A 451,922-nucleotide genomic window follows, 5' to 3' on the forward strand; every position below is an offset into this window, starting at 1 on the left:
CGAGTCGCCAGATGCGACCGAGCTCGCCACGCGCCGCGTACACCGGCGGACCGAGCGCCTCGCCGAGCCCGTAACGCGCGGTGACCATGGCCGCGACCTCGGTGGACACCACGTCGATCATTGTCCTTGACGCGACCGGGGAAGGCGATCAATATCCACTCGTTTGCTGTCCACTCTGGAAGGCCCTGCCATGTCCGCTCCCCCTCGCGCCGACGGCGCCCAGCCCACCGGATCGCTTGCCGCCGGCCGGCTCGGCGTACCCGCGGTGCTCTTCTTCGTGATGTCAGCGGCGACCCCGCTGACCGTGGTCGCCGGCGTGGTGACCACCGGCTTCGCCACGACCGGCCTGACCGGCATCCCGGTCGCGTTCGTGGTCATCGGACTCGTGCTGGCGGTGTTCTCGGTCGGCTACGTCGCGATGGCGCGGAACCTGGCCAACGCGGGAGCCTTCTACACGTTCGTGGCCCGCGGCGTCGGCCGCCCGGCCGGCATCGGTGCCTCGTGGGTGGCCCTGGTCGCCTACAACGCGCTCCAGGTCGGCCTCTATGGCGCGATCGGAGCGGCGGCGGGCCCGCTGCTCAACGAGTGGTTCGGCTTCAACCGCGAGTGGTGGGTCATCGCGCTGGTCTGCTGGGCGGTCGTCGCCGTGCTCGGTGTGCTGCGCATCGACGTCAACGGCATCGTGCTCGCCGTGCTGCTGTGCGCCGAGGTGCTGATCATCCTGGTGTACTCCTTCGCCGACTTGGGCAGCCCCGCGGGTGGTGCGATCAGCACCGCGACTCTCGACCCGAGCAACCTGTTCGGCGACGGTGTCGGCGCGATCCTGGTGCTGGCGCTGCTCGGCTTCGTCGGGTTCGAGGCCTCGGTGGTGTTCTCCGAGGAGGCCAAGGACCCCAAGCGGACGGTACGCACGGCCACGTACATCGCGGTCGGCGCCACCGCGGTGCTCTACACGTTCGCGTCGTGGGCAATGACCGTCGCGACCGGCCCGGACACCATTGTCGAGCGCTCGCAGCAGGAAAGCGTCGGCCTCATCTTCGGCCTGGCCGGTGCCAACCTCGGCGACACCTGGGTGACCATCGGCGAGGTGCTGTTCGCCACCTCGGTCGCCGCCGCGATGATCTCCTTCCACAACATGATCGCGCGCTACATGTTCGCCCTCGGCCGTGAGCGGGTGCTGCCGGCCGCGCTCGGCCGGACCAGCGCGTCCACCCATGCGCCGCGCAACGCGTCGCTCGTGCAGTCGGTGATCGGCCTGGTCGTCATCATCGTGTACGCGATCGGCGGCTGGGAGCCGACCGTGCACCTGTTCTTCTGGGCCGGCACCTCCGGCGGCCTGGGCGTGCTGTTCCTGATCACCCTGACCTCCCTTGCGGTCCTGCTGTTCTTCCGCCGCGACGCGCACGGCGAGTCGACGTGGTCGCGCCTGATCGCGCCGAGCGTCGCACTGGTGGCCCTGGCCGTCGTGGTGGTGCTCGCGGTCGCCAACTTCGACGCGCTGCTCGGCGTCGCACCGGACAGCGCCCTGGCCTGGGCCATCCCGGCGGCGTTCGTGGTGATCGGCCTGGCCGGCGCCGTCTACGGGATGTGGCTGAAGACCAGCCAGCCCGACGTGTACGCCGCGATCGGCTCCGGAGGCGCCAAGCCACCGGCGGCCGCCGAGCCGGCCACTGTGGACGCTGAACCCGCACCGGCCGAGGTGCCGGCGGGCGAGGCGAAGGGCGACTGACCGGCGCCGCACACCGACCCGAAGGAAGGGCCCCTTTGTCGGGGCCCTTCCTTCGGTGGCTTCGCAACTCAGCGGCGACCTTGTGATACTCAGTTGAGTTGACTATTCTACTGCAATGACTATGCGCGAACAGAGCTACTTTGCGCTCGCTGCGCTGATCGACGGGCCACTCCACGGCTACGCGATCATCAAACGTGCCGAGGAGTTGTCGGGCGGACGGATCCGCATGGCCGCCGGCACCCTCTACGCGGCCCTCGATCGACTGACCGCCGAGCAGCTCCTGCGGGTCGTCGAGGAGAAAGTGGTCAACGGTCGGGCTCGGCGGTACTACGACCTCACCGACGAGGGCGTGGCGGCGCTGCGCGCGGAAGCCGATCGGATGCTCCAGGCGGCGCGTGTGGTGACCGAGCGGCGTGCCCCGCGGGTGCGGGCGGTGAAGCCGGCATGACCCGGGAAGAGGCACTCGAGGCCCGGTATCGGCAACTGCTGTGGGCGTATCCGAAGCGATACCGCCGTGAACGCGGCGCGGAGATAGTCGGCACGCTGATGGAAGCCGCCCACGCCAACCAGCAACGGCCGACGGCGCGAGAAGTGACAACCCTGGCCGTACGTGGACTACAGACCCGCGCCGGCACGCACGGCGCACCGTCAGCGGACCGGGGCCTGCGCGGAGCGCTGCGACTCGCCGTGCTCCTCCTGCTGGCCTATGCGACGGCCGGCCCCCTGGTCGACAGCGGCCATATCATCCCTCGCATCATCGCCGACCGAGCTGTGCTCTATCCCGTTGAGCTCGTCCAGCCACTGGTTACCGTGGTCGTTGCCTGCGCTGTGGTGGCGGTCGCCGCCGGACGATATGTGTGGGGTCTACTGGCAACCCTCAGCGCACTCGCCTTCACCCTGGCCGTGCTGCAGCTCGCCCTCAGCTACGACACCGTCACCCACGACGTGATCTTCCCGCCGTTCGAACTGACCCGGGATATGGCGGCTGAGGAGCCGGCGACCTGGTTGCTGGCGTTCGCCGCGCTGCTGATCCTGCCATTGATCCGCCGACCGGTTCGGCACACCAGGCGCCCGGCGCTCTGGCTGCTCGGCGTACCCGTCTGCGCGGTCCTGTTGCCGACCCATTGGAACGTCACGGGCGAACTGCAACCGGGCACCATGCTGGCCGTCATCGCCGGCTTCCTGATGTGGGTGGCTGTCGACGCCCGCGCAACGGTAGCCGCCGGCCTGCTGCTCATCCCGCTGATCCTGCTCGCACTGTCACTCAACGGCTTGGATCAGGCCACCTGGCTCTGGACACTGCTGATCGGAACCGGCACCCTCGTCACCACAGGCGCGGTCGGCCTGCACCGCCAAGCCCAGCTATAGGTGTACGCCGCGATCGGCTCGGGAGGCACCAAGCCGGCGTTCGCCGAACCGGCCACCGTGGATCCGGAGCCGACGGCGGAGGACGACTGACGGTCGTGCGCCGGCGAGGGTGGCGCCACCCTCGCCGGCATGTCGTGCATGGCGCTGCTGGCGTGGGTTTACGTCCCGCCGACGACCACTACGGCGCCGGTTGCCGCCTCGATGCGATGAATGGGTTCGACATCGACGAACTCGTACCTGTCGCTGCAGCTGACGGTGCCGACGGCAACCATGTCGTTCGTCGCCGCCGTGCCGGTGTTCCAGCGGGTGACCGGCCCACCCGAGTCGCCGCCCACCACGGAGCCGTCGTTCGTGTTGCCGGTTCTGGTGTCCAACTCGATCACGCGCGACCCATAGCCCGCACAGCCTGCGATGTTGGTGTTAATCACGCGTCCGTATACGAGGCCGCCGTTCGAGCCGGACACGTAGACGGCCGACCCGATGGCGGGCCAGCCGGTGTTCTTTCCTGAGACTGGATTCAGCGTCGTCGCGTCGCGCTCACCGAACCAGGAGTTGCGGCTGAAGCCGGCGCCGTTCTGGCCGGCCAGCATCGACACGTCGGTGCCTAGTGTCTGGTAGTTGGAACTGACTCGGAAGTTCCAGCCGTTGTTCCAGAACTGGGTCCCGTTGGTGCCGCAGTGCCCTGCGGTGGTCATCCAGTTGCTGTTGGTCCCGCCGCGGGTCATCCGAAAACCGGCCGTGCAGAACGCGTCGATAAGCCGAGGGGCATGGTTCGCGGCGGTGACGTTGTAGTCGAACAGCGCCGTTCCACCGGGATAGGGACTGCTCGCGACCCGACGGCTCGCGGGGATCTTCCCGGCCTTGGAGATGGCCACCCGCGGGGTCAGGCCGGTGGACTTGACCGCTGCGGCGATGAGCGCGTCGGCGTCGCCGGAGGCGTTGATGACGATCTGCGCCGCCAGTCGGTCCAGGGAAACGCCGTGCACGCTGGCCGCACTGGCACCGGCCCAGCTCCGGCTCTCCTGCAACGCCTTGGTCGCCGCCTCCAGCCGACGCATCGACACAGTGGTCGCCTCGAACCTCACCGGAACCTCGCCCGCGAGGCGGGACCGCAGGCTCACCGCGGAGCGCAACCGTCCACCTTCGACGTTCGTGACCTGACGAACGACAAGCTCGCCGGTGGCCTCGTCGAAGTAGGTGCCACCCGCACCCCCGGGATGAGCGGCGGCGAGCGCTTCCAACCTGTGGAACTGGCTGTTCATCGCCTCCACGTCGACCGATGCGGCGAAGCCGACGGACGAGATCTCGTTGAGTCCGCCGATCGCGCGCTCTTTCGCGTAGGCGGACGAGGTTGCGATCAGGGTCATCGCGAGGACGCAGCTCGTGATCACCATGGGTCTGCGCACGAAACCTCCTGGTACTTGGCGAACGGGATTCGATGATCTTACGTGCGTCGAATCGACAGGAGCCTGTCCCGTTTTCACGCCTCGGAGATGGGTCAGCGAACTTAGTGGTACGGGTCAGTTGCCCGCGGCCACGGCCTGCGCGGCCAGGTCGGTCACGTCGACGACCTTCGCGCCCTTCGGCGGCGCGAACGCCGCCGCGTCGACCTTGTCCGAATAGGAGACCAACTCGATGCTCGTCTTCTCTCCGCTGTGTGTCTCACCGCTGAACGAGGACAGCAGGCCGGTTTCGGTCACACACACGGAGAACGACTTCATGTCGCCAGGTTGGGCACCGGCCTGCGGGTCCTCGATGCCGTCGACGTCCGCGCAGAGCGAGTCCTGACCGGCGATCTCGCGGTCGCTGGTGCTGACGTCGGTGCCGGGCACGATCGCGGCGGCCGCGACGAGGCCGAGCGCGAGCTCCGGGGTCAGGAAGCCGGCACCGCCGACGGCCGCGACGAGATTGGCGTCGGCGGCTCCGGCCACGGCCGCGGTGTTCGGCGCCTTCTGGCATTCGCGCTTGTCACACATGATCATCGCTTTGGGGGTGGAGATCAGCCGGCTGTCCCCACTCAGGACGGCTGAGTTCGGGGGCTGCTGCACGAACGTGACGGTCGCGTCGTCGGTCTTGTACTTGGCGGTGTAGGTCAGTTCGGCCGACTTGCCGAGCCGGTCCGAGAACTCGCCGAGGGTCTTGGCGGTGTCGACGGCGTTCTGCACGAGACCGCAGCCGAGGGTGAGGCCACCGAGCACGACGGCGGCGACGACGGTGGCGACACGAACGGTGTTGCGGTGGTGGTTCGTCATGCCAACGAGAGTGGGGCGGGCGCGGCCCGAACGCCCGTGCGGCAGGCGACCGCGGCACGAAGCTGGTAGAAGTCGGGCCGTGAGAATTCGGGCTGCGCGGGTAGATGCCGGGCATGGATCTCTCCTACCTGCGGCCGATCTACGCGCAACCCGGACCCTGGGCGTCGGTCTATCTCGATGCCTCGCGCAGCGACGCGAACGGCGAGCACGAGGTGGCGCTGCGCTGGCAAGCGCTGGCGGACCGGCTGGCGGCGCAGGGTGCCGACCAGCCGACGATCGACGTCATCGGTGACACGCTGACCAACTACCCCACCCAGCAGGGCCGGTACGGGCTGGCGGCGTTCGCCCGGGCCGGCCGGGTCGCGCTGGTCGAGCCGATGAACGCGCCGCCGGCGGTCGAGGAGGCCACGTACGCGGAGCTTCCGCACGCGATGCCCCTGGTCGCCTTCCGCGGGGAGGACATCCCGTATGTCCGGGTCGTCGCCGACCGGGCCGGCGCCGACCTGGAGGGCATGGCCGTGGCCACCACGCCGCGGCTGCGCGAGGTCGACCGCGAGGTGCGCGGCCGCGAGCAGTACCCGCTGCACAAGGCGCACTCCGGCGGCGAGTCCCGGGAAGGCGACCGTTTCACCGTCGACGAGATCTGGAAGCGCAACGCCGGTGACGTGGCCGCCGCGACGGCCGAGTTGGCCGAGGCGGTCGGTGCCGAGGTGGTGGTGGTCGGCGGCGACGTGCGTACCGTGCCGATGTTCGTGGCGAAGTTGCCCAAGCGCTGGCAGGAGCGCGTGGTGCGCACCGATGCCGGGTCACGGGCAGCGGGCGCCGACGAGGAGGCCCTGGACGACGTGACCATCCAGGCGATCGCCGACGTGGCCGACCGGCACACCCAGGACGCGATCGACCGCTTCGGCACCCAGGACGGCGAGCACGTGGCCGCGAGCGGGCTGCCCGACGTGGTGTCCGCGCTCCAGCGCCGGCAGGTCGAGACCGTGCTGCTGGTCAACGACATGTCCTCGACCGACACGCTGTTCATCGGGCTCGACGACCCGTCGCTGATCGCGATGGAGGCGGACACCTTGCGGGCCGTGGGCGTCGAGGACCCGCTGCGGGTCCGCGCGGACCAGGCACTGCTGCGGGCGATCACGGGTACGGACGCCGCATTGGTGCTGGTCGGGCCCGATGAGGTGCCGTTGGAGCACGGCATCGGGGCGGTCATGCGCTGGGCCGACCGCCCGTAACTGTTATTTACCCGACTTAGTCCGTTTTCTGCCAACCTCGCGGGGTTTTGCGGCCGTTGCTGGGGGTAGGCGGCCTGTTGCGAGAAGTAACTACGCGCACCTGGAGGAACAATGTCCTACCCACGCAGAGCACGGCCGGACGACCCGGTTCGTGACGGGGTCACGGACCGCAACGGCACCTCCGACAACGGCATGTCGGGTAACGGAATGGCCGGTAGCAACGGGACGACCGGCAGCAACGGCATGTCCGGCCGGCATGCCGCAGAGCCGATGGCGACCCAGGGCGGCCAGGGCGGCCAGGCCCGAATGGAGTCCGGCGCCGGGGCCTATGACGACGGCGGCTCGACCCCACGCATGGCCGACAGCGGCTACGCTGCCGCACCCGCGGCGGCGAACGCCCCGGGCATGTCCGACCGCGTCCAGGGGACAGCGATCTCGGCGCCGAACGCGCTGCTCCTGATCGCCGGTGTCTGGCTGATCATCTCGCGCTTCGTCTTCGACTTCCCGCTGGCCGGCTCGACCGCGGGCGGGGTGCTCAACGGCGTCGTCATCGGCATCGCGGTGGCGGTCATGGCGCTGGTGCGGATGTCCGCGTACCGCTCGAACCCGCTGATCAACGTGGTCACGGTGGTGGCCGGCGCCTGGATGATGGCGTCGCCGTGGGCCTTCGGGTACCCGCACTTCGGCAGCGGCGGCCGGCCCGGCTGGAGCGACATCATCGTCGGTGGCGCGATCATCCTCTTCGGCCTGCTGGGCGCGAGCGGCCAGCTCATGCGCCAGCGGACCACGCGTAAGCGGATGAGCATGCTGCACCGCGGCGGAGGCCGACTGGCAACCCGCTGAACCGAAAGGAAAGGGACCCCTGTTAACGCTCAGCGCGTTAACCAGGGTCCCTTCCTTCGCGGTCAGTGCACCCGCAACCGCCCGATCGGGACGGCACCGGCGGCGAGCCAGCGTTCGACACTGCGGGCGTACGCCCGAACCAGCACCGCCTCGGTCCGGTGGGTGGCGATCAGCGCCGCCGCCTCGTCCGCGTCGTGCCCGCGCAGCCGCAACACCGCGTAGGTCAGCAGGATCGAACGCCGGCGCCCCTGGTGACAGTGGATGAGGACCCGGGCCTCGGGCTCGTCGGCAAGGACCAGGGACACGTACTGCGCCGCCGCCGACCATAGTCGCGGGTGCTGCGGCTGGCCGAAGTCCCACATCGGCGCGTGCACGACCCGGGTCGGCCCGAACAACGCGCGCTCGGCGGCCAGGTCCTGCGAGAGCCAGGTCTGCGTGGTCGACCGGCAGTTGATCACGTGGGTGATGCCTTCTTCGCGCAGCAGTGGCAGGGTCGCGCCGGTGGGCACGCTGCCGACGGCGATGCGTTCGTCACCGATCCAGCTCAGCCAGGAGTTGCGCTTGCTCGGCCCGTAGAACCGGGTGCTGTGCCGGTGGAACCAGCGGCGCCACTTGTCCATGATGGACGGCTCAGGGAAGTCCCCCATGCCCCAATGGTGGCAGGTCCCCGCACGCCACGCGGAGGTTCGCGCCCGGATGTCCGGGTCGTCAGCGGTGCAGCTCCACTCGCCACCGGAAGATCGGGGCGTCGGGCTCGCGGAGCTCTTCCACGCGGTCGACGGTCAGCCCGTCGACGGCGAACGCGTCGATCTCGTCGCGGGTCAATGGCCAGGGCGGGCCGCCGAAATCGGTCTGCGGGTCACGGCCCGCCGCGATCACCAGCAGCGTGCCGCCGGGAGCAACCAAAGGGCCGACCTGGGCGATCGCCGCCCGCCGGGGCGGTTCGGGCAACGCCTGCACGGTCATGCTCTCCACGACCAGGTCGAACGCACCGCGCCACTCCCCCGGCGGGTCGAACAGGTCTGCCACGACGTACCGCACGGATGAGTCAGGGTGCCGCTGCTTCGCGGAGGCGATCGCCGTGGCGGAGATGTCGAACGCGACCACGTCGAAGCCCAGCCCGGCGACGAACTCGGCGTCGCGGCCCAGCCCGGCCCCGACGACCAGGGCCCGCCGCCCGTCACCGACCACCGCGGACCGGGCTGCCCACTCGGCGAGCAGGCTGTGCGGCGTCGCCCGGTCCCACGGCACGGCGACCGCACCGTCGGCCGCCGCCGCGTACAGCCGCTCGAACCAGCCCGTCGGGTCGCCCTCCGCGATCGCTTCGCTGGCCAACTCGCGGGCGTAGGCGTCCGGGTCCATGCTGATCAGCCTACGGCGACCCGGTAGCGGGCCTCCATGACCTCGATCCGCCCGGCCTGGTCGGCGGTGAGCGTGTCGCAGACCCAGTTCCAGTGCAGCGCCACCCGGTCGCCCGCCGCCAGCCCGGACAGCAGCGACCACCCGTCGACCGACCACCTCACCGACTCGCGTCGCAGCGAGCCCGGCACCAGCCCACCACCGGGCGACACCGTCAGCGGCCGGGACTCCACCGTCGCCGTCTCCCCCGTCACCGCGGTCACCACACCCGTGCGGATCCGGCACTGGTCGAGCACCGAGAGCGCCTGCGGGTGGCCGGTCCGGGCCAACAGCTCCGACCACGGGTAGACCTCGAACACTTGGAACGTGTGGTGCGGCAGGGCTCGGTCGGCCGCGGAGCGCCAGCTTCCGCCGGACTGGCCGGCGAACCGCGTCGTCAGGAACGACACCAGCGCGGCGGACGAGACGCCGGCCAGCAGGTCGCCGCCGACCCAGTACGCCTCCACCACCCGTTCGTCGAGCGGGTCCGCGATGCCGGCCGAGGACGCGAGGAACTCCAGATAGGACCACGCACCCTCGAACCGCCTGGCCCGCCGCGCGATGTCCGCCGTGGCGTCGCCGCGCAGCATCGCCTCCGCGCCCGCCGGGCCGCAGTAGCCCAGCGCGTTCGGCGGGTACGCGTACCGCGCGAACATCAACGCGCCCTCGGCCGACACCTCAGCAGATCCGTGGAAGCTGCTCGCCGATCGGCAGGCTGATCACCCGGGTGCCGCCGAGCGCGGTGCGGGCGACCACCATCCCGGGGTGGTCCGCCACGCACGTGCCGATCACCCGCGCGCCGGCGCCGAGCGGGTGCGCCCGCATCGTGGCCAGCACCTCGTCGGCGGCGCCCGGTGCCACGATCGCGATGAGGTTGCCCTCGTTGGCGACCTGGAGCGGGTCGAGCCCGAGCAGGCTGCACGCGTCCCGCACGGCGGCCGGCACCGGCAGGTCCCGCTCGGCGAGCGAGACACCGACCCCGGACGCCCGCGCGATCTCGTTGAGCGACGCGGCCACCCCACCCCGCGTGGGATCACGCAGCACCCGCACGTCACCGCCGCTGCCCAGCATCGCGGCGACCAGCCCGGCCAGCGGCGCGGTGTCGCTGAGCACCGAGGTGCCGAACGACAGGCCGTCCCGGCAGCTCATGACCGCGATGCCGTGTACGCCGATGTCGCCGCTGACCAGCACGACGTCGCCCGGGCGGGCGCGGCGCGGGCCGATCTCGACGCCGGGCGCGACGAGCCCGATGCCCGCGGTGGTGACGAACACGCCGTCGCCGCTGGCACTGTCGACCACCTTGGTGTCGCCGGTGACCAGACGCACCCCGGCGGCCGCGGCGGCCAGGCCCATCGCCTGCGCGATCCGGCCCACCACGGCGAGGTCGGTGCCCTCCTGAAGGATGAACGCCGTCGACAGATACAGCGGCGTCGCACCCGACATGGCCAGGTCGTTGACGGTGCCGTTGACGGCCAGGTCACCGATCGAGCCACCGGGGAAGAACATCGGCTTGACCACGTACGAGTCGGTGGAGAACGCGAGCCGTGCCCCGCCCGCGGTGACCACGGCCGAGTCGCCCAGATCGTCGGGTGAGGCACCGAACGCCGGCAGGAAAAGCTGCTCGACGAGCTCGGCCGACATCGCGCCGCCGCCGCCGTGCCCCATCACCACGGCCGGTGTGTCCCGCAACGGCACCGGGCACGACCAGGCGGCGAAGTCCACAGTGGTCACAGGCTCACCAGCTCGAGCCGTCGGTAGGCGTAATAGGCGGCGCAGGCGCCCTCGGACGACACCATGGTCGCGCCGAGCGGGTTACGTGGCGTGCACTCCTTGCCGAACACCGCGCACTCGTGCGGCTTGATGTGCCCTTGGAGCACCTCGCCGGCCCGGCACAGCGGCGACTCGTCGGTGTGGATCTCACCGACCGCGAACCGCTCCTCAGCGTCGAACTCCCGGTAGCGCTCCGACAGCCGCCACCCGCTGCCCGGGATCATCCCGATCCCGCGCCAGGTGCGGTCGGCGACCTCGAAGACGTCCTCCAGCATGGCGCGGGCCGGCAGGTTTCCAGCAGGCGGCACCGCTCGCGGGTACGCGTTCCCGACCTCGGCCCGCCCCGCCTCCAGCAGCACGACAGTCTGCCGGATGCCCTCCAGGATGTCCAGCGGCTCGAAGCCGGTCACCACGATCGGCACCCCGTACTTCGCCGCCAACGCCGGATACTGGTCGGTGCCCATCACGCTGCACACGTGGCCGGCGGCCAGGAACGCCTGCACGCGGCAGGACGGTGACTCCATGATGGCCGCGATCGCCGGTGGCACCAGCACGTGCGAGACCAGCAGCGAGAAGTTGCGGATGCCGAGCCGCCGAGCCTGGTGCACGGTCATCGCGTTGGCCGGCGCGGTGGTCTCGAAGCCGATCCCGAAGAACACCACCTCGCGGTCCGGGTGCGACTTGGCGATCTCCAGCGCGTCCAGCGGCGAGTAGACCACCCGTACGTCCGCGCCCTGGCTCTTGACGGTGAACAGGTCCCGCCCACTGCCCGGGACCCGCAGCATGTCGCCGAACGAGCAGAAGATGACCCCGGGCCGCGAGGCGATGGCCAGCGCCCGGTCGATCATCTCCAATGGCGTCACGCAGACCGGGCAGCCCGGACCGTGGATGAGCTCGATGCCGTCGGGCAGGAGCTGGTCGATGCCGTGGCGGATGATCGAATGGGTCTGCCCGCCGCAGACCTCCATCATCGCCCAGGGCCGCGTGGTGACGGCGTGGATCTGGTCGAGCAGCCGGCGCGCGAGCACCGGGTCGCTGAACTCGTCGAGATACTTCATTTGGCCCCGAACTCCTCCTCGAGAATGCCCAGCTGTTCGAAGTTGGCAAGGGTTTGCAAAGCCGATTCCTCGTCGAGCCGCTGGATCGCGAACCCGACGTGCACGACGACGTACTCGCCGACGGTCGCGTCGGGGACGTACTGCAGGCAGACGTCCTTGCGCACACCGCCGAAGTCGACGTCGGCCATCAACGTCCCGTCCCGTTCGGCGATGCTCATGACCTGTCCGGGTACTGCCAGGCACACGGTGGTGGTTCCCCCTCTACGATGCGGCGGAGATCAACAACTGTCCGAGCGCGATGCCGCCGTCGTTGGGCGGCAGCAGACGCGGGCGCAGCACGGTGAAGCCCCGGTCGGCGAGCTGCCGTTCGGCCGCGTCGAGCAGGACAGCGTTCTGAAAGACCCCACCACCCAGCGCAACGGTTTTCAGGCCAGTGCGGTCGCGGGCACGGTCGGCGAGGTCGGCGATGAGCGCGGCGACGGTGGCGTGGAAGACCGCCGCGATCTCCGCGGCCGGCACGCCCGCACGCAGATCGGCCACGACCGCCCGGACCAGCTCCGCAGGATCGGCCACCAACGGACCACCATCGACGATCATCATCGGATACGCACGCCGGGGCGAACGGTCGCGGGCAAGGCCCTCCAGCGCGATGGCGGCCTCGGCCTCGTAGTCGACGACATGCTTCGCGCCGACCAGGGAGGCCACCGCGTCGAACAGGCGGCCCATGCTGGAGGTCGGCACGCTGCCGAAGGCGGTGTCGAGCTGGTGCGCCAGCACGTCCCGCTCAGCCTGCGGGCACGCCGCCACCGCCGGGATGTCGTCGGCCCACTCGATGCCGGCGTTGCGCAGGTGCGCCAGCGCCATCCGGTACGGCCGCAGCACACTCGCGTCGCCGCCGGCCAACGGCACGTAGCCGAGGTGAGCGAACCGCTCGGCTGCCTTGTAGTCGCAGAGCAGCACCTCGCCGCCCCAGACCGCGCCGTCGGCGCCGTAGCCGGTGCCGTCGAACGCGATCCCGATGACCTGCTCGCCCGCGCCGACGCCGTGCTCACCCATCACCGAGGCGATGTGCGCGTGGTGGTGCTGCGCGCGGTGCACCGGCCGCCCGTCGGCGTGGTCGAGCGCCCAGCGGGTGCTCCGGTAGCCGGGGTGGGCATCGGCGACCAGCCGCTCCGGGCGCACACCGGTCAAATCCTGGAGCTGGCCCGCGACCGCGGTGAGGGCGTCGACGGTGCGCAGGTCGTCCATGTCGCCGACGTGTGGGCTGAGCCAGGCGTAGCGGCCCTCGGCCACCGCGCACGTGTTCTTCAGGTCCCCGCCCGCGGCCAGCGTCGGCGGCACCTCGACCGGGAGCGCGACCGGCAGCGGGGCATAACCCCGCGAGCGGCGGACCGGCAGGGCCGCGCCGCCGACGGTGCGGGTGACCGAGTCGTCGCACGGCACGTGGATCGGCCGGTCGTGGCGCAGCCAGGCGTCCGCGATGCCGGACAGCCGCTCCAGCGCGTCCGCGTCGTCGGTGGCGATCGGCTCGCCGGACACGTTGCCGGAGGTGAGCACCAGCGCGTCGCTGATCGGCGGGTCGCCGTCGAGGCCGAACAGCAGCTCGTGCAGCGGCGTGTAGGGCAGCATGACGCCGAGGTCCGGGTTGCCGGGCGCGACCCCGTCGGCCAGCGGCTCGCGTTTGGGTGCCAGCACGATCGGCCGTTGCGGACCGGCGAGCAGCCGCTCCTCGTCGTCGGTCAGCACCGCGATCCGGCGGGCGGTGGCCAGGTCGGCGACCATCACCGCGAACGGCTTGCCACCCCGGCGCTTGCGGCGGCGCAGCTCGGCGACCGCGCGCTCGTCACGCGCGTCGCACGCCAGGTGGTAGCCGCCGAGCCCTTTGACCGCGACGATGCGGCCCTGCGCCAGCAGTTCCCGGGCGGTGCGCAGCGCGGTCTCGCCGTGCACCGGCGGCCAGCTATGCCGTCCGGGGCCACCGGTGACCAGCTCCAGGCGTGGGCCGCAGTCGGGGCAGGCGATCGGCTGGGCGTGGAAGCGGCGGTCGGTCGGGTCCTCGTACTCGCCGCGGCAGGCGTCACACATGGGGAAGCCGGCCATCGTGGTGGTGTCCCGGTCGTACGGCAGCGCGGTGATGATGGTCAGCCGCGGGCCGCAGTTGACGCAGGTGATGAACGGGTGCCGGTGGCGGCGGTCGGCGGGATCGCGCAGCTCGGCGCGGCAGTCTTCACAGGTGGCGACGTCGGGCGAGGCCAGGGTGCGGGAACGGCCGGTCGGCCCGGAGTCCTCGATGGTGAAGCTCGTGCCGCCTTCGAGGTCCATCGTGGACTCTTTGACGTCCTCCACCACGGCCAGCGGTGGCGGGTCCGTGCGCAGCAGCCGGCCGAACGTGTCAAGGGCGTCCGGCAGCCCTTCGACCTCGACGGTGACGCCGGTCGCGGTGTTGGTCACCCGGCCGCTGAGTGCGAGGGCGGTCGCGGTCGCGTAGACGAACGGGCGGAAGCCGACGCCCTGCACGACGCCGGTCACCTCGTAGCGGCGGCGGGACCGCTGGTCGGCCGCGCGTCCCCGACCGATCAGCTCCAGCCCGTCCAGGGCGGTGCGCGCCTTGTCGCGGTCGATGAGCTCCACCGCGAAACCCATGTGGATGAGCACCCAGGCGCCCGGTTCCGGCGGCTCGTCGAGCATGCCGACGTTCACCCGGCGGGCGGCGCCTTCGACGTCGACGAGGGCGAGTTGTCCCTCGTACCCGGGAACGAGTTCGACGACCTGTCCCGGGATGCCCAGGCACATGTCAGGTCCCTTCGGTGGTGAGCTTGCCGAGCAGGACGTCGACCGCGGCGGCCGCTTCCGGGACCGCCGCGGCGACGGCGGGGCTGAGTCCGATGGTTTCCTCGAGGCCGGCCGGCCGGCAGCCGACCACGTAGGTGGGCGGCAGGGTGCCACCCAGGCGACGCACGGTGGCCAGCACCGTCGCGGGGTCCATCGCATGGGCGTCGACGCTGGTCGTGCCCTTCAGGTCGCTCGTTCCGACTTCCAGCACCGTGACCGTGCCGGGCTCGTCGTCGCCAGGCAGCGCGTCGATCAGGATTAGGGCCGCGACGCTGCCCAAACTGAACGAACGCTCGTTTTTGGATGCGTTGGGCGAGTCGTAGGCCTCGCCGCCCAAACTGAACGAACGCTCGTTTTCGGACGCATTGAGCAAGTCGTAGGCCAGGTGCAGGCCGCGGATGCCGTAGTCGACGACGCGCACCCGGTCGGGCAGGTCACCCCGCCGGACCAGGTGCTGGGCGACGGCCGGCCCGAAGCCGTCGTCGCCCAGGAAGACGTTGCCGATGCCGGCGACCAGGACCGAGCTCACATCGAGCGGATCTTCAGGTAGCGGCGGATGTCGGGGATCGACCGGACGGTCATCACCAGCGCCACCAGTGCGAGGCCGGCCCCGAGCCCCGCGGTCATCATGCCGAGTCTTCTCATGACCGGCTCTCCTCTCTCTCGTTCGGGATTCCGTCGCCGGCCAGCGGTTCGAGCTCGTCCGGCGCGAAGTAGAAGTAGCGGCCGTACCAGTCGTGCAGGTCGGCCGCGGGGTCGTCGACGAGGACCAGCGCGACGTGCACCCCACCATCCACGTCGGACAGCACGGCGATGACGCGGGCCACCTGGTCGGCGAAGAACAGGTCCTGTGCGTCGGCGCGGCGGCTGGGGTGCACCCGGACCAGGCTGCCCTTGCCGACCGGCACGCCGTTGATGACGACCACGTCGGTGTCCGGCGAGACGGCGGCGTCGGCGGCCGGGTCCCACCACGGCGCGCCGGCGGTGTCGAACGACGGGGGTTCGACGTTGCGCAGGTCGGCCAGGGGGTCGCGCAGGATCCCGTGCAGCGCCTGGAGCTCCTCCGGGGTCAGCCCGTCGCAGCGGTCGATGATGGCGGCGACCTGCGGGTCGGTGGCCCGCGCCTCGGCCTTCTCCGCCTCGGTCATCGTCATGATCCGCAGCACCAGGATCTCGTCGATCTCGGTCGCGTCGAACAGCGCGCCGGGGCTCTGCTCGGCCACCTCGGGGTGGTCGTAGAGGATGATCGGCGAGCCGAGCACCAGGTCGGTCGCGCCGGGCGGGCCGGCCAGCACGGGCCAGCAGCGGTGCTGGACGCAGTGCGCGGCGGCGGCCGCGGCGTCGTCGGGCGGGTCGATCACCGAGACGAACCCGGCGCCGGCCGCCCGCAGCACCAGGTGCGCGCCGAGCAGCGAGACGCGCGTCGCGTCGTCCTTCGTGGACAGCGGTCCGTCGTACGCGTTCTCCACCGCGACCGTCAGCCGGGTGTGCGCACCGTCGCGCTCGGCGGCGAGCCGCAGGTGGGCGCGGACCGGCCAGCGCCGCCGGACGACCTGCCCGACCTCGACGCCGGAACCGTCTTGCACCGGCTCGACGTCCTCGCCGCCGGGGAAGTCGATCAGCAGCTCGCTGTCGGGTCCGACCGGCTGCCCGGTGAACACTGTCTCGCGCTCGACCGCCTCGTCCCAGGAGAGCACCGTTCGCTCGCCGACGTCGAGCGACTCGACGTCGGTGAGCCGGCCGTCGGCGTCCCGCCGCCGCACCTGCCGCGCCTGGAGCTGAAGGAACCGCACGTGGATGTCCAGGTTGGAGTCGGCGCTGTCGAGCAGGCACTGGACAGCCATACCGGACTCCTCGCCCAGCCCGCGCTCGGCCGCCCCGGGCGGCCCGAGCACGCCGAACTGCCACCGGGTGCGGTTCTTCTGCGCACTGGCCCGGTAGGGATAGAGCAGGTAGCCCTCGTACAGCACGGCGTCGGCGACCGCCCGGACGCTTTCCAGGCTCACGCGACCACCTCTGCGGGCAACATCGACCGGATCGTCTCTTCCCAACTGATGTGCCCGCGCTGGGCGCGCACGGTGGCCAGGGCGTCGAGCACCTCGCGGTCCAGCCGGATCCAACCGGTGCCGGGGAAGTACTGCTCGATGAGCTGGCGCCAGACCTCGACCGGCAGGTCGTACGACGCGGACCGATCCCAGGGCACGGGTTCGACCGAGAAGCCGGTGGCGCCCGGCACGAACACGGTGCCGGAGAACAGGAAGGTCAGCGGCACCGTGCCGGCCCGCAGCGCGTGCAGGTAGCTGGTGCCGACCACGTCCAGGTCGTACGTGCAGGGCAGGGCGACGTCGACCTCGGTGCCGCCGGCGAAGCCGGGCACGGTGGTGTCGCAGCGCAGCCACGGGAACGAGCGCACGGTGTCGGCCCAGCGTTCCCGGCCACCGAACAGCCCGCGCAGCGCCTCGCCCTCTGCGCCGTCGTAGGCGCGGCGCCCCGGGTCGACCCGCACCTGGCAGCGCAGCGTCATCGCGTGCACCCGGCGGCCCGCGTCGTCGTCGATCCGCAGCTTGGCCGTGAGCTGCGGGGTCAGTGCGTGGGGTTCGGCGACGATGTCGCGGACGGCGAACGTCAGGGTCATCCGTCGACGCTCCGCTCGTCGACCGTGGCGAAGAACTCGGCGATCGCGGCCCGCGCCTCGGAGCCGCCGTCGAACCCGCGCCAGCCTTGCCGCAGCGTGCCGACGAGCTCGTAGCAGACGTCGATGGGCACCAGGTGGCACGAGCCTTCGTGCGCGGCGCCGGGCGCGGCCCGGCGGACCAGCAGCGCCTCGACGTCGGGCCGCAGTGTCGCGAGCTCCGGGTGGGCGGCGAGCACCCCGTCCCAGGCTTGCAGGGGTAGCTCCGACTCGGTGGCGCCGGCCGGGCTCGGGTAGAAGGCGACCAGGCGCTCCTGCACCGAGTTCTGGAACAGGAACGCCAGCCCGACCGGGATGTCCAGCGCGTCGAACGCCGGGCCGTCGGCTGACACGGCCGGGAAACGCAGGTAGCGGTCCGGCACCGCGCGGTAACGCTGGTCGGCGTCGCCGGTGAACAGCAGGTAGCAGGGCCGGCAGGCGCACATCAGCGCGCGCCCCTCCACGTGCACGACGTGCCCGTGCACGTCCGCCACCGGCTGCGCGCAGAGGTCGCAGTGCTCACCCGGAACCCGCGGCGCGGGCCGGTCCCGGCTGATCCGGCGCAGCGCGCCCAGTGCCGGGCTCACGGCGCCTCCGCGGGTGCCGGCCCGACCCGGCTGAACAGCGAGCCGACCGGGATGATCGTGCCGGCGGACCGGTCCGGCTCGACCACCTCGATGGTCACCACCTCGGGTGCGGCGTCGGCGATGGCCGACTCGACCGCGGCCTTCAGCGGCGCGGAGGAGCAACCGCTGGCGGTGAGCCGGACGCGGGCGATCCCCTCGGCCGTGATGTCGATCAGCGCGGCCTCGCCGGCCGGCGCGACCGCTTCGAGAGCCTTCGCCACGCGGGTCGAGGCGCTCTCCGGGTGCAGGTTGTGCACGAGCAGCAGGCTGGCGACGAGTTCGTCGGCGGCGAGCGCGTCGAGCACGTCGTCGGACAGCGCGCCGCGTTCGTGCAGCAGTTCCAACAGCCGCTCCAGGCCCGCGCCGTACAGGTCGACGACGAGGCGGACCAGTTCCTCGGCCCGCTGCCGGGCCACCGCACCGCCGGCCGCGCTCGCCGTGATCAGTGCCTCGATGCGGTCTCCGGCCCCACGCCAGTCGGTGGCGGCCACCTGTTCCACAGTGGTCACTCGGCGCCGGCCGACTGTGTGGGCGAGTGCAGCATTTCCAGCTTCTTGCCGTTGCCGAGGTACATGTGCACGCCGCAGGGAAGGCAGGGGTCGAAGCTGCGGACCGTACGCATGATGTCGATGCCCTTGAAGTGCTCCCGGTCGTTCTCCTCGAAGATCGGCTGACCCTGCACCGCGTCCTCGTACGGGCCGGGAGTGCCGAAGCTGTCGCGCGGGCTCGCGTTCCACGGGGTCGGCGGGTACGGGTGGTAGTTGGCGATCTTCCCGTCCCGGATCACCATGTGGTGGGACAGGACGCCGCGCACCGCCTCGGTGAACCCGGCGCCGACACCGTCCTTGGGCACGTCGAACTTCTCCCAGGTCTTGGTGCGCCCGGCGCGGATCTCGACCAGCGCCTGCTCGGCGAAGTGCAGCGCGCAGGCCGCCGCGTACGCCTGGAAGTAGGTGCGGGCCCGGTTGCGCTCCAGCGTGTTGCTCCACTGGGGAATGCGCCACTCCAGCTCGACCGGGCCCTTGAGGGCGGTCTTCGGGAGGTTGATCTTCACGCTGCGGCCGGTCGACTGCACGTAGCCGATGTCGACCAGGCCCGCCAGCGCGGTCGACCACAGCCGGGCCAGGGGACCGCCGCCGGTGTCCAGAGCGAGGTAGTCCTTGCCGTCGAACCAGCGCGGCGACATCACCCAGCTGTAGTTGTTGTCCAGGTCGCGCTTCTGCGGCTGCGGGTTGGTGTGCTGGTTCCAGGGATGGCGCCGGTCGACCGGGTTGCCGAGGGGGTCCTCGGTCACGAACATCTCCTGGCCTTCCCAGTCCTGGTAGTAGGACGAGCCGAGCAGGATGCGGATGCCGAGGTTGATCCGGACCAGGTCCGTGGTGACGAGCTTGCCGTCGACGACGACGCCCGGGGTCACGTACATCTTGCGACCCCAGTCCGTCATGTCCTTGTACTCGAAGTTGCAGTGCTCGGGGTCCTGGAACGAGCCCCAGCAGCCGAGCAGGATCCGCCGGTTGCCGACCATCTCGTAGCCGGGCAGCGCCTGGTAGAAGAAGTCGAAGAGGTCGTCGTGCATCGGCACGACCTTCTTCATGAACTCCACGTAGCGCATCAGCCGGCTCAGGTAGTCGGTCATGAGCTGGATGGTCGCGACCGTGCCGACGCCGCCCGGGTAGAGCGTCGAGGGGTGCACGTGGCGCCCCTCCATCAGGCAGAACATCTCGCGGGTCATCCGGCTGACCTGCAGCGCCTCGCGGTAGTGCTCACCGGTGAACGGGTTGAGCGCCCGCATGATGTCGCCGATGGTGCGGTAGCCGTGCGCGCCGGCGCCGGGCGCCTCGGTGCGGTTGGCCATCTCCAGCACGCCGGGGTTGGTCTCGGCGACCATCTTCTCGCAGTAGTCGACCCCGACCAGGTTCTCCTGGAAGATGTTGTGGTCGAACATGTACTCGGCCGCCTCGCCGAGGTTGACGATCCACTCGGCGATCGCCGGGGGCTTCACCCCGTACGCCATGTTCTGCGCGTAGCAGGAGCAGGTCGCGTGGTTGTCGCCGCAGATGCCGCAGATCCGGCTGGTGATGAAGTGGGCGTCCCGCGGGTCCTTGCCCTTCATGAAGATCGAGTACCCGCGGAAGATCGAGCTGGTGCTGTGGCACTCGGCGACGACCCGCTGGTTGAAGTCGATCTTCGTGTAGATGCCCAGGCTCCCGACGATGCGGGTGATCGGGTCCCACGCCATGTCCACCAGGGACTCGGTGCCCGTCCCCTGGGCGCGCTGCGGTTGCGTGACCGTCATCGTGTTCTCGGCCTCTCTCTGTTACCAGGTGCGCTTCGCGCCGGTGGTCAGTTCGCGGCCGCGCTTGCGCCACTTGGGCTCGCGGTCGAGCGTGTGGGTCGTGATGCCGCGCAGGCGGCGCATCGTGTTGCCGTAGGCCGCGATCGTGGTCGAGGACAGCTTCGCGCCGGGCGGCTCGTCCATGAACGGCATGAACTTGTCGGGGAAGCCGGGCATCGTGCAGCCGATGCAGATGCCGCCGACGTTGGGGCAGCCGCCGATGCCGTTCATCCAGCCGCGCTTGGGCACGTTGCACTTGACCGCGGGACCCCAGCAGCCGAGCTTGACGATGCACTTCGGCGAGCCGTACTCCGTGGCGAAGTCGGCCTGCTCGTAGTAGCCGGCGCGGTCACAGCCCTCGTGCACGGTCTGGCCGAACAGCCAGGTCGGCCGCAGGGCGTCGTCCAGCGGGATCATCGGCGCCTGGCCGGTGGCCATATAGAGCAGATAGACCAGCGTCTCCGACATGTTGTCAGGCTGGATCGGGCAGCCGGGCACGTTGACGATCGGGATGCCGGCCTTGGACTTCCACTCCCAGCCGAGGTAGTCGGCCACGCCCATCGCGCCGGTCGGGTTGCCGGCCATCGCGTGGATGCCGCCGTACGTCGCGCAGGTGCCGGTCGCCACGATCGCGGTGGCCTTGGGCGCCAGCCGGTCCAGCCAGCCGCTCATCGTGATGGGCTGGTCGGTCGCGGGGTTGTTGCCGAACCCGGTCCAGTAGCCCTCGCTGTGCAGCTCCTCGTTGGCGATCGAGCCCTCGACCACGAGTACGAACGGGTCGAGCTCGCCGCGGTCGGCCTTGAAGAACCACTCCAGGAAGTCGTCCTGCCCGCCGTTGGGACCGCACTCGAAGTCGATCAGTGGCCAGTGGACAGCCACCTTGGGCAGACCGGGCAGCGCCCCGAGCGCGATCTCCTCGATGCTCGGCTGGGTCGCGGCGGTCAGCGACACGGAGTCGCCGTCGCAGCTCAGCCCCGCGTTGATCCAGAGAACGTGGATGAGCGTGTCCTCGGCCTTGATGGCTTCCGCTGTCGGCATGGTGTCCGCCTTCCCCTGAGCGCGTCCGGCGTCGCTGAACGTACGTAGCTCGGTGCTCAGAGTAATATCCGACCTACTCGGCAAGTGGGCGCAACGCAGACAAATCTCCGCCGGAGGGACCAAGGTGCACGAGCTGTCGATCACCCAGAGCGTCGTGGACGAGGTCCGCGCCCGCGCCGGAGAACGACGGGTGCACGCGATCCGGCTGCGGGTCGGCGCGCTGACGGCCGTCGTACCCGACGCGATGCACTTCTGCTTCGACCTGGTCAGCGCCGGCACCGTCGTCGAGGGCGCCCGCCTCGACATCGACCTGGTGCCCGGCCGCGCGGCGTGTCGTGCCTGCGGCGTGTCGTTCGACCTGCCCGACCCCGTGTTGCTGTGCGCGTGCGGCAGCGCCGACGTCTCGGTGCTCGCCGGCCGCGAGTTGAAGATCGTCTCGATGGAGGTGGGTTGACCGGTGTGTGGCACCTGCGGTTGCGCCGATTCTCAGTCACACTCGCATGAGCATGTCTCGCTGGAACAGAACGTCCTGGCGAAGAACGACGCCATCGCCCGCGACAACCGCGCCTGGCTACGCAAGCGCGACGCGATCGCGCTCAACCTGATGAGCTCCCCCGGCTCGGGCAAGACCACGCTGCTGGAGCGGACGCTGACGACGCTGGCCCGCGTGCGGCCGGCCGCGGTCATCGAGGGCGACCAGGCCACCTCGCTGGACGCCGAACGGCTGCGCCGCACCGGCGCGCCGGCGGTTCAGGTCAACACGGGAGCCGGCTGCCACCTCGACGCGGCCCTGGTGCGCTCGGCACTGTCCAGGCTGGACCCGCCCAACGGCGCGGTGGTGTTCGTGGAGAACGTCGGCAACCTGGTCTGCCCGGCCATGTTCGACCTCGGCGAGCAGCGCAAGGTGGTGGTCATCTCGGTGACCGAGGGCACGGACAAGCCACTGAAGTACCCGTACATGTTCGCGGCCGCCGACCTGGTGGTGATCAACAAGATCGACCTGCTGCCGTACGTCGACTTCGACGTCGAGCTGTGCGCCAAGAACGCCCGCTCGGTCAACCCGGACCTGGTGCTGCTGACCCTCTCGGCCACGACGGGCGAAGGCCTGCCGGCCTGGTACGACTGGATCGCGGCGCAGTAAGCGTCAGCGGCTCGGGGGCATGGGGGACCATGACCCGGTGACGACGTTCGATGAGGCCGTGCGGCTCGTCCGCGCCGGGTCGGTGACCGCCGACTCGGCCGCCGACGGGCTGCTCGCGCGGATGAACGATCGAGAACTGTGCTGGTTGCTCGACGGCGACCTGCCCGTCCGGGCCGCGGTCCGCCTGCCGGCCCGGATCAAGGCCGGCCCGGTCACCGCCGGCGCGGTCCCCCGGCTGGGGATCCCCGGCATCCGGTTCAGCGACGGCCCGCGCGGGGTCGTGATGGGGCGGTCGACCGCGTTCCCCGTCACCATGGCCCGGGCCGCCACCTGGGACCCTGCTCTGGAGGAGCGGGTCGGGCTGGCGATGGGGCTGGAGGCGCGGGCCCGGGGCGCCAACTACTCGGGGGCCGTCTGCGTCAACCTGCTGCGACATCCGGCGTGGGGCCGGGCGCAGGAGTGCTACGGCGAGGACCCGGTGCTGACCGGGCGGATGGGCGCCGGGCTGACCCGCGGGCTGCGCCGCAACGTGATGGCATGCGTGAAGCACTTCGCGCTCAACTCGATGGAGAACGCGCGGTTCACGGTCGACGTGGAGGTCGACGAGCACGCGCTGCACGAGGTCTACCTGCCGCACTTCAAGGCCGTCGTCGACGCCGGCGCCGAGTCGGTGATGAGCGCGTACAACTCGGTCAACGGCGCGTTCGCCGACCAGAACGCGGTGCTGCTCACCGACATCCTGCGCGGCGAGTGGGGGTTCACCGGCTTCGTCACCAGCGACTGGGTGTGGGGCACGCACGACGCGGTCGACAGCCTGACGGCCGGCCTCGACATCGAGATGCCGCTGCGCATGCACCGGGCCCGCTCGCTGCGCATAGGCAGCGTGCCACGGTCGGTGGTGGTGCGGTCGGCACACCGGATCCTGCGCACGACCCTGCTGCATTACGCCGGGCGTACGGTCGACGAGCCTTCACCTGATGTGGTCGCCTCGCCGGCGCACCGTTCACTGGCGCACGAGGTCGCCGTGCGGGGCGCCGTGCTGCTGCGGAACGCACCCGTGTCCGGCGCTGCCGTGCTGCCGCTGCCGTCCTCGTCGCGGGTGGCCGTGGTGGGCCGGCTCGCTGCCGCGCCGAACCTCGGTGACCGCGGCTCCTCGATGGTCGACCCGCCGTCGACGTCGTCACCGCTGTCCGGGCTGCGCACGGTGTTCCCGGACGCGTCCTATGTGGATGGCCTCGACCTGGCCGCCGCGGCGCGGGCCGCCGGGGCCGCCGACGTCGCCGTGGTCGTCGTCGGGATGGGTCCCACGGACGAGGGCGAGCGGATCACCAACGACGACCCGGCGAGCCTGGCGTTCCTCGGCTTCCCGTTCACCCTGCGGCCGGTGCAGCGGCTGGCCTCCTGGCTGGCCCGGCGGGTCACCCGGTTCGGGCCGGGCGGCGACCGTACCCGGCTGACCCTGCACCCGCACGACGAAGGGCTGATCGCCGCGGTGACGGACGCCAACCCACGGACCGTGGTGGTGGTGATCGGCGGCAGCGCGATCATCATGGAGGCCTGGCGGTCGCGGGTGGCCGCGATCCTGCTGGCCTGGTACCCGGGCATGGAGGGCGGCCGGGCCATCGCCGACATCCTCACCGGGGCGGCCGAGCCCGGCGGACGGTTGCCGGTGGCCATCCCCCGCGACGCGGCGCACCTGCCGTTCTTCGACGCGTCGGCCCGCCGCATCCGGTACGACGCCTGGTGGGGTCAGCGCAAGCTCGATCGCGACGGGCACCGCGCCGCGTACCCCTTCGGTTTCGGTCTGGGCTACAGCACTTTCACGATGACGTTGGTCGGCGGCCGCCGGGTGCGGGTCACCAACACCGGCGACCGGGCCGGTTCGACGGTCGCGCAGGTCTACGCGTTCGACGCGGACGCGGACCGGCCGGTGCCCGTGCTGGTCGGCTTCGCGCGGGTCGCCCTGGACGCGGGTGCTACTGCCGAGGTGGACGTGGACCTCGACCTGACCCCGACCCGGCAGCGCGACCCGGCGACCCGCACGTGGTCGCAGCGCCCGGGCCGGTGGCAGGTCGTCGCCGCCGCACACCATCCGGACGTCCTGGACGGCGCCCTGGACCTGGTCAGTCCCACCAGTTGAAGAGCAGCTCGCCGAGCGTGGCCGGCTGCCAGAACGCGATCTGGTCGCGCTCACCGCGATCAAGTGTGGACAGATCCAGCCGGTTCACCCGTGTGCCGAGGGTCTTGCGATCCAGCAGCCGCCACGGAGCTGACAGGTGCAATGCGCCCGCCAGTCTCGGTTCGGACCGGAAGGTGAGCGAGCCATCCGGTGGTTGCACCAGCGCCAGCCACGGCAGCAGCTCGTGACAGACCACACCGACGCGGTCATCGCCGGTCCGGACCATCAGCAGGTGGAAATTCGGCGTGACGCCCGCGGCCTCGAACCCCTCGACTTTGCCACCGACCTCGAGCACCGCCGCATGAACCACCGTGCGGAAGGCCAGCACATCGGTGGACTTCGGCGAGCCCGCAGCCGCGTCCCAGAAGCCGGTCGCACCTCGCGGAAGCGAGATCACCAGCTCCAGCGCCCCAACCGGAACGGGTAACGAACGATGACCGAACCCGCGGCGCTGCTGCCACTGATCACCAGGTGCGGCGCCGTCCCACCCGGCTCAGGAAACGACGGAACCCGGCAGAACGCCGTGCCGGCGGTGGTGGTGAGCCGGTCGAGGTCGGCGGTCGCGCCCGGCGGCAGCACGATGACCGTGTTGCCGGCCTGGGTCGCCAGCTCGATCTCGACGACCCGCTGGCTGAGCACGGCGTGCCGGAAGTCGAGCTTGACCATGCCCGCCTTACTCCGCACCACCAACTTGCGCGGCACGGCCCAGCGCCCACCCCGCCGGATCTGCCCGGCATGGCTGCGCAACTCGACGACGATCTCGGTGCCCGTGACGGCCGGGACGGCCCCGCCCGGCAGGTCGGCGACGAACGGCTCGACCTCACCGTAGGTGCGCGCCTTCAACACCCCGTCGACCCGCTCCTCAAACTCGGCCATCGTCAACCGGCCCTCGGACACCGCCGTGTTGAGCCGCGCGACCACGCCTTCCCGGTCGGCGTCCGACATCCGGATGTCGCGCTGCTCGGCACTCACCTGGATGACTTTACGGCGCCGAAGCCACGCCGAACAGCGGTCGCGGGCCGCTCCAGCAGGCGAACGGACGTCGATCTGTCGCCTTTCGGTGGCCGCGAGCCTCGATCGTGGCACGTACGCTGTCGACTGCGGGCTCGGGACGGAGGGCCGATGTCGAGTTCGGGTTGGCGTGCCGCGGCGGCCGGGGTCTCGGTCGCTCTCGGAGCCGGCGTGGGCGTGGTGACCAACGTCGTCACCGAGAGCTGGGACGTTGGGCTCCTGGTCGGCCTGATCGCACTCGTGGTCGCCGCCGTCGTCCTCCAGGTGCTGGTGTCGTTGCTCGCCGACCGGGAAGGCGGGCCGGCCGGCGGCACCATCCAGCTACGGGCGGCCGCGAAGGGGCAATCGAAGATCATGCAGGCCGGACGCGACATCGTCGTCCCGCCCGGCCACACCCGCCCCGATGTGGCCGATGACCAGCGTTGAGGTCGGGGAGAGCGGCACCACACGGGAGCTCAAGGCGGTCGCCCGCGGATCAGGAACGATCCTGCAAGCGGGCCGCGACGTCATCACGGGCACCGTCTTCAACGGCGGCTTCGCGCGGCTGCGGGACGTGTGGCTCGACCCGGCGCCCGTGTTCGACGAGGTCCAACTCGACCGCTTCGCCGGCCGGGAATGGTTGATCTCCAAAGTAGACGAGTTCGTCGAACGGCACGACCACGGCTTCGTCGTCATCCAAGGGCCGGCCGGCGTCGGCAAGACCGCGGTCGCCGCGTGGCTCGCCGCACGGCGCGGATGGCCCTGCCACTTCACCCGCCGCGCCAAGGGCCGGTCGGCGGCGACCGCCCTGCGCAACCTGTCCGCGCAGATCATCGCCGCGTACGAGTTGTCCGAGCAGTTCGCCCCCGGCGGCGGCCTGCCCGACACCTCGGCCGAGCCGGGCTGGTTCGAGCAGGTCCTCCGGGCCGGCGGGGAGCGGGCGGCCATGGCCGGACAGCGCCTCGTGATCGTCGTCGACGGGCTGGACGAGGCCGAGACGTTCGAGGGCGACCTCCCGTTGGGTCTGCCCGCCCGCCTCCCCCGCAACGTGGTCGTCGTGGCCACCTGCCGCACCGGCAGCGCCCTGCCCGGCCTGCGGCTGCCGTGGCAGGTCACCACCATCAAGCTCGCCGACCGGCGCAACCTCGAAGACATGCGGCGCTTTCTGGACCAGTCGGTGCGCACCGATACACAGATCGCGGACCGGCTGGCGGCGGCCGGCCTCGACCCGGAGGTGTTCATCGCCCGCCTCCTGGAGCGCTGCGGCGGGGTGTGGGTCTATCTGCGGTACGTCCTCGACGAGGTCCGCTTCGGACTGCGCTCCCCCGACGACCTGGCGGCCCTGCCCGCCGACCTGTCCGGCTACTACTCGCAGGCGCTGTTCCCCGCGGGCGCCGAGGACTCGGTCCGGTCGCGGGTCCTGGCCACCCTGGCCGCGGTCGCCGAGCCCCTCCCCGCACCACTGCTGGCCGACCTCTGCCGGCTCGGCGACGCCGCCGATGTCGAGACGCTGTGCGAAGGGCCGTTCCGGCCGTTCCTCACGGTCGCGAACGACGCCTCAGGCGACGCCCGCTACGGGATCTACCACCTGAGCCTGCGGGACTACCTGCACGGGGCCGCGACCGGGCCGATGCTGGCCGCCGACCGGCACCGCAGCGACCGGCTCGGCCGCGCGACTGCCGCCGCCCACGGCGACATCGCCGACGTCTACCTCACGCTGTTCGGCGGACTGGCCGACGGTCTGCCGCTGCTCGCCGCCAACCTGGACCTGATCGACGTCCACGGTGGATACGCCCGGCGCAACCTCGCCTTCCATCTCGAGCGGGCCGGCCGCGAAGCCGACCTGCACCGGTTGCTGGCCGTCGAGACCGGGGCGGGCGGCTCCTGTCTCTGGTACGTGGCCCTCGACCACGTGAACGCGAACGCCGACTTCGGCACCGACCTCGGCCGGGCTCGGGCGCTCGTCGGCCAGCGGGTCGACGCGGACCTGCGAGCGGGGCGGCCGTCGCCGCTGGCCGGGCTCGACCTGCGCTACGCGATCATCGCGGCGGCGACGTACTCGTTGACAGTCGCCATCCCGTTCGGGCTGGTCGCCGCGCTGGTCCGGCACAGCCTGTGGACCCCCGACCGGGCGCTCGCCGAAACGGCCCGCCTGCGGCGGTCCCGCAATCGTGTCTACCAGGCAACGCTGCTGCTGCCCGTGCTGACCGGGGAGCCGCGGGCCAAGGCGGTCGCGCTCGCGCTGGCATCCGCGCGATCCGACGAGTACGCGGCCGATCGCGCCCAGTCGCTCACCGAGCTCCTCGAGAGCCTCGACGATCTCGAAGACCGAGAGGCGCTCGTCACGGAGGCGATGGACACCGCGACCTCACTCGACCCGAGCATGCGGGCAGGAGCCATCGTCCGGCTGGCGCCGATGCTGTCGGCCGCGCGCCTGCGGGCCGCTGTCCAGATCGCCCTCGCGCTCGACGATCCTCGTGATCGACACTGGTTGTTGACCACGCTGGCCGCGCACGTCCCCGAGGACGAGCTGCCCCACCTCGTAAAGGCCGTCGATGGCATCCCGGAGGATTCTCTCAAGACAGAGTTGATCGAGGCGGTCGCCGAGCGGTCAGTGCCCGCCACGTTGCCGGACCTGCTCGGCGCCGCTCGCGCCATCTCGACCAGCGACGATCGCGGAATGGCGTTGCTGAGCATCGCCGCGGGGCTGGGTGCCGACGTCCGGGACGAGTCGCTGGCAGACGTTCGGGCAACGGTCGACCCGATCCACCGCAGCGCGGCTCTCGCGGTGTCCGCCAGCTCGCCCCAGCACGCCGACGTGCGAGCCGACCTGGTGCGCGAGGCGGCCGCGACCGCGCTCAGCTGCGAGTCCGAGGTGGACGCGCTGGGCTCGCTCGTCAACGTCATCCGCCTGGCCAGGGGGTCGAACGCCGAGGACATGCTGACGGACTGTCTGGAACGTCTGGCGACATCGGAGGTGAAGGCCGAGTTCGTCAGCATGCTGACGACCGTCGACAATCCACCGGTCGAGGCGCTCCTCGGGCTCGTCGACCGGATCGTCGACGAGCGCCGCCGGGCAGACGCGTTGTCGGCGCTCGGGTCGGTCGCGACGGGCGCGCCCGCCAAGACCATCGTGGAACTGGCCGCCAGGCTGCCCGACGCGATGCGACGCGCCGAGGTGCTGGCGGAGCTTGCCGCCCAGGCCGATGCGGAGCTCGCCGAGTTGCTGCTCGCTGAGGCCTCCCGGCTGCCGGACGCGTACCTGCGGGGACACGTGGTCCACAACCTGGCCGACCGGCTGAGTGCGGCACAGGCCGGTGTCGCGCTGTCGATGGTCCAGTCCATCACCGACGAACGTGGCCTGGCTCAGTTCCTGGCCGCCGCGGCACGCACGGCGACGGCGGAGACCCGCGAGGCCTTGTTGGCGGAAGCGATCGCGGAGGCCGACCGGATCACGTTCCACCAGAACCGCGCCATGGCGTTGGTGGACATCCTGGAGGCCGGCGGCCCACCGGCTCCCGCCGCCCTCGTCGACGACCTGTTCGAGCTGACCTCGCGGTTCCTCCCGGACACGCTGAACACGTTGTGCCTCGAGCGCACCCGGCCCTGGCTCACCACGGAGCAGTGGTCGACCGCTTTCGACGTGGCCCGCACCGCCGCACAGAGACCAGGCCACTCACCCGACCAGGCGGCCTGGGCGTTGTACCACCTGGCCGCGCTCTGCCCGCCGACGCACGCTCCCGAGTTGCTGCGTGAGGCCGCCGCCAGGGCCCGTGACATGCGGTCAGGTACGTACCAGTCCCTGTTCCTCATGTTGATCGCGGCGCGGCTGCCCGACGAAGAAGGCCGGCCGCTCCTTCGTGAGGCCATGGACACCGTCGCCCGGGCCGGCGACGGCGCACCCCCACTGGAACGGTTCGCGTCCCTGCTGGTCCGGGCCGTTCCGGAGACGATCTTCGTCAGATGCCTGGCCGCCGGCCACACGCTCCTGCGTCCCGATGCCGACCCTGCTCTGTTGGGGCAGCTTCTGCATCTCCTGCCGGCCTCGGTGGCGCAACTGGGCGTCGACGCCCTGGCGGGCGTCGCGACGCCGGGCGAGCGCGGCCTGATCTTCGCGAACTCAGCCCTTCTCCTGCGTGAGCCCGCACGCGAAGCCGCCATCAGGCACACCCTGGCCGATCCCGGCTTCTCGCAGGGACGGTGGCAACTGGTCAGCCGGGCACAGGAGCGTGCGGCGGGACACCTCGACGCGTACGCGTTCACTGTGCTCCGGCGCTGCCTCGACGACGTAGACCTCGACGACTGCCTTTTCATCCTGTCGGGAGCGACGGACCTGGTCCGCGCCTGCGGAGGCGACGCTGCGATCAGCCAGTGCGTCGAAGCCGCCCGCACCGTGCGCCAATGGTGGCCCCGCCTGACGGACCCGCCCCGCCAGCAGTAGACCGGCTGTCCGACGCCACCGCCGGCCGCGACCAACGGTACGGACGATGCGTCACGCCGCGCGCGGTACCAACAATGGACGGATGCTTCCGGTCACGCCGCAGGACAGTGTCCACCGGTTCGCCCGCTCGCTCGAAGTGCCGCAACGGTTGACGCAGCTCCATCCACGCACACCCGGCAACGCCGGCAACTTCAACGCGTTGCCGCCGGCCGTGGTGCTCGGCGTCATCTCGGCCTTCGAGGGATTTGTCGAGGACTTCCTCGCCACCGCCCTGCATCTGCGCGGCTACGGACTGGGCCAGATCGCCAAACGGGTGTCGACGAGCAACCCGACCGTGGCGGACTTCCAACGCAAATGCTCTGCCGAGTTTCCGACCGTCCCGCCACGGATCGCCGACGCCCCGCCGGTGCGGGTATGGAACATCCCCACCGTCAGCGGGCGACCGGCCACCGAGACCATCGACTGGGACGAGATGGTGCGACGGGCCGACGGGTGGATGCAGGTGCGGCACTGCCTGACCCACGGTCTGGTCTCGGGCTGGCGCAGCGAGGTCTGGCCGGGGCCACTGCGCGGCGCCACCTCGGCGAGCAGCGTGCTGCGCGCCCGGCCGGGCGGCCGACACGCGATCGGCCTGATCGGCGCCATCTCCTGTGCCCGGATCCACCTGCACGGCGCGCGGGTGATCGCCGACGCCGTCGCGGCAGAACTGGGCGCTCTCCTGGACTGGACCGCACTGCCGGACTTCCCGCTGCTGCGCGCCGCCGGTGGCAGCGCCGATCGCTGACTACGCGCGCGGATCGTTTCGCGCGGCGACCAACGCGAGCTCCCGCTCCACGTCCGGCGCGGGCTCCGGCTCGGGCCGGCGGCGGAAGGTCCACCAGCGATAGAGCACGTAGTTGAAGACCAGGTTGGTGCCGCCGGCGATGATCCGGGCCGGGACCAGCCCGATCCCGAGCGCGCCGAGCACGGTCACGCCGGCCACCGTGAGCACGTAGTCGCCGAGCACCTGCGGCGCGAACCGGGCCAACTGCCCGCGCACCCCGTCGCCGGAGGCGTGGAAGGCGAAGGTGCGGTTGAGGGCGAAGTTCAGCGCGTAGGTGGCCCAGAACGCGATGCTCACCGTCGCCGCGGGCGGCAGTGGCGTGACCGCGTCGAGCACGGCCAGCAACGTCAGATCGAAGGCGAAACCGACGCCGGCGAGGCCGAGAAAACGGATGACGGAATGGCGGTACGCGAGCCGCAAGATCCGCGAAGCCCGACTCACGCCGCACACCCTAGCCCCGAAACCTGAACAGCCCGGTCCGGGGTCACGGTCCGAGCCCAACGCCGATCTCAGCGGGGTGGGGCCGTCACCGGGATCAGCCGGGCGGCCAGGCGCGGATCATTGCCGTAGCATTCGTCGCCGGCGATCCGTCGATCGATGCGGCAGCCCGCGCTTGAACTTCGATGGTCAGACAAGGACGGCTCGGTGAGTGACACTCCGGATCTCGGTCCCGCGCCGCAACGAGTTGCGGTGCACGCGGAACAGGTGCGTCGGCTTGTCGCCGAGCAGTTTCCCGAGTGGGCCGACCTCCCGGTTGAGCCGGTAGCCAACGGCGGCTGGGACAACTGGACCTTTCACCTCGGCTCCGCATTGCTGGTACGGCTGCCCAGCGCTGCCGAGTACGCCTTGGCCGTCGAGAAGGAACATCGGTGGCTCCCGACGCTCGCCGCTCGGCTGCCGTTGCCCATCCCCACCCCACTGGCCAAAGGCAAGCCCGGCGCGGGCTATCCCCATCCGTGGTCGATCTATCGGTGGCTCGACGGCGAACGTGCGAACGTGGACCGCGTCGCCGACCCGGTGCGATTCGCGCTCGACCTGGCAGAGTTCCTGGCGGCCCTGCAGAGCGTCGACGCCGCTGACGGTCCGCAGCCGGGGATCCACAACTGGTTCCGAGGCGGCACCCTGCGCACCTACGGCGGGAAAGTCGACCGTGCGCTCGCGGGGTTGGACGGCCAGGTGGACTCCGAGCTGGCGCGGGAGATCTGGGCGAGCGCACTCGACGCCCGCTGGGACGGTGTGGACCGCTGGTTCCACGGTGACGTCGCCGAGGGAAACCTGCTGCTCGATGACGGGCGGTTGGCGGCCGTCATCGACTTCGGGACCTGCGGCGTCGGCGACCCGGCCTGCGATCTGGCGATCGCCTGGACCTTGCTGACCACCGACGGCCGACGGGCCTTCCGCAAGCGGCTCTCGGTGGACGACGCGACGTGGGCACGCGGGCGCGGCTGGGCCCTCTGGAAGACGCTCTCTACCTACTCCTACAGCTTCCAGGATCCCGAGGACGCGGAGGACTTCGCGAGCGCGCGGCGAATTCTCGGCGAGATCTTCACTGAGTACACGGCCAGCGTCGCCACTAGGCGCTGACCGTAACTGGATCTCCGTTCACGGTTCGAGACGCAGCGCCGCGGGGACCTCGTGCGCGACGGCCACGCTGGACACCGTTGCCCGGCCGATGTGGTTGTCCGGGATCAGGAACGAGTCCGCGATCGGTGCGAGCACGCCGATCTGGTGCCGCACGTGCCGCGGGTCCGGTCGAGTGGGAGGCTCGATTTCGCAGACAAGATCGAAGGGCATACTCGGCAGCGACGGTCAGCGGCGCGGGTCGACGTGGATCTTCGGCGCTGCGCCCCAGGCCGGCGGGCGGCCTCCGGCGAGCACGTCGGCCGCCTCGGCCAGTCCGACCGTCGCCGCGACCAGCGGGCGGGGGTCGACGGTGCCGGTCGCGTACAGCTCGATCGTCCCCGACAGACCCCCGGACGCGCTGAGTACGCCGACAGCCGTCACGTCCTTCAGGACAAGATCACGGGAGTCGACCAGCGACGGCGCCTCCGCCAGCCCGATGTAGACGACCCGGCCCCCCGGCTCGACCCGGCGCACCGCGAAGCCCGGCAGATCGGCCGCGTTCGTCGCGTCGACCACCGCGTCGAAGGCCAGGTCGTCCGGCAGATCGGTGAGACGCCAGGTGTGCGCGAAGCCGAGCCCCCGCGCGAACGCCAGCGAAGGCTCGTCGCGCCCGAGCAGGTGCACCTCCGCACCCCTGGCGGCGGCGATCTGGGCGGCGAGCAGGCCGATCGTCCCCGGCCCGAGGACCAGCAGCCGGCTGGTCGGGGTCAGGGCCGCGGCCTCGACCACCCGCAGCGCGTTGCCGCCCGGCTCGACCAGGGCGCCGAGCGTGGCGTCGACCGAGTCCGGCAGCGGGTGCAGCGCACGGACCGGGACCGGTAGCTGCTCGGCGAGCGCGCCCGGCCAACCGCCCCGGATGCCGATCTCGAAGCGGTCCGCGCACAGGTGCTGGCGGCCGCTCAGGCACCGCAGGCAGTTGCCGCAACCCAGCATGGTGTCGCCGGTGACCCGGCGGCCGAGCCAGGCGTTGTCGACCTCGGCGCCGACCGCAGACACCACGCCGCACCACTCGTGACCGATTCTGATCGGGTACGCGGCGTCGCCGCTGTGCAGGTAGGCCATGTGGCCCGAGTAGAACTCGGCGTCGGTGCCGCACACGCCGGCCCGCTCCACATCGACGATGACCTCGCCGATCCGGGGCACCGGCGGGGCCACGTCCCGCACCTCCGCCCGGCCCGGCCCGACGACGACGAAAGCCCGCACCGCCACCCCCTGCCACCCGATCAGGCGAATCTTGATAATGGGCAGTATGCCTGCCCCTCTCCGCTCCGACGCGTGGTATGCCGGCCAGGACCGCAACTCCTACATCCACCGGGCCTGGATGCGCCGTGGCGCACCCGACTCGGCGTTCGAGGGTCGGCCCCAGATCGCCATCGCCAACACCGCCTCTGACCTCACGCCCTGCAACATGCACCTCACCGAGGTGGCCCGCAGCGTCGCCAACGGCATCTGGGAGGCGGGCGGCGTACCCCTGGAACTGCCCGTCGTCTCCCTCGGCGAGACGCAGGTCCGGCCGACCGCGATGCTCTGGCGCAACATGGCCGCGATGGCCATCGAGGAGATGATCCGGGCCAACCCGATCGACGGGGTCGTGCTGCTCGGCGGCTGCGACAAGACCATCCCCTCGCTGCTGATGGGCGCCGCCTCGGTCGATCTGCCGGCGCTGGTGGTCCCTGGCGGCCCGATGCTCACCGGCACGTTCCGCGGTGTGCCGCTCGGCTGCGGCACCGACGTCTGGCGGCTCTCCGAGGAGGTCCGCGCCGGCACGCTGTCCAACCGTGACTTCCAGGCGTCGCAGTCGGCGATGATCCGGAGCAAGGGCCACTGCAACACGATGGGTACGGCCTCGACGATGGGCCTGCTCGCCGAGGTGCTGGGCACGACGCTGCCCGGCACGGCCGGGCTGCCCGCCCCGGACAGCCGCCTTGCGGCCCAGGCCCACGAGTCGGGCCGGCTCGCGGTCGAGATGGTCCGCGAAGGCCGGCGACCGAGTCAGATCATCACGAAGGCAAGCTTCCACAACGCGATCGTGGCGCTGGGCGCGCTGGGCGGCTCGACCAACGCGGTCGTGCACCTGCTCGCGATCGCCGGGCGCCTCGGTGTGCCGCTGACCCTCGACGAGATCGACCGCGCCGGGCACGGCATCCCGCTGCTGGTCGACCTGCAACCGGCCGGGCGGCACCTGATGGAGGACTTCCACCGGGCCGGCGGGCTGACCGCCGTGCTACGGGAGATCTCCGACCTTCTCGATCTTGACGCGCTGACCGTCACCGGGCGTCCGCTCGGCGAGTACCTGTCGGACGCGACGATCCACGACACCGAGGTGATCAGGCCGCGCAGTGACCCGATGATGGCCGACGCCGGCATCGCCGTGCTCCGCGGCGACCTGGCACCGGACGGCGCGATCATCAAACCGGCGGCGGCGACGGCAGCCCTGTTGCAGCACCGCGGCCGGGCCGTGGTCTTCGACTCGGTCGAGGACCTGCACCACCGGATCGACGACCCGGCGCTCGACGTGGACGCCGACTCGGTGCTGGTGCTGCGCGGCTGCGGGCCGCGGGGCTACCCGGGCATGCCCGAGGTGGCCAACCTGCCGCTGCCGCGCAAGCTGCTGCAGCAGGGCGTCCGCGACATGGTGCGGGTCTGCGACGGGCGGATGAGCGGCACCGCGTACGGGACAGTCGTGCTCCACGTCGCCCCCGAGGGCGCGGCCGGCGGCCCGCTGGCGAAGGTGCGCGACGGCGACCCGATCGTGCTCGACGTCGAGGGGCGCCGGATCGACGTCGACGTGCCGGCCGCCGAGTTCGCGGCCCGCGAACCCGCGCCGGCGATGGTCGCCGCACTGGCCCGACCGACCCGGGGTTGGGAAAAGCTCTACGTCGATACGGTCCGCGGCGCGGAAACTGGCGCGGATTTGGACTTTCTCGTCGGGGGAAGTGGCGACCGTGTGGCCCGTGACTCGCATTGATGACACGCGGCTACTGGGCTGTCGCTTTGTGCACCACTTGCGACCAGATCTCCCTTGGGTATGCTCGTGCGCGGTTTGACGGAGGGAAACAACGAGAATGACCGCCGCGCGACGACGCTGGCTCGCAACTGTCCTGGCCCTGGTCGCCGCTGCCACGGTCGCCGTGCTGCCACCCGGTGCCGGTTACGCGGCGCCCAAACCGTCGCCGACGCCGGCCGCGCCTAGGGAGAAGGCCGTTCCGCTGCTCGGTGACGTGCTCGAGTCGACCGGCCGGCAGTACGCCAAGGCCAAGGCGGTCCTCGACAAGTCCCGGCAGCGCCAGCTCAAGCTCGGCCTGCAGCTCCAAGCCGCCGAGGCGAAGGTCAAGGACCTCCAGCCGCAGGTGAGCGAGTTCGCGACCGAGACGTACCGGACCGGCAGGCTCACCCCGATGGTCGCGATGCTCAATGCGTCGGACCAGGGCGGCTTCCTGGAGAAGGCCACGGTGCTGGAGCGGCTCAACCAGTACAACTCGAGCAAGCTGAACGAGCTCGTCACGGCCGAGGAGCAGGTCGCCGGGGCCAAGGCCGCGATCGACGCCGAGGTGGCCGCCCAGAAGGCCGCGGCGAATTCGATGGCCAAGCAGAAGGCCGCCGCCGAGCGCGAGCTCGACAAGGTCGGCGACCTGGCCGTCGGGGTGGGTCTGGACCCCACCAACGTGGTGGCGACCTCGCCCAAGGCCCGCCCGGCACCGCGCTCGGCCGACGGTGGCTGGCCGGACGAGTCCTGCAGCGTGCAGGACGACACCACCAGCGGCTGCGTCACGCCGCGCACGATGCACGCGTACAAAGAGGTGAAGCGCGCCGGGTTCAACCGGTTCGTCGGTTGCTTCCGGTCCGGTGGGCCCTTCGAGCATCCGAAGGGCCGCGCCTGCGACTGGTCGTTGCTCAAGAGCGGATTCGCGCGGGCCGCCAACAGCGACCAGGAGAGGTACGGGAACAACCTGGCGGCGTTCCTGATCAGAAACGCCGACGCGCTCGGGATCCTCTACGTGATCTGGTACAAACGCATCTGGTTCCCCGCTACCGGGTGGAAGTCCTACAGCGGTGAGAGCGACCATACGGACCACGTACACATGTCAATGCTTTGACGCTTTGAAATAGGGCTGAACGCCCGGGACAGCGCACGCCGCTGGCCCGGGCGTTCGTCATTTGGTCAGGCGTGCTCCGGCAGCCGCGCCTCCTCCTCCTTCGCCTGGTCCTGGCCCACCGGCGACAGGTGACGCAACGCCCGTAGGCAGAGCACTGCGGTGACGGCGATCGCGACGGCGCTGATCGCGGCCACCACGTGCAGGCCGTCGGTGAACGCCGCGCGGGCCTGGTCGAGCAGCGCCGGCGGGGTCGCGGCGAGCGAGTCGCCCGCCCCGGCCGGCGCGCCGTGTCGGTAGACCGCGGCGGCGACGCTGCCGAACACGGCGACCCCGAGCGCGAACCCGAACTCGTTGGCGGTCTGCGACAGGGACGCGGCCGAGCCGGCCCGCTCCGGTGGCACCGCGCCGACGACGATCCCGGTGCCGAGCGTGACCAGCGGCCCGGCGCCGACGTTGAACAGCGCCATCCCGGTGATCACCGTCGTCGCGTCCGAGGCGCTGGTCAGCAGCACGAGGCCGACGAACGAGACGGCCAGGCCACCGGCGATCAACGGGGCCGGCCTGATCCGTCTGGCTGCGAGCGGCGCGACCTGGGTGGCGAGCAGGCCGGCGGCTACCGCGGGCAGCAGTGCCAGCCCTGCCCGCAGTGGCTGGTAGCCGGCGACAAGCTGCAGGAACTGCGTGATCAGCACCATCACGGTGCCCGGCAGCATCGTGTTGACGAGCATCGCGCCGAGTGCGGTGCGGAACGTGCGTTCCCCGAACAGCCGCAGGTCGACCAGGGGGTCTGTCAGCGTCCGCTGGCGGCGCAGGAAGGCCGCCGCGAACAGCAGCCCGACGATCAACGCGGCCGCCGGGGTGGGCTGCACTCCGTGCCGGGCCAGCTCCTTGATGCCGTAGACGGCCGGGAGGATCGCGGCGAGCGAGAGCGCGACGCTGGCCAGGTCGAGCGGGGCCGGGTCGCGTCGCGGCCGGTCCTTGGGTAGCAGGATCGGGCCGAGGACGAGCAGCAGGAGCATCGCGGGCACGGCGATGAGGAAGACCGAGCCCCACCAGAAGTGCCCGAGCAGGATGCCGCCGACCACTGGGCCGATCGCGCTGCCGCCCATCAGCGACATCAGCCAGACCCCGATCGCGGTGGCGCGCTGCTTCGGGTCGCGGAACATGCCGGTGATCAGCGCGAGCGTGGTCGGGCCCATGGCCGCGCCGGCGACGCCGAGCAACGCCCGGGCCGCGATCAGCATGGCCGGGCTGTCCGCGTAGGCGGCCAGCACCGACGCGACGCCGAACACGGCCGCCCCGCCGAGCAGCAGCCTCCGGCGGCCGAGGCGGTCACCGAGCGCGCCCATCGTGATCAGGAAGCCGGACAGGAGGAACCCGTAGACGTCGATGATCCAGAGCTGGTCGGTGCTGCCCGCGCCGAGGTCACCGCTGAGCTGCGGCACGGCGAGCAGGAGCACGAACAGGTCGATCGAGACGAGGAGGGAAGGCAGGGCCAGCACCGCCAGCCCCACCCACTCCTTGCGCCCTGCCCGCGAGTCGTTCACATCCATGAGTACCTCTTCAGTCGTGATTGGTTCACGACCAGAGGTCGGAGTCGTCACCCGAGTTTCGACAGCCCTCCGAGATTCGCGGTCTAGGGTGACGGCACCCGAGCTTCGGAGGCACGATGACCAGCTACATCGGCGACGACGAGATGCGCGCCGGCATGACCACGACCAAGGCCTACACGGCGGTCATCCTGCACGCGGGGCCGAACTTCGGCACGCCCGAAGCGCAGCCGATCATCTGGGAGCACGGCCGCCGCAACTTCGGACTCCGCGCCGACGGCCTGCTGAGCATCGTCTGCCCCGTCCGCGACGACAGCGACGTGTGCGGCATCGGCATCTTCGACCTGGACCTCGACGCCACCGTCGCGGTGATGGCTGACGACCCGGGTGTCGCCGCCGGTATCTTCACCTTCACCGCCCACGCGGTGCGCAGCTTCCCCGGCGACCGACTGCCGTAAATCTATTCGCGGCCCGTGCCAGCCTTGAAGCGGGTCGTGCGGTGGGTGCCGTCGCAGAAGGGCTTGGTGGCGGACATCCCGCACCGGCACAGCGCGACCGTCGAACGCCCGGTCTCGATCGTCTCGCCGTCGACCGTGACCAGCTCGAAGTCACCGCGGACCAGTAAAGGCCCATCGGGGTACGGGGTCACGGTCGCGGCGGGCTCCTCGGCAGGTCGCATGTTGCCGAATTCCCCGCGTCGGCGCCCGGAAACCAGGTTTGATCTCCCGTCACCGGGGCACCCGGCGCCAGTGACCATAGTTTCTCCGCCGCGCCTCACGGGACCCACCCTGCCGCTGGCCCGTGGCCCGGTATCTGCGGCGCTGCGGGCGGCCCTGGCCGGCCCGCCGCGCGAACTGCCGCCCTGCACCTGGTCGGGGGCCGACCCGCTGCACGACGAGGATCTCCAGGTCACCCTCTACCTCTGCTACGAGCAACATTTCCAGGGGTTCGCGGGCGTCGACCCCGACTGGGAGTGGCACCCGGAGTTGCTGGCTCTGCGCGCGGCCGCCGAGCGGCCGTTCGTGGCGGCCCTGCACGACCTCGTCGGCGACCACGAGCCGCCCAACGACGTGCCCGCCGCTCTCATCGCTCTGGTGACCGACCCGGACGGGCCGTCACTGGCCGCGCACGTCCGCCAGCACGCGACCCTCGACCAGTTCCGCGAACTGCTCATCCACCGCTCCGTCTACCAACTCAAAGAAGCCGATCCGCACACCTTCGCGATCCCGCGCCTGCGCGGTGCGGCGAAGGCGGCGCTGGTCGAGATCCAGATCGACGAGTACGGCGGTGGCCGCCCGGAACGCATGCACGCAGAGCTGTTCCGGAACACCATGGACGGTTTCGACATCGACAGCGCTTACGGCGCCCACGTCGACCGCGTACCCGCGGTGACCCTCGCCGGCGTCAACCTGATGTCGCTGTTCGGCCTGCACCGGCGCTGGCGCGGCGCGTTGGTCGGCCAGTTGGCGGCGTTCGAGATGACCTCCTCGGAACCGAACCGGCACCTGGCGGCCGCGGCCCGCCGGCTGGGCGGCGACGACCAGGCCGCCCGGTTCTTCGACGAGCACGTGGAAGCCGACGCGGTGCACGAGCAGATCGCCGCCTACGACATGGCCGGGCGTTACGCCTCCGACACCGCGGACGGTGCCCGCGACGTGCTGTTCGGTGCGCGCTGCGGCCTGGCCGTCGGCGCACTCATGGCCGACCACCTGACGAGCTCCTGGACAGCGGGCCGCAGTTCGCTGCTGCCGGCCGCGCCTCGGTAACGGACAGCGCCCGCGACGTGCTGTTCGGCGCACGCTGCGGCCTCACGCGGTGGACGCCCTCATCGCCGTACACCTGACAAACTCCTGGACCGCTGGGCGCAGCTCGCTGCGACCCGCGTGATCAAGGACAGACCGCGGCCGGAGCAACGCCCAGTGCGTCCAGTGTGGACAGCAGCTCCGCGCGCGTGAGGTCGGCCCCGAAAATGTCGGACGAGCCCGGCTGCAACACGCGGCCCGCGCTCAGCGGGTGCAGCGGCACCGGGTCGAAGCCCATCGCGTCGACCAGGTCGCTCACCGCCGCCATGGCGGCGCCGTCGTCGCCGGCCACCGCCAACGCGTGGCGATCCGGGTCACCGGCCGGGCGGGTCCAGGCGTCGAGCTCGTGATAACCCATGTGGTTGAACGACTTCACCACGTCGACGCCGAGGATCTCGCGGACGATCTCGCTCGAGGACCGGGTGGCGCCCTCCCACGCGGACAGCACGCCGTCGACCGGGGGCCAGTAGTTCATCGCGTCGACCACGACGCGGCCGCGCAGAGCCGCCGCCGGGACCGTCCCCAGCCGGGCCAGCGGCACCGCCACGATCACGATGTCGGCCTGGGCGGCCGCGTCCGCGCTGGTCATCGGGACCGCGCCCGGGGCGAGGACGTCGACGATCAGGCCCAGCGCCGCCGGGTCGCCGGAGCCGGCGATCGCCGTCGGACGACCGGCCGCGACGCTCAGCCGGGCCAGGACGGTGCCGACCTTGCCGGCGCCGAGTACGGCTACGCGCGCGCTCATGCCGACTCCTTACGTACGACCGGCGCCACCTCGGTGGCGAACAGTTCCAAGCTCTTGTCGACCATGCCGGCAGGCATGCCACCGACGTCGAACTGGCCGACGTAGCGGCTGATGCCGAGCAGTTCCCGGTGATTCATGATCTTGTCGATGACCTCCTGCGGACTGCCGACCAGCAGGCCGGCGCGAATCCACTGGTCGTAGACCTCGCGTGGCATACCACCGGGGAACTGCGGAAGCTTGGCGAGGTATTCCGCGTAGTAAGGGTAGAACTCGTCACGCGCGCCCTGTGAGGTGCGGCCCACGTACATGTGTCCCCCGCTTGCCACCCGCAGGCCGGCCGGGTCGTGGCCCGCGGCGGCCGCCGCCCGGTGGTAGATCTGCACCAGCCCGCGGGCCGGCGCCGGGTCGGTGAAGATCGCCACGAACATCGGGGCGCCGAGGCGGCCGGCCCGCACCGCGGACTGCGGCGTGCCGCCGACACCGACCCAGACCGGCAGCGTGGGCTGCAACGCCCTCGGCGTGACCAGCGCGTCCTCCAGCGGCGCCCGGGTGCGGCCCCGCCAGGTGACCCGCTCCTCGCGGGCGAGCTCGAGCAGCAGCCGGAGCTTCTCGTCGAACAGGACCTCGTACTCCCGCAGGTCGTAACCGAACAAACCGAACGACTCGGTGAAAGCGCCGCGGCCGGCGACGATCTCCGCACGGCCGCCCGAGAGCTGGTCGAGGGTCGCGAACTGCTGGTAGACCCGCACCGGGTCAGCGGTGGAGAGCACGGTCACCGCGGTGCTGAGCCTGATCCGCTCGGTCACCGAGGAGATCGCGGCCAGCACGAGCTCAGGCGCGGAGAGCGTGAAGTCCGCGCGGTGGTGCTCGCCCAGGGCGATCACGTCCAGACCGGCCTCGTCGGCGTAGCGGGCCTGGGAGACCAGGTCCGCGAGCCGCTGCCGGGTGGAGACCGTCCCGCTGTCGCCGAACGAGTAGATGCCGAGTTCCATGATCCAAATCCCCATGTCGTACGCCGTGGAAGCGGAACTTCATCCTCCGCTTGCCGAGCCTAACGCGGGGCCGGGCTCGGTCATTCCCCGCGCAGCGCTGCCTCGATCTCGGCGATCACCTGCGCGGTGCTCTCGAACAACACGGCCCGCATCCCGTACGCGTTGGCCGCGGCGATGTTCGCTGGAAAGTCGTCGACGAACAGCAGCTCGGCCGGCTTGCCGCCCATCCGCTCGCAGGTCAGCTTCCACAGCTCCGGGTCAGGCTTTACCAGACCGACCTCGTGCGAATAAAGGCACACGTCAACGAGCTCGACGAGACCGTAGGCGGCCTGCTCCCGCTCGCTCGCCCCGACGAAGCTGTTGCTCAGGATCCCGGTGCGGACCCTCTGTCGCAGGGCGCGCGCGTACTCGATGAGCTCGGTGTTCGGGGTTCCGAGGTACTGCTGCCACATGTCGGCCATGGCCGCGTCGACCTGGTCGTGGGTGATGCCGAGCCGGTCCGCCATCGCGGCGTGCACCTCGGCCTCGGTCACGGTCCCGATCGCGCCGCCGTCCCACATGTCCTGCATCGCGGCGTCGATCGAGCCATCCGCCAGGCCGAGCTTCGGCTCCCACACCTTCTCGAAGTCCATCGGACCGCAAAACTCCAGCACACCACCGATATCGAAAACCACGGCTCGAATCGTCACGATCGACACGGTACGGACGCCGCCAACGCGGCTCCATACGTAATACGTACTACGAAGGGGTCAGCGGGGTCCGGACTTCAGCGCGAAGGATCGTCCGCACCGTTCATTCTGGACACCCATCCCCACGCCCAAGCCTCAAGTGCGGCCCAAGTTCGGCCAAAGAGTCAAGAGTGGTCAGCACATGCCCTTTCTCGTTTTCGATCCGGTGGCCGCCGTGCCGCAGAGGCACGATGCGGACTTCGCGACCGCCGATTCGCGCTATGTCCGCGCCCAGTCGCAAAACACCATGGCTCAGCATCGGAAAAAGCCGGCGCGCTCGCTCGTGTTCGTACACCGCATCCAGAAATGGCCGCTCGGCATCGTAGATGTCATCAGCCAGCAGCGACCGCCACTGCGCCTCGACGAGTTCCTCGTCGCCGACGATGTCGGCTAGCTCTTCGGCACTGACAAAATTGAACCTGGCGCTGACCTCCGACGCGCTGGCCCCCTGTAGCCAGGCGACGATGACGGCGACGACCGCTTCGATGTCCGGGGACGCACCGCTCGCCCAGACGATCGGGTAGTCCGAGCGGTGCATCTCCACATGGAAGAATCTGCGCTCCGAGCCGACGCTGACAAAGCAGCTTCCGCGAGGGCGGTCGATGCGCGCCGACCAGGGAGCGGATTGCGCTGCCAACTCTGGAAGAATCTGCGCTCCGTGGCCGGCTGCCACTTTCCGCAGTGCTTGCGAAAGCCCTCCAGCACGGACGACGTCGGGATAGAGCTGCTCAATCATCGAACGCCATCCCCTCAGCACCCGCAGCCGCGCACACCGGATGGCATGGTCCGTCCAGCGTGACCTGAGGCGGCCCAGACCACGGCCCGCGGATCATCGAGGTTACCTTCGTGCGGATCCAGGCCGCCTGACGAAGGTTTGGGATGATGCTGAAGCCGACCTCGGCTCCGATGTGCGATGCCGTTCGAAACGGCGAACGATCGGATCGACCACCCGGACGCGGATGGGTGCAACCGATCCACGGGGGACGGAGTTCTGAGGGGCATGCGGGTAGATCCCACCTTCGAGGCGTTCGTCGAGCGCGAGTCCACCGCGCTCCTGCGGATCGCCTATCTGCTCACCAACGATCGGGGGCACGCTGAAGATCTTCTTCAGGTCGCGTTGTTGCGGACCGCTCGACGGTGGACCACCGCGCAGGAGGCGCCTGAGGCCTATGTCCGGAAGATTCTGCTGAACCTGTCACGGGATCGGATCCGATGGCTCACGCGCCGCGTACGGGAGAGACCTCTGGCATTCGCCCAGCACTCCGTCGCCGCCGTCGCTTCGCACGACCACCAGGTCGCGGAACGGCGCCAGGTCCTCGAGGCGTTGGCGCGCCTGCCGGTCAAGCAGCGGCAGGTCGTTGTGTTGCGCTTCTTCGAGGACCGGAGCGTGGAACAGACGTCCGAGCTGCTGGACATGCCGCCGGGGACGGTCAAGTCCCACACCTCCCGGGCCCTGGCCCGGCTCCGCGAACTGCTGGCCGACAACGAGAACACCCACCTTGCGAGGGCACGCCATGACTGACGACGACCAGTTCGGCCAGCGACTGGGCACTCTGCTGCGCGAGGAGGTGTCCAACGTCCACGCCGCTCCTGACCTGACGCGCCGGCTGCGCGGCCGCGCCAAGCGGAAGCGGCTGTCGGTGGGAGCCGGCGCCGCTGTCCTGACCGCCATGGTCGCGGCAGTGGGCCTCCTGGTCCCCACGGGCCCTGACGGCCTACACACCAGACCCGGTCCGGATGTCGGCCCTGTCAGCACCCAGGCGCCTCGCACGCCCGCCCGGACCACGGACTACCTCCTGCTGACCCGCAACGAGATCGGTGCCGAGTGGACCGATGCCGCGACCGGCCGCACGCGCGAGGACATTTACGCGGACGACGGAAAGCGGCTGTCCTGGACCACTCTCACGACGACAGACACGGATGGCGGGCGGCGGTGGCTCGAGATCCAATGGCTGCTCCGCTGGTGGTCGCAGGGGCACACGACCGCGGCCGAACTGACGCAGCAGATACGCCCAGACCCCTTCGAGAACCTTCCCACCCCAGACCCCGAAAGCATCAGCAAGGCCCTCGCTGACGGGACCTTCGAGATCGTCGGCAACGAGACCCTCGACGGCCGGGACACGCTGCGGCTGCGCGTGGAGACAACCATCGAGATCGGCCGCGGCAAGAATGCCACCTCGTTCCCCAGGAAACTGGAGATCTGGGTCGACCCCGACAACTACCTCCCCTATCGCACCGTCATCACCACCACGCAACGGTGGGGCGCCAGCACGGTGTCCACCACGTACGCCTGGATGGAGCGCACCAAGGAGAACCTGATGGTGTTCGACGTGACCCCGCCCGCCGAGTTCGACGACCGCACCGGTTAGACGCCAACGGCGTTTCAGAACGTGATCGAGGTACGGGCGAGCACATAGGCGGGAAGCCCCGACGCGAACTCCTCTTCGTCGACGCTGCCCCAGAGGACAACGACGCCGTTGGCGGCGAACGCGCGTCCTGGACCGGCTTCGTCCCTGGCAAGGGCGGCTTCCGCGCCGTCCTTGCCGCCGATGGTGATCTGCCGTTCGGCGGATTTCTCGCCACCGAAACCTGACATCGCGGCCACGGTGGTCAACGCCTGCGCCGCGTCGCCGCTCTCATACGTGAAGACCCAGATGAAGCCGAGCACGCCGGCGGGCTTGGCATCGATCTCACAGCGCAGGGTCACCCCATCCTCGACCAACGCCCACTTGGCGAGGTCCTTCGGACTCCACTTCTCCGCCGTCGACAGCGTCGCCGGGATCCCGCACGCGGTCCCGGGCCCGATCTTTCCACCAGCAGCGGCGGGTACGGGGTCCGCGATCGCCCCGGGGGCCACCGTCGACCCCACCGACAACGGCTGGGTCAGCCCATCCCTGCGGCCAGCGGCCCGCCGCCGCTGACCGCACCGTCGGACGTTGGTTCTGGGTCGGAGCGGTGCACGTCGTGCACCAGGCAAAGGGCTCAGAACACGGCGATGGGGTTGACCGGGACACCGGTCAGGCCGTGGATGCGCGGCGGCGCGATCGTGAGCAGAAAGGTGTACCGCTCCAGCTCCGCACACAGGGCCGCCAGGTCATCGAGGTGGACCGCGTCTATCAGCGGCATCGCCATCCGGCCCAGGCCGACCGCGTGCAACGGCGAAGGGCCGTCCGAGCCCAGCGGCGGAAACGCGTCGCCCCGGTCGCCGGCGAAGACGGCGACACCACGGCGGTGCATCCAGCGCACCGCGTCGACGCTGATGCCCGGCGTCGGCGTGCCCGGCACCGGTGTGGCCGACCAGCCGAGTCGCACCACCAGCGCGTCCCCCGGACCCACCTCCACGCCCTGGCGCTTCTCGGCCTGGTCGAAGTCGTGGGAGCTCACCGCGTACGCGGGAGGGACCGGCCCTTCCACGGCGAGGTCGAGCAGAACACCGCGCGTCACGATCCCCGCGGCGAACGCCGCCGTCGACGCGTGCGTCACACCCTCGGCGGTCACGACCTCGGCCCGCGGCCGACCGGGATAGACCTCGCCGTCGTGCGACCAGTGCGCCAGCGCGTCGATGTGCGTCGAGCTCACGTGGTGGTTCGTGACGAGCATCAGATCGGCCGCCACCCCGACACCGGTGTACGACATCATGTGCTGGACAGCGGAGACGTCCACGGTCGTCGGCGCGAACGGACCGCTGATCATCGGGTTGGGCGTGATCGGCCGGGCCAGCGACGCCCACCGTCCGACCCGCACCTCTGCGGCGGCCTTCACGCGTACCTCGTCGGTGATGAGGTTGAGCGTCCCGAGCTCGTCGTCCGCCCCCCAGCGTCCCCAGTTGTCCGGCAGGTCAGCAACGGTCGCGTCGGTCATGTGGCCCGGCCCCTCTCGTCATGATTCGAATTCAGTCGTGCTCCTCGGTACAACGACGCGCAGCAGCAACGACAACGGCAGCTCACCACCGGCGGCCCTAGGCTCGTCATTGAAGGTTGTCAGCAGGTCGCGGTGCGGGTAGCGGCCCTCTGTTCGGGAGGTGGACGCGGGTGGAGTACACACGGCTGGGCCGCACGGGCTTGAAGGTGAGCCGGATCGCGCTGGGCTGCATGAGTTACGGCAACGCCGCGGCGGGCATGCACCAGTGGACCCTCGACGAAGACGCGGCCGCGCCGTTCTTCCGGCAGGCCGCCGAGCTCGGCGTCACGTTCTGGGACACCGCCAACGTCTACCAGGGCGGCACCTCTGAAGAGTTCGTCGGGCGCGCGATCAACCGGTTCGCCCGGCGCGACGACATCATCGTGGCCACCAAGGTCTCCGGGAAGATGCACGACGGCCCCGGCGGCAGTGGCCTGTCCCGCAAGGCCATCGTCGAACAGGCGGACGCGTCGCTGCGACGGCTCGGCACCGACTACATCGACGTGTACTACATCCACCGTTTCGACGACCAGACGCCGGTCGAGGAAACCATGGCCGCCCTCGACGACCTGGTCCGCGCCGGGAAGGTCCGCTACCTCGGAGCGTCCTCGATGTGGGCGTGGCAGTTCGCCAAGCTTCAGCACGCCGCGGCCCTGGGCGGCTGGACAAGGTTCTCGGCCATGCAGGACCAGTACAGCGTGCTCAAGCGCGAGGAAGAGCGCGACATGATCCCGATGTGTCTCGACCAGGGCGTCGGTCTGACCCCGTATTCGCCGCTGGCGAAGGGCCGCGCCGCTCGACCTTGGGGCGCGCAGACCACCCGGTCGTCGTCCGACGCCGTCGCCAAGGCCTTCGACCGCGACGGCGACAAGCCGGTCGTGGACGCCGTCCAGAAAGTCGCCGAAGCCCGCGGCGTACCCATGGCTCAGGTCGCGTTGGCCTGGGTCCTGTCCAAGCCGGTCGTCTCGTGTCCCATCGTGGGCGCCACCAAGGAGAACCACCTGCTGGACGCCGTCGCGGCGCTGGACCTGGAGCTCACGGACGGCGAGATCGCCGCGTTGGAGGAGGGCTACGGACCGCAGGACAACTACTGGTGGTGACGCTCGCCGGCCCCTCAGAACCAGCCCGACTCCCGTGTCGCGGCCCGGCGTTGGCGTGTCAGGGGTCGTGTCAGGTTCGTGGCGGGGGCATGGCAGCCCCGGTGCCGATAGTCGACGCATGAACAACAACATGCGGAACTTCGACACCCCCAACCCGATCACCGCCATCCTCGACATCCCCGCCGGACGCGTCCAACTCATCGCCACCGACCAGACCGACACCACCGTCCGGATCCAGCCCGCCAACGCCGCCAAGAACCGCGACGTCAAAGCAGCACAGCGGACCACCGTCGACTACCACGACGACGTCCTGCGGATCACCGACCCGACCTCGAAGAACAAGCTCGTCGGCTCCTCCGGATCCATCGACGTGACCATCGAACTGCCCGCCGGCTCCCGCGTCGACGCCAAAACCGCCTGCTGCGAAGTCCGCAGCATCGGCCGCCTCGGCGACGTCACCTTCGACGGCGCCTACCGCCAAATCAACATCGACGAAGCCGCCAGCCTGCACCTCACCGCCATCGACGGCGACGTCGAGATCGGCCGGCTCGGCGGCCCCGCGCAGATCAGCACCGCACGCGGCGACATCCGGATCACCGAGGCCGCCGCCGGCGCCGTCGTGCTCCGCACCCACTCCGGCGACATCTCGGTCACCGCCGCCACCGGCGTCTCCGCCACCCTGGACGCCGGCACCGGCTACGGCCGCATCGACAACGCCCTGCGCAACGACGGCGACGCGCGACTCGACATCCGCGCCACCACCTCCCACGGCCACATCACCGCCCGCAGCCTTTAGAAGATCCCTGCGAGTCGGCGGCACGCCCCCCGGCTGTGCGGTAGTCCCGCGTCCTTGAAGACGAGCGCGCAGTTCCCGCACAGCGCACCCACTCCGCCTGCGCTCCGTCGTCCTTTTCGGACCATTCAAGGACCAGCACCGCCAGTTCCTCCCGCCGGTCCGCCAGCGCCGGTATCCGTGCGAGCGCGACAAGGTTCTCCGCGCGGAACAACGCCCGGTCGGGCGGGGACGCCTCGAGGAGCGGAAGCACCACCGGGTACGCCTGTGCGACAGCATCGGCCAGGTCCGGCAGTATCTCGGCGACATAGCGGTTGTCGGCAAGGCCGGTCACGCTCATGGCCGCGTCGCCCAGAAACTCCAGAAGGCCTTCCACGCTGTCCGGGTGGGCTCGCCGATCGGCGAGCAGCGCGGTCACGGCCCGCACCGCCGGCGCGGTCGCCGTCTCCGGGAAGCCCTGGTGCAGCACCGCCATGTCCAGGTGATCCAGCGCGGCCTCGCGGGCCTCGGCGTCACCGGACTCCAGCGCGGCCAGGTGCCCAGGCGTGTCCGTCGCCCAGCCGTACGCGTGCGAAAGCCGATCCCAGTCCATGTCCCTCATGCTCCGCTCGCGGTGGCGCGCCAGTGTTTCTCGGTGAGACGGAGGATGTCGTTGCCGAGTTGTTCGAGGAACTGGCCCGCGGCGGCGAGCCGGGTTCCTACAGCGGTGTCGCTTCCGTAGACGTCGGCGCCGCGCAAGGCGGTGGTGGCGAGTCGCTGGTTGGCACGGACGCCTACCACCGCGGAGCGAAGGCCCGCGCTTTCGTCGAGGAAGTACCGGTGGCGCCGGCTCTGACCGTCGCGGTCGCGGCGGATCAGCCCGTGCTTGTGCAGCAGGCCGACCGCGTGCGAGATGGTCGCCGCGCTGACCCGCAGGTGCTGCGCCAGTTCGGCCGCGGTGCGGCTGGCGCTGTCGGAGGTGAACAGGCAGGCCATCACGCCGGCGGCGGTACGCGGCATGCCGGTCTCGACGAGGACCGCAGTGAGGTCAGCGATGTACGCGGCCGCCGCGTCGGGGTCCGCGCCGCTGTGCTCGCCGGCCCGCCGCACGGCTGCCGGTGGGCGGCGCCGGGCACGGTGGGTGGTGGCCAGGTGGGCCAGGTCCGAGCGGTAGCGGCCCGGCCCGCCGTTGCGGCCAACCTCGCGGCTCACCGTCGAAGTAGGACGGTCGAGCCTGCGCGCGATCGCGGCGTAGTCCAGGCCCTGCGCCAAGCCCATGGCGATCTGCCGTCGGTCGGCTTCGGTCAGCCTGCGTCCTGGCATCCGGCCGGCTCCCCCGCTGCTGTCGTCTCGAAGGCCAGTATGCGAGCCGGTCGTCGACCGTTGCAACGGAAGCGCATTAGCCGGCACTGTCATTGCAATCACCGATCACCGCAACGAGCAGCGAAGACAGCGCGAATCCAGCAACGGTCCCATTGACCGGTGTTTCGTGCCCGACCTAACGTTCGTGCCCGTCAGCGCGGCCACCCGGTGAGGAGCGATACATGCGTGCCAAGGGCATCACCTACGACACCGGGTTCGCGCCCGGTGGGCGGAGTTCACGGCCTGTCTTCGATGCCGACGCCGTACGACGGGAGCTTCGTGTCATCGCTGACGACCTGCACTGCGCTGCCGTGCGGATCACCGGCGGTGACCCCGAGCGGCTGACGGTCGCCGCCGAGCACGCCGTCGACGCCGGGCTGGAGGTCTGGTTCTCCCCGTTCCCCTGCGAACTGCCCGCAACGGACCTGCTGCCGTACTTCGCCGACTGCGCGGACCGCGCCCAGGAGGTGGGAGCCGACGTCTTCGTCGCCGGCTGCGAACTGAGCCTGTTCGCCGCCGGCTTTCTGCCCGGAGACGACAGCTTCGCCAGGATCACGGCCCTGACCGACGGCGCCCCCGAGGCACTGACCCGGCTCGCCGAGATGCCGGTCCAGTTGAACGCCGTGCTGGCCGACACCGCGGCGACGGTACGCGAACGGTTCCGCGGCAAGGTCACCTACGCCGCCGGAACCTGGGAACAGATCGATTGGGCGCCCTTCGACATCGCGAGCGTCGACGCGTACGGCGACGCCAGCGACGCGTTCCGCCAAGGAGTGCGGGAATACCAACGGCACGGCAAGCCGCTCGCGGCCACCGAGTTCGGCTGTTGCACCTACCGGGGCGCGGCCGAACGCGGCGGCATGGGCTGGGCCATCGTCGATCACGAAGCCGACCCACCCCGCCTCGACGGCGACTACACCCGCGACGAGGGCGAACAGGCCCGCTACCTACGCGAGATGATCACCCTCTTCGACGAAGAAGGCGTGGACACCGCCTTCTGGTTCACCTTCGCCAGCTACGGGTCTCCACACCACACCGACCCGCGCTTCGACCTCGACATGGCCTCGTACGGCGTATGCAAGCTCATGCCCGACGGCAGTCTCGCCCCCAAGCAGTCCTTCCACGCCATGGCGGAGGCATACCGATGAGGCGCCGTTGAGAATCCTCGGACGAGGCCCGTCTCAGACCGGTCGAACTTCTGCGAGCCGCTTGACCGCGTACTCGTCGTCCCAGCAGACAGCGGCCTCCCACGCGGCCGACGCCTGGGCGGCGACGTCGTACGCGCCGTCCTCGAGGCCGGAGGCGTTGTCGGGCAACACAAGGTCGAGGTCGGGGACGTCGACGTGCGACTCGTCCCAGTCGATCAGCCCGACCTGGTTCGCGGTCATCCGCACGTTGCCAAAGTTGTTGGGGTCGCCGTGGACGACGCAGGTCGGACGTCCGGCGAGCCGTGCCCACGCCGCCCGGCATCGCGCCACACCCTCGGCGGGCATCGCGCCGAGGTCGATCTTCGTCCCGGTCTCGGCGTGCAGGAGATCGGTCGACGACCGCCAATCCGGACGCTGCGGCCAGCCCCGCGTCAACCGGTGCAGCTCTCGGAGCGTGCCGGCCACCCGACGCCAGTCGGCCCGCGTCTCGGGCGGTCCACCCTCCAGGTAGGTCATCACCACCAGACCGTCGGCGAACAGCCGACCGTCCCGCGTCGGGATCGGCACCGGCACGGTCAGACCCGCACGGTCGAGGTATTGGAGGAGCTCCGTCTCCCACGCCAGATCAGCGTCGCTCCGGGCACCGAGACGACCGACCGCGAGGCGCCCGTCGACGCGCACGCTCCACACGTCGTTGGCCACTCCACCGGAGAGCCGTTCGACGCGAGCGGCGTCCTCACCCCACTGCCCGAGCGCCTCCCACCCCACTGGTCAAACCTTACCGTTCGCGCCGACGGACGGCCGACGGCGCCGAGGCACAGGGCCGCGGGACCCCCAGCGACGAGATCCGCGATGCCACTGGACGGGTGCCGAACCGCGCCCTCGCTCACCGTGATCGCCGACCAGGACGGCAACAAGGGAATCGTCTGTGTCGACGCGGCCGCTGCGAAGAAGGATTGACCTCGGGTCACGGGTCACATAAGCCCGCGGGGGTCGAATACCGTGACGGCATGGTTACCGAGTCGTCGTACACCATCGCGCCTCTGAGCCCCGAGACCTGGTCCGCCTTCGATGCGCTGGTGCTGCGCCACAACGGGATCTTCGGCGGCTGCTGGTGCATCTGGTTCCACCCTGACGGGCCCGAGCGTGGTCAGGGCGCGGAGGCCAACCGAGCGCTGAAGAAGTCCTATGTGGAGCAGGGCAAGGCGCACGCCGCTTTGGTGATGCACGGCGACGAGGCCATTGCGTGGGCCGAGTACGGCACCCCGGTCGAGTTGCCGACCCTCCACCACCGCAAGGAGTACGACGCCACCAAGACCGGGGATCCCGACTACCGGATCACCTGTGTCTTCGTCGACAAGCGCCACCGGCGACAGGGCGTGACGGAGCTGGCGATCACCGGCGCGCTCGACCTCATCGCGCAGGCCGGCGGCGGGCGGGTCGAGAGCTATCCCCACGACCTGACCAACCAGACCAAGAAGATGTCGTCGTCGTTCCTCTACAACGGCACCCGTCGACTGTACGAGCGGCTCGGCTTCACCTACGACCGGCCCAAAGGGCTGAAGAACTGCGTCATGGTGAAGACGGTCGGTCCCGCGATCACGCCCTGAGCGCATGCTTAGATTATGTTCCTCATGTAAGAGGTTGCGAGCCTCAGATGATCGTTGTAATCTAAGATCAATACGGATCTTGAGAACGCCGCCGTGGTCAATCCGGCGCGAGCACCGAGAACGGCGTTCCGCCACGCCACCTTCTCCGGGGGGAAGCTCATGACTTTTGTCAACATCGCGCTGGCTCGTGGGAAGTCCGACCAGTACCTGGCGGACGTCTCGCGGGCCGTGCACGATGCGCTGGTCGCCGAGCTGGACGTGCATCCCGATGACAACTTCCAGCTCATCCACCAGTACGGCCCCGGCGAGATGGTCTTCGATCGCAGCTTCCGTGGCGGGCCACGCTCCGACGACTGGATCGCGTTCACGATCACCGACAGCCGGGATCGGGACGAGCGGTCCAAGCGCAGGTTCTACAAGGCGCTGGTCCACCTGCTCGAAGAACGTCCAGGCATCCACCCGTCCGACGTGTACGTCATGATGACGGTCACACCGCCGGCGAACTTCTCCTTCGCCGGTGGCGTGATCGGCACCGACGTCGAGGCCGCCGAATCGCTCGACGCGGCCGCGGGCACGCGCGAGGCGTACAGCAAGGCTGAGATGACGTACGCCGTCACCCAGTTGTTCCAGAACGGCGACCGGGTCCCTGTCCTGCCGATGCTGAGTGACGACGTCGTGCTCACGCTGCCCGCCACACTCCCCTACGGCGGCCAGTTCACCGGCCGCGCGGCCTTCGACGGCTTCTTCGCGAAGAGCCCGGCCAGCAACCCCGTCTGGAGCTCGTTCGACATCGTCGTCGAGGACGTCATCGCCGCCGACGACCACCTCATCGCGCGGCTCACCAACACGGCCGTGCCCAAGGCGACCGGCAAAACGGTGACCTTCCAGAACCTCTGGCTGTTCCGCGTCGCGGGCGGCCGCATCGTCAGCGTCCAGCTCTACGCCGACACCGCGGTCACCACAAGCGGCCCAGCGAGCTGACCGGATCGAGTCAGCTCTCGCTGTATGCCGCCACGTGATCACCAAGCCAGAGCTCGCCGTCGCCGGGCCGCTGGAGACCCAGTGCGAACAGCGCCGCCGCGCGAGCCTGGACGGAGGGTCGCGCGACCGACTCGAAGAAGCCGTTGAGCGCGGCCACGAACTCGTCGTCCGACGGCAGGTCGACGCGGTTGACCAGGTTCTTCGTGCCGACGATCGCCTCCTTCTCGAAGCCGGCGATCCTGCGAGCGAACCGGTCGACAAAATCGTTCAACTCGGCGTCGGGTAGCGCGCGGTTGACATATCCGTACCGCTCGGCGAGGTCGCCCGGGAAGTCGTCGGCGCCGAGCAGGACCTCGAGTGCCCGGCCGCGACCCATCAGGCGGGGCAGCCAGGCTGTGGTGCCACCGCCGGGGACCGCGCCCAGCCCGACCTCGAACTGTCCGAGGACGGCTCGCTCGCGGCTGGCGAAGCGGATGTCGCAGGCCAGGATGAACTCGCTGCCAGCACCCCGGACGCGTCCACGAACGGAGGCGACGGTGACCACGGGCAGTCGGCTGATCCTGGTGAAGACGTCGGTGTACGGGTGCACACCGCGCCGCGTCGAGCTTTCGGTCGCCATGCCGGCGACGGTTGCCGGATCGGCGGCCAGGTCCCAGTGGGCGATGAAGTAGTCGGGGTTCGCGCTGTCGAACACGACGACCTTCACGTCGGGATCGGTCTCGAGGCGAGTGACGAGGGCATCGAGCTCGTAGATCGTCTCGGGATCCATCAGGTTGACCGGACCGTTGTCGAAGGTCGCGCGCCAGTAGGCGAGGCTGTGCTCGCGCACGTGAATCTGAGGCATGTGGATCTCCATATCTAACTTGGAAATCCCAAGCTAGCATGTGACTTGGAAATGCCAAGCGAGAGCTAGGATGGAACACATGAAGAAGGTGACTCTTGATGCGCAATACCCGGTTTGCTCCATCGAGCGAAGCCTGGAAGTACTCGGGGAGCGCTGGACCTTCCTCGTCCTTCGCGAAGCGCTGTCAGGGAGCACTCGATTCGGCGAGTTCACGGACGCGCTGGGGATCTCCACCGACCTGCTCAGTGATCGCCTGGCCACCCTGGTCAACGCGGGCATCATGAACAAGCGCCCGTACCAGCAGCCGGGCCAACGCGTGCGCTACGAGTACCACCTCACGCCCGCGGGCGAGGAGCTGCGGATCGTGCTCGGCGCACTGCAACAGTGGGGCGACCAGCACAGCGCGCCAGCCACTGGCCCCAGCGCGGAGCGCCGCAGCCGCCGCACCGGGGAGCAGCTCGACGTGGCGTTCGTCGACAAGGCCGGCAACGCGGTCGGCCTCGACGACGTGACGTTCGTCGCTACATAGTGGCCGTTCCGCCTTGGGCGAGGCGTGAGATGAAGTCCCATTCTTCGAGGCCGGCGAGACGCCCGGCGTACTCGGTCCGCAGCGCGTCGAGTCCGTTGACGCCGAACATCCGGCATCCTCAGGTCGGGCTGCTCGAGTTCGACTGCCAGTTCCTCGTCGACGAGGACCGCTCGCAGATCCTTGCCCTCTTCTCACCGCTGCCCGGCACTGCGACTGCCGAGCGGCTCACGCTGCTGGCCCTCGCCAACGACTCGTTCACCGTCCCGACCCGCTGAACGGACCAGCCAGGGCAACTTTCACCACAATGGACGGTGCGGCCATCACGGGCACGGCCGGAAACCCGGCCGTGCCCGTGTGCGCTCAACTGACCCGACGGTGGCGGGGGATGCCGCCCGCGGGGGTGTCGCGCAACAGCCAGACCGGGTTGGACAGCGCGACCGGCGTCGCCGAGCCGGCCGGGCGCACCTCGACCCGCACGAACGTCGGCGCACCCGTGTCGACCTTCAGGTCCACGTATCCCCGCTTGAACTCCGTGGCGGGGAGGTCCTGGAAGGTCGTTCCCGGCTCGGGAACGCCCGGTCCGGCCAGGTCGACGGTCCCCCGCACCACTCGCACGGTGCTGCCGGCGGGAAGCCTGTCGGCCAGGACGCGCACGTTGCGCGTCCGCGCCCGCGACACGGTGACCGACCCCATCGGGGCCTGGCCGTCGACGAGCAGGCCGAGCGTTCCGGTGAACACGGCGGGATTGCCGAAGAACACGTTGCCTGACGACAGCGACGGCAGAAGGTGGTCCAGCTCGCGGCTCTTCGAGTAGGCCCAGGTGACGAAGTTGGCCTGCTGACCGAACCAGTCCTGGCCCGAGTGGTCGTCGCTGACCCCGGTGCCGGTCAGGAAAAGCCCGTTGCGCGAGCAGACGTCCCAGACCTGCGCGTGGTGGTCAAGGTCGACGCCGCCGCGGCTGGGGTAGCCGACCTCAAGGATGTCCGCGCCCATCGCCTTGTCGGTCACGATCGACGCGGCGACCGAGGCCCGCATCGTGTCCTGCTGCGCGACCGGCAGCACGGCCGGGTTCGACGTGCCGAAGGGATGGTTGTACGAGGCCAGTCCGCCCGCCGCATGGATCATGTCGATGGCCGCGATCGCGGCGTCCGGGTTCGGGTCCGCCGTCGGCGTCGGCTGGGCGAACGTCGGCATGGTGATCCGTGGTCCGTACCAGTTGAAGTGGGTCGGCTTGAGCAGCGACACCTCCATGGCCTGGTGCTGCCGGACCGCCGGGAAGCGGTGGGCGTAGCCGCGCATCAGTTCGGCCTGCTTCTTCAGCACGGCGTTGGCGCTGCGCGGGGGCCGGGTGATCCGCAGCAGGTCGAACCAGCCCTCGGCGTTGCGCCCGCGGGTGCTGACCGCGCTGAGCGTCAGGTTGGACATCGCGGCGTCGGCCGCCTCGATGTCCGGCCAGAGCCGCGCCAGGTCCTCCTCGGGCCGCATCTCGACGGTGTTCCACCGACCCTGGTGGGCCGGGACGTGCACGGTCCCGGTGATGCCGTCGCGGGTGCGCGACCGGCTCCGCGTGCCGTCGATGATGTACGTGAGCGTGTACTGGCCGGCCGGACGGCCGTGGGTGGCGGGCCGCCAACTCGTCGTCACCGTCAGCGTCAGGTAGCTGTCCGGGGACACCACCGCGGGAAAGACGTCGACGGTGATCTTCTGGTCGTACACGGACCGCTGGTCCACGGTGTTGGCTGCCGAGCCCTTGACCCCGACCGACGCGGCGTCGCGACCCGAGGACAGCGCGGCGAGGTGCAGCGAGCCGGGCACGGCCTCGTCGCCGGGAGACGACATGGCGGGGTCCCAGGCCACCTGGGACGTGGCGAGCGTTCCGGCGGACTGCGTGGCCCAGGTCCACACCACCTTGTTCACGGTCTCGGTCGGGCCGGTCATATGGATCACATCGGGGTAGCCGTGCTCGGCCATCCGGAAGTCGTGCTCGGTCCAGAAGAGAACGTCGATGCCGGTCTTCGTGGCCTGGTCGAGATGCCCCTCCATGCTTCCTGGTCCCTCGCTCCAGGACGCGTGGATGTGCATCGCCATCGACACGGTGTCGGGGCGCTGTCCGTCGTGGTGTGCTTCCGCCGCGTGGGCGGCCGGCTGTGGGCCGAGGGCCAGCCGTCCCGCACTGAGCGCCGTGATCGCGGCCGCTGACTTCAGCACGCCGCGCCTTGACTGCTTCACGTGTTGTAGTCCAAATGCTCGAAATTTCGAGGTGGCACCTCCATGGCTAGACCTGGAACACCAATGGCAGACGGCCGGAACGTGGCAGGTTCGCGAACGTAACCGACCGTAGTGATGATCGACTCAGTAGACCGCGACCCAGCCTGCCATGCGCTCACCGAACATTGCGACAAATCTATGCAAAGGCAGCCGTGAGCCGTCAAACGCCGGCCAATCCGGCGCAACAGTCTCGAAGCTGGCTTCTCCCAAATCCAGCCCCGCCTGGTAAATCCGCCAGGCCGCAGGCCGGTCCGTCGCCGTCAATGGTCGGATCTGTGCCTCCATGACCACCGAGCGTATCCGGACAAAGGGTGTGACTGGTTGTCGCCGGCGAGTGACGATGCGCACCCTGACCCTTCGGTTGTCCCCGATGACGGGTAGCCGGTGGCAATCTTGAATGTGCGCCATGAACGGAGAGGGGGTCCGGATGGCCACGATGGGTTCCGTTACGCGGGTCGAGAGGCTTCCGCACGTAGACAACCTGCGCGCCGTGATGGTCGCGTGGATCATCGGTGGGCACGCGCTGCTGGGCTACTCGGCCATCGGGGGTTGGCCGTACGACGAAGTCCAGGAGACCACGTTCCATCCGAAATCCGAGCTCGCCATGGCCGTCGTCGTCGGACCGACGGGCCTTTTCGTGATCGGCACCTTCTTCTTCATCGCCGGCCTGTTCGCACCCGCGGCGATGGCCCGCAAAGGTCCCGGCAAGTTCGTCAGTGAGCGGCTGGTGCGCCTCGGCGTGCCCTTTCTGCTCTTCGCCCTGCTGGTCTGGCCCCTGTTCATGTGGTTCGCCTACCTCGCGGCCGGCTACCAGGTCTCGTTCTGGTGGGAGTTCACCCACCGGCACCCGTTCCTCGACTCCGGGCCGCTCTGGTTCGCCGAGATCCTGCTCTACGTCTCGCTCGCGTACGCCGCGCTGGTCTGGGCCAGGGACCGCGCCCGGGCCGACGGCCGCGCGGACGACTCCGACGAAGGCCCCACGACCCTCGGTGGCCGCCAGCTCGTGACGCTGGTCGCCATGGTCGCGCTCGCCTCGTTCCTGATCCGGCTCTGGTTCCCGGCGCAGAGCAAGCAGGTCCTCGACCTGCACGTCTGGCAGTGGCCGCAGTGTGTGGCCATGTTCGGCCTGGGCGTCGCGGCGGCCCGGTTCGGCTGGGCCAAGCGCGTCCCGGAACGACTACGGCGCGGCTGCGGCGTCGCGGTGATCATCACGGTGGTGGCCCTGCCGCTCTACGCGTGGACCGTCGGCATCAGCGACCTCGCCAACGACGCCGGCCCCTACCAGGGCGGCTGGCACTGGCAGGCGCTGCTGCTCGCGACCGTCGAGGCGGTCCTGGTCGTCGCTGGCTCGGTCTGGGTGCTCGGCCTGGCCCAGGACCGCCTGCAGGGCGTCACCCAACTCTGGCGCCGGTGCGCCCGAGGCTCGTTCGCCGCCTTCGTCCTCCAGGCACCGGTCCTGCTCACCCTGGCGATCATGCTGCGCCCGTTCGACCTGCCGGCCGAGGCAAAGGCGATCGCGGTCGCCGGCATCGGCATCCCGGTCTGCTTCTGGCTCGCCTGGAAACTGATCGAACGCACTCCCGTGGGCCGCTACCTCTGATGCCCGTCCCGATCGACAAGGTCGCGTGGATCCTGCTGGCCAACGGCACAATCCTCTGTTCGCGCAACCACGGTCGGGACCTGTTCTACCTGCCCGGCGGCCGACGGGAAGCGGGCGAGAGCGACCTGCGGACGCTGGTCCGGGAGGTCCGCGAGGAGCTCGGCGTCACCATCGTGGCCGGCACTCAGGCGCGGCTGGGCACCTTCGAGGCCGAGGCGCACGGGCAGGCGCCCGGCACTCAGGTCAGGATGACCTGCTACACCGCCGACCACCACGGCACGCCGCATCCCGACCACGAGATCGCCGAGATGGCCTGGCTCGGCTACGCCGACCGCGACCGGGTCTCGGCCGTCGACCGCCTCGTCTTCGACCACCTGCACGCGGCGGGTCGCCTGCCCTGACGAACCCTCACCCCGGGTCGGGAGTGCAGACCGTCAGGAACGACTTCTTGTTCTCGCGTCGCACGTCCGACGCGTCCATCCAGCCGCGCTCGCCGAACAGGTAGCTTCCGGACGGGTGCTCGGCGGACTCGCTCAGCACCCGGGGAACGTCGACTCTGGCGCCGAACGCCTTCGGGCCGTCGACGGCGAAGTTGAGGGAGTCCGCCTTGGTCCAGTCGTAGTCCGCCGGCAGCGGTTTCTGCACCTGGAGAGGTCCGTCGGACGATCCGCCGGGAGTGCTCAGCAGGTCCATGCGCTCGAGCTCGACTCCAGGCTTGGGCGCGGTCCACACCTGCTCCGTGCTCTGCTGGGTGCCGGAGTCGAAGATCAGCGTTAGGCGGATGACGCCGTCGCACGGGGTGCCCGTCCACAGTTTCAGGACGCCGTCGTCGACGCGGAACCCGGCCGCCACCGGCAACGACGGCGCGAACTGCGCCTTCGTGTCGCACGCCGCGGTCACCGTCGCCACGAGTAGCGCAGCGCAGGCGACGCGCAGCCATCTAGCGATATCCACCATCGGAAAGTCCCGCGTCTTCCTCGGTCTCGTTGCCGCCGGTGACCTGCTCCCACCCGTACGAGGCGAGGAAGCCCGTGTAGCCCTCGTGCGCCCATTGTTGGGAGTGGCGCTCCTCGTGGTGCAGCAGTCGGTCCATGTCGAGATCACCACGGTATGCGCCGCCGTCGCCTTCGTACCAGGCGTGCCCGGACGTCGCCACCTCGCGGAGCTGTTGCGCCGGGTCTTTCGGGCCGTCGATGTTCAGCATGAACGTGTCGCCCCACGTCGTTCCGCCACGCTGGCTGAACTGGTCCTGGATGAGGTTCCCGCCCAGGCCCATCATCATGCCGTTCGGGGTGGTCACCAACCGTCCACCGTTGTCGTGCACGAAACCCACGTCTTTGTCGTAGCTCCAGGAGTTCTCCTGTTGCCGGTCGGTGATGCGCCGCAGTTCCTCGGATCCGTACGGGGTCGGCGCGAAGTCGGTCGGGTCGCCTTCGGTGCCGTAGTCGGTGCCCGCGTTGAGGAGGTAGGTCATCCGCACCGCTTTGGCCGCGTCGTCCCCGCCGATGTCGGCCGGCATCAGGAAGTACGACTTGAAGATCCCGTCGCGGTCCTCGTCCTCGCGGATCTCTTCCATCCCGTCGAGGATCGTGAAGTCCTCCGGCGTGATGTGGTGTTCGGCGGCGATCTTCGTGATCGTGTCGATCGACACGCCCCGGCGCACGGCGTTCTCGAGCCACTGTCGGTAGTGGCCGGACGCGGGCGGGCCGGTCAGCAGCCCGGCGTCGCGCAGCGCCTGCTCCAGCTCGGACACCTGGGCGTCGAGCTCCCCGCCCTTGCGGGCGTCCGCCAGGGTGGTCGCCTCGTGGTCGCTGATCTTGCGGTCCTGCGCGAGTCGCATCACCGCGGCGAGTGCGGCGTCGATGGTGTTCGCCGTGGCGAGGATCGCCTTGGTCTCCTGCTCGAGCTGCCGCCTAATGGTGGCGCGGTGCCGCTGGGCCTCGGCGCGTTCTTCGGCCTCGATCCGCGACGTCGGCGGGGGTTCCGCCGGCGCGGTGTCCACGATCGCGCCGTCGGCACCGATGCGGAACTGGTAGCTGTCAGCAAGAGAGTCGTTGTTGGCGACCCGGCTCCGCAGGACGGTCACGTCGTCCGACGCGGTCTTCAGCGCTCGCTCGACGGCGGACAGCTCCGCGACCAGGATCTCGGCGTTGTTCCGCGTCACTCCCAGCGAGTTGCGGGCGCCCTCACCCGCGGCGCCGCGCCAATCGGGCAGTGTCCTGGCCTCGTCGAGCTCGTCCTGCAGCCCGACGAGTTTGTCCCGCCGGCCACGCAGCTCGGTGGCCGACTTGTCGAGCGCTCCAGCGTCCCACTTGCGGACGTCGTCGTAGCCGACAGTCATCCCCCGAAAGCCCTCTTCGCGACGTCCTCATTCTCGGCATAGGCGTTCGCGGACGACGCGACCGATGCGCTCCACTGGTCGATCTCGCCTGCCCAACCATCCGCGCGCTCATTGAACGTCGACGCCAGCGCGGGCGCTCTCGTTGCCGCGACGCCACCTGGCAACGCTGTCGCGATCGCATCCAGGCCGGTACCCGGGTCCACCGCCCTGGCCTGCTCCGCGGCGGATCCCGCCGCCTTGGCCGCATTCCTCAGCTGACCGATCTGAACCTCGAATCCGCTCACAGTCCGCGACCGCCTCCTTCTGCGTCGGTCATCATCCGGGACGGCACTAAAAGTTCGCAAGAGCGCGGCGTGAGGTGATGTCGAGCTTGCGGAAGATTTTGCGTAGGTGATAGTCCACTGTGCTCGGGCTGATGAACAGTTGTGCCGCCACCTCGCGGTTGGACGCGCCGTTCGAGACCCGGTGCGCGATGTCACGCTCCTGGCTGGTCAGGCAGCAGCTCTGTGCGAAGCGGTTGGTCGTGTCGTGGCAGGCCAGCGTGTGGCGCAGTTCACGCCGGGATGCGACGCCCAGCCTGCGGAACACTCCGCGCAGGTGGTGTTTGACGGTATGGGTGCTGATGACCAGGTGCGTCGCGACCTCGACGTTGGTGGAGCCGGCCGCCACGAGCAGGGCGATCTGCTCCTGTCGTGGGGTCAGCACCGCACGGGGAAGGGTTCGGGCAGGCTCTGCTGCGGCGCAGTGCATGGTGCTCCTCGGGCGAGGGTTCGGGGTCTCGACGACCATCCGATCGCGCCGCGGTGCACGACGAGTGCAGAGTGAGTGCTCGCCCTACGTGCCGCTCATCAGGCTCAGCCGGGCCCGGACATACGCCACCATGTCGCGGTATCCCTCGGCGTTCTCGATGCCGGAGACCTCGATGAGTTCGCGGAAGCCGTTGTCCGCGATCAGGCTCTCGAACCGCTGGCAGCCCCGTTCCGCGCGAACCTGGTCGCCCAGGTCGAATGCGGCCCGCGCGAGGATCGCCGCGATGGCACACCGGGGAGCGTTCGACTCAGAGACACCTTCCGTCAATCCCCACTCCGACACCTCCACCGCGCGTTCGAGGCGGCCGAGTTTCCAGGAGGACTCGGCGATGAGCTGCGCGTAGTAGATCTTCAGGTGATCGAGGTGCTTGGCCACTGCGATGGCCAGCCCTTCGTCCGCGACCCGGGTGCCGGCCTCGAACCGATCGGACCCCAGGCGCGCGCGCGTGAGTGTCAGCAGCGAAACGGCGATCAGCTCCGGGCGCCCCGTCTGCCGGGCAAGACCCACCGAGCGTTCGCCGTACGCGTTGGCGGCGTCGAGGTCGCCACGCGACAACGAGAGCACGGCGAGGTTTCGCAGGACGTCGGCCTGTCCGGCGAGCTCTCCGGCGCCTTCGAAGATGGCCAAGGCTCGACGTAGATATTCGTCGGCCTGTGGCAGCGGGGCGAAGACCTCACCGACGGTGCGCAGGAGCTCGGCCTCCATCAGCGGCTCGCCGAGCACGCCGACCAGGTCGAGGATCGCGAGTACGGTCTGCGTCCGGCCCGCGGGTATGGAGTTGCTGCCCGGTGCGGAGGCGGCGAGGACCATGGCCGCCGCGTCGCGCCGCAGGCCGTGTGCGAGGGCCAGATCGATCGTCGCCCACAGCGCCGTCCGTTCCCGCGCGTACCAGGCGGCAGCCTGTGGCACGCTGTCGAACGATTCAGGCGTCACCCCCGACGGCGGTGCGTCGACGGTGCCGACCGGCTGCCGGTGATGCCTCGCGTAGGCGGCGCGGGCAGAGTGCAGGTAATGCACGATGAGTCGCCGCTCACACTCCGGTCGTTCCTGAGCCTCGTCGAGAAGCTCACCCGCGTAGGCCCGCAACAGGTCGTGCAGCACGTACCGCCCGGGCTGCGACTCGTTGAGCAGATTCGCGGTCACCAGTTCTGTGAGTCGTTTGCGCGCCGGTAGGCGACCGACTCCAGCGACGCTGGCCGCCGACTCCAGCGAGATCGCTGGACCCGGATGGGCGGCGAGGGCACGAAACACCTGCGTCGTCGATGGATCGAGGGCACGGTACGACCACGAGAACACCGACCGGACATCGTCGGACGAGTCCACGCTGGACAAAGCGTCGAGTCTGGCGGACGGCGCAGAGACGTCGCTGACGACCGCGCTCAACGGCAGGGCCGGATTGAGGGCCACGCGGGCCGCGACGATCGCCAGGGCGAGCGGCAGCCCGGCACAGAGCGTGATGACCTTGTCCAACGCGTCCGGGTCCATGGCGGCGCGGCGGCTGCCGAGGCGATTGATCAGAAGCTGCCGGGACTCGGCCTCGGTCAGCCGATCGACGTGCAGGTACCGTGCGCCCTCCCGGGTGACCAGGCTCGTCATCCGGTTGCGGCTCGTCACGATGACCAGACAGCCCTGGGAGGCTGGCAGCAGCGGGCGGACCTGATCGGAGTCGCGCGCGTTGTCCAGGAGAATCAGGACGCGACGACCGGCGAGGCGACTGCGGTAACGGGCCGCCTGGGAGTCGACGTTCTCGTGCGGTGACGAGACCGCCGGCTCGCCCAGTGACGCGAGCAGGGTGGCGAGCGCGTCCTGCGACGACATGACGCGTCCGTCCGGATCCAGGCCTCGCAGGTTCAGGAACAGTTGGCCATCGGGGAACTTGTTGGCGATCTGGTGGGCCCAGTGCACGGCGAGGGCGGTCTTGCCGATGCCACCCATGCCGCCGAGCGCGGTGATCACGATGGTCGCATCGCTGAACGCGTCGGACAGTTGGTCGTCGAGCACGGCGACCACGTCGTTTCGTCGGACGAAGCCCGCGACCGGCGGTGGAAGCTGCGCGGGCCGGGGAGCGTCCGGTGGCCGCGGCTCGTCCTGCGGGGTCCAGCCGCTGGCGAGCAGTTCCCGATACGCCTCCCGCAGTTCCGGCCCGGGGTCCACCCCGAGTTCCTCGGCGAGACGTTGACGGGTCCGCTCGAAGACCCGCACCCCTTCCGCCCGGTGACCGGTGGCCACGTACGCGCGCATCAGGCACGCCTGTAGCGCCTCGTCCAGCGGCGCTGCGGCGGCGACGCTCAGCAGTGGGGTCAATACGGTGCCGGCCATGCCGTGGGCGATCGCGGCTTCGCTGGCCGCGAGCGCGACCGCGAGGCGCTCCCGTTCGACGGCGACGAACTCCGGCGAGCTCAACGCACTGCTCGGAAGGTCGGTGAACGCAGGGCTGCGACCAAGCTCCAGAGCGGTCAGGTACGCCCGTACGCCGGCCATGACGTCCCCGCCGGTGAGCGCCTCGCGGGCCCGCCGGACCAGCTCGCGATACATGGCCAGATCGGAGTCCTCGGTGGCGAGCGTCAGCCGGTAGCCCGTACCGGCCGGTAGGAGGTAGCGACCGGTTCCGCGGACGTCCAGGTCCGGTTCGAAGATCCGCCGGATGTGCCCGACGTGCCGATGGATCTGGTTGGCGGCGCTGGCCGGCGGTTGTTCGTCCCACAGGCCGTCGATGATGGTGTCGAGGCTGACCGCGTCGCCCCCGGCGGCGAGGAGCTTGGCCAGGATGATCCGCTGGCGAACCGGGCCGAGATCGACCACCGCGCCGTCCCGCCGGCAGCCAAGACCGCCGAAGACCTTGAACTCGCAGTGGGACCGCGGCTCCTCCGGAAGTCTGCGGTCGGGCCTTTTCACCATTGACATCCTAGTGACGGAACGTAAGCGGCTTCGCATTTCGGCACAGCCTGCGGCCTGCCCCGGGGTCCCCGCATCCCCCATTTCTCGTTGTCCGCCCGGTCGCCCGCCGACACTGTCGCGCGGCTAACACTGTCGCCCGGCTAACACGGGGACTACGTGACTCGGGTGATTCAGGGGACGAAGCCAAATCCGTACCTTCGGCGAGGTTCCAGAGGGGAACGCAAGCCCAAGGAGTGCGCATGCCTCATGTCACCGTTGGCTCAGAGGGAGCCAGCCCGATCGAGATCTACTACGAAGATCACGGCACCGGTACGCCGGTGGTACTCAGCCATGGCTACCCACTCAGCGGGCGAGCGTGGGAGAAGCAGGTCTCGGCACTGGTCGCGGCCGGCTATCGCGTCATCGCGTACGACCGGCGGGGTTGGGGCAATTCCAGCCAGCCCTCCAGCGGATACGACTACGACACGTTCGCCGGCGATCTGAACGTGCTGCTCACGAAGCTGGACGTACGCGACGCCATCCTCGTGGGTCACTCGATGGGAACCGGCGACGTTGCCCGGTACCTGGGTCGCTATGGCTCCGAGCGGGTCGCGAAGGCCGTGCTGATGTCGCCGATCCCGCCGTTCCTGCTGAAGACGGAGGACAACCCCGAAGGCGCACCGCAGTCGTTGTTCGACGAGTTCATCCAGGCCGCGAAGGCGGACCGGTACGTGTGGCTCAAGCAGTTCCTGGAGAACTTCTACAACTTCGACGTCTACGGCGGGTCGCTGGTCAGCGACGAGGCGTTCCGGGCGAGCTGGAACGTGGCCGTGGCCGGATCTCCCCTCGCCGCGGTGGCCTGCATCCCTACCTGGCTCACCGACTTCCGCCAGGACCTGTCCAAGATCGACGTGCCGGTACTCGTGATCCAGGGCGACCAGGACCGTGTCCTGCCCATCGGGGTGACCGGCCAGCGGCTGTCCGCCTTCATCGGGGACACGCGTCTGCTCGTCATCGAGGGCGGGCCGCACGCCATCGCCTGGACCCACACCGACCAGGTCAACGACGCCCTGCTCGACTTCTTTCAGGAGTGAAAGGAAACACCGTGAAATTGTTCTCCCGGCGTCGCCTCGTCTACCTAGGCGTGGCCATCGGCGCCCTCACCCTGGGCGGTGTCGGCATCGGCACCGCGCAGGCCTCGACGAGCCACTCCCAACCCGCATCGGCCAAACCGACCGTCGTGCTCGTGCACGGTGCCTGGGCGGACGGCTCCAGTTGGGACAAGGTGACGGCCAAGCTCCAGCACGACGGCTGCCGAGTGGTCGCGCCGCCGAACCCGCTGACGGGTGTGGACAAGGACGCCAAGGTTCTCCGCGCGTACCTGAGCACCATCACCGGACCGATCGTCCTCGTCGGGCACTCGTACGGCGGCATGGTCATCACGAACGCCGCTCTGGGCAACAAGCAGGTCAAGGCCCTGGTGTACGTCGACGCGTACATCCCGGACAAGGACGACACCGTGAAGTCGCTGACCGGGGCCGTGCCGGGCTCGGTCTTCGCGGCCGATCCGTCCACCCTCTTCGACTTCGTCGCGATCCCCGATGACGCGACCGCTGCCAACCTCTACGTGAAGCCTTCGGTCTTCGGCAAGGCGTTCGCCGACAAGGGCATCTCCGCCAAGGACGTGGCGGTGCTGATCGCACGGCAGCGCCCGCTGGCGTCGAACGCCCTGGACGAGGCGGCCGGCGAGCCGGCCTGGCGCACCATTCCCTCGTGGTCCGTGGTCGGCAAGCAGGACGCCATCATCCCCGCGGCAGAGCAGATCGCGATGTCCAAGCGGGCCAAGGCTCAGACCGTCGAGATCAACGCTCCTCACCTGTCCCTGGTCACCGACCCGGGCGCGGTCACCAAGCAGATCGAGGCGGCCGCCAAGGCGACCGACTGACGCTCCCACCCACCGGCCGTGGCATCGCTCACCGCGGTGCCACGGCCGGCCTGTCGGCCCTTTCGACCTTTCGCAAGGGGCATTGATGCCCCGCTTGGTGTCAGATGGCAAGCTCGTGTCCCGTGACCGATGATCTAGCGATGCACCACCCGCACGGCCTGCTCATGTCGATACGTCAGGCGCCGGCCTGGAAGGTCGACGGCCTCGTGGAGGCTCGCCCATGAGGGCGGTCATCGTCGCGGCCGCGGTCGCGTTCCTCATCTCCCTGTTCGGCACGCCGGTAGCGATTCGCGTCTTCACCGCGCTCAAGGCCGGCCAGCCGATCCGATCCATCGGGCTCGCCAGCAACCAGGGCAAGAAGGGCACCCCGACGATGGGCGGCGTCGCGTTCATCGTGGCGACCGTCTTCGCGTACGTCGCCGGGCACCTTGCCCTGACCACCCTGCCCGAACGGCAGATCGCGCAGGAGGGGCCGACCATGACGGCCCTGGTCCTGCTCGGGCTGTTCGTCTTCTGCGGCGTGGTCGGCTTCTTCGACGACTTCCTCAAGGTGCGCCGCCGCAACTCCGACGGGCTGTCAGCCAAGGGCAAGCTGCTCGGCCAGGCGCTCGTCGCCGGCGGATTCGGCATCGCCGCGCTGTACGTGGCGAGCTCCAACGGCCAGACCGTGGCCAGCGAGCACATCTCGCTCTTCCGCGACATCAGCTGGCTGGACGTCGGCAAGGTCGGCTCGGTGCTCGTGTTCGTCTTCGTGATCACGGCGATGTCGAACGGCGTGAACCTCACCGACGGCCTCGACGGCCTGGCCACGGGCGCGTCGACCCTGGTGCTCGGTGCGTACGCGGTGATCGGCTACTGGCAGTACCGGCACTGGTGCGCCGACGAGACGTACGCCCGCGTGAACGAGTACTGCTACCAGGTCCGGGATCCGCTGGAGATCTCCATGATCGCGGCGGCGGGGGCCGCGGCCTGCCTCGGTTTCCTGTGGTGGAACACGTCCCCGGCCCGGATCTTCATGGGTGACGTGGGCGCGCTAGGGCTCGGCGGCCTGATCGGCGGGCTCGCGGTGGCAACCCGCACCACGCTGCTCTCGATCATCATCGGCGGGCTCTTCGTCCTCATCACGACGACCTGGGTGATCCAGATCGTCTCGTTCCGTACCACCGGCAGACGCGTCTTTCGGATGGTGCCGTTGCACCACCATTTCGAGCTGGGCGGCTGGAGCGAGATCAACATCGTGATCCGCTTCTGGATCGTGGCCGGCGTCTGCGTGGCGATCGGCCTGGGCCTGTTCTACTCGGACTACTTGACGGTCGCTGGATAAGGCCGGGCGCTTCCACGCCTGGAGCCAGTTGACGCCCGCACGGTACGCATCGACGCGAACCACCACCAGCCTCCCGGAATGTGCGTTCAGTGACGGGTCGATCACTCGTTCACATATGTTGTGGTCGACACCAACCGATAGCAACCGCTACATAGGAGGCTTTCGTTGAATGGGACCCACTCGACGTTAGGGGTGCGCGGCGCCAGCCCGTGGTGGCGCCACCTGCTCCAAACGATCACCGTAGCGACAGTGGTAGCACTTTCCGTCACCTCCGCGGGCGCCGCCTCGGCCGCCAGCGACGGCCCCGGCCCCGGTCATCAGCCGAAGCCCAAGCCGACAATCGTGCTCGTGCACGGCGCCTGGGCCGACGGCTCCTCGTGGAACGGCGTCACCTCGCGGCTGCTCGATGCGGGCTACGACGTCCGCGTCCCCCCGAACCCGCTGCGCAGCGTGAAGACCGACTCGGAGACCATCGCCGACTTCCTGTCGACGATTCCAGGACCCATCATCCTGGCCGGACACTCGTACGGCGGAGCGGTCATCACCAACGCCGCCCTGGGCAACGACAACGTCAAGGCACTGGTGTTCGTCGACGCGTTCGCACCGGCGCAGGGCGAGACGGTCTTCCAGCTCTCCGGACCCGACTCCGCACTCTCCGGTGATCCCGCCGAGACCTTCGACGCCGTCCCGTACCCGAACTCGCCGCCCGGCGACGTCGACCTCTACCTCAAGAAGGACGTCTTCCTGGAGTCCTTCGCCAACCTCGTGCCGGCCCCGACGGCGAACATCCTCTACACCATCCAGCGTCCGTTCGCGGAAAGCGCCGGCGCGGAGGGCTCGGGCCCGCCCGCCTGGGAGGACATCCCGTCCTGGTGGGTACTCGGCACCCAGGACAAGGTCATCCCGCCGGCACAGCAGCGGATGATGGCCACCCGCGCCAACTCCAAGCTCACCGAGGTTCGCGCCGGCCACCTGTCCCTGGTCAGCCGCCCGGACGTCGTAGCCGACGTCATCCTCGACGCCGCACACTGCACCACCTGATCTCACCGCACTGATCGCTGACGCCGATCATGGGGTTGTCGCCGGTTCCACACGGCACAACCTCATGATCGGCGCAGTGTTTTGGGCAGCAGACGGACCACCAGGCGGCGACCGTACACGGAGGATTTCCGATCTTCGCACCTGTGGTCCGGGTGGGTGGCACGATCAAACGGGTGAGTGATGCCATCGACCTGGACCGGCACGTGTACGGCGATCCCGGCGCGGCGATCACCGTCATCGAGTACGGCGACTTCGAGTGCCCGTACTGCGGTGCCGCGTTTCCCGTGCTGCGCAAGCTGATCGACGGCTCCGACGGCCGGGTCCGCCTCGTCTTCCGGCACTTCCCCGTTTTCTCCAAGCACCCGTACGCGCTCACCGCGGCATTGGCCGCCGAGGCGTCCGGTGAGCACTTCTGGCCCATGCACGACCAGCTCTTCAAGCACCAGGCCCGACTGACCGATCCGGACCTGGCGGCGTACGCGGCCGAGGCGGGTGTGGACGACCCGGAGTCCGTGGTCGGCGAGGCGGCGCAGCGGTTCAGGCCGGCGATCGAGCGCGACTACGCGGCCGCGGTGTCCGACAGCGTGCGCGGCACACCCACCCTGTTCGTCGACGGCCGGCTCTACACCGGACGGGTGGAGCTCAGCGCGCTGCGGAGCACGCTCGGGCTCGGCCGGTAGGGACCGGGTGAGCACCGCTTCCCTGCCGCCCCGGCCGGGGCCGCGGAACCGGCTTTCGAGCGCGCTGCCCCTGGTGCCGCAACCGGTCACCCGGTTCCTCGTCACCGAGGCCGGCAGTGGCTTCCTGTTGCTCGCCGCCGCGATCGCCGCGCTGGTCTGGGCCAACGTGCCGGGCGGCTCGTACGAGTGGGTCTGGGAGACCACCGCCTCGATCCAGCTCGGCGACTACGGGATCACGTTGGACCTGCAGCACTGGATCAACGACGCGGCCATGGCGATCTTCTTCCTCACCGTCGGTCTGGAGATCAACCGCGAGGTCACCGTCGGCGAGCTGCGCCGCAGGCGGTACGTCATGGCGCCGATCTTCGGTGCCGCCGGCGGTGTCATCGTCCCGGCGCTGATCTTCTACGGGTTCAACGCGGGGACACCGGCCGAGCACGGCTGGGGCATCCCCATCTCCACCGACACCGCGTTCCTGCTCGGCATCCTGGCCCTGTTCGGACCGCGCTGTCCGGACCAGCTCCGGCTCTTCTTCCTGACCCTGGCGATCGTCGACGACATCGTGGCGATCCTGGTGCTGGCCATCTTCTACACGCCAGAGCTGTCGATGGTGCCGCTGATCGTGGCGATCGTGCTGACCGCCGTCCTGTTCGGCCTGCGCTGGGCGGGCGTCTGGCAGCTCCGGTGGTACGGGCTGGTCGGCATCGCCCTCTGGTTCGCGATCTACGAGTCCGGCCTGCACGGAACCCTGGCCGGCGTCATCCTCGGCCTGCTGGTCCCGGCCACGCCGACCGACCCGCGCCTGCTGGAGTTCCTGCGGTTCTACGGCCGCGGGCTGATCGAGCGGGCGGACGCGCAACGGGCCCGGCTCACGGTGCAGGCCGCGCGGGCCACCGTGCCCGCCAACGACCGGATGCAGGACGTGCTGCACCCCTTCAGCGCGTACGTCATCGTGCCGGTCTTCGCCCTGGCCAACGCCGGCGTCGTGCTCAACGCGGAGAGCCTGTCCCGGGCTGCCCGGTCGCCGGTGACGATCGGCATCCTGGTCGCGCTGGTGGTCGGCAAGACCGTCGGCATCTCGCTCGGCACGGCGATCGCGCTCTGGACGAAGCTCGGCGAGCTGCCCGGGAGGGTGCGCTACGGCCACCTGATCGGCGGTGCGGCCCTGGCCGGGATCGGCTTCACGATCAGCCTGTTCATCGCCGGCCTGGCGTACGACGACCCGGTGTTGAACGCCGACGCGAAGATCGGCGTGCTGGTCGGCTCGGTGCTCGCGGCCGTGATCGGCTCGCTGGCCCTGCGCTACCTGGGCGAGCGGTTGCCGCTGTGCATGGTGGAGGACGACGAGGCCGTGCCCGCCCTGCCCACCGGCCCGTGGACCGATCCCACGCGCCCGTAGTGCGATTGGAAGGGACCCTTGTTATGCGGAAAGCGATTGAAGGGGTCCCTTCCAATCGCCTCAGCCGAAGCGGCGCCAGACGCTGCGGCGGTTGCGGCCCGGTGCGGAGCGGTCCAGCCGGCGCAGCGTCGACGGTAGGTCGACCCGGCGGTCAGGGGTGACGTCGTGCAGGGTCAGCACCAGGCCCTGGACCGCCGGGTGGTTGCGCAGGTCGCGGCAGTTGACCTCGACCTGGATCCAGGAGCCGTCGGAGCGGCGCAGGGTCCACTCGGTGTTGACGCCGCTGCCGTCCAGGGCGGAGCGGGCCCGGTCGAGGGTGTTCTCCACCTGGCCGTGGTCGTCGCGGTGGACGATGTCGCGCCAGGTCGACAGGATCGGCACCGAGACCTTGAGCATGTCGGCCATGGACGGGCTGGCGTAGCGGATCCACTCGTCGGCGTCGAGCAGGATCACCACGTCGGCGGTGCGCTCGCTGACCGCGCTCAGGTAGGCGTCGCGCTCGCGCCGGCTGGTCTCCACCGTGTGGCCGACCCGGCGCAGTGCCAGCGCCGCCTGGCTGGCCAGCACCTCGAGGGTGTCCTGGAGGCCGGCGAGCACGGCGTGGTCGCCGGCGATCGCGACGGCGCTGATCGGCGAACGGTGCCGGCCGGGCTGCTCGGCGGCCAGCGAGGCGACCAGGGTGGCCGGCAGCCCGGCCAACGGGGCGCGCAGGTCGGGGTGCAGCAGCCGGGTGGCGCTCAGCCGGCTGCGCCGGCCGCCGGCCGTCGCGGGCGGCTGGTGGTCGAGCAGCACCAGCGGGCGCCAGGCCATCGCGTCGGCGGCCTCGACCCGGCCGAAGACCGGGCCGGCCGGGACGGGTGCCTTGCCGGTGGCCCTGGCCTGCCCGGCCGCCAGGCGCCGGTCGATCGCCGGTCGCAGGTCGGCGGTCTCCTCGCTCGCCTTGAGCCGGCGTGCCCGGCCGTCGGACCCGTTGACGGACGGCCAGGAGCTGGGTAGTCGCGGCGGACCCGCGGCCACACCGGACAGCGGCAGCGTCTCGCCGTCGTCCGCGTCGTCCGGCGCGACCGTGCTGACGAAGATGACCCGGTGCGGATGGCCCCGCGGCAGCAGCCGGTCGATGCCGGCGACCAGGGTCGCGGCCACCGCCTCGGCGTCGGAGGCGGCCACGAGCTCGCCGCAGGCGTGCCGGAGCAGCCGTTCCCGCTCGACCGCGCGGCGCTGGGCGGTCAGTGCGTCGTTGAGCCGGGTCGCCACCAGCACGGTCATCAGCGCCGAGCCGATCGCCACCACCGTGACCACGCCGACGTCGTCGCGGACGTCGCCGACCAGCAGCAGGCCCGGGCCGGTCAGCGCGATCAGCAGCACCGGCAGCACGCCCAGCCCGCGCCCGGAGTCGATCCGCGGCTCGACCGGCAGGGTCAGCCGCGCCATCGACGGCGGCAGCGCCGCGGCACCCCAGGCGGCGTAGCAGACCAGGTAGCCGAGCTCCCAGTAGCGGGCGCCGGGCACGCCGGCGCCCACCTCCGCCATCGCTTCGAGCGTGTCGGCGGCGAGCAGGCCGACCGCGCCGGTCGCGAGCAGCACGGCGGAGACGTTGCGGGCGCGGGTGGCCACGACCAGCGCGGCGGTGACCACGAGGACCACGATCGAGCCGAGCACGTGTGCGGCGGCCAGCGAGCGGTCGTAGACCGGCCAGGTCGACGCGCCGGAGAACGGGCTGGTGGTCACCGTCCAGCCGATCAGGCCGGCGGCGACCACCAGGGACAGCAGGTCGACCATGGTGGACCGGTCCCGCAGGGCGGCGCTCGTCCGGGTCAGGCCCAGCAGCGCGTACGCCAGCAGCGGGAACAGCGTCAGGTAACAGATCTCGGCGACCACCAGCCAGGCGCCGCCCTGGTCGGAGCCGTGGCTGCTGAGGTCGTAGGCGACGTCGCCGGCCCCGAGGGCGGCCACGGCGGCGGCGAGCAGGATCCACGGCGTGCGGCGGGCCGGCTGGTGTGCCCGGATGCCGAACAGGATGCCGGCGGCGGCGATGGCACCGGCGGTGCCCCACAGCACGCCCGCGATGCCGGGGAACACGATGATCCCGACGCCCAGCACGACCGTCACGGCAGCGGCGAGCGCCAGCGCTCGTCTCGCCATGGCGACTCCGATCCGGGGCGGCGTCGAGAGGGGGGACAACGTCGTGGTGGCACGGACACACCATCTTCACCTGTGTATGCGCTGTGCGGAAGGGGGCCAACTCCGGCGCTAGCCGACGCGTTTCACCGGTGGCAGGGCGTACGTACCCTGCAGGATCTCGGATCGTGGCTGGTAGAGGCGCATGATCGGCCGGAAGGCGCCGGGCGGGGCCGGCAACCAGTTGGCCGTATCGCCGTCCTCGGGAGCCGAACGACCCACCCGGAGAGTGAATGATCCGTCGGGTTCGCGGCGCAGTCCGGGGGTACGGTCACCGATCGAATAGCGGTCGAGCGGGTTCGGTGCCAGGTAGTAGTCCGGCATGTCGTACATGGTCAGTGACCAGAACGCGTCCACCGGCGGCGGCGCCGGGAAGTGGATCTCGTACGCGTGCGCACCGTTCAGCGGCGCGCCGTCGGCGTCGACGTAGACGGGCGCGTACACCGCCTCATAGCCGTGGTTGCCCCAGAGCCCGACCCGCGCCGCGACCGCCCGTGCCAGGTAGCCGCGCGTCCGGTCGGTCATCTTCCACTGTGGGGAATCCACGGTGCCGGGGCCGAGGAAGTCGACGTTGTAGTCGAACGCGTGCGGCGCGAGGTGCCAGCCGTTGACGGTGCGCGCCGTTCGGGACGCCTCCTCGATCCGCGTGCGGCCCTGCGCGGCGCCCTCGGTCAGGGCCTCGGCGAGGTCGGCGGGCGGGTCCGCGTACGGCGGGTCCCGGTCCAGCAGCCCGATCGGCCGGAACCGCTCCTGGTAGGCCCGGTCCGGCACGGCCGGCGGGAAGGCGGCGAGCCAGCACCGCAGGTGCTCGAAGAAGAGCAGGTCGGTGGGTACGCCGGTGGCGGCGACCGGGGGCAGCGGCGCCCGCTCCGAGGGGGTGAACGCGTTGAGCCGCAGGCCCTTCTGCAGGCGCTCCACGCGGGGCAGGTCGGCGGGTCCGGCGCAGGCCAGCCGCCCGATGATCGAGACCACCGTGGTCGAGGCCGGGATCAGGGTGGTGTCGTCGGGCACCTCGCCCGACCAGCCGCGCGGGGCGATCAGGAAGCTGGCGGCCTTCGTGCCGGACGCGCGCCGGCCCACGTACGCGATGTTGTTGGTCCAGGCGTCGACGACCTGGAGCACGTAGTAGGCGCCGTCGGTGTCGGGCACCGCCAGCCGCACCGGGCCGCCGCCGACGTCGACCTGGCCGATCGAGTAGACGGTGTCGTTGTTGACGCTGACGAAAGTGTCGTCCGGGCCGGCCAGCCGATGGGCGTGGCCGAAGGCGTTGAACCGCGTGGCCGGCACCGCGGCCAGCCCTTCGCGGGTGAACCGGCTGACCTCGGACAGGCTCGCGACCAGCGGGTACCCGTACACGTAGGCATCAGCGGCCAGCCCGGCACGGTCCATACCTGCGAGGCTAATGCCGGCCGAGACCTGGTTCATGCCGTTTAGGCGGCCTCCGACCGGTGCTGTGCGGTCACAGGGGCGCCGACCGTGGCGCGACGCTCGACCAGGCGCAGCCGGGGCGGGGCCGTGGCGGGTTCGGGGTCGAAGGACGCCGTCCAACGCCTGGTGCCGCGAGCGGGCGGCTCGCCAGGGTCCAGGGCCGGGCGGGACAGCGCCAGGGTGATCAACCAACCGGCGATCAGGAAGCCGTGGCTGGCCAGCCGGCCCGGCTCCACCCGGCCGGCGATGATGTCGTTGGCGGACAGCAGGGTGAGCACGCCGACGAACGCGGTCAGCGTGGGCAGCATCCCGGTCGGCCGGGTCCGGTGCAGGGCGACGAAGGCGAAACCGGCCCCGATGGCCAGGTTCCAGGCCGCCGACTCGTGCCAGAGGTGCCCGGAGCCGAGCGCCGCGTCGTGCGCGTGGTCGTCCCGGCCGAGACCGGCGACCTGGGCGGCGCCGAGCAGGAACTGGACAGCGCCGATCGCCGCGAGGCCGAGCCGCAGCCCGATCGCCAGCCGTGGCCGCCCGCGCTGGGGCTGGGACTGGGGATTGGGCTGGGGCTTTGGCTTGGACTTGGGCGCTGCGGACACCAGGTCGACCTCGATGGGCTTCGCCTGCGGCACGGGTGCCGTGCGGGCCAGGCGGGTCACCACGGCGGCGGCGTCGAGCCAGGCCGCGCAGTGCTTGCAGCCGGCCAGGTGCAGTTCGGTCAGCTCGCGCTCGCCCGGCGCGTCTTCGCCGTCGAGCCGTGCCGACAGCATTTCCCGGATCCGCTCACACTCCACAACTCCATAGTCGCGCGAAAGCCGCGTTCAGTTCCCACCAGATTTGCCTCTGACCGCGGGGTGACCGGGGTAAACCGGACAAGCTAGCCTTGCCGGCATGCGCCTACCCGGACCGCAGCGCAGCCCCCGCGCCGGCGAGCCCGCCACCGACCTCGACGAGGTCACCGGTTGGGCCCTGGCGGCGAAGGCCGGCGACCGCGCCGCGGCCCACGCCTTCGTCGAGGCGACCCAGCACCAGCTCCGGCGCTTCGTGGCGCACCTGGTCGGCCCGGGCGAGGCCGACGACCTGACCCAGGAGATCTACCTGCGGGCGATGCGAGCCCTGCCGGCGTTCGACGCCCGGTCCACGGCCCGCACGTGGCTGCTGGCGATCGCCCGGCGAGCCTGCGCGGACCACATCCGGTACGTCTCGCGCCGCCCCCGACTGGCCGCCCTCGACGACTGGCAGCCGGTCGCGGAGGCCGAGCTCGCGCGTGATCATGGTGGCGCGGGGTTCGAGGCGGGGTTCGCGCTGACCGACCTGATCGAAGCCCTCGACCCGGAGCGCCGCGAGGCGTTCGTCGCGACCCAGATCGCCGGCCTTAGCTATGCCGAGGCGGCCGAGGTGTGCGGCTGCCCGGTCGGCACGATCCGCTCCCGGGTGGCCCGGGCCCGCGCGGACCTGGTGGCCGCGATGGCCGACCGCGAAGGCCACCGCCTCCGCTCCACCTCTTGATCCAGTAGCGAGCAACGTACTGCGGTACGAGAAGCCGACGGCGCGCCGATGGCATGATCATGTGTGATCCGCGGTGATCATGGTCGGGCTGGTTGCGACATGATGGCCCCATGTCGGATGAGCTGAGGCTGTTCGCGGACTACTACCAGATCCACGTGTTCGACGAGGGATCCACATCCGACCTCGGAGAGGCCTGGACCGACGACACCGACATGCTCGCGGTGGCCGAGGACGCCGTCGCGGTCGGGACCGTTGTCAATGTGTGGGTGCGGGTCGCCGTAGAGGTGTTGGAGCGGTCTCCGGTGGACGACAGCGCCGACTTCGACGACGTTGCCGAGGCCAGCATCGAGGTGCGTTCCGGGCGCCTCATCGTGATGGGCTGCACAGACTACGAGCCCGAAGCGACCCGCTTCCCGGTGCCGCCGGGATGGCTGCGGGTCCGCGTGGCGAAGTCGAACCTGGAGGTCGCGCGGCGGCTCGACCTCGACTCCGACGATGACCCCGCCACCATGGAACGGCTGCGGATCCAGGTCTGGCCCATGGCGGCGGTGCCGGTCGTCGTGGTCAAGCGGTGGTCCCAGGCGGGCTAGAAGCCCTCGGGCAGGTGCGGGACGTAGTTCTCTTCCAGCAGCGCGAGCTCGTCGTCCGTCAGCTCGAGGTCCAGGGCGGCCACCGCGTCGGTCAGGTGGTGGTCCTTGGTGACGCCGACGATCGGGGCCGTGATCGCGTCCTTCGACAGGGCCCAGGCCAGCGCCACGGCCGCGCGGGTGGTGTCGCGTTTCGCGGCTACCGTGCCGACCGCCTCCACGATGGCGCGGTCCGAGTCCACCGACTGGCCGTACAGGGTCGAGCCGAAGCGGTCCGTGCGGCCGCGTTCGGTCGTCGCCGCCCACTCTCGGGTCAGCTTGCCCCGGGCCAGCGGGCTCCACGGGATCACGCCGACGCCGGAGTCGAGGCAGTACGGGAGCATCTCCCGCTCCTCCTCGCGCATCAGCAGGTTGTACTGGTTCTGCATGGACACGAAGCGGGTCCACCCGCCGAGGTCGGCGGCGTGCTGCATCGACGCGAACTGCCAGGTCCACATGGACGACGCGCCGAGGTAGCGGACCTTGCCCGCGCGGACCAGGTCGTGCAGCGCCTCCATCGTTTCCTCGACCGGGGTTTCCGGGTCGAAACGGTGGATCTGATAGAGGTCGATGTAGTCGGTGCGCAGGCGGCGCAGGCTGGCGTCGACCTGGGTCATGATGGCGCCCCGGGACAGGCCCGCGCCGTTCGGACCGGAAGCCATCCTGCCGTTCACCTTGGTCGCGATGACGACCTCGTCGCGGCGGGCGAGGTCGCCCAGCAACTCGCCGACGATCTCCTCGCTGGAGCCGTACGCGTACACGTTGGCCGTGTCGAAGGTGGTGATGCCGGCTTCGAGGGCCTGGCGGATCAGCGGCCGGGTCGCGTCGAGGCCGAGGCTCCACGAGTGGTGGCCGCGGTCGGGGTCGCCGAAGCCCATGCAGCCCAGCACGACCTTCGAGACGACGAGGCCGGACGAGCCCAGGCGGGTGTATTCCATGGCGACGCTCCGTTCACACCGAGGGGTTCGATGCGGAGGGTACGCGGCACAACGCGGAACGCCCGCGCGGCACTGAGGTCGCGCGGGCGTTCGTCACATGCTCAGTGAACCGGCACGTAGTCCGAGTCTGACTTGCCGGACTCATCAGCGGTCAGCGGCTGGCCGACCGTACGCCCGATGCCCTCGTAGACGTCGGGACGCGACGACTTGAGGATCAGGCCCCAGATGACGCCGATGAGAGCCGCGACGGCGATCAGGCCTGGCAGCAGGTAGCGCAGGTACGACGGGTTGGTCGGCGCGAGCAGGCTGTTGAAGTTGACCACGAGGGTCACCAGCAGCGCACCGAGCAGGATCGTCGCCGCGAGCGGAGCGACGGTGCCCTGCCAGAGCGACTCGTCGGCCCGGCGAACGCGGAAGTAGCCGACCACCGCGGCCGAGGTGGAGGCCATGAGCAGCACGACGCCGACCGCCGAGACGCCCGACAGCCAGGTGAACAGGTCGAGCAGCGGGTCCTTGCCGGCGGCGATGAAGCCGACCAGCACGACGATCGCGATGACGGTCTGGGTCAGCGAGCCGGCGATGGGAGCCATCGTGCGGCGGCTGGTGCGGCCGAGGAACTGCGGCAGCACGCGCTCACGGCCGAGCGCGAACAGGTAACGCGCCACTCCATTGTGGAACGAGAGCAGGGCGGCGAACACGCTGGTGAAGAACAGCACGACGGCGATGTCGGCGACCGTGTTGTTGGTGTGCTCGGCCAGCGTGCCGAACACGACACCCGGGCCGGCCTCGGTGGCGGCCTGCTGCACGTTGTCCGGGCCGACGGCCACGGTCATCGCCCACGCCGAGATGGCGTAGAAGATGCCCGTGAAGAGCACGGCGAGGAAGGTGGCCCGGGCGACCGTGTGGCGCGGGTCCTTGACCTCTTCGCTGTAGATGGCGCCGGACTCGAAGCCGGTGAACGCCGCGATGCCCAGTGCGAACACCGCGCCGACGCCGCCGGCGAACAGGTTGCCGAAGTCCCAGCCGGCCATCGAGACGCTGCCACCGGCCGGGTTGCCCAGGCCGACGATGTCGAACACCGCGGTGGCGATGATCTCGAGAACCAGCAGCACGGCGAGGACGCTCGCGTTGAGGTCGACGCGGAGCATGCCGAGGATGCCGATGAGGACCCAGGCCATCAGCGCCCAGACCCACCACTTCGCGGTGACGTCGAACTTGGTCGTCATGAAGTCGGCGAAGATGTAGCCGAACAGGCCGTACAGGCCGACCTGGATCGCGTTGTACGCGGTCAGCGCGACGAACGAGCCGCCGACGCCCGCGGGGCGGCCGATGCCCTGCGCGATGTAGGAGTAGAACGCACCGGCGTTGGCGACGTGGCGGCTCATCGCCGCGTAGCCCACGGCGAAGATGCCCAGGATCACGGCGAGCACCAGGAAGGACAGCGGCACGCCCTTGGAGCCGGTGACGGCGAACGTGGTCGTGACGCCGCCGCCGAGCACGGTCAGCGGCGCGGACGCCGCCACAACAAAGAAGAACAGGTGTACTACGCCAAGGCGTCGCCTGGCGAGAGTTCCTGCGAGCTGTTCGGACACGGAGGGGTTCCTCGATTCAGAGGGTCTTTGATCGGTTTCGCGACGCCCGATCGTACGACCACCCCGGTTTCCACTCAAGACTGTGGAGGGTGCTTATCGAAGGATCACAACAGTTGAATGCTGTTCAAGATCGGCGTACAGTTTGCCCCGCACAAAATCGGCGCCCCTTCCCGCTGCCGGTGATCCCATCGACTCTTCGACACACCGCCTGAGGTTATGAGCGATTTAGGGCTTGCCGACGAACTTTTCATGGTCGGACACAACGAATACACCGGCAAGACCGTCATCAACGACGAGATGTTGGATGCCGGCCTAGCCGGTGCCGCTCTCGCGGAATTGATCCTTCAGAGACGCGTGACCGTCGTCGCCGGCAAAGTGGCCGTCGACGACCCCCGCCCATGGGGAGACCCGGTCACCGATGTCGTGCTGCGCGAGATCCACAGCAGAGGGAGCGAGTTCGTTCCCCGCGCCTGGATCGAGCACCTGCGCGGCAACGTCGGTGAGGTGGTCGCACAGCGTGTCGTCGCCGCGGGGATGATCCGTCGCGACGAGCAGCGTTCTGGTTTGTCCAGAAAGCTTACTGTGCGTTACCCCGCGGTCAACGCACTGACGGCGACCCGTCCGCTCGTGCGACTCTCCTACTACCTACAGCGACCGGCCCAGATCGACGCGCAGACGGCCACGCTGGCCGCTCTGGTCAAGGCGACTGGCCTCGAACAACGCATCATGCTCGAGTGGACGCGGCAGGAGGTCACCGACGCCATCACGGCGATCGTGGTCCGGCTGCCCGCTCCGCTGCGTGACACCATCCAAGGGGTGGAAGGCGCGGTCGCCGCCATGGCGGTCATCACTAGGCGTTAAATTAAGAATTGTTTCGGGGGTATGTCCGCGCGGTGGACGTACCCCCGAAACGTTGTTAATGGCAGTGCTTAGCCGTGCTGGCGGGAACGTCCAGAGTGGGGTTCCGGTCAAAGAATCCGGCCGGTTTCAACGAGAATCCGCAGCGGTCGACCGGCATCACGGGCCAGTCCTCCACACGCGGGAAATGTGTGCTGCCAAATGTGTGCCAGACCACGATGTCCTCGCCGTCGATCGACTCGTCGTCGGCGACGAACTGTGGCAGGCCCGCACCACCGGGGTGCTGGTTGACGTGGTTGCCGGCCGGGTAGCGCTCGTCGGCGTCGTAACGGGTAACCCACAGGTGCTTGGTGGCGAACGTCGCGCGGCGGGCGATCGACGAGCTCTCGTCGGCCAGCAACGCCGGCTGGCCCTCCGGACGCAGCACGTACGAGACCGGCTGCCCGAGGCGGTTGGTCTTGTCCGGGTTGGAGATCCGCCACACGCGACCGACGCCGTTGTCGGCACTGCGCGCGCCCTGTGACTCGCTGGTCAGGCGGGTCGCGGTGCGGGTGAACGCGTTGCCGTAAGGATTCGCCTCACCGACCGGGACCCGCCGCACGTCGAGCTCGTCGACCGCGTTGCCGACGCCGTCGAGCATCATGTCCAGCCGCGCGCTGAACAGGTGCTGGTGGTACGGAGCGCCGAGGCCCGGTGCGATCTCGGTGGCGTACTCGGCACCCTCGGCGTACGACGAGGTGAACACCACGCCGGTCGCCTTGACCTCCATCTCGACGGTGCCGTCGAGGTAGAGGTACCAGAAGAAGCCGTAGTCGTAGTTGCCGACCGTGGCCCAGTAGGAGATGACCAGCCGGCGCTGGCGACGCGTCTCGGCCGCCTCGGTGAACAGGTCGGAGTGCTTCCACAGCACCCCGAAGTCCTCCTCGTGCAGGCAGATCGCGTTATTGATCTCACGTGGGTTGCCGTCGCCGTCGGCGAGGACCGCGTCGAAGTAATAGATCTCACCGAGACAGTCACAGCCGAGCACCAGCGAGTTGGCCTGCTGGCCGAGCAGGTACTCCCCCGCGTCGAAGTAGTTCTGCCAGAACCGCACCGGGCTCGGGTCCGCGTACGGGACCACCATCTCGGCGATCGAGGCGCGGTAGATCAGCGGGCGGTCCTGGATGGAGAGCTGGTGCAGCACCAGGCCCTCGCGCGGGTCGAAGCCGACCCGGAACCTCCAGCCCTCCCAGGTCACCTCGTCGCCGTCGACCTGGAAGCTGGCGCCGTCGGGCTGGGTGATCTCCAGCGCCTTGAGCGTCTCACGCGGCGGCCCGGTGAACGCGGGGTCGTCGTAGTTGCCCTCCTCCTGCGGGATCGGCAGCAGGGCGTGGTCGATGAGCTGGACGACCTTCTGCTCGATCAGGTCGACGTAGGCGACGACGCCGTCGATCGGGTGCGCCCAGCAGTGGTCCTCGGGCCGGTTGGCCACGAACGACAGCACGCGCAGCAGGCGGCGGCCGCTCTCGCCGTCGATGTCGAAGTCGCCGGCGGACAGCGGGCACGGGCGGACCAGGTCGAAGTCGGTGATGCCGCGGCGCTCGATCGCGGCACGCCAGGCGGCGTCGCCCTTGACGATCTCGTCGACCGAGATGAACTCGTCGAGCAGGATCGGTGGCTGGCCGTCGACGGCCGGGTCGAGGTCGACGACCTCGTCGACCTCGTCGCGGGTCACGGACACGACCGCCGACCGGACCGCCCCGGTGGCCACGTCGAGTAGCAGCGCGCGTACGCGCCGGTCGAGGGGATCGCCCGGGCGCCAGGCCAGGACCGCGCCCTTCGCCGGCTCCTCCAAAGCCAGGGTGGCGAACCGGGTGGTGGGGCTGAGCAGGTCGTTCTTCTGGAAGAGCGTGCGTGCGGCGTCGATCTCGGCGGCACTGAGCCGCTCTAGCGGATGACCGGCGGTCATCGGATCACCTCGTCGAAAGGGGGGTTACGACGATCGCCAAGCTAATCCGAGGATTGATTCACTGTCCACTGGTGATCGCGCGGGCCGGGCCGATCGGGAGCTCCCGTTGGCGCACGCCGGTCGCGTGCCAGACCGCGTTGGCGATCGCGGCGGGCACGCCCACGATGCCGATCTCGCCGAGCCCCTTGACCCCGGAGGGGTTGAGCTCGTCGTCGGGGTCGTCGACGAACGCGACGTCGAGCTCGCCCACGTCGGCGTTGGTCGCCACGTGGTAGTCGGCCAGGTTGTGGTTGACGAAGCCGCCGAACCGCGCGTCCATCATGGACTCCTCCAGCAGCGCGCAGGACAGTCCCATCGTCATGCCGCCGAGCAACTGGGATCGCGCGGTCAGCGGGTTGACCACCCGGCCGACCGCGTACACGCCGGTCAGCCGGGGCACCCGCACCTCGCCGGTGGACACGTCGACGGCGACCTCGGCGAAGTGCGCGCCGAACGCGTACCGGGACAGGTCGCGGCGGGCGCCGACGGCGTCGGTGGAGTCGAACGTGCTGGTCAAGCCCTCCGGTGGCAGCGGCTCGCCGGACGCGAGGCGGTGGGCCAGGTCGTGGCAGGCGGTGACCACCGGCCAGCCCCAGGACGCGGTGCCCATCGAGCCGCCGGCGCCGTGGGCCGGACCGAAGTCGCTGTCGCCGATCAGGACCCGGACGGTTGTGACCGGCACCTCGAGCGCGTCGGCGGCGAGCTGGGTCAGCGCGGTGCGGGCACCGGTGCCGAGGTCGGTCGCCGCCACCCGCACCACGTAGTCGCCGGACCGCAGCGCGGTGACGTGCGCCGTGGTCGGTGCCGTCCGGGCCGGATAGTGCGCGCCGGCCATGCCGGTCCCTCGCCACCACCGTCCGTCCCGGCGCCCGGCCGGCCGTGGGTCGCGGCCCGCCCAGCCGAACCGGCGTGCCCCTTCGCGGAGGCATTCGGCCAGCCGGCGGCTGCTGAACGGCAGCCCGGACGCCGGCTCGGCCTGGGTGTCGTTGCGCAGCCGCAGCTCGACCGGGTCGACTCCGCACGCCTCGGCCAGCTCGTCCATCGCGGACTCCAGCCCGAACGAGCCGGGTGCCTCGCCGGGTGCCCGCATCCAGCGCGGCGTGGGCACGTCCAGGGCGACGACCCGGTGGCTGGTACGCAGGTTGTCCGCGGCGTACATCGCCCGGGAGTAGATCGCCGTCTGTTCGGTGAACTCGACCAGCCGCGACGTCTGCGAGGCCGCTCGATGCTCCAGCGCGACCAGCCGGCCGTCCTCGTCCGCGCCGAGTCGCACCCGTTGCGCCGTCGGCGTGCGGTAGCCGGTCAACGGGTAGAGCTGCGGCCGGGTCAGGGTGACCCGGACCGGGCGGCCGACCAGGGTCGCCGCCATCACCGCGAGCGCGGCGTCCGGTCGTGCCGGAGCGCCCTTGTTGCCGAAGCCGCCACCGATGTGCTCGGAGACGACGCGCATCGTGCCGGGGGCGAGTCCGAACAACCGGGTCAGGCTCTGCGCCACCGTGTACGCGTACTGCGTGGACGTGTAGAGGGTGACCCGGTCGTCGGCCCAGACCGCGGTCGCCGAGTGTGGCTCCATCGCGTTGTTGTGCTGCGCCGGGGTGCGGTACTCCCGGTCGACCACGACGGCCGCGCCCGCGATCGCCGCGTCGACGTCGCCCTTGTCGGTCGTGGTCGCGTTGTTGGGGTTGACGTGGTCCGGTGTGTACAGGCCGGGATGGTCGGGGCGGAAATCCGCGTCGTGCGGCTCCGGGAGATAGTCGACCGCGGTGCGCTCCGCGGCCTCCCGTGCCCGCTCCGGTGTGTCGGCGATGACCAGCGCGACCGGGGCGCCGCGATGGGCCACCCGGTCGTTCTGGAACAGCGCGAGCGTGCCCTCACCGATGTCGGCCAGCCGCGGCGCGTTGTGCGGATGCAGCACGGCCAGCACGCCGGGCATGGCCAGCGTGGCCGCCACGTCGATGCCGATCACCCGGCCGCGCGGGATGGTGGCCGGCACCACCCAGCCGTAGACGAGGCCGGGCAGCGCGATGTCAGCGGCGTAGCGGGCCCGTCCGGTCACCTTGTCCAGACCCTCGACCCGGGTCAGCGGATGCCCGACCGACGGCGCGGCCTGCCAGGTGCGGGTCATCGGGCGAGCTCCGTGAGCACCGCGACGACGAGGTCACGGGTCAGCGGCACCTTGTACGCGTTGTCGCGCAGCGGCCGGGCGGCGTCGAGCTCAGCCACCGCGGCCGCCTCGAACGCCTCCGCCGTGGCCGGACCCCCGCGCAGTTCGCGCTCCGCGATCCGGGCTCGCCACGGGTGCGACGCGACCGCGCCGAGGGCGATCCGCACGTCACTGACCATGCCGTCCGCCACGACCAGCACCGCGGCCACGGCACCGATCGCGAACGCGTACGACGCCCGCTCCCGGACCTTGCGGTATCCGGTCCTGGTGCCGGCCGGCAGCGGCGGCAGCGAAACCCCGGTGAGCAGCGCGCCGTCCCGGACCGTCAGCTCGAGGTCGGGCCGGTCACCGACGGGCCGATAGAGGTCTTCGAGGGGTAGCTCGTGCGGCCCGGCCAGGTCCTGCACGCCGACCCGGGCGTCCAGCGCGGACAGGGCGACCGCGAGGTCCGACGGGTGGGTCGCGACACAGTGGTCGGACGCGCCGAGGATGGCCAGGTTGTGGTGTTCGCCCTCGATCGCGGGGCAGCCCGAGCCGGGCATCCGCTTGTTGCAGGGCATGGTCGGGTCGGTGAAGTAGCCGCAGCGGGTGCGCTGGACCAGGTTGCCGCCGGTGGTGGCCACGTTGCGGAGCTGGCCCGAGGCGCCGTTGAGCACCGCCTGGCTGAGCACGGGATAGCGCTCGCGGACCAGCGGGTGCGCGGCCAGGTCGCTGTTGCGCACCAGGGCGCCGATCCGCAGCCTGCCGCCGTCGTCGACGACCTCGTCCAGCGGGAGGCCGGTCACGTCGACCAGCAGCTCCGGGCGTTCGATGCCGAGCTTCATCAGGTCGACCAGGTTCGTGCCGCCGCCCAGGTAGCGGGCGCCCGGGTTGTCGGCGACCAGCGAGACCGCGGCGTCGACGTCGCGGGCTCGGGCGTAGGAGAACTCGCGCACGTCAGTCTCCCCCGGCGACCTCGCGGATGGCCGCGACGATGTTCGGGTACGCGGCGCAGCGGCAGAGGTTGCCCGACATCCGCTCGCGGATCTCGGCGTCGTCCAGGTGCACCGGGCCGGCCGTGACCGCGCTTGGCCAGCCCTCGGCGAGCTCGTCGAGCATGCCGATCGCCGAGCAGATCTGCCCCGGTGTGCAGTAGCCGCACTGGAACGCGTCGTGCGCGAGGAAGGCGGCCTGCATCGGGTGCGGCTCGTCGTCTTCGAGGCCCTCGACGGTGGTCACCTCGCGGCCGTCGACGGCGACCGCCAGCAGCAGGCAGGAGTTGGCGCGGCGGCCGTCGATCAGCACCGTGCAGGCGCCGCACTGGCCGTGGTCGCAACCCTTCTTGGTGCCCGTGTGGTCGAGCCGGTCCCGGAGGAGGTCGAGCAACGTGGTGCGGTTGTCGACCGTCAGCTCCTGAGGCGCCCCGTTGAGCATGAGGCGCACGGTGCTGGACAGCTCCGGACCAGTCATGGCATTTCTGACCATACCCGCCGCGCTGGCTGCGCGGCGGGCATCGGTGTCAGTGGCTCTGCTTGCTAGAAGCGCCTTCGGCGCAACACCCGATCAATGGCAGGAACCGGTGCCGCTGTCGCTGTACGTCTTGCCCGACTGCGGGACGAACTGCCAGTCGTACGAGTTGCTGTGCAGCGTGAACTTGAGGACGCCGAACGTGTCGCTGTTGCGGGCCTGGCTGTTGGGCTGGATCGTGCCGAAGCCGTAGTGGTCGGCGCCGCCCATACCGGCCACGAAGGACCGCAGGCCACGGGAGCTGTCGGCCCCGCCGCTGGGGTTCATCGGCGCGAACCGCTCGTACTGGTGGTTGTGGCCCCACACGACGACGTCGGCGTTGGCGTCGTAGAGCGCCTGGTAGAGCGGGCGGGTCGAGGTGGACGGCGCGTGGTTGGCACCCGAGGTGAACAGCGGGTGGTGCCAGTAGGCCAGCGTGCACGCCTGGGTGTTGGCCGCCAGGTCGTTCTTCAGCCAGGTGACCTGGGCCGAGCTCGCCGACATGCTGATGTTGGAGTTGAGCGAGACGATGTGCCAGTTGCCGACGTTGTACGAGTAGTAGCCCTGCCCAGACGGACCGGCCTGCGACCCGAAGTAGTTGTAGTAGCCGGTCGCGCCCGAGGTGTTGTAGTCGTGGTTGCCCGGCGCCGGCCGGGTCCGCGACTTGAAGGCGCCCCAGGTCGGCTGGTAGTAGCTGTTGAACTCGCCGGCCGTGCCGTTGGTGTAGACGTTGTCGCCGGTGGTGAACACCGTGCCGGAGATGCCGTTGACCAGCGCCGCGGTCGCGCTGTCGCCGGACCCGGAGGTGGCGATGTCGCCCGCGCCGACCAGCACCGGGTCGCCGCTGGGCGGCGGCGTGGTGGTCGTGCCGGTGGTCAGCACGAGCTGCGGGGCGTCGGCGCCGCTCTCCCGCGAGTCGTAGTAGGCGCCGTCGGTGTTGCTGGACGTCGCGCCGAAGCTGAACGTGCCGTTGCCCTTCACGACGCTGGTGACGTCGACCTCGTACCACCCGTTGGCGGTGACGCTGCCGATCGAGCCGACGGTCGCGCCGTCGATCGCGGGCTGGTTGTTCCAGGTCGTGCCGGTCTCCGACCAGGTGGTGTTGGACATGGCCCGGAACGAGCCGCCGTTGTCGCTGCCGTCGTTGCCGGAGATCGTCCGGAGGCGGAGCTTGGCGGAGCTGACCGTGCCGCTGACGCCGCTCACCGAGAAGCGCAGGAACATGCGGCGGACCGGGCTGTTGTCGACCGTGATCTGGGTCGACGTGCCGTAGTTGGTCGAGGCCGTGTCGGTCTGCACGTAGGTGTCGGCGGACGGCGAGAACGTCGTGGTCGCCGCCATCGCGGGACTGGTCGAGGTGAGTACGGCGGCGATGATGCCGCCGGCCAGGACGGTCGCCGTGGTGGCGCCGGCCAGGATACGGATGCGCATGGCTTGGAAATCTACGGAAGTGAATGAACGGCGTCCGGGCTAACGGATGAACGGAGGACGACCGATCTGTTCACCTGGCCGCGGTTGTCCCACTCCGACGCGGCATACAGGGTTTTCCACGTGTACCTGTCGACGATCACCCGGCCCCGCGCGGCCAAGGGGCGCGGCGTGGCGTTCGTCGGCGGCAACGTCCTGGCGCTCGGCACCGTCAGCCTGATAACCGACGTCTCGGCCGAGATGGTCACCGCCGTGCTGCCGCTGTACCTGGTGCTGGGACTGCACCTGAGCCCACTCGCGTACGGGGTCGTCGACGGCGTCTACACCGGAGCCACCGCGCTGCTGCGGATCGTCGGCGGCTACGTCGCCGACCGGGTCCGGGCCCGCAAGACCCTGGCCGGGTTCGGCTACGCACTGTCGGCGGTCGCCAAGCTCGGGCTGCTGGCCGCCGGGCGCTCGCTGACCGGGATCGGCTTCGTGGTCGCGGTCGACCGGATGGGCAAGGGCCTGCGCACCGCGCCCCGGGACGCGCTGATCACTATGTCGACGCCGCCTTCCGCGCTGGGTCGGGCGTTCGGGGTGCACCGCACGATGGACGCCGTCGGCGCGTTCCTCGGGCCGCTGGTCGCGCTGGCGGTGCTGGCCGGGTCCGGGCAGTCGTACGACGCGGTCTTCGTGACCAGCTTCCTCGTCGCGATCCTCGGCGTGGCGGTGCTCGTGCTCTTCGTGCGGGAGCGGGACCCGCTCGCGGCCTCCCCGCCGGCTTCCCCGACCCGGGTGCGGGACGCGGTGGCGTTGCTGCGCTCCGCGGACCTGCGCCGGCTGCTGCTGGCGGCCACCCTGCTCGGCGTCGCGACGATCGGCGACGGCTTCGTCTACCTGATGCTGCAACGGCGCACCGAGATCGGGCTGCTCTGGTTCCCGCTGCTCGCGGTCGGCACGAGCCTGGGCTACCTGCTGCTGGCCGCGCCGCTGGGGATGCTGGCCGACCGGATCGGGCGACGGCCGGTGCTGCTCGCCGGCTACGCCGCCCTGGCGGTCACCTACCTGCTGCTGGCCGCGCCGATCGGCGGCTGGGCGCTGCTGGTCGCGGCCCTCGCCGCCTACGGGCTGTACTACGCCGCGACCGACGGGGTGCTGATGGCGCTGGCCGGGCCGGTGTTGCCAGATGCCTTGCGGGCGACCGGGCTGGCACTGGTGCAGACCGGGCAGGCGCTGGCCTACCTGGTCTCGTCGGTGTTGTTCGGGCTCGCCTGGGCCGCCTGGGGTCCGACCGCCGCCGTCCTGATGGCGGCGCTGGTCGCGGTCGTCGCCGGCGGAGTCACCGCCGGCCTGCTCTTCCACAAGGGACGGTTGGCGTGAGTTTGAGCGTACGGACACGGCTGCTGGTGGTGCTCGGGGTCGCGCTGGCGCTGGCGGTGGTGGCGGTGTTCTACATCCGGGGCGCGGCGGCGCGCACCACCTCGGCCCCGCCTTCAGCATCGAAGCCGGTCACGCTCGACCCCGCTGCTGCTTTGTTGACGGTGACCGACCGGCACATCGCCATCGTGTCCACGATGGACCCCGGCGGCCCACGCACAGTCTCCTCGGTCGAATGCGTGCGGGCGTACGCGGCCGGCGGCACCGGTGTCTGCCTGCGACCGGCGACGCCGTGGACGTACAAGATGGTGGTCCTGGACCGGAATCTGGCACCGGTGCGCTCCGTCGACATCCCTGGGCTGCCCAACCGGGCCCGGGTCTCGGCGTCGGGCCGGATGATCGGCTGGACCACCTTCGTCGGCGGCGACTCCTACAACAGCGGCGGCTTCTCCACCCGCACCGGCATCCTCGACACCGCCCGCGGCACCCTGGTCCCGTCGCTGGAGGAGTTCACGGCGACGCGCTCCGGCAAGGAGGTGCGCGCCGCCGACCGCAACTTCTGGGGCGTGACATTCGCCGCGGACGACAACACCTTCTACGCGACGATGTCCTCGGGCGGGCACCGCTACCTGATGAAGGGCGACTTCGCCGCACGTACGCTGCGCGCCATAGCCGACAACGTCGAGTGCCCGTCGCTGTCCCCGGACGGCGGCCGGATCGCCTTCAAGCACGCGATCGACGGCGACCCGACGCGCGGTTGGCGGTTGTCCGTGCTCGACCTCGGCTCCCTCGCGGTCACCCCGTTGGCCGAGACCGCCAGCGTCGACGACCAGCCCGCGTGGCTCGACGGGTCGACGATCGGCTACACGGTCCGCCAGGGCGACGGCCGCCCCGACGTGTGGTCGGTGCCCGCCGACGGCTCCGGGACGCCGCGGCTGCTCGTGCCCGGCGCGGAGTCACCGGCCGCGCTGGGAGTAACGGCGGGCCCGAACGGGTAAAGCCCCTCGTCATGCGTCACGTCCTGCTCCGACTGCTGCTGCCACTGGTCGCCCTGTACGGGCTGATGATCGCGCTCGGCCTGTTCGTCACGAAGGTCGCGGACGGCTGGTGGCCGTTCACGGTCGAGGACCGGATCAACGAGTCGCTGGAAGCGGCCCGGTCCGGCTCGCTGACCGCCGCCTCCCTGGTGTTCAGCACCATCGCCGACACCTGGTCGGTCATCGCGGTGTGCGTGTTCGCGGTGGTGATCCTGCTGGTCACCCGCCGGCCGTGGCGCGAGCCGCTGTTCCTCGCCTGCGCCGTCGCCGCCCAGGCCGTCATCTTCCTGTGCACCACGCTGGCCATCGACCGGAACCGCCCGCAGGTCGAGCACATGGACGTCTCCCCGCCGACCTCGAGCTTCCCGTCCGGACACACGTCGGCGGCCGCCACCCTCTACTGCGGGCTGGCACTGCTGTTCGCGCTGCGCTCGACGAGCCGGCGGTGGGAGACGATCGTCTGGACCGTCTTCGTGCTGATCCCGCTCGGGGTGGCACTGACCCGGCTGTACCGCGGCATGCACCACCCGAGCGACGTCATCAGCTCGTTCGTCAACGCGGGCGCCTGCCTGACGATCATGTACTTCGGCATCCTGCGCTGGCGTGGCGCTCCCCCACCGCGCCCGGCCGAGGAACGCCCACCGGTGTCGCTGGCCCGCGGATAACGTCTTGGCGTTGGCGCCGGAACACGGTTCACTGGCGGGCGATGCCACCGCAGCTCTCCCCCGCCCGCGCCACGGCCACCCTGGTCGCCCTGTCCCTGGCCGCCTTCGCCTACGTCACCACCGAGCTCGCGCCGGTCGGCCTCCTGACGGTGATCGCGCCTGACCTGGACCGGTCCCGGTCCGAGATCGGGCTGCTGGTCACCGGCTACGCGGTCGTGGTGGTGCTGATGTCGCTGCCACTGACGCACCTGACCAAGCGGATCCCCCGGCGCCGACTGCTCGCCTTCACGTTCGTCGTCTTCGTCGTGGCGACCACGGCGGCCGCCCTCGCCACCGACTACTGGGTGCTGGCGGGCGCGCGGTTGGCCACGGCGGCCACGCAGGCGCTGTTCTGGTCGGTCGTCGGGCCCACGGTGACCGGCCTGTTCCCGCCCGGCGTACGCGGCCGGATCGTGTCGCGGTTCGCGATCGGCCCGTCGCTCGCCCCGGTGCTCGGCGTCCCGCTCGCCACCTGGGTCGGCCAGGAGGCCGGCTGGCGCACGGCGTTCGCGGTCCTCGCCGGGCTCGGCCTGCTCGCGGGCGCCGTGGTCACCGCCCTGCTCCCGTCGTTCCCGCCGGACGCCGGGGGCGCCGCCCGGGGCACCATGCCCGACGCACGCCGCTTCCGCACACTGCTGCTGCTCACGGCGCTCGGCATCACCGGCGCCTTCTGCGCGCAGACCTACATCACGCCGTTCCTGCTGGACGTGAGCGGCTTCCCCGAGTCGTCGCTGTCGTTGCTGCTCCTGGTCGGCGGCATCGCCGGCGTGTTCGGCACGATCGTCATCGGCCGGTTCATCGACAGCCGGCCGGTGGCCGCCGTGACGGTCCCGCTGGCGGTGGTCGGCGCCAGCCTGCTGCTGATGTACGCCTTCGGCACCGTACAGCCGGTGACGGTCGTGCTGTTCGCCCTGGCGGGTCTGGCGTTCAGCGCGTTCGCCGCGATGGTGCAGGGACGCACGCTCCAACTCGCGCCGGGCAACACCGACCTCGCCTCGGCCGCGTCGGGCTCGGCCTTCAACGTCGGCATCGCCGCAGGCTCCCTGCTCGGCGGCGTGCTGCTGCCCGCGTTCGGGCCGCGCCCGCTGACGCTGGTCGGCGGGCTGCTCGTATTGGCGGCCCTGGCCGTCGCACTGGTCGACGCCCGCCGCCACCGCGCCCCACACGAGGCGGCTCGGCCGGTGCCCGTCGCGGCGGGCTGACGGTCGCGGGAATCGTCACTCTTACGCGTGGCCAAAAACGAATAGCAGCGCTGGATCATTCACGTCCCCTAGCCGCCGGCCGCGGAACTCCGATATCTTGTGGTCGCCGGTTTCCCGGCCAAGCAGGTGCGATCTTTCGGTGCATATCTGGAGGACAGGTCATTGCCCGACGGAAAAGACGGGGGCAACGCACCAAAGTGGATCGCTGTCGATTTCGGCAGGCGGCAATTCCCGCTGCGGGTCGGTGAGGTGCTGACGGTCGGCCGCGCCCGATCATGCGATCTCCAACTGCCGGACGATGACCACCTTTCCCGCCGCGCGTGTTCGTTGCGCGTGCTCGACGACTGCGTGCTCATCCGGAACGACTCGACCCGCAAGCCCGTGGTCGTGCGCCCCCCGGCCGGCGAGGATCGCGTGGTGGAGCCCGGTGCGGCGACCACGTCGCTCCCGTTTCCCCGATTCGCGCTGGTGCTCACGGGACGCACCGGGACCGTCGTCACGGTGACCGTCGACGCCAGCCGCCTAGCACCGAATTCACCACCCGTCACCCCGCGACAAAGCTTGGATCGCGCGACAGCTCTCGAACCGATCGAGTTGAGCGCCGCGCAACGACGAATTCTCGTGGCATTGTGTGCTCCCGTTCTGACCGAGTCCGGGCCACGCGCCGTTCCTGCGACCTATGCGCAGGTCGGCGCGAAACTCGGTCTGCAACCGCAATATGTGCGCAACGTCGTCAAGACCCTTCGGGAAAAGCTGTGGGGTCATGGCGTGCACGGGCTGACTCCGGACGACAGCGACGCCGCGCACGACGATTTCCGCTGGACCCTCGTCCGCTGGGCCGTGCGCAGTGGCTGGGTGACCGCGGTGGACGTGGCGGGCGGCGATGACGCCACCTGACGAGCCGGCGACCCGCGGCGGCTACGTGCTGCCGCCTCCGGTCGCCGCCGGCGAGTTCGTCGGCCCGCCCGACGACCTCGACCGCTACGAGCTCATCGGGCCGGGCATCGCCGGCGGCGAAGGCGTCACCTGGCGGGCGCGCTACCACGGCCAGCTCAAGGAACCACTGCCGCTGGCGGTCAAGGCCCTGCGGCCGCCACCGGGCACCGGCGACGACTGGCCGACCGACGCCGACCGGGCCCGCTGGCAGGACCAGGCCGCCCTGTTGCGGCATCTGCATCTCGACCATGTGGTCCGGCTCTACGAGATCTTCTCCGGGCCGGCGCCACATCCGTCGGGCGCCGGCGACGATGCGACCGGACGGGCCGCGTACCTGGTCATGGAATGGGTCGACGGCCCGACGCTGCACGAGCTCTGCGCTGACCAGCCCGCCGCCGGCTCGACCATCGAGGAGCGCATGGCCTTCGTCGGCCAGGCCGCGACCGTGCTCCGCGAGCTCGCCTCCACCACCCGGGCGGCCGGCAACCCGAGCCTGCACCGCGACGTCAAGCCCGGCAACTGCATCATCAACGGCGAGCGCGGTCTGGTTCTCGTCGACGTGAGCACGCTGCGGCTCGTCGACGACAGCTTCGATCCTGTCGGGCTGCACACCCCCGCGTACACCGCACCGGAGGTGTTGGCAGCACCGCACCTGCCCCGCATGCCGGCCACCGACGTCTACTCGCTGGGCGCGCTGGCCTATTTCTGCGTGACCGGACAGGATCCGGCCCCGGGAGCGGCTGACCGAGGACGGCTCGAGGCCAGCCTCCGCGCCACCGGCGTGCGCGACGCGCAGGCGCTGACCCGGCACATCATGACCACCGTGGACCCAGACCCGGCGAGACGACCCGCCGATCTTGCCGAATGGCGGCGGGAGCTGCTGACCCTCGGCCGCCGGGTCAGACCACGGCGGCGGGGCCCGGTCTACCTGGCCGCGGCGGCGGCCGCGCTCACTGCCAGCATCACGGTGCTCAACTGGCCCACGCTCCCGCGCGGCGAACGCGCCGGCCCGACCCTGCCCACGCCCGCCGTGTCCACCGCGTCGGCGCTCGGCGCGATCGTCTCTCCGCGCGACGGGGCGAACGTCGAGCAGTGCGCACACCTGTCCGGCACGGCCACGCCGGAGCCCGGTATGACGCTAGTCCTCGCCATGCGGAACCTGTCCAACGGTGACCCGACCCGCTATGTCGAGACCGTCTACGACTGGGACGACCCGTCGAAGCTCGCGAACTGGCGGGGTGCGCAGTATTTCGGCCAGGCCAACGACACCGTGGGGCAAGACTACGAGGTGCAGCTCATCTCCGTCGCCGTCGACATGACCCGACGGTGGACCGAGTCAGACGACAACACCGGTGACGCGCTCGCGGCGTCCGGCACCGTGGTCGCTTCGGTCCGGCTGCACCGTGTCGCCGGCCTGGTCCCCGGCAACTGCGAAGGCTCCTGAACGCTCGCGACAGTGCGGGGCCGCACTGTCGTTGACCGGCCGATCAACGGTCCACTGCTCACGTGGCAAACCACCACCGAGCAGGACAGGAGCGGCCATGAACACTTCCTTCGCCCGATCACGAACCGCGGCCGCGGGCGCCGCACTCCTCACCATGGCGGCGCTCGTCGTCGGCGTGTCCGGCAGCCCGGCCGCCGCCGCGCCGAACGCGTGCAGCAACCCGGTGCTGGCGACGAACCTCAACGGCTGGGGCTCGTTGGACGGCAGCTGGGTCACCCGTGACCAGGTCGGCGACCTCGCCGGTGTGAGCTGGGCGTTCGACACAGGCGGGCGCGAGTTCTACATGCCGCAGGTCGGTGTCACCGCCGGCCAGACGTGGACGTTCAGTGCGCACGACCGCGTCGTGTTCGGCTCCGGCACCGCCCGGATCGTCGTCGAGTGGTACGGGTCCAACGGCCAGTACCTGAGCGAGAACCAGGGTCCGCTGGTCTCGCTGCCCGCCGCGAACCCGAACGGCGGCGACCCCTGGTATCCGGTGTCCGCGACGGCCACGGCGCCGGCCGGGGCCACCTCCGCACATGTGCTCCAGGTCGGCAACTTCGGGTCGGCCACCGGCATCAACTTCAAGGCCACCAAGTGCGACTACCAACTAGGTGCCGCGCCGCCGGCGCAGAGCACCTCCGCCGCCGTCCGCTACGGCTGGGGCACGCCGTTGGCCAGCCAGTCCGACGAGTACAACGGCACAGCGGTCGACCTCACCAAGTGGGGGCTGTTCGGCTCGTCTGAAGGACAACCCACCGGTTGCTCGGACGGCTATCAGAAGAACGGACAGCGGTGCACGTCGCAGACCACCCAGACGGGCGGCTACCTGTCCGTGACCGGCACCGCCGACGGCAAGACGGGCGGCCTTTACAGCCGCATGCGACCGTTCCGCTACGGCCGCATCGAGGTCCGCGAGCGCGCCGTGCCATTGGCCAACAACGGCGGTCGTGCCTACCACGCCGTGCCGCTGCTGTGGCCGCACGACGAAGCCAGGTGGCAGGACGCGGAGATCGACTTCGCCGAGCGCGACGTCGACTCGGCCACCGTCGAGCTGTTCGTGCACCACAACGGAACGCAGACCAGCCGGTCCCTGACCATCGACTCGAAGCAGTTCCACAACTACGCCATCGACTGGCAGCCCGGATCGGTCAAGTGGTACGTCGACGGCAACCAGGTCGGCACCACCGTCAACGCGTCGATCACCGAGTTCAGCAGCAGCAACGGCGGCGCGCAGCTCGACATGTTCCCGCCGACCGGAACCCTCATGCGACCGGCCCGCCAGGACGTCGACTGGATCCGCATGTACCCCAACCAGTACACCCAGTACCTCTCGTGAAGGGCGCCCTGATGACACACGAACGACCGCGGCGGCACCGGATCGCGCTGTTGACCGCGACCGCCCTCGTCGGCTCCGCCCTCGCCGTCGCCGGCAACGCCGGAACCGCGCTGGCGGCACCCAACACCTACCGCACCATCTCCGTCACGGCCGCCGGGAGCGGTTACGTGCTGACCAACACCATCGGCGGCACGTATGCCTTCGGGTCGGTCCGCTACCACGGCAACCCGGCGGGCTTCTCGGGCTCGATCGTCGGCGTCTCCACCACCGCGGACGGCAGTGGCTACGCCGCCATCTCCAGTGCCGGCCAGGTGTACGCGTACGGGTCGGTCCAGCACCGGGGCAACCCGACCGGCTTCTCCGGGTCCATCGCCGGGATCTCCACGACGGCCAACGGTTCGGGGTACGTCGCGGTGTCGACCACCGGGCAGGTGTACGCCTACGGATCGGTCCAGCATCGCGGCAACCCGACCGGCTTCTCCGGCTCGATCGTCGGCGTCTCCGCGACGGCCGACGGCAGCGGGTACGCGGCCATCTCCAACACCGGCCAGGTCTACGCCTACGGATCGGTCCAGCACCGCGGCAACCCGGTCGGGTTCTCGGGCTCCGTCGTCGGCATCTCGACGACCGCCGACGGGTCCGGCTACGCGGCGATCTCCAGCACCGGCCAGGTGTACGCGTACGGCTCGGTCACCTATCGCGGCAACCCGACGGGCTTCACGGGCGGGATCGCCGGCGTGTCCGTGACGGCGAACGGGGCCGGTTACGCCGCCGTCTCCGGGACCGGTCAGGTGTACGCCTACGGCACGGTGTCGTACTGGGGCAACGGCGACCCGGGAAGCACGTCGGTGTCCGGGATGCGGGCGACCGTTGTCGACAAGGCCCGCGCCGAGGCCGCCAACCCGGCACACAACCGCGAAATCGGCGGCACGGACTGCAACTTCTACAGCACCGCCCTCGGTGTGGGTCCGCGGTGCGCCAACGGGTGGATCGGGCAGGCCTGGTGCGCCGACTTCGCCAAATGGATCTGGGGCCAGTCCGGAGCCCGCACCAACGGGCTCGACGCCGGCGCGGTGTCGTTCAGCCGGTACAGCACCTGGCGCTCCGACACGAGTTTCCCGAACCTTGCCGGTGTCCAGCCGGGTGACGTCGTCGGCTGGCGATTCCACACCGGCGACTCTCGCAACGACCATGTCGGCGTCGTCGTCGCGGTGTCCGGCGACACGATCACCACCGTCGACGGCAACTTCAGCAACATGGTCAAGGCCAACACCTTCAATCGGACGCACGCCGAGATCTCCGGTTACGCCAGCCCGCTGACATAACCGCACCGAGACCACCTGCCCCGAGCCTCCGGATGGCTCGGGGCAGGTGCCGTGTCGGAGGCCGTCGCGGAGGTGATCGGAGGGCATGGCAGTCTGTGACGATGACTCGACGACCACTGCTGCTCGTTGACTCGGCGAGCCTCTACTTCCGGGCCTACTTCGGCATTCCGGAGTCGGCGGCCCAAGCCCCCGACGGCAGCCCGGTCAACGCGGTCCGTGGCTTTCTCGACATGGTCGCCCAGCTCATCCGCACCCGCCGGCCCGACCGGCTGATCTGCGCCCTCGACTACGACTGGCGTCCGGCGTGGCGGGTCGAGCTGATCCCGTCGTACAAGGCGCAGCGGTTGGCGCCCGGTGGTGGCCCGTCGACCGAGGTCGTGCCGGACAACCTCGAGGCCCAGGTGCCGCTGATCCTCGAGGTGCTGGCCGCGGTGGGCATCCCGGCGATCGGGGCCAAGGACTACGAGGCCGACGACGTGATCGGCACGCTGGCCACCACGCAGCCCGGCCCGGTCGAGGTGGCCTCCGGCGACCGCGACCTGTTCCAGCTCATCGATGACGCGAAGCCGGTCCGCCTGCTCTACTGCGGACGCGGCGTCGGCAAGCTCGAGGACTGTGACGACGCGGCGGTGCAGGCGAAGTACGGCGTCCCGGCGGCCGGCTACGCCGACTTCGCGGCCCTGCGCGGCGACCCGAGCGACGGCCTGCCCGGGGTGGCCGGCGTCGGCGACAAGACCGCGGCGCGCCTGATCGCCCGCTACGGCACCCTGGACGCGATGCTGGCGGCCCTGGACGACCCGAAGGCCGGCTTCGCCCCGGGCCTGCGCGCCAAGCTCGACGCGGCCCGCGACTACCTCGCGGTCGCCCCCACCGTGGTGAATGTCGCCCGCGACGTCCAACTCCCCGATGTGGACCCGGCACTACCGGCCGCGCCCGCGGACGGCGACGCCCTGCTCGCGCTGGCCGAGAAGTGGAACCTGGCCGGCCCGTGCCGCCGCCTGGTCGACGCGATCAGCCACGCGGGCTAGCGCGGTCCTCAGGCGTTGATGTAGGCCAGCACCCCTCGGTTGATCATGCCGATGGATTGGCGGGCGGTGGTGCGGACCTTGCTGGAGGCGCCACCCGCGTCGGCGATCTGGCCGAGCAGGTCCACCACCTGGCGGGCCCAGCGCACGAAGTCACCGGCGGGCATGTCGCCGTCGAGGTTGTGGCCGCTGGCCAGGACCTTGGCCAGGGCCTCCCCACGCGCCCAGCGGACGATCGGCCACACGAAGCCCAGGTCGGGTTCGCGGGTCCGGTCGACGCCGCGGGCCGCCTCGTCGGCTTCCAGCTCGGCCCAGATCTTCATGGTCTCGTCGATCGCGTCCGTGATCGGGCCGCGCGGCACCGACGCCCGCTCGTCGCTCTCGCGGCGCGCCTCGTAGAGCACCACCGAGACGGCGCCGGTGAGCTCCTCCGGGGTCAGGGCGTCCCAGACGCCCCGGCGCAGGCATTCGGCGACCAGCAGGTCGGCCTCGGACCAGATCCGGGCCAGCATGCGGCCGTTGTCGGTGACCTCGCCGTCGTCGGACAGGTAGCCGCGCGCCGTCAGCAGCGCGCACACCCGGTCGAAGATCCGGGCCAGCGAGCCGGTCCGGCTGGACACCCGCTTGCGCAGCTCGTCCGTGTCGAGCGACAGGCGGCGCCGGCGCTCGGCCCAGCGGGCGTGCTCCTCGCGGTCGGGGCAGGCGTGGCACGGGTGCTTGCGCAGCTTGTCGCGCAGGTCGACCAGGTGCGCGTCCTCGCCCGTGCCCCGGGCCCGGCGGCCACGGCGGCTGTGCCGGTCGATGCCGGTGCCGGCGACCTCGGCGGCCAGGTCGCGGCGGGCCGATGGGTTGCGGTGGTTGAAGTGCTTCGGCACCCGGATCCGGGCCAGCACCTCGGCGGGCGAGGTGAAGTCGGCCGAGGTGATCCGGCCGGCCCAGCGGTCCTGGGTCAGCACCAGCGGGCGGGGGTCACCGAAGCCGGCGGCGCCTGGGTCCAGGACCACCGCGAGGCCGGCGCGCCGGCCCGACGGCACCCGGATGACATCACCGATCCGCAGGCGCTCCAGCGACGACACCGCCTGGGCGCGGCGCTGGGTCTGGCCCTGCCGGGCCAGCGCGCGTTCCCGCTCGCCGATCTGCATCCGCAGGTCGAAGTACTCGTCGAAGTCGCCGTGGCTGCACTGGACTTCCTGCGTGTACTGCTCGATCGTCTCCTCGTTGCGCTGCACCTGCTTGGCCAGCCCGACCACCGACCGGTCGGCCTGGAACTGGGCGAACGAGGCCTCCAGCAGCGCCCTTGAACGGTCGGCACCGACGGTCCCGACCAGGTTCACGGCCATGTTGTACGAGGGCCGGAAGCTGGACCTCAGCGGGTACGTGCGCGTCGACGCGAGGCCGGCTACGTGCCGCGGGTCGACCTCGGGCGACCAGACGACGACCGCGTGGCCCTCGATGTCGATGCCGCGTCGACCGGCCCGGCCGGTGAGCTGCGTGTATTCGCCGGGCGTCAGGTCGACGTGCGCCTCGCCGTTGAACTTGACCAGCCGCTCGAGCACCACGCAGCGGGCCGGCATGTTGATGCCCAGTGCCAGCGTCTCGGTGGCGAACACGGCCTTGACCAGGCCGCGGACGAACAGCTCCTCGACGACCTCCTTGAACGCGGGCAGCATGCCGGCGTGGTGTGCGGCCAGGCCGCGCTCGAGGCCGTCGAGCCACTCCCAGTAGCCGAGCACCGACAGGTCCTCGCCGGGGATCGCGGTGATCCGCTCCTCGACGACCCGGCGGATCTCGGCCCGCTCGTCGGGTGTGGTCAGCCGCAGGCCGGCGGCCAGGCACTGCTGCACGGCCGCGTCACAGCCGGCGCGGCTGAAGATGAACAGGATCGCCGGCAGCAGGTTCTCGCGGTCGAGGCGCTCGACGATCTCGGCCCGCAGCGGGCCCTTCCAGCGCGGCCCACGGCCGCCCCGGCCGCCGCCGGCCCAGCCGTCACGGCCCATCTCCAGCCGGCGCAGCATCTCCCGCGAGTAGCGCAGCAACTCGGGGTGCACGTCGTGCTTGCGGGCCGCGGCGGCGTCGTGGAACAGGTCGAACATCCGGCGGCCGACGAGCATGTGCTGCCAGAGCGGCACCGGACGGTGCTCGCTGACCACCACGTCGGTGTGGCCGCGGACGGTCACCAGCCAGTCGGCGAACTCCTCGGCGTTGGAGACGGTGGCCGACAGTGAGACCAAGGTCACTGACGCCGGCAGGTGGATGATCACTTCTTCCCAGACCGCGCCGCGGAACCGGTCGGCCAGGTAGTGCACCTCGTCCATGACCACGTACGCGAGGCCCCTGAGCGCCGGTGAGCCGGCGTAGAGCATGTTGCGCAGCACCTCGGTGGTCATCACGACCACGGGTGCGTCGCCGTTGATCGCGTTGTCGCCGGTCAGCAGGCCGACGTTGGCGGCGCCGTGCCGCTCCACCAGGTCGTGGTACTTCTGGTTGGACAGGGCCTTGATCGGCGTGGTGTAGAAGCACTTCTTGGGCGGGGCGTCCGGTTCTCCCTCGGCCAGCGCCAGGTGCACGGCGAACTCGCCGACCACGGTCTTGCCGGCGCCGGTGGGCGCGCAGACCAGCACACCGCTGCCGCGCTCCAGCGCCTCGCACGCCTCGCGCTGGAAATCGTCGAGATCGAAACCGATCCCGAGGGCGAAGTCTTCCAGGGCCGGGAACGCGCTGGCCTTGGCGGCCCGGCGGCGCGCCGCGGCGTAGCGCTCGGCGGGGCTCGACATGTATCCAAGATTACGGCGTGCACGCCGCGCCGACGCGGTAGGCCGTGCGGGACCCGCCCGGTAGGTCCTGGGTAAGGTCCTCGGCGTGCCATTGCCAGACCGTGCGGAGCCGCCCAACCCACGTGTGCCGGACAGAGCGGACCAACTGTCCAGACGCCCCGTAGAGGCCGTGCTCTTCGACTTCCACGGCACCCTCGCCCAGGTGGAGGACCCGGTGGCCTGGGTGGTCGCCGCGGCAGTGGCCTGCGGTGCGCAGCTCGACCGGGGCCGCGCGACGGTGCTCGCCGACCGGCTGGTCACCGCCGGCCGGGCGGGCGGTCCGCTGCCGCACCGGGTGCCCGTGCACCTGGCCGAGGTGTGGGCGGACCGCGATCTGTACCCACACGCCCACCGGGCGGCGTACGTGGGCCTGGCCGCGACCGTGAACACCGACATCGAGGGGCTCGCCGACGCCCTCTACGAACGGCTGCTCGGCGCGCCGGGCTGGCTCCCGTACGCGGACACGGCCGAGTCGCTCAAGGCGCTGCGCGCCGCCGGTGTCCCGGTGGCCGTGGTCAGCAACGTCGGCTTCGACATCCGGCCACACTTCGAGCAGTGGGGCCTGGCCGAGCTCGTCGACGAGTTCGTCCTGTCCTACGAGGTCGGCCGGTGCAAGCCGGACCCGGCGATCTTCCTGCGGGCCTGCGGCGCACTGCGGGTCGACCCGGAGCGGGCGCTGATGGTCGGCGACACGCCGGCCGACGCGGGCGCGGTGCGCGCCGGGCTGACCGCCCTGCTGGTCCCGGCCGCCGACCCGGGCAAGGTCAACGGGCTCGGCGCGGCGGTGGCGCTCACCCGGCCGTGAGCACCCGCAGCGCACCGGGTACGCACTCGACCGTGACCGGCAGCGGTGCCACCCGCTCGCCGTCGGCGTAGCCGACGATGCCCTCGGCGGCGAGCTCGATGCGCGTCGCCCGGTAGGTGTCGACGGCCGGGTGCGTGACGTGCGTGCCCGCGTAGATCCGCGGCTTGACCCGGACCAGGGTCGTGCGGCTGATCGGCCGCACGACGGTCAGGTCGAGCACACCGTCGGCCGGGTCGGCGGCTGGGCTGATCCGCATGCCGCCGCCGTAACTGCCGGCGTTGGCCACCGCGACCAGCACCGCGTCGCGCTCCTGGACCTCGCCGTCCAGGACGATCCGGTAGTGGCGGGCGCGCAGCCGGGCGAGCTCGACCATGATCGCGAGGTCGTACCGGATCGGGCCGCGGGGCCAGCTCATCCGGTTGCCGCGCTCGTTGACGATCGCGTCGAAGCCGGCCGCGAGTACGCCGCCGAACCAGCGCGTGGTGCCGTCGCCGGCGGTGAGCCGGGCCAGGTCGAGGGTGGCGGTGCCGCCGGCCGGGATCGCGGCGGTCAGTGTCACGAGCGCCCGGTGCGGGTCGTCGGTGAAACCGGCGGCGACCGCGAAGTCGTTGCCGGTGCCGGCCGGGACGATGCCCAGCGGCACGCCGGTGCCGGCCAGGGCCTGCAGGGCGAGGTGGACGGTCCCGTCGCCGCCGACGGCGATCAGGGCGCCGGCACCGCCCGCGACGGCCGTGTGGCAGGCGGCGAGGGCTTCGCCGGGGCTGGTGGCCGCCAGCGGCTCAACGGCGTGTCCGGTGGCCCGCAGATGGGCCAGGACTGCCGGAAGCACGTCGCGGTGCCGGCCGCGCCCCGCTGCGGGGTTGGCCAGCACCGCGATAGGCCCGTCGATCTTCACGGCGGCACCCTATATCCGGGTGCCGCCGTCACGACAGAGGTCAGGTGATGTCGTCGTCGTAGCGCCGGTCGATCGGCTGGGGTGCCGACACCGGTGCGATCTGTTCGATCGGCGCGCCCGCCGCGACGGGCTCGCGTTCGTCTTCCAGTTGCGACATCTCGTCGTCGTCGACGTCCGCGTAGAGCTCGCGACCGCGGCCCCGGCGTTTGTCGTTGAGGAACGCGATGCCGACCGCGGCGAAGTAGAGCGCGCTCAGACAGGCGCCGAGCGCGGTCATGCCGAACGGGTCGGGCGTCGGCGTGACCACCGCCGAGAACAGGAAGAAGACGAAGACCGCGACCCGCCACCAACCGAGCAGCTTCTTCGCGCTCGCGAGGCCCACGAAGTTGAGCATCAGCACGATGAGTGGGAACTCGAACGCCACTCCGAAAATGAGCAGCATGTTGGTGACGAACGATATATATCGGGTGACTTCGAGTTGTTGTTGTGTGCCGGTGACGCCGGCTTCGAGCAGGAAGTGCAGGCCCTTCGAGACGACGAAGAAGGCCAGCACAGCGCCGGCGATGAACAGCGGCGCCGCCAGGGCGACGAAGAAGTAGGCGTACTTGCGCTCGTGGCGGTGCAGACCCGGTGCGATGAACGCCCAGAGCTGGTAGAGCCAGACCGGCGACGCGACGATCAGGCCGACCCAGAGGGCCAGCTTGAGCTTGAGCAGGAAGCCGTCGCCCGCGCCGAGTTGGAGGAACTCGACGTCGGCGCACGCCTTGCCGGGGAACTGCGCGCAGTAGGGCTGCTTGAGCAGGTCGAAGACGGGCTGCGCCAGGATGTAGCCGACGATGAAACCGCCGACCAGCGCCAGCGACGCCTTGAACAGCCGGTTGCGGAGCTCGCGGATGTGCTCGACGAGCGTCATCGAGCCGTCGGAGGCTCGCTGAAACTCGGTCGGCCCCTTACGGCGCAGGGAGATGGCGGCCATGACCGGACGACGTCCCGGTCGTCAGATCACGTCGCGGCTGCGCTGCACCGGGTCGACGACCGGCGGAGGCGTCTGCTGCACCGGCTGCTGCGGGAGCGGCTGGCGACCGGACTGCGCGTCGGCCTTCTCGGCGAGGTTGTCGTCCGTCTTGCCGTCGTCGACCAGACCCTTGGTCTCGGCCTTGATGATGCGCAGCGAACGGCCGAGCGAGCGTGCCGCGTCAGGAAGCCGCTTCGCGCCGAAGAGCAGAACCAGCAACACCACGAGTACGGCGATGTGCCACGGCTTGAGGGCGCCCATGGGAACTCCAAAGTCGATCAGATGTCGGACGGTCTGGTGCGTCGGGGTGGACGTGCCCATCCTACGGGTGACATCCGACGACGCCACCCGCTGGTGGACCTCAATAGCCGGTGAAGACTGGTGAAAGCCCGGCCCAAGATCGACAATTGGGGCGTCACGCCCGACCGCGACCGGCCTTGATGATCGCGATGCGTTCCTGTGCGGTCACCGCGCGTTCCTGAACGGCCTCGACCCGCTCCTGGAGGTCGGCGAGTTGCGTGCCGAGCTGTTCGGCCCGGGCCTGCCGGTCTTCGAGCCGGCGCAGCGCGCGGGCGAGCTCGGGCAGCCGGGCCAGCACGGGCCGGGCGGCCAGGGCCAGCAGGAGCAGGCCGAGCACCGCCGCGCCGATCACGATCCAGAGCACCACGGGCGACAGCTTAGAGCGTTTCGGTCACCGGTGCCGCGTAGGCGTCGAGTGCGGCCGTGGCCGCGTCGCGGACCCGCTCCACCAGTTCCGGCGGCGACACCGCGGTCGCGTCGGGACCGAGGCCGAGCACGAAGCGCTGTGCCCAGGCCAGGTCGGTGACCCGCAGCGTCACGATCCACTCGTCGGGCTCGCGCGGGTCGGGCCGGACGTCCTCGCACGGGTAGTACTCGGTGATCCACCGGCCGCCCCGGCCCACCCGCAGGGTGATCAGCGGCAGCTCGGCGCCCGGGTTGAACACGCCGTCACGCAGGTCGTGCAGCTCGGCGCTCGGCGGCGGGTTGGCCGGCTCGTCGAGCTCGGCGAGGGCGTCGATGCGGTCGGCCCGGAACAACCGGACCGCCTCGGCCCGGCGGCACCACGCCTCGACGTACGCCCGGCCCTCGACCATCAGCAGCCGGATCGGGTCGATCACCCGCTGCGTGGTCTGGTCGCGGGTCTGCGCGTAGTAGGTGATCCGCAGCGCCCGGCCGCGCTCGACCGCGCCGCGCAGGGTGGCCAGGCGGTCGTCGCTGCCCGGCATGCGGACCGCGACGGGCGCGCCGGCCAGGTCGCCGGCCGCGTGCTCGATCTTGGCCAGGGCCCGCTCGATCGCGTCGCGGTTGGCCATGCCCGGCGTCTCGGCCAGCATCCGCAGCGCCACCACCAGGGCCAGCGCCTCATCGGGGGTCAGCCGCAGCGGCCGGTCGATGCCGGCGTCGTAGGTGATGGTCACCCGGTCGCCGTCGAAGGCCATGTCGATCAGGTCGCCCGGGCCGTAGCCGGGCAGCCCGCAGACCCAGAGCAGCTCCAGGTCCTCGCGTAGCTGCCGCTCGGTCACGCCCAGGTCCCCGGCCGCCTGCGCGACCTCGATCCCCGGCCGGGCCAGCAGGTAGGGCACCAGGTTGAGGAGCCGCCCGAGCCGATCGGCGCTGGGCCGCACCGCGCCGGGCGTCATGCCAGCACCGGGCTCTCGTGGCGGGCAGCGGTCTCCTTGAGACGCTGGATCACCGCGTCGCGTACCTCCGGCGGCTCGACCACCCGCACGTCGGGCCCGTAGTTGACGAGCTGGGTGGCGATGAAGTCGACGTCGGCGTAGCGCAGCACGACCCGGTCGACCTCCGGACCCGGCACCGTCTCCTGCGCCCACCGCCGCAGTCCGGCGGCGCGGCCCTTGCGGACCAGGACCGTGGTGCGCCCGGTGCGCTCGATCGGCCCGCTGAACCGGGCGACGTAGCTGATCAGGTCCAGGTCGCGGGGCGGCTCGTAGGCGCCGGGACGGCCGGTGAGCCGGACCGCGCCGACCACCCGGGAGAGCCGGAAGCAGCGCGGCGCGGCGCGGTCGAGGTCGTGGCCCACCACGTACCACCGGCCCCGCCAGCACACCACGCCCCACGGCTGGAGCCGGCGGCTGGTCGGGCCGTCCTGCTCGGGCACCCGGTAGTCGAAGGCCACCGTGCGCCGGTCGCGGGCGGCCGCGGTCAACGGCGCGAACGTGGGGTCGACCCGGACGATCGGCTCGACGCCCAGGGTCGCCTGCGGGTCGACGTCGACACCGGCGGCACGCAGCTTGGCCAGGCCCGAGGACGCGGCGGCGGCCAGCCCGGCGTGCTGCCAGAGCCGCCCGGCGATGCCCACGGCGGCGGCCTCGTCGGGCGCGAGCGGGATGTCGGGCAGGGCGTAGTCGCGGCGCGCGATGCGGTAGCCGGGCTCGGTGTCGAAGACACTCGCGGAGCCGGTCTCCAGGGGAACGCCCAGCTCACGCAGCTCAGACTTGTCGCGTTCGAACTTGCGCTGGAACGCCTCGTGGTCCTTCGGGTCCTCCGGGTCGTGCTCGTAACCGGGAACGGTCGCGGCGATCTGCGCGGCGGTCAGGAACCGTCGCGTGGACAGAAGGCAGATCACCAGGTTGACCAGGCGCTCGGTGCGGGTCCGCGACACTCCCAAGACGCTAGCAGTGTTGGTACGCATGTGCGCACACCCTTGCGAGGCATAGCCTTGCCATCGTGACCTCGGAAGACCCTGACCGGCCATCTGACTTCGACGACGTGGATCTGGAGGGTGAGCCCGAGGTACGGCACGCCGCGATCCCCGACCAGGACGACGCGCCGTCCGAGTCCGTCCTGACCGTGATCATCGCGGGCCTGGTCAACCTGGCCATCGCCGTCGCGAAGTTCGTGGCCGGCCTGCTCACCGGGTCGGCCGCGCTGTTGTCCGAGGCCGCCCACTCGCTGGCCGACACCACGACCGAGGTGCTGCTGTACACCGCGCTGCGGCGCGGCGCGAAGGATCCCGACGACCGGCACCCCTTCGGCTACGGCAAGGAGAGCTACGTCTGGGCGTTCATCGCAGCGCTGTTCACTTTCGTGGCCGGCGCCGGATTCTCGATCTACCACGGGATCGAGACGATCCTGCACGGCGAGGAGGTCAGCGACTTCCTCGTCGGGTACATCGTGTTGGCCGTCTCGGCCATCCTGGAGGGCATCTCGTTCCTCCGGGCGCTGCGTCAGGTGCGCGGCGAGGCGACTCGCTGGCGCACCTCGCCCTTGCGGTTCCTGCGGTTGACCCCGGACACCGCGGTCAAGGCCGTCTTCCTGGAGGACAGCGCGGCACTGATCGGTCTCGCCCTGGCCGCGGCCGGCCTCGGCCTGACCGAGGCGACCGGCGACCCGGTCTGGGACGGCATCGCCTCGATCGGCATCGGCGTGCTGCTGCTGGTGGTCGCGTTCGTCCTGTCGCTGGCCAACATCTCGCTGCTGGTCGGCCAGTCGGTGCCGAGCCGGCTGCACCAGCGGCTGCGCGAGGAGCTCTCCGCCGTACCCACCGTCGACCGCGTCGACCAGCTCCTGACCATGCAGCTCGGCCCCGACGACGTGCTGGTCGCCGCCAAGGTCGACTTCGACGACACGGCCACCGGCGCCGAGATCGAGGCGGCGGCCGACGCGGCCGAGCGGCGCCTGATCAGCGTCTACCCGTCCGTTCGGTACGTCTTCCTCGACCCGACGCGCGGCCGCGCGAGACGCGACCAGCCGGACCGGTAACCTTTCCTGCCATGGTCAGGTGGCGCGCCGGGGTGGTCGCGGAAGTGCGGCGGCGCTGGCGCGGCGCCGTCGAGCTGTCGGTGACGGTCGACGGCGTGGCGACCCGCGCGCTGGCCTACCCCGAGCTCGTCGGCGAGCCGGAGCCCGGCGACCGCGTCCTGCTCAACGTCAACGCCCAGCTCATGGGGCTGGGCACCGGCGGCTACGCGCTGGTCGTGGCGCTCCCCGACCGGCTGCCGCCGGACCCGCCCGGCGCCGGCACCGACCGCGACAGCGGCCACGTGGTCAAGGCCCGCTACACGCCGCTGCAGGCGATCGTGCGGGGCGTCGAGGAGCCGTCGTCGCCGCACCACGCGGCGATCGCGGCCGCCGACACCCTCGCGGGCATGCCGGTGGTCACCGCCGACCTGCACTCGGCGCTGCCGGCCATCGTCGCCGGCATCCACGCCGACCGGCCCACGGCCCGGATCGCCTACGTGATGACCGACGGCGGCGCACTGCCGGCCTGGTTCTCCCGCACCCTCGACGGGCTCCGCGACCGGCTGGTCGGCACCGTCACCGTCGGGCAGGCGTTCGGCGGCGACCTGGAGGCGGTCACCACCCACAGCGGCCTGCTGGCCGCCCGCTACGCGCTCGGCGCGGACGTCGCGGTGGTGGCGCAGGGGCCGGGCAACCTCGGAGCGGGGCTGCCGTGGGCGTTCTCCGGTGTCGCGGTCGGCGAGGCGGTCAACGCGGCCGGCACGCTGGGCGGGCAGGCGGTCGGCGCGCTGCGGATCTCCGCCGCCGACGCCCGGGAACGACACCAGGGGATCTCGCACCACAGCTTGACCGCGTACGGGCGGGTCGCGCTCGTGCCGTGCGATTTGCCGTTGCCGGACGGTCTCGACGCACCGCTGGCCGCCCGGGTCGAGGCGCAGATCGCGGACCTGTCCGTGCGGCACCGGATCATCCGGGTGCCCAGCGACGGGCTGGACGCGGCGCTGCGGGCCTCACCCGTGCCGCTGTCGACCATGGGCCGCGGACTGGACGCCGACCACGGCTATTTCCTGACCGCGGCCGCCGCCGGCCGGCACGCCGCCGCGCTAGCTCTAGCCGGTCAAGCTCTAGCCGGTCAGGAAGATGAACAGGAGCCAGGCGGCCACCAGCGCGACCAGTAGCGCCGCCATGACCCAGGTCGGCACCTTGTAGTCGCCGCGCCGGTTGCGGTCGATCTCGTCGCGCACCTTCTGCTGACGCTTCTGCAACCAGCCCTGCCGGATCACTTCAGGCCGGGTCTCGGGCATGGACAGGCGAGGCGCGGTCTCGGGCTCGCGTGGCGCGGAGCCCTCGTCGCGGTGCATCGAAGCACTGTCGGGGAGCGTCATGGTGCCCCAGAGCGTACCCGGATGCGTCACATGCTCGCGATCAGCCGTTCCACCCGCTCGTCGTACGCGCGGAACGGGTCCTTGCACAGCACGGTGCGCTGAGCCTGGTCGTTGAGCTTGAGGTGCACCCAGTCGACGGTGAAGTCGCGCCGCTTCTCCTGGGCGTGCCGGATGAACTCGCCGCGCAGGCGGGCCCGGGTGGTCTGCGGCGGGGTCTCCTTGGCCTCGAAGATCTCCAGGTCGGTGGCGACCCGGTCGACCTGGCCGCGCTTCTCCATCAGCCCGTAGAGCCCGCGGCCGCGCCGCAGGTCGTGGTAGGCGAGGTCCATCTGGGCGATCCGGGGGTGGGACAGCGGCAGGTCGAACTTGTCCTGGTAGCGCTCGATCAGCCGGAGCTTGGTCACCCAGTCGATCTCGCGGGACACCGGCTCCAGGTTGTCGGTCTCGATCGCCCGCAGCACCCGGCCCCAGAGCTCGACGACCCGCTTGGCGGTCTGGTCGCCGCCCCGGCGCTCGACGAACTCGGTCGCCTTGGCCAGGTATTCCTGCTGGATCTCGAGGCCGCTGATCTCCTTGTTGTTGGCGAGGCGGACCTTGCGCCGGCCGGTCACGTCGTGCGAGACCTCGCGGATCGCCCGGATCGGGTTCTCCAGCGAGAGGTCGCGCATGACCACGCCGGCCTCGATCATCCGCAGCACGATGTCGGCGGTGCCGACCTTGAGCAGCGTGGTGACCTCGTTCATGTTGCTGTCGCCGACGATCACGTGGAGGCGGCGGTAGCGCTCGGCGTCGGCGTGCGGCTCGTCGCGGGTGTTGATGATCGGCCGGGACCGGGTGGTCGCCGAGGAGACGCCCTCCCAGATGTGCTCGGCACGCTGCGACAGGCAGTAGACGGCGCCGCGCGGGGTCTGGAGCACCTTGCCGGCGCCGCAGATGAGCTGCCGGGTGACCAGGAACGGGATCAGCACGTCGGCCAGGCGGCCGAACTCGCCGTGCCGGGAGACCAGGTAGTTCTCGTGGCAGCCGTACGAGTTGCCGGCCGAGTCGGTGTTGTTCTTGAACAGATAGATCTCGCCGGCGATGCCCTCGTCGTGCAGGCGCTTCTCGGCATCGACCAACAGGCCTTCGAGGATCCGCTCGCCGGCGCGGTCGTGCGCGACCAGGTCGGCGACGTTGTCGCACTCGGGGGTGGCGTATTCGGGGTGAGATCCGACGTCGAGGTAGAGGCGGGCGCCGTTGCGAAGGAAGACATTGCTTGACCGGCCCCAGGACACGACCCGCCGGAACAGGTAGCGGGCTACCTCGTCCGGCGACAGCCGACGCTGGCCGCGATAGGTGCAGGTGACGCCGTATTCCGTTTCGAGCCCGAAGATTCGCCGCTCCATAGCAAGACACTAGCCGGGAAAACCCGTCGGTGGTCAGTGCCGCGACGCGCCGTCATCGCTTCGATGGCGGAAAACATTCACGGGGTACGTTCGACGCCCGGTTCGTCTGGTTTAGCCAAGGCTCTGGACGTAGGCGCGGCATTCCTCGTAGTCGGGCAGGAGGCCCGCGGCCGTCGCCTCCTTGAGCGACGGGGCGGCCTCGTCTCGGGCCGACAGGATCGGCGCGTCGGTCGGCCACTCGATGCCGAGCTCCGGGTCCAGCGGGTGGATCGTGTGCTCCCCCGTCGGGTTGTAGCCGGTCGAGCAGAGATAGGCCAGCGTCGCGTCGTCGGTCAGGGCGCAGAAGCCGTGCCCGAGCCCCTCGGCGAGGTAGACCGCGCGCCGGTCGACATCGTCGAGCCGCACCGCCTCCCAGCGCCCGAAGGTCGGCGAGCCGACCCGGATGTCGGCGATCACGTCGACCACGGCGCCGCGTACGCAGGTGACCCACTTGGCCTGGCCCGGCGGGACGTCGGCGAAGTGGATGCCACGGACCACGCCCCGGGCCGACACGGACATGTTGGCCTGGGCCAGCGTGAACCGGTGGCCGGTCGCGGCCTCGAACGCCTCGGCCTTGAACCATTCCAGGAACAGCCCGCGCGGGTCGCCGTGCTGCTGCGGGGTCACCTCGAAGGCGCCCTCGATGCCCAGCTCACGGATCTTCATGCGACGGTCTCCTCCTTCTCGGCGAGCAGGCCCAGCAGGTACGTACCGTAGCCACTCTTGGTCAGCGGGCCGGCCAGGTCGCGCAGCGCGGCGTCGTCGATCAGCCCCGCGCGCCAGGCCACCTCCTCGACACAGCCGATCTTGAGGCCCTGCCGCTCCTCGATCACGCGTACGTACTCGGCGGCCTGCATCATCGAGCTGAACGTCCCGGTGTCCAGCCAGGCGGTGCCCCGGTCCAGGACGGTGACGGTCAGCTCGCCCCACTCCCGGTAGGCCTCGTTCACCGCGGTGATCTCGAGCTCGCCACGGTCGCTCGGCTTGAGCCCCTTGGCGATCTCCACGACGCGGTTGTCGTAGAAGTAGAGGCCGGGTACGGCGTACCGCGACTTCGGTTTGACCGGTTTCTCCTCGATCGAGAGCACCTTGCCGTCGGCGTCGAACTCGACCACGCCGTACTCCCGGGGGTTGGCCACCGGGTAGGCGAAGACCCGGCCACCGACCAGCGGACCGGCCTCGCCGAGCTGCCGGCCCAGGCCGACGCCGTGGAAGATGTTGTCGCCGAGGATCAGCGCGACCGAGTCGTCGCCGATGAACTCCTCGCCGAGCAGGAAGGCCTGCGCGATGCCCTCGGGCCGGGCCTGAGCCTGATATTCGATCTTGAGACCGAACTGGCTGCCGTCGCCGAGCAGGCCCCGGAACTGCGCCTGGTCGTCCGGCGTGGTGATGATCAGGATCTCGTCGATGCCCGCCATCACCAGCGTGGACAGCGGGTAATAGATCATCGGCTTGTCGAAGATCGGCATTAGCTGCTTCGAGACGGCCATCGTGATCGGCCACAGCCGCGATCCCGTGCCGCCCGCCAGAAGAATCCCTCGCACGGCGGCCACCCTACTGGGTGGGGTCCGGTCGCGTAGACTCCGGAACCCGTGAGGATCCTCGTGACCGGCGGAGCCGGGTTCATCGGTTCGGAGTACGTCCGCATGCTGCTGACCCCGGGCTCGGGGCCGGACCTGGCCCCCAGTGCGGTGACGGTGCTGGACAAGCTCACCTACTCGGGCAACCGGGCAAACCTGGCGCCCGTGGCCGGCGACCCCCGGCTGCGGTTCGTCGAAGGCGACATCTGCGACGCCGCCCTGGTCGACTCGGTGGTGCCCGACCACGACGTGATCGTGCATTTCGCGGCCGAGTCGCACGTGGACCGCTCCATCGACGGCGCCAGCGTGTTCGTGACGACCAACGTGCTCGGCACCCAGACGCTGCTCGACGCCGCCCTTCGGCACGGCACCGGGCGCTTCGTGCACGTCTCCACCGACGAGGTGTACGGGTCGATCTCCGAGGGCTCGTGGACCGAGGACTGGCCCCTCGCCCCCAACTCGCCTTATTCCGCGTCGAAGGCCGGCTCCGACCTGCTGGCGCTGGCCTACCACCGCACGCACGGGATGGACGTGGTGGTCACCCGCTGCTCCAACAACTACGGGCACTACCAGTTCCCGGAGAAGGTCATCCCGCTGTTCGTCACCAACCTGCTCGACGGCGGCACGGTGCCTCTCTACGGCGACGGCGGCAACATCCGCGACTGGCTGCACGTGCACGACCACTGCGTCGGCATCGCCCTCGTGCAGGACAAGGGCCGGGCCGGCGAGGTCTACCACATCGGCGGCGGCACCGAGCTCACCAACAAGGAGCTGACCGGGCGGCTGCTCGACGCGTGCGGCGCGTCGTGGGACCAGGTCGTGCCGGTGGCCGACCGCAAGGGCCACGACCGGCGCTACTCGCTGTCGATCGCCAAGATCCAGGACGAGCTCGGGTACGCGCCGAGCGTCGACATCGACCGCGGGCTCGCCGAGACCGTGGCCTGGTACAAGGAGAACCGCTCGTGGTGGGAGCCGTTGAAGGCGGCCTCCGCCCGATGACCAAGGTTCTGGTGACCGGCGCCGGCGGGATGCTGGGGTCGGATCTGGTCGCTGTGCTTTCAGTTGATCCGTCATTCACCGTGACGGCGGCGCGTCGGACGGATCTTGACCTGCTCTCCCCCGCCGACGTGCGGGCGGCCGTGCCCGGGCACGACGTGGTGATCAACGCGGCCGCCTGGACGAACGTCGACGGTGCCGAGACTTCCGAGGAAGCGGCGACGGCGCTGAACGGCGGCGCCGTCGCGTCGCTGGCCTCGGCCTGCGCCGCTTCCGGGGCGCGGCTGATCCACGTCTCGACCGACTACGTGCTGTCCGGGTCGGCGTCCTCGCCCTACCCGGAGTCGGCTCCGCCCGCCCCGATCAACGCCTACGGGCGCAGCAAGCTGGCCGGCGAGCAGGCGGTGCTGTCGCTGCTGCCCTCGTCGGGCTACGTGGTGCGCACGGCGTGGCTCTACGGACAGCACGGGCGCAACTTCGCGGCAACGATGCTGCGGCTCGCGGCCGCGCGCCCGACCGTGAACGTCGTGGCCGACCAGCACGGGCAACCGACGTGGTCGCTCGCGCTGGCCCGGCAACTGGTCGCGTTGGCCTCGGCGCCGTCCGCACCCGCCGGGATCTACCACGGCACGGCCGGCGGATCGACGACGTGGTACGGGTTCGCCCAAGCGGTGTTCTCGCTGAGTGGTCTGGACCCGGAGCGGGTGCGGCCCATCCCCAGCGCCGATTTTCCGTTGCCGGCGCCACGGCCCGCGTATAGCGTCCTCGGTCATGATCGATGGGCTTCGGCCGGGCTCGCGCCCATGGCGGACTGGCACACGTCACTCGCGGCAGCGGTGGCGGCCGGCGCGGTCCGCGCGGGCTGAGTCCTGGCTGGTGGTCCGTGCTAGCTGACTACTGGCCGCTGCTCGGCCTGCGGCTGCGGGTGGGTCCGGTCGAGCTGCGGCCACCGTCGGACGCGGACCTGTCGGCGCTGGCCGCCGTCGCGTTCGAGGGCATGCAGAAGCCGGGCACGCGTACGTTCCTGACGCCGTGGACGGACCTGCCACCGATGGACCGGGCGCGGCACGTGGTGCAGGGCGTCTGGTCGGGCCGGGGCGAGTGGACGCCGGAGGACTGGTCGCTGCACCTGGGCGTCTTCGTCGACGGCGTCGCGGTGGGCATGCAGGGCGTGCTGGGGTCGTCGTTCGGGCTGCTGCGCGAGGTCCGCACGTGGTCCTGGCTCGGCCTGCCGCACCAGGGCGCCGGGCTGGGCACCACGATGCGGCAGGCAGCGCTGCATCTCGCTTTCGCGGAGCTCGGGGCCGCCTGCGCGTCGACCGCGTCCTTTGTCGACAACCCGGCTCCGCTGCGGGTGTCGCGCAAGCTCGGCTACGAGGACGACGGGATCACCCGCGACCTGCTGCACGGCGAGGTGGTCGTGTCGCAACGGCTTCGGCTCTCACGGGAGCGGTGGGCGGCGCAACCCCGGCCGGACGTTGCGATCAGCGGCCTGTCGGCGGACTGCCTGGCCCTGTTCGGGGCCAACTGACTCAGAACACCAGCGGGGCGCGCTCCACCCGGCACGCCCGCGGCTCGAGCAGGCGGGCGGCCTCCCGCGCGTCCGCCTCGGTGACGAAGACGCCCACTGTGCGCCCGTCGTCGTCGACCAGCACGTACGCGGGATGCCACCGCTCCCGACGCCCGTCCCCGGCCAGGCCGCCGGTCACTGCTTCGACGACATCGGCCGGCGACGCACGGCCGAGCCCACCGTCCGCTCCGGCGATCGGCCGCGTCGGCCAACGCACGTCCATCTCGGAGACCGGGCTGAACAGGCTCGGCTGGAGGCGACCGAGCACGCCTTGGCGCCACCCGAAGGCCATGCACACGACGTAACCCTCGAACCCCTGACCGGCGAGAGTCAACAACCGCCGACCCGGCGCCTCCTCCTGTCTCGCGGCGACGCTGACCACCAGGCCGTCGAAATACGACCGCAGCCGGAGCTCCTCGACGGGCTTGAACAGGAGTTGCACCGTCGTACCGTCCTCCGCCGGAGCCGGCGACGACAGCAGGAGCTGGCCGTGCGAGATCGTGTAGGCCACCACGTGGAACGCGCGCTCGCTGCGGAACAGTTCCGCGCCGGGTGGGAAGTCATGGTCGTTGCACAGCCACCGGTCCGCGATCACCGCGTGAGCATCCGCCCGCCCATGCCAACGGTCAAGATCTGCGCCCGTCCTGCGCGGCGGCTACGGGTTTCCGGTCGTACCCATGGAACGGCGCCATGTCCCCCGCGTCCCACGCCTCGCGCAGACCCGGCGCGCTGAGGTCCCAGTCGGGGCGCACCTCGGCGGTCGCGGCGCGCAGGTCGCGCCAGAGCTCGTCGGTGGACGGGCGCCCCCAGAACCAGTAGCCGTTGTAGACGCTGTGCACGACCAGGCCCGGCTTGAGCACGAGGGTGTGCGGGATCATCGGATCGTTCTCGGGGTCGGTGTATTCCTTGATGTCGAGGTCCCGCTGAACCATCCGGTCCACATCGGACAAAAACGTCCACTGTGCGCCCACCGACAACCGAAACTCTTGAAGCGCGTGATGCCCATCGGTAGCGATGGTCACCATGCTCGTATAGGCGACGGCAACCTTCGACTGAAACGCGGCCAGGTCGAGATGCTGCTGGTGTTCCTTGGGGCAGTAGTGACCACGAGCCAACGTCAGGATCATCGGGTCATCACCCTGAAGCTCCCTGAGCGTCCGCACGGTGCCGGTGTGGTCAGGCAACGCGTAATCGGGAAACACGCCGCCAGCGGTGATGTCGCTGCGCATCTGGGTTGACCCCCCTTTTACGGATGGCGGTCCTTCCACCGTACGCAGCCGGGCCGAGGGAACGTTCGTGGTCGCTGACAGGCTCACCGCAGGCGGGGCTCTCACGCTTGATCGGGCCGCCGTCGAGGTTCTCCTGACCGTGCCGAGCTGACCGGGCTCACACCCTGTTGGGCGTCCTAGGACGATGTCGTCTCCTTGGATCTGCCTGCGGCGGGGTGAGAGTCCGGTTGAGGATCAGGGCTAACGGCCTGCGGGCCGGAAGCCCTGTCGAAGGAGTGCCGGATGCCGACGATCGAAGACCTGATGAAGGCGAACCTGCTGGAGGTCTTCAACGAACGCGACCGGGAACGGCGCCGGGCGGCCATCGGCCGGACGTACGTCGCGGACGTGCGATTCACCGACCCCGAGGAGACAGTCGTCGGCCACGACGCAGTGGACGCCAAGGCTGCGCGGCTACTCGACGACTCCCCCGAGTTCGCCTTCACCCCGGAGGGTTCGATCCACGTGGTCGACGACCTGGGGTACCTCGCGTGGAGCTTCGGCCCGCTCGGAAAACCACCAGTCGTGCGCGGTGTCGATATCGCCCTGGTCAGCAACGGCTTGATCACCCGCGTCTACACGCTGCTGCTGGCCGGCTGACCGCCCGAACCGCGGGGAACCTGGGCAGAAGCTCTGGGATTTGGATCTCCGAATCACCGGACGTGCCGCCGAGATCCCCGCTCTCAACTCTCACGGCCGGCCGGCCGCACGCCGCTTCCACCACGGACTACCCCGCCGCATGCCGCTTCGGCGCGTCCTGCTTCCACCACGGACCACCCCGCCCGCACGCCACCTCGGCGCGTCCTCGTCGCACGCCGCTTCCAAGCGCGGACCACCCCGCCGCACACCGGCTCTCGGCGCGAACCCAAGGGTGCGCTGCAACGCCGAATGTGCGACCGAGCGAACCGACTGGCCGCACACTTCCAAAGGCGTCCTAGGACGAAACCATCGGCTCCGCGAGCCACAGGCCGGCCTGAGGTGGCCACGCCTCGGCCCACGGCACGAAGAAACAAACGAGCCCCTTGACGCAGCCCTGGAGAGTCGCCAGGGCGCGCTGTTCGCTGAGCACGGTGTCCACGTCGCCCCGCCCGCGATCCCATCTGCGGGCGATGCAGAGGATGCGCCCACCCCGCCGAGCCACGAGTTCGTCCTAGCCCACGCGGGACCACCCACGGGCCGTCAGCCCGCCTCAACCCACCGCTGGACCGTCAGCGCGCCTCAACCCACCCCTTGGACCGTCAGCCCGCCTCAGCCCACGCGGGGACGCGCCCACCCACGAGCCGTCAGCTCAACCTCAGCCCACGCGGGACCACCCACGGGCCCTCAGCCCGCCTCAACCCACCGCTGGACCGTCAGCGCGCCTCAACCCACCCCTGGGACCGTCAGCCCGCCTCAGCCCACGCGGGGACGCGCCCACCCACGAGCCGTCAGCTCAACCTCAGCCCACGCGGGACGCGACCGCCCACGAACCGCCAGCCCCACCTCAGCCCACGCAGGACGCGCCCACCCACGAACCGCCAGCCCCACCTCAGCCCACGCGGGACGCGACCGCCCACGAACCGCCAGCCCCATCTCAGCCCATGCGGAATGCGACCGCCCGCAGACCGTCAGCCCGCCTGAGCCGCGCAGGATGCGCCCACCAACAAAGCCGTCAGCCCCGCCCCCCTTCGCAGGGGGCACGGGGCTGACAACAAAGACGGGGTGCGGGTGGATTACTCCAGGTCGGCGGAGCCGGCGGATGACGTGGGCTTGTCGGGGCCCGACGCCGGAGGCTTGGCGCCCTCCGCCCCTTCGGTGGCCTTGTCGTCGCCCTTGCCCGACTCCTTTGCCGGGGCTGCGCCGTTGCCGTTCAGGAGGTCCGTCAGGACCTTGCCCGTCAGGCGGCGGAAGGTGCGGCCTCGGCGGGCGCGGTCGAGGATGGCTACCTCGAGTTGGTTGGGGGCGATGGTGCGGGCGGCGCCGCCCTCGCCTCCGACGCTGCTCAGGGCCTTGAGCGCGAGTTTGACCGCGTCGGCCAGGGACATGTCGCTCTTGTGGGCGCCCTTGAGGACGGTGGCGATCGCTTCGGCTTGGCCGCCCATGGCCATGAAGCCCGGCTCGTCGTTGACCGAGCCGTCGTAGGCCAGGCGGTAGATCTGGTCTTCGGCCGGCGTCGGACCGACCTCGGCGACGCAGATCTCGACCTCGAACGGCTTCTGCTGGTCGCTGAATATCGCGCCCAGGGTCTGGGCGTAGGCGTTCGCCAGCGCCAGGCCTGTGACGTCTCGGCGGTCATAGGAAAGGCCGTTGAGGTCCGCCATGCGGACGCCCGCTCGGCGGAGGTTCTCGAACTCGTTGTAGCGGCCCACCGCGGCGAAGCCGATGCGGTCGTAGATCTCGCTGATCTTGTGCAGCGAGCTCGACAGGTTCTCGGCCACGAAGAGCACGCCGCCGGTGTAGGTCAGCGCCACCGCGCTGCGGCCGCGGGAGATGCCCTTGCGGGCCAGCTCCGAGCGGTCCCGCATGATCTGGTCGATGTTGGTGTAGAACTGCATCGCCACGGCGGCGCTCCTAGCGGTGGTCGAAGTCGGACAACGAAGCAACCAGCATGATCAGCCGCCCGGGTTCTCCATGCGGGCCGAGACCACGGCGTTGGCGATCGCCGCGGTCTCCTCGTCCGTCAACCGGTGGGTGCCCTCGGCCGTCGCGGTCATCACGACCGGGAAGATGCGGCGGGTCAGGTCAGGACCGCCGGTGGCGGTGTCGTCGTCGGCCGCGTCGTAGAGGGCCTCGACCGCGAGTCGGGCCGCCTCCGCGATCGGCTGGCCGGCGCGGAAGCGCTTCTTGAGGGCCGCGTTGGCGAAGATCGAGCCGGAGCCGATCGCGTCGTAGCCGCGCTCCTCGTAGGGGCCGCCGGTGACGTCGTAGCTGAAGATGCGGCCGGCGCGGGCCGGGTCGTTGGCCGACAGGTCGAAGCCGGCGAACAGCGGCACGACCGCGAGGCCCTGCATCGCGGCGCCCAGGTTGCCCCGGATCATCGCGGCGAGCCGGTTGGCCTTGCCGTCGAGCGAGAGCATCGCGCCCTCGATCTTCTCGTAGTGCTCGAGCTCCACCTGGAACAGCCGCATCAGCTCGATGCCGACGCCCGCGGTGCCGGCGATGCCGACCAGCGAGTATTCGTCGGCCGGGTGGACCTTCTCGATGTCGCGGCTGGCGATCATGTTGCCCATCGTGGCGCGGCGGTCGCCGGCCATCACGACGCCCTCGGCGGCGGTGATCGCCACGATCGTGGTCGCGTGCGGGGCGAGCGAGGCCGCGGAGCCCGGAGGAAGGGGCCGGCGGCCGGGCAGCAGCTCGGGCGCCGCCTGGCTCAGGAACTGCGTGAACGACGAGGTGCCGGCGTTGGTGAACACGTCGGGTAGGCGCCCGGAAGGATCGAATCCCGCTGCCACGTGGTCCCTTTCAGATGTAGGCGCCGCGATCGAGCGGCGCTGGAGCAGACTATCTTGGGCGCGACGCAGACGCGACGATGCGCGCCCACACGCCCCGGACCGCAATGGTTGCGGCGCCGCAGGATGAACCCGCCGCGCCGCACCAAACCGGACTAAAGCCTACTGGCCGCCCTTTTGGACGTACCCCCTCACGAACTCCTCCGCGTTCTCTTCGAGAACCGAGTCGATCTCGTCAAGTAGGTCGTCGACGTCTTCGGTGATCTCCTGTTGCCGTTCGGCCACCTCGGGGTTGGCCTCGGTGGTGACGTCCTCGATCTCCTCGTCGCGGCGGGCCTTGCCCGACTGCGACTGGCCGCCGCTGTCCCGAGTTGCCATGCGTGCCCTCCCTCAACAGGACTCAACTGTGCCCTGCGAAAAACCTACCTCGCCGGTACGACAATCTGGCCCGCCGCGCGCGATGTTTCGCGCACGGCGGACGGTTCAGGGACAATGCCAGATTCCGATGGCGTACGCACGGCGACGCGCCCAACCGCATAGATCACCCGCCGGTGATCGCCTCGAGCATGTCCTTGGCGCTCGGGCAGCGATCGAACAGGGCACCGACGTGCTTCTTCGTGCCACGCTCGGGCTCCATCATGGGCACCCGCACCAGCGACTCGCGCCCGACGTCGAAGATGACCGAGTCCCACGACGCGGCGACCACCTCGGACGGATACTGCGCGAGGCAACGACCCCGGAAGTACGCGCGGGTGTCCTCCGGCGGCTCCACCATGGCCGTACGCGTCTCCTCGTCGGTCAGCAGTGTCTGCATCGCGCCGCGGGCGACCAGCCGGTGGTAGAGGCCCTTCTCCGGGCGCACGTCGCTGTACTGAAGGTCGATCAACTGGAGCTTGGGAGAGGCCCACTGCAGGTTCTCGCGGTCGCGGTAGCCCTCCAGCAGACGCAGCTTGGCCACCCAGTCGAGCTCGTCCTGTGCGGACATCGGGTCGCGGCCGAGCTTGTCGAGGATGGCCTCCCAGCGCTCGAGCACCTGCACGGTGTCGATGTCGGCGTCGTTGCCGTAGCGGTCGTCCACGAACGCCTTGGCCCGCTCGTAGTAGGCCCACTGCAGGTCGAGCGCGGTCAGCCGGCGCCCGTCGCGCAGCCGCATGCGGTGCGTCAGCGTGGTGTCGTGGCTGACCGCCTTGAGCTCGGCCACCGGGTCCGCGATGCCGAGGTCGGGCGTGAGCACCTTCTCCTCGATCATCGTGAGCACCAGGGAAGTGGTGCCCACCTTGAGGAAGGTGGAGATCTCCGACAGGTTGGCATCACCGATGATGACGTGCAGGCGGCGGTATTTGTCGGCGTCGGAGTGCGGCTCGTCGCGGGTGTTGATGATCGGGCGCTTCAGCGTGGTCTCCAGCCCGACCTCGACCTCGAAGAAGTCGGCGCGCTGGGTGAGCTGGTAGCCCGGCTGTGACCCGTCCTGCCCGATGCCGACCCGGCCGGCGCCGGTGAACACCTGGCGGGTCACGAAGAACGGGGTCAGATAAGCGACGATGTCGGCGAAGGGGGTCTGGCGCCGCATCGAGTAGTTCTCGTGGGCGCCGTAGCTGGCACCCTTGTTGTCGGTGTTGTGCTTGTAGAGGTGGATCGGGTGGGTGCCCGGGATGGTGGCAGCCCGGCGGGACGCCTCGGCCATCACCCGCTCCCCCGCCTTGTCCCAACGGACCAGGTCCATCGGGTTGGTCACCTCGGGCGTCGAATATTCGGGGTGTGCGTGGTCGACGTACAACCTCGCGCCATTCGTCAGAATGACGTTGGCCAGCCCGAGATCCTCGTCGGCGAGCGCCTCAGCCGGGTCGTACGCGGCGCCGGAGTAGGTGAAGCCCCGCGCGTCCCGCAGCGGCGACTCCTCTTCGTAATCCCAGCGCGCCCGCCCGCCCCGAGTCAGCTCGGGTCGCGCCCCGTAGGCATTGACGACCTGCGAGGACGTCACCATCGGGTTGGCTCCGGCCTGGCCCGGCACCGAGATCCCGTATTCGACTTCGGTGCCCATGATTCGCCGTACCGTCACGTCGCCACCTCGTTCCGCTGCCCCATGACGTCAAAGCGTAGTCCGACCAGACCCCCGCCCGCCCCCGGGCCGCGTGCGAATCTCCGGCATCAGGGCGCGACAGCCGCCCCAAACGACCCTCAAACCCCTCTGGCGAGGGCCCTTCGGTGTACGTCACGAGCGGTAGAACCCCTCGTCGGCCTGCTCGATGTCCGCGGCCCGGCGGCAGCGGCAGCCGCACCGACTATCCCCACTGGTCGTAGAACCCCTCCGGTGCCTTCTTGACCTGGCCGGCCGGGGGCGGGTCGATCTCGACGGGCTCGCCGAGGTCGTCCGTCATGATCGTGGCGGTGGCCTGGCCTTCGGCGACCTCGAGCGTGTAGGTCAACTGCTTGAGCCGGCCGGCGTCGTCGAGCACCCCGCGGACCGGCACCGCGGCCGCGTTCCGGGCGGAGTCGCGTTCCCGTTCCGCGCCCGGCCGTCGAGCCGCCGACGCGTTCTTGGCGGCGAGCCGCAGGTCAGCGACGCCCTTGTACGGGCCGCCGAGCTCGTCGCCGCCGCGGGTCGCGGACACCAGGCCGTCGAGAAGTCCCGCGAAACGGCCGAGGTCCAGGCTCCGGAGGACCGGGTCAGACTGGTCGAGCCGGGACACGTCGACCAGGTACCAGGTGTCCGAGCCCAGCTTCTCCTGCATCCAGAGGTCGTCGCCGATCCGGACCGTCTCGCTCGACCTGCCGTTGTAGAACACGGTCGTCTTGAGCGCGTCACGGCGGTCGTCGACCCAACCCTGCACCTGAATCGGCCCGGTGGTGATGACCACCGAGAACGAGCCCGCGTCGAACAGCCTGTCGTACGACTCCTTGAACGCGTTCACCACCTCGTCGGAGGCGGACAGGCCCTCGGCCGCCGACGTGGGCCTGGACCGTGGGTCCCCCGGTGCGGAGGTCGAGGAGCAGCCGGCGACCAGCACCACGCCGCTCAGTGCGGTGGCGGCGATCCTGCGCGCGCTCACAGCGCCGCGTACTGCTCGGCGGTGGCCTCCTTGACCTGCTCCGGCTTCGGCCGGGCCACCGTGACGCCCGTGCCGTGGCCGCCCATCTGGATCAGGGTCCGGACCGGTCCCTGCGCGGTCGTGACCTGGTAGGCCAGGTGCAGCAGGCGGCCCTGCTCGTCGACGCCGAGCCGGAAGGGGACCGCCTTGGCGTTGCCGGCCTGCCGCAGCGTCGCCCGCATCGACGCGCGGGCCTTGGCCGGGGCGGCGGCGACCGCCTTGTGCAGGTCCGCCGTGCCCTCGTAGATGCGCTTGCCGGCCGTTTCCTCGACCTTGCGCGCCGCGACCACGCCGCCGAGGATGCCGGAGTGCTCGGCCAGGTCGAACGCGCCGCGCAGCGGGCTGCCGGCCCGCAGTTTGCCGATCTCGACCCGCACGAAGGTGTCGGCACCGGGCGTGTCGGCCTGTTTGATCAGGATCTCGTCGCCGAACTTGAGCATCTCGGCGTACTCGTCGGTCATCATGGTCAGCTTCGCGACGTCGGCCTCGACGTCGACGGTCATGTCGATCTTGGCGGCCTGACTTTCGCCGAGCGAGATCTGGACCGCCATGCTGAAGGTCTTCTCGACGAAGCCGCGCTCGAACGCCTCTTTCGTGACGGTCAGGTCGTCGCGCGTGTCGGGCGCGGCCGAGGTCGGCGCGGCGGGGGTGCTGGGCGACGCGGGGGTGCTGGGTGACGCGGGCGCGGCCGTCGGCGCGGGCGTCGCGGCGGTGTCGCCGCACGCGGACAGCAGCAGAGCTCCGATCAGGAGCGGAATGATCATGACCCGACGCATGCCGGCACAGTAGTGAGCCGGCGCCGCCACCGCTGCGCGGGGGGTAGGCCCACGCCGGAGGTCGCCACGGATGCGGAACGGGGCGGCGCCCGAAGGCGCCGCCCCGTTCCGTGCAGAGCGTCTTACAGGTACTGACCGGTGTTGCTGGCCGTCTCGATGGAGCGGCCGGCCTCGGTGCCCTTGCCGCCGGAGACGAGCGTGCGGATGTAGACGATCCGCTCGCCCTTCTTGCCGGAGATCCGGGCCCAGTCGTCGGGGTTGGTGGTGTTGGGCAGGTCCTCGTTCTCGCGGAACTCGTCGACGCAGGCGTCGAGCAGGTGCTGCAGGCGCATGCCCTTGCGGCCCGAGGCGAGGAACTCCTTGATCGCCATCTTCTTGCCCCGGTCGACGATGTTCTGGATCATCGCGCCCGAGTTGAAGTCCTTGAAGTAGAGGACCTCCTTGTCACCGTTGGCATAGGTGACCTCGAGGAACCTGTTCTCTTCGGACTCGGAGTACATCCGGAGCACGACCGCCTCGATCATCGCCTCGACCGTGGCCTGGGCGTCGCCGCCGTGCTCGGTCAGGTCGTCGCCGTGGAGCGGCAGGCCGGCCAGGATGTACTTGCTGAAGATGTCCTTCGCCGCCTCGGCGTCCGGACGCTCGATCTTGATCTTCACGTCGAGTCGGCCGGGTCGCAGGATGGCAGGGTCGATCATGTCTTCGCGGTTGGACGCGCCGATCACGATGACGTTCTCGAGCCCCTCCACGCCGTCGATCTCCGACAGCAGCTGCGGGACGATCGTGTTTTCCACGTCGGAGGAGACGCCGGAGCCGCGGGTGCGGAACACCGAGTCCATCTCGTCGAAGAACACGATCACCGGAGTGCCCTCGCCGGCCTTCTCACGGGCCCGCTGGAACACCAGTCGGATGTGCCGCTCGGTCTCGCCGACGTACTTGTTCAGCAGCTCCGGACCCTTGATGTTGAGGAAGTAGCTGGTGTGCTTCTCCTCGCCACGCCGCTCGGCGATCTTCTTCGCCAACGAGTTGGCGACCGCCTTGGCGATCAGGGTCTTGCCGCAACCGGGCGGTCCGTAGAGCAGGATGCCCTTCGGCGGTCGCAACTGGTGCTCGCGGAACAGGTCGGCGTGCAGGAACGGCAGCTCCACCGCGTCGCGGATCGCCTCGATCTGCGTGTGCAGGCCACCGATGTCCTCGTAGCCGACGTCGGGGACCTCCTCGAGGACGAGCTCCTCGACCTCGCTCTTCGGGATCCGCTCGTAGGCGTAGGACGAGCGGGGCTCGATCATGAGCGAGTCACCGGTGCGCAGCGGCGAACCGATCAGCGACTCGGCCAGATGGACGATGCGCTCCTCGTCAGCGTGGGAGATCACCAGAGCGCGGTCACCAGCACCGCCACTCGGGTTTTCGAGGATCTCCTTCAGCATCACGACCTCACCGACCCGCTCGTAGCCGAACGCGTCGACCACGTTGAGCGCGTCGTTGAGCAGGACCTCCTGGCCGCGCTTGAGCTCCTCGGTCTCGATCGAGGGCGACACGGCCACGCGCAGCTTGCGACCGCCGGTGAACACGTCCACCGTGCCGTCGTCGTGGCGAGTCAGGAAGACTCCATAACCGCTCGGCGGTTGCGCCAGGCGGTCGATCTCTTCCTTGAGTGTGACGATCTGGGCCCGAGCCTCTTTGAGGGTCGTGACGAGCCGCTCGTTGTTTTCGGACACTCGGGCCAGCTGCGCCTGCGTTGCCGCGAGCCGCTCCTCGAGCTGACGGACGTGTCGGGGGCTCTCTGTGAGCCTGCGCCGCACCAGAGCGAGTTCCTCTTGAAGGAACGCGACCTGGGTGGAGAGATCGTGGGTCTCCTTCTCCCACCGTGCGGCGCGCGCATCCGCGTCGTCGCTGCGTGCCACGTCCCACCTCCCCGGGGGGCTAAAAACGTTCTGTCATAACACTAACCGCTCCGACGACGATTTAGACCCAGGCAACACCCTCGTCACTGAGTCTTGATCTCGAAGACTTGGTGTTCGTCACTGCGGAGGAGCCCCAAAACCTTCGTCGGGTACGGTCGGAACGTACGAACGTAGCTCGCGGGAGGCCAAGTGACGACTCAGACCGAGACTGATCAGTTGCGTGTCTGGGTGGACCAGGATCTGTGCACGGGCGACGGGCTCTGTGTGCAGTACGCCCCTGACGTGTTCGAGTTCGACATCGACGGTCTGGCGTACGTCAAGGACGGCTCCGGGGAGCTTCAGGTGTCACCCGGTGTCCGGGTTGACGTGCCTGCCCACCTGCGGCTAGACGTGCTCGACTCGGCGAAGGACTGCCCCGGCGAGTGCATCCACGTCATGCGCGGCGACTCCGACGAGGAGATCGCCGGCCCGAACGCCCCGATCGAGTGATGGCGCCGCCGTCTCACAGAGTGGGACGGCCGACCAGCGAGGCGACCAGCCGGGCGAAATCCTCCAGGCGGGCGATCTGCCCCGCTCCCCCGTCGTCGAGCGTCTTGCCGAACCGCAGCGCGTCGTGTCGGGGCGCCTGGGCGCCCTCGTCGCCCGCTCCGGCCTCGTCCATCGAGCTGAGCAGCAGGTAGACGTCGATCGAGTCGGTGCGCGCCTGGCCGCTCGGCGACCGGGACAGCCGCCGCCGGCAGCCCACCTCGGTGACCGTCGAGAGCGGCACGACCCGCAGCGACGACGTCATGGAGCCGGCCGGGCCGTCGGTGGGCGGCACGTCCTCTCCGTGCCAGAGCACGAGGCGGCTGCCGTCGCAGACCACGACCTCCTGCCACACGCCGTTGACCTCGTTGACGAACCGCTCCAGCGTGAAGCACACGACCGTGGCGCCGTTGAGCACGCCGCCCAGGGCCTCCAGCGCGACGTCAGGGTCGCGCAGGTAGGCCCGGGCGGCGGAGTCCAGGTCGGGGTACGGGGACCAGTCCGGGAAGACGGCGGGCAGGTCGTTGCCGCCGCCGAACGAGGGCCGGCTCATCTAGGCTCGTCCTGCGGCGTGGCGTCGGCCGCGCCGTTGCCCAGCTGCTCCTCCGCTGCCCGGGACGCGGCCTTGCGTATCGCATAGGCCTCTGCGCCCTTGGAGGGTTTCCGCCGTCGCGGCGGGGCGATCACGCCCGGCGCGAGCTTGCGCGCCGACACCAGGAACGCCGTGTGCGCGATCATGCGGTGGTCGGGGCGCACGGCCAGGCCCTCGGCGTGCCAGTCCCGGACCAGCGACTCCCAGGCGCGCGGCTCGGTGAAGCCACCCTTCTCGCGCAGCGCCTCGACCAGGTCGGAGAGCTGCGTGGTGGTGGCGACGTAGCCGATGAACACGCCGCCCGGCACCAGCGCGCGGGAGATCAGGTCGACCGCGTCCCACGGCGCCAGCAGGTCGAGGATGATCCGGTCGAAGCCGGTGTCGGTGCAGCTCAGCACGTCGTCGTTGCGCAGGGTCCACGCCGGGTGCGGGCCGCCGAAGAAGGCCTCGACGTTCTTGCGGGCGATGGCGGCGAAGTCCTCGCGGAGCTCGTACGAGACGAGGTCACCGGACGGGCCGACCGCGCGCAGCAGCCAGCTCGCCAGGGCACCGGAGCCGGCACCGGCCTCCAGCACGCGGGCGCCGGGGAAGATGTCGCCCATCGTGATGATCTGGCCGGCGTCCTTCGGGTAGATCACCTGAGCGCCGCGGGGCATGGACAGCACGTAGTCGGACAAAAGCGGCCTAAGGGCCAGATAATCGGTGCCGCCGGCGGAGCGGACCACCGAGCCGTCGGGCAGGCCGATGATCGCGTCGTGGGCGAGCGCGCCGCGGTGCGTGTGGAACTCGCGGCCCGGCTCGAGCGTGACGGTGTGCATGCGACCCTTGGGGTCGGTGAGCTGGACCCGTTCGCCGACCCGGAACGGCCCCCGATTGCTCGGGGTGATGTCGGGTTCGGACTCTGTCGTGGTGGTCGGGTTCACGTCCTCGTCTTTCCGTTGGGCTCCAGCAGCTGCGCGAGGTCTGATAGGCGCAGCACACCGACCACATCTTCGCCCGAAGTGACCAGGTACTGCGAGCCCGGGTTCCGCTGAACCGTCGTGATCACCTGATCGCCGCTCATACCGACCGGGATCGTGGGCACGCCGTCGATGCCACGGGCCACGGTGTCGACACTCACCCAGGGTCGGCGCTCCAGGGGTACGGCCTCGACCGCGGCCTTCTCGACCAGCCCGACCAGGCGCCCCGAGGAGTCCGCCGTGGCCAGCACGTAGTCCTGGCTGCCGGCGGCGAGCGCCAGCCGCTGTGCCTCGGCCAGCGGCGTGCCGCTGCGCACCGTGAACACTGGCCGGGCCAGCCGGCGCAGGTCGATGAGCGGGAACCGCCGGCTGATCCGGGCGAACCGGATGCTCTGGCCGGCGCCCTGCCACAGGGTCAGCGCGATCAGCAGCATGAAGACCAGGCCGAACAGCGACAGGATGTCGAAGTACGCCAGCGCCGCGACGGTGATCGCCACCGCGACCGCGAGCCCGCGACCGACCCAGCCGGCCACCTCCGTGCCGATGTGGCGGTCCTTGGAGATCCACCAGACGACGGCGCGCAGGGCCCGGCCGCCGTCCAGCGGCAGGCCCGGCAGCACGTTGAAGATCGCCACCACGATGTTGCTGAACGCCACCTGGAAGCTGAGCTCGTTCCAGAGCGTGCCGTCGGGCAGCGCCAGGGTGATCCCCACCGCGCCGGCGCCGAGCACCAGGGAGACGGCCGGCCCGGCGAGCGAGACCAGCAGGTCGACCCGGGGGTTCGGCGCGTCGCGGTCCATCTCGGTGTAGCCGCCGAGCAGCTCCAGCGTGATCCCTTTCACTCCGATGCCGAAACGCCGAGCGGTGATCGCGTGGCCGAGCTCGTGGAGCAGGACGGAGAGCAGCAGGCAGACGACGAAGCCGAAGCCGACCAGGTAACCGGCAGGGACGCTCAGGTCGAGCTGCTGCCGGACGAAGTTGCCGTAGAGCAGCGTGATCAGCGCCGCGAGCAGGAGTACCGAAGGATTGAGGTAGAGCGGGACACCCCAGAGGCGCCCGACCACCATGCCGGGTCGCCGCTCGGGGCGATCATCACCGCTCGCGTTGTCTGCCATCGTATCGATGCTATCGACACGACCCGCCGGCGCGGATTCGTCGTACCCCTCGTTTAGCGTCTGAGGCATGACAACGCAGGCTGTGTCCATCGAACCGCACGACGAGGCGCCGGTTCATCCCACGCTGTCCCCGTCCCGTGCGGCCGACTTCAAGACCTGCCCGCTGCTCTACCGCTTCCGCACGATCGACCGCCTCCCCGAGACCCAGACCCCTGACCAGGCCCGCGGCACCCTGGTGCACGCGGTGCTGGAGAGGCTGTTCGACCTACCCGCCGCCGACCGCACCGCCGACGCGGCCGCCGACCTCGTGGCACCCCAGTGGTCCCGGATGGTCGAGGAGGCGCCCGACCTGGCCGGCCTGTTCGAGGACGGCCCCCCGGCGCTGGTGCCCGACGCCGCGGTCGACGTCGTCCGCCCGTGGACCACCGACGACTTCCTGGCGTCGGCCCGGGCGCTGCTGGCCGGCTACTTCACGGTGGAAGACCCGCGCCGGCTGGAGCCCGCCGAGCGCGAGACGCTGATCAGCGCCCTGGTCGACGACCAGCTACTGATCCGGGGCTACATCGACCGGCTCGACGTCTCCCCCGACGGCGACCTACGGGTCGTCGACTACAAGACCGGCGGCGCGCCCCGCGAGGCCTTCGAAGCCCGCGCGCTCTTCCAGCTCAAGTTCTACGCCCTGGTCCTATGGCGCACCCGCGGCGTCGTGCCGCGGGTGCTGCGCCTGCTCTACCTGAAAGACCAGGAGATCTGCGACTACTCACCGGACGCCGACGAGTTGGCCCGCTTCGAACGCACCCTGCTCGCGCTGTGGCAGGCCATCGAGCGGGCCAAGGCCGCCAAGGAGTTCCAACCGAAACCGAGCCGCCTGTGCGGCTGGTGCGCGCACCAGGCGCTGTGCCCGTCGTTCGGCGGCACGCCCCCGCCATACCCGGCACCCCGCCAGCGCGACGCCGTCGAGGTCGTGACCCCAGGAGCCGACGACTAGCCCCCCGGGGCGGGTCAGATGTCGAGGTCTTCGACGATCGGGTCGTCGTGGATGGTGTGTAGGGCTATCGCGTACAGCTCCGGGGGCAGCAGGGGTTCGAGCTCCTCCGGGGTGTCGACGACCGAGAACGTGGCCTGGGCGGGTGTTCGCATCCAGGCCTGGTCCGGCGACCAGTCACCGAGCCAGCCCCGCCAGCCGGTAGACCACTTCCTGGACCGTTCCGCGTTGGGGCCGACCGGGGTCTGTAGCTCCGACCGGTCGTGATGCACGGCGAACCGGCCCCGGCTGGTCCGGAACAGCGAGTACGTCTCGGAGCCCTGCTCGGTGGACGAGGTCCACTCGCCCAGGGCGGTGCCGAGGAAGCGTTTGATCCCCGCACGCCCGACGCCGACCTTGACGGTGATCTCCTCGAACCCGGACCGCTTCGCGTCCTCGACCTCGATGAGCCGGCGGAGCGCGGTGACGATCGTGGCCGACAGGGTGCCGCCGACGAGTTCCTGGGCGCGTCGCAGCAACGGCAGGTCGTCGTCGGCGACATAGATCGTCTTGTTGGGCACGAGATTCACCTTGACCTCTGGACAGCGGGGTGTCTATACGTATATTACTACGTACATGACAGAACGAAGCGTCGCGTCGCGGCCTCCCACGACGGTCGGCGACGTCGTCGCGGCGGTGGAGGTCGAAGATCTCGCCGTGTCGTACGGCGCGGTGAAGGCCCTCGACGGGTTGAGCCTCACCATCTCGCCCGGCACCGTGTTCGGGCTGCTCGGCCCTAACGGTGCGGGCAAGACGACGCTGGTGCGGGTGCTGTCGACACTGCTGCGCCCGGGCGGCGGGCACGCCCGCGTGCTGGGTCACGACGTCGTCCGTGAACCGCTGGCGGTGCGCTTGATGATCGGGCTGGCCGGGCAGTCCGCCGCGGTCGACGCGGAGCTGACCGGTCGGGAGAACCTGGAGATGGTCGGCCAGCTCTACCGGCTGCCGCGCGCGGAGGCGCGCCGCCGGGCGGCGGAAATCCTCGACCGGTTCGACCTGGCGGACGCCGCGAACCGGCGGGTCGGCACCTACTCCGGCGGTATGCGCCGGCGCCTCGACCTGGCGGCGAGCCTGACCGGGCGCCCGCCCGTGCTGCTGCTCGACGAGCCCACCACAGGCCTCGACCCGCGGTCGCGGCTGGAGCTGTGGGCGATCGTCGACGAGCTACGCGACGCCGGCACGACGGTGCTGCTGACCACGCAGTACCTGGACGAGGCCGACCGGCTGGCCCAGCGCATCGCGGTGATCGACGCCGGCAAGGTGATCGCCGAAGGAACCCCCGCCGAACTGAAGGCCGAGGCCGGCACCGACGTCCTCCGGATCCGCCTTGACGACGCCAGCGCCGTGGCCGCGGCCGAGCCGTTGCTCGCGGACCTCGCCGCGCCCGGCACCAGCGTCGACACCGCCGACGACGAGCTCACCCTGCGGGTGGTCCGACCGGACGCCTCGGCCGAGGCGGTGCGCCGCCTGGACGGCCACGGCCTGCACGTGTCGGTGATCCAGTTGACCCAGCCCAGCCTCGACGACGTGTTCCTGTCGTTGACGGGCCACACCGCCGCGACCGGCGAGGAGGAGACCGCATGACCGACACCACGGTGCGCCGCGTAGGACTCGTGGACCGCGGCGGGCGGCAGCGGCTGTCGCTCGCGGGAATCCTGCGGGACAGCCGGGTGATGGCGACACGGCAGCTACGCAAGACGCTGCGCCGACCCACGTACATCGTCTTCTCGTTCGTCCAGCCGGTCATCTTCGTCCTGCTGTTCCGCTACATCTTCGGCGGCGCGATCGACACCGGGTCGGTCTCCTACGTCAACTACCTGATGCCCGGGATCATCGTGCAGACCGCTGTGTTCGGCGCGATGGTCACCGGCATCGGGCTGACCGAGGACCTCTCGACGGGTGTCGTGGACCGGCTGCGGTCGCTGCCCATGGCCCGGTCCGCCGTCCTGTTCGGACGCACCGCCGCCGACGCCGTCACGAACGTGCTGACCCTGATCGTGATGACCGCCGTGGGCCTGCTGGTCGGGTTCCGCCCGTCGCAGCCGGCCTGGCGGCTCGCCGCGGCGTTCCTGCTCGTGATCGCCTTCTCGTACGTGTTCTCGTGGATCAGCGCCTGGGTCGGGCTGTCCGTCAAGAACCCGGAGACCGCCCAGTCCGCCGGCTTCATCTGGGTGTTCCCGCTGACCTTCGCGTCGTCGGCGTTCGTGCCGACGGAGTCGATGCCCGCGGCGGTCCGCGCCTTCTCCGAGGTCAATCCGGTGAGCCTGTGCGTCGACGCCGTGCGCTCCCTCACCATCGGTGGCCCGTCGGCGACCGCCCCGGCGCTGCAGACCCTGGCCTGGCTCGCCGGGCTCCTCGTCATCTTCGTGGCGCTCGCCGTCCGCGCCTTCCGCCGTGCCTGAGGACGAGCGTCCCGCCCGGGCGCTGAGCGCCGACGTGCTCTCGGCGCTGGACCAAGGGACGGAAGCGGTCCTGATCCCCTTCCTCAACGAACTGCTGGACGAGCTGCCGTGGTGGAACCCGGCCTGGCGCGTCACCCGCGTGGAGGCCGTCAAGCCAAGCGCCGCCAAGACCGTCGGTTCGGGCTTCGACGAGGTCACCGTGCTGGGGCAGGCCGGCGCGGATCCCCTGCCGTTCGTAGGACGGATCCGCCTCCAGGACGACCGGTTGGTCCGGTTCCAGGCCAAGATCGGTGACGTGGTCATCGGGCCGGGCACGACGCCCGCGGGAGAGCCCGAGCCGGATCCGTTCGCCGCGATCATCCGCATCCTGATGGACGTACGCGGGGTCTCGGACCAGGACCTGGCCCGGCAGTGCTACCTGTCCCGGGCGACGATCCGCACCCTGCGCGGCGGCTGGAGCCCGGATCCGGTCGTCGTCCGACGGATCGAAGAGGCCATGGACTTCGTTTTCGACGCCCGCTCCGACGCGAAATGAAAGTCGGGTAGCGTTATCGGTCCGAGACGAGAGGCGCTGCAACGGGGTCCGCCCCGCCACGCTCGTCCGGGAAACACCCAAGGTCGCCTCCGTTTATTCGGAGGTGGTCGGTATGGAAAGCACTGCGCAGCTACGACGTCTGCTGAGCGAGCGGGTCCTGGTGCTCGACGGTGCCTGGGGCACGATGATCCAGGCGGCCGAGCTGACACCCGAGGACTATCGGGTCGGCGGTGTGGTCTCCCCCGATCATGCGCAGGACGTCACCGGCGACCCGGATCTGCTCAACCTGACCCGGCCCGACCTGATCCTCGACATCCACCGGCAGTACCTGGCCGCCGGCGCGGACATCACCACGACCAACACGTTCACCGCGACCAGCATCGGCCAGGCCGACTACGGCCTGGAGTCGCTGGTTCGCGAGATGAACGTCCAGGGCGCCCGCCTGGCCCGCCAGGCGGCCGACGAAGCGGGCGGCCGGTTGGTGGCCGGTTCGGTCGGGCCGCTCAACGTCACCCTCTCGCTCTCGCCCAAGGTCGACGACCCGGCCTTCCGGGCGGTCACCTTCGACCAGGTGAAAGCGTCGTACGCGGAGCAGATCGCGGCACTGGCCGAGGGCGGCGTCGACCTGCTGCTGATCGAGACGATCTTCGACACGCTGAACGCGAAGGCGGCCCTGGCCGCGGCCCACGAGGTGGCCCCCGACCTGCCGCTCTGGATCTCGTTGTTCGTCGACATGTCGGGGCGCACCCTCTCCGGGCAGACCGTGGAGGCGTTCTGGCGGTCGATCGAGCAGGCCCGGCCGCTGGTCGTGGGCGCCAACTGCTCGCTCGGTGCGGCGGAGCTCCGGCCGCACGTGGCCGAGCTCGCTCGCATCGCCGACACCTTCGTCGCGACCCACCCCAACGCGGGTCTGCCCAACGCGTTCGGCGGCTACGACGAGGCCCCGGCGGAGACCGGCAAGCTGATCGGCGAGTTCGCCGGCGCCGGGCTGGTCAACATCGTGGGCGGCTGCTGCGGTACGACCCCCGCGCACATCGCCCGCATCGCGGCGGCGGTGCGCGACGCCCGGCCGCGCGACGTCGCCCCGCCGAAGGCCACCACCCGCTTCAGCGGCCTCGAGCCCTTCGCGATCGGCCCCGACACGGGCTTCGTGATGATCGGCGAGCGCACCAACGTCACCGGCTCGGCCCGGTTCCGCCGGCTGATCGAGGCCGACGACTACCAGGGCGCCGTCGCCGTGGCCCTCGACCAGGTGCGCGGCGGCGCCAACCTGCTCGACGTCAACATGGACGCCGACCTGCTCGACAGCGAGCAGGCGATGACCACCTTCCTCAACCTGATCGCGACCGAGCCCGAGGTCGCCCGCATCCCGGTGATGGTCGACAGCTCCAAGTGGACCGTGCTCGAGGCCGGCCTCAAGTGCGTGCAGGGCAAGGGCGTCGTCAACTCGATCAGCCTCAAGGAGGGCGAGGAGTCCTTCCTCGCGCAGGCCCGACGGATCCGCGGCTTCGGCGCCGGCGTGGTCGTGATGGCCTTCGACGAGCAGGGCCAGGCCGACACCCGCGACCGCAAGGTGTCGATCTGCGGCCGGGCGTACGACCTGCTGGTCGAGAAGGCCGGTTTCGCTCCCGAGGACATCATCTTCGACCCGAACGTGCTGGCCGTGGCGACGGGCATCGCCGAGCACAACGGGTACGCCAAGGCGTTCATCGAGGCACTCCCGCTGATCAAGGAGCGGTGCCCGGGCGCGCGTACCAGTGGCGGCATCTCGAATCTGTCGTTCTCGTTCCGCGGCAACGACGTGGTCCGCGAGGCGATGCACTCGGCGTTCCTCTTCTACGCGGTGCGGGCCGGGCTCGACATGGGCATCGTCAACGCCGGCCAGCTCGCGGTCTACCAGGACATCCCCGCCGACCTGCTGGAGCTCGTCGAGGACGTGCTGTTCGACCGGCGGCCGGACGCGACCGACCGCCTCGTCGAGTTCGCCGCCACCGTCAAGGGCGAGGGCACGCGGCGCACGGTCGACCTGTCGTGGCGCGAGGCGTCCGTCGAGGAGCGGCTCTCGCACGCGCTGGTGCACGGCATCGTCGACTTCATCGAGGACGACACCGAGGAGGCCCGGCAGCAGTTGCCCCGGCCGCTCGACGTCATCGAGGGCCCGCTGATGGACGGCATGAAGGTCGTCGGCGACCTGTTCGGCTCCGGCCGGATGTTCCTTCCCCAGGTGGTCAAGAGCGCCCGGGTCATGAAGCGCTCGGTGGCCTATCTCGAGCCCTACATGGAGAAGGAGAAGGAGCAGGCCCGGCTGGAGGGCCGCACCGAGGACGTCCGTGGCCAGGGCAAGGTCGTGCTGGCCACGGTCAAGGGCGACGTGCACGACATCGGCAAGAACATCGTCGGCGTGGTGCTGGGCTGCAACAACTACGAGGTGATCGACCTCGGCGTGATGGTGCCCGCCGCCAAGATCCTGGAGACCGCGATCGCCGAGCAGGCCGACGTCATCGGGCTGTCCGGCCTGATCACCCCGTCGCTCGACGAGATGGTCGCGGTAGGCGCCGAGATGCAGCGCCGCGGCTTCACGGTGCCGCTGCTGATCGGCGGGGCGACCACGTCCCGGCAGCACACGGCGGTGCGGATCGCCCCGGCCTACGAGGGCTCGACGGTGCACGTGCTCGACGCCTCCCGGGTCGTCGGCGTGGTGTCCGACCTGCTCGACGCCGACCGGGCCGTGAAGCTCGACGAGGCCAACCGGGTCGATCAGGAGCGGCTGCGCGAGCAGCACGCCAACCGGCACGCCCAGCCGATGCTCACCCTCGAAGCCGCGCGGGCCAACGGCGAGGCGGTCTCCTTCGACGCTCCGCCGGTGCCGGAGTTCACCGGGGTCCGCGAGGTGCGGCCCTCGATCGCCGAGCTGCGCGAGTTGGTCGACTGGCAGTTCCTGTTCCTGGCCTGGGAGCTGAAGGGCAAGTTCCCGGCCATCCTGGAGCAGCCGGTCGCCCGCGAGCTCTACGACGACGCCAACGCGCTGCTCGACACGATCATCGCGGACGGCTCGTTCGAGGCCCGCGGCCTGTACGGCTTCTGGGGCGCGCACAGCGAGGGCGACGACATCGTGCTCGAGGGCGGAGTGCGCTTCCCGATGCTGCGCCAGCAGACGAAGAAGCCGGCCGGGCGGGCCAACCGCTGCCTGGCCGACTACGTCGCGCCGAGCGGCGACCACCTGGGCGGCTTCGCGCTCGGCATCCACGGCGCCGGCGCGCTGGCCGCGCGCTACGAGGCCGAGCACGACGACTACAAGGCGATCATGGTGAAGGCGCTGGCCGACCGGCTGGCCGAGGCGTTCGCCGAGTACCTGCACCTGCGGGCCCGCCGCGACTGGTTCGAGCCGGACGCGTCGCCGGCGTTGGAGGACCTGCACGCGGAGCGGTTCCGCGGCATCCGGCCTGCCCTCGGCTACCCGGCCAGCCCTGACCACAGCGAGAAGAAGGACCTGTTCGAGCTGCTCGGCACCGACACGATCGGGGTGGGACTGACCGAGTCGTACGCGATGACCCCGGCCGCCGCGGTCAGCGGCCTGATCTTCCAGCACCCCGAGTCGCGCTATTTCACGGTCGGCCGCCTGGCCAAGGACCAGATCACCGACTACGCCGCCCGGCGCGGGATGACGGTGGAGGAGGTCGAACGCTGGCTGCGCCCCAACCTGGCCTACGACGCCTGAGCGGTGGCGTGGTCCGGTGCCGGGCGGATGAGCTCGAGCAGGTTGCCCTCCGGGTCCTTGACGTACGCGAAGCGCATGCCCGGTCGCGCCGCGGCAGCGGGCGCGGAGACCGCCCGCCCACCGGCACGCAGTAGGCGGTCATAGGCCGCGTCGAGGTCGTCGACGTAGACGGCCCAGTGGAAGTAGCCCTGCGTGGCGGCGCCGTCGAACGGGTCGGTGAACTCCTGCGGCTCCGATCCGCCGCGCTCGATCAGCTCGATCTTGAGCCCGTCCGCGGCGCGCAGGATGACCGAGCGGACCTGGGCCGCCGGCATGTCGACGGTCTCCTCGACCGCCGTGAGACCGAGGGCGTCAGCGTAGAAACGGCGCTGGGCGTCGAGATCGGCGACCGAGAGCCCGACGTGGTCGAAGACGAAGTTCGGCATGGTTCCTCCTAAGGTGGTTAAAGCCATTAACCAGGTTAGCGCCATTAACCATGAGCGGCTACCCTGATGCTCATGCCGACCTCCCGCCCCACCGGCCTGCACCACGGCGACCTGCGCAACGCCCTGCTCGGGGCCGCCCTCGAGCTGGTTGCCGAGCGCGGCGCCCAGGGCTTCACCCTGGCCGAAACCAGTCGCCGGGCCGGTGTCAGCGTCGCCGCGCCCTACAAGCACTTCGCCGACAAGGACGCGCTGCTGGCGGAGCTGGCCCGCACCGGGTACGAACGGCAGCACGACCTGTTCCAGGCCGCGATGTCCGCGGAGTCCGACCCGGCCGACCAGCTAGCCGCGTTCGCCGCCGCCTACGTCGCGTTCGCGGCCGAGAACAAGGCCCTCTTCGAGATCACCTTCGCCGCGGGACTCGAGAAACAGCGCTACCCGGCGCTGGCGGAGGCCGGTGACCGCGTCCTGCGCCTCCTGCGCGGCCCCGCGGCCCAGCTCACGCCTGAAATCGCCGCACAGGACGACCTCATCCACACCATCGGCGCCGCCGCCCACGGCTTCGCGGCGTTCCTCGCCGAGGGCATCTTCGGCGAACCTACTGCGGCCTTGGCGGCCACCCAACGCCGCGCCCGCGACGCGGCCCGGAAACTGGCCCTTGCGCACTAACTCTATCTAGGTAGATATTAGTGCGATGGTACGTGTACGACGTCCGTCGCCGCAGACCGTGGCCGTGCTCGCCGCCCTCGCCGAGGCCGGCGACGGCTGGAGCCACGGCTACGACCTGTGCCGTGCCCTCGGGCTCAAGGCCGGCACGGTCTACCCGATCCTCATCCGCCTGACCGAGCGCGGGCACGTCGAGACCTCGTGGGAGACCGACCCGCCGCGCGGGCGTCCGGCCCGGCACCTCTACCGGCTCAGCACCGCGGGCGCCGAGTTCGCCCGCGCCGTCTCCGCGCCCGCGCGGGCCAACGACGGCGCAACCGCACCCCGGCTCGCGCCCGGGACCATCTGAGACACCGTCCGGAGGCAGCCGATGCTCGCCGTGGTTCTCCTCGTGGTGCTGGGGTTGGCGCCACTGCTCGCGCTCGTGCTCCACCTGATCCGACTTCCACAGGCCGGAGCCGGCGCGCTCGGCGCCCGGGCCGCGCTGCGGTCCGGGACCGCGCAACCGGTCTGGCCGGGGCTGGTCGCGCTCGCCGTCGTCGCCGCGGCGCTCACCTTCGGCCTGGAACGCGGCTACCTCGCCGCCGTCCCCAACAGCTCGCGCTGGGGCTTCGACGTGGCGCTGCTGGCCTTCGTACTCGGCCCGGCCGCCGCGCTCGCCTGTGCCGGGCTCAGCGCCGCGGCCGCGGCCGCCGTGTCCCGGGCTCGCGGGTTCGGTGCCGGGACCGTCGCCGGGCTGCTGGCGCTCGTCACCATCGCCGCCGGCAGCGCGGCCGCCCACCTGCCCCTGTTGGCCAGCTACCGGGCCGACCCGAGCGGCTTTCCGGTCGTCCCGAACCTCGGCGCGGGCGACCTGCTGGCACCGTTCACCATCTTCCTGGCCGCGCTGATCTGGGCCGCCCCGTGGCCGGTCATCGGCGCTTCCCTCGGCGCCAACGCGGACGCCAGGCACCCGGTGCGCGACAGTTGGCAACTCCTGCTCGACCTGACCACCGCCGGCCTGCCCGAGAGCCGATCCGCCTGGGGTGCGGCGCTGCGCGCCGAGTTGGCGGTCATCGACCCGCCGAAGGAGCGGCGCGGTTTCGCCCTCGGCGGAGCGTGGGCCGCACTCCGATCGGGAGCGTCGCGTCGCGCCTGGCTGGGTGCCGCCGGCGTGCTGCTCGTCGTCGCGGCCGTGTCGTTGGCGGCCTCGCGCTGGTCACTCGCACACGGCCGGGGAGGCGTCCTCGTTTTCTGGACGACGGTCCCGAACGCCCTGCTGCTGGCCGTCGCGCTCGCCACGGCCTGGCGCACCCGCTCCTTCGGCACCGGCCTGCGCGCCGGCGCGCTGGCGGGCTTCGCTGCCCTCGTAGCGGTGCTCCTGGTCGGCATCCCCGAGGCGGTGGTCTGGGCGAACGAGCGGGCCGGCTACCTGACCACCGGCGACGCCGTGCCACCCGACTGGCAGTCGGCGGTCCGTGACCTACTTCGCCCGGAGTTCCTGGTCAGCATGCTTGTCGCCTGGACGGCGGCGGTCGCCAACGGTGCGGCGATCGGCGCGGCCCTAGGCCGCCTGCACCGCCGCCGCGTGGCCGCTTAGCCGAGCTTTCGTGCGACGTCGGCCGTCTGGGGGTGACCGACGCGGGCGAGCCGTTCGCGGGCGTACTCCCAGCACTCCCGGGCCGCGTCGGCATCGCCCAGGGCCCGGTGCACGTCGCCGAGGTGGTTGGCGTACTGAGCCTCGAGGACCGGGTCGCCGAGCTCGCGGGCCAGCGCCCGGCCGAGCTCGAACTGCTCGGCCGCCGCCGCGTGCGCGCCCAGCGCGAGCCGGGAGTGGCCGAGGCCCTGGCGGGTGATCGCCTCGTTGGCGCGGTCGCCGGCCGCCCGCTGCACGGCAATGGCCCGCTCGTAGAACGTCACAGCGGCGAGGTGGTCACCGAGCTGCGCGCGGTACCAACCGACCGCCATGGCCGCCCGGCCCTCCCAGCTCGGCTCGTTCAGGTCCGACCACAGCAGCAGCGACCGTTCGATGTGCTCCAGCGCCCGGCCCTGGTCGGCCTGGAGCCAGCACACGTACGACAGCACGAACTCGGTCTCCGCCTCACCCGCCCGGTCGCCGGCCGCGCGGCAGAGCTCCATCGACTCGCGCATGTGCCCGTACGCCTCGGCGAAGCGCTCCAGCCGCCCGGCGACCGCGCCGAGGAAGCGGTGGGCGTGCGCCGCTGCGGCCCGGTCGACCAGCGCGGTCGCGGCCCGCAGCGCCACGAACCAGGCGGCGCCCTCGTCGTCGAAGCGGCGCCGCTCGAAGAGGTACGTGTCCAGCGCCCAGCCGAGCTGCCACGCGTGCCGGTCGAGCCCGTCGTCGCGGGCCTGGCGCAGCGCCGACAGCAGCACCGACCGCTCCGCGTCGAGCCAGGCCAGTGCCTTCTCGTACGGGAGATCGCCGTTGCCCGCCGCGACCGGCAGCGGGATCGGTGCGCGGGACGGGTTCAACACGCGGTCGGCCTCGTGCGCGGTGCTCGTGTAGAAGTCGAGCAGCCGGGTCAGCGCGGCCCGCCGCTCCTTGGCATCGTCTCCCTCGCGGGCGAGCTCACCGGCGTGGTCCCGCAGCAGGTCGTGCATCAGGTAGCGGCCCGGCCGGTGCTCGACCAGCAGCCCGGCGTCGACCAGCTCGCCCAGGATCGCGCGGGCATCGTGCGTCCCGGCCAACGCGGCCACCGCGTCGACGGCGATGTCCGGGCCGGCGGTGAGGCCCAGCAGCCGGAACAGCCGGGCGGCGGCGGGACTGAGCCCCTGATACGACCACGCGAACACCGCCCGCAGCTCGGCGAACGCCCCCGAACCGGGCTGGCGCAACTCGGCGGCGGCGACGGCCAGCGGGAACCCCGTCTGCCGCACCCGCGCCGCCACCAACGCGAGCGCGAGCGGAAGCCGCCCGCACGCTTTCACCGCGTCGTCCACCGCGCTGGCCTCACGGTCACCCAGCCGCGCCCGCAGCAGCTCGGCGGCCTCCGCCTCGCCCGGCAGGTCGAGGGCGACCGGGGTCGCACCCGCCGCGGCGACGAGGGCGGTCAACGGATTGCGGCTGGTGACCAGCGTGCGTACGGCAGAACTGCCGGCCAGCAGCGGGCGCACCTGGTCGGCGTCGCGGGCGTTGTCGAGGACGACGAGCATCCGGCGACCGGTGGCGAGACTGCGGAACCGGGCGAAGCGCGCGTCACGATCGACCGGCACCTCGTGCGGTGGCACACCGAGCGCGTCGAGCAGACTCCGGACCGCGTCGGCCGGGTCGACCACGTCGCGGGCGTACCCCCGAAGGTCCACATAGAGCTGACCGTCCGGGAAGCTCGCGGCCTCGCGGTGAGCCCAGTGCACGGCGAGCGCGGTCTTGCCGACCCCGGGCGGCCCCGCCACGACGACGACCGGAGCGGTCGCGGCGTCAAGCTTGGCGAGCGCCGCTGTCCGGCCCGCGAACTCACCGGTCCTGGCGGGAAGCTGGTTCGGCCCGGCCGTGCGCGGTTCGGGCCGGTGCCGGAGTCCTTCGTGGACGCCGACAAGCACGTCGTGGCGCCGCCGCCAGTCGGCGAGCTCGGCGTCGGTGGCGCCACAGGCGAGCACGAGCGGGCGCACGAGCGCCCCGAAGTCGGGCGGACGCCGGATCTCTCCACCGAGGATCGCGTAGAGCTGTGCCCGGCTGATCCGCACCTCACGGGCGACGCTCGGCAGGTCGCGGCCCGATGCTTTCCACAGGCGCCGCAGGTCGGCACAGAACTCCCCCACCGGATCCACGCGCACCGATCCGTCCCCCACGCGGCACACCCTATCCGGTCCGGTGTTCCGCGCCGAGGCCGCGCGGGCCGTCAGTCGCGCAGCGCGGTCGCGACCGCCACGGCGAAGCCTTCGACGTTGTCGAGCATGATGTTGTGTCCACAGTCGGGAATGGCCGTCACCGCCACGCCGGCCGCCGCCAGCAGGTCGGCGTCGTAGCGCCGGCCGTCGGCCGCCGGGTGCAGGAACGTGAGCGGGATCGTCAGCTCGGCCAGCCGCTCCCGGGTCGTGGGCACCGTGCCGCGCAGGAGGTTGACGGCGGTGCGATAGAGCGCGGCCGGGCCGGCCTGGCGCATCGTGGCCGCCCATTCGGGTCCGACGAACTCCAGCGTCTCGGCCCAGCCGTGGTCGAGGAACTCCTCCTCGGTGCGGTAGACGCCGATGCCCGAGCTGCCCGGGCGCTTGACCGTCGGCAGGGGATGCACGGGGTCCAGCGGAGCATCGACGAGCACGAGGCGTCGGACGAGCCGGGGGTGGCGGGCGGCCAGGGTGATCGCCACCGTGCCGCCCGCGCTGTGCGCGACGACGTCGGCCGCACCGACCGCGGCCTGGTCCAGGGCGTGGGCCAGGACGTCCGCGTGCTGCTCCAAGGTGTACGTGGCATCCGCCGGCCGGTCGCTGATCCCGAAGCCCAGCATGTCGATCAGAAGTGAGCGGTGGCCGCTCAGGGCCGGGTGTGCGACGGCCTCGGCGTAGTACGGCGCCGAGCTCGCGCCGAGGCCGTGGAGGTAGACGCGGGTGGGTTCGGCGCCGGGGAGCTCCGCCCAGCGGAGGCGGGAACCGTCGGGAAGTACCGGAGCGCTGTGCATGATCGGAGCATACCTAGACTTCGAGGTATCTCGGCAAGGAGGTATGGTCCAGGTCATGCTGGACCTCGCGATCCTCGGGTTCCTCTACGACGAGCGGTTGCACGGCTACGACCTGCGCAAGCGCATCGCGGCCCTGACCGGGCACGTGCGCCCGATCGCCGACGGCACGCTCTACCCGCTGCTCAAGCGCATGGAGGCCGGCGGGCTGCTCACCCGCGAGCTCGAGCCCGGCCAGATCGCCGCGCCCCGACACATGCTGTCGTTGACCGCCGCGGGCCGCACCGCGCTGCTCGACCGGCTGCGCGACCCCGACGAGCTGTACATCACCGACGAGAACCGGTGGTTCGTCCTGCTCGCCTTCCTGCGGCACCTGGCCGACCCGCCCGCACAGGCCGCGGTGCTGCGGCGCCGGCTGCACTTCCTCACCCAGCCGGCCAGCTTCTTCTGGGACGGCGACCGGCCGTTGCGCGCGGCCGATTTCGACGACCACTTCCGGCAGGGCCTGTTCGCGATCGCCACCGCGACGACGCGTACCGAGCTGAAATGGCTCCGCGAGACGCTGGTGACTCTGTCAGGCGCCGGGACGGACCAGGCCTGACTCGTACGCGAGGACGACCGCCTGGACGCGGTCGCGGACGCCGAGCTTGGTCAGGACGTGGCCCACGTGGGTCTTGATCGTGGTCTCGCTGACCGTCAACTTGCGGGCGATCTCGGCGTTGGACAGTCCGCGGGCGACCTGGACCAGCACCTCGCGCTCCCGTTCGGTGAGCGTCGCCAGGGCCGGCGTGGTGGTCTCGTGCGGGTCGGGCAGGGCGGCGGCGAAGCGGTCCAGCAGGCGCTTGAGGATCCGGGGAGCGACGACCGCTTCGCCGGCGGCGACGGTGCGGATCGCGGTCACCAGGTCGTCGGCGGGGATGTCCTTGGCCAGGAAGCCGCTGGCGCCGGCGCGCAGCGCGCCCACCACGTACTCGTCCAGGTCGAAGGTGGTCAGCACCAGGACCCGGACCGGCAGCCGGGCCTCGACGATCGCGCGGGTGGCGGCCACGCCGTCCATCCTCGGCATCCGGACGTCCATCAGCACCACGTCGGGCAGCAGGCGGCGGGCCAGGCTGACCGCCTCGGCACCGTCGCCGGCCTCGCCGACCACGTCGAGGTCGGGTTGGGCGCCGAGGACCAGGCGGAACCCGGTGCGCAGCAGCGGCTGGTCGTCGGCGAGCAGCACCCGGACCGGCCGTGCGTCGTCAGCCACCCTTGCCCCCTTAAGCATTCACCCGTCATCTTCCCGTACCGCCGCTTCGTCCCGCTCCCCCGGCTCCACCCGAACGCGGCTGGGTGTTTACTCGGTAAATGTCCGCTTATCTCGGGTAGCTGAGGAAAGATCGGGAGACGTGACCACGACTGCCGTGACCGGACCGGCCGCGCGGGCCGTCCAGGTGTGGAAGGTGTACGGGGCCGGCGAGACCGAGGTCGTCGCGCTCCGCGACGTGAGTGTCGACCTGGAACGCGGGAAGTTCACCGCCATCATGGGTCCGTCCGGATCCGGCAAGTCGACGCTGATGCACTGCCTGGCCGGGCTCGACTCGGTGAGCCGGGGTGAGGTCTACGTCGGCGGCACCAAGGTGACCGGCCTGGGCGACGCGGGCCTGACCCGACTGCGGAGAGACAAGATCGGGTTCATCTTCCAGCAGTTCAACCTGCTGCCGACGCTGACGGCCGAGGAGAACATCCTGCTGCCCCTGTCGATCGCGGGGCGCAAGCCGGACCCGGAGTGGTACCGCACCGTGATCGACACCGTCCGCCTCGGCGACCGGCTCGGCCACCGCCCGTCGCAGCTCTCCGGCGGCCAGCAGCAGCGGGTCGCCTGCGCCCGGGCGCTGGTCGCCCGACCCGACGTCATCTTCGCCGACGAGCCGACCGGCAACCTCGACTCGCGCTCCGGCGCCGACGTCCTGGGCTTCCTGAGCGAGTCGGTACGCACGCACGGCCAGACCATCGTCATGGTCACCCACGATCCAGTCGCCGCGTCGTACGCCGACCGCGTCCTGTTCCTCGCCGACGGCGCCGTGGTCGCCGAGATCCTCGAACCCACCGCCGACGCGGTCCTCGACCGCATGCGCACGATCGACGAGGGACCGCGCGGCCCGGGACCGGCCGTCGGCCTTCCGCACGAGAGCCGGGGCACCACCGACCCGACCGGGCGTACGCCGCATCCTGGACCACCCCCGGTCGGTGGTGGCCCGGGTGGTCCGCCCCGGATGGAGGGCGGCACCGAGCCGGGCGGTGGCACCCGCGACCCGTCGGCGCGGGTTTCGGACCGGCCAGGGTCGGCGCAGGGCTTTCGGCTGTTCGCGGCGGACAACGGCCCGACCGCGACACTGACCTCCACGGCTCCGTCGACCCTGACCGCCGCTCCACAACCCACGGCGCCCACCCAGGCGACTCCGCCGACCGTCGGCCCCGTGCCGCAGGGTCCGCCCGCCGAGCCGGTCCCGCGAACCCGGCGTGACCCGGACGGGCCGACTACGCCCCGCCGGCGGCGCCCGGCCGAGTCCGAACAGGACCCGGCGGAGCGGCCGCGACGCGGCACCCGCGCCGTGGGCAGGGCAAAACCGGAACCGGGTAGCGCCGCGCCGGCACCCGGCACCGCGCCATCAGGCCCGAACGCGCGCCCTGCGGGCGCTCCAGAACCGAGTCGAACCCGTCCGACAGATGCGGCACCGCCGGGCCAGACGAGCGCCGAACCACCGGGCCAAGCGGGCCACGCACCACCCAGCCAGACGGGCCAGGCAACACCGGGCCAGACCGGCCAAGCACCGCCGGGCCAGACCGGCCAAGCAGCGCCAGGCCAGACCGACCAAGCAGCGCCGGGCCAGACCGGCCAGGCAGCGCCGCCCGGGCAGATCGCCCAGGTTGGGCAGGCGACGCCCGGCCAGGCGGTGCAGGGCACAACCGCACAAGCGTCCGTGGCCGGCGGGGACGCGGAGGCGGCGGGTGTGCGGGCCGGTATCGAGGTCGGCGAGCGGCGAACCACGACGCGCCGCAAGGCCGTGCAGCGGCCCGCCGCCACTCACCCGCCGAAGGGTCGGCCGACCAAAGGTCCCAGCCAGCCGGAGCAGAGCGCGGCGGAGACGACCGACGCGCCGCCCGAGCCAGGAAACGTCAAGCCGCGCAAGGCGGCCAAGCGGACCGCACCGCGCAAGACCAAACCCACGGCCGACGCCGGGGACGACACAGAGTCCATCGTGGACGAACACAGCTAGGGAGACGTGCGGGGCATGTTCCGGTCCATGTTGCGCGGGCTGCTCACGCACAAGTTGCGGCTCGCCCTGTCAGCGCTCGCTGTCATTCTCGGCACGATGTTCATGTCGGGCGCGTTCGTCGCCGGTGACACGTTCGCGCAAGGCTTCACCGCGCTCTTCTCCACCGTCAACCGCGACATCGACGTCGAGGTCACCGCCCAGGACACCACCCCCGGCGGCCAGAACGCGCAGCTCGGCACCCCGACCGCGCTGCTCGACCAGCAGGATGTCGACACCGTCCAGAAGGTCGACGGGGTGGCGAAGGTGACGCCCGGCGTCTACTCCGCGGGCGCCCGGCTGATCGGCACGGACGGCAAGGTGGTCGGTGGCAACGGGCCGCCGCAGCAGGGCATCGCCTGGCAGAACGATGACCCGCTGATCCAGCTCCGGCAGGGTCGCCCGCCGCAGGCCGCCAACGAGATCGCCATCAACCAGGGGCTGTCGACGGACAGCGGGTTCGGGCTCGGGCAAACCGCTGACGTGATCACGCTCGAGCCGCCGACGCCGTACACCATCGTCGGGATCTTCGGTTTTCCCGGCGACCGGCCCTCGCTGGCCGGCGAGACAACCGTCGCGTTCACGCTGCCGCAGGCACAGCGAGTGCTGCTCAACGCGCCCGGCAAGTTCACGAGCCTCGACGTCACCGCCGCCGCCGGGGTCAGCAACGACACGCTGCGGGACCGGATCGCGGCCGCGCTGCCCGACGACGTGGTGCGGACCGGGGCGCAGGTCGCGCAGGAGCAGCAGAGCGCGACGTCCAGCTTCGTCAACATCCTGAAGACCGGCCTCGTCGTGTTCGCGCTGATCGGCATGTTCACCGGCGCCTTCCTGATCTTCAACACGTTCTCGATGCTGGTGGCGCAGCGGACCCGGGAGCTGGCTCTCTACCGCTCCTTCGGCGCCAGCCGTGGCCAGGTCAACCGGTCGGTCCTGCTGGAGTCGGTGCTGCTCGGGCTGGCCGCCAGCATCGTCGGGCTGGGGTTGGGCATCCTGGTCGGCTACATCCTCAACAAGGCGCTCCAGTCGTTCATCGACGCGAGCCTGCCGGTCAGCGGCGTGGTCGTGCGGGCGTACGCCGTGCTCACGACCCTCGCCGTCGGCACCGCCTTCACGGTCGTGGCGGCGCTGATCCCGGCGCTGCGGGCCAGCCGGGTGCCGCCGATCGCCGCCATGCGCGACGCGGTCACCCCGGACAAGCCGCTCACCCGGCTCACCATCGCCGGTGCGGTGATCCTGGCCGGCGGCGGGCTGCTGCTCGGGCTCGGCGTCGCGCACGTCGGTGACCTGCCCACGTGGCTGACCCTCGGGATCGGCGCCGCGCTGTGCTTCCTCGGCGTCGCGCTGCTCGCGCCGATCATCAGCCGCCCACTGACCACCGCGGCCGGCAAGGCGTTCGCCTGGTCGGTGCCGGGGCGCCTGGGCGCGCGCAACACCGGCCGGAACCCGCGCCGGACCGCCGTCACCGCCGCCGCGTTGATGATCGGGGTGGCGCTGGCCACCGGCGCGGGAGTATTCGCGCAGTCCGCCAAGGCCGGCATCAGCAACGCGTTCGAGCGGGACGTCAACGCCCAGCTCGCCGTGACCACCAGCTTCAGCCAGGGGCCGGGCGCGAACGCCGGTTTCCCGCCCGAGCTCGAGCAGACGATGGCGGCGCTGCCGGGCGTGTCGGCGGCGGTCGCGCTGCGTACCGACACCGTGAACCTCAACGGCAGCGACCGGTTCGTGCTGGCCGGTGACGCGCAGGCCGCCTCGACGATCTTCAACCTGAAGCAGGTGGCCGGCAACGTCCGCGAGCTCAACCCCGGCGAGATGCTGGTCGACCAGGACACCGCGGACGCCCTGCACCTCGGCGTCGGCAACCAGGTGACCATGCGGACGGCCCGCGCCACGCCGGTCACCCTCGACGTGGTCGGCATTTTCAAGCCCAACCAGGCGATCTCCAGCTCGCTGATCAGCAGCGCCGACGCGGGCGGGTTCCGATCGCCGTTCGCGCAGCAGGGCTTCGTGCAGGTGGCGAACGACAGCCAGGTCCCCCAGGTGCGCGCGGAGCTCGATCGCCTGTTCGCCAACAACCCCGAGGTCACCGTCAACGACCAGTCGCAGCTCATCGACCAGGCCAACAACTTCGTCGACATCCTGCTCGGCATCGTCAACACGCTGCTGGCGCTCACGATCATCGTGGCGGTCCTCGGCGTGGTGAACACGCTGCTGCTGTCGGTCTTCGAGCGCACCCGGGAGCTTGGCCTGATCCGCGCCGTCGGAATGAGCCGCGCCCAGGTCGGCCGGATGATCACCGTCGAGTCGGTGCTGATCTCGGTCTTCGGCGCGCTGCTCGGCATCGTGATCGGGGTCGGCCTCGGCGTGGCGATCGTGGCCGCGCTCGGCGACGAGTTCCTGTCACTGACCGTGCCCTGGGGCTACCTGCTGATCACGCTGGCCCTCGCCATCGTCGCCGGAGCGATCGCGGCGGTCCTGCCCGCGATCCGCGCGGCACGGCTCAACGTCCTCCAGGCCATCGCGTACGAGTAAGGACTCGGGGACAAACCCTGAGGTGGGGTACGGGTTACCCGTATCAGAAAATCCGCAGGTCCTCCGTCGTGCGGCTGACGAAACCGGTTGACCCCGTCCCCCAGCATGGAAGCTGCCGGCCGGACCGTCCTGGTCCGGCCGGACCATGACCTGTTTACGAGGGGGAACCAGGTGACGGCCAGCGATCCGGTGGCGGCCCGTGCGGACGACGTGTGGAAGGTGTACGGCAGCGGCGAAGCGGAGGTGATCGCGCTGCGGGGGGTCAGCGTGACCTTCCAGCGGGGTGTCTTCACCGCGATCATGGGGCCGTCCGGCTCCGGCAAGTCGACGCTCATGCACTGCCTGGCCGGGCTCGACTCGGTGACGCGCGGTGAGGTGCACATCGGCGAGACGCGGGTCACGGGGCTCGGCGACGCCGGTCTGACCAAGCTGCGGCGCGACAAGGTCGGCTTCATCTTCCAGCAGTTCAACCTGCTGCCGACGTTGTCCGCCAAGGAGAACATCCTGCTCCCGCTGTCGATCGCGGGCCGCAAGCCGGACGACGCCTGGTTCGACACCGTGATCAAGACGGTGGCGCTCCAGGACCGGCTCGGCCACCGGCCGGCCCAGCTCTCCGGCGGCCAGCAGCAGCGGGTGGCGTGCGCGCGGGCGCTGGTCGCCCGTCCCGAGGTGATCTTCGCCGACGAGCCGACCGGCAACCTCGACTCCAAGTCCGGCGCCGACGTGCTGGGCTTCCTGCGGGACTCCGTGAAGACGTACGGGCAGACCATCGTCATGGTCACCCACGACCCGGTGGCCGCCTCGTACGCGGACCGGGTCATCTTCCTCGCCGACGGCGCCGTGGTCGACGAGCTGCACAGCCCGACTCCCGACATGGTGCTCGACCGCATGAAGAAGCTCGACGCGCCGGCCGAGGTGACGCGCTGATGTTGCGCGCCACCCTCAAGAGCCTGCTCGCCCGCAAGGTCCGCCTGGTCCTGTCGGGCCTGGCTGTCGTCCTGGGCGTCATGTTCGTCGCGGGCTCGTTCGTGCTCACCGACACGCTGTCCCGCTCCTTCGACTCGATCTTCTCGGACGTCTACTCGCAGACCGACGTGACCGTGGCCGGCAAGGCCAAGGTCGAGATCGACGAGCTGGACGGCGAGCCGGTGCCGTCCAACATCCCGCAGTCCGCGATCACCACGGTGTCCGCGCTGCCCGGCGTGGCGCAGGCGCGCGGCGTGATCGCCGCGGACGGCGCCACCATGATCGGCAGCAACGGCAAGGCCGTCGGGTCGTTCGGGCCGCCGCAGCTCGGCGAGAACTGGATGGGCGAGAACGAGCTCACCCAGCTCCGTGAGGGTCGCGGACCCACCGCCGACGACGAGATCGCGGTCAACGTCGGCCTCGCCACCGCCGGCAAGGTCAAGGTCGGCGACCAGGTCGGTGTGCTGACCCTCGACGCCAAGCAGCGGATGTTCACGATCGTGGGCACGTTCGGCTACAGCGGCGACCGCGACAGCCTCGGCGGCGTCAACGAGGTCGCGTTCACCGAACCCGTGGCACAGCGGCTGATGCTCGGCGAGCCGGGCGTGTTCAGCAGCATCGACGTGCGGGCCACCGACGGCACGAGCCCCGAGGCGCTCAAGCAGCAGGTGGCGTCGGCGCTCGGCGCCGACTACACGGTGCGCACGGGCACGGAAGCCGCGGCCGACGACGCGCAGGGCCTCAAGAGCGCCCTGGGCTTCTTCAACAACATCCTGCTCGGCTTCGCCGGTGTCGCGCTGTTCGTCGGCATCTTCCTGATCATCAACACCTTCTCGATCGTGGTGGCCCAGCGGACCAAGGAGCTGGCCCTGCTGCGGGCCATCGGCGCCGGCCGCCGGCAGGTGATCGGCTCGGTGCTGACCGAGGCCGTGATCGTCGGCACGATCGCCTCGGTGATCGGCCTCGGCGCCGGCATCGGCGTCGGCGCGCTGCTCGCGTTCCTCGCCAGCAAGTTCTCCGGCGGCCTGGCGCTGGCCGGGCTCGGCGTGCCCCCGATCGCGATCATCGCCTCCTTCGTGGTCGGCCTGGTCGTGACCGTCATCGCCGCGGTGATGCCGGCCCTGCGGGCCTCGCGGATCCCGCCGATCGCCGCCATGGCGGACGTGGCGACCCCGGACCGCCCGCTCACGAAGATCACCTGGATCGGCGGCGTGCTCACCGCGATCGCGCTGGCGCTGCTCGGTGTCGGCCTGTACGCGGACGGCGGCATCATGCTGGTCGCCGGCGGCGTGCTGCTCACCTTCATCGGCGTCGCCCTGCTGACCCCGGTGTTGAGCCGGCCGGTCGTCGGCCTGCTCGGTCGGATCTTCTCCTGGTCCGTGCCGGGCAAGCTGGGCCGGCTCAACTCCGGCCGCAACCCGCGCCGCACCGCGATCACCGCCGCCGCCCTGATGGTCGGCATCGCGCTGGTCACCGGCGTCGGCGTGATCGTCTCGTCGGCCAAGACCAGCATCGCCGGCGCGGTCGAGTCGGTCGACGCCCAACTCATCATCCAGGGCACCCAGACGGGCCCGCGCGCGCCGACCTTCGCTCCGGCGGTGGTCGACCAGGCCAAGGCCGTACCCGGCGTCCGTGACGTGGTGGGTGTGGCCAGCGACCTGGCCACGGTCGACGGCGAGCAGCAATTCGTCACCTCCGTGACCGACGCGGCGCCGATCCCCGGCATCTACGGCAGCACGGCGGTGGCCGGCTCGATCTCTTCCCAGGGCCCGGACCAGGTGATCGTCAACGCGGACGCGGCCAAGGAGCACAACTGGTCGGTCGGCTCGGTGCTGACCGTGCAGCTCACCCGGGGCGCCGAGCACCGCTACACGGTCAGCGGCATCGCGCCGACGGACAAGTCGATCGGCGAGATCATGCTGCCGGCGGCGGCGATGGCGGAGTTCACGCAGCCCGCGCTGTCGCTCGGCTTCGTCCGGCTCGACGAGGGCACGGCGGTCGCGTCGGTGCAGCCCAAGATCGAGGCGCTGGTCGCCGACAACCCGCTGGTCTCGGTGATCGACCAGGACACCTTCACCCAGCAGCAGAGCGGCATGCTCGACCAGGTGCTCGTCATGATCCAGATCCTGCTGGCCCTGGCGATCCTGATCGCGGTGCTGGGCATCATCAACACGCTCGCCCTGTCGGTGATGGAACGGACCCGCGAGCTGGGCCTGCTCCGCGCGATCGGGCTGGGCCGCGCGGCGACCATGCGGATGATCACGGTCGAGGCGGTGGTCATCTCGGTGTTCGGCGCGCTGCTGGGCGTCGTGGTCGGCACGGGCCTGGGCGCGGCGGTCGTCCGGGCGCTCCGCGACGAGGGCTTCACGGACCTGACGCTGCCGTGGTCGACGATCGTCCTCTACCTGGGCGTGGCGGCCCTGGTAGGCGTCGTGGCGGCGATCCTGCCATCGATCCGGGCGGCACGACTCAACGTGCTCGGCGCCATCGCGCACGAGTAGTCGGGGGACGCGGTGCCCGCCGCCGTCAGGCGGTGGGCACCTGCCGCGCTGGTGCCCGCCGCCGTCGGGCGGTGGGCACCTGCCGCGATCAGGGGGTGGGGACCGCGCGGTCGGCCAGGTCCGCGAGCAGCGGCAGGTCGACCGCGGTCAGGCTGTCCACGATGTGCAGGCCGCGGCGCGGGGCGACCGCCGCGTCGTGTGGAACGGCGATCACCGCCGCTCCCGCCGCGAGGGCGCTCGTGACGCCCACCGGAGAGTCTTCGATAGCGACGGATCGCTCGACCGGCACGCCGAGCAGGCGTGCGGCCATCAGGTACGGCTCGGGGTCCGGCTTGCCCACGCTCACCTCGTCGCCGCAGACCACGGCGTCGAACCAGTGCCCGCCGATCACCCCGAGCGCGATGTCGACGAGATGCCGGCCGGTGTTGGTCACCAGCGCGGTCGGTATCCCCGCGTCATGGACCGCGTCCAGCAGCTCGCGGGCGCCGGGCTGCCAGCGCAGCTCGGTCTGGTAGAGCTCGGCCATCCGGGTGATCAGCCACTCCGCGGAGGTCTCGGCATCGCGCCACGGCTGGGCGATGTCGTTGTGCAGGATCGCCATCGAGGTGGCCATGCTGCCGCCGACCATCGCGACCCGGGCCGCGTCGGAGAGCTCGCCGCCGTACGACCAGGCCAGTTCGCGGAGTCCGATGTCCCAGACCCGCTCGCTGTCCAGCAGCGTGCCGTCCATGTCGAACAGCACCGCCGCGGGCCGGTGCTCGCTCTCAACCAGATCCGTCATCAGGACGAGTATCGCCCGGATGTTTTCGCGCCCTGGCACCTACGCGCATCGCGGTGGCACGCATCACGCCGGGCCTTGTCCGGTTCGCCGACAATGGTGGCCGTGTGGCGGGTGTGCCCGTCGGGTAAACGCTTCGTACGAGACGAGAGGGGACGCCGTGATGACCAGACCCGTTCTGACGCGGGTGCTCGCCATGCTGGTCGTCGGCGCGGTCGCGGCCGCCTGCGGGTTCGGCACCGGAGGTGACCCGTCGGCCGACCCGCCTGCGGCGACCGGCAGCCCCGGCGAGGACGGCACGATGACCGCGGCGGAGTTCGAGAGCGACATCCAGGGCGCGGCCAGCTCCGCCGAGGGCTACTGGAAAGCGCGCTTCGAGGAGTCGGGCGAGCGGTTCCGCCCGGTCGACCAGATCGTCGCCTACACCCGCGACGGCGAGATCGACTGCGCCGGCGAGCCGATCCCCACCAAGAACGCGGTCTACTGCCCGGCCGGTGACTTCATCGCGTACGACGTGAACTTCGCCGTCGCCGCGTTCCAGCAGGTCGGCGACGCGTTCATCTACTACCTGCTCGGCCACGAGTACGCGCACGCGATCCAGGCCCGGCTGGGCATCGAGCACCGGCTGACCATCGACCACGAGCTGCAGGCCGACTGCATGGCCGGCGCGTACCTGGGTGACTCGGTCCGCGACAAGGACCTGACGATCGACAAGGGCGACCTCGACGAGTTCCAGAACGGCCTGCTCGCCGTCGGCGACGACCCGAGCGTGCCGTGGTTCGCACCGGGCGCGCACGGCACCGCCGAACAACGCACCGAGTCGTTCTTCCTGGGCTACGAGCGCTCACTGTCGGCCTGCGAGCTCCAGGGCTAGGGCGCGACCAGTTCGGCCTCGAAGCCGTCCTCGTCCTCGAGGTAGGCGGCGTAGGTGTCCGGGCCGCCGGCGTGCGGGTGACGGTCCGGGAACAGCAGTACCCAGCCGCGTTTCGGCGCCTCGTCGACCAGGGCGTCGACCTCCCCCGGGGAGGCGACGTGGAAGGCGAGATGGTTGAGGCCCGGCCGCAGCCTGTCGTGACCGCCGGCGGACATGGCCTTCGACTGCTCGACCACCACATAGGTGGCACCCAGCCGCCAGCTCCGGCCGGCGGGCCAGCTCTGGAACTCCGTGTAGCCGAGCGCGCCCAGCAGCCAGCCCCAGCTTGTGGTCGCCCGGCCCAGGTCGGGGACCCACAGCTCGACGTGGTGCAGCGTGCCCGTCGTCTGGTTCACACCCACATCATGCCGGCGGCGGGACCGGCGGGGTTGCGGGCGGGGTTGCCGACGGTGGCACGTGTACGGACGGGTCCGGGCAGATCACGTACGGGAGGGCGGCCGGGTATCCCGCGTACGGTCCGACGGGCAGTGGCTGCAACGCCGGTCGTGGCACGAACCAGCGGTAGGCCGGCGGCACCGCGAGGAGCACCACGACCGCGAGGACGAGGACCACCTCGACCACCGTGACCGCCGCCTGTCCGGCGAAGAACGCGTCCTCGGCGGGGGTCGTGTCGGAGTAGAGCGTGTCGTAGAACTTCGAGTCCTCCCAGAAGATGTCGTCCGGCGGGAAGCCGTCCTGCGGGATGTCCTCCGGCACGTACTCGGGCTCGTACGCCGGACCGCTCGCGATGAACAGCGGGATGATGGCGGCGCCGGCGACGAACGGCGAGGCGCACAGCAGGAGATGGGCACCTCCCGCGATGAAGACGAAGATCCGCCCCACGTTGCTACCCCGCAGGACCGGTATGGCCGTCGCGGCCAGCCACACCGCGACCACGAGAATGATCACCCCGGGTATGACCGTCGTGACCACGTTGCCGACCCGCTCCCCGTTGACCTCGTCGGGATCGGCGTCCGGCACCAGTTCGACGGCGCGGGAGATGAGCTCGTCGAAGTACACGGCGTGGCCCACGATCAGCCCGAGCAGCCCGAGCAGCATCAGCACGGCCGCGAGCTGGAGCCAGAACGCGATGGTCACCGTCACCGGACGCGGCGGGCGCGGCACGGGCGGATCGGCGGTGATCAAGGTCATGACACGGCAAGGTACGGACTCGCCAGTGGTGGCGACTCCCCCGTTTGGACAGTCGGCGTATCACCACGGGTGGCGGGCTCTCCGTTCCGGTGACAACCACCGAACCTCTGGAGGGATCGTGCTCGCCAAACTGTGCCGCGTGGCCGCCGCCGTCATCGTCGTCTCGGCCGCCGTCCTCGCCACCGCCACCGCACCCGCGTCGGCCGCGAACGGGCGTTCCCTGTTCGGCAACGGCCACAGCGACAAGTGCCTGGAGATGCCGTACTCGTGGACGCACGACTTCGCCCCGGCCGGCCAGTACACCTGCCATGGCCTGCCGAACCAGCAGTGGAACTACAGCACCAGCACGGGCCTGATCCAGAACCAGCTCAGCGGCAAATGCCTTGAGGTCATGTACTGGCGCGACTGGGACGGCGCGGCGGTGGGCCAGTTCACCTGCCACGGCGCCGCCAACCAGCAATGGAACATGAACCGCTCCAACGGCCTGATCCAGAACAGGTTCAGCGGCAAATGCCTCGAGGTGTACGGCTGGAGCACGGTCGACTTCGCCCCGGTCGTGCAGTGGACCTGCCACGGCGGCCGCAACCAGGTCTGGCTCTGGCGCTGAAGCCCCACGCGGAGGTCAGACGGCGGCCTCCGCCGCCTCCTGGAAGTCGACGATGGCGCCGCCATGGTCTCTCGCCCAGTTCGTCAGGACCTCGATGGGCTCGACGAGGGTCAGGCCCAGGTCGGTGAGGCGGTACTCGACCCGCCGTGGCGCTTCGGCGTGGCGTTCGACCAGGCCGTACTCCTGGAGCCGGCGCAGCGTCTGGGTGAGGACCTTGCGTGAGACGCCGCCGATGAGGTCGACGAGCTCACCGTGCCGCCGGGGCTGCTGGCTGAGACCGAAGAGCACGAGAACGGCCCATTTGTCGGAGATGATGTCGACCGCCAGGCGCGTGGGGCAGTCGGCGAGGAAGGCCGGTCCAGCCGTGTTCTGCATGAAAATCGAAGGTACCAGGAGGTAACCCAGGGCTTCGTAACGTCTTCCGCGAGCAACGCCCAGCACCAAACGCGGAGGAGTCACCATGCCACGAGTCGTCGTGTTCGACGAGTTCGGCGGGCCGGAGGTCATGCACGTCGTCGAGGAGCCGATGATCGAGCCCGCGCCCGGCGAGGTGCGCGTCAGGATCGAGGCATTCGCCGTCAACCCGCTCGATCAGTTGATGCGTTCCGGCGCCTCGCCGGCACCTGTCCCCCTGCCACACGCCCGCCTCGGCGTCGAAGGAACCGGCGTCGTCGACGCGTTGGGGTCCGCGGTCACCGGGCTGGAGATCGGCGATCCGGTCATCCTGACGGCCATACCGGACGCGAGCGTCAGGGGCAGCTATGCCGAATACACCACGGTCCCGGCGAGCCGGGTCGTCGCGCGGCCGGCCGGGCTCGGAGTTGTGGAAGCGGCGGCGGTCTGGGTCGCGTACTCCACCGCCTACGGCGCACTCGTCGAGAAGGCGGGGATGCGGCCCGGCGACCACGTCCTCATCACCGCGGCCTCCGGGGCCGTCGGCCGTGCGGCCATGCAGATCGCCAACCAGATCGGCGCGGAGCCCATCGCCGTCACCCGGCACACCGCGAAGAAGGACGACCTGCTCGCCGCCGGTGCCGCCGCGGTCATTGCCACTGACCAGGAGGACCTCGTCGAAGGTGTCCGCCGCCACACCGGCGGGGCCGGCGCCGACATCGTCCTCGACGTCGTCATGGGTCCGGGCCAACAGGATCTCCTGAAGGCAGCCCGCCCCGGCGGAACACTGGTCGCCGCGGGCTTCCTGGACCCTCGGCCCACACCCTTCCCGCGCCTACCGCTGACGATCTTCAGCTACCGCAGCTTCGAGCACACCCTCGACGCCGTCGCGGTGAAGCGCATGGCGGCCTTCCTGAACGCGGGTGTACGACTCGGCGCACTGCGGCCGGTCATCGACAAGGTGTTCGCCCTCGACGACGTGGTCGAGGCGCACCGCCACCTAGAGAAAGGCCTCCACGCAGGAAAGATCGTGGTAACCGCCTAAGCCTATCCAGGTGGGGTGACGGTCGAGATCGCGTGGATCAAGGCGAACTCGCCGCCGCCGCTGAGGCAGTCCGCGGCCACCTCGGGGGGGTCGAGGTCGGTCGTGTCGGGGTTCGCGTACCCGCCGCCGCCCGTCAGCCGGCTGCCGATCGCGATGGGGTCGCGGTCCGGCACGTCGACGCCGGCCACCGCCACGCCGTCCATCCACACTGTCGTGCCCGGCGGCCAGACGGCGACATTGCGACCGCCGCCGGCGGCGGCCTCGATCACGAAACAGTCCGCGTCGTCGAGGTAGCGGACGTACCCGTCGATCTGGGCGTCGTCAGATCGACCCTGGACGCCATGGACGAGCAAGGTGGGATCGCTTCGCACGGTCGATATCCCGTCGCCGGACCCGCAACCCACGCAGGCCACGGCGGCGAGCGCGACCAGTGGCAGCCCCCAGCGTCGCAACGGACACCCCCTTCATGGGAGACCAGTGTGACTGGCCGGCGGCGAGGTAGGTGACCCTGACCGCGTCGCGGGAGCCGGGCCGGTACGGTGCTCTGGTGTTGTCTGTCAAACCGTGGCATCTCGTCGTCTCCGCGATCTGTTGTCTCGGGGTGACCGGGATCGTGGCCGGGGTCGCCGCGTTCTTCCTGCGCCGCCGGTCCTGAGCGTCACCCGGCCGCCGCCAGGTAGAAGGCGCCCGTGGTCCCCGCCAGCGCGGTGGCGTCGTGGTAGCGGATCTCGTACGTGCGCTCCGCGAACCGCCATCCGTCGGGCGTACGCGCATAGCGGTCGTGATAGATCGCGTAGTTCACGTGTGACGTGCCGTCGCGGAAGCGGCCGAGCTCGTGCATGTGCGCCCGGCCCGTGGCGGTGTCTCCGTCCACGGACAGGGCGCCCGCGTGGGTGTGCTGCAGGAAGAACTCCCACATCCCCTGGAGCCGCTCGATGCCCGCGCGGAGGGCGTCCCGCCCGACCAGTTCGACGCCGGCGTCCGGGATCCGCATCACACCGTCCGATGTGAACAGTGAGGCGAAGCGGTCGTAGTCGCGCAGCAGTCCCGCGTCCGTGTACTCGGCCCGCAGCGCGTCGATCTCGACCCGGTCGGCGATAGCGTGGAAATCAGTCATACCCGTCCGACGAAGTGGGCCGGCCAGATGTGAGGCCTGACGTTTCGTGGCGCTGGATCGTCGGACCCGGAAAGGGAAGGGAGACCACGATGGCGGACCTCAGCGAGATCATGAGTGAGCGGCGGCAACTGATCAATGTCGCGTACCGGCTGCTGGGCTCCCTGGCCGACGCCGAGGACGCGGTGCAGGAGACCTATACCCGCTGGTACGCCCTGTCCCGCGCGCAACAGGAGGCCGTCGAGTCCCCTGGCGCCTGGCTGACCACGGTGGCCAGCCGGATCTGCCTCGACCAGCTCCGCTCGGCCCGGGTGCGGCGCGAGCGCTACGTCGGCGAGTGGCTCCCCGAACCGCTCCCCCAGGACGGGCGGGCGAACGCGAGCAGCGCCGACCCGGCCGATCGCATCACCCTCGACGAGTCGGTCAGCATGGCCTTCCTCGTCGTGCTCGACTCGATGACTCCGGCGGAACGGGTGGCGTTCGTGCTCCACGACGTCTTCCGCTATCCGTTCGGCGAGGTGGCGGAGATCGTCGGCCGTACCCCCGCCGCCTGCCGGCAGTTGGCCTCCTCTGCCCGCAAACGGGTCGCCGGGTCCCGGGCGGACGCCGCAACCCCGGACACCCGCCGCGCCGGTCTCGTCCGGGACTTCAAGCAGGCCTGGCAGGCGCAGGACATCGCGGCGCTCGTCGGCCTACTCGACCCCGACGCCACGGCGACCGGCGACGGGGGCGGGCTCGTCAACGCCTCGCCGCAGCCGATCGTCGGCGGCGAGGAGGTGGCGCGCTTCTTCGCCGGCCTGGGCGCCAGGGTGGCCGAGTTCACGCTGGTCGAGAGCCTGGTCAACGGCGAGCCCGGCCTGATGGCGATGCACGACGGCGTCACGGTGATGGTGATGGCGTTCGACGTCGCCGACGACCGGATCACGCGAGTCTGGGCGGTGCTGAACCCCGAGAAGCTGCGGCCGTGGACCGCGTGAGGGTGGACTCGGCGATCCGCAGGAAGTGGCGGGCGACCGGGCCCAGCGGGCGGCCGGCGACGGTCGCGATCACGATGCGGTAGCTCGGCGGCTGGTCGCTAATCTCGAGAAAGCGCAGGTCGTCGGTCTGATCGATGATCGAGCGGGGCATGAACGCGAGGCCGAGGCCGAGCCGGACCAGGTCGAGGATCGTCGCCAGGTCGTTCATCTGCACGGTGATCCGCCGGGTCAGGCCGGCCGCCACGTAGGCCCGGTCGACCGCGCTGCGGACACCCCAGCCAGGCGGGAACTCGACGAACGCCTCGTCGGCCAGGTCGGCGAGGTCGACCGAGCCCCGGTCCGCCAGCGGATGGTCGGCGGGGCAGGCCAGCACCACCTCGTCGGTGGCCAGTAGCTGCTGCTCGATGCCGGGCAGCGGGCCCTGGGTGAGCACGACGGCCAGGTCGAGTGCGCCGTCGCGGAGGCGGTCCAGGTGGTCGAGCGTCCCGCGGGGGCCGGGCGCGGTAAGCCAGATCTCCACGCCGGGCAACTCGGTGCGGAACGTGGCCAGCGCCTCGCGTACGCCACTCGGGGTCAGTCCGTAGAGAATCCCCAGCCGCAGCCGGCCGCGCAGGCCCTGGCCGACCTGGGTGACCGTCTCCCGTGCGGCCTCGACGGCGGACAGGATGCGCAGCGCCTCGGGCAGCAGGGCCCGGCCGGCCTCGGTGAGCTCGACGTGCTGGGTGGTGCGGTCCAGCAGGGTCGCGCCGAGGTCGCGCTCCAGCGCCCGGATCGCGGTCGAGACGCCGGACTGCGCGGTGTGCAGCCGCTCGGCCGCGCGGGTGAAGCTGCGCTCCTCGGCGACGGTGGTGAAGACCTCGAGCTTGCGGATGTCCACCCGACCATCATTCCAAGATCCGATAGAGATATCCAAACTTGATGTTGGTTCCTGATGGATCTTCTGGCCAGACTCGGTTCCATGCCCAGCACCACCCACCGTGCCGGCTTCGCACTGGTCGCGGGCGCCTACGCCGCGACCATGGCGGCCGGTTCCGTGCCGACCCCGCTCTACGTCCTCTACCAACGCCGGGACCATTTCGGTACCACCATGATCAGCGTTGTCTTCGCTGTGTACGTCATCGGCGTGGTCAGCGGCCTGCTCTTCGCGGGCGCCCACGCCGAGCGGCTGCGGCGGCGGACCCTGCTCGGCGCCGCGCTCGCCGTGCAGCTCGCCGCCTGCGCCGTCTTCCTGGCCGCACCGGACCTGCCGGGCATCCTGGCCGGCCGGGTGCTGTCCGGCCTGTCCGTCGGCCTGCTGTCCGGCCCCGCGACCGCCTTCCTGATCGAGCTTCGCCGCCGGGCCGCACCTGACGGTGACCAGCGGCACGCCGAGGTCGTCGCCACCGCGGCCAACCTCGGCGGCCTCGCGGTCGGCCCGCTGCTGTCCGGCGTACTCGCCGAATGGGCGCCGGCGCCGCTGCACCTGCCGTACGTGGCCATCGGTGTGGTGCTCGCCCTGGCCGCCGTGCTGCTGGCGGTGGTGCCCGAGACCACGTCGCCGCTTGGCAGGCCCGCTGCCCGCCCGTTGGCCGTGGCCCCGCACCGGCGCGAGCTGTTCCTGGCCTCCTGCCTCGGCGGGCTGGTCGCGTTCGCGATGTTCGGCCTGTTCGCCGCGCTCAGCCCGTCGTTCGTGGCCGGCACCCTCGGCCACCGCTCGCACGCCCTGGCCGGGCTGGTCGCCTTCGTCGGGCTCGGCGCCGCCGCCGTCGCGCAGATCGGTTTGCGCCGGCTTCCGCCCCGCCAGGCGATGACCACGGTCCTCGTGGGCATGCCGGTCGGCCTCGCCCTCGTCGTCGGCGGCGTGTGGGCGGGTTCGCTCGCCCTCTTCGTCATCGGCGGTGCGCTCACCGGTGCCGCCGCCGGGCTGCTCTTCCGGGCCTGCCTGACCACCGTGGTGCAGCTCAGCGCGCCCGAGCGCAGGGCCGGCACGCTCGCGACCCTGTTCGTCACCAGCTACGCCGGCCTGACCGTGCCGGTGATCGGGCTCGGCGTCGCGAGCCAGCTCACCGGCACGCGCGTCGCCATGGCCGGCTTCGCCATCATCGCCGTCGCCGCCCTGGTGGCGGTCGGCACCGTACGACTCCGCCCCGAACCTGCTCTGGAGCTGACATGACCACCACCATCATCCGCGACGCGCACGTCGTCACCATGGACGACGAGCTCGGCGACCAGCGCCACGCGGACATCCGCGTCGACGGCGGCGTCATCACCGCGATCGGCCCCGACCTGGAGGTCCCTCCGGGCGCGACCGTCATCGACGCCGCCGGCAAGGTGGCGCTGCCCGGCCTGGTCGACTCGCACCGCCACGTCTGGCAGGGCGCGATCGGCGGCGCGGGCGGGAAGGTCTCGCTCGGCGGCTACTTCGGCGTCGTCCTGGCCGGGCTGCTCGACAAGTACGAGCCCGCGGACGTCTACGCGGGCGTGCTGTGGGGAGCCCTGAAGGCACTGCACTCCGGCGTCACCACCGTCGCCGACTGGTCGCACATCGTCACGACGCCCGAGCACGCCGACGAGAACGTGCGCGCGCTGCGGGACTCGGGCATCCGCGCGGTGTTCCTCTATGGACCGCCGGTCGGCCAGGGCGTGATGCGGTGGTTCCACGAGAGCACCGAGCGACACCCCTCCGACGTACGCCGTCTGCGTGCTGAACTCTCTGACGATCTTGCGCGGGTCACCATGGGCCTGGCCCTGCGCGGCCCGGAGTTCGCCACCCCTGCGACCACCGAGTACGACTTCAATCTGGCCCGTGAGCTCGACGTGCCGATCAGCATCCACTCGGGCATCCCCGGGTACCTGCTCAAGTACCGGACCATCGACACGCTTTCCGAGTTGGGGCTGCTCGGCCCCGACGTGCACCACGCGCACGGCGCCCAGTTCAGCGACGAGGACCTGACCCGCATCGCGGCGACCGGCGGTGCGGTGACCCCGTGCCCGACGATCGACATGACGATGGCGATGGGTACGTTCCCGCTCGTCGGCCGCGCCCTCGAGCACGGCCTGGTCCCGTCGTTCGGCACCGACACCGTGGCCGGCTCGGGCGCGGACCTGTTCAGCGAGATGCGCCTCGCCCTGGCCGCGGAACGCGCCCGGGCCAACGCGGCCGCGCTGGCCCGCGACGAGCCCCCGGCCACCGTGGACCTCGACCAGCGCGACGTGCTCCGCTTCGCCACCGCCGGCGGTGCGGCCGCGTGGGGCATGCAGGACCGGATCGGCACGCTGCGGCCGGGCAAGCGCGCCGACATCATCCTGGTCGACGTGACCCAGCCGCATCTGGCGCCTCTGAACGACCCGGTGACGACGATCGTGCTCAACGCGGGCGCGTCCGATGTGGACACGGTGCTGGTCGACGGCGTCGTGGTCAAGCGGTCCGGTCGGCTGGTCGGTCCGCTTCTCGACCAGGCCCGGTCGCTGATCGAGGCGTCCCGGAGCCGGCTGTTCGCGCGGGCCGACCTCGCGGGCGTGCTCGGCCCGGACTGGGCAGCCTGAGGATCAGGCCGCCGCCTGCGCGACCAGGTCAGTAAAGAAGCGGACGCCACGCCGGATCCCCCGCCGGCGGGCGCCGCGGCCTGGTCGCGCGGGCGGTCCAAGCAGTTCGTTTCGCAGGTGAGTAGGCGCTCACCCTGGCCCTAGGATTCGGACCCATGGAGATGCGCCGGTCAGTGCGCGGGCTGCTGCTCCTCGCGGCAGCAGCGCTCGTGGTCGCGTTCGTAGCGATCGCCGGCTACCCGAGGCTGGTCAGCGCGGGCATCACCGGCGGCCTCACGTCGGCTGTGCGGGCGGTGGGCATCGCCGCCTTCGTGCTCGCCCCGATCCTGGCGGTCAGCGCACTGCTGCGCCAGCTTCTCTACCGTCCCTGACCGGCTGATCGCGTTGTGGGTGCCGGGCTGCGGGGCTCCTCACCGTGCGACTGGTCGGCCGGCGCGAGAGGGATCGCGGCAATACCGTTCCTCAGGCCATCGGCGAGCGGCACTACTGGGACGCGGTCGGCGGCCTGTGGCAGGCACTCGTCGCGACCACGTTCGACGAGTCCCTGCCCGTGGCGGCGGACGCGGGGCCGTTCGCCCCGCACAGCCTGCGGCGGGCGCTGCCGAGGTACTTCAGCGACCGGCGGGAGCTGATCGGGATCCTCCGGCGCGCGGTCGGCACGATGTTCGGCGGAGCGGCCGCCGACGCGGGGAAGCCGACCTGGTGCGAGAAGACACCGTTCAACCTGCTGTGCATGGACTTCCCTTGGGAGCTCGTCCCGGAGGCGACCATCGTCCACGTCAAACGTCACCCGGTCGCGGTGGTCGCCTCGCACGTCGAGCAGGCGTGGGCACCACCCACCGTGGACGGCGCGCTCGCCTGGCTCGAGCCGGTCTACGACCGCTGGCTCGCCTGGAAGGCCACGGCCGATTTGGGCAACAGGCGATACGTCGAGGTGAAGGCCGAGGATCTCGCAGCGGACTGGCCCGCGCAACGCCGCTTCTTGTTCGAGCAACTCGGAGTCGAGGACGTCGCGACCAGGTCGACGTTCGAGCCCCACAAGGTGCGAAACCGCGACGACCAGTTCGACCCGGCAACCCGCGAGCGTGTCGAACGCGCGCTCGGCGACGTCGTCCCGGCCATGGGGTACGCCTAGTCCTTGACGAGCTCGGCGGGCACGAACGAATACGGCGTGACGCCGTCGAGGTTCATCAGCTCCGCCAACCGCGGCGCCTTCAGCCCGACCTCGAGCCGGAACCGGAACGACGCGGGAATGTCGGCGAGCTCGACCTGCGCGAACGCGGCGGCCAGCTCGGCGTGATCGCGACAGCGCTCCCGCAGCCGGTCGCGCGTCTGCTCCGGCGTCTCGAACGTGACGGTGTCGACGCCCGGCAGGCCGCGAATGAACTGCTCGACCGCGGCACGCTCCCCCGGCGAGGCGCTCTCCTCCAGCGGCACGATGAAGCCCATCCACTCCTGCGCCGTCATGTCGCCGGCGCCCACGCTGAGCGACGTGTCCTGGACACCGTCGAACGTGCCGATCGCCAACTGCACCGCCTCCGCGTGCCACAGGTCCGTGACGGTGACCTGCAACGACGCCGGCAGGTCGCCAGGCCTGACATTTCTGGCCGCCTCGGGACGGTCGGACGAGTTGCGCTGGTAGGCCTCGTACGCCTGCTCCTTCGTGGTCAACACGATGTCCGTCACACCCGGCATCGTCCGGATGCGCTGCTCAACCCCGGCGTGCGACGTGGCGACCTCATCGTCGAGCACGACGAGGACGCGAGCCGGCAACGGCTGGGCATCGTCGCCGCAGGCCGACAGAACGGTCGCGAACAAGCAAAGACCGAGGAGGGTACGAAAGCCGCGGCGCATGGCTCAGGAGGATAACGAAGATGATCTTCTGCTACCGCCCCACAGCCCGCCGCAACTGCCACTGAACCGACCCCTGGCGGGTGGAAGGACCCCGAGGAGGATCTGCGGAATGGGCCGCATGGCCGACGGAACCCCGATCCCTGTGCGATGCGAGGGAACGGTGCTGTTGCATGAGGACGACACAGGCACGTGTGTCGAGCCGGATTGCCCCGGGCCGACGCAGCGCCACCGTGGTCTGATCGACGCCTGCCAAGCCGATGGCTGCGTTCGCTGTCCCTCAGGACCGACGTGGAGCTTTGGTGGCCGGCACAAAGCGACGCTAGGACTGGATCCCTGACCTGTGTTACGCGAACGCCCCCGCTCGACGTGACCGGTAGAAGTCGTTGGAGCGCGGCAGGGCGAGCAGGACCACGGCGGCCAGCAACGCGGGGGACGCCAGCAGCCCGGACACCGTCGCGACGGGCTCGACCCAGGCGGGCATCAGCTCGTCGGTGACCTCGGCGATGCGGTCCCAGTCGATGGTGGACGGTGTCTCGCTGCCGGAGGCCGGGAGTCGGGACAGCGCCAACCCGCACCCGGCCGGCACCAGCATGACTCCGCCGATGATCCAGGTGACGATCCGGGCCCATTGCCGGCCGGTGGGATTCAGCAGTGCCAGCACCAGGAGGGCGAGGGCGCCCAGCGCGGTGACCAAGCCGATGCCAAAGATGAACACCACGGTGAAGGCTGTGAACGAATCGGGCGGGGGCACCGCCTCGTGTGCCTGCAGGCGCACCAGCCGGGTCTGGACCGCCGCCACCGCCTGCGCGATCCAGGCCACGGCGCTGAGCCCCAGCAACACACTGGACACGACCACAACCCTGGGCGCCCGTGGTGGTGGAGGAAACTCTGCCGCGAAATCGTACTCCGGCGCGATCATGAAGAGGACTCTATTTTCGCGCCCGACACCCCGCGGCGGCAGGCTCCGGTAATTGCGCATTGAATAATGTTACGGCGAGGCGTAACCGCCCAAAGTGGACGGCTTGCCGTGTGACCTGCGGTTGGATACGGCATGCGCTAAAGGCTCGCCCGCAACCCATCGAGGACGACGCGACCGACCTGCCCGCTGATCCAAGAAGCGAGTCGGCTCAGCACGACATCACCGGCAACCGGGCGATATGCCCGCACGAGACGGAATTAGCTGTCAATAAACGCGTTGAGCGCGATGACGACGACCACCCAAACGACGTACGCGGCTACCCCCACGACGATCATGGCCAACGCCTTGAGCGCCGGGTGCAACGACCTGCGCGCCAACTTCAGGTTCAACCATGCGCCTGCGCCGCCAATGGCACCGCCGATCAGGCCACCGAGCGCGATGAGGACCAGCGGCAGCAGCGACAGGACAAGCTGCCACCAACTGAGCCCACGAAACGCAGCCCAGCGATCCCGCTTCTCAAGCGCGTTGTTGGACAGATTCGGTGAAACCATCGAGTCCCCTTGGCGGTGGTGTGGGTTTGTGATCTTGCCACACCACCGATGCCTAGGGTCTCGACCAGCCAGGCCTGTGCGAACCAACCCCAAACACAGCCTCACCAGCGGTTTTACCGCCTGCGCAGGCATACCGGTGCCTGCCACCGAACCGCCACCGACCCTTTGTCAACTCGCCTCGTGACCGGACGACCTGACCGTCTTGTACTGGTGGCGCTACCGTGACGCCGCCACCTGGCGTAGGCCGTAACCCGCTTCAGACGGCCCGCAACCGGTCAAGGGCCGATGTCCAGCCAGCTTCATACAGTTCGCGGGATACCTTGAACCACCTGGTATAGGTTTCATCCGGTTCCCCGTCGCCCTCCGCGACGAAGGTCTGGTCATCCATCTGCCAGACCAGAATGTTCCATCCCTGGTCCGTGTCGAAGTACGGGTTTTCGATCGTGCCGCATGGGATGTCCGCGAGGGTCCAGGCACGAATCTTGGTCACCGGTTCGCTCCACCAACCCCAATGGATTCGGGTAGCTGGCGACGAGACGACGTAGGCCAGGTTGAGTTGCTCTTCCCCGCGATCCTCGCCCCACACCGTAAGTTCGACCGTGAAATCGTGGGCCTCAGGAAAATCGTCAGAGCTGAACCAGGTCAGGCCCCTACGTCCGTTCGAGCCAGGTTCGAACGGGTGGAGATCTGAAGGTGGAGTTCACCCGCGTCGTGCCCGCCTCGGGGAACCTGGCCGTGTGCGGCCAACAGTTCTGGCTCGGCCCAGACCGAGCCGGCACCACCACCTCGTTCTGGGCCGACACCACCGTGGTCCACCTACTCACCAACGGTGCGCGACTCAAGACCGTTCCCTCCCGCCTCACCGTGGCGCACCTGCACCGCCTGCTCGACGAAGGCGCCCGTCCGGCCGGGCCGCCACCCATCCCGGTCGGCCGGCCGGGCGACCCGGTCGAGGTCGACCAGCTAGTCAACGGCATCGGCTTGGTCAGCCTTGCCTGTCGGCAACACCCCGTCGGCTACCACTTCGCCGGCCGACGCCTAACGATGCGCCTTGACCACAGCCTGCTCCAGCTCATCGACGACGGCGTCCTGTTGCGCAGCCTGCCCAACCCGCTGACCCCTGCCGAAGTGGCCCGCATCCGCGATGCCCGGCCCGCCGGACCGGCTCCCCAGCCCGCACCCGAACCGGTGCGGGTGGAACGGCGGGTCAGCAGCCGCGGCGCGATAGTCGTCGCCGGACAACGCATCCACGTCGGCATGGTCCATGCCGGCCGCACCGCCACCGTCGAAGCGGCCGACCGCACCTTCCGCGTCTACGAAGGCGACGAACGGCTCACCGAGATCGCCCGCACCACCACCACAGTCATCGCTCGATTTAAGGCCCGCAAGCCCGAACCGCCGCGCACGACTCGGAGCCAGCGTTAGCCGAATGGCAGACTCACGCCATGATCCGCTTCGGCATCCGGGACTACCAGCCGCACTGGCTCAACGGCCGCGACAACGTCATCGCCGCACATGGCCGACGCCTTGCCGGTTTGGCCGGTCGAACCCTCCAGCAGGTCTGGTTGGTATGGGACCTCGACGATGACGAGTGGTTCGCTGATGCGCCCGTCCTGTTCGACTTCGGCGAAGAACAGGTCGAGATCGATCATCAGAAGTTCGATGACCTCTCGATCACATGGAACACCGTCGACCCGGCGCGGCCGATCGAGGACTCCTACTTCCACCTCGCCTGGCGCGCCGAACCCCTGGCAGACCTCCAACACCTGCCCGGCCACAGCCTACGCAGCATCGAAATCCTCGAGTGGATCGGCGACGGCCAACGCGACATGGCCGAGGGCAGCCTCGCGATCGGCTTCGACTTCGCTCCGGCATGGGTAACAATCTTCAACGCCCTCGACGAGAACGGCCTTGAGTACGGTCCACCAGGCCCGCACTACAGGCGCCACCGCCTAACCCGCTGACCGAGAACGCCTCGACCGACCAGCCCCGTTCAACGCCTCCCAACGCGGCCACCTACCGGCTAACCTCAAGCCCGACTAATTGTCTAGCCGGACGTGTCACGCATCATCCGACCCTGATCTGTAACGGATCAACTGGAGCCCGACAAATGCGTCGTCCTCATGTCTGCTCGGCAGGCGTGCGCTTGAGCTGACGTGTGCGTGAACCGCATGCGGCGCCCGGCGGGCCGTCCCGAGTTCGTGGGAGCATCTGTGCGATGGAAGCACTCGAAGGGTCCATAGGTACCGTCACGTTGCGAATGTCCCAGGCCGAAGCCGTCGTGCTGCACGAGGCGATCGCCCGCGCTGAGTTCGCGAATGACCTCGGCGAGATTGAGCTCCAACCAGTCGAACAGAAGGTGTTCTCGGCCGTCCAGCAGACCCTCGCGCCACTAATCGCCGGTCTCGGAACCGATGGATACCAAGGCACCTTGGATCGTGCGTACACAGCGATTGACCCAAAGATGTAAGCCAGAAGTCCACTCGTACCGTCGAGCGAACGTGCCCGACGAGCCTGTCAACCGTCGCCGTTCAGCCGAAGCTGATCCGTCACGAGCTAATTGGAACCGGCAAGATTGCCAGAGGGCGAGCCTTCATCCCGCGATCAGCGTGACACCGTCATGGATTCTCACTGCTGCGTCGCGGACACGGCCTGACCTTGCCGCGAACCTGTCTCGATCCCGCTGCCTCGCAGGTCAGAGACCATGTCGCGGCTACTTCGCGTTGAAGTAGTTGGCTTCTGGGTGGTGGACGATGATGGCGTCCGTGGCCTGTTCCGGGACCAACTGGAACTCCTCCGACAGGTGCACGCCGATCCGGCCCGCGTCCAGCAGGTCCACGACCTTCGCGCGGTCTTCCAGGTCCGGGCACGCCGGGTAGCCGAAGGCGTAGCGGCAACCCCGGTACTCCGTGCGGAGCAGCCCGGCCAGCGACGGCGGGTCCGCCGCGGCCACCGTCTCCCCCGACGGCAGGACGAGTTCCGACCGGATCCGCTGGTGCCAGTACTCGGCCAGCGCCTCCGTCAACTGGACCGACAGGCCGTGCACTTCCAGATAGTCCCGGTACTCGTTGCGGGCGAACAGTTTCGCCGTGTACTCGCTGATGGGCTGGCCCACCGTGACCAACTGCAGGGCCAGGACGTCCGACGATGTGGACGAGAAGAAGTCGGCCAGGCACAGCCGCCGCTCCTGGCGTTGGCGTGGGAACGAGAAGCGGGTCAGCTCGGTCGACCCGTCGGCCGCGAGGACCATCAGGTCGTTGCCCGACGAGCGGGCCGGGAAGTAGCCGTAGACCACCGACGCCTCGAGGACCTGGTCGGCGGCGAGGCGGTCCAGCCAGTAGCGCAGCCGCGGGCGGCCCTCCGTCTCGACCAGCTCCTCGTAGGACGGGCCGCCACCCCGCGCGCCGCGCAGACCCCACTGGCCGAGGAACAGGGCGCGCTCGTCCAGCAGCGCCGCATACGACGCGAGCGGCACGCCCTTGATCACCCGCGTGCCGAGGAACGGCGCCGACGGAACCTCCACGGATGCGGCCACGTCCGAGCGCACCGAGTCGTCCTCCAGCGACGGCAGGTCGGAGGAGACCTGAGCACGCTGCCGTTCCCGCCGGGCCCGGCGGGCCGCCAGGGCCTCCTCACGTGCGGGGTCTACCACCGGAGCACCGCCGCGCCGCGCCGTCATCACGCGGTCCATCAAGGACAGTCCCTCGAAAGCGTCGCGGGCGTAATGGACCTCGCCGCCGGAATACAGCGAGCGCAAGTCGTCCTCCACATAGGACCGCGTCAACGCCGCGCCGCCCAACAGGACCGGCCACCGTCCGGCGACACCGCGGGAGAGCATCTCCTGGAGGTTCTCCTTCATCACCACCGTGCTCTTGACCAGCAGGCCCGACATGCCGATCGCGTCCGCGTCGTTCGACTCGGCCGCGTCCAGGATCGAGGCGATGGGTTGCTTGATGCCGATGTTGACGACCTCGTACCCGTTGTTTGACAGGATGATGTCGACCAGGTTCTTGCCGATGTCGTGCACGTCGCCCTTGACCGTGGCCAGCACGATGCGGCCCTTGCCCTGGTCGTCGTCGGACTTCTCGATGTGCGGCTCCAGGTGCGCCACCGCGGTCTTCATCACCTCGGCCGACTGGAGCACGAACGGCAACTGCATCTGCCCGGAGCCGAACAGCTCGCCGACGACCTTCATGCCGTCCAGCAGCGTGTCGTTGATGATCGCCAGGGCGGACCGCGACTCCAGCGCGGCGGTCAGGTCGTCCTCGAGCCCGACCCGCTCACCGTCGATGATCCGGCGCTTGAGCCGCTCGTCCAGCGGCAGGGAAGCGAGCTCCGCCGACCGCGACGCCCGCGCCGAGGCCACGTCGACGCCCTCGAACAGCGCGATGAACTCCTGCACCGGGTCATAGCCGGGCGCGCGACGGTCGTACACCAGATCAAGAGCGACCTTGCGCTGCTGTTCGGGAATGCGCGACATCGGCAGGATCTTGCTCGCGTGAACGATCGCGCTCGTCAGACCGGCGGATTCGCACTCGTGCAGGAACACCGAGTTGAGCACCTGCCGCGCGGCCGGGTTGAGGCCGAACGAGATGTTCGAGATGCCGAGCGTGAAATTCACTCCGGGGTACGACGAAGCGATGGACCGGATCGCCTCGATCGTCTCGATCCCGTCCCGCCGCGTCTCCTCCTGGCCCGTAGCGATCGGGAACGTCAGCGCGTCGATGAGGATGTCCGACCGCGACAGGCCCCACCGCCCGGTCAGGTCGTCGATCAGCCGCCGGGCGACCCGGACCTTCCACTCCGCGGTGCGCGCCTGCCCCTCCTCGTCGATCAGCAGTGCGACGACGGCGGCGCCGTGCTCCCGCACGATCGGCATCACCCGGGCGTACCGCGAGGTCGGTCCGTCGCCGTCCTCGAAGTTGACCGAGTTGACCACGCAACGCCCGCCGAGCATCTCCAGGCCGGCCTCCACCACGGCCGGCTCGGTCGAGTCGAGCATGATCGGCAGCGTCGACGCGGTCGCGAAGCGGCCGGCCAGCTCCTTCATGTCGACCGCGCCGTCCCGGCCGACGTAGTCCACGCACAGGTCGAGCAGGTGCGAGCCGTCGCGGGCCTGCGAGCGGGCGAGCTCCACGCAGGCCTGCCAGTCGCCGGCCAGCATCGCCTCGCGGAACGCCTTCGAGCCGTTGGCGTTGGTCCGCTCGCCGATCATGAGGACGCTGGCGTCCTGCGCGAACGGCACGTGGTGATAGATCGAGGACACCCCGGGCTCGACGTCCGCCTCCCGCCGTACCCGCGGCGTGTTCACGCCCAGTGCCTCGACGACCGCCGCGATATGGGCCGGCGTCGTGCCGCAGCACCCACCGACCAGCGCCGCCCCATAGGAGGACACGAAATCACCCAAGGCCGAGGCCAGCTCAGCGGGCGTCAGCGGGTAGTACGCGCCGTCCGAGGTCAGTTGCGGCAACCCCGCGTTCGGCATCACCGACAGGGGTACGCGCGCGTGCTGCGCCAGGTACCGCAGGTGTTCGGTCATCTCCGCCGGCCCGGTGGCGCAGTTGAGCCCGATCAGGTCGACACCGAGCGGCTCGATCGCGGTCAGCGCCGCCCCGATCTCGCTTCCGAGCAGCATCGTCCCGGTGGTCTCGACCGTCACATGGGCCACGATCGGCACCGAGCGTCCCGCCTCGCTCATCGCCCGGCGCGCGCCGTTGACCGCCGACTTGAGCTGGAGCAGGTCCTGGCAGGTCTCGATGATCAGCGCGTCCGAGCCACCGAGCAGCAGGCCAAGGGCGTTCTCCTGGTACGCGTCGCGCAAAGTCCGGTAGGCCGCGTGCCCCAGCGTCGGCAGCTTGGTGCCGGGACCCATGGAGCCGAGCACGAACCGGGGCCGGTCAGCGGTGGCGAACCGGTCGGCGGAGGCACGGGCGATCCGGGCGCCGGCCTCGGCCAGCTCACGGATCCGCGCCTCGATCCCGTACTCCCCCAGGTTGCCGAGGTTGGCCCCGAAGGTGTTGGTCTCCACGCAGTCGGCACCGGCGGTGAAATAGGCGTCGTGCACCCCGCCGACCACCTCGGGCCGGGTCACGTTGAGCACCTCGTTGCAGCCCTCGTGGCCCTCGAAGTCGTCGAGTGTCAGATCGGCCGCCTGGAGCATGGTGCCCATGGCGCCGTCGGCGATCAGTACCCGGCCGGCGAGCGCGTCAAGGAACGAGTTCGACACCCTCTCAGGCTAGTGCGTCCGTCCGTTTCGCGTAGGAAGCGATGATCCAAACCGGTACGCCGATGTGACCGGGGTCGCTCCCTGTCACCCACCGGCGCCGCGCCGCCGAGCCCTCGCCGGCGGGTGCACGTAGGCTGGCGAGGTGAACGTACGGACCAGCACAGCGACCGGGACGACACGGTGGACGGAGGGCATCGCGCTGACCGAGCCGTGGCGAGGGCACCATCAGCAGAGCCCGCCCGGGCAGGGCGGGTCGCCACGCAGTGGGGAGCCGTCATGACCGAGTTCGATGGCCTGCCGGAGTTGCGCTCCCCGGTCGCGATCGCGGCGTTCGAGGGATGGAACGACGCCGCCGACGCCTCGACGGCCGCGATCGAACACCTCGAGCAGGTGTGGGGCGCCCGCGAGGTGGCAGCGCTCGATCCCGAGGACTTCTACGACTTCCAGGTCAGCCGGCCGACCATCACCATGGCCGACGGCGAGACCCGGCGGATCGAGTGGCCGACCACCCGCTTCATGGTGGCCAGCCCCGAGGGCACCGAGCGCGACGTGGTGCTGATCCGCGGCATCGAGCCCAGCATGCGCTGGCGCACGTTCTGCGAGCAGGTCCTCGAGGTCTGCCACAGCCTGGAGATCAACCGGGTGGTGCTGCTCGGCGCCCTGCTCGCCGACGTCCCCTTCACCCGCCCGCTGCCGATCAGCGGCAGCGCCTCCGACAAGGACGCCGCGGACCGCTACCAGCTCACCCCGACGCGGTACGACGGCCCGACCGGCATCGTCGGCGTGCTGCACGACGCCTGCCAGAAGGCCGAGGTCGAGGCGCTGTCGTTCTGGGTGCACGTGCCGCACTACGCCAACAACCCGCCGTGCCCGAAGGCCACCCTCGCGCTGCTGCACCGGGTCGAAGAGGTACTCGACCTGCCGGTCCCCATGGCCGACCTGGCCGAGGAGTCGGCCGAGTGGGAGCAGCGCGTCAAGGCGGCCGCCGAGCAGGACGCGGAGCTCGGCGAGTACGTCCGTGAGCTGGAGGAACGCGCCGGCGACGCCGGCATCCAGTCGGTCAGCGGCGACGAGATCGCCCAGGAGTTCGAGAAGTACCTGCGCCGCCGCGGCGGTTCGGCCGGTCCCACCGCCGGCTCCTGGTAACGGCGTGTCGGGCGTGACCGCCCGCCGTGTCGCGGTGCATCCTAGGATCATCGCCCGGCGGGAGGTCGCGTCATGCAGAGCAACCCGGGTGCGGCCGAAGCGCCGCACCGCCAGATCGCCGAGCAGATCAAGGCTCAGATCCGCCGCGGTGACTGGGCGGCCGGCGAGCGCCTGCCCTCCATCCCGGCGCTGGCCGAGACGTTCGGCGTGGCCAAGCAGACCCTCCAGCGCAGCATCGACCAACTCCGGGTCGAGGGCGTGCTGATCACCAAACCCGGCTCGGGTACGTACGTCCGCGGCACCAAACGCCGCCTCAACCGGCTGTCCCGGGGCAGGTACGGCGGCCACCGCGGCTACCACGCGGACCTGGCGGCCCGGTATCGGCAGCATCTGACCGAGGTCGGCCGCGCACCGGCGCCACCGGAGGTAGCCGACGCGTTCGGCGTGCCGGACCACACTCCCCTGCTGGTCCGCCGGCACCTGGTGCGCACCGACGACGTACCCGTCGAGATCGGCGCGGCCTGGTTCCGGGTCGAGGACGCTTCCGGGACCAGCCTTGAACGCTTCGAGGGCTTCGGCCGGCCTCTCTATCAGGAGGCCGAGGAGGCGATCGGGCGCCGCTATGCGACCGCGTCCGACGTGATCACCGCCCGCCAGCCGGACCGCGACGAGGCGGAGATCCTCCAGATCCGCGGCGACACGCCTGTGCTGCACCTGCTGCACGTGGCCTACGACGACAAGCACCGGGCGATCGAGGTCAGCCAGGCGACCTGGCCGGGTCCGATGACCACGCTGACCGAGAATTACAAGATCCCGGGGCCGGCGGAGGAACTGCCCGACGACGAGCCGGGAATGGCGCTGGGCTGATGGTCGACGTGTTGGGAATCGACAATGTGCTGTTCTCCGTGGGAGACCTGGACGCCGCGGTCGCCTTCTACACCGGCACCCTGGGCCTCGACCTGGCCTTTCGGCTGGACGAGCCCGGCATGGCGCTGTTCCGCCTGGGCGCGGAGTCACCGGGTCTGCTCGTCCGCCGGGGTCCCGTCAACGGTGGGGGCGACGGAGCCCCGCGGCTGTGGCTCGAAGTCGCGGACGCCCGCGCGACCGCGACCGCTCTGGCCGCGGCCGGTGTGCCCGCGCTGGGCCAACCGTTCCCGGTCGCTACAGGGTGGACGGTCGAGGTCGCGGATCCCTGGGGAAACGTCCTCGGCTTCACCGACTACACGACCATGCCCGAGCGCGGCCGGGCTCACTTGTCGTAGTAGCCGCCGTCCATCCGGATGGTGGCGCCGGTGATGTAGTCGGCGATCGGGCTGGCGAGGTAGGCGACCAGGTCGGCATAGTCGCGGGGGTATCCGATGCGACCGGCGTCGGTGCCCGCGCGGTGCGGCAGGTTCGGTTCGACCTCTTCCCAGGTCTCGCCCCACCCGTTGGTGCGTGCGAGTTCCATCAGGTAGTCCCGTGTCGCCGGGACGAGAATGCCACCGGCCGCGATGGCGTTCGACGTCACGCCGGTGTGCTTGAGCTCTCGGGCCAGCGACCGGGTGAGGCTCAACCGTGCGGCGTTCGAGGCGGCGTAATGCGGCTGCATCGCCGACGGCATTTCGCCGGTCACGCTGCTGATCTGGATGACACGGCCCCAACCGTTGGCCCGCATGGCCGGAACAAGGTGTCTGATCAGGCGCACCGAGCCGAGCACGTTGAGGTTGTACATGTCGGCCCACGCGCCCGCTCCGGTGTCCGCCCATCGGGCGGCCGGCTCGTAGGCGCCGGCGTTGTTGACCAGGATGTCCACTTCCCCGGCCTGGTCGGCCACGGCAGCGGCCCCGGCGTCGGTCGTGAGGTCGCCGATGACGGCCACACCGCCGACCTTCGCCGCCGTCCGCGCCGTGCGTTCCTCGTCCCGGCCGTGGACCAGCACGGCAACTCCCTCGCCGGCCAGGACCGCGGCGATCTCCGCACCGAGGCCGCCACTGGCTCCCGTGACCAAAGCCCGTTTCTCCGCCAACCGCAGATCCATCTGTTCCTCCCAGGTCTCGCGGACAGCCTGGCTCGGAAATAATGGACCGTCGAGTCCAAGCCTCAGCGACGGGTGGGCCGGTAGACGAGTTCCTGGGTGTGCCCGTCCAACGTCCGGCTTTCGAGCAGCTCCAGGTCGAAGTCGCCCGCGCCCCCGAGGATCGGGCTGGTGCCGGTCCGCCCGGAGATGACGGGGAAGATCGTCACTTGGAGGCGGTCCACCAGGCCGGCCGCCATCAGGGCCCAGTTGAGCGACAGGCTGGCCTGCGATCGCACCGGCACGTCGTCAGTTCCCTTCGGGTTGGCTGCTGCCTCACATCCTCTCCACGAACGGCCGCCGAAGTATCCGACACCGAACGTCCGTCGATCGAGGGATTGCTTGTTCGGGGGATCGATGGGCGGCTGATCACGGTATGTCTCACGGTTGTCGGACCGTGGTATGTGTGGTCAATGGACAGTCCTGTTGATGCGACGAGCGTGCTGATCTCGTACGCCCATCAGGATTCTGATCACGAGGAACAGGTCCGCCGTTTGTGGACCTTGTTGCGTTCGTCGGGCATAGACGCACGCCTGGACCTGACTGCGGCGGTGGAGCGGCAGTTCTGGCCGCAGTGGATGTCGAAGCAGGTTCGTGAGGCCCAGTTCGTGCTGGTGGTGGCGTCGGCGGCCTACCGGGAGCGGGGCGAGGACCGCGGCGACAGGTCGACGGGCAAGGGAGTGCGTTGGGAGACGCTCCAACTGATGGAGCGCTGGTACTCGGATCTCGACGCCGGCTTGCGGGAGATCTTGCCGGTGGTGTTGCCGGGTGGCGATCGGTCAGGTTTACCGAGCTGGATTCTGCCCGACGGCGGGACGGTCTATTCGGTCGAGGAATTCACGCTCGCGGGCGCGGAGCCGTTGCTGCGGGTGTTGACCGGTCAGCCGCTGGAGGTGGAGCCGGCGTTGGGTTCGGTTCCGGTGCTGCCGACCCGGCCTCCCGCCGATATCGGACCCCCGGTGGCGGCGCGGGGGTTGCGTTCGGAGCTGGTGATCGACGCCCGGGTGGTCGAGGGGTCGTTGCTGTGCGAGGCATCGCTGGCCGGAGTGCCATTGGGCAGTCGTGAGGGGCCGGTGCCGGCGGAGCTGTCGCGGGTGTGGGAGTCGTTCAAGGCGGGTCCGTTGGTCGCCGCAGAGCGGCTGTCAGCCGCCGGACGCGCGCTGGCCGATGCGGTCTTCGACGAGGAGGGCCAGCGTCTGGTGGCCAGCCTCGTGACCGGCATGCGACCGCAGGACGCGGTGGAGGTGGTGTGGCGGGCCGACGGTGCCGCGTTGGCGTTGCCGGTGGAGGCGTTGCAGTTGACCTGCGCGGGCGGCGCGGACCTGGGGCCGCTGGTGCTGGTCGGCGGGGTCAGTGTCCGCCGGCAGGTGCGCGAGGCCGGACCGGGCCGAGAGGCCGCGGGGCTGCCAGGACCGTTGCGGGTGCTGGCGGCGGTGGCCGCACCGGAGGAGACGCGTACCCCCAACGCTCCGTTGGATGTCGAGGCGGAGATGCAGGCGTTGCTGGACTCGGTCGGCGATCTGGCAGCCGGCCACGGCGGGCAGGTCCGGATCCTGGAGGTCGCCTCGCTGACACAGATCAGGGCGGCGTTGCGCGAGGGTGCCTTCCACGTGCTGCACCTGTCGGCGCACGGTTCCTCGACGTCGGTGGAGCTCGAAGACGAGGACGGCGACCCGCAGCTGGTGGGCTCTCGGGATCTGATGACCGTCATCCGTGACGCGGGGGCTTCGGTGCCACTGATCGTGCTCTCGTCGTGCGCGGGTGCCGCTGGAGGTGGCGAGGCGATGGCGGCCGGGTTGGTCGCCGCCGGCGCCGACCGCGTGCTGGCGATGCAAACCTCCATCACCGACACGTACGCCACGGCGTTGCTGGCCGAGTTCTACCGGGAGCTGGTGACCGCGCCAGCCGATGGCCCCTTGCCCCGGGTCTCTGAGGCATTGGCCCGGGCCCGTCGGGCGCGAGAGCTCGCCCGGCGCACAGCCGACGAGCTGCCGCTGCCGGAGTACGCGGTGACGACGCTGCTGTGCGCCGGTGCGGACCCGCCGTTGATTGACGCAACGCGTGCACCGCGCCCGCTGCCCGACGTGGCGGTGCCGACCGGCACGTCGGTGCGGGACCTGGGGATGGGTCAGTTGATCGGCCGCCGCTCCCAGTTGCGGGCAGGGACGGCAGCGCTGCGCCGCACCGATCAGGCACGTGCGACACACGGGCTCATCAGCGGCGTGCAACTGGTCGGGGTAGGCGGCATCGGCAAGACCGCCCTGGCCGGCCGGCTGATGACGAGGGCCCGCGGCGACGGGATGCTGCCCGTTGTGCACGAAGGCCGGTGGAACCCGACAACGCTGTTCACCGCCCTGGCCCAGACCCTGGCGAAGACGGAGGGCAACGAGCAGGTCGCCGGGCTCCTGGCAGCAGCCGAGATGTCCGATGTGGTCAAGGTCCAAATGGTGGGCAAGCTACTGGAGTCAGCGCCGCTACTGCTGGTCTTCGACGACTTCGAGCAGAACCTGAGCCCGGGCGGCGCCTCGTTCCTCGACCCCGCCTTCGACGAGGTCTTCACCGGCTGGTGCGAAAAGGCCGACGTGGGGGCGGTCCTGGTGACCTGCCGCTATCCGCTGCCAGGCGATGACCGCTACCTCGCACCCGTCGCGGTCGGACCACTGTCCACCGCCGAGTTGCGGCGGCTCCTGCTGCGCCTGCCAGCGCTGCGGGGCCTCTCCGGTGAGGACCTCCGACTACTGAACCGCACGATCGGCGGCCACCCCCGCCTGATCGAATACGTCGACGCGTTACTCCGCGGCCGCCCCACCCGCTTCCGCGAGGTACAACGCAAACTACGCGACCTGGCCCAGCGCGAAGGCATCGACCTGCGCCGCCCACGCCCGATCAACACGGCGGTCAACGACGCGGTCATCCTCGGCGGCGCCGACATCCTCCTCGACGAGCTCCTCGATCTGCTGACCAACGACGAACGCGAGACCCTGGCGCAGTTGTCGGTCAGCCGTGCCGCGATGACCCTCGACGACCTCGCCTACGCAATGACCGACCCCAACCCGGACGGCACAGTCTCCATCCCGTCAGACGCTCAGCACCTATCCGCCGACGTCGAACGCCTGACCGACCTCACCCTCCTCGCGCCGGTTGACGGAATCCTGGTACACCCCTGGACAGCCGACCTGATCGAGCGCCGCGAAGACCCGTCCCGCGCCGACCGCCACGAGCGCGCCCTTCGGATGCGGTGGCGTCGGCTACAGAGCGGGCCCATCGACTACGACGACCTGGTCGACATCCCCCGTCACCTAGCCGCCACCGACAAGCACGTCCAGATCCCGGGTCTGGCCCGGCAGGTCGTCGCCGCCCTTCCCGGTGTGCTGGCGGCCGCCGCCTACCTCGCCGAAATCCGACCACTGATCCCGCGCGGTCACTTCGCCTGGGTGGGGATCGGCAAACTCGAGTACGAAGCTATCCGCGCTGTTGGGGACCTGACCAGCGCCCAGACCCTGTTGAACGACGTGTACGACAGCATCAGCGAACGCTTCGCCACGAACTCCGACGACGAGCAAACGGCCGCCGACATGTCCATGGTCCTGGTGGACCTCGGCGACCTCGCTGTCGCGACAGGAGATCTCCACACCGCCACCAGCCGATTCACCAGCGCTCTCGACCTCAACGCGAGGCAACCCGACGACACGCAAAACGCCGCCTGGTGGCACAACAGGCCCGCGCTTGTCCGGGAACGGCTCGGAGGCGTGGCGGTCGCGGCCGGGGACCTGACCGCTGCCCGCGAACACTTCCAGGCCAGCCTCGAGATCCGCCAGCGGTTAGCGGCCGCCGATCCCGGCAACACCGACTGGCAACGCGACCTTTCGATCAGCCGAGAGCGGCTCGGAGGGGTAGCGATCGCGGCCGGGGACCTGACCACCGCCCGCGAACACTGCCAGGCCAGCCTAGAGATCGCGCAGCGGCTGGCAGCCGCCGATCCCAGCAACGCCGGCTGCCAACGCGACCTTTCAATCAGCCGAAACAAGGTCGGGGACGTCGCGGTCGCGGCCGGGGACCTGACCACCGCCCGCGAACACTTCAAGGCCAGCCTCGAGATCCGCCAGCGGTTGGCGGCCGCCGATCCCGGCAATACCGGCTGGCAACGCGACCTATCGGTCAGCCGGGAGCGGCTCGGGACCGTGGCGGTCGCGGCCGGGGACCTGACCACCGCCCGCGAGCACTTCCAGGCCAGCTTGGAGATCGCGCAGCGCCTAGCGGCCGCCGATCCCGGTAACACTGAATGGCACCGTGACCTGTCGGTCAGCCTGAACAAGGTCGGGGATGTGGCGGTCGCCGCCGGAGATCTGAGCACAGCCCGCGAACACTTCCACGCCAGCCTGGAGATCGCGCAGCGCCTTGCGGCCGCCGATCCCGGCAACACCGATTGGCAACGCGACCTGTCGGTCAGCCTGAACAGGGTCGGGAACGTGGCGGTCGCCGCCGGAGATCCGAACACAGCCCGTGAGCACTTCCACGCCAGCCTGGAGATCGCGCAGCGCCTAGCGGCCGCCGATCCCGGCAACACCGACTGGCAACGCGACCTATCGGTCACCCGGGAGCGGCTCGGGACCGTAGCGGTCGCGGCCGGGGACCTGACCACCGCCCGCCAGCACTTCCAGGCCAGCTTGGGGATCGCGCAGCGGCTGTTGACCGCCGACCCCGGCAACGCCGAAAGACAACGGGACCTGTCGGTCAGCCTCAACAAGGTCGGCGACGTGGCGGCCGTCGCCGGAGATCCGAACGCAGCCCGCGAACACTTCCAGGCCAGCCTGGAGATCCGCCGACAGCTAGCGGCCACCGACCCCGGCAACACCCGCTGGCAACGCGATCTGTCGATCAATTGGGAGCGACTCGGCGATATGGCGGTCGCCGCCGGAGACCTGACCACAGCCCGCGAACACTTCCTGGCCAGCCTGGAGATCCGCCAACAGCTGGCTGCCGCCCATCCCGGCAACGCCGAATGGCAACGCGACCTGTCGATCAATTGGGAGCGACTCGGCGACGTGGCGGTCGCCGCCGGAGACCTGACCACAGCCCGCGAACACTTCCTGGCCAGCCTGGAGATCCGCCAACAGCTAGCGGCCGCCAGCCCCGGCAACGCCGAATGGCAACGCGACCTGTCGATCAATTGGGAACGGCTCGGCGATTTGGCGGTCGCCGCCCGGGACCTGACCACCGCCCGCGAACACTTCCAGGCGAGCCTAGAGATCTACCAGCGGCTATCGGCCGCCAACCCCGGCAACACCGAATGGCAACGCGACCTATCCGAAATCGCAGCGAAGCTGCATGACGCAAAGGCAGACGGCCCCGACCAACACTGAGAATCGCGGCACTGAACCGGTTTGCCCGCGCCGCGGTGAAAGCGCCGCCCGCCGTGGCCGGCGCTATCGCGCCTACAGCGTCCAGGGCGGTTGGATCCGGTTGCCGCCGGCGGTTGCCGTGCTGCCGGCGGCGCTGGTCACGATCGCGGTCAGGCCGGCGGTCGCGTCCGCGGTGACCTGGCGTTCGACGTCGGGTGCCACGACCAGGGTGTCCCCCGCGCCCACCCGGATGTCGGAGCCGCCCAGCCGGACCTCGGCTCCGCCGGACAGTACGGTCCAGATCTGCTCTGTGTCGATCGTGTGGACCGGGCCCGCGCTGCCCGCCGACATCTCGACCCGCCACAGCGGCTGGCTCGCGCCGCCCAGCGTGGGCGAGGCCAGGGTGGTCATCACTCCGGCGGGTGTCTCGAAGCGGCGGGTCTCGTCGTTCCTGATGACAGTCATGGGTTTGCCCTTCTAAGATGGTCAACGTGGTTGTCCAAAACGTAAACGTGGTTGTCTAACCGTGTCAAGCGACGGTTTTCTGCTCCCCCTGCGGCTCTTCGTCGGGTTCCGGCAGCTCATCGACGGCGTGCACGCCGAGCTCGCCCGCGAGGGCCATCCCGAGTTGCGGCCCCTGCACGGGTTCGTGTTCCAGGCCATCGGCCTCGACGGCACGACGGCGGTCGAGCTCGGACGAAGGCTCGGCGTATCCAAGCAGGCCGCGGGCAAGACCCTCGACGGCCTGGAACGCCTCGGCTACGTCGAGCGGACCACCGACCCGCAGGACGCCCGGCGCAAGCTGGTCAAACTCACCGACCGCGGCGTTCAGGTGCTGATCCGCTCGGCCCAGATCTTCGACGAGCTGCGCGCGGAGTGGGCGGCCCGGATCGGCCCCGACCGCCTGAGCGAACTGGAGCAGGACCTGGTCACCGTGACCGGCGCCGAAGCCTTCCGGCTCGACGTGCCCGGCTGGTTCGGGAGCTAGGCGTCGCGCTCCGGGTAGCCGATCGCGATCGCGGAGACGTCGTCCAGCGCCGTCTCGATCTCGGCCGGCAGGGTCATCTCCTCGACCTTCAACGCACCGAGGAGCTGGCCCACCGTGCGGGCGCCCAGCACCGGCGCGACCACGCCCGGGCGGTCGCGGACCCAGGCCAGTGCGACCTCCAGCGGCGAGACACCCAGGCCGCTCGCGGCCGTGGCCACCGCCTCGACGATCGAGGACGACCGCGAGTCAAGGTAAGACGAGACAAAAGGCCCGAAATGGGGCGAGGCCGCGCGGGAGTCGGCCGGGCGGCCGTGGCGATATTTGCCTGTCAGGACGCCTCGGCCCAGCGGCGACCAGGCCAGCACGCCCAGGCCCAACGACGCGCAAGCCGGCAGCACCTCGCGCTCGACACCGCGCTCCAGCAGCGAATATTCGACCTGCGTGGCGACGACCGGCGTCCGCCCCGGCAGCGCCTGTTGCCAGGCCGCGGCCCGCGCCGTCTGCCAGCCCGAGAAGTTGGAGACACCGACATAACGGACGCGGCCGCTCGTCACCGCGTAGTCCAACGCCGCCAGGGTCTCCTCGAGTGGCGTGGTCTCGTCGTAGCCGTGCACCTGCCACAGATCCACGTACTCGGTGCCGAGGCGGCGCAGCGAGGCGTCCAGCGAGCGCAACAGGTGCCCGCGCGAGCCGTCCCGCCGCCGGCCGCTGCCCGGGCGTAGGCCGGACTTGGTGGCGATCAGGAGGTCGTCGCGTGGGATCAGGGCGTCCAGCAGCGAGCCGATCACGGCTTCGGCCTCGCCGTCGCCGTACACGTCGGCGGTGTCGACGAGGTTGCCGCCCGCGTCGACGAAGCCCTTGAGCTGGGCCGCCGCGTCGTCGGTGTCGGTGTCGGCACCCCAGGTCATGGTGCCGAGCGCGAGCCGGGAGACCGCGAGCCCGCTACGGCCTAGCGGTCGCTCCTGCATGGGTGCACCTTATGCCGCGCGCGGCACGCCGGATAGCCGGCCGGTCGGTGCATCATGCACGTCAGGTCCGCCCCGCGTGTTGGGGATGGCCGTCGACAAACGCGACAGATTGATTTCGTACTCTGATCCCGCGTCGCCGGCCGGGCGGCATTGGGGAGGGGCACGGTGAAACTGGGACTCAACCTCGGCTACCAGACCGCGTGGAGCTCGCCGGCGACAGATCTGGTGATGGCTCAGGAGGCCGAACGCCTCGGCTACACGGTGGTCTGGGCGGCGGAGGCCTACGGCAGTGACTCGCCCTCGACGCTGGCCTGGCTGGCCGGGCAGACCTCGACCATCGACCTGGGCGCGGCCGTGATGCAGATCCCGGCCCGCACGCCGGCATCGACCGCGATGACCGCGACCACGATCGACAACCTCTCCGGCGGACGGTTCCGGCTCGGCCTGGGCGTCTCCGGCCCGCAGGTCTCCGAGGGCTGGCACGGCGTGCGCTTCGCCAAGCCCCTGGCCCGCACCCGGGAGTACGTCGACATCGTGAAGCTGGCGGTCGGCCGCAAGCCGGTCGAGTACGCCGGCGAGCACTACACGCTGCCGCTGCCCGACGGCCCCGGCAAGACCCTGCGGCTCGGCTTCCACCCGCCGCGCGACCACATCCCGATCTACCTGGCCGCCGTAGGCCCGAAGAACCTGGAGCTGGCCGGCGAGATCGCCGACGGCTGGCTCGCGGTCTTCTACTCCCCTGAGTTCGCGGCCGAGCAGCACGAGCAGTGGCACGCCGGTCGGGCCACGGCCGGGAAGACCGCCGAAGGCTTCGACGTGGTGCCTAGCGTGCCGGTCGTGGTGAGCGACGACGTCGCGTCGGCGGCCGAGCTGATCCGGTGGTACGCGGCGCTCTACGTCGGCGGGATGGGCAGCCGCAAGCAGAACTTCTACAACGACCTCGCGATCCGGATGGGCTACGCCGACGCGGCGAAGACGGTGCAGGACCTCTACCTCGACAAGCGCCAGCGGGACGCGGCCGCCGCCGTACCCCTGGAGTTCATCGACCGCACCTCGCTGCTCGGTCCCAAGGAACGGATCGCCGACCGGATGAAGGCGTACGCCGCGTCGGGCGTCACCACGCTGTCGGTGAGTCCGTTCGTGACCGACGCCGAGTCCGGTGTACAGACATTGCGTACGGTTGCCGAGGCGCTGGACATGGCGGGGGTTGGGGAATGACGTGGACCGAGGCGATCGTGCTCGGGATCGTGCAGGGACTCACGGAGTTCCTGCCGATCAGCTCGTCCGGGCACATGCGGATCACCTCGGCCATCTTCTTCGGGCAGGATGCCGGCGCCTCGTTCACCGCGGTCACGCAGCTCGGCACCGAGGCCGCGGTGCTGCTCTACTTCGCCAAGGACATCTGGCGAATAAGTAAGACCTGGGTGGTCGGCCTCTGGGACAAGTCGGCGCGCAAGGAGCACGACTACAAGATGGCGTGGTACGTCATCATCGGCTCCATCCCGATCGGCGTCATCGGCTTCGCGTTCAAGGACCAGATCCGCACCGCGGCCCGCAACCTGTGGCTGGTCTCGATCGTCCTGATCGTCTTCTCGTTCGTGCTGGCCTTCGCTGAATATTTCGGCCGCCAGGCGCGCACCCTCGAACGGTTCAAGATGCCGGACGCGGTCACCATGGGATTCGCCCAGGCCCTGGCGCTGATCCCCGGCGTCTCCCGCTCCGGCGGCACCGCCAGCGCCGGCCTGTTCCTCGGGCTGACCCGCGAGGCGGCGTTACGGTTCTCGTTCCTGTTGGCCATCCCGGCGGTGGTGATGTCGGGGGTGTTCAGCCTCCCGGACGTCTTCGACAAGAGCGGCGGCGGCCTGGTCCCGTCCGGCGCCCAGATGATCGTCGCCACGATCATCGCGTTCGGCCTCGGCTACGCCTCGATCGCGTGGCTGCTCAAGTACGTCTCGGCGCACACGTTCTACCCCTTCGTGCTCTACCGGGTCGCGGTCGGCGGCATCGTCCTCGCTCTGCTCATGAACGGCACGATCGCCGCCACGTAGGGTTGTGCGCGTGGCGACCCTCCTCCTTCTGCGGCACGGCCGCACGACGGCCAACGCGGACGGCGGCCTGGCCGGCCGGCAGCCGGTCGAGCTCGACGAGACCGGCCGGGCCCAGGCGGTCGCGGTGGGCGCGCGCCTGCGCGCGCTGCCGCTGGCCGAGGTGGTCAGCAGCCCGCTGATCCGCTGCCGGCAGACCCTGGAGCTGGCCGTGCCGGACTCCGCGCCGAGCGTGGAGGACGGGCTGATCGAGTGCGGCTACGGCGAGTGGGAGGGTCAGCCTCTCAAGAAGCTGGCCAAGGATCCGCTGTGGCCGGTCGTCCAGGTGCACCCGTCGGCGGCGGTGTTCCCCGGCGGTGAGGCGATGGCGGCGATGTCGGCCCGCGCGGTCGGCGCGGTCCGCCACTGGGACCGGTCGGTCACCGCGACCCACGGCGCGGACGCGCTCTGGCTGGCCTGCACGCACGGCGACATCATCAAGGCGATCGTGGCCGACGCGCTGGGGCTGCATCTCGACCAGTTCCAGCGGATCGTGGCCGACCCGGCGTCGGTCACCGTGATCCGTTACACACCCACCCGCCCGTTCCTGATGCGCCTCAACGACACCGGTGGCGACCTGGCCGGGCTGGTGCCGCCGAAACGCCGCCGGAGGCCCCGCAAAACGGCCGCGACCTCGTCGGACGCGGTCGTCGGCGGCGGTGCCGGCACGACCTGAAATTCGCTCTGGGCGAACGCCCCTGATCCGCTCCCCACATTCGAGGCAGTGCGCTACGCGTGCGTACGCGTGGGCGGATAGGGTCTTGTTATGACCCACCAGGTGCACGCGTTCGAGCCGCCGGAGCGGTTCGTGGCTGGAACCGTGGGGCCGCCCGGCGAGCGCAGCTTCTTCCTGCAGGCGCGCGGTGGCGGTCGCGTGGTCAGCGTCGCGCTGGAAAAGGTCCAGGTCTCGCTGCTGGCCGAGAAGCTCGAGGAGCTGCTGACCGAGGCGGCCCGCCGGTTCGGCGTCGACCTGGAGCTGCCGCCCGAGGAGCCCATCGTGGCCGCCTCCGACAACGAGCCGCTGGAGAGCCCCGTCGACGAGGAGTTCCGGGTCGGCACGCTGGGCCTGGCCTTCGACGTCGACACCGCGACCGTGGTGATCGAGGCGATCGCCGCCGGCGAGGGCGAGCTCGAGGCCGTCGACGAGACTGAGACCGAGGCCGAGACGGTCGAGGACGACGAAGACGAAGACGACGAGCCCGACGACGACCTCGACCGGCTCCGTGTCCGGTTGACGCCCCAGGCCACCCGCGAGTTCATCAGCCGCGCCAAGCGTGTCGTCGCCGCCGGCCGCCCGCCCTGCCCGCTCTGCGGCCAGCCGCTCGACCCCCGCGGACACCTCTGCCCGCGCCACAATGGCTATCACCGGTGACGGTGCCGCGCCGGTGCAATCTCCGTCCCGGCTGTCCGAGCACGACGCGCTGACTCTCCTGCGCTCGGGCGAGCTCGAGCTCGAGGGCCGGCTGGTCGACGCCTCCAACACGACGCTGCGGGCGTTCGTGTCGCTCGACGGGGTCACCGTGCGCTGCGTCTACAAGCCGATCAGCGGCGAGCGCCCGCTGTGGGACTTCCCCGACGGCACCCTGGCCGGCCGGGAGGTCAGCGCCTACCTGGTGTCCGCGGCCAGCGGCTGGGACCTGGTGCCGCCCACCCTGCTGCGCGAGGAGGGCCCGCTCGGGCCCGGCATGTGCCAACTCTGGATCGACGAGCCCGAGGCCGCCCAGCCGCTGGTCGGTTTCGTGCCGGCCAGCCAGCTACCGACCGGCTGGAAGCGGATCGCGTCGGCGCAGGACGAGGACGGAAACCCGTACTCGCTGGCGCACGCCGACGATCCCCGACTGGCCCGGCTGGCGGTCCTGGACATTGTGATCAACAATGCCGACCGCAAGGGCGGCCACGTGCTGATCGGCGCCGACGACCGGGTCTACGGCGTCGACCACGGCGTGACCTTCAACGTCGAGCCGAAGCTGCGCACGGTGCTCTGGGGCTGGACGGGCGGGGGGCTCCCCGACGACGCGGTCGACGTGCTGGGCCGGCTGACCGGCGACCTGCGCAACTCACTCGGTGGCGCGCTCCGCGAACACCTGACCGGCGCCGAGGTGGCCCGGGTCCGTGGCCGGGTGCGCCGACTGCTGGAGAGCGCGAGCTTCCCGGAGCCGGGCACCGACTGGCCGTCGGTGCCCTGGCCTCCGATGTAGTTCCTCAGATCGCCGTCTGCTCCAAAGTGATGCCCAGCAGGGCGTCCACTGTGTGTGCCATCAGCTTCGGCGCGTCCGGGTCGTCCCCGGCGCCCGCCAGGGTCGCGTCCGCCCAGGCGTCGACCAGGGCCAGCGCGCCGGGGGTGTCGAGGTCGTTGGCGACGCGGCTGCGTACCCCCGCCAGCAGGTCGGCGCCCGACGGGCCCGCGGTGGCCGACGCGGCCGAGCGCCAGCGGGCCAGCCGCTCCTGCGCGGTCTTGAGCAGGTCGTCGTTCCAGGTGCGGTCGCCGCGGTAGTGGTCGGCGATCAGCGCCAGCCGCAGCGCCATCGGGTCGACGTGGTCGGCCCGCAGGCGGGAGACGAAGACCAGGTTGCCCCGGGACTTCGACATCTTCTCGCCGTCGAGACCGATCATGCCCGCGTGTACGTAGTGCGACGCGAACGGCTGCTGCCCGGTGAGCTTCTCGGCGTGGGCCGCGGAGCACTCGTGGTGCGGGAAGAGCAGGTCGTTGCCGCCGCCCTGGACGTCGATCGTGTCGCCGAGCAGGCCGAGGGCGATGACCGCGCACTCGATGTGCCAGCCGGGGCGGCCGGGGCCGAGCTGGCCGCCGGGCCAGGCCGGCTCGCCGTCGCGGGCGCCGCGCCAGAGCAGCGGGTCGAGCGGGTCGCGCTTGCCCGGGCGCTCGGGGTCGCCACCGCGCTCGGCGGCCAGCACCAGCATCTCGGCGCGGCTGAGGTTGGACTCGTAGCCGAAGTTCGGCGTGGTGGAGATGTCGAAGTAGACGTCGCCGGTGCCGTCGTCGAGCACGTACGCGGCGCCGTCGGACAGGAGCTGGACGACGTTGTCGGCGATGGCCGGGATCGACTCGACGGCACCGACGTAGTGCGCCGGCGGGATCATCCGGAGGGCTTCCATGTCCTCGCGGAACAGCGCTGTCTCGCGCATGGCCAGCACGACCCAGTCCTCGCCGTCGCGCTCGGCCCGCTCGAGGAGCGGATCGTCGATGTCAGTCACGTTCTGGACGTATCGGACAGGGAAGCCGGCGTCGAGCCAGGCCCGCTGCACCAGGTCAAAGGTGATCATGGTGGCGGCGTGGCCGAGGTGGGTGGCGTCGTAGGGGGTGATCCCGCAGACGTACATCGTGGCCCCGGTCTCCCGGTCCGGGCTCGTCTGGTGTGCGCTCTGCAACGCCGAGTCGAACAACACGAGAGGCTGGCCGGTGCCCGGCAGCCGCGGCACATCGTGCCCGGTCCAAGACTGCATTCCGCCAGCCTAACCATCGGATCTAGGGTGATCGCGTCGGGCGGCTATCCAAGATCAGGTGGTGACAGCGTGACAGAGGTGGCGTTACGGCCGGTGTCGGCCGAGGATCTCGACGTGTTCTTCGCCCAGATGCGGGACCCGGAGTCGGTCCGGATGGCGGCGTTCACGCCCGAGGACCCCGACGACCGCGCCGCGTACGACGCCAAGATGGCCCGGATCCTAGGGCTGCCGACGGTGGTCATGCGGACGATCACCCGTGCCGGGGCCGTGGTGGGCAGCATCGCCAGCTTCGTCGAGGACGGCGAGACGGACGTGACCTACTGGATCGAGCGGGCGCTCTGGGGCCAGGGCATCGCCGGCCGGGCCCTCGCCGCTTTTCTCGACGAGTTCACCCACCGGCCCCTGTACGCCCGGGCCGCCAGCGACAATATCGGCTCATTGACCGTGCTGCGCCGGGCCGGATTCCAGGAGATCGGCACCGAGATCTCGTGGGCCAACGCCCGCCAGGCCGAGATCGAAGAGACGATCCTGCGCCTCGAGTGACGGGTGGTTCGGACCCCGAAACGGGCTGTTAGCTGGTTGGGGGAAGGGCTGGTGCGGGCCCACGGAGAGTGGGCAGGATAGGTGCCATGGACTACGAATACGCGCCCCTGCGGTTGCCACCGAATGTCGACCGGCCGACCGCAGAGGCGCAACTCGCGATCCAGGCGGAGTTCTCCGGCTGGGAACTGGCCCGGGTGCGCCTGTTCCGGGACGGCACGCGGCAGGTGATGCTGCGCCGCCGCCTGGTGAACACGACGCAGCCGGGCCTCAGCTACTAGCGGACCGGTCCGTCGGCCGTTCGCGGCCGGCGCCCAGGCGGGCTGGTGCCAAGACGCCCGGACGGCGCGGAGGCCGTCCGGCGATCCAGTTGTGCCAGGAAACCGCCGACCCCCGGCCCCAAGGTCGCGGGAGCGGGGGTCGGCGGCGTCAGGCGTCAGGCGGTGCGGGGGTTGTCGTCTTCCTCGTCCACCTCGTCCTCGTCCTCCTCCGGCAGCGCGCCGTCGAGGTCACCGGGCAGGAACGGGTGCTCGTCGAGGCGGCCGACCAGGCGGTCGGTGCCTGCGGGTGCGAACGGGCCGGCGCCGTCGTGCTCGTCGTAGCTCTCCAGCTCGAGGGCCGTGTTGACCTCACTGACCATCACGACCCCGTCGAGGGGCTCGAGCTCGGGCACGTCGAGCGCGCTCAGCGATCCGTCGCCCGCCTGGAGCAGCTCCAGCACCGCCTCGCCCACCGTCTCGACCGGGCCGCCGGCCTCGTCCGGGCCGGCCTCGGCGCGGGCCTCCTCGGCACGGCGGACCAGGGCCACCACGCTGGGCACGCGGTAGTCGCGGCGCTGCCGGACCGAGATGACGTGCGGGTGGGCGTCCTTGGCCTCGTCGCCCTCGATGGTCACGCCGCCGAGGGCGCCCTCGACCTCGTCGGGGTCGATGGACTCGACGTCCCACGGTGTGACCTCGCCGAACGCCTCCAGCAGCAGCTCGTCGTAGTGGTATGACGCGTTGTTGAGCGTCACGTAGGCCTGCCACACGTCGTCGTCGTCGACGCGGCCGTCAGCGGCCTTCACCGCGGCCAGGTGCGTGCGCGAGGCGGCGATGACCTCCTCCAGCGCGGCGTCGAGGGAAGCGTGGTCGTCGGTCATGGTGAAACCATCCTCGGAGAGAGTGAAGTGCCGTCAGCTGGTGCGGAGGAAACGGTCGAGCACGCGCGCGCCGAAGCGTAGGCCCTCGACCGGCACCCGCTCGTCGATGCCGTGGAAAAGGTTGGCGAAGTCGAGGTCCGGCGGGAGCCGCAGCGGCGCGAAGCCGAAGCACCGGATGCCCAGGCGCTGCCAGGCCTTGGCGTCGGTGCCGCCGGAGAGCATGTAGGGCACGGCCTTGGCGCCCGGGTCTTCGGCCAGCAGCGCGGCCGACATCGCCTCGACCAGCGGGCCGTCGAAGGTCGTCTCGACGGCCGGCTGCCGCTGGATGTGCGCGATGTCGATGTCGGGGCCGAGCAGGTCGCGGATCTCGGCGAGGAACGCCTCGGACTGGCCGGGGAGGGTGCGGCAGTCGAGCGTGGCGTGTGCCCGGCTCGGCACCACGTTTTCCTTGTAGCCCGCGTCGAGCCGGGTCGGGTTGGCCGTGTTGCGCACCGTGGCGCCGACGAAACCGGCGATCGGGCCGAGCTTCGAGATCGTCGCCTCGGGGTCGGCCGGGTCGAACTCGATGCCGAGCAGCTGGGAGATCTCGGCCAGGAACGTCGTGGCGGTGTCCGTGAGGATGGTCGGGAACCGATGGCGGCCGACCCGGGCGACCGCCTCGGCCAGCGCGGTGACCGCGTTGTCGTCGTGGATCATCGAGCCGTGACCGGGGCGGCCGTGCGCGGTCGCCCGCAGCCACTGGATGCCCTTCTCGGCGGTCTGCACGAGGTAGAGCCGCAGGTCCTCGGAGACCGTGAAGGAGAACCCGCCGACCTCGCCGATCGCCTCGGTGCAGCCCTCCAGCAGGTCGGCGTGGTTGTCGACCAGGAAGTGCGCGCCGTAGTCGCCGCCGGCCTCCTCGTCGGCGGTGAACGCGAGCACCAGGTCACGGGGCGGCCGGACGCCGGTGCGCTGCCAGTCGCGGATCACCGCGAGGACCATCGCGTCGAAGTCCTTCATGTCGACGGCGCCGCGGCCCCACAGGTAGCCGTCGCGGATCTCACCGCCGAACGGGTCGACGGACCACTCCTGCGGGTCGGCCGGCACGACGTCGAGGTGGCCGTGCACGAGCAGCGCGCCCCGGGACGGGTCGGTGCCGGGGATGCGGGCGATCAGGCTGGTCCGGCCGGGCGCGGACTCGCGTAGCTCGGCATCCACACCGACCTCGGCCAGCTTCTCCGCGACGTATTCGGCGGCCACCCGCTCCCCCGCCGAGGTGGCGTTGTCGCCGGTGTTGGTGGTGTCGATCCGGATCAGATCACGGCACAGGTCGACGACCTCGTCGGCGCTTCCGGGGGTGGGGCTGGTCATGCGCTCTTTCTTACCAGTCCGGCGGCCGGCGCGGCCGACCGGGCACGCGCGCCTGTGGATAACATCAGTCACTCTCGGCGCGGGCCGCGAACAGTGATCGTTCGGCCTCGTTGCGCGTCAGCGCCGCCGCCCGCGCGAACTCCGCCCGCGCCTCGTCGGCCCGGCCCAGGCGGGCCAGCAGGTCACCGCGGACGGCCGGTAGCTGTGGATAGTCGCGCAGCGACTTCTCGCCCGCCGCCGCGTCCACCAGGGCCAGGCCACGGGCGGGATCACCGGCCATCCCGTACGCGACCGCCTGGTTGACCCGCAGCACCGGCGACGGGCGCAGGTGGAACAGCACCTCGTAGAGGGCCGCGACGCGCTCCCAGCCGGTGTCCGCGTGGGAGCGGGCCCGGGCGTGGCAGGCGGCGATCTCCGCCTCGACCGTGTAGATCCCGCCACCCAGGTCGCCCGCAAGGGACAACGCGGCCAGCCCACGCCGGATCAGCAGCCGGTCCCACCGCCGGCGGTCCTGGTCCGGCAGCAGCACGGGCCGCCCGTCCGGGTCGACCCGGGCCGGCAGCCGGGACGCCTGGAGCTCCATCAGCGCGGTCAGCCCGTGCACCTCGGGCTCGCGCGGCAGCAGCCCCTGCAACAGCCGCCCGAGCCGCACCGCCTCGTCGGCGAGCTCCGGCCGGACCCAGACCGGGCCGCCCGTGGCCGCGTACCCCTCGTTGAAGATCAGGTAGACCGTGGCCAGCACCGACGCGAGCCTGGGCGCCAGCTCCGCGGCGGGCGGGAGGCCGAACTCCACCCCCGTGAGGGCCTTCTTGGCGCGGGTCAGGCGGGCCGCCATGGTCGGCTCTGGCACCAGGAACGCCCGGGCGATCTCCGCGGTGGTCAGCCCGCCCAGCAGGCGCAGTGTCAGACCCACCCGGGACTCGGCCGGCAGCGCGGGATGACAGACGGTGAAGATCAGGCGGAGCAGGTCGTCGCCGATCCGGCCCTCGTCGAGCACGGCCTCGTACCCACCGTCGTGGCTCTCGGAGACCCCACCGGCGACCAGCCGCAGCTTCGCCGCGTAGTTCTGCCGGCGGCGGATCTGGTCGATCGCCCGGTGCCGTGCGGTGGCGAGCAACCACGGACCTGGATCATCGGGTACGCCGTCGCGCGGCCACTGCTCCAGCGCGACCACCAGCGTGTCCTGGGCAAGCTCCTCGGCGAGCCCGATGTCGCCGGTCAGCCGGGCGAGCACCGCCACGATCCGGGCGGCCTCGATCCGCCACACCGCCTCGACCGTGCGGTGCACCAGAGCAGGATCGGCGGCTCCCATCGCCGCCGATCCTGCCACGGACCGCCTCAGGCCGGCGGTGCGAAGTCCTCGGGTCCCATCACCTTGAGCACCTGGGACTCACCCTCCCAGCCGGGCCACAGGTCGCGGTGGACGCGCATGAAGCGGGAGGTCCACTCGACGGCCTCGGCCTTGTCGCGCACGTCGTACACCGCGTAGCTGATCACTTCCTTGGCCTCGGCGAACGGCCCGTCGGTGACGGTGAGCTCGCCGCCGGCCACCCCGACCCGGGCGGCGAACGCGCTGGGCGAGAGGCCGGCCTGGTCGACCAGGGCGCCGGAGTTGGTGGCGTCCTCACCGAGCTTCATGATCGCCTCCATCAGCTCCGGCGGCGGCGGGGTGTGCGGACGGGTGGCGGTGAGCAGGGCGATATAACGCATGACAGGCCTCCTCAGGCAACGGCGGGTTCAGGCGACAACGGGTTTCAGGCGACAGAGCGGTAGAGACGGACGGAGACGGCGGTCAGCCACGCCGACACCAGCAGGACGCCGGCCGTGAACGTGACGATTCCCCAGGCGGCGCCCCCGCTCGCGTTCATGGCCAGGAAGCTCGCGACGAACAGCACCCCGACCGCCCGCGAGAGCAGCGGGAAACCGGACCGGCCGGCGAGCAGGAAGCAGGCGATGGCCAGGCCGACGAAGCCGACGCCGCCGGCCGCGAGGTGGACGAGGCCGTGCCAACTGATCGTGCCGCCCTCGGAGCCCGGCGGGAAGCCCTGGCCCGGGTCGGCACGGAACAGACCGGCCACGACCATCCCCACACCGTAGATACCCAGCGGGACGGCGCCACGACCGACGGCGCGCCGGACACCGACGGCCGCCGCGATGACCATGAGACCGGAAACGATCAGGTTCGTGGTCTGGATCCAACCCAGGTCGCCGTTCTGGAGCAGGCTCCACGCATGCCGGGTCGGTTCGAAACCCTCCCGGGTGTACGCCTGGGCGAGCGCGACGCCGACGTACAGCGGTCCGGCGATCACCCCGTACCCGAGCAGGCTCTTTGTCACCCGCTCCGCGAGTGCGGGCGTCGCGCAGGCGGTCGTGGTGGTCATGTCGATCTCCTTCGTGGGCCCGTTCGGGTCCCTTCACCCGTAGCTCGAACGGGCTTCGCCGGATTCGACACATGGACTGGTTTTTTCTGAAAGGAAACATCAAGGTCTTCCGATGAATCGCCCCGGAGTCCTACCGTCACGCTATGAACCTGGAGCTGCGGCATCTGAGGGTGGTCACCGCCATCGCGGAGACCGGCAGCGTGACCAAGGCCGCCTCCATGCTCGGACTCGCCCAGCCCGCGCTCACGGCCCAGCTCCAGCGGATCGAGCGGGCCCTCGGCGGCCCGTTGTTCGAACGCGACCGGCGCGGCGCCCGGCCGACCGCGCTCGGCGAGCTGGTGCTCGACCGCGCCCGGGTCCTGCTGCCGGCGATGAAGGGCCTCCAGGACGAGGCGGCGCGGCTGGCCGGCGGCGACGCGCTGAGCCGCTACCGGCTCGGCGGGGTCAACAGCCCGATCCTCGGGCGGCTGGTGCATCGCCTCACGGCCGACCAGCCCACCGCGCAGATCAGCACGCACGCGAGCTGGTCGGTCGACGAGCTGGCCCGGATGGTCCTGTCCGGACGGCTGGACTACTCGCTGTGCGGTGTCTGCGGCGACGCCGTGCCCAGCGCCGAGCTCGGCCTGGCCTGGTGGGTGGTGGCGGTCGACCCCGTCTGGCTGCTGCTGCCGGAGAGCCACGCGCTGGCCGGCCGCGCCGAGATCGACCTGGCCGACCTGAGCGAGGAGCGCTGGGTGGCGGCACCCGGCGACGGCTGCTTCGCCGACTGCTTCGCGGCCGCGTGCGCGCGGTCCGGCTTCACCCCGCGCAAGGTCTACGAGACCGACCTGAAGGGCAGCATCGACCTGGTCGAGGCCGGCGAGGCGATCGCGCTCTGCCAGGCCACGTTCCGACCTGTGCCCGGCCTGATCACGCGGCCGATCAAGGGTGCGCCGCTGCGCTGGCGGCTGCTGCTCGGCTGGCACGCCGACGCGCAGGCGGCCGGGTTCGCCGACCTGATGGTCAAGTACGCCGCGGGCGCGTACGCCGACATCATCGACCGCAACCCGGACTACACGGCGTGGCTGCGCCGGCATCCGGGCTTCGGCCCCCAGCCCAACACGGAGTTCGAGCCAGCGGTATGAGCCAGGTGGTATATACCACCATCGATGGTTCGCCGCTACGTTGACGGTGCTTTTCTTTCGCCCCCGAAGGAGTGCATCGTGAACAGATTCCTTGCCGGCCTGGCAGCGGCGACCCTGCTGCCCGCCGGCATCACCGTCGCTGTGGCCGCACCGGCCATGGCCGCACCAGCGCCGGCCCCCGCGCCCGCATCGGCTCCCGCTGAGGCTGCCTCGCCGGAGATGCTCGCCGCGATGCAGCGCGACCTCGGCCTGACCGCCGACCAGGCCAAGGTCCGGATCGCCAAGGACGACGCCGCCAGCCGCACCGAGCTACGCCTGCGCAAGAGCCTGGGCGGGGCGTTCGGCGGCGCGTACGTGACTCGTACCGGCACGTTCGTGGTCAACGTGACCTCCGCGGCGCGGGTCGCCGAGGTGACCGCGGCCGGCGCTACCGCCAAGGTGGTCAGTCGCAGCTCAGCCGCGCTGGATGCGGTCAAGGCCCGCCTCGACGCCGCAGCGGCTTCGGCGCCCGCGTCTCGCGTACCCGGCTGGTATGTCGATGTCACGACCAACCGCGTCGTCGTGCTCGCGAAGGGTGGCACCGCCGCGGCCGCGCGGTTCGTCGCGGCCAGCGGCGCGGACGCTGCCGCTGTGGCGGTGGTCGCTTCTCTCGAGACGCCCCGCCTGCTGTACGACGTACGCGGCGGCGACGCCTACTACATGGGCGGCGGACGCTGCTCGGTCGGCCTGTCCGTCAACGGCGGCTTCGTCACCGCCGGCCACTGCGGCACCCCGGGCACCTCGACGCAGGGCTTCAACCAGGTCGCCCAGGGCACGTTCCAGGGCTCCTCGTTCCCCGGCAACGACTACGCGTGGGTGTCGGTCAACAGCAACTGGACCCCGCAGCCGTGGGTCAACAACTACAGCGGCGGCAACGTGACCGTGGCGGGCTCCACCGAGGCGGCCGTCGGCGCGGCCATCTGCCGCTCCGGCTCCACCACCGGCTGGCACTGCGGCACGATCTCCGCGAAGAACCAGACCGTCAACTACTCGCAGGGCTCGGTCAGCGGCCTGACCAGGACCAACGTGTGTGCCGAGCCCGGCGACTCCGGCGGCGGCTGGATGAGCGGCCAGCAGGGCCAGGGCGTCACCTCCGGCGGCTCCGGCAACTGCTCCAGCGGCGGCACGACCTACTACCAGCCGGTCAACGAGATCCTCTCGGTGTACGGCCTGACGCTGCGCACCTCCGGGGGCGGCGGTGACCCGAACCCGCCGACCGGCTGCACCGGCTACGAGTTCACCGTGAGCGGCTCGCTGTCCTCCGGCGGCAGCGTCTACCAGCCGAACGGCAGCTACTACTACTCGTCGCTGTCCGGCACCCACCGCGCCTGCCTCGACGGCCCGACCGGCACCGACTACGACCTGTACCTCCAGAAGTACAGCGGCTCGACCTGGGTCACCGTGGCGCAGGGCATCACGGCGGCGGCCGACGAGACGGTGTCCTACAACGGGACCGCCGGCTACTACCGCTACCGGGTGCACGCGTACAGCGGCTCCGGCAGCTACTCGCTGGGCTACAGCAACCCGTAAATAACGCCGCGCGTTCCTGCCTCGCCCGCCGTGTTCAGCCCGGCGGGCGAGGTAGGTTGCGGTTCATGACCGACGATCGTGAGAACGCGCGCCGCGCCGCCGCCGCGCACACCGAGGCGTCCCGCGAGCTCGAGGCGTTCCTGCGCCGGGCGCCCGAGGTGCCGGACCCGGCCGACATCGCCGAGTTCACGATCCTGCTGGCCCGCGAGGAAGAGGTCCGCGCGGAGCGGCAGGACGCGCTGGTCGCGTTCGGCCTGAGCGCACCGAGCATCGACGAGCCCTAGTGGCGGTTGCCCTGGTGGTGGTCGACGTCGCCAACGTGATCGGCTCCCGGCCGGACGGGTGGTGGCGCGACCGGGCCGCTGCGGCCACGCGGCTGCGTGACGAGCTCGGGGCCTCGGTCGCCGCCGGCCATCCGATCGGCGACCTGTCTGCGGTCGAGCTGGTGCTGGTGGTCGAGGGCAAGGCCGGCGGGGTCGGGTCGGTGCCGGGCGTCGAGGTGATCTCCGCGCCGGGGTCGGGCGACGACGCCATAGTGGACGTGGTCCGCGCGCGTGGGCAGGACCGTCCTGTCGTGGTGGTCACCGCCGACCGCGAGCTGCGGGGACGGGTGGTCGCCCTGGGCGCCACCGCGCACGGTCCACGTTGGTTGCGCCGTTAAAGTGACCGGCCATGGGGATCGACGATCTTGTTCGGCTCGTCCCGCCGCCTTCCCGGCCGGTCCACGCTGACGGCGACTGGGCCGAGGTCGAGCGACTGCTGGGCGTCGCTGTGCCGGCCGACTACCGTGCGCTGGTCGCGGCCTACGGCGCGGGTCAGTTCGCCGACATCGGCCTGCTCACCCCGTTCACCGATGCGGGCACGCACGCCAACCTGGTGTGGCAGGCGGGCGATTTCCTCGGCAGGTTCGCGGACGCCCGTGACGAGTTCCCCGAGGATTTTCCCTATCCCCTGCACCCGGAGCCCGGCGGTCTGCTCCCGTGGGCCGGCACCGGCAACGGGGTCCAGCTCTGTTGGCTGACCGAGGGCGATCCGGACGCCTGGCCGGTCGTCGTGTTCGACTTCGCCCTGCGCTGCGACCGCTATGACCTCGGCGCCGTCGATCTGCTCCACGGTCACCTCAGCGGGCGCGCTCCGGTGCCCGGCCTCGGCACGGTTCACGCTGTCCCGAGGTTCGACGGTTCCCGCGACCGGGACCACGTATACGTGCGGTTGTCCGACGGGGACCGCCCGCACGAGGAGCGGCTGCGGATTCTCCGCGCGGCGCTGGCCCCGACGGCCGACCGTGGCGCTTTCGACGGCGGCCAGCAGCGGCAAGACCATTTCAAGGCCGTCGACCGCGACTGGTTGCTGACCTACGAGACGGCCTACGGCCACCAGATCCGGGTCGCGATCCCGCCGGAGGACGCACCCGAGGCCCGCACGGTGATCACCGTCGCCGCGGCCGAAATGGGTTGTGCGGTCCTGTCGACGACGACCCACCTCGGCGCGCCGACCTGGACGGACGCCTGACCTCACCTGCGGCCGAGGAAGATCGGGTTGGTGAGAGCGACCATGGTGTCCCCGCGCCGGACCTCCGCACGCACATAGCGGGAGGCGCGGGGTGTCGTCGTCCATGACACGACGCCGGTCGCGGGCACGGGGGTGACCAACCGCCGGCCCTGATCGGTGACGATCCGGACGACGCCGCCGGGCACGCCGCGCACGGTGAGCATGACCGTGATCGCCGTGTCCTCCGCGACGTCGAGCCGCTCACCAATGCCTGCGGAGCGCCCGTCAGCCGCACTGTCCGCGCTGTCCGCGCTGGCGAGACCGGCCGCGGTGGCGAGACCGGCCGCGCTCGCCGTGAAATCGAGGTCCACCGCGGCCGACTCCGCGATCCAGAGGTGGCCGGCGCGGACGCCGGCCACGATCGAATCCCGGTCGAGGCGGTCGGCGAGCACGACGTTCTGCGGCAGGCCGACGATCTGGTCCGTGCCGTGCACGTCGCTGTTGCCGACCGCGGGTAGCCAGCGCTCGCCGCTGACCAACTGGTTGTCCCAGTTGCCGAGCGTCGCCTCGTCGTCGGGGGTCCACGGCCCGTTCCACACCTCGATGGCGTCGAGGCCCTCGTACCCGAACTTCCAGCCGCAGCCCTTGCAGGAGGCCAGCGGGTGGTTGGCGACCGCCAGGGCGCCCACCTTGTGAGCGGCGTTCACAAAGGCGGAGACAGCGCCGTCGGTCGCACGGTAGCGCCAGTCGATCCACGTGCCCGCCGGCAGGCCGAGCACCGCGTAGTGGCCGTTGCGGGTCGTGACCTCCGTACCGTTGATGATCAGCAGGTCGGGTCCCGCGTAGGCGCCCCAGACGGCGTGCGCGCTGGGTGTGTTGTGCTCGGTCGAGACGATGTAGTCGAGCCCGGCGGCTCGCGCGTCGGCGGCCAGCTCGGCGGGCTCGCGCCGGCCGTCGGAGTGCACGGTGTGGAGGTGCATGTCGCCGCGGTACCACGCCCGGCCCCGGCCGGCGGCCTCGTGCGGCGCCGGGTTCGGCACGAAGGTCGGTCCGTCGGGGCCGCGCTCGAGCGTCACGGTGACTGTCCACGGCAGGCCGTCCGGGACGATGCCGTACGGACCGAGGAGGACGTGCCACCGTCCGGCGTGGACCGGTCCGGGCAAGTAGCCCGGTGTTGCGTCCGAAGCGCTGATGGTGAAGCCGTCCCGCGCGCCGCCCGACCAGCCGCGGAAACCGGCGTGCGCGTCGAACACGCCGAGGTCCAGCGCGTTGCCGTCGTGTCCGGGCGGCGGGGTCGGGCGGTCGTAGCGGTAGACGACGGTGATCCGGTTGACCCCGTCGGGGATCTCGACGGGCAGGTAGACCCAGTCCGGCGCGCCGTAGGGAATCGTGCCGGAGACGGTCCGCGTCACGTCGTCAGGCCCGAAACGCACCGGCTCCAGCTCCACGCGGGTCCCCCTCCGAGCGCCGGGCGGTCCCCGGCGGCCTACCCAAGATCACCCGGAGGTTGACAGTTTGTCAAGACAAAGCCGTCGGCGCCCGCCGTGTCACCGTCACCACGCACACAGCCGCCGCGACCAGCAGCACGACGGCGTTGACGATCAGCGCGGTGTGCAACGCGGAGACCATGCTTGCGCCACCGGCCATCCGACTGCTGAGGATGACGCCGAGTACGGCAGGGCCGAGCGCACCGCCGTACTGCCGGACCGCGGTGTTCGCGGCGGCGGCCATGCCGGCGAGGTGGTGCGGCACGGCGTGGATGGCGGCCACGGCGACAGCGCTGAGCATGAACGCGTCGGCGACGCCGAGGATCGCCAGGCGCCACGCGACGTCGACGAAAGAGGTGTTCGTGCCGAGCCCGGTCAGCAGGAGCATCGCGACGGCGCCCAGCCCGAGCCCGACCGCCAACAGGGTGATCGGCTGCCGGTGCGCCAGCAGGCGGCCGACGAACGGGTTCGCGACGGCGGTGACGCCGTTGACGAAGAGGAGCCGGACGCCGATCTCCAGCGGCGAGAGGTGCTGGCCGGCGCCGAAGAACAGGCTGAGCAGGAAGAGCCCGCCGACGATCGCGAACAGGGCGGCCAACGCGGAGAAGCTCGCGGCGCGGAATGCCGGCAACCGGAACAGCGACAGTTGCAGGATCGGCGAGGTCGACCGCGCCTCGACGCGCAGGAACACGGCCAGCGCGGCCACGCCGACGACCAGCCCCGCGATGGTGGTGGGTGCGCCCCAGCCTGCCTGGCCACCCTCGATCACGCCGAAGATGCTCGCCGCGATCGCGACGGTCGCGGTGATCTGGCCGGGCCAGTCGAGGCGGCGGCCCTGCGGGGACTTCGACTCGGGCAGGCGCAGCGCGGCGAGCAGGCCGGCCACCAGCGCCAGCGCGATGATCGGCACGAAGATCCAGCCCCATCCGGCGTACCGGAGGATGGTCCCTGAGATCAGCGGACCGGCCGCCAGGCCGAGGACGAGCCCGGTCGCCCACAGCGCGATGTACCGTGCCCTGGCCCGCAGGTCCGGGACCGCGTGGGCGATCAGGGCGAGCGTGGTCGGCAGCAGCAGCCCGGCGCCGGCACCGGTGACCGCCTGGCCGACCCACAGCAGGTGCAGGCCGCCGGCCACGGTCCCCGCCACCATGGCGATCGCGGCGCCGAGCACGGTGATCGCCATGCCGGTCAGGAACACCCGGCGGCGGCCGTGCAGGTCGCCGAACACTCCGGCGGACAGGATCGTCGCGGCCATCGGGATGATGTAGCTGTCGGTGACCCATTGCAGGTCAGCGGTCGAGCCACCGGTCGAGGTGCCGATGGTCGTCAGAGACACGCTGACCGCGGTGATCGGCACGTACGTCACGAAGACGCCGAGGACCGCGAGCGCGATGGTCAACCGGACGCCACGGTCACCGACCGTCCCGGGGAGCCTGGCCTGCACTGCTGTCGCCACCGCAAGATCCCTTCACCTTAACTATCTCAACGTGAAGATATCACCGGGCAAAGATTCTTAACGTTGATGTAACGTTGCTCTCATGGCCAGCACGCAGACCCCCCGAGACCGGGTGGACGGGTTGCTCGAGGTGATCGCCGAACGCGACCCCGAGCGCGACCTCAACGCCAAAGCGGTCACCTGGCGGCTTCGGCGGGCCAGTCACCGCATCGACACCGAGATCCGCCGGCAGTTGGCCGCCCAGGGCATGGAGCTGTGGGAGCTGGAGATCCTCTGCGCGCTCCGCAACGGCGGCGGCACTCTGACCATGGGCGCCCTGCTCGACGCCGCCCAGATCACCTCGGGCGCGATCACCAACCGGGTGGCCCGGCTCGAGCGCGACGGCTACGTCCGCCGGGAGATGGCCCCCGACGACCGCCGCCAGGTCCTCGTCACGATCACGCCGGCCGGGCTCGACCGCAACTGGCAGGTCATCGCCGCCAACAACGCGGCCGAGCAGGAGATCTTCGCGACCATCGACCCTGACCTCCAGCGGCGCCTGTCCGAAGACCTGCGCGCGGTGCTGCTCACCGTCGAAGGGCCCGCCCCGACCGCCTGACCGCTCAGCCGCTCACGTCGTCCGCGGGGACACGGTTGGTGCCCATCCACGCGGTGGCGAAGTCGACGAGGACAACCTGCGACATCAGCCGCGCCGTCGCGCCGCCCACCTGGGCGATCACGGCACCGCCGGTGGCTTCGAAATCGGCACCCACCCGGTCGAAGTCGCTCTCGTCCGTGACGACGTCGACCCACGTCGTCCATTCGCTCGTGCCGTCCGGCCGACGGACCGACGAACCTGTGGCCGCGCGCGGCGCCGACACCTGTCGCCATTCCGCGAGATGCAACGAGGTGTTGGAGCTGTGGTCACAGCCGAGCAACAGGACCTTGCCGCCGAGCCGGTAGACCGCGCCCAGCGGTGAGCTCTCGCCCAACCCGTCGTCCAGCCGGTGGCCCTTGACGATGTCAGTGGCGCTCCCGCCGAGAGCGGCGAACGAATATTGCGGATGTGTGCTGCGCAGGGCGCCGGGCCACGTGCGTACGGTCTCGGCGATCACACCCATCCACCGGCTCGGCGTACACAATGGATCGAAGCCGGGCGGTTGTTCCCGGATCACCGGCCACCACGCCTCGGGGACGGGCGGATGCTGCCACGACGCGGGGTCCGTATTCGCAGGTGTGTGAGTGGGCACCACCAGGGTGCCGCCGGAGCCGAGCACCTCGAGGAACGCCTGGACGACCGCCTGGGTGCCGCCGGCAACGAACCCGAGGCTCCGGTTCGACGAATGCAGCAGCAGGACGTCGCCCGAGGCGAGGCCGAGGTCGCGCAGGTCGGAAGCCAGCGACTGAACCGTGTGCGGCATGGGCTGGTCCATGCGGGGCAGCGTATGGGGACCTTGGGAGTCCCACCAACGATTTACTCGCGGCGAAAGACCACGACCAGGACGCGCAGGATCAGGACCATGCCGACGATCAGCAGGAAATAGCCGAGCACCGGGAACAGGTCCACGGCGCCGCTGATTCGGGGGCCGCCGCCCGTGCGTAGCAGCAGCACCGCGATGATGCCGGCCGCCGAGCCGATGACGGTCAGCAATACCCGGTGCAGCAGGTCGGTGACCAGCCGGCGGTCCTGTTCGTCGGCGAACAGGCGGACGTTGACCCGCAGCCGCCCGTGTTCGAGGGCGTCACCGAGTCGGTCGATCCGCCTCGGCAGCCGTCGCAGCACGGGCAGCAGCGCCGCGAGCTCGTCCTCCAACGAGGCGCGCAGCCGGTCCGGGCCGAGCGCCTCGGCGACCCGCCGGGTGCCGGCCGCGCGGGCGTGTGTGACCAGGTCGAACCCGGGCCGGACGAGGCCGAGAGTGCCCTCCAGGGTGGCGAACGCCCGGAACACGGCGGCGACGGCCGGTGGCACGCCCAGCCCGTACGCGGCGAAGGTCCGCAACAGCGCCGCCACGGCCGCCGCACCCGCGCTGCTGCCGGGTGCCGCGTACCGGACGATCAATGCGCCGATCGCCCTCTGAAGCTCGCGCTCGTCGACCTCCGCGGGCCGATCGACGACCTGCAACAGCGCGTCGCTGACCGCCACCGAGTCACGCCGGCCGAGCGCCGCGAGGAGTTGGCCGATCGCGTCCCGGGTCGCCGCGTCGAGGCGGCCCACGGAGCCGAGGTCGAGCAGGCCCAGGCGGCCGTCGCCGGTCACCAGGACGTTGCCGGGGTGCAGGTCGACGTGGAAGATGCCGTGCACGAGCACCTGGTCGAGCATCGTGTCGACCAGGCGGCCGCGATCTCGGCCCGCCGTTCCTCGCCGAACCCGTCGAGCAACGCCGCCGCCGTGCTCAACGACGTGCCGTCCAGCCGGCCCATCACCAGGACGCGCTCGGAGCTGAGGTCGGCGTGCGGCGTCGGCACGAGCACGCCCCGATCGGGCGAGTCGGCCAGGGCCGCCGCCATGGCCTGGAGGTTGTCGCGCTCGATGGTGAAGTCGAGCTCCTCGTGCAGCGCCGCCGCGAAGCCGGTCGCGAGCGCCCGCAGCCCCAGCGGGCGCCCCCACGAGGTCCGCTCCTCGAGCGTGCCGGCCAGCCGCAGCAGGATGTCGACGTCACGCTCGACGATGGCGGCGACGCCGGGCCGGCGCACCTTGACCACCACGTCGGTGCCGTCGGGCAGCCGCGCCGCGTGGACCTGTGCCACCGAGGCGGCGGCCAGCGGCTCGTGGTCGAAGGCGGCGAACACCTCGTCGACGGGGCGGCCGAAGTCGGCGGCCAGGACGGCGGCCACCTCCTCCCAGGCGACCGGGGCCGCCCGGTCCTGCAACGCGGTCAGCTCCTCGACGATCTCCGCCGGCAGCAGGTCGCGCCGGGTCGCCAGCACCTGACCGAGCTTGACGAAGGTGATGCCGCCCTCGTCGAGCGCGTCCCGCAACGAACGGCCGAGCCGGCGGCGGGCCGCGGCCGACGACGGGCCGGGAGCGGGACGTCCACGCAGGAACCGGCCGAGCCCGTGCCGCAACGCGATGCGCACGATGGTCCCGTACCGCCGGGTGCGTCCGATCCTCCGGCGGGTGCCGCGCCAGAGCTCCACCGGGCCTGGCATGGACCCCGTCGGCAGCAGCACCTCGAGGACGACCAGGGCGGCCATGGCGAGCAACGCCGAGACGACGACGGCCACGAAACCGAGGAGGGCGAGCTCGCCGGCGCCCAGGCTCTCGGGATCGGCCGGTGCGAGCGCCTGCAGGACGGGTGTGGCGACGAAGAGAGCGAGGAGGGCGGCCAGCAGGGTACGCACGGGTCCGACGCGGACACCGAGCAGCCGCCGGATGACCGCCGCGAACAGCAGCACGGACACGACCATTGTGGCCAGGAACGCCGGCACGGTGATCGCGGTCTCCACGACGACCGACGATATCCGGATGTCGCTCCCCCGGCTGCCCGCCAAACCTGCGGACGGCAGGCAGTCAGACGGGCCCCAGCACCTCGTCGATGGCCGCGAGCACCGCCGGGGCGACGTGGTCGCCGTAGCCGCAGGACGGACCGCGCAGATAGCGGAACTCGACCGGTGCCACGCTGGCCCGGTCTGCGACCCTAACCACGTCGAGCGCGAGGTAGTCGGTCCGCACCGGGCAGGACTTCCCGTCCGACGGCGCCGCGTTGATCGCCGCCCGGAAGCGTTGGCCGCCGGCCGTCGAGTGCTCGACGGTCCGCAGCGGAGACACCGGCTTGGCATAGCTGTAGCGGCAGAAGGTCACTGCGGCTGGTTCGAGCGGCATCGGTGGCGCCAGCGGCGGCGCCACCAGGAGATGTACGTCGTGAACAGCACCCGGCGGACGTACGCCTCCGGATGTCCACCGGCGACGATCCGCGGCCATCTGCCCCACACGGTGGCCAGCACCGTCTGGAGCAGATCCTCGGCCCGACCGGTGTCACCGGTGAGCAACCAGGCCGACCGCAGCAGCGCGTCCGACCTGGCGGCCACGAACTCGGTGAACCCGTCCGGTGGCGAACCCGACATCCCCGCACCTCTCACAACCGGCAGAACGCGGTCGGGGTGCCCGGATGTTAACGGGCGCGCCGAAAAGTGCGGTCCGAGCTCTCGCGGTGGCCGCGCCGAACATAGACCGACCGGCCATGGTGAATCGAGGACCTGGTCCGGCCGGTAGGACCGGTCCGTCCACTCGAAAGGGTCAGACGGACGGGGCGGAGGCTTGCGCGGACGCCCGATAATTGCCTTTATGGACATCGTCGTAGCCGCGTCGAAAGAGCTGGGTCTCACGGCCAGCGAGATCGCTGACCGATGGAACTCCGCCGAGGCGAACAGCCGCGTCGCAGTTGCCAGACCGCAGGAAAGCCGGCTCGAGCACTTTCCCGTCGGCGACTACATGGACTCCGTGCTGGTCGTCCTCGGCTCCGTGGCATTGGGAGTCGCCGGGAATGCCGTGTACGACTTGATCAAGCGAATCGTGACGCCGAAGGCGGCCGCGGAGCGGCTCCGTTACACCGAGGTCGTCAAGCCCGATGGCACCAGGATCGTCGAGATCACGATCGCCGACGTCGACTGACATGCTCCTTACGGTGGCCCACCTGGGCGGCGCCTCGGTCGTGATAGAGGCTGACCAGGTCACGACGCCGTTGGAGTTTCGTTCACCGCTGTCGTCTGCCGATCTCGATGCGATCCGTTGGCTGCTGGAGGACTGCCCGGACGCCCCTGTCGGGCCGCAACGGCGGCTCTACCACGACATGCGTGCGGCGACGGGCCGTATCGGCGAGGCGCTGTGGCGTGCGCTGACGCCGACCGATTCCGCCAAGGAGGCCCTGGAAGCGCTCACGAGCGCGGGCGGCATCGACGAAGTGCGGTTCGTCTCCGATGACCCGGAGTTCCTCGCGCTGCCGTGGGAGCTGCTGTCCCCACCCGACACGGACACAGTTCCGCTCCTCCAGACTCGACCGCTCACGCGGACGCTGAGCACCCGGAACCCGGTCGAAGCCTCGCGAGCGACGCGGACCGACGGGCCGCTGCGGATCCTGCTGGTCTCTCCTCGTCCGTACGGCGATCGCGACGTTCGAGCGCGCACGGTGCGCGGTCCCGTGCTGAAGGCGGTAGCGCAGTCAGGCGGGGCCGTGCGAGTGGACTTTCTGCGACCGGCGACCGCGACCCGGCTGGCCGAGGTGCTGGCGTCGCACGAGGCCTACGACATCGTTCACTTCGATGGCCACGGGTTCTCCGACGCGACCGCGGCGGGACCTTCATCCGGGGTCCTGTTCGAAAGGGAGGACGGCGGCCCCGACCCGGTGAGCGGAGCCGAGTTCGCGAAGATCTTCTCGGCGTCGCGGCCGACGCTCGTCGTGCTCAACGCCTGCCGGTCGGCCAGACTGCCCGGATCCGACGACGGCGTCGGTTCGGTGGCCACCGCCCTTCTTCGGCACGGGCTTCCCGCAGTGCTCGCGATGACGCACAACGTGTCGGCGGCCGTCGTCACCAGGTTCACCACGGACTTCTACGCGGCCCTGTCGGCAGGCGAGTCGTTGGCCGCCGCGACCGCCCTCGCACGCCAGGGGCTCGTCGCGCCGGCCGACGCGACATTCAGCCGGCCGTTCCAGGTCCTCCCCGTCCTCTACACGGCGACGGACCTCGAGCGGTCCCCGATGCGGTCGCATCCCCAGCCGACCGACCTGCCGGCAAACGGTCAGCCGGACGATCTCGATCTGTTGATGTACCGGGACGACGAACTGAACCGCCTCGAGCGCCTGCTGGGCGCGCCCGACCATCTGCCGGTCGTCGTCAGCGGTGTGATCGGCTCGGGCAAGTCCCGATTCCTGCGTACCTTCGCGAGATACGCCACCCTCACCGGAGCGTTCGACCACGTGGTCTTCCATCCCACGGGTGATGGGGAGAAGGACCCAACAGGCCGCGTTCTGCATGTCTGGGATGAGATCGAGGATCGGCGGCGATACGCGCCCGTCGAGTCCGCGGCGGCCCGACTGCCCAGCCACCATCGCATGATCATCGCGACCCGGTACGACCAGTTCGAGGGTCCACACCATCACCACGCTTTGGGCGACATCGGGACCGAGACGACGGGTCTACTGCTCGCCGACCACGTCATGCGCCACGAGACGCCGGTGTCATCGCCGACGATTCTCTGGTTGCCTCGCGCGTCCGGCTGGCACGCCGCCAGCCTGCGGGCCATACTGCGAGCCCTCGAAGGGGCTCCCGCCCTCGACGTGTGCTGGCAGATGGAGGTGGGTTTCTCCGACGGCGGCGACGACGACGCTCTGGTCCTGCCCGAGGTGCGCCGCTGCCTGGCTCGGTTGGCAGAGCCGGCGTTCGCCCTGGTCGGCTTGTTCGGCCATATGGTCGTGCCGCTGTTGCCCGCCCTCGTCACGGACCGCGGGGTCCCCCTCACCGACGACTGCCGTCGGGCGCTGGACCGCACCATCCCAGAGGAGGAGTGGTTGCGGATGTTCGTCTCGGCGGAACGGCTCGGGCTCGTCGAACCGGTGCTGCCCGGGCATCCACGGCTCGGATACACCGTACCGCCGGGCGTCTCGTATGCCCTCCGAGCCGAACTGCGGGGCTGATATGGGGAATCCACTCTCACCGAGCTTCGGTCGGCGGCGGCCACGGCGACGATCGGCCTGGTCAACAACCTGTTCCCGGCTTCGCCCGGCACGAGCGACTACGCCCGGCGCACGCAGCGGCAGCTCGCCGTCAACATGAACGAAAGCGCCATCTGGGCGGCGCTCCTCCATTCGCTGGATCGTCACGACTACGGCCAGGCGGCGCGCCTCGCGAGCGACTACGCGCGCGACCCGGAGGGATCGTTCGAGTGGAGCCGCACGACGTCGATGGTCGACCACCTCCGGGCATTGACATCGGCGACCTTCGGCGACGACACCGCATCACATGTCTTCCTCGACGTGACGCACGAGATCCTGAGCAGGGCCGCGATCGCCCGCGACGACTGGGCCGCCGCGCGCGGCCACCTCGAAACGCTGATGCGCGATCCGTCATCTTCACTGTTCGAGGAGAACCGGCGCTCACTGTTGCTCCGAGCCGCGGAGGTGATGGCGCACACGGACACGCCGGCGGAGTCCACCCGGCTACTGGCGCTCGCGGTCGACGATGCCCGGGCCGAGGGCACGACCGCGGCGCTGGCCGACTGCCGGTACACCTGGCAACAGATCGTCGACGCGCTCGGGATGGGCACGGCACAGGCGAGGCGGCTCGGTGAGACCGTCGGACTCTCCGGCGCGCCCGCGGATCACGGTCGGCGGACCTACGGAATGATGTCGATCCCTGAGCTGGTCGACGACGCGCGTGCCCTCGAGCTTTCGGGAAACGTCGCCGGGGCCATCAGCCTTCGGCGATACATCGGTGAGCGCGCACGCACGGCCGGCCAGTACGAGACCGCCCGGCAGTGGCTCTATTCCGCACTGGCCCTCGCGCGCGCCAACCCGGACGTGAACGACTTCGGGTTGACCTACCACGAGCTTTCGATGGTCGAGGAGCAAGCCGAGAGATTCGACGACGCGGCGCACTGGGCGGCATCCGCGCTCGAACAGGCCCGCGCCACCGGCTCACGCCGGGGAGAGGCCGACGCGCTCAACGAGCTCGGCATCATCGAATGTCGGCGGGGACGCCCGCAGGAGGCGAAGACCGCGTGGACGAACGCACTCAGCCACTACGAGGCGCTCGGGATGGCCGACTACGCCGACGAGACCAGCTTCATGTTGGCGCAGCTGGCAGTGAGCACAGGACAGGACGAGGAGGGGATGGAGACGGTGCGGCGCCTGGCCCGCCGATTCGAGGCGAGCGGCGCGATCGAGAGATCGGTTCAGGCCCATCTGTTCCTGGCGGCCAACAGCCCGGACGCGCAGGTCGTCGGGGAGATGCTCGAGCAGGCCCGTCGCCTCGTCCGTGAGCTGCCCCCGTCCCTCGCGAAGCCCCTCGCCGATGAAGTGGCGGATCTCGAGGCGGAGATCGCGAACCCTGAGCCGAGGACGGACAGCGACGAGGGTCCGGCCCGGCGAGACTGAGCCGCGAGGCCGGACCCGATCGGCTCAGCCGACGCGGTACGCGTACAGGTCGGTGTTCACCAGCGAGAAGCGCAGCTTGATCTGCTGGCCGGCCAGGGCCTGCAAGGACCGGCCGCCGGGGAAGCGGACCTGGGCGTCGTACTGGTCGCCCTTGACCGGCAGCGAGGTGTAGCCCGGAAGCAGATTGCCGGACGCGTGCAGCACCTCGACCGTCAGCGAGCCCTTGGCGTGCACGTCGGCGTTGACGTGCAGCGCCCTGCCGTCGGTCACCAAGGGCTTGGTCGTGAGCTGACCCGGGTCACCGAGGCCGGGCAGCGAGGCGTTCGTCATCGAGACGAAGCCGTCCCGGCGCCAGGTCGCCAGGCCCACTCCGCTCGTGTACGGGGTCGTCCCCGCCACCTGCCCGCCGTGGCCGGCGTTGAAGGCGCCGTAGTACATCGTGATCGTGCGGTCGTCGACCAGCACGTTCGACGCCGTGTAGAGGGCTCCGTCGTCCCACGCGCCGGGCTTGCCGGGCTGGATGACCGGGTCGCGGACCGGGCGGCTCCAGTCGACCAGGTCGCGTGACGCGGCGAGCTGCGGGAGCACCGGGCCGTCACCGGCCGACGACTGGCTGCCGTGCGTGAAGTTCGTGATGAGCAGGACCCAGGGGATGCCGATGTACGTGCCCTCGTACGGCAGCACCGGCATGCCGTAGATCTGGCCCTCCAGCCCGTTGATGGCCTGCGCCGCGCCGTCGTCCGCGTAGTCGCCGGCCACGCCCAGCACCGGCGTGCTCCACGTCAGGAAGTCCTTGCTGGTGGAGACGAACGCCGCGCGGTCGTACACACCCGGGGTGCGGGACGTGAACATCCGCTTCTTGACGGTGGCGATGTACTGCTGGCCCGCAGGATCCCAGGCCACATTGGACACATCACCGTCGAGCAGGACCGGCTTCGAAGCGGCCAACGTCCACGTATAGCCGTCCGGGGAGAAGTACGCGTAGTAGCCCAGCGTCTCGTTGACCACGCCGGTGTGGAACTGCATGAGCGCGTAGCGGCGGTCGGCCGGCGCGTCCGGGTTGTAGGCGACGGTGCCGCCGCCGGCGATGACCAGGTTGGTCCGCGACGCCGGGATGTCCTTGTAGCCGATCGTGCCGCGACCCAACGGCTTGGTCCACTTCACGCCGTCCCTGCTCTCGGCGTAGCAGAGGTAGTAGCCGGGTGCGACGTCGTTGTTGCAGTCGTACCACATGCGATAGACCTTGCCGACCTTGAAGACCGAGCCGTAGATGTACGTGCTCGTCTCCCACGGGTACGTCGGCCGGATGAGCGGTTCGGGACGGGTCTTCGCCGGGTGCACCACGCGCCCGACGTCCCGGCTCGACTCGATGCGGTAGTCGTCGAGGAACAGCTCCCGATCCGTGCCGAGGCGCGGGTCGTAGGCGGCCGGCGCCTGCGCGAGGCTGACCTGTTCCCAGTAGGACCAACCGGCCTCGCCGCCGGCGATCCGCACGGTCACCTGCGCGCTGCCGGCCGGCGCGGTGCCGGTGATCGTCACGGTCTGCCAGTCGGTGCTGAACGCCGTGTCCGCCGCGTTCGTGCCCAGGTCGGTGCGGTTGAAGTCGGTGAAGACCATGGAGAGCTGGGCGGGTGTGCCGCTGCGGCCCTTGACCCGGGCGGTCAGCGTGTACGCGGCACCGGGCGCGGCGACCATCCGGTCGCTGGTGACCGTGACCGGGTTGCCCGAGGTGACGTTGAGCTCCAGCGAGCCCGGACCCGCGGTGCGGTAGGCGGAGAGGTTGACGACGTTGGCGGCCGCCTCGGCGCCCTCGACACTCCATCCCGTCGGGTGGCCGACCCGGTCGCCGACGTCGAACCCGCCGTTGGCGACGAGGTTGGTGTCCTGTGGCACGCCGGTGTCCGCGGGCGGCTGCCCGCTGGCCGCCGTCGGCAGGAGCAGTGCTGCCACCGCCGTCAGACCGGCCAGAGTGCCCATGCGTCCGCGATCCATGCCAACCCCCAAGGTGATCGATGCGTGGAGGATGCCAGTCCATCTGGAACACCGTTCCATGTCAACGGTCGCATCGATTGACATGAAATGACGTTCCAGATAGCTTTCGGGCCGACCACCGACCCCCGTACCAGATGGGAGTGTTCTCGTGCGTCGTCTGCTCCGTGGCGTCTGCGCCACGCTGCTCGCCTCGACCGCGGCCCTCGCCGCCACCTCGACCGCCGCGACCGCGGCCCCACCAGAAACCGGAACACCGACCGACCCGGTCATCGTCGCACCGGCGGAGAGCGGCAAACGCGCGTTCTTCGGCGACATGGTCAAGCTCAAGGACGGCCGACTCCTGGTCGCGTACCGGGAATCGGTCGCGCACATCAACCAGGACGGCCGCATCATGGTCGTGCAGAGCCGCGACCAGGGCCACACCTGGAGCACGCCCCAGGTGGCGATCGACACGGCGATCGACGACCGCGACCCCAAGCTCGTGCAGCTACGCGACGGCACCGTGCTGATGAACTTCTTCCGCACGGACTGGACGGGCTACCCCGGCAAGCCGGTGACGCTGGTCGGCACGTTCGTCACGCGCTCGACCGACAAGGGCGCCACCTGGAGCACGCCGAACGAGGTCGGCACCGCCCTGGAGGGACCGTCCGATGTGGTCGTCGGTGCCTACTACGCCGGCCACGCCGCCACCCACGGGCCGATTCTCGAGCTGCGCAACGGCGACCTGCTGGTCCCGCTCTACGGCCGGCTGCCCGAGGGCGGCACCGGTCCGGCGACGGTGGTCCGCTCGACCGACGGCGGCCGCACCTGGCCGAGGGAGAACGAGTCGGTGATCGGCCGCTCCGCGACCTTCGACTTCCAGGAACCGAACCTCAGCCTGCTCAAGGACGGTTCGCTGCTCTCGATCATCCGCACGTCGATCAACATCGCGTACCTGTCCCGGTCGTACGACCAGGGCCACACCTGGACGACGCCGGTGTCGACGGAACTGCCCGCCTCGTCACACCACCAGTTGGTGCTGCGCGACGGCGACGTGCTGTTCACCTACGGAGACCTGTCCGGTACCTTCGGGCCGGGCCGCCCGACCGTGGGGCGCCTGCTGCGCCACCCGGAACGGAACATCGACGCCGACAAGGACATCCTCATCTACGACGCGGCCATCCACGGTCCGGCCACGGCGGACCAGGCCAACCCGTCCAGCGTCGAGCTGCGCCCCGGGCGTTTCTTCACCATCACCTCCGACCCGCACCTGGCCGCGATCGTCGGCGTCTACACCCAGCGCCGCGACTACCGCTGATCTCGGCGGTCAGCCGCCCGCCAACCGATGCCACCAACGGCGTCGTGCGGCGGGCGGCGCGACCGGCGCGGGACCACCGGCGGCGCCGAAGTAGTCGCCACCCTTGGACCGCGCGTTGTCGGTACCCCAACTCCGGTCGTGCGGCACTTTGACGAGGCGCGGAATGTGCTTACGGCAATGGATGTACGCCTCGTGGACGTCGACGAGCACCCATCGCTCCGGCCGCCGCCCGGGTGCCGGATCCACCGCCAGCCGGGGATGCTCCAGTCGCTCCACAATGGTCGCTCGACCGTTGACGTGCAGCCCGATCGAGTCCTGGAAGTCCACGAACAGCAGCCCCGCGTGCTGGTTCGTGGAGATGTTGCCGAGGCTGGCCATGACACCGTTGCCCCGATACTCCGGCCAGGCGACCTGACGCTCGTCGAGCACGGCAACGAAGCCCGGCGGCCCGGCGCGGAACGTCGCGTCACAGTTGCCGCCGTCGTCGGCGGTGCCGACGAACATCATCTCCTGGCGGTCGATGAACTCCCGCATCGTCTCGTTGAGGTGGTCGAGCATCTGCGTCTCGTAGAACCGCCGCGCCCGCTCCTCGGACCCGTAAACCGCCTGCAGGCCCCGCTCGCCGATCAACTCAAGGTTCGTCCCAAGATCCTGCACGCCGCCTCCCGCCACGTCACCGGCACGCTCTCTGACAGGGAGAGTCGCACCGACTCCGCCGCGTAGTCGCACAGACTGTGCGACCCTCACCCGTCCTCGACGAGATGCCGGGCGATGAACTCGCGCCAGCGGCTGACCGCGTCGGGCCTGGTCTCGCCGTGCGGGCCGGGATAGGCGACCAGTTCCTTGTCGGGCGAGGGCAGCAGGTCGAACAGGGCGAGCTGGCCCTCGCGGGGAAACAGCTCGTCGTGCCACTGGACGTGGAAGAGGACCGGTGCGGTGATCCGCGCGGCGTCGCGGGTCACCCGGGCAGGCGCCGACATCGCCGTCTGCTCGCGCAGACCGAACTTGCCGAGCACCGCGCACCGCAGCCGGTCCCCCAGCGCGGCCGCAGGCGATCAGGCCGAAGTGGATGACCCAGATGTTGCGGATCGGGTCGCGCAGGGGTCCCCAGAAGGCGACCGCGATGACCAGGTGGGCGAAGGCCAGCCAGTCCGTGCCGTACGCGATGAAGGGGTAACGGTCGTTGGTCTCCCGCAGGCCCTCGTGGACCCGGTCGACCCAGTGCACCACACCGTCCGGCGTCAGGGTGCTGGCCTCGCCGGACGTCTTCGCCGAACGCGCGTGGAACCTTCACGACTTACGCACGGACCGCGCGCAGCAGGAAGCCGGGCATGGTCAGGTCCTGGCCGTCGACTATCGCGGCCACCTCGATGTCCGCGACCCGCGTGTCGGTCCAGGTCGGCGCGGCGAAGCTCGCCCGCAGGAACTCCTCCGTCATGTTCCAGCCGTGGCCCGCCGCCGCGGACACTCCGAGCACGTGGACTGTCCCGCCCGGGGTGGTGAGGGTCGGCAGGAGCGTCAGGTAGGCGGCTGTCTGGGCCTCGTCCTCGCGGTGCAGGTTGTGCAGCAGGCCCGAGTCGAAGACCGCGTCGAACTCGGCGGCCGGTAGCTTCGTGGCGTCCCCGACCTCGAAGCGGACTGCCACCCCCGCGTCGGCCGCTTTGGCGCGGGCCAGATCGATCGCCACCGGTGAGATGTCGACCCCGGTCACCTCGTAGCCGCGGCGGGCCAGGGCGAGCGCGAGCTCCCCTGTGCCGCAGCCGAGGTCGAGGGCCTTCGGGCCGGTGACGCCGCGGTCGAGGACCGCCGCGAAGGCCGGCTGCGGGCCGCCGATCTCCCAGGGCGCCGCGCCGTGGCGGTAGATCTCGTCGTAGTTCATCGCGCGACCGATCGTACGCCGGAGAAATCCGTTCCTCCTGTTTGTCAACGAAGCTCTCGGCGTCGACGTCTGTTCAGCGTGACGTTCGAGGAGTACGTGCTCGCCCGGGGGCCTGCCCTCGTCCGCCTGGCCCGGCTGCTGGTCGACGACGACCATCGCGCCGATGATCTGGTGCAGGACGTGTTGGCCAAGGCCTATCAGCGGTGGGGCCGGATCGTGAGTGCCGACGATCCCGACCGGTACGTGCGCCGCATGCTCGTCAACGCCCGCAACTCCTGGTGGCGGCGGGCGGCTAGGCGGCACGAGGTGTCCGTGCCCGCCGTCCGGCCCGTGGCCGCGGCGGATCCCCCGCTCGACAGTGCCGACCGCGACGCCCTCTGGCAGTTGGTGGCAGCCCTGCCCGGGAGGCAGCGGGCGGCTCTGGTGCTGCGCTACTACGAGGATCTCGACGACACGGCGATCGCCGAGATCCTGGGCTGCTCCACCGTCACCGTCCGGACGCACGTGATGCGCGGCATCGCGGCACTGCGCGCGACCGTCGGCGACGCCGGCTTTCCCCACACCGTCCCCCTGAGGAGCAGGCCATGACCATCGAGGACCGACTCACGGGGGTGCTGCACGAGCGGGCCGACCGGCCGGTCGACGCGGACGCGCTGCTCGCCACCGTGCTTACCGAGGGTCGGGCGCGGCGGCGTCGGCGGCACGGTGTCTACGCGGTGGCGTGTGCCGGGCTGGCGGGTCTCATGGCCGCCTCGCTCGTCGCTGCCCTCGGTCCTGATCGCGGCCTCGCGCCGAGCAGCTGGGACACCATGCCCGTGTTGCCAGGCGTGGCCGGCGAGCCGGGTGCCGCGGACCGGCCCGACCTCGTCGGGACCGACCCGAACGTGCTGCGCTTCGCGGTGGTGTCGGCGCCGTGGCCGGCGCAGATGGTGGACTGGTCCGCTCGGGAAGGGGTGGAGGAGCTCAAGGTGGACATGACGGTCGGTGAGATTCTCGTCTCCGGCTCGGTGCAGGTGTGGCGCGGGACCGACCCCGTTGACAGCAACGACAATCCGGCGGTGTCCAACGAGACGTCGTCCGCGGTTGTCGACGGCCATCCGGCGGTGGTCGAGCGCGAGCCGCAACCTTGGGGATTGAACCAATGGCTCACCTGGCATCCGGAGGACGGTCTGACCGTCCGGGTAGGACTCCTGGCCAACGGGCTGACGACGATGCCGGGAAGTCCGTCGCCGGACCAGACGACGGGGTTCGGCGTGGCTGACGTGGTCGGCTTGGCTGAGCTGGTGGGGTTCGCGCACGCGGTGCGACTCGACCGGACGACGGCATGCTCGGCGCCGTTCCGCGTGACGTACGTGCCGGCGGACGGACGCCTGCTCAGTTGCTTCGGCAGGCTCTACATGACGGCCACCGGCGATACCCGCGACGGCGGCCTGCTGCTGGCCACGCGGGACCGGCTGGTCCAGGTCGGCTTCACCACGGCTCCGGTCGATTGGGTGTCGAGAGGGCCGGGGCCCGAAGCCGGACCGCCGTCGGGGTCCACCGCTCCCCCGCAGACACCCACGGTCCCCCCGGAGCCGCCGCTGCCGACCGGCGTCACAGCGACGGAGTCGACCGGAGGCATCATCGCGAACCTCTCCACCAAGCCGCGGACGGTGACCACCGGGCTGACCGCGTGGGCTTCCTACCAAGTCGACGGCGAGACGGAGGCGGCAGCGATCGTGAACGGCCTGGCTTCGGCCGGCGCCCCTGACGCCCCGACGACCTGGCCCCGCAACCCCCTCGGCTGACGGCATGGAACGGGTCGTCGTCATCGGCTGCGGCGGCAGTGGGAAGACCAGGCTCGCCCGTGAGCTGGCCCGGATCCTCGACGCCCCGCTGACACAGCTCGACGCGGTCTACTACGACGAGCGGTGGACGGCGGCCTCCCCGGACGACTTCGCGGCGCGGCAGCGGACCCTCGTTGCCGCGCCGCGGTGGGTCATCGAAGGGAACTACGCGGGCACGCTGCCGATCCGGCTGGCCGCCGCCGACACCGTCGTCTTCCTGGACCTACCCGCCGTCACCTGCCTGTGGGGCATCGCGCAGCGCCGCTGGCGCCGCGAAGCCGGCCGCGTCAACTGGGCGTTCATCCGCTACGTCGTGGGCTACCGGCGGCAGATGCGCCCACGGGTCCGAGAGCTGCTCGGCGCGCACGGAGGCCACGTCGACCTCATAACCCTGACCAGCCGCCGGCAGGCGAACCAGTTCATCGAGCGTTGGCCATCGGGCGTCCGGCCGCCGGTCGATTGACGGCAACCCTCCGAGCGAAGGCTCAGTGGTCCAACCTGGACCACCTGGAGGAACCGTTGTCCGAGTTCACCGTCAGCCGCCGGCAGGTGCTCGCCTCGGCGGTCGCCGCCGGAGCCGTTGTCGCAGCCGGGTCGCCGGCCGCCGCGCACGGCAACCACGAGACCGCCGACCCGTTCCCGCTGGGCATCGCCAGCGGCGACCCGACCGCGCACAGCGTGATCCTGTGGACCCGGCTCGCCCGCGACCTGTACGCGCCCGGCGGCCTGTCCCGGCGGACGGTCGAGGTGCGCTGGGAGGTCGCCACCGACGAGCGGTTCCGCCGCGTGGTCCGCCGCGGCACGACGCTGGCCCGCCCGGAACTGGCCCACTCGGTGCACGTCGACGCCGTCGGCCTCGAGCCGGGCCGCGAGTACTTCTACCGGTTCAAGGCGCTCGGCGAGCTGAGCCCGGTCGGCCGCACCCGCACGGCTCCGGCGCCGTGGGAGGACCCGCGCGCGCTGCGGTTCGCGATCGCCAACTGCCAGGACTTCCAGAACGGCTACTGGCCCGCGTACGACGCGCTGGCCGACGAGGACCTGGACCTGGTGGTGCACCTCGGCGACTACATCTACGAGTACGACCCGAGCAGCCGCTTCCCCGACCGCGAGCACGTCGCACCGGAGACGGCCGGCCTCGACCAGCTCCGCACGCTGAGCGACTACCGCAACCGGCACGCGCAGTACAAGACCGACCCGGCGCTGCGTTCCGCGCACGCGGCCTTCCCGTGGGTGGTCACCTGGGACGACCACGAGACGGAGAACAACTACGCGGATCTGGTCGACGAGCTCGACAGCGGCGCCGCGCACCAGACGAAGGCACAGTTCGCGAAGCAGCGGGCGGCCGCGTACCAGGCGTACTACGAGCACATGCCGATCCGCGCGAACCTGCGCCCGGGCAGCCCGGACCTGCGCATCTTCCGGCGGTTCGACTACGGCCGGCTGCTGCGGCTCAACGTGCTCGACACCCGGCAGTACCGCAGCGACCAGCCCGGCACCGGCGACTTCGGCGCCATCGAGGCCGGCACCGGCAACACCTCCGGCACGCTGACCGGGCACGACCAGGAGCGCTGGCTGACCAAGGGCCTGATCGGCTCGCCGGCCCGCTGGAACGTCGTCGCCCAGCAGGTGATGATGAGCCGCACCCTGCTGCCCAACCCGGCCCTGGTCCCGCCGACGATGGCCAACCTCGACCAGTGGGACGGGTACGCACCGCAGCGCGACCGCCTCCTCGGCGTGCTCGCCGACCGCCGGGTGAACAACCCGGTCGTCCTGGCCGGCGACATCCACTCGACCTGGTTCAGCGAGCTGCACCAGGACTTCGACCGCCTGGACGTCCCGCCGGTCGCCGTCGAGTTCGTCTCGACCTCGATCAGCTCCGACTTCCCGGCCGCCTTCGACGCCCCGGTCAAGGCGGTAAACCCGCTGCTCAACCCGCACGTGAAGTACTTCGACGGCCTCAAGCGCGGCTACCTGCGCTGCACGGTGGACCGCCACGGCTGGCGCACGGACGTCCGCACGGTCGACTCGATCGAGACCAGGCATTCCCCGGTACGTACGCAAGCGTCGTTCGCGGTCGCGGCCGGCACCTCCCGCATCGTGGCCGCCTGACCACCCGTAGGTGACGGCCGGGCCGGCTGGCCCGGCCGTCGTCCGCCCTAGCCTCGCCAGACGGCGGCGACCTCTTCGGCGATCCGCCGGCCCTGGGCCGTCGCGGCCTCGACCGCCGGTTCCCAGCGCGCCGCGTCGAGCACGTTGGGGCCGAGTGCCTCCAGCACCGCCTCGTCGGGGACGACCAGCGCGACCGCGGACCGCTGCCGCAGCGCGTCGAGCTCGGCACGCGGTGCTCCGCGGGGCCGGATGGGTGCCAGCGGCGCCAGCACGACGACCCGGGCGGCCTCGGCGGCCAGGTCGGCGTTCGTGCCCGAGCGAACCCCGCCGTCCATGTAGCGGACGCCGTCGATCGTCACCGTCGGGAACACGCACGGCACCGCGCAGCTCGCGGCCACCGCCAGCGGCAACGGGATCCCGTCGTCCGCGGACCAGGCGACCGGCACGCCCGTCTCGGCAGAGACTGCGGTGACCAGCAGGCGCCGGGCCGGCCAGTCCGCGAGTGGCAACCGGCGGCGCAACGACTCCACGTACGGTTCCTCCGCGCCGACGCGGGCCGCCAGCGCGAGCTCGCCTACCCGGGCCCGTACCTCGGCCGGGTCGCGGCTCTCGTCGCTGAGCAGCGAGAAGACCTCGGCACCGCGCGCCCAGTCCGGTCGGATCGGTGGGTCGTCGTCGGCCAGGCGGGCCTCGAGCTTCGCGCCGTCGACGGGGTCGATGCCGGACGCGACCAGGGCGCCGGTGACGGCACCGGCGGAGGTGCCGACGATCAGGTCGGCGTCGGTGAGGTCGACGCCGACCTCGCGCAGTCCGATGAGGAGCCCGAGCTGCCAGGCGATGCCGGTGATGCCACCGGCGCCGAGCACGAGAGCGGAGTCAGTCACGGCACCAATCCGTATCACGTCGTGGTTAACGGCGCTCCAGTTCGTCGAGGAGGTCCTGCAGGGCCCGGCAGGCGTCGGCGAAGCGGGCCCGGCCGATCACGTCGCCCCAGTGCTCCTCGATCTCGGCGACCCGGTCGCCCGCGTCGGACAGGGCGGCCCGCCCCCGCTCGGTCGGGACGATCAACTTGGCGCGGCCGTCCTGCGGGTCCGGCTGGCGTTCGAGGTAGCCCAGTTGTTGCAGGTCGTTCACCAGCTCCGAGGTGGCGGCCAGGCTGAGCTGCGCCCGACCCGCAAGGTCGGTGAGCCGGGCGCCGCCGTAGATGTTGCCGAAGATCTGCAGATGCGGCTCGCGCAGGTCGCCGTAGCCGGAGTCCGCGGCGGGTTCGAACATCTCGGCGCGGAACTGCCGCAGCAGCCGGACCAGGAGCTGCCCGATGGCGGCCCGGTCGGTGGGCAGGTCGCTTGACGTCGGCTTCACGGACGGATAATACTTCGGTTACCGAAGCTTCGGTAACCGAAACAAATGGAGGCGGCAGTGGCGACCGTGACGACCCGCGTGGGGCGGCTGCACGTCGAGGTCGAGGGATCCGGTCCCCCGGCGGTCCTCTGGCACAGCCTGTTCGTGGACTCGACGACCTGGGGCCGGCTGCGCCCCGCGCTCGCCAAGGCCCGGACCCTGGTCCTGATCGACGGCCCCGGACACGGCCGCAGCGGCGCGGCGCCCGGCCCGTTCACCCTGACGGACTGCGCTGACGCCGCCCGCGACATCCTCGGCGCGCTCGCCATCGGGGCGCCCGTCGACTGGCTCGGCAATGCCTGGGGCGGGCACGTCGGCGTGTTCTTCGCGTCGGCACACCCGGACCTCTGCGCGAGCCTGGTCACCGTCGCGTCGCCGATCCACGCGCTGTCGCCGGCCGACCGCCGATCGGTCCGCCTGCTGCACGGGCTGCACCGTCTGGCCGGCCCTCGCCCGGTCGCCGGGATACTCGCGGATGTCCTGCTGGGCAAGGGATTCCCGGACACCGAGGCCAGCTCTCTCGTGAGGGCGGCCTTCATCCGCGCGGACCGCCCCGGCATGCGGCAGGCCATCCGCTCGATCAGCCTCGACCGACCGGACGCCACGGACCGCCTCGCCGCCATCAAGGCGCCGACCCTCATGACCACCGGCGCCGACGATCCTATGTGTACACCCACGGACACGAAGGCCTGGGCGGCCCGGATACCTGACGGGCACGACGTCGTCCTCAAGGGCGCCGGCCACCTAGCCCCGCTCTTCGACCCGCACACCGCCGACGTCATCACCGACTTCTGGGCAAGCTAACCGGGTACGGCGATCGCCTCGCGCAGCAGGCGGCGGGCCAGGACCAGGCGGGACTCGTCGTCGTCGAGGCCGGGTAGGTCGCCCACCCGCGTCACCTCTCCGTCCAGGAAGGCTCGCAGGGCAGGCTGGCAGCCCAAGGGGAAGGTGACCACGCGGTCGGTCAGGCGCAGGCGGACCTTGTCCGTGCCGTCCGGCTCCAGGCGCCAGCGCAGGCCGGCCCGCGGGATCACACGGGAGTCCGCGGACAGGGAGGACAGAGCCGCCGCCTGGGCCAGCGGCCGCAGCGGGGCCGGGCGGGCGGACGGCCACGACCGGCGGCGCAGGCGCTCGGCTACCGCGGCCGGCGACGCCGTCTCCAGCCACGACCGCAGTGCCTCGACCGTCTCGGTCAGTTCCGGCTCGAGCTGGTCCTGGTCGCTGACATCGAGGGCGTACGGCAGCGTCGCGCGCAGGCGCGGGTCCTCGGCCGCCTCCGCCAGGAGTGCCTCGACCAGCGCGTACCGGGTCAGGGCCCGGATCCCGATGGTGATGTGCAGCGAGGAGTCGTCCTGGGCGGCCGCGCTGTGCAGCCAGCCGCGCGGCAGGTAGAGCGCGTCGCCCGGCGCGAGCACCACGTCCAGCGCCGGCTCGCCGGCCGCCGTCGCGGAGACCTCCTCGGCGCGGCCGCCCCACGCCTGACGTTCCAGCGGGTCGGGCAGGACGGGTGGGTGGACGCGCCATCGTTTGCGGCCGTCGACCTGGAGCACGAAGACGTCGTGGGTGTCGTAGTGGGTCGAGAAGCCCTGGTTGCCGGCCGGCGTCAGGTACGCGTTGATCTGCAGCGGCTGGCCGAGGGCCGAGCCGAGCTCGCCCGCGAAGGCGACCAGCGGCGGCCACGTGCGGTGGAGCCCCTGGAAGACCAGGGTCGCGCCGTCCGCGTACAAACCCATGATCTTCTCGTCGATGATCTGGTCGTCGATCTCGGCGCCCGCTCCCCCGCCGCCGGTGTAGCGGCCCGGCGGGACGAGGGCGCCGTCCTTGGCGACCCGCAGGAACGGGACCCGCAGGCCGCGCCGGCTGAGCAGTTCGTCGGCATCCGAGGGCGACAGCAGGTCGCGGAAGCCGTCCGCGCCGTCGAGCTCGTCGGCGCGGGACAGCAGCGGCGCACGCCCCCAGTACGCGCCCGCGAACTTGGCCGCGTCCACGCTGACGCAACGGGAGAGCGCCGGGCGGTGCGCACCGCCCGGCGCGGCCCCGTCAGCCGTGGTTTTCTCAGGCACCGCCGTCCGCACCGCCGTCGTGGCCCTGCGGGTTCGTGCCGCCGTCCGCCGGACCTTCGGCACTGCCGTCGGCGCCGCCGTCGTGACCTTGAGGATTGGTGCCGCCGTCGGCGACCCCTTCGGCGCTGCCGTCCGCACCTCCGTCGTGGCCGGACGGGTTCGTGCCGCCGTCCGCCGGGCCCTCCGCACTGCCGTCGGCGCCGCCGTCCTGTCGGCCGGGCATCGCCCCGCCGTCCGCCGGTCCTTCCGCGCTACCGGCTCCGGTCGTGGCCATGTCGTCGTCGTCGAGTGTCATCGAGTAGCCCCCTCGCGCTTGTGACGCCCCGGGTGAAGGGGCGTTCCATCCGCCCCTCTACCCGTCGAACGATCACCTGTAACCCCAGAATGACCTGTCCGGGTGGGCCTGCGGGCACGAATCCGGGGTAACCCAGGACCCGTGATCCTCGTCGGCACCTCCGGGTGGCAGTACCGGGACTGGCGCGGCCCCTTCTACCCCGAAAAGCTGCCGCAGCGGGCCTGGCTGGAGCACTACGCGGAGCGGTTCGCCACGGTGGAGATCAACAACGCCTTCTACCGGCTGCCGGAGCGGGACACCTTCGCGGCGTGGCGGGAGCGCACACCCGGCGACTTCTGCGTGGGGGTCAAGATGAGCCGCTACCTCACCCACATCAAGCGTCTCAAGGACCCCGCGGAGCCGGTGAAACGCTTCCTGGACCACGCGGACGGGCTCGGCGACCGGCTGGGGCCGGTCCTGGTCCAGCTTCCGCCCAACCTGAAGGTCGACGCGGGCGCCCTCGACGCCGTGCTGGCGCGCTTTCCGAGCGGGATCCGGGTCGCGGTCGAGCCCCGGCACGAGAGCTGGTGGGTCGACGAGGTCCGCGCGGTCCTGACCACCCATGCCGCCGCGCTGTCCTGGGCCGACCGGCTCGGCCGCCCGACGACACCGCTGTGGCGCACCACCGACTGGGGTTACCTGCGATTCCACGAAGGACGAGCCACACCGCGGCCACGGTACGGGCGCAGCGCGTTACGCACCTGGGCCGGCCGGCTGAAGGACGCCTTCGGTGCCGATGCCGACGCGTACGTCTACTTCAACAACGACCACGGCGGCGCCGCCGTGACCGACGCGGCGGCGTTCGCCCGGATCGCGGCGGCCGCGGGACTGACCCCCTCCCGGACGCCATGAGCCCGCGGGTCCTGGTCACCAACGACGACGGCATCGACGCCGTCGGCATCCGGGTGCTCGCGACCGCGCTGGCCGGTCAGGGCCTCGACACGGTGGTCGCCGCGCCGCGCGTCGACGCCAGCGGGGCGAGTGCGGCGCTCGCCGCCACCGAGGACGACGGGCGGGTGCTGTTCGAGCGGCACGATCTCGACGGCGTCCCGGCGTACGCGATCAGCGGCTCACCCGCCTACATCACGCTGCTCGGGCTCCACGGCGCCTTCGGCCCGCCGCCGGACCTGGTCGTGTCCGGCATCAACCGCGGTGCCAACGCCGGCCGCGCGGTGCTGCACTCGGGCACCGTCGGCGCGGCCCTGACGGCATCGGCCGGCGGCCGGCGGGCGATGGCGGTCTCGCTGGACATCCTCTCGGCGGCCGACGCGACCACCGCCAGCGGCGGCGCGGTCGCGACCCTGTCCGCCGCGCAGGAGGCGGCCCGCAACTGGGACAGCGCGGCCCGGGTCGCGGTCGGGCTCGTCGACGCGCTGCTCGCGGCGCCGGTCGCGGTGATGCTCAACGTCAACGTGCCGGACCTGCCCGCGGACCGGCTGCGCGGCGTGCGCCGGGCCACCCTGGCCGCGTTCGGCCAGGTGGTGATGACCGTGGTGGAGTCCGGCGAGGGCTACGTGCGCACCGCGCTGCGCCAATCCGACCAGGAGCTGACCGCCGGCACCGACCTCGCGGTGCTGGGCGACGGCTATGCGGCGGTGACCCCGTTGCGTGCCCTCGGCGAGGCCGGCGACGTCGACCTGCCCGGGCTGGCCGCTGGCTAGCCGCTGACCGCCGCCGTCTGAGCGTCCCACATCGCGATGACGACGCCGGCCACGAAGACCTGCGCCGGCGTCGGCATGCCCGGCAGGTCGAGCTCCACGTCACGCCGCCAGGCGCTCGTGCGCCGCGCGTAGCCCACCGCCTGCTCACCGACGTAGAGATCCTGCTGCTGGCTCCACATCGAGCGCCAGCGGAACTGGAAGGTCTGGCCGCCGTAGGTCACGGTCCACTTCTTGCGGCCGACCTTGTCGGCCATCGCGACCTCGGCACCGCTCTCGTCGACCATCGTGTGCCGGGTGCCCCAGGTGTTGGAGCGGATCTGGTATTCGTGACCGTCCAACGTGCACTGTCCACCCTGCTTCCAGAGCGAGGCGTGCCAGGTCGTCAGTGGTCGGCCGTCGAGCGCGAGCTCGTAGCTGTTGCGCCACTTGCTCGTGGGGCGGGCGGTCAGCATGGCCCCAGGTTATCCGCGCAACGCAACCGGCCGGCCGTCCCACCGCCACGAGTCGCGCAGGGGGTGGCCGGGCAGCGCGATCCGGCCGGTCGCCCACAGGAGCCGCTCCCACGGGTCCGGGTGCTCCGGCAGGTCGGGGAACAGCCGCTCGATGACCCGCTCGCACAGCTCGGCCGGCGGCTGCCAGGGCAGGCCCAGCGTGGTCGCCACGTCGTGGGCGTGCACGACGGTCTCCACGACACCCATCGCGGCGAAGCCCTCCGGGTCGCTGATGCCGTAGGTGTGGTGGGAGAGCCGGTCGGCGGGGGCACCGGCGACGACGCCGGCCAGCATCGCGCCGCATCCCTCCAGCACGCGCAGAAGGCCGAGGGTTCCGGCGGCGCGTTCGACGAAGATGGTGAGGGCGGGGCCGCCTTCACGCACGTAGCGCCAGCCGGCCGGGACGTGGGTGTCGGTCGGCGGGTCGGACGGACCGATCTGCATCGCGTACGCGAACAGGTCGTCCGCGGTGTGCTCGATGGTCTCCCAGCACGTCCAGGTGAGCGCTCCGGCCGGCACGTCCCAGGCGTCGTCGGGCACGTCGCGCAGCGTCGCTCGGAGCAGGGCCACGATGGTGGTCACGTCGGCAGGGGTAACCGTCACGGGCGGGACCCTAGCAAAGTCGTTACGTCAGAAGCGCGGCGATTATCACCAGGGCGGGCACGGCCGCGAGGGTGGACAGCACGATCGCGTCCCTGGCCAGGCCGGTGGCGCGGTCGTAGCGGGTGGCGTACACGAACAGGTTCTGCGCGCTGGGCAGGGCCGACAGGACGACGGCGGCGAGCAGCGCGTGGCCGTCGAGGTGGAAGAGGAAGTGACCGATCGCCCACGCGACGGTCGGCTGCACCACGACCTTGAGGGCGACCGCGAGATAGCGCTGGGGTGCGTCCGGACCGCCGGCGAACGGGCGGCTGCCGCGCAGCGCGAGCCCGAGGGCGATCAGGGCCAGCGGCACGGCGGCGCCACCGACCAGGTCGAACGGGCGCAGCACCTCGGGCGGCAGGTCCCAGCCCGCGGCGGCCACCACCAGACCGCAGAGGCAGGCGACGCTGATCGGGTTGCGCAGCGGGGCGGAGAGCAGCCGCAGCGGTGCCGGCCGGTGCCCGGCCGCGGTCACGTCGAGCACCGCCAGGCCCGTCGGGGTCGCGATCAGGAGCTGGAAGAGCAGCACGGGTACGACCAGGGAGGCGTCGCCGAGCACGTATGCCGCGATCGGCAGGCCGAGGTTGCCGGCGTTGACGTACGACGCACAGAGCGCACCGATGGTCACCTCGGCGGCCGGCCTTCTTGGCAGGGTGATCGCCACGTAGAGCGCCGCCGCCACCAACGTGCTGAGCACGAACACGGCCAGCGCTGGGCTGAACACCTTGTCGAGGCTGGAGGTCGCGAGGGTCGAGAAGAGCAGCGCGGGTGCGGCGAGGTAGAAGACCAGCCGGGCGAGCAGCGTGGTCGCCTCCGGGCCGAGGATGCCGACGCGCCCCGCCAGGTATCCGGCCAGGGTCACCAGCCAGATCCCGGCGAACCCGGTGAGCACGGCCCGCATGCCGGACATCCTGCCGGTGCCAGGGCATCATGGGCGGGTGCGTGTGCGGCCGATCACTCCGGAACTGTTCGTCGACGGTGTCGCATCACGGATCGTGGACACCTCCCCCGACGGCCGGGTCCGGGTCGCGCTCGACGGTCCGCCGCCGGCCGGTGTTGATCCGCTCTCGTCGGGTGGGCCTTTCGGTCCGGGGCCGCTGGCCGGGCCTGAGGCGTTGGCCTCGGCCCTGGTCGAGGAGCTGCGGCTGCGCGGGCGGCCGGCGCACGCCGTACCCGCGAACGGGTTCCTGCGGGCCGCGTCGTTGCGCTTCGAACAGGGCCGCACCAACCCGGACGCGTTCTACACCGACTGGCTCGACGAGCCTGGGCTGCGGCGCGAGGTGCTCGACCCGGCCGGGCCCGGCGGCACCGGGCGGATTTTGCCGTCGCTGTGGGACCCGAGGACGGACCGGGCGAGCCGGGCCGGGTACGCGCCGCTGGAGCCGACCGCCGCGGTGCTGGTCGCGGGCGGTTTCCTGCTCGGCGGCACGCTGGCCTTCGACCTGACCGTCCACCTGGTGGTATCGCCCGGCGCGCTCGCCAGGCGGACGCCGCCGGACTGGGCGTGGACGCTCCCGGCGTGGCGGCGGTACGCGGCGGAGGTCGATCCGGCAGGCTGGGCCGACGTGGTCGTGCGCGCCGACGATCCACTCCATCCGGCCCTGGTCGAACGCGAGTGAACACGAATGAAATGAATGATCGGTTTGACCGTAGGGCATGATGGGTACTCGCCCGCACCTGCACCTCCACCACCTGGAAGGGCGGCCGCCATGTTGATCGAGGACGCGACCCGAGCCGAGCAGATCCGGCTCACCTTGCAGGCCCGGGTCGACGAACTGACCGCCGAGTTCGAGGCCGAGCGCGAGCGGGGCCACCTGCTCCGTCTGGTCGAGGCGCACGACACCGCCGGCGACGACCAGGCCGACAGCGGCTCCAAGGCCGCCGAGCACGACACGTTCCGCTCGGTGCTGGGGGTCATCGACGACCGACGCACGCAGTACGAGCACGCGCTGGCCCGGCTCGCGGCCGGTGACTACGGAGCGTGCGAGGGCTGCGCCGCCCCGATCCCGCTCGAGCGCCTGGAAATCTTCCCGGCGGCGACGTCATGCGTGGCCTGCAAGCAGACGCGGGAGCGCCGGGCGGCCTAGGGTCGTTCGTGTGGGCGACATCAAGGTCGGCACGGCGTCGTGGACGGACAAGACGCTGCTGGAGTCCGGGTGGTATCCGCCGGACTCGGACACGCCTGAGAAGCGGCTGGGTTACTACGCCACCCGGTTTCCGCTGGTCGAGGTCGACGCGACCTACTACGCGCCGCCGGCCGAGCAGACCGCGGCGTTGTGGGCGGCGCGCACTCCTCCGGGTTTTACGTTCAATGTCAAGGCGTACAGCCTCCTGACCGGTCATCCGACTCGCGTCAGCTCGATCTTCAAGGACCTGCGCCCGGAGACCGACAAGACCAACGTCTACCCCAAGGACCTGCCACCACAGGCGTACGAGGAGATCTGGACCCGGTTCCTATCGGCGCTCGACCCGCTCGTGTCAGCGCGCAAACTGGGTGCGCTGCTGTTCCAGTTCCCGCCGTGGTTCGGCATCCGCCGGTCCAACAAGAACTTCCTCCTTGAGGTCCGGGACCGGGTCAAGCCCTTGCGGCCGGTCTTCGAGTTCCGCAACGCGTCGTGGTTCGAGGGCGACAACCGGGTGGAGACGCTGGAGTTCCTGCGCCAGCACCATTTGCCTTATGTCGCCGTCGACATGCCCCAGGGCCACCGCTCCTCGATCCCGCCGATCCTGGAGGCCACCGCGGAGCTGGCGGTGATGCGCTTCCACGGCCACAGTCTCAAGTGGACAAGCAAGAACATCTACGAGAAGTTCGGGTACGAGTATTCCGCGCGCGAACTGTCGCAATGGGCGCCGAAACTGCGCAGGTTGGCGTCCGACGCCGACGAGACCCACGTGCTGATGAACAACTGCTACAGCGACTACGCGCAGCGCAACGCCCAGGGCTTGGTGGATCTGTTGTCCTAGGCGGCCTCGTCGGCGATCAGGGTGATCGGGGCCTCGTCGGCCAGGCGGTAGCCGACTCCGTAGATGGTGCGGACCACCGGCGTGACGAGTTTGCCGCGCAACCGTCTGATGTGGACGTCGACCGTGCGGGGGCCGGCGATCGCGTACCCCCAGACGCTGCGCAGCAGGTGGTCGCGGGTGAACACCCGGCGCGGGTGGCGCGCGAGGAACAGCAGCAGGTCGAACTCGAGCCGGGTCAGGGGCACCTCGCGGCCAGCGCGGATCACCTGCCGGGCCGCGACGTCGATCCAGACCTCGTGTGCCGTGCGCTGGGTCGGGAACGCGACGAGGGACGTGTGGGCGACGGTCATGGTTCCTCCCTGGGGTGTGCGCCGACGAGCTGGGGTGTGGGCCGGACCGGTGCGCCCGGCTGGAGAACGGGCAGGCCGGCCGCGCGCCAGGCGACGAAGCCGCCGGCCAGGTCGGTCGCCCGGTGCAGGCCGAGGTCCTGCAAAGAGGCGGCGGCCAGCGAGGACGCGTAGCCCTGCTGACAGAACAGGATGTAGTGCGTGTCGTACGAGTCGGCGATCGGCAGCCGTGCGTCGCACCGTGGGTCGAGCCGCCACTCCAGCACGTTGCGGTCGATGATCAGGGCGCCCGGGATGGTGCCGGTCGCCTCGCGTTGCCCCACCGGGCGGGTGTCGACCAGCACGGCGCCGGCCCGGGCGGCCACGTGGGCGGGCTCCGGGTCGAGCCGGACCAAACGCTCCCGTGCCACTGTCAGAATCTCGTCGATCGAACGGCTCACCAGGCCACCCCCGCGCGCGCCACGTCGGCGACCGTGAGGACGCCGTCGGTCAGGTCATATCGGGTCATGCTACGCAATTCCGGCGCGTAGCAATGCACGCTGATCGCCGGGTCGGGTCCAAGGTTGCTGACACGGTGCACGTAGTGCGGGCCGAACCGACGGCCGGCACCGGGCACCAACGGCTTGGCGCGCAACGCGCCGCGGTGGACGGTCTCCTCGGTCAGGGTGCCGGAGACGACGGTGAAGCCGCCGCTGGCGCCGCCGTGGTCGTGCAGGTCGGTGTGCTGGCCGGGCAGCCAGGTGAGCAGCCAGACCTCGTGCTCGGGCGTGGCCGCGATCCGGTGGTACCACCGCTCGGTCGGGTCGAAGCGGGGAGCGACCGCCCAGGCGGCCGGGTCGCCGGCGTACCGCCGAGCGACGCTGAGCAGGTCAGAGGACAGGAACATGGTCGTAACGATAGCCCACTAATCCTACTGGGTTAGTAGGTTGTCCCGCGTGTTGGGACACCGGCTCAAGACCGGACGTACCGCCCCTTGCCGGGCACGCCACGGATCAGGCCGCGATCCTCCAGGGTCGTGGTGACGCGGTGGATCGTGGAGATGCTGACGCTGTAGTCGGCGGCCAGGCGCACGGTCGAGGGCAGCTTCTCGCCAGGCGCGAGCTCGCCGGCCTCGATTCGGCGGACGAGGTCGTCGAGGACGCGACGATATTCGGTGGTGGGTTCCACGATGGAGCTCGCTTTCCGGTTGGCCATCGCGAGTCCACCACATGAAGGGTTGGCATGTCATCTTGTTGGAACAAGTTGAGATTGGACGTTGACCAGATGGAACCAGTTGGAATAGGTTCATCGGTGGAACGCGGCGGTTCACTTCCGGGTTGGCGCCTTAGGTGACCGCCCGCGATCCACAGCGGACCGCCGGCTGGGCAGCGCGGCGCCCGCACCCTGCCGGCCGGCGACCCCCATCTCCGGCCGGCAGGTCCACGTCGGCACGGTCGTATCTCGCGGTTCGCGCTGCACTGGCAGGTCCACGTCGGCACGCGGTCGTAGCACGCGGTTCGCGCTGCACTGGCAGGTCTGCGGCGGGTCTCAGGGCGATGGGCGATCACCGCGGTCGGTGCCGCTGACGTGCGTGGCTTGTCGGCCGATCGGCCCGCTGCTCACACCGCCGCTGCGGGTAGGCGGTCGACGGCGCGGGAAATGGCCGCGTAGCCCGACTCGGTGAGCTTTTCCTGGCGGCGGAGATCTGTCAGCCGGGTGCGGAGCTCGTCGACCTTCCTGGTGGCGTCCGGGGCGTCGTGATCGAGGCGCCGGGCGATGTCGTCGACCCGTTTGTGCAGGTCCGCCGCTTCCTTGGCCTTGAGCTGGCCGGTTTCCATCTGGACGTCGATGGTCCGGCGCAGGTCGGCGATCGGATCCACCGGGACAGCAGGCGGGGACGTCCGTGTCGGCCGCGGCGTGGTGGGCGGCGGCGGGGTCGTCGGGGCGGTGGTCTTCGTCCGTGTCGGTCCCGCGGTGGTGGGCGACGGCGACGCGCTCGCGTGCGCGGGGCTCGGTGCTGACGCGGGTTCGGCCGATGCGGGTGGCGGCACGGCGACCGCGGCGGGGCGACCGTCGCGGGTGGCGGCGAGCAGCGACGCCAGAACGAGCGCCGCCACCGCGCCGGCGGTGGCGCCCGCGATGCCCCACACGCGCCGGCGCGGCCGGGGCGGGACGGCGGCGAGCGCCGGCGTCTCGGCGCGCGCACGGACAGGTGCGCGTCCGGTCAACCGCGCCGCGACGGCGCCGGCGTCGGTGGGTCGGTCGTTCGGCGACTTCGACAGCAGTTCGTCGACCAGCCGTGCGAGCAAAACCGGCACATCGGGCCGCGCTGTTCGCACGTCGGGCGGTGACTGGGTGACGTGTTGGTGTACGACGGACAGCGGCGTCACGCCGACGAACGGTGGCGCGCCCGTGAGCATGGCGTGGATGGTGCAGCCCAGTCCGTAGAGATCGGTTCGCGCGTCCACCGGATCCCCGTTGACCTGTTCCGGCGACATGTAGCTGGTGGAGCCCATCGCGATCGCTGTGCCGGTGAGCCGCGCCTGATCGGAGGCGTGCTGCAGATGGGCGATGCCGAAGTCGCAGATCTTGACCACGCCGTCCGTGGTCCGGATGAGGTTCGCCGGTTTGACGTCTCGGTGGACGACCCCAGCGGCGTGCGCGGCGGCCAGGCCGGCACAGGTCTGTGCCGCGACCGCCACCGTGTCGTCGACCGAGAGCCGCCCCTCGCCGATCATCGCGGCCAGGCTGCGGCCCTCCACGAGCTCCATGACCAGATAGGAGTCCCCGGAGTCGGTGCCGAAGTCGTAGATCGCCACGATGTTCGGGTGGTTGAGGCGGGCCACGGTGCGGGCCTCGCGGTCGAAGCGCTCGATCACCGTGGGGTCTGTCAACGCCGAGCCCGAGACCAGCTTGACGGCCACCGCCCGGTCGAGCCGCAGGTCGCGGCCTCGCCAGACGACTCCCATTCCGCCTCGGGCCAGCACCTCGTCGAGCTCGTACCGGTCGGCCAGTCGCCGTCCAGCCATCGACGTCCCTTCCGGGTCGAATAATTGCGGTCACGCAACCATAGGCCACCTGGGCCGACGGCGCTCGAGACGGCGCCAGCCCGCGGAAGACGCGCCAATCGCGGCCCGGGAAGGCCGCGAATTGACGTTCACCCGTGCGGATCGAGGACGTACTCGCGGGCCGCGGGCTCTCCCCCCAGCGACAAGAAAGATGGCAAGGGTCCCTTGTTATGCGAAAAGCGATAACAAGGGACCCTTGCTTATCTCTAGGCTCCGCCCTCGGTGAGGGTGACGGTCTTCGGCGTGAAGCCGGCGCCGTTGACGTCGACGCCCTGCGCCTTGAGGGTGTCCAGGGCCTTCTGGACGTAGTCGTTCGTGTAGGCCAGGCCTTCGGGCGCCTTGGTGAGCACCGTCTGGCCGTCGGCGTTCTTCGTGGTCATCGACAGGTCGACCGTGGCCTTCCAGGCCGCCTCGTCGATCATGCCGGCGCCGGCGGGTGCCGGCCAGACCAGCTTGTTGACCTCGTTGACCTGCCAGAGCTGGTGGCTGGCGCCGAGCTTCGAGCCGCGCTTGACGACCAGGTCGCGGCAGGCCTCGGGGTTGTCGCGGCAGTAGGCCCAGCCCTTGATGGACGCAGCCAGGAACTTCGTCGCGGTGTCCTGATAGGACGCGTCGGACTCGAGCTTCGACGTGTTTGCCCAGACCGCGTCCTGGAGCATCGCGGTGCCGACCGAGTTCCAGTCGAGCACGGTGAACGCCGACGGGTCGTAGAGCTTGCCTGTCGCCGGGTCCTTGGCCTCCAGGAGCTGGGCGTACTCGTTGTAGCTCATCGCCTGTGCCGCGTCGATGTCCTTGCGCAGCAGGCCCTGCATGTCGAACTGCTGCTGCACCAGGGTGACGTCCTTGCCGGGGTCGAGCCCGGCCTTGGTCATCGCCGCGAACAGCTCGAACTCGTTGCCGAAGCCCCAGTTGCCGACCTTCTTGCCCTTCAGGTCCGCCGGCGACTTGATGTTGGCCGAGGCGAACGAGACCTGGTACGTCCCCGAGCGCTGGAAGATCTGGCCGATGTTGGTGATCCCGGCGCCCTGCTCGCGCGAAGCCAGCGCCTTGGGCACCCACGCGATCGCGAAGTCGGCCTGACCCTGGGCCAGCACGGTCTGCGGCACGATGTCGACGCCGCCCTCGAGGATCTCGACGTCGAGGCCCTGCTCTTTGTAGAAACCCTGGTCGGCCGCGGCGATGTAGCCGGCGAACTGACCCTGCACGAACCACTGGAGTTGGAGCTTGACGCTCTTGGTGCCACCGCTGCCCGCCGAAGGGGCAGGCTCGTCGGCCGTGCCGCACGCGGTGAGCACCAGAGTGGACAGAGCAAGAATGGCAAGGGCGGTTCTCGTACGCTTCACAATGGTCCTCCGGTTGGTTCTCTAGACCCTCCGCCAAGGCATAACGAGCCGTTCCAGGAGAAGGGCCACCAGATAGAAGACGAGACCGAGCACGCACGCCCCGACCACGAAGGCCCAGGCACGGGGGTACGCGGTGTTGGCCGCCGCCGAGGTGATCCGGGAGCCCAGGCCGTTCTGCAGCCCGCCGAAGTACTCCGCGACCACCGCCGCGATCACCGCCAGGGAGGACGCCTGGCGCAGACCGGTGAAGACGAACGGCAGGGCGGCGGGGAGGCGGACCAGCCGGGTGACGGTCCAGCCGCTCGCGGCGTAGCTGGCCATCAGGTCCCGGTGGATCGGGTCCACCTCGCGCAGCCCGCGTAGCGCGTTGACGAACACGGGAAAGAACACCACTATCGCGACCACCAGGCGTCGGGGCACGCTGCTGGTCGAGTCGAACATGTTGTTGAGGATGGGTGCCAGGGCGATGATCGGCAGCGCGTTCAGCGCCGCCGCCACCGGGATGGATACCTCGCCGAGGAAGGCGAAGCGGGCCGCGACCATGGCCGCGAGCAGCCCGACGGCCGCGCCGGCGAGCAACCCGATCAGGGCGTTCTCGCCGCTGGCCAGGCCGGTGCGCCAGACCACCTCGCGGCTCAGCCAGAACTGCTCGCCGATCGCCGACGGCGCGGGCAGCACATAGGGCGCCACCCGGCCGACCTTGACCACCGTCTCCCACAGCAGCAGGCCGGCGACGCCGACCACCAGCGGCGGGAGGACAGCCAGCCAGGGGCCGCCGCGGCGCCGGCGGGTGACGACCGGTGCCGTGGGGTCGGCCGCGACCACCGGGTCGACGGCCGTGGTCATGACGTCGCGCCGGCGGGTACGGCCTCACCGCGCAGCGCGCGGCGGACCTTGGTGATGCCGGTGAAGAAGCCAGGCGACTGCCGGGTCGCCTCGGTGCGCGGGCCGAGGTCGATCGGGACGACCTCGGTGATCCGGCCGGGCCGGGCGGACATCACCACGACCCGGTCGGAGAGGTAGACGGCCTCGGGAATCGAGTGCGTGACGAAGATCGTGCTGGTGCCGGTGCTGGCGCAGATCCGCAGGAGCTCGTCCTGGAGGCGTTCGCGGGTCATCTCGTCCAGTGCGCCGAACGGCTCGTCCATCAAAAGAAGCGGCGGGTGTACGGCCAGCGCCCGGGCGATCGCGACCCGCTGCTGCATGCCACCGGATAGCTGGGCCGGGTAGTGCCCCGCGAAGTCACCCAGCCCGACCAGGTCGAGCATCTCGCGGGCCCGTTCGCGCCGCTCGCGTTTCGACGTGCCGCGCAGTTCCAGCGGCAGCTCGACGTTGCGCTGCACGGTCCGCCACTCGAACAGTCCGGCCTGCTGGAAGGCGATTCCGTATTCCTGGTCGGCGCGGGCGGTGGCGGCCGGCTTGCCAGCCACGGTGACCGTGCCGGTGGACGGCTGGGTCAGGTCGCCGACCAGCCGGAGCAGCGTGGACTTTCCGCAGCCCGACGGCCCGATCAGCGTGACGAACTCGCCGCGCTCGACCGTGAGGTCGACTGCGGTCAGCGCGGTGACCTCGTCGGCCCGGCCGGCGTTGAACACCTTGGACACACCTTCGAGCAGCACCGCAGTCATGCCCGCACCCTCCGCCGGCGGAGCAGGAACTCGCTGAACCCGATGAGCGCGGCGACCGCGAGCCCGAGGGCAGCGGCGCCGATCATCGCCGTGAAGACCTTGGCGGGATCCGTCGTGGCCTCCCGTGAGTATTCGATCACCAATCGACCGACACCACCACGGGTGCCCGTGGAAATCTCTCCGACGACGGCTCCGACGACCGCCGCGGCGGCGGCCAGCCGAAGGGCCGGGAAGAGGTACGGAGTCGAAGCCGGCAGGCGGAGCTTGACCAGCGTCTGCCACCAACCGGCGGCGTAGCTGCGCATCAACTCCTCGGCGATCGGCGCCGGCGACTGGAGACCCCGCAGCATGCCGACGGCGACCGGGAAGAACGCGAGGTACATCGCGATCACCGTGACGGACATCCAGGGCTGCCACGGGTACGCGCCGATCGAGAGCCGCCCGCCCCAGCCCGCGATGACCGGCGCGAGCGCGATCAGTGGCACGGTCTGCGACAGGATCACGTAGGGCAGCAGCCCGCGCTCGACGATCCGCAGCCGCTGCATGAGCACCGCGAGCAGCAGCCCGATCAGGCCGCCGGCGACGAACCCGAGGGCGACGCTGCGCAGGGTGAACAGGCACGCCTGGAGCACCACGAGCCAGATCGGGTCGCCGCCGGACAGCTCGGGGTCGCCGAACCGGGACAGGATCGTCCACACGTGCGGCATCGCGCCGTCGTCGGTGCGCGGCAGGATCCGCGTGCCGAACAGCATCGTGCCGTCGGGGTCCCCGACCGCCTTGTAACCCTCCCAGAGCAGCACACCCACCACCACGGCGCCGAGCGCGCCGAGGACGAGCCGCCCCCGGCGGTTCATCGGGATGCCAGGGCCGGGATGATCTTTTCGCCGTACGCGTGGAGGGTGTTTTCCTTGTCGTCGTGCTGCAGATAGAGCGCGAACTGGTCGACGCCCAGCTCACGCAACTGTTGCAGCTTCTCGAGGTGCGCCTCGACCGGACCGAGCAGGCAGAACCGATCGACGATCTCGTCGGGTACGAAGTCGGTGTGCGTGTTGCCGGCCCGCCCGTGCTCGGCGTAGTCGTACCCCTGCCGGTTTCGGATGTAGTCGGTCAGCGCCTGCGGCACCGCGCCGGACTCCCCGTAGCGGGTCACGATGTCGGCGACGTGGTTGCCCACCATGCCGCCGAACCAGCGGGTCTGGTCGCGCTGGTGCGCTAGGTCCTCGCCGACGTAGGCGGGCGCCGCGACGCAGAACGTGATCGACGCGGGGTCGCGACCGGCCTTCTCGGCCGCGGCCCGCACCGACTTGATCATCCACGCGGCGATATCCGGGTCGGCGAGCTGGAGGATGTAGCCGTCGCCGACCTCACCGGCCAGCGCCAGCGCCCGCGGGCCGTACGCCGCGATCCACATCTCCAACTCGCCGTCGCGTACCCACGGGAAGTGCACCGGTCGGCCCTTGTAGTCGGCCTCCCGCCCGTGCGCCAGCTCGCGGATCAGCGTGACGCACTCCCGGAGCTCGGCGATCGTCGTCGGCTTGTAGCCGAGCGTGCGCAACGCCGAGTCGCCGCGGCCGATGCCGCAGACCGTGCGGTTGCCGAACATCTCGTTGAGCGTGGCGAACAGCGATGCCGTCACCGTCCAGTCGCGGGTCCCCGGGTTGGTGACCATCGGGCCGACCTTCACCCGGGACGTCTGGGCGAGGATCTGGCTGTAGATGACGAACGGCTCTTCCCACAACAGGTGTGAGTCGAACGTCCACACGTGACTGAAGCCGAGTGTCTCCGCCTGCTTGGCGAGGCGGACGACCTCGCTGGCCGGTGGGTCGCACTGGAAGACGACACCGATGTCCATCCATTGCTCCTTATCTAGCGGACCTTCGGGAAGCCCAGGTCGACCTGGCTCGTGGCCGGGTCCGGCCAGCGTGAGGTGACCACCTTGGTGCGGGTGTAGAAGCGCAGGCCGTCCGGCCCGTACATGTGCACGTCGCCGAAGAGCGACGCCTTCCAGCCGCCGAAGCTGTAGTAGGCGACCGGCACCGGGATCGGCACGTTGACGCCGACCATGCCGCAGTCGACGTCGTACTGGAAGCGTCGGGCCGCCCCACCATCGCGGGTGAAGATGGCGGTGCCGTTGCCCCACGGGTTGTCGTTGACCAACTTGAGCGCATCGTCGTACGTCTCGACCCGGACGACCGAGAGCACGGGCCCGAAGATCTCGTCGGTGTAGTACGGCGATGTGGTGTCCACTTTGTCCACCAGTGAGGGCGCTAAGAAGAACCCGGGGCCGCCCGAAATATCCGCTTCGCGGCCGTCTACGACGATCTCGCCGCCGTCACAGTCCAGGTAGGAGCGCACCTTGTCGCGGTGCACGCCGCTGATCAGCGGGCCCATCTCGGCGTCGGGGTCGCTGGCCGCGCCCACCCGGATCTTGGCGATCCGCTGGGCGATCTCCTGGACCAGGGTGTCGCCGACGTTGCCGACCGCCACGACGACGGAGACGGCCATGCACCGCTCCCCCGCCGAGCCGAAACCGGCGGACACCGCCGCGTCGGCCGCGGCCGGCACGTCGGCGTCGGGCAGCACGATCATGTGGTTCTTGGCGCCGCCGAGCGCCTGGACGCGCTTGCCGTTGCGGGTGCCGGTCTCGTAGATCGACTGCGCGACCGGGGTCGAGCCGACGAAGCTGATCGCCTTGACGTCCGGGTCGGCGAGCAGCGCGTCGACCGCCGCCTTGTCGCCCTGGACGACGTTGAACACGCCGTCCGGCAGCCCGGCGCGGCGCAGCAGGTCGGCCAGCAGCAGCGAGACCGACGGGTCCTTCTCGCTCGGCTTGAGGATGAAGCCGTTGCCGGCCACCAGCGCGTTGCAGAACATCCACATCGGCACCATGGCCGGGAAGTTGAACGGCGTGATGCCGGCGACGACGCCGAGCGGCTGCTGGATCGAGTAGACGTCGACGCCGCCCGCGGCCTGCTCGCTGTAGCCGCCCTTGAGCAGGTGCGGTGCCCCGGCGGCGAACTCCGCGTTCTCCAGCCCGCGGGCCACCTCACCGGACGCGTCGGCGATGGTCTTGCCGTGCTCGGACGAGAGCAGCGAGGCGATCTCCTTGCGGTGCCCGTCGACCAGGTCGCGGAACCGGAACATCACCTCGGCGCGGCGGGACAGGCTGGCCGCCCGCCAGGCCGGCTGCACGGCCAGCGCGGTCTGCACCGCCGTGCGTACCTCCTGCGCGGTGGCGGCGACCACCTCGGCCTGGACCTCGCCCGTGGCCGGGTCGAAGACGGGCAGCCGGCGGTCGCCCGTGCCGGCCACCTCGCGGCCGCCGATCCAATGTGGAATCTCTCGCATCGCTTTCACCTTCACCGCAGGTAGGAGGACAGGCCGCGCTTGAGGTAGCGACCGCGGCCCTTGCGACCGTGGTAGCCACCGTCCCGGTCGACGAGCACCTCGCCACGGGAGATGACCGTGTCGACCTTGCCCGCGATGGTGAACCCCTCCCAGGCCGAGTAGTCCAGGTTCATGTGGTGGGTCGCGGCGCTGATCGTGGTGCGCCCGTTGGGGTCGTAGAGCACGATGTCGGCGTCGGAGCCCGGCGCGATCACGCCCTTGCGGGGGTAGAGCCCGAACATCCGGGCCGGCGTGGTCGCGATCGTCTCGACCCAGCGCTCGACGGACAGCTTGCCCTCGGCGACACCCTGGTAGACCAGGTCCACCCGGTGCTCGACCGTACCCATCCCGTTGGGGATCTTGGAAAAGTCACCGAGCCCGAGCTCCTTCTGGTCCTTCATGCAGAACGGGCAGTGGTCCGTCGACACGATGGCCAGGTCGTTGGTGCGCAGGCCACGCCAGAGGTCGTCGCGGTGCGGCTCCTCCTTGGAGCGCAGCGGCGGCGACGCGACCCACTTGGCACCCTCGAAACCGGGGGCGCCGAGCTGGTCCTCCAGCGTCAGATACAGGTATTGCGGGCAGGTCTCCGCGAACACGTTGCGACCGGCGTCGCGGGCCGCGGCCACCTCGGCGAGCGCCTCGCTGGCCGACAGGTGCACGAAGTAGAGCGGGGTGTCGCGGGCGACCTGGGCCAGCGCGATCGCGCGGTGGGTGGCCTCGCCCTCCAGGATCGAGGGGCGGGTCAGCCCGTGGAAGACCGGGTCGGTCTGGCCTTTCGCGAGCGCCTGGGCGACCAGCACGTCGATCGCGATGCCGTTCTCGGCGTGCATCATGATCGTGGCGCCGTTCTCCCGCGCGGTCTGCATCGCGCGCAGCACCTTGCCGTCGTCCGAGTAGAAGACGCCCGGGTACGCCATGAACAGCTTGAAGCTGGTCACGCCCTCGTCGGCGACGAGCTGGTCCATCGCCTTGAGCGCGTCGTCGTCGACCCCACCGATGATCATGTGGAAGCCGTAGTCGATGTGCGCGTTGCCGTCCGCCAGCGCGTGCCAGGCGGCCAGACCGTCCTGCACGACTTCACCGGTGCGCTGCACCGCGAAATCGATGATCGTGGTGGTGCCGCCGTACGCGGCAGCCTTCGTCCCGGTGTCGAAATCGTCGGAGGCGAAGGTGCCGCCGAACGGCAGCTTCATGTGCGTGTGCACGTCGATGCCGCCGGGGATGACCAGTTTGCCGGTCGCGTCGATGGTCGTCTCGGGCTGTCCGGACCAGGTGCCGGGCGCGAGGAGTGCGCTGATCGTCTCGCCGTCGACCAGCACGTCGGCGGCGAAGCGGCCGGTCGGGCCGACCACCTCGCCACCGGTGATCAGAAGGGTCATGTCGTGTCCTCGCGTCAGGGCTGGACGAGCCGGTCGTAGGCGTCGGGGCGGCGGTCGCGGTAGAACTGCCAGCGGTCGCGGACCTCTTCGAGCAGCGCCATGTCGAGGTCGCGGACGATCAGCTCGGGCTCGTTGGCGTCGCCGGTCTCACCGACGAACTTGCCTTCCGGGTCGACGAAGTACGAGGTGCCGTAGAAGTCGTTCTCGCCCAGCGGCTCGATGCCGGTGCGGTTGATCGCGCCGATGAAGTACTCGTTCGCGACCGCGCTCGCCGGCTGCTCCAGCTTCCACAGGTAGCTGGACAGGCCGCGGTGGGTGGCGCTCGGGTTGAAGACGATGCGCGCGCCGGCCAATCCCAGGGCCCGCCAGCCCTCGGGGAAGTGCCGGTCGTAGCAGATGTAGACGCCGATCCGGCCGACCGCCGTGTCGAACGTCGGGTAGCCGAGGTTGCCGGGCCGGAAGTAGAACTTCTCCCAGAAGCCCTTGACCTGCGGGATGTGCGTCTTGCGGTACTTGCCGAGATACGAGCCGTCGGCGTCGACCACGGCCGCCGTGTTGTAGAGGACGCCCGGCTGCTCCTGCTCGTACATCGGCAGGATCATGACCATGCCCAGCTCTTTCGCGAGAGCCTGGAAACGCTCGGTCGTCGGGCCCGGGATGCTCTCGGCGTACGAGTAGTACTGCTTGTCCTGCACTTGGCAGAAATAGGGGCCGTAGAACAGCTCCTGGAAGCAGATGACCTTGGCGCCCTGCGCGGCCGCTTGGCGGGCGTACTCCTCGTGAGCCTTGATCATCGACTCTTTGTCGCCGGTCCAGCTCGTCTGCACCAGCGCCGCGCGGATGTTCTCCGGCATCGGAACCTCCTTGTCCCCCGGCCAGCGTGAATCCGTTCAGCCTATGACCGAGGACGGTGTTCCGACAGACATCAGAGGCCGTGGCGTGTTTGGCGTCAGAGGCCCAGCGTGGCGGGGTCCGGGGTGATCGCCTTCCACCGTTCCCGGGGGTCGGCGACCAGTTTGCGGGTCTTCATATCGATCAGTCCGCCGAGCCCGTCGACCTCGGCGGCGAGGATGCCGTCGGTCTTGCGGATCTCCTGGTGCACGCCGAACGTGCGGCCGTCGCCCCACTGGAACTCGCAGCTGACGTCGACCTCGTCACCGGCACGCAGCTCGCGGCGGTAACGGATGGTGGTCTCCATGGCGACCGGGGCGACGCCGGAGCTCAGCAGCTTTTCCTGGGTCAGGCCGGCCGCTCTGAGGATCTCCCAGCGGGCGTGCTCGGCGTACTGGAGGTAGACCGCCTGGTTGAGGTGACCGAGGCTGTCGAGCTCGTAGCCGCGGACGGTGACCCTGACCTGGAACAATGTTGGCTAGTCCTTCCGTTCGCCGGGCATCCACACCGCGGCGTCGTGGGCGAAGACGATGGCGCGCGGGTCAAGTTCTACGAGCCTTTCGACCCATTTCGGGTACGGGATGTCGTGTCCGCTTTTAAGGGCCAGGGCGTCCCTGCCGTACGTGGTGGCGTCGTCGCGGGCCTGGCCGGCGAGCACCACGGTGCCGTCGGGGCGGCGAACGGCCACCGACTGGTGTCCGTCGGTGTGACCCGGAGTCGGGATGACCCAGACGCCCGGCCACAGCTCGGTCTCGCCGCTGACCTCGAGGTAGTGAGCGCCGGCGAAGTCGACGAGCTCCGGGAGCGTGTAGTCGGCGGTCTTGCGTGCCGTCGCCAGCTCCTTGTCCTGGACGACGATCGGGAGGCCGGTGAAGAGCGGGTTGCCGCCGCAGTGGTCGAAGTGCAGGTGGCAGTTGACCACCATCGTGACCTCGTCGGTCGTGACGCCGGCCTGTTCGAGAGCGGTGTGGAGTGTTCTTCGGGTGGGCCGGTAGTGCGCGTCCACGTCAGGATGGGAGCCCATGCCGGTGTCGAAGAGCAGCAGCCCTTCCGGGCGCCGGACGAGGTAGCCGAAGACCGGCTCGATCCTGGGGTGGGCGGCACCGGCCTCGTCCGCCGGGCGGACGAAGTAGCCGAGGTCGATCCGGCGGACATCTCCCACGTTCTTGATCCTTGCACGGTGAGCGTCGTCGCGGGTGTGTGAGGCTTGACCTCGTGACCATCGATGACACCCTTGCCGACTCGATGACTTCGGCGGCCACCGAGCTGATCTCACTGGTGGGTCCCCCGCTTCCCTTCCCGTTCGACGACGACGGGCGGCGCTGGATCGAGTACCGGCCGCACACCCGGCCCGGGGTGTCGCTGGCTTCTCTTGAGGTGCCCGCCCGAAAGGCCGCTTTTCGGCTGCTGGCGACGGGACTGAGCCCGCACGCGTACGCCCAGGCGTTGGCGATCGTGTCTCTGGAGGAGGTGTTGGACCGTTCGGAGGGGTACGTCCGGGGCCGACACCTGAACGACTACTGGGTGTCGATCTTCGGGACACCGGGCTCCGTCGACCCCTGGACCTGGCGGTTCGAGGGGCACCACCTGTCGGTGTCGATGACGGTCGCCGGGTCCGCGGTGTCGCCGGCGCCGGTGTTCTTCGGCGCCAACCCGGCCCGGGTGACCTACGGCGCGCACACGGTGTCGCGGCCACTGGCACCGGAGGAGGACGTCGCGTTCGCACTGCTCGCGGCGCTGTCGCCGACCGAGCGATCGCTGGCGGTGTTCGCCGACATGCCGCCTTTGGACATCGAGAGCGGCACCTCCGCTTCGGCGTCCCCGCTGTCCCCCTCGGGCGTCTCGGCGACCTCGCTGAACCCGGCGGCCGGTGCGCTGCTGGCCTCGCTGGTCGGCGTCTACCTGGACCGGTTGCCCTCGACGCTGGCGGACGACCTGAGCCCCTCGCTGGAGGAGCTCCGCTTCGCGTGGGCCGGTCCGGAGCGGCCCGGTTCGCCGCATTACTACCGGCTCCAGGCGGCGGACCTGTTGATCGAGTACGACAACACGGCCGGCGGCAACCACGCACACAGCGTGCTGCGCCGACCGGCGGCGGACTTCGGAGCGGACCTGTTGGCCGAGCACCGTCGGGCGTACCACTGAAGGATCCTGCCGATCAACGTGCGCAGCCGCGTTGATCGTGTGGAGATGCTGTAGCCCGATCGTGTAGTTATGACGCGGTGGCGCGGCATGAGCGGTTTCGTCCTGTTCAATGGTCGGATCCCGCTTGGAGCTGCCCATGTCACATCCCCAGGCCACCATGCCCGAATGGCAGATGACCCCCCGCGCCCGCAAGGCGTTCACCGTGCTGATCGCGAGCGCGGTGGTCGTGCTGCTGGCGGGTAGCGCGTGGATGACCTACGACTTCCAGTTCCGCCAGGACTCCGGCCTGCAAGCCTGCGGCTCGCTGGCCGGGCGCTCGTCGGTCGAGCTGGACGAGTCGGAGTACCGCACGTTGCACGGAATGTTCGCCCGATCAGCACGGCCGTCGCTGCGCGAGCACGGCGTACGGGCGATCGAGGCCGGCGTGGTCGCGGCCCAGGGACGGTCCCTGTTCGCGGTGCTGCATCCCTCGGACGAGGAGGCGGCGGCGTTGCGGTCGGCATGCGTGGCCGAGGGCGCGCTGGCTGACTAAGGTCTCATGGCGTGACCTCGCTGGTGTCTCACGCTGATCCGCTGCTCACCTTCTACGACGACGCCGCCGGATCGCACGTGGCGCTGTCCGCGACGTCGCTGGGCGAGTGGGCCGCACGCACGACGGCGTTGTTGACCTCGGGTTGCGGCCTCGGGCCAGGCAGCCGGGTAGCGGTCCTGCTGCCACCGCACTGGCAGACAGCGGCGGCGTTGCTGGGCGCGTGGTCGGCCGGGGTGGCGGTGTCGTACCGGCTGTCGGCCACCGCCGGGCTGCCGGCCTTCGACTCGGACGAGCCCGTCGACGCGGTGTTCGTGTCGCGGGGGCAGCTCGACGACTGGCTGGTCGACGTGCCGGCCGCGACACACCGGTTCCTGTTCGACCTGGGTGACGAGAAGCGCCCGGTAGCGATGCCGGAGGGCTACCGCGAGTTCCTGCCGGCGGTGGGCTCGCACGCCGCGGATCCGGACCCGTCGGTCTTCCTGCGCGCGACGGACCCGGCGACCGCCGATGGCACCACGTACGCGCAGTGGGGGTCGATCGCGCAGACGCTCGCGACGAGCTCCGGGTTGTCGCGGGGTGACCGCGTGCTGGTGGACGCCGCGGAACACGAGCATCCGTTGAAGTGGCTGTTGATGCCGCTGTCGGCCGGGGCGTCGGTGGTGCTGTGCGCGAACCTGGACCGGTCTCAGTTGGACACTCGGATCGCGAACGAGCGGGTCACCCGCGTCCTGTAGGGCTCGGTCAGGCCGGGTTGCGCCTCTCGGCGGCCAGGCCACTCAGACCTCCCAGGCCGAGTCGCATTTCGGCGGTCAGCTCGGGGTCGCTCGGCACGGACTGGGGTGAGCCCAGACCGGCGCGGTTGGCGGCGCGGTTCGTGGCGTACACGGTGCCGGATCCGACGGTGTCCGGTGTCGCGACCAGCCGACGTCCGCGCGGCACGCTGCGGTCCCCCGCCATCGTGCCGAACCGGCGCATCAGCCCGGCGCCGAGCCAGATCCCGAGGCCGCCCACCGCGAGCGCCAGCCCCTCCATGACCACCATCGGAACGCTGGCCAGCGGATGCCCGCTGCCGGCGCGCATCAGGCAGACAACCAGGAAGATGCCGGCCATCGCGGCGTTGACCGCGTTGAACGTGATCACGTCACGCCGAACCGGGCCGGCCGGCACGTCCCAGAGGTCGACCATCCCGGCGACCATCGTCAACGCGGTGGCGACCAGACCGGCGACAGCCGTCCAGTAGCCCACTTCGCCGACGATCGCCGGCGCGCCGACAAGGCGCCCGACGTCGAAGACGACGGCACACACGAACAAGCCAACCGGAAACGTCATCAGCACCGGCTGGATTGGATGGCCGGAGATCCGAAGGCGGGTATCCACGAGCTCCTCCACCCCTGATTGTCGAGGTCAGGGTGTCACGCAGCGATACCCGAAAGCCCCGGGCGAAAACCCACGTCGCCCGATTCACCCATTAGATACGGCTTAACCACTCTTGGCACCATCCGTTAGGGCTCGCCGGTTCAGCCGAGTCCCTCAGTGATTCGGCCAAATCCCGCGACCGTCCACTGCCGACACCCCGCACGGCGGCCGTCGCGGCGGGCACGGCGGCTGTCGCGGCCGGCACGGCGGCTGTCCCGACCGGCACCGTGGCTGTCCCGACCGGCACCGTGGCTGTCCCGACCGGCACCGTGGCTGTCCCGACCGGCACCGTGGCTGTCCCGACCGGCACCGTGGCTCTCGCGGCCGGCACGGTCGGCTGTTGCGGCCGGCAGGTGGCTGTTGCGGCCCGTAGTCGAGAGCTAGACGGCGCGGGCGCGGTCCTCGGCGGAGCGCACCAGCCGCCGGGCGACGTCCTCGACCGGAATCGAGAGCGCCGTCGACGCGCCACGCAGAACGTCGAGCGCCTCAGCGGGCGGGCAGCGACGCTGCATCATCACCACGCCGATGGCCTGGCCGATCACTTCGCCCGAGGCGAGGGTGCCGGCGAGGTCGCTGGGCACCGAGTCCCGCCGATCCCGCTCGCGCACCGCCGCGAGCAGCAGGCCGGCGTGCTCGGCGAGCAACATCGCGGTCAGTTGGGCGCCCTGGCCGAGCACGTCGGGCTGGCACGCGTACAGGCTGATCGACCCAAGCACCTGATCATCGACATCGACGGGCGCCGCGAGCACCGCGCACGCCCCATAGGTCACCGCCCGCGGCGTCCACTCGGGCCAGCGCGTCTCGGTGCTCAGGTCGTCGGCGAGCACGACCTCGCGCTGCCGGATCGCGCTCATCGCCGGCCCGTCCGCGGCGTACTGCAGCGAGTCCAACCGCCGCGCCCGCCGGTCCGAGGCAGCCACACTGGCCGGCTCCCCCGCGCGCAACAGCGTGACACTCGACCACGACACGCCGGGAAGGGCATGCCGACTGGTCTTGGCAAGGTGGTCCAGCGCCTCTTCAAGGTCATTGCTCGCCAACAGCCCGGCGGTCAGTTCCCGAAGGAGGGCCGCAGTCTCCACGGCCACCAGACTGATGGGATCCCCGTCCGAACCCGGACCCGCCATATCAGTTGTCCTCCCCCCGCACCGCGGACGCTAACGCCCCCTGTGCGACCGCGCGAACCCCAGTACCCAGGGTGCGCGCCTCCACGCCATCCTCCCCGGACCGAGATCGGCCCGGGCAGCTTCCGAGGCGAACTGCGTCCCGGATCCCGAACTCGACCGAGAACGCCTTTTGCACCTCAATGTCCAGATCACCGCGACGCCCTCCGGCCACGCCCAGATCGCCTCAGCCCGCGGGCATCCGGCGGCGCTGAACAGCGGAGAACTCAGGTCCAGGCCCGCCCTAGGTCCGGACGCTCGAGGCCCGCCCGAGGTCCGGACGCTCTCACGTCCTGGTCCGGGCGTGACGCGTCAGCCGGGCCCGGGGCGGCTGGCGCCCCGGGATGCCGGCTGTCGGCAGTGGGTCAGCCGTTGCCGCCCGAGCTGAGGCGGCGGCCGACGGCCGCGATGAGGCGGTCGAGCTCGGAGCCGAACGGGTTGTCGTGGACCAGGTAGGTCCAGGTCGCGCTCGGCCGCACCAGCGTCTTGTCGTCGGGCGCCCAGTCGGCGTCGAACTCGTTCTCGTCGAACGTCTCGACTGTGCGCTCCTCGATCGCCGGGACCAGCGCGTTGAATGCCGGCACCGCCGCGCGGTGGAACTCGTCGAGGGGGTCGAGGCGGCCGAGGGCACGTAGGTGGACGCCCTCGCGTACCTCGGACAGCTCCGCCAGATGCTCGGCCCACAACCGGTCGATGTGGTAGAGCGCGATCGAGCGCGCCACGCGCGGCAGCAGCTCCTCGTCGAGCTCGACCAGCTCCTCGGCCTTCTCGGGCTCGCGCTTCTTGAGCATCTCGGCGGCGACGTCGCTGGTCAGCACCCGCTCGCGGCGCTCGGACAGTGCCTTGCGCTGCTGCTCGATCACCACGCTGTAGCGCCAGGTGTTGCGGTGGATCTCGTGCTGCACACCCTCGGAGACCCGCTGGGCGTGCTCGACCGCGTAGTCGACCTGCTCGTCCGTCACGAGGCCCTCGAAGTTCATCTTCGGCGAGGCCGGGATCGAGTCGGGGGCGTTGCGCTGGATGAGGTCGTCTTCGAGGCTCACGAAGAACGTCGAGGCGCCCGGGTCGCCCTGCCGGCCGGCGCGGCCACGGAGCTGGTCGTCGACCCGCCGGCTGTGGTGCCGGCCGCCGCCGAGCACGTAGAGGCCGCCCAGCTCGGCGACCCGCTCGCTGTCGGCCTGGTCGCTGCCGCCCAGGCGGATGTCGACACCGCGGCCGGCCATCTGCGTCGACACGGTCACCGCGCCGAACTTGCCGGCCTCCGCGATGATCTCGGCTTCCTCGTCGTCGTTCTTGGCGTTGAGGACGTGACACGGGATGCCCGCCGCCTCGAGCGCCTTGGCCAGGCTCTCGGACTCCTTGACGTCGAGGGTGCCGACCAGGACCGGACGACCCTTCTCGTGGGCAAGGACGATCTCGGCGACCAGCGCGTCTTCCTTCTCCTGCCGGGTCGCGTAGATCCGGTCGGGGTCGTCGATCCGGACGCACGGCGTGTTGGGCGGGATCACCGCGACCTCGAGCTTGAAGTACTCCCGGAGCTGCTCGCCGACCAGCACAGCGGTCGCCGTCATGCCGCAGACCGTCGGGTAGAGCGCGATGTAGGCCTGGACTGTGACCGTGCCCAGCACCTCGCCCTCGGCGGTGGCGTCGAGACCCTCCTTGGCCTCGACCGCGGCCTGGAGGCCGTCGGGCCAGCGACGGCGCTGGGCGACCCGGCCGCGCATCTCGTCGACCAGCTCGACCGCGCCGTTGCGCACGATGTAGTCGACGTCGCGGTGCAGCAGCGCCTGCGCGTGCAGGGCGACGTTGACGGCGGAGAGCTGCTCGACGTGCTCGTCGTCGTAGAGGTCGATGCCGCCCAGCTTGCGCTCGACGACCGAGAGGCCGGTGCTGGTGAACGCCACGCTGCGGCCGTCGTCGGCGATCTCGTAGTGGCGCCCGGACCGTAGGCCCTTCACCACGCCGGCGGCGACGTGCACCGGGTCCTGCTCGCCCGCGACCGCGCCGGCGAGCACCATCGGCACCCGCGCCTCGTCGATCAGGATGGAGTCGGCCTCGTCGACGATCGCGGTGGCCAGCGTGCTCTGGACCCGGTCGTCGATGTCGATGACTAGCTGGTCGCGCAGGTAGTCGAAGCCCGCCTCGCTGACGGACGCGTAGATGACGTCGCAGGCATAGGCCGCCCGCCGCTCGTCGGGAGTCGACGACTCGGTCACCCAGCCGACGGAGAGGCCGAGGAGCTTGTAGATCGGCTCCATCCACTCCGCGTCGCGGCGTGCGAGGTAGTCGTTGACCGTCAGCACGTGGACCGGGCCGTTGTTGCTGCGCACATGCCCGTACGCCGCGATGGCCGCGGTCAAGGTCTTGCCCTCACCGGTGGCCATCTCGGCGACGCTGCCACCGAGCATCGCCAGCACGCCGAGCAGTTGGACGTCGTAGGGCCGCTCGCCAAGCGTGCGGCGCGCCGCCTCCCTGCCGAGCGCACAGATCTCGGCGACCTGGGACGCCTGCGCGGCCCGTTCGGTCAGTGCGGCGTCGTCGAGCTCCTTGAGCTCGTCTTCGAGCGCCTCGATCTCGGGCAGCACCTTCTGCAGCGGCGCCAGGTCGACCGTCGTGCCAGGGCGCTGGAGGAAACGCTGGGTCCTGTTCTTCAACCGCTGCATGACTCCCATGGACGGAAACGGTACCTGGAAGACGCCTTGAAGCGGAGCCCGGCACGAGCCTGTGGACAAGTGTTCGAAACTGCCTGTGGATAACCGACCTGATCTTGGTTCAGGCGCTGAGAATGACCTGCAGCTCCTGGCGTTTGCGGTCAGCGAGATCGACGAGCAACGAGGCCGCCGACTCGAAGGGCACGACGGCCGACACCAGGTGGGCACGGAGCAGCGCACCCCACGGAGAACGGAGCAGGTCGATGGTTTCACCGGAAAGGCGATCCCGGTCCCACAGGTGGGCGAGGCCGCGCGGCACCCGCCCGATCTGCGCACACCGCACAGCGAGGCCGTTGTGGTGAAACTCCTCGCCGAGCCGCACCGCGTCCGCGCCCGCCTGATAGAAGGCGAGGTCCACCACCGTGCCCTGCGGCCGCAGCAGGCGCAGGGCCAACTGCAACGCGAAGGCCTGCCCCCGGCACTGGAAGACGACGTCGGCCCCGCGGTCGCCGGCGGCGTGCCGCCACCGGGTCTTCAACACCACGGCGGGGTCCTCGTCACCGTCCGGATCGAGCACGTCGAAGCCCAGCGCGGCCGCGACGGCCCGGCGCTGCGGGGTCGGGTCGATCACCACCACCGAGGCCGCGCCATGGTGCCTGGCCAGGGCGGCGGTGAGCAGCGCGACCACGCCGGCGCCCACAACCGCGACCCGCCGGCCCCGCACGCCGTCCCCTAGGTCCCGCACGTCGCCGTTCGTGGCATCGGCCGCGGCGTGCAAGAGGCCGTTGGCGCAGATCGGCCCCATGTGCGCGGCATAGACGCCGAGCATCGGGTCCAGGTCGTCCGGCAGCGGGACGACCCGGTCCACGAGCGGATCGCCGAGGTACGCCGTCCGGTGGCCATAGGTCATCGCGACCAACTCGCCCTCGGCGACGGCCGGGGTGCGGCTGGCCACGACCCGGCCGACTTCCATATAACCCAGGCGCTCCACCGGGTACGGCGACGCCGAGGTGCCCGACCGGAAGAGCCCGAGTTCCGCGTCCCAGCTCGACCCGAGATAGGGGTTGGTGCCTTTGACATAGCTCAGCTCGGTGCCCGCCGAGACGCCGGTGAAGACGGTCTCGACCCGGAACGTCCCAGGCCGCACCGGTTCGGCCTCGACATCCCGGATGCCGACCTCGCCGGGAGCGGCGACCACCACCACCCGGTCACCCATCCGCCGGCCCACCTTCGGCCGGGACGGCTCGCGGGTCCCGCCCGTCGAGATCCGCCTGCCCGCTCCGTGGCGCCGGTATCGATGGAGCGGTCGGTGCGGCGGACTCGCCCGACCCGGGCGGGGCCGGCGCGGGCTGGGCCGGCGCGGGCTGGGCCGGCGCAGGCGAGGCCGGCGTGGGCTGCGTGGGCGAGGCCGGCGCGGGCCGGGCCAGCGTGGGCCGGTCCGGCGCGGGAGACGCGGACGGGTCGGTGAGCGTGACCACTTGGCCGGTGCGGGCCGACTCGGCGATCGCGCAGGTCACGCGGTGGGTTTCGAGTGCTTCGGCGTACGGGACGCGGATGTCGTTGCCGATGCCCCGGACCGCGTCGACGAAGGCGCGGTCGACCGCGACGCGTGCGGCGTCCGGATCGCCCGGGATGCGGCGTTCCTGGCCTGATCCGTCCCGCACGACGAGCTCGTCCTCACCGACGAAGAGCGCCAATCCCTCCGCGATGATCTCCAGGCCGGCCCGCTGTTTCCAGCCGAGTACGCAGGCCGAGCTCAACGTCCCGACCGCACCACCAGAGAAGATCAACGTCGCGGCGGTGGCCGCGTCGACGTCGGCGTCCGGCACCGGGGGTGGCGTGCCGGTGCCGGCGGCGTAGACCGCGGTCACCGGGCCGACCAGGGCCCGCGCCAGGTCGACGACGTGGGCCGCCTGCTCCACGACCGGTCCGCCGGACCGGTCGGACCGGATCCACCACGCGACAGGAGGCACTTTGTCCCACCACACGCCGTTCACCAGCCGCACGGGGTGGTCGGCCAGCAGGCGGGCGGCGGTGCGTACGACGTCCAGATATCGCCAGTGGTGACCGACCGCGGTGAGCGTTCCGCGCCGGGCGACCTCGGCGGCCAGCCGGGTCGGGACCGTCAGGTCCACGCCGATCGGCTTCTCGACGAACATGGCCGCGCCCGAGGCCAGCACGGCTTCTTCGGCATGGCCGTGCGCGAACGGGGGAACACACACGTAGACGGCGTCGGGTTCGAGCGAGAGGAGGGTCGCCACGTCCGGAAACGCGGGTGCCCCGTGTGTGGCGGCCAGCGCCTCGGCGGCGGCGGGCACCACGTCGGTGACTCCGATGATCTCCACGTCGGGGAAACCGGACAGCACGCGCGCATGCCGTTGGGCGACATTTCCGGCGCCGATCATCCCGACCCGGCACTTTTCGCTATACGCCATAAGCCGACCTTTCATGTCGAATGCCCGTGTCACACCAGTTACTTTTGCCACCGGCGTAACCGGATCAAACATCTGATATGTGCCGGACATCAGGAACCATCGACACTCGCCGCGTCATCAAACGTTCACACAGATGAGTGGGCAATGCGCAATTCGATGATCAGTATGTGTAAAAGCGGGCACGGTTTGTCTCGGGCAAAACGGGGAAATCGAACCGCCCCACGGCAGCGCCGTGGGGCACGGCCGAACTCAACGGCAGAGCGCAACTAATGGCTCGACGGATCGCGTCTGGGGGTGTGCCTATGTGGCACTCGCGAACAACCGTTTCACCAGTGGTCGAGGCCTGGTCGACCTATCGCACCGGCTCGGCGGGACAGTGGACGCCGCGTCAGCTAGTTGCCGCCAAACGGGGCACGACAGTCAGCGTGGTCATTCCCGCACGCAACGAGGAAGCGACCATCGGCGCGATCGTCGCCACCATCCGGCAGCAGCTCGTCGAACGGGTCCATCTGGTCGACGAGCTCATCGTGGTCGACTCACGGTCGTCCGACGCGACCGCCCGAGTGGCGGCCGCCGCCGGCGCCCACGTCGTCAGCCAGGACCAGATGACCCGGGGGCTACCCCGACTGGAGGGCAAGGGCGACGCGCTCTGGGCCGGCCTGGTGGCCGCCAGCGGCGACGTCGTGGCGTTCGTCGACGGCGACCTCGAAGACTTCGACGCCCGGTTCGTCACAGGGCTGGTCGGGCCGTTGCTAACGGACCCGAGCGTCGGCTACGTCAAGGGCTTCTACCACCGCGGCCTGCACCACTCGGCCGGCGTGGTCGAGGCCGACGGCGGGGGCCGGGTCACCGAGCTGACCGCACGTCCGCTGCTCAACCTTTTCTGGCCCGAGTTGTCGGGGTTCGTCCAGCCGCTCGCCGGCGAGTACGCCGGTCGCAGGACGCTCCTGGAGCAGCTTCCGTTCGTCTCCGGCTACGGGGTCGAGATCGCGATGCTGGTCGACCTGCTCGACCTGGTCGGCCTCGACGCACTCGCCCAGGTCGACCTCGGCGAGCGGCGGCACCGCCACCAGAGCACGGAGGCGCTCGGGCGGATGGCCGCGCAGATCATGCACACGGTCTGGGAGCGCCTCCAGCGCCAGGGTTGGGTCACCGCTGACACGCAACCCTCGACGCTGCTCACGCAGTTCCGCCGCGGCGGCACCGATGCGCTGCCGAACCTCGAGCGCGAGATCGTCGTCACCGACGTCTCCGTCAAGGAACGCCCGCCACTGCGCGAGATGCCCGACCTCGCCACCAGGCGACGGCGCAGTCGGGTGGCGGCATGACCGCTCGAATAGGTCGGCCAGCATGACCTTCACCGTGCTGGTCAACGCCGGGCCCTGGCTACCCGTCCCGCCAATGGGCTACGGCGGAATCGAGAACATCGTCGCGACGCTGGTGCCGGAGCTACGCCGGCTCGGTGTCACCGTGCTGCTCGCCTCGGTGGGCAGCAGCACCGAGCCGGTCGACGAGCTGCTCGCGCCGTACGCGGAGGGACAGTTCGGCTGGCTGCAGCGCCCGTTCAACCAGGCCAGCGGCGTGGCCACCGCGCACCAGGCGGCCGTGGTCCGCGCGGTGCGCCAGCGCGACGACATCGACCTGGTGCACGACCACGTCGAGGCGATCGGGCTCGCCATGCTGGCCGCGATGGAGCCGACCGCCACGCCGGTGCTGCACACGCTGCACTGGGATCTCGGCAAGCACCCCGAGCTCTACGGCGAGTTCGACGGCGGCGGCCGGGTCAGCGTCAACGGCGTCAGCGCCGCGCAGTTGAGGAGGGCACCGCGCGCACTTCGCGCGCACGCCATAGGCCACGTCCACCTGGCCACCCCCCTCGCTGTCGACGCCGAGCGACGACCCATCCCCGACCAGGCCGAGCACCTCGTGATGCTCGGCCGCATCACCCCCGGAAAGGGCCAGGACCTGGGTGTACGCATCGCCCACGAAGCCGGTTTCGACCTCGTGCTGGCGGGCCCGGTCGGCCCCTACAAGCAACCCGACGAGTTGGCCGCAGCCCTGCGCGACCCGACGGCCGCGGCCAACCCCGACGTCCGCTTCTGGCGCGAGAAGGTGGCCCCGCTGGTCGACGGCAGCCGCGTGCGCTGGGTCGGCACGCTGACCGGCGCGGCCCGCGACACGCTCGTCGCCGAGGCCCGCGCGATGCTGGCCCCGCTGCGCTGGGAGGAGCCCGGCGGCACCTTCGTCGTCGAGTCGTTGGCCCTCGGCACGCCGGTCGTCGGCACGGCACGCGGCTGCCTGCCCGAGCTCATCGAGCACGGCCGCACGGGCCTACTCACCAGGACCGAGGACGAGTTGGCCGACCTCGTGCTCGCCGCCGGCAAGCTCGACCCCGCCGAGTGCCGGCAGGAAGCCGCCCGCCGCTTCACGCCGGCCACCATGGCCGAGCGCTACATCGAGCTCTACGAGGAGGTGGCCGGCCGGGCGGTCGCGTAGTTATTCATTCACGGGCGATCATCAAAGCTGATCAATACACTGTGTGAACACGGCTTGACGCAAAGTGGTGATCAGCGATGAGCGACACGGTCTTCTACCACTCAGGACCTACTCTGACGGGCCGCGTCGTGCGGCTGATGCCCGGGTACGCGCGCGAGATGAAGGTCGGCCAGCCAGCGCTCGTCGTGGTCCTCACTGCCGCGACCGTGGGCCGGCTCATCGGCCGCGCGATTCTCTCCGCCCTCCAGGCCGGCACCCGCGGTGCCTCGCCGAGGCGCTGGAAAGAACTGCGCAAAGCGCCGGAGTTCCTGGTGACTCCGCTGCGCCTACGCGACGGCTCGGGCCGGCTGTGCGAAGTGGAGATCCACGGCCACCTGCCGCAGAGCGCGCTCGAACCCTCCGACCACATCCAGGTGACGGTCGCGCCCCAGAAGGACCGCACGATGCCCCCCAAGGCGGAGCGCATCGTCAACATCACGACGGGCCAGCTCCTGCGCCCCCGGGTGCCCACCCTGTGGTCCCACATCGGCCCGGCACTGATCCTCCAGGCCTTCCTCGGCCTGACCCTCGTGGGGATCGTCGCCGCCGGCTACACCGCCGCCCAGTAGCCAAGCGGCGGGCACAAACCGCAGCCGATGCGGGCTACTGGGACGGCCACTCGTGGACGGGCTCGTTGCTGTGCATCAGCGGCACGTAGCGTTTGACCACCTCGCGCAAGGCCTCCCGGCGGTCGAGGTTGCCCTCCACCTCCAGGTGGTGGAGCGTGTCGACCTGCCAGCTCGCCCCGTTGCGCCCCAGCAGGCAGCGTTGCTCGATGATGCCGAGCAGGCGGTCGCGTTCCGCCGGCTCTACGCCCCAACCGTCCAAGCCCTCCGACGCCAGCGGCAGCAGGCGGCGCAGCACCAGCTCGGTGACCGGCAGATAACCCAGGCCCGGCCAGAAGACCTGCGCCCCGATCCCGTTTCGCGCACAGTTGTGGAAGTTCTCCTCCGCCGCGCTGAACGACATCTGGGACCACAGCGGACGGTCCGACTCGGCCAGGGAGCGGACTACCCCGAAATAGAACGCCGCGTTCGCGATCGTGTCGATGACCGTCGGGCCAGCCGGCAGGACGCGGTTCTCGACCCGCAGGTGGGGGCGGTTGCGGACCACGTCGTAGATGGGCCGGTTCCAGCGGTAGATCGTGCCGTTGTGCAGCCGGAGCTCCGCCAGCGTGGGGGTGTCGCCGCCGGCCAGCGCCTCGGCGGGATCCTCGGCATCGCAGATCGGCAGCAGCGCCGGGAAATATCTGACGTTCTCCTCGAACAGGTCGAACACCGACGTGATCCAGCGCTCGCCGAACCAGACCCGCGGGCGTACACCCTGCGCCTTGATCTCTTCCGATCTGGTGTCCGTGGCCTGCTCGAACAGGGGGATCCGGGTCTCGCGCCACAGTTCCTTGCCGTAGAGGAACGGCGAGTTGGCGCCCAGCGCGACCTGCACGCCGGCGACGGTCTGCGCGGCGTTCCAGTACGAGGCGAACTGCGCCGGCGATACCTGCAGGTGGAACTGGGTCGACGTGCAGGCGGCCTCCGGCGCGACGGTGTCCGCGGTCGTGTTCAGGCGCTCCACACCGTCGATCCGGATCGTCAGGTCCTCACCGCGGGCGGCGAAGATCTGCTCGTTGATCAACGCGTAGCGCGGGTTGGCCGACAGCGACTCCACGGTGAGATGGCTCTGCCGCAGGGTGGGCAGGATCCCGATCATGACCATGTGGGCGCCCACCGCGCGGGCCTTGTCCTCGGCGGCGTTCAGGCTGGCCCGGATGTCGTTCTCGAACTCGGCCGAGCCGCGCGCACCGAGCCGCCGCGGCGACACGTTGATCTCCACGTTGAACTGGCCGAGCTCCGTCTGGAAGGCCGGGTCGGCGACGGCCGCGAGCACGTCGGCGTTGCGCATCGCCGGGTCGGAGGAGTCGTCGATCAGGTTGAGCTCGATCTCCATGCCGGTCAGCGGCCGTTCGAAGTCGAAGCGTGACTCGCGCAGCATCTCCGCGAACACGTCGAGACAGCGGCGCACCTTCTGCCGGTAACGTGCCCGGTCTTCGCGGGTGAACTCCCGTTGGTCGACCTCTTCGCCCATCAGTCACCGCCCCTTGGACTCGGATCCACCCGATGTACCCACAAAGCTCCCACGACACGCGGTCCGCCGGAAGGGTTACGGCGTGTTGTCTCTCAACTCCGCAACGACAACCCGCACAACCCACAACGACATCGGGTACGTACGGCCGCCGCCCGCGACCGCATCGCGATGTGACAGCGTGGACCGGGTGTCCCTGCTGCCCGCCCTGACCGGCACCTTCGGCGACGCGCCCGACGCGGTGCGCGTCGGCGACCACGCCACCGACTTCGCCGACCTGGCCGGCGCCGCCGGCGCGCTGTCCCGCCGCATCAAGGGCGCGAGATCCGCCGCCGTCGTCGCCACGTCCACCGTGGAAACCGTCGTGGCGGTCCTGGCCGGCCTGGCCGCGGGCGTACCCGTCGTCCCGATCCCACCCGACGCGGGCACCGGCGAGCGCGACCACATCCTCCGCGACTCCCAAGCAGACGTCCTGCTCAACGCCACCACAGGCCCGGAGGGCGTCGAAGCCGTCCCCACGCGGCCGAATGACCGTGCACCCTGGACGGAGCCGCCGAAGGGCGAGACCGCGCTGATCCTCTACACCAGCGGTACCACGGGAAAGCCGAAAGGCGTGCCGATCACCAGCGAGGCGATCGCCGCCTGCCTCGACGGCCTGGCCGCGGCCTGGGACTGGACGAGCGACGACCGGCTGGTCCACGCGCTGCCGCTCTACCACGTACACGGCCTGGTCCTCGGTGTCCTCGGCGCCCTGCGCACCGGCAGCCGGCTGCACCACACGGGCAAACCGCGCCCCGACCTGCTCGCCAATGCCAACGGCAGCCTCTACTTCGCCGTGCCCACCATCTGGCACCGGGTGGCCGCGGCACCGGCCGAGGCCCGCAAACTGAGCTCAGCCCGCCTGCTGGTCTCCGGCAGCGCCGCTCTGCCGGCCGGCGTGTTCACCGCTCTCAGGGAGCTGACGGGCCAGGCGCCGGTCGAGCGCTACGGCATGACCGAGACCCTGATCACCGTCGCCACGCGCGCGGACGGCAACCGCCAACCGGGCGCGGTCGGCGTCCCGATCAAGGGCGTCGAGACCCGGGTCGACGACACGGGCGCGCTGGAGGTACGCGGGAGCACGGTCTTCGCGGGCTACCTGGGCCGCCCGGACGCGACGGAGGCCGCGTTCACCGATGACGGCTGGTTCCGCACCGGCGACGTCGCCACCATCGACGCAGACGGCGTGCACCGGATCATCGGCCGGGCCTCGACCGATCTGATCAAGACCGGCGGCTACCGGGTCGGCGCGGGCGAGATCGAGGACGCCCTGCTCACCCACCCGGCCGTCCACGAGGCCGCGGTGGTCGGCCGCCCGGACGACGACCTGGGCCAGCGCATCGTCGCGTACGTGGTGGCCGACGCCGTTTCAGAAGAAACCCTGGTCGAGCACGTCGCGACCACCCTGTCCGCCCACAAGCGACCGCGCGAGGTCGTCTTCGTCGAGGAGCTGCCCCGCAACGCCCTCGGCAAGATCCAGAAGCACAAGCTGTAGTCACCCGGATCGGGGAGCGCCCCCGACCACCGCCAACGGACACAATGGTGCGTCCATCCCGTTGGAGGCCGATTTGCCCACCTTGACGCTGCTTCTCGCCGGCGGCGGCGCCGTGGTCATCTTCGGGTTCGTGGTCTGGGTCGCGCAGCAGTTCCTCGGCGGCGTGCTCACCTTCCTGGGCGAGTACTCGGCGCGCGCCGCCCTGACCGGCCAGCGGCGCGGGATCGGTCGCCGGGATCTCAAGCGGTACGCCCACGCCGTACTCGCCCGCGACACCCGCCAGCCGCTCGGCTTCCTGGCCAACGTCACCGTCGACCTCGACGCCGTCTACGTGCCGCTGCGCCGGTCCGGCTCGGACGGCGGCGACATCTACCACGAGATCCGGGAGGAGTTGCGCACCGTCGTGCTCGGTGGAGCCGGCGCCGGCAAGTCGATGCTGCTGCGGCACTCGCTCGTCCGCTGGGCAAGGGACCCCCGCGCGCATCGCCGGGTGCCGGTGCTCGTCGACCTGCACCTCTACAACGACGCCGACCGGACCCTGCACGGCCTGGTCGTGGACGCGTTCGCGCGGCGCGACGTCAAGGAGCGCCGGGCCCGCCGCTTCGTCGACGGCATGGTCGAGAACGGCCGCCTGAGCCTCTTCCTGGACGGTCTCGACGAGGTGGTCACCAGCCGTCGGGACGCGCTGGTCAACGAGATCATCGCGCTCGCCGAACGGCATCCCGGCTGTCAGGTCATCGTCACCTGCCGGGACGCGGTCTACGAGAACGCGCTCGCCAAGGCATTCGAGCACGTGGTCGAGGTCGCCGAGTTCGACGAGGCCAGCATCCGCCGGTTCCTGCGGCTGTGGTTCAGCCAGGGGCCGTCGCGTCCCGGCACGACGGCGGCGGACGGCGCCGTGCGCGCCCAGGTCGACCAGCTCATGGCTGACCTGCGGGCCAACCCGAGGATCCTGGCCCTGGCCCGGAACCCACTGATGCTCACGATGATCGCGACGCTGGAGGCGGACGACCCGGGCACCGGGCCCTCGATCAGCCGATCCCGCGCCGAGTTCTACTGGACGGTCGTCGACCACATGCTGCGCCGGGACAGCCAGGCCAACCGGCCCAGCGGCCTCACCCGCTACAAGCGACATCACAAGTGGCCCGCGCTGGCCGACATCGCGATGTTCGCCCAGGGCGCTCCGGCCGGCACGGTGGACCGGCGGGGCATCCCGGAGGAGGCGGCGCTGCGGGTAGTGGGCACGCTGCTGCGGCGGCAGGGACGGGATCCGCGGGAGCACAGCGAGCCGATGCTCGAGGAGATCGTCGTGCGGTCCGAGTTGCTCCGCCGGGTCAACGAGGACACGCTCATCTTCCCGCACCTGACGTTGCAGGAGTACCTGGCCGCCGAACGCCTGGGTGGTGACCCCGACCGGCTGCTGCGCCACTACCGCGCCAACCCGCACCGCTGGCGGGAGTCGGTCAAACTCTGGTGCGGGGCCGGGCGCGACTGCACGCGGGTCGTCAACGACCTGTTCGCCGGGGGCGACGACGACCGGTTGCTCGCGCTGGAGTGCCTGGCCGAGGCGCACGAGGTCGACGGCATCGTGGCCAATGCGATCATCGACCACTTCGTGAAGCTGCTCGGCTTCGGTGCGGCGGAGGAGCGCCGGATCGTCGCGGCGCTGGGCACCGTGGCGTCCGATCCCGGCCCGACCGGCAAGCGGACGCTCGACCTGGTGACCCGGCTCGCCACCGCGCAGCCAGGAGATGCCGGCCGGGCGGCGGCGTTGCACACGCTGGCCCGCACGTACCTGCCGAGTGCGCTGGCCACCCTGACCGCCATGCCCGACGACGACGCGGCCCGGGCGGCGCTGACCGAGATCGGCGAAGCCGCCATCCCCGCGCTGGAGGAACAGGCCCTGCGCGGCTCGCTGGCGGCGGTCGACGACCTCGCGACGATCGGCACGCCCTCGGCCGCGCAGGCGTTGGCCCGGCTCTGTTACGACGCGGAGCGGCCCGCCGTGGCCGCCGCGTTGCGGATCGCCGGTCTCATCCAGTCGCCCGACATCGAGGAACACCTCCAGCGGTCCGCGCCGCTCCCACCCGCCGGCGTGGCCGTTCTCGACTGGGTGTGGAGTCCGTTCAGCACCAGAGGCGACCGCCGCCTCGCGCCGCTGATGGGCCGGGTGGCGGCGCTGATCGACTCCACGTACGTCGGTCCGAGGCGGGACCGGGTCGTCGACGCCCGGCTGGCCCTGTCCGCGGTGGTCAGCGCCGCGGAGCGGATCTCGGCGAAGCCACCCGAGCAGGCGATCCACCGCCGCCTGGCCCTGACCAGCACGTGGATGGCGAACGAGCTGGGTGTGACCATCGCCCGGACGCCCGGGCTGGCCGACGTGGTCAGGGTGATGGAGCGCGCCGCGCGCGACCCTAGCGACGGTTACGAGTTGATCGAGGCCCGGCTCGCCCGCCAGCTCGACCTGACCGTCCGGGACTACCTCCTGATCGCGCAGCTCAGCCGGCCGTTGCGGGCTGCGGCGTTCGACGAGCTCGTCAACCACCACCGGGCGATCACCAGGGCGGCCTGGCGCCTGGCGACGACGGAGGGCCGCCCTCCGGTCAGGTTGCGCCAGTTCGCCAACGCGGTGACCGGCGTGGTGAGCACCGGACTGATGGTCGGGACGGTCCGCTCGGTGGCGATGTGCTTCGACCACTGGACCTGGGGTCCGGCGTGGCTCCTCGGCTGGCCGACGACCATCGCACTCTTCGCTGGCATGGCGGTGCTCATCATCGACGACCACCTCGTGCGATCCCGCCGGATCGGCGAGGCGCTGGCTATCGCGCTGGCGCTCCCGGCCGGCGCCGGTGTCGGCGTGCTGGCCCTCGCGACGTTCAGCGGGTGGATCGGCTGGTTCGCGACGGCCGTCCTGGCCGGACTGACCTGCATTGTCGCGCTGGTGCTCCAGATCCGGGTCGACCGGCGCGAACGCGAGCACGACAACCCGTTGCGCCGGCTACTCGCCCTCGACGGGCGGTACACCGCCCTGCGTACCTCCGTCATCGCCCGGCAGAACTGAACCGGCGACCAGCCGATAGCCCACGCCCTGCTCGGTCAGCAGGTGCGCCGGCCGCGCCGGCGACTCCTCCAGTTTGTGGCGAAGCTGCGTCATGTACTGGCGGAGGTAGTTGACCGAGCCCTCGTAGCCCTGCCCCCACACCTCCCGCAGCAGCTCCCGGTAGGAGACCAGGTGGCCCTCGTTGCGGACCAGGATCTCCAGCAGGTGCCACTCGGTCGGCGTCAACCGCACTGAGCCTCCCCGCACGGTACGGTCGGCGACGTCGACGACATGAGCACCGATCCGGACCCGCGACGCACCGGACGGCGGCAACCGGCGGCGGGTGACCGCGCGGATCCGGGCGAGCAGCTCCTCGACGTGGAACGGCTTGGTCAGGTAGTCGTCGGCACCCGTGTCGAGGGCGACCACCTTCTCCGCGTTCCCGGCTCGCCCGGTCAGCACGACCACCGGCACCGGGCTCCAGGCCCGCAGCCCGCGCAGCACCTCCAGGCCGTCCATGTCGGGCAGGCCGAGGTCGAGCACGACCAGGTCGGGCCGGACCCGCAGGGCGGCGCGCAGCGCACCGGCGCCGTCGGCGGCGGAGTCCACGGCGTACCCCCGGATCCGGAGGTTGACCTGGAGCGTCCGGACGATCTGCGGGTCGTCGTCGACCACGAGCACCCGCATCATCGCCGGTGTCGGCGCTCGCGCACGGCCCGCTCGACCGCCTCGCTGGCGGCGCCGTCGCCCGGGGAGATCGCGGCCGGCAGCGCCAGGACCATGGTCAGTCCGCCGCCCGGCGTGGTCTCCGGCACCAGCGTGCCGCCCATCGCCTCCGCGAGCCCGCGGGACAGCGCCAGGCCGAGACCCACGCCGTTGTGGTTGTCGCGGTCGCCCATCCGCTGGAACGGCACGAACACCTTGTCGCGGTCGGGCTCCGGGATGCCCGGGCCGTGGTCGACCACCAGCAGTTCGACGCGCGAGCCCTGGTAGCGGGCGGCGACCCGCGGCGGCCGGCCGGGCGGGCTGAACCGCAGGGCGTTTGCGATCAGGTTGACCAGGATCCGCTCCAGCAGGCCAGGGTCGGCGGCGACGGCCGGGAGGTCCGCGGTGAGCGAGGAGCGCACCGAACGACCCGGGGAGCCGAGCTCGTCCAGCGCCCGGGGCACCGCGTCCTCCAGGCCGATCTCCGCGAGCGTCACGCCAAGCGCGCCCGCCTGGAGCCGGCTCAGGTCGAGCAGGTTGTCGACCAGGCGGGCCAGGCGGTCGAGCGACTCGTCGGCGGTGGCCAGCAGGTCGTCGCGGTCGTCGTCGGAGAACGCCACCTCCTGGCCGCGCAGGCTGTCGACGGCGGCCTTGGCCGAGGCGAGCGGCGTACGCAGGTCGTGGCTGACCGCCGCGAGCAGAGCGGTGCGCATCCGGTCGGCCTCGGCCAGCGGGCGGGCCTGGGCCGCCTGGGCGGAGAGCCGCTCGTGCCGCAGCGCGACCGCGGCCTGGGCGGCGAACGCCTCGATCAGCCGGCGGTCGGCGGCCGCGACGGTGCGCCCGCGCAGCGCGAGCACGAGCCCGTCGTCGACCTCGACCTCGGTCTGCGCCTCCCCCGGCGCGCAGCACGGCGACCCGCCGACGCTGGCGGCGACCGACCACGACGACGGGTCGCGCTGGCGGTCCGGCCGGCCGACCGCCGACGGCCGGCGTTCGAGCAGGGTCACCGTCTCCAGGCCGAAGGTCTCCTGGAGCCGTTCCAGCAGCGCGGTCAGCGGGCGGGTGCCGCGCAGCACGCTGCCGGCGACGGTGGCCAGGGTCTGCGCCTCGGCACTGGCCTGTGCGGCGTCGCGGGTGCGCCGGGCGGCCACGTCGACGACCCAGGACACGGCCGCGGCGATCACCACGAACACCAGCAGAGCGAGGATGTTCTCGCGCTGGGCGATCGTCCACTCGCTGGTCGGCGGCGTGAAGAAGTAGTTGAGCAGCAGCGAGGCGGCGACGGCGGCGAGCAGGGCCGGCCAGATCCCGCCGACCAGCGCGACGCCGACGACGGCGGCCAGGAAGAGCAGCATCTCGCTGGGCAGCGACAGGTCCGGTCGCAACGGCAGGAGCAGGGCGGTGAGCGCGGGCAGCCCGAAAAGAACCAGCCCGAAGCCGGCGAGGCGGCGGCGCGTGGACAGCACCGGTGTCGGCACCCCCAGCCGGCCCCGGCCGACCTCCGAGTGCGGGACCAGGTGCACGTCGATCGTGTCCGAGCGGGCCGACGTGGTGACGCCGACACCGGCCGCGAACAACTGGGCGAGCCGGCCGCGGCGGCTGACGCCGAGTACGAGCTGGGTGGCGTTGACGCCGCGGGAGAACTCCAGCAGCGCCCGCGGGATGTCGCCGCCGACCACCTGGTGGAAGCTGCCGCCGAGGCTCTCCACCAGCAGCCGTTGCTTGGCCAGCAGCGCCGGGTCCGCGCCGGTGAGGCCGTCGGAGTTCGACACGTGCACCGCCATCAGGTCGGTGCCCTTGCTGCGGGCGGCGATCCGGGCCGCCCGGCGGATCAGCGTGTCGCCCTCGGGGCCGCCGGTGACCGCGACGACGACCCGTTCCCGGGTCTCCCACGTCTTGCCGATGCGGTTGTCCGCCCGGTAGCGCTCGAGCTGCTCGTCGACCTTGTCCGCGACCCAGAGCAGGGCCAGCTCGCGCAGCGCGGTCAGGTTGCCGACCCGGAAGTAGTTGCCCAGCGCGGCGTCGATCTTGTCGTGGCGGTAGATGTTGCCGTGCGCCATCCGTCGGCGCAGCGCCTCCGGTGTCATGTCGACCAGCTCGACCTGGTCGGCGCCGCGGACCACGCCGTCAGGCACCGTCTCCCGCTGCACGACGCCCGTGATCTGCTCGACCACGTCGTTGAGCGACTCCAGGTGCTGGATGTTCACTGTGGACAGCACGGTGATACCGGCGTCCAGCAGCTCCTGGATGTCCTGCCAACGCTTCTCGTTGCGCGAGCCGGGCACGTTGGTGTGCGCGAGCTCGTCGACCAGGGCCACCTCGGGCGCCCGGGCCAGCATCGCGTCGATGTCGAACTCCATGAAGGTGGTGCCGCGATACTCCACCGAGTGCCGCGGCACCACCTCGAGATCACCGACCATCCGACCGGTGTACGCCCGACCGTGCGTCTCCACGAGCCCGACCACGACGTCGGTGCCGCGCTCGATGCGGCGTTGCGCCTCTTCGAGCATGGCGACGGTCTTGCCCACGCCAGGGGCTGCCCCGAGATAGATCCGCAGTTCTCCGCGTGCCATTCGGACCTTCTTTCTAGAGCGAGCCGCCTCCGGCGTTAGGAAGGGTCCCTTGCGCTGCGGAATCCGCTAACAAGGGGCCCTTCCTAATCCCCCGTCAGCGAGCGGGAAGCTCGCGGTCCAGCGCCAGGTTGAGCTTCAGGACGTTGACACCGGGCTCGCCCATGAAGCCCAGCGACCGGCCGAGGGTGTTCTCGTCCACCAGCTTGCGGACGGCAGCCGGGTCCGCGCCACGCTCACGCGCGACCCGGTTGACCTGGAGCTGCGCGTACGCCGGGCTGATCTGCGGGTCGAGACCGGAGCCGCTCGCGCTCACCGCGTCCGCCGGCACCGGCGAGTCGGCCGGCGCGTCACCGCGGATCGCGGTCAGCACACCGCCCGAGTAGTCCTCGCCGGGCTTGCCGCACTCGACGGTGACGCCCTCGTAGCTGGCCAGGAACGGGGTGGCCGGGCAGTCCTGGTTGACGCTGACCGCCCGGGTCACCGCGCCGGTCAGGCCCTGCGCCCGGAACACCCGGAGCACGGCGCCGACACCGTCGGTGGTGCAGAACTGGCGGGCGCCGGAGACGCCCTCCCGCGCACCGATCTCGAGGCTGCGGGCGCAGACCTGGGTGAGCAGGCTCTGCGTACCCGCGTCGGGGTTGCCCTCGTCGTCGACCGCGCCCGGCACCGGCAGGACGTCCTCGATGCTCTCCGGGCCCAGGTTGGACGCGGCCGTCGAGGTCGGGTCGTAGCCGTCGCCGGCCGCGGACGGCCGCGACTGGAAGTAGGTCAGCACGGGCTTGCCGTCGGCGTCGGTGAACGACTGCCCGATCAACCCGCTGCCCACCTCCTTGCCGTCGGCGGTGGTGATGATCGAGCCGTTCGCCTTGTCGTGCAGGCCCGGGATCTGTGCGATCCCGAACATCACGAACGGGTAGGCGATGCCCAGGATCACGGTGAAGACCAGGACGGCGCGCAACGCCGCCAGGTGCTGTGAGATCCAGGAAGGTAGACGCATCAGAAGATCCCTTGGATGATCAGGTCGATGATCTTGATGCCGATGAACGGGACGATGATCCCGCCCAGGCCGTAGATCCAGAGGTTGCGGGTCAGGAGCTTGGAGGCGCTGCTCGGCCGATAGCGCACGCCGCGCAGGGCGAGCGGGATCAGCACGATGATGATCAGCGCGTTGAAGATGACCGCCGACAGGATCGCCGACTCCGGGCTGGACAGCCGCATGATGTTGAGCGCGTCCAGGCTCGGGTAGATGCCGGCGAACATGGCCGGGATGATCGCGAAGTACTTCGCGATGTCGTTGGCGATCGAGAACGTGGTCAGCGCACCCCGGGTGATCAGCAACTGCTTGCCGATCTCGACGATCTCGATGAGCTTCGTCGGGTCCGAGTCCAGGTCGACCATGTTGCCGGCCTCTTTCGCGGCCGACGTGCCGGTGTTCATCGCGACGCCGACGTCGGCCTGCGCGAGCGCGGGCGCGTCGTTGGTGCCGTCACCGGTCATGGCGACCAGCCGGCCACCCTCCTGCTCCTTCTTGATCAGGGCCATCTTGTCTTCGGGCTTGGCCTCGGCGAGGAAGTCGTCGACACCGGCCTCGTCCGCGATCGCCTTGGCGGTACGCGGGTTGTCGCCCGTGATCATGACGGTCCGGATGCCCATGCGGCGCATCTCGTCGAACCGCTCGCGCATGCCGGCCTTGACGACGTCCTTGAGGTGCACGACGCCCAGCGCCCGGGCCGGCTCGCCCTCGATGTGCTCGGCGACGACCAGCGGCGTGCCGCCGGAGCCGGCGATCGCGTCCACGGTGTCGCCGACCTGCTCGGTCGGGTGGCCGCCGTTCTCGCGTACCCACTTCATCACGGCCGAGGCCGCGCCCTTGCGGATCCGGCGGTCGGTCAGGTCCACACCGGACATTCGCGTCTCGGCGCTGAACGGCACGAACTGGGCGTTCGGCATCAGGCCTTCCTCGCGCGCCCGCAGGCCGTAGTCCTGCTTGGCCAGCACGACGATCGAGCGACCCTCGGGCGTCTCGTCGGCGAGGCTGGAGAGTTGCGCCGCGTCGGCCAGCGTCTCGGGCGTGACCCCCTCGACCGGCAGGAACTCCGACGCCTGCCGGTTGCCGAGCGTGATGGTGCCGGTCTTGTCGAGCAGCAGGGTGTTGACGTCGCCCGCGGCCTCGACCGCGCGGCCGGACATGGCCAGCACGTTGCGCTGGACGAGGCGGTCCATGCCGGCGATGCCGATCGCGGAGAGCAGCGCACCGATCGTGGTCGGGATCAGGCAGACCAGCAGCGAGACCAGCACGATGCCGGAGATGCCGTCCCCGTTGATCGCGGCGGTGTCCGGCGCCGCGCCCTGGAACGCCTTGGCGAAGATCGCCATCGGCTGGAGGGTGACCACCGAGAGCAGGAAGATGATCGTGAGCGCGGCCAGCAGGATGTTGAGCGCGATCTCGTTCGGGGTCTTCTGCCGGCTGGCGCCCTCGACCAGCGCGATCATGCGGTCGATGAAGCTCTCACCGGGCTTCTGCGTGATCTTGACGACGATCCGGTCGGACAGCACCTTCGTGCCACCGGTGACCGCGCTGCGGTCGCCGCCGGACTCCCGGATCACCGGGGCCGACTCGCCCGTGATCGCCGACTCGTCGACGCTGGCGATGCCCTCGACGACGTCACCGTCGCCGGGGATCACCTCGCCGGCCGCCACCACGACGATGTCGCCCAGGCGGAGGTCGGCGGCCGCGACGACCTCGTCGCGGTAGCGGCTCTGATCCTGACCGGGCGTCCACTCGGTTAGCCGGATGGCCATGGTGTCGCGCTTGGCCGCCCGCAGGCTCGCCGCCTGTGCCTTGCCGCGCCCTTCGGCGACGGCCTCGGCCAGGTTCGCCGACAGCACCGTGAGCCAGAGCCAGATCGTGATCAGCCAGGCGAACAGCGTCGGGTCGCCGATCGCGAGCACGGTCGTGAACACCGCGCCCACCTCGACGATGAACATCACCGGGTTGCGCCACAGGGTGCGTGGGTCGAGCTTGGCGAGCGCCGCGGGCAGCGACTTCCAGAGCTGTTTGGGGTCGAGCAGCCCGCCGCCGATCCGGCGCTGCGCGCCGGACGTTGTTGTCGCAGTCATCTCCATAGTCCTTTGTGGGCGGCTCAGAGGCCTTCGGCCAGCGGGCCGAGGGCGAGGGCGGGCAGGAAGGTCAGGGCCACCAGGACCACGGTGACGCCGACGAGCATCCCGACGAAGAGCGGCCGGTGGGTCGGCAACGTGCCCTTCGACTCGGGCACCGGTTGCTGTGCCGCCAGAGAGCCGGCCAGGCCGAGCACCATGATGATCGGCAGGAACCGGCCGAGCAGCATGGCGAAGCCGAGCGCGGTGTCCCACCACCCGGTGTTGACGGTGATGCCGGCGAACGCGGACCCGTTGTTGTTGGCCGCCGAGGTGAAGGCGTAGAGCACCTCGGAGAAGCCGTGCGGGCCGACGTTGAGCATCGTCGTGTGGTTCTTCGTCGCCATCGCCGCCGCGACACCTGTCAGCACCGTCGCGGGCGTGATCAGGAAGTAGATCGAGGCGAACTTGATCTCACGCGCGCCGATCTTCTTGCCGAGGTACTCCGGCGTGCGACCGACCATCAGACCCGCGACGAACACGGTGATCACGGCGAGCACGAGCATGCCGTAGAGACCCGCGCCGACACCGCCGGGCGCGACCTCACCGAGCATCATGTTGATCATCGGCATCATGCCGCCGAGCGAGGTGTACGAGTCGTGGAACGAGTTGACCGCACCTGTCGAGGTGAGCGTCGTGATCGCGCCGAAGCTGGCCGAGTCGGAGACGCCGAACCGGATCTCCTTGCCCTCCATGGCCGCACCGATCGCGTGCGGGACCGTGCCGTTGCCGGCGATCTCGAACACGTTGGTCAGGCCGATGCTGGCGATGGCCAGGATGCCCATCACCGCGAGGATCGCGTACCCCTGGCGGTTCTGGCCGACCATCCGCCCGAACACCCGGGGCATGCTGACCGGGATCAGCAGGATCAGGAACAGCTGGATCCAGTTGGTCCACGGCGTCGGGTTCTCGAAGGGGTGGGCGCTGTTGGCGTTCATGAAGCCGCCGCCGTTGGTGCCCAGCTCCTTGATGACCTCCTGGCTGGCCACCGGGCCGCCGGTGATGGTCTGCGTCCCCCCGGTCAGCGTGGTCACGTCGTGCCCGCCGGAGAAGTTCTGCACCACACCGCCGATGACCAGCGCGACGGTCGCGACGACCGCGACCGGCAGCATGATCCGCAGCGTGATCCGGGTCAGGTCGACCCAGAAGTTGCCGAGCGTGCCGCTCTTGCGGCGGGCGAACCCGCGCACCAGGGCCACCGCGACGGCCACGCCGACGCTGGCGGACACGAAGTTCTGCACCGCGAGGCCGGCCATCTGCGACAGGTGGGTCATGGTCGACTCACCCGAGTACGCCTGCCAGTTGGTGTTGGCGACGAACGACACCGCCGTGTTCCAGGCGACGTGGTCGGTCACACCCGGGAAGTTCGGGTTGGGCCAGAGCACGTGCTGGAGGCGCAGCAGGGCGTACAGGAAGAGCAGCGAGATGGCGGAGAAGGCGAGCAGACTGCCCGCGTACGCCTTCCAGCTCTGCTCGCCCTCGGGGTTGACCCGCAGGATCTTGTAGATGCCGCGCTCGGCGAGCGAATGCCGGGCACCGACGACGACCCGGTACATGTAGTCGCCGAAGTAGCGGTACGCGACCGCCAGAGCGGCGAGGAGCGAGACGATGAACAACACGCCCGCGACAGTCATGCTCATCAGAAACGCTCCGGGAACAGCAGTGCGGCGAGCAGGAAGACCGCCAGCGCGGCCGAGATGATCAGGCCGATGAGGTTGACGGCGCTCACAGCTTGGACACCCCCCGCACCACCAGGGCGAGGATGGCGAAGAACGCCACCGTCACGAGTACGAACAGCACGTCAGGCACGTGCACTACTCCTCTTCATCGAGTCCGGGGCAGCCTGGAGGTCGGACAGGTGCCGGAAGGATGAAATCGCCTCCGATTCCCCACGGGAACGGGTCCAGACGCGCTCCATACGCGGCCTGACGGTTTCTTGACGCCGTCGCTACGCGCGGGTGACCGGGACCACGGCGGTGGCGTGCCGCGGCTACCGTGACGACGTGATCGTGCGTACGCGATGGGTCGTCCCGCACCCGCCGGAGGCGTTGTGGCCGGCGCTGTGCGACTCACGCCTCGAGCTGCGGCCCGCGTGCCCCGTGTTCTACGTCGGCACGCCCCGGCCGACGCAGTGCCGGCTGCCCGACGGGCCGGGCGAGGTGGGCGCCGCCCGGCAGTGTGTCTCGGAGCAGGGCGAGGTGCGGCAGCGGATCACCGCGTGGGAGCCGCCGGCCCGGCTGGCGTTCCGGATGGAGTCGACGAACCTCGGGTTCCATCGGTTCGTCGACGAGCTAGGGGACGTGTTCGAGCTCGCACCGTCCGGCCAGGGCACCTCGGTCACCCGGACGACGACGGTGACCGTCCGCGGATTCGGCCGGCCCGCGCTGTATCCGGCCCTCTGGGTCGGGCTGAAGTCGGTGCACCGCTTCGTCTTCCGCAACTGGCAGAAGATGTCCCTGCCGTCAGGCCAGCGCGACGACGACCGCGGACTCGGCGGGTAGCTGGACTCCGTCGCGCATGACCGTGGCGCCTGACTCCGTGGCCAGTAGGACCGAGCGGATGAAGCCCGGCAGCGTGATGCGTTGCGGTTTGCCCGCCAGGTTCGCGGCAACCGCGACCCCGCCCCGGTGCATCACCAGCCACTGGTCTCCGTGGGTCACCTCGATCTTGTCCAGGCGGGGGTCGGAGAGGTCCGGTTGGGCTTTGCGCAGCGCGATCAGGCGCGTGTAGAAGGCCAGGATCTCCGCGTGCTCAGGCTTGTCGAGCTCCGCCCAGTCGAGCCGCGACCGCAGATAGGTGGCCGGGTCCTGGGGGTCCGGCACGTCGCCCTCGGGCCAGCCGTGTGCGCCGAACTCGCGGCGGCGGCCCGTCGCGACCGCGGCGGCCAGCTCTGGCTCCGGGTGGCTCGTGAAGAACTGCCACGGCGTGCTGGCGCCCCACTCCTCGCCCATGAAGAGCATGGGGGTGAAGGGCGCCGTGAAGAGCAGGACCGCTCCCACGCGGAGCAGGCCAGGCGACAACGACGCGGTCAGGCGGTCGCCCAGGGCACGGTTGCCGATCTGGTCGTGGTTCTGGAGGTACGCCACGAAGCGGTAACCGGGGACTCGAGTCCGGTCGACTGGGCGGCCGTGGACCCGCTGGCGGAACGACGACCAGGTGCCGGCGTGGAAGAAAGCACCGGTCAGGACATCAGCCAGGGTCTGCGGCGAGCCGAAGTCGGCGTAGTAGCCCTGCCGCTCCCCCGTCAGCAGGGTGTGCAGGGCGTGGTGCGCGTCGTCGTTCCACTGCCCGGTCAGGCCGTAGCCGCCACCCTCGCGCGGGGTGATCAGGCGCGGATCGTTGAGGTCCGACTCGGCGATCAGTGACAGCGGCCGGCCGACGTGGGCCGACAGCGCGTCGACCGCGACCGCGAGCTCTTCGAGGAGGTGCACGGCGCCGCGGTCGACCAGGGCGTGCACGGCGTCCAGGCGCAGCCCGTCGACGTGGTAGTCGCGGAGCCAGCCGACCACGCTGTCGACGATGTAGGACCTGACCTCGCCGGACAGCGGGCCGTCGAGGTTGACGGAAGAGCCCCAACTGGTGCCGGGGCCCTCGGACAGGTAGGGGCCGAACATCGGCGCGTAAGCCCCCGAAGGGCCGAAATGGTTGTAGACGACGTCGAGGACCACCCCCAGGCCGCGCTGGTGGCAGGCGTCGACGAAGCGCTTGAGACCGTCGGGGCCGCCGTAGGACTCGTGCGGCGCGAACCAGCAGACCCCGTCGTACCCCCAGTTGTGCTCGCCGTTGAACGCGTTGACCGGCAGCAGCTCGACCAGGTCGACGCCGAGGTCAACCAGGTGATCGAGCCGCGAGATGGCCGAGTCGAAGGTGCCCTCGGGCGTGAACGTGCCGATGTGCAGCTCGTAGAGCACGCTGCCGGGTAGCTGGCGACCCGTCCACCCGCCGTCAGACCACGAGAAGAGAGACTGGTCGTAGACCCGGCTCGGACCGTGCACCCCGGACGGCTGCCAGGACGACCGCGGGTCCGGCAGCGGCAGGTCCTCGTCGCCGAGCAGGAACGCGTAGTCGGTGCCGGGCGCGGCCGACGGCACGTCGAGCGTCCACCAGCCCGCCCGGGCGGAGTCATGGTCCATCGAGAGGTCCGAGCCCGACACGCGCAGGCGAACCCGCGACACGTCCGGAGCCCACACGGAGAACACAGTCACGGCGCCACCACGGGTTCGGCGGAGGTCAACAAGGCCACCGGATAGCGGTCGAGCAGGCTCGACACCGGGACCCGTCGCCCACTGTAGACCCGGCCGGTGAACGAATCCGTAAAACGCCGCGAAGACGCAGAGTCATCAGGAACGGAAGAATTGCCCGGAAGGGTCAGATACGTCTCTCCCCAGCCGCCCCGCAGCGACAGCCCGACCGGCAGTCGGGTGGCCACCGCCAGCGCGCCACCGCGGTCGAAGGCGACCACGTGGTCGGCCGCCGGGCCGAACGCCGGCACCTGCCGGTAGCCGGCGAACAGGTCCGGCCGGTCCCGGCGCAGCCGCAGCGTCCGGGACACCACGAGCAGCTTGGCGGCACCGGTCTCGTCGACCGGCGGCTCCCACCCGCCGTCGAGCCGGGCGAGCAGCGCGGCCCGGGCGGCGAAGTCCACCGGGCGCCGGTTGTCCGGGTCCACCAGCGAGTAGTCCCACAGCTCGGTGCCCTGGTAGACGTCCGGCAGCCCGGGCATGGCGAGCTGCACCAGCTTCTGGCCGAGCGAGTTGGACCATCCGGCCGGCGTGATCTCGGCCGCGAAGGTCGACACCGATGCGGTCAGCGCCGGGTCGTCGAAGATCTGGTCGACCACCGTGTGCAGGGCTTCCTCGAACGCCGACGACGGGGAGACCCAGGACGTGGACACCGACGCCTCCCGGGCGGCCTTCTCCACGTACGCGTGCAGCCGCTCCCTGGTCAACGGCCAGGCACCCACCACCGTCTGCCAGAGCAGGTGGGCGAAGGACGGGTCGGGCAGTGGGGCTGCCGCCGTCCAGGAGGCGAGCACCCGCGCCCACCGGTCCGGCACCTCGGCGAGCACGGCCAGCCGGGCGCGTACGTCCTCGGAGCGCTTGGTGTCGTGGGTCGACAGCGCGGTCATCCCCCGCGGCCAGTTGCGCTGGCGGCGCGCGGCGGCCGCGTGGAACTCGCCCACGCCGACCCCGAACCGCTCCGGCGCGCCACCGACCTCGTTGAGGGCGACGAACCGGGTCCACCGGTAGTACGCGGTGTCCTCGACCCCCTTGGCCATCACGGCGCCGGTGAGCTGGGAGAACCGCTGCCCCAGCTCGTCCGAGGGCTCCCGCAGCCGGGCGGTCAGCGCGTCCAGCGTCGGGATCAGGTCGGGGCGCCGCCGGCCGGCCTCCGAGCGGGCACGGGCGAGATGACGCAGACCATCCGCACCGTACGACCGGTAGACCGGGAAGTTGGCCGCCAGCTCCGCGAGCCCGGCCGCGGCGTCCGGCAGCCCCGGCGCGAGCGCGGCCAGCCGGTGCAGCTCAGTCGGGAACATCCGCTGGGCGGCCTCGAGCTTGCAGGCGTGGGTCAGCTCCGGCCAGGACACGGCCACCCCGGTCAGCGCGGCGTCGAGGGCGCTGAACGCCCGCTCCCCCGCCGGGTCGACGAAGACGCCGCCGGCCTCACGCAGCGCGTCGTACCCCGTGGTGCCGTCGACCGGCCAGGCGGGCAGGTCCTCGCCGTACTCCAGGATCTTCTCGATCACCAGCCACACGCCCGGGGCCGCGTCGCGCAGCCGCGCCAGGTAGCCGACCGGGTCGCGCAGCCCGTCGGGGTGGTCGACGCGGATCCCGTCGACGTCGCCGGCCGCGACCCAGCGCAGCACCTCGGCGTGCGTCGCGTCGAACACCGCCGGGTCCTCGACCCGCAGCCCGGCCAGGTCGCTGACCGCGAAGAACCGCCGGTAGTTGAGCTCGCCGTCGCCGCGCTTCCAACCGACCAGCTCGTAGTGCTGCCGGGCGTGCACCTCCCGCGGCGTGCCGGCGCCCGTGCCCGGCGCGATCGGATAGCGGTGCTCGTAGTAGCGCAGCTCTCCGTCCTCGACCCGCAGGACGTCGAGGTCGCCGTCGTGCCCCAGGACCGGCACCAGGATCCGGTCCCGGGACCAGTCGATGTCGAACCAGCCGGCGTACGCGGATGAACGCCCGTTGCGCAGCACGTCCCACCAGGCCGGGTTGGCCGAGGGGACGGCGATGCCGGCGTGGTTGGGCACGATGTCGACGACGAAGCCGAGCTTGGCGGCGCGCAGGGCGGTCACCAGTCGCTGGCGCCCGGCCTCGCCGCCGAGCTGCGGATTGGCCTCCCGGTGGTCGACCACGTCGTAGTTGTGCGCCGAGCCGGGTGCGGCGGTCAGCAGCGGGGCGCTGTAGAGATGGCTGGCGCCGACGTCGGACAGGTAGCCGGCGAGGGCGGCCGTGTCGTCGAAGGTGAAGTCGGGGCGGATCTGCACGCGGTAGGTACCGGTCGGCGTCGCCATCCCCGGGCCTCAGACCGCGCGGTCGAGCACGACTAGGGATCGGTCGGGTACCACGATCGACGCACCTGCCTCCACCACTTGCTGCCCCTCTCCGGGGTACTCGGCCGTGCTGATCACGGCCTCCCATTTCTGTCCGTACTCGTTGCCGGGCGCGGTGAACCGCAGGCCCGCGTCGTGCGCGTTGAAGCAGAGCAGGAACGAGTCGTCGAGGTGCCGCTGGCCGTACTGGCCGCGCTCGCGGATGCCCTCGCCGTTGACGAAGAGCATCACCGCCCGGCCGAAGTGGTTGTCCCAGTCCTCGCGGGTCATCTCCCGGCCCTCCGGGGTGAACCAGGCGAGGTCCGGCAGTGGCGCGCCGGCGCTGCGGGTCTGCACCGGCAGGCCGCTGAAGAACCGGCGCCGGCGGAACACCCGGTGCCGGGCCCGGAACGCGGTCAGCTTCTGGACGAACTCCAGCAGGTGCTCGTCGACGTGCTCCCAGTCGACCCAGCTCAGGTCGTTGTCCTGGCAGTACGCGTTGTTGTTGCCGCGCTGGGTGCGGCCGAGCTCGTCACCGTGGCCGATCATCGGCACGCCCTGCGAGAGCAGCAGCGTGGCGAGGAAGTTGCGGCGTTGCCGGGCGCGCAGGGCGAGCACGCCGGGGTCCTCGGTCGGGCCCTCCACACCACAGTTCCAGGACCGGTTGTGGCCCTCGCCGTCGCGGTTGTCCTCGCCGTTGGCCGCGTTGTGTTTGTCGTTGTAGGACACCAGGTCGTTGAGGGTGAACCCGTCGTGGCACGTGACGAAGTTGATGCTGTGGAACGGTCGACGGCCGTCGTCCTGGTAGAGGTCGGCCGAGCCGGAGATGCGGGACGCGAACTCGGCCAGCGTCGCCGGCTCGCCGCGCCAGAAGTCGCGTACCGTGTCGCGGTATTTGCCGTTCCACTCCGTCCACACCGGAGGGAAGTTGCCGACCTGGTAGCCGCCGGGCCCGATGTCCCACGGCTCGGCGATCAGCTTGACCTGGCTGACCACCGGGTCCTGCTGCACGACCTCGAAGAACGTGGAGAGCCGGTCGACCTCGTAGAACTCGCGGGCCAGGGTCGCGGCCAGGTCGAAGCGGAAGCCGTCGACGTGCATCTCCTCGACCCAGTAGCGGAGCGAGTCCATGATCAACTGAAGCGAGTGCGGGCTGCGCATGTTGAGGCTGTTGCCGGTGCCCGTGTAGTCGACGTAGTAGCGCCGGTCCTGTTCGGACAGCCGGTAGTAGCTGGGGTTGTCGATGCCCTTGAAACCCAGCGTCGGACCCAGGTGGTTGCCCTCGGCGGTGTGGTTGTAGACCACGTCGAGGATCACCTCGATGCCGGCCGCGTGCAGGGTCTTCACCATGCCGCGGAACTCCTGCACCTGCTGGCCGAGGCGGCCCATCGCCGAGTAGCCGTGATAGGGCGCGAAGAAGCCGATGGTGTTGTAGCCCCAGTAGTTGCGCATGCCCAGGTCGGCCAGCCGGTTGTCGTGCAGGAACTGGTGCACCGGCATGAGCTCGATCGCGGTCACGCCCATCTTCTTGAGATGGTCGACGATCGCCGGGTGGCCGATGCCGGCGTACGTGCCGCGCAGTTCCTCCGGGACGCCTGGATGCCGACGGGTCAGCCCCTTCACGTGCGCCTCGTAGATCACCGACTCGTGGTACGGAATCCGTGGCGACCGGTCGTTGCCCCAGTCGAAGTAGGGGTTGACCACGACGCCCTTCGGCACGAACGGCGCGGAGTCGGTGGTCGACATCCGGTTGGGGTCGTCGAAGTCGTAGTCGTAGACCGCCGGGTCCCAGCGGACGTCGTCGTCGATCGCCTTCGCGTACGGGTCGAGCAGCAGCTTGTTGGGGTTGCAGCGCAGGCCGGCGCCGGGATCGAAGCGACCGTGCACCCGGTAGCCGTAGCGCTGGCCGGGCTCCACACCGGGCAGGTAGGCGTGCCAGACGTAGGCGTCGACCTCCTGCATGGTGACCCGGCGCTCGTTGCCGAGCCCCCACTCGTCGAACAGGCACAGCTCGACACCTTCGGCGACCTCGGAGAAGATCGCGAAGTTCGTGCCGGTGCCGTCGTACGTGGCCCCGAGGGGATACCGCTGGCCAGGCCAGACCTGCATGTGACGCGTGCCTCCTGTGGTGTACGAGCGGCACCGGCCGGGTCACGGCCGGTGCCGCCTATTGCCCCACCGACGGTAGCGTCAATCCTGCGGCGCACCGTGACGACGTTCACGCGCTTTTTGCAGGATCTTGCCCGATTTTGCGGTTAGCGCTGCTCGATCCCCACGTACTCACGCTGCGCGGCACCGGTGTAGAGCTGGCGCGGGCGGCCGATCTTGGTGGCCGGGTCGGCGATCATCTCGCGCCACTGCGCGATCCACCCGGGCAGCCGGCCCAGGGCGAACAGCACGGTGAACATCTTCGTCGGGAAGCCCATCGCCTTGTAGATCAGGCCGGTGTAGAAGTCGACGTTCGGGTAGAGCTTGCGCGACACGAAGAAGTCGTCGGCGAGCGCGATCTCCTCGAGCTGCATGGCCAGGTCGAGCAGCGGGTCGGACTTGGACATGCGGGACAGCACGTCCTGGGCCGACTTCTTCACGATCGCCGCGCGCGGGTCGTAGTTCTTGTAGACCCGGTGACCGAAGCCCATCAGCTTCACGCCGGCCTCGCGGTTCTTGACCTTGTTGACGAACGACTTGACGTCGCCACCGTCGGCCTGGATCTGGTGGAGCATCTCCAGCACGGCCTGGTTGGCGCCACCGTGCAGCGGGCCCATCAGCGCGTTCACGCCGGCCGCGACCGAGACGAACATGTTGGCGTTGGCCGAGCCGACCAGCCGCACCGTCGAGGTCGAGCAGTTCTGCTCGTGGTCGGCGTGCAGGATGAACAGCATGTCGAGGGCCTTGGCCATCACCGGGTCGACCTCGTACTTGGTCGCCGGGACGCCGAAGGTCATCCGCAGGAAGTCCTCGACGTAGCCGAGGGAGTTGTCCGGGTAGAGCAGCGGCTGGCCGATCGACTTCTTGTACGCGTACGACGCGATGGTCGGCACCTTGGCCAGCATCCGGATGGTGCTGATCTCGACCTGGTCGCGGTCGAACGGGTCGAGGCTGTCCTGGTAGAAGGTCGACAGCGCGCTGACCGCGGACGACAGCACCGGCATCGGGTGCGCGTCACGCGGGAAGCCGTCGAAGAAGCCGCGGAAGTCCTCGTGCAGCAGGGTGTGCCGGCGGATCTTGTCGGTGAACTCGGCCAACTCGTCGGTGGTCGGCAGCTCGCCGTAGATCAGCAGGTAGGTGACCTCGAGGAAGGAGGAGTGCTCGGCAAGCTGCTCGATCGGGTATCCGCGGTAGCGGAGGATCCCCTCGTCGCCGTCGATGTACGTGATCTCAGACTGGGTCGCGGCGGTGTTGACGAAACCCGGGTCATAGGTGACGTATCCGGTCTCCTTCAGCAGCGCGCCGACGTCGAGGCCCGCGGGGCCCTCCACGGCCGGGCGTACCGCCATAGAAAGCTGTCCGGCCGGGTGGTCTAGCTTGACATCGGTCATCTGGTCCTCGCTTTTGACGGGTGGGGGGATGTCACGTCGTTGTTACGCCTCAGTACAACGGTAATCGTTCGACATGATCCGCCGGAATCGCGCCCTGGTCCCCAACGGCGAGGGATATGCCACACCCGAGGCCGTGGTCAGGCGATTGGCAGCCGGCGAAGCTCGTCGCCGGCGATCTCGTAGAGCTCCACCGTGTTGGCGCCGGGCCGGAAGAGCCCTTCGTCGGACACCAGCGCCGCGAACCGTCTGCCCTGCTTGTCGGCCCAGGTGGCCTTGGTGGTGACCCCGATCCGGCCGTTGACGGCGATCGCCAGCGGCGTGCCGTCACGGATCGTGGCCGGCAGGTGACCGTAGACGAGGGCGGGTAGCCGGCCGGTGTCGGGAGCGACGTCGGCGAACGCGGAGGCATTGTCGATTTTGACCCGCGGACCCGCTGTCCCGCTGACCCGGAGCGTGTCTATCTGCTTACCGATCAGGTCGGGGCGGATCGGCAGGGCCATGTGCGGGCCGGCCTGGCCGGTGATGATCCGCTGAAACGTCCCGGTATCGGGTATATTGACCGGTTTTCCGGGCAGGTCGCTGTAGACGTGGTCGTGCGACGTCCGCGGCGACGCCGAAGCCGGCCGGCCGTCGACCTCCCACGGCACCGCCACACCGGCGAGATCCGCGACCGTCGGCAGCAGGTCGACGTGCTGCCAGTTGCGGTCGTCGACGGCGCCGGCCTGCTGAGCCGGTGTCTTGACGAACAGGGGCACCCAGAGCACCTCCTCGGGCGAGGCCTTCACCGGGCCCATCCCCCGACCCTGGTGGTCCATGGTGAACGACACACCGTGGTCGGCGGTGACGACCAGCGCGGCCTTGTCCCACAGGCCGGTCTGCTTCATCCGGTCGATCATCTTGCCGACCAGCAGGTCGGTGTAGCCGACCTGGGCCAGGTGCCGGTCCCGGGCGGTCTCCACCCAGCCGGGCCCGTCCAGCGGGAAGTCCTCGGGCGCCTCGTAGCGGGTGCCGGACGGCAGGTAGTTCCACGGCGTGTGCGGCATGAGCAGGTGCAGGAAGTGCAGCTTGGGCCGCGGCGTGGGCACGAGCCCGTCGAGGAACGTGGTGAACCGGGACGGCTGGTTGTCGTCGAGGGTGTCCCAGCGGAACTTCGGGTCGTCGGGCGCCACACCGGAACGCGCCTCGGCCAGCGTGTTCTCCCGGTACGAGGCCTCGGGGTCGCGGGCCGGCTCGTCCCGGGGCGAGGCGATCTGCCGGAACAGGCCGACCACCTCGCGCAGCAGCGCCGGCAGGCCACCCTCCCGCTTGACCCCGTCGCCGCACTCGCTGGGTGGGCACAGCTCGGTGATGGTCTCCTGCACGTCGGTGTCGTACGTGCCGCCGAGCAGGGTGAACAGGTTGTCCGGGTAGGCCGCGTAGTGCGGCGCGACCGCCTTGGTCGGGTGGCGGCCGGTGAGCATCGCGGGCATCGCGTACGGGGTCCAGCCGCTGACGCCCGTCGCGTTGCGGTACCAGGTGCTCGCGTTGGCCAGCTCGGCGATGTGGGGGTACTTGTTCTGGTCGATTTTTCCGTTTTTGTCGAGCACCGAGACCAGCGGGAACTCGTCGAGCATCAGCATGACGACCGGAGGGTGGCTGGCCCTGGTCTGCGTGACGTCGGCGCGGGCCTTGAGCGCGGCCGAGGGCAGCACGACCGCCGAGGTCGGCGACGCGAACGCGAACAGGGCCACGAAGACCAGCGGGCCGAGCGCCGCGATCCGCATGAGCTGACCCGGGACCCGCCAGCGCCAATAGGCGTACGCGATGCCGGCGCCGACGGCGATCCCGATGACGGCCAACAGCCATCCCCGCATCGGGAGCAGTTGCTTGCCGAACTGGATCGCGATCGCGGAGACCAGCAGACCGACCGTCGTGGCGTGGGTGATCTTGCGGGTACGCGGGCCGACCAGTCTCGTGAGCGCGCCGACCAGCCAGAGCGCGAGGGGCGGCACCAGCGTGACGATGCCGACGAGCAGCAGGATCTTGCCCCGGCCGGCCCCGTAGAAGAGGAAGAAGTCGGGGCTCTGGCCGGTGACGTCGAGCAGCGGTTGGGTGATCGCCAGCCCGCACAGGGCCAGGATCTCCAGCAGCGGGGCTACTTCGCTCCTGGCCCAGTTCTTCGTGCGGGTGGCCCGGGTGGCCTGTTCAGTCACGACGGACGCCGGCGACGAGGGTGCGGGTGCCGCCGGGCAGGGTCTCCCGCTTCGCGATGTCGAAGCGCTCGCCGAGCAGTCGGACGAACGTCTCCACGTGGTAGTCGGGGAACAGGCCGTCCGGCTTGTTGGCCAGCAGCTTTCGCGCCATCGGGTCCTCGGCGTGCACGAACTCGACGACCACGGTGTGCCCCATGCCGGCCAACCAGTCGACGATCGCCGGCAGCGGCACGTTGCGGCCGATCGCCAGGTGGTGCACCAGTGCGAGGGCCAGCGTGACGTCGGCCTTGGCGGCCCGGTCGGCGAAACTCGCCCGCTCGTGGCTCGCCCAGCCGCCGCCGGGCGACGGGTCGGCGAGGTCCATCACGATCGGCAGGATCCGCTTCTCACCCTCGGCCCGGAGCTGCCGGTAAAGGGTGTCGACGACCGCGGGGTCGGCCTCGACGGCGACCACGTAGCCGGCCTTGGCGGCCGCCTGCCTCGAGAACACGCCGTCGTTGGCGCCGAGGTCGAGGACCAGGTCCGTCTTGTCGGCGGCTTCGAGGGCGCTGTCGACAAAGCGCTGCTTGGCTGCCCGGTCGTCCTCGGAGTAGCTGCAGGTCTCGCGGTAGTCGCCCCAGTGCGTCGCGGGCGGCGCCCAGTCGAGCTTGGCCACCAGCTTCGCCGTCGCCTTCGCTGCCGCGATGACGAGCTCGGTGTTGAAGCCGGCGTCGCGGAGCTGGTCGCGCACCGCGCCGGTGCTCCGGTCGGCGTTGCGGGACTGGATGCTGTCGTGCAGGTGGACGTGCTTGAGCACGCCGGCCGCGAGCCGCTTGGTGCCACCGAGCAACCGGCGCATCTGGGCGGGCTCGACGCCGTCGATCTGCGACCGGAGCAACGCCCGCGGGTCGAGGTCGAGGTGCGCCTGGAGCATCAGCGGGTAGAGCAGGGTCTGGCAGAACTGCCGGTAGCCGGCCCACGGCTCACCGGGCTTCGCGGGCTCGAAGGAGCCCACGTCGATGAACTCGGGCGCCGCACCCCGCCACTGCAGGTTGTACGCGGAGCCGTCCTTCATCGTGAAGCCGGCTGCGAGTGCTTGGCGCAGCAGGTCCAGGTGGAGCCGGGCGGCGTCCTGGCGCATCGTGTGCGACCACTCGTAGGGATAGGTCACGAACGGCAGCGGCTCGTGGCGCAGGGTGGTGCTCCACGTGCCGGGCTCGCCCGGAAGCTCCCGGTCGATCTCCTCGGTCGCGGTCACCGTGCGGTCAGCCTGGGTGCGGGCGAAGAACTCGCTGTCGCGCAGGGCCTTCCAGTCCTGGGCGGCCTGCGCCCCCAGCCCGCGCAGCACCTCGCCGTCGGCGTGGAAGACGCGGGTCTGAGGGTCGCGGAAAGAACCCGGCTCCGCCACGGGCCGGGTGTGTTCTGGTGTCACCGAGCGCTCAGTCCTTGTCGGCCGTCGCCGCCGCCGGGGTGGCTGTCTCCACCGGCGCAGCCGTTGTGCCGACCGTTGCCTCGGCCGGCGTCTTGCGGCGGAACATGCCGGTCACCCGCCGCCAGTACAGCTTCGCGGCCACCACCACACCGGCCGTGCCGGCAACCAGCGCCTGCACGATCAGGCTGCCGGATCCCGCGTCCAGATAGGCCAGATGCGACTCCATCCCGCCCTCTCCTCCCTCTTTCGCCACCCGCGCTCACGCGACCGCCCCCGCGGTCGGTGCAAGCAATCGGTGTTAACTGCCCCGTCCTCCCCGACACCGCGTCATCGCGCTGACACCACCCGTTTTCCACCCTGACGGTTGAATGTCATGTGCCGTGCCCCGACCCTACGCTTGAGATCCGATCCGCGCAGCGTCCGCAGCGTACCGTCTGACATGTTTTGTCCGACATGCACGGGTCCGATTCGTTCAAGACTTGAGCATCGCGGCCCGCCTACGGTGAGCCCATGACTGTTCGCATCGACCTGTTCGGGCTGGTCGTGGCCGATATGGCCCGATCGCTCGCGTTCTACCGCGCGCTGGGCCTGTCGATCCCGGCCGACGCCGACGACGCGCCGCACACCGAGGTCACCTTGCCCGGCGGGCTGCGGCTGGCCTTCGACACGGTGGAGACGATCCGCTCGTTCCATCCCGGGTGGGAAGCGCCCAGCGGCTCGGCCCGCATGGCGCTCGCCTTCGCGTGCGACACGCCGGCCGAGGTCGACGAGGTCTACGCACGGATGACCAAGGACGGGCACGCAGGCGAGCTCGAACCGTTCGACGCGTTCTGGGGCCAGCGGTACGCGACCCTGACCGACCCGGACGGCAACGCGGTCGACCTGTTCGCCGCCCTCAGCTGAGGAGCTCCTTGAGCGGGACGCCGGCCAGCGCGCGCACGTCGCGGGATAGGTGCGGCTGGTCGGCGTAGCCCGACTCGGCGGCCGCCCGCGCCGCCGGCACGCCTCTTCGCACGAGGACCAGCGCGCGGCGCATGCGCAGGATGCGGGCCAGCGTCTTCGGGCCGTAGCCGAACAGGTGGCGACTGGCGCGGTGCAGGTGGCGCTCGGTCAGCCCTAGGCTCGCCGCGGTGCGGGCCACCGACTGGCCCTCGCCCAGCGCGCGGGTGATCGCTTCCGCCCGCGGATCAGGGCCGCCGACCGTGGCCAGCCTGGCCTCGGCGACCCGGTCCAACAGGTCGCCGCCTCCGTGTTCGGCCATGTCTTCGGCCAGCCGCTGGACCGTCCCGGCCGGCCATAGGGCGTCGAGCGGGACGCGCTGGTCGGTCAGCTCCGCTGCCGGGACGCCGAACACCGCCGGGCCGGTGCCGGGCGGGAAGCGTAGGCCGACGACGCGGTCGCCGGCGGTCAGGTCGGCCAGGGCGGCGGTGGTGTCGGGGCCGGCGATCGTCAGGCCGGTGCGGCTGGACCAGATCAGGTCGGTGCAGCCGTCGGGCAGGATGCGGGCCTGCCTTGTCGTCGTGACCGCGCGCTGCCAGATGACCCCGCCGGTGCGGGGTGCGCGGGACTCGTGCGGGCTCATGGTCGAGAGCATGGCAGCGGGGTACGACAGTTAGTCGTCCCTCTCCCCGGCGCCATTGCCGGCTCCCAGCGCGATCCCGATCGCCAGCCCGACACCGACGCCAACGCCGATGCCGATCGCCATGTTGTCGAAGACGAACAGCCCGAACACGACCCCGATCGCCAGACCGAGCGCGATGCCCGATCCCATGGTTCGACTCCGGGTCATGACGGCTCCCTTCGATGCCTGTTTCCGCGCGTACCCGCTCGGTGTGTTCGGCAAACCGGACTTGTGGCGCTATCCGTCCGTTTTATCGGACTGGTCGAACAACGGCAGCCGTACGGTGAAGGCCGTGCGACCCGGCTCGCTCGCGACGGTGACCTCGCCGCGGTGCGCGCCGACGACGGCGGCCACGATCGCCAGGCCCAACCCGGTGCTGCCGGCGGCCCGCGAGCGCGACGAGTCACCGCGGGCGAACCGGTCGAAGATCTCGCCCTGGAGCTCGGCGGGAATGCCGGGGCCGTCGTCGGTGACGGTCAGCACCGCGGTGTCGTTCCTGGCTTCGAGCCCGGTGACCACCGTCGTGCCCGGCGGGGTGTGCGTCCGGGCGTTGGCGAGCAGGTTCGCCAGCACCTGGTGCAGCCGCGGGCCGTCGCCGGCCACCACGATCGCCTCGGTCGGCAGGTCGAGCCGCCAGTGGTGGCCGGGGCCGGCGACGTGCGCGTCACCGACGGCGTCGACCACCATCGCGGTCAGGTCGACGGCACCGTCGGCGAGCGGGCGGCCGGCGTCGAGCCGGGCCAGCAGGAGCAGGTCCTCGACCAGGGACGTCATCCGGGCGCTCTCCGACTCGACCCGGCGGATCGCGTGCGCCACGTCGGCCGGGACGGGACCCGGGTTGCGGCGGGTCAGCTCGGCGTAGCCGCGGATGGCGGCCAGCGGGGTACGCAGCTCGTGGCTGGCGTCGGCGACGAACTGGCGTACCCGCGTCTCGCTGGCCTGTCGCGCGGCGAGCGCGTCGCTGACGTGGGTGAGCAGCCTGTTGAGCGCGGCACCGACCCGGCCGACCTCGGTGGTCGGGTCGGTGTCCTCGGCGGGGACGCGCATCGGGAGGGCGACCTCGCCCTGGTGCAGGGGCAGGGCGGTGACCTCGGCGGCGGTGGCGGCGACCCGCTCCAGCGGGCGTAGCTCGCGGCGGACGATCAGGGCTCCGGCACCGCCGGCCAGCAGCAACGCGGCGAGTGCCAGCGCCGACTCGACGATCAGCAGGTCGCGGATCGTGTCGTTGGTCGGGTCCAGCGGAAGTCCGATCACGACGGTGTAGCCGTCGTCTATGCGGGCGGCCAGCCGGTACGAGCCGAGGGTGGCCAGGTCGCGCGTGTGTGCGGCGCCGTCGGCGGGGACGCTGGCCAGGGCGGCGTGGGCCGACGCGGCCACCTCGAGGATCTCGGTGCGGGAGTCCGGGTCGCGGTGGCCGGAGAGGGTCACGACTCCGTTGTGGACGAGGGCGGCGACGATGTCCGGGGGTTGGCCGTTGATGGCCGGGCCAACGTCTGTCCAGGCGTACGGGGGTGGCGGCGGAGGTGGGCCACCGCGCGGCGGCCGTGGTGGGCGGGGCCGCGGGGTTCCGCCGTTCTGGGCGCCGTTGTCGGGCTGGGTGCCGGTGCTGGGCTGGATGCCACTGCTGGGCTGGGTGCCGCTGCTGGGCTGGTCATCGCCTGGCTGGTCGTCGCCTGGCTGGTCGTCGTCGGGCGGCTCGAAGGGGCGTTCGCCGGCCGGTGGGAGGCCCGCACGCGCCTGGCTGGCGGTGAGCTGGCGGTCGACCTGGCCGACCAGCGACCGGTGCAGCGCGACCGTGGTGATCGCGCCGGTGGCGACGAGGACGATCGCGAGCAGCGCGACCACCGTCAGCAGCAGCCGCGCGCGCATGGTCCGCCGTCGCCTACGAGGCGCCGGAGGCGCTGGGGAGAGCGCCTCCGGCGGCTCAGTCGGCGGGCTTGAGGACATACCCCGCGCCGCGCAGCGTATGGATCATCGGTGCGTTCCCGGCGTCGATCTTCTTCCGGAGATAGGAGATGTAGAGCTCCACGACATTTGCCTGCCCGCCGAAGTCGTAGTTCCACACCCGGTCGAGGATCTGCGCCTTGCTGAGCACCCGCCGCGGGTTGCGCATCAGAAACCTGAGCAGCTCGAACTCCGTCGCGGTAAGTGCGATCAGGGTACCGGCTCGGCGTACCTCGTGCGAGTCCTCGTCAAGGGTGAGGTCACCGACCGTGAGCACGGCCTCCTCGCGGGCACTGACCCCGACGCCCGCGCGGCGCATCAATGCCCGCAGCCGCGCCACCACCTCTTCGAGGCTGAACGGCTTGGTCACGTAGTCGTCGCCACCGGCGGTCAGCCCCGCGACCCGGTCCTCGACGGCGTCGCGCGCGGTGAGGAACAGGACGGGCACGTTGGGCGCGCTCACCCGCAGCCGCCGCATGACCTCTAGCCCGTCGAAGTCCGGCAGCATCACGTCGAGCACGACCACGTCGGGTTCGAAGTGCCGGGCCTCCTGCACGGCGTCCGCACCGCTGCCGGCGGCACGCACCTCCCAGCCCTCGTACCGCAGGGCCAACTGGAGCAGGTCGGTCAGCGTCGGCTCGTCGTCGACGACCAGCACTCTGATCGGCGCGCCGTCCAGTCGCCGAAAATCCGCCAGTCGCCCATCGCCGATCGTGACCATGCCTCTCATCGTGGCGGCGCTCCCTGTGCGCCGTTTAGCCGTTTCCTGTGGGCCACCTGTGAGCCTGCTGTCCCGCTGCTGTCTCATGGCTGTCCTATGCGGACTGTTGCTCGGGCACGACCGCGGCGAACAGCGCGACGACCGGCTCCCGCAGGCCCGCGAAGTCTCCGCCGGGTTCGCCCGACGGGCCGACGACATCGAGCATGAGCTCGTTGATGCCGCCACACAGCGCGAGCGCCATCGGCGGACTGAGCGGGTTGATCCGCGGGTTGGTGACGCGGGCCCGCTCGACGACATCGACCAGGGTCTGCGCGAACTCACGCTGGATGCGCTGCCGCATCCGGTACGCACGGACGCCGGCGGCCTGCATCTCGACCACGACCGCCCGGTTGACCATCGCGTCGAGCGTGGCGAGGTAGGCGTCGGTCAGTGCGCGGATCTGGTCGGGCCAGGGCTGGTCCGGGTCGCCCGTCGCCCGGAGCACCGCCATGATCCGGGCGCAGGCGGCGCCGTACAGCGCCATCAGGCACTCTTCCTTGTCGGTGAAATGCTCGTAGAAGGTCCGTTTCGAGACGCGCGCGTTCGCCACGATGTCCGCGATCGTGGTGGCGGCGTAGCCTTTCTCGGCAACGGCGTTGGCGAGGGCGAGCTCCAGGCTCGCGCGGACGGCGGCCGCGGTACGCGGGGCGGTCATGGGTGTCGCCTCCGGATGGCTGCTTGTGGAGGTGAGCCGATCATGGCCAGCGACGCCACGCCGGCAGAACCCCGACACAGTCGGATCGCCGTCATCGGCGCGGGCTTCGGCGGCATCGCGGCGGGCCTGCGGCTGCGCCGGGCCGGGCACGAAGACTTCGTGATCTTCGACCGGGGTACGGACGTCGGCGGCACCTGGCGCGACAACACGTACCCCGGCTGCGCCTGCGACGTTCCGTCCCACATGTATTCATTGTCGTTCATGCCGAACCCGGGGTGGACCCGGAGCTTCTCGGGCCAGGCGGAGATCTGGGAGTACCTGCGGCGGTGTGCGCGGGACCTCCGCCCGCGGCTACGTCTGGGCCACGAGGTGCGCGGCGCCGTCTGGCAGGCGGGGCGGTGGCTGATCGAGACGTCCCGTGGCGCGTACACCGCCGATTTCCTGGTCGCCGCCAGTGGGCCGCTGTCCGCTCCGGTGGTTCCCGACCTGCCCGGCTTGAGCTCGTTCGCCGGCCCTGCTTTCCACTCCGCCCAGTGGGACCACGATCTCGACCTTCGCGGCCGGTCGGTGGCGGTGATCGGCACCGGGGCGTCGGCGGTGCAATTCGTACCCCGGATCGCGCCGACGGTCTCGAGCCTGAGCCTGTTCCAGCGCACGGCACCGTGGGTCGTGCCGCGCCGCGACCGTTCCTTCTCCGCGCGGGAGCTGCGCGCCTTCACCCAGGTCCCGGTGCTGCGACGGCTGGCCCGGGCCGGCGTCTACTGGGGGCGCGAGCTGGCCGCGCTGGGCTTCCTGCACCCGCCGATGATGCGCCTGGCCGAGCGGACGGCCCGCCGGCACCTGACGACGTCGATCGCGGACCCTGACCTGCGGCGGGCGCTGACCCCGGCGTACCGGATGGGCTGCAAACGCGTCCTGCTCTCAGACGACTTCTATCCGGCGCTGACCCGGCCGAACGTCGCGTTGGTGACGTCACCGATCGCCTCGGTCACGCCGACGGGCCTGGTCACCTCCGACGGTCGCGAGCACCGCGCCGACACGATCATCTTCGGCACCGGTTTCCAGGTGACCGATCCGCCGTTGGCGGCGGTCATCCGCGGCGCCGACGGGCGCACGCTGGCGGAGACCTGGGACGGCAGCATGCGGGCGTACCTGGGCTCGGGCGTCAGCGGCTTCCCGAATCTGTTCCTGTTGCTCGGCCCGAACACCGGGCTGGGGCACACCTCGGTGGTATTCATGATCGAATGCCAACTGGACCATCTGCTGCGCCTGCTGAGCCACATCGACGCGGCGGGCGGCGGCGCGTGGGAGCCGACACCGACGGCGCAGGCCGGCTATGTCGACTCGGTCGACCGCCGAATGGCCGGCACGGTGTGGCAATCGGGCGGCTGCCACAGCTGGTACCAGGACCGCAACGGCCGCGTCTCCGCCCTCTGGCCGGGGCACACCTGGTCGTACTGGCTGCGTACCCGCCGCTTCACCCCGGCCGCCTACCGCCGGTCGCCATCCCATGACCGCCCCACCCCAACGGAGGTGATCGCATGAAAGACACCGTCGTGTTCATCACGGGTGCCGCACGTGGGATCGGAGCGCACACCGCCCGGCTGGCTGTCGCCCGCGGTGCCCGCGTCGCCCTGGTCGGCCTGGAGCCCGACCGCCTGGCCGACCTGGCGACCTCGCTGGGCGACGCCGCCCGCTGGTTCGAGGCCGACGTGACCGACCAGGCCGCACTCGATGCCGCGGTGCGGGGCACCGTCGACGCGTTCGGCGGCATCGACACCGTCGTGGCGAACGCCGGCATCGCCAACCGCGGCACGATCGCGGTCGGCGACCTGGAGGCGTTGGTCCGCACCATCGAGGTGAACCTCGTCGGCACCGTCCGCACGGTCGGCGCCACGGTGGCGGCGGTGTCCGCCCGCCGCGGGTACTACCTCCTCGTCTCGTCAGCCGCTGCCTTCGCGGCACTGCCCGGCATGTCCGGCTACTGCGCGGCGAAGTCCGGCGTCGAACACTTCGGCAACGCCATCCGCCTGGAGCTCGCCCACCGCGGCGTGTCGGTGGGCACCGCGCACATGAGCTGGGTCGACACCGACATGGTCCGCGACGTCAAGGACGACCTGCCCACGTTCCGCGCCGCCCTGGAGCGCCTACCCGGCCCGTTCAGCCGCAGCGTGCCGGTGGAGCGTTGCGCCGCCGCGTTCGTGGACGCGGTGGCTCGCCGCCGGCGCCGCGTCTACGTTCCCCGTTCGGTCGCCCTGGCGTCGGCCTTCCGCTCGGTCGCCAACGGCGCCTTCGGGAGCTGGGTCAGCCGCCGCGCGGCGGCCACGTCCGTGCCCGAGCTCGAAGACCAACTGGCCGCCCTCGGCCGGGGCTACGGCCGCAATACCGCGCCCCAGTCCCGATGACCGGCCTGGTCCATGATCGACGCGGTGCGGGGCCGCCGCTGGTGCTCTTGCACGGCATCGGCCACCACTGGCGTGCCTGGGAGCCGGTGCTCGACCGGCTCGCCGAACACCACGACGTGATCGCGGTCGACCTGCCCGGCTTCGGCCACTCGCCGGCGCCCACGTCCGGGCCTGCCGGAATGCCCGCCCTCGTAGCCGCCCTGACCTCGTTCTTCACCTCCCTCGGTCTCGGCCCCTCCGCCTCTGGGTCCCTCGACGACCCGCGCCCGCACGTGGCCGGCAACAGCCTCGGCGGCGCGATCGCGTTGGAACTCGCCGCCGCCGGTCACGTCGCGTCGGCCACGGCCCTGTCACCCGCCGGCTTCGCCAGCACGGGCCAGCTCCGTTACGCGGTAGCGGTGCTCACCTCCCTCCGCCTGGTCTCCCGCCTCCCCACTCCACTCGTACGCACCGTGCTCCGCTCCCCCCGCCTACGCGCTGCCGCGTTCGGCATGTTGCTGTCCCGGCCTGGCCGGATCACCCTCGAACGCGCCATGGCCGACACCGCGGCACTGCGGGACGGCCCGGCCTTCCGGGCGGTAGCCCGTGCCAGCCGCGGCTACGCCTTCACCGGCCAACCGACCGTGCCCGTCACCGTCGCCTGGGGCACCCGGGACCTGATCCTGCGGCCCCGCCAGTCCGCCGTCGCCCGCCGCGGCCTGCCGCACGCCCGGCACGTCGACCTCGCGGGCTGCGGACACGTCCCGATGAGCGACGACCCGGACCTGGTGGCCGACCTGATCCTCACGACCACCGGCGCGAAGCCCTAAACGACGCCGCGTCACCCCGACTCGCCCGCGTCCCGCACACCACCCTCTTCCCCGTGCGCTGTGAAAAGGTGCCAGCGTGACAACTGCCCCACGCCGCACCTGGTACAGGCCCATGCGGTCCCGGTCCACGACCGAGGCCCACCGTGCGTCGACGCCGTTGGAGCTGTTCTTCGACCTGTGTTTCGTGGTGGCGGTAGCCCAGGCGGCCACGCTGCTCGAACACGACGTCGCCGAGCACCACTTCGGTCATGGCCTCCGCTCGTACGCCATGGTGTTCTTCGCCATCTGGTGGGCCTGGATGAACTTCACCTGGTTCTCGTCGGCCTACGACACCGACGACGACATCTACCGCCTCACCGTGCTGGTGGCGATCGTGGGTGCGCTGATCATCGCGGCCGGTGTGCCGCGCGCCTTCGAGAGCCAGGACTTCCTGGTCGTCACCGTCGGCTACTCGGTGATGCGGTTCGCCAACGTCGGTCAGTGGATCCGCGCCGCCGTCTCGGACCCGGCGCATCGCAAGGCGGCCATCCGCTACGCGGTCGGCACGGTCGTCGTGCAGATCGGTTGGTGGCTGCTCCTGCTCGCGAGCGGGGACGCCGCCTACTGGACCTTCCTCGGCCTGGTCATCGCCGAGCTGCTGATCCCGATGTGGGCCGAGCGGACAGGCATGACCCCCTGGCATCCGGGCCACATCGCCGAACGCTACGGCCTGTTCACCCTGATCGTGCTGGGCGAGTCGGTGCTGGCCGCGTCACTGGCGTTCGAGAACGGGCTCGGCAGCGGCGCCAACGCGGACCTGATCTGGCTCGCGGCGGCGGGCATCATCATCGTCTTCGCGATGTGGTGGATCTATTTCGACCGCGAGACGCGACCACAGCCCAAGTGGGCCTTCGTCTGGAGCTACGGCCATTACCTGATCTTCTCGTCAGCCGCCGCGGTCGGCGCCGGCGTCGTGGTGAACGTCGTACACCACTCTGGTGAGGCTCATATCTCCGACACCGCCGCGGGCTATGCGGTCGCGATCCCGGTCGCGATCTACGCGCTGTCCGTATGGGTTCTCCACTATGTCCCGCATGAGCGTGGCCTCCTTCTCCTGACGCCGCCGATCGGCGTCGTGCTGATCTTGATCGCACCGTTCGTGCCAGCCTCGATCCAGGTGATCGCGGGGCTGTTCGCGCTTCAGGTGGCGATAACGGTAGTCCTCACCCGCCGCGCGTCGGCGTTATCCACAAGCGAGAGTTATCCACAGGCCGACCCGCCCGCTTGACCGATCGATGGCATGCTTTTCGCCGTGGCAGACCCCAAGCGCACCGACGACCTTCGTGTGATGCCGTGGTGGTACGTGCTCATCGGCGTGCTGCTGGCCATCGCCCTGGGCTGGTTGGTTCTCGACTGGCTGCTGGGCGAGGCCGACCGGGCCACCGGCGTCGACACCCGCGCCACGCTCCGCGTCGACGCGATCCGCACCGGCCTGACCGTGGTGGCAGGCACGGGCGGCGGGTTGGCCCTGCTGCTGGCCGCGCGCCGACAGTGGTTGAGCGAGCGCGCCCAGCGCCATCAGGAGTTCGTCACGACCCGCGACCATTCACACCGCGAACGCATCCAGGCGCACACCGAGCAGGTCGCCACCACCACCCAGCAGCATCAGGAGGAGCAGACCCGCATCGCGGACTACGACGCGACCCAGCGTCGCGTGACCGACCTGTTCACCAAGGCCGTCGACCTGCTGGGCAGCGACAAGGCGGCGGTGCGGCTCGGTGGCCTCTACGCGCTGGAGCGGCTCGCCCAGGACAACGCGGGCCAGCGCCAAACCGTGGTCGCCGTGGTCTGCGCCTACCTACGCATGAGCGATGAGAACGAGGGCGATCCCGACGACGACGGCGCCACCACCACCCATGAGGACGAGGTACGCCGCAGCGCCCAGCGGCTGCTGACCCGCCACCTGCACGCGGATCTACCCGACAGCTACTGGCCTGAAGTCCGCCTCGACCTAGCCGGCACCCGCCTGGTCGACTTCGACGCGAGCGGCTGCACTCTCATCGACGCGGACTTCACCGGCGCCCGGCTCATCGGCACCACTCGCCTGACCGGCGTGCACGCCGAGGGCCGATTGACCCTGACCCGCGCCACTTTCGGCGTTGCTGCCTTCGACGGCCTCACCACGTCGGGCGAGTTCGTCGTGGACGACGCGGTCTTCGGCGGGGAGGCGACCTTCGACCGCGCCCAGTTCGGCGGAGAGGTCTCCGCCAGGCGTGCCCGCTTCGCCTCGGCGTCGTTCAGTGAGACCGTGTTCGACAAGACGGTCACCTTCGACCGCGCCACGTTCACCGATACGGCCTCGTTCCGCAACGCCACGTTCCATAGTGGATTCTCGATTGAGCGCGGGACCTTCGCCGCCTATGCCGGCTTCCGCGCCGCGACGTTCGAAGACATGGCGTTCTTCCGGTGGACCGCCTTCGAGGGCGACGCCTACTTCGAGAACGCCGTGTTCCACGGCGCGGTGAACCTCGGCCGGGCCGAGTTCCACACCCGCGCGAGCTTCGCCGGCGCGACGATGCGCCGCCGCCCCAACATCGACCACGTCAGAGCCGCCGCCAACCAAACCCACGTCTGGCCAGCCGGCACCACCGCGGAAAAGGAGGACGACGACTGGATCGTCCTCGTCGACGACCGCCCATAACCACGCCGACCACCCAGATCACCGCTGCGAATCACACAGCGGCAATCACGGCTCCCCGACGTGAGCTCGCGACCAGCGCCCGGTTACCGCTGGACCGCACGGGGTCCGCTGCCGGTTCCTTGAGCCGGGCACCGAGGTCGCGGGCCGCGCCGCCGAGAGTGTCCGCGACCGCCGGGGACAGCCCACGGGCAGGTCGGTGGCGGCCGCGACCCGGGCCACCACCGGTAACCGCGAACCGGCGCGGTTACCAGGGACCGCGCGGTCATCGCGAACGGGCGGTCATCGCGAACAGCGCGGTCATCGCGAACCGGCGCGGTAACCGCGGACCAGCGCGGTCATCGCGAACAGCGCGGTCATCGCGAACAGCGCGGTCATCGCGAACAGCGCGGTCATCGCGAACCGGCGCGGTAACCGCGAACCAGCCGGTTACCGCGGACCGCACGGTCATCGCGAACCGGCGCACGGTTCGCGTCAGTTGCGCAGGCGCGAGCGGGGACCGAAGCGTCGCACCAAAGCGAGGCCGCCCCCCACGAGCGAGGCCACGATCGCGAACGAGGCCAGCAGAGCCAGCGTGGTGCGGCCGCCCTCGGGTTGGTTCTGGTCATCGGCGGCCGGGAGTCCGACCACCAGCGAGGCGTCGCCGGCCAACCCGTCGTTGCACTCGGCGACCAGGTCGTAACGGCCTGGGGTGGCATTGGCCGGGACTAGGTAGGAGACGCGGAAAGCGCCCGGTCCGCCGGCGGGGTACGGGGCCAGCGGCAGCTCCGGCGGCCCGCCGAAAGGCACCACGTTGACGCTGGCCGAGGTCGCGCGGGCGCCGCACCACACGTCGATTACGGTCGTACGACCGGGCACCGCGTTGGGCGCGAAGACGGTCGCGTCCGCGGCCGCCGGCGCGGCACCGGCCAGCACGAACAACAGCGCCAGCGGCGTGCCGAGCAGGGCGCGCCGGCGGGACAGCGGACGTGCGCCGGTCGGCGGCCGCCCGGCCCTTCGCCGCACACGCAAGAGCCCCACGCCGCGCCAACCGCGCATCATCGCCATCAACCCCCGCCGGTCACCGGTAGCCACAGAACACCAGAACTTCGCGGCAAACTGCTGGTTTCCGGCATTAAGCCCTTGCGGGGACAAGACTCCACTTAAGATTGCCCACCGATCGGGCCACGCCCGATGCCCAGCAGGCCCAGCTTTCGGCGGGCAAGACCGCAGCGCAGACCCGGGCAAGACACCGCCAAATCTGCTTAACGGTCTCATCGTTCATTACGGGCAAAGACGCTCAGTCCCCAATCCGGTCTGCGAGTGAACGGCGAGCGGCAAACAGGCGACGACCATACGGCGGGCCGACCCCAAGCTCGTACCGACGGCGTCCGCTACTCCCCCATTCGGCCGAGGCGGCGGCTTCGGCCCCGATTGCGGGTGAACGCTTCCGAACTGCCCGGCTTGTCCGCGTGTGTATGTACTAAACGGACAAGACGGTATGGCACCTTGCCGGCCCGAGCCCTCCCACGGTCGTCCCGCCTGACTAGGTGCCGACCGCCGAACTGTGGCGCAGGCCACAAAAGTGCCTGGTCAAACTGGTGCGAGCCCCGTCTAACCTCTCCGGGTGCCACGCAAGGAAATCGGAAAACATCGACATGACGGAATACACCCGACTAGCCGTTCGGTTGAGGTCGCCCCAGGCGAACAGTCAACCGGGCGCCACAGACGAGAGGTCGAGTCGAATGAGCTGACCAAGCTGCGTAACAGGCTTCAACCCATATTCAAGACCCCCGCCGCACGCATCGGCCTGGTAGCCGGCCTTGCCTGCTGCCTCGGCCTCGCAGCCGCGGTCGAGACCCGCGACGCCAACCAGCCGGCCCGTGCCATCACCTCGGTGGCCGCGGCGGAGCAGGCGGCGGCGCAGGCGGCGGCGGAGCGCGACGTCACCGAGGCGCAGCAACGCGCGTCCCGGTCCAGCGTCCGCGAAGCCCTCACCCCCACTCAGTCCCCCAGCCCAACCCCCACGTCGACGGCCACCACCCCCGCGCGACCGGCCCCGACGAAGACGAACACCCCCACCCGTAAGCCAACCCCCCGCACGACCACGAAGGCGACCGCGACGAGGGCCGCCACGCCCAAGCCGAAGCCGACCGTTGTCGCGCCGGTGGCCGGCCTGACGCAGGCGCAGATGAACAACGCTGCGACGATCGTCAAGACCGGCGTCAGCATGGGCATCCCGCAACGGGGTCTGATCGTCGCGATCGCGACCTCGATGCAGGAAAGCCGGCTCCTCAACCTGGCCAACACCGGGCTGCCGGAGTCGCTGAACTTCCCGAACGAAGGCACTGGTTACGACCATGACTCGGTCGGGCTGTTCCAGCAGCGGACCAGCACCGGCTGGGGCACGGTCCAGGAGCTCATGACGCCGTCGATCTCGGCGTCGAAGTTCTTCGCCGCGCTTGAGCAGGTGTACGGATGGCAGAACATGTCCATCGCCGGTGCCGCCCAGGCGGTGCAGGTGTCCGCGTTCCCCGACGCGTACGCCCAGCACGAGGCCAACGCCACCGCGGTGGTGCAGGCGCTCAGCTGATTCAGCTACGGGCAGACGACCCGGGCGGCCTCAGGGCCGCCCGGGTCGTTTCGTCTCAACGGATGACGGCCGTCCGCTCGCCACGGAGCCGGGGCCACTTGCGCTTGCCCTTGCCGTCCTTGCCGTCGCCGTCCTTGCCGTCGCCGTCCTTGCCGTCACCGTCCGCGGCATCGCCGTCCGCGCTGTCGGACTTGTCCGCGCCATCCGAAGGCGCGTCGTCGACGGCATCAGATCCGTTCCCGGGTACGGCCGACCGCGGCGCCTTGGGCTCCCCCGGCGCGCTCGACCGAAGGCCACTCCCCGCCGCCCCCGCTTCCGCATCCGGAGCGCCGGACCGCAGCTTGGGCAGCGAGCCGCCACCACCCAACTCGGGCGCCGCACGCCGCAGGCCGTTGTCGCCGACATCAGCCTGTGCGGAGAGCCCCGACGGCCCTGGAGGGTCATCGTTCCTACCAGCGGCGCCGCCGCTTGTTGCGCTTCCCTGTCGGTTGCCGTCTCTTACCGGTTGCTCCGAAGCTCGTGGTGCGCTCGTATGGCCAGAGGGGCTGTTATCAGCGTTCTCCGCCGACTTCCCGGTGTCGGACCCACCGCCGGCCGGCTTGCCACTGGCGCCGCCGTTACCCGCGGCGCCCTGACCGCCACCCGCCGAGCCGCTCTGCCGCCCGCCGCTCTCGGACGGCCGTCCGCCACCACTGCGCGGAGGCCGACCGGCGCCGTTACGCCCGTCACCGTTGGCCGGGCGCCCCGAGGTTGCGGAGCGACCACCGCCGCTGCCCGCAGGCGCCCGACCCGTGCCGGCCCGACCAGTCCCAGCGGACCCGCCCTGCGTGGCCGTTGCGGCGCTGCCAGCCGAGGCACCTCCGGTGCTCCCACTATCGGCCGCCGGCGCGCTGCTCGCGCCAGCAGCACCGTTACCGGCCGCCGTGCTGCCGCCAGCGGCAGGCACCGACGCGCTGCCGCTCGAAGCGGGCTGGCCCACGTAGCCGTTCGACCCCGCCTGCCCGCTGGATGTCGCCGCGGCGGAGCCAGCCGCCGGCGCCTTCCCAGACGAGGGGCTGACGGCGGGGGCTGCGCCGTTCCCGTTCGAACCCGGCTGCCCTGCCGCGGCCGACCCGGCCGCCGGGGCCTTCCCCGAACCAGAGCTGACAGCAGGAGCAGAACCATTGCGGCTCGAGGCCGCCGGCCCACTCGCCGCCGCGCCAGCCGCTGCGGCCTTGCCCGAAGCGGGACTGACTGCGGGGACGGAACCATTGCCGTTCGAACCCACCGGCCCGCTCGCCGCGGACCCAGGCGCCGGTGTCTTGCCCGACGCAGGACTGACAGCGGGAGCGGACCCGTTGCCGGCCGAACCCGCCTGCCCGGCCGAAGCCGGCCCCGCCGAGCCAGCTGGCGGGGCCTTCGCCGCGCCGGAGCCGATGGGCGCGGTCCCGTTGGAACCCGCCTGCCCGGTCGATGCTGCCGGGGTCTTCGCCGCACCAGGGCTTGCCGGAGCATTCCCGTTTGAACCCGTCTGCCCGTTGGGGGCCGCGGAGCCGGAGGCCCGGGTCTTCCCTGCGCCAGGGCTGGCGGCAGGAGCAGACCCACTCACGCTTGAACCCGCCGGCCCGCTCGAAGCCGCCGCGGCCGAGCCGGCTGCGGGCGCCTTGGCCGAGCCGGAGCCAACGGGAGCCTTCGAGCCGGCCTGCCCGCTCGGGCCCGCCGGCGCCTTCGCAGGACCAGCGCCAGAGCCGGAGCCGGAGCCAACCGGAGCGTTCGAGCCGGCCTGCCCGCTCGGGCCCGCCGGCGCCTTCGCAGAGCCAGTGCCAGAGCCAGAGCCGGAGCCAGAGCCAGAGCCAACGGGAGCGTTCGAGCCGGCCTGCCCGCTCGGAGGCGCCGGTGGCTTCGCAGAGCCAGCGCCCGCGGGCGCGGTCCCGATTGGCGCTGCCGAGCCGGAAGCCGGGGCCTTCTCAGAGCCAGTGCTGACGGCAGGACGGGCTGCCCCATCTCGGCCGGCGGCCGCGCTACCAGGAACGCCGGCCCGGCCCGTCGCCTTCGGGGCGGCGGCAGGTTCGCTGGCTGCCGGCGGGGCGTCGGCGGCGCTCTTTGCTGCCGAGCGGTCCGACTTGGCGTTCTTGGTCGACGCGCCCTTGGCTCGGCCCTTGCCCAGGAGGCCGGTCTTGCCGAACAGGCCGCCCTTGCCTGGCTTCGAGGGCGGCTCTGCGGGGGCGGCGTCGATTACGGGGGCCATCTCGCCGTTGACCGGCGTCGGGGACGGACGCCCGGCAGGTGCAGCATCGTGGCGGGCCGCGGCCGAGTTGCCCTTGACCGCGGCCGGGCTGGAGTCATGAAGCCGGCCGCCGTCGTTGCGCTGCGGAACGGCCGCAGCCGTGGCACCGGCAGCAGCCTTCGCCACAGCGACCGACCCGGTTGCCCGGCCGCTTGCCGACTTCGCGCTCGCGGGGGCCGGACCCTGGCCGGCGGTCACGACGGAGGCGGGCGTGGCGGGCTCGAACGAGATCGTGGAGAGGACCGCGTCCGCGGAGTCCTCACGGCGGCGGCGGGCGGCCAGGGCCAGCTCGAAGTCGCGGCGGGCCTTGACGGCGTCGTTGTACGCCTCGGCGCGGATGCGCTGCGCGTCCTCCCGGGCCTTGGCCAGCACCTCGCGGGCCTCGGAGATGATCTCGGCGGCCTCTTCCTCGGCCAGGGCGACCATCTGCTGCACCCGGTGCGTGTTGCGGTAGACGGCGGGGCGCGCCCGCAGCATCTCGTGCAGGCGCTCGGCCTCGGCGCGGACCATCCCGAGCTCCACCCGCATGGTGGCGGCGCTCTCAGCCTGCGCGGTCGCGCTGGCGAGCTGCTCGCCCAGGTCCATGAGGCAACTTTCGACCTCGTCGCGGTCGTACCCGGATTCGACGATGGAGAAGTCCACCATTAGCTCGCCCCCAAGCAGCCAGTCGTTTCCCCTCCCGGCCATCCTCCCGAGGCATTACCTCGTTTCGGGGCGTTTTGCGGAATTAAATCCACATTGGCCCGTGCTCGGGCGTGTCATCCGCGACGTCAGGTGTCGTCGCTCAGGAGGGTGTCCAGACCACTGATCTTGAGTACCCGGGCGACGACGCCACGGGCTCCGGTGAGGCGCAGGGAGCCGCCGGCGGCGGAGCTCAGGTGGTGGCCGCGGATGAAGGCTGACATTCCGGTCGAGTCACAGAAGGTCACCTCGTGAAGATCGATGACGAGTCGGGTGAGCCCGTCGCCGATCACCTCGTCGATGCGTTCGCTGAGGTGCGGGGCTGTGCTCAGGTCGAGCTCCCCGGCCAGGCGCAACACCACCACATCCGGGCGGTCGACCCGGCTGACCGTCAATGTGACGGAGGCGTCCTCAATCATTGCCACCTAGCAAGGATATAGCCCATCCGAAGCCCTGGCGCCCCGGGTACGACCTCCGTTATCAGCAGGTTACGCGGTCGCCGTCCCCGCCGCACCGTCCGCCCGTACCGGTCACCGGTCTTGTCAATTCAGGACACGTCCCGTCCGCATTTCGGGTGGACCGATTGGCGCCGGGGTGTCGGTCGAAACCCACACCCCGGCGCCACCAGAACAGCTAGCGGCTGGACCGCGACGCACTCTTCCGGGCGGCCGACTTGCGGATCGGGCTGGTCGCCCGCGCCGTCGAGCTCGTCCGCCGAGCCGCACTCGTCGTCTTCCGCACCGCAGAGGTAGACCTACGCGCCGCCGAGGTGGACCTGCGCGCCGCCGATGTGGACTTGCGGCCCGTGGTCGACTTGCGCGCCGTGCTCGACTTGCGGGCGGCGCCGGCGCGGGCCGTGCTGGCCTTGCGCGCGGTGCCGGACCGGCGGGCCGGACCCGTGGATGCCTTGCGGGGCGCGGTCGACTTCCGGGCCGTCGTCGACTTGCGCGTGGCCGGTGCCTTGCGCGCCGTCGTCGACTTCCGCGCGGTCGTGGCCTTGCGGCCCGCCGTCGACGTACGCGCCGTCGTGGCCTTGCGACCAGTCGTCTTCCGCGCCGTCGTCGCCTTGGCCGCCGTCGACTTGCTCGGCGTCGCCGCCTTGCTCGCCGTGGTCGCCTTACGCGCGGTCGTGGACTTGCGGGCGGTCGTGGACTTGCGCGCCGTCGTGGACTTACGAGCCGTCGTCGACTTGCCCGCCGCAGCGGACTTGCTCGCCGCAGCGGACTTCCGGGCCGTCGTCGACTTACGAGCCGTCGTCGACTTGCTCGCCGCCGCGGACTTGCGCGCCGTCGAGGCCTTGGTGGCCTTGCGCGGCGTGGCCGACTTGGTCGCCTTGCGGGCACCGCTCGGGCCAGACGCGGCCTTGCGTGCCGTCGACGCCTTGCGCGTGCCACCGGCCGAGGTCGACTTGCCCGCGGCAGACGCCTTGCGCGTGCCACCGGCCGAAGCCGTCTTGCGGGCGGTCGACGCCGTCTTCCGGGCGCCACCGGCGCTGGTCACCGAGCGCCCGTCGCGGGCCTGCGGCGACGCGAGCACCGCGCCGATGATGCCGGCATTGTTGAGCAGCATCGCCGGTACGACCTCGGTCTCGATGTCGAGCCGGTCCAGGAAGCTGTCGGACTTGCGGCTCACCCCGCCACCGACGATGAACAGGTCGGGGCTGAGGAGCTGCTCGAGATGCTGGAGGTACTTGCGGACCCGCTTGGACCACGCACCCCAGCCGAGGTCCTCGTCCTGGCGCACCCGGGCCGCCGCGCGCTTCTCCGCGTCGACGCCGTGCATCTTGATGTGGCCGAACTCGGTGTTGGGCATGAGCATGCCGTCCATGAAGACGGCGCTGCCGATGCCGGTGCCGAAGGTCAGCATCACGACCTTGCCCTTGCGGCCCTTGCCCGCACCGAACTCCATCTCCGCCATGCCGGCGGCGTCGGCGTCGTTGATGAGCGCGACGGGGGCGTGCAGCTCCTGCGAGAAGAGCTTGGCCCCCTCGGTGTTCATCCACGACTTGTCGACGTTGGCCGCGGTGCGGACGACACCGTTCTGGATCACGCCTGGGAAAGTGATGCCGACGCGCTGTGGCCGGGTCTTGAAGTGGCGAACCACCTCGCCGACCGCCGCGACGACACTCTTCACGTTGGAAGGCTGCGGCGTATCCACCCGGAAGCGTTCACCGGTCAGCTCGCCACGCCTCATGTCGACCAGCGCGCCCTTGATGCCCGAGCCGCCGATGTCAATGCCGATAACCGCCATGAACTCACGTTACGTCCGAGGCGTTTGGCGCGCAGCGCAACGCGAAAAACCTTTAGGACAAAGGAGGCGGGGTCACCTTCGGCTTGTCTTCCACAGTGGATTTGGGCGTACGCCCGCCCGCGTAACGCTTCTCCCCGGCGTTGGCGTGTCGGCTGCCGACCCACACGGCCGCCGGCGGCTGCCCACCGACACTCTTCGGGGACCGCCCAGCCTCGTCATCCGGCTCCGCAGCACCCAAAGGACCGAGCGTGGGTACGACGTCGTGGTCGCCAGAGCGCGAGTCGTCCAGCACCTCGCCGACGATCTCGCCCGCGTCGGCGCCCGTGTCCGTGCCGCCCAATGCCGCAGCGGAGCGGGTCGACACCCCCGCCACCAGGCCACCCGCGAACGCACCGCAACCGGCCGCCATCGCTCCCCCGATCACCCCACCGTGCGAGTGGCAGCCGCCGGGCCTGGACGAGGTCTTGACCGGGTCAGGTCCCGCCGACCCGCCCGCCCGGGCAAAGGCGGTGGCCCCGCCCAACGCGTACCCGACATCGGACTGCCCGGCCGAGGCCGAGGCGACCGGAAGGGACGCGAAGTACGGACCCGGACCACCCACCGCGGGCGCACCCGGCAGCACGACCGGCGGCGACGCCGGCCCACCGAGCGAGGGCGGCTCGGCCGGCAGCGGCCGGCCCGCCGGCGACGGCTCCGCCACGACCCCGGCCGGCGGACCCACCGGCGAGGGTGCCGCGATCGGCATGGCGTACCCGGGCGCGGGTCCGGACGACGCGACCACCGGCCCGGGGTACACGCCCGGCCCGAGATCGTCGGCACCCGAGGGAACAGCCCCCGGCCCGGCGTCGAGCGAGGCGGCGCCGGCGAGCGCCGGAGAGCCGCCACCGGACCATGAGCGAGTCGGAGCAGGCCCGGTCGCCGCGCCGAGCCCGGCCGCCACACCGGCGGTCGCCGCGCTGCGCGCGGGCGAAGGCGACCAGCGCCCGGCCTCCTCGGACTCGGCCGTGGCGTCGTCGACCGCCGCCTCGGCGCGGACGGCGTCGCGAATGGCGAACTCCAGCGCCGCGAGCAGCAGCAGGTCGAGCACCAGGGCCGGGATGGCCGCGAACTGGTACGTGGCGAACTCGAACACCCGGGTCAGCAGCAGGTCGATCAGGACCGCGCGCTGCATCCACCGGAAACCGGTCACCCGTCGCCCCTGCCGCAGCCGCACCAGGCCGTACACCACGCAGGCAGCCGCGATGATCGAGCTGGCACCGCCGATCGCGGTCGGGACCGGGTCGTCGAACACGAGCACGGCGTTGGCGCCGGCCTCCCGCGCGAGGAACGTCGACAGGATCAGCAGCGCGATGGCGAGCGTCGACACGGCCTGGATCAGCAGCAGCACGATGGTCGTGATCATCGCGGGCCGGGTGCGCAACACCTTGGCGATCCGGGCGGCCACGCGCGACCCCGCCTGGCTCACGTCGTACCTCTCGTCACGCCCACGCGGGATCTGCTGCACCAGGGCGGCCGCGGCCGTGGCGCCCGGCAGGTCGCCGGCCGCGTTGATCCGGCGCAGCGCCATCTGCCGCGAGTGGTCGGTCATACCGTTGGTCACGCCGGCCGCCGCGGAGGTCAGCGCGGCCGCGTACAGCTCACGTGGGCTCAGCGGCCGCCGCCCGTGCACGGCGTGGATCGTCAGCACCAGCAACACGATCACCACGTACATGATCGCGATGCTCGGAGTGAAGAAGTAGTCGTTGTTGCTGGTCAGGAACTTGCCGACCTCGTCGATGAAGAGCCCGAAGCCGACGCCGGCAATGAAGGCGCCGACGGGTCTGATCACCCTCCCGTTGAACGACAGGAGCCCCATCACGCCGACCGCCAGCGCCAGGCCGCCCCAGAGGACGTGCGCGATGTGCAGGCCGTTGCCACCGAGTTGGGGATAGCCCGTGATGAACAGGGCGAGGCGAATGGACAGCACCGTCGCCACAGCGACGACGATGAACTCCATCAGCAAGGGCACGGCATTGGCGGCTCGTGGGAGCCCCCAGCGCACCAGGCGATCGCCCACACTTCTTCGTACCAAATGTGAATCTGAATTAACCGGAAACGGTCCAGATCGCCGCACCGATCAGATAGCCCAGGGCGTTCGTGGCCCAGTGCAGCCCGACGGGCGCGAGCAGGCTCCCGGAACGCCGGCGCAACTCCGCCAGCACGACCCCGGCGAGCGCGGTGGCGAGCACGGCCGACACCGTCACGGCGCCGGCGGCCGACCCGTACACCGAACCGACCATCTGGTTGTTTCTGCCGAGCCCCAGCGAGGGCAGCACGTGCCAGAGACCGAACAGAAGGGACGAAACCGCCGTCGCCCACATCGGTCCCCGCAGGCGCGCGACCAAACCCCAGACCACGCCGCGGAAGGCGACCTCCTCGAGCAGCACCGTGCCCACCGGCACGCTCACGAACGCGGCGAACAGCGCTCCACCGGGGCCGAGGCGGGTGCGCTGGTCGAGGAATGTCTCCCGCCCCGCCGGCAGGGCCAGCGCGACGAGGTAGGCGACCAGCACCAGCAGGGCAAGGACACCGGCCCAGCGCAGACCGCGCCGCCAGGTCGACCTTCCCAAACCAAGATCAAAAGCGGTCAGTCCGGCGGCCCGAGCCAGCCCGAGCAACACCAGGACTTCGACGACCGAGATCCACGGGTACGCCCAGCGGAGCGCGACGTTGTTGAGGTAGTTCGCGACGACCAGCACCGCGACCACCGCCACCAACAACCACCGAACCCGCACGCAGACCAGTGTCGGGGGGTTGGCACAGGTCGCGCGCGGGTTCGGCGTCCCAAGGGACGGGTACTAGCTACTTCCAGTCGTGGCCACCCGGGCCACCGCGGAAGCCATGCCCGCCGCCCCAGCCGGCAGCGCCGCCACCGGGGAACACGCCCTTCTCGGCGGCCGCGATGATCGCGTCGGCCTGAGCCTGGGTCAGCTTGCCGTCCTTGACCGCCTTCGCGAGCCTATCCTTCAGCTGGTCGGCGTGCTCCGACTTGGCGTCGGAGGCGAGGTCCTTCTGGACCTTGGTCAGGGCGTCCGACACCTTCTTCTGATCGATGCCGAGCTCCTTGGCCAGGGCCGCGGCCAGCTTCTCCTGCCGGTCCGCGCGTGCCTGCTTCGCCTTGTCCTGCCAGTCCTTGCTCGAGTCCTTGTGAGCCGGGGCCGACGAAGACGTAGACGGCGCCGGTGACGGGCTGTCATTGGCCGCCGCGAAGGCCGGGACGCTGATCCCGACCGCCAGCAGACCGGCAGCACCGGCACCGACCAGCGCGATCTTCTTCGGTCGTCGCATGAGTTTCTCTCCAAGCCGTTAGGGGACCTGGAGCACTCTGCGTCATCGCCCTGAGGAAAATATGAGGACCGCCTATGAACTTCCTGGCAAATCCGGACCAGCTACGTGCCGAACCAGCTACGTGCCGACCGTGATCTCGATCCGCCAGCGGTCGAGCGTGCCCGCGTCGTCCTGTGACGCATCGGTGACCCGGAGCAACCAAGGGCCCGCGACCGGCTGGCCGACCATCGGCGCCAGCGCCGACGGCGGCTCGCTGTCGAGCTCCAGGTGCAGGTTGCGCCCGGTGCGGATGCGGTCGTGCAGCACGGCCCGGCGACCGGTCGGCGAGAGCAGCACGATCCGCAGGTCGCCCGAGAACGGATGGGTGATGTCCGCCTCGAAGGTCATCGCGCGCACCGTGCCCGGCGAGTCGAAGGTGATCGTGTCGGCGACCCCGTTGGCATCGCCATCGGGGATGGACACCCTCGGCTCGGACTTGCCCACGACCGTGGAGCCGGAGTCACCGACCTCGCCGACCAGGAACGAGATCACCTCGCCGGGAGCGCTCACGTCCGAGATGGTCAGGCCCGACTCGCTTCCGTCCCAGCGCCGGGTCGCGGGCCGGGTGCCGTGCGAGACCGCGGTGCCCTCGACCCGGCCGAACAGGTCGCCGCCGTCACCCTGGTTGGCGTTGGCCTCCAGGTCGAGGTGGCCGTCGGCCTGGAGCACCGCGCACTGGTAGTGCTGTTCGCGGGTGCCCTGCTGGAACTCGTTGGAGCCCCGAATGTCGCAGTGGTAGACGGCCAGCCCGCTGGACGGCAGATGCTGGTCGAAGCCGGCGCGCGACCGGTTCTCCACCAGGAAGTACTCGTTGTCGAGGTCGGTCTTGTAGCGCAGCACGGTGTCGTAGTCACCCTGCTTGGCCTCGAACCGGCCGCCCGCGTTGAGGTCGACCTCGGTGCCCGTCCAGCCGACCAGGTGCCGCAGGTAGGAGCTGATCGGCGCCGGCGTCTTGCCCCGGTCGAGGTGGTTGCCGGCGCCCATCACGCAGTACATGCCGACGCCGGCGCTCTTGAAGTCGTCGCCCTCGCGCTCGGCGAGCCCGTAGTCGTAGAGGTCCGGGAAGCGACAGAGCATGTGCCCCGCCTCGTGGCAGAACGTGCCGATGCTCAGGTCCTCGGCCCGCCGCCCGGCGCTGGTGACGATGTAAAGCTCGGTGCGCACACCGTTGTATTCCTTGCGGTGCACGAAGTTGTGCGGCCACAGGTCGCCTTTGTATTCCGTCTGGCCCGCGTACATGATGCACAGCGAGTCGACGATGCCCTCGTCGCACGAGTCGAACCGGGACAGGTCGACCCCCGCGTCGACGGCGAGCTGGATCGCCTCCGGGACCAGCAGCCCCTCGGTGTTGGCGTAGGCGAGCCGGGGGCGGCTCATCCGGAACGGGCCGACGACCACGTTGCCGAAGTCGAGCCGGCCGGTCGACATGGTCTGGAAGTAGCCGCGCACCGAGCCCGCGTTGCCGCCGCCCGTGTAGCCGGACCCGTTGAGCAGGCCGTCGACCTCCGACGTGCCCACCGCGGCCGGGGTGTCCGGAAAGTCCACCAGAATGGTCAGACCGGTCACGGTGCCGGAACTGAGCCGCCGTCCGGGCAGCAACCCGCCGCTCGGGCCGAAGGTCAGGAACTTCTCCCGCCCGCCGGCCACCTCCCCCGGAGGCACCATGGCCTCGTGCCGAGCCTTTACCCGACCGTTACGAACGGCCGTCGCCTCGTGCAGGTGCCGCTGGACGCCGCTCGGTGGTGGTCCGGCGTCGACCCGCCGGCCGGTCGAGGCGAAGCTGCCCGCGTCGACGTCGGCGTAGCAGTAGGCGCCGGCCTGGTGGTCGTAGACGGCGGTGTAGCCCTCCGGGGTCTCGTACCGCGCGTACATCTCGTCACCCAGCACGACCAGCGCGACGTCGTCGCCCTCCCGCTGCTGGAACCGCAGGGTCTCACCGAAGATCGCACTCACCGGACACCGCCTTCGCCTGTGGACGGACCGACGCTAGTCGGGCGCGGACGTGACGGCAGTCACGGATCGGACATCGATCGTGACACCGCTCGGTCGGGCGACGCTGCCCGTTTGGACGGACCCCCGCGCCCCGCGTCCATCAGGCCCGGGCCGCTAAGGTTGCGCGGGGGGAGGGCACAGGCTTGCCCTAGCGGGGCGTAACACCTCGCAACACGGGGTACGGAGGCATGATGCTCAATCCCGGAGATGCGCTTGGCGGGCGCTACCGGCTGGACGAGCCCATCGCCAGTGGTGGCATGGGGGAGGTCTGGCGCGCCCGCGACGAGGTGCTCGGCCGCACCGTCGCAGTCAAGGTCCTGCACCCCCGTGCTGTCGGCGACCCCGGCTTCAGCGCCCGCTTCCGCGGCGAGGCGCGCACCATGGCCACCCTCCGGCACCCTGGCGTGGTCGACGTCTACGACTTCGGCGAGGACACCGACCCCGACGGCAAGACCGTCGTCTACCTGGTCATGGGCTTCGTCGACGGCGAGTCCCTCGCCCAGCGGATCAAGACGGCCGAGCGGCTCAGCCCCGCCGAGACGATGGCCATCGTGGCCCAGACCGCGCACGCCCTGCAGGCCGCGCACGACGCCGGTGTCGTCCACCGTGACGTCAAGCCCGGCAACCTGATCGTCCGCCCCGACGGCCAGGTCGTGCTGGTCGACTTCGGTGTCGCGCGCTCAGCCGAGGCCGCCGAGCTGACCGGGGTCAACGAGCTCGTCGGCACCGCGCTCTACATGGCGCCGGAGCAGGTCGCCAAGCGGGCGATCACCCCGGCCACCGACATCTACGCGCTCGGCGCGGTCGCGTACCACTGCCTGTCCGGGCACCCGCCGTTCATGGGCGACAACGCGCTGACCATCGCCCTGTCTCACCTCGACGAGGAACCGCCGCCGCTGCCGGAAGAGGTGCCGCAGGCGGTGCGCACGGTGATCGCGACCGCGATGGCCAAGGACCCCGAGGACCGGTTCAAGAACGCCGCGGCCATGGCGCAGATCGCCGAGGCCGCGATGGGGACGCGAGCCTCCGACACCGCGACCGCACTGACCCGCGCGGGCGCGACGGCGCTGCTGGCCGGCGGCCCGGCGACGACCCGCCCGAGGCCGGGGTACGCGCCCGGCGCGGCAGCGGTCGGCCGCGGGCCCGGCGACACGTTCGCCGGCAGCGACCCCCGGACGACCGGCAGCCGGACGGGCACCGCACCGGGCGGCTTCGCCGGCGCACCCGGCCCCGGCGGACCTCCGCGCAAGCGGCTCAGCGCGACCCAGCGGGCCAGCATCATCACGACGGCGCTGATCGGCGTGGCCGCAGTGGTCATGGCGGTCGCGCTGGCCAACTTGGGCGACAACAAGAAGGACGGCGGCACGGCGCCGACGCAGCCGGCCGAGGTGTCCGTCGAACCGAGCATCGTCGACCCGACGGTGACCAGCAAGCCCACCGGGGTCTCGCCGACGAAGCCGCGCAACACCAACTCACCGCGCAACAACAACCCGCCGGCGACCACCAAGCCGCCCGCGACGGCCACCGCGCCGCCGGACGACGAGCCGACCGAGGACCCGCCGACGTCGCAGCCGCCGGTGGACCCGCCGGACCCGACCGTCGACCCGACCGGCCCGGTCGGCGGCGGCGCCTGAGCAAGCCGCACACGGCATTCGCGATCTGCAAGTTGCGCCTGGTCAGGCACCCGATTGGGATCGTTTGATCGGCGTACGCGATGGGCCGAGCGGACGCGATCGGGCGCCGGAGTGGCACCGGTGCGGCGTCCTACTGTGACGGGGGTCACCAGGTGAATAACCTGGTGACCAATGGGAACCGAAAATGCTCAGGAGCCCGCGGTTGCCCGCGGGCTCCTTAATGGCCTTGTCCACTGCGGCACCTGTGGCGCCGACATGACCGCCGAGACGATCCGAGGTCTCCGGCGGTACATCTGCCGGTGCAGCCGGGCCGTGCCCGCCGACGAGCTCGACGTGCTGGTGCTGGGCCGGCTCTACGACCGGAGACGGTCGTCGGGCCGAGTCGACCCGGTGCGCCTGTGCGACGAGGCACACCTGGTCGACACCTATCTGCGCGGCGTCACGGTCGGCGCGGACTGGACGCGTCCGGCGATCCGCTGGGCCGAGCCGGTTACTACTTCGACGGCTGCGGAAGGTCGCAGTCGACCTTCGGGTTGACGCCGAAGTAGTTGAGCGGGCCGGCGATGATCGTCACGACCGTATTGCCGGCCTCGGCGCAGTTCGTGTCGTCGTTACTGAAGTAGCCGCGCTGTCCAGCCGCGATCGCGCCGACGATCAGCCAGATCACGACTATCAACCCACCGATTCCCGTGGTGCGCACAGTTCCTCCCAGGTCCACTGAACCCGCGAAGCGCGGGTGTGGCCTGATACCCGATCTGTGCCGTGCGGCAAACCCTAAAGAATCTCGTATGCGTCGATAGTTAAGAACTCCGGCATCGTGTCGCCGAGGGTGACCGCGGTGAACACGGCCCTGGTCTCGTCCGGGCGACCCTTGTGCCAGACGTCGTCGCCGACCTCGGCCCGGATCGTCGCCATCTCCTCGTCGAGGACCGCGGCGACCAGCTCCCGGGTGACCTGCCGGCCGTCGTCGAGGGTGACGCCGTGCCGGATCCACTGCCAGAGTTGGCTGCGGGCGATCTCGGCGGTGGCCGCGTCCTCCATCATGTTGTTGATGCCGGCCGCGCCGCGACCCGAGAGCCAGAACGAGATGTAGCGGAAGCCGACGCTGACGTCGTTGCGCAGCCCGGCCTCGGTGATCGCACCGGGCGTCGCGGCGGCGTCGAGCAGGTCGCCGGCCTTGGCGGTGACGTCGTCGCGCTGCCGGTCGATCTGGTTCGCGCGCTCCCCCAGCACGGCGTCGAACTCCGCGGTCGCGACCGGCACGAGGTCGGGGTGGGCGACCCACGTGCCGTCGAACCCGGCGCCGGCCTCGCGCCGCTTGTCGGCCCGGACCGCGTCGATCGCGCGCTCGTTGGCCGCCGCGTCGGTGCGCGACGGGATCAGCGCCGCCATGCCGCCCATCGCGAACGCGCCGCGCCGGTGGCAGGTGGCCACGAGCAGCTCCGTGTACGCGCGCATGAACGGCGCCGTCATCGTCACCGAGAGGCGGTCGGGCAGGACGAACGCCGGGTTGTCCCGATAGGACTTGATCATCGAGAAGATGTAGTCCCAGCGGCCCGCGTTGAGCCCGTACGAGTGGTCGCGCAGCTCGAAGAGGATCTCCTCCATCTGGAACGCGGCCGGCAGCGTCTCGATCAGCACCGTGGCGCGGAAAGTGCCGTGCGGCAGGCCCAGCGCCTCCTGGGTGAACACGAACACCTCGTTCCACAGCCGGGCCTCGAGGTGGTGCTCCATCTTGGGCAGGTAGAGGTAGGGCGCCTTGCCCCGGTCGAGCAGCGCCTGCGCGTTGTGGAAGGCGAAGAGCCCGAAGTCGACCAGCGAGCCGGACGCCGTCGTGCCGTCCGCACTCACCAGGTGCTTCTCCGGCAGGTGCCAGCCGCGGGGCCGGATCATCAAGGTCGCGGTCCGCTCGCGCAGTGCGTAGTGCCGGCCGTCGGACGATTCGTAGGTGATCGTGCCGCGGACCGCGTCGACCAGGTTGGCCTGCCCCTCGACCTGGTTGCTCCAGGTCGGGCTGTTGGCGTCCTCGAAGTCGGCCATGAAGCCCTTGGCGCCCGAGTTGAGCGCGTTGATCACCAGCTTGCGGTCGGTCGGCCCGGTGATCTCGACCCGGCGGTCGGCGTAGTCCGGCCGCGGCGGCACCACTCGCCAGTCGCCGCTGCGCACGTCGGCGGTCTCCGCCACGAAGTCGGCCGGCGCGGGCCGGGACCGCCGCGCCGCGACCAGCTCACGCCGGCGGGCGTCGAAGCGGTCGTGCAGCGCGCCGAGAAAGTCCAGCGCCTCGGCGGAGAGGATCTCGGCGCGGCCGCGCTCGCTCAGGTCGGGGTGGTCGACAGCGCGCAGCGTCATGGCGCGACTCCTCGGATGGAAGCGTCCAACAGGGTCATCGGATGGTAGATCGGAACGGCCCGGTCGCGCCCGAGATGGGCGGTGATCTGCAACGCACACCCGGGGTTGGCGGCCGCGATCGCGTCGGCGCCCGTGTCGGCCAGGTTGTCGGCCTTGCGCTTGCCGAGCTTCGCCGCCGCGTCCGGCTGGAGCAGGTTGTAGATGCCGGCCGAGCCGCAGCACAGCTCCCACTCCCGCGGTTCGACCAGGGTGATGCCGGGTATGCCGCGCAGCAGCGCCCGCGGCGGGATCCGCACACCCTGGGCGTGCGCGAGGTGGCAGGCGTCGTGGTACGCCAGCTTCAGGCTCACCGGGTGCCGGGTGGCCTGGGCCGGATAGGCGTCGAGCAGCTCGTGTACGTCGCGCACCTTGGCCGAGAACGCCTTCGCTCGATCGGCCCACGCCGGGTCGTCGGCGAGCAGGTGTCCGTAGTCCTTCATCGCCGAGCCGCAGCCGGCCACGTTGACGGCGATCGCGTCGAAGCCCTCGTAGGCGGCGATCGTCTGCCGGGCCAGCGCGAGCGACTCGGGTTCGAGGCCCGAGTGCAGTTGCAGCGCGCCGCAGCAGCGCGGCTTGCGGGGCGCGTGCACCTCCCAACCCTCGGCAGCCAGGACGCGCACGGTCGCGGCGTTCACGTCGCCGTACAGCACCCGCTGGATGCAGCCCTGCATGAACGCCACCCGACCGCGCTGCTCGACGCCCTGCGCCGCCGGGGTCACCATCGCGAGCCGCTGGGTCGCGGCCCGGACGGGCACCTTGGGTGCGAGGGACAGCAGCGCGCCGATCCTTGTACGCAGAGCGCGGTCGCCGAACATCCTCGCGAGCCCCAGCCGGCCCTGGGCGGCGATCGCCGGCACCATCGCGCGCAACCGGGCCGGGTGGGTGAACAGGGCGAAGATGGCGGCGCGGTGCAGGCGCTCGGAGCGCGACCGCAGCGGGCTGCGTTCGATCTGCGGACGTACCTGCTCGATCAGCCGGTCGTACTGGACACCCGACGGGCACGCGGTCACGCAGGCCATGCAGCCCAGGCAGCGGTCGAAATGCTCCACCATGGACGCTGACAACGGGTCCTCGTGGCCCACCCGCATCAGCAGGATCCGGCCGCGCGGCGAGTCCATCTCGTTCTCGAACACCACGTAGCTCGGGCAGGTCGGCAGACAGAAGCCACAGTGGACACAGTCCTTGATGAGCTCCGGGTCCGGCGGGCGTCGCTCGTCCCACGCGGTGTCGCTCATCAGATGCCTCCCACGTACGTGCCTGGCCGGAACGTTCCCGTCGGGTCGAAGCGGGCCTTCACCCGGCGCATCAGGGCCAGGGTGCCCGGGTCCGCCACCGGCCAGGGCGCGTCGACCAGGCGGGCGCCGTCGAGCACCGCGGTCTTCCGGGGCTCCAGGGCCTTTCGGGCCGCCTCGACCCGTTCCGCGAGATTGTCGCCGGGCGGGAAGGACAGCCAGGAGACGCCGAGAGCGGCCCGGGAGATCACGGTGGCGTCGCCGGCCGCGGCGATCACCGCCGATAGGTCCGTGGGCAGCGCGGACACCTTGACCACGGCTGCGCCGCGTTGGGCGGCGCGCTGGGCCGCCCAGATCGACTCGTCGTCGAGTACGACGTCGGTGTCCACGTCCTGGAGGAGCTTCGCCGCATGGCCGGCGCGTTCGGCCGCGGTGACCCCACCGAAGCGGACCAGCAGGCGGCCCGCGTCTTCGCGCCAGGAGACGTCGAGGGACATCGCCTCAAGCGGGTGGCGGGACATGGCCAACACCGCTCTGCTCAGCGCGGCGGGGTCTGCCGTGCTCGCGACCAGGGTGGCGGTGCCGGCGGGCAGCGGGTGCAGGCGGAGGGCGACCTGGGTGACGAGGCCGAGCGTGCCGTACGAGCCGGCGAACAGCTTGCCGAGGTCGTACCCGGCGACGTTCTTGATGACCGTGCCCCCGGAGCGGGCCACCGAGCCGTCGGAGAGCACCACGGTGATGCCGATGACCAGGTCGCGGACCCCGCCGTAGCGGTGGCGGGCCGGACCCGAGTCGGCGGTGGCGACCAGGCCGCCGACGGTGCCGCCCCGGTCGGGCGGGTCCAGCGCCAGCCACTGCCCCTCACGGGCGAGGTGTCGCTGCAGGTCGGCCAGCGGGACGCCGGCCTGGACGATCGCGGTGAAGTCGCCGGGATTGTGCGCGACGATCCGGTTCAACCCTCCGGTGTGGACGGTTACGGCTTTGTCGCTGTCCTTCCCGCCCCACTCGGCGCGACTACCGTTGCCGGACGGCCGTACCGTGGCGCCTTGGAGCTCTTTGAGTGCGGCCGCCGCTTCCTCATCGCTGCCTGGGCTGATCGTCGTCATCAGAACCGTTCCGCCAGGCCGGCCGCTTCCAGGGGGTGCTGCCGGTAGACCCCCGGCACCTCGCCGCAGAGTCGGGGTGTCGGCATCACCTTGCCGGGGTTGGCGCGGCCGTCGGGGTCGAAGGCGCAGCGCAGTCGCTGGAACGCGGCCAGGTCGTCCTCGGCGAACATCTTGGCCATGTGCTTGCGCTTGTCGACGCCGACGCCGTGCTCGCCGGTGATCGACCCGCCGGCCTCCAGACACACGTCGAGGATCCGGCCGGCCAGCTCCTCCGCCCGCGCGGCCTGCCCCTCGACGGCGGCGTCGAAGCAGACCAGCGGGTGCAGGTTGCCGTCGCCGGCGTGGAAGACGTTGGCCACGGTCAGCCCGTATTCGGCGGCCAGCTCGTCGATCCGGACCAGCACGTCGGGCAGGGTGGTGCGGGGCACGACGCCGTCCTGCACGAAGTAGTTGGGCGAGATCCGGCCCATCGCGGGGAACGCCGCCTTGCGGGTCTTCCAGAACAGCGCGCGTTCGGCCTCGTCGCGGCTGACCCGCACGTCGTCGGAGCCCTGGTCGGCGCAGATTCTGGTGACCTCCGTGAACTGCGCGTCGCACTCGGCCTCGGCGCCGTCGAGCTCGACCAGCAGCGCCGCGCCACGGCCGACCGGGTAGCCGGCGTGGGCCATCGCCTCGGTCGCCTTGATCGTGGTGGCGTCCATCATCTCGATCGCGCCGGGCACGATGCCGGCCTGGACGATCGCCGAGACCGCCTCCCCCGCCTGCCGGGTCGAGTCGAAGAACGCGACCAGGGTGCGGGTCGCCTCCGGCACCGGCACCACCCGCAGCCAGATCTTCGTGGCCACCCCGAGCGTGCCCTCGGAGCCGACGAACGCGCCGAGCAGGTCGTACCCGGGCGTGTCGAGCTCCTTGCCCCCGATGGTGACCAGCTCGCCGTCGGGCAGCACCACCTCGAGCCCGGTCACGTAGTTGGTGGTGAAGCCGTACTTGAAGCAGTGCGCGCCACCCGAGTTCTCCGCGACGTTGCCGCCGATCGTGCAGACGATCTGGCTGGACGGGTCGGGCGGGTAGAAGAAGTCCGGCGCGACGGCGGTGGAGACGGCCGCGTTGGTGACGCCCGGCTCGACGCAGACACGCCCGTTGTCGAGGTCGACCTCGAGGATGCGGGTGAGCCGGGACAGCACGATCAGCACGCCGTCCTTGACCGGCAGCGCACCACCGGAAAGGCCGGAGCCCGCGCCGCGGGCCACCCAGGGGACGTCGGCCTGCGCGCACGCGGCGACGCACTCGCGCACCTCGTCAGCGGTGCCGGGCAGCACCGCCAGGCGCGGGACCTGCTGATATTGCAGAAGTCCGTCGGACTCGTAGGTGCGCAGATCATGTTCGTCGAGCAGCAGCCAACGGTCGCCGACCACCCGGCGGAGCCGCTCGACCAGTTCACGCCCGTCCATCCCCTTGACCTTACGCCCGCACCGCGCTTGTTGCCTTGACCGCTTTCATACACGATTATGAATGTCTGCCCGGGGGCTCTTCCACGCGAGGAGGCGCCATGGACCAAGCGTTCGACGTCCGTCCCTCATCCGACGACGCCAGGCAGCTCGGCGTGAGCCGGCCGCCGCTGGCCGTCGCCGACCTGCCCGACCCCGAGGAGGTGTTCGGGGTCCGCAAGATCGGGCCCCGTGAGCTTTTCCAGTACGCGTTGGGCCCGAGTCTGATCGCGCTCGGCATCTCGATCGGCAGCGGCGAGTGGCTGCTCGGCCCGCAGGCGGTCGGCCAGTACGGCTTCGTCGGCGTCGGCTGGGTCATCCTGATCTCCGCCGTGCTGCAGACGTTCTACAACGTCGAGTGTTCGCGCTACGTGCTGGCGACCGGCGAGGCGCCGGTGGTCGGCTGGGGCCGGGTGCCGCCCGGTTTCAAGCTCTGGGTGCCGGTCTCGGTCTTCGTGGTGATCTTCGCGTTCATCGCGGGAGGCTGGGCGGCGGCAGCCGGTCAGGGCGTGTACGCGCTCGTGCACGGGACGATCCCGAAGGCCGGCGCCGAGGAACCGCGACTGTGGGCGATCGGCCTGCTGCTGCTGGTTTTCCTGATCACGGTGGCGGCCAAGCGGATCAGCCGCGCGCTGGAGCTGGCCAACTGGCTGATGGTCAGCGCGATCCTGCTAGGCCTGCTGCTGATCGACCTGTTCGTGGTGCCCTTCGATTTGTGGTGGGAGGGCATCCGCGGGTTCTTCACCCCGGCCGCCCCGCCGGCGGGCATCACCGCCACCCAACTCGGCGGCCTGGCCGGCTTCACCGCGCTGGCGTCGGGCCTCAACTGGTACGTGATGGGCCACTACCGCGACAAGGGCTACGGAATGGGTTTCCGCACGGGCTACATCTCGGGCCTGCGCGGCGACCGCAAGGAGCTGCTGGCCAGCGGCGTCACGTTCCCCGACGACGCGGCCAACACGGCCCGCTGGAAGCGCTGGTACCGCCTGCTGCTCACGGACATGTGGGGCATCTTCTTCATCGGCGCGATGCTCGGCATGCTGCTGCCGACGATCCTGATGGCACACGCCGTCGAGGTCTCCGGCCAACGCCCGACGGCCGCCTCAGTGCCAACCTTCGTAGCGACGGTGCTCGACGCCGAGTACGGCCGGTGGATGTTCTACCTCGCGCTGGTCCTGGGCGTACTCGTGCTGTTCAGCACCCAGCTCGGGATCTTCGAAGGAATGGTGCGGGTGGTCACGGACGCCGCGCACGCCACCAGCCCGCGGCTACGCCGCCTGCTGGAAGGTGATCCGCGCCGGTTCTACTACCCGTTCATGTTGCTGCTGCTGGTGGTGATCGGGGTGGTCCTGCATCTGGCGGTGCCGGTCAACCTGGTGCAGTGGTCAGCGAACATGTCGAACTTCGGCGCGCTGATCTATCCGTTCATGCTCATGTACCTCAACGCGCGCCTGCCGAAGGCGGCCCGGCCACGCCCGTGGCACTACGTGCTGCTGGGCATCAACGTCGTCTTCTTCGGCTTCTTCTTCGTCAACTTCATAGCCGACTTCTTCGGCGACCCCCTGGTCGTCTTCTGACCCGTCTCCACCCCCGGGAGAGGTCCGCCGGCCGCGTGCGGCCGGCGGACCTTCATCGTGGCTGGGTCGGGGTGGGGATCACGAGAAGAATGAAGCGGGTCGCGTCCGGGACGGTAACGGCGACCTCACGGCGGCCGGCTTCCACGGGAATATCGGCGAAGGCCTGAAATCTCGTCGTGCAGTCCGCCCAGAACCGTTTCCCGATGGCCACGGTGAAAGGCGAATCCGGCGCACACACGATGTAGGCGCGCACGCTGCGGGTCCCCGCATCGAGGCGCACGTCGTAGCGGGAAGGTCCCAACCCATCAACGTGCAGGATGGGTCCGATGGATTCCGCGACGAAGCGGTCATTCTTGCTGTCGGTGATCTCCGACAAGGGATCCACGAGAGCGCTGGAGTCGAGTCGCGTCGTTGAGGTGGCAGGGCTTGGCGCGGCGGTCGGAGAGGTCACCTGCGCGGTGCACCCGGCCGCGCCGGGCAGGAGGAGCGAGACGGCCAGCAACGCGGCAATGCCCTTGCCCGGGGGCTGCTGGCTCGTTGGACTCTCCTCGGCGCTGGACGATCGGCATCGGCTGTGCTGAGCGAGATCAACGTAGGAGCAAGACCGTCGATGATCAAGTCTTGACTTTCAGGCGCTCGAAGAACGGGCCGGGAGACCTTCACGGGCCGGCCACGGACCGGCGGTCGTCGGCGTCGCGGACCGTTGCGCCACGGCGGTCGAGCAGTTCCAGCAGGGGCACGGCTACCCGGCGCGTGGTGTCGAGCGCCTGGCGGGCGGCGCTGAGCGTGAACGGCTGCGGTATCCCACGCAGCACCTCGACCGCCCGATCCACGGACTCCGGTGGCAGGACGATCCCGTCGGCGATCTTCACCAGGGCGCCCGCACGGACGGCGGCGGCCAGTTCGCGCGGACCAAGGCCGAGCGCCCGCAGCCGGTCGGCATCCGGCGCGTGGAACGGCCTCTCGGCAAGGTCCGCGGCGAGCTGATCCAGTGCGCTCTGAATCGGCGCCGGAAGACCAGGGCCGCCGGGCCGGGCGATCCGACCGTCGCGCGTGGCCAACGGCGGCGCGACCAATGCCTCGACCAGTGCCCGGTCGGGCAGGGCGAGCGCCCGGCGCAGAGCTTCGACAGGCATACCGGGTTCGAGCGGATGCGCCGCCGCGTAGCGATCTACCGCCTCGACCAGACGCCCGCGGAGCCGTTCCCAGAGCACCGGATCGACGTGCCAGTCACCGGCAACCGGTCCCGCCAGCACGGTCGCCGACTCAGTACTTCGTTCGCCGACCCCCGGCGGCGTCGTCAAGTTCACGCCTGGTTGACCGGCCACCGGCGGCGTCGTCAAGTCGACGCCTGGTTGACCGGCCACCGGCGGGGTCGTCAAGTCGACGCCTGGTTGACCGGACCCCAGCGCGGACGTTGCGTCAGCGTGCTGTTCGCCGGCTCCTGACGCGGGCACAGGCTGATCGCCCACCACCCACACCCCCGGCACGGGTACGCCCAATGTGCGCAGTTCGGCGCCCGTCAGTAGGCCGCGTCGGCGGAGCTCGCCGGCCATGTCCGGGTGACCGTCCATGGTGGCCAGTTCAGCGCCTCGGGCCGCGGCCGCTCCCCTTCGACGCAGGGCCGGTGGCAGTGGGTCGAGCACCGTGACGCCCCCCGCGACGTGGTGCCGGCCCGGGTCGCGGAGCAGGGCGCGGTCGCCGATCCGCAGCGGCAGTGCGCGCCCCAGCCGCAGCCGCGCCGTGTCCTTGCCCAGTGGGCGGACCGTGGCGGCGACCGCCGCCGAACCGACGTGCAGCACCAGGGTGGCAGGTAGGTCGGGGACCGGGTCGCCCTGTACCCGCACGTCGACTAGGTCCGTAAGCCGGAACGCGCCAGGGGTGAGCAGCGCGTCGCCGCGGCCGACCGCGTCCTTGGGCACGTTGCGCAGGTTGACCGCTACCCGCGCCACTGCCGTCACGTGGTCGGCCGGGCGACCGAGCGAGTGCAATCCTTTGATCCGCACCGACCGCTCGCCGAGGGCGAGGGTGTCGCCGGCCCGCAGGGTGCCGGCGCCGAGCGTGCCCGTGACGACCGTGCCGCTGCCCTGGATAGTGAACGCGCGGTCGACCCAGAGCCGCACCGGCGCGTGCGGGTCGGTCGGTGGCAGCGCGGCTGCCAGGCGGTCGAGGGCTGCACGCAGGTCGTCGAGGCCGGCGCCGGTCGCTCCGCTGACCGCGACCGACTCCACCGCGCCCAGCGACGTCTTCGCGATCTCTTCGGCCGCCTGCCGGCGGGCCGGCTCGGGGTCGGCGAGGTCCGCCCGGGTCACCACGAGCAGGCCGTGGGTGACACCGAGCGCGTCGAGGGCGGCCAGGTGCTCCGCTGACTGCGGCATCCAGCCCTCGTCGGCGCCGACCACCAGCATCGCGGCCGGCACCGGGCCGACGCCGGCCAGCATGTTGGGTACGAACCGTTCGTGGCCCGGCACGTCGACGAACGCGAGCGTGGCGCCGGACGGCAGGTCGGTCCACGCGTACCCGAGGTCGATGGTCATCCCGCGCCGCCGCTCCTCGGCCCAGCGGTCGGGCTCCATCCCGGTGAGCGCGCGGACCAGCGTCGACTTGCCGTGGTCGACGTGACCCGCCGTGGCGACGACGTGCACTCCGCAACTCTGCCACCGTCGGGGCAGGATTGAGGCATGACTTACCGGCTGACCCAGTACGCGCACGGCGGTGGCTGTGCCTGCAAGATCCCGCCCGGCGAGCTGGAGACCGTGGTCGCCGGACTGGTCGGCGGCACTCCACCGGACGGACCAGGCGAGCTGATGGTCGGTCTGGACGACGGTGACGACGCCGCGGTGGTCCGGATCAACGGCGACACCGCCGTGGTCGCCACCGCCGACTTCTTCACGCCGGTGCTGGACGACGCCTATGACTTTGGCCGAGTGGCGGCGGCCAACGCACTATCCGATGTGTATGCGATGGGCGGCACCCCTCTCGTAGCCGTCAACCTGCTCGGCTGGCCCCGCGACGTGCTCCCGATGGAACTGGCCGCCCAGGTCCTGGCCGGCGGTCTCGACGTCGCGCGCGAGGCCGGCTGCCACGTGGCCGGCGGGCACAGCGTCGACGACCCGGAGCCGAAATATGGCATGGCGGTGACCGGCATCGCCGACCCGGCGAAGCTGCTGCGCAACGACCGCGGCGCGGCCGGCGTGCCGCTCACGCTGACCAAGCCCCTCGGCGTCGGCGTGCTCAACAGCCGGCACAAGCAGACCGGCGAGGTCTTCCCTGAGGCGGTCAAGGCGATGACCACCCTCAACCGCGACGCGTCGGCGGCGGCGTTGAAGGCCGGCGCGGTCTGCGCCACCGACGTGACCGGCTTCGGGCTGCTCGGCCACCTGCACAAGCTGGCCCGGGCCAGCCGCGTCACCGCCCGCCTCGACGCAGCCGCCGTGCCGTATCTCGCTGGCGCCCGCGACGCGCTGGCCGCGGGCTATGTCAGCGGCGGCACGAAGCGCAACCTCGACTGGGTCCGCCCACACCTCGACCCAGGGTCGATCTCGGAGGACGAGCTCCTCCTGCTCGCCGACGCCCAGACCTCGGGCGGCCTCCTGGTGGCCGGCGAAGTGCCGGGCTATCCCGTCGTCGGCGAGCTGATCATGGCCCGCCCCGACGGCGTGACGCTGGAGGTGCGCTAGCTCGCGGCGGACCAGGTTGACGCTCATGGTGATGAGTACCGACCGCGCGACCGAAGGTTCACCGAAGTTAGGAATCGACCGCCGCGGTACCGCTCTAGACGAACACCGGCCCCTCCGCGGGCGCCGGCGCATGGCGGGCCACCGAGCAGGGCGGCGGACCAGGGCGACGCCCACCGTGATGAGTACCGGCCAGACGGCCGGAGGTTCATCGGACCTAGAGATCGACTGCTGTGGTGTTGGCGCCGCTCAGGATGAACACCGGCACCTCGTCGGGTGCCGGTGAATAGCGGCCGCTGAGTAGGGCGGCGAAGGCGGTCGCGCCGCCCGGCTCGACCACCACGCGCAGCGTCTCCCACAGGGCCCGCTGCGCGGCGCGGATCTCGTCGTCCGAGACCAGCAGGACGTCGCGGACGCCGGCGGCGATCACCGGGTACGTGTTGACGCCGATCCGCAGCGGCGCCAGCGAGTCGATCGCCACGCTGCCCACCGGTGCGTCGACCGGCTCCCCCGCGTCCAGCGCGGCCCGCAGCGTCGGTGCGCCGGTCGGCTCGACTCCGAACACCGGGCCGGGGTGGCCGGCGACCAGGCCGGCGAGCAGCCCGCCACCGCCGACCGCGGCCAGCAGCGTGGTCGGACCGGGCACCTGGCGGGCGACCTCGACGGCGATCGTCCCGGTGCCGAGCATCGTCTCGATCTCGTCGAAGGCGTGCAGTCGCAGCGCGCCCGACGTGGCCCGGAAGCGCTCGCTCGCGGCCAGGGCGTCGTTGTAGCTGGCGCCCTCCACGACAAGCTCCGCTCCGTACCCCCGGATCCGTTCGATCTTGGCCGGTGAGGAGACCGTCGGGACGAAGACGTGTGCCGGGACACCGAGGGCGCGGGCCGCGTACGCCGCAGCAGCCCCATGGTTGCCGCCGGACGCGGCGACGACGCCGGCCGGGGGGACCGCGCGCAACAGCAGGTTGGCGAACGCGCCGCGGGCCTTGAAGGAACCCGAGTGCTGGAGGTACTCCAGCTTGAAGGCGAGCGGGCCGGGCGACAGGCCGAAGTCGGCCCGGTCGACGGTCAACACGGGGGTTTCCCGGACGTACGGACGGATCAGGTCGGCGACCCGCGCGATCTCCGCGCCGGTCACCAGCTCAAGGGCGGTGCTGGTCACCCGCCCGACCTTAGACCGGCAAGAGCCGGTCGCACAGATCAGGGTGGCGGGGTGCCGTCATGATCCACGAGCCAGGCCCTAGGTTGGGATGATGCAGCCGCCTGGTGCCGCGTACCTCCGACTGGCCTGCCTCTCGTATGCCGAGGACGACGACGAGGCGCCGCGACGGGCGGTGGCGGCCGCCCGGGTCCTGGCCGAGCATCCGGATCTGCCCCACACCGACCCGCACGTCGCGGCGGCCGCGTCCGATGTGGACTCCTTGCGGGCGTTGCTCGACGCCGAGCCGGCAGCGGCGAACCGGGCGGGCGGCCCGTACGACTGGCCGCCATTGCTCTATCTCTGCTTCGCCCGGCACGATCCCGCGCTCGACGAGGCCGCCGTGCTGGCCACGGCGCGGCTGTTGCTGTCCGCCGGCGCCGACCCGAACGCGCGCTTCCTCTGGCGCGGGCTGGACCCGCCGTTCACGGCGCTGACCGGTGCGTTCGGCGGCGGCGAGCGCGGCCAGCCACCCCACCCGCACGCGACGGCGTTGGCTCGCGTGCTGCTCGACGCCGGCGCCGACCCCGACGACGGGCAGGCGCTCTACAACCGGATGTTCACCGCCGACGACAGCCACCTGGAGCTGCTGTTCGCCTACGGCCTGGGTTCCCCGTCCCTGCTGCGCGACCAGCTCCACTGGGCGGTGACGCATGGCATGACCGCACGGGTACGGCTGCTCGCCGCACACCACGTCGACATCACCACGCCGTTCGAGGGCGGGCCGACCCCGGCCGTGCTGGCGCTCACGTCCGGCTACCCGGAGCTGGTCGCCGCGCTCGGGCTGCCGATGCCGGAGCTCGCGCCGGCGGACGCGTACGTGGCCGCGGCCCTGGCCGCCGACCGCGCGACCTGTGAGGCGGCCGACCCGGCGCTGGTGGCGGCGCTGCGCGAAGACCGGCCGGGCCTCGCGGTCTGGGCCGCCGGCCACGGCCGCCCCGGCGCGGTCGGCCTGCTGCTCGACGCCGGTTGGCCGGTCGACGCGCTGGGCCGCACCGACGTACCGCGCGAGGACCCGTGGCAGACGGCGCTGCACGCGGCCGCGGAGGCCAGTGACGTGGCGCTGGCCCGCGACCTACTGGCCCGCGGCGCCGACCAGACCGTGCGCGACGCCCGCTTCGGCGCGACACCGGGCGACTGGGCCCGCTTCTTCGGACACTCCGAGGTAGCCGCTCTCCTGACACCCACCGACCCGGACGGGTCTTGAAACAAATTCGGGCCTCATTTCACGCCCGCCTCGCCTGACCCGCACTCTCCGCCGAATCCAGGCGGGATTCGGCCCGATGCGTCGCCGCGCCGCACTGGCGAGGTCCGCCGGCCGTCGGTCTTCCGGCCTCGTACTACGCCAGGTCGTCAGCGAGGTGGCCATGACCGAAGCCCGGCTGGCCCGGCTCCGATCGCGGCCGATCCGGCCCGCCGCCGAGCTGCTCGGCCAGGTGCAAGGCGCCCAGCACCACAACGTTGCCGGCGTCCTCGGCCTGCCGCACGCCGCAAACCCGCCACAGTTGGGGCAGGGCAAACTCCTCCGCCGCCCGCAATGCCGCCGGCAGGTAGCCGGCGTAGTCGAGCGTGCCTCCGGCCAGCACGATCGCCTGCGGGTTCAGCAGGTTCACGACCGTAGCGATGGCCCGCCCGAATGCCTCGCCGGCGGCAGACACGGCGGCGCCGACCCGTGGATCGCCGACCCGCAATGCGGCGTGCACCTCGTCTGGCGTCAACCCGGTCGCGCCAAGGATCGCGGCACCGCCCGCGACCTCGTCAAGCCTCCGCACCCCTCCGCCCGGCGCCCGCCCCTCCCCCAGCCCAACCACCGGCACCGGGACAGGGACAGGGATGCTGCCGATCTCTCCCGCCCACCCGCTGACCCCATTCACCACACGGCCCTCCGCCATCCAGGCCATCCCGATCGCCGTGCCGGCGACCAGAACCGCGGCCGTGGCGTCGGCCGGCAGCGTGCGGCTGGTGTGCGCCAGCGCCGCGCGGATGTCGTTGACCAGGACCTGCGGCACCCCGAGCAGATCACCCGGCCGCCAACCACCCAGGCGCGGCAGCACGTCGGAGATCTCGACCCGCCCACGGTCGACGAGCCCGGGCACCGCGATGCCGAGCGCCCCGACCGGCCCGGGCAGCGAACCAGCGAACTCACGGATATGCGCTTCGATCTCCCGGGACGACGTGGAAGGCCCGGTCGGGACCCGAGACGACCGCACGAGCGAGCCACCTGGAAGCCCGGCGACCAGAAGCATCTTCGTGCCGCCGATGTCGACTCCTACGGTCGGCGCCGTCATGCCGAGCGGGCCCGGAGCACCTCGGGCTGATGGGCCGCGCTCCACGCGCAGATGGCGGCCAGCGGTTCCAGCAGGGTGCGGCCGAGCGGCGTGAGCGCGTACTCGACCCGCGGCGGATTCTCCCCGTACGCGGTGCGGGTCAACAGACCGTCGCGTTCCATCGCCCGCAGCGACTCGGTCAGCACCTTCGCGGTGATGCGCAGCGGCACGATCAGCTCTCCGAAGCGACGGGGACCGTCGCGCAGACACACGATGATCTTCATCGTCCACTTGTCACCGATGCGGATCAGCGGGCGGTCCGTGCCGCAGTCGCTGAAGAGGTCGGGGTCCAGGGTCACAGCAGCAACCGTAGCCAGTTTCGTTGCGGTAACCGGCACCTCGGGGGCTACCGTCCGCGCCATGTTGAGCATCATCGTCTTCGGTGCCGGTGGGCGGGCCGGGCGCCGGATCGTCGCCGAGTCCCTCGCCCGTGGCCACCGGGTCACCGCCGTCGTCCGTGAGCCCGCGCGCCATCCCGACCTCGAAGGGGCCGTCGCCGGCGACGTGACCGACGCCCGTCAGGTCGCCGTCCTGAGCGAGGGGCACGACGCCGCCGTGCACGCGGCCGCCCGGCTCGACGTGCCGGCCGCCGAGTTCTTCCCCGACGCGGCACGCGCGCTCACCGCCGGCCTGACCCAGGCCGGCGTGCCGCGCCTGGTGGCGATCGGCATCGGCACCACGCTGGAGGTCGCACCCGGGCAGGCGGTGCACGACGCGCCCGACTTCCCGGCCGAGTACCGCGCGTTCTCGCTGGGCCATGCCGCCCAGATCGACGTCCTGCGCGCGGCCGGCGAAGGCCTCGACTGGGTGCTGCTCGTGCCGCCGCCGACCCTGCTCGACGACGCGACGGACGGGACCGGCGCCTACCGGACGAACAGCGACAACCAGGTGCTGGCGACGGGCGACACCCTCTTCGCGTACGCCGATCTGGCCATCGCCGTGGTCGACGAGGTCGACCAGCCGAAGCATCACCGCGCGGCTATTGCCGTCGGTCCGGCGTAAACAAGATCAGGCGAAGCCGGCGAGCGTGAAGGCCCCGAGCCCGACCAGGGCCAGCGGCACGGCGGCACCCAGCACCAGCGCCCGCTGCCGGGTCGAGCGCAGGGCCACCAGGATGATCAGCAGCCCGAGGACGGCCCGGATCACAGCGAGCCACACCGGCTCGTCGCCGTAGTTCGGGTCGCCGATGCGCCCGGCCTGCAGCGCCGCCTCCGCGAACAGCACCGCGGCGGGCAGCGCGGCACCGACGGTCAGGCGCCAGCCCGAGGTGCGCGCCCAGACGCCGGCGATGCCGAAGACCACGCCCGCCAGGATGCCGAAGAACATCCACAGCAGCGACGACGGCGCCCACAGGACGGCCAGGGCGTCGTGCTGGATGAGCAGCGCGGCCAAGTAGTAGCTGGGCACCGCGACCACGAGGAGCACGGCCGCGGCCGCGGCGGCCCGGACCACGCCCGTCCGGACCCACCAGCCGAAGGCGAAGGCGGCCACCGCCCAGACCGCGCTCGAGTTGCCGAGGTCCGCGAACGGGGACGGGACGAACTTGATCCACACGAAGTCGAGGAAGCCCAGCGCGAACCCGCACACCACGGCGGCAGTGGTCAGCACGCGACGGTCAGCCAGCACGGCGGAGCCTCTCATTTGCCAAGATCCAAATCTTCCGCGGCCAACGCGGCCAGCACTTCCGAGCGATCAGTGCGCGGCTTCGGCGGCCGCGGCGGCTTCGGCGGCTTGGGCGGCCGGTTGCCGGCGGTGGCCACGAACGCGGCCAGGGCGGTGGTGATCGGCACCGCGGCGACCAGGCCGAGCGTGCCGACGACGCTGCGGACGATCTCCTGGGCGATGAACTCCGCGGTCAGCACCTCGCGGACGCCGGTCCCGCCGGCGATCACCAGGAGCAGGACCGGGAGCGAGGCACCCGCGTACGCCAGGACGATGGTGTTGACCGTCGATGCGATGTGCGCCCGGCCGACCCGGGTGCCACCCCGGTAGAGCTCGCGCCGGCTCAGCGACGGGTTCGCCCGGGCCAGCTCGCCGACGGTCGCCGCCTGGGTGACCGTGACGTCGTCGAGCACGCCGAGCGAGCCGATGATGATGCCGGCCAGCAGCAGGCCGTGCAGGTCCACGTCGCCGTGCAGCAGGGAAAGAGTGATCGCGTTCTCGTCGCCGTACCCGGTCAGGTGCGTGAACCCGATCGCCAGCGTGCCGACGCCGCCGGCGAGCACCAGGCTGGCCAGGGTGCCGAGGACCGCCACCGAGGTCTGGGCGGTGAGGCCGTGGGTCAGGTAGAGCACTACGAACATGATCAGGGCGGCGCCGGTGACCGCGACCAGCAACGGCGGGCCGCCGCCGAGGATGGCCGGGAGTACGAAGCCGAGCAGCACCGCGAAGCTGACCGCGAGGCCGGCCAGCGCGGCCAGGCCCCGCCAACGGCCGAACGCGATGATCGCCACGGCGAAGGCGACCACGAGCCAGAGCAGCGGCGAACCGCGCTGGTGGTCGGCGATCGTGTAGACGATGGCCGTGGGGTCCTCGGAGTCGGTCAGCGGGGTGACGATCACCGCGTCGCCGACGTCGACGCTGGGTGCGCCCGGGCCTGACGGCAGCTCCGTCTCCCGGGTCTGGCCATTGTCCGGGCCGGAGTCGAGGGTGACCGTGGCACTCCCGCAAGGACCGGGCTCCGCCTCGCCTGAAGGCGTCGCCGGACAGATCGAGATCACGATCGACGTGACGGTGGCGTGGAAGCGCGGCACCGGGTCGGCCTGGTCGGGCTTGGGCACGTCGCCCGGCCAGAGCAGCGCGGTGGCGATCCCGGTGGCCAGGAACGCGGGCACCAGGATGGCGGCGAGGATGATTCGCAGGCGGCGGGGCGCCCGCGGAGCGGGCTGGTGGTCGTGACCCATCGGGTCAGAGGCTACCCAGGCGTTCGCGCTGTGGGACGACGGTGTACTTCGGGTCCTCCGCCGACGCCTTGCCCGCCTCGAAGACGCCGAGGCGGGTGGCCAGCGAACCGGCGAGCAGCGCGCCACCGGCCAGCGCCGACACCGTGCGGCTCCGTGAGCCCAGCAGGGCCCCGACGGCGCCGGCGGCGGTCAGCACCCGGGCGGCGCGCAGCAGCTTGCCGGCCCGGCCCGTGCGGTAGGGCTCGCTGAGCAGGCCCATCCGGTGCTCGACGCCGTGGGTCGCGGCCAGCTCCAGGGCGGCACCGGCCACCGCGAGGGTCCGCGCCGGGCCGGCCTGCGCGGTCGGCGCGCCGATCAGGCCGGCGGCGCCGCCGCTGGCCAGGGCGCTGCCGGCGAAGACGAAGGGCAGCCGGGGGTACGCCGCGTGCCAGGCGGGCGTCGCGGTGTCGGAGATCAGCACCGCGGTGTACGTCGCCATGGCCGGCGCGAGGGCGGCGGCGGCGAGCCCGCCCGCCCGGCCGGCGGTCGGCAGCGCGCGGGCGGCCAACCCGAGTGCACCGCGGCGGGGCAGGTAGGGCGCGGCCTCGGCGACCGCTGCCAGGCCCGCAGCCGCGCTGAACCCGCTGAAGACCCAGGTGCCCATCGACATCGGCGAGGTCGGCTTGGCCACGCGGAGCATGTTGAGGAAGCGGCTCGGCCGGCCCAGGTCGACGACCAGGAAGTAGGTGCTGGCGACGATCGCGGCCAGGGCGGTGAGCCGGCCGGTGGTGCGCAGTGCGGGGCGCTTGGTCAGGTCGGCGCCGGCCGCGACCAGAGCGGAGCCGGCCGCGAGCCCGCCGGTGAAGAAGTAGGCGGCGATGTCGTGCGTCCAGACGGGGGCCTTCACCACCGGACGGCCGTAGTAGGAGCGGAACTCGGCCGGCGGCACCATGACCCGGTCGCCCTTGCCACCACCGCGCCGGCCGCCTTTTTGCGGGGCCTGGTCCGGCTTGGTCACGGTCGCCGCCCCAGGAACGCCACGGCCGCGGCGGCCACCATGCTCAACGCTGCCACGCCCGCATGCTTCCACATGCTCGGCAGGTCACGGGTGGTGACCACCGGATCCGGCGGCAGGCCGTACACCTCCGGCTCGTCGAGGAGCAGGAAGAACGCCCCGTCGCCACCGACGCCGTCGTCCGGGTCGTGGCCGTAGAGCCTCGCCTCGGTCACGCCGCGCTGGTGCAGCACCTCGACCCGCCCGGCGGCGCGCTCGCGGAGCTCGTCGAGCTCGCCATATTGAATGGACTGGGTCGGGCAGGCCTGCGCGCAGGCGGGGGTCATGCCCTCGCCGATCCGGTCGTAGCAGAGCGTGCACTTCCACGCCCGGCCGTCGTCCTCGCGCCGGTCGATCACGCCGTACGGGCAGGCCGGGATGCAGTAGCCGCAGCCGTTGCAGATGTCCTCCTGCACCACGACGGTGCCGAACTCCGTGCGGAACAGCGACCCGGTCGGGCAGACGTCGAGGCAGGCGGCGTGGGTGCAGTGCTTGCACACGTTCGACATCATCAGCCAGCGCAGGTCGCGGTCCTCCCGGCCGTTCGCGCCGGGCAGCGTCGAGGAGGGCATGCCGAGGAACTGGGTCGACACCGTCGACTCGGCCTCGCGCAGCACGTCCATGGCGGCCGGGCTCGGTGCGGCCTGTTCGATGAAGGCCACGTGCCGCCAGGTGTTGGCCGACAGCCCGCCGGTGTTGTCGTACGACATGCCGAGCAGGTTGAAGCCGTCGTCCGGGACCGCGTTCCACTCCTTGCAGGCCACCTCGCAGGCCTTGCAGCCGATGCAGACGCTGGTGTCGGTGAAGAAGCCCATCCGCGGGGGCGCGTCGGTGTAACCGGCGTCGGGCGCCGGGTCGATCGGACCGTACAAGCTGTTAGGTCCGGCCATCACTCTCTCCCGCTCCAGGTGTCTCCAACGGCGCGTAGTGCGTGGCGTCCAGCCTCGCACGCCGCAGGTAGTCGGCGACGTAGTCCAGCAGGGCCGGGCCGGTCGGGCGCCGGCCGGCCCGGATGTCGCACGTGCCGACCTTGCTCTCCTGGATGAGCACGTTGGGGTCGAGGGTGATGCCGAACAGGTCGTTGGCCGAGTCACCGGTGATCAGACCGGAACCGCCCCAGTGGTACGGCAGCCAGATCTGGTGGATGACCCGCCCGTCCAGGCGCAAGGGGCGCAGCCGGGCCGTGACCAGCACCCGCGCCTCGATGGCGGCCCGGCCGGTGATCACGTGCGCCCAGCCCATGTGCTCGAGCCCGCGCTCCTCGGCCAGCGCCGGCGAGACCTCGACGAACATGGCCGGCTGGAGCTCGGAGAGGTACGCCAACTGCCGGCTCATCCCGCCGGCGGTGTGGTGCTCGGTCAGGCGGCTGGTGGTGAAGACGTACGGGAAAACCTCGCTGTGCCGCTCCGGCGGGGCCGGGTTGAGCTGGTTGTCCGGCCGGTCGTACACCTTGCGGACGGGGTTGGCCTGCTGGCTGTAGAGCGGGTTGCGCAGCGGCGACTCGGCCGGCTCGTAATGGGTCGGCATGGGGCCGTCGATCAGGCCCGCCGGGGCGTACAGCCAGCCCTTCCCGTCACCTTGCATGATGAACGCGTCGTCGCCCGCCAACCCGTCGACACCGATGGTGCCCGGTGCCGGCCGGAAGCTCGGATCCTTCGTCTTCTCGAAGTCCGGCACGTCGTGGCCGGTCCACTCGCCCTTCTCCGGGTCCCACCAGACGTACGCCTTCTTCTCGCTCCACGGAACCCCCTGCGGGTCGGCGGACGCGCGGTTGTAGAGGATCCGCCGGTTGGCCGGCCAGACCCAGCCCCACTCGGGCGCCACCCAGCTCTGCTCCTGCCCGGGTTTGCGCCGGGCAGCCTGGTTGACGCCGTCGGCGAAGACTCCACTGTAGATCCAGCACCCACAGGCGGTGGAGCCGTCGGCCTGGAGCTGGGTGAAGCCGGAAAGCGGAGCGCCCGTGGCCACGTCGTACCCGTTGATCTCCTTGAGCACCGACTCGGCGTCCGGCTCGTTGTGCTGTCCGCTGGTCGGATAGCTCCAGGCGAGTCTCTTGACCGGCTCGTCACGCTCCAGTGTGGACGCCGCGAGGCGTTCCCGGACCAGGCGGCCGAGGTGGTAGAAGAACCACAGCTCCGAGCGGCAGTCCTGCGGCGGGTCCAGGGCCTTCTCCCGCCACTGCAGCATCCGCTGGGTCTGGGTGAACGTGCCCTCCTTCTCCACGTGCGACGCCGCCGGCAGGAAGAACACCTCGGTGCGGCAGTCCTCCGTGACGATCTCGCCGGTCTCGATCTCGGGCGAGTCCTTCCAGAACGTCGCGCTCTCGATCATGTAGAGGTCGCGGACCACCAGCCAGTCGAGGTTGGCCATGCCGAGGCGCTGCGCCCGGCCGTGGGCCGAGCCGACCGCCGGGTTCTGACCGAGCAGGAAGTAGCCCTTGATCTTCCCGTCGATCATGTTGAACACCTGCTGATACGTGCCGTGGTCGCCGGTCAGCCGGGGAAGCCAGCCGTACCCCCAGTCGTTCTCCTCGGTGGCGTGCTCGCCGAAGTACGCCTTGAGCAGGCTGACGGCGTAGCAGCGGGCGTACGCCCAGAAGCCCTTCTGGCCCAGGTGCCGGATCGCCTCGGCCCACATGTCGAAGGTCTCGTGCTGCTTGAAGTGCGGCATGGGCAGGTAGCCCGGAAGCAGGTTGAACAGCGTCGGGATGTCGGTCGAGCCCTGGATGCTGGCATGCCCGCGCAGCGCCATGATGCCGCCGCCGGGGCGACCCATGTTGCCCAGCAGCAACTGGATGATCGCGCCGGCCCGGATGTACTGGACGCCGACGGTGTGCTGGGTCCAACCCACCGAGTAGACCAGCGCGGTGGTGCGCTCGCGCCCCGAGTTGCGGGTCCACGCCTCACAGACCTTCTGGAACTGCTCCGGGGGTACGCCGCAGACGCGCTCGACCACCTCGGGGGTGTAGCGGGCGTAGTGCCGCTTGAGGACCTGGTAGACGCAGCGCGGGTCCTGGAGCGTCTCGTCGCGCTCGACGGAGCCGCTGACCGGAGGACCGTGGGCCTCGTGCTGGATACCGGCGCCGGTCTCACGATGCACGTGCGCGTCTTCGTGGGACTGGGCGAACTCCTCGTGGCCCTCGTACTGCCAGGTGACCGGGTCGTAGGTCCCGGTCTCCGGGTGGTAGCCGGAGAACAGCCCGCCGAGGTCCTCGGTGTCCTGGAACCCTTCGGTGACGAGCGTGGCCGCGTTGGTGTACGAGACCACGTACTCCCGGAAGTCGAGCTCGTTGGACAGGATGTAGTTGATCACCCCACCGAGGAACGCGATGTCGGACCCGACCCGCAGCGGCACGAACTCGTCGGCCACGGCGCTGGTCCGGGTGAACCGCGGGTCGACGTGGATCACCGTCGCACCGCGCTTCTTGGCCTCCATCACCCACTGGAACCCGACCGGATGTGCCTCGGCCATGTTGGAACCTTGGATGACGATGCAGTCGGCGTTAGCCAGGTCCTGCTGGAACCCGGTGGCCCCGCCACGGCCGAAGCTGGTCCCCAGACCGGGGACGGTGGAGGAGTGTCAAATACGGGCCTGGTTCTCGATCTGGATCGCGCCCATCGCGGTGAACAACTTCTTGATCAGGTAGTTCTCTTCGTTGTCCAGCGTGGCGCCACCCAGGCTCGAGATGCCCAGCGTGCGGTTGAGCGGACGCCCGTCGTCGTCCTTGTCCTCCCAGGTGTCGGCCCGCGCCTTGACCACCCGGTCGGCGATCATCTCCATCGCGGTGTCGAGGTCGAGCTCTTCCCAGTCTTTGCCGTAGGGACGGCGATAGAGCACCGTGCGCTGACGGCGGTCGCTGGTCACCAGGCTCTTGCTGGCCGAGCCCTTGGGACAGAGGCGACCGCGCGAGATGGGGCTGTCCGGGTCGCCCTCGATCTGGGTGACCTTGCCGTCCTTGACGAACACCCGCTGCCCACAACCGACGGCGCAGTAGGGACAGACGGACTTGGCGACCGAGTCAGCGGTCTTGGTGCGGGGTTCGAGGGCGTCGGTGCGCGCGGATCGGGCGGCCTGCCCGCGGCCAAGCGGATCAGTGCCGGTGAGCTGCCGGTAAACCGGCCACCCTTCGATCCACGTCCGGACCCCCACGCAACCACCCTAGATCAGCGCACCTGCCCGCGCACGCCGTCGCCCACCACTCACGTCCCTCCACGCCGCCCAGGCCCACCCGGAGCCGGCGCCCGCTCAGCGGGCGGCGGTGACGCGGTCGACCAGGGCGGCGATCAGGTCGCCGTACGGGTATGGCGCCAGGACGTCGGGGACTGTGAGGTCGTCGATCAGTAGGCCGGACATGGCCAGGTAGAGCAGGACGACCGTGGTTTCGTCGCCCGGTAGGTCGGCGTCCAGGTGGAATTTGATGCTCTCCCGCAGGTTCTGGCTGAAGACGTCGACCAGGACCGCGCGCAGTTCTGGGCGGCGCGTGGCTTCCAGGCGTAGTTCCAGCATCGCCAGGTAGGTCGAGCGGTCCCGGCGCAGCCGGTCCAGGAGTTGGTGCATCAACAGCGTGACCAACTCACGGGTACGAGGCGCGCGCATCGTTTCCGCGATCTCCGACTCGATCGGGGTCAGGCGCTCGCGGGTGCGTTGGGCTACCTGGGCGATCAGGTCGTCCCGGTTGGCGAAGTAGTTGGACGCCGTGCCGGTCGGGACTCCGGCCGCCGTGTCGACCGCGCGGAAGGTCAGGCCGCGGGAGCCGTCGCCGGCCAGGACCTCGATGGCGGCGTCGAGCAGGGCGGTGCGGCGGGCGGGGTTCTGGCGCATCGGGCTCCTTGTCGCGTTGACACCACTGCAAGTGTAGTACTACGTTCTAACCACTACATGAGGAGTGGTTAGAACTTGCGAAAGCTCACCTACTACGTCGCGGCCAGCATTGACGGGTTCATCGCCGACCCCGACGGGCGCTTCGACTTCTTTCCGATCGAGCCCGACGTGATGGCGTTGATGTACGCCGAACGGCCGGAGACCGTCCCGACCCCGTTCCGCTCCGCCGTCGGTCTCGCCGCCGACGAGCCGAACCGGAGCTACGACACGGTCCTGATGGGACGGCACAGCTACACGCCGGGCCTGGAAGCCGGCATGACAAGCCCTTACGACCACCTTCGCCAGTACGTCTTCTCGCGCACGCTGACCGCGAAAGACCCCGCGGTGGAGATCGTCTCCGGCGACGCGCTCGAAACCGTCAGAGCGCTGAAGGCAGAACCGGGCGGGCTCGGCGTCTGGCTCTGCGGCGGCGGGCAACTGGCCAGCCAGCTCCTGCCGGAGATCGACGAGCTGGTGATCAAGCAGTACCCGCTGGTGCTCGGCGCCGGCATTCCGCTGTTCGCCGATGCCGTCGCGCCGACGACGTTCGCGTTGGAGTCGGCGCGGCCGTTCGAGTCCGGCGCGGTCGTGCTCACGTACACCCGGGCTTTGTGACAGAACCAAGACATTTTCCGGACGAGACGCGGAACACGGCACGCCAGGATGGTCCGCGTGAACCTGGGACCGCCTACCCTCCGGCTGCTCGCGGCGGCCGCCGCGTCCGCCGTCGCGTTCGGCCTCACCTGGCTCGTGTTCGTGCGGAGCTCCACGGGGCAGTTGATCGACGGACGGCTGCTCCCCCGCTCGGAGCTGGGCGGCGGCTATGCCCAGGACACCGTCCTGTTGGGACCGGCCGCCCGCGTGCTCGGCCGGTTCGGCAACCCGCTGCTGATCGGTGCGCTGGTGCTCGGGATCGTGGTGCTGGCCCTGATGATCGGGCGGTTCCGGGCCGGTCTCGCGGGTGCGATCGTCGTGCTCGGCTCGGCGGGCGCCGCCGGGCTCGCCAAACAGTCGATCAGCCGGCCCGAGCTCGGCGTCATCGGCTCGTCGACGCACAACAGCTTCCCCAGCGGCCACGTCGCCATCGCCGCCGGACTGCTGCTGGGCTTCCTGCTGGTGGTCCCGGCGCGGCTGCGGTGGTGGGTGGCGGTGCCCGGCGCCACGGGGGTGTCGGTCATCGCCGCCGCCACGATGGTCGCGGGCTGGCATCGGTTCAGCGACGTGGCCGGCAGCCTGCTGCTGGTGGCCACGGTGTTCTTCGTGGTCGCGAGCGTGCTGGCCCGCTGGCCCGGCCGCCGCGGCGCCGAGGACCCGACCGACAACTGGTCCGGCTTCCTGTCGCTGGCCATCGGGCAGACGCTGCTGATGATGGCGCTGCTCGCGATCGCGCCCGACGCTGGCCTGCCGCTGCTCGCCGCGATCGCCACCGCCGGCGGCCTGACCATCCTGGTGGTCTGGGCCGCACTGCACCTGATCGGGCCGCCCGAACCCGAGCCGGACGACCGGCACGACCCCGCGGCGACGCCGATGGCGACCAGCAGAGCATGAACGAAGCCGCCCAGGGCGTACACCCTGGGCGGCTCCGGTTCGTGTTGGTTATGCGGCGGCGAGCAGCTCGCGCTCGTCGGCCGGGCGCAGGGCCAGGGCCAGCACGTCGCTGACGTCACCCAGCACGTGGATGGTCAGGGCGTCCCGCACCTCCTGCGGCAGGTCGTCCAGGTCCGGCTCGTTGCGGGCCGGGACGATCACCTCGGTCAGGCCCGCCCGGTGTGCCGCCAGCAGCTTCTGCTTGACGCCGCCGATCGGCAGGACCCGGCCGGAGAGGGTGACCTCGCCGGTCATCCCGAACTCCGGGCGGACCGGTCGGCCGGTCGCCAGGGACGCCAGGGCGGTGACCATCGTGATGCCCGCGGACGGACCGTCCTTCGGCACCGCACCGGCCGGCACGTGCAGGTGGATCCGCTTTGCGGCGAGCTCGTTGGGGTCGATGCCCAGCCGCTTGCCGTTGGACCGCAGGTAGCTCAGCGCGATGTGCGCCGACTCCTTCATGACGTCGCCGAGCTGGCCGGTCAGGGTCAGGCCGGGCTCGCCCTCCATCGAGGTCGCCTCGATGAACAGCACGTCACCACCCGCACCGGTGACCGCGAGGCCGGTTGCCACACCCGGGGTCGCCGTGCGCTCCGCCGACTCCGGCGTGAACCGGGGACGGCCGAGGTAACGGACCAGGTCGGTCTCGTCGACCCGAACCGGGGCCGACTCGGTCGCCAAGGCCACCGCGACCTTGCGGAGCACCTTGGCCAGCCCACGCTCGAGCTGCCGCACGCCCGCCTCGCGGGTGTACTCGCCGGCGATCTTCCGCAGCGCCTCGTCGTCGATGGACACCTCGTCGGAGGTCAGACCGGCCCGCTCGACCTGCCGCGGCCACAGGTGGTCACGGCCGATGGCGACCTTCTCCTCCTCGGTGTAGCCGTCCAGCGTGACGAGCTCCATCCGGTCCAGCAGCGGGCCAGGGATGTTCTCGACCACGTTGGCCGTCGCGAGGAACAGCACGTCCGAGAGGTCGAGGTCGACCTCCAGGTAGTGGTCGCGGAAGGTGTGGTTCTGCGCCGGGTCGAGCACCTCGAGCAGGGCCGCGGCCGGGTCGCCGGAGTAACCGACGGCCAGCTTGTCGACCTCGTCGAGCAGCACGACCGGGTTCATCGAACCGGCCTCCTTCAACGCCCGGACGATCCGGCCCGGAGCCGAGCCGACATAGGTACGCCGGTGGCCACGGATCTCGGCCTCGTCACGGATGCCGCCGAGGCTGACGCGGACGAACTTGCGCCCGAGGGCGTTCGCGACGGACTCGCCGAGGCTGGTCTTGCCGACGCCGGGAGGGCCACCGAGGGCCAGCACCGCGCCGGAGCCACGGCCACCGACGACCTGCAGGTTGCGCTCGGCACGCCGGTTGCGGACGGCCAGGTACTCCAGGATGCGGTCCTTCACGTCGGCCAGGCCGGCGTGGTCGGCGTCGAGCACCTCGCGCGCCGCCTTCAGGTCCGTGTTGTCGTCGGTCCGGGTCGACCAGGGCATTTCGAGTACGGTGTCGAGCCAGGTCCGGATCCAGCTCGTCTCGGGCGACTGGTCGCTCGCGCGCTCCAGCTTGCCGACCTCGCGCATGGCCGCCTCGCGAACCTTCTCGGGCAGCTCGGCGGACTCGACGCGCGACCGGTAGTCGGCCGAGCCGTCGGGCTCGTCCTCACCCAGCTCCTTGCGGATCGCGGCGAGCTGCTGGCGGAGCAGGAACTCGCGCTGCGACTTCTCCAGGCCCTCGCGGACGTCGTTGGCGATGCCCTCGTTGACCTCCTGCTCGGCGAGGTAGTCGCGCACCCAGCCGACGAGGAGCTCGAGCCGGGCGGTGACGTCCTCCGCACCCAGGAGCTCGACCTTCTGCTCCAGGGTGAGCCACGGCGCGTAGCCGGCGGAGTCGGCCAGCTCGGACAGATCGGTCATCCGCTCGACGGCGTCGATGACCTGCCAGGCGCCGCGCTGCTGGAGCACGGACTTGACCAGGGCCTTGTATTCAGTAGCCAGCTCACGGGCCTTGCCCGCGGGCGGCGTCTCGGTCAGTTCGGTGGCCTCGACCCACAGGGCGGCGCCGGGTCCGGACACGCCGGAACCGATCTTGACCCGGGCCTCGCCACGGATGACGGCGGCCGGCTCGCCACTGGGCAGGCGGCCCACCTTCTCGATCAGCGCCATGACGCCGACCGACCCGTACTCGCCGTCGACACGCGGCACGGCAAGCACGCGGTTGTCGCCAGCGGCGCGTGCGGCGTCGACGGCGGCCTGAGTGTTGTTATCGAGGGTGACCGGGATGGTCATGCCAGGCAGCAGCACGGCATCGGTCAACGGCAGGACGGGAAGAGTTGCCATGTCCGTACTCAAGTTACAAAGCGTCTACTCTGTTCCCCAGCCGCGTTGTGACCCAGGCCACACAGTGCGGGCCGAGTAATTCAGGGTGATTTACGCACCGGAATCCCATTCGACAGGCGGAAGCTCATGCCGCCGACCAACCTGACCAACGGTGCACGTCGACGGCCAGGACCGGGCCGCGTCGGGCGAACGCCGGGTAGCGCTCCCCCAGCAGGGTCGCCGCCCGGTCGGCCTCCGGGCCTGAGGTCAGGATGCGGGCCGTGCCGTCCGCGCGGGCCCACCACAGGCGCGACCAGTCGTCGTCGTAGAAGTCGACCAGCATGGACGCCTGCGGATTGGCCTCGACGTTGGCCAGGCGGCGCAGCGCCGGTGAGCGCTTGGGTTTCGCGTCGACCGCGCTGTAGACCGTGTCGCCCTCGAGTGCGAACGTGATCGGGACCAGGTGGGGCTGGCCGGTCCCGGAGACCGTGGCCAGGCGGGCGACCCGGGCCTCGGCGAACCGGGCCCGGGCGTCGTCGGGGGTCACTCGGGGTTGTACTCCGCGATCGCCGCCTCCCACTGGTCGAACGCCTTCTCGACGCGGGACCGCGGGCCGGAGGGGAACCAGCGCGCGACCCGGCGTACACCCGCGTCGCGAAGTTGCTCGAAGATCTTCGGGTCCGCGGGCACGCTCATCACCTGGACCTCGATCGGCCGTTCGGCGCGGGCGCGCAGCTCGGCGATCCGGTCGAGGATGCCGTCGTGGTAGTTGGGGAACCAGGCGTCGCCGAACGACAGCACGCGGTCCAGCACCGTCGGGCCGGTGCCGCCGACCAGGACCGGCGGGTGCGGGTTCTGTGCGGGCTTCGGCCACGACCAGATGCGCTCGAAGTTGACGTAGCGACCCGCGTAGCTGGCCTCGTCCTGCGTCCAGATCGCCTTCATCGCCTCGACCCGCTCCTTGAGCACGCGCATGCGTACCCGCGGATCCGTGCCGTGGTTGCTCATCTCCGTGCGGTTCCAACCCGCGCCGACGCCGAACTCGAGGCGGCCTCCGGAGAGGTGGTCGACGCTGGCGACCTCCTTCGCGGTGGTGATCGGGTCGCGCTCGATGACCAGGCAGATGCCGCTGGCCACGCGCAGCCGGGTGGTCGCCGCGGCGGCTGCGGTCAGGGAGACGAACAGGTCGTACGTCTTCCAGTACTTGTTGGGGAGGGGCTGGCCGGGAAAACGATCGGTCTCGGCGGCCGGGATGTGCGTGTGCTCGGCGAAATAGATCGCGTCCGCGCCGCGCTCCTCGGCCAGCCGGGCGACCTCGCCCGGCTTCATGCCGTCAAAGGTGGGGAAGTAACCGACTCCGAACTCCATGGGAATGGTCTACCACGTCCACATTGAAACTAAGTTTCACCATCGGGCTAAACATCGGCAACTATCGACATAGACAGGCTTCACGGTATAGCGTGCGCCTCACCTACCACCACCCGCGCTGACCGAAGGAGTGCCGTGACCGACTTCCCGCCCCGCCGGTTCCGCCGGCGCGTCGTGCTCGGCCTGCCGGCCCTGGCCGCCGCAGCCGTCACCGTCGCCGCCAACCCGGCCGTCGCCGCCGCCGCGCCGGCGGCCGCCAAGCCCGAGTGCGTCGCCGACCTGATCACCGCCGAACCCAGCCTGGCGCGGGGTGCCTGATGGCCAACGTTCCCTGGTTGCTCGACGTCCTGCGCGGCGCCGGCGTCACGTGTGTCACCGAAGGTGACTGGGTCAACCGCTACCGCCCCGGCTCGTTCGACCCGATCGGCGTGCTCTGGCACCACACCGCCGCCACGTCCAGCGCCAGCAACCCCCACCCGGCACTGAACGTCTGCATCAACGGGCGATCCGACCTGGCCGGCCCGCTCTGCCAGGCGCTGGTCGACTACAACGGCGTGTTCCACCTGATCTCCGCCGGCCGGTCGAACCACGCCGGAGCGAGCCGCGGCAGCGGCCCGATCCCCGCCGGCGACGGCAACACGCTCATGATCGGCTGGGAGATCGACTACAACGGGGTCAACCAGTCGATGACCTCGGCGCAGTACAACGCGTCGATCGCCGCGACGGCCGCCGTGCTGACGCGGCTCGGCCGGAACTCCACGTACGCCCGTGGCCACCGCGAGACCAGCACGAGCGGCAAGATCGACCCGTCGTTCATCGACCTCGACGTGATGCGCGCCGACGTGGCCGCGAAGATGAGTGGCGGCGGCGGGACCTGGTCCTCGATCGTCGACAACACCACGTCGGGCCGGTTCACCGCGAGCGCCAACTGGGGCACGTCCGCGTACTCCACACAGCGCTACGGCACCGACTACCGCTTCGCCGACCCCGTCGCCGCCAGCGACCCGGCCTGGTACAAGTTCGCCGTGCCGACGACGGCCGCCTACCGGGTCGACGTCTGGTACGCGGCGAACGCCGGCTACAACAGCGCGGCGCCCTACATCGTGGCGACCACGAGCGGAAACCAGACGGTCAACGTCGACCAGCGTACGGGCGGCGGCGCCTGGCGCTCGATCGGCACGTTCAACCTGCCCGCCGGCGACGCCAACCGGGTCGCGGTCAGCCGCTGGACCAACGGCACCGGCCTGGTGATCGCCGACGCAGTCAGGCTCACTCGCGTCTAGCTATATTGGGTCGATGGGCGACCGTATCGAGTCCCTCATCGAGGCGCAGATCCGTGCGGCCCGGGAGAACGGCGAGTTCGACGATCTCCCGGGCGCCGGCAAGCCGCTGCCCGGCCACACCGAGCCCTACGACGAGCAGTGGTGGCTCAAGGAGTTCCTGCGCCGCGAGGGCATCAGCGGCACGGCCATGCTGCCGCCGTCGATCCAGCTCGCGCGCCAGGTCGAGCGGCTGCCCGACGAGATCCGCGGGCTTCCTTCCGAGCAGCGGGTACGCGAGACGGTCGCCGAGCTCAACCGCGACATCCTCGACTACCAGGTCCGCCCGACGCCGCCGTTCGTGCCGGTCCGCCGGATCGACGTCGAGGCGATGGTGGCGCTGTGGCGAGAGGCGCTGGAGGCCCGGTTCGCCGCGGCCCGGCAAGAGCCCGCGCCGGAGCCGCGAGCCAAAGCCAAGCCCCGCCGCTGGCTCCGGAAGCGCTCAGAACCCCCACACGACGCGTAGCCATTCCTGGAACGGCGGGCTTGCCGGCGGCCAGGTGATCAACTGTGCCCACTGCAGGAGCGCCACCGTGCCCAGGAACACGCCCAGCCGGCGGCTCGGCGACCTCGGCACGGCGATCAGCGCGATCGTGGTCAGCAGCAGATAGTTCGTCACCGCCGAGTACGCCAGCCCGGCCAGCAGGGTCACGAACAACACCACGACCGGGGCGAGGTAGCCGGCCAGCGCGCGCGGGCGGCGTACCGCGTAGACGACCGCGACCGCCGCGTAGAGCGGCGTGTGCACGACCGCCACCACCGCCCCGCCCAGCGCGCCCAGCAGCCCGGCGGGGTCGAAGCCGATCCCGGCCTGGCCGGTGAGGCGCCAGTTGAGCAGCACCGCGCCGGCGAGCACGGCCAGCGGCGGGAACAGCAGCATGGCCCGGGTCGGGCCCGCGTCGATGTCGGGGCCGCGGCGGCCGGCGGCGACGAACGGGGCCACGGCGGCGAAGGCGAGCGCGTAGCCGGTCGCGGCCGGGTCGCACAGCGCCGCGCCCGCGAGCATCAGGCCGGCCCGCACCGCACCCTCGGGCTGGCCCGCGACCGCGAAGTGGAGAAAGCCCTCGACCGCCAGCGCCAGGAACGCGACCGTCAGGACGGCGATCGGATCGGCGGAGCCCGTGTACGCCAGCGCCGGCACCAGGACCAGCGGCACGCCGACCCGGACCGGGACCTGCCAGCGGACCAGCCGCTCCGCCAACGCGGCGAGCGCCGTCCCGGTGGCGGCCGCGGCGACCAACCCCACGCCGAGCGGGCCGAGCGTGGTGACCAGAGCCGACAACGGTCCGGCCGGCCGGGGCACGAAACCGCGCCCGGCCGCGTAGAGCGCGAGGCCCGCGAACGGCAGCGCGAGCAGCAGGCGCAGGAGAGCGCGGGTGACGGTGCCGGCCGGCCAGCGTTCCTCAGCCGGGCTCCACCGCTGCCACCGAGGTGTCGCCACTGTGGACGGTGCGATCGCCATGCCTGGCCTTCTCCCGGGTCAATGGCCGCCGCAGGGCCGCGGCGGAGTCGAGCAGCCAGCGCAGCGGGGCGCGCAGCGCGGGGGCTACGGCGCCGCCCCGGCGGAAGGCGTCCAGCAGGTCGGCGTGGACCAGCGCGGTGTTGCCGGCCAGCAGGCTGGCCATGGTGATGCCGACCGACCAGGCCGGGAACACCCGCTCGGCGGGCAGCACGAGTGCGGCGAGGAACAGGGCGTACAGGAGCGGGGTGAGCGGGAGGGCGATCGCGCGGGCGAGCGGCGCGGCCGGGTGGTCGGTGACCGTGGCGCCGACGCCGGCGAGGAACCCGGCGCTGGTCAGCAGGGCGAGCACGACGAGGGTCGGCACCGGCGCGAGCACAACGGCGCCCGCGAGCACCAGCAACGCGACGGCTCCGATGACCCACCCGAAGCGGAAGCGGGAGCGGGAGCCCATCGGCTGGGGATATGCCTGCCGAATCGCCTCCGCCAGGTCCACATCGCTGGTGACCGCCAGGCAGACCGGCGCGCCGACCGCCGCCTCGATCAGCGCGACCCGCTCGATCGTGGGCTCCGCCGCGACGGCGACCAGCACGTAGCCCTCGTCGTCCACGTGCAGCGGCAGCCAGGCGTCGCGGGCGAGCACGGCCGGGTCGTACCCCGCCTGCACCTCGGTGTCGATCCACTCGTTGGTGACGTCGACGTAGCCGCAGTTCCAGTCGGCCGCGAGCGTGCGGAAGTGGTCGCGGCGGCTCTCGGTCAACGCCATACCCCGATGCTGCTCCTATAAGGCTGGTTTGTCCGGTTACTGAGATCCGGCGTGTCTGGATGACCACGCCGGTTCCCTGCCATGCTTCCTATGTGGCCCGCTCGCCGGAATCTCCCATGCCGCGGCGCATGCTGGGCTGGCACGGTCCGGCGATCCGCCGCGCCGGCACGGTGATCGTCATCTGGGTGATCGTCGCCGCCGCGCTGGCCGCCAGCCCGATCGACTGGGAGCTTGCGGTGATCGCCGGCTATGACGCCGCATCGCTGAGCTTCCTGGTGTCGGTCTGGCCGATCTTCATGAGCGCCGACGGGTCCAAGACGGAGAAGCTGGCCGGCCGCGAGGACCAGACCCACGGCTCGGCGACCGCCCTGCTGGTCGCGGCGTGCCTGGTCAGCCTGCTCGGCGTCGGGTTCGCGCTGGGCGAGGCCGCCAACCAGCACGGCGCGTTCCGTGGGGTGCTGATCGGGATCGCCGTGCTCACGGTGGCCACCGCCTGGGTCACCATGAACACCGTCTACACGCTGCGGTACGCGAAACTCGACTACCAGAGCCACGGCAGCAGGATCGACTTCGGAGAACCGCTGTCGGAGCACAAGCCGAACTACCGCGACTTCGCGTACCTGGCGTTCACGATCGGCATGACCTTCCAGGTCTCCGACACGACCCTGCGCAGCTCCCCGATCCGCCGCACAGTCCTGGGCCACGCCCTGCTGTCGTACGTGTTCGGCGTGGCCATCGTCGCCGGCGCGATCAACCTGATCGCCGGCCTGGTCAACAACTAGCGAGCAACCGCTGAAGGTGTACGCCGTGGTCCGCGCCGAGGGCATGCGGCACACCGGTCCGGACGGCGCGGGCGAACTCGGCGCGCAGCACGGGCCAGCATTCGCCGTGGTCGACGGTGGCGAAGTCGATCTCCAGCGCGCCCGCGGGGCCGTAGACCTCGAGCCCGGCCCTTGAGGCGGACAGGCCGCCGACCGCGCCCGAGAGGGAAAGTTGGCTGATCGCGCCGTCGCGGTGGGTGCAGGTCAGTTCCAACCAACCGGTGGGCTCTCCGTGCCGGTCGATCGTCTCGATCGGGCCGAGTGCGGCCTCGACCAGGTCGAGCAGGTGCGGGCCGAGATCGTGCAGGGCGCCGTGCTCGAGTCGCCAGCCGGTGGCGAACGGACCGGCGAGGAACCCGCCGTGCAGATACCGGGCCCGGGCGCCGATCGCCGTGAAGTCGGCCGCGGCGGCGAGGAAAGCCCTGGTCGCCGGGTGATAGCGCTTCGTCAGGACAAGCTGGCTGACCACGCCGTTCTCGCGCGCGGCTTTGGCGACCCGTTCGGCGTCGGCGACGGTGAGCGCGACCGGCTTCTCCAGCAGCAGTGCCCGCCCGGCCTCGGCCGCCCGGACGGCGAGATCAGCCTGGACGTCCGGCGGCACCGCGAAGGCGACCGCCTCGCACCGGTCGAGCAGCGCGTCGAACGACGGCACGGCGGTGGTGCCCAGGCGCGCCGCCAACCTGTCCGCCGCGTCCGCGCGCCGCGCCCAGACCCCGACCAGCGTGGTCTCCGGCCCGGCGGCCAGGGTCGGTCCGTGCATGACCTCAGCCCAGTGACCGGCACCGACCAGCCCGACCCGCACCGGCTCTTCCACAGTCGACATTGAAGCCCCGGCACCGGAGCCGTGGCCTCACGCCACGCCGTGTGCTTTCAGGATCGGGTCGTCGCCGATCGGCAGCGTCGGTGTGCGGCCGGCGATCACGGCTTCGGCCATCCAGCAGTACCAGGCGGCCGTGGTGCGGTAGGGCCGGAACTGCTCGCCGAGCGGTTCCAGCTCCCGCTCGGTCGGGGTCGGGATGCCGTAGGCGACGCCGTAGCCACGCCGGATGCCGAGGTCGCCGACCGGCCAGACGTCCGGCCGGCGGAGCTGGAACATGATGAAGAGCTGCGACGACCACGGCCCGATGCCCTTGACCGTCGACAGCCGACGGATGATCTCGTCGTCGGGCAGGTGGCCGAGCCGCCGGTTGTCGAGCACGATGTCGCCGTCGCGGACCTTGGTGGCCAGGTCGCGCAGGGAGATCACCTTGCGGGCGGAGAACCCGACCTTGCGCAGCACCGCGTCCGAGAGCGGCAGCACCGAGTCCGGTGTGAGCTCGCCGTGCGCGGCGTCGATCAACCGCCCGAGGATCGCGACCGCGGCCGGCCGGGCGAGTTGCTGGAAGACGATCCCGCGTACCAGCGACTCGAAGTTGGTCTCCTTCCACAACGGAATCCGCGGCGCCGGCGCCCCTGCCACCAACCGCGCCATCACCGGATCCCGGGCGGCGAGCAGCTCGGCCGCCTGCCGGAAGGTGACCTTGCCAGTGCCCACGGTCCTACGATCCCAGCCGGGCGACTCCCCCGTCGCGAGATCGGACCAACGAGCCTGACCGTACGGGGGCAGCGTGCGCCGGCGCTCTTGCTCGACCATTGCCTCATGAACCCCCGCGACCTCGGCACCGCATCGCGGATGACCCCTCGCGAGCTCGTACACGGCGTCTCGGCGGAGGAAAGGCCGGTCAAAGGCTTCCTGTTGCGCTGCCTGGCCGCCGGCGGCGCGTTCGTGGTCATGGTGCTGGTCTTCTCCTGGCTCGACGCGTGGGCGCTGGCGGTGGCGATACCCGTCGGGGCGCTCGTCCTGTGGAGGTCCGACGGCATCCGCCTGTGCGACTTCGCGGACGAGCTCATGGCCAGCGCCCAGGTCGAGCTGTCGGCCAGCCCGGCCAAGGCCACCAGCGTGCTGGCCGAGACCGTACGGGCCTGGGACTGGGTCTGCCCCGGGTCGGACCACGCGAAGGAACAAGCGCCGGAGCCTTCGCTCACCTTCCGCAAGGTCCAGGCGGTCTGGCCCGACGTCGAAGCCGGGCGGCTGGAAGTGGCCTTCACCGACGGCACGTCCCGCTCCTTCGCGCCGGACGACGGGATGCGCAGGCTCGAACGACCGCCGCTGCCCGTCCGATCACCCGGCGAGGGCGACCGTGCTGTGGCCGGCCGGCTGGAGGCGCTGGTCGCACGGGTAGCGGCGGAGACATCGGTGCCGGAAGGCGAGTGCAGCGGAGATCCCGCCGCGTTGCGCGCGGCGATCGCCAACAACCTGCTCGAACGTCACCGCGCCGCCCTCGGCTGGCTGCGCGAGCTGCGCATCGCCTTCGTCCGGCTCGCTTCCGATCCGGCCATGATCCCCGAGCGTCGCCTGCGCGGCCGGCCGGCCGCGCACACCTGGCTCATGGCGGACCCGCGGCGCAACGTCGGGCGCGCGGTGACGAGTCGCCCGCCCTCGCAGGGCGTGCGCGTCAACAACACCTTCTACATCAACGGCAGCGACCTGCGCGGGTCGGCGTTCGGCGGACTGCACAACAGCGTCCCTGGCACCGATCCCCAGGAGGACCTCAAGGCGCTGCGCGCCGTCCTCGAGATCCTCGATCGCCTCCGACACGAGCTTCCGCAGGACCTGGCGACCGCCCAGCGGCTCGCCGCCGCCGAAGCTACGGTCCGGCACACCGTCGACACCGACGGGACGGTGGACGCACAGACGAAGAGCGCGCTCGGCGTGCTCCTGTCCGTGGCCGGGCAGTTGGTCATCGGTGCGGCCGGAAACGGCCTCTACGACTTCGTCAGCGCGTTGGCGTCGTGAGCACGACGTCGCGGGCCAGGGCGACCAGGTCGGCCACCGCGGGGTGGCTGGGTGGGGAGCGCCAGGCCAGGGAGACGGTGACGGACGGGGCATCGGCCAGGGGTACGTAGGCCACCGCCGGATGCGGATGCATGGCGGCCGTGGCCTCGGTGGTCACGCCGACCGCCCGCCCGGCGGCGATGGCGGCCAGCCAGTCGTCGGTGTTCGCGGTCTCGACCGTGGTGGCGGGAGTTCGCGACGGCGGCCACAGGTCGAGCGTGGTGGTGCCGCTGAGTGAGTTGACCGCGATGGGGTGGGCCGCGAGATCGGCAAGGGTGGCCACGGGTCGCCCGGCCAGGACGCTGTCGGCCGGCACCGCCGCCACGCGCGCCTCGCTCAGCAGGGCCTCGACGACGATGTCGGGCAGGTCGACCGGTGCGCGCAGGATCGCGACATCGACGCTGCCTCGGGCCAGGCCGCCGGTGCGCTCGTCGATGCGCAACAGCTCCAGCGGGGTCGCCGGGTGGTCCTGCTGCCAGCGGCGCAACAGCGTGGTCGTGTGTGCGCCCAGCGCCGACCAGGCGTGGCCGAGGCGCAGCGGCCAGGTGCCGGCCCGGGTGGGGTCGAGGACGTCGTCGACGGCGGCGACCGCTGCCGCGGCCCGGTCGCGGAAGGCCGTGCCCGCTGGCGTCAGGTGCAGGTGGTGCGTCGACCGGTCGACGAGCCGGTGGCCCAGATGGGTCTCGAGCTGGCGCAGCGTGCGGGACAGCGCGGGCTGCGTCAGGTGGAGCCGGACCGCGGCACCGGTGATGGTGCCTTCCTCGGCGATGGCGAGGAACGCCCGCAGGTGACGCACCTCGACGGTCATAACCGTGAAGCATAACCGCAGCCAAAGCGGCATTTCCGTCGCGGTCCGCAGGCTCCTAGCGTCGACTCGTGACACACATCAGGCGCCACCCGGGCGTCGGCCTCGTCCTGGGCGGGGCGTTGTCGGTCCAGTTCGGCAGCGCGGTCGCCGCGCTGCTGTTCCCGCGCGCCGGGGTGTCCGCGGTGGTCACGCTGCGGCTGGCGATCGCGGCGATCGTGTTGCTGGCGGTGTGCCGGCCACGGGTACGCGGCTACGCGCGCGCCGACTGGGCCCTGATCGCCGGGTTCGGCGTGGCCCTGGCCGGCATGAACACGCTCTTCTACCACGCGATCGACCGCATCCCGCTCGGCCTGGCGGTGACCCTGGAGGTGCTGGGCCCGCTGGCGCTGTCCGTGCTGACCGGCCGCCGGGCGGCGAACTGGCTATGGGCGGGTCTGGCGCTGGTCGGCGTCGCGCTGCTGGGGCGCACGGGCTTTGACCGACTCGACCCGGCCGGGATCGCCTTCGCCCTGGGCGCGGCGGCCATGTGGGCGGCGTACATCGTGCTCAGCGCCCGCGTCGGCAGCCGCTTCCCGAAACTCGACGGCCTGGCCCTCGCCATGACGGTCGCCGCCGCGTTGACCCTCCCCCTGGGCATCGGACCAGCACTGCTGCACCCGCCGGTCCTCGCGCTGGGCGCCGCCGTGGCGGTGCTCTCGTCACTGCTGCCGTACACCCTCGAGCTCACGGCCTTGCGCCGCATGCCGACGGCCACCTTCGCCGTGCTGATGAGCCTCGGCCCGGCCATCGCCACACTCGCCGGCTTCCTCGTCCTGAGCCAGCACCTCACCGTCACCGAGGGACTGGCCACCGTCCTGATCATCAGCGCCAGCATCGGCGCGGTCCGGAAGCCCGGCGAGCGCCCGGACACCCGGCCACCGGCCCGCCGCCCACATGTGAGGGCACGTACGCACATGCCAAGACATGTACGCGCCCGGGAACACACCGCCCCCGGCCGCTCACGGGCACGGCAGCCGATCGCCTAGTAGTCGACGATGTCTTTCGAATGCTGGTCCACCCGCGAGATCATGGCGCAATGTCCGAGAGTGCCGCGGAGTGGGCCGCCGCGCAGCTTGCCGCCGTCCGCGACGACCCGCGGCGGCGGATCGAGCTGCTCGCCCGGACCTACCTCGGCCCGTTCGGCCACGCGCCCAAGCACCTGCCGTTCCGGCGGGCGGCGCTGTCGTTCATGCGCTGGCAGGCCGGCCGCGGCGTGCTGAACCCCGGGACCGGCAGCCGCTGGTGGCGGTCCGTCAACGACCGGCTCATCCGGGACGGTTGCGAGGCGATGGCCCGGTCCGGCGGGCGAGCCGGGGCGATCTCCGACCCCACGGTCGACCAGTGGACGGCCTTCATCGACGAACCCACGGCCGGCAACTGGTACCGCGCCCACAACGCCAGCATCGTCGCCGGATACCTCGACAGCCGCCACCTCGCCGAGGCCGAACCCGCGCCGGAGCGCTTCTTCCTCAACGTCGTGCTGCTGCGGGTCCTCTACACGCACGCCCTGGTCTCCGCGCCGAAGCTCGCGCTCGGCCCGTTCGCCGTCCTCGGCAAGACGGTCGGCGATCCCCGACTCGGCGGCGCCGGCGTGTTCCTCTCACTGCGCCGCGTCCTGCCCGACCGCTACCCGGCGGACGACGAGCTCCAGTCCTATCTCGACCACGAGAACCGCCTCGGGCGGCTCCTCGACTACGGAGTGATCCAACCCAGACTCCAGCGGCTGTACGAGTGGTCCGCGCGCGAACTCGACCAACCGGGCCTGTGCGAGCTGGTGCGAGACGGCAACCCGACCTACGCCTGGTCGTACGACGACCGGCACGTCTGGGTCGCGCCGACTAACACGGTGCACCGCGTGCTGCGCCGCCTCACGCGCCCCGGGGACTGAGAGCCAGCGCGGACAGTTCCGCGTCGACCGCGCTCGGGGAGTAGATCTCGTCCAGCACCATGGCGTGCGCGCCCGTGACCGCCGACTGGGGGCCCAGCCGGCTGGTGGTGACCTCCAGGTGGCGGGTCGCGCGCGGGAGGGCGTAGCGGTAGAGCATCTCGCGTACGCCGGTCACGAAGTGGGTCTCGGCCAGGTCGCCGGCGATCACCAGGACGCCCGGGTTGACCAGGCAGACCACCGTGGCCAGGACCTCGCCGGCCAGGCGGCCCGCCTCGCGGGCCAGGTGCACCGCCTCGCCGTGGCCCTCCCGGATGCGCTCGACCAGCTCCGGGCCCGACTGGGTGGGCGTGCCACCGAGCGTCAGCCGTTGCGCCAGGGCCAGCCCGCTGGCGACGGCCGAGAGGCAGCCGTAGAGGCCGCACTCGCACCGGGCGTCAGGGAAGGACGCGAGACGGATGTGTCCGATGTCGCCGGCGCCGCCGTCGATGCCGCGGTACACCCGGCCGTCGATCACGATGCCGGCGCCGATGCCTGTCGCGACTTTGACCAGCAGCAACGCCGGGCAGTCCGGGTAGAACGCCACCTGCTCGCCGAGCGCCATCAGGTTGGCGTCGTTGTCGACGAAGACCGGGCAGCCCCAGGTGGCGCGGAGCCGGTCGGCGATCGGCACCCCGTCCCAGCCCGGCATGATCGGCGGCTCGGTGACCACGCCGGCGTCGTACTCGACCGGGCCTGGCACGCCGACGCCGATCCCCCGCACGCGTTCGCGCAACTCGCCCGCCCCGGCCAGCAGACGGGCGAAGGCCGCGTCGACCCAGTCGAGCACAAAAGAAGGGCCCTCGCCGATCTTGATGTGCTCGTGCTCTTCTCCGAGCAGGGTGCCGCCGACGTCGAGGACCGCCGCCCGGGCGTGGTTGGCGCCCAGGTCGGCGACCAGCACCACGCCGTGGCCGGTGTCGAACTCCAACAGCTCGGCGGGCCGGCCCCCGGTCGACTCCTCCACGCCGGAGCTGCGCAGGTAGCCGGCCGCCCGCAAGGCGTCGATCCGGGTGACCAGCGTCGACCGCGACAACCCCGTGTAGGACTGGAGCTCCGAGCGGGTCCGCGCCCGGCCGGTGCGGACCAGCGCGAGCAGGTGCCCGGCCGAGTTCTGGATGCCGGCCGCGCCGCCGCGGGCGACGGCCGGCGAGCCGGGTGGGCCGCCCTGGTGCGGCGGCCTATCCCTTGTCGGCACCGGCGGTCAGCCCCTCCGTCAGCAGCCGCTCCGTGGCGAAGAAGATGATCACGATGGGCAGGGTAAGCACCACCGACCCGGCCATCAAAACCGTCTTGCTCACTTCGATGCCTCCGGCGAGCTGGGCGAGGCCGAGGGAGACCGTCCAGTTTTGACGGTTCTCGACCAGGAACAGGAGGGCGAACAGGTACTCGTTCCATGCGATCATGAAGACGTAGAGTGCGTTCGCCATCACGGCCGGTGCCGCGAGCGGCAAGATTACCTTACGCAGGGTTTGTAACCGTGTGTAACCGTCGACGGCGGCGGCCTCTTCGAGGCTCTCCGGGATCGTGCTCAGGTAGTTGCGCAGCATGTAGATCGACACCGGGATCGTCTGCGCGATGTAGACGACGACCAGCCCGGCCAGCGAGCCCCGCAGGCCCAGCCGCGTGAACACGGTGAACAGCGGGATCGCCAGCAGGATCGCCGGGAACAGGTACACGGCCAGGAACAGGAAGTGCACCTGCCGGCGGCCGACGAACCGCAGACGGCTCACCGCGTACGAGCCGGGAATCGACACGAGCAGCGTCAGGATGGTCGCCGACGCGGCCACCAGGAACGTGTTGAGGATCAGCCGCACGAAGCCCTGGCCCCCGCTGTCGACGGAGCCGAGCACCTCGCGGTAGGTCGACACCGTCCACTCCGCCGGGCCGGCCCAGAGGCCCCCGGGGTTCTGGAGCACCGCCTCGATCGGCCGGATGGACAACAGCACCATGTAGTAGAACGGGAACAGCGTGACCACGATCAGCACCGCGATCACGACCCAGCGCAGCACGCCGAACAGGCGGGTCTCGAAGGTCGCCCGGTCCATCACGACTCATCCTCCCGGGGCGCGAAGAACTTGAGATAGACCACCAGCAGCACCACGAGTACGGCGGCGAGCACCAGGCCCTGTGCCGCGGCGGCACCGATGTCGAGCCGCGAGGTGAGGAAGTCGTAGACCCGGACGCTGGCCACCTGGGTGCCCGCACCACCGCCGGTGAGCAGCCAGACGTCGTCGAACTTGTTGAAGGTCATGATGAAGCGCAGCACCGACAGCAGGGCGATCACCGCACCTAGCTGCGGGAGCAGGATGTGCCGGAAGAGCTGGGTCGGCGCGGCCCCGTCGACCACGGCCGCCTCCTCGAGGTCCTTGGGGACCGCCTGGAGCCGGGCCAGGATGAACAGGAACGCGAACGGGAAGTAGCGCCAGGCCTCGAACGCGATCACCGTGATCAGCGCGAGCGGGATGTCGACGCCCCAGAGGCTGTATTCCCGCTGGCTGAGGAAGGCGATCGGCCGGTCCCAGCCGAGGAACCGCTGGCCCCAGTCGTTGGCGACGCCGAACTGCGGGCTGAGCATGATCTCCCAGACGAAGGTCACCGCGACCACCGGCGCCACGTACGGCAGCAGCACGCTGGCCCGCACCAGCGTGCGACCGGGGAACCGCTTGCGCAGGGCGAGCGCGGCGATGAGCCCGAACAGGATCGAGAACGCGGTGCCGCCGACCGTGTAGACCAGCGTGGTCCACAGCGAGCTCCAGAAGCCCGGCGAGGTGAACACGTACTCGAAGTTGCGCAGGGTGAAGTCGCCGAACAGGCCGGTGCGCCGGATGTTGATCAGCCGCAGCCGCTGGAACGCCAGCAGGATCGTCCACAGGATCGGCACGACGACCACGACCAGCACGACCACGAACGTCGGCGACAGGTACGCCAGGCCGGCGCGGTTCTCCCGCTGCCGCCGGGTGAGCTGCCGCGCCGGCCGGCGGCGCTCGGGCGCCGCCGGCCGGTCCTCGCGGGTCGCGACCATCAGTTCAGCGACTTCTGGATCGCCCGCACGTCCTCCGCGGCGCGTTTCGCCGCGCCGGCGGCATCGAGCTCACCACCGGCCAGGGCGTTGACCGCCTTGGGTACGGGCAGCTCGCCGAGCGTGGCGCCGAGCAGCGCGCCCTGCTTCTGCGGCAGTGCCCAGCGCTTGAAGGTGTCAGGGCTGGTACGCAGCGCCTCCAGCACGTCGGCCGGGTAGCTGTCGGAGAGCGGCTTGCGGGTGTCGACGCCGGCCGGCAGCGTGTTCCAGGCGGTCGCGAACTTCGCCGGGTCGGCCGAGTCGCCCTTGCGGACCGGGAACTTGCCCTCGGGCGCGATGCCGAGCCAGCCGGGGTAGCCCTCGTTCATCATGTACGCGACGAACTTGCGGGCCTGGTCGGTGCTCGGGCCGTCCTTGGTGATCGCCCAGCTCGTGATCTCGCCGAACTGCGCCGGCTGACCGTTCGGCCCGGCCACCGCGGTCACGATGCCGCTGTTCTTGGCCAGGTAGGCCGGGTCGGCCTTGCACTCGGGACAGGTCGGCAGGGCGTCGTTGCGGAGCCCGGCCATCTCGTCGAGCAGGAACGACGACCAGACCACCATCGCGGCCTTGCCGGCGAAGTACGTGGCCCGGGTGGTGTCGACGTCCTGCGCGCCGGGCACCGACCAGTTCTTGACCAGGTCCTCGTACAACTGGAACGTGGCCACGCACTGTGGCGTGTCGAGCGTGACGTTCTTGGCGTCGTCGACCAGCTCACAGCCGTTGCCGAGGGCGAAGTTCTCGAACGTCTGCTCGGTGAAGGCGTCGTTGGGGACGGTGGCCAGCGTGATGCCGGCGACCCCACCGGTGTTGAGCCGCTGCGCGGCGGCGCGGATCTTGTCGAAGGTGTCCGGCGGCTGGAGGCCCGCCTTGTCGAACAGGTCCTTGCGATAGAAGAGCAACTGGGCCCAGCCGTCACTGGGCACGGCGAGCTGGTTGCCGTCCTGCCCGGTGAGCTCCAGGGCGCGCGGCGAGAAGGTGCCGCGGCCGAGCTCGTCGACGACGGCCTTGGCGGCATCGGTGTCGAGCAGGTCGTTGGTCGCCATCTGGGACACCGCGGCCAGCGGCAGGGCGCCCACCACGTCCGGCATCTGGCCGGAGGCGGCCGCTGAGGTGATCAGGCTGGTGAACTGGTTCTCGTCGGTCGCCACGATCTTGACCTGGATGCCGGTCGCGGCGGTGAACTGATCGGCGATCTTCTGGGTGGCCTGGACCCGGTCGGTCTGGTTCTCCAGGCTCCACACGGTGATCGAGCCGCTGGCGTCGTCCTCGGGGTCGTCGCCTCCACAGGCACTCAGCGCGGTGGTCACCAGGGTCGCCGCGAGCACGGCGGTGAGCAGTCTTCTCGCGTTCACGCGGTTTGCTCCTTAGTCCGATTTATCGATCTCGCTCCTTTGTCCACGATCTACGGACGAATAACACCAAGGTCTTATACGTGAAGGCAAGACATATGTACGTAACGTTCGGTCTCTTCGTCGGGTAACGGACGATCTTGACCAGGTTGTCTCCGGTCCGCGCGTCCTTTGTCCACATTTGACACGAGAGGTCGCGACTCGGACTTATACTTGATTGCCAGACATAAGTGCGTAACATCTCGGCGGAACAACCCGTCGTTATGTCGCGCGCTTCTCTCTTCGAGCATGGGTGGAAGGCCGTCGTGCCGCAGATAGTGCAGTTCACCTCTCCCCGTCACGTGGAGGTCGTCGACCAGCCCCACGTGGAGCTGCGGCCGGGGCAGGTACGGGTCCGCACCAGCTACTCCGGGATCTCGGCAGGCACCGAGCTCACCGCGTACCGGGGCACGAACCCCTACCTCAACCGCGACTGGGACCCGGACCTGCGACTGTTCGTCGAGGGGTCGAGCGGGCTCAACTACCCGGTGGCGGGCCTCGGCTACTCCGAGGTCGGCGAGGTGGTCGAAGTGTTGGCGGACGAGCCGCAGGACGGCGACCCGATCCCCGGCCAGCAGGTCTGGGGCATCTGGGGGCACCGCGGCGAGGCCGTACTCCCGATCGAGAAGGTTCGCGGCTGCGTCGTGCCGCCCGGCCTGGACCCGGTCGCAGCCACTTTCGCGCGGGTCGGCGCGGTCGCGCTCAACGGCGTGCTGGCCGCCGACATCCACCTCTCCGAAGTGGTCGTGATCTTCGGCCAGGGCGTGCTCGGGCTGCTCGCCACCCGGCTGGCCCAACTCTCCGGCGCCACCGTGGTCGCGGTCGACACGCTGCCGGCCCGGCTGGAGAAGGCCAAGGAATACGGTGCGACGCACGTCGTCGACGCCGCCGCGACCGACGTGGGGATCGCCCTGCGCGGGCTGACCGACGGGCGCGGCGCCGACGTGGCGATCGAGATCAGCGGGCACTACCCGGCCCTGCACGACGCGATCCGCGCGGTCGCGGTCGACGGGCGGGTCGTGGCCTCCGGGTTCTACCAGGGCGACGGCGCCGGGCTGCGGCTCGGCGACGAGTTCCATCACAACCGGGTCCGGATCGTCTCCTCCCAGATCGGGGGCGTGCCGCCGGAGCTCGCCGGGCGCTGGAACCAGGCCCGCCTCAACCAGGCGTTCCTGAACCTCGCCCAGCAGGGCGCGGTCGACCCCGTCGGCCTCGTCACACACGTCATCGCGGTGGAAGAGGCGGCGGAGGCGTTCGCCATGCTCGACCACCGTCCGCAGGAAGCACTCCAGGTGGTGTTGAAGTTCTCATGATCAAGATCTCCTGCCAGGAGCAACTGCTCCCCGGCGAGAGCCTCCAGGCGAAGTGGGACTTCGCCGCCCGTGCCGGCTACGACGGGATCGAGCTGCGGGCCAAGGGCGACTTCGCGTTCCGCGACCGGCTGCCCGAGCTGCGCCAGGCCGCCCGCGACGGCGTGCCGATGCCCTCGGTCTGCGTCGACATGCTGCACTTCATCGGCGCGTTCGACGCCGACCTGCGCCGCGACGCCATCGCCCAGCTCCGCTCGCAGCTCTCCGTGCTCGCGGAGGTCGGTGGCACGGTGGCCTGCACGCCCGCCTCCTACGGGATGTTCTCCCGGCGGCTGCCCCCGTTCGAGCCGCCCCGCTCCCCCGAGGCCGACCGGGCGGTGCTGCTCGCGGCGCTCACCGAGCTCGGCGCGCACGCCGAGTCGGTCGGGGTGACGCTGGTGCTGGAGCCGCTCAACCGCTACGAGGACCACATGGTCAACCGCCTCGACGAGGCGGTCTCGCTGGTCGACGAGGTCGGTCTGCGCTCCGTGCGGGTGCTGGCCGACACGTACCACATGAACATCGAGGAGGACGAGCCCACCAGCGCGCTGGTCAAGGCCGCCGACCACCTCGCGCACGTCCAGGTCAGCGACTCCAACCGCTTTCAACCCGGCGCCGGGCACATCGACTGGGGTGCGCTGCTCGGCACGCTGGACGCGGTCGGCTACGAGGGGCATCTGGCCGTCGAGTGCCGGCTGCGCGGCGAGCCCGCGGCGGCGGTCGCGGCGATCCCGGGCTTCCTGCGGAGGTGGTCGTGACCCTCGCCCCCGCAATAGCCGCCCTAGCGCCGTCCGCGTCGCTCGACCGGGCGGCGCGGCGGGTGCTGGCGGCGAACTGGCGGCGCGGCGCGACCGTGCCCGCCGGCGGCCTCTACCCGCACCAGTGGAGCTGGGACTCCGCCTTCATCGCGCTCGGGCTGCGGCACTTCTCGCCGGTGCGGGCGCAGCGCGAGCTCGAGTCGTTGTTCGGCGCGCAGTGGGCCGACGGCCGCGTGCCACACATCGTCTTCGACCCGCTGGTGCCGGCCGACGCGTACTTCCCCGGTCCCGCGTTCTGGCGGTCCACCGACCGCTCCGGCACGCCCGGCGTGCCGACCTCCGGGATCGTGCAGCCGCCCGCGCACGCCCTGGCCACGTGGGAGACGTACCAGGCCGCACCGGCCGTGGCGCGTTCCCGCCGGTTCCTGGAGCGGCTCTACCCCCGGCTGGTCGCCTGGCACGACTGGCTGCTGACCGCGCGCGACCTGCGCGGGCGCGGCCTGATGTCGGTGGTGCACCCGTGGGAGTCCGGGATGGACAACAGCCCCGCCTGGGACCTCCCGCTCTCCCGGGTCGTGCCGCTGCCGCCGACCGAGCTGGCCAGGCGCGACCTCGCGCACGCCGCGGCCACCGAGCGGCCCACGGACGCCGATTACGGGCGCTACATCCGGCTGGCCCGCGACTACCGCGACTCGCGTTACGAGGCGACGCCCGGGTTCGCGGTCGAGGATCCGCTGTGCAACGGGCTGCTCGCCGCCGGCGAGTACGCGCTGGCCTCGATCGCCACCGAGATCGGGCAGGACCCGAACCGCCACCTGGTACGCGCCCAGCAGGTCACCGACGCCATGATGACCGAGCTGTGGGACGTGAGCGCCGGCACCTTCTTCGCGTACGACGTGCTCGGCGACGCGGTGCTGCGGTCGTACTCGATCTCGGGCCTGCTGCCCTTGATCGTGCCGGACCTGCCGGTGGCGACGGACCTGGTCAAGACCGCGCTCGGCGACCGCTTCCGGCTGGCCGACGCGTGCCCGCTGCCCAGCTACGACCTCACCGCCGAGGACCACGAGCCCGGCCGGTACTGGCGCGGCCCGGGATGGATCAACACGAGCTGGCTCTTCTGGCACGGCCTGCGCCTGCACGGTGAGACCGGCCTCGCCGACGACCTGCGCGACCGGTTGCTGGCCCGGGTGCGGGCGTGCGGCTTCCGCGAATACGTCGACCCGCTCACCGGCGCCGGCCACGGCACGGACGACTTCAGTTGGACTGCGGCACTGACCCTGGATCTGATCCGCACCGGCCCGCGCCGGTGACTCGTTGACTCCGATATGCGGACCCTGGTATCCGGCGTCACCTGCCTGTTGACGGACGCCGGCGGCAATGTCACCGACACCGGCGGCTTCTTCGTCGCGGACACCCGGCACCTGTCCCGTTGGGTGCTGACCGTGCACGGCCGAGCCCTGCGCTCCCTGGCCGAGTCGGCCGGCGAGGTGGTGCTGGCGCCGCCGACCGCACGCAACGAGAACCCGCCGTTCGTGCTGCGCCGGGTCCAGCGGCTCGGATCCGGCTCGCTGATCGAGGAGCTGACCCTGACCAGCTTCGTGGGGTCGCCGCAGACGGTACGCGTCGCGCTGTCCGCCGAGGCCGACTTCGCCGACCAGTTCGAGTTGCGCTCGTCGCGCCTGTTCGACAAGTCGGACGCGATCCGCGAGGTGTCGACGGACGAGGCATCGCTCTTGTTCGGGTACGCGCGGCGAGGCTTTCGCCGGCAGACTCGCGTCACCGCGTCACCGCCGGCCCGGCTCTCCGCCGACGGTGCCCAGTGGACGGTCACCGTGCCGGCCCACGGCACCGTGACCCTACGCGCGGCGGTGACCGCGGGCGACACCGTGCCCGTGCTGGCGCCCGAGCCGTTCGCCGCGACGGCGCCGGCGGACGACCTCGCCCGGTGCGTCGCACGCGGCCTGGCCGACCTGGACAGCCTGCGCGTGCCGGCCGCCGACCTGCCGCCGATCGCCGGCGTCGACCTGCCGGCCGGTGCCGTGGTGCCGGCCGCCGGCGCGCCCTGGTTCCTCACCCTGTTCGGCCGGGACAGCCTGCTGACCTCGCTGTTCGCCCTGCCGTACCGGCCTGAGCTGGCCGAGGGGACGCTGCGGCTGCTGGCGGCGACCCAGGGCCGGATGACCGACCCCGACCGGGTCGAGGAACCCGGCAAGATCCTGCACGAGCTGCGCCAGGGCGAGCTCGCCACGCTCGGCGAGGTCCCGTACGGCCGCTACTTCGGCACGGTAGACGCGACGCCGCTGTTCCTCGTGCTGCTCGCCGAGCACCACACGGTCACCGGCGACACGATCGTGGCCAAGGACCTGGAACCGGCCGCCCGGGCCGCGGTCGCGTGGATGCTCGACGACGGCGGCATCCAGGCCACCGGCTACCTGCGCTACCGGACCGACGGGCCGGGCCTGGTGCACCACTGCTGGAAGGACTCCGCCGACTCGATGGTCTTCGCCGACGGCAAGGTCGCGGCGGGGCCGATCGCGGTCAGCGAGGCACAGGGGTACGCGTACCGCGCGATGCGCGGCACCGCGGAGCTCGCCCGGACCGCTTGGGGCGACCCGACCTGGGCCGCGGAGCTCGACCGCCGCGCCGACCGCCTGCGGGCGATGTTCTCCGCCGACTTCCGGCTGCCGAACGCCTTCGTGGCGCTGGCCCTGGACGGCGCGGACCGGCAGGTCGACGCGCTGGCATCGAACGCCGGCCACGTGCTGTGGTCCGGCATCCTCGACGACTCCTGGGCCGACCTGGTCGCCCAGCGGCTCGCCGAGGAGGACTTCTTCTCGGGCTGGGGCATCCGCACGCTGGCCGAGGGCCAGCCGCCGTACCACCCGCTCTCGTACCACCGGGGCGGCGTCTGGCCGCACGACACCGCGCTCGCGGTCGCCGGGCTGGCCCGGGTCGGGCACACCGCCGCGGCCGCCCGGATCGCCCAGGGCCTGGTCGCGGCCGCCTCGTACGCGGGCGGGCGGCTGCCCGAGGTGCTGACCGGCCTGCCCCGGCGCGCCGGTCAGGCGCCGGTCCCGTACCCGCACTCCTGCTCACCGCAGGCCTGGGCCGCGGCGGCACCGCTGCTGTTGAAGACGGCGCTCAGCTAGCGACTCCGGCGGCCACCCAGATGGTCAGCACGGCCAGGAACTCGCCGCGCTCGCCGGCCGCGGCGAGCTCGGCGAACCAGGTGTCCCGCAGGTCGTCGGGGATCATGCCGGCCTCCGGCGGCACCGCCGGGTCGAACAGCGGCACCACCACGCCGGCCGAGACGGGATCCGGGAAGTAGCACGCCACCGGGGTGGCCGTCACGTCGCGCAGACCGGCCTGGACCAGTCGGCGGCGCAGGGTGCGGCCCATGTCGTCGTGGTGGTTCGGGTCGGCGCCGAGCAGGCGCTCGCGCAGGGACACGGTCAGGTCGTTCCGGATGCCGTCGACGGCCAGGGACTCCCAGTCGGTGTCGATCAGGCAGACCCGCCCGCCGGGCCGGGTGACCCGGGCCAGCTCGCGCACCGCGGCGTCCGGATCGACGACGTGCTGGAGCACGCGCTCGGAGCGGACGCCGTCGAAGGTGTCGGCCTGGAACTCGAGGTGGGTGATGTCGCCCTGGACGAACCGGATCGGCAGGTCCGGCGGCGTCAGGGCCCGTGCGCCCGCCAGAGTCCGGAGCGACGCGTCCATCGCCACGACCTCGCCGTCCCGGCCGACCGCGGCGGCCAGATCGCGGGCGACCTCCCCGGCGCCCGCGCCCGCGTCGAGCAACCGCTGGCCCGGTGCGGGACGCAGCGCCTCCCGCGCGACCGCGCGTACCCGCTGGATCTCCGGATGCTCGGCCATCGCCCGCAACACACCGAAGATCAGGTCAAAGACGGGCTCGGGCAACGCGTCGATGTCGCGGAACGCCCCGGCGTCGGACTGACCGTCGTTCGTCATGGTCTCCAACCTAGCTAGTACGCCGAGCGCGAAACGGCGGCGCACCGCGCTGTGGCGGGCCTAGAGTCAGCGGCGTGAGCGATCCGCCGCTGCGTGAGGTGTTCGGCCGGCTGCTGCGCCGGGTGCGGCTGCGGCAGGGCCGCACGCTGGCCGAGGTGGCGGACCGCGCCCGGGTCTCGGCGCAATATCTCTCCGAGGTCGAGCGCGGCCGCAAGGAGCCGTCGTCAGAGGTCCTCGCGGCCGTCTGCACCGCGCTCGGCGTCGACCTGCCCGACCTGTTGGCCGCGGCGGGCCGCGACCTCCTCGCCGCCCGGCCCGTGGCACCCGTGCTGCGGCTGGCCGACGCCCGCGCGGCCCGTCCCCCGTCGTCCATGGGCCGCGCCGGCGAGGTGCGGCTGCTCGTCGCCGCATAGGCCTAGCTCACCCGGGCCAGGGGGGCGCCCTTGCGGCTGGCGACCACGTGGTCGGCGAGGCCGTACGCCACCGCCTCGTCCGCCGACAGCGTCAGGTTGCGGTCGATGTCGGCGCGGAGCTTCGCGGTGCCGTGTCCGCTGACCTCGGCGAGGATCTCCTCCATCTCCGCGCGTACGCGGCCCACCTCCTTGGCCTGGACGGCGAGGTCCGGCAGCGTGCCGCGAGCCTGGCTGGACGGCTGGTGCAGGGTCACCTTCGCGTGTCGCAGCACCGCGCGCTTGCCCGGCGTGCCGGCGGCCAGCAGCACGGCCGCGGCCGAGGACGCCTGGCCGAGGCAGAACGTGGCGATGTTCGGCCGTACGAACCGCATCGTGTCGTAGATGGCGGTCAGCGCGCTGAACGAGCCGCCGGGCGAGTTGATGTAGAGGCCGATCTCCATCTCGCTGTTGGCCGACTCCAGATGCAGGAGCTGGGCCATCACCACGTTGGCGACGCCGTCGTCGATCTCGGTGCCGAGGAAGATGATCCGCTCGGCCAACAGCCGCGAGTAGATGTCGAAGGCGCGTTCACCGCTCGAGGTGCGCTCGATCACCGTCGGGATCGTGTACTGGGTCATGGTCACAGCCCCACCGGCTGGCGGGTGACCGCCGGGCGCACGTCGTCGACCCGCTCCACCACGCGGTCGACCATCCCGTAGGCGAGGGCCTCCTCCGCGCTGAACCACCGGTCGCGCCCGCTGTCCCGGTCGACGACCTCGACCGGCTGCCCGGTGTGCCGGGCGATGAGCTCGACCAGCGTGCGCCCGACGCGCTCGAGCTGGCCGGCGTAGATCTCGATGTCGGCCGCCGTGCCACCAAAGCCGGCGCTGCCCTGGTGCATCAGCACCTGGGCGTGCGGCAGGGCGAACCGCTTGCCGGCCGTGCCCGCGCAGAGCAGGAACTGCGCCATGCTGCCGGCCAGCCCCATCGCGACGGTCCGCACGTCGTTGGGGATCACCCGCATCGTGTCGTAGATGGCCAGCCCGGCGCTGACCGATCCGCCCGGCGAGTTGATGTAGAGGCTGATGTCCGACTGCGGGTCCTCGGCCGACAGCAGCAGCAACTGGGCGCACAACCGGTTCGCGATCGGGTCGTCCACCTCCGCGCCGAGCACGATGATCCGTTGGTGCAACAGCCGGGTCGCCAACTGGTCGTCGAGCGACATCCCGCCCGTCAAGCTCTGCATGGGTCTCTCCTCGCCTCGCGTGCTCTGTGAGCCCACGATGCGGATGCCTTCCGCCAGCGGGCCAGGCCACGCTGCTGGCAGCAGCGAGGTTCAGCGGTCAGCGAACGTCTTGACGTCCGGCGACGCGTGGAGTGCAATATATTGCATGCCGATCCCCCAGAGCGCCGGCGAGCTGGCCGTCCGGGAGGCGCTGCCCACCTGTCCGCCGCCGAGCTCGACGCGATGCGGGCGGCCAACGCGCGCTTCGCGGCGGCGCTGCGGGCCGACGACGTCGACGCGGCGATCGCTGGCCGACGACGACTTCCACGGTGTCGCGGTCACCGCCTGCGCCAACGCGGCGGTGCGCAGCGTGCTGGACCAGTTCACGCCCGCGCTGCGCCGCCTCGAGCGGCTGCGGTTCGCGTCGCTGAGCGGCCGCGGCTCGGTCGCCCAGCACGAGCGGATCATCGCGCTCCGCACGGCCGGCGACGTCGAGGGCGCGGTCGCCGCCACGCGAGCCAACTGGCAGACCCTGGCCCCCCTGCTGCAAGGAGACTGACCGTGCCCCTCGACGACTTCGAGCGCTACCCCCTGCTGTTCGGCCCGAGCCCCGTCCACCCGCTCGACCGGTTGAGCGCCCACCTCGGCGGCGCCCGCGTCTGGGCCAAGCGCGAAGACTGCAACAGCGGCCTGGCGTACGGCGGCAACAAGACCCGCAAGCTCGAATACCTGCTCGCCGACGCGGTGGCCACCGGGGCCGACACGCTCGTCAGCATCGGCGGCATCCAGTCCAACCACACCCGTCAGGTGGCGGCAGTGGCCGCCCGCGCCGGGCTCAAGGCCGTGCTGGTGCAGGAGAGCTGGGTCGACTGGCCGGACCCAGTCAACGACAAGGTCGGCAACATCCTGCTCTCGCGCATCCTCGGCGCCGACGTGCGCCTGGTCGAGGAGGGTTTCGGCATCGGCTTCAAGGAGAGCTGGCAGCAGGCCCTCGACGACGTCCGGGCCGCGGGCGGCGTGCCCTACGCGATCCCGGCCGGCGCGTCCGACCACCGGCTGGGCGGCCTCGGCTTCGCCAACTGGGCCTACGAGGTCGAACGCCAGGAGCGGGAGCTGGGGGTCTTCTTCGACACGATCGTCGTCTGCAGCGTCACCGGCAGCACCCAGGCCGGGATGATCGCTGGCTTCGCCGGCCAGGACCGGCCACGGCGGGTGCTCGGCATCGACGCGTCCGCGAAGATCGACGAGACCCGCGCCCAGGTGGAGAAGATCGCCCGCAACACGGCAGAGCTGATCGGCCTCGGCCGGGACCTGCGCGCCGACGAGATCACGGTGCTGGCGGGCTGGGCCGGCGACCTCTACGGCATCCCGGTCGCGTCCACCGTGGACGCGATCCGGCTCACCGCCCAGCTCGAGGGCATGATCATCGACCCGGTCTACGAGGGCAAGTCGATGGCGGCACTGATCGACCTGGTCCGCGACGGCGAGATCCCCGCGGACTCGAACGTGCTCTACGCCCATCTGGGCGGCCAGCCGGCCCTCAACGCGTACAGCTCGGTCTTCTCCTGATCGTCGGATTGCCGCGCGAAGGGTTGACCTGCCCTAACCAGGCGACGTAGCAAGACCACGTGGGTACGACGGGCATCCGGCTCATCGGACCGTTCGCCGTGGTGCGCGGCGAACGGGTGCTGCCCGACGCCCAGGTGGGCAGCCGCAAGGCCCGCACGCTGCTGGCACTGCTCGCCGCGGAGCGCCGGATCGTCACGGTCGACCGGATCGTCGCCGTGCTGTGGCCGGGCCGGTCGCCGCAACGGCCCGCCGACAACGTCGCCACGCTGGTCAGCCGCGTCCGCTCCGCGCTCGGCCAGGACCTGGTCGAGGGCGGGCGGGGCGGCTACCGGCTGGCGGACGAGGTCACGGTCGACCTGCACGAGGCGGCCCGGCTGGTGTCCGACGCACACGGGGTCCTGGCTGCCGATCCCGCCGCCGCGCTCGAGGCCGCCGCCCGCGCCGAAGCGGTGCTGTCGGCTGCTCCCGCGCTCACCGCGGAACCCGCCGCCGACTGGGCCGCCGCCGTGCGCGGCGACCAGGCCGGCCACCTCCGCCGCGCCCGGCAGACGGTCGCGGCGGCGGCGCTGGCCGCCGGGCTGCCGGCCCGCGCCCGGGACGCGGCCGACGCGGCACTGCTCGCCGACCCGTTCGACGAGGACGCCGCCCGCGCCCTCATCCGCGCGCACGACGCGCTCGGCGAGCCGGCCCGGGCCCTCGCGGTCTACGAACGACTCCGCGCGGTCCTCGCCGACGAGCTCGGCGTCGACCCCTCCCCCGCGACCCGTGACCTGCACGTGGCGGTGCTGCGCGGCACCTCGGTCGGCTCCACGCAGCCGGCGCGGGGGCGCCTGGCCGGCCGCGAGCGCGAGACCGGCGAACTGCTCGCCGCCTGGCAGGACGCCATCGGCGGCCGGCCGGGAGTGGTCCTGCTGACCGGGGAGCCCGGCATCGGCAAGACCCGCCTCGCCCAGGAGCTGGCCCGGCTGGCCCGAGCGACGCCCGGCACCGTGGTCACGGTCCGCTGCTACGCGGCCGAGCGGTCGCTGTTCCTGCAACCGGTGGTCGAGGCGATCGGCGAGCTGGTCACGGCGACACCACCGGAAGGGGTACGCGCCGCGGCCGCCGGTCGGGCCCCAGCGCTGGCCGCCCTCGTCCCGGCCGCGGCGGCCGTCCTCGGCGCCCCGCCGGCCGAGCGCGGCAGCCCCGAGGCGGAGCGCAGGGCCGCCTACGACGCGGTGACGACCTTCCTGCTCCGGCTCTCCCAGCCGCGCCCGGTGCTGCTCGTCGTCGACGACCTCCAGCACGCCGGCGCGGCGACGGTCGAGCTGCTGCACTACGTGGCCCGGCACGCCGGCACCGCCCGGCTGCTCGTCGTCGCCACCGTGCGGGCGGCCGAGGGCCGGCAGGCGGTCACGACCCTCGACGGCGTCGCCGTGACCGTGCCGCTCGGCCCCCTCGACGAGCCCGCCATCGCCGCGCTGGCCCGGGCGGTCGGGCAGCAGGCCCACGTGGCCGAGATCGCCCGCCGTACCCGCGGTCACACCCTGTTCGTCGTGGAGACCCTGCGGGCGCTCGCGGCCGGCGACACCGGCGTCCCCGAGTCGCTGCGGGCCAGCGTGCTGGCCCGGGTGCGGGCCGCCGGCGCGGGTGCCGAGGAGCTGTTGCGGGCCGCCGCGGTGCTCGGCCCGTCGTTCGCGCCGGCCGCCGTCGCCGGCCTGCTGGGCGTCGGGGCGGCGGAGGCGACACTGCGCTGCGAGCGCCTGCTGGAGACCCGGCTGACCCGGGTGGCCGGCCGGGCCTACGAGTTCGCCAACGACCTCGTCCAGGAGGTGGTCTACGACTCGACGCCGCCACCGACCCGGCTCGCCCACCACCTGCGCGCCGCGGACCTGCTCGCCGACAACCCGGAGGCGGTCGCCCGGCACGCCCAGGCGGCGGGCGACGACCGGCGCGCGGGCCGGGCCTGGCTGGCCGCCGGGCAACGCGCGGCCCGCCGCTACGCGGCCGCCGACGCCGAGGCGCTGTTCGACAACGCGATCGAGGCGGCGGGGCGGTGCGCCGACCTCGAACTGCGGACCAGCGCGCTGCTGCTGCGCGCCCGGGTGCGGGACACGATGTTCCGGTACGACGACGCCCTCGCCGACGCCGCCGTCGCGCTCGGGCTCAGCCGCGAGACCGGCGACCGCCGGGCCGAGATGGCCGCGCTGCGCGAGCTCGGCGGGCCGGCCTGGGCCGGCGTCGGACGGCCGGTCGAGGAGGGCATCGGGCACATGCGGGCAGCGCTCGCGTTGGCCGAGCAGCTCGGCGACCGGGGCGCCGAGGCGGAGCTGCTCGGCTGGCTGGCCGTGCTGAGCAGCAACCAGCTCCGGTTCGTCGAGGCACTCGCCTACGGACGGCGGGCGCGGGAGGTGGCGCCCGGCGGCCCGGCGCTCGCGGCGGCCTACGACGGATTGAAGACGGCGTACGCCTATCTCGGCGAGGTGTCCGAGCTGTCCGCGCTGCTGGCCGAGCTCGAACCGCTGGTGCACGGCGACCTCAAACTCCTGCAGTGGTGCCGGTTCGAGTCGGCCTTCCCGCACCTGGCGGCGGGCCGGTGGGCGGCTGCGGCCGACCGGGTCAGCGAGGCCATGGCGATCAACGAGCGCAGCGGCTACCGGAGCTACGCGCCCTGGTACCTGGCCCACCTCGGCTGGATCGCCCGCCTGGACGGCCGCCGCGCCGACGCGCTCGAGCTCGGCCGGCGAGCGTCCACGATGGAGTCGCACGCCTGGTTCTCCGCCGCGGTCGACGCGTTGCACGGCACCACGCTGGTCGAGTACGGCGACCGGGCAGCGGCGATCCCGGTGCTGGAGCGCGGCCTCGCGGTCACCGCGTCACACCGCACCGCCGCGTACCGCCTGCGCTGCCTCGCGCCCCTGGCCGAGGCGACCGGCGACCCGGCCCTGCTCGACGAGGCCGACGCGCTGCTCCGCTCGGTGGTCGCGCCACCGCACGCGGCGTGGCTCTACGGCGCCGACGCGTACACCTCGGTCGCCCGGGCCTGGCTGGCCCGCGACGAGCCGGCCCGGGCCGCGGCCGTGCTCGACCCGCTGCTGGCCGCCGGCGAGCGGACCGGCTGGCGCGCGCCGTTGGCCGCCGCCCGGGCCGCCGCGGCGTCGGCGCACGCCCGCCTTCAGAACAGCTCGGCCAGCAACGCCGCGGCCCGCTGCGCGCCGTCGGTCTCCACCGGCCGGTAGGCGACCCGCCGGCCGATGTTCTCCGCGACCAACGCGGCCAGGTGGTCCGGGTCGGTCTGTCCATAGTCGACATGGGTGCCCGCGCCGTACGCGGCGAGCCGGTGCCGCACGTGCCGGTTCTGCTCGAAGTGGTTGCGCAGCGGGACGTAGAGGAACGGGCGGCGGTGCGCGGTGAGGGTCATCGTCGTGGTCAGCCCGCCATGGGTGATCGCCAGGTCGCAGGCGGCCAGCAACCGGTGCAGCCCGTGCACGTAGCCGTGCACCTCCAGCCCCTCGCGCGCCGGAATGCGGGCCGGGTCCAGCCGGGGGCCGGCCACCACGACGAGGCGCAGGCCCGGCACCGCCCGCCGCGCCGCCGGGAACGCGTCGACCACCTTGCGCAGCAGGTCGCCGCCCACGCCGGAGCCGCCGACGGTGGCCACGCAGACCGGCTCGTCCGGCGCCCAGCCCAGCTCAGCCCGCAACCGGGCGCGCTCCTCGTCGTCGACAGCGGCGAAGTCCGTGACGTACCCGCTGAACGTGAAATGCTCCGTGGTCCAGTCCCGGACGCTGGGCAGCCCCGGCCCCAGCGGGTCGTCGACCAGGTCGGCCGGGTTGCCCACGAACACGGCCCGGTCGCGCAGCCGGGGGAAGCGGGCGATCTGCTCGACCATCTCGGCGTTGTAGTCGCCGGTGAGGTCGGCCTCGTCGGGGTCCATCGGCAGCCAGCCGACGAAGTCGGTCAGCCACGCGTACGCGGTGCGCTTGAGCTCGGGGTTCTCGTGGAGGAAGTAGTCGAGCTCCCAGGCCTCGTCGCCGACCCAGAGGTCGTAGGGCTCGCGCTCGGCCAGGTCGGCGAACACCATGAAGTTGGCGACCAGGATCTCGTCCATCCGCCGGATGGCCTGGAACGCGTGCAGGTCGTGCTCGCCGGCCTCGCTCTCGATGTGCGCGGACTCGGTGACCAGGTGCCGGGACGCCGGGTGCACGCGCTCGCCGCGCCGTTGGAGCACCTCGGTGACCGGGTGCTGGGCGAGCCAGTCGACCTGGACGCCCGGTCGCTCGCGGCGCAGAGCGTCGACGATCGCGGCGTCCCGCTCGACGTGGCCGAGGCCGATCGGCGACGACAGGTAGAGCACGCGGCGGGGGCGGTTCAGCGGCCGTTGCCAGCGCACCGGCCGCGCCGGGGTCCGGGTGACGTCGCGGACGAAGTCGCGCAGCAGCCGGTTGACCACCACCGGCTCGCGGGTGTGCGGCATGTGGTCGACGCCGTCGAGCACCACGTCGCGGGCCCGGCTGTAGTGCGCCGCGCGGGCCATCTCGTCCGGGGTGCGGCAGTGGTCGTCGGAGCCCCGGATGACCAGCACCGGCCGGTCGATCCCGCGCAGCAGCGCCTCGGCCTCGTCCCGGTCGCGGACGCACCTTTGGCTGCGCTCGGCCGCGATCAGCGACTCCGGCGTGGTCTGCAGCGACCACCCGACGGCGTCCTCGATCTGCTTGGTCGAGTGCGGCTCGCTGATCACCGTGCGGAAGAAGAACTCGGCGAAACCGCGGAGGTTCTGTTGCCAGAAGTGGCGGTTGAACATCTGCCAGCCGTCGTACGAGTCGCGCAGCCGCTCGAAATGCGCGACCTGGCGGTGCGGCGGCACCTCGTCGAGGAACGGCGCGACGGGGGCGATGGCCACGGCGCCGAGCACCCGGTCGGGATGACGGGCGGCGCCGACCAGCGACCACCAACCGCCCCGGCTCAACCCGACCAGCACTACCCGGTCGGCCTCGACCGCGTCCAGCACGGCGATCAGGTAGCCCAGGTGCGCGTCGTCGCTGTACGCGGCCGGGTCGGTCGGACGGTCCGAGCGCCCGTTGCCCGGCGGGTCGATCGTGATCACGCGGAACTCGCGGGACAGGTACGGCACCTGTGCCTTCCAGTGCCGCGAGTCGACGATCGACCAGGCCGGCAGCAGCACGACCGTCGGTGCCTCCGGGTCGCCCGGGTCGAACACCTCGTACCCGATCCGGACGCCGTCGCGTTTGACGTACCCCTCGATGTCTGGTTCCCGTGCCCGCATGACCGCTCCCTTCCCCGGCGTCAGCCTGCCCGGCGCCATTGCAATGTGGTTGCAAGCGCCCTGCAACGTCCGTGCGGAGCCTTTTACGGGACGAGTTCTTGACTTCCGTAGGGGGAAAGATCATGGCAATCGACAACGACCGGTTGATGGAGTTCCTGGGCCGGTTCGTCGGTGATCTGGGCGCGACGATGGCGGCGGGCAACGTGGTGGTCGGCGAGCGGCTGGGGCTCTACCGCGCCCTCGCCGCGGCGCCGCGCACGCCGGCCGACCTGGCCGAGGCGACCGGCACCAACACGCGGTACGTCGACGAGTGGCTGCGTGGCCAGGCGGCCGGCGGCTACGTGCAGTACGACGCGGACACCGGCTCCTACTCGCTCACCGAGGAGCAGGCGTTCGCGCTCACCGACCCGGAGGGCCCGGTCTTCGTGCCCGGCGCGTTCCAGCTCGCCCTGGGTGCGCTGCGCGCCGAACCCCGGATCACCGCAGCGGTACGCAGCGGCGACGGCGTCGGCTGGCACGAGCACGACGCCGAGGTGTTCGAAGGGTGCGAGCGGTTCTTCCGGCCCGGTTACCTGGCCAACCTGACCGCCGCGTGGCTGCCCGCGCTGGACGGTGTCGAGGACAAGCTGCGCGCGGGTGCCAGCGTCGCCGACATCGGCTGCGGGCACGGCGCGTCGACCGTCCTGATGGCCAAGGCGTTCCCGGCGTCGCGGTTCTCCGGCTCGGACTACCACGACCAGTCGATCATGCAGGCGCACAAGCGGGCGGCGGACGCCGGTGTGGCCGAGCGGGTCTCGTTCGAGGCCGCGACCGCGCAGACCTTCAGCGGCGGCCCGTACGACCTGGTCACGACGTTCGACGCGATCCACGACATGGGTGACCCGCTGGGCGCGGCCCGGCACGTTCGGGAGTCGCTGGCCACCGACGGCACGTGGATGATCGTCGAGCCGATCGCCGGTGACACGGTCTCGGAGAACCTCAACCCGGTCGGCCGGGTGTACTACGGGTTCTCCACGTTCCTGTGCGTGCCCAACGCGCTCTCGCAGGAGGGCGGCTACGCCCTGGGCGCCCAGGCCGGCGAGGCGGCCATCCGCCGGATCGCCACCGAGGCCGGCTTCACGCGCTTCCGCCGGGTCTCCGAGACCCCGTTCAACCTGGTGTACGAGGCCCGGCCCTAAGAATTTCCGTCCGGCTGTCGATTCCGGCATCGTGGGGTTCGTCGGTGCGGTGAGGGGGCCGCACCGCGACCCCACGTACGGAAGGCCTCTCCATGGCGAAGTACATGCTGTTGATCTTCGGCGACCCGGCCCAGTGGGACGCGATGACGCCGGACGAGTGGAAGGCGCACGACGCCGCGCACGCCGCCTTTCACGACGCCGCCGGTGCGCGCGTCGTCAGTGCCGCGCAACTGGAGTCGCCGCCGGTGGCGACGACCCTGCGGGCCGGCTCCGACGGCGGGCTGGTGCTGACCGACGGGCCGTTCCTCGAGACCAAGGAGGGGCTGGGCGGGTTCTACCTCGTCGATGCCGACGACCTCGACGAGGTCACCAAGCTGGCGGCTCTGCTGCCCGAGGTGCGGGCCGCGCACAGCGCGGTGGAGATCCGTCCGGTGGTCGACCACGGATGAGCGAGGCGATCGACGCGGCGGTGGCGCTGGCCCACCGCCGCGAGTGGGCGCAGCTACTGGCCGTGCTGGCCCGGACGACCGGGGACCTGGCGCTGGCCGAGGAGTGCGTCCAGGAGGCGTTCGCCTCGGCGCTGGAGGTGTGGCCGGTGGAAGGCGTCCCGGCCCGGCCCGGTGCCTGGCTCACGCGGGTCGCCCGCAACCGCGCTCTTGACGAGCTGCGCCGGCGGGCGGCGTTCCGGCGGCGCCTGCCGTTGCTGGTCACCGACGGCGCTGTCCCGTCGCCGGAGGACGGGTTGGACGACGACCGGCTCCGGCTGATCTTCACATGTTGCCACCCCGCGCTGTCCCAGGAGGCGCAGGCGGCCTTGACGCTGCGGCTGGTCTGCGGGCTGTCGACGGGCGAGGTCGCCCGGGCGTTCCTGGTGTCCGAGCCGACGATGGCGGCGCGGCTGACCCGGGCCAAGAAGAAGATCGCGACCGCCCGGATCCCTTATCGGACGCCGCCGCCGGAGTCCTTGGGTGAGCGGGTCTCGGTGGTGCTCGAGGTCGTGCAGCTCATCTTCAGCACCGGGCACACGGCGCCGGCGGGGCCGGGGCTGGTGCGGCACGACCTGCTCGACCGGGCGCTGGACCTGGGCCGGCTGCTGCACCTGCTGATGCCCACCTCGGCGGACGTCTCGGCCCAGCTCGCGCTGATGCTGTTGACCTCCGCACGGGCCTCGGCGCGGGTGTCTCCTGACGGGCGGCTGCTGTTGCTGTCCGAACAGGACCGTTCACTGTGGAACGCTGGGCAGATCGAGCAGGGCGAGGCGTTGTTGGTCGAGGCGCTGCGGCGTGGGCCGCCTGGCCGCTATGCGCTCCAGGCGGCGATCGCCGCTTCCCACGCTTCCGCTCCTGGCTGGGAGGCGACCGACTGGCATGAGATCGTCGCCCTCTACGAGCGGCTCTTCGTCCTGTGGCCCTCGCCGGTGGTCGCGCTGAACCGGGCCGTGGCGCTCGGGATGCGGGACGGGCCGTCGGCGGGGTTGGACGCGCTCGCCCCGCTGTTGAGCGAGCCGGCGCTGGCCACGTATCCCTATCTCAGCGCCGCGCGGGCCGACTTCCTGCGGCAGCTCGGGCGGGTTTCGGCGGCGGCCTCGGCGTACGAGGAGGCCCTGGTCCTGACGTCCAACGACGTCGAGCGCCGGTTCCTCCTCGAACGCCTCGGCTCGCTCTAGGCGGTCTGCACCAACGGATTCGTCGGGTGGAACAGGCCGTCCGGGTTGTGGAACCAGAGCCAGACGTGCATGGTGACCAGCTTCGGGTGCCAGAATCCGAACGCCTCGCCACCGTTGGTCCTGGCGCAGTCGGCTTCCGCGTCCGCCGGCACGAAGGTGCCGTCCTGGTAGTGGCAGGCGGCGGCGAACTCGCCATAGGTCGCGCCTGGTAGCGGTGGCCCGGTCGGCTGCTCGGGCCAGACCCATTCCAGGGCGCCGAGCTCCCACCGGTTGTCGTTCTTGACGTAGACGAGGATCGCCGGTGCGGTGAGGTCGAAGGCCGGCGCCTTGGGGTTCAGGTAGTGGTAGCCCATGCCGGGCATCATCGGGGTGATGATCTGGTAGCCGGCCTGCTGCGCGAACGGCAGGTCGGAGACGTACTTCGCCGTCGCCGCTCTTGCCTTCGCGAGGGCGGCGGCCAGCTCGGGCGTGGTTTGTTGGCTCTGGGTCTGGCTTTGGGTCTTTGTGGCGTGGGCCGGCATGCTCGCGGGCTGCTCTTGCGCGTCCTTCTCCCCGCAGGCCGCCGTCGCGCCGCCAACCAGGAGCAGTGTGACGGCCGCCGCCAACAGGCGGGCCTTCATGAGTAGAAGTAAGGGTCGAGGACCCGGACTTCGCTGATCCGGTCGACCGGCAGCGCGTTGCGACCGGCGGTGCGGCGGACGGCTTCGGGGTCCGGAGCGTCGTACACGCAGAAGGTCTTGGTCTTGTCACTGGTCACGTAGGAGTGGAGCCAGGTGACGCCCTCCTCGGCGTTGCGGTCAACGACGCCCAGGCAGGTGGCCGCGCCCGCCTCGTCGACGGGGATGTGCAGTCCGCCGTCGAAGGTCCGCTCCACGATGTATCTCGGCATCTCGTTTCCTCCCGGTGGTGGTTTCTCATCACCGTAGGAATCGGGCGGGCTCCGGAAATCCGAACAACTACCCAGGTTGCGGGTACGGGTCTGCCTAGGTTGCGATGCCTCGGCGGGACGCTTCCGAGATGGCCTGGGTGCGGCTGCTGACGCCGAGCTTGCGCAGGATCGCCGAGACGTGGTGGTGAACGGTCTTCTCCGAGAGGAACAACCGGGCGGCGATCTCGGCGTTGGAGTCACCTTGGCGGACCAGCGTCAGCACCTCGCCTTCGCGCCGGGTCAACCGGCCGGGGTTGCTGGCGGTGTCGGGGCGAGGGCCGCGGGGCAGGTTGCGTACGCCCAGCTCGCGGAGCCGCCTTGTGGCGATGGCCGCGGCGGGGCGGGCGCCGAGGCGCTGGAACCCGTCTAGTGCCCTGCGTAGGTCTTCCTCGCTCGCGGAGTCGGTCAACGTCAGGGCTTCGTCGTAAGGGCAACCGGTCGGGTCCCACGCGGGCGGCTCGCTCGCGCGGTCGACGCCGGCGAGTCGGCGCAATCGGGTGAGCTCTGCGACGACCGGTCCGGCGTGGCGGTCCGCGGCTTGTTCTCGGACGTCACGGGTCGCCGCGTCCACGGCGTCGTTGCGGCCTTCGAGCCACAGCGCCTCGGCGTGGGCGAGGGCGACCGGGGCGCGGTACTGGAGCTCCTGCTGTCCCTTTAGGAGCGTTCGTGCCTCCTCGATCGGCGCCCACTGGTCGGGGTCGCCGCGCCGGGCACGGATCGTACCGATGGTGGTCAGGGCAAGGATCCGCAGCAATGGCACGGACTCCGCGGACCGCAACACGAAGCCGGCGTCGTCGGCCGCGGCGTCCCAGCGTCCCTGGTCGAGATGGAACCGCGCCCGGTACGCCTGCACATACAGTCGCCAGCCCTCCAGACCGAGCTCGTCGCACAGCTCGATGCCGCGATCGAGCCAACCCGCCAGGTCGTACGCCCGGGTGCGGGTCATCGCCCATCCCACGTGGATGAACGCCCGGCCGACGTGCTCCTCGAAGCCGGGCCGGTCCGCCAACGCGAGGCTGCGTTCGAGCTTGTCGAGCCCCGTCCGCTCACCCGCGAGCAGCTCGATGGTGCCGATGTTGTTGAGCGCGTGGACGATCACGCCGGTGTCGTCGAGGGCCTCGGCGAGGTCGATCGCCCGTCGCGCCCAGGCGACGGTCTCGTCCCTTCGCTCGTCGTTGAGCGAGAGCTGAGACAGGTTGCTGTACGCGAGAGCCAGCTCCCGACCGGGCGGCAGGCCTTCGAGGATGCGCACGGCCTCGTCGCCCCGCCGGGTGGCCTCCTCGGTGCGCGCGCCACACCAGAGCCGGCGAGTGAGCAACGACAGCGCGGCGGCCTCCCCGCGCCGGTCCCCCGCTTGTCTTCGCACCGCTATGGCGTGTTCCAGTGCGGTGATCGACTCGTCGGTCTGGTCGGTGAGGTAGCACTCCTGCGACTGGCGCTCGAGCAGGTCGGCCCTGGTCTCGGGCGGCAGCCCGTTCCCGAACCGCAACGCCCGCGCGTAGTGCGCGGCGGCCTCCCGATGCGCCCCGATGGCGGCGGCCTGCTCGGCGGCCCTGGGCGCGAACCGCTGAACGGCCTCGGCGTCACCGGCGGCCTCGGCGTGGTGGGCGAGCCGGGTCGCGTCGCCGGCCGGGATGGTGGCGAGGGCGGTGCGGTGCAGGGCTCTCCTTCGGTGGGGGCTGAGCGACTCCTCGATCGTCCGGCGGGCAAGCTCGTGCCGGAACCGGACGCCGCCTCCCGGCGCTACCTCGATGATGCCGGCGGCGAGGGCCCGCTCGACTCCGCGGGCCGCGGTCTCGTCGACCAGGGCGTCCAGGAGGTGAAGCTCGCACTGCGGCACGGCGATCGACACCGCCTCGACGACGCTGGTCGCGGCCTCGTCGAGGCGGGCGGCCCGGGCCAGCACCGCGTCCCTTATGGTCGCCGGGATGTCGTCGCCGCGGGCGGCGAGCACTTCGGTGACGAAGAACGGATTGCCCGCGGTGGCGCGGTGCAGCTCGTGCGGGTCCAGACCGTAGGGCCGAGCGAGCCCGGCGACGGCGTCCGCCGAGAGCGGCTCGGCGGTCAGCCTTCTGACGGAGCCGCGGACCTCTCCCAGCAGCCGTCGGAGTGGGTGTGTCCTGCCGAGCTCGTCGTCGCGGTAGGTGGCGATGACGAGCATGGGCAGCGCCCCGATTCTGCGGCCGAGCAGGCTCAGCACGTCGAGGGTGGCCTCGTCGGCCCAGTGCAGATCCTCGAGCACCATGATGCCCTTGGCCTGCCGAGCGATCTCCGCCGCGACCTGGTGCGGCTTCGCCCCGGCGGCGATCAGCTCGTGCAGCGCGCCGCCGCTGTCCTGCGCGATGTCCGTGAACGGGCCCAGCGGGCGAGGCGTGAACAGGGGGTCGCACGCGCCCCAGAGGACCGGCCCCTGGTGGCGGCAGAACTCCCTGACCAAGGCGGTCTTCCCGCCACCCGCCTCGCCGCCGAGCAGCACGAGGACGCCGCCGTTGCCCGCGGTCACGGCATCGAGCGCGGCAGCCAGCGCGGCAAGCTGCGGCGCGCGCTCGACCAGGCCCGACGCTTCCACACCCGCACACTGACAGAGCCCGGCGCGGTGCACTGTCAGGTTTGCGTCGGGCGGCGGCTGGTGTTCAGGCAGGCTCCGGGTCCTGGTAGTACCAGAAGCGGGCACGGCGAAGCTCGTCCCCGACCCGGATCGCCAGGCGCCGGCCCTCGGCGGCCAGGGCGTCGTACTCGGCGTCACTGATCGGGCGGCTGTCGTGGGGGTCGGCGATGTTGACCATCGAGTCGGACCATTTCTGCCAGGCCTCGAGCCGCCCGACGAGGCTGGGCGACAGGCCGAGCTCCGCCGGATCGTGCGGTTCGTACAGGCCGCCGTACTTGTCAGGGCCCCAGACCCAGGTGGGGTAACAGCCCCAGTCGTCCATGATCTTGATCAGCATCGTTCACCTCCCGCGCCGGCCCAGGACCCAGTGCAGTGCGACGAGTGGCACTATGCCGGCCGGGTACCAGAACAGATCGACCAGGTCGAACCGCGCCCCGAGCGCTAGGCGGGCCAACAGGCTCCGGTCGGACAGCTCGGCCGGGATGCCGGTGAGCTGGAAAAGCTCGGTGGCCCAGCACCAGGCCCAGGCGACGGCGCCGGCCACGAACGGCGAACAGCGCGGCCGAAGAAACAGCACACCCACATAGACCATCGACGCGTACAGCACGGTGCCGGAGATCTGCTCGACGGCGCCCGTGCTGTCGACCTGACCCGCCCGAATCATCAACGCGACGGCCAGGAAGCCGGCTGCCGCGATGAGCATCAGCAACCGAAAGCGCGGACGATCGATCAGCACGCCGGGATCCTAAGCTGATCATGCAATGCCCTCGGCGCCGCGCGGACGCGGCAGCCCGCCGCGGCACGGCGGTCAGAGATAGACGATTCGCCAAACGGCCCCGACCCGCCAACCTGCAGCCGGCGGCGCCTCAGCCGCCCTCGGCCAGAGTGCGGCAGCCCACCGCACCACGCCGTCACGTCGCGGTCAGCGAAAGACGATTCGTCAAACAGCCGCGACGCTGGATCAAGCAACGCGGCTGTACCGAGGCAAAGCTTGCGCGGTGACTCTGACCTCTGATCTTCGCGAGCCGACGGCCGGCGCGGTGGCACGCCCGGCGCGATCGCCGTGGTTCGCCGTCGCCGCCGTCGGGCTCGGCATCTTCGCCCTCGTGACCAGCGAGTTCCTGCCGGCGAGCCTGCTACCCGGGATCGCCTCCGACATGAACGTCACCGAAGGCGTAGCGGGTCAAGCGGTCACCGCCACGGCGATCATGGGAGCGATCACCGCGCCGACCATCGCCATCCTCGTACCCCGTCTGGACCGCCGCCGGCTGCTGGCTCTCCTGCTCGCCCTCGCCGTCGTCTCCGACGCGCTGGTCGCGCTCGCCCCGTGGTATCCGCTGCTACTCGTCGGCCGCCTGATCATCGGTGTGGCGATCGCCGGCTTCTGGGCCATGGCTCTCGCGGTGGTCGGGCAACTGGTCCCGGGCCACAAGCTGGGCCGAGCGATGACGGTGGTCAACCTCGGCGTCTCGCTGGCAACCGTGACAGCGGTACCGCTCGGCACCTACCTCGGCGACGCCTGGGGCTGGCGGCCGGTGTTCTGGCTGGCCGGCGGCATGGCCGTGGTAGCCCTGATCATGTTGCTGGCCTGGCTGCCGCCGGTAGCCGCCTCCGGCGCACCGCCACTGCGCGCCCTGCTCGACACGGCCCGAGGCCGCACGATGATCCTCGGCATGGTCGCGATCCTCCTGGTAGCGGGCGGCCACTTCGCGGCGTTCACCTACATCCGGCCGGCAGCCGAACGCGTACCCGACATAACCTCCTCGTCCCTCGCCCTGCTCCTGACGATCTTCGGCATCGCGGCCTTCGTCGGCACGATGCTCGCCGGCCCCCTGGCCGACCGCCGCCTCCGCCTCGGCGTACTGGTGGCGCCGGTCTTGATCGGCTCGGCGGTAACGGTCTTCGCTCTGCAGTCGGGCTCGTACGGGGCGGTGGCGGCCGCGGTGGGCGTCTGGGGTCTCGCGTTCGGCGGCCTACCCACGCTGGTGCTGACCTGGGTAGCCCGGGTCGAACCGAACCGCCTTGAGCCGGCCGGCAGCCTGGCCACGGCGATGTTTCAGGTGGCGATCGCCGTCGGCGCCGCAGTCGGCGGCGTCCTGGTCGACGCCTTCGACGTCCAGGTGGCCCTGGTCGTGGCCGGCATCGCCGCCATCGCCGGGGGCGCGCTCTTCACCAGCGCCCGCCGCTTCTGAGGTCGCATGCTGCGCCGGCCCGTGCACCGCAAGGCCCACGGTCCGGCGCATCGCGCCGCCCCTGGTAGTCGCGGCAGGCCAGGCGCCCTCGGCCCGCAGCACGGCGGCGTCGACGCAGACGGACACGGCCAGGTGCCCGTCGGTGGCGTCGTCGGCTCGCACGCCGTCTCCCCTGCTCGCGCCGGACTCCAGGCGGCGATGGTCAGGCCGGCAGCTTCACGGGTTCGTCGCCGACGTGCCGCCACTGCGTGGGAGGTACGCCGGCGTGCCGGCGGAACGCGCGGCTGAAGGCGGCTTCGGAGCCGTACCCGAGCCGCACCGCGACCTCGGCGACACTGCCCCGTTCGACAAGCAGCCGTTTCGCGTGCTCCATCCGGATGCGGGCGAGATAGCGCGCGGGCGAGTCCCCCACCGTGTCCCGGAACCGCTTGGCGAAGGCCGACCGCGACGCGAGCGCGACCCGCGCGAGCGCCTCCACCGTCCAGGGCGACCCCGGGTCGTCATGGATGGCCTCCAACGCCCGCGCGATGTCGGTATCCCGCAGCGGCACCGCCAGCAGCGGCAGGCTCCCGCAACCGGACTCCACCCAGTTCCGGATCGCGGCGGCCGCGACGATGTTGGCCAGTTGCGAGATCACCGACCGGGAGCCGGCTCGCTCGCCACATGCCTCGCCGGCCATCCCCTCGATCAAGGCCGCGACCACCGGCTCGCGCGTGGTGAAGCAGCACGCGACCAACATGTCGGGCATCACCGCCGCGACCTGGGCGGCGACGGGTGAGGCGTAATCCAGGTCACCCGTGTGCACCACGGTCTCGCCCCGAGCCACCAGCACGTGGTCACCACCGCGCGGCAACAGCAGGAAGTCCCCGGCGCCAAGCCGCTTCCCGGTGGCGCCCCGCACGTCAAGCCCACCCTGCGCGACGAAGTGAAAACGCATCCCCACACCGCCGACTGCGCGCCGCTCGCCGCCCCGCAACGTCTCCTTCCGGTAGGCGCCCACCGACCAGCGGAGCCGCTCCAGCACGTCGCTGAGGTCGTCGGTCACCTGCGTCACAGTCACGAATCGATCCAGCACCAGGTACGCGGAACGCATTCCCCGTGGTGGCGACCGCCACGATCTCGCCACGGCCTGGGTCACCCTCTAGCCCCCGCAGGCAACGCCTGACGTCCAGCCCAAGACCGGGGTGTGGTGGCCCGAGCTGGTGGGCGAAATCTCCCACCAGCGGACCTCGCTGCCCCTTGCGACCGGCCGCCCCGCCTGGGACGACGCCCCGAGTCGGCTGGGGCCAGGACCAAGAGCCGCGGGCGCGGCGGCCAGGTGGCAGGCCCAGGGCCAAGAGCCGCGGGCGCGGCGGCCAGGTGGCAGGCCCAGGAGCAAGAGCCGCGGGCGCGGCGGCCAAGTGGCAGCGCCGGGACATGGCCAGCGCGTGCGGCAGGCCTTCACCCCATCGCCAGAGCCGCCCAGCAGGCTGGCCGCCCTGGTCCCGCCGCCGCAGGGCGGCGGGACCCGAGGTGGCCAGGCGGGTCAGACCGCCGGTTTGCTCGTGTAGACCGTGGGGTCGCCCTGGATGAGCCAGATCTCCGGAGCGTTGATCGGTAGGAAGGAGCGATCGCCGCCTGGTTCGCGGGTTGACGGGATCGAGTCGCCGCTGGGTAGGTGCATGATGAAGTTGACCGGCTGGGTGTCGTTGACCAGCGGGATCGCGTAGTCGGCCCAACCGTCGGTCACGCCCGAGCGGGGCCAGGGCTTGTCCCAGGCGACCTGGGCCAGCACCTCAGGGGCTACCGCATCGCCCCACATGTGCAGGCCCCAACCCGCGGCCGCGGGGTCGCCGTAGTCGCCGGCCGGGCGGTAGTAGTGGACCGTCGCCGACGTGGCCGGTGGGCCGGCCGCTCGGACCCGGCGTGGTTCGGACGTCGCGCCCGGACCGGCCAGGCCGCCGGGTAGCAGCACGGCCCGGTATTCGACCGGGGTGTTGGCTGCCAGGTCGAGCGGGGTCAGGTCGTCGAACACCGTGTAGGCCGGCGAGGACGAGTCGGTGCCGACCCGGGTCCAGGCGCCGCCGGCGACGCGGCGTTCGATCGCGACCACGTTGGTCGCGCGCTCCGGGTCGACCACCGCGCGCACCTCGACGGTGCCGCGGACGCCGCTGCCCTCGGAGGGCGCTTCGATGGTGACCAGCGGGGCCGGCACGGTCGCCGACCGCACGGCCGACTCCCGGCTGTGGCCCTTGTTGTCGAGCACCACCGCGCGGTAGCGCACCGAGGTGCCGGCACGCTGGTCGCTCACGTCGTCGAACACCTGGTACGGCGCGTTGTCGTCGGTGCCGACCGGCCGCCACGGACCGCCCGCGACCGAGGCGTAGAAGCTGACCTCGTAGAAGGAGGAGCCGCCGACGTTGGCGGTCACCTGCAACCGGCCGCGGGAGCCGACTGCCGGGGTTGGCGCGCCCAGCGACACCGACGGCGCGGAACGGGAGCCAGGCACCTTGTCGCCGGCCTGGTAGACCACCGCAGATAGTGGCGGCACGGGCAGCGACAGCCGGCCGTCGCTGCCCGTGCGCAGGGTCCGCGGCCCGTCTCCGTAGACGTTCTTGAAGGTCCCCCGACCCGACGCGTAGGTCGGGATCGTCGCCGACTGGGCCGACTCGCTGTTGTTGAGGGCGACCACGTATTCGCGCTGGTCGCGCCGGTCGACGCGGGAGAAGGCGTAGACGCCGGGGCCTTCGCTCGCGTAGCGGTGCTGCTGGGCGCCGTCACGCAGGGCGGGGTGGCGCTTCGTCAGCGCGGCCAGTCCACCGATCGACGCGTACAGCGGGTGGGTGGTGACGAAGTTGTCCTGGGCGTGCGTCGCGTCGGTGCCCAGTAGGTCGTCGTCGAGATAGTCGGGCACCCGGCTGGCGAACAGCGTCTGTCGGGCGTCCTGGTCGCCGCCGGGGCCGGTGAAGCCCTGCTCGTCGCCGTAGTAGATGACCGGGTTGCCGCGGGACAGGTACATCAGCTCGTGCGCGAGCCGGTCGCGGGCCACCCACTCGGCGTCGGTCGCGCCGGGGTTGTCGCCCCGGACGAAGCCGCCGATCCGGCCCATGTCGTGGTTTCCGAGGAAGGTCGGGAGCTGGTAGACGTTGGAGTCGGCGTCGGTGTACCAGTCGTCACCGGCGAAGAACGTCTGCAGCGCTGCGGCCGGCTGCCCCCGCGACGCGAAGTTGCGGGCCGCGTCCTGGAACGGGAAGTCGAGCACCGACTGCATCCGGTCGCGCGTGGTGAACTGCGACGTGAAGCTCTTCGTGGTGTCGAAGACCTCGCCGAACATGAAGAACTCGGGCTTGCCCTGGCGGTGGGCGAAGTCGAGGATCTCCGGGCCGAACTCCTGCCAGAACTCGTCGTTGACGTGCTTCATGGTGTCGATGCGGAAGCCGTCGACGCCGAAGTCGCGGATCCAGGTCTTGTAGATGTCGATCATCCCGCGGACCACCCGCGGGTTCTCGGTGAACAGGTCGTCGAGGCCGAAGAAGTCGCCGTAGTAGGAGTTCTCGCCGACGAACGTCGTGTCGCCACGGTTGTGGTAGAGCGTGACGTCGTTGAGCCAGGCCGGCACCTTGAGGTTTTGCTCGGCGGGGTCGAGCACCGGCGTGTAGGGGAACGAGGTCGCCGGGTCGAGCGCCGGGAACGACGGCTTGCCGGCGAAGTCGCGGTCGTCGAAGGTCGCGCCGGACGCGGTCTTGTAGGGCGCCACGTCCTTGCCGACGTAGCCCTTGCGCGCGCCCTCCGCGTACCCGATGACGTCCGCGGTGTGGTTGGTGATGATGTCGAAGTAGACCTTCATGCCCTTGGCATGCGCGGTGTCGATCAGGGCACGCAGGTCGGCGTTGCTGCCGAGGTGCGGGTCGATCTGGGTGAAGTCGGTGATCCAGTAGCCGTGGTAGCCCGCCGACGGCCCGTCTTCGAGCTGGACCGCCTTGTTCTTGAAACTGGGCGTGAGCCAGATCGAGGTGGTGCCGAGGCCCTTGATGTAGTCGATCTTCGAGCGCAGGCCCTTGAGGTCGCCGCCGTTGTAGAAGCCCTTGCGGGTCGGGTCGAAGCCGGAGACCAGCGGGTCGGAACCTAGGCCGCCCTGGTCGTTGGCGGTGTCGCCGTTGGCGAACCGGTCGGCCATCACGAAGTAGAAGTTCTCGTCGGTCACGGGTTCCCGCAAGGAATGGCGCGCGGGCAGGTCGTCGTCACGACCGCCGGCGACCGCGGGAGCGGCTGGCAGCGTGGCCACCAGAACCAGCGCGGCAATCAGGCCGACCACACGTCGGATGGATCCAGGTATGGACATCTTCCCCCCTCGGACATCGACGGACGGGACGTTACCGAAGGGCTACGACGTTGCATACGGGTGAACCAGACGGACAATTCAGGGGGTACGCGGGCGCAAACGTCCTCTTCAGACAGCCGCCGAGGACCGATTGCATAGAAACGGTGGAGTCTCCTTGACAGGATCGTTATCTGGCGTCGGAGCCGTGGTGCCACGGCAGCTCCACCGCGCGCTCCGGCCGATGCCCGGCCGCGAACTCGTCGACCAGCCCGCCCAGGCCGTACGGGATGACCGTCTCCGGAGGAGCCGCCAGCTCGGCTCTCGTCCACCACCGGTGCCCGACGTGGAAGGCGGCCTCGCCCTCGAGCATGCCGGAGGTGTCCGGCTCGAAGGCGTCGACGTGCAGCGCGAAGAAGCAGTCCCGGAACAGCCCCCGCGCCCAACCAAGATCGGCATGCCCGCCGATGTAGGCGACCGGCGCGCCGAGGTCCCCGGGCGCGACTGCCAGGCCGATCTCCTCGCGCGCCTCACGAGCAGCGGCCTCCGCGAGCGACTCGCCGGGTTCGACGCCGCCACCGGGCGCGCACCATCCATATGCGCCGAACTCGGACACGTGGCGCCTGTCGAACGCGAACCTCAGGAGCAGGACCCGGAAGTCGCCGTCGAACAGCAGCAGCCGCGCGGACAGCCGCGCCAACTCGCCCTGATCGGTCACGAACGGGCAGCCTAGCGACGGTGCCCAAATTTCTTCACCGCAATATCCGTGCACTCTCTGGACATCGCCCGAGCTGCCCATGCGAACATATGTTCTATGCCCGAAGGGACCATCCTCCACGCCGACCTCGACGCGTTCTACGCGTCGGTCGAGCAGCGCGACGACCCCCGGTTGCGGGGCCGTCCGGTGATCGTGGGCGGCGGGGTGGTCCTGGCGGCGAGCTATGAGGCAAAGGCGGCGGGGGTACGCACAGCGATGGGCGGCCGCGCGGCGCGGCAGTTGTGCCCGGACGCGATCGTGGTCGAGCCGAGAATGTCCGCCTACACCAGGGCGAGCCGGGCGGTCTTCGAGGTGTTCCGGCAGACCACGCCGTCCGTCGAGGGCCTTTCGATCGACGAGGCGTTCCTCGACGTCTCCGGGTTGCGGCGGATCGCGGGGCCGCCGTCGGAGATCGCGGCCGGCCTACGCGCGGCGGTGCGCGACCAGGTCGGGTTGCCGATCACGGTGGGTGTGGCGCGCACCAAGTTCCTGGCCAAGGTGGCGAGCGGGGTCGCCAAGCCCGACGGCCTGCTCGTGGTGCAGACCGAGAAGGAGCTCGAGTTCCTCCATCCGCTGCCGGTCGAACGGTTGTGGGGCGTCGGGCCGGTGACCGCGGCCAAGCTCCGCGACCGGCGGATCCGCACGGTCGGCCAGCTCGCGCGGCTGGGCGAGGCCGGCCTGGTGTCGCTGCTGGGCCGGGCGGCGGGCCGCCATCTCGACGCGCTGGCCCACAACCGCGACCCACGAGCGGTGCAGACCGGCCAGCGCCGTGGCTCGATGGGCGCCCAACGCGCGCTGGGCCGAGCCCCACGCACGCCGGCAGCACTCGACGCGATGCTGGCGGGGTTGGTCGACCGGGTGGCCCGGCGGATGCGCGGCGCCGGGCGCACCGGCCGCACAGTGGTGCTGCGACTGCGGTTCACGGACTTCACCCGCGCGACCCGCTCACACACGCTCCCCCGCGCGACGTCGCACACCGAGACGATCCTGGACGCGACCCGAAGGCTGCTGGCGACGGCGCTACCGATGATCGACGAGCGCGGCATCACGCTGATCGGGATCTCGGTCGGCAACCTCGACGACCGCTACCTACAGCCCGCACTTCCCTTCGAAGAGAAGGACGGGGTCGCCCTCGACGCCGCACTCGACGCGGTCCGCGACCGCTTCGGCTCAGCCGCCGTGACCCGCGGCGTCCTGGTCGGCCACCTCCAGGGCTTGGAGATGCCCATGCTCCCGGACTGAACGCACGCGAATCGCGCGCACCGGCTGCGGAGCGATCCTGATCAAAGGCGGCTGCCGTCGCCGTGGCGGCAGGACGGGGTCGGCGCCAGGCCGGCAGGGCCGGAGCGGGTGCCGTCGCCGTGGCGGCGGAGCGAGACTGCGGCGGCGGCGCCGGGGCGGCAAGACCGGAGCGGGTCCGTCGCCAGCGCGGCAGGAGCGTCGGCGCCGCCGCCGGGACGGCAAGACCAGAGCGGGTGCCGTCGCGGCGGCAAGACCGGAGCAGGCCACCGCCGGAGCGGGTGCCACCGCCGGAGCGGGTGCCACCGCCGGAGCGGGTGCCACCGCCGGAGCGGCAAGACCGGAGCGGGCCACCGCGCTGGCGGCAAGACCGCTACGCGCTCGGGCTCGCCGCCGGCCCGTGGGTGCCGCCGCGACTAGTTACTTCTCGGCCGTGCCGGGGTTTGCGCTGATGGATTCCTGGTAGACGTCGGCGTAGGTGCGCGTGTCCTTGATGAGGTCGTCGCAGAAGGCGGCGACGTCCTTGCCGATGAGCTCCAGAACTCCCTTGCCGGACGCGACGCCTTCTTCGAAGAAGTCGACGATCTCGGGGAGCAGGCGCCCGTCGGCCAGGTCGATCGGTCCGACCTTGAACAGGTACTTCTGCATCTCCTTGTAGACGATCTGGTAGTCCGGCGGGAGCGCCTTGACCCGAGCCACATGGGCCCGCCACTGCTTCTTGCCCTCGACGATGTCCTGGATGCCCATGTCAGCCTCCTAGCCGGCCCAATTTCCTGGCGACGTTCCTGTTCAACTGCTCGCGCCACCGGTCGCGATAGGTCCGGGCTCCCTGGCCGCCGGCCAGCGCCGCGCAAAAGCCTGGGATGTCGTCGCCGAGCACCTCGGTGATGCTCTGTCCGTCCGCCGATGCTTCTTCGAGCAACCCCAGGGCGGCATCGATGATCGGCATGAGGTTGCGGCCGGTGAAGTCCCCGTACGGGAAGAGGTTGCCATTGATCTGTTCCCACGCCGCCCGGTAGTCGGCCGGCAATGCTCCCGCCCGGGTCTCGAACCCCTTCCATTCCCTGGTGAGATCGCTGCCTGTGATGGTTTCCCAGAAGGTCATCTCCGGCCCTCCTTGAGCCCGTCGATGCGTGATGAGACGTACTGCCATTTCGCCCAGAACGTTGCGAGCTCCGTGCGCCCGGCCTCGTTGAGCGCGTAGAACTTGCGCGGCGGGCCCACTTCGGACGGTCGTTTCGTCACCTGGACGAGTCCGTTCCGCTCCAGCCGCAGCAGGATGGTGTAGACCGTCCCCTCGATGACGTCCGCGAAGCCGAGCTCGTTCAGTCGGCGCGTGATGGCGTACCCGTAGGTCTCCTCGCCGCCGATGATCTCGAGCACGCAACCCTCGAGCGTGCCCTTCAGCATCTCCGTCAGATCGTCCATCGCGCCTCCTCTTCGGCCTGGAGTACCTCGTACCACCGAGTACCGCTATACCGTAGCACCGAGTACCGCTACACGGTAGTACCGAGTACTGCCGATCTTGGCTGCCGCCGTTGCCCACGTGGACCGAACAATGGCGGGCGGCTCATGGCGTGACCGACCCGAGGTCGGGGCGTGGTTGCGGGCCAACGGCAGTCTGTTGCGCACGATCGAGCCAATGACGACGATTTCCGCGACCTGGCTCCGTTGCGGGAGATCGTCGGCGATGCGCGGCGAGACGCGTCCACGAGTCCTGCCAGGTACGCAAACGGCTGACCCGATTCCTGCTCGCCCGGCGGCGGCCACCAGTCGTAAATTGCCCCATTTGTGGCAGGCCCGAGGCGCAGCGGCGTAGCGTTCCGTAAGTGCTCGGTGACGAGTTGATGATCGCGGGGGGCCGGCGCAGCCGCAACGAAGGGCGCCCACCCGACACCGCCACCCACGGCGACGTCACCGACGACCAGCCGCGCTTCGCGGACGATGACGCGCAAGATCGGCGCGTGCCGGTTACCTCCCGCCGGCACGTGCAAGACGGGGTCGCCGACGGCAAAACCCCGACCGCCGGCGCCCAGGAGAGGCACGCCAGCCAGGAGAGGCACGAAACCGGCGGCGGCCAGGAGAGGCACGCCACCCCGATCCCCGGCGGCGAGAAGAGGCACGCCAGCCAGGGGAGGCACGAAACCCCGACCGACGGCAGCCAGGGGAGGCGCACGACCCCGACCCAAGGCGACCAGGAGACGCACGCCGAGCACCAGCACCGCAGTGGGGTCGACGGGGTCGATGTGGCGCCCGTGCCCAGGGCGATGTTGCGCGACGCCCTCACGAGCGACGGCCTGGTCGTCGCGCCCGGCTGCTACGACGTCCTCGGCGCCCGGGTGCTCGAAGCCGCCGGTCTCGAAGCCGCGTACCTCACCCCGTTCGGTTTCCAGGCCGCCGACGCCCCCTCGCCGCACGCGCCGCAGGACCCATGGGAGCGGTACCTCGACCTGGCGCGGGAGCTCGTAGACGCCGCCGGCCTCGCGATCATCGTCGACGGGCAGACGGGCCTGGAGGGCAACCGCGGCGCCCCGGAACGGGCCGCGGATGCCTTCTCCGCCGGCGCCGCGGGCTTCGTGATCGAGGATCGGCAGGGCTTCGGAAAGGACCGGCCGCTGCGGACCATGGTCGAGGTAGGGCGCGAGATCGCCGCCGTCCGGCACGAAGTAGGACGCGAGACCACGGTGATCGTGCGGACGGACGCCGTACGAGAGTCCGTCGACGACGCCCGAGCGCGCTGTGAGTCCTATCTGGACGCCGGCGCCGACCTCGTCTTCCCGCTGATGACGCGTTACCTCAACTACCCGGACACGCCGGCCGACCGTGAGCGCCGGATGTCCGCGTACCAGTTCCTGACCGAGCGCGTACCCCCGAAGCGCCTGGTCGTGCACTCCCCCACCGGGCGCCACCTTCCCGTGGACGAGGCACGCCGGCTCGGGTTCGGGCTCTACCTGATGTCGCAGTTGCTCATCGCGTCCGCGGTGACCGGGATGACCCACGAGCTCGCGGCCGCGCTGGCCGACGAGCCCGGACCGATGCCCCTGCTGACCCCCGTCGACCTGGCGACGCTCACCCGCGTCGACAGATGGCTGGAGAACCGATGGTGAGCCACATGCGAGGAGGCGTCCGTTGACGGAGGCGAAGACGTGGGCCCGGACCAACCTCTCCGGATACATCCCGGTGATGTTCACCCCGTACACCGAATCGGGCTCGATCGACGAGGCGGCGGTGCGCAACGACGTCGAGTACACGCTGAGCCTGCCGGGCGTCGGCGGCCTCTACGTCGGTTCCGTGTGGCAGGAATTCTGGCTGCTGACGGTGGCCGAGCGCAAGCGCCTCACCGAGATCGTGCTCGACGCGGTCGCGGGCCGGGTCCCGGTCGCGGTGTCGGCCACGCACACCGCCCCGGACGACGCGGCCGACCTCGCGACGCACGCGGCCGAGTCCGGAGCCGGCATGATCATGCTCTGGCCGCCGTTCTTCGGTCCCCGGGGGCACGGCGGCGTGCTGGCCTTCTTCGACTACGTGCTCGGCCGGGTGCCTGCGCCGTTCGGGTTCTACAACACCAGCCTGTCCGAGATCGGCTACGAGATGGACCTGCCCCTGCTGCGTGAGCTCGCGCTCAGGCCGCAGATAGCACTGCTGCTCGACGGCGCGGTGCGGCTCGACGTCTTCCTGGAGACGCTGGAGGCCGTCGGCCGCGACGTCATGGTGACCAGCCCCGTCGAGGAGTACTTCCTGGTGGCGCGGATGCTCTATCCGGAGGTCGCGCCCGACGTCGTGATGGGGTCGAGCCGGGCCCTGTTCCTGCAGACGCCGCGCCAGCCGTACCTGCACGAGTTCTTCGTCTCCGTCGAGAAAGGACAGTGGCACGACGCGCAGAAACGGCTCGGTTGGATCATGGCGGCCGGCGAGTTCGCGCACGGATCGGTGCTGCGCGAGGGCAAGACACCGCTGGGGCTGATCAAGGCGATCAGGAGGGCGTACGGGCAGTCCGGCGGCACTCCCCGGGTGCCCATCCCGGCGCCGAGCGAGATGGAGGTCGGCGACGCGGTGGCGAACCTGCGCGCGGCCGGGCTCGACCCGCTCTGAAACCCCCGCAAACGTGAAACCCCACCCACCTGAAACCCCGCAAACGGGCCGCGGCCGGAGTAAGACTGGATGGATGGCTAGGGAAGAGGACTTCACCACCGAGGCTGCCGAGGGCCAGCGGGACCGGCGGTTCCACGGTGGCGCGCCGCAGCGGCTCGACGACGACGAGCTGGCGCGCCGCACGCGGGAGGAGCGGGTCGACGCCGGTACGTCCGACTACGACCCCGACGACGTGCCACCGGCCACCGACGAGCCCGTGCCCACCGACCTCAGCGACTCGGCGCTGGTCGAGGACATCGAGGGCGTCGCCGCGCGCCAGGAGGACGAGGACGAGACCCGGCCGTTGAGCCCGGACAACCCGTTCCCGCCCACCCGGTACGACGAGAGCTAGGCGGCCAGCGCCGCGTATCGGCCGGCGGAGTCGACCAGCGTCTCGTGCGTGCCCGACTCCAGCACCCGGCCGTGGTCGACGACCACGATCTGGTCGGCATGGCGGATCGTCGAGAGGCGGTGCGCGATCATCACCGTGGTGCGCCCGCGGGCCAGCCGGTCGAACGCGCGCTGCACGGCCCGTTCCGTCTCGGTGTCCAGCGCGCTGGTCGCCTCGTCCAGGACCAGGATCTTCGGATCGCGCAGCAGCGTACGGGCGATCGCGATGCGTTGCTTCTCACCACCGGAGAACCGGTGTCCACGCGACCCGACCATGGTGTCGTAGCCGTCCGGCAGCGCGGCGATCACGTCGTGGATCTGGGCCGCCCGGGCCGCCTCTTCCAGCTCGAGATCGGTCGCCGACGGCTTCGCGTACCGCAGGTTCTCCCGGATCGTGGTGTGCAGCAGGTAGGTCTCCTGGCTGACCACGCCGACGATCCCGGCCAGGTCGGCCAGCCGCAGGTCACGCACGTCGACCCCGTCGATCGTCACGCGGCCGGCGGTCGGGTCGTACAACCGCGCGACCAACCCGGCGAGGGTGCTCTTCCCGGACCCGGTCTCGCCGACGAGCGCCAGCGACGTACCGGCCGGCACGTCGATCGTCACGCCGGAAACGGCGGGAACCTGGCTGCCCGGGTACGTGAAGCTGACGTCCGACAGACGCAGGTGCCCCTCGACCCGGTCCAGCGTCACGGGCGTCGCGGGGTCGTCGACCTCGACCGGCAGGTCCAGGTACTCGAAGATCCGCGCGAACAGCGCCAGCGAGCTGGTCAGCGTGACACCAACGTTGAGCAGGCCCATCAGCGGCCGGAACAGGCCGGCCTGCAACGCGGTGAAAGCGACCAGCGTGCCGATGCTCAGGGCGCCGGCGGTGAACGGCAGTCCCGCGCTCAGGTAGATCAGCGCCGGGATCGCGGCGAAGATGATGCTCATCGAGGCCATCCGCCAGCGGCCGGCGAGCTCGGAGCGCAGCTCCAGGTCGATCAGCCGGCGGGACGACGCGGTGAACCGGTCGATCATGGCGGCACCGGTGGACAGCGTCTTGGAGAGCTGCGCGCCGCTGACCGAGAGGCCCTCCTCGATGGTGACGTTGAGGTCGGCGAGCTCGCGCTGGCGCTGCTCGGTGATCGCCCGGCGCATCCGGGCCACCCGGCGGGTCAGGAAGATCGCCGGGGGCAGCACGACGAGCGAGACCAGGGAGAGCTGCCAGGAGAGCGCGACCATCGCGGCCATGGTGGCGATGGTGGTGGTGAGGTTCGAGGCGATCGACGTGGCGGTCGTGGTGACCACGGCCTCCATGCCGCCGATGTCGTTGGTGATCCTGGACTGCACCTCTCCGGTGCGCGTCCGCGTGAAGAAGCCGACCGACTGCCGGTGCAGGTGGCCGAAGACGCTGGTGCGCAGCGCGTGCATCACCTTCTGCCCGACGGAGGTCGAGATCCAGGTCTGGACGACCCCGAGGGCAGCGGTGGCGGCGGCCACGCCGATCATGCCGATCACCAGCCACATCAGCAGCCGAAGGTTCTGCTGCGGCAACGCGTCGTCAATCACGGCGCGCAACAGGAACGGCGACGCCATCGCGACGATCGACGAGACGATGATGATCAAAGTGACAATGCCCAGGGGCCATCGGTACGGCGTGAAGAGCCGCCCGATCCGGCGCAGCGACACCTCGCGCGCCTGGGTCTTCTCGGCCTCGCTCGCGCGTCGGCCACGTTCGTACGAAGGCAAGGTCCGGTTGTCCTCCCGCGTGCGTATTGCTGAGGTTCCCTCAACATGAGGTTACAACTAGATCAGTTGGTACGGTATTCCCCGTGGACCAGGGGGAGAGCCTCTCGGAGGCGTTCTGGGGCGTGGCCAGGCGGCTGCGGCACCTCAACCGGGAGACGATGGCGCCCTGGGAGGTGACGCCGGCCCAGTGGCGGGCGATCAACGTCCTGGTCGAGCACGGCCCACTGCGCCTCGGCGACCTGGCCGAGAAGCTGCACATCGCGCCCCGCTCGACCACCGAGGTGGTCGACGACCTCGAGCGGCGCGCCCTGGTCGAGCGCCACCCCGACCCGGCCGACCGCCGGGCCACCCTGGTCGCCCTGACCACCGACGGCACGGCCGCCGCGACCGCGATCCGCACCGCGCGCACGGCCGAGTCCGAGCGTTTCTTCGGCTCGCTCTCCACCGCGGACCGCGACCACCTGAGCCGCATCCTGCACGACCTCGCCCACGAATAACGGCTACACCGCTGACCAGGTTCTGACAGAAGATCGGACAGCGGGCGGGTGTCCGTCCACGATAGAGTCACGCGCATGGAAGCGCTCCCACGCCGCATCGCGGCCCTGCTGTGCTGCGCTGTTCTGACGGTCGCGTTCGCCGGTGCCTGCGGCGACGACGACGTTCCACCGGCCCCGCCGTCCACGGCCGACGAAGCTCCACCACCCGCGGAGCGCTGCGGCCGCTCCGGCGACGTCGCGAAGGTGGTGCTGACCACCAGCGACGGCCTCGAGCTCGCCGCCGCCCGGTTCGGCACCGGCCCGCGCGGGCTGGTCCTGGTGCACCAGCTCGGCAGCGACCTGTGCGGCTGGTTCCCGCAGGCCCTGCGCTGGGCGGGCGAGGGCTACCAGGTGCTCGCCTTCGACCAGCGCTGCGACGGGCTCAGCGAGTGCGGCGGCCCCGAGCCGGCGACCGACCTGCCGGCCGCGGTGGCCGAGCTACGCCGCTCCGGCGCCACCACGGTCCAGCTCATCGGCGCGTCCCGGGGTGCCTCGATCGCACTGGTCGCCGCCGCGCACCCGGAGACCGACGTGGACGCGGTGGTCTCGCTGTCCGCGCACGACACCTCGTTCGCGGCCGCCGCCACCGCACCGACCACGCCGGGCGACGCCGCCGCGGCGATCAAGGTGCCGTTGCTGTTCGCCTGCGCCGACGACGACCCGTCGGCCTTCTGCGGCGACAGCGACCAGGGCTTCTTCAAGGCGGTCGCGGCCACCGACAAGAAACTGATCGAACTGAAGGACAGCCCCCTGCACGGCTGGGACATGCTCGGCGCGATCGAGTCCGATGTGGACACCTTCCTGGCCGGGCATGCGGGCTGAGACCCGGTCAGGGCTTCCAGTAGAGCAGCGTGCGGTCGTGCGCGAAGCCGACCCGCTGGTAGAACGGCACCGCACGGTCGCTCGAGTGCACGGTCACGTGCTCCAGGTCGAGCGTGCGAGCCTCGGCCAACACCGCCGCCAGCAGCACCGCGCCGACACCGCCGTCGCGCAGCTCGGGCACCACGTACACCGATTGGACGTCCCCGCTCCGCCGGCTTCGGCTGCGCGGAGTGGGGACCCGCTCGGCCACCATCAGCCAGGCCATCCCGACGGCCCGCTCGCCGTCCTCGGCCAGGAACGGCAGGTGCGATGCCTGGTGCTCGGCGAGCCAGTCGGCGAAGGACTCCAGAAAGTCGGCGCGGTCGGTGCCGGTGTAGTCGCCCTCCTCGGTCACCCGCCGCCAGCGCAGGCCGGCCAGCGCCGCCGCGTCGGCGACCGTCGCTCGTCTCACTCGCACCGGCCAAAACCTAGTCGGTGGCCGCCAACACCCGGTGCAGGAGCGTATTGAGCTGGGTCGCCTCGGCGGCGGTGAGGCCCAGCGCGGCCGGGCGGTTCATCCGGGCGATCACCGGCCAGGCGCGGCCGAGCAGTTCGTGGCCGTCCGGTGTGAGGCTGACCGACAGCGGCTGACCGCGCCGGGGTTCGGGGTGCTCGACGAGGCCGTCGGCGACCAGGCCGCGCAACAGCGAGCCCATGCTCTGCGGCGTGACCCGCACCTGGCGGGCGAGCTCGGCCGACGACATCCCGGGGTTGCGGCTCAGCGTCGCCAGGATGCCGAACAGGTGCGGTTTGAGGCCCACCTCGGCCAGTTGGGCCGTGAAGACCCGGCTGAGCGCGTGGCTGGCCCGCACCACCGTCCACGGGACGACGGCGTCGTCGTCGAACTCCATGTTTAGTAGCGTATGGTCTCGGCTACCTATAAGGCTCCTTATACCCCTGACCCCGGGAGCGACTTTCGATGTGGACCGAGCGGATCCTGCGGCACCGGCGGCTCGTCATGCTCGGCTGGCTGGTGCTCGCGATCGTCGGTGGTGCGCTCGCGCCCAAGGCGATCGACCGGCTCAGCTACGAGTTCAGCTTCCCGGGCCAGCCAGCGTACGAGGCCAACCTGAAGATCCAGGACACCTTCGGTGGCGGCGGCGGCAACGTGGACCCGGTGGTCGTCACCGTCACCCTTCCCGAGGGCCGGAGCTTCACCGACCCGGGGGTACGCGACGAGCTGGCGGCCGCGTTCGGTCGACTGCAGCGCCCCGGCTGGCGGGTCGCCTCACCGCTGGACGTGGCCGACCCGGCGCCGTTCATCCGTGACCGCACCGCCTTCGCCCTGGTCTACCCGCCGTTCACACCCGGACCCGGCCCGTACGCCGCCGCCCTCCCCCAGCTCGAAGGCGCGCTCGCCGGCGTCACCGTGGCGGGCGCGCAGCCGCTGGTGACCGGCGTCGACCCGCTCAACGAGAGCGGCGGCGGCTCCGACCGGCCGATCATCGTCGAGATCGCGCTCGGTGCGGGCGGCGCCCTGGTCGTGCTGGCGCTGGCCTTCGGGTCGGTGCTCGCGCTCGTACCCCTGCTGATGGCCGCCGTCGCCATCACCACCACGTTCCTGCTCGTGCTGGCGCTGACCGCGGGCGTCGACGTGTCGTTCATCGTGCAGTACCTGGTCGGCCTGATCGGCCTGGGCGTCGCCATCGACTACGCACTGCTGCTCATCATGCGCTGGCGCGAGGAACGTGCGAACGGGGCCGACAACGAGCAGGCGGTACGCACGGCGATGGCCACCGCCGGCCGCGCGGTCGTCTTCAGCGGTGTGACGGTGGCGATCTCGCTCCTCGCGCTGGTCGTGCTGCCGCTGCCGTTCCTGCGCAGCGTCGGTCTGGGCGGCCTGCTGATCCCGCTGGTCAGCGTGCTGGTCGCGATGACCCTGCTGCCGGCACTGTTGGCCTCGGTCGGCCCCCGGCTGGAGTGGCCGCGCCGGCGGCCGCCGAAGACGGAGAGCCGGGCCTGGCTGTCGGTCGGCCGGTTCGTCGTCCGGCACCGCTGGGTCTCGGCCGTGCTGGCCACCGCCGCGCTCGTCGTGCTCGCGCTGCCGGTCTTCGGCCTGCGGCTCGGTTCACCGGAGCTGGCCGCGATCGCGGGCGGGGACAGCCCGGCGGCGGTCGGCTACCGCAACCTGGTCGACGCCGGCGCCGTGGGCGCCCTGCGACCGGTCGAGCTGGTGACCACCGACCCGGCCGCGGCCGCCTCGCTGGACCAGGTCGAGGGCGTGTGGACGGTGGTCACCCCGAACGGCCCTGGCTGGGTTGAGGGCGACCAGCGACTGCTGCCGGTGCTGCTGACCGACGACCCGGCGACGCCCGCGGGCGCGGAGACCGTGGAGCGGGTGCGGGCGGCGGCGACAGGCGAAGTCGGGGGCACCGCCGCGCAGGACGCCGACGCGGTCGAGGCGATCTACGGTGACAGTTGGTGGGTGCTCGCCCTGGTCGTGGTGATCACCTTCGCGCTGCTGGCCCGGGCGCTGCGGTCGATCTGGCTGCCGATCAAGGCACTCCTGCTCAACGTGGTCTCGATCGCCGCCGCGTACGGCCTGACGGTGTGGATCTGGCAGGACGGCCACGGGAGCGAGGCCCTGTTCGGCACGGAGTCCAGCGGGTCGATCACGGTGTGGGTGCCGATCGCGGCGTTCTCGTTCCTCTTTGGACTGTCGATGGACTACGAGGTCTTCATCCTGTCCCGGATCCGCGAGGGCCACGACGCGGGCCTGTCCACGGACGAGGCGACCATCCACGGCATCGGCTACACGGGCCGCCTGGTCACCTCGGCCGCCCTGATCCTGGTGCTGGCCTTCATCGCCCTGTCGACGGTCCCGGTGGTCGACGTGAAGATCTTCGCGACCACGCTGGCCCTGGGCATCGCCCTGGACGCCACCATCGTCCGCGGCGTCCTGACCCCGGCCCTGGTAGCCGCCTTCGGCCGCGTCAACTGGTGGTGGCCAGGCAAGCGACAAACACACTCGTGACTCGGGTCCGCAGTGGATTACGGCTCGTCGGGGGCGGTGACCAGTGAGGAGAGCAGGCGCAGGCGTTCGGCCGACGGCGATCCCGGCGCGGCTCCGTTGAAGATGATGCGTTGGCCCGGGTCGTCCGGCAGGCGCAGGCTCTCCTCGTTGAGGGTGAGCCGGCCGACCAGCGGGTGGTCCCACTCGCGCAACGAGTGCAGGCACTCGGCGACCGGGTGGGTCGCCCAGATCCGGGCGAACTCGGCGCTGCGGATGCTCAGGTCGCCGACAAGCTCGGCCAGCAGCGGGTCGTCGTGGGCGTCGCTGGAGGCGTTGCGCAGGTAGGCGACCGTGTTGTGGGCCTCGCGCTCCCACTCCACCACCAGGTCGCGCATCGTCGGTGACAGGAACATCTGGCGCGCCATGTTCGGACGCTCGGATGGGTGCAAACCGAGCAGCGCGAAGCCCAGCCGGTTCGCGCCGAGCAGGTCGGTGCGCCGGCCGACGACGATGACGGCCTGGTCGGTGGCGCTGTCGGCGAGGGCGAGCACCGAGTCGCGGACCTTCTCGGGGCCGGCGGGGCGGCGCGGCACGGCGGCCGGGCGGGCCAGGCGCACCAGGTGCAGTCGTTCGGCCTCGTCCAGGCGCAGCGCGCCCGCCAACGAGTCCAGCACCGAGTCGGACATCTGGTGGCTTTCGCCCTGCTCGATCCGGGTGTAGTAGTTCACACTCACGCCGGCGAGCTGGGCCACCTCCTCGCGGCGCAGGCCCGGCACCCGCCGCGCCGTGCCATATGTCCGGATCCCGGTGGAAGCTGGTGTCAGGGCCGCCCGGCGCGAGCGCAGGAAGTCGCCGAGTTCGCTGCTCATGGTCCTGATCATCCCCTCCGCGACGACACCGGTGCCGTCCCCTGCCGTGGGTACCCAGCGCAGGGCGTGGTCGCCGTCGCTACCCAGGTGCAACCTTGTTGCGTGAGCAAATATTCATTGGGTCTCGACACGTTCGGCGACGTCCTCTCCGACAACGACGGCAAACCGGTCAGCCACGCCGAAACCATCCGTGGCCTGGTCGAGCACGCCGTGCTCGCCGACCGCGTCGGCCTCGACTTCTTCGGCATCGGCGAGCACCACACCTTCGACATGCCGCTGTCCGCGCCCGACCTGGTGATGGCGGCGATCGCGGCCCAGACCGAGCGGATCAGGATGGGCTCCGCCGTGACGGTGCTGAGCTCCGACGACCCGGTGCGCGTCTACCAGCGGTACGCGACCCTGCACGCCCTCTCCAACGGGCGGGCCGAGGTGATCCTCGGTCGCGGATCGAGCATCGACTCGTTCCCGCTCTTCGGCTACGACCTCGCCGACTACGAGGAGCTGTTCGAGGAGAAGGTCGACCTGTTCGCCCGGCTGCTCGAGGAGAAGCCGGTGACCTGGTCTGGCCGGCTGCGCGCGCCGCTGGTCGACGCCGACGTCGTGCCGCACACCGAGGGTGGACCGATCCGGACCTGGATCGGCGTCGGCGGCAGCCCGAAGTCCGTGATCCGGACGGCGACGTACGGGATGTCGCTGATGTTGGCCATCATCGGCGGCCCGGTCGAGCGCTTCAAGCCGTTCGCGGACCTGTTCCGGGAGGCGGAGCGCCGGCTGGAGAAGCCGGCCATGCCGATCGGCATCCACTCGCCGGGGCACATCGCGGACACCGACGAGGAGGCGTACGAGCAGCTCCTCCCGCACTACCTCGAGGTGCTCACCCGGATCGGCAAGCAGCGCGGCTGGCGGGCACCGACGGCCGACCAGCTCCGGCACGAGATCGAGAACGGCGCCTGGCACGTCGGCTCGCCGGAGACGGTGGCGCGCAAGATCGCCGACTCGCTGCGGACGCTGGGCGCGGTGCGCTTCGACCTCAAGTATGGCCTGGCCGGCGTGCCGCACGACGCGGTGATGCGCAACATCGAGCTGTACGGGACGAAGGTCGCCCCAATGGTCCGCGAGCTGTTGGGCGAATCCGAGAATTAATCCGGTCCGGGACAACCGGGGATCGACCACGCCGCGTTTGAAGGCGCGTGAAGCCCTCGATCCCCCGCGCTGCGGTAGCACTGGCCGCCGTGGCCGCCCTGATAGCCGGCTGCACTGACGAGCCGGCGCCGTCGAAAGCACCGGAACCGACCCCCGCCCAGACCGCCGACGCGTACGCGGCCTGGGCGGCGGGTCGGTCGACCCCGGTGCTCGACCCGATCTACCCCGAGCGGGGCACCGACGCCCTCGACGTGCTGCACTACGGGCTGGAGCTGGACTGGTCGCCGACCAAGCGCGTGCTGACCGGCACGGCGACGCTGCGGATCCGGCCGACCCGGGACGCGCCGTCGCTCGCGCTGGACTTCAAGCCGTACACCCTCGACTCGGTGACCCTCGACGGCAAGGCCGTGACCGGCGCGGTGACCAAGGCGGAGAAGTTGGTCGTCGAGAGCGCGGTGCGCGCCGACGCGCCGGTCACGCTGGTGGTCGGCTACCACGGCAAGCCGACGCAGACGCCCATGCCGTCGAAGCGCGGCGACACCCACCCGCTCGGGCTGACCGTCGACCGCGAGGGCGGCGTGTGGACGATGCAGGAGCCGTTCGGCGCGTTCACCTGGTACCCGGCCAACGACCACCCGTCCGACGAGGCCTTGTACGACATCGCGGTCACCGCGCCGAAGGGCTGGTCGGGGGTCGCCAGCGGCACACCCGTCGGCCAGGACGGCAACACGCTGCGGTACCGCAGCACTGTGCCGTTCGCGTCGTACGCCACCACGCTCGCGGTCGGGAAGTTCAAGAAGTTCACCGACCAGGGGCCGCGGGGCATCCCGCTCACCTACTGGTACCACGATGCCTCGGCGCTGCCCCCGCTGAAGCGGTCCACCACCTTCCTCGCCTGGCTGGAGAAGAAGTTCGGGCCGTACCCGTTCGACTCGGCCGGTGTGGTCGTCGTCGAGTCGGGCTCGGCGATGGAGACCCAGCAGATGGTCACGCTCGGCGAGGTGTTCACGGAGATCGACGACAAGTACAACGACCTGATCACGCTGCACGAGTACGCCCACCAGTGGTTCGGCGACGCGGTGACCCTGACCGACTGGCGCGACATGTGGCTCAACGAGGGCTGGGCGCTCTACGCCCAGAAGCTCTACGAGGTGGAGAACTACGGGCTGAGCCGCAAGGACCTGGTCACACAGAGCCGGAAACGGGACGGCGAGCTGCGCAAGGAGTACGGGCCGCCCGGCGCGCCGAAACGCGACGAGTTCGGTGCGCCCAACGTCTACACGTGCGCTGCGGGCATGCTCCGCCAGCTCCATCAGGCGCTCGGTGACGAGCGGTTCTTCGCGCTGGCGCAGGGTTGGGTGCGGGACAACCTGAACAACCAGCAGACCCGGGCATCGTTCATCGCGTACGTCAACAAGACCACCGGCCACGACTTCACCGCGTTGATCGATACGTGGCTGGACTCGCCGACCACACCGCCGGAGACGGGACCGCTGGCCTGATCGGACGGGGCGGCGGGAGCACCGGGCTGTCGGGCACAATCGGCGGCGTGACCGCCAACGAGTCGTCTTTCGACGAGACCGTCGTCGACGACCCGGCGGCCCGGGTCCTCTACTGGGTGCTGTTCCCGCTGCTCGGCGCCGGCCTCGGCTGGGTGGTCCAGTGGGCCGCGGGCTTGGTCGCGGGGTTGCCGGTCGCCCCGCTGCGCGGCGTCTTCCGGTGGATCGACGAGGCGCCCGACCCGCAGGCGACGTTGGCGGCGGTCGGCGTCGGTGCGGTGGTCGGCTTGATCGTCACGTTCCTCGCGGTCGCCGACATGCTGGTGGTGCGGGTCGGGCCTGGCGAGGTCACGTTGACCCGCGGCGGCAACCAGGCCAAGGCGCGCCGGGCGGCCCGGGGCGAGGTCACCGCGGCGTTCTTCGACCGCAACGAGCTTGTACTGCTCGGCCGCGAGGCCCGCGAGCTGGCCCGGGAGAAGACCGACCTGTCGAAGAAGGACGTGGCGGCGGCCTTCACCGGCAAGGGCTATCCGTGGCTCGCCGACGGCGACCCGCACCGGGCCGAGTTCCGGATCTACACCCGGCTCGACGACGACCTGCCGGGCGTCGCGCACGGCCTGCTCATGGACCGGGCCACCGCTTTGGAGAAGGGCAAGACCGACGAGGCGACCATGCTCCGCGATCAGTTGCTCGCGTTGGGCATCGTGGTGCGTGACGAGAAGAAGAAGCAGCACTGGCGACGGGACCGGCGGGAGTTGGCATGACGCTGCGGATAGCGATGTGGTCGGGGCCCCGCAACGTCTCGACCGCCCTGATGCGCAGCTTCGGCGCGCGACCCGACTGCGTGGTCGTCGACGAGCCGCTCTACGCGTTCTACCTGGCGTCCACCGGCCTCGACCACCCGGGCCGGGCCGAGATCCTGGCCAGCCAGCCGACCCACTGGTCCGAGGCGGTCGACGAGCTGCGCCGGCCGCTGCCCCCGGGTCGGTCGGTCCAGTTCGAGAAGCACATGGCGCACCACCTGCTGCGCGAGGTCGGCCGGCTGTGGCTGGGCCAGGTGACCAACGCGTTCCTGATCCGCGACCCGGCGCACGTCGTCGCCTCGTACGCCAAGGTGCGTGGCACGCCGACCCTCGACGACCTGGGCTACCCGCAGCAGGTGGAGATCTTCCGCGCCCACGGCGGCCCGGTGCTCGACTCCGCCGCGCTGCTCCGCGACCCGGCCGGCCAGCTCCGCAAGCTCTGTGCGGAGCTGGGCATCGAGTTCGACGAGGCGATGCTGAGCTGGCCCGCGGGGCGGCGCGAGGGCGACGGTGTCTGGGCGCCGCACTGGTACGCGGCGGTCGAGCGGTCGACGGGCTTCGCGCCCTATCGCGACGAGCCGGCCGACGTGCCCACGCATCTGGCCCATCTGGTGGAGGCGGCGCAGCCGTTCTACGACGAGCTGGCCGCTCACCGGCTCTAGATCACCGCTGTGCCGTGCTCCCGGGCGTGTGCCTGGTAGATCGCTGACAACTTGCTCGTCACCGGGCCGACCTCGCCCTCGCCGATCGTCCGGCCGTCGATGGTGGTGACCGCGGCGAGCTCGCCCATCGTGCCGGTGCAGAACACCTCGTCCGCGGTGTACATCTCGACCAGCGAGATGTCGCGCACGATGACCGGGATGCCGGCCTTCGGTGCCAGGTCGAGCACCGTGTCACGGGTGATGCCCTCTGGGCAGGCGACCGTACGCGGGGTGACCAGCGCACCGTCGACCACGGCGAACAGGTGGGTGGCGTTGGTCTCCGCCACGAAGCCGCGGGAGTCGAGCATCAGGGCGTCGTCCGCGCCGGCCACGTTGGCCTCGACCTTGGCCAGAATCGAGTTGAGCAGGTTCGCGTGGTGGATCTTCGGGTCCAGCACGTCGGCGCCGGGCCTCCGGACACTGGCGGTCGCCAAGGTCAGGCCGGCTGTGTCGTACACCGGCGGCTTGTGCTCCGCGAGGACGATCAGGGTGCTGCCGACCGTGTTCAGCCGGGGGTCCATGCCGCTGGTCAGCTTGACGCCACGGGTCAGGGTCAGCCGCACGTGTACGCCGTCACGCATGTCGTTGGCCTTGAGCGTCTCCGCCACCGCGCGGATAATGTCCGAATCGGACGGAATGTCGGCGAAGTTCAAGGCTTTCGCTGACCGTCGCAGTCGGGCCAGGTGCGCGTCGAGCGCGAAGATCTTGCCGTCGTACAGCCGCAGCCCTTCCCAGACCGCGTCGCCACCCTGGACAACCGAGTCGAACGGCGACAATCCGGGCTCGTCCCGGTGGCGAAGCACACCATTGACCCAATAGCGAAGGTCGGCGTTCCTCTGGTCGTACCGCTGCAGCATTCACCCAGCAGATCACGGCCATCCACCCGACTAGCGCGCAGGGCGGTCCCGAGGGCAGAGTGTCTGGCGTGTCGTCGCCCTCCCCCCTCGCCGCCGCGCTCCGCCAGGCACAGGCGTTGCGCGACGCCGGCGACCTGAACACCTCCCGCGCGATCCTCGAGGACGCGATCGACGCGTCCCGCCCACTTCTCGGCGAAGACCACCCGGAGTTGCTCGGCGGCCAACATGCGCTGGCCACGCTGCACCGCGAGGCCGACGACCCGGCCGCCGCCCGCCGGGTTCTGGAAGAGGCGATCGCGGCCGGCGAGCTGCATCTGGGCGAGGCCAACCCGCTGATGCTGGCGCTCTCGTTCGACCTGGGCACGGTCGCGGAGGAGTTGGGCAACCGCCACGAGGCCCGCCGCAACTTCACCCGCGTCGCGACCCACGGCCGGGCCGCGTTCGGTGAAGACCATCACATGGTGCGCACGGCGGTGGACTATCTCGCGTCGAGCGGCGGCGAGATGCCTCCGCTGCCGCCTCTCCAGCCCGAGGTCGCGCCGCCTCCGCCAGGTTTACGCCCACCGGGTGCGTCGTTTCCGCCGCCAGGCGGTGGGTGGCCGGCCGGTCCGCCCGTCCCGTCGCCCGCCGCCGGCTGGCCCGCGGGCCCACCGTCCACCGCCGGACCCTCCGGTCCGCCTCGACCAACCCGCCCAGCGGTTCCGTCGCCTGGCGGCAACTGGCCCGCAGGTCCGCACGACACCGCCGTTCCGTCGCCCGCAGGCGGTCAGCCCGCAGCTCAGCCGGAGTCCGCTGGCGGGACGCCGCCGGACTCGCCGTGGGCTGCCGAGGCGGCGGCACGGTCGGGGCACGAGGTCGCGCCTGGGGTGTTCGGCCCGCCGCGGGACGGTGCCGCCGCCGAGGCGACCCGGGCCGCGATCGACGCACCAACCCAGGCTTTGCCTACGCAGGGTGCTCGGCGACCGGACGAAGTGGACCGCCGCGGGTCGGAGCCTGGACATGAGCCAGCGCCGAAGGCGGGCGGTGCGGCACCGTGGGGAGCAGCCCCTCACGACCCTGCGGGGCCGGGCCCGAACAGCGGCGATGGCGGACCGACGCCACCGGGCGGTGCGGTCGGCTGGGGTTCGCCGGCGCCGAGCTCACCCCCTCCGGCCAGCGCCGGCGCGGACGGCGGTCAGGCCGCAGGCACGCCGGACAACGGTGGCGGATGGTCGGGCTTCGCCACCAACCCACCGGCGCAACCGGGCAACGCCACGCCCGCACCGACGTCACCGGGCAACGCCGGCGGGTGGCCAACCCCGCAACCCGGCAACGCCGCACCCACACAACCAGGCAACACCGGCGGATGGCCTACCCCGCAAGCCGGCAACGCCGCGCCCACGCAACCGGGCAACGTTGCCGGATGGCCTGCCCCGCAACCGGGCAACGTCGTGCCCGCGCAACCAGGCAACGCGCCTGGGTGGCCCGGGTCTCCCGGCGGCCCGACGGCGCACGGACAGTCGGCCCCGGCTGGGGTGTGGGGGCAGGAGTTGGAGCCCGCGCGGGAGAGGATGCCGCAGGCGTTCGGGCCGCGGCCCAGGCCTGCTGCCACTCCATCCGCGGCGGTCGAGGTGGCGCCCGTATCCCTGCATGGTCCGATGGCGGCTGCCGCGGCTCGGGACCGGGCGCGGGGTCGCAGTGCGACGGTGGCCGCGTTCGTCGCCGCCGCGGCGGCGGTCGTGGCCGCGCTGCTCGTGTTGACCGTGGTGCTGCGCAAGGAGACCGACCCGCCGCGGAACGCCGCGGTGCCCGAGATCAGCGCCGGCGCGGTGATCCCGAACGGGCCCGCGTTGGGTGGCGATCCACCCACAGACCTGGCGGTACGGGAAGACGGCGACGCCCTGCTGCTCACCTGGACCGACCCCACGGCCGGCACGGTGCCGTTCATCGTCGCGGCTGGACGGTCCGGCACGCAGCTTCGCGCGATGGCGACGATCGAGCCCGGTGCGACCCGGTATCTGGCGAATGGTCTGAGCAACGAAATCAACTACTGCTTCACCGTGGTGGCTGTCTATTCGACCGACAAGTACGCCGCGTCCGGTCAGGTCTGCACCACCCGTACGGCCGAGACTCCGCGGTAATCCACAACACACCGACGGTAGGCGCGACTGGAGCGACCTGCGGTGACACGAGGATCGCTCAGCGTTGTCCACAGGGCACGAGCACACTGTCCACAGCCGACCACAACGGGTGCGCGCCGCCATTGACAGCCCCATATGATGGCCCCTGGCTTCGGGGAGGAACGCCAGGGCGGCCCAGCGTCGCCTACACACGGGTGGGGAGGGGCAGCCGGCTGTGGCCACCACAGACAACGGCACCATGACGGGCGCCGACGGCGCAGCGGAAGATCTCGACAAGGCGCTCGACGCCGCGCTCGGCAAGCCGAAGCGGCGCATCCCGCGCGGCGGCCTCGTCACCGGCGGCGTGGTGATAGCGCTGGTAGCGGCCATGGGCTTCACCGTCCTGGGGCTCGGTGTGGCCGACAACGCGGTGGCCAACTACGACGCCAGCTCCTGGCTGTGGAGCCGGGCCAAGAGCGAGGTGGCCCGGGTCAACGGGCTCACGGGCCGGGTCGACACCCGGGTCCCGGTCGCGCAGTCCCGCAACCACGCGATGCAGGTGACCCAGACCGACCGTTTCCTGATCCTCCGTGACCTCGCCACCGGCCAGGTCAGCTCGCTCGACCTCGCGACGCTCCAGGTGATGGCCACCACCCGCACGACCTCGGGGCTCGGCGTCAGCGTCGCGATGCGCGACGACGCGGCGTTCGTGATCGACGCGCCGCAGGGCGTGGTCCGCCAGCTAGACCCGCGCTCGCTGGTGCCGATCGGCGAGCCGGTCCGCTACCCGCCGGGCATCTCCGGCGGCACGTTCGACGGCACCGGGCGGCTCTGGGTCGCCGTGCCCAGCGAGGGCACGGTCTCCGCGATCACCCCGGCGCCGCTGCCGAGCGCGCCGGCCGATCCGCTCCCGACCGGCGCCGCACTGGTCGGCGTGTCCAACCCCGGCTCCGGCGGTTCCGGCGGCGGGGTCAGCCCGGCGCTGGTCAAGACCGTGACCGTGGCCGACCCGAGCCACGACCTGGCGGTCAGCACATTGGACGACGGCGTGGCCGTGCTCGACCGCACCACCGGCGCGCTGACCACCGTGCGGGGCGACCGCGAGCACCAGGTGGCGCTCCAACTGCCCGGCATCGGCGCGGTGCCACCACGCACCAACGGATCGCGGGTTCCGGTGACGGTCGCCGAGGGCCGGCAGGTCCTGGTGGTCGGCGAGGGCGGCCCGGTCAGCCAGTTCAAGGTGCCGGGTGACGGCGCCGACCTGCGGCCGGCGGTGGCCTGGGCCGGCCGGTTCTACTGCGCCGACGAGCGCACGGGCAGCGTCTACGTCTTCGACGAGCGCGGGCAGCTCGTCGACACCATCGAGATCAAGGGCGCCAACGGGCCGCTCGAGCTCGAGGTCCGCGAGAACTACCTGTTCATCAACGCGCCCAACTCGTCGACGGCCCGCGTCGTCGACGACAAGCACCACGTGCGGGTGGTCGACAAGTACGCCGACGACGTGCTGGGCGGCGACCCGCCCAAGGACCCGCCGAAGCCGCCGCCGGTCAAGGAAGACGTGGTCACGAAGCCGAGCGCGCCGCGGTCGGTGACCGCGACGGCCGGCGACAAGCTGGCCCGGGTGAGCTGGCGGGCAGCGTCCGACTACGGCTCGTCGATCACGAAGTACGTGGTCGAGGGCGGGCCGCAGCCCGTCGAGGTCGGCGCGCGGCAGCGGTCCATCGAGATCAAGGGACTGACCAACGGCGAGACCTACCGGTTCTCCGTGCACGCGGTCAACGGCAAGGGTGCCGGGCCCGCCAAGCGCGGCAACCCGGTGGTGCCGACCGCCGACGTGCCCGACGCGCCGGCCAGCGTCACCGCCGAGGCCCGGCCCGACGGCACCGTGCGGGTCAGCTGGCCCGCGGCCAACGGCCAGGGCAACCGCATCGCGAAATACTCGGTGACCGCGACGACCGCCGGTGCCACCGCTCCGGCCGGCGAGAGCACGAAGACCGAGCTGATCGTGGCGGCGGGCGAGCTCGACTACGGCACGCAGTACGCGTTCACCGTGGTCGCCGTCAGCGACAAGGGCGCCGCGTCCACGCCGTCGCCTGCCAGTGACACCGTCGTGCCGTTCACGGTGCCCGACAAGCCGCTCAACGTCGACGCCGTGGCGCCCAACGAGCCCGGCACGATCACGGTGAGCTGGGGCGCGCCGCCGGACAACGGCCGGCCGATCACCGAATACGTGGTCACGATCAACGGGCAGACGCTGCGCACGACGGCGACCACGCAGAAGGTCACCGGTCTGCCGGAGGGCGAGGCGGCCACCGCCACGGTGCGGGCGGTCAACGAGGCGGGCGAAGGTCCGACGGATGCCGCGACCGCGACCACCATCGCGAAGCCCACGGTGACGCTCGGCACGGCCCGCGTCTCGTCGACGACGGTCACCGTGCCCGTGACGGTCAACGACAACGGCAGTGCGGCGCAGTGCCAGGTCACCATCTCGTACGACGGTCGTTCGGAGGCCAGCGGCTGGCGGGCCTGCGGCGAGATCGCGGTCAACGCGTGGCGGGCGGGCACCACCTTCTCGTTCGTCGCCTCCGCCCGCAACAACGCCGGTCAGGTCGACCAACCCGCCCGCAACGCGACCACCACCGCGGTCAACGGCCTCGTCTACTGCGTCGACCCCGCCGGCGAATACTGCGGCGGCGGCATCGGCATCTACACCGGCACCCGGCAGGTCGCCAGCGAGGCGGTCGGCGACACGCCCAACGGCGCCCGATACACGGCGTGGTGCAAGAAGGCGGGCACCAACATCAAGGCCGTGCAGTACAACGGCAACAAGGCGAGCACCTGGTGGGTGCAGATCACCTTCAGGGGCAACGCCCGCTACATCCCGTTCGCCTGGCTCAACCTCGACAACGGCGACAACATCAACGGCCTGCCGACGTGCGTGTGAGGACCCGGTGACCCAACCACAGCAGGAGCCGTTGCCGGCCGGGCACATCTCGGGGTTCGCGGCCCTGGCCGGCCGGCTCGCCGACGCGGTCGGTGCGGTCGTGCTCGGCAAGGACGAGGTCGTGCGGCTCACGCTGACCGCGCTGTTCGCGCAGGGCCATGTGCTGCTCGAAGACGTGCCCGGTGTCGGCAAGACCACGTTGGCCCGGGCGTTGGCCTCGACCGTGCACGGCCAGTGGCGGCGCATCCAGTTCACGCCCGACCTGCTGCCCTCCGACGTCTCCGGCGTCACGATCTTCAACCAGGCGACCCGCGGCTTCGAGTTCCACCCCGGCCCGGTCTTCGCCAACATCGTCATCGCCGACGAGATCAACCGGGCGTCGCCGAAGACCCAGTCCGCGCTGCTCGAGGTGATGGAGGAGCGCACGGTCACGGTCGACGGCGTGCGGCACACCGTGCCCCGCCCGTTCCTGGTCGTCGCCACGCAGAACCCGGTCGAGATGGACGGCACCTACCGGTTGCCCGAGGCACAGCTCGACCGCTTCCTGATGAAACTGTCGGTCGGTTACCCGGACGAGGCCGTCGAGATCGAGGTCCTGCGCGGCGCCAACCTGCGCTCCCCCGACAACCTCGAGCCGGTCACCGACACCGCGACCGTCGGCGAGATGGTGCGGATGGCCCAGCAGGTGCACGTAGCCGACCCGCTCTACGCCTACGCGGTCCGGCTCGCCGCCGCGACCCGCACGCACCCCCAGGTCCGCGTCGGCGTCAGCCCGCGCGGCGTGATCGCGCTGACCCGGGCCGCGTGCGCTTACGCCCTGATCAACGGCAGGGGCTACGTCCTGCCGGAAGACCTCAAGGCGTTGCTCGGCCCGGTCTTCGCGCACCGCATCCTGCTCACGCCGGACGCCCAGCTCCGCGGCACCACGTCCGACGAGGTCCTGGCCGACGCCATGCGCACCGTCCCGGTCCCGCTACCGGGCGGCGGTGGCGGCACGACTCCGCCGCCGCCGGCCAACGGCCGGGCCTCCGCGCGCGTCGCACCGGCACCGCCGGCCACCACCGGCTACGCCGCACCGGCCCAGTCCAACGGGACGACGCACACCTCACGCCAGGCACAGCACACCCCAGCCCAGCACCACGGAGACGCGCACACTCCGGCTCAACCGCGCGGAGCGGCGCACACCGCGGCCCGGCTTCACGAGGGCGGGCCAGCCACGGCGCAGAGCGTTTCCAACGTGCGGGCCGCGGCTCGCGGCAGGTTGTTCGGGTTCGGCGGGCTGCGGCCGCTGCCCGGAAGCTGAGCCGTGCGGCCGACCGCCCGGGGTGTCGGGCTGGCCGTCGCCGGCGTCGCACTGGTCGGCGTCGGGTGGCGCTTCGGATACGCCGAGCTCGCCGCGCTCGGTGGTGCCGCGTTGGTCGCGATCGCGTTCGCCGTGGTGCACGCCGCGTGGCGGCCGCGACTCTCGGTTTCCCGGCAGGTCGAGCCCGACCGGGTCGGGCGCGGTGAGCCGGCCGGCGTGACCCTCACCGTCCGCAACAGCGCCCGCCTGCGTGCCGCGAACCTGCTCGCGCACGACCGGTGCGGCCCAGCCACCGTGCCCGTGCCGGTGCTGCGGCTGCGGCCCGGCCGGGACACCACAGTGGACTATCCGGTGCCGACCACCCGGCGCGGCGTGGTCACGGTGGGGCCACTGCGGGTCTCCCGCCGCGACCCGCTTGGGCTGGTCACCGCGGCCCGCTCGCACGGCGGCACCGGCACCGTCTGGGTGCATCCCCGGATCCACCCGCTGACCGCCGTGCCGGCCGGTGCGATGCGCAGCCTCGACGGCCGGGTCGACAGCGTCCCGCACGGCACGATCACGTTCGACTCGCTGCGGGAGTACGTCGTCGGCGACGAGCTACGCCGCGTCCACTGGCGCACGAGCGCGCGGATCGGCGAGCTGATGGTCCGCGAGCAGCTCGACACCAGCCTCCCCCAGCTCGTCGTCCTGCTGGACAACCGGGCCGCCGCGCACCCTGACCGCACCGGTGGGGAGGCGCCGACCTTCGAGGCGGCCTGCGAGGCGGCCGCCTCCGTGGTCACCGCCGCCGTGCGTGCGGACGTCGACGTCACCCTGCTGCTCGTCGCCGGGGACACCACGCCGGCCACCCGTCCGCTCGACCGGCTCGCCGAGGCCGCGCTGACCACGGGCGACCTCCAGGCAGCCACCGACCGGCTCCGTCAGCAGCGGGCCGGCGACACCGTGATCTTCCTGACCGGCACCGGGGCGCGCGGTGACCTCGGGCTGGTCGGCGCGCTGCGCGGCCCGTACGCGGCCATCGTCGCCGCCGTCTTCGGCGCGGGCACCACGCCGGCCGCCGTCGAGGGCATGGTCGTGCTCGACGCCGCCGACGGTGAGGCGTTCGCCGCCGCGTGGGACGGGGTGCGCGGATGGTGAGGTTCGCGCGGGCCGCCGTACCCCCGCTGGCCCTGATCGTCATGATCGCCGCCGCCGCGTTCGCGCTCGGCCGGATCTATGCGGGCACCGTCCTGATGCCGTTGGTCGCCGCCGCCGGGGCGGGTGCGGTGCTGATCTCCGTCGCGGCCCGCCGGGCGCCGTCGTGGCTGGTCGCGCCGATCTCCGTGGTCGGCATGGTGGGCTACACGCTGGGCGCGCTCTGGTGGTCCGCCGACCGCGCCGGACTGCCCGGCCCGCTGCGTGACCTCGCGGTCGAGGCCGCCCGCAACGGCATACCGAGGCTGCTCACCGCGATGATCCCGGTGGAGCCGACGCCCGACACCGTGATCGTGCCGGTGGTCGCCGCGTGGCTGGCCGGGCTCGCCGGCGCGGAGCTCGGCCTGCGCTGGGGACGGCTGCTCATCGGGTACGGCCCACCGGTGCTGCTGTTCGCCGGCGCCCTCTACGTCGTGGGGCCCAACGCCGCACCCGCCGTCGTACCCGTGCTGATGGTCGTCGTCGCCGGCGCGCTCGGGCTCGCGGTCACCGGCCGCCCGTCCGCACCGGACGCGGCGGCCCTGCCACGCCGGACCCAGGTGGCGCTGCGGGTGCGGGCCGCCGTGGCCGCCCTGGCCGCGATCGGCCTCGTCGCGGCCACCGCCCCGCTGGTGACCCGCCGGGTCGAGGCCACACCGGTCGACCCCCGGCAGTACGTGCAGCCGCCGCAGGTCGACAGCCTCGACGAGAACCCGCTGATCCGCATCTCGGGCTGGGCGCTCAACCCCGAGCAGAAGCTGTTCGACCTGAGCAGCGACCGCGCCGAACCGACCCGGATCCGGCTGGCGGTGCTCTCCGACTACGACGGGATCACCTGGCGGGTCGGCGCCGTCTACCGGGGCGCGGGCCGGGTGCTCCCCGCTCCGGCGACGCTCCCGGGCAACGCGGTGGCGCCCGTGACGCAGCGGATCGAGATCGGCGACCTGTCCGGCCGGCTGCTGCCCGCGGTGCCGACACCGTCCCGAGTGGACGGTGTGCGGGTCGCGTACGACCCGTCGACCGGCACCATGATCGAGCCGGACGGGCTGCGGCCCGGGGTGGCGTACACCGTCTCGTCGTTGGCCGAACAGCCCGACCTCAACCTGCTGACCGCGGCCGAGGTGCCGTTCGGCGACGGGGTCGCGCGGATGCTGGCCCTCGGCGCGGGCGCGCCCGAGCCCATGCGCGAGCTGTCCGAGCGGATCGCGTCGGACGCCGGCGGCAGCGCCTACCAGCGTGCGCTGGGCATCGAGGACTACCTCGCGACCCACTACAAGGTGATCGCCGACGCGCCCAGCGGCCACGCCTACCCCAACCTGGGGTTCTTCCTGTTCGGCCCGGCCAACGGCGGCGGGCAGCAGGGCACCTCGGAGCAGTTCGCGGCGTCGTACGCGGTGCTGGCCCGGATGATGGGCCTGCCCACCCGGGTCGTCGTCGGCTTCCGCAGCGCCACCGGCAGCGGCCCGGTACGCGGCGCGGACGCCCAGGCGTGGCCCGAGGTCTACTTCACCGACGTCGGCTGGGTGGCGTTCGACCCGATGCCCAAGCCCGACACCGTGCCGGAGCCGCCGGAGCGGGAGCCGCCCAAGCCCGAGCCGCCGACACCGCCACCGTCCGAGGCGCCGCTGCCCACCCTGGACCCGACGGTCTCGCCGACCGCCGCCCCGATCGTGGCGGCCGCGCCCGATGGTTCCGGCGTGGCACCCGTGTACGCGATCGGCGGCGGCAGCCTGCTGCTGCTCGTGGTCGCGGCGTGGTGCGCGCTGGTCGTGATGCGCCGCGGACTCAGCCTGCGACGGCTGGCGACCGGCACCCCGGCCGACCGGGTGGCCGGCGCCTGGCTGGAGGTCCGCGACGCCCTGCGGCTGGCCGGCACACCGGCCGCGACGCACCTTTCGGCCACGGAGCTGGCCGCCCACGCGGCGGCCGCCGTTTCCGTGCGCCAGGCGGCGCCGGAAGCACCATCCGCGCCACAGGCATCGCCGGCGACGACCGGCACAGGGACCGGGGCCGGAAAGCGGCCCGCGACGGACGCGCCATCCTCGACCGGAGGGCGGGCGACCGACGCACGGACCGAGACCGGGGGGCGGGCCGCGACGGGCGCGCCGTCCTCGACCGAAGGGCGGACCGGGACCGACGCACGGACCGGGACAGTTGGGCGGACCGGGACCGACGCACGGACCGGGGCCGGAGGGCCGGCCGCGACGGATGCGCGGTCCTCGACCGGTGGGTGGGCGGCGAGCGACGCGCTGGCCACGGCCGACACCCCTGCCACGACCGGTGGAACCGCCCCCGCATCCGGGGCGATCGCCCCGCTTCCCGAGCTCACGACGCTGGTCGGCCTGGTCAACCGGGACGCCTTCGCGCCTGGGCGCACGGGCGACGCGGAGGCCGCGGAAGCGGGTGAGGCCGCCCGCGCCTACACAGCCCGGCTCCGGGCGGCCCAGTCCCGCTGGCGGCGGCTGGTCTGGCCCGCCCATCCCGGTCCCCTGCGCTGGCGGCGAAAGCACCACACGGACCCGCGCTGACCCGTCGGCCGCAACCGTCCGCTTCGGCGCTGCTCACGCACCGCATCGGGGGCGGGGTTGGGCGGGCGGGCCGCCCGCGCTGCGGGTAGCTTGGCCAACGAGGACCGCACGACCCGCAAGGAGAACACCATGCCCGCGCCGTCGAACGGTTTCGATCCCAAACGCACCGCGCTGCTCGTGATGGACTTCCAGAGCGGCATCGTCGGGCGGCTCGACGAACCCGACGAGCTGATCGGGCGGGTCCGCGACGCGATCGCCGACGTGCGCGCGCACGAGGGCGTCATCGGGTACGTGCGGGTCGCGTTCACCGACGACGACTACGCCACCGTGCCGGCCACCAACGTCACCTTCTCCGCCGCGGCGGAGAGCCGCGCCATGGGCGACGACGACCCCAGCACCGCGATCGTCGACGCGCTCGCGCCGCAGCAGGGCGACATCGTCGTCCGCAAGGTGCGCATCGGCGCGATGTCGACCACCGACCTCGACCAGCGGCTGCGGGCCCGTGGCGTCAACACCGTGGTGCTCGCCGGCGTCAGCACCAGCGGCGTGGTGCTCTCCACGGTCATCGACGCGGCCGACCGCGACTACCGCGTCTACGTCCTCTCCGACGGCGTCGCCGACTTCGACACCGACGTGCACGACCTGCTGCTCAACAAGGTCTTCGGCCGGCGCGCGACCGTCATCGACAGCGCCGAGCTGCACAACATGCTGGCGAAGGCGTAGGCCTAGGCCGCCACGGGGTTTCGAAGGCCCGGATGATCCGGCGGTAGCGCGCGGCGGACCACCCACCAGCTCACCGCTACGCAGGCCGCGACCAGGGGCCAGGTCAGGGCGACCCGGACCGCGGTCAGTGCCAGCACCCGGTCGGCCGCCCACAGCGGCAGGAACACCGCCACCCGCACCACGTACTGCATGACCCAGACGACGCTGCCCCAGCCGTACGCGCGGACCAGCGCCGGGTCGCGGCGCCAGCGGGTCTTCTGGCCGAGGGCCACGCCGACCACCACACCCAGCAGCGGCCAGCGGATGGCGATGCTGACCAGCCAGGCCAGTGCGCTCGCCGCGTTGGTCAGCAACTGGAGCAGGAAGAAGTCGGCGGCCCGGCCCGTACGCAGGACGATCAAGGCGGCCAGGCACACGCCGAACAGGCTGATCACGATGGCCATCGGGCGGTCGCCCCGGGAGAGGCGCCACACCGCGACCACGGTGCCGACGACGAGTGCCGCGACCACTCCGCCCAAGATTGAGCCGGCCGTCGCAGCCCAGCCGACGCCGAACGCGAGCGGCGGCAGCGACGCCTCGATCGCGCCGCGGCGGCCCCCGAGCAGGTCGTGCAGCGACTCCTCGGCCATCGAACCTCCCGAACTCGCGGTTAGGTTACCCTAAGCGCCGGCTTCGATGAGAAATTCCACAGGCGACCTGGGCGCCCGCAACCGGTAGGTTCTTCAGACGTGAGCCACCGTTGGGGAATGACGGTCCCGTTCGCCGGAGTGCCGTTGGCCGACCACGGTCGGCTCTACGCCTTGTTGCACGATGCCGGCTTCACCGACCTGTGGACGTCCGAGGTCGCCGGCACCGACGCCTTCACACCGTTGACGATCGGCGCGATCACCACGCCGAAGATGCGGCTCGGCACCGCGGTCGCGCCGGTCTTCACCCGCGGGCCCGGCCTGCTGGCGATGACCGCCGCGTCGCTGGCCGAGACCGCGCCGGGCCGGTTCGTGCTCGGCATCGGCGCCTCCTCGCCCGTCGTCGTCGGCGACTGGAACGCGGTGCCGTTCACCGAGCCGTTCAAGCGCAGCCGCGACATGCTCCGCTTCCTGCGCCCCGCGCTGGCCGGCGAGACGGTCGACCAGGAGTTCGACACGTTCGCCGTGCGGCGGTTCCGCCTCGAACGCCCGCCGGCCACGCCACCGCCGATCCTGCTCGCGGCCCTGCGCCCGGCGATGCTGCGGCTGGCCGCGGCCGAGGCCGACGGCACGATCCTCAACTGGCTCGCCGCCACCGACGTGCCGAAGGTGGTCAAGACCCTCGGTGACACGCCCGCCGGGTTCGAGATCGCCGCCCGCATCTTCATGTGCCCGACCGACGATGCCGACCACGCCCGCGCCGTCGGCCGACGGATGATCACGAGCTACCTGACCGTTCCCGCGTACGCGGAGTTCCATCGCTGGCTCGGCAACAGCGACCTGCTCGACCCGGTCTGGTCGGCGTGGCAGGCCGGCGACCGCCGCGGCGCGCTGGCCGCCGTGCCCGACGAGCTCGTCGACGCACTGGTCATCCACGGCACACCGCACCAGTGCAAAGAGCAGATCATGCGGTACGTCGAAGCCGGCGTCACCACCCCCGTCATGGCACCGCTGCCCACGCCCGAGCTCACCGCGGGCGGCGTCGAGGCGTTGTACACGTTGATCGGCGAGTTGTCCGCACCGTCCAGTGTGGAGAAAGGCTGACCCTGATGGAGCTAGCTGGCAAGGTCGTCGTGATCACGGGCGCGGCCGGCGGCATCGGCTCCGCGCTGGCCCGCCGGTTCGCCGACGAGGGCGTCGCCGGGATGGTGCTGGCCGACCTCGACGCCGACGCCGCCGAGGCACTGGCCACCTCCATCAACCGCGGCCTCACCCGCGCGGTCGGTTGCGACGTGACCGACCCCGCGCAGGTCGCCGCCCTGGTCGAGGTCGCGCAGGAGTCGTTCGGCCCGGTCGACCTGTTCTGCTCCAACGCCGGCATCACCACGGGTACGGGCCTGGACACCACCGACGAGTCCTGGGACCGCGCGTGGTCGGTCAACGTGCACGCGCACGTGGTCGCGGCCCGCGCGGTGCTGCCGTCCATGCTGGACCGCGGCGCCGGCTACCTGCTCCAGACCTGCTCCGCGGCGGGCCTGCTGACCGCGGTGGGCGACGCACCGTACGCGGTGACCAAGCACGCCGCGGTCGCCTTCGCCGAGTGGCTGTCGATGACCTACGGCGACCGCGGCATCGGGGTGAGCGCGCTGTGCCCGCAGGGCGTCCGCACCCCGATGCTCGAGGCGGGCCTGGCCCGCGGCCACGCCGGCGCGCACGTGACTGCGCTGTCGGGCGAGGTGCTGACGCCGGAACAGGTCGCCGACGCCGTGGTCGAGGGCCTCGCGGCCGAGCGTTTCCTGATCCTGCCGCACCCGGAGGTGGCGACCTACCAGCAGCGCAAGGCCGAGAACCCGGACCGCTGGCTCGCCTCGATGCGCAAGCTCATCAGCCGCGTCGGCTCCACCGCCTGACCGGCCGCCCACGCACCCGCCCCACCTCGGGGCGCTCGTCCGCAGGCGAGCCCTGGCCGTTCGGCTGCTCATCCGCGCCCACCGTGGTCCTTGTCGAGGACCCGCCCGCAGCAATCGTCCCGGGCTCGGCAGGGGCAGTGGCCGCCTGGCCGTCCGCGGCATTCGCCGCAGGCCCGGTGGCGGCATCTGCCCCGGGCTCGCCAGGGGCAATCGCCGCCGGCCGGCCGTTGCTGTTCGCGCCTTCTTCGATCGCGACCGGGCCTGCCGCGGTGGTGGGCGTCGGGTCGTCGTGGATGTAGACGCCGCCGCGGAACAGTGACACCACCGCTCCGGCCGCGGCCAATGCCGCCGCCAGCAGGAACACCACGATCAGGCCGTCGTGGAACGGGCCGCTGAGCAGGCCCGGCAGGAACGTGCGGCCGGTCAGGTGGTCGAGCGTCGCGGGTGGCACCTGGCCCGTGACGCCGGCCTGGTCGAGCAGCGTGCCGATCGGGTTCGTGCCCAGGAACGCGGCGAACATCAGCGAGACCGGCGGCACCGCTACCACCGACGAGACCGCGTCCGGCGGCAGGCCCTGCGCGGCCAGGCCGTCGTGCAGCGCGCTCGGCAGTGACGACGACAGCCCGGCGATCAGCAGTGAGAAGAACACCCCGATGGAGAGCACCATGCCGGCGTTCTGGAACGTCGCCCGAATGCCGGAGGCCACACCCCGCTCCCCCGCCGGCACCGCGTTCATCACGGCGGTCGTGTTGGGCGCCGAGAACAGGCCCGAGCCGACGCCGTTGAGGAACAGGAGCACGGCGAAGCTGAGATAGCTGAAGTTCACCGGGATCAGCAGCAGGCCGACGAAGGTCGCCGCCATCACCACGAGCCCGCCGGTGGCGAGCAGCTTGGCGCCGTACCGGTCCGACAGGTAGCCGCTTACCGGTCCGGCCACGATGAAGCCGACGGTCAGCGGCACCAGATAGATGCCGGCCCACAGCGGGGTGTCCTCGAACGCGTACCCGTGCAGCGGCAGCCAGATCCCCTGCAACCAGATGATCAGCATGAACTGGAGCCCGCCGCGGGCGACCGCGTTGAGCAGGGCGGCCGCGTTGCCGGCCCAGAACGCCTGGATCTTGAACAGGCGCAGGTGGAACATGGGTTGGGCGACCCGGGTCTCGATGACGCAGAACGCGACCAGCAGCGCCGCGCCGACGATCAGGCCGCCGAAGACCATCGGGTTGGCCCAGCCCTCGACATGGTCCCGGTACGGCTGGATGCCGTACGTCAGCGCCGCCAGCAGCACCGTCAGCCCAACTGCGAGGGTCGCGTTGCCCCACCAGTCGATCCGTACGCCCGCCCGGCGGGTCACCGTCTCCCGCAGGTTCCGGTAGGCCCACACCGCACCGATGACCCCGACCAGCGCGCTGACCGCGAAGATCGACCGCCAGTGCCAGGCGGACAGCAGCCCGCCGAGGACCAGCCCGACGAAGCTGCCGGCCAGGCCGGCGACCTGGTTGACGCCGAGCGCGGTGCCGCGCTGCCGGGCCGGGAACGTGTCCGTGATGATCGCCGCCGAGTTCGCCATCAGCATCGCGCCGCCGACGCCCTGCACGATCCGCCACCCGATGAGCCAGAGGGCCGCGGTGCGCCCTGAACCCGGGGTGAGCAGGCAGGCCACCGACGCGAAAGCGAACACCGCGAACCCGGCGTTGTAGATCCGGACACGGCCGAAGATGTCGCCCAGCCGCCCCAGCGACACCACCAGCACGGCGGTCACCAGCAGGTAGCCCATCAGCATCCAGAGCAGGTAGCTGACGTTGCCGGGAGCGAGCGGGTCGAGGTGGATGCCCCGGAAGATGGCCGGCAGGGAGATGATCAGGATCGACGCGTTGACCGTGGCCATCAGCATGCCGAGCGTCGTGTTCGACAGCACCGACCACTTGTGCGGGATCCGGCCACCGGACCGGGCCTGGATTGCCATGGCCGCCTCATTTCATTAGCTGTACTAAGCATATTCCTGAGACCGGCCGGCCGCCGCGTGAACTGGGTCGCAAATGGGGTACCTCACCCTCATGGGAGCACTCTCAGCCGTCAGCCGGGGCGCCGCGCGGGGCGTGGTCGCCGCGATGGCCATGTCCGGCCTGCGCCGGATGACCACCGCACTGAGCCTGGTCGAGGACACCCCACCCGAGGCGGTGCTGCGCAGCACGGTGCCCGGCGCCTTCGCCCGCGTGCCGGACCAGCACCGGCCCGTCGCGGTCGAGGCCATGCACTGGACCTACGGCGCGCTCGGCGGTGCCGCGTTCGGACTGCTCCCCCGCCGGGTCCGCCGACACCCACTGGCGGGCCCGATCTACGGCATCCTGGCCTGGACGGCCTTCGAGATCGGCATCGCGCCGGCGCTGGGGCTGCCCCAGGCCGACGGGCACAAGCCCGCGGAACAGGCCGCTCTGCTCGCCGACCATCTGCTCTACGGCGCCGTGGTAGCCGCTTCGCCCTGGCCACATCGGGACTAACTCGGACGAGAACGACTCGCCAGGTGGCCCCCCGCCAGCAAGCCAATGGCAACCTGGCCTTATCACAGCCACACGCATGTTGCAATCGGCAGTTGTCGCTATCTGTGCCATATTCACGTAAGTCTTGTCACGGGCAGTGTCGATCCCTACGCTCTGTGTGACGAAGCGCCCCTCGGAACCCCTCCGGAGGCGCCCACGGTCACCACCGCTGGGGAGGACCAATGACCGAGGAGACGAGCTCCAGCCACCAGGCCGACGCGAAGCTCCTGAACGCCAGCCTGGAAGTCGTCGCCGACCGGGCCGACGCGCTCATCGCGTCGTTCTACGACCGGCTCTTCACCGAGTACCCCGCCGTCCGGCCGATGTTCCCCGCGAGCATGGACGCGCAGCACGACAAGCTCCTGGGCGCGATCATCGCCCTCGTAACCAACTACGAGAACCCGGAAGCACTCCGCCCGACGCTGCTGGCACTCGGCGCCAAGCACGACGGCTGGGGAGTACAACCCGCGCACTACACGGCCGTAGCCGGCTGCCTGCTCGCAACCCTGCGCGAGTACGCCGGCGACGCCTTCACACCGGAAGTAGAAGGCGCCTGGGTACGTGCCTACACCTTCGCGGCCGGCACCATGATGCAGGGAGCCGCGGTAACCGCTGCCGAGACCCAAGCGGCCTGACCGCAAAGCACACAACGAAAGCCCGGGCCCAGCCCGGGCTTTCGTGCGCCCAAACACAGAACAAACCCCGAAGCCGCAACAACCGCCGCGGGGGTTCCCGGGGGCTCGGCCCCCGGGGCCAGCATGCGAAGCGCCCCTGTCCGCGTACTCCGCGGACAGGGGCGCTTCAAAGCTAAGGAGAGGCCGCCACGGGGGAAGCGGCCCCTCCGGCCAGAACGATACTCCGTCGTTCGCGCTATTGGTAGCTGGCTCGATCAACCATTCGGGAATAGATGACCGTAGTCCGCGTACGCCATCGCGACGTCCGCCTGTGCCCAGAACCTGTGGTAGGTGAACGTCGGCGCCGCACCACCGTCCAGGTAGGACTGCACCTTGGCCCAGTCCGGGTCCTGCTTGTAGAACGACCGGATATCGAGGAAGCTCTTGCCCGGCGCGATCGCGTCACCGTTGGGCATGTCACCGGTCCAACCCGGAGGCACGTACAGGCCCTGGCCCGTGCTGGAGCTGTAGACGTCGTCGAACCGCCGGTAGTCCTCGCGGGTCTCGGGCGTCCCGACACCGCGCGCGTCGCTGTTGGCGTACAACGCGTCGACCAGACCCTTGGCCCCGGTCTTCGCGGCGGCGTTCCCGGACTTCGCGGCGTAGTACATCAGCGTCCGCGCGTACGCGGCGGCGACGCCCACGTCGCGACCCTTCTTCGTCACCGTGACGTGCAGGCCGGTGTTGGTCGCGGGCGACGACGGGTTCCAGGTCGTCGGCGCGCCGCTCCAGGTCATGTCGGACGGGATCTCGAAGGACCCGCCGGTGCCGAGCGTGGTGTTCGCCAGGGCCCACGGCACCCACTTGTCGAGCAGCGCCTTGGCCTTCGCGTTGCCGGTCGCGTAGTACAGCTCGGCGATCCGGTGCATCGACCAGACCTGCATGCCGAACCACTGGTTCGACGGCGGGTCGTGGTAGACGGGGTCGACGTCGTAGAACATGCCGTAGAACGTCGGCGTGCCCGAGGGCGGCGTCCCGTACGAGCCGTCCCAACTGTTCGTCGCGCCGCCCGCGATGCCGCCCTCGGCCGACTGGAGCCACTGGTAGAACTCGAGCTGGCGGTCGAAGCTCTTCTGCCAGTCCGAGACCGCCGACGGTGAGCGCGGCTTGAGCTCGTTGACGTTGGTCAGCGCCCACGCCGCCATCGGGTTCTGGTAGCCGAAGTGGTTGTGGCTGGAACCGATCCGCCACGACCAGCCGGCGTTCGCGTCGGTCGCGCCGCCCCAGGCGTAGTACCAGGACATCAGGTAGTGCGCCGAGTCCTTTCCGGAGCCGGCCGCACACGTCGAGGCGCCGACGCAGTTGCCGATCTTCTTGAAGTACTTGTCGAACATCGCGTACCGCAGGTAGTCGCCCATCTTGGCCGCCTTGGCCACGGTGGCCGAGACGTCGGCCGCCCGACCCTGCGCGGTCGCCCAGGTCAGCGCCCAGTAGGCGGCCTCGATCGCCCGCGCGTCGGCGTCCGGCGCGTTGGTGTATTTCCACTGCTTCGCCGGCGCGTTGCTCTCCTTGATCGAGAGGTCCAGGAAGCCGGACGGCCCGCCGAAGTTGAACGTGTCGCAGGAGGGCTGCGGCACGGTCTCCCACACGGACTCCTGCGGACCCCGCTGGAACGTGTTGATGTACGCGGGCCGCGTGGTCCCGTCGCCGCACCGACCGAAGCCGTACGTGTTGTCGACGTCGAGCAGCCAGTGCATGCCGTAGATGTCACCGGTGCCGTAGGTCGACTGGAGCTCGGACCGCAGCGGGTCCTGCCCGACGGAGACGTTCGGCTGCAACGTCGACGGGTACTGGCTCGGCAGGTTGTATTCCGCGGCGTACTGCGGTGTGCCGTTGACGCCCGCCGTGATCTGGTCGTTGTGCGACGGGATGATGTAGCGCTCCATCACCGTCCAGGCGTTGTTGAACGGCGCCCAGTTCTGGGTCGCCCGCCCGTACTGCGCTTCGAGCCAGATCCAGAAGCTGAACGCCTCCGAGGTGGTCTCGTGGCCGTGGTCCGGCGCCTCGACGATCAAGGTCTCGATCGAGTGGTACGGGACGCCCTCCTGGCTGAAGTACCCGGAGTTCTTGATCTTCCCGTACTGCTCCAGGAACCGCTGGACGTAGGTGTTGCCCCCACCGCCGCCGTCGTTGTCGATCTCGGTGACGGCGATCGCGATCGGCGCGTACCCGCTGGCGGACGCGGTGATCGTGGCCGAGCCGCCGACGGTGTCGGAGTCCTCGGCCGCCGCGATGGTCACCGGCACGCCCGTGCTCCAGTTGGAGCTGGTCAGGGTGACGCTGGTCGGCGAGACCGAGACGTCCGTGTCACCGCTGCGGGCCAGCGCCACCGTGACCGACGAGGACGGCGCGGCGCTGAGCGTCAGCCGGGTCGACGAGGTGCCGCCCTCGGCGACGGAGACCGACGTCGGGTTGGCCCGCAGCACCGGCCCGGTCGCCGCGGTGACCGTGAAGCTCGCCTCGTCGGTCGCGGTCAGGTTCGCGTTGTCGTACGCCCGGGCCTGCACGGTGTACGAGCCGGCGGGCAGGTCCTCCAGCGTGTACCCGTACGGCGCGGTGGTGTCGGTGTTGACCAGCAGGCCGTTGCGGTAGAACTCGACCTTGCTGACGGTCCCGTCCGGGTCGCTCGCGGTCGCGGAGAGCGCGACGTCGGCGGGCGCCTCGAAGGGGCCGGAGGGCACGGTGAGGTCGACCGTCGGCGGCTGTTGCACGGGCGCGCCGCCGCAGGTCGTGCCGTTGACGGTGAAGGCGGTCGGTTTCGGGTTGCTGCCGCTCCAACTGCCGTTGAAGCCGATGCCGGTCGATCCACCGGTCGGCAGGTTGCCGTTCCACGGCATGCTGGTCGCGGTGACCTGATTGCCGCTCTGGCTCCAGGTGGCCGACCAGCCCTGGGTCACCCGTTGGCTGCCGGGGAAGGCGAAACCGAGGGTCCAGTTGGTGATCGGGTCACCGAGGTTGCGGATGGTGATGTTGGCGGTGAAGCCGCCGGGCCAGTCGTTGGTCGCGTAGACCACGTCGCAGGCGACGGCGGCCTGGGCCGGACCGGCCGGCACGGTGACCGCGGCGGCGACCAGGGTGCCCGCGGCGACCAGGGCCACGGCGCGTCTGAGCCTGAGTCTCATGGAAGCGTTGTCTCCTCGCGGAAGCAGGGATGAGCGGCGCGTCCTGCCCGGGACGCGTGCGCGAAGGTCGGCTCCCAACCCGCGATTAGATCGACAGTCTTACATGGGAGCGCTCCCGCAGGCAAGCGTGGCGAACCGCGTACGGTTCGTGGCGCACGTGGTGTGATGGTTCGATGGACCGCGTCCTGGGCGGGGTGCTCGGCACCTTCGCCGTCGCGGCGATCCTGATCTGGCTGGGCCCGGCCCCGGCCGTCACGTCGTGGTCGGCGCAGGCGGCGCTCGAGGGCACCTTCGCGGTGCTGTCGTGGTGGCTGTGGCGCCGTCGGGGGCAGGACGCCCTATGCCGGCGATTCTGGGGAGCCGCCGCGATAGCCGGCCTGCTGAAGTTCGCCGGCGGGACGGTCCGCGCGGTCGACTTCGCGATCGAGCCGGCCAACGCCGGCAGCCACCGCACCGTGCCCACGCTGCTCATCGCGGCGGGTTCCCTGGTGCTGCTGGGCTTCCTGCTGACCCGACCACCCGACCTGGTCGGCAGGGAGCGGGTGCGGCTCTGGCTGGACGCCATGACCGTGCTGGTGGCAACCTCGATCTTCGTCTGGAGCATCGCCCTGACGGGCAGCGAGGGCGCCAGCGGGTCGAGCGAGGTCGCCTGGACCGTCGTCGGCTCGGTGATCATGATCGTGTCGGCGTTCGCGATCGTCCGGCTGCTGATGACCCGGGAGGCGCCGTTCACCCGCGCGACCGGGATCGTGCTCAGCATCTCGATCGCGCTTTTCGGCGTGGAACACGCACTCAATCCCCAGCTCGCGACCGCTGACTCCCCCGGCAGCTATGTGTTGCGGCTGGTGCCGGCGTTGATCCTCGCGGTCGCACCCTGCATCGAGCGCATGTGGGGGACCCTGACCCGCCAGGTCGGTCCGCCGAAGCGGGTACGGGTGACCCTGCGGCTGCCCTTCATCGCCGTGGCCGCCACCCAGATCATGCTGCTCGTCCAACTGTCGATCAACGGGCTCACGATCAAGAGCTGGGGCACCATCGTCGGCTCGGTGGTGCTCACGGCGGTGGTGGCAGCGCGGCAAACCGTGGTGCTGATGGAGAACGAGCGGCTGGTGCGGCGACTCGACGAGAGCATCGAAGCCCTGGGCCGGCAGGAGCAGAAGTTCCGCCACGCGGCCAACCACGACCACCTGACCGGCCTGGCCAATCGCGCGTTCTTCGACCACCACGCCCAGCGCCTGGGCAACTCCGACGCCGGCCGGGGGCGGGCCGTACTGCTGCTCGACCTCAACGACTTCAAGATGGTCAACGACACCTTCGGCCACCACGCCGGCGACGACCTGCTCAAACTCACCGCGACCCGGCTCAAACGCAGCGTACGGCCGGGCGACACGGTGGCCCGGTTGGGCGGTGACGAGTTCAGCGTGCTGCTCGCCGACGCCTCGGCCGAAGACGCCGTGGCCGCCGCCCACCGCATCCTCGGGGCCCTGGCCAAGCCGACGCACGTCCACGGTCACACGTTGCGGCCGGCCGCGAGCGTCGGCATCGCGGCGAGCGGCACCAAGCCGTTCGAGTCGCTGCTGCGCGACGCGGACGAGGCGATGTACGAGGCGAAACGGCGCAACTCGGGCTTCTACCTGCACCCGGACTCCACGGCGTAGCCCCGTGGACCGGATCCTGGCTGGTGCTCTCGCCTTCTTCGCGGTCGCCGCGATCCTGATCGGCTGGGGGCCGGCGCCGGGCGTCACCGCATGGGCGGCCCAGGCCGTGCTCGTGGCGGCGTTCACGACCCTGTCCTGGCGCCTGGCCCAGCGCCGGGGTCAGGGTGCCCGAAGACGCAGGTTCTGGGAGGCCGCGGCCGTGGCCGGCCTGATCCTGACGGCGGGTGCGGTGCTGCGCGCGGTCGAGTCGGTGACCGACCCGGCGTCCGCGACCGCCATCCGGACCGCACCGGGAATCCTCCTGACGGTCGGCGGCCGCGCCGGACCTGCGGGCCATCCTGGTCGCCCGGATGGTGCCGGCGTTACTGCTCCTGGCCGGTGCCCGGTTCGAACAGCTTCGCCGGCCATCCGCCGCCGCGGGCCCGGCGCTCCGGCGCACGGCTGCCGATCCTCGCGGTGACCGCGACCCAGATCCTGCTCATCGTCGAGCTCGCGACCCGCGGCCTGACCATCCGCACCTGGGGAGCGCTCGCCGGGTCGATCGTCGTGACGACGTTGGTCCTGATCCGCCAGTACCTGGTCGTTGCCGACAACGAACGCCTGGTCCGGCGGCTCGACGAGACCGTCGCGGCGCTGAGCCGACAGGAGGAAGAGCTGCGCTACTCGGCGGCCCACGACCACCTCACCGGGCTGCCCAACCGGGCGTACTTCGACGACCGGGCCAAGGATCTCGGGGGGCACGTCGACCAGGGCAGGGCGGTACTGCTGCTCGACCTCGACGACTTCAAGTCGGTCAACGACACGATGGGTCACCAGGCGGGCGACGACCTGCTCCGGGTCACGGCCGACCGGCTCGACGGCTGCGTCCGGCCCGGCGACACGGTGGCCCGGATGGGTGGCGACGAGTTCAGCGTGCTGCTGACCGACGCGACGACCGAGGACGAGGTCGCCGCCGCCCATCGCGTCCTGGTCACCCTGGCCGAGCCGATGCGCATCGACGGACGTCTGTTGCGGCCATCGGCCAGCGTCGGCATCGCGGCGAGCGGCACCAAGTCGTTCGAAGCGCTGCTGCGCGGCGATGTACGAGGCGAAGCGCCAAAATTCCGGGTTCCTTCTGCACCCGGACGCGACGCCATAAATCGAAACTTCCGATCATGTCCAGGGGGTTTCCCGCGCGCTGCGGGGCAGCTACAGTCTGACCAACGTCGATGGGAGCGCTTCCATTGATGAACGTCAGAGTAGGCCGGCGACGGGCCAGCCCGGACTCCGTCGCCGGTCTCCGCTCCCTCTTCGAGAGGAGGTGGAACCACCGCCACTCGCGTGGCCCGGCTCCCGCGCGACACGCACGATTGGTGCCAACCGCCGTGCGTGTATGTAACTGAGGTTGGGGGTGGGGTTGCCCTCCCCGCCCCCAACGCTAGCCCTCGATTGTTACGGGCATGAATCGGTCGACAGGACAGGCGGCGACGCCCAACCGGTCGACCGTCTGCTTTGTCCGGCTTCACAGCGTCCGGGGTTCCGGGACCGGGCTTTTCGTTGTACGATCTTGGGAGCGCTCCCAGATCCCACCCCGAGGAGACCTGCGACATGACCGTGCTGACCCGACGGCGCCTGCTGCGCCGCGCCGCTCTCTCGGCCACCGCGGCCACCGCCGCCCGCGTGTCCGCGCGTCCGGCCAGCGGAGTCGCCATCTCCGCGGCGTCGCTGCTCGCCGCCGCCTGCGACCCCGACTCACCGGATGCCGACCCGAACCCCGAACGCCGGCTGGGAATGCGCTTCCCGGACGACTTCCGCTGGGGTGCCGCGACCTCCGCGTACCAGATCGAAGGCGCTGCCAAGGAAGACGGCCGCGGCGCGTCCATCTGGGACACGTTCAGCCACACGCCCGGCCGGACCCGCAACGGCGACACCGGCGACGTCGCGGCCGACCACTACCACCGCTGGGCGAACGACCTCGACCTGATGAAGGACCTGGGGCTACGCAGCTACCGGTTCAGCATCTCGTGGCCGCGGGTGCAGGCCGATGGCACCGGCAAGGCCAATCAGCGAGGGCTCGACTTCTACCGCCGGCTGGTCGACGGCCTGCACGAGCGCGGCATCGAGCCGATGGCGACGCTGTTCCACTGGGACCTGCCGCAGGCGTTGCAGGACGTCGGCGGTTGGGAGAACCGGGACGTCGCGTACCGGTTCGCCGACTATGCCGCCGCCGTGTTCGAGGCGCTCGGCACCGCCGTCCCGGACTGGCTGACGATCAACGAGCCGAAGACCGTCGTGCAGAACGGCTACCTCGGCGGTCACCACGCGCCCGGGCTGCGCGACCCGGACGCGGCCTACCTGGTCGCGCACCATCTCCAGCTCGCACACGGGCTCGCGGTGCGGGCGCTGCGCGCCGAGTCCGACGCGCGGATCGGGCCGGCGCTCAACCTGCACCCGTGCTACCCGGCCGACGACCGCCCCGAGACGGCGACGGCCACCCGGCTGTACGACGGGTACGAGAACCGGCTCTACCTCGACTCGATCCTGCGCGGCGCGTACCCGCAGGACGTGCTCGACGACCTCGGTCCGCGGAGCCGGATGGTGCGCGGGATCCGCGACGGTGACCTCGCGGTCATCTCGTCGCCGGTCGACCTGCTGGCCGTGCAGTACTACACGCCCTACTACGTCACCACCGGCGGCGACACCGAGAAGCGCTGGCCGACGTCCGAGGCCTTCTGGCAGCAGATCTTCCCCGAGGGGATGTTCGACCTGCTGACCCGGATCACCCGCGACTACGGTCCGATCCCGCTGACCATCACCGAGAACGGCCTGCCGTGCCCGGACGAGCTCGGCGCCGACGGTGCCGTCAGTGACCCGGGCCGGATCGAGTTCCTGCGCGACCACTTCGCCGCGGCACACCGCGCGATCGAGGCTGGTGTGCCGCTGGAGAGCTACCACGTGTGGTCGCTGATGGACAACTTCGAATGGGCCGAGGGGTACGACCAGCGCTGGGGACTGGTCTACGTGGACTACCCGACGCAGCGCCGCATCCTGAAGCGCAGCGCCCACTGGTACCGGGGTGTCATCAAGGACAACACGGTCTAGCTACCTGGGGAGGGCTTGCTGGAGCTCCTCGCGCAAGGCCGGCGTCAGCATCTCGCCGGCCTGCTTGGCCAGCCGGGCCATCTCGTAGCCGACCACGCCGATGTCGGCGTCCGCGCCGGCCAGCGTCGCCAGGATCGAGCCGTCGCGGATGTGCATCACCAGGAAGTAGCCGCGGCCCATCTCGACGACCGTCTGCTTGACGTAGTCGTTGTCGAACATCTGGGCCGCGCCGCTGGTGATGCTCATGACGCCAGAGGTGACGGCGGCCAGCTTGTCGGCGTGGTCGCGCGGCAGGTGGTCGGAGACGGCGATCAGCAGGCCGTCCGAGGACACCACGATGGCGTGCGAGACGCCCGGGACCCGCTGGGCGAAACCGCTGACCAGCCAGCTCAGGTCGCGTGCCTCGCGGCTGAGCGTCGTCATCGTTGCTCCTGTTCTCCGCGCCAGGCCGGCGCGCTCGTCAGATCGTTCGGGTCCTCGGACTCGGCGCGTCGCACACCGCCGTAGAACTGGTTCAGCACGTTGCCCACCGCGTCGGGGTCGGCTTCGCTGCGGGGCGCCGGGACCGGTGCGGCACCGTTGCCGCCCGGAAGTTGGGCCATCGGCACCCGCAGGGGCAGGCCGGTCCGGCCCACTCCCGCGGTCATCGGCACCGCGGGCGGGGCCGGGGCCGGTGCGACGGTCTCGGCGCGGGGGGTGGCCGCCGAACCGGCGCGGGAGAACCAAGAGACGCCCGCGTTGGGGCCGCTGGGGCGAGCGGACCCGCGGGTCGCCTGCGCCGGCACCGGTGCGGGCGCGGGCGCGGGGACGGCTTCGGGCACCACCGGCGCGGCCGGCGCCGGCACCTCGGGCGCCGGAACGGCAGGTGCCGGGACCGCCGGCACGGCCGGGTGGCCGTTGCGGGCGGGAGTGGTCTCGATGGGGAGCGGGATCGGTCCCCCCGCCACCGCCGGCACCCCGCGTCCCGGCGTCGACAGGGTGAGCGCCGGAGCCGGGCCGCCTGCCGCCGGGCCGCCGGCGGACGGTGCCGGCTGGAGGGACGGCGCCGCGCCGGAGACCGCGGCCACCGCGGCCAGCATCGGACGTGCCGGCCGATAGGGCAGCTCGGCCTGGTCGTGCACGAGGATGTCGGCCGGCAGCCGCACGACGGCGATCACGCCGCCGCGCCGGCCGGCGCGAAGCTCGACCCGAACGCCGTGCCGGGCCGCCAGGTGGCTGACCACGAACAGGCCCATCCGCTCGGACGCCGCCACGTCGGCGGTCGGCGGCGCGGCCAGCGTGTCGTTGGCCTCCTGCAACGCGTTCGGTGACATGCCCAGGCCGTCGTCGACGATCTCGACGACCGTGCCGACCCGGGAGCCGCCGTGCGCGTACACGTGCACCGTCGTCGTCGGTGGGGAGAACACGGTGGCGTTCTCCAGCAGCTCGGCGAGCAGGTGCACGAGGTCGCCGACGGCGTGCCCGACCACGTGCACGGGGTCGATCCCCTCGTGCCGCACCCGGGGGTAGGACTCGATCCCGGCGACTGCCGCCAGCACGACCGCCGGGAGCGCGACCGGGTCGCTCCACCGGCGCGTCGACTCGATGCCGGCCAGCACGAGCAGGCTGTCGTCGTTGCGGCGCATGCGGGCGGCCAGGTGGTCCAGCTTGAACAGGTTCTCGAGCTGCTCCGGGTCGCTCTCCTCGCGCTCCAGCTCGTCGAGCAGCTCCAACTGGCGCTCGACCAGCACCTGGCTGCGCCGGGCCAGGTTGACGAACATCGCGTTGACGGTGCGTCGCATCGTGGCCTGCTCGACGCCGACCGCGATCGCGCTGTGGTGCACGGCCATGAACGCCTCGGCCATCTCACCGATCTCGTCCCGCGATTGGATCGGGTTGGGCCAGACCTCGATCCGCGGCACCGAGCCACTCATCGTGCGCAGGCGGTCCAGGGCGTCGGGGAGCTGCACCTGGGCGATCTGCAGGGCGTGGGTCCGCAGGGTACGCAGCGAGCGGCCGATCGAGCGGCCGACCACGATCGAGGTGAGCACCGCGATCACCAGGACGAGCAGGATGCCGCCGGCGACCAGGAGGCTGTTGCGGAGCTGCGCGCTGCTGCTCGCGTCGGCCGCGTCGGCGGCGTCGGCGTTGACCCGCTCCTCCACGGTGCGCAGCAGCTCGGCCCGGTTCTGGCTGGCCGCCCACCACGCCTCGGCGGGAAGCACGCGCGGCGCCCGGGCGGTGCCGATGGTCTGCTCCTCCAGCCGGGTCGCCTCGACGAACTCCTGCAGCGCCGAGGTGTCGTCGTACAGGGTGACCTGGCCCGGCGCGGCGGTGAGCCGGAAGTCGGCCAGCGCGGCGAGCTGCTGAGTGCGCAGGTCGGAGAGGGTGACCAGGTCGTCGGGGCCGTAGCCGCCCGCCATCGACACGGCGAAGATCCGGGCACGGGCCCGCGAGCCCAGCTCCTTGACCCGGGCGATCTGCACCGAGCGGAGCACGGCCTGGGACAGCTCCGGATGCTGTGCGCCCGGCGAGGGCTCGGCCAGCAGCGCCACCAGCGCGTCGAGCAGCCGGGTGTACGTGTCGAACACGGTCTGCGGCGTCGCGGTGCCGCCCGCCGCGGTGCGCAGCGTCGGGAGCTGGTCGATCAGCTCGATCGTGCGACCGTAGGCGACCTGCCAGGAGACGTCGCCGCCGAGGGCCGGGTCCGCCGCCGCGCGGAACTTCGTCGCGGCCGCGTCGACCGCGGTCTCGTACGGACGCAGCACGTTGCTCAGCCGACCGGGGTCCGGCCGCCCGCCCGCGTCGAGGGGCGCGGCCAGCTCACCGGCGGTGCGGTCCCGCTCCTGCTGGAGGGCGTCCATCAGCGTGGCGATCTCGTCGGCGACGCCCGCCTCGGAGGAGAACTGGCCGAGCGTGTTGGCCTGGGTGAACAGGGTGCGCGCCTGGAAGCCGGCGAGCAGCAGGAAGGCCACCGACGGGACGATCAGGACGGCCGTCAGCTTGCTGCGGATGCGCCAGTCGCGCAGCCGATAACGGGAGTACGGACGATGAGAGGCGAGCCTCGTATCGACGCTCTGCCGGCGATGGTGCGGCACGGCGCCTGTTGGCTGCCCGGTCGCTCCTGCCACCAGTTTCCTCCTCGTCGCCCCGGCGCCGGCCACACCGGGAAACCCGTTCATCCAACCAGGCGGCGCGGCGCCGCGCACGGGGGCAAACGCCCAGTGTGGTCACCATGAACGCGTGGTGGAGGGGCCAGCCGCCCGTCCGGCGGCTCAAACTCGTCCGTCCGGTTGGATCATCCTCGCAGAGAGATCACCAACGGGTCGAGTCACCCGGTGGGTTGGTCCGCCCGTCCGAGTGCGACCAGGGCCGCTCCGGTGCATCCCACCTCGGGATCGTCGACGTGCGCCACCTCGCGCGGGGCCAGGGACAGCTCGAACGCGCGGCGCCACCACGGTGAGGCGGCGATCGCGCCTCCCCCGAGGGTGACCGCGACCCGATGGTCGACGGTGGACTCCAGGACCTCCAGGTCGCTGAGCACCATCGTGCAGACGCCGACCATCAGCCCGGCGAACATCTCGGTGGCGGTCGTGCCGAAGCCAATGTGCCGCAGCTCGCCGGAGCCGGCCGGCGCGGTGCCCGGTGGCCGGTCACCGCCGAGCCGCGGGTCCGCCACGGCACCCGAGAAGGGCGCGATGCCGGCCAGCGTCTCCTCCAGCGCGGCGCCCTCCGGGAGGCGCAGCTCACGCCTGGCCCAGGCGAACAGGTTGCCGCCCGCCGAGTAGGCGGCGCCGGTCACCACCCGGTGGTCGTCGACCCGGTAGCGCCAGAGCCGGTGTGGCAGTGGCGGCAGGGTCGCGCCACGCGGCGCCTGCTGGACCAGCCGCACGGCCGCCGAGGTGCCCACGGTGACGGCGGCCCGGGTCTCGTCGACGCAGCCCGAGCCGATGTTGGACGCCGCGCCGTCCCCGACGGCCGGCGACCAGCGCGCCCCGGCGAGCTGTGGCCAGCGGCGGGCGTATTCCGGCCGCAGCCGGCCGTGCCACCCGAGCGGCGCGAGCGTCGGGACCTGCCCGGTGCCGACGCCGGCGATCTCCAGCGCCTCCGGATCCCAGTCCATGGCCGCCAGGTCGAGCATCCCCGTGCCGGACGCCTGCGACACCGACATCGGCGCCTCCCCGAGCAACTCGGTGAGGATGTATTCCACGAGCCCCGTGTAGCGGGCCGGTGCCAGCCCCAGGTCGCGCAGCCAGGGCAGCTTGACGGTCCAGTAGAACCGGTGCCACCACGCGCCGGTGCGCTGGTGGAAGGCCTCCGGGTCGAGCGGGCCGGTGGCACCCTCGGGCGGGGCGGGGCGGGTGTCGAGCCAGGTGACCACGGGGCCGAGCGGGCGGCCGCCACCGTCGAGCGGGAGCACCGAGTGCCACTGCGCGGACGCCGCGACCAGCCCGATGTCGTCGAGGTGCCCGGCCTCGGCCAGTTCGTCGAGGCAGGCGCAGAGAGCCGCCAGGTACTGGTCGGCGTCCAGCGTCGCGGTGCCGCTGTCGTCGGCGGCGATCGACAGGTCGAACCCGCGCCGGGCCAACGCGCCGCGGCGGGCGCGCACCTTGTCGTCGAAGACCATCGCGCGCACCGACGAGGTGCCCAGGTCGAGGGCGAGAACGTTCATCGCCCGCCACGGTACCCCGCGAGTTCCCTTCCGAATCCGGCACGCAGCCGGTACCTTGGCGACCGTGCACGCGCGATTGAGCATGTGGTGGCCCGCCGACCCGGCGGCCCACTTCCGCGCGTAACCATCCGACGCGGCCGCCCTCGAGGCGGCCCGCTTGCCGGTTTCCCGCTCGACGGCACCCGCCCGAGCCTCGAGGAAGCCGCCATGCAGATCGATCAGCAGCGCCCGTTCGCCCTGGTCCGCCGGGAGGGCGCGGACCACGTCGACGTGTACTCCGGACCGGTCCGGACGCTCACCACGCTCGCCGAGCTACCGATCCCCTCGCTCGCCGTCGTCCCCTACCGCCAGATCGCCGAGCGCGGCTTCGACGCGGTCGACGACGGCGTACCGCTGGAATGCCTGTCGATCGAGACCCACGACCGGGTGCCGCTCGCGGAAGCCCTCGCGGCGCTGCCCGACGCAGCGGTCCGGACGGTCGGACCGACCGGCTTCGACGTCACCGACGAGGACTACGCGGCGACGGTGTCGCAGGTGCTGGCTGACGAGATCGGCCGGGGTGAGGGCGCGAACTTCGTCATCCACCGCGCCTTCACCGCCCGGGTCGAGGGCTCGCCGGTGGCGGCGGCGCTGGCCGCGTACCGCCGGCTGCTGCTCGACGAACGGGGCGCGTACTGGACGTTCCTCGTGCACACCGGCACCCGGGTTATCGTCGGCGCCTCGCCGGAGCGACACGTCTCGGTCGAGGACGGGCTGGTCATGATGAACCCGATCTCCGGCACCCACCGGCACGGCTCCGGGGTCGACCTGCTGGAGTTCCTCGCCGACCCCAAGGAGATCGACGAGCTCTACATGGTGCTCGACGAGGAGCTGAAGATGATGGCCACGGTCGCCGAGACCGGCGGCCAGGTCGTCGGGCCCTCGCTCAAGGAGATGGCGCACCTCACCCACACGGAATATCTGCTGGCCGGGCGCTGCACCCGGGACGTGCGGGACGTGCTGCGCGAGACGATGTTCGCGCCGACGGTGACCGGCAGCCCGATCGAGAACGCCTGCCGGGTGATCGCGCGGCACGAGCGGCGCGGGCGCCGCTACTACGCCGGGGTGCTGGCCCTGCTCGGGCACGACGCGCACGGGCGGCAGACGCTGGACGCGCCGATCCTGATCCGCTCGGCGGAGCTCACCGCCGACGGCGCGCTGCGGGTGCCGGTGGGCGCCACGCTGGTGCGGCACTCGACCACCGCGGGCGAGGTGGCCGAGACCCACGCCAAGGCGGCCGGGATCCTCGCGGCGCTGGGCCTCGTCCCGGCGCGACCCGGAAAAGGCGTGCCGGTTTCACGGACCGCCGACGCCGAGGTGCAGGCGCTGCTGGCGGCCCGCAACACGCACCTCGCGCGGTTCTGGCTCGACGAGCGGCCGGACCCGGGTGCGCTGGTGGTGCCGGCGCTGGCGGGGCGGCGGGTGGTCGTGGTCGACGCCGAGGACACCTTCACCGGCATGCTCGCGCACCAGCTCCGCGCCCTCGGCATGCGCGTCTCCGTGGTGCCGTGGACCGCCCCCGCCTGGGGCGACGCGGACCTGGTGATCGCCGGACCCGGCCCGGGCGACCCCACCGACCCGGCGTCGCCGAAGATGGCGGCGATGCGGGCCGTGGTGACCGCGCGCCTCGTCGACGCCCGCCCGCTGCTCGGCGTCTGCCTCGGCCACCAGATCCTGTCGTCCCTGCTCGGGCTGGGCATGCACCGGCGCCAGGCGCCGTACCAGGGGGTCCAGCAGGTGGTCGACCTGTTCGGCACACCCCGCCGGGTCGGCTTCTACTCGACCTTCACGCCGACCGCGCCGACCGACTCCCTGTCGTCGCCCTACGGCCCCGTGGAACTGGCCCGTGCCGCCGACGGCACCGTGCCCGCGCTGCGGGGGCCGACGTTCGCCGGCGTGCAGTTCCACCCGGAGTCGGTGCTCAGCGAGGACGGGCTGACGGCGCTGACCGACCTGCTGCTGCACGTGCTCGCCCCGGTCCCATCGGCATAGTCCCGGCATTCGGGGGTACGCCCTTTTCCAAGCTGGTGGGCCGGGCAGGTCCGAGAGCCCCTGCCCGGCCCACCGGCGTGTCCACCGGTTGACGGACACCATGGTTCCGTCCCTCGGTCGTCCCGCGCGGGTCGTTCGGCGGCGAACCATCAAAGGCATGACAGACGACGCGGTACGCGTGCGAGGGCTGCGGAAGTCCTATCGCGACACGGTGGCGGTGGACGGGCTCGACCTGACCATCGCGCACGGCGAGGTGCGGGCGTTGCTCGGGCCCAACGGCGCCGGCAAGACCAGCACGGTGGAGATCCTGGAGGGGCACCGGCCGCGCGACGGCGGTGACGTCTCCGTGCTCGGCGTGGACCCGGCGCACGCCGGAGTCGCCTGGCGGCGCGAGATCGGGATCGTGCTCCAGTCGACGGCCGACGGTGCCGAGCTCACCGTCGCCGAGCTCATCGCGCACGTGGCCCGCTACTTTCCCCGACCGCGCGGCCTGGCCGAGACGCTCGAGCTGGTCGGGCTCACGGACAAGCGGGACAGCCGGATCCGCAAGCTCTCCGGTGGGCAGCGGCGGCGGCTCGACGTCGGTCTCGGCATCGTCGGGCGGCCGCGGCTGCTCTTCCTCGACGAGCCCACCACCGGGTTCGACCCGGTCGCCCGGCGCCAGTTCTGGTCGACGGTACGCGGCCTCGACACGACCGTGCTGCTCACCACCCACTACCTCGAAGAGGCGGAGGCGCTGGCAGACCGGGTCACGGTGATCGCCGACGGGCGCGTGGTCGCCGAGGGCACGCCGGACACGCTCGGCGCGCGCGACGTCGCCACGGTCGTGTGGCGCGACGGCCGCGAGCAGACCGCCGACCCCGCGGCCGTGGTGGCCCGGCTCAGCGCGGCGTACGGCGGCCAGGTGCCGGGCCTGTCGGTCGTCCGGCCGTCGCTGGAGGACGTCTACCTCGACCTGATCGGAGGCTCCCGATGACCACACTCTCTCTTGGCTCCGCGCGGGCGGGTGTCGAGCTCCGGCAGTTCTGGCGCGAACGCGACGCCGTCGTGTTCACCTTCGCGCTGCCGGTCGTGCTGCTCACCCTGCTCGGCTCGCTGTTCAGCGGGGTGTATCCGGGGAGCCCGGTCACCTCCGCGCAGTACCTGGTGCCGTCGATGATCGCGGCCGGCGTCGCCTCGACCACCTTCGTCAACCTCGGCATCGGGATCGCGACCGACCGCGACGACGGGACCCTCAAGCGGCTGCGCGGGTTGCCGACGCCGCCGCTGGCGTACCTGATCGGCAAGATCCTGCTGGTCGCCGTCGTGACGGCCGCCGAGGTGCTGATGCTGCTGCTGATCGGCGTGCTGCTGTTCGACCTGCCGTTGCCGTCGAGCCTGTCCCGCTGGTTGACGTTCGGCTGGGTCTTCGTGCTCGGCGTGGTGGCGTGCAGCCTGCTCGGGGTCGCGTGCAGCGCGCTGGCCCGGTCCGCGCGCAGTGCGGCGGCCGTGATGAACCTGCCGTACGTCGTGCTCTCGTTCCTGTCAGGCATCTACTACACGCCGGTCGGCGCGCTGCCGGACTGGGTGATCCGGATCGGCTCGGTGTTCCCGCTCAAGTGGATGGCGCAGGGCTTCCGGTCGGCGTTCCTGCCGGACAGCATCCTGCCGCAGGAGGTCGTGCGGTCATGGGAGCATGGGCGCACCGCTCTCGTGCTCGCCGCCTGGTGCATCGGAGGACTGGTGCTATGTCTGACCATGTTTCGCTGGCGCGGCCGGCAGACGAACTGACCTCGGCGTGGACGACCCGGTTCCACTGGTTCGACGCGTACTTCGCGGTGGTCGGGGTCGGTGTCTCGGTGTTCGTGCTGCAGACCGCCGACACGGCCGCCCGCGGCTGGGGGGCCGTGGGCCTGCTGGGCGGGATCGCGGTCCTCTACACGCTGGTCGGCCGTCGCATCATGCGCGACGAGGCGATCGGTTGGACCGGGGTGGTCTACCTCGGCGGCACCTTCGTGCTCTACGCGACGGCCGTCGCCCTGGTCAACTCCAGCTCGTTCGCGCTGTTCGCGATCTGTCCACAGTGCTTCATGACGCTGCCGGCGAAACCAGGCGTGGTCGCCGTGACCGCGTTCACCGGCGTACACGTGGTGGTGCTCTGGTTCTCCGACCGGGACTGGGGCCTGATCGCCGAGGTCCTGCCGTCCGCGGTGATGATCGTCGTGCTGACCTCCATCTTCGGCATCTGGTCACAGCGGATCCTCGTGCAGAGCGACGAACGGGCGGCGCTGGTCCGCGAGCTCGCCGCGTCGCGGGCGGAGGTGAGCCGGTTGGGGATGCTGGCCGAGCGGCAGCGGATCGCCGGCGACATCCACGACACGATCGCGCAGGGGCTGTCCAGCGTGGTGATGCTGATCCAGGCGGCGCGCGCCGAACCGGACCCGGCCCGGGCCGACGCGCACCTGGCCCTCGCGCTGGACACCGCCCGCGACAACCTCGGCGAGGCCCGGGCGCTGGTGGGCGCGCTGACGCCGGCCCTGCTCGACGGCCGCTCGCTCGTGGACGCGATCCGCCGGCTCGCACCGTCGACCGCGGTCCGGGGCAGCGTCCGTCCATTGTCGACGGGGGTGGACGTGGTGCTGCTGCGGGCCGCACAGGAGGCGCTGACCAACGTGGGCAAGCACGCTCTTGGCCCGGCCTCGGTGTCGTTGGAGTACGGTCCGGCCGCGGTGACGTTGACGGTGTGCGACCCGGGACCGGGCTTCGACCCCGCCGCCGTGTCGCCGGCCGGGTACGGGCTGTCCGGCATGCTGGCCCGGGTCTCCCAGGTGGGTGGCTCGTTGACGGTGGACTCCGCGCCGGGCGGCGCGACCACGGTGCGCGTGGAGGTGCCGGCGTGATCACGGTGTTGCTGGTCGACGACCATCCGGTGGTGCGGGCCGGCGTGCGCGGCCTGCTCTCCGGCGAGCCGGACATCACGGTGGTCGGCGAGGCCGCGTCCGGCACGGAGGCGCTGACGGCCGCCCGGGCACTGCGTCCGTCCGTGGTGCTGATGGACCTGCGCCTGCCCGGCCTCGACGGGGTCGGCGCCACGGCCCAGGTGCTCGCCGCGTTGCCCGCGACGCGGGTGGTCGTGCTCACCACGTACGAGACGGACTCCGACATCCTGCGCGCCGTCGAGGCGGGTGCGGCCGGCTATCTGTTGAAGGACACCTCCCGCACCGACCTGGTGACGGCGGTGCGGTCGGCGGCCCGCGGCGAGACGGTGCTGAGCCCGTCGGTGGCGACCCGCCTGCTGCACCACGTGCGCCATCCGCGGGCCGAGAGCCTGTCGGCCCGGGAGGCCGAGGTCCTGCGGCTGGTCGCCCGCGGCCTGTCCAACGGCGAGATCGCCCGCTCGCTGCATATCAGCGAGGCGACGGTGAAGACCCATCTGCTGCGGGCGTTCGCCAAGCTGGGCGTCAACGACCGCACGGCCGCCGTCACCACCGCGATGGCCGCCGGGTTGCTCTGACGGAACCGGTTCGGCCGCGGACACGTCGCAGTAGGTGTGAAGCCACGTCTGCTCGCGCTGCTCCTCCTCACCGGCCTGTTCATCACTCCCCTGGCCGGCTGTGCCGAACCCGCCTTCGACCCTGTCGAGCCGGAGCCGGACGACGGGTCGGCCTATCCGGGCCGCTACCGCGTGAGCGGCGCGGTGCTGGAGAACGCCGAGCACGGCCCGCAGTTGTGCCGCAGTGTCGGGGACTCGCTGCCACCGCAGTGCACCGGGCTCGACATCGTGGGCTGGTCGTGGGACGGCCTCGATCACGAGGAGAGCGGCGGGGTCCGTTGGGGCCACTTCGAGATCGTGGCCACCTTCGACGGCGTGCGCCTCACGCTCGCCGAGCCGCCGCAGCCGCCGACCGTCCAGCGGCCGGATCCGGAGCCCAACCTCACCACCCCCTGTCCCCCGCCGCCCGGCGGCTGGCGGGTCGTCGACGAGGCGAAGGCCACCACAGCCGCGTACAAGGAGGCGTTCGAGTTGGCCTACGCGGCGCCCGACGCGGCCGGAGCCTGGATCGACCAGAACGGCGGCATGAACGACCCACGCAAGCTGGTGGTCAACGCCCGCTTCACCGGCGACCTGGCCGCGCACGAGGCACGTCTGCGGGCGGTCTGGGGTGGAGCGCTGTGCGTGTCACGGGCGGCCCGGTCGACCGCGGAGCTCAACCGCGTCGCTGCCGAACTTTCAGGCGAGCCGGGCGTCCTGAGCGCCGGCGCGGACATCCGGACGAACCAGGTCGTCGCCGAGGTCTACGTCGCCGACGACGCCCGCCAGCGGGATCTGGACGCCCGCTACGGGGTCGGCGTGGTCCGGCTGACCGGTTACCTGGAGCCGGCCTAGGACCCGGTCCCAGGTGCCGTCCTCCGACCAGCGGCGGTGCCGTTTCCAGGCGGTCTGCCACGCGCCGAACCGGGGCGGCAGCTCGCGCCACGCGATGCCGGCGCGGTCGCGATAGAGGATCGCCTCCACGACCTGCCGCTGCGGTGCCGGCGGGCGACCGACCGTTGACCGGGCCGGCGGCAGCAGCGGACGGATCCGGGCCCACTGGTCGTCGGTGAGCAGCAGGCCCGCCGTGGGCGGCGGGGCCGGCGCCGGTGCGCGGCCGGCTCCCGCGCCGAGCAGCGCCACGGCGGCGGCGATACCGGTCTCCGCCACGTCGCGGACGTCGCCGCCCTCCTCCAGGACGGTCGCGGTCAGCTCGCGCAGGCCGCCGAGGATGACCAGGGCGAGCTCGCGCGACACCGGCGCGATGCCCGCCCGGCGGAACGGTTCGTGGGCGGTGAGCCGCTGCACCAGGTCGGCGAGAGCATTCATCGAGTCACGCCGGACCCGGCCGGCCACCGGGCCGAGCGACGGGAACTCGCGGATCCAGCACAGCGAGAGCTCCGGGCTCGCCGTGACGTGCGCGATGTAGGCCAGCACGGCCTGCCGGGTCTGCGCCGGCCACGGCGCCGCCGGGTCGACGGCGGTGACGATGCGGCGCATCAGCGCGGCGTTGGCCGCCTCCATCAGGGCCAGCAGGCTTTCGTCCTTCGTCGCGTACACCTGGTAGAACGTGCTCCGCGAGGCGCGCGCGTGCCGCACGATGTCGGCGATCGTCGTCTCCCGGTAGCCGCGCTCCTCGATCGCCCGGTGCAGCCCCTTGAGCAACCGCTCCCGGACCGGGTCGGCCGTCACCGCCGTGACCGGCGCAGGCTGGCCACGATGTCGTAGTAGCGGGTCGGTGCCAGCCGGGCCAACGCGTCGACCAGATAGGCGTCCGGGCCGACCAGGATCCGCGCCTTGCCCCGGTCGACTCCCTTGTGGATGATCGCGGCGGCTCGCTCGGGCGTGGTCCGGGCGATCGCGTCGAACTCGGCCGCGATCTGCTCGTGCGTGCGCCCGCGGCCCTCGGGGTCCGCCCGGAACCGGGCGTTGCGCGCGATGTTGGTCTTCACCCCACCCGGGTGTACGGTCGCCGCCCGCACCCCGGTGCCGCGCAGCTCCTGCCGGAGCGCCTCGGTGAAGCCGCGCACGGCGAACTTCGCGGCGCAGTAGGCGCTCTGGTACGGGACGCCGATCAGCCCGTACACGCTGGAGGTGTTGACGATCGTCCCGGAGTCCTGCGCGACGAGCGCCGGCAGGAAGGCTCGGACGCCGTTGACCACCCCGCGGAAATTGATCTCGTGCAGCCAGTCGTCGTCCGCCGGGAGGGCGCCGAGCACCGACGAGCCGATCGCCACGCCCGCGTTGTTGAACACCGCGCCGAGCGGGGCCGGCGCCCACTCGCTGACCGTTTGGGCGAAGGCCGTCACCGCCGCCGCGTCGCGCACGTCGAGCACCTGGCGCAGCACCGGCCCGGTCAGGTCGGCCGAGGCTTCCTTGAGCCCGGGCTCGTCGACGTCGGCGATGGCCACCGGGCAGCCGGCCGCGGACAGCCGCCGGGCCAGCGCCCGGCCGATCCCGGACGCGGCACCGGTGACGACGGCCGTGCGACCCACGAGGGCCTCAGGCCGGGACATCGGCGGGCCTGTCCTGCGCGTGCCCGGCGATCAACTGGGCGAGCCGGGGCCAGGCGCCCACCGGTAGGTCGTGGCCGAGACCTGGGATGACGACGAGCCGCGAGCCGGGGATCGTCTCGTGGGTCACCCGCCCGCCGCTCGGGTGGACCATCCGGTCGCGGTCTCCGTGCACGACCAGCGTCGGCACCCGGACCTCGCGCAACTCACGCGTGCGGTCACCGGAGGCGTAGATGGCCGCGAGTTGCCGGCCCGTGCCGGCCGACGACCGGTCCCGGTCCCAGGCCTCGCCCGCCCGCGCGCCCACGGCGTCCCCGTCGAAGGGAAAGCCGTGCGAGCCGATGTGCCGGAAGATCCGCACTGCCCGGGCGGCCGCCTCCGCACGGGTGCGCGGTGGCCGGCCCGCGAGCAGGGCCCAGGTGGACAGTGCGGGGCGGCCCACCTTGCGGGCGCCGGTGGTCGACATGATCGAGGTCAGCGTGCGTACCCGGGACGGGAACTGCACGGCGACGGTCTGCGCGATCATGCCGCCCATCGACGCGCCGACCAGGTGGGCGCTGGGCAGCTCGAGGGCGTCGAGCAGCCCGGCGGTGTCGCGGGCCAGGTCACCGAGGTGGTACGCGTCTGGCGGGATGCGGCCGCGCAGGATCGCCGTGAGCGGCGGCGGCCTGTAGTCGGCGTGCGTCGACCGGCCCACGTCGCGGTTGTCGAAGGCGATCACCCGGTAGCCGCGCTCGGCCAGCAGGTCGCGGAAGCCCGTCGGCCATGAGAGCAGCTGCATGCCCAGACCGGCCACCAGCACCAGCGGCGGACCGCCGGGATCGCCGGTCTCCGTGTAGCACAGCGTGATCCCGCGCCCGACGTCCGCGAAACGTTCCTCGGTCACGCGCCGACCTCCATCCGGGCTCCTTCGGTGTGTGTCTGTCGCCGGCGGCGCCTGTTGACGACCACCCGGCCGCCCTGGTGCGGCGCGTAGGCGACGCCGCGCGAATGCCACCGCTCGTCCGGCGCGGACGTCGTGCGCAGCTCGAAGTCGCGCAGCAGCGTGCGCAGGACCACGGTCAGCTCCAGGTTGGCGAAGGCGGCGCCGACGCAGCGCCGGGTGCCGCCGCCGAACGGGATCCAGGCGTACGTCGCCGGTTTGACCCCGACGAACCGGCCGGGGTCGAACCGCTCCGGGTCCGGGAACGCCTCCGGGTCGTTCTGCACGAGGTCGATCCCGGCGAGCACGGTCCACCCCTTCGGCACCTCGAACCCCTCGATGACCAGGCCGTCCGCGCGGACCTTGCGGGCGGTGTTGAGCACCACCGGCCGGGTCCGCTGCAGCTCCAGGATCGTGGCGGCGAGCAGGTCCGTCCCGCCCTGGTCGAGGTCGTCGACGAGCGCGTGCAGCGCGGCCGGATGACGGGTGAGCCGTTCCATCGCCCAGGCCAGCGTGGTCGCGGTCGTCTCGTGCCCGGCGGCGAGCAGGGTCAGCAGCTCGTCGCGGACATGCGCGTCGGACATCGGCGCGCCGTCCTCGTAGCGGCTCTGCAGCATCATCGAGAGGATGTCGTCGCCGGGCTCCTCCCGGGCGCGCTCGATGAGCCGCTGAACGATCCCGTCGTACGCGGCGCGGTGTTCCCTGAGCTTCCGCCATGGGTTCCAGGGGCCGATCGAGCGCTCCTTGAACGGCACGACGGCCATCCGCGACCCGTACGTGACGAAGATCGGAAGCTTCTCGCGGAGCTCCTCGAGCTCCGCGCCGCCGGCGCCGAAGACCGCGCGGAGGATCACGTTGAGGGTGATCCGCATGAACGGGGTCAGCGTGGCGAACTCCTGACCCACTGGCCAGGTCTCGGCCTCCTTGCGGAACTCCTCCTCGATCAGGCCGGCGTACGCCTGCATGCGCTTGCCGTGGAACGGCGGCACGAGCAGCTTGCGCCGGAGCCGGTGCGGCTCACCGTCGAGCCCGAAGATGGAGCCGCCGCCGAGCATCCGGCTGAGGTTGGGCTGCGGGGTGCCGGCCAGCTCGGGGCTCGCGGTGAAGAGCTGCTTGAGCCTGGTCGGGTCGCTGACCACCAGGGTCCTGCCGAACGGCGGCACGTCGAGGACGAAGGTGGGGCCGTGGCGGTCTCGCAACGACATCAGAAAGCGGCGACGGAACACCACCATCCCGAGCGCCTGCCCCACCTTGGGAACCCGAACCACGGGTGGGTCCATACGTCCTCCTCTGTGGAGTACCGCCGCGTACCCGACACGAGCACGGTAGCTCCGGCGCGCGGCAGGACACAAGGGTTGGTCTATGTCTCCAATGGGCTCGGGTTTGGAGACAGCTTCCGGTAGAACGAATGCACCGCGGGCTGGCCCGTGTAGTTGGGCCCGGCCCGATCGTCGGCGCCCCGGTAGTCGTACGGGAAGGTCGGCTCGCGACGGCCGACGAGGCTGATCCGATGGCGCCGGCCGTCGTAGGTGAACCCGTTGCGGCGGAGCTCTTTGCCCAGCGCGAGGGGCGCGCCGTCTTCGCCTCGGATGCTCGCCAGGTCGAGGTCCGCGACGAGCTGGCCGGTGTCGGTCAACCAACTCGCGGCGCGGGCCAGCACGCCCAGTTTGTCGCCGACGTAGTGCAGGCCGTGCACCACGGTGATCAGGTCGAAGCGGCGGTCCGGCTGCCAGCTGGTCGCCGGTGCGCAGACGAGGGTGACCGCCGGGTCGCCAGGGTCGAAGTAGTCGACCAGGTCGACGCCGACCAGCTCGACCCGGCCGGCGAGGCCGCGCGCGGTGACCTCGGCGCCGGCCTGGAGCAGGGCGCGGCCCTGGCCGCAGCACAGGTCGAGCCAGGCGACGGTCGCTCTGTCTTCCAACCTGGCCAGGAGCCGGTCGAGCGGGTTGAAGCCGAGGTCGCGGGTGTAGCTGTTCGGACCGGCGAGCTGGCGCTCCCGGTTCATCGCGATGTTGGCCACGACGGCCGATGCGGACAGCGTCTCGTCGTCCAGGAGGCCAGCCATCCGACGAGCTTAGGGGGCTCCGTGTCAGGGCGGTGGCGGGCTCGTGTCAGCGCGGCTGGCGATCGTGGGTGCCACACCACTTCTTCGTAGGGAGATTGAGATGAGCTTTTCCGAGGCGGGGCTTCGCCGGGTTCGCGACGTCCTGGGCCGGCACGTCGAGTCCGGGCGGATTCCCGGGCTGGTCGCGCTGATCAGCCGGGGCGACGAGACGCACGTCGAGGCGGTCGGGACAATGCGCCATGACGGCGGCCCACCGATGCGCCGGGACACGATCTTCCGGATGGCGTCGACGTCAAAGCCGGTCTCGGTCGCGGCGACGATGGTCCTGCTCGACGAGTGCCGGCTGCGGCTGGACGACCTGGTCGAGCCGTGGCTGCCGGAGCTCGCCGACCGGCAGGTCCTGAGGCGGATCGACAGCCCGCTGGACGACACCGTGCCGGCGCATCGGCCGATCACCGTGCGGGACCTGCTGACCTCGACGTTCGGGCTCGGCATGGACCTGACGGCGCTGGGCGCCCCGATCATGGGCGCGATCTTCGAGCAGGGACTCACGCCCGACCTGCCGACGCCGATGCCCGAGCCGGACGAGTGGATGCGCCGGCTGGGCACGCTTCCGCTGATGTACCAGCCCGGGGAGCGCTGGCAGTACCACATCAGCAACGACGTCCTCGGCGTACTCGTCGCCCGGGTCACGGGTCAATCCTTCGAGTCGTTCCTGCGCGAGCGGATCTTCGAGCCCTTGGGCATGAAGGACACCGGCTTCCACGTACCCGAAGAGAAGATCGACCGGCTCCCGACGTTGTACGCCCCGGACCCGGCCAGCGGAGAGTTCCACGTCTGGGACGAGCCCGTGGGCGGACGGTGGAGCGCACCGCCGGCGTTCCCGGGTGGTGGCGGCGGGCTGGTCTCCACCGTCGACGACTACAACGCCTACTTCCGGATGCTGCTCAACCGCGGCATGCACGGCACCGAACGGATCCTGTCCCGGCCCGCCGTCGAACTGATGACCACGAACCGGCTCACCGCCGAGCAGCAGGCCGCCCGACACGCGATGGCCGTCAACAACGTGCACCTGTCGTTCGGCCAGGGTCAGCACGGCGGCTGGGGCTTCGGGACGGCGGTGCGCACGTACCGGGGTGACTACGCACCCGTGGGCCAGTTCGGCTGGGACGGCGGCAGCGGCACCTCGACGTACGCCGACCCGGAGAACCAGCTCACCGGAATGGTGCTCACGCAGGTCGGGATGTCGGTCCCGGACTCGGCGCGGGTCATCCACGACTTCTGGACCACCGTGTACCAGGCAATCTGAGCTGACGGTCACGGGGGTTCAGGCCGAACCCCCGTGACCGTTTCACACCTGACCACGTACGACGATGTCGCGGATGTCGCCGGTGACCGTCGTGACCGTGGAGACGCGGTCGCTGGCGAAGTCGAGTAGCTCCACGGCCGTGACCCGCAGATCCTGGCCCGATCGACGCGTGACGAGGGCTCCACCGTCCACACTGGTCTCGACCTGGCGCAGCGCGCGCTCCTCGTTCTTGGGAACCGGCAGGGTGTGGCGGCGGGGCCGCACGCCCGGCTGGTTCAGGTCGAACGTCCGCGGGTCGTCCGTCGCGCCCGCGGGGTTCTCGGTCCACAACGCCAGCGTGTGGCCGTCGGGCAACAGCGCACCACCGGCGAACTGGCTGTCTTCCAGGCCACGGTTCATCGTCACGACGTCGCGGCCGAGTTCACTCCCGTCGAGCGGGTTCACCGTCGACACGGACACCTCGTCGCTGTAGGCGACCGCGTAGCACAGCAGGAGGTACGCGCTGTCCCGGAGGCCGCAGACGGTCGTCGTGCCGTACGCGCCGGCCGCCACCTCGGCGACCTCGGTCCCGGTTGCCAGCTCGACCACCTTGACGGACTGCGGCGCACCGGGGTTGGTGACGCCGGTCCGCACCGCCATCCACCGGCTGTCCCTCGACCAGGCCACGATGTTCGTGTCGTCGTCGGTGCCGAGGTCGACGACCCGGTCGCCGCCCAGGTCGCGCACCACCCGCCGGCCGTCCCGCAGCATGGCGACCCACCGGCCGTCGGGCGAGATGGCCCGCACGGCCTCGCCCCCGTCGTAGTGCCGACCGTCCGCGGTCACCAGCGTCGTCGAGCCGTCGCCGCGGGTGTAGGCCAGCACGGCAGGGCTGACCCGGGTGTCGGGCAGCGCGACCACGGACCGCTCGGGCGCCAGCCGCTCCGGAAGCCAGCCCACTTCGGCCGACTTGTCCGGGCGCAGAGGCAGGACGGCGACCGCTCCGGCGGCCACGAGCACCACGGCAGCGACCGGTGCGGCCCAGGCGACCCGCCGCTGCCGCCGGGCGATCCGCAGCGCCCGGTCCGTCACGTCGTACGACCGGGCCTCCGCCGCGACGTCGGCCAGCAGTTCCCTCATGCCGGTCACCGGCGCACCTCCTGCTGTTCCTGGACGAGATCGGCCAGTTCGGGGGCGAGCTCACGCAGCCGGCGCAGCGCATGGTGGGTCTGGCTCTTGACGGTGCCGACGGAACAGCCGAGCGTCTCGGCGATGCCGGCTTCGGACAGGTCGTCGTAGAACCGCAGAACGATCACGGCCCGCTGTTTCGCGGTGAGCTTGGCCAGCGCCTGCCGCATCAGCAGCCGCCGCACCGCGTCGTCGGCCTCGTCCCGCAGCGCCGGACGGTCTCGATGTTCGGCGGTCGGCAGCTCCCGGCGCCGGGACAACCGGCGCGAGGAGATGAACTCGTGGTAGAGCGCCTTGCGGACGTACGCCTCGGGTTCGCCGACCCCCGACACCCGATCCCAATGCCGGGCGATCTTGACCAGGGTGGACTGCACCAGGTCCTGCGCCGCGTGATGGTCGCCAACCAGGAGGTACGCGACCCCTGACAGCTTGGCCAGCCGGGCTGTCACGAAGTCCCGGAAGCCAGCCTCGTCCCGCATCCCATCCCCGCTCGCCGGCAATGCACGTCACGACCTACACGAGGCCTGGCCGGCGAAAGGTTGGCACCCGTCCGGACCTTTATCGACGTGGTTGCCGCGCCGGCCTTCTCGCGCCGCGAGGCTGTGGCGGCAGGGTGGATGGCAGGCGTTCCTGGTGGCGGCGCAGCAGGCTGTTCAGGTAGAGCAGCGCCAGGCCCAGGACGCCCATGTCGTCCAGGTAGATCGGGTCCGGCAGCAGGTCGACCGGGAAGAACGTGAAGATGACGGCGCCGTAGAAGGCAAACTTGCCGCCGAAGCCCAGCTCGCCGAGTTGGTTGCGGACCCGGAAGACCCGCACGAGCAGGATGACCGTGCCGATCACCGCGCCGACCAGCACGATGGCGCCGGCCACGATGACGGCTATCCATGCCTCTCGGGACATACGGACACCGTACCAACGCGTCGGTTCTCAGGCTCAGATCAACGTCGTCGACTCGGCGCGGTCGTTGCGCAGCGACAGGAATCCCGGATCACGCCCTTGACGGAAAGCGGCGCCATGTCGGCAGCGATAACCGCCTACAGTGGGCCGATGGCCTTGATCGATCTGGACCGGGAGGCACCCACCGGCCGGCGCACGGCGAGGCATCCAGCGAGGGCGGTCGCGGCGTTGGGCGTCCTGGTGGCGCTGGTGGTGTTGCCGGGCGAGCACCCCGCCGCCCCCACACCGAAGCCGGTCTCGGAATGCACCCTGTTTCTCGGCAACGGGTCAGGCCCACGCATCGGGGTGGTCGATCCCGAAACCGGCGCCGTGACCTTCCGGATGCCGCCGGACGAGGTCACTGCCGTGATCATGGAGATCTGTCCGGACTGACGCGCCTATCCCCCTTCTGGGCCACGGACTCCGTGGATCTCTCACGTTACGCTGAGCGTCACTTCGAGCACGCGGTGCTTCGGAAGGGACGGCGATGGCGGGACGGACCCGGCTGCGATCCGTGGCGGTCCTGTTCGTCGGCATGGCGTGCGCCGCGGTTGCCGCCTCGATCCTCGCCGTCGCCACCAACGCCGCCACCGAGGTCACCGGGTCCTGGCCACTCGGTCTCGACGCGCTGCGGCGCCACCCGTTTCGTTGGATGGTCGCCGGCGTCGTGCTCGCTGCCGTCGCCTCCTTCGCTCTCTGGTGGCTCCAGCACCGCACCGAGCAGCCGGATCCCCTGATACCGCCCGGGGAACGGCTCGACCCGTGGGTCGTCGACCGGCCGCGGGAGCTCGGCGCGATCAAGAAGGCTTTGCTGGCTGGGCGCTCCGCGGTCGGCATCACGACCGCGCTCAGCGGTGCGGGCGGCTTCGGGAAGACCACCCTGGCCCGGATGGTGCGCGCGGACCCGCAGGTCATCCGGCATTTCAAGGGCCGCATTCTGTGGCTCACCTTCGGCCGTGACACCGTCACGAAGTCCGCCGTCGCCGAGAAGGTCAACGACCTCATCGCCCGCGTCGATCCCCGGCACGCCCGGGCGTTCACGGACCCGGGCCAGGCCGGTGAGCACCTCGCCGCCCTGCTCAACCGCGGCGATCGGGTCCTGCTGGTCCTCGACGACGTCTGGTACCCGCAGCAGCTCGCTCCCTTCCGGTTCCGGGTTCCCGGCTGCGCCCAGCTCGTGACGACCCGCAACCCCGCGTTGCTGCACGGCAGCCAGGTCATCCCGGTGAAGCTCGACGCGATGTCCGACGAGCAGGCGGTCCGGCTGCTCACCTGGAATCTGGATGGCGCCGCAATCCCCGCTGCGACGGTCACCGCCGTCCTTGCCGAGACGGGCCGGTGGCCGCTGCTCCTCCGCCTCATCAACAAGATCCTGCTCGACGAGGCCCGCACCGGCGGCGACGTGTCCGCGGCGGTTGCCGACATCCGCGAGCGGCTCCGCCGCCGTGGCGCCCTCGCTGTCGACGACCTCACGGGTGCCCAGGCGACGACGCTCGACATCGACGACCCCGACCGGCGTCAGTTGGCGGTGCGGGCCACCATCGAGGCCAGCACCGGGCTGCTCGCCGTGGCCGACCGGGAACGGCTCGCCGAGCTGGGCGTTTTCGCCGAGGACGAGACCGTGCCCCTCACCCTCGTCCGTCGGTTGTGGAAGCTCGACCCGCTCGCCGCGCGGCAGCTCTGCGTACGCCTGGACGAGCTCGCTCTCGTGTCCCTGTCCGGCGACACAGTGACCCTGCACGACGTCGTTCGCGACTACCTGCGCGCGGCGCTGCGTGATCGGCTCGATGCCGTGAACGCCGGCCTGCTCGCGACGTTCACCTCGACGCTGCCGGCCGCCGAGCCGCTGGAGCCGGGCGGACCCAGCATCGCGTGGTGGGACCTTTCGCCGCGGGAGCGGTACCTGTGGGACCACCTCGTCGAGCACGCGGGACCGACGGAGGGGGAGGCGATCGCGGCCGACCTCCGCTGGGTCGAGGCGCGGCTTCGGCATTTCGGGGTCGCCGCGCCCTATGCCGACCTGCGACGCGTCGGTACCCAGGCGGCCGATGAGCTCGCTCTGGTGTTGTTGCGCGCGGCCCATCTGCTGCGGCCGACGAAACCACCGCAGGCCCTGACCGACGTGCTGCACGCCCGGGTGGCCGAGCATCCTCGATGGGCGACGCAAGCCGCCACACTGCGCGAGCGGCTGCCCGGCCCCCGGCTGGTGAGCCGGTGGCCACAGCCGGACCTGCCTGACCCGGCGGTACGCCGAACGCTGAGCGGCCGCTCCGAGGACGTCAACGCGATCGCGGTTTCCGCGGACGGACGCTGGCTGGCGTCCGCCGACGACGATGGCTGCGCCACGGTCTGGGATGTCAGGACCGGTGAACCTCGAGCCACCTACCGGGGGACGAACTATGAAGGCAGCGGGGATGGTGTCGGGTTCGCACCTGACGGAAGCTGGCTTGCCGTCGCGCTGTCCTCCGGCCTGATACGGCTCTGGGACCTCGGCACGGGGTCGGTGATCGCCGAGTTCGGCGACCTCGTCGGGCGGACGATGTCAATGGCCGTTTCCCGGGACGGCGCCGCGCTCGTCATCGGCGAGCGGAACGGCCGGGTCACGGTGTGGGACATCGCTCGCCGAAAGCTGCGTGCCGAGTTGACGGGGCACAAGGGCGAGGTCCTGGCCGTCGCGGTGGCGCCGGACGGAAGCTGGCTGGTGACCGGTGGCATGGACGGCACCGCGCGGCTCTGGAACCCGGCGAAGCGCACGGGCACGGTCGTCGCCGACGATCTTGGGCCGGTCGACTCGGTGACTGTGGCGCCCGACGGCACGTGGTTCGCCGCGGCAGCGGTGGTCAACGTCCTGCGCTGGGAGCGAGCAACCGGAGAGGTGACCAAGCTCAAGGTGCCGGACTCGGGCTTCAGAGCCCTCGCCATCTCACCGGACGGCACCCGCCTGGCCGTCGCGGCATACAGCAAGTTGGTCATCGTCGACGCCGCCACCGGCAAGGTGCACAGCACCGTCGCTCGATTCGCCGACGACGTGGTCATGACCGCGTACGCCCCTGACGGGACGTGGCTCGCCGCGGTCACCGGACGCGACACCCGCATCCTCGACCTCCGCCCGCCAGCGCTCGGGGAAAGCAAGCCCGATCGGCGGCACCGACTCGACGTCTGGTCGATCGCGGCCGGCCGGGACACGTTCGTCACCGGCGGCAACAACGTGCGCCCGCGCGTCTGGGACGCCAGATCCGGCGAGCTGCTCAGGCGATTGCCGAAGGTGAACGGCATTGTCAACTCGATCGCGGTCCCGGCATCCGGCTCGTGGGTCGCGGCCGCGTGGGACCACGAGGTTCTGATCGCGAACCGGCGAACAGGCAAGGAACTGCACCGGATCCGCACCGCCAAACGCGACGTCGAGTGGGTGTCGGCCGCCCCAGACGGAAGCTGGCTGGCGGGCGGCGACAAAAAAGGCAACGTGGTGGTGTGGGATGCCACGACCGGTGTTGTCCGGCAAACGTTCGAGAGTCCTAAAGACAGCCTGGAAGCGGTCGTCGTCTCACCCGACGGATCGTGGATCGCGGCCGGCGGCTACGAAGAGAAGCTGGTCGTCTGGGACGTCGCCCACGGCTCGCAACGCCACGTCCTGCGTCAGCACTCCGACACCATTCGCACGCTGGCGGTCGCGCCCGACGGCACCTGGCTGGCCTGCGGTGACGACGACGGGCGCGTCCTGATCTGGGAACCGTCGTCGGGGCAGCGCCTGGCGAAACTGCGGCGGCACCGCGGTGAGGTCGTCGCCGTCGCGGTGACCGACGACGGGCGATGGCTCGCGACCGTCGGCGACGACCGGGACGTGCGCCTCTGGGACTGCCACACCTGGGAGCTCGCCACGATGACCCGGCTGGACAGCACGCCACGCGGCTGTGCCTGGACAAGCGACCCGCGGGTGCTGCTGGTCGGGACGGAAGCGGGCATCTGCGCGTTCGACCTCGTGCGCTGAAACGCGCAGAGGCCCGCGCCGCGTCGGTTTTGTCGCTCTCTCAGCTGGGCATGGGACTCTGTTCATCTACGACATCGATCTTCGGAGGGGAAGCCCGTGGGGGGCTATGGGGTGCAGATCGCGCTCGTACTCGTGCTGGTGTTGGTGAACGCGGTGTTCGCCGGCAGCGAGATGGCGCTCGTGTCGTTGCGGGAGAGCCAGATCCGGCGGCTCGAACGCAGCTCGCGAGGCGGGCGGGTGCTGGCCCGGTTGGCCGACGACCCCAACCGGTTCCTCGCGACCATCCAGATCGGGATCACGCTGGCCGGGTTCCTGGCCTCGGCGGCCGCGGCCGTCTCGCTGGCGCAGCCGCTGATCGAGCCGCTCGGGTTCCTCGGTGAGTCGGCCGCCGAGCCGGTCGCGATCGTGCTCGTGACCATGGTGCTGACGTTCTTCACGCTCGTGTTCGGCGAGTTGGCGCCGAAGCGGATCGCGATGCAGCGGGCCGAGGGGTGGGCGCTGATGGTGGCCCGGCCGCTCGACCTGCTGTCCACGTTCTCCCGGCCGCTGGTGTGGCTGCTCGGCAAGACCAGCGACCTGGTGGTCCGGCTGTCCGGCGGCGACCCGGCCGCCGGGCGCGAGGAGGTCAGCACCGAGGAGCTGCGCGACATGGTCGCCGCGCAGCAGACCATCCCGGCCGACCAGCGGATGATCATCAGTGGTGCGTTCGAGGTCGCGGACCGGGTGCTGCGCGAGGTGCTGACCCCGCGCGGGCAGGTGTTCACGCTGCCCGCGGCCACGCCGGCGAGCCACGCGCTGCGGGACATCGTCAAGGCCGGGCAGTCGCGGGCGCCGGTGGTCGGGCCGAACGGGCTCGACGACGTGCTCGGCGTGGTGCACATCCGCGACCTGGTCGACAGCGTGGGCGCCGTCGCCGGCAGCGCGCACCCGGCCGTGTTCCTGCCCGAGACGCTCAAGGTGACCGACGCGATCCGCCAGCTCCGGCAGCAGCGCCAGCAGTTCGCCATCGTGGTCGACGAGCGGGGCGCGGTCGACGGGATCGTCACCATGGAAGACCTGCTGGAGGAGATCGTCGGCGAGATCTACGACGAGACCGACCGCGACGTGCAGGCCGTCGTCCGCACACCCGACGGCGACCTGATGCTCGTCGGCACGTACCCGATCCATGACCTGCCCGACATCGGCGTCGACCTGGGCGACGACGAGCAGCGCGACTACACCACGATCGCCGGGCTGCTGCTCTCCCGCCTCGGGCACATTCCGACCGCGCCGGGCGAGACCGTCGAGTTGCCCGGGCACACCGCGGAGGTCGTCGAGGTGACCGGGAGGGCGATCACTCGGGTCCGCCTCCGCGCGCGAGTGGACACGGTAGGGCAAGCTCAACGCTGATCACGGCGACGGAAGGGACGGTCAATGCTGCACGTCAGCGCCCTCGGGTGGACGCTCACGATCCTGGTCATCCTCGGGCTGCTCGCGCTCGACCTGATCATCGGAACACTCAAGCCGCATGCCGTGCACTTCAAGGAAGCCGTCGCCTGGTCGGTCTTCTACATCGCGATCGCGGTCGTGTTCGGCGTGGTCTTCGCGTCGATCTCGGGATGGGAGTTCGGCACCCAGTACTTCGCCGGCTACCTGGTCGAGAAGAGCCTCTCGGTCGACAACCTGTTCGTCTTCGTGATCATCATGTCCACGTTCGCGGTGCCGGAGGCGCACCAGCAACGCGTGCTCACCTTCGGCATCGTGCTGGCCCTCGCCTTCCGCGTGGTCTTCATCATCCTCGGCGCGACCCTGCTGAACCTGTTCTCGTTCATGTTCCTGGTGTTCGGGCTGTTGCTGATCTACACGGCGGTCCAGCTCTATCGCCACCGCGACGAGGACCCTGACGTCGGCGACAACGCGCTGGTACGGGCGACCCGCCGACTGGTCCCGGTGACCGACGAGTACCGCGACGGCAAGCTGTTCAGCAGGGACGACGGCCGGCGGGTGGCCACACCGCTGTTCGTCGTGCTGATCGCGATCGGCAGCACCGACCTGCTGTTCGCCCTCGACTCGATCCCGGCGGTGTTCGGCGTGACCGAGGAGACGTACATCGTCTTCACCGCCAACGCTTTCGCCCTGCTCGGTTTGCGCGCCCTGTTCTTCCTCGTGAAGGGCCTGCTGGATCGGCTGGTCTACCTGTCGACCGGGCTCGCGATCATCCTCGCCTTCATCGGCGTGAAGCTGGCCCTGCACTGGGCGCACGTCGACATCTCCGAGAGCGTCTGGGAGATCTCGACCAACCTCTCGCTGGTCGTCATCGCGGTGGTCCTGACGGTCACCACGGTGGCCAGCCTGGTGGCCGTGCGCCGCGACCCGAGCAAGAAGGCCCACGCGGGCTCGATCCGGGCCCGCCGCGAGGGGCCGGAGCGGCCGGACGACGCTAGCTGAGCTTCGACACCTGGTAGTGGCCGATCCGCCAGCCGTCGCCGACCCGGCGCACGATGACGCAGAGCGAGAGGTTCAGGGTCGGCCGGTCGACGAAGGAGAAGTCGACGCTCAGGTAGCCCAGCACCGCGTCGTCGGCGAGGCGGCGGGTCTCGCGGATCTCGTAGGCCGGGGACATCCCCAGGGGCTGAGCGTCGTAGTACGTCGCGACGCCGGCAGGCCCGACGCTGTACGGGTGCAGGCCCTGGAAGATCGCGTCGTCCGTGAACAAGGAGGCGACGCGCTGCGGCTCGTGCGCGTCCACGGCCGACTTCCACCGGTCGAGCACGCCACGAAGGATCTCGGTCTCGGTCATGCTGGTCTCCTTCGGGTTCGATGAGCGGCGGCGGGCGGCACGGGGGCCGCCGCCCGCCTGGTCAACATCCTGGCCCAGTCGGTCGCGCCTGGCACGACCGCCTCGCTCACTGCTGCAAGGCGCAGCCTCCCAGCGCGCTAGCCTGGTAAGGGTGGAGTTGCGCCAGTTGCGCTATTTCGTCGCGGTTGCGGAGGAACTGAACTTCGGCCGGGCCGCCGCCCGCCTCCGCATCGCCGGCCCGTCGCTCTCCCAGCAGATCAAGGCCCTCGAACGCGACCTGGGCGTACGCCTCTTCGACCGGGACCGCCGCTCCGTCGCCCTGACCGCCGCCGGCGAGTCGCTGCTCCCGCGCACCCGGGCGCTGCTCGACCAGGCGGACGAACTGCGCCGGTCCGCCGCGGGTGGGTCGGCGCCCGTGCGGCTCGGCTACGTCAACTGGCGGCCGCCCGACCTGGCCGCGCGCGTCTCCGGAGTGGCGCAGGTGCACGTCGACGCCTGGGTGCTGCCGTCGCACGCCCAGGCGGGCCGGGTCGCCGACGGCAGCATCGACCTCGCGATCTGCTGGGTACCGGCGGCCGACCTGGCCGCACACAACCTCGACGCGCGGCTGATCGGCGTGGACCGGCTGTACGCGGTCGCCACCGGAACCGATCCGGCGCCCGTCCGCGCCGGCGACACCACGGTCCTGGTCGACGCGGACACGGCCACCTGGTCGTCGTGGAACCGGTACGCGGAGGAGTTCGCACGGGCGACGGGAGCGCGGGCCGTCCGCATCGACGACGGCGGCGTCACCGGACCCGCCTTCTTCGACCAGGTGCGGCGGCTCGACCGCCCGGTCGTCAACTCTCCGAAGGGCCAGACGACCCCGCTGCCGCCCGACCTCGTCCGGCGGCCCGTGGTCCGGCCGACGCCCTGCTGGACGTGGGCGCTGGTCTCCCGCCGGGACGACGACCGCGCCGCGGTGCGGGACGTCATCGCGGCACTGACCCACGACGTCGACCCCGTCGACCCGGACGCCGACACGACCTGGCTGCCGGCGGACGACCCGTTCAACCCGCGTCGTTAACAAGGGGCCCTTCCTATGCGAAAAGCGATAAGAAGGGCCCCTTGCATTCAGGCGGTCCGGCCCTCGTGCAGGGTGATGTTGCGGCCGTCGGACGGGTCGAAGAGGTGGATCTTCTCCAGGTTGACCCAGACCTTGGCCGTGTCGCCCTCCTTGACCCGGGACTCGGCGGAGAAGCGGCACACCAGGTTGGAGCCGCCCGAGGGCAGGTCGCCGCTGCCCATGTCCGCCGCCAGTTCTTCGAGCTCCGCCGCGCTCGCCTTCTCGCCCTCGATGGTGAAGTAGACGTACTTGTCGGAGCCCATCGACTCCACGAGGTCCGCGGTCGCGGAGAACTCGGCTCCCCCTTGGCGGATCGAGTCCTCGATGAGCGACGCGTCCTCGAAATGCTCCGGCCGGATGCCGACGATCAGGTCCCCCGAGTGCTCGGCGACCTGGCCGCGCATCCGTTCGCCGAGCGGGAAGTCGCCGAGCGCGGTGGTGAGCCGGCCCGACGCCACCGTCGCCGGGAAGAAGTTCATCGACGGCGAGCCGATGAAGCCCGCGACGAACAGGTTGTTGGGGTGGTCGTAGAGCTGCTGCGGCTCGCCCACCTGCTGGACGGCGCCGGCCCGCATGATCACGACCCGGTCGCCGAGGGTCATCGCCTCGGTCTGGTCGTGGGTGACGTAGACCGTCGTCGTGCCGAGCTTCTTCTGGAGGCGCGAGACCACCGTGCGCATCTGCACCCGCAGCTTGGCGTCCAGGTTGGACAGTGGCTCGTCCATCAGGAACGCCTTGGGTGAGCGGACGATCGCCCGGCCCATCGCCACCCGCTGCCGTTGGCCGCCGGACAGGTTGGCCGGCTTGCGGTCGAGCAGCGCGGTCAGTTCCAGCACCTTGGCCGCCTCGTCGACCTTGCGGTCGATCTCCTCCTTCGACAGCTTGGCCAGCTTGAGCGGGAACGCCATGTTCTCCCGGACGGTCATGTTGGGATACAGCGCGTACGACTGGAACACCATCGCGATGTCCCGGTCCCGCGGCGCCTTGTCGTTGACCCGCTGCCCGTCGATCCGGAGCTCGCCGGACGTGATGTCCTCCAGCCCGGCGATCATGTTGAGCGTCGTCGACTTGCCGCAGCCCGAGGGGCCGACCAGGATCAGGAACTCCCCGTCGGCGATCTCCAGGTTGAGCTCCTGCACCGCGAGCGTGCCGTCGGGGAACGCCTTGGTCACCTTGTCGAGAACGATGTCTGCCACGTGGATTCCCCTAACCCTTCACAGCGCCGGAGGTCAAGCCGGAGACGATGCGCCGCTGGAAGAACAGCACGAACAGGATGATCGGGACGGTGATGATCACGGCCGCCGCGGAGATCGCGCCGGTCGGGTCCTCGAACTGCGAGGCGCCCTGGAAGAACGACAGCGCCGCCGGGACCGTGCGGGAGCGCTCGGTCGAGGTCAGCGAGATGGCGAACAGGAAGTCGTTCCAGCAGAAGATGAACACGAGGATCGCGGTCGTGAACACGCCCGGTGCGGCCAGCGGCGCGATCACCCGCCGGAAGGCCTCGCCCTGGGTCGCCCCGTCCATCTTGGCCGCCTTCTCCAGGTCCCACGGGATCTGCCGGAAGAACGCGGACAGCGTGTAGATCGCCAGCGGCAGGCCGAACGTGATGTAGGGCAGGATCAGGCCGGGCCACGTGTCGAACAGGCCGATCGAACGCTCGATCTCGAACAGCGGCGACACCAGCGAGACCTGCGGGAACATCGCGATCAGCAGCGAGATGCCGATCAGCAGCTTCTTGCCGGGGAAGTCGAGCCGGGCGATCGCGTACGCGGCCATCGTGCCGAGCACCACCGCGACCAGCGTCGAGATCAACCCGATGCCGATCGAGTTCACCAGTGCGCGTACGAACTGGTCGGTGCTGAAGATGTTGCGGTAGTTCTCGAGTGTCCACTCCCGAGGGATGAAGTTGCCGTCGGTGATGGTCGCCGGCGTCTTGAACGACAGCGAGGTGATCCACAGGACGGGGATCAGCGCGAAGACGATCACCACGAGGTCGATCAGGCTCCAGCGCCACTTCGCGCGGGCGGTTTGGTCGATGACGGCCATCAGCGCCGGCCCTCCTCTTCGCTGCCGGGTGCGGCGGTGCCGAAGAGCTTCACGAAGATGAACGCGATCACGGCCACCGCGAGGAAGATCAGCACCGACATGGTCGACCCGATGCCGAGGTTGAGCCCGCGGATCAGGTTGTTGTAGGCCAGCATCGAGACCGACGACGTGTTGTTGGACCCGGCCGTCAACACATAGATGTTGTCGAAGACCCGGAAGGCGTCGAGGGTACGGAACAGCAGCGCGACCAGGATCGCCGGCTTCATCACCGGCAGCATCACCTTGGTGAACCGCTGCCAGCCGGTGGCACCGTCCATCGAGGCGGCCTTGAGCAGGTCCTCGGGCACCAGCGCGAGGCCGGCCATCAGCAGCAGCGCCATGAACGGCGTCGTCTTCCAGATCTCGGCGAGCATGATGATCGCCAGCGAGCTGGCCCGCTCGGTCAGCGGGGCGCCGTCGGTGAACAGGTTCGCCAGATAACCCGTGCCGGGTGTCCACGCGTATTTCCACGAGAACGCCGCGACCACCGTGACGATGCCGTACGGGATCAGCGCCGCCGTGCGGACGATCCCCCGCCCGACCAGCGTCTTGAACATCACCCAGGCCAGCGCCATGCCCAGTACTAGCTCGACCGCCACCGTGACGACCGTGATCAGCATGGTGATGCCGAACGCCGTCCACCAGTACTGGTTGCTCAGCGCGGTGATGTAGTTGCCGAGCCCGATGAACTCGCGCTGGTCCGGGAACTTGAGGTCGAAGCGCTGGAACGAGAGCCAGACCGAGTAGAGGATCGGGTACGCGGTGACCGCGACCATCACGATCGCCGCCGGAGCGCAGAGCAGCCAGCCGAGCTTCCGCTCCTGCTTCTTGCCCTCGCTGAGCTGCGTCTTCGCTTTCTTCGCCGCCCGTACCCGATGGGTCGTGGGCTTCTCGGCGGTAGCCGTCACGGCAGGACACCCTTCGACTCGAGCGCGTCCTGGATCGAGCCGCGCAGGTCCTTGGCGTCCTGTTCCGGCTGGATGTCGGCCGGCGGCGACAGCGTCGCGGAGAGCACCGTGGACAGGTTCTGGTAGGCCGGCGTGATCGGCCGGTTCGCGCCGTCCTTGACCTGGGCGAGGATGTCGGCCTTGAACGGGTACGCCTCGTCCATCTTGGGGTCGTCGTAGACGGACTCGATCGTCGGCGGTACGCCGTCGTTGATCGCCGAGAAAAGCTGGTGCTCGGGCGAACGCAGGCACAGCGCCGCCTCGTACGCCTCGGCCGGGTGCTTCGAATACTCGGAGACCGCGAGGTTGTAGCCGCCGATGGTCACCTTGCTCGGCGTCCCGGCGTCGATGCCCGGGTAGCGCGCCCACTTGACCTTGTCCTTGAGGTCCGGTGCGCCCTCCTGGAGGGCCGGCCATACGAACGGGTAGTTGAGCTGGAAGGCCCCGTTGCCGCTCTGGAACTGCAGGCGCGCGCCGTCCTCCTGGGTGTTGGTGAACGACGGGTTGGTGACCCCGGCCGACGCGAACTTCTGGAGGGTGCGCAGCGCGTCGACGGCACCCTGGTCGAACTCGACCTTCGCGCCGTCGTCGCTGAGCATCTTCCCGCCGCCGCTGGCGACCATGTTGTTGTAGAGCACCACGAGGCCCTCGTACTGGGCGCCCATCGTGTCGATCTCGTACGGCTTCCCCTGGCTCTTCAGGTCCTGGGAGAGCTGGATCATCTCGTCCCACGTCTTCGGTGGGTTCGGCACCAGGTCACTGCGGTACCAGAGAAGCTGCGTGTTGGTGTTCTTCGGCGCCGCGTAGAGCTTGCCCTCGTAGGACGCCGACTCGAGCGGCTTCTCCAGGGTGCCCTGGGACGCCTCGTCCTTCTCCCGCCCGGTCCACTCACGGATCCACTTCGCGCTCGCGAACTCCGCGGTCCAGGTCACGTCGAGGCCGAGCACGTCCATGCCGTCGTCCTCGGCGGCGAGCCGGCGCACCATCTGCACCCGCTGCTCGTCGGCACCGCGCGGCAGCACCTGGTAGACCATCCGGTAGCGGCCCTGCGCCTGCTGGTTGCAGTCGTCGACGACCTGCTGGAAGTTCTGTTCCGGCGCGTAGTAGACGTTGAGCTCCGGTACGCCACCGTCGTCACCACCGCCGCACGCCGCAGCGGGTCCGAGTAGGGCCACCGCGGCGAGCGCGGCCACCCCCCGCCGTCGCCTTCTGATTCCCCGAGATCGTTCCGCCATAGCCGACCTCCGTTCCCGCTTCATTGCGGTTCACCGATCTCGGACCATGCCCCGGGCGCGGGTAAAGCAAACGTGGAGGGGCCGTACACCTCGTGGACGACGGCCCGACACGGTACGGTCGCCATACGTAACGTGTCGCCCCCGCCCGACCCGCGGAGGTAGTGCCGTGCAGGAGACCACTCAGGCCCTCGCCTTCGAGGTGCGCGGCCTGCCGCCACAGAAGACAGAGACGCTGTCGATCCTCTCCGCGGGCCATCGCCAGGCCGAGCGCGTCCGTGCGTTGCTGCTGGCGGCGCTGGCCGCGGCGCAGCAGAGTGGCTGGACACCGACGCGGACCGAGGTTTCGCTCGAGATCGTCGTGCGCGGATCCGCCTCGCACGTGGGCTCCGCGCCGCGGTTCCTGGCGGGCGTCGCCGACGTGTTGAGCGACAAGCGGGGACGACTCACCGGCACGCATCTCGGTGTGCTGGCCGACGTGACGCTGTACGCGGACGAGCGGCAGATCCGGGCGATCACCTATCGCGAGGAGCCCGCCGACGAACCGTCCTACCTGGTCCGGGTGACGGCGCTGGGCGTTTGATCTTCAGTGGTCACGGGCATCTGACCGGTATGGCCGTGGAACCTCATGTCACGCTCGAACCGGACCCGAACGACCCCGTGCAGCGCAAGCTTCGCGGCGCGCTGGAGGACCAGCTCACGTCCGCTTTGCAGGCGGCGACCGAGCGGGTACGCGCGTCGTACCGGGGCGAGTCGTTCGACACCGTCTGCCGGCAACTGCTCGACGAGACCCGGGCCGGACTCCACCCGGACATCGCCGCCGGGTTCGAACCGGACCTGGACGAGTTGGCCAGGGTCGCGGTGGCGATCATGCGGGGGTCCTAGCGCGCTAGCCGGGCCACCTCTTCGGCGGTGCCCCAGCAGAGGGTCATGCCGGCGCCGCTGTGGCCGTACGCGTGGATGATCCGTCCCTGGGCCTCGACGCGGGGGCCGCCGTGCCGGGCCGGCCTGAGCCCGACAAGCTGGTTTCGCACTCTCGCTCCCGCCAGCCGGGGCTCGACCTGGGTGGTGCGCTCGATGATCGCTTCGGCGGTGGCCGCACGGATGGTGCGGTCGGCGTCGCCCACCTCGAAGGTGCCGCCGAGCACGACATCGCTGCTGCGGGGATGGATGTAGACCGGGCCGAGCGGGTGGTGCTCGTCGCGGATCGAGGTGGTCAGGCCTGGGTTGTCGACGACGACGACCTGGCCGCGGATCGGGTACAGGCCGTCGTCGCCGGCCAGCGGCGCGGCACCGAGGCCGGTGGCGTTGACGACCGTCGGGGCGTCGAGCTCCTCGAAGCGGTCGACCTTTCGGATGGTCAACGTGCCGCCGTTGCCCCGGAAGCGGTCGAGCAGGTGGGCCAGGTAGGGCACCATCTCGACGGCCGGCACGGTGAACCGCCATTCCCCCGGGTCTGCGCTGAAGTCGGGGACGGCCGGCGCCCACCATGGTCGGCCTTCTGCTCCGCTTCGGATGATCATCCTCGTCGGCCGCATGGAGACCCCCGGCGCACCCCGTCCCGCTTCCTCGGAGAAGACCTCGAAGGTGCGGGTGCCCCAGCCCAGGACGCGCGGGTCGGCGTCGATCCTGGTCGGGTACCAGACGGCTGCGGCGACGGCCGAGACCGTGTCCTGCGGTTCCTCGGCCGCCACGACAGCCACCTCGGCGCCCGCTTCCTGGAGCGCGAGGGCCGAGGTCAGCCCGATGATCCCGGCACCGAGAACGACGACGTCCGCCATCCCACCATCGTGCCCTGGGCCATGACCCGTTGCCGCAACAGGTCGTACGCGTCGGCCCGGCGCCTCGGCCTGCCCGGCGGTCGCCGGACTGCGCGGGCGGCGGTCACGGTCTGCCCGCTTTGGAACTGCTCGTAGGTCAGGTCGATCTCGACCCCGCCCGGCAGCCGGTTCCACCAGTGGTAGCCGTGCTGCTCGCCGCCGAGGTGCACGTCGCCGAGCACGAGGTCGCCGCCGAACAGGTCGTTGAGCACGAGGGCGGTCACGTCGCAGTGGCCCCACGCCGGGTTGTCGGGGTGCCAGCCGGCGCGGGCCAGGTCGTCGGGCGAGCAGGTGTCAGCGGCCCAGCTCGCCCGTACCGCGTGCTCGATGTCGATCAAGGTCAGCATGGCGCCGAGTCTGTGCCCTCGACCAGGTGGAGACTCAAGCCCGCTGGACGTCGACCGCGACGACGTAGGTCCCGTCGGCGCGGACCAGCTCACCGACCCGGATCGGCAGTGCCTGGTCGCTGTTCGGCCGGGCCTGGATGCCGAGGCCGTAGGTGACCTGGCCCTCGAAGTCGCCGCCGAAGCCGTACCCCTTGAGCGTGGGATAGCCCAGGTTGAAACCGGGACGTTCGGTCTGGCGGCCCTGGTCGTCGTGCGCCTGCGCGTCCGTGAAGGTGATCCGCAGGACGCTGTTGCCGGGCAGCGGCACCGGGTGCCCGCTGCCGTCCTGGGTCAACTCCCGCTGGTAGGCGATCTCGTAGGTCGGCCAGGGCCCGTCGAAGGCGAACGTGATCCGGGTGTACGCCGGGTTCTCCCCCGGGTGGTCGCCGACCTGGATGCGGACCAGGAAGGGGAACGGCGGCGCCGGCGGATCACGCATGACGACGGTGTGCGGGACACGCGCCGGCCGGGACGGCACCGCCCAGCCGTAGGTGACCCGGTAGGGCACCACGGGCTTCTTGGTCACCGACGGCTGCGGCAGGGTTCCGGGCCTCGACGCCTCGGCCGGACGTGGTGAGCCGATGCTCGTGCCGGCACCGGCGGGCTCACACGCGCCGACCCCGAAAGCGGCCAGCAGGATCAGGGTGGGTACGAAGAGTCGTCTCATGCTGGTTCGACGCGCCAGCTCCCGATCCGGTTTACCGCCACGCGCCTGCCTTTCGGGTCGATCGACACAGCCGTGCGGCGGATCCGGCCGGTCCCCCGATGCGAATACGTTTCCGGTGTCACGGAGGGAGCGACGTCGATGTACGGGATCTTCTGCGTCGAGGGACAGTGGCACCGGAGCCTGACCGACAAGAGCTCGGTGCTGCCGACCCTGGACATGCTCAACCGGCTCAAGCGGTGCGCGTACATCCACAAGGACGTCGCGACAGCGGAAGAGCTGCGCTATTTCCTGACCCGGTGGACCGAGCAGCGCTACGCGAGCTTCCGCGTCGGCCACTTCGCGATGCACGGCGAGGCCAAGCAGCTCTTCGTCAACGACCGCATCCGCGTGGGTCTCGACGAGATCGCCGAAACCCTGGAGGGCAGATGCGAGGGCCGCCGGCTGTACTTCGGCAGTTGCTCGGTCCTGCGCGCGCCGGACGCGATCCTGGAGGACTTCCTGCACACCACGGGCGCGGCGATGCTGTGCGGCTACACCCGCGAGGTCGACTGGGTCGAGTCGGCGGCGTTCGAGCTCGTGCTCCTCGACCACCTGGCCAACGGCGAGCGCGTCGACGCCGCCGAGCGCACGATGCGCTCCCGACGCTGGGCGCCGCTGGCCGAGCACCTGGGCTTCCGCATCATGTACGCGAACGGCCGCGCAGCATGAACTAGCGTGAAGGGCCATGTACTCGACGCGGGTTCTGCACCACATCGCCGCCCCACGGGCCACGGTCTACCAGGCACTGCTCGACCCGGCAGCGGTCGCGCGGTGGCGGGTGCCGGACGGGATGACCAGCGAGGTGCACCTCTTCGAGGCCCACGAGGGCGGCCGGTTCCGGGTGTCGCTCACCTACACGGATCCGTCCAGCACCGGCAAGAGCGCGTCGCACACGGACACGTACCACGGCCATTTCGCCCGGCTGGCGCCGGACGAGCAGGTGGTCGAGGTCTTCGAGTTCGAAACGGAGTCGCCGGACCTGCTGGGCACGATGACGATGACCACGACACTGACGGACGCGGAGGGCGGCACGGACGTGCTGGTCGTCCACGAGGGCCTACCGGACAGCATCCCAGCCGCGGACAACGAACTCGGGACCCGGATGGCCCTGACCAACCTGGCCCGCCTGGTCGAGCCGGGACGCTGACGGTCGGTTCGGACGCGTCAGACGACGAGCATCGCCTTGATGGTGTCGTCGACCTTGTTGTCGTCCAGGCGGCGTGGGACCAGGTGGCCGCGGTCCGCTTCGTCCCGGCCGAAGGCGTAGAGGTCTCCCCCGCGCCGCGCCAGCACCAGGTCGTCGGTGTCGCCTGCGGTCTCCGCCGAACCCTCCGACGTGTAGTGCACGACCGTGACCAGCGCCGACCGTTCGCTGGCCGCCACCACCTCCGCCGCGTCGCCGCCCTTCT

General features: G+C 71.1%; 428 protein-coding genes and 4 pseudogenes (2 of these 432 cut by a window edge). 193 read left to right on the forward strand and 239 right to left on the reverse strand.

The genetic code is table 11. The annotated features are described in order from the left end of the window. Positions 1 to 121: the start of a phosphotransferase enzyme family protein gene (locus BLV39_RS30440; RefSeq protein WP_090800080.1), read on the reverse strand. 797 nt of this gene lie to the left of the window's left edge; only the first 121 of its 918 coding nucleotides appear in the window; its start codon is at positions 119 to 121; its stop codon lies beyond the left edge, outside the window. A 69-nt stretch (positions 122 to 190) separates the two neighbouring features. Here BLV39_RS30440 and BLV39_RS30445 point away from each other — a divergent pair, with 69 nt between their 5' ends. From BLV39_RS30445 to BLV39_RS30455, 3 genes are all read left to right on the forward strand, one after another. Next, positions 191 to 1,729, forward strand: coding sequence for an APC family permease (locus tag BLV39_RS30445; protein WP_090800081.1), 1,539 nt, complete (start codon positions 191 to 193; stop codon positions 1,727 to 1,729). Between the two features lie 115 nt (positions 1,730 to 1,844). Then, entirely contained in the window at positions 1,845 to 2,177 is a 333-nt protein-coding gene (locus BLV39_RS30450) for a PadR family transcriptional regulator (RefSeq protein WP_239083402.1), read from the forward strand. After that, positions 2,174 to 3,097, forward strand: coding sequence for a hypothetical protein (locus tag BLV39_RS30455; RefSeq protein ID WP_090800083.1), 924 nt, complete (start codon positions 2,174 to 2,176; stop codon positions 3,095 to 3,097). The genes BLV39_RS30450 and BLV39_RS30455 overlap by 4 nt, the downstream gene beginning before the upstream one ends. A gap of 158 nt (positions 3,098 to 3,255) precedes the next feature. Here the strand turns inward: BLV39_RS30455 and BLV39_RS30460 are convergent, their stop codons facing one another. Together BLV39_RS30460 and BLV39_RS30465 are read right to left on the reverse strand one after the other, a co-directional pair. Then, positions 3,256 to 4,581, reverse strand: coding sequence for a chymotrypsin family serine protease (locus tag BLV39_RS30460; protein WP_143049951.1), 1,326 nt, complete (start codon positions 4,579 to 4,581; stop codon positions 3,256 to 3,258). A 36-nt stretch (positions 4,582 to 4,617) separates the two neighbouring features. After that, positions 4,618 to 5,349, reverse strand: coding sequence for a hypothetical protein (locus tag BLV39_RS30465; RefSeq protein ID WP_090800085.1), 732 nt, complete (start codon positions 5,347 to 5,349; stop codon positions 4,618 to 4,620). Between the two features lie 113 nt (positions 5,350 to 5,462). Between BLV39_RS30465 and BLV39_RS30470 the strand changes: the two genes are divergently transcribed. Beyond that, positions 5,463 to 6,587, forward strand: a complete 1,125-nt coding sequence (locus BLV39_RS30470; protein WP_090800086.1) for a baeRF2 domain-containing protein — start codon at positions 5,463 to 5,465, stop codon at positions 6,585 to 6,587. A gap of 111 nt (positions 6,588 to 6,698) precedes the next feature. Continuing rightward, positions 6,699 to 7,430 carry an SPW repeat protein gene (locus BLV39_RS30475; RefSeq protein ID WP_090800087.1) on the forward strand — a complete coding sequence of 244 codons (732 nt, stop codon included), beginning with the start codon at positions 6,699 to 6,701 and terminating at the stop codon, positions 7,428 to 7,430. A gap of 62 nt (positions 7,431 to 7,492) precedes the next feature. Here the strand turns inward: BLV39_RS30475 and BLV39_RS30480 are convergent, their stop codons facing one another. The 15 genes from BLV39_RS30480 to BLV39_RS30545 all read right to left on the reverse strand — a co-directional run bounded on the left by BLV39_RS30480 (position 7,493) and on the right by BLV39_RS30545 (position 21,158). Next, positions 7,493 to 8,077: a protein-tyrosine phosphatase family protein gene (locus tag BLV39_RS30480; protein WP_143049952.1), complete on the reverse strand. Its 585-nt coding sequence runs from the start codon at positions 8,075 to 8,077 to the stop codon at positions 7,493 to 7,495. A 61-nt stretch (positions 8,078 to 8,138) separates the two neighbouring features. After that, positions 8,139 to 8,792, reverse strand: coding sequence for a class I SAM-dependent methyltransferase (locus tag BLV39_RS30485; protein WP_090800089.1), 654 nt, complete (start codon positions 8,790 to 8,792; stop codon positions 8,139 to 8,141). 5 nt (positions 8,793 to 8,797) lie between these two features. After that, entirely contained in the window at positions 8,798 to 9,505 is a 708-nt protein-coding gene (locus tag BLV39_RS30490) for a DUF6390 family protein (RefSeq protein ID WP_204082564.1), read from the reverse strand. A gap of 1 nt (position 9,506) precedes the next feature. Continuing rightward, positions 9,507 to 10,559, reverse strand: coding sequence for a hydrogenase expression/formation protein HypE (gene hypE, locus BLV39_RS30495; RefSeq protein WP_239083401.1), 1,053 nt, complete (start codon positions 10,557 to 10,559; stop codon positions 9,507 to 9,509). Next, positions 10,556 to 11,656, reverse strand: coding sequence for a hydrogenase formation protein HypD (gene hypD, locus BLV39_RS30500; protein WP_090800090.1), 1,101 nt, complete (start codon positions 11,654 to 11,656; stop codon positions 10,556 to 10,558). The genes hypE and hypD overlap by 4 nt, the downstream gene beginning before the upstream one ends. Next, the gene (locus BLV39_RS30505; protein WP_090800091.1) at positions 11,653 to 11,901 is read right to left on the reverse strand and encodes a HypC/HybG/HupF family hydrogenase formation chaperone; all 249 of its coding nucleotides are present in this window, start codon (positions 11,899 to 11,901) and stop codon (positions 11,653 to 11,655) included. The genes hypD and BLV39_RS30505 overlap by 4 nt, the downstream gene beginning before the upstream one ends. A 16-nt stretch (positions 11,902 to 11,917) precedes the next feature. Then, the gene (gene hypF, locus BLV39_RS30510; RefSeq protein WP_090800092.1) at positions 11,918 to 14,449 is read right to left on the reverse strand and encodes a carbamoyltransferase HypF; all 2,532 of its coding nucleotides are present in this window, start codon (positions 14,447 to 14,449) and stop codon (positions 11,918 to 11,920) included. Position 14,450: 1 nt separating this feature from the next. Continuing rightward, a complete protein-coding gene (locus BLV39_RS30515; RefSeq protein WP_090800093.1) occupies positions 14,451 to 15,017 on the reverse strand; it encodes a hydrogenase maturation protease in 567 nt (188 codons plus the stop codon). Next, positions 15,014 to 15,133: a DUF6893 family small protein gene (locus BLV39_RS45170; protein WP_373315188.1), complete on the reverse strand. Its 120-nt coding sequence runs from the start codon at positions 15,131 to 15,133 to the stop codon at positions 15,014 to 15,016. Before BLV39_RS45170 ends, BLV39_RS30515 begins: the two co-directional genes overlap by 4 nt. Beyond that, a complete protein-coding gene (locus BLV39_RS30520) occupies positions 15,130 to 16,494 on the reverse strand; it encodes a hypothetical protein (protein WP_090800094.1) in 1,365 nt (454 codons plus the stop codon). Before BLV39_RS30520 ends, BLV39_RS45170 begins: the two co-directional genes overlap by 4 nt. Next, positions 16,491 to 17,123 (reverse strand): DUF6084 family protein, encoded by a 633-nt coding sequence (locus BLV39_RS30525; protein ID WP_090800095.1) that lies wholly within the window; start codon positions 17,121 to 17,123, stop codon positions 16,491 to 16,493. The genes BLV39_RS30520 and BLV39_RS30525 overlap by 4 nt, the downstream gene beginning before the upstream one ends. After that, positions 17,120 to 17,746 carry a DUF5947 family protein gene (locus BLV39_RS30530; protein WP_090800096.1) on the reverse strand — a complete coding sequence of 209 codons (627 nt, stop codon included), beginning with the start codon at positions 17,744 to 17,746 and terminating at the stop codon, positions 17,120 to 17,122. The genes BLV39_RS30525 and BLV39_RS30530 overlap by 4 nt, the downstream gene beginning before the upstream one ends. Beyond that, on the reverse strand, positions 17,743 to 18,294 hold the full coding sequence (locus BLV39_RS30535; RefSeq protein WP_143049953.1) for a NifU family protein: 552 nt from the start codon (positions 18,292 to 18,294) through the stop codon (positions 17,743 to 17,745). The genes BLV39_RS30530 and BLV39_RS30535 overlap by 4 nt, the downstream gene beginning before the upstream one ends. After that, a complete protein-coding gene (locus tag BLV39_RS30540) occupies positions 18,291 to 20,081 on the reverse strand; it encodes a nickel-dependent hydrogenase large subunit (protein ID WP_090800098.1) in 1,791 nt (596 codons plus the stop codon). The genes BLV39_RS30535 and BLV39_RS30540 overlap by 4 nt, the downstream gene beginning before the upstream one ends. A gap of 21 nt (positions 20,082 to 20,102) precedes the next feature. Then, positions 20,103 to 21,158, reverse strand: coding sequence for an NADH-quinone oxidoreductase subunit B family protein (locus tag BLV39_RS30545; protein ID WP_090800099.1), 1,056 nt, complete (start codon positions 21,156 to 21,158; stop codon positions 20,103 to 20,105). 52 nt (positions 21,159 to 21,210) lie between these two features. Between BLV39_RS30545 and BLV39_RS30550 the strand changes: the two genes are divergently transcribed. The 3 genes from BLV39_RS30550 to BLV39_RS30560 are packed head-to-tail and all read left to right on the forward strand — an operon-like array spanning position 21,211 to position 24,439. Further along, positions 21,211 to 21,612: a hydrogenase maturation nickel metallochaperone HypA/HybF gene (locus tag BLV39_RS30550; protein WP_239083399.1), complete on the forward strand. Its 402-nt coding sequence runs from the start codon at positions 21,211 to 21,213 to the stop codon at positions 21,610 to 21,612. 3 nt (positions 21,613 to 21,615) lie between these two features. Next, complete coding sequence (hypB, locus tag BLV39_RS30555; protein WP_090800101.1) at positions 21,616 to 22,299, forward strand: hydrogenase nickel incorporation protein HypB; 684 nt, start codon at positions 21,616 to 21,618, stop codon at positions 22,297 to 22,299. A 37-nt stretch (positions 22,300 to 22,336) separates the two neighbouring features. Beyond that, entirely contained in the window at positions 22,337 to 24,439 is a 2,103-nt protein-coding gene (locus BLV39_RS30560; RefSeq protein WP_204082563.1) for a beta-glucosidase, read from the forward strand. On the opposite strand, the gene BLV39_RS30565 is transcribed toward BLV39_RS30560, so the two are convergent. Next, positions 24,423 to 24,875, reverse strand: coding sequence for a hypothetical protein (locus BLV39_RS30565; protein ID WP_090800103.1), 453 nt, complete (start codon positions 24,873 to 24,875; stop codon positions 24,423 to 24,425). The two genes, BLV39_RS30560 and BLV39_RS30565, sit on opposite strands and share 17 nt — an antisense overlap. Next, a complete protein-coding gene (locus tag BLV39_RS30570; protein ID WP_090800104.1) occupies positions 24,872 to 25,450 on the reverse strand; it encodes a DUF1707 SHOCT-like domain-containing protein in 579 nt (192 codons plus the stop codon). The genes BLV39_RS30565 and BLV39_RS30570 overlap by 4 nt, the downstream gene beginning before the upstream one ends. A gap of 150 nt (positions 25,451 to 25,600) precedes the next feature. Here BLV39_RS30570 and BLV39_RS30575 point away from each other — a divergent pair, with 150 nt between their 5' ends. The 3 genes from BLV39_RS30575 (at position 25,601) to BLV39_RS30585 (ending at position 30,693) form a co-directional block, all read left to right on the forward strand. Beyond that, positions 25,601 to 25,915, forward strand: a complete 315-nt coding sequence (locus tag BLV39_RS30575) for a hypothetical protein (protein WP_090800105.1) — start codon at positions 25,601 to 25,603, stop codon at positions 25,913 to 25,915. After that, positions 25,902 to 29,909, forward strand: a complete 4,008-nt coding sequence (locus tag BLV39_RS30580; RefSeq protein WP_090800106.1) for an AAA family ATPase — start codon at positions 25,902 to 25,904, stop codon at positions 29,907 to 29,909. The genes BLV39_RS30575 and BLV39_RS30580 overlap by 14 nt, the downstream gene beginning before the upstream one ends. A gap of 82 nt (positions 29,910 to 29,991) precedes the next feature. Beyond that, positions 29,992 to 30,693 (forward strand): hypothetical protein, encoded by a 702-nt coding sequence (locus BLV39_RS30585; RefSeq protein ID WP_090800107.1) that lies wholly within the window; start codon positions 29,992 to 29,994, stop codon positions 30,691 to 30,693. Here the strand turns inward: BLV39_RS30585 and BLV39_RS30590 are convergent, their stop codons facing one another. Then, on the reverse strand, positions 30,694 to 31,173 hold the full coding sequence (locus BLV39_RS30590) for a GtrA family protein (RefSeq protein WP_176985152.1): 480 nt from the start codon (positions 31,171 to 31,173) through the stop codon (positions 30,694 to 30,696). Positions 31,174 to 31,329: 156 nt separating this feature from the next. On the opposite strand from BLV39_RS30590, the gene BLV39_RS30595 reads away from it, so the two are divergent. Beyond that, positions 31,330 to 32,316, forward strand: a complete 987-nt coding sequence (locus BLV39_RS30595; RefSeq protein ID WP_090800109.1) for an aminoglycoside phosphotransferase family protein — start codon at positions 31,330 to 31,332, stop codon at positions 32,314 to 32,316. A gap of 18 nt (positions 32,317 to 32,334) precedes the next feature. On the opposite strand, the gene BLV39_RS44860 is transcribed toward BLV39_RS30595, so the two are convergent. Continuing rightward, a complete protein-coding gene (locus BLV39_RS44860) occupies positions 32,335 to 32,469 on the reverse strand; it encodes a hypothetical protein (RefSeq protein WP_275414210.1) in 135 nt (44 codons plus the stop codon). 72 nt (positions 32,470 to 32,541) lie between these two features. Beyond that, positions 32,542 to 33,558: a zinc-dependent alcohol dehydrogenase gene (locus BLV39_RS30605; RefSeq protein ID WP_090800110.1), complete on the reverse strand. Its 1,017-nt coding sequence runs from the start codon at positions 33,556 to 33,558 to the stop codon at positions 32,542 to 32,544. Positions 33,559 to 33,604: 46 nt separating this feature from the next. On the opposite strand from BLV39_RS30605, the gene BLV39_RS30610 reads away from it, so the two are divergent. Together BLV39_RS30610 and BLV39_RS30615 are read left to right on the forward strand one after the other, a co-directional pair. Then, positions 33,605 to 35,323, forward strand: a complete 1,719-nt coding sequence (locus BLV39_RS30610) for an IlvD/Edd family dehydratase (protein ID WP_090800831.1) — start codon at positions 33,605 to 33,607, stop codon at positions 35,321 to 35,323. A 97-nt stretch (positions 35,324 to 35,420) separates the two neighbouring features. Next, positions 35,421 to 36,452, forward strand: coding sequence for a coiled-coil domain-containing protein (locus BLV39_RS30615; RefSeq protein ID WP_090800111.1), 1,032 nt, complete (start codon positions 35,421 to 35,423; stop codon positions 36,450 to 36,452). A gap of 65 nt (positions 36,453 to 36,517) precedes the next feature. On the opposite strand, the gene BLV39_RS30620 is transcribed toward BLV39_RS30615, so the two are convergent. Further along, positions 36,518 to 38,005 (reverse strand): MFS transporter, encoded by a 1,488-nt coding sequence (locus tag BLV39_RS30620; protein WP_090800112.1) that lies wholly within the window; start codon positions 38,003 to 38,005, stop codon positions 36,518 to 36,520. Positions 38,006 to 38,121: 116 nt separating this feature from the next. Between BLV39_RS30620 and BLV39_RS30625 the strand changes: the two genes are divergently transcribed. Next, positions 38,122 to 38,460 (forward strand): hypothetical protein, encoded by a 339-nt coding sequence (locus BLV39_RS30625; protein WP_090800113.1) that lies wholly within the window; start codon positions 38,122 to 38,124, stop codon positions 38,458 to 38,460. Between the two features lie 2 nt (positions 38,461 to 38,462). On the opposite strand, the gene BLV39_RS30630 is transcribed toward BLV39_RS30625, so the two are convergent. Then, complete coding sequence (locus BLV39_RS30630) at positions 38,463 to 38,681, reverse strand: CDGSH iron-sulfur domain-containing protein (protein ID WP_090800114.1); 219 nt, start codon at positions 38,679 to 38,681, stop codon at positions 38,463 to 38,465. A gap of 70 nt (positions 38,682 to 38,751) precedes the next feature. Here BLV39_RS30630 and BLV39_RS30635 point away from each other — a divergent pair, with 70 nt between their 5' ends. Beyond that, complete coding sequence (locus BLV39_RS30635) at positions 38,752 to 39,768, forward strand: iron-containing redox enzyme family protein (protein WP_239083398.1); 1,017 nt, start codon at positions 38,752 to 38,754, stop codon at positions 39,766 to 39,768. Between the two features lie 121 nt (positions 39,769 to 39,889). On the opposite strand, the gene BLV39_RS30640 is transcribed toward BLV39_RS30635, so the two are convergent. The 4 genes from BLV39_RS30640 to BLV39_RS30655 form a co-directional block, all read right to left on the reverse strand. After that, complete coding sequence (locus BLV39_RS30640; RefSeq protein WP_090800116.1) at positions 39,890 to 40,549, reverse strand: NADPH-dependent F420 reductase; 660 nt, start codon at positions 40,547 to 40,549, stop codon at positions 39,890 to 39,892. Continuing rightward, positions 40,546 to 41,541: an LLM class flavin-dependent oxidoreductase gene (locus tag BLV39_RS30645; protein ID WP_090800833.1), complete on the reverse strand. Its 996-nt coding sequence runs from the start codon at positions 41,539 to 41,541 to the stop codon at positions 40,546 to 40,548. Before BLV39_RS30645 ends, BLV39_RS30640 begins: the two co-directional genes overlap by 4 nt. An 80-nt stretch (positions 41,542 to 41,621) precedes the next feature. Then, on the reverse strand, positions 41,622 to 42,230 hold the full coding sequence (locus BLV39_RS30650; protein WP_204082562.1) for an HAD family hydrolase: 609 nt from the start codon (positions 42,228 to 42,230) through the stop codon (positions 41,622 to 41,624). Positions 42,231 to 42,333: 103 nt separating this feature from the next. Next, positions 42,334 to 43,005: a DUF6193 family natural product biosynthesis protein gene (locus tag BLV39_RS30655; protein WP_143049954.1), complete on the reverse strand. Its 672-nt coding sequence runs from the start codon at positions 43,003 to 43,005 to the stop codon at positions 42,334 to 42,336. A gap of 264 nt (positions 43,006 to 43,269) precedes the next feature. Here BLV39_RS30655 and BLV39_RS30660 point away from each other — a divergent pair, with 264 nt between their 5' ends. Beyond that, entirely contained in the window at positions 43,270 to 43,791 is a 522-nt protein-coding gene (locus BLV39_RS30660; protein WP_090800839.1) for a SigE family RNA polymerase sigma factor, read from the forward strand. After that, on the forward strand, positions 43,784 to 44,638 hold the full coding sequence (locus tag BLV39_RS30665; protein ID WP_090800118.1) for a LolA-like protein: 855 nt from the start codon (positions 43,784 to 43,786) through the stop codon (positions 44,636 to 44,638). Before BLV39_RS30660 ends, BLV39_RS30665 begins: the two co-directional genes overlap by 8 nt. Positions 44,639 to 44,652: 14 nt before the next feature. On the opposite strand, the gene BLV39_RS30670 is transcribed toward BLV39_RS30665, so the two are convergent. Together BLV39_RS30670 and BLV39_RS30675 are read right to left on the reverse strand one after the other, a co-directional pair. Continuing rightward, positions 44,653 to 45,351 carry a lipoprotein gene (locus BLV39_RS30670; RefSeq protein WP_342342481.1) on the reverse strand — a complete coding sequence of 233 codons (699 nt, stop codon included), beginning with the start codon at positions 45,349 to 45,351 and terminating at the stop codon, positions 44,653 to 44,655. Then, the gene (locus tag BLV39_RS30675) at positions 45,252 to 46,130 is read right to left on the reverse strand and encodes a cyclase family protein (protein WP_090800120.1); all 879 of its coding nucleotides are present in this window, start codon (positions 46,128 to 46,130) and stop codon (positions 45,252 to 45,254) included. Before BLV39_RS30675 ends, BLV39_RS30670 begins: the two co-directional genes overlap by 100 nt. 170 nt (positions 46,131 to 46,300) lie before the next feature. Between BLV39_RS30675 and BLV39_RS30680 the strand changes: the two genes are divergently transcribed. Together BLV39_RS30680 and BLV39_RS30685 are read left to right on the forward strand one after the other, a co-directional pair. Beyond that, on the forward strand, positions 46,301 to 47,269 hold the full coding sequence (locus tag BLV39_RS30680; protein ID WP_090800121.1) for an aldo/keto reductase: 969 nt from the start codon (positions 46,301 to 46,303) through the stop codon (positions 47,267 to 47,269). 118 nt (positions 47,270 to 47,387) lie between these two features. Then, positions 47,388 to 48,065 carry a DUF4097 family beta strand repeat-containing protein gene (locus tag BLV39_RS30685; protein WP_342342482.1) on the forward strand — a complete coding sequence of 226 codons (678 nt, stop codon included), beginning with the start codon at positions 47,388 to 47,390 and terminating at the stop codon, positions 48,063 to 48,065. Here the strand turns inward: BLV39_RS30685 and BLV39_RS30690 are convergent. Both BLV39_RS30690 and BLV39_RS30695 read right to left on the reverse strand, forming a co-directional pair. Continuing rightward, positions 48,046 to 48,654 (reverse strand): hypothetical protein, encoded by a 609-nt coding sequence (locus tag BLV39_RS30690; RefSeq protein WP_176985153.1) that lies wholly within the window; start codon positions 48,652 to 48,654, stop codon positions 48,046 to 48,048. The two genes, BLV39_RS30685 and BLV39_RS30690, sit on opposite strands and share 20 nt — an antisense overlap. A gap of 5 nt (positions 48,655 to 48,659) precedes the next feature. Further along, complete coding sequence (locus BLV39_RS30695; protein ID WP_090800122.1) at positions 48,660 to 49,364, reverse strand: helix-turn-helix domain-containing protein; 705 nt, start codon at positions 49,362 to 49,364, stop codon at positions 48,660 to 48,662. A 221-nt stretch (positions 49,365 to 49,585) separates the two neighbouring features. Between BLV39_RS30695 and BLV39_RS30700 the strand changes: the two genes are divergently transcribed. Next, positions 49,586 to 50,551, forward strand: coding sequence for a glycoside hydrolase family 113 protein (locus BLV39_RS30700; RefSeq protein WP_090800123.1), 966 nt, complete (start codon positions 49,586 to 49,588; stop codon positions 50,549 to 50,551). Positions 50,552 to 50,584: 33 nt separating this feature from the next. Here BLV39_RS30700 and BLV39_RS30705 read toward each other — a convergent pair whose 3' ends face one another. Next, entirely contained in the window at positions 50,585 to 51,319 is a 735-nt protein-coding gene (locus tag BLV39_RS30705; RefSeq protein WP_090800124.1) for a phosphotransferase, read from the reverse strand. A gap of 242 nt (positions 51,320 to 51,561) precedes the next feature. On the opposite strand from BLV39_RS30705, the gene BLV39_RS30710 reads away from it, so the two are divergent. Continuing rightward, on the forward strand, positions 51,562 to 52,161 hold the full coding sequence (locus BLV39_RS30710) for an N-acetyltransferase (RefSeq protein WP_090800125.1): 600 nt from the start codon (positions 51,562 to 51,564) through the stop codon (positions 52,159 to 52,161). A 159-nt stretch (positions 52,162 to 52,320) separates the two neighbouring features. Further along, positions 52,321 to 53,142: a tautomerase family protein gene (locus BLV39_RS30715; protein ID WP_143049956.1), complete on the forward strand. Its 822-nt coding sequence runs from the start codon at positions 52,321 to 52,323 to the stop codon at positions 53,140 to 53,142. A 10-nt stretch (positions 53,143 to 53,152) separates the two neighbouring features. Here the strand turns inward: BLV39_RS30715 and BLV39_RS30720 are convergent, their stop codons facing one another. Then, positions 53,153 to 53,986 (reverse strand): enoyl-CoA hydratase/isomerase family protein, encoded by an 834-nt coding sequence (locus tag BLV39_RS30720; RefSeq protein WP_204082871.1) that lies wholly within the window; start codon positions 53,984 to 53,986, stop codon positions 53,153 to 53,155. Positions 53,987 to 54,065: 79 nt separating this feature from the next. Here BLV39_RS30720 and BLV39_RS30725 point away from each other — a divergent pair, with 79 nt between their 5' ends. Together BLV39_RS30725 and BLV39_RS30730 are read left to right on the forward strand one after the other, a co-directional pair. Then, the gene (locus BLV39_RS30725) at positions 54,066 to 54,515 is read left to right on the forward strand and encodes a winged helix-turn-helix transcriptional regulator (RefSeq protein WP_090800128.1); all 450 of its coding nucleotides are present in this window, start codon (positions 54,066 to 54,068) and stop codon (positions 54,513 to 54,515) included. A 29-nt stretch (positions 54,516 to 54,544) separates the two neighbouring features. Beyond that, positions 54,545 to 54,790, forward strand: coding sequence for an MmyB family transcriptional regulator (locus tag BLV39_RS30730; protein WP_143049957.1), 246 nt, complete (start codon positions 54,545 to 54,547; stop codon positions 54,788 to 54,790). A gap of 85 nt (positions 54,791 to 54,875) precedes the next feature. Here BLV39_RS30730 and BLV39_RS30735 read toward each other — a convergent pair whose 3' ends face one another. Then, entirely contained in the window at positions 54,876 to 56,744 is a 1,869-nt protein-coding gene (locus tag BLV39_RS30735) for a CehA/McbA family metallohydrolase domain-containing protein (protein WP_143049958.1), read from the reverse strand. Between the two features lie 123 nt (positions 56,745 to 56,867). After that, positions 56,868 to 57,068 (reverse strand): GNAT family N-acetyltransferase, encoded by a 201-nt coding sequence (locus tag BLV39_RS42560; RefSeq protein ID WP_143049959.1) that lies wholly within the window; start codon positions 57,066 to 57,068, stop codon positions 56,868 to 56,870. 121 nt (positions 57,069 to 57,189) lie between these two features. Here BLV39_RS42560 and BLV39_RS30740 point away from each other — a divergent pair, with 121 nt between their 5' ends. Together BLV39_RS30740 and BLV39_RS30745 are read left to right on the forward strand one after the other, a co-directional pair. Continuing rightward, positions 57,190 to 58,383: an acyltransferase family protein gene (locus BLV39_RS30740; protein ID WP_176985154.1), complete on the forward strand. Its 1,194-nt coding sequence runs from the start codon at positions 57,190 to 57,192 to the stop codon at positions 58,381 to 58,383. Then, the gene (locus BLV39_RS30745) at positions 58,383 to 58,784 is read left to right on the forward strand and encodes an NUDIX hydrolase (RefSeq protein ID WP_090800132.1); all 402 of its coding nucleotides are present in this window, start codon (positions 58,383 to 58,385) and stop codon (positions 58,782 to 58,784) included. Before BLV39_RS30740 ends, BLV39_RS30745 begins: the two co-directional genes overlap by 1 nt. A 7-nt stretch (positions 58,785 to 58,791) precedes the next feature. Here BLV39_RS30745 and BLV39_RS30750 read toward each other — a convergent pair whose 3' ends face one another. The 5 genes from BLV39_RS30750 to BLV39_RS30770 form a co-directional block, all read right to left on the reverse strand. Continuing rightward, the gene (locus BLV39_RS30750) at positions 58,792 to 59,340 is read right to left on the reverse strand and encodes a hypothetical protein (protein WP_090800133.1); all 549 of its coding nucleotides are present in this window, start codon (positions 59,338 to 59,340) and stop codon (positions 58,792 to 58,794) included. Continuing rightward, entirely contained in the window at positions 59,324 to 60,724 is a 1,401-nt protein-coding gene (locus tag BLV39_RS30755; RefSeq protein ID WP_090800134.1) for a hypothetical protein, read from the reverse strand. Before BLV39_RS30755 ends, BLV39_RS30750 begins: the two co-directional genes overlap by 17 nt. After that, positions 60,721 to 61,008: a hypothetical protein gene (locus BLV39_RS30760; RefSeq protein ID WP_090800135.1), complete on the reverse strand. Its 288-nt coding sequence runs from the start codon at positions 61,006 to 61,008 to the stop codon at positions 60,721 to 60,723. Before BLV39_RS30760 ends, BLV39_RS30755 begins: the two co-directional genes overlap by 4 nt. A 46-nt stretch (positions 61,009 to 61,054) precedes the next feature. Next, on the reverse strand, positions 61,055 to 61,474 hold the full coding sequence (locus BLV39_RS30765; protein ID WP_244895847.1) for a response regulator transcription factor: 420 nt from the start codon (positions 61,472 to 61,474) through the stop codon (positions 61,055 to 61,057). An 84-nt stretch (positions 61,475 to 61,558) separates the two neighbouring features. Then, positions 61,559 to 64,429: an AfsR/SARP family transcriptional regulator gene (locus tag BLV39_RS30770; protein WP_176985155.1), complete on the reverse strand. Its 2,871-nt coding sequence runs from the start codon at positions 64,427 to 64,429 to the stop codon at positions 61,559 to 61,561. Between the two features lie 242 nt (positions 64,430 to 64,671). Between BLV39_RS30770 and BLV39_RS30775 the strand changes: the two genes are divergently transcribed. The 6 genes from BLV39_RS30775 to nhaA all read left to right on the forward strand — a co-directional run bounded on the left by BLV39_RS30775 (position 64,672) and on the right by nhaA (position 70,800). Further along, positions 64,672 to 65,505, forward strand: a complete 834-nt coding sequence (locus BLV39_RS30775) for an alpha/beta fold hydrolase (protein WP_090800137.1) — start codon at positions 64,672 to 64,674, stop codon at positions 65,503 to 65,505. 11 nt (positions 65,506 to 65,516) lie between these two features. Beyond that, complete coding sequence (locus tag BLV39_RS30780) at positions 65,517 to 66,356, forward strand: alpha/beta fold hydrolase (protein ID WP_176985156.1); 840 nt, start codon at positions 65,517 to 65,519, stop codon at positions 66,354 to 66,356. A 220-nt stretch (positions 66,357 to 66,576) separates the two neighbouring features. After that, the gene (gene mraY, locus BLV39_RS30785; RefSeq protein ID WP_090800138.1) at positions 66,577 to 67,680 is read left to right on the forward strand and encodes a phospho-N-acetylmuramoyl-pentapeptide-transferase; all 1,104 of its coding nucleotides are present in this window, start codon (positions 66,577 to 66,579) and stop codon (positions 67,678 to 67,680) included. 249 nt (positions 67,681 to 67,929) lie between these two features. Beyond that, a complete protein-coding gene (locus BLV39_RS30790; protein WP_239083860.1) occupies positions 67,930 to 68,721 on the forward strand; it encodes an alpha/beta fold hydrolase in 792 nt (263 codons plus the stop codon). A gap of 173 nt (positions 68,722 to 68,894) precedes the next feature. Further along, a complete protein-coding gene (locus BLV39_RS30795) occupies positions 68,895 to 69,401 on the forward strand; it encodes a DsbA family protein (protein ID WP_090800848.1) in 507 nt (168 codons plus the stop codon). Positions 69,402 to 69,408: 7 nt separating this feature from the next. Next, entirely contained in the window at positions 69,409 to 70,800 is a 1,392-nt protein-coding gene (nhaA, locus tag BLV39_RS30800) for a Na+/H+ antiporter NhaA (RefSeq protein ID WP_090800140.1), read from the forward strand. A 60-nt stretch (positions 70,801 to 70,860) separates the two neighbouring features. Here nhaA and BLV39_RS30805 read toward each other — a convergent pair whose 3' ends face one another. The 3 genes from BLV39_RS30805 to BLV39_RS30815 form a co-directional block, all read right to left on the reverse strand. Continuing rightward, on the reverse strand, positions 70,861 to 72,942 hold the full coding sequence (locus BLV39_RS30805; RefSeq protein ID WP_090800141.1) for a PAS domain-containing protein: 2,082 nt from the start codon (positions 72,940 to 72,942) through the stop codon (positions 70,861 to 70,863). A 108-nt stretch (positions 72,943 to 73,050) separates the two neighbouring features. Beyond that, positions 73,051 to 74,367, reverse strand: coding sequence for a DUF1254 domain-containing protein (locus BLV39_RS30810; protein WP_090800142.1), 1,317 nt, complete (start codon positions 74,365 to 74,367; stop codon positions 73,051 to 73,053). A 41-nt stretch (positions 74,368 to 74,408) separates the two neighbouring features. Beyond that, complete coding sequence (locus BLV39_RS30815) at positions 74,409 to 75,194, reverse strand: zf-HC2 domain-containing protein (protein WP_275414280.1); 786 nt, start codon at positions 75,192 to 75,194, stop codon at positions 74,409 to 74,411. A 97-nt stretch (positions 75,195 to 75,291) separates the two neighbouring features. On the opposite strand from BLV39_RS30815, the gene BLV39_RS30820 reads away from it, so the two are divergent. Together BLV39_RS30820 and BLV39_RS30825 are read left to right on the forward strand one after the other, a co-directional pair. Continuing rightward, on the forward strand, positions 75,292 to 75,909 hold the full coding sequence (locus BLV39_RS30820) for a sigma-70 family RNA polymerase sigma factor (RefSeq protein WP_090800144.1): 618 nt from the start codon (positions 75,292 to 75,294) through the stop codon (positions 75,907 to 75,909). Between the two features lie 110 nt (positions 75,910 to 76,019). After that, positions 76,020 to 76,499 carry a hypothetical protein gene (locus BLV39_RS30825; protein WP_090800145.1) on the forward strand — a complete coding sequence of 160 codons (480 nt, stop codon included), beginning with the start codon at positions 76,020 to 76,022 and terminating at the stop codon, positions 76,497 to 76,499. Here BLV39_RS30825 and BLV39_RS30830 read toward each other — a convergent pair. Beyond that, positions 76,496 to 77,473 (reverse strand): aldo/keto reductase, encoded by a 978-nt coding sequence (locus BLV39_RS30830; protein WP_090800146.1) that lies wholly within the window; start codon positions 77,471 to 77,473, stop codon positions 76,496 to 76,498. The two genes, BLV39_RS30825 and BLV39_RS30830, sit on opposite strands and share 4 nt — an antisense overlap. 101 nt (positions 77,474 to 77,574) lie before the next feature. Continuing rightward, entirely contained in the window at positions 77,575 to 79,065 is a 1,491-nt protein-coding gene (locus BLV39_RS30835) for an APC family permease (protein ID WP_090800147.1), read from the reverse strand. Positions 79,066 to 79,281: 216 nt separating this feature from the next. Here BLV39_RS30835 and BLV39_RS30840 point away from each other — a divergent pair, with 216 nt between their 5' ends. Continuing rightward, the gene (locus tag BLV39_RS30840; RefSeq protein ID WP_090800148.1) at positions 79,282 to 79,926 is read left to right on the forward strand and encodes a GOLPH3/VPS74 family protein; all 645 of its coding nucleotides are present in this window, start codon (positions 79,282 to 79,284) and stop codon (positions 79,924 to 79,926) included. Between the two features lie 55 nt (positions 79,927 to 79,981). Here the strand turns inward: BLV39_RS30840 and BLV39_RS30845 are convergent, their stop codons facing one another. From BLV39_RS30845 to BLV39_RS30865, 5 genes are all read right to left on the reverse strand, one after another. Next, positions 79,982 to 81,871: a primary-amine oxidase gene (locus BLV39_RS30845; protein WP_090800149.1), complete on the reverse strand. Its 1,890-nt coding sequence runs from the start codon at positions 81,869 to 81,871 to the stop codon at positions 79,982 to 79,984. A gap of 58 nt (positions 81,872 to 81,929) precedes the next feature. Continuing rightward, entirely contained in the window at positions 81,930 to 84,035 is a 2,106-nt protein-coding gene (locus BLV39_RS30850) for a xanthine dehydrogenase family protein molybdopterin-binding subunit (RefSeq protein WP_090800150.1), read from the reverse strand. Beyond that, positions 84,032 to 85,009: an FAD binding domain-containing protein gene (locus tag BLV39_RS30855; RefSeq protein ID WP_090800151.1), complete on the reverse strand. Its 978-nt coding sequence runs from the start codon at positions 85,007 to 85,009 to the stop codon at positions 84,032 to 84,034. Before BLV39_RS30855 ends, BLV39_RS30850 begins: the two co-directional genes overlap by 4 nt. A 1-nt stretch (position 85,010) precedes the next feature. Next, on the reverse strand, positions 85,011 to 85,523 hold the full coding sequence (locus tag BLV39_RS30860; RefSeq protein WP_090800152.1) for a 2Fe-2S iron-sulfur cluster-binding protein: 513 nt from the start codon (positions 85,521 to 85,523) through the stop codon (positions 85,011 to 85,013). Positions 85,524 to 85,616: 93 nt separating this feature from the next. Beyond that, complete coding sequence (locus tag BLV39_RS30865) at positions 85,617 to 86,990, reverse strand: CBM96 family carbohydrate-binding protein (protein WP_090800153.1); 1,374 nt, start codon at positions 86,988 to 86,990, stop codon at positions 85,617 to 85,619. A gap of 120 nt (positions 86,991 to 87,110) precedes the next feature. Here BLV39_RS30865 and BLV39_RS30870 point away from each other — a divergent pair, with 120 nt between their 5' ends. The 9 genes from BLV39_RS30870 (at position 87,111) to BLV39_RS30910 (ending at position 97,400) form a co-directional block, all read left to right on the forward strand. Continuing rightward, positions 87,111 to 88,349: an MFS transporter gene (locus BLV39_RS30870; protein ID WP_090800154.1), complete on the forward strand. Its 1,239-nt coding sequence runs from the start codon at positions 87,111 to 87,113 to the stop codon at positions 88,347 to 88,349. After that, a complete protein-coding gene (locus BLV39_RS30875; protein ID WP_239083862.1) occupies positions 88,346 to 89,344 on the forward strand; it encodes a TolB family protein in 999 nt (332 codons plus the stop codon). The genes BLV39_RS30870 and BLV39_RS30875 overlap by 4 nt, the downstream gene beginning before the upstream one ends. A gap of 11 nt (positions 89,345 to 89,355) precedes the next feature. After that, entirely contained in the window at positions 89,356 to 90,048 is a 693-nt protein-coding gene (locus BLV39_RS30880) for a phosphatase PAP2 family protein (RefSeq protein WP_090800156.1), read from the forward strand. Positions 90,049 to 90,089: 41 nt separating this feature from the next. Next, complete coding sequence (locus tag BLV39_RS30885) at positions 90,090 to 91,289, forward strand: MFS transporter (RefSeq protein ID WP_090800157.1); 1,200 nt, start codon at positions 90,090 to 90,092, stop codon at positions 91,287 to 91,289. A 99-nt stretch (positions 91,290 to 91,388) separates the two neighbouring features. Next, positions 91,389 to 92,186, forward strand: coding sequence for an FHA domain-containing protein (locus tag BLV39_RS30890; RefSeq protein WP_204082873.1), 798 nt, complete (start codon positions 91,389 to 91,391; stop codon positions 92,184 to 92,186). Next, entirely contained in the window at positions 92,173 to 93,669 is a 1,497-nt protein-coding gene (locus tag BLV39_RS44865; RefSeq protein WP_090800159.1) for a serine/threonine protein kinase, read from the forward strand. Before BLV39_RS30890 ends, BLV39_RS44865 begins: the two co-directional genes overlap by 14 nt. Before the next feature lie 97 nt (positions 93,670 to 93,766). Then, positions 93,767 to 95,047, forward strand: a complete 1,281-nt coding sequence (locus BLV39_RS30900; RefSeq protein WP_090800160.1) for a glycoside hydrolase family 16 protein — start codon at positions 93,767 to 93,769, stop codon at positions 95,045 to 95,047. Positions 95,048 to 95,058: 11 nt separating this feature from the next. Continuing rightward, positions 95,059 to 96,372, forward strand: coding sequence for a CHAP domain-containing protein (locus BLV39_RS30905; protein WP_090800161.1), 1,314 nt, complete (start codon positions 95,059 to 95,061; stop codon positions 96,370 to 96,372). Positions 96,373 to 96,473: 101 nt separating this feature from the next. After that, the gene (locus BLV39_RS30910; protein ID WP_090800162.1) at positions 96,474 to 97,400 is read left to right on the forward strand and encodes a 5'-3' exonuclease; all 927 of its coding nucleotides are present in this window, start codon (positions 96,474 to 96,476) and stop codon (positions 97,398 to 97,400) included. 8 nt (positions 97,401 to 97,408) lie between these two features. On the opposite strand, the gene BLV39_RS30915 is transcribed toward BLV39_RS30910, so the two are convergent. Further along, positions 97,409 to 100,171 carry a DEAD/DEAH box helicase gene (locus tag BLV39_RS30915; RefSeq protein ID WP_090800163.1) on the reverse strand — a complete coding sequence of 921 codons (2,763 nt, stop codon included), beginning with the start codon at positions 100,169 to 100,171 and terminating at the stop codon, positions 97,409 to 97,411. A 91-nt stretch (positions 100,172 to 100,262) separates the two neighbouring features. Between BLV39_RS30915 and BLV39_RS30920 the strand changes: the two genes are divergently transcribed. Beyond that, positions 100,263 to 101,015 (forward strand): HAD family hydrolase, encoded by a 753-nt coding sequence (locus BLV39_RS30920; protein WP_239083863.1) that lies wholly within the window; start codon positions 100,263 to 100,265, stop codon positions 101,013 to 101,015. Here BLV39_RS30920 and BLV39_RS30925 read toward each other — a convergent pair. The 6 genes from BLV39_RS30925 to BLV39_RS30950 all read right to left on the reverse strand — a co-directional run bounded on the left by BLV39_RS30925 (position 101,002) and on the right by BLV39_RS30950 (position 105,569). After that, the gene (locus BLV39_RS30925; protein WP_090800165.1) at positions 101,002 to 101,910 is read right to left on the reverse strand and encodes a diacylglycerol kinase; all 909 of its coding nucleotides are present in this window, start codon (positions 101,908 to 101,910) and stop codon (positions 101,002 to 101,004) included. The two genes, BLV39_RS30920 and BLV39_RS30925, sit on opposite strands and share 14 nt — an antisense overlap. Before the next feature lie 40 nt (positions 101,911 to 101,950). Beyond that, positions 101,951 to 102,823: a twin-arginine translocase subunit TatC gene (gene tatC, locus BLV39_RS30930; RefSeq protein WP_090800850.1), complete on the reverse strand. Its 873-nt coding sequence runs from the start codon at positions 102,821 to 102,823 to the stop codon at positions 101,951 to 101,953. 84 nt (positions 102,824 to 102,907) lie between these two features. Continuing rightward, complete coding sequence (tatA, locus tag BLV39_RS30935) at positions 102,908 to 103,186, reverse strand: Sec-independent protein translocase subunit TatA (protein ID WP_090800166.1); 279 nt, start codon at positions 103,184 to 103,186, stop codon at positions 102,908 to 102,910. Between the two features lie 154 nt (positions 103,187 to 103,340). Then, complete coding sequence (locus BLV39_RS30940; RefSeq protein ID WP_090800167.1) at positions 103,341 to 103,592, reverse strand: hypothetical protein; 252 nt, start codon at positions 103,590 to 103,592, stop codon at positions 103,341 to 103,343. Between the two features lie 10 nt (positions 103,593 to 103,602). Then, positions 103,603 to 104,586 (reverse strand): helix-turn-helix transcriptional regulator, encoded by a 984-nt coding sequence (locus BLV39_RS30945; RefSeq protein ID WP_090800168.1) that lies wholly within the window; start codon positions 104,584 to 104,586, stop codon positions 103,603 to 103,605. Further along, a complete protein-coding gene (locus BLV39_RS30950) occupies positions 104,583 to 105,569 on the reverse strand; it encodes a helix-turn-helix transcriptional regulator (protein WP_090800169.1) in 987 nt (328 codons plus the stop codon). The genes BLV39_RS30945 and BLV39_RS30950 overlap by 4 nt, the downstream gene beginning before the upstream one ends. A gap of 65 nt (positions 105,570 to 105,634) precedes the next feature. Here BLV39_RS30950 and BLV39_RS30955 point away from each other — a divergent pair, with 65 nt between their 5' ends. Further along, entirely contained in the window at positions 105,635 to 106,669 is a 1,035-nt protein-coding gene (locus tag BLV39_RS30955; protein WP_373315399.1) for a cation diffusion facilitator family transporter, read from the forward strand. A gap of 11 nt (positions 106,670 to 106,680) precedes the next feature. Beyond that, on the forward strand, positions 106,681 to 107,826 hold the full coding sequence (locus BLV39_RS30960; RefSeq protein WP_090800170.1) for a DUF3866 family protein: 1,146 nt from the start codon (positions 106,681 to 106,683) through the stop codon (positions 107,824 to 107,826). Here BLV39_RS30960 and BLV39_RS30965 read toward each other — a convergent pair. From BLV39_RS30965 to rfbA, 4 genes are all read right to left on the reverse strand, one after another. After that, positions 107,773 to 108,033 (reverse strand): hypothetical protein, encoded by a 261-nt coding sequence (locus BLV39_RS30965; protein ID WP_373315400.1) that lies wholly within the window; start codon positions 108,031 to 108,033, stop codon positions 107,773 to 107,775. The two genes, BLV39_RS30960 and BLV39_RS30965, sit on opposite strands and share 54 nt — an antisense overlap. Before the next feature lie 26 nt (positions 108,034 to 108,059). Next, complete coding sequence (gene pafA, locus BLV39_RS30970; protein WP_090800171.1) at positions 108,060 to 109,418, reverse strand: Pup--protein ligase; 1,359 nt, start codon at positions 109,416 to 109,418, stop codon at positions 108,060 to 108,062. A 111-nt stretch (positions 109,419 to 109,529) separates the two neighbouring features. Then, a complete protein-coding gene (gene rfbC, locus BLV39_RS30975; RefSeq protein WP_090800172.1) occupies positions 109,530 to 110,123 on the reverse strand; it encodes a dTDP-4-dehydrorhamnose 3,5-epimerase in 594 nt (197 codons plus the stop codon). Further along, a complete protein-coding gene (gene rfbA, locus BLV39_RS30980) occupies positions 110,120 to 111,001 on the reverse strand; it encodes a glucose-1-phosphate thymidylyltransferase RfbA (RefSeq protein WP_090800855.1) in 882 nt (293 codons plus the stop codon). Before rfbA ends, rfbC begins: the two co-directional genes overlap by 4 nt. 48 nt (positions 111,002 to 111,049) lie before the next feature. On the opposite strand from rfbA, the gene rfbB reads away from it, so the two are divergent. From rfbB to BLV39_RS30995, 3 genes are read left to right on the forward strand one after another with little or no spacing between them, the layout of a single operon-like run. Next, positions 111,050 to 112,036 (forward strand): dTDP-glucose 4,6-dehydratase, encoded by a 987-nt coding sequence (rfbB, locus tag BLV39_RS30985; protein WP_090800173.1) that lies wholly within the window; start codon positions 111,050 to 111,052, stop codon positions 112,034 to 112,036. Then, a complete protein-coding gene (rfbD, locus tag BLV39_RS30990; protein WP_090800174.1) occupies positions 112,033 to 112,899 on the forward strand; it encodes a dTDP-4-dehydrorhamnose reductase in 867 nt (288 codons plus the stop codon). Before rfbB ends, rfbD begins: the two co-directional genes overlap by 4 nt. Positions 112,900 to 112,916: 17 nt before the next feature. After that, positions 112,917 to 113,564, forward strand: a complete 648-nt coding sequence (locus tag BLV39_RS30995; RefSeq protein ID WP_090800175.1) for a GNAT family N-acetyltransferase — start codon at positions 112,917 to 112,919, stop codon at positions 113,562 to 113,564. Between the two features lies 1 nt (position 113,565). Here BLV39_RS30995 and BLV39_RS31000 read toward each other — a convergent pair whose 3' ends face one another. Further along, positions 113,566 to 114,198, reverse strand: a complete 633-nt coding sequence (locus BLV39_RS31000; RefSeq protein ID WP_090800176.1) for a hypothetical protein — start codon at positions 114,196 to 114,198, stop codon at positions 113,566 to 113,568. A 31-nt stretch (positions 114,199 to 114,229) separates the two neighbouring features. Beyond that, positions 114,230 to 114,832: a redoxin domain-containing protein gene (locus BLV39_RS31005; RefSeq protein ID WP_090800177.1), complete on the reverse strand. Its 603-nt coding sequence runs from the start codon at positions 114,830 to 114,832 to the stop codon at positions 114,230 to 114,232. 282 nt (positions 114,833 to 115,114) lie between these two features. Between BLV39_RS31005 and BLV39_RS31010 the strand changes: the two genes are divergently transcribed. Continuing rightward, complete coding sequence (locus BLV39_RS31010) at positions 115,115 to 115,471, forward strand: nuclear transport factor 2 family protein (protein WP_090800178.1); 357 nt, start codon at positions 115,115 to 115,117, stop codon at positions 115,469 to 115,471. 1,112 nt (positions 115,472 to 116,583) lie between these two features. On the opposite strand, the gene prcA is transcribed toward BLV39_RS31010, so the two are convergent. The 7 genes from prcA to arc all read right to left on the reverse strand — a co-directional run bounded on the left by prcA (position 116,584) and on the right by arc (position 124,068). Further along, positions 116,584 to 117,411: a proteasome subunit alpha gene (gene prcA, locus BLV39_RS31020; protein WP_090800180.1), complete on the reverse strand. Its 828-nt coding sequence runs from the start codon at positions 117,409 to 117,411 to the stop codon at positions 116,584 to 116,586. Between the two features lie 51 nt (positions 117,412 to 117,462). Further along, positions 117,463 to 118,302, reverse strand: coding sequence for a proteasome subunit beta (prcB, locus tag BLV39_RS31025; RefSeq protein WP_176985158.1), 840 nt, complete (start codon positions 118,300 to 118,302; stop codon positions 117,463 to 117,465). Between the two features lie 159 nt (positions 118,303 to 118,461). Beyond that, positions 118,462 to 118,677, reverse strand: a complete 216-nt coding sequence (locus tag BLV39_RS31030) for a ubiquitin-like protein Pup (protein ID WP_089252848.1) — start codon at positions 118,675 to 118,677, stop codon at positions 118,462 to 118,464. Positions 118,678 to 118,840: 163 nt separating this feature from the next. Then, positions 118,841 to 120,358 (reverse strand): depupylase/deamidase Dop, encoded by a 1,518-nt coding sequence (gene dop / locus BLV39_RS31035; RefSeq protein ID WP_342342483.1) that lies wholly within the window; start codon positions 120,356 to 120,358, stop codon positions 118,841 to 118,843. A gap of 223 nt (positions 120,359 to 120,581) precedes the next feature. Continuing rightward, positions 120,582 to 121,349, reverse strand: a complete 768-nt coding sequence (locus BLV39_RS31040; RefSeq protein WP_090800183.1) for a hypothetical protein — start codon at positions 121,347 to 121,349, stop codon at positions 120,582 to 120,584. Next, entirely contained in the window at positions 121,346 to 122,164 is an 819-nt protein-coding gene (locus tag BLV39_RS31045) for a hypothetical protein (RefSeq protein WP_090800184.1), read from the reverse strand. The genes BLV39_RS31040 and BLV39_RS31045 overlap by 4 nt, the downstream gene beginning before the upstream one ends. 122 nt (positions 122,165 to 122,286) lie before the next feature. Next, positions 122,287 to 124,068 carry a proteasome ATPase gene (arc, locus tag BLV39_RS31050; RefSeq protein WP_090800185.1) on the reverse strand — a complete coding sequence of 594 codons (1,782 nt, stop codon included), beginning with the start codon at positions 124,066 to 124,068 and terminating at the stop codon, positions 122,287 to 122,289. Between the two features lie 189 nt (positions 124,069 to 124,257). Between arc and BLV39_RS31055 the strand changes: the two genes are divergently transcribed. Next, a complete protein-coding gene (locus BLV39_RS31055) occupies positions 124,258 to 124,557 on the forward strand; it encodes a ferredoxin (protein ID WP_090800186.1) in 300 nt (99 codons plus the stop codon). A gap of 13 nt (positions 124,558 to 124,570) precedes the next feature. On the opposite strand, the gene BLV39_RS31060 is transcribed toward BLV39_RS31055, so the two are convergent. From BLV39_RS31060 to BLV39_RS31070, 3 genes are read right to left on the reverse strand one after another with little or no spacing between them, the layout of a single operon-like run. Continuing rightward, a complete protein-coding gene (locus BLV39_RS31060) occupies positions 124,571 to 125,146 on the reverse strand; it encodes a hypothetical protein (RefSeq protein WP_089252864.1) in 576 nt (191 codons plus the stop codon). Beyond that, a complete protein-coding gene (locus tag BLV39_RS31065) occupies positions 125,143 to 126,108 on the reverse strand; it encodes a tRNA (adenine-N1)-methyltransferase (RefSeq protein WP_090800187.1) in 966 nt (321 codons plus the stop codon). Before BLV39_RS31065 ends, BLV39_RS31060 begins: the two co-directional genes overlap by 4 nt. Continuing rightward, positions 126,105 to 127,211 carry a M50 family metallopeptidase gene (locus tag BLV39_RS31070; protein WP_090800188.1) on the reverse strand — a complete coding sequence of 369 codons (1,107 nt, stop codon included), beginning with the start codon at positions 127,209 to 127,211 and terminating at the stop codon, positions 126,105 to 126,107. The genes BLV39_RS31065 and BLV39_RS31070 overlap by 4 nt, the downstream gene beginning before the upstream one ends. Before the next feature lie 115 nt (positions 127,212 to 127,326). Between BLV39_RS31070 and BLV39_RS31075 the strand changes: the two genes are divergently transcribed. Next, positions 127,327 to 128,247 carry a RecB family exonuclease gene (locus BLV39_RS31075; RefSeq protein WP_090800189.1) on the forward strand — a complete coding sequence of 307 codons (921 nt, stop codon included), beginning with the start codon at positions 127,327 to 127,329 and terminating at the stop codon, positions 128,245 to 128,247. Between the two features lie 14 nt (positions 128,248 to 128,261). On the opposite strand, the gene BLV39_RS31080 is transcribed toward BLV39_RS31075, so the two are convergent. Beyond that, positions 128,262 to 128,804, reverse strand: a complete 543-nt coding sequence (locus BLV39_RS31080; RefSeq protein ID WP_090800857.1) for an EXLDI protein — start codon at positions 128,802 to 128,804, stop codon at positions 128,262 to 128,264. Between the two features lie 55 nt (positions 128,805 to 128,859). On the opposite strand from BLV39_RS31080, the gene BLV39_RS31085 reads away from it, so the two are divergent. The 4 genes from BLV39_RS31085 to metH (BLV39_RS31100) all read left to right on the forward strand — a co-directional run bounded on the left by BLV39_RS31085 (position 128,860) and on the right by metH (BLV39_RS31100) (position 134,938). Further along, positions 128,860 to 129,867 carry an ATP-binding cassette domain-containing protein gene (locus BLV39_RS31085; RefSeq protein ID WP_090800190.1) on the forward strand — a complete coding sequence of 336 codons (1,008 nt, stop codon included), beginning with the start codon at positions 128,860 to 128,862 and terminating at the stop codon, positions 129,865 to 129,867. After that, positions 129,864 to 130,685 carry an ABC transporter permease gene (locus BLV39_RS31090; RefSeq protein WP_090800191.1) on the forward strand — a complete coding sequence of 274 codons (822 nt, stop codon included), beginning with the start codon at positions 129,864 to 129,866 and terminating at the stop codon, positions 130,683 to 130,685. Before BLV39_RS31085 ends, BLV39_RS31090 begins: the two co-directional genes overlap by 4 nt. Next, positions 130,678 to 131,220, forward strand: coding sequence for a hypothetical protein (locus BLV39_RS31095; RefSeq protein WP_090800192.1), 543 nt, complete (start codon positions 130,678 to 130,680; stop codon positions 131,218 to 131,220). The genes BLV39_RS31090 and BLV39_RS31095 overlap by 8 nt, the downstream gene beginning before the upstream one ends. Positions 131,221 to 131,362: 142 nt before the next feature. After that, positions 131,363 to 134,938, forward strand: a complete 3,576-nt coding sequence (gene metH, locus BLV39_RS31100) for a methionine synthase (RefSeq protein ID WP_239083901.1) — start codon at positions 131,363 to 131,365, stop codon at positions 134,936 to 134,938. On the opposite strand, the gene BLV39_RS31105 is transcribed toward metH (BLV39_RS31100), so the two are convergent. Beyond that, positions 134,926 to 135,363 (reverse strand): VOC family protein, encoded by a 438-nt coding sequence (locus BLV39_RS31105; protein ID WP_090800194.1) that lies wholly within the window; start codon positions 135,361 to 135,363, stop codon positions 134,926 to 134,928. The genes metH (BLV39_RS31100) and BLV39_RS31105 overlap by 13 nt on opposite strands. Before the next feature lie 72 nt (positions 135,364 to 135,435). Between BLV39_RS31105 and BLV39_RS31110 the strand changes: the two genes are divergently transcribed. From BLV39_RS31110 to BLV39_RS31120, 3 genes are read left to right on the forward strand one after another with little or no spacing between them, the layout of a single operon-like run. Continuing rightward, positions 135,436 to 136,029: a TetR/AcrR family transcriptional regulator gene (locus BLV39_RS31110; RefSeq protein ID WP_090800859.1), complete on the forward strand. Its 594-nt coding sequence runs from the start codon at positions 135,436 to 135,438 to the stop codon at positions 136,027 to 136,029. 25 nt (positions 136,030 to 136,054) lie between these two features. Continuing rightward, positions 136,055 to 136,375, forward strand: a complete 321-nt coding sequence (locus BLV39_RS31115) for a PadR family transcriptional regulator (RefSeq protein WP_090800195.1) — start codon at positions 136,055 to 136,057, stop codon at positions 136,373 to 136,375. A gap of 21 nt (positions 136,376 to 136,396) precedes the next feature. Further along, entirely contained in the window at positions 136,397 to 137,605 is a 1,209-nt protein-coding gene (locus BLV39_RS31120) for a hypothetical protein (RefSeq protein WP_090800196.1), read from the forward strand. Here BLV39_RS31120 and BLV39_RS31125 read toward each other — a convergent pair. Next, entirely contained in the window at positions 137,602 to 139,815 is a 2,214-nt protein-coding gene (locus tag BLV39_RS31125) for a tetratricopeptide repeat protein (protein ID WP_143049961.1), read from the reverse strand. The two genes, BLV39_RS31120 and BLV39_RS31125, sit on opposite strands and share 4 nt — an antisense overlap. A gap of 50 nt (positions 139,816 to 139,865) precedes the next feature. Next, positions 139,866 to 140,642: an alpha/beta fold hydrolase gene (locus BLV39_RS31130; protein ID WP_090800198.1), complete on the reverse strand. Its 777-nt coding sequence runs from the start codon at positions 140,640 to 140,642 to the stop codon at positions 139,866 to 139,868. A gap of 55 nt (positions 140,643 to 140,697) precedes the next feature. Between BLV39_RS31130 and BLV39_RS31135 the strand changes: the two genes are divergently transcribed. Beyond that, entirely contained in the window at positions 140,698 to 141,240 is a 543-nt protein-coding gene (locus tag BLV39_RS31135) for a PadR family transcriptional regulator (protein ID WP_090800861.1), read from the forward strand. On the opposite strand, the gene BLV39_RS31140 is transcribed toward BLV39_RS31135, so the two are convergent. Continuing rightward, entirely contained in the window at positions 141,214 to 141,909 is a 696-nt protein-coding gene (locus BLV39_RS31140) for a response regulator (RefSeq protein ID WP_090800199.1), read from the reverse strand. The two genes, BLV39_RS31135 and BLV39_RS31140, sit on opposite strands and share 27 nt — an antisense overlap. Before the next feature lie 121 nt (positions 141,910 to 142,030). Between BLV39_RS31140 and BLV39_RS31145 the strand changes: the two are divergent. From BLV39_RS31145 to BLV39_RS31160, 4 genes and pseudogenes are all read left to right on the forward strand, one after another. After that, positions 142,031 to 142,768: pseudogene (locus BLV39_RS31145) on the forward strand (ABC transporter ATP-binding protein); the annotation flags it as partial. 1,149 nt (positions 142,769 to 143,917) lie between these two features. After that, on the forward strand, positions 143,918 to 146,470 hold the full coding sequence (locus BLV39_RS31150) for an ABC transporter permease (protein ID WP_090800200.1): 2,553 nt from the start codon (positions 143,918 to 143,920) through the stop codon (positions 146,468 to 146,470). 171 nt (positions 146,471 to 146,641) lie between these two features. After that, positions 146,642 to 147,397 carry an ABC transporter ATP-binding protein gene (locus tag BLV39_RS31155; RefSeq protein ID WP_239083865.1) on the forward strand — a complete coding sequence of 252 codons (756 nt, stop codon included), beginning with the start codon at positions 146,642 to 146,644 and terminating at the stop codon, positions 147,395 to 147,397. Continuing rightward, a complete protein-coding gene (locus BLV39_RS31160) occupies positions 147,397 to 149,937 on the forward strand; it encodes an ABC transporter permease (protein ID WP_090800202.1) in 2,541 nt (846 codons plus the stop codon). Before BLV39_RS31155 ends, BLV39_RS31160 begins: the two co-directional genes overlap by 1 nt. 88 nt (positions 149,938 to 150,025) lie before the next feature. On the opposite strand, the gene BLV39_RS31165 is transcribed toward BLV39_RS31160, so the two are convergent. After that, positions 150,026 to 150,679 (reverse strand): HAD family hydrolase, encoded by a 654-nt coding sequence (locus BLV39_RS31165; protein WP_090800863.1) that lies wholly within the window; start codon positions 150,677 to 150,679, stop codon positions 150,026 to 150,028. A 199-nt stretch (positions 150,680 to 150,878) separates the two neighbouring features. Between BLV39_RS31165 and BLV39_RS31170 the strand changes: the two genes are divergently transcribed. After that, positions 150,879 to 151,589 carry a neutral zinc metallopeptidase gene (locus tag BLV39_RS31170; protein WP_090800203.1) on the forward strand — a complete coding sequence of 237 codons (711 nt, stop codon included), beginning with the start codon at positions 150,879 to 150,881 and terminating at the stop codon, positions 151,587 to 151,589. On the opposite strand, the gene BLV39_RS31175 is transcribed toward BLV39_RS31170, so the two are convergent. After that, positions 151,586 to 151,984, reverse strand: a complete 399-nt coding sequence (locus BLV39_RS31175) for a VOC family protein (RefSeq protein WP_090800865.1) — start codon at positions 151,982 to 151,984, stop codon at positions 151,586 to 151,588. The two genes, BLV39_RS31170 and BLV39_RS31175, sit on opposite strands and share 4 nt — an antisense overlap. A gap of 7 nt (positions 151,985 to 151,991) precedes the next feature. After that, a complete protein-coding gene (locus tag BLV39_RS43245) occupies positions 151,992 to 152,780 on the reverse strand; it encodes a hypothetical protein (protein WP_176985159.1) in 789 nt (262 codons plus the stop codon). A gap of 118 nt (positions 152,781 to 152,898) precedes the next feature. Between BLV39_RS43245 and BLV39_RS43250 the strand changes: the two genes are divergently transcribed. Next, the gene (locus BLV39_RS43250) at positions 152,899 to 153,387 is read left to right on the forward strand and encodes an RICIN domain-containing protein (protein WP_176985160.1); all 489 of its coding nucleotides are present in this window, start codon (positions 152,899 to 152,901) and stop codon (positions 153,385 to 153,387) included. A 15-nt stretch (positions 153,388 to 153,402) separates the two neighbouring features. Here BLV39_RS43250 and BLV39_RS31190 read toward each other — a convergent pair whose 3' ends face one another. Further along, positions 153,403 to 153,762: a winged helix-turn-helix transcriptional regulator gene (locus tag BLV39_RS31190; RefSeq protein WP_090800206.1), complete on the reverse strand. Its 360-nt coding sequence runs from the start codon at positions 153,760 to 153,762 to the stop codon at positions 153,403 to 153,405. An 85-nt stretch (positions 153,763 to 153,847) separates the two neighbouring features. Here BLV39_RS31190 and BLV39_RS31195 point away from each other — a divergent pair, with 85 nt between their 5' ends. Continuing rightward, on the forward strand, positions 153,848 to 154,825 hold the full coding sequence (locus BLV39_RS31195; RefSeq protein ID WP_090800207.1) for a zinc-dependent alcohol dehydrogenase family protein: 978 nt from the start codon (positions 153,848 to 153,850) through the stop codon (positions 154,823 to 154,825). 2 nt (positions 154,826 to 154,827) lie between these two features. Here BLV39_RS31195 and BLV39_RS31200 read toward each other — a convergent pair whose 3' ends face one another. Then, positions 154,828 to 155,196, reverse strand: a complete 369-nt coding sequence (locus BLV39_RS31200) for a hypothetical protein (RefSeq protein WP_143049962.1) — start codon at positions 155,194 to 155,196, stop codon at positions 154,828 to 154,830. 287 nt (positions 155,197 to 155,483) lie between these two features. Then, positions 155,484 to 155,942, reverse strand: coding sequence for a nuclear transport factor 2 family protein (locus tag BLV39_RS31205; RefSeq protein ID WP_090800209.1), 459 nt, complete (start codon positions 155,940 to 155,942; stop codon positions 155,484 to 155,486). Between the two features lie 89 nt (positions 155,943 to 156,031). Here BLV39_RS31205 and sigJ point away from each other — a divergent pair, with 89 nt between their 5' ends. Next, the gene (sigJ, locus tag BLV39_RS31210) at positions 156,032 to 156,916 is read left to right on the forward strand and encodes an RNA polymerase sigma factor SigJ (protein ID WP_090800210.1); all 885 of its coding nucleotides are present in this window, start codon (positions 156,032 to 156,034) and stop codon (positions 156,914 to 156,916) included. Here sigJ and BLV39_RS42565 read toward each other — a convergent pair. Further along, positions 156,861 to 157,793, reverse strand: a complete 933-nt coding sequence (locus BLV39_RS42565) for a LysR family transcriptional regulator (RefSeq protein WP_176985161.1) — start codon at positions 157,791 to 157,793, stop codon at positions 156,861 to 156,863. The genes sigJ and BLV39_RS42565 overlap by 56 nt on opposite strands. An 81-nt stretch (positions 157,794 to 157,874) precedes the next feature. On the opposite strand from BLV39_RS42565, the gene BLV39_RS31225 reads away from it, so the two are divergent. The 4 genes from BLV39_RS31225 to BLV39_RS31240 all read left to right on the forward strand — a co-directional run bounded on the left by BLV39_RS31225 (position 157,875) and on the right by BLV39_RS31240 (position 161,576). Continuing rightward, positions 157,875 to 159,068, forward strand: coding sequence for an MFS transporter (locus BLV39_RS31225; protein ID WP_176985162.1), 1,194 nt, complete (start codon positions 157,875 to 157,877; stop codon positions 159,066 to 159,068). Beyond that, positions 159,065 to 160,441, forward strand: a complete 1,377-nt coding sequence (locus tag BLV39_RS31230) for an amidohydrolase family protein (protein ID WP_090800213.1) — start codon at positions 159,065 to 159,067, stop codon at positions 160,439 to 160,441. The genes BLV39_RS31225 and BLV39_RS31230 overlap by 4 nt, the downstream gene beginning before the upstream one ends. Positions 160,442 to 160,596: 155 nt before the next feature. Continuing rightward, a complete protein-coding gene (locus BLV39_RS31235) occupies positions 160,597 to 160,812 on the forward strand; it encodes a hypothetical protein (protein ID WP_090800214.1) in 216 nt (71 codons plus the stop codon). A 44-nt stretch (positions 160,813 to 160,856) separates the two neighbouring features. Then, positions 160,857 to 161,576 carry a sulfotransferase family protein gene (locus BLV39_RS31240; protein ID WP_090800215.1) on the forward strand — a complete coding sequence of 240 codons (720 nt, stop codon included), beginning with the start codon at positions 160,857 to 160,859 and terminating at the stop codon, positions 161,574 to 161,576. Here the strand turns inward: BLV39_RS31240 and BLV39_RS31245 are convergent. From BLV39_RS31245 to BLV39_RS31260, 4 genes are all read right to left on the reverse strand, one after another. After that, complete coding sequence (locus BLV39_RS31245) at positions 161,573 to 162,259, reverse strand: permease-like cell division protein FtsX (protein ID WP_090800216.1); 687 nt, start codon at positions 162,257 to 162,259, stop codon at positions 161,573 to 161,575. The two genes, BLV39_RS31240 and BLV39_RS31245, sit on opposite strands and share 4 nt — an antisense overlap. Before the next feature lie 379 nt (positions 162,260 to 162,638). Continuing rightward, positions 162,639 to 163,145 carry a hypothetical protein gene (locus BLV39_RS31250; RefSeq protein WP_143049964.1) on the reverse strand — a complete coding sequence of 169 codons (507 nt, stop codon included), beginning with the start codon at positions 163,143 to 163,145 and terminating at the stop codon, positions 162,639 to 162,641. Positions 163,146 to 163,471: 326 nt separating this feature from the next. Then, a complete protein-coding gene (locus BLV39_RS31255) occupies positions 163,472 to 163,765 on the reverse strand; it encodes a hypothetical protein (protein ID WP_090800218.1) in 294 nt (97 codons plus the stop codon). Between the two features lie 256 nt (positions 163,766 to 164,021). Beyond that, positions 164,022 to 164,255: a hypothetical protein gene (locus tag BLV39_RS31260; protein ID WP_090800219.1), complete on the reverse strand. Its 234-nt coding sequence runs from the start codon at positions 164,253 to 164,255 to the stop codon at positions 164,022 to 164,024. A gap of 203 nt (positions 164,256 to 164,458) precedes the next feature. Between BLV39_RS31260 and BLV39_RS31265 the strand changes: the two genes are divergently transcribed. The 3 genes from BLV39_RS31265 (at position 164,459) to BLV39_RS31275 (ending at position 166,235) form a co-directional block, all read left to right on the forward strand. Continuing rightward, the gene (locus tag BLV39_RS31265) at positions 164,459 to 165,190 is read left to right on the forward strand and encodes a hypothetical protein (protein ID WP_239083866.1); all 732 of its coding nucleotides are present in this window, start codon (positions 164,459 to 164,461) and stop codon (positions 165,188 to 165,190) included. Between the two features lie 20 nt (positions 165,191 to 165,210). Next, the gene (locus BLV39_RS31270; RefSeq protein WP_090800220.1) at positions 165,211 to 165,729 is read left to right on the forward strand and encodes a hypothetical protein; all 519 of its coding nucleotides are present in this window, start codon (positions 165,211 to 165,213) and stop codon (positions 165,727 to 165,729) included. 254 nt (positions 165,730 to 165,983) lie between these two features. Continuing rightward, positions 165,984 to 166,235: a hypothetical protein gene (locus tag BLV39_RS31275; protein WP_176985163.1), complete on the forward strand. Its 252-nt coding sequence runs from the start codon at positions 165,984 to 165,986 to the stop codon at positions 166,233 to 166,235. Positions 166,236 to 166,478: 243 nt separating this feature from the next. Here BLV39_RS31275 and metH (BLV39_RS31280) read toward each other — a convergent pair whose 3' ends face one another. Beyond that, on the reverse strand, positions 166,479 to 169,991 hold the full coding sequence (gene metH, locus BLV39_RS31280; protein WP_090800221.1) for a methionine synthase: 3,513 nt from the start codon (positions 169,989 to 169,991) through the stop codon (positions 166,479 to 166,481). Between the two features lie 276 nt (positions 169,992 to 170,267). On the opposite strand from metH (BLV39_RS31280), the gene BLV39_RS31285 reads away from it, so the two are divergent. The 3 genes from BLV39_RS31285 to BLV39_RS31295 all read left to right on the forward strand — a co-directional run bounded on the left by BLV39_RS31285 (position 170,268) and on the right by BLV39_RS31295 (position 172,399). Continuing rightward, complete coding sequence (locus BLV39_RS31285) at positions 170,268 to 171,137, forward strand: PAC2 family protein (RefSeq protein WP_090800222.1); 870 nt, start codon at positions 170,268 to 170,270, stop codon at positions 171,135 to 171,137. A gap of 72 nt (positions 171,138 to 171,209) precedes the next feature. Then, positions 171,210 to 172,004, forward strand: coding sequence for a GntR family transcriptional regulator (locus BLV39_RS31290; RefSeq protein WP_090800223.1), 795 nt, complete (start codon positions 171,210 to 171,212; stop codon positions 172,002 to 172,004). After that, positions 172,004 to 172,399, forward strand: coding sequence for a VOC family protein (locus BLV39_RS31295; RefSeq protein ID WP_090800224.1), 396 nt, complete (start codon positions 172,004 to 172,006; stop codon positions 172,397 to 172,399). The genes BLV39_RS31290 and BLV39_RS31295 overlap by 1 nt, the downstream gene beginning before the upstream one ends. Here BLV39_RS31295 and BLV39_RS31300 read toward each other — a convergent pair. After that, positions 172,387 to 173,157 carry an SDR family NAD(P)-dependent oxidoreductase gene (locus BLV39_RS31300; RefSeq protein WP_090800225.1) on the reverse strand — a complete coding sequence of 257 codons (771 nt, stop codon included), beginning with the start codon at positions 173,155 to 173,157 and terminating at the stop codon, positions 172,387 to 172,389. The genes BLV39_RS31295 and BLV39_RS31300 overlap by 13 nt on opposite strands. A gap of 62 nt (positions 173,158 to 173,219) precedes the next feature. Next, positions 173,220 to 173,438 (reverse strand): dihydrofolate reductase family protein, encoded by a 219-nt coding sequence (locus tag BLV39_RS31305; protein ID WP_239083867.1) that lies wholly within the window; start codon positions 173,436 to 173,438, stop codon positions 173,220 to 173,222. 168 nt (positions 173,439 to 173,606) lie between these two features. Here BLV39_RS31305 and BLV39_RS31310 point away from each other — a divergent pair, with 168 nt between their 5' ends. After that, positions 173,607 to 178,556, forward strand: coding sequence for a CHAT domain-containing protein (locus BLV39_RS31310; protein ID WP_090800226.1), 4,950 nt, complete (start codon positions 173,607 to 173,609; stop codon positions 178,554 to 178,556). Between the two features lie 72 nt (positions 178,557 to 178,628). Here the strand turns inward: BLV39_RS31310 and BLV39_RS31315 are convergent, their stop codons facing one another. Next, the gene (locus BLV39_RS31315) at positions 178,629 to 179,000 is read right to left on the reverse strand and encodes a cupin domain-containing protein (protein ID WP_090800227.1); all 372 of its coding nucleotides are present in this window, start codon (positions 178,998 to 179,000) and stop codon (positions 178,629 to 178,631) included. 61 nt (positions 179,001 to 179,061) lie between these two features. On the opposite strand from BLV39_RS31315, the gene BLV39_RS31320 reads away from it, so the two are divergent. Beyond that, positions 179,062 to 179,523 carry a MarR family winged helix-turn-helix transcriptional regulator gene (locus tag BLV39_RS31320; RefSeq protein ID WP_090800228.1) on the forward strand — a complete coding sequence of 154 codons (462 nt, stop codon included), beginning with the start codon at positions 179,062 to 179,064 and terminating at the stop codon, positions 179,521 to 179,523. Here the strand turns inward: BLV39_RS31320 and BLV39_RS31325 are convergent. After that, a complete protein-coding gene (locus tag BLV39_RS31325) occupies positions 179,520 to 180,491 on the reverse strand; it encodes an aldo/keto reductase (RefSeq protein WP_090800229.1) in 972 nt (323 codons plus the stop codon). The two genes, BLV39_RS31320 and BLV39_RS31325, sit on opposite strands and share 4 nt — an antisense overlap. A gap of 165 nt (positions 180,492 to 180,656) precedes the next feature. On the opposite strand from BLV39_RS31325, the gene BLV39_RS31330 reads away from it, so the two are divergent. From BLV39_RS31330 to BLV39_RS31350, 5 genes are all read left to right on the forward strand, one after another. Next, positions 180,657 to 181,709 (forward strand): LLM class F420-dependent oxidoreductase, encoded by a 1,053-nt coding sequence (locus tag BLV39_RS31330; RefSeq protein WP_090800230.1) that lies wholly within the window; start codon positions 180,657 to 180,659, stop codon positions 181,707 to 181,709. Next, positions 181,706 to 182,539, forward strand: coding sequence for an undecaprenyl-diphosphate phosphatase (locus tag BLV39_RS31335; protein ID WP_090800231.1), 834 nt, complete (start codon positions 181,706 to 181,708; stop codon positions 182,537 to 182,539). The genes BLV39_RS31330 and BLV39_RS31335 overlap by 4 nt, the downstream gene beginning before the upstream one ends. A gap of 4 nt (positions 182,540 to 182,543) precedes the next feature. Further along, on the forward strand, positions 182,544 to 183,251 hold the full coding sequence (locus tag BLV39_RS31340; RefSeq protein WP_204082874.1) for a histidine phosphatase family protein: 708 nt from the start codon (positions 182,544 to 182,546) through the stop codon (positions 183,249 to 183,251). A 90-nt stretch (positions 183,252 to 183,341) separates the two neighbouring features. Continuing rightward, positions 183,342 to 183,947, forward strand: a complete 606-nt coding sequence (locus BLV39_RS31345; protein ID WP_090800232.1) for a DUF3090 family protein — start codon at positions 183,342 to 183,344, stop codon at positions 183,945 to 183,947. A 13-nt stretch (positions 183,948 to 183,960) separates the two neighbouring features. Beyond that, on the forward strand, positions 183,961 to 184,773 hold the full coding sequence (locus BLV39_RS31350; protein ID WP_239083868.1) for an SCO1664 family protein: 813 nt from the start codon (positions 183,961 to 183,963) through the stop codon (positions 184,771 to 184,773). A 4-nt stretch (positions 184,774 to 184,777) separates the two neighbouring features. Here BLV39_RS31350 and mshC read toward each other — a convergent pair whose 3' ends face one another. Then, positions 184,778 to 186,037, reverse strand: a complete 1,260-nt coding sequence (gene mshC, locus BLV39_RS31355) for a cysteine--1-D-myo-inosityl 2-amino-2-deoxy-alpha-D-glucopyranoside ligase (protein ID WP_090800234.1) — start codon at positions 186,035 to 186,037, stop codon at positions 184,778 to 184,780. 69 nt (positions 186,038 to 186,106) lie between these two features. On the opposite strand from mshC, the gene BLV39_RS31360 reads away from it, so the two are divergent. Further along, positions 186,107 to 186,580 carry a GNAT family N-acetyltransferase gene (locus BLV39_RS31360; RefSeq protein ID WP_090800235.1) on the forward strand — a complete coding sequence of 158 codons (474 nt, stop codon included), beginning with the start codon at positions 186,107 to 186,109 and terminating at the stop codon, positions 186,578 to 186,580. A gap of 86 nt (positions 186,581 to 186,666) precedes the next feature. After that, a complete protein-coding gene (locus tag BLV39_RS31365; protein WP_090800236.1) occupies positions 186,667 to 186,858 on the forward strand; it encodes a DUF5703 family protein in 192 nt (63 codons plus the stop codon). Positions 186,859 to 187,013: 155 nt separating this feature from the next. Here the strand turns inward: BLV39_RS31365 and BLV39_RS31370 are convergent, their stop codons facing one another. The 5 genes from BLV39_RS31370 to BLV39_RS31390 all read right to left on the reverse strand — a co-directional run bounded on the left by BLV39_RS31370 (position 187,014) and on the right by BLV39_RS31390 (position 191,449). Further along, positions 187,014 to 187,718 carry a hypothetical protein gene (locus BLV39_RS31370; protein ID WP_239083869.1) on the reverse strand — a complete coding sequence of 235 codons (705 nt, stop codon included), beginning with the start codon at positions 187,716 to 187,718 and terminating at the stop codon, positions 187,014 to 187,016. Between the two features lie 33 nt (positions 187,719 to 187,751). Continuing rightward, positions 187,752 to 189,068: a M20/M25/M40 family metallo-hydrolase gene (locus BLV39_RS31375; RefSeq protein WP_090800237.1), complete on the reverse strand. Its 1,317-nt coding sequence runs from the start codon at positions 189,066 to 189,068 to the stop codon at positions 187,752 to 187,754. A gap of 64 nt (positions 189,069 to 189,132) precedes the next feature. Then, positions 189,133 to 190,380 carry an RNA polymerase sigma factor gene (locus BLV39_RS31380; protein WP_090800238.1) on the reverse strand — a complete coding sequence of 416 codons (1,248 nt, stop codon included), beginning with the start codon at positions 190,378 to 190,380 and terminating at the stop codon, positions 189,133 to 189,135. A 26-nt stretch (positions 190,381 to 190,406) separates the two neighbouring features. Next, positions 190,407 to 190,778, reverse strand: a complete 372-nt coding sequence (locus BLV39_RS31385; protein WP_090800239.1) for a YciI family protein — start codon at positions 190,776 to 190,778, stop codon at positions 190,407 to 190,409. Between the two features lie 44 nt (positions 190,779 to 190,822). Then, positions 190,823 to 191,449 carry a DUF998 domain-containing protein gene (locus BLV39_RS31390; RefSeq protein ID WP_090800240.1) on the reverse strand — a complete coding sequence of 209 codons (627 nt, stop codon included), beginning with the start codon at positions 191,447 to 191,449 and terminating at the stop codon, positions 190,823 to 190,825. Positions 191,450 to 191,592: 143 nt separating this feature from the next. On the opposite strand from BLV39_RS31390, the gene BLV39_RS31395 reads away from it, so the two are divergent. The 5 genes from BLV39_RS31395 to BLV39_RS31415 all read left to right on the forward strand — a co-directional run bounded on the left by BLV39_RS31395 (position 191,593) and on the right by BLV39_RS31415 (position 195,654). Then, the gene (locus tag BLV39_RS31395) at positions 191,593 to 192,573 is read left to right on the forward strand and encodes a LysR family transcriptional regulator (RefSeq protein ID WP_090800241.1); all 981 of its coding nucleotides are present in this window, start codon (positions 191,593 to 191,595) and stop codon (positions 192,571 to 192,573) included. Positions 192,574 to 192,651: 78 nt separating this feature from the next. Continuing rightward, positions 192,652 to 194,142 (forward strand): S1 family peptidase, encoded by a 1,491-nt coding sequence (locus BLV39_RS31400; protein WP_239083870.1) that lies wholly within the window; start codon positions 192,652 to 192,654, stop codon positions 194,140 to 194,142. Positions 194,143 to 194,207: 65 nt separating this feature from the next. Then, the gene (locus tag BLV39_RS31405) at positions 194,208 to 194,426 is read left to right on the forward strand and encodes a hypothetical protein (RefSeq protein ID WP_090800242.1); all 219 of its coding nucleotides are present in this window, start codon (positions 194,208 to 194,210) and stop codon (positions 194,424 to 194,426) included. Then, a complete protein-coding gene (locus BLV39_RS31410; RefSeq protein WP_090800243.1) occupies positions 194,426 to 194,803 on the forward strand; it encodes a hypothetical protein in 378 nt (125 codons plus the stop codon). Before BLV39_RS31405 ends, BLV39_RS31410 begins: the two co-directional genes overlap by 1 nt. Before the next feature lie 11 nt (positions 194,804 to 194,814). Then, the gene (locus BLV39_RS31415; RefSeq protein ID WP_090800244.1) at positions 194,815 to 195,654 is read left to right on the forward strand and encodes an SMI1/KNR4 family protein; all 840 of its coding nucleotides are present in this window, start codon (positions 194,815 to 194,817) and stop codon (positions 195,652 to 195,654) included. A 2-nt stretch (positions 195,655 to 195,656) separates the two neighbouring features. Here the strand turns inward: BLV39_RS31415 and BLV39_RS31420 are convergent, their stop codons facing one another. Continuing rightward, positions 195,657 to 197,081, reverse strand: coding sequence for a CehA/McbA family metallohydrolase (locus tag BLV39_RS31420; protein ID WP_176985164.1), 1,425 nt, complete (start codon positions 197,079 to 197,081; stop codon positions 195,657 to 195,659). 70 nt (positions 197,082 to 197,151) lie between these two features. Next, positions 197,152 to 198,576 carry an MFS transporter gene (locus BLV39_RS31425; protein ID WP_239083871.1) on the reverse strand — a complete coding sequence of 475 codons (1,425 nt, stop codon included), beginning with the start codon at positions 198,574 to 198,576 and terminating at the stop codon, positions 197,152 to 197,154. An 82-nt stretch (positions 198,577 to 198,658) separates the two neighbouring features. On the opposite strand from BLV39_RS31425, the gene BLV39_RS31430 reads away from it, so the two are divergent. Then, entirely contained in the window at positions 198,659 to 199,174 is a 516-nt protein-coding gene (locus tag BLV39_RS31430) for a MarR family winged helix-turn-helix transcriptional regulator (protein ID WP_090800245.1), read from the forward strand. Positions 199,175 to 199,178: 4 nt separating this feature from the next. On the opposite strand, the gene BLV39_RS31435 is transcribed toward BLV39_RS31430, so the two are convergent. The 5 genes from BLV39_RS31435 to BLV39_RS31450 form a co-directional block, all read right to left on the reverse strand. Beyond that, complete coding sequence (locus BLV39_RS31435) at positions 199,179 to 199,988, reverse strand: AAC(3) family N-acetyltransferase (protein WP_090800246.1); 810 nt, start codon at positions 199,986 to 199,988, stop codon at positions 199,179 to 199,181. Between the two features lie 41 nt (positions 199,989 to 200,029). After that, complete coding sequence (locus BLV39_RS44870; RefSeq protein WP_275414281.1) at positions 200,030 to 200,875, reverse strand: AarF/UbiB family protein; 846 nt, start codon at positions 200,873 to 200,875, stop codon at positions 200,030 to 200,032. After that, positions 200,809 to 202,002: an ABC1 kinase family protein gene (locus BLV39_RS44875; RefSeq protein ID WP_275414282.1), complete on the reverse strand. Its 1,194-nt coding sequence runs from the start codon at positions 202,000 to 202,002 to the stop codon at positions 200,809 to 200,811. Before BLV39_RS44875 ends, BLV39_RS44870 begins: the two co-directional genes overlap by 67 nt. Positions 202,003 to 202,066: 64 nt before the next feature. Then, complete coding sequence (locus tag BLV39_RS31445; RefSeq protein WP_143049965.1) at positions 202,067 to 202,378, reverse strand: hypothetical protein; 312 nt, start codon at positions 202,376 to 202,378, stop codon at positions 202,067 to 202,069. Beyond that, entirely contained in the window at positions 202,354 to 202,620 is a 267-nt protein-coding gene (locus BLV39_RS31450; RefSeq protein ID WP_090800248.1) for a sigma factor, read from the reverse strand. Before BLV39_RS31450 ends, BLV39_RS31445 begins: the two co-directional genes overlap by 25 nt. A 220-nt stretch (positions 202,621 to 202,840) precedes the next feature. Here BLV39_RS31450 and BLV39_RS31455 point away from each other — a divergent pair, with 220 nt between their 5' ends. The 3 genes from BLV39_RS31455 (at position 202,841) to BLV39_RS31465 (ending at position 206,645) form a co-directional block, all read left to right on the forward strand. Then, positions 202,841 to 203,167 (forward strand): hypothetical protein, encoded by a 327-nt coding sequence (locus BLV39_RS31455; RefSeq protein WP_090800249.1) that lies wholly within the window; start codon positions 202,841 to 202,843, stop codon positions 203,165 to 203,167. 1 nt (position 203,168) lies between these two features. After that, positions 203,169 to 205,187: a CHAT domain-containing protein gene (locus BLV39_RS31460; RefSeq protein ID WP_176985165.1), complete on the forward strand. Its 2,019-nt coding sequence runs from the start codon at positions 203,169 to 203,171 to the stop codon at positions 205,185 to 205,187. Between the two features lie 135 nt (positions 205,188 to 205,322). Further along, the gene (locus tag BLV39_RS31465; RefSeq protein WP_090800251.1) at positions 205,323 to 206,645 is read left to right on the forward strand and encodes a tetratricopeptide repeat protein; all 1,323 of its coding nucleotides are present in this window, start codon (positions 205,323 to 205,325) and stop codon (positions 206,643 to 206,645) included. A gap of 24 nt (positions 206,646 to 206,669) precedes the next feature. Here the strand turns inward: BLV39_RS31465 and BLV39_RS31470 are convergent, their stop codons facing one another. Continuing rightward, entirely contained in the window at positions 206,670 to 208,637 is a 1,968-nt protein-coding gene (locus BLV39_RS31470; RefSeq protein WP_143049966.1) for a hypothetical protein, read from the reverse strand. 148 nt (positions 208,638 to 208,785) lie between these two features. Here BLV39_RS31470 and BLV39_RS31475 point away from each other — a divergent pair, with 148 nt between their 5' ends. Further along, positions 208,786 to 209,934: a sialidase family protein gene (locus BLV39_RS31475; RefSeq protein WP_090800253.1), complete on the forward strand. Its 1,149-nt coding sequence runs from the start codon at positions 208,786 to 208,788 to the stop codon at positions 209,932 to 209,934. Positions 209,935 to 209,943: 9 nt separating this feature from the next. Here the strand turns inward: BLV39_RS31475 and BLV39_RS31480 are convergent, their stop codons facing one another. The 4 genes and pseudogenes from BLV39_RS31480 to BLV39_RS31490 form a co-directional block, all read right to left on the reverse strand. Further along, positions 209,944 to 210,591, reverse strand: a complete 648-nt coding sequence (locus BLV39_RS31480; protein ID WP_239083902.1) for a pyridoxamine 5'-phosphate oxidase family protein — start codon at positions 210,589 to 210,591, stop codon at positions 209,944 to 209,946. 86 nt (positions 210,592 to 210,677) lie between these two features. Further along, positions 210,678 to 210,950, reverse strand: a complete 273-nt coding sequence (locus tag BLV39_RS31485; RefSeq protein WP_090800254.1) for a hypothetical protein — start codon at positions 210,948 to 210,950, stop codon at positions 210,678 to 210,680. 31 nt (positions 210,951 to 210,981) lie between these two features. After that, a pseudogene (locus BLV39_RS44420) lies at positions 210,982 to 211,164 on the reverse strand (hypothetical protein); the annotation flags it as partial. Between the two features lie 67 nt (positions 211,165 to 211,231). Then, entirely contained in the window at positions 211,232 to 211,813 is a 582-nt protein-coding gene (locus BLV39_RS31490; protein ID WP_090800255.1) for a class I SAM-dependent methyltransferase, read from the reverse strand. Between the two features lie 78 nt (positions 211,814 to 211,891). On the opposite strand from BLV39_RS31490, the gene BLV39_RS31495 reads away from it, so the two are divergent. The 4 genes from BLV39_RS31495 to BLV39_RS31505 are packed head-to-tail and all read left to right on the forward strand — an operon-like array spanning position 211,892 to position 215,748. Continuing rightward, positions 211,892 to 212,401: a SigE family RNA polymerase sigma factor gene (locus BLV39_RS31495; RefSeq protein ID WP_090800256.1), complete on the forward strand. Its 510-nt coding sequence runs from the start codon at positions 211,892 to 211,894 to the stop codon at positions 212,399 to 212,401. Further along, entirely contained in the window at positions 212,398 to 213,600 is a 1,203-nt protein-coding gene (locus tag BLV39_RS31500; RefSeq protein WP_090800257.1) for a hypothetical protein, read from the forward strand. Before BLV39_RS31495 ends, BLV39_RS31500 begins: the two co-directional genes overlap by 4 nt. Before the next feature lie 4 nt (positions 213,601 to 213,604). Beyond that, positions 213,605 to 214,102, forward strand: coding sequence for a P-loop NTPase family protein (locus BLV39_RS43750; RefSeq protein ID WP_204082875.1), 498 nt, complete (start codon positions 213,605 to 213,607; stop codon positions 214,100 to 214,102). A gap of 56 nt (positions 214,103 to 214,158) precedes the next feature. Next, positions 214,159 to 215,748, forward strand: a complete 1,590-nt coding sequence (locus tag BLV39_RS31505) for an alkaline phosphatase D family protein (protein WP_239083872.1) — start codon at positions 214,159 to 214,161, stop codon at positions 215,746 to 215,748. 47 nt (positions 215,749 to 215,795) lie between these two features. Here the strand turns inward: BLV39_RS31505 and BLV39_RS31510 are convergent, their stop codons facing one another. Together BLV39_RS31510 and BLV39_RS31515 are read right to left on the reverse strand one after the other, a co-directional pair. Next, on the reverse strand, positions 215,796 to 216,632 hold the full coding sequence (locus tag BLV39_RS31510) for a patatin-like phospholipase family protein (RefSeq protein ID WP_090800259.1): 837 nt from the start codon (positions 216,630 to 216,632) through the stop codon (positions 215,796 to 215,798). Between the two features lie 25 nt (positions 216,633 to 216,657). After that, positions 216,658 to 217,110: a MarR family winged helix-turn-helix transcriptional regulator gene (locus BLV39_RS31515; protein ID WP_204082876.1), complete on the reverse strand. Its 453-nt coding sequence runs from the start codon at positions 217,108 to 217,110 to the stop codon at positions 216,658 to 216,660. 57 nt (positions 217,111 to 217,167) lie between these two features. Between BLV39_RS31515 and BLV39_RS31520 the strand changes: the two genes are divergently transcribed. Continuing rightward, the gene (locus tag BLV39_RS31520; protein WP_176985166.1) at positions 217,168 to 217,953 is read left to right on the forward strand and encodes an alpha/beta fold hydrolase; all 786 of its coding nucleotides are present in this window, start codon (positions 217,168 to 217,170) and stop codon (positions 217,951 to 217,953) included. Here the strand turns inward: BLV39_RS31520 and BLV39_RS31525 are convergent. After that, positions 217,950 to 219,212, reverse strand: a complete 1,263-nt coding sequence (locus BLV39_RS31525) for a cupin domain-containing protein (RefSeq protein ID WP_308442720.1) — start codon at positions 219,210 to 219,212, stop codon at positions 217,950 to 217,952. The two genes, BLV39_RS31520 and BLV39_RS31525, sit on opposite strands and share 4 nt — an antisense overlap. Beyond that, on the reverse strand, positions 219,205 to 219,507 hold the full coding sequence (locus tag BLV39_RS31530; protein WP_090800262.1) for a hypothetical protein: 303 nt from the start codon (positions 219,505 to 219,507) through the stop codon (positions 219,205 to 219,207). The genes BLV39_RS31525 and BLV39_RS31530 overlap by 8 nt, the downstream gene beginning before the upstream one ends. A 141-nt stretch (positions 219,508 to 219,648) precedes the next feature. On the opposite strand from BLV39_RS31530, the gene BLV39_RS31535 reads away from it, so the two are divergent. Beyond that, positions 219,649 to 220,398 (forward strand): DUF72 domain-containing protein, encoded by a 750-nt coding sequence (locus tag BLV39_RS31535; RefSeq protein WP_090800263.1) that lies wholly within the window; start codon positions 219,649 to 219,651, stop codon positions 220,396 to 220,398. Next, the gene (gene surE, locus BLV39_RS31540; RefSeq protein ID WP_090800264.1) at positions 220,395 to 221,207 is read left to right on the forward strand and encodes a 5'/3'-nucleotidase SurE; all 813 of its coding nucleotides are present in this window, start codon (positions 220,395 to 220,397) and stop codon (positions 221,205 to 221,207) included. The genes BLV39_RS31535 and surE overlap by 4 nt, the downstream gene beginning before the upstream one ends. Here the strand turns inward: surE and BLV39_RS31545 are convergent. Genes BLV39_RS31545 through BLV39_RS31555 form a run of 3 tightly spaced genes read right to left on the reverse strand, consistent with a single transcriptional unit; the run spans position 221,204 to position 223,241 of the window. Then, entirely contained in the window at positions 221,204 to 221,659 is a 456-nt protein-coding gene (locus tag BLV39_RS31545) for a hypothetical protein (RefSeq protein ID WP_090800265.1), read from the reverse strand. The two genes, surE and BLV39_RS31545, sit on opposite strands and share 4 nt — an antisense overlap. Before the next feature lie 9 nt (positions 221,660 to 221,668). Next, positions 221,669 to 222,301 (reverse strand): maleylpyruvate isomerase N-terminal domain-containing protein, encoded by a 633-nt coding sequence (locus BLV39_RS31550; protein WP_090800266.1) that lies wholly within the window; start codon positions 222,299 to 222,301, stop codon positions 221,669 to 221,671. Positions 222,302 to 222,323: 22 nt separating this feature from the next. Next, positions 222,324 to 223,241: an AEC family transporter gene (locus tag BLV39_RS31555; RefSeq protein ID WP_090800883.1), complete on the reverse strand. Its 918-nt coding sequence runs from the start codon at positions 223,239 to 223,241 to the stop codon at positions 222,324 to 222,326. 37 nt (positions 223,242 to 223,278) lie between these two features. On the opposite strand from BLV39_RS31555, the gene BLV39_RS31560 reads away from it, so the two are divergent. From BLV39_RS31560 to BLV39_RS31570, 3 genes are all read left to right on the forward strand, one after another. Continuing rightward, complete coding sequence (locus tag BLV39_RS31560; RefSeq protein ID WP_090800267.1) at positions 223,279 to 223,959, forward strand: nucleoside/nucleotide kinase family protein; 681 nt, start codon at positions 223,279 to 223,281, stop codon at positions 223,957 to 223,959. Between the two features lie 90 nt (positions 223,960 to 224,049). Further along, the gene (locus tag BLV39_RS31565; protein ID WP_090800268.1) at positions 224,050 to 224,427 is read left to right on the forward strand and encodes a TraR/DksA family transcriptional regulator; all 378 of its coding nucleotides are present in this window, start codon (positions 224,050 to 224,052) and stop codon (positions 224,425 to 224,427) included. A 10-nt stretch (positions 224,428 to 224,437) separates the two neighbouring features. Further along, complete coding sequence (locus BLV39_RS31570) at positions 224,438 to 225,304, forward strand: DUF72 domain-containing protein (RefSeq protein WP_090800269.1); 867 nt, start codon at positions 224,438 to 224,440, stop codon at positions 225,302 to 225,304. Here the strand turns inward: BLV39_RS31570 and BLV39_RS31575 are convergent. From BLV39_RS31575 to BLV39_RS31645, 15 genes are all read right to left on the reverse strand, one after another. Next, the gene (locus BLV39_RS31575; protein WP_090800270.1) at positions 225,301 to 225,654 is read right to left on the reverse strand and encodes a winged helix-turn-helix domain-containing protein; all 354 of its coding nucleotides are present in this window, start codon (positions 225,652 to 225,654) and stop codon (positions 225,301 to 225,303) included. The genes BLV39_RS31570 and BLV39_RS31575 overlap by 4 nt on opposite strands. Continuing rightward, positions 225,651 to 226,091 (reverse strand): rhodanese-like domain-containing protein, encoded by a 441-nt coding sequence (locus BLV39_RS31580; protein ID WP_308442721.1) that lies wholly within the window; start codon positions 226,089 to 226,091, stop codon positions 225,651 to 225,653. The genes BLV39_RS31575 and BLV39_RS31580 overlap by 4 nt, the downstream gene beginning before the upstream one ends. Further along, complete coding sequence (locus tag BLV39_RS31585) at positions 226,088 to 226,537, reverse strand: cysteine dioxygenase (RefSeq protein ID WP_090800272.1); 450 nt, start codon at positions 226,535 to 226,537, stop codon at positions 226,088 to 226,090. Before BLV39_RS31585 ends, BLV39_RS31580 begins: the two co-directional genes overlap by 4 nt. A 65-nt stretch (positions 226,538 to 226,602) precedes the next feature. Beyond that, positions 226,603 to 226,818: a winged helix-turn-helix domain-containing protein gene (locus BLV39_RS31590; protein WP_239083873.1), complete on the reverse strand. Its 216-nt coding sequence runs from the start codon at positions 226,816 to 226,818 to the stop codon at positions 226,603 to 226,605. A gap of 431 nt (positions 226,819 to 227,249) precedes the next feature. Then, entirely contained in the window at positions 227,250 to 228,659 is a 1,410-nt protein-coding gene (locus BLV39_RS31595; RefSeq protein WP_090800274.1) for a serine/threonine-protein kinase, read from the reverse strand. A gap of 245 nt (positions 228,660 to 228,904) precedes the next feature. Further along, positions 228,905 to 230,041 (reverse strand): ABC transporter substrate-binding protein, encoded by a 1,137-nt coding sequence (locus BLV39_RS31600; RefSeq protein WP_090800275.1) that lies wholly within the window; start codon positions 230,039 to 230,041, stop codon positions 228,905 to 228,907. A gap of 21 nt (positions 230,042 to 230,062) precedes the next feature. Further along, positions 230,063 to 230,887, reverse strand: a complete 825-nt coding sequence (locus tag BLV39_RS31605) for an ABC transporter permease (protein ID WP_090800276.1) — start codon at positions 230,885 to 230,887, stop codon at positions 230,063 to 230,065. Further along, positions 230,884 to 231,669 carry an ABC transporter ATP-binding protein gene (locus BLV39_RS31610; RefSeq protein ID WP_090800277.1) on the reverse strand — a complete coding sequence of 262 codons (786 nt, stop codon included), beginning with the start codon at positions 231,667 to 231,669 and terminating at the stop codon, positions 230,884 to 230,886. The genes BLV39_RS31605 and BLV39_RS31610 overlap by 4 nt, the downstream gene beginning before the upstream one ends. Next, complete coding sequence (locus tag BLV39_RS31615; protein WP_090800278.1) at positions 231,666 to 232,523, reverse strand: ABC transporter permease; 858 nt, start codon at positions 232,521 to 232,523, stop codon at positions 231,666 to 231,668. The genes BLV39_RS31610 and BLV39_RS31615 overlap by 4 nt, the downstream gene beginning before the upstream one ends. Further along, positions 232,520 to 233,521 (reverse strand): TIGR03842 family LLM class F420-dependent oxidoreductase, encoded by a 1,002-nt coding sequence (locus BLV39_RS31620; protein WP_090800279.1) that lies wholly within the window; start codon positions 233,519 to 233,521, stop codon positions 232,520 to 232,522. The genes BLV39_RS31615 and BLV39_RS31620 overlap by 4 nt, the downstream gene beginning before the upstream one ends. A gap of 14 nt (positions 233,522 to 233,535) precedes the next feature. After that, positions 233,536 to 235,017, reverse strand: a complete 1,482-nt coding sequence (locus BLV39_RS31625; protein ID WP_090800280.1) for a CoA-acylating methylmalonate-semialdehyde dehydrogenase — start codon at positions 235,015 to 235,017, stop codon at positions 233,536 to 233,538. Between the two features lie 11 nt (positions 235,018 to 235,028). Further along, on the reverse strand, positions 235,029 to 236,435 hold the full coding sequence (gene hydA, locus BLV39_RS31630; RefSeq protein ID WP_090800281.1) for a dihydropyrimidinase: 1,407 nt from the start codon (positions 236,433 to 236,435) through the stop codon (positions 235,029 to 235,031). A gap of 14 nt (positions 236,436 to 236,449) precedes the next feature. Continuing rightward, positions 236,450 to 237,289 (reverse strand): nitrilase-related carbon-nitrogen hydrolase, encoded by an 840-nt coding sequence (locus BLV39_RS31635; protein WP_090800282.1) that lies wholly within the window; start codon positions 237,287 to 237,289, stop codon positions 236,450 to 236,452. Positions 237,290 to 237,384: 95 nt separating this feature from the next. Next, positions 237,385 to 237,798 (reverse strand): acyl-CoA thioesterase, encoded by a 414-nt coding sequence (locus BLV39_RS31640; protein ID WP_090800283.1) that lies wholly within the window; start codon positions 237,796 to 237,798, stop codon positions 237,385 to 237,387. 6 nt (positions 237,799 to 237,804) lie between these two features. Beyond that, positions 237,805 to 238,488: an N-acyl homoserine lactonase family protein gene (locus BLV39_RS31645; protein WP_090800284.1), complete on the reverse strand. Its 684-nt coding sequence runs from the start codon at positions 238,486 to 238,488 to the stop codon at positions 237,805 to 237,807. A gap of 59 nt (positions 238,489 to 238,547) precedes the next feature. On the opposite strand from BLV39_RS31645, the gene BLV39_RS31650 reads away from it, so the two are divergent. The 3 genes from BLV39_RS31650 (at position 238,548) to BLV39_RS31660 (ending at position 240,734) form a co-directional block, all read left to right on the forward strand. Next, the gene (locus tag BLV39_RS31650; RefSeq protein ID WP_176985200.1) at positions 238,548 to 239,468 is read left to right on the forward strand and encodes a DUF3500 domain-containing protein; all 921 of its coding nucleotides are present in this window, start codon (positions 238,548 to 238,550) and stop codon (positions 239,466 to 239,468) included. Between the two features lie 136 nt (positions 239,469 to 239,604). Further along, positions 239,605 to 240,000: a hypothetical protein gene (locus tag BLV39_RS31655; protein WP_143049967.1), complete on the forward strand. Its 396-nt coding sequence runs from the start codon at positions 239,605 to 239,607 to the stop codon at positions 239,998 to 240,000. Between the two features lie 11 nt (positions 240,001 to 240,011). Beyond that, positions 240,012 to 240,734: a TIGR03089 family protein gene (locus BLV39_RS31660; RefSeq protein ID WP_090800286.1), complete on the forward strand. Its 723-nt coding sequence runs from the start codon at positions 240,012 to 240,014 to the stop codon at positions 240,732 to 240,734. Positions 240,735 to 240,741: 7 nt separating this feature from the next. Here BLV39_RS31660 and BLV39_RS31665 read toward each other — a convergent pair whose 3' ends face one another. From BLV39_RS31665 to BLV39_RS31685, 5 genes are all read right to left on the reverse strand, one after another. After that, a complete protein-coding gene (locus tag BLV39_RS31665; protein ID WP_308442722.1) occupies positions 240,742 to 241,389 on the reverse strand; it encodes a DUF2231 domain-containing protein in 648 nt (215 codons plus the stop codon). A 407-nt stretch (positions 241,390 to 241,796) separates the two neighbouring features. Next, positions 241,797 to 242,540 (reverse strand): GAF and ANTAR domain-containing protein, encoded by a 744-nt coding sequence (locus BLV39_RS31670; protein ID WP_090800287.1) that lies wholly within the window; start codon positions 242,538 to 242,540, stop codon positions 241,797 to 241,799. A gap of 401 nt (positions 242,541 to 242,941) precedes the next feature. Further along, positions 242,942 to 245,248: an accessory Sec system translocase SecA2 gene (gene secA2 / locus BLV39_RS31675; RefSeq protein WP_090800288.1), complete on the reverse strand. Its 2,307-nt coding sequence runs from the start codon at positions 245,246 to 245,248 to the stop codon at positions 242,942 to 242,944. Positions 245,249 to 245,348: 100 nt separating this feature from the next. Continuing rightward, positions 245,349 to 246,443 carry a zinc-dependent alcohol dehydrogenase gene (locus BLV39_RS31680; protein WP_090800889.1) on the reverse strand — a complete coding sequence of 365 codons (1,095 nt, stop codon included), beginning with the start codon at positions 246,441 to 246,443 and terminating at the stop codon, positions 245,349 to 245,351. Beyond that, positions 246,436 to 247,662, reverse strand: coding sequence for a Gfo/Idh/MocA family protein (locus tag BLV39_RS31685; RefSeq protein ID WP_090800289.1), 1,227 nt, complete (start codon positions 247,660 to 247,662; stop codon positions 246,436 to 246,438). Before BLV39_RS31685 ends, BLV39_RS31680 begins: the two co-directional genes overlap by 8 nt. A 302-nt stretch (positions 247,663 to 247,964) precedes the next feature. Between BLV39_RS31685 and BLV39_RS31690 the strand changes: the two genes are divergently transcribed. The 3 genes from BLV39_RS31690 to BLV39_RS31700 all read left to right on the forward strand — a co-directional run bounded on the left by BLV39_RS31690 (position 247,965) and on the right by BLV39_RS31700 (position 250,766). Further along, the gene (locus BLV39_RS31690) at positions 247,965 to 248,990 is read left to right on the forward strand and encodes a glucosyl-3-phosphoglycerate synthase (protein ID WP_090800290.1); all 1,026 of its coding nucleotides are present in this window, start codon (positions 247,965 to 247,967) and stop codon (positions 248,988 to 248,990) included. Positions 248,991 to 249,012: 22 nt separating this feature from the next. Then, a complete protein-coding gene (locus BLV39_RS31695; protein ID WP_090800291.1) occupies positions 249,013 to 250,158 on the forward strand; it encodes a glycosyltransferase in 1,146 nt (381 codons plus the stop codon). 77 nt (positions 250,159 to 250,235) lie between these two features. Further along, positions 250,236 to 250,766, forward strand: a complete 531-nt coding sequence (locus BLV39_RS31700) for a hypothetical protein (protein ID WP_090800292.1) — start codon at positions 250,236 to 250,238, stop codon at positions 250,764 to 250,766. A 34-nt stretch (positions 250,767 to 250,800) separates the two neighbouring features. Here BLV39_RS31700 and BLV39_RS31705 read toward each other — a convergent pair whose 3' ends face one another. Next, positions 250,801 to 252,279 carry a glutamate-cysteine ligase family protein gene (locus tag BLV39_RS31705; protein ID WP_090800293.1) on the reverse strand — a complete coding sequence of 493 codons (1,479 nt, stop codon included), beginning with the start codon at positions 252,277 to 252,279 and terminating at the stop codon, positions 250,801 to 250,803. A gap of 187 nt (positions 252,280 to 252,466) precedes the next feature. On the opposite strand from BLV39_RS31705, the gene BLV39_RS31710 reads away from it, so the two are divergent. Both BLV39_RS31710 and BLV39_RS31715 read left to right on the forward strand, forming a co-directional pair. Next, entirely contained in the window at positions 252,467 to 253,810 is a 1,344-nt protein-coding gene (locus tag BLV39_RS31710; RefSeq protein ID WP_204082895.1) for an acyl-CoA synthetase, read from the forward strand. 73 nt (positions 253,811 to 253,883) lie between these two features. Continuing rightward, positions 253,884 to 256,871: an NACHT domain-containing protein gene (locus tag BLV39_RS31715; protein WP_143049968.1), complete on the forward strand. Its 2,988-nt coding sequence runs from the start codon at positions 253,884 to 253,886 to the stop codon at positions 256,869 to 256,871. Here the strand turns inward: BLV39_RS31715 and BLV39_RS31720 are convergent. The 6 genes from BLV39_RS31720 to kdpF all read right to left on the reverse strand — a co-directional run bounded on the left by BLV39_RS31720 (position 256,809) and on the right by kdpF (position 265,016). Then, positions 256,809 to 257,540, reverse strand: coding sequence for a response regulator transcription factor (locus BLV39_RS31720; RefSeq protein WP_090800295.1), 732 nt, complete (start codon positions 257,538 to 257,540; stop codon positions 256,809 to 256,811). The two genes, BLV39_RS31715 and BLV39_RS31720, sit on opposite strands and share 63 nt — an antisense overlap. Continuing rightward, complete coding sequence (locus BLV39_RS31725; RefSeq protein WP_090800296.1) at positions 257,537 to 260,128, reverse strand: sensor histidine kinase; 2,592 nt, start codon at positions 260,126 to 260,128, stop codon at positions 257,537 to 257,539. The genes BLV39_RS31720 and BLV39_RS31725 overlap by 4 nt, the downstream gene beginning before the upstream one ends. A gap of 94 nt (positions 260,129 to 260,222) precedes the next feature. Beyond that, positions 260,223 to 261,125, reverse strand: coding sequence for a potassium-transporting ATPase subunit C (locus BLV39_RS31730; protein WP_090800297.1), 903 nt, complete (start codon positions 261,123 to 261,125; stop codon positions 260,223 to 260,225). Next, the gene (gene kdpB / locus BLV39_RS31735) at positions 261,125 to 263,248 is read right to left on the reverse strand and encodes a potassium-transporting ATPase subunit KdpB (protein ID WP_239083875.1); all 2,124 of its coding nucleotides are present in this window, start codon (positions 263,246 to 263,248) and stop codon (positions 261,125 to 261,127) included. The genes BLV39_RS31730 and kdpB overlap by 1 nt, the downstream gene beginning before the upstream one ends. A 23-nt stretch (positions 263,249 to 263,271) precedes the next feature. Next, complete coding sequence (gene kdpA / locus BLV39_RS31740) at positions 263,272 to 264,927, reverse strand: potassium-transporting ATPase subunit KdpA (protein ID WP_090800299.1); 1,656 nt, start codon at positions 264,925 to 264,927, stop codon at positions 263,272 to 263,274. Then, a complete protein-coding gene (kdpF, locus tag BLV39_RS31745; RefSeq protein WP_090800300.1) occupies positions 264,927 to 265,016 on the reverse strand; it encodes a K(+)-transporting ATPase subunit F in 90 nt (29 codons plus the stop codon). Before kdpF ends, kdpA begins: the two co-directional genes overlap by 1 nt. Positions 265,017 to 265,290: 274 nt before the next feature. On the opposite strand from kdpF, the gene BLV39_RS31750 reads away from it, so the two are divergent. Then, positions 265,291 to 265,788: an SRPBCC family protein gene (locus BLV39_RS31750; RefSeq protein ID WP_176985167.1), complete on the forward strand. Its 498-nt coding sequence runs from the start codon at positions 265,291 to 265,293 to the stop codon at positions 265,786 to 265,788. Here BLV39_RS31750 and treZ read toward each other — a convergent pair. The 7 genes from treZ to BLV39_RS31785 form a co-directional block, all read right to left on the reverse strand. Next, positions 265,750 to 267,492 carry a malto-oligosyltrehalose trehalohydrolase gene (gene treZ / locus BLV39_RS31755; protein WP_090800302.1) on the reverse strand — a complete coding sequence of 581 codons (1,743 nt, stop codon included), beginning with the start codon at positions 267,490 to 267,492 and terminating at the stop codon, positions 265,750 to 265,752. The two genes, BLV39_RS31750 and treZ, sit on opposite strands and share 39 nt — an antisense overlap. Continuing rightward, positions 267,489 to 269,807 carry a malto-oligosyltrehalose synthase gene (gene treY, locus BLV39_RS31760; protein ID WP_090800303.1) on the reverse strand — a complete coding sequence of 773 codons (2,319 nt, stop codon included), beginning with the start codon at positions 269,805 to 269,807 and terminating at the stop codon, positions 267,489 to 267,491. Before treY ends, treZ begins: the two co-directional genes overlap by 4 nt. A 9-nt stretch (positions 269,808 to 269,816) precedes the next feature. After that, a complete protein-coding gene (gene glgX / locus BLV39_RS31765) occupies positions 269,817 to 271,934 on the reverse strand; it encodes a glycogen debranching protein GlgX (RefSeq protein WP_090800304.1) in 2,118 nt (705 codons plus the stop codon). A 146-nt stretch (positions 271,935 to 272,080) separates the two neighbouring features. Then, positions 272,081 to 273,364, reverse strand: a complete 1,284-nt coding sequence (locus BLV39_RS31770) for a citrate synthase (protein ID WP_090800305.1) — start codon at positions 273,362 to 273,364, stop codon at positions 272,081 to 272,083. A gap of 137 nt (positions 273,365 to 273,501) precedes the next feature. Beyond that, the gene (locus tag BLV39_RS31775; protein ID WP_090800306.1) at positions 273,502 to 275,556 is read right to left on the reverse strand and encodes a sulfatase-like hydrolase/transferase; all 2,055 of its coding nucleotides are present in this window, start codon (positions 275,554 to 275,556) and stop codon (positions 273,502 to 273,504) included. Continuing rightward, entirely contained in the window at positions 275,549 to 276,967 is a 1,419-nt protein-coding gene (locus BLV39_RS31780; protein ID WP_090800307.1) for a methyltransferase, read from the reverse strand. Before BLV39_RS31780 ends, BLV39_RS31775 begins: the two co-directional genes overlap by 8 nt. 7 nt (positions 276,968 to 276,974) lie before the next feature. Then, the gene (locus BLV39_RS31785) at positions 276,975 to 277,193 is read right to left on the reverse strand and encodes a hypothetical protein (protein ID WP_090800308.1); all 219 of its coding nucleotides are present in this window, start codon (positions 277,191 to 277,193) and stop codon (positions 276,975 to 276,977) included. A gap of 284 nt (positions 277,194 to 277,477) precedes the next feature. On the opposite strand from BLV39_RS31785, the gene BLV39_RS31790 reads away from it, so the two are divergent. Further along, positions 277,478 to 277,870 carry a VOC family protein gene (locus BLV39_RS31790; protein ID WP_090800309.1) on the forward strand — a complete coding sequence of 131 codons (393 nt, stop codon included), beginning with the start codon at positions 277,478 to 277,480 and terminating at the stop codon, positions 277,868 to 277,870. Here the strand turns inward: BLV39_RS31790 and BLV39_RS31795 are convergent. The 5 genes from BLV39_RS31795 to BLV39_RS31810 form a co-directional block, all read right to left on the reverse strand. Continuing rightward, positions 277,863 to 278,549 (reverse strand): helix-turn-helix domain-containing protein, encoded by a 687-nt coding sequence (locus BLV39_RS31795; RefSeq protein WP_090800893.1) that lies wholly within the window; start codon positions 278,547 to 278,549, stop codon positions 277,863 to 277,865. The two genes, BLV39_RS31790 and BLV39_RS31795, sit on opposite strands and share 8 nt — an antisense overlap. Before the next feature lie 30 nt (positions 278,550 to 278,579). Then, entirely contained in the window at positions 278,580 to 278,756 is a 177-nt protein-coding gene (locus tag BLV39_RS43255) for a glycine zipper domain-containing protein (RefSeq protein WP_176985168.1), read from the reverse strand. A gap of 69 nt (positions 278,757 to 278,825) precedes the next feature. Next, positions 278,826 to 280,457, reverse strand: a complete 1,632-nt coding sequence (locus BLV39_RS31800; RefSeq protein WP_204082877.1) for a sensor histidine kinase — start codon at positions 280,455 to 280,457, stop codon at positions 278,826 to 278,828. 55 nt (positions 280,458 to 280,512) lie between these two features. Further along, the gene (locus BLV39_RS31805) at positions 280,513 to 281,253 is read right to left on the reverse strand and encodes a response regulator transcription factor (RefSeq protein WP_090800311.1); all 741 of its coding nucleotides are present in this window, start codon (positions 281,251 to 281,253) and stop codon (positions 280,513 to 280,515) included. Positions 281,254 to 281,347: 94 nt separating this feature from the next. Beyond that, positions 281,348 to 281,947, reverse strand: coding sequence for a TetR/AcrR family transcriptional regulator (locus tag BLV39_RS31810; protein ID WP_090800312.1), 600 nt, complete (start codon positions 281,945 to 281,947; stop codon positions 281,348 to 281,350). Positions 281,948 to 281,989: 42 nt separating this feature from the next. On the opposite strand from BLV39_RS31810, the gene BLV39_RS31815 reads away from it, so the two are divergent. From BLV39_RS31815 to BLV39_RS31835, 5 genes are all read left to right on the forward strand, one after another. Then, on the forward strand, positions 281,990 to 283,492 hold the full coding sequence (locus tag BLV39_RS31815) for a flavin-containing monooxygenase (protein ID WP_090800313.1): 1,503 nt from the start codon (positions 281,990 to 281,992) through the stop codon (positions 283,490 to 283,492). Continuing rightward, complete coding sequence (locus BLV39_RS31820) at positions 283,489 to 284,352, forward strand: SDR family oxidoreductase (protein WP_090800314.1); 864 nt, start codon at positions 283,489 to 283,491, stop codon at positions 284,350 to 284,352. The genes BLV39_RS31815 and BLV39_RS31820 overlap by 4 nt, the downstream gene beginning before the upstream one ends. Then, positions 284,349 to 285,161, forward strand: a complete 813-nt coding sequence (locus tag BLV39_RS31825) for an alpha/beta fold hydrolase (RefSeq protein WP_090800315.1) — start codon at positions 284,349 to 284,351, stop codon at positions 285,159 to 285,161. Before BLV39_RS31820 ends, BLV39_RS31825 begins: the two co-directional genes overlap by 4 nt. Positions 285,162 to 285,237: 76 nt before the next feature. Beyond that, positions 285,238 to 286,428, forward strand: a complete 1,191-nt coding sequence (locus tag BLV39_RS31830) for a low temperature requirement protein A (RefSeq protein ID WP_239083876.1) — start codon at positions 285,238 to 285,240, stop codon at positions 286,426 to 286,428. 24 nt (positions 286,429 to 286,452) lie between these two features. Continuing rightward, a complete protein-coding gene (locus BLV39_RS31835) occupies positions 286,453 to 287,841 on the forward strand; it encodes a pentapeptide repeat-containing protein (RefSeq protein ID WP_143049969.1) in 1,389 nt (462 codons plus the stop codon). Positions 287,842 to 288,312: 471 nt separating this feature from the next. Here BLV39_RS31835 and BLV39_RS31840 read toward each other — a convergent pair whose 3' ends face one another. After that, the gene (locus BLV39_RS31840) at positions 288,313 to 288,858 is read right to left on the reverse strand and encodes a hypothetical protein (RefSeq protein ID WP_143049970.1); all 546 of its coding nucleotides are present in this window, start codon (positions 288,856 to 288,858) and stop codon (positions 288,313 to 288,315) included. Between the two features lie 625 nt (positions 288,859 to 289,483). On the opposite strand from BLV39_RS31840, the gene BLV39_RS42570 reads away from it, so the two are divergent. Next, a complete protein-coding gene (locus BLV39_RS42570) occupies positions 289,484 to 290,410 on the forward strand; it encodes a hypothetical protein (RefSeq protein WP_373315404.1) in 927 nt (308 codons plus the stop codon). A gap of 55 nt (positions 290,411 to 290,465) precedes the next feature. On the opposite strand, the gene BLV39_RS31860 is transcribed toward BLV39_RS42570, so the two are convergent. Next, positions 290,466 to 290,777: a hypothetical protein gene (locus BLV39_RS31860; RefSeq protein ID WP_090800322.1), complete on the reverse strand. Its 312-nt coding sequence runs from the start codon at positions 290,775 to 290,777 to the stop codon at positions 290,466 to 290,468. 1,956 nt (positions 290,778 to 292,733) lie between these two features. Here BLV39_RS31860 and BLV39_RS42575 point away from each other — a divergent pair. Beyond that, positions 292,734 to 293,324: a hypothetical protein gene (locus BLV39_RS42575; RefSeq protein WP_143049972.1), complete on the forward strand. Its 591-nt coding sequence runs from the start codon at positions 292,734 to 292,736 to the stop codon at positions 293,322 to 293,324. Between the two features lie 122 nt (positions 293,325 to 293,446). On the opposite strand, the gene BLV39_RS31870 is transcribed toward BLV39_RS42575, so the two are convergent. The 6 genes from BLV39_RS31870 to BLV39_RS31895 form a co-directional block, all read right to left on the reverse strand. After that, a complete protein-coding gene (locus tag BLV39_RS31870; RefSeq protein WP_090800324.1) occupies positions 293,447 to 293,776 on the reverse strand; it encodes an STAS domain-containing protein in 330 nt (109 codons plus the stop codon). A gap of 214 nt (positions 293,777 to 293,990) precedes the next feature. Beyond that, complete coding sequence (gene ppgK, locus BLV39_RS43755) at positions 293,991 to 295,607, reverse strand: polyphosphate--glucose phosphotransferase (RefSeq protein ID WP_204082878.1); 1,617 nt, start codon at positions 295,605 to 295,607, stop codon at positions 293,991 to 293,993. Between the two features lie 52 nt (positions 295,608 to 295,659). Then, positions 295,660 to 297,603, reverse strand: a complete 1,944-nt coding sequence (locus BLV39_RS31880) for a hypothetical protein (RefSeq protein ID WP_090800325.1) — start codon at positions 297,601 to 297,603, stop codon at positions 295,660 to 295,662. 88 nt (positions 297,604 to 297,691) lie between these two features. Continuing rightward, entirely contained in the window at positions 297,692 to 298,381 is a 690-nt protein-coding gene (locus tag BLV39_RS31885; protein ID WP_239083877.1) for a CPBP family intramembrane glutamic endopeptidase, read from the reverse strand. Between the two features lie 67 nt (positions 298,382 to 298,448). Further along, positions 298,449 to 298,934: a hypothetical protein gene (locus BLV39_RS31890; protein WP_090800327.1), complete on the reverse strand. Its 486-nt coding sequence runs from the start codon at positions 298,932 to 298,934 to the stop codon at positions 298,449 to 298,451. Positions 298,935 to 299,051: 117 nt separating this feature from the next. Further along, positions 299,052 to 300,926 carry a M6 family metalloprotease domain-containing protein gene (locus BLV39_RS31895; protein ID WP_090800328.1) on the reverse strand — a complete coding sequence of 625 codons (1,875 nt, stop codon included), beginning with the start codon at positions 300,924 to 300,926 and terminating at the stop codon, positions 299,052 to 299,054. 230 nt (positions 300,927 to 301,156) lie between these two features. On the opposite strand from BLV39_RS31895, the gene BLV39_RS31900 reads away from it, so the two are divergent. Further along, positions 301,157 to 302,599 (forward strand): serine/threonine-protein kinase, encoded by a 1,443-nt coding sequence (locus tag BLV39_RS31900; protein ID WP_090800895.1) that lies wholly within the window; start codon positions 301,157 to 301,159, stop codon positions 302,597 to 302,599. A 255-nt stretch (positions 302,600 to 302,854) separates the two neighbouring features. After that, positions 302,855 to 303,136 (forward strand): hypothetical protein, encoded by a 282-nt coding sequence (locus BLV39_RS31905; protein WP_090800329.1) that lies wholly within the window; start codon positions 302,855 to 302,857, stop codon positions 303,134 to 303,136. Here the strand turns inward: BLV39_RS31905 and BLV39_RS31910 are convergent. The 5 genes from BLV39_RS31910 to BLV39_RS31930 form a co-directional block, all read right to left on the reverse strand. Further along, positions 303,093 to 303,299, reverse strand: coding sequence for a hypothetical protein (locus tag BLV39_RS31910; protein ID WP_090800330.1), 207 nt, complete (start codon positions 303,297 to 303,299; stop codon positions 303,093 to 303,095). The genes BLV39_RS31905 and BLV39_RS31910 overlap by 44 nt on opposite strands. Positions 303,300 to 303,373: 74 nt before the next feature. Beyond that, entirely contained in the window at positions 303,374 to 304,948 is a 1,575-nt protein-coding gene (gene aceB / locus BLV39_RS31915; RefSeq protein ID WP_090800331.1) for a malate synthase A, read from the reverse strand. Next, positions 304,945 to 306,222 (reverse strand): (Fe-S)-binding protein, encoded by a 1,278-nt coding sequence (locus tag BLV39_RS31920; protein WP_090800332.1) that lies wholly within the window; start codon positions 306,220 to 306,222, stop codon positions 304,945 to 304,947. The genes aceB and BLV39_RS31920 overlap by 4 nt, the downstream gene beginning before the upstream one ends. Further along, complete coding sequence (locus BLV39_RS43760; protein ID WP_090800333.1) at positions 306,222 to 307,325, reverse strand: FAD-binding oxidoreductase; 1,104 nt, start codon at positions 307,323 to 307,325, stop codon at positions 306,222 to 306,224. The genes BLV39_RS31920 and BLV39_RS43760 overlap by 1 nt, the downstream gene beginning before the upstream one ends. Further along, positions 307,325 to 308,776, reverse strand: a complete 1,452-nt coding sequence (locus tag BLV39_RS31930; protein WP_090800334.1) for an FAD-linked oxidase C-terminal domain-containing protein — start codon at positions 308,774 to 308,776, stop codon at positions 307,325 to 307,327. Before BLV39_RS31930 ends, BLV39_RS43760 begins: the two co-directional genes overlap by 1 nt. Positions 308,777 to 308,874: 98 nt before the next feature. On the opposite strand from BLV39_RS31930, the gene BLV39_RS31935 reads away from it, so the two are divergent. After that, on the forward strand, positions 308,875 to 310,389 hold the full coding sequence (locus tag BLV39_RS31935) for an Nramp family divalent metal transporter (protein WP_090800335.1): 1,515 nt from the start codon (positions 308,875 to 308,877) through the stop codon (positions 310,387 to 310,389). Between the two features lie 52 nt (positions 310,390 to 310,441). Here the strand turns inward: BLV39_RS31935 and BLV39_RS31940 are convergent, their stop codons facing one another. After that, positions 310,442 to 310,765, reverse strand: coding sequence for a hypothetical protein (locus BLV39_RS31940; RefSeq protein WP_143049974.1), 324 nt, complete (start codon positions 310,763 to 310,765; stop codon positions 310,442 to 310,444). Positions 310,766 to 311,048: 283 nt separating this feature from the next. After that, a complete protein-coding gene (gene selB, locus BLV39_RS44425; protein ID WP_239083879.1) occupies positions 311,049 to 313,034 on the reverse strand; it encodes a selenocysteine-specific translation elongation factor in 1,986 nt (661 codons plus the stop codon). A gap of 36 nt (positions 313,035 to 313,070) precedes the next feature. Here selB and selD point away from each other — a divergent pair, with 36 nt between their 5' ends. After that, a complete protein-coding gene (gene selD / locus BLV39_RS31950; protein ID WP_090800337.1) occupies positions 313,071 to 314,069 on the forward strand; it encodes a selenide, water dikinase SelD in 999 nt (332 codons plus the stop codon). Positions 314,070 to 314,283: 214 nt separating this feature from the next. Here the strand turns inward: selD and BLV39_RS31955 are convergent, their stop codons facing one another. Further along, a complete protein-coding gene (locus BLV39_RS31955; RefSeq protein ID WP_090800338.1) occupies positions 314,284 to 315,225 on the reverse strand; it encodes a serine/threonine dehydratase in 942 nt (313 codons plus the stop codon). Between the two features lie 91 nt (positions 315,226 to 315,316). Between BLV39_RS31955 and BLV39_RS31960 the strand changes: the two genes are divergently transcribed. Next, positions 315,317 to 316,468: an ankyrin repeat domain-containing protein gene (locus BLV39_RS31960; RefSeq protein WP_143049975.1), complete on the forward strand. Its 1,152-nt coding sequence runs from the start codon at positions 315,317 to 315,319 to the stop codon at positions 316,466 to 316,468. 133 nt (positions 316,469 to 316,601) lie between these two features. On the opposite strand, the gene BLV39_RS31965 is transcribed toward BLV39_RS31960, so the two are convergent. Together BLV39_RS31965 and BLV39_RS31970 are read right to left on the reverse strand one after the other, a co-directional pair. After that, positions 316,602 to 317,549 carry an ROK family protein gene (locus BLV39_RS31965; protein ID WP_090800340.1) on the reverse strand — a complete coding sequence of 316 codons (948 nt, stop codon included), beginning with the start codon at positions 317,547 to 317,549 and terminating at the stop codon, positions 316,602 to 316,604. After that, a complete protein-coding gene (locus BLV39_RS31970; protein WP_239083880.1) occupies positions 317,546 to 317,887 on the reverse strand; it encodes a winged helix-turn-helix transcriptional regulator in 342 nt (113 codons plus the stop codon). The genes BLV39_RS31965 and BLV39_RS31970 overlap by 4 nt, the downstream gene beginning before the upstream one ends. Positions 317,888 to 317,948: 61 nt before the next feature. Here BLV39_RS31970 and BLV39_RS31975 point away from each other — a divergent pair, with 61 nt between their 5' ends. Beyond that, positions 317,949 to 318,590, forward strand: coding sequence for an NAD(P)-dependent oxidoreductase (locus BLV39_RS31975; protein WP_090800342.1), 642 nt, complete (start codon positions 317,949 to 317,951; stop codon positions 318,588 to 318,590). 6 nt (positions 318,591 to 318,596) lie between these two features. On the opposite strand, the gene BLV39_RS31980 is transcribed toward BLV39_RS31975, so the two are convergent. The 6 genes and pseudogenes from BLV39_RS31980 to BLV39_RS32010 form a co-directional block, all read right to left on the reverse strand. Then, positions 318,597 to 319,229 (reverse strand): DUF6518 family protein, encoded by a 633-nt coding sequence (locus tag BLV39_RS31980; RefSeq protein ID WP_090800343.1) that lies wholly within the window; start codon positions 319,227 to 319,229, stop codon positions 318,597 to 318,599. After that, complete coding sequence (locus BLV39_RS31985; RefSeq protein WP_090800344.1) at positions 319,226 to 320,491, reverse strand: YibE/F family protein; 1,266 nt, start codon at positions 320,489 to 320,491, stop codon at positions 319,226 to 319,228. Before BLV39_RS31985 ends, BLV39_RS31980 begins: the two co-directional genes overlap by 4 nt. Positions 320,492 to 320,495: 4 nt before the next feature. Then, the gene (nrfD, locus tag BLV39_RS31990; RefSeq protein ID WP_373315401.1) at positions 320,496 to 321,488 is read right to left on the reverse strand and encodes an NrfD/PsrC family molybdoenzyme membrane anchor subunit; all 993 of its coding nucleotides are present in this window, start codon (positions 321,486 to 321,488) and stop codon (positions 320,496 to 320,498) included. Then, the gene (locus BLV39_RS31995) at positions 321,485 to 322,414 is read right to left on the reverse strand and encodes a 4Fe-4S dicluster domain-containing protein (RefSeq protein WP_090800345.1); all 930 of its coding nucleotides are present in this window, start codon (positions 322,412 to 322,414) and stop codon (positions 321,485 to 321,487) included. Before BLV39_RS31995 ends, nrfD begins: the two co-directional genes overlap by 4 nt. Beyond that, positions 322,413 to 325,673, reverse strand: a pseudogene (gene fdh / locus BLV39_RS32000) (formate dehydrogenase); the annotation flags it as partial. The gene BLV39_RS31995 and the pseudogene fdh, both read right to left, overlap by 2 nt. A 96-nt stretch (positions 325,674 to 325,769) precedes the next feature. Beyond that, a complete protein-coding gene (locus BLV39_RS32010; RefSeq protein ID WP_090800348.1) occupies positions 325,770 to 326,345 on the reverse strand; it encodes a TetR/AcrR family transcriptional regulator in 576 nt (191 codons plus the stop codon). Between the two features lie 75 nt (positions 326,346 to 326,420). Here BLV39_RS32010 and BLV39_RS32015 point away from each other — a divergent pair, with 75 nt between their 5' ends. Continuing rightward, complete coding sequence (locus tag BLV39_RS32015) at positions 326,421 to 326,999, forward strand: dihydrofolate reductase family protein (RefSeq protein ID WP_090800349.1); 579 nt, start codon at positions 326,421 to 326,423, stop codon at positions 326,997 to 326,999. A 57-nt stretch (positions 327,000 to 327,056) separates the two neighbouring features. Next, positions 327,057 to 327,932, forward strand: a complete 876-nt coding sequence (locus tag BLV39_RS32020) for a phosphatase PAP2 family protein (protein ID WP_176985170.1) — start codon at positions 327,057 to 327,059, stop codon at positions 327,930 to 327,932. A gap of 48 nt (positions 327,933 to 327,980) precedes the next feature. Here BLV39_RS32020 and lon read toward each other — a convergent pair whose 3' ends face one another. The 3 genes from lon to BLV39_RS32035 form a co-directional block, all read right to left on the reverse strand. Continuing rightward, the gene (gene lon, locus BLV39_RS32025) at positions 327,981 to 330,299 is read right to left on the reverse strand and encodes an endopeptidase La (RefSeq protein WP_090800351.1); all 2,319 of its coding nucleotides are present in this window, start codon (positions 330,297 to 330,299) and stop codon (positions 327,981 to 327,983) included. Positions 330,300 to 330,423: 124 nt separating this feature from the next. Beyond that, on the reverse strand, positions 330,424 to 330,825 hold the full coding sequence (locus BLV39_RS32030; protein ID WP_090800352.1) for a TIGR03668 family PPOX class F420-dependent oxidoreductase: 402 nt from the start codon (positions 330,823 to 330,825) through the stop codon (positions 330,424 to 330,426). After that, on the reverse strand, positions 330,822 to 331,646 hold the full coding sequence (locus BLV39_RS32035; RefSeq protein WP_090800353.1) for a TIGR03619 family F420-dependent LLM class oxidoreductase: 825 nt from the start codon (positions 331,644 to 331,646) through the stop codon (positions 330,822 to 330,824). The genes BLV39_RS32030 and BLV39_RS32035 overlap by 4 nt, the downstream gene beginning before the upstream one ends. 135 nt (positions 331,647 to 331,781) lie before the next feature. Here BLV39_RS32035 and BLV39_RS32040 point away from each other — a divergent pair, with 135 nt between their 5' ends. From BLV39_RS32040 to BLV39_RS32050, 3 genes are read left to right on the forward strand one after another with little or no spacing between them, the layout of a single operon-like run. Next, positions 331,782 to 331,964 carry a hypothetical protein gene (locus tag BLV39_RS32040; protein ID WP_090800354.1) on the forward strand — a complete coding sequence of 61 codons (183 nt, stop codon included), beginning with the start codon at positions 331,782 to 331,784 and terminating at the stop codon, positions 331,962 to 331,964. After that, the gene (locus tag BLV39_RS32045) at positions 331,964 to 332,929 is read left to right on the forward strand and encodes a golvesin C-terminal-like domain-containing protein (protein ID WP_090800355.1); all 966 of its coding nucleotides are present in this window, start codon (positions 331,964 to 331,966) and stop codon (positions 332,927 to 332,929) included. The genes BLV39_RS32040 and BLV39_RS32045 overlap by 1 nt, the downstream gene beginning before the upstream one ends. A gap of 13 nt (positions 332,930 to 332,942) precedes the next feature. After that, positions 332,943 to 333,431, forward strand: a complete 489-nt coding sequence (locus BLV39_RS32050; RefSeq protein WP_090800356.1) for a DnaJ family domain-containing protein — start codon at positions 332,943 to 332,945, stop codon at positions 333,429 to 333,431. On the opposite strand, the gene BLV39_RS32055 is transcribed toward BLV39_RS32050, so the two are convergent. Further along, a complete protein-coding gene (locus BLV39_RS32055; protein ID WP_143049976.1) occupies positions 333,408 to 334,427 on the reverse strand; it encodes a hypothetical protein in 1,020 nt (339 codons plus the stop codon). The genes BLV39_RS32050 and BLV39_RS32055 overlap by 24 nt on opposite strands. Beyond that, complete coding sequence (locus BLV39_RS32060) at positions 334,369 to 335,190, reverse strand: GspE/PulE/PilB domain-containing protein (protein WP_090800358.1); 822 nt, start codon at positions 335,188 to 335,190, stop codon at positions 334,369 to 334,371. The genes BLV39_RS32055 and BLV39_RS32060 overlap by 59 nt, the downstream gene beginning before the upstream one ends. Positions 335,191 to 335,306: 116 nt before the next feature. Here BLV39_RS32060 and BLV39_RS32065 point away from each other — a divergent pair, with 116 nt between their 5' ends. Further along, positions 335,307 to 335,972 carry a DUF1345 domain-containing protein gene (locus BLV39_RS32065; RefSeq protein ID WP_176985171.1) on the forward strand — a complete coding sequence of 222 codons (666 nt, stop codon included), beginning with the start codon at positions 335,307 to 335,309 and terminating at the stop codon, positions 335,970 to 335,972. Here BLV39_RS32065 and BLV39_RS32070 read toward each other — a convergent pair. Together BLV39_RS32070 and BLV39_RS32075 are read right to left on the reverse strand one after the other, a co-directional pair. Further along, entirely contained in the window at positions 335,962 to 336,825 is an 864-nt protein-coding gene (locus BLV39_RS32070; protein WP_204082879.1) for a Gfo/Idh/MocA family protein, read from the reverse strand. The two genes, BLV39_RS32065 and BLV39_RS32070, sit on opposite strands and share 11 nt — an antisense overlap. A 36-nt stretch (positions 336,826 to 336,861) precedes the next feature. Beyond that, positions 336,862 to 337,545 carry a DNA-3-methyladenine glycosylase family protein gene (locus BLV39_RS32075; protein ID WP_176985172.1) on the reverse strand — a complete coding sequence of 228 codons (684 nt, stop codon included), beginning with the start codon at positions 337,543 to 337,545 and terminating at the stop codon, positions 336,862 to 336,864. Positions 337,546 to 337,650: 105 nt separating this feature from the next. Between BLV39_RS32075 and BLV39_RS32080 the strand changes: the two genes are divergently transcribed. Beyond that, complete coding sequence (locus BLV39_RS32080; protein WP_090800362.1) at positions 337,651 to 338,847, forward strand: hypothetical protein; 1,197 nt, start codon at positions 337,651 to 337,653, stop codon at positions 338,845 to 338,847. On the opposite strand, the gene BLV39_RS32085 is transcribed toward BLV39_RS32080, so the two are convergent. Next, positions 338,828 to 339,694 (reverse strand): LysR family transcriptional regulator, encoded by an 867-nt coding sequence (locus BLV39_RS32085; protein WP_090800363.1) that lies wholly within the window; start codon positions 339,692 to 339,694, stop codon positions 338,828 to 338,830. The two genes, BLV39_RS32080 and BLV39_RS32085, sit on opposite strands and share 20 nt — an antisense overlap. Positions 339,695 to 339,762: 68 nt before the next feature. On the opposite strand from BLV39_RS32085, the gene BLV39_RS32090 reads away from it, so the two are divergent. Then, a complete protein-coding gene (locus BLV39_RS32090; RefSeq protein ID WP_090800364.1) occupies positions 339,763 to 340,719 on the forward strand; it encodes an EamA family transporter in 957 nt (318 codons plus the stop codon). Between the two features lie 50 nt (positions 340,720 to 340,769). Further along, complete coding sequence (locus tag BLV39_RS32095; RefSeq protein WP_090800365.1) at positions 340,770 to 341,621, forward strand: hypothetical protein; 852 nt, start codon at positions 340,770 to 340,772, stop codon at positions 341,619 to 341,621. On the opposite strand, the gene BLV39_RS32100 is transcribed toward BLV39_RS32095, so the two are convergent. The 4 genes from BLV39_RS32100 to BLV39_RS32115 are packed head-to-tail and all read right to left on the reverse strand — an operon-like array spanning position 341,602 to position 346,073. Next, positions 341,602 to 342,855 (reverse strand): ROK family protein, encoded by a 1,254-nt coding sequence (locus BLV39_RS32100; RefSeq protein WP_204082881.1) that lies wholly within the window; start codon positions 342,853 to 342,855, stop codon positions 341,602 to 341,604. The genes BLV39_RS32095 and BLV39_RS32100 overlap by 20 nt on opposite strands. Further along, positions 342,839 to 343,705: a carbohydrate ABC transporter permease gene (locus BLV39_RS32105; RefSeq protein ID WP_090800366.1), complete on the reverse strand. Its 867-nt coding sequence runs from the start codon at positions 343,703 to 343,705 to the stop codon at positions 342,839 to 342,841. The genes BLV39_RS32100 and BLV39_RS32105 overlap by 17 nt, the downstream gene beginning before the upstream one ends. Next, positions 343,705 to 344,682: a carbohydrate ABC transporter permease gene (locus BLV39_RS32110; protein ID WP_090800367.1), complete on the reverse strand. Its 978-nt coding sequence runs from the start codon at positions 344,680 to 344,682 to the stop codon at positions 343,705 to 343,707. The genes BLV39_RS32105 and BLV39_RS32110 overlap by 1 nt, the downstream gene beginning before the upstream one ends. Next, positions 344,682 to 346,073, reverse strand: coding sequence for an ABC transporter substrate-binding protein (locus BLV39_RS32115; RefSeq protein WP_090800368.1), 1,392 nt, complete (start codon positions 346,071 to 346,073; stop codon positions 344,682 to 344,684). The genes BLV39_RS32110 and BLV39_RS32115 overlap by 1 nt, the downstream gene beginning before the upstream one ends. A gap of 302 nt (positions 346,074 to 346,375) precedes the next feature. On the opposite strand from BLV39_RS32115, the gene BLV39_RS32120 reads away from it, so the two are divergent. From BLV39_RS32120 to BLV39_RS32135, 4 genes are read left to right on the forward strand one after another with little or no spacing between them, the layout of a single operon-like run. Continuing rightward, the gene (locus BLV39_RS32120) at positions 346,376 to 347,422 is read left to right on the forward strand and encodes a zinc-dependent alcohol dehydrogenase (RefSeq protein ID WP_176985174.1); all 1,047 of its coding nucleotides are present in this window, start codon (positions 346,376 to 346,378) and stop codon (positions 347,420 to 347,422) included. Next, on the forward strand, positions 347,419 to 348,216 hold the full coding sequence (locus tag BLV39_RS32125) for a sugar phosphate isomerase/epimerase family protein (protein ID WP_090800370.1): 798 nt from the start codon (positions 347,419 to 347,421) through the stop codon (positions 348,214 to 348,216). Before BLV39_RS32120 ends, BLV39_RS32125 begins: the two co-directional genes overlap by 4 nt. Continuing rightward, the gene (locus BLV39_RS32130) at positions 348,213 to 349,526 is read left to right on the forward strand and encodes an MGH1-like glycoside hydrolase domain-containing protein (protein ID WP_090800900.1); all 1,314 of its coding nucleotides are present in this window, start codon (positions 348,213 to 348,215) and stop codon (positions 349,524 to 349,526) included. Before BLV39_RS32125 ends, BLV39_RS32130 begins: the two co-directional genes overlap by 4 nt. Before the next feature lie 15 nt (positions 349,527 to 349,541). Next, positions 349,542 to 351,365, forward strand: a complete 1,824-nt coding sequence (locus tag BLV39_RS32135; RefSeq protein ID WP_090800371.1) for an amylo-alpha-1,6-glucosidase — start codon at positions 349,542 to 349,544, stop codon at positions 351,363 to 351,365. On the opposite strand, the gene BLV39_RS32140 is transcribed toward BLV39_RS32135, so the two are convergent. Further along, positions 351,358 to 352,188, reverse strand: a complete 831-nt coding sequence (locus BLV39_RS32140; protein WP_090800372.1) for a methyltransferase domain-containing protein — start codon at positions 352,186 to 352,188, stop codon at positions 351,358 to 351,360. The genes BLV39_RS32135 and BLV39_RS32140 overlap by 8 nt on opposite strands. Before the next feature lie 74 nt (positions 352,189 to 352,262). On the opposite strand from BLV39_RS32140, the gene BLV39_RS45175 reads away from it, so the two are divergent. Continuing rightward, positions 352,263 to 352,601 (forward strand): helix-turn-helix domain-containing protein, encoded by a 339-nt coding sequence (locus tag BLV39_RS45175; RefSeq protein ID WP_090800373.1) that lies wholly within the window; start codon positions 352,263 to 352,265, stop codon positions 352,599 to 352,601. A 2-nt stretch (positions 352,602 to 352,603) separates the two neighbouring features. Here the strand turns inward: BLV39_RS45175 and BLV39_RS32150 are convergent, their stop codons facing one another. Continuing rightward, a complete protein-coding gene (locus BLV39_RS32150) occupies positions 352,604 to 353,218 on the reverse strand; it encodes a ClpP family protease (protein ID WP_090800901.1) in 615 nt (204 codons plus the stop codon). Between the two features lie 2 nt (positions 353,219 to 353,220). After that, positions 353,221 to 353,826 (reverse strand): ClpP family protease, encoded by a 606-nt coding sequence (locus BLV39_RS32155; protein ID WP_090800374.1) that lies wholly within the window; start codon positions 353,824 to 353,826, stop codon positions 353,221 to 353,223. Between the two features lie 145 nt (positions 353,827 to 353,971). On the opposite strand from BLV39_RS32155, the gene BLV39_RS32160 reads away from it, so the two are divergent. Genes BLV39_RS32160 through BLV39_RS32170 form a run of 3 tightly spaced genes read left to right on the forward strand, consistent with a single transcriptional unit; the run spans position 353,972 to position 358,592 of the window. Continuing rightward, entirely contained in the window at positions 353,972 to 354,364 is a 393-nt protein-coding gene (locus BLV39_RS32160) for an FCD domain-containing protein (protein WP_204082882.1), read from the forward strand. 2 nt (positions 354,365 to 354,366) lie between these two features. Next, entirely contained in the window at positions 354,367 to 355,374 is a 1,008-nt protein-coding gene (locus tag BLV39_RS32165) for a 1-aminocyclopropane-1-carboxylate deaminase (RefSeq protein ID WP_090800375.1), read from the forward strand. A 59-nt stretch (positions 355,375 to 355,433) separates the two neighbouring features. Continuing rightward, positions 355,434 to 358,592 carry an ATP-binding protein gene (locus BLV39_RS32170; RefSeq protein ID WP_090800376.1) on the forward strand — a complete coding sequence of 1,053 codons (3,159 nt, stop codon included), beginning with the start codon at positions 355,434 to 355,436 and terminating at the stop codon, positions 358,590 to 358,592. Here BLV39_RS32170 and BLV39_RS32175 read toward each other — a convergent pair. Then, the gene (locus tag BLV39_RS32175) at positions 358,529 to 360,640 is read right to left on the reverse strand and encodes an alpha/beta hydrolase (protein ID WP_090800377.1); all 2,112 of its coding nucleotides are present in this window, start codon (positions 360,638 to 360,640) and stop codon (positions 358,529 to 358,531) included. The two genes, BLV39_RS32170 and BLV39_RS32175, sit on opposite strands and share 64 nt — an antisense overlap. A gap of 122 nt (positions 360,641 to 360,762) precedes the next feature. On the opposite strand from BLV39_RS32175, the gene BLV39_RS32180 reads away from it, so the two are divergent. From BLV39_RS32180 to BLV39_RS32190, 3 genes are all read left to right on the forward strand, one after another. Next, positions 360,763 to 361,818 (forward strand): class I SAM-dependent methyltransferase, encoded by a 1,056-nt coding sequence (locus tag BLV39_RS32180; RefSeq protein WP_176985176.1) that lies wholly within the window; start codon positions 360,763 to 360,765, stop codon positions 361,816 to 361,818. A 92-nt stretch (positions 361,819 to 361,910) separates the two neighbouring features. After that, positions 361,911 to 362,267, forward strand: coding sequence for a YciI family protein (locus BLV39_RS32185; protein ID WP_090800378.1), 357 nt, complete (start codon positions 361,911 to 361,913; stop codon positions 362,265 to 362,267). Beyond that, positions 362,264 to 363,484 carry an RNA polymerase sigma factor gene (locus BLV39_RS32190; protein WP_090800379.1) on the forward strand — a complete coding sequence of 407 codons (1,221 nt, stop codon included), beginning with the start codon at positions 362,264 to 362,266 and terminating at the stop codon, positions 363,482 to 363,484. The genes BLV39_RS32185 and BLV39_RS32190 overlap by 4 nt, the downstream gene beginning before the upstream one ends. On the opposite strand, the gene BLV39_RS32195 is transcribed toward BLV39_RS32190, so the two are convergent. From BLV39_RS32195 to BLV39_RS32215, 5 genes are all read right to left on the reverse strand, one after another. After that, complete coding sequence (locus tag BLV39_RS32195) at positions 363,481 to 364,104, reverse strand: hypothetical protein (RefSeq protein WP_090800380.1); 624 nt, start codon at positions 364,102 to 364,104, stop codon at positions 363,481 to 363,483. The two genes, BLV39_RS32190 and BLV39_RS32195, sit on opposite strands and share 4 nt — an antisense overlap. Then, entirely contained in the window at positions 364,101 to 364,373 is a 273-nt protein-coding gene (locus BLV39_RS32200; protein WP_090800381.1) for a DUF4242 domain-containing protein, read from the reverse strand. Before BLV39_RS32200 ends, BLV39_RS32195 begins: the two co-directional genes overlap by 4 nt. Before the next feature lie 94 nt (positions 364,374 to 364,467). Continuing rightward, on the reverse strand, positions 364,468 to 366,981 hold the full coding sequence (locus BLV39_RS44880; RefSeq protein ID WP_090800382.1) for an ATP-binding protein: 2,514 nt from the start codon (positions 366,979 to 366,981) through the stop codon (positions 364,468 to 364,470). Positions 366,982 to 367,045: 64 nt separating this feature from the next. Then, positions 367,046 to 367,357: a hypothetical protein gene (locus BLV39_RS32210; protein ID WP_090800383.1), complete on the reverse strand. Its 312-nt coding sequence runs from the start codon at positions 367,355 to 367,357 to the stop codon at positions 367,046 to 367,048. Between the two features lie 3 nt (positions 367,358 to 367,360). Then, entirely contained in the window at positions 367,361 to 367,756 is a 396-nt protein-coding gene (locus BLV39_RS32215; protein WP_239083881.1) for a ribosomal maturation YjgA family protein, read from the reverse strand. 262 nt (positions 367,757 to 368,018) lie between these two features. Between BLV39_RS32215 and BLV39_RS32220 the strand changes: the two genes are divergently transcribed. Then, positions 368,019 to 369,212 carry an MFS transporter gene (locus tag BLV39_RS32220; RefSeq protein ID WP_176985177.1) on the forward strand — a complete coding sequence of 398 codons (1,194 nt, stop codon included), beginning with the start codon at positions 368,019 to 368,021 and terminating at the stop codon, positions 369,210 to 369,212. 202 nt (positions 369,213 to 369,414) lie between these two features. Here the strand turns inward: BLV39_RS32220 and BLV39_RS44445 are convergent, their stop codons facing one another. The 3 genes from BLV39_RS44445 to BLV39_RS32235 form a co-directional block, all read right to left on the reverse strand. Beyond that, positions 369,415 to 370,272, reverse strand: a complete 858-nt coding sequence (locus BLV39_RS44445) for an AraC family transcriptional regulator (protein WP_176985178.1) — start codon at positions 370,270 to 370,272, stop codon at positions 369,415 to 369,417. Between the two features lie 465 nt (positions 370,273 to 370,737). After that, the gene (locus BLV39_RS32230; protein ID WP_090800386.1) at positions 370,738 to 373,533 is read right to left on the reverse strand and encodes an alpha-amylase family glycosyl hydrolase; all 2,796 of its coding nucleotides are present in this window, start codon (positions 373,531 to 373,533) and stop codon (positions 370,738 to 370,740) included. A gap of 166 nt (positions 373,534 to 373,699) precedes the next feature. Further along, positions 373,700 to 374,227 carry an NUDIX domain-containing protein gene (locus BLV39_RS32235; RefSeq protein ID WP_239083882.1) on the reverse strand — a complete coding sequence of 176 codons (528 nt, stop codon included), beginning with the start codon at positions 374,225 to 374,227 and terminating at the stop codon, positions 373,700 to 373,702. A 96-nt stretch (positions 374,228 to 374,323) separates the two neighbouring features. Between BLV39_RS32235 and dinB the strand changes: the two genes are divergently transcribed. Continuing rightward, entirely contained in the window at positions 374,324 to 375,508 is a 1,185-nt protein-coding gene (gene dinB / locus BLV39_RS32240; RefSeq protein WP_090800388.1) for a DNA polymerase IV, read from the forward strand. Between the two features lie 417 nt (positions 375,509 to 375,925). Here dinB and BLV39_RS32250 read toward each other — a convergent pair whose 3' ends face one another. From BLV39_RS32250 to BLV39_RS32260, 3 genes are read right to left on the reverse strand one after another with little or no spacing between them, the layout of a single operon-like run. Next, positions 375,926 to 376,252, reverse strand: a complete 327-nt coding sequence (locus BLV39_RS32250; protein WP_090800389.1) for a DUF1048 domain-containing protein — start codon at positions 376,250 to 376,252, stop codon at positions 375,926 to 375,928. A 1-nt stretch (position 376,253) separates the two neighbouring features. Further along, positions 376,254 to 376,610, reverse strand: a complete 357-nt coding sequence (locus BLV39_RS32255; protein ID WP_090800390.1) for a DUF1048 domain-containing protein — start codon at positions 376,608 to 376,610, stop codon at positions 376,254 to 376,256. Next, complete coding sequence (locus BLV39_RS32260) at positions 376,607 to 376,933, reverse strand: PadR family transcriptional regulator (protein WP_090800391.1); 327 nt, start codon at positions 376,931 to 376,933, stop codon at positions 376,607 to 376,609. Before BLV39_RS32260 ends, BLV39_RS32255 begins: the two co-directional genes overlap by 4 nt. A gap of 401 nt (positions 376,934 to 377,334) precedes the next feature. Here BLV39_RS32260 and BLV39_RS32265 point away from each other — a divergent pair, with 401 nt between their 5' ends. The 3 genes from BLV39_RS32265 (at position 377,335) to BLV39_RS32275 (ending at position 379,988) form a co-directional block, all read left to right on the forward strand. Next, complete coding sequence (locus BLV39_RS32265) at positions 377,335 to 378,612, forward strand: isocitrate lyase/phosphoenolpyruvate mutase family protein (protein ID WP_090800392.1); 1,278 nt, start codon at positions 377,335 to 377,337, stop codon at positions 378,610 to 378,612. A 22-nt stretch (positions 378,613 to 378,634) separates the two neighbouring features. Next, positions 378,635 to 379,597, forward strand: coding sequence for a dihydrodipicolinate synthase family protein (locus BLV39_RS32270; protein ID WP_090800393.1), 963 nt, complete (start codon positions 378,635 to 378,637; stop codon positions 379,595 to 379,597). A gap of 73 nt (positions 379,598 to 379,670) precedes the next feature. After that, positions 379,671 to 379,988: a hypothetical protein gene (locus tag BLV39_RS32275; protein ID WP_090800394.1), complete on the forward strand. Its 318-nt coding sequence runs from the start codon at positions 379,671 to 379,673 to the stop codon at positions 379,986 to 379,988. On the opposite strand, the gene BLV39_RS32280 is transcribed toward BLV39_RS32275, so the two are convergent. Continuing rightward, the gene (locus tag BLV39_RS32280; protein WP_090800395.1) at positions 379,985 to 381,757 is read right to left on the reverse strand and encodes an ABC transporter ATP-binding protein; all 1,773 of its coding nucleotides are present in this window, start codon (positions 381,755 to 381,757) and stop codon (positions 379,985 to 379,987) included. The two genes, BLV39_RS32275 and BLV39_RS32280, sit on opposite strands and share 4 nt — an antisense overlap. 83 nt (positions 381,758 to 381,840) lie before the next feature. On the opposite strand from BLV39_RS32280, the gene BLV39_RS32285 reads away from it, so the two are divergent. Continuing rightward, a complete protein-coding gene (locus tag BLV39_RS32285) occupies positions 381,841 to 382,254 on the forward strand; it encodes a MarR family winged helix-turn-helix transcriptional regulator (RefSeq protein WP_239083883.1) in 414 nt (137 codons plus the stop codon). Positions 382,255 to 382,329: 75 nt separating this feature from the next. Further along, positions 382,330 to 383,115, forward strand: a complete 786-nt coding sequence (locus BLV39_RS32290) for an alpha/beta hydrolase (protein ID WP_090800396.1) — start codon at positions 382,330 to 382,332, stop codon at positions 383,113 to 383,115. A 7-nt stretch (positions 383,116 to 383,122) separates the two neighbouring features. Here BLV39_RS32290 and BLV39_RS32295 read toward each other — a convergent pair whose 3' ends face one another. Next, positions 383,123 to 383,572 (reverse strand): GNAT family N-acetyltransferase, encoded by a 450-nt coding sequence (locus tag BLV39_RS32295; RefSeq protein WP_090800397.1) that lies wholly within the window; start codon positions 383,570 to 383,572, stop codon positions 383,123 to 383,125. Positions 383,573 to 383,582: 10 nt separating this feature from the next. After that, complete coding sequence (locus BLV39_RS32300; RefSeq protein WP_090800398.1) at positions 383,583 to 384,005, reverse strand: MarR family winged helix-turn-helix transcriptional regulator; 423 nt, start codon at positions 384,003 to 384,005, stop codon at positions 383,583 to 383,585. A 68-nt stretch (positions 384,006 to 384,073) separates the two neighbouring features. On the opposite strand from BLV39_RS32300, the gene BLV39_RS32305 reads away from it, so the two are divergent. Then, positions 384,074 to 386,128, forward strand: a complete 2,055-nt coding sequence (locus BLV39_RS32305; protein WP_090800399.1) for an MMPL family transporter — start codon at positions 384,074 to 384,076, stop codon at positions 386,126 to 386,128. A 17-nt stretch (positions 386,129 to 386,145) separates the two neighbouring features. On the opposite strand, the gene BLV39_RS32310 is transcribed toward BLV39_RS32305, so the two are convergent. Further along, entirely contained in the window at positions 386,146 to 386,976 is an 831-nt protein-coding gene (locus BLV39_RS32310) for a helix-turn-helix transcriptional regulator (RefSeq protein WP_090800909.1), read from the reverse strand. 102 nt (positions 386,977 to 387,078) lie between these two features. Here BLV39_RS32310 and BLV39_RS32315 point away from each other — a divergent pair, with 102 nt between their 5' ends. From BLV39_RS32315 to BLV39_RS32330, 4 genes are read left to right on the forward strand one after another with little or no spacing between them, the layout of a single operon-like run. Next, the gene (locus BLV39_RS32315) at positions 387,079 to 388,119 is read left to right on the forward strand and encodes an Atu2307/SP_0267 family LLM class monooxygenase (RefSeq protein WP_090800400.1); all 1,041 of its coding nucleotides are present in this window, start codon (positions 387,079 to 387,081) and stop codon (positions 388,117 to 388,119) included. A gap of 47 nt (positions 388,120 to 388,166) precedes the next feature. Continuing rightward, the gene (locus tag BLV39_RS32320) at positions 388,167 to 389,621 is read left to right on the forward strand and encodes a M1 family metallopeptidase (protein WP_239083884.1); all 1,455 of its coding nucleotides are present in this window, start codon (positions 388,167 to 388,169) and stop codon (positions 389,619 to 389,621) included. Between the two features lie 47 nt (positions 389,622 to 389,668). Continuing rightward, positions 389,669 to 390,382: a YqeB family protein gene (locus BLV39_RS32325; RefSeq protein WP_143049979.1), complete on the forward strand. Its 714-nt coding sequence runs from the start codon at positions 389,669 to 389,671 to the stop codon at positions 390,380 to 390,382. Next, the gene (locus BLV39_RS32330; RefSeq protein ID WP_090800402.1) at positions 390,379 to 391,083 is read left to right on the forward strand and encodes a sulfotransferase-like domain-containing protein; all 705 of its coding nucleotides are present in this window, start codon (positions 390,379 to 390,381) and stop codon (positions 391,081 to 391,083) included. Before BLV39_RS32325 ends, BLV39_RS32330 begins: the two co-directional genes overlap by 4 nt. Here the strand turns inward: BLV39_RS32330 and BLV39_RS32335 are convergent. Next, positions 391,080 to 391,925, reverse strand: a complete 846-nt coding sequence (locus tag BLV39_RS32335; RefSeq protein WP_239083885.1) for an aminotransferase class IV — start codon at positions 391,923 to 391,925, stop codon at positions 391,080 to 391,082. The genes BLV39_RS32330 and BLV39_RS32335 overlap by 4 nt on opposite strands. A gap of 122 nt (positions 391,926 to 392,047) precedes the next feature. On the opposite strand from BLV39_RS32335, the gene BLV39_RS32340 reads away from it, so the two are divergent. The 6 genes and pseudogenes from BLV39_RS32340 (at position 392,048) to BLV39_RS32365 (ending at position 402,749) form a co-directional block, all read left to right on the forward strand. After that, a complete protein-coding gene (locus tag BLV39_RS32340) occupies positions 392,048 to 394,099 on the forward strand; it encodes a tetratricopeptide repeat protein (RefSeq protein ID WP_143049980.1) in 2,052 nt (683 codons plus the stop codon). A gap of 238 nt (positions 394,100 to 394,337) precedes the next feature. Then, on the forward strand, positions 394,338 to 397,022 hold the full coding sequence (locus tag BLV39_RS32345) for a fibronectin type III domain-containing protein (protein ID WP_090800913.1): 2,685 nt from the start codon (positions 394,338 to 394,340) through the stop codon (positions 397,020 to 397,022). 31 nt (positions 397,023 to 397,053) lie between these two features. After that, positions 397,054 to 398,007: pseudogene (locus tag BLV39_RS32350) on the forward strand (AAA family ATPase); the annotation flags it as partial. Positions 398,008 to 398,328: 321 nt separating this feature from the next. Then, positions 398,329 to 399,462, forward strand: coding sequence for a DUF58 domain-containing protein (locus tag BLV39_RS32355; protein WP_090800405.1), 1,134 nt, complete (start codon positions 398,329 to 398,331; stop codon positions 399,460 to 399,462). Next, on the forward strand, positions 399,456 to 402,026 hold the full coding sequence (locus tag BLV39_RS32360) for a transglutaminaseTgpA domain-containing protein (RefSeq protein ID WP_090800916.1): 2,571 nt from the start codon (positions 399,456 to 399,458) through the stop codon (positions 402,024 to 402,026). The genes BLV39_RS32355 and BLV39_RS32360 overlap by 7 nt, the downstream gene beginning before the upstream one ends. 129 nt (positions 402,027 to 402,155) lie before the next feature. Next, the gene (locus BLV39_RS32365; RefSeq protein WP_090800918.1) at positions 402,156 to 402,749 is read left to right on the forward strand and encodes a cysteine hydrolase family protein; all 594 of its coding nucleotides are present in this window, start codon (positions 402,156 to 402,158) and stop codon (positions 402,747 to 402,749) included. Positions 402,750 to 402,751: 2 nt separating this feature from the next. Here the strand turns inward: BLV39_RS32365 and BLV39_RS32370 are convergent, their stop codons facing one another. Then, complete coding sequence (locus BLV39_RS32370; RefSeq protein ID WP_090800406.1) at positions 402,752 to 403,378, reverse strand: DUF3159 domain-containing protein; 627 nt, start codon at positions 403,376 to 403,378, stop codon at positions 402,752 to 402,754. Positions 403,379 to 403,495: 117 nt separating this feature from the next. Here BLV39_RS32370 and BLV39_RS32375 point away from each other — a divergent pair, with 117 nt between their 5' ends. Beyond that, the gene (locus BLV39_RS32375) at positions 403,496 to 404,479 is read left to right on the forward strand and encodes an LLM class F420-dependent oxidoreductase (RefSeq protein ID WP_090800407.1); all 984 of its coding nucleotides are present in this window, start codon (positions 403,496 to 403,498) and stop codon (positions 404,477 to 404,479) included. Between the two features lie 5 nt (positions 404,480 to 404,484). Beyond that, complete coding sequence (locus BLV39_RS32380; RefSeq protein WP_090800408.1) at positions 404,485 to 405,285, forward strand: SDR family oxidoreductase; 801 nt, start codon at positions 404,485 to 404,487, stop codon at positions 405,283 to 405,285. Here the strand turns inward: BLV39_RS32380 and BLV39_RS32385 are convergent. Continuing rightward, positions 405,260 to 407,251 carry an MFS transporter gene (locus tag BLV39_RS32385; protein WP_090800409.1) on the reverse strand — a complete coding sequence of 664 codons (1,992 nt, stop codon included), beginning with the start codon at positions 407,249 to 407,251 and terminating at the stop codon, positions 405,260 to 405,262. The genes BLV39_RS32380 and BLV39_RS32385 overlap by 26 nt on opposite strands. Before the next feature lie 91 nt (positions 407,252 to 407,342). On the opposite strand from BLV39_RS32385, the gene BLV39_RS32390 reads away from it, so the two are divergent. Both BLV39_RS32390 and BLV39_RS32395 read left to right on the forward strand, forming a co-directional pair. Beyond that, complete coding sequence (locus tag BLV39_RS32390) at positions 407,343 to 407,786, forward strand: hypothetical protein (protein WP_204082883.1); 444 nt, start codon at positions 407,343 to 407,345, stop codon at positions 407,784 to 407,786. Between the two features lie 221 nt (positions 407,787 to 408,007). Beyond that, the gene (locus BLV39_RS32395; RefSeq protein WP_090800410.1) at positions 408,008 to 408,460 is read left to right on the forward strand and encodes a globin domain-containing protein; all 453 of its coding nucleotides are present in this window, start codon (positions 408,008 to 408,010) and stop codon (positions 408,458 to 408,460) included. Between the two features lie 254 nt (positions 408,461 to 408,714). Here the strand turns inward: BLV39_RS32395 and BLV39_RS32400 are convergent, their stop codons facing one another. Continuing rightward, positions 408,715 to 411,621, reverse strand: a complete 2,907-nt coding sequence (locus BLV39_RS32400; protein WP_090800411.1) for a glycoside hydrolase family 48 protein — start codon at positions 411,619 to 411,621, stop codon at positions 408,715 to 408,717. A gap of 173 nt (positions 411,622 to 411,794) precedes the next feature. On the opposite strand from BLV39_RS32400, the gene BLV39_RS32405 reads away from it, so the two are divergent. The 4 genes from BLV39_RS32405 (at position 411,795) to BLV39_RS32415 (ending at position 416,360) form a co-directional block, all read left to right on the forward strand. After that, positions 411,795 to 413,279, forward strand: a complete 1,485-nt coding sequence (locus BLV39_RS32405; protein ID WP_090800412.1) for a GGDEF domain-containing protein — start codon at positions 411,795 to 411,797, stop codon at positions 413,277 to 413,279. Between the two features lie 4 nt (positions 413,280 to 413,283). After that, positions 413,284 to 413,739: a hypothetical protein gene (locus BLV39_RS44450; protein WP_176985179.1), complete on the forward strand. Its 456-nt coding sequence runs from the start codon at positions 413,284 to 413,286 to the stop codon at positions 413,737 to 413,739. Beyond that, positions 413,736 to 414,506, forward strand: coding sequence for a GGDEF domain-containing protein (locus tag BLV39_RS32410; protein ID WP_176985180.1), 771 nt, complete (start codon positions 413,736 to 413,738; stop codon positions 414,504 to 414,506). Before BLV39_RS44450 ends, BLV39_RS32410 begins: the two co-directional genes overlap by 4 nt. Positions 414,507 to 415,049: 543 nt before the next feature. Next, complete coding sequence (locus BLV39_RS32415) at positions 415,050 to 416,360, forward strand: GH1 family beta-glucosidase (RefSeq protein WP_176985201.1); 1,311 nt, start codon at positions 415,050 to 415,052, stop codon at positions 416,358 to 416,360. Here BLV39_RS32415 and BLV39_RS32420 read toward each other — a convergent pair whose 3' ends face one another. From BLV39_RS32420 to BLV39_RS32430, 3 genes are all read right to left on the reverse strand, one after another. Then, the gene (locus tag BLV39_RS32420) at positions 416,361 to 416,783 is read right to left on the reverse strand and encodes a roadblock/LC7 domain-containing protein (protein ID WP_090800415.1); all 423 of its coding nucleotides are present in this window, start codon (positions 416,781 to 416,783) and stop codon (positions 416,361 to 416,363) included. It lies immediately after the preceding gene. Further along, positions 416,780 to 419,470 carry a sensor histidine kinase gene (locus tag BLV39_RS32425; protein ID WP_239083886.1) on the reverse strand — a complete coding sequence of 897 codons (2,691 nt, stop codon included), beginning with the start codon at positions 419,468 to 419,470 and terminating at the stop codon, positions 416,780 to 416,782. Before BLV39_RS32425 ends, BLV39_RS32420 begins: the two co-directional genes overlap by 4 nt. A gap of 200 nt (positions 419,471 to 419,670) precedes the next feature. Beyond that, complete coding sequence (locus BLV39_RS32430) at positions 419,671 to 421,011, reverse strand: FGGY family carbohydrate kinase (RefSeq protein ID WP_090800925.1); 1,341 nt, start codon at positions 421,009 to 421,011, stop codon at positions 419,671 to 419,673. Positions 421,012 to 421,218: 207 nt separating this feature from the next. Here BLV39_RS32430 and BLV39_RS32435 point away from each other — a divergent pair, with 207 nt between their 5' ends. The 5 genes from BLV39_RS32435 to BLV39_RS32455 all read left to right on the forward strand — a co-directional run bounded on the left by BLV39_RS32435 (position 421,219) and on the right by BLV39_RS32455 (position 426,535). Then, positions 421,219 to 423,042 (forward strand): anthranilate synthase family protein, encoded by a 1,824-nt coding sequence (locus BLV39_RS32435; RefSeq protein ID WP_090800416.1) that lies wholly within the window; start codon positions 421,219 to 421,221, stop codon positions 423,040 to 423,042. 157 nt (positions 423,043 to 423,199) lie between these two features. Beyond that, positions 423,200 to 424,018 carry an ABC transporter ATP-binding protein gene (locus tag BLV39_RS32440; protein ID WP_090800417.1) on the forward strand — a complete coding sequence of 273 codons (819 nt, stop codon included), beginning with the start codon at positions 423,200 to 423,202 and terminating at the stop codon, positions 424,016 to 424,018. After that, positions 424,015 to 424,812 (forward strand): ABC transporter permease, encoded by a 798-nt coding sequence (locus tag BLV39_RS32445; RefSeq protein WP_090800418.1) that lies wholly within the window; start codon positions 424,015 to 424,017, stop codon positions 424,810 to 424,812. The genes BLV39_RS32440 and BLV39_RS32445 overlap by 4 nt, the downstream gene beginning before the upstream one ends. Then, on the forward strand, positions 424,770 to 425,921 hold the full coding sequence (locus tag BLV39_RS32450) for a sensor histidine kinase (protein ID WP_176985181.1): 1,152 nt from the start codon (positions 424,770 to 424,772) through the stop codon (positions 425,919 to 425,921). The genes BLV39_RS32445 and BLV39_RS32450 overlap by 43 nt, the downstream gene beginning before the upstream one ends. Beyond that, positions 425,918 to 426,535, forward strand: a complete 618-nt coding sequence (locus tag BLV39_RS32455) for a response regulator (RefSeq protein ID WP_090800420.1) — start codon at positions 425,918 to 425,920, stop codon at positions 426,533 to 426,535. The genes BLV39_RS32450 and BLV39_RS32455 overlap by 4 nt, the downstream gene beginning before the upstream one ends. 717 nt (positions 426,536 to 427,252) lie before the next feature. On the opposite strand, the gene BLV39_RS32460 is transcribed toward BLV39_RS32455, so the two are convergent. The 5 genes from BLV39_RS32460 to BLV39_RS32480 form a co-directional block, all read right to left on the reverse strand. Continuing rightward, the gene (locus BLV39_RS32460; RefSeq protein WP_090800421.1) at positions 427,253 to 428,245 is read right to left on the reverse strand and encodes a transposase; all 993 of its coding nucleotides are present in this window, start codon (positions 428,243 to 428,245) and stop codon (positions 427,253 to 427,255) included. Further along, entirely contained in the window at positions 428,242 to 429,069 is an 828-nt protein-coding gene (locus BLV39_RS32465; protein WP_090800422.1) for an SDR family NAD(P)-dependent oxidoreductase, read from the reverse strand. Before BLV39_RS32465 ends, BLV39_RS32460 begins: the two co-directional genes overlap by 4 nt. Continuing rightward, positions 429,056 to 429,952, reverse strand: a complete 897-nt coding sequence (locus tag BLV39_RS32470; protein WP_090800423.1) for an alpha/beta fold hydrolase — start codon at positions 429,950 to 429,952, stop codon at positions 429,056 to 429,058. The genes BLV39_RS32465 and BLV39_RS32470 overlap by 14 nt, the downstream gene beginning before the upstream one ends. After that, positions 429,949 to 431,268, reverse strand: coding sequence for a cytochrome P450 (locus BLV39_RS32475; protein WP_090800424.1), 1,320 nt, complete (start codon positions 431,266 to 431,268; stop codon positions 429,949 to 429,951). Before BLV39_RS32475 ends, BLV39_RS32470 begins: the two co-directional genes overlap by 4 nt. 80 nt (positions 431,269 to 431,348) lie before the next feature. Beyond that, on the reverse strand, positions 431,349 to 432,053 hold the full coding sequence (locus BLV39_RS32480) for a class I SAM-dependent methyltransferase (protein ID WP_090800425.1): 705 nt from the start codon (positions 432,051 to 432,053) through the stop codon (positions 431,349 to 431,351). Between the two features lie 100 nt (positions 432,054 to 432,153). Here BLV39_RS32480 and BLV39_RS32485 point away from each other — a divergent pair, with 100 nt between their 5' ends. Then, positions 432,154 to 433,362, forward strand: coding sequence for a serine hydrolase domain-containing protein (locus BLV39_RS32485; RefSeq protein WP_090800426.1), 1,209 nt, complete (start codon positions 432,154 to 432,156; stop codon positions 433,360 to 433,362). A gap of 42 nt (positions 433,363 to 433,404) precedes the next feature. Here BLV39_RS32485 and BLV39_RS32490 read toward each other — a convergent pair whose 3' ends face one another. The 3 genes from BLV39_RS32490 to BLV39_RS32500 form a co-directional block, all read right to left on the reverse strand. Next, entirely contained in the window at positions 433,405 to 434,490 is a 1,086-nt protein-coding gene (locus tag BLV39_RS32490; RefSeq protein WP_090800427.1) for a TolB-like translocation protein, read from the reverse strand. After that, on the reverse strand, positions 434,487 to 435,008 hold the full coding sequence (locus BLV39_RS32495) for a SigE family RNA polymerase sigma factor (protein ID WP_090800428.1): 522 nt from the start codon (positions 435,006 to 435,008) through the stop codon (positions 434,487 to 434,489). Before BLV39_RS32495 ends, BLV39_RS32490 begins: the two co-directional genes overlap by 4 nt. Positions 435,009 to 435,087: 79 nt before the next feature. After that, positions 435,088 to 435,429 (reverse strand): hypothetical protein, encoded by a 342-nt coding sequence (locus BLV39_RS32500; RefSeq protein WP_090800429.1) that lies wholly within the window; start codon positions 435,427 to 435,429, stop codon positions 435,088 to 435,090. 147 nt (positions 435,430 to 435,576) lie between these two features. Here BLV39_RS32500 and BLV39_RS32505 point away from each other — a divergent pair, with 147 nt between their 5' ends. The 4 genes from BLV39_RS32505 (at position 435,577) to BLV39_RS32520 (ending at position 441,880) form a co-directional block, all read left to right on the forward strand. Next, positions 435,577 to 435,858, forward strand: a complete 282-nt coding sequence (locus BLV39_RS32505) for a hypothetical protein (protein ID WP_090800430.1) — start codon at positions 435,577 to 435,579, stop codon at positions 435,856 to 435,858. Positions 435,859 to 435,952: 94 nt separating this feature from the next. After that, positions 435,953 to 439,453 carry an NB-ARC domain-containing protein gene (locus tag BLV39_RS32510; RefSeq protein WP_090800431.1) on the forward strand — a complete coding sequence of 1,167 codons (3,501 nt, stop codon included), beginning with the start codon at positions 435,953 to 435,955 and terminating at the stop codon, positions 439,451 to 439,453. Between the two features lie 96 nt (positions 439,454 to 439,549). Beyond that, entirely contained in the window at positions 439,550 to 440,842 is a 1,293-nt protein-coding gene (locus tag BLV39_RS32515; RefSeq protein WP_090800432.1) for a hemolysin family protein, read from the forward strand. A 24-nt stretch (positions 440,843 to 440,866) separates the two neighbouring features. Continuing rightward, on the forward strand, positions 440,867 to 441,880 hold the full coding sequence (locus tag BLV39_RS32520) for a TerC family protein (protein WP_090800433.1): 1,014 nt from the start codon (positions 440,867 to 440,869) through the stop codon (positions 441,878 to 441,880). Here the strand turns inward: BLV39_RS32520 and BLV39_RS32525 are convergent. Continuing rightward, positions 441,873 to 442,232, reverse strand: a complete 360-nt coding sequence (locus BLV39_RS32525) for a nuclear transport factor 2 family protein (RefSeq protein WP_090800434.1) — start codon at positions 442,230 to 442,232, stop codon at positions 441,873 to 441,875. The genes BLV39_RS32520 and BLV39_RS32525 overlap by 8 nt on opposite strands. Positions 442,233 to 442,383: 151 nt before the next feature. On the opposite strand from BLV39_RS32525, the gene BLV39_RS44885 reads away from it, so the two are divergent. After that, complete coding sequence (locus BLV39_RS44885) at positions 442,384 to 443,298, forward strand: LysR family transcriptional regulator (RefSeq protein ID WP_090800435.1); 915 nt, start codon at positions 442,384 to 442,386, stop codon at positions 443,296 to 443,298. A gap of 47 nt (positions 443,299 to 443,345) precedes the next feature. On the opposite strand, the gene BLV39_RS32535 is transcribed toward BLV39_RS44885, so the two are convergent. Genes BLV39_RS32535 through BLV39_RS32550 form a run of 4 tightly spaced genes read right to left on the reverse strand, consistent with a single transcriptional unit; the run spans position 443,346 to position 447,562 of the window. Further along, positions 443,346 to 444,533 carry an ABC transporter ATP-binding protein gene (locus BLV39_RS32535; protein ID WP_090800436.1) on the reverse strand — a complete coding sequence of 396 codons (1,188 nt, stop codon included), beginning with the start codon at positions 444,531 to 444,533 and terminating at the stop codon, positions 443,346 to 443,348. A gap of 10 nt (positions 444,534 to 444,543) precedes the next feature. Beyond that, complete coding sequence (locus tag BLV39_RS32540) at positions 444,544 to 445,383, reverse strand: carbohydrate ABC transporter permease (RefSeq protein ID WP_090800437.1); 840 nt, start codon at positions 445,381 to 445,383, stop codon at positions 444,544 to 444,546. Next, positions 445,383 to 446,330 (reverse strand): carbohydrate ABC transporter permease, encoded by a 948-nt coding sequence (locus BLV39_RS32545; protein WP_090800438.1) that lies wholly within the window; start codon positions 446,328 to 446,330, stop codon positions 445,383 to 445,385. Before BLV39_RS32545 ends, BLV39_RS32540 begins: the two co-directional genes overlap by 1 nt. Next, a complete protein-coding gene (locus BLV39_RS32550; protein ID WP_239083887.1) occupies positions 446,327 to 447,562 on the reverse strand; it encodes an ABC transporter substrate-binding protein in 1,236 nt (411 codons plus the stop codon). The genes BLV39_RS32545 and BLV39_RS32550 overlap by 4 nt, the downstream gene beginning before the upstream one ends. A 208-nt stretch (positions 447,563 to 447,770) precedes the next feature. Between BLV39_RS32550 and BLV39_RS32555 the strand changes: the two genes are divergently transcribed. Further along, positions 447,771 to 448,184, forward strand: a complete 414-nt coding sequence (locus tag BLV39_RS32555) for a hypothetical protein (protein WP_090800440.1) — start codon at positions 447,771 to 447,773, stop codon at positions 448,182 to 448,184. 35 nt (positions 448,185 to 448,219) lie between these two features. Next, complete coding sequence (locus BLV39_RS32560) at positions 448,220 to 448,486, forward strand: hypothetical protein (RefSeq protein WP_239083888.1); 267 nt, start codon at positions 448,220 to 448,222, stop codon at positions 448,484 to 448,486. Here the strand turns inward: BLV39_RS32560 and BLV39_RS32565 are convergent. From BLV39_RS32565 to BLV39_RS32575, 3 genes are read right to left on the reverse strand one after another with little or no spacing between them, the layout of a single operon-like run. Further along, positions 448,483 to 449,382, reverse strand: coding sequence for an FAD-dependent oxidoreductase (locus tag BLV39_RS32565; protein ID WP_090800442.1), 900 nt, complete (start codon positions 449,380 to 449,382; stop codon positions 448,483 to 448,485). The genes BLV39_RS32560 and BLV39_RS32565 overlap by 4 nt on opposite strands. Then, entirely contained in the window at positions 449,340 to 449,768 is a 429-nt protein-coding gene (locus tag BLV39_RS32570) for a YunG family protein (RefSeq protein WP_090800443.1), read from the reverse strand. Before BLV39_RS32570 ends, BLV39_RS32565 begins: the two co-directional genes overlap by 43 nt. A gap of 34 nt (positions 449,769 to 449,802) precedes the next feature. Continuing rightward, a complete protein-coding gene (locus tag BLV39_RS32575) occupies positions 449,803 to 450,474 on the reverse strand; it encodes an AMIN-like domain-containing (lipo)protein (RefSeq protein WP_090800444.1) in 672 nt (223 codons plus the stop codon). A gap of 138 nt (positions 450,475 to 450,612) precedes the next feature. Between BLV39_RS32575 and BLV39_RS32580 the strand changes: the two genes are divergently transcribed. Further along, positions 450,613 to 451,182, forward strand: coding sequence for a DUF6642 family protein (locus BLV39_RS32580; RefSeq protein ID WP_090800927.1), 570 nt, complete (start codon positions 450,613 to 450,615; stop codon positions 451,180 to 451,182). 16 nt (positions 451,183 to 451,198) lie between these two features. Continuing rightward, positions 451,199 to 451,660 (forward strand): SRPBCC domain-containing protein, encoded by a 462-nt coding sequence (locus BLV39_RS32585; protein ID WP_090800445.1) that lies wholly within the window; start codon positions 451,199 to 451,201, stop codon positions 451,658 to 451,660. A gap of 17 nt (positions 451,661 to 451,677) precedes the next feature. Here the strand turns inward: BLV39_RS32585 and BLV39_RS32590 are convergent, their stop codons facing one another. Then, positions 451,678 to 451,922, reverse strand: partial view of a hypothetical protein gene (locus tag BLV39_RS32590; RefSeq protein WP_090800446.1) — the 3' portion only. The gene runs 460 nt beyond the window's last position; only the last 245 of its 705 coding nucleotides appear in the window; its start codon lies beyond the right edge, outside the window; its stop codon occupies positions 451,678 to 451,680.

It is taken from the genome of Asanoa ishikariensis (genome assembly GCF_900107455.1).
In the GTDB taxonomy this organism is placed as follows: Bacteria; Actinomycetota; Actinomycetes; order Mycobacteriales; family Micromonosporaceae; genus Asanoa; species Asanoa ishikariensis.

Excerpts from the sequence above, each read along its gene's own strand:
- BLV39_RS30485 (WP_090800089.1), bottom strand. The coding sequence starts at position 8,792 with ATGGACCCGGACGCCTACGCCCGCGAGTTGGCCAGCGAAGCGATCGCG.
- BLV39_RS30655 (WP_143049954.1), bottom strand. The coding sequence starts at position 43,005 with ATGATTGAGCAGCTCTATCCCGACGTCGTCCGTGCTGGAGGGCTTTCG.
- BLV39_RS31680 (WP_090800889.1), bottom strand. The coding sequence starts at position 246,443 with ATGGGTGACCGGGTGGTGGTGGTCGCCGCTCCCGGCGAGGTCGGCATC.
- BLV39_RS32510 (WP_090800431.1), top strand. The coding sequence starts at position 435,953 with ATGGCGGGACGGACCCGGCTGCGATCCGTGGCGGTCCTGTTCGTCGGC.
- BLV39_RS31325 (WP_090800229.1), bottom strand. The coding sequence starts at position 180,491 with ATGCAGGAGCGACCGCTAGGCCGTAGCGGGCTCGCGGTCTCCCGGCTC.
- pafA (WP_090800171.1), bottom strand. The coding sequence starts at position 109,418 with ATGGAGCGGCGAATCTTCGGGCTCGAAACGGAATACGGCGTCACCTGC.
- BLV39_RS30775 (WP_090800137.1), top strand. The coding sequence starts at position 64,672 with ATGCCTCATGTCACCGTTGGCTCAGAGGGAGCCAGCCCGATCGAGATC.
- BLV39_RS31890 (WP_090800327.1), bottom strand. The coding sequence starts at position 298,934 with ATGCGACGACCGAAGAAGATCGCGCTGGTCGGTGCCGGTGCTGCCGGT.
- BLV39_RS32135 (WP_090800371.1), top strand. The coding sequence starts at position 349,542 with ATGCGGACCCTGGTATCCGGCGTCACCTGCCTGTTGACGGACGCCGGC.
- BLV39_RS30695 (WP_090800122.1), bottom strand. The coding sequence starts at position 49,364 with ATGCCAGGACGCAGGCTGACCGAAGCCGACCGACGGCAGATCGCCATG.
- BLV39_RS31820 (WP_090800314.1), top strand. The coding sequence starts at position 283,489 with ATGAAAGACACCGTCGTGTTCATCACGGGTGCCGCACGTGGGATCGGA.
- BLV39_RS30700 (WP_090800123.1), top strand. The coding sequence starts at position 49,586 with ATGCGTGCCAAGGGCATCACCTACGACACCGGGTTCGCGCCCGGTGGG.
- BLV39_RS32375 (WP_090800407.1), top strand. The coding sequence starts at position 403,496 with ATGACGGTCCCGTTCGCCGGAGTGCCGTTGGCCGACCACGGTCGGCTC.
- BLV39_RS31825 (WP_090800315.1), top strand. The coding sequence starts at position 284,349 with ATGACCGGCCTGGTCCATGATCGACGCGGTGCGGGGCCGCCGCTGGTG.
- BLV39_RS32450 (WP_176985181.1), top strand. The coding sequence starts at position 424,770 with ATGTCTGACCATGTTTCGCTGGCGCGGCCGGCAGACGAACTGACCTCG.
- BLV39_RS31375 (WP_090800237.1), bottom strand. The coding sequence starts at position 189,068 with ATGACCAGCCCCACCCCCGGAAGCGCCGACGAGGTCGTCGACCTGTGC.
- BLV39_RS31720 (WP_090800295.1), bottom strand. The coding sequence starts at position 257,540 with ATGATGCGGGTGCTCGTGGTCGACGACGACCCGCAGATCGTCCGGACG.
- BLV39_RS31810 (WP_090800312.1), bottom strand. The coding sequence starts at position 281,947 with ATGACCGCCCCGCGTACCGCGGCCGCCGTCCGCGCGAGCCTGGAGCTC.
- BLV39_RS32175 (WP_090800377.1), bottom strand. The coding sequence starts at position 360,640 with ATGCGGGCACGGGAACCAGACATCGAGGGGTACGTCAAACGCGACGGC.
- BLV39_RS30455 (WP_090800083.1), top strand. The coding sequence starts at position 2,174 with ATGACCCGGGAAGAGGCACTCGAGGCCCGGTATCGGCAACTGCTGTGG.
- BLV39_RS30690 (WP_176985153.1), bottom strand. The coding sequence starts at position 48,654 with ATGGACTGGGATCGGCTTTCGCACGCGTACGGCTGGGCGACGGACACG.
- tatA (WP_090800166.1), bottom strand. The coding sequence starts at position 103,186 with ATGGGCGCCCTCAAGCCGTGGCACATCGCCGTACTCGTGGTGTTGCTG.
- BLV39_RS31300 (WP_090800225.1), bottom strand. The coding sequence starts at position 173,157 with ATGGATCTGCGGTTGGCGGAGAAACGGGCTTTGGTCACGGGAGCCAGT.
- BLV39_RS30730 (WP_143049957.1), top strand. The coding sequence starts at position 54,545 with ATGAAGTCCCATTCTTCGAGGCCGGCGAGACGCCCGGCGTACTCGGTC.
- BLV39_RS30850 (WP_090800150.1), bottom strand. The coding sequence starts at position 84,035 with ATGACCCGCACCTGGCAGGCCGCGCCGTCGGTCGGGCATCCGCTGACC.
- BLV39_RS31985 (WP_090800344.1), bottom strand. The coding sequence starts at position 320,491 with ATGGGTCACGACCACCAGCCCGCTCCGCGGGCGCCCCGCCGCCTGCGA.
- BLV39_RS32110 (WP_090800367.1), bottom strand. The coding sequence starts at position 344,682 with ATGGTCGCGACCCGCGAGGACCGGCCGGCGGCGCCCGAGCGCCGCCGG.
- BLV39_RS30880 (WP_090800156.1), top strand. The coding sequence starts at position 89,356 with ATGCGTCACGTCCTGCTCCGACTGCTGCTGCCACTGGTCGCCCTGTAC.
- BLV39_RS32300 (WP_090800398.1), bottom strand. The coding sequence starts at position 384,005 with ATGGAGTTCGACGACGACGCCGTCGTCCCGTGGACGGTGGTGCGGGCC.
- BLV39_RS31935 (WP_090800335.1), top strand. The coding sequence starts at position 308,875 with ATGGACCAAGCGTTCGACGTCCGTCCCTCATCCGACGACGCCAGGCAG.
- BLV39_RS31435 (WP_090800246.1), bottom strand. The coding sequence starts at position 199,988 with ATGGACCAGCCCATGCCGCACACGGTTCAGTCGCTGGCTTCCGACCTG.
- BLV39_RS31770 (WP_090800305.1), bottom strand. The coding sequence starts at position 273,364 with ATGACCGATGTCAAGCTAGACCACCCGGCCGGACAGCTTTCTATGGCG.
- BLV39_RS31995 (WP_090800345.1), bottom strand. The coding sequence starts at position 322,414 with ATGGCCGGACCTAACAGCTTGTACGGTCCGATCGACCCGGCGCCCGAC.
- BLV39_RS32445 (WP_090800418.1), top strand. The coding sequence starts at position 424,015 with ATGACCACACTCTCTCTTGGCTCCGCGCGGGCGGGTGTCGAGCTCCGG.
- BLV39_RS31960 (WP_143049975.1), top strand. The coding sequence starts at position 315,317 with ATGCAGCCGCCTGGTGCCGCGTACCTCCGACTGGCCTGCCTCTCGTAT.
- BLV39_RS31135 (WP_090800861.1), top strand. The coding sequence starts at position 140,698 with ATGCTGGACCTCGCGATCCTCGGGTTCCTCTACGACGAGCGGTTGCAC.
- treY (WP_090800303.1), bottom strand. The coding sequence starts at position 269,807 with ATGGCGACGCCGACCGGTACCTACCGCGTGCAGATCCGCCCCGACTTC.
- aceB (WP_090800331.1), bottom strand. The coding sequence starts at position 304,948 with ATGACGCTGCGCGCTGTCGACCACCCCGACCTGAGCGAGCGCGGCCGC.
- BLV39_RS30755 (WP_090800134.1), bottom strand. The coding sequence starts at position 60,724 with ATGACTGTCGGCTACGACGACGTCCGCAAGTGGGACGCTGGAGCGCTC.
- BLV39_RS32570 (WP_090800443.1), bottom strand. The coding sequence starts at position 449,768 with ATGCTGACCTTGATCGACATCGAGCACGCGGTACGGGCGAGCTGGGCC.
- BLV39_RS31975 (WP_090800342.1), top strand. The coding sequence starts at position 317,949 with ATGTTGAGCATCATCGTCTTCGGTGCCGGTGGGCGGGCCGGGCGCCGG.
- BLV39_RS31115 (WP_090800195.1), top strand. The coding sequence starts at position 136,055 with ATGGTACGTGTACGACGTCCGTCGCCGCAGACCGTGGCCGTGCTCGCC.
- BLV39_RS30640 (WP_090800116.1), bottom strand. The coding sequence starts at position 40,549 with ATGAGCGCGCGCGTAGCCGTACTCGGCGCCGGCAAGGTCGGCACCGTC.
- BLV39_RS32495 (WP_090800428.1), bottom strand. The coding sequence starts at position 435,008 with ATGCGGGACGAGGCTGGCTTCCGGGACTTCGTGACAGCCCGGCTGGCC.
- BLV39_RS32010 (WP_090800348.1), bottom strand. The coding sequence starts at position 326,345 with ATGCGCCAGAACCCCGCCCGCCGCACCGCCCTGCTCGACGCCGCCATC.
- BLV39_RS31530 (WP_090800262.1), bottom strand. The coding sequence starts at position 219,507 with ATGACACTCGACGACGACGACATGGCCACGACCGGAGCCGGTAGCGCG.
- BLV39_RS30915 (WP_090800163.1), bottom strand. The coding sequence starts at position 100,171 with ATGTCGAGCCCCGCCGAGCGCTACGCCGCGGCGCGCCGCCGGGCCGCC.
- BLV39_RS31700 (WP_090800292.1), top strand. The coding sequence starts at position 250,236 with ATGAGCGACACGGTCTTCTACCACTCAGGACCTACTCTGACGGGCCGC.
- BLV39_RS32585 (WP_090800445.1), top strand. The coding sequence starts at position 451,199 with ATGTACTCGACGCGGGTTCTGCACCACATCGCCGCCCCACGGGCCACG.
- BLV39_RS32260 (WP_090800391.1), bottom strand. The coding sequence starts at position 376,933 with ATGGACGATCTGACGGAGATGCTGAAGGGCACGCTCGAGGGTTGCGTG.
- BLV39_RS32310 (WP_090800909.1), bottom strand. The coding sequence starts at position 386,976 with ATGAGCAGCGAACTCGGCGACTTCCTGCGCTCGCGCCGGGCGGCCCTG.
- BLV39_RS30625 (WP_090800113.1), top strand. The coding sequence starts at position 38,122 with ATGACCAGCTACATCGGCGACGACGAGATGCGCGCCGGCATGACCACG.
- hypF (WP_090800092.1), bottom strand. The coding sequence starts at position 14,449 with ATGTGCCTGGGCATCCCGGGACAGGTCGTCGAACTCGTTCCCGGGTAC.
- BLV39_RS30945 (WP_090800168.1), bottom strand. The coding sequence starts at position 104,586 with ATGACGCCCGGCGCGGTGCGGCCCAGCGCCGATCGGCTCGGGCGGCTC.
- BLV39_RS42575 (WP_143049972.1), top strand. The coding sequence starts at position 292,734 with ATGAAGCCGGCCGCCGTCGTTGCGCTGCGGAACGGCCGCAGCCGTGGC.
- BLV39_RS31290 (WP_090800223.1), top strand. The coding sequence starts at position 171,210 with ATGCAGAGCAACCCGGGTGCGGCCGAAGCGCCGCACCGCCAGATCGCC.
- BLV39_RS31445 (WP_143049965.1), bottom strand. The coding sequence starts at position 202,378 with ATGCCGCTCGAACCAGCCGCAGTGACCTTCTGCCGCTACAGCTATGCC.
- BLV39_RS30765 (WP_244895847.1), bottom strand. The coding sequence starts at position 61,474 with ATGCACTGCGCCGCAGCAGAGCCTGCCCGAACCCTTCCCCGTGCGGTG.
- BLV39_RS32180 (WP_176985176.1), top strand. The coding sequence starts at position 360,763 with ATGGCAATCGACAACGACCGGTTGATGGAGTTCCTGGGCCGGTTCGTC.
- BLV39_RS31725 (WP_090800296.1), bottom strand. The coding sequence starts at position 260,128 with ATGGCACGCGGAGAACTGCGGATCTATCTCGGGGCAGCCCCTGGCGTG.
- BLV39_RS31575 (WP_090800270.1), bottom strand. The coding sequence starts at position 225,654 with ATGACCGTCGCCCACACGTCCCTCGTCGCGTTCCCGACCCAGCGCACG.
- BLV39_RS32200 (WP_090800381.1), bottom strand. The coding sequence starts at position 364,373 with ATGCCGAGATACATCGTGGAGCGGACCTTCGACGGCGGACTGCACATC.
- BLV39_RS32250 (WP_090800389.1), bottom strand. The coding sequence starts at position 376,252 with ATGGGCATCCAGGACATCGTCGAGGGCAAGAAGCAGTGGCGGGCCCAT.
- BLV39_RS31205 (WP_090800209.1), bottom strand. The coding sequence starts at position 155,942 with ATGACTGATTTCCACGCTATCGCCGACCGGGTCGAGATCGACGCGCTG.
- BLV39_RS32330 (WP_090800402.1), top strand. The coding sequence starts at position 390,379 with ATGACGCTGCGGATAGCGATGTGGTCGGGGCCCCGCAACGTCTCGACC.
- secA2 (WP_090800288.1), bottom strand. The coding sequence starts at position 245,248 with ATGGGAGTCATGCAGCGGTTGAAGAACAGGACCCAGCGTTTCCTCCAG.
- BLV39_RS32360 (WP_090800916.1), top strand. The coding sequence starts at position 399,456 with ATGGTGAGGTTCGCGCGGGCCGCCGTACCCCCGCTGGCCCTGATCGTC.
- BLV39_RS31490 (WP_090800255.1), bottom strand. The coding sequence starts at position 211,813 with ATGAACTACGACGAGATCTACCGCCACGGCGCGGCGCCCTGGGAGATC.
- BLV39_RS32405 (WP_090800412.1), top strand. The coding sequence starts at position 411,795 with ATGGACCGCGTCCTGGGCGGGGTGCTCGGCACCTTCGCCGTCGCGGCG.
- BLV39_RS30660 (WP_090800839.1), top strand. The coding sequence starts at position 43,270 with ATGCGGGTAGATCCCACCTTCGAGGCGTTCGTCGAGCGCGAGTCCACC.
- BLV39_RS30545 (WP_090800099.1), bottom strand. The coding sequence starts at position 21,158 with ATGCCGACAGCGGAAGCCATCAAGGCCGAGGACACGCTCATCCACGTT.
- BLV39_RS31030 (WP_089252848.1), bottom strand. The coding sequence starts at position 118,677 with ATGGCAACTCGGGACAGCGGCGGCCAGTCGCAGTCGGGCAAGGCCCGC.
- BLV39_RS31275 (WP_176985163.1), top strand. The coding sequence starts at position 165,984 with ATGGAAGCACTCGAAGGGTCCATAGGTACCGTCACGTTGCGAATGTCC.
- BLV39_RS32540 (WP_090800437.1), bottom strand. The coding sequence starts at position 445,383 with ATGGCCGTCATCGACCAAACCGCCCGCGCGAAGTGGCGCTGGAGCCTG.
- BLV39_RS31380 (WP_090800238.1), bottom strand. The coding sequence starts at position 190,380 with ATGGGAGCCGCCGATCCTGCTCTGGTGCACCGCACGGTCGAGGCGGTG.
- BLV39_RS31090 (WP_090800191.1), top strand. The coding sequence starts at position 129,864 with ATGACCGACACCACGGTGCGCCGCGTAGGACTCGTGGACCGCGGCGGG.
- BLV39_RS30865 (WP_090800153.1), bottom strand. The coding sequence starts at position 86,990 with ATGCGCATCCGTATCCTGGCCGGCGCCACCACGGCGACCGTCCTGGCC.
- BLV39_RS31365 (WP_090800236.1), top strand. The coding sequence starts at position 186,667 with ATGGACTACGAATACGCGCCCCTGCGGTTGCCACCGAATGTCGACCGG.
- BLV39_RS30745 (WP_090800132.1), top strand. The coding sequence starts at position 58,383 with ATGCCCGTCCCGATCGACAAGGTCGCGTGGATCCTGCTGGCCAACGGC.
- BLV39_RS32380 (WP_090800408.1), top strand. The coding sequence starts at position 404,485 with ATGGAGCTAGCTGGCAAGGTCGTCGTGATCACGGGCGCGGCCGGCGGC.
- BLV39_RS30645 (WP_090800833.1), bottom strand. The coding sequence starts at position 41,541 with ATGGAACTCGGCATCTACTCGTTCGGCGACAGCGGGACGGTCTCCACC.
- BLV39_RS43760 (WP_090800333.1), bottom strand. The coding sequence starts at position 307,325 with ATGACGACGATCAGCCCAGGCAGCGATGAGGAAGCGGCGGCCGCACTC.
- BLV39_RS31920 (WP_090800332.1), bottom strand. The coding sequence starts at position 306,222 with ATGAGCGACACCGCGTGGGACGAGCGACGCCCGCCGGACCCGGAGCTC.
- BLV39_RS30620 (WP_090800112.1), bottom strand. The coding sequence starts at position 38,005 with ATGGATGTGAACGACTCGCGGGCAGGGCGCAAGGAGTGGGTGGGGCTG.
- BLV39_RS30580 (WP_090800106.1), top strand. The coding sequence starts at position 25,902 with ATGACCAGCGTTGAGGTCGGGGAGAGCGGCACCACACGGGAGCTCAAG.
- BLV39_RS31405 (WP_090800242.1), top strand. The coding sequence starts at position 194,208 with ATGACCGACGATCGTGAGAACGCGCGCCGCGCCGCCGCCGCGCACACC.
- BLV39_RS32415 (WP_176985201.1), top strand. The coding sequence starts at position 415,050 with ATGCGCTTCCCGGACGACTTCCGCTGGGGTGCCGCGACCTCCGCGTAC.
- BLV39_RS31930 (WP_090800334.1), bottom strand. The coding sequence starts at position 308,776 with ATGGACGGGCGTGAACTGGTCGAGCGGCTCCGCCGGGTGGTCGGCGAC.
- BLV39_RS30725 (WP_090800128.1), top strand. The coding sequence starts at position 54,066 with ATGAAGAAGGTGACTCTTGATGCGCAATACCCGGTTTGCTCCATCGAG.
- BLV39_RS32290 (WP_090800396.1), top strand. The coding sequence starts at position 382,330 with ATGGAAGCGCTCCCACGCCGCATCGCGGCCCTGCTGTGCTGCGCTGTT.
- BLV39_RS32230 (WP_090800386.1), bottom strand. The coding sequence starts at position 373,533 with ATGTCCATACCTGGATCCATCCGACGTGTGGTCGGCCTGATTGCCGCG.
- BLV39_RS32485 (WP_090800426.1), top strand. The coding sequence starts at position 432,154 with ATGAGCTTTTCCGAGGCGGGGCTTCGCCGGGTTCGCGACGTCCTGGGC.
- BLV39_RS31415 (WP_090800244.1), top strand. The coding sequence starts at position 194,815 with ATGGGGATCGACGATCTTGTTCGGCTCGTCCCGCCGCCTTCCCGGCCG.
- BLV39_RS32435 (WP_090800416.1), top strand. The coding sequence starts at position 421,219 with ATGCAGATCGATCAGCAGCGCCCGTTCGCCCTGGTCCGCCGGGAGGGC.
- BLV39_RS31225 (WP_176985162.1), top strand. The coding sequence starts at position 157,875 with ATGCCCAGCACCACCCACCGTGCCGGCTTCGCACTGGTCGCGGGCGCC.
- kdpB (WP_239083875.1), bottom strand. The coding sequence starts at position 263,248 with ATGACTGCGACAACAACGTCCGGCGCGCAGCGCCGGATCGGCGGCGGG.
- BLV39_RS31335 (WP_090800231.1), top strand. The coding sequence starts at position 181,706 with ATGACGTGGACCGAGGCGATCGTGCTCGGGATCGTGCAGGGACTCACG.
- BLV39_RS32440 (WP_090800417.1), top strand. The coding sequence starts at position 423,200 with ATGACAGACGACGCGGTACGCGTGCGAGGGCTGCGGAAGTCCTATCGC.
- BLV39_RS32255 (WP_090800390.1), bottom strand. The coding sequence starts at position 376,610 with ATGACCTTCTGGGAAACCATCACAGGCAGCGATCTCACCAGGGAATGG.
- BLV39_RS31140 (WP_090800199.1), bottom strand. The coding sequence starts at position 141,909 with ATGCTTAAGGGGGCAAGGGTGGCTGACGACGCACGGCCGGTCCGGGTG.
- surE (WP_090800264.1), top strand. The coding sequence starts at position 220,395 with ATGAGCCCGCGGGTCCTGGTCACCAACGACGACGGCATCGACGCCGTC.
- BLV39_RS30525 (WP_090800095.1), bottom strand. The coding sequence starts at position 17,123 with ATGACCCTGACGTTCGCCGTCCGCGACATCGTCGCCGAACCCCACGCA.
- BLV39_RS31190 (WP_090800206.1), bottom strand. The coding sequence starts at position 153,762 with ATGCAGAACACGGCTGGACCGGCCTTCCTCGCCGACTGCCCCACGCGC.
- BLV39_RS30665 (WP_090800118.1), top strand. The coding sequence starts at position 43,784 with ATGACTGACGACGACCAGTTCGGCCAGCGACTGGGCACTCTGCTGCGC.
- BLV39_RS30825 (WP_090800145.1), top strand. The coding sequence starts at position 76,020 with ATGTCGGATGAGCTGAGGCTGTTCGCGGACTACTACCAGATCCACGTG.
- BLV39_RS31160 (WP_090800202.1), top strand. The coding sequence starts at position 147,397 with ATGTTGCGCGCCACCCTCAAGAGCCTGCTCGCCCGCAAGGTCCGCCTG.
- BLV39_RS44865 (WP_090800159.1), top strand. The coding sequence starts at position 92,173 with ATGACGCCACCTGACGAGCCGGCGACCCGCGGCGGCTACGTGCTGCCG.
- BLV39_RS32565 (WP_090800442.1), bottom strand. The coding sequence starts at position 449,382 with ATGGCGGACGTCGTCGTTCTCGGTGCCGGGATCATCGGGCTGACCTCG.
- BLV39_RS30475 (WP_090800087.1), top strand. The coding sequence starts at position 6,699 with ATGTCCTACCCACGCAGAGCACGGCCGGACGACCCGGTTCGTGACGGG.
- BLV39_RS31565 (WP_090800268.1), top strand. The coding sequence starts at position 224,050 with ATGTTGATCGAGGACGCGACCCGAGCCGAGCAGATCCGGCTCACCTTG.
- BLV39_RS42560 (WP_143049959.1), bottom strand. The coding sequence starts at position 57,068 with ATGGAGGCACAGATCCGACCATTGACGGCGACGGACCGGCCTGCGGCC.
- BLV39_RS32150 (WP_090800901.1), bottom strand. The coding sequence starts at position 353,218 with ATGACCCAGTACACGATCCCGACGGTGATCGAGCGCACCTCGAGCGGT.
- BLV39_RS31615 (WP_090800278.1), bottom strand. The coding sequence starts at position 232,523 with ATGAACCGCCGGGGGCGGCTCGTCCTCGGCGCGCTCGGCGCCGTGGTG.
- BLV39_RS31395 (WP_090800241.1), top strand. The coding sequence starts at position 191,593 with ATGAACCTGGAGCTGCGGCATCTGAGGGTGGTCACCGCCATCGCGGAG.
- BLV39_RS31085 (WP_090800190.1), top strand. The coding sequence starts at position 128,860 with ATGACAGAACGAAGCGTCGCGTCGCGGCCTCCCACGACGGTCGGCGAC.
- BLV39_RS31010 (WP_090800178.1), top strand. The coding sequence starts at position 115,115 with ATGCCGACGATCGAAGACCTGATGAAGGCGAACCTGCTGGAGGTCTTC.
- BLV39_RS32055 (WP_143049976.1), bottom strand. The coding sequence starts at position 334,427 with ATGGCGATCGCACCGTCCACAGTGGCGACACCTCGGTGGCAGCGGTGG.
- BLV39_RS31610 (WP_090800277.1), bottom strand. The coding sequence starts at position 231,669 with ATGACTGCGGTGCTGCTCGAAGGTGTGTCCAAGGTGTTCAACGCCGGC.
- selD (WP_090800337.1), top strand. The coding sequence starts at position 313,071 with ATGACTTACCGGCTGACCCAGTACGCGCACGGCGGTGGCTGTGCCTGC.
- BLV39_RS32050 (WP_090800356.1), top strand. The coding sequence starts at position 332,943 with ATGGGCGACCGTATCGAGTCCCTCATCGAGGCGCAGATCCGTGCGGCC.
- BLV39_RS45170 (WP_373315188.1), bottom strand. The coding sequence starts at position 15,133 with ATGAGAAGACTCGGCATGATGACCGCGGGGCTCGGGGCCGGCCTCGCA.
- BLV39_RS30830 (WP_090800146.1), bottom strand. The coding sequence starts at position 77,473 with ATGGAATACACCCGCCTGGGCTCGTCCGGCCTCGTCGTCTCGAAGGTC.
- BLV39_RS31170 (WP_090800203.1), top strand. The coding sequence starts at position 150,879 with ATGACCAGACCCGTTCTGACGCGGGTGCTCGCCATGCTGGTCGTCGGC.
- BLV39_RS30685 (WP_342342482.1), top strand. The coding sequence starts at position 47,388 with ATGAACAACAACATGCGGAACTTCGACACCCCCAACCCGATCACCGCC.
- BLV39_RS31315 (WP_090800227.1), bottom strand. The coding sequence starts at position 179,000 with ATGACTGTCATCAGGAACGACGAGACCCGCCGCTTCGAGACACCCGCC.
- BLV39_RS31790 (WP_090800309.1), top strand. The coding sequence starts at position 277,478 with ATGACTGTTCGCATCGACCTGTTCGGGCTGGTCGTGGCCGATATGGCC.
- BLV39_RS31880 (WP_090800325.1), bottom strand. The coding sequence starts at position 297,603 with ATGGAGTTCATCGTCGTCGCTGTGGCGACGGTGCTGTCCATTCGCCTC.
- BLV39_RS32195 (WP_090800380.1), bottom strand. The coding sequence starts at position 364,104 with ATGAAGGCCCGCCTGTTGGCGGCGGCCGTCACACTGCTCCTGGTTGGC.
- BLV39_RS30540 (WP_090800098.1), bottom strand. The coding sequence starts at position 20,081 with ATGACGGTCACGCAACCGCAGCGCGCCCAGGGGACGGGCACCGAGTCC.
- BLV39_RS31045 (WP_090800184.1), bottom strand. The coding sequence starts at position 122,164 with ATGCGTCGGGTCATGATCATTCCGCTCCTGATCGGAGCTCTGCTGCTG.
- BLV39_RS31785 (WP_090800308.1), bottom strand. The coding sequence starts at position 277,193 with ATGGAGTCGCATCTGGCCTATCTGGACGCGGGATCCGGCAGCCTGATC.
- BLV39_RS32105 (WP_090800366.1), bottom strand. The coding sequence starts at position 343,705 with ATGGACCGGGCGACCTTCGAGACCCGCCTGTTCGGCGTGCTGCGCTGG.
- BLV39_RS31150 (WP_090800200.1), top strand. The coding sequence starts at position 143,918 with ATGTTCCGGTCCATGTTGCGCGGGCTGCTCACGCACAAGTTGCGGCTC.
- BLV39_RS31870 (WP_090800324.1), bottom strand. The coding sequence starts at position 293,776 with ATGATTGAGGACGCCTCCGTCACATTGACGGTCAGCCGGGTCGACCGC.
- BLV39_RS31690 (WP_090800290.1), top strand. The coding sequence starts at position 247,965 with ATGTGGCACTCGCGAACAACCGTTTCACCAGTGGTCGAGGCCTGGTCG.
- BLV39_RS31585 (WP_090800272.1), bottom strand. The coding sequence starts at position 226,537 with ATGTTCCTGTCCTCTGACCTGCTCAGCGTCGCTCGGCGGTACGCCGGC.
- BLV39_RS30840 (WP_090800148.1), top strand. The coding sequence starts at position 79,282 with ATGAGCGATTTAGGGCTTGCCGACGAACTTTTCATGGTCGGACACAAC.
- BLV39_RS31605 (WP_090800276.1), bottom strand. The coding sequence starts at position 230,887 with ATGACCACGGCCGTCGACCCGGTGGTCGCGGCCGACCCCACGGCACCG.
- BLV39_RS30845 (WP_090800149.1), bottom strand. The coding sequence starts at position 81,871 with ATGACCGCCGGTCATCCGCTAGAGCGGCTCAGTGCCGCCGAGATCGAC.
- BLV39_RS31270 (WP_090800220.1), top strand. The coding sequence starts at position 165,211 with ATGATCCGCTTCGGCATCCGGGACTACCAGCCGCACTGGCTCAACGGC.
- BLV39_RS31905 (WP_090800329.1), top strand. The coding sequence starts at position 302,855 with ATGACCGCCGAGACGATCCGAGGTCTCCGGCGGTACATCTGCCGGTGC.
- BLV39_RS31555 (WP_090800883.1), bottom strand. The coding sequence starts at position 223,241 with ATGCGGGCCGTGCTCACCGGGTTCGCCGGGATCTGGCTGGTGACCCTG.
- BLV39_RS31070 (WP_090800188.1), bottom strand. The coding sequence starts at position 127,211 with ATGGTGGTCGGGCGCCTCTGGGGTGTCCCGCTCTACCTCAATCCTTCG.
- BLV39_RS30965 (WP_373315400.1), bottom strand. The coding sequence starts at position 108,033 with ATGACGCTCCCCGACAGTGCTTCGATGCACCGCGACGAGGGCTCCGCG.
- BLV39_RS32430 (WP_090800925.1), bottom strand. The coding sequence starts at position 421,011 with ATGAACGTTCTCGCCCTCGACCTGGGCACCTCGTCGGTGCGCGCGATG.
- BLV39_RS30470 (WP_090800086.1), top strand. The coding sequence starts at position 5,463 with ATGGATCTCTCCTACCTGCGGCCGATCTACGCGCAACCCGGACCCTGG.
- BLV39_RS31060 (WP_089252864.1), bottom strand. The coding sequence starts at position 125,146 with ATGAGCCGGCCCTCGTTCGGCGGCGGCAACGACCTGCCCGCCGTCTTC.
- BLV39_RS32305 (WP_090800399.1), top strand. The coding sequence starts at position 384,074 with ATGTGGACCGAGCGGATCCTGCGGCACCGGCGGCTCGTCATGCTCGGC.
- BLV39_RS31470 (WP_143049966.1), bottom strand. The coding sequence starts at position 208,637 with ATGGATCGCGGACGCATGGGCACTCTGGCCGGTCTGACGGCGGTGGCA.
- BLV39_RS31385 (WP_090800239.1), bottom strand. The coding sequence starts at position 190,778 with ATGCGTTATATCGCCCTGCTCACCGCCACCCGTCCGCACACCCCGCCG.
- BLV39_RS32035 (WP_090800353.1), bottom strand. The coding sequence starts at position 331,646 with ATGGAGTTCGGAGTCGGTTACTTCCCCACCTTTGACGGCATGAAGCCG.
- BLV39_RS31370 (WP_239083869.1), bottom strand. The coding sequence starts at position 187,718 with ATGACCGACGACCACGCTTCCCTCGACGCCGCGCTGGAGGAGGTCATC.
- BLV39_RS30615 (WP_090800111.1), top strand. The coding sequence starts at position 35,421 with ATGACCGCCGCGCGACGACGCTGGCTCGCAACTGTCCTGGCCCTGGTC.
- BLV39_RS31390 (WP_090800240.1), bottom strand. The coding sequence starts at position 191,449 with ATGACCACCACGACCGCCTGCGCGACGCCCGCACTCGCGGAGCGGGTG.
- BLV39_RS31805 (WP_090800311.1), bottom strand. The coding sequence starts at position 281,253 with ATGGTCACGATCGGCGATGGGCGACTGGCGGATTTTCGGCGACTGGAC.
- BLV39_RS31120 (WP_090800196.1), top strand. The coding sequence starts at position 136,397 with ATGCTCGCCGTGGTTCTCCTCGTGGTGCTGGGGTTGGCGCCACTGCTC.
- BLV39_RS32125 (WP_090800370.1), top strand. The coding sequence starts at position 347,419 with ATGATCAAGATCTCCTGCCAGGAGCAACTGCTCCCCGGCGAGAGCCTC.
- glgX (WP_090800304.1), bottom strand. The coding sequence starts at position 271,934 with ATGCAGGTCTGGCCTGGCCAGCGGTATCCCCTCGGGGCCACGTACGAC.
- BLV39_RS30445 (WP_090800081.1), top strand. The coding sequence starts at position 191 with ATGTCCGCTCCCCCTCGCGCCGACGGCGCCCAGCCCACCGGATCGCTT.
- BLV39_RS32520 (WP_090800433.1), top strand. The coding sequence starts at position 440,867 with ATGCTGCACGTCAGCGCCCTCGGGTGGACGCTCACGATCCTGGTCATC.
- BLV39_RS31235 (WP_090800214.1), top strand. The coding sequence starts at position 160,597 with ATGGAGATGCGCCGGTCAGTGCGCGGGCTGCTGCTCCTCGCGGCAGCA.
- BLV39_RS32370 (WP_090800406.1), bottom strand. The coding sequence starts at position 403,378 with ATGGCCGAGGAGTCGCTGCACGACCTGCTCGGGGGCCGCCGCGGCGCG.
- BLV39_RS31295 (WP_090800224.1), top strand. The coding sequence starts at position 172,004 with ATGGTCGACGTGTTGGGAATCGACAATGTGCTGTTCTCCGTGGGAGAC.
- BLV39_RS32160 (WP_204082882.1), top strand. The coding sequence starts at position 353,972 with ATGCCGATCCCCCAGAGCGCCGGCGAGCTGGCCGTCCGGGAGGCGCTG.
- BLV39_RS31430 (WP_090800245.1), top strand. The coding sequence starts at position 198,659 with ATGGCCAGCACGCAGACCCCCCGAGACCGGGTGGACGGGTTGCTCGAG.
- BLV39_RS31695 (WP_090800291.1), top strand. The coding sequence starts at position 249,013 with ATGACCTTCACCGTGCTGGTCAACGCCGGGCCCTGGCTACCCGTCCCG.
- BLV39_RS32345 (WP_090800913.1), top strand. The coding sequence starts at position 394,338 with ATGACGGGCGCCGACGGCGCAGCGGAAGATCTCGACAAGGCGCTCGAC.
- BLV39_RS32060 (WP_090800358.1), bottom strand. The coding sequence starts at position 335,190 with ATGGCGTTGACCGAGAGCCGCCGCGACCACTTCCGCACGCTCGCGGCC.
- BLV39_RS31965 (WP_090800340.1), bottom strand. The coding sequence starts at position 317,549 with ATGACGGCGCCGACCGTAGGAGTCGACATCGGCGGCACGAAGATGCTT.
- BLV39_RS31455 (WP_090800249.1), top strand. The coding sequence starts at position 202,841 with ATGGACATCGTCGTAGCCGCGTCGAAAGAGCTGGGTCTCACGGCCAGC.
- BLV39_RS32080 (WP_090800362.1), top strand. The coding sequence starts at position 337,651 with ATGAACCCCCGCGACCTCGGCACCGCATCGCGGATGACCCCTCGCGAG.
- dinB (WP_090800388.1), top strand. The coding sequence starts at position 374,324 with ATGCCCGAAGGGACCATCCTCCACGCCGACCTCGACGCGTTCTACGCG.
- BLV39_RS32210 (WP_090800383.1), bottom strand. The coding sequence starts at position 367,357 with ATGCTGATCAAGATCATGGACGACTGGGGCTGTTACCCCACCTGGGTC.
- BLV39_RS30885 (WP_090800157.1), top strand. The coding sequence starts at position 90,090 with ATGCCACCGCAGCTCTCCCCCGCCCGCGCCACGGCCACCCTGGTCGCC.
- BLV39_RS32155 (WP_090800374.1), bottom strand. The coding sequence starts at position 353,826 with ATGCAGAGCTTGACGGGCGGGATGTCGCTCGACGACCAGTTGGCGACC.
- BLV39_RS31655 (WP_143049967.1), top strand. The coding sequence starts at position 239,605 with ATGTCACATCCCCAGGCCACCATGCCCGAATGGCAGATGACCCCCCGC.
- BLV39_RS32065 (WP_176985171.1), top strand. The coding sequence starts at position 335,307 with ATGCCGCGGCGCATGCTGGGCTGGCACGGTCCGGCGATCCGCCGCGCC.
- BLV39_RS32505 (WP_090800430.1), top strand. The coding sequence starts at position 435,577 with ATGGCCTTGATCGATCTGGACCGGGAGGCACCCACCGGCCGGCGCACG.
- BLV39_RS31195 (WP_090800207.1), top strand. The coding sequence starts at position 153,848 with ATGCCACGAGTCGTCGTGTTCGACGAGTTCGGCGGGCCGGAGGTCATG.
- BLV39_RS32095 (WP_090800365.1), top strand. The coding sequence starts at position 340,770 with ATGTCCGAGAGTGCCGCGGAGTGGGCCGCCGCGCAGCTTGCCGCCGTC.
- BLV39_RS32500 (WP_090800429.1), bottom strand. The coding sequence starts at position 435,429 with ATGTCCCGAGAGGCATGGATAGCCGTCATCGTGGCCGGCGCCATCGTG.
- BLV39_RS44870 (WP_275414281.1), bottom strand. The coding sequence starts at position 200,875 with ATGCTCGACCAGGTGCTCGTGCACGGCATCTTCCACGTCGACCTGCAC.
- BLV39_RS30910 (WP_090800162.1), top strand. The coding sequence starts at position 96,474 with ATGACTCGACGACCACTGCTGCTCGTTGACTCGGCGAGCCTCTACTTC.
- BLV39_RS32400 (WP_090800411.1), bottom strand. The coding sequence starts at position 411,621 with ATGAGACTCAGGCTCAGACGCGCCGTGGCCCTGGTCGCCGCGGGCACC.
- BLV39_RS31595 (WP_090800274.1), bottom strand. The coding sequence starts at position 228,659 with ATGGCTGGACGGCGACTGGCCGACCGGTACGAGCTCGACGAGGTGCTG.
- BLV39_RS30595 (WP_090800109.1), top strand. The coding sequence starts at position 31,330 with ATGCGGCAGCCCGCGCTTGAACTTCGATGGTCAGACAAGGACGGCTCG.
- BLV39_RS31545 (WP_090800265.1), bottom strand. The coding sequence starts at position 221,659 with ATGCTGACCGCCCGCCCCACGAGCAAGTGGCGCAACAGCTACGAGCTC.
- BLV39_RS31635 (WP_090800282.1), bottom strand. The coding sequence starts at position 237,289 with ATGCCGGAGAACATCCGCGCGGCGCTGGTGCAGACGAGCTGGACCGGC.
- BLV39_RS32390 (WP_204082883.1), top strand. The coding sequence starts at position 407,343 with ATGGGAGCACTCTCAGCCGTCAGCCGGGGCGCCGCGCGGGGCGTGGTC.
- BLV39_RS30860 (WP_090800152.1), bottom strand. The coding sequence starts at position 85,523 with ATGACTGGTCCGGAGCTGTCCAGCACCGTGCGCCTCATGCTCAACGGG.
- BLV39_RS30960 (WP_090800170.1), top strand. The coding sequence starts at position 106,681 with ATGGTCAGGTGGCGCGCCGGGGTGGTCGCGGAAGTGCGGCGGCGCTGG.
- BLV39_RS43750 (WP_204082875.1), top strand. The coding sequence starts at position 213,605 with ATGGAACGGGTCGTCGTCATCGGCTGCGGCGGCAGTGGGAAGACCAGG.
- BLV39_RS32140 (WP_090800372.1), bottom strand. The coding sequence starts at position 352,188 with ATGACGAACGACGGTCAGTCCGACGCCGGGGCGTTCCGCGACATCGAC.
- mshC (WP_090800234.1), bottom strand. The coding sequence starts at position 186,037 with ATGCAGTCTTGGACCGGGCACGATGTGCCGCGGCTGCCGGGCACCGGC.
- BLV39_RS31500 (WP_090800257.1), top strand. The coding sequence starts at position 212,398 with ATGACCATCGAGGACCGACTCACGGGGGTGCTGCACGAGCGGGCCGAC.
- BLV39_RS31105 (WP_090800194.1), bottom strand. The coding sequence starts at position 135,363 with ATGCCGAACTTCGTCTTCGACCACGTCGGGCTCTCGGTCGCCGATCTC.
- BLV39_RS31075 (WP_090800189.1), top strand. The coding sequence starts at position 127,327 with ATGACAACGCAGGCTGTGTCCATCGAACCGCACGACGAGGCGCCGGTT.
- rfbC (WP_090800172.1), bottom strand. The coding sequence starts at position 110,123 with ATGAAGATCCGTGAGCTGGGCATCGAGGGCGCCTTCGAGGTGACCCCG.
- BLV39_RS30585 (WP_090800107.1), top strand. The coding sequence starts at position 29,992 with ATGCTTCCGGTCACGCCGCAGGACAGTGTCCACCGGTTCGCCCGCTCG.
- BLV39_RS30710 (WP_090800125.1), top strand. The coding sequence starts at position 51,562 with ATGGTTACCGAGTCGTCGTACACCATCGCGCCTCTGAGCCCCGAGACC.
- BLV39_RS31460 (WP_176985165.1), top strand. The coding sequence starts at position 203,169 with ATGCTCCTTACGGTGGCCCACCTGGGCGGCGCCTCGGTCGTGATAGAG.
- BLV39_RS30740 (WP_176985154.1), top strand. The coding sequence starts at position 57,190 with ATGAACGGAGAGGGGGTCCGGATGGCCACGATGGGTTCCGTTACGCGG.
- hydA (WP_090800281.1), bottom strand. The coding sequence starts at position 236,435 with ATGACCCTTCTGATCACCGGTGGCGAGGTGGTCGGCCCGACCGGCCGC.
- BLV39_RS31130 (WP_090800198.1), bottom strand. The coding sequence starts at position 140,642 with ATGCACAGCGCTCCGGTACTTCCCGACGGTTCCCGCCTCCGCTGGGCG.
- BLV39_RS31005 (WP_090800177.1), bottom strand. The coding sequence starts at position 114,832 with ATGCGCAGCGACATCACCGCTGGCGGCGTGTTTCCCGATTACGCGTTG.
- BLV39_RS30720 (WP_204082871.1), bottom strand. The coding sequence starts at position 53,986 with ATGCCTCAGATTCACGTGCGCGAGCACAGCCTCGCCTACTGGCGCGCG.
- BLV39_RS30905 (WP_090800161.1), top strand. The coding sequence starts at position 95,059 with ATGACACACGAACGACCGCGGCGGCACCGGATCGCGCTGTTGACCGCG.
- BLV39_RS31465 (WP_090800251.1), top strand. The coding sequence starts at position 205,323 with ATGAACGAAAGCGCCATCTGGGCGGCGCTCCTCCATTCGCTGGATCGT.
- BLV39_RS31670 (WP_090800287.1), bottom strand. The coding sequence starts at position 242,540 with ATGGCGGGTCCGGGTTCGGACGGGGATCCCATCAGTCTGGTGGCCGTG.
- BLV39_RS30630 (WP_090800114.1), bottom strand. The coding sequence starts at position 38,681 with ATGCGACCTGCCGAGGAGCCCGCCGCGACCGTGACCCCGTACCCCGAT.
- BLV39_RS43245 (WP_176985159.1), bottom strand. The coding sequence starts at position 152,780 with ATGACCTTGATCACCGCCGATCCGCCCGTGCCGCGCCCGCCGCGTCCG.
- BLV39_RS32185 (WP_090800378.1), top strand. The coding sequence starts at position 361,911 with ATGGCGAAGTACATGCTGTTGATCTTCGGCGACCCGGCCCAGTGGGAC.
- BLV39_RS31795 (WP_090800893.1), bottom strand. The coding sequence starts at position 278,549 with ATGAGCCCGCACGAGTCCCGCGCACCCCGCACCGGCGGGGTCATCTGG.
- BLV39_RS32275 (WP_090800394.1), top strand. The coding sequence starts at position 379,671 with ATGGCTAGGGAAGAGGACTTCACCACCGAGGCTGCCGAGGGCCAGCGG.
- BLV39_RS32580 (WP_090800927.1), top strand. The coding sequence starts at position 450,613 with ATGTACGGGATCTTCTGCGTCGAGGGACAGTGGCACCGGAGCCTGACC.
- BLV39_RS32395 (WP_090800410.1), top strand. The coding sequence starts at position 408,008 with ATGACCGAGGAGACGAGCTCCAGCCACCAGGCCGACGCGAAGCTCCTG.
- mraY (WP_090800138.1), top strand. The coding sequence starts at position 66,577 with ATGAGGGCGGTCATCGTCGCGGCCGCGGTCGCGTTCCTCATCTCCCTG.
- BLV39_RS31310 (WP_090800226.1), top strand. The coding sequence starts at position 173,607 with ATGGACAGTCCTGTTGATGCGACGAGCGTGCTGATCTCGTACGCCCAT.
- BLV39_RS32575 (WP_090800444.1), bottom strand. The coding sequence starts at position 450,474 with ATGAGACGACTCTTCGTACCCACCCTGATCCTGCTGGCCGCTTTCGGG.
- BLV39_RS30450 (WP_239083402.1), top strand. The coding sequence starts at position 1,845 with ATGACTATGCGCGAACAGAGCTACTTTGCGCTCGCTGCGCTGATCGAC.
- BLV39_RS30805 (WP_090800141.1), bottom strand. The coding sequence starts at position 72,942 with ATGGCGAGACGAGCGCTGGCGCTCGCCGCTGCCGTGACGGTCGTGCTG.
- BLV39_RS31345 (WP_090800232.1), top strand. The coding sequence starts at position 183,342 with ATGACCCACCAGGTGCACGCGTTCGAGCCGCCGGAGCGGTTCGTGGCT.
- BLV39_RS30480 (WP_143049952.1), bottom strand. The coding sequence starts at position 8,077 with ATGGGGGACTTCCCTGAGCCGTCCATCATGGACAAGTGGCGCCGCTGG.
- BLV39_RS32085 (WP_090800363.1), bottom strand. The coding sequence starts at position 339,694 with ATGACCGTCGAGGTGCGTCACCTGCGGGCGTTCCTCGCCATCGCCGAG.
- rfbD (WP_090800174.1), top strand. The coding sequence starts at position 112,033 with ATGACCAAGGTTCTGGTGACCGGCGCCGGCGGGATGCTGGGGTCGGAT.
- BLV39_RS30900 (WP_090800160.1), top strand. The coding sequence starts at position 93,767 with ATGAACACTTCCTTCGCCCGATCACGAACCGCGGCCGCGGGCGCCGCA.
- BLV39_RS31450 (WP_090800248.1), bottom strand. The coding sequence starts at position 202,620 with ATGTCGGGTTCGCCACCGGACGGGTTCACCGAGTTCGTGGCCGCCAGG.
- BLV39_RS31730 (WP_090800297.1), bottom strand. The coding sequence starts at position 261,125 with ATGCGTCTACCTTCCTGGATCTCACAGCACCTGGCGGCGTTGCGCGCC.
- ppgK (WP_204082878.1), bottom strand. The coding sequence starts at position 295,607 with ATGGCGGTTATCGGCATTGACATCGGCGGCTCGGGCATCAAGGGCGCG.
- BLV39_RS32480 (WP_090800425.1), bottom strand. The coding sequence starts at position 432,053 with ATGGCTGGCCTCCTGGACGACGAGACGCTGTCCGCATCGGCCGTCGTG.
- hypD (WP_090800090.1), bottom strand. The coding sequence starts at position 11,656 with ATGAAGTATCTCGACGAGTTCAGCGACCCGGTGCTCGCGCGCCGGCTG.
- BLV39_RS30575 (WP_090800105.1), top strand. The coding sequence starts at position 25,601 with ATGTCGAGTTCGGGTTGGCGTGCCGCGGCGGCCGGGGTCTCGGTCGCT.
- BLV39_RS31705 (WP_090800293.1), bottom strand. The coding sequence starts at position 252,279 with ATGGGCGAAGAGGTCGACCAACGGGAGTTCACCCGCGAAGACCGGGCA.
- BLV39_RS32420 (WP_090800415.1), bottom strand. The coding sequence starts at position 416,783 with ATGACGACGCTCAGCCGCGAGGCACGCGACCTGAGCTGGCTGGTCAGC.
- BLV39_RS31800 (WP_204082877.1), bottom strand. The coding sequence starts at position 280,457 with ATGCGCGCGCGGCTGCTGCTGACGGTGGTCGCGCTGCTCGCGATCGTC.
- BLV39_RS32365 (WP_090800918.1), top strand. The coding sequence starts at position 402,156 with ATGCCCGCGCCGTCGAACGGTTTCGATCCCAAACGCACCGCGCTGCTC.
- BLV39_RS30820 (WP_090800144.1), top strand. The coding sequence starts at position 75,292 with ATGCGCCTACCCGGACCGCAGCGCAGCCCCCGCGCCGGCGAGCCCGCC.
- BLV39_RS31900 (WP_090800895.1), top strand. The coding sequence starts at position 301,157 with ATGCTCAATCCCGGAGATGCGCTTGGCGGGCGCTACCGGCTGGACGAG.
- BLV39_RS32190 (WP_090800379.1), top strand. The coding sequence starts at position 362,264 with ATGAGCGAGGCGATCGACGCGGCGGTGGCGCTGGCCCACCGCCGCGAG.
- tatC (WP_090800850.1), bottom strand. The coding sequence starts at position 102,823 with ATGACGCTCGTCGAGCACATCCGCGAGCTCCGCAACCGGCTGTTCAAG.
- BLV39_RS31110 (WP_090800859.1), top strand. The coding sequence starts at position 135,436 with ATGCCGACCTCCCGCCCCACCGGCCTGCACCACGGCGACCTGCGCAAC.
- BLV39_RS30610 (WP_090800831.1), top strand. The coding sequence starts at position 33,605 with ATGCCTGCCCCTCTCCGCTCCGACGCGTGGTATGCCGGCCAGGACCGC.
- BLV39_RS30675 (WP_090800120.1), bottom strand. The coding sequence starts at position 46,130 with ATGACCGACGCGACCGTTGCTGACCTGCCGGACAACTGGGGACGCTGG.
- BLV39_RS31980 (WP_090800343.1), bottom strand. The coding sequence starts at position 319,229 with ATGAGAGGCTCCGCCGTGCTGGCTGACCGTCGCGTGCTGACCACTGCC.
- BLV39_RS31285 (WP_090800222.1), top strand. The coding sequence starts at position 170,268 with ATGACCGAGTTCGATGGCCTGCCGGAGTTGCGCTCCCCGGTCGCGATC.
- lon (WP_090800351.1), bottom strand. The coding sequence starts at position 330,299 with ATGGCAACTCTTCCCGTCCTGCCGTTGACCGATGCCGTGCTGCTGCCT.
- BLV39_RS31815 (WP_090800313.1), top strand. The coding sequence starts at position 281,990 with ATGGCCAGCGACGCCACGCCGGCAGAACCCCGACACAGTCGGATCGCC.
- BLV39_RS32045 (WP_090800355.1), top strand. The coding sequence starts at position 331,964 with ATGGCCAACGTTCCCTGGTTGCTCGACGTCCTGCGCGGCGCCGGCGTC.
- BLV39_RS31685 (WP_090800289.1), bottom strand. The coding sequence starts at position 247,662 with ATGGCGTATAGCGAAAAGTGCCGGGTCGGGATGATCGGCGCCGGAAAT.
- sigJ (WP_090800210.1), top strand. The coding sequence starts at position 156,032 with ATGGCGGACCTCAGCGAGATCATGAGTGAGCGGCGGCAACTGATCAAT.
- BLV39_RS30465 (WP_090800085.1), bottom strand. The coding sequence starts at position 5,349 with ATGACGAACCACCACCGCAACACCGTTCGTGTCGCCACCGTCGTCGCC.
- BLV39_RS31620 (WP_090800279.1), bottom strand. The coding sequence starts at position 233,521 with ATGGACATCGGTGTCGTCTTCCAGTGCGACCCACCGGCCAGCGAGGTC.
- BLV39_RS31230 (WP_090800213.1), top strand. The coding sequence starts at position 159,065 with ATGACCACCACCATCATCCGCGACGCGCACGTCGTCACCATGGACGAC.
- kdpA (WP_090800299.1), bottom strand. The coding sequence starts at position 264,927 with ATGAGCATGACTGTCGCGGGCGTGTTGTTCATCGTCTCGCTCCTCGCC.
- BLV39_RS43255 (WP_176985168.1), bottom strand. The coding sequence starts at position 278,756 with ATGACCCGGAGTCGAACCATGGGATCGGGCATCGCGCTCGGTCTGGCG.
- BLV39_RS31625 (WP_090800280.1), bottom strand. The coding sequence starts at position 235,017 with ATGCGAGAGATTCCACATTGGATCGGCGGCCGCGAGGTGGCCGGCACG.
- BLV39_RS30715 (WP_143049956.1), top strand. The coding sequence starts at position 52,321 with ATGACTTTTGTCAACATCGCGCTGGCTCGTGGGAAGTCCGACCAGTAC.
- BLV39_RS32475 (WP_090800424.1), bottom strand. The coding sequence starts at position 431,268 with ATGGACCCACCCGTGGTTCGGGTTCCCAAGGTGGGGCAGGCGCTCGGG.
- BLV39_RS32385 (WP_090800409.1), bottom strand. The coding sequence starts at position 407,251 with ATGGCAATCCAGGCCCGGTCCGGTGGCCGGATCCCGCACAAGTGGTCG.
- BLV39_RS31255 (WP_090800218.1), bottom strand. The coding sequence starts at position 163,765 with ATGGTTTCACCGAATCTGTCCAACAACGCGCTTGAGAAGCGGGATCGC.
- BLV39_RS30750 (WP_090800133.1), bottom strand. The coding sequence starts at position 59,340 with ATGGTGGATATCGCTAGATGGCTGCGCGTCGCCTGCGCTGCGCTACTC.
- BLV39_RS30810 (WP_090800142.1), bottom strand. The coding sequence starts at position 74,367 with ATGGACCGTGCCGGGCTGGCCGCTGATGCCTACGTGTACGGGTACCCG.
- BLV39_RS32465 (WP_090800422.1), bottom strand. The coding sequence starts at position 429,069 with ATGTCCCGGCCTGAGGCCCTCGTGGGTCGCACGGCCGTCGTCACCGGT.
- BLV39_RS32525 (WP_090800434.1), bottom strand. The coding sequence starts at position 442,232 with ATGACCGAGACCGAGATCCTTCGTGGCGTGCTCGACCGGTGGAAGTCG.